The following is a 452,730-nucleotide window of genomic DNA, read 5'->3' on the forward strand; positions in this document are numbered from 1 at the left end:
GGCCTGAAACGTCTTGTTGGTAGCGAGAGGCGCCTCACCCCAATGATCGGGCACCACCAGCATCGCGAAATTGAGCGCGCCCAGATGGCTGCCCAGAATATCGCACAGCTGATCGACCGCAGCTTCACTGCGCGGGCCGACATCATGGATCGAGGCGAGAAGCAGCTTGCTCATTCAGCGCGCTTCGTCTGGCCCGCAGGCACGGGGCCCAGCAGCGCAGGCTCGAAAATCAGGGCGCAGACCAGCGTCCAGATCAGCGAGATCATCAGGATCAGTCCCATGCTGGCCGTGCCCGGGTGATGCGAAAACCATAGCGCTCCAAAAGCGCTGCCCGTCGCCAGCGCGCTGCAAACCACGGCACGGGCAAGGCTGGTCTGCAAGAGATCACCCACGCCACGGCGCCACGCCATCACGAAATAGATGTGAAACGCGACACCCACACCGAACAGCAGCGGAAATGCGATGATATTTGCAAAATTCAAGGGCTGGCCGATCAGAACGCAGGACCCCAGCGTGAGAAAGCCCGACAGAACCACCGGCGCCAGCGTAAAGGCGACCTCTCGCACAGAGCGCAGCACCAGCCACAACAGCAGGCTGACCAGCGCCAGAGCGATCACGCCCGCCTTCACGAAAGCGCCCGCCACAGTGCGCGCGGCCTCCTGCGTGGCCACCGGAAGCCCGGTGGCATGCGGCGCCTCGGCGCGGACGACCTGCGTGAAGCGGGCCAGCACGTCATTGTCGGTGCTGTTGCCGGCGGGGGTGACCTGAATCAGCGCCTGTCCATCCTTGGCCACCCAATCCTGGGCGATCTCGGGCGGCAGGCTGGCGCGGGTCACTTCGCTGGCCGTCAGCGAGGCGCGGATCGTGTCGAGCGTCACCGTCAGCGGTGGGATCAGCATGGCCTCCACCGCCGCGCGCTGAGCGGGGCTGGCGGCGGCCAGATGGTCGAAGCTGGTGGCCAGACCCGTGGCGGCCTGCCCCAGATCGCCGCCCTTTGCGGCCAGAAGGCGCAGCGAGGCGGCGGCCTTGGTTAGCGCAGCGCGGGTTTCCTCATCGCTATGCGCGGCGGGCATATCGAAAGGATTGACCGCGGCATCCAGCAGCAGCGAGGCGTTCTGGATATAGGGCAGCTTGGCGGCCTGATCCTCGGGCACGAAGCTGTCGACGGTGATGGCATGGGCCACCTCGGGGTGCTTCTCCAGCTTCGCCGCCAGAGCGTGGGCGGCGTCGGCATTGGGGGCGAGGATGGTGATGGTGTTGGGGGTGCGGTCCACATCCTTCATCAGCCCGGCCAGCTCATGCATGGCGGGCGCGTTGGGATCGCGCAGATGCAGCGGGTTGAAATCGAACACCACCCATTTGAGCAGCGCGATCGAGCCGATCATGGCGATCACAAAGGCCCAGAGGATCGCCTTGCGGCTGCGGTGCAACCATGCATCGAACGGCGCGGCGCCGGCCCAGCCCACGCGCGCGGCAGGCACAGCGGGGCGCATCAGGATCAGCAGCGCGGGCAGCAGCGTGATGTTGAGCGCAAAGGCCACGATCATGCCAAGGCCCGCGATCACGCCCAGCTCGGCAATGCCGGTGTAATCGGTGGGCAGGAAGGCGCCCAGCGCGAGGAAGATCGCGGCGGCGGCCAGCATCAGCGGCTCGCCAATGGCGGAGCCCACGCCTTTCAGCGCGCCCATCGGATCGGCGCCGCCATGGCGCTCGGCATTGAAGCGCACCGCCACCTGAATGCCGAAATCGACGCCCAGACCCACAAACAGCGGGATAAAGGCCACCGAAATCACATTGAGGCGATGCACCGCCAGCAGACCCAGCGCCAGCGTGATGATCAGGCCAGCCACGATGGTGACCATGATCGCCGCGACCATCCGTCCGCTGCGGGTGGCCAGCCACAGGCAGACCAGCATGGCCAGCGCCATGGCCGCGCCGATGACGCCGATGTTGTCCTGAATGGTGGCGAATTCCTCATCGGCCAGCGGCACTTCGCCGGTGATGCCCATACGCAGGCCATGCGCGGCATCCAGCCCCAAAACCTTCGACTGCGCCTTGATCGCATCGACCGCCACACCGCCCGGCTCCAGATCGCCGAAATGCAGCACGGGGTGAACCATCAGCAGGCGCCGCGTGGGCGGGGCCAGCGGCCCCTTGGCGTCGGAGAACAGGCGCTGCCATGAGAACCACGTCGCCTTGCCCGCCAGCTTGCCATCCACGGCGGAGGACAGCGCGCGCAGAGGCGTGGCCAGACGGGCGGCATCCTGCGTGCCATTGGCCGCGCCGCTGGCCATGGTGTCCATGGTGGTGGCGAGGCCATGCAGGCTGGGATCGCTCGCCAGACCGCCGAGCAGCGGCTGGGCATCGACCAGCTTGGCGGTGGCGTCCTTCACCTCATCCGGGCTGGCGAACAGCAGCCCGTTGGTGTCGAAGAAGGGCCCGCCATCGGGGCGTTCCACCGTGCCGATATGCGTCTTGTCGGCCTGCAGCGCCTGCATCAGGCGCTTGGCGCCATCCTCGGCCAGCTCGGGCGTCTGGCCGTCGATCACGACGATGATCGAGTCCTTCTGCTGCGGGAAGGCCGCCTCGACCGCCAGACCGTCCTGCCGCCACGGGGTTTTCGCGCTGATCAGCTCGCCCGTGTCGGTGGTCATGGTGAAGGTGAGCATGATGCTGGCGACAGCCGCCACCACCAGCACCGCCGCCAGCGCCACCATGCGCCAGGGCGCCCGCGCGGCGGCGAGCAGAATCGCCGTCAGGCGCGCGGGAAAGGCAGAGGTCGGCTCGTTCATCTTGAGGTCCTCTGGCGGAAAAGCGCGCGCGCGGCAATGCCCTCTTGGGCCGCATTCGGGGAGCCGTGTGCCAGGATGGACACACCGTAGATTCACTTGTTTGACCATGCGCCAGCGCTGCGAATTTTCGGAGATCGCGTGAGAACGGACAAAAACCGGTTCCCACTTTTTGCCATCACGCTCTAGAGGGGCGGCATGGATCAATCCCCTGTTCTGACCGCCAAGCCCGCAGCCTCCGCCAAACGCTGGGCCGCGCTGGCGGTGCCTTTGCTGATTCTGGCCGGTCTGGCGGCGGGGGTTCTGGCCAATCCTGCCTTACGCGAGCTGTTCGTCGATGCCATCCATCGCATCGACCCACGGGCGGTGGCGGTGACGCTGCCGGTGCAGTTCATCGCCATTCTGGTCTGCACCTGCGCTCAGCAGGCGCTGAAGGTGGGCATTCCCTTCCGCTCCAGCCTGATCGCGCGCTTGACCCGTGATGCCGGGCACAATCTGCTGATCTTCCCTCCGGGCCTTGGGGAGGCGATCGGCGCGCGCGTTGTGGTGCTGTTGGGCGGGCGCGGGCGCTCGGCCGTGGCGCTGCGGGTGCTGGATGTCGCCGCCGAGGTGATCGCGGAGATCCCCTATATGGCGCTGGCAGGCTGGGTGCTGTGGGGCTGGTGGCATCGCGGCGGCTCGAAACAGGGGCTGGCGATGGGGCAGGCACAGCATGGCGGCTCGGCAGGGCTGTGGGTGCTGGGCGCGATGGTGGCGCTGGTGCTGGCGTGGCGGCTGTGGCGGCGCAGCGCGCATCATGCAAGCTGGCGCAAGACGCGCATGGGCCGCCGTGCCGCTGCCGAGGTGCATCTGATGCGCCGTGAGTTGCAGCGTCAGCGCATGGGCTTGCCGCTGGCGATTGCGCTGCATGTGGTGGGCTGGGGCCTGTCGGGCGTGCAGGTGTGGCTGGCGGCCATGGTGATGGGCGTGCCGCTGCCGCTGTTCAACGCTCTGGCGATCGAGAGTGCGGCGACCTCCGCCCGCGTGATCCTGTTCTTCGTGCCCGGCGGCCTTGGCATGCAGGAAGCGGGCGCGGTGCTGGCAGGCCTTGCCGTGGGCATCGACCCGGCGACTGCGCTGGCGTTCAGCCTTGTGCTGCGCCTGCGCGACGTGTGCTTTGGCGCGGGTCTGCTGTTCTGGCCATGGCTGGAATACAAGCGCGGCAAAGCGGCCTGACCCGCTGCGAAGCAGCCATAAAAACACCGTCGCTGCCGCCGCGAGAAGGGCACCCTAAAAAAGGGATTGCAAAGGGCGATGGCCCTTTGCCCGCCGGAGGCCCTCTTTTCTTACTTGGCTGGAGCCGGCGCCGGTTGCGCGGGCGAAGGTTGAGCCGGTGCCTGCTGCGCCGCCGGATCGGCCAGAGGGTCATCAAAAGCAGCCACGGGCGCGGCCTGACCGTCCTTGGCTTTCAGCGCGGCGATCTCGGCCTCGCGGCTTTGCAGATAGGCTTCGCGCAGCGCCACATAGGGATCGACGGCGGAGGCTTTCAGCGCTTTCAGCTCGGCATCGGCCTCGGCGCGGCGGTCGAGGGCGCTCAGCGTCGCCAGCACCACGCCGAAGGTGGTCAGCGACAGGGTGGAGCTGAAGCTGCTGACCTTGCGCGGGCGCATGGCGGGGCCGACGGTGCGATCCTGCCTGCTGTAAACGCGGTTGACCAGCAGCGGCTGGGCGAAGGTGTCGCCGCCCGCGCCCATGATGTCGCGGAAGCTGCTGGGGCCGATAAAGGGCAGATAGAGATAGGGCCCCGAGGTCATGCCCAGCATGGCCAGCGAATTGGCGAAGCTGTTGGTGTGGCCCTGCATGTGGAAGGGCTTGCGCTTGGCGACATCGAACAAGCCGCCGATGCCCAGCGTGGAGTTGATGATGAAGCGGCCCAAGGTCGTCAGCGCGTGTTTCGGGCGCAGTTGGACCACATCGTTGAGGAAGGTGACCGGCGAATAGATGTTGGAGAGCGCATTGCGCACGCCTTCGCGCGCCGGGCGGGGCACCACCGCCTTGTAGACCATGGCGGGGGGGCGGAAGATAAAGCGGTCGATGGGCTGGTTGATGGCGTAGAACACGCGGTTCATGCCGATCAGCGGATCGCGCGCGGCATAGACCGGGCCGCAGACATGGCAGGTGTTCAAGGGGGCCGGATTGGCGGCCTCGGCCTTGACGGCGGCCACATCAGGTTGCGGCGCGGTGGCGGGTTCGGGGGTGGCTGTTTCGCCCGGCGTTGCAGGCGGCGTATCGGCTGCAGGGGCCGTGATCACCGGAGGCTCGATCACCTGAGTCAGGGCCGGGGCGTCCAAAGACGGTGCCAGCAAGCTCGTTGCGGGTGCAAGCATGCCTGTTGCGGGTGCAAGCACCATGCCCAGCCCTGCGATCGGCGCGGTGAAGATCATCGGGCGGCTTTCTGCGAAGAGCGGTGGTCGATCTGCGCTCCTTCGCCGAGCGATCCGGCTTGGGCAAGAGCCCTCATGGTACCGGTTGGTAAAAAATTGTCCTGAAACTGTGCGAAGGGGCCGATCCTAGCCCTGCTGGCGCTGACGGCGGCGATCGTGGCGGGGGCCACCAGCGCCGCCAGCTCGTCGCGATAGCGATAGCCTGCCGCGCTGCCGGGCCAGACATCCTGCGTGGCGGGATGGGTGTAAAGCTCGGTCAGGCCTTCGGGCAGGGCGGCCAGCGCGGCTTCCATGGCTTGGGGCGTGAAGGCGCCGGTCTGGGCCAGACCCATGACCTGATCGTTCACCATAATACCGCGTGCCTTCAGACGGCGCCCCAGCAATCCGGCCCACCAGCGCATGGCAGCAGGGCCGAAACCGGAGGAACCATGCTCCACCGGCACGCGCATGGCTGGGATGCCCCCCGGAATGCCGCTTGCCTTGCCCGCATCGAGAATCGCCGAGGTGATCATCGGATGCATATGGAAATGCTTGTGCGCATTCACATGGTCGAGCTTCAGCCCGGTGGCGGCGAAGGCGGCGAATTGCGCCTTCACCTCGGCGCGCATCTGGGCGCGGGCGGCGGGGTTGAAGGCGATGGCGAAGGCGGTCTTCACCATATCGGGCTGGAACCAGCCATCGGGGCCGACCAGCGCGGGAATCTGCTCTGGCGGCAGGATGGGCTGGCCATCGACCAGCACCACATGCAGCCCCACACCGAGGTTGGGCAGACGGCGGGCGCGCTCCACCGCGTCGGCGGCGCCCTCACCGGCCACCATCAGGCTGGCGGCGGTGAGGATGCCATCGACATGGGCGCGTTCCACCGCTTCGTTCACCGCAATGGCGGCGCCGAAATCGTCAGCGGTGACAACAAGGCGCTTGCGCGACAGGCCCCCCCCGTCGTTACCCGCCGCCCTTTGCTCGCGTGGTGCCCCCTGGCTGGTGCTCAGGCTGCTTCCTTTCTGCGGCGGAGGAAGTCGAAGAACTCCACGCCTTCGCGCAGGCGGCGCTTCATCATATCCCAGTCGCGCACCATCTCGCCCACGATCTGAGCGATCTTGCGGGGACGGAAGTAGTAGCGCTTGTAGAACTCTTCCACCTTGTCGAAGATGACGGCGGAGGAGAGATGCGGGTAGGACAGCTGGGCGATCTGGTTGCCGCCATCGGTCAGCAGATGGTCGCTGCCGTCGAACCAGTTGTTCTCGACCGCCTGCTTGTAGAGGAACGTGCCCGGATAGGGCGCGGCCAGCGAGACCTGAATGGTGTAGGGGTTCAGCTCGATGGCGTATTTGATCGTTTCCTCGATCGTCTCCAGCGTCTCGCCGGGCAGACCCAGGATGAAGGTGCCGTGGATGGTCAGCCCCAGGCTGTGCGCATCCTTGGTGAACTGACGCGCCACATCGACGCGCAGGCCCTTCTTGATGTTGTGCAGGATCTTCTGGTTGCCGCTTTCGTAGCCGACCAGCAGCACGCGGCAGCCGCCCGCCTTCATTTCCTTGAGCACATCGTAAGGCACGTTGGCCTTGGCGTTGCAGCCCCAGGTGATGTCGAAGCCCTTGGTGCCGAAGCCCAGCTTGCGCAGCTCGCGCGACAGCGCCACGACATGCTCATGCGCGTCGGCCAGCGTGTCGTCGTCGAAGAAGATTTCCTTCACCTCGGGCATGTTCTCGAGGATGTACTTCACCTCCTCGATCACCTTGGGCACGCTGCGATAGCGGTAATTGTGCCCGCCGATGGTCTGCGGCCACAGGCAGAAGGTGCAGCGGCTCTTGCAGCCGCGGCCCGTGTAGAAGCTGACGTAAGGGTGGCGCTGATAGCCGCCGAAATACTTCACCGGGTTCAGGTCGCGCTTGTAGATCGGCGAGACCATGGGCAGATCGTCCATGTTCTCGACCATCTTGCGGTCCTTGTTGCGGATGATGCTGCCATCCTCGGCACGCCAGGTGATGCCGTCGATCTCCGCCAGCGGCAGGCCCTTGGCCAGATCGACGCAGGTGTAATCATACTCCTCGCGGCAGACCAGATCGACAGCGGCGCAAGCCTGCAGGCTCTTTTCGTCCTCGACCATCACCTTGGCGCCGACCATGGCGATCTGGATGTTCGGGTTGCGCTGCTTGATCAGCTCGGCGGTGCGGATGTCCTGGCCGAAGCTGGGCGTGGAGGTGTGCAGGATGACCAGATCGCGATCGTCGAACTCATGCGCGATATCGTCCCAGCTCTGGTCGTGAGCGGGGGCGTCGATCAGCTTGGAACCCTCGACCATGGCGGCGGGCTGGGCCAGCCAGGTGGGGTACCAGAAGCTCTTGACTTCGCGCTTCATCTGATAACGCGCGCCGGCACCGCCGTCATAGCCGTCAAAGGAGGGGGCCTGGAGGAAAAGGGTCCGCTTCATTTGTCTCTCATTGCTGTGGGGCGGGTCCGGCCTTTGCGCGGGGGTTGCGCTCAGGAGCATGCCGGATGCGTCCATTCTCGGTCATTGTAAGGCTTGCGCCGCGCCAATCAATCTTTCGAGCGATCAGGCTGACGCAAAAGATGGCGAAGCCTAGCACATCGCCCGCCGCGATGCACCATAGGGGTGCCGCCTTTCTGCGCGCTGTACGACGAATGGCGAAGGCAACGGCCAATCGTGTGGCGATGGCGCAACAGATGGCGATGGTGGCGGCAGCTGGCGCGAAGGGCAGGGCGAGCAGGGCCAGCGGCAGAGGCTGGGTGATGATAGAGCCGGCATGGCCGCCGGGGTTGAGGTCACGGATGGTCACGGCCCAGCGCAGGAAATGACGCCAGAGTTCGGCCAGACTGCCCTCATCCCCGGCGTGGTCCAGCAGGATCGGGGGCACGGCGATGGTCAGGCCCTGTGCTGTGACGGCGGCGCCCATGGCGTGATCGTCGGCCAGCACATCGGCGAAACTTTCGAAACCGCCGATGGCGTTGAGAGTCTCGCGTCGCAGGGCGATGGTCGACCCCATGCAGGGCTGGGCGAGGCCATGCGCCAGGGCGAAGATCATGTTGGGCGTCTGCTGGAAGGAGATCATCGCCGCGCCGATCTGGCTCCACGGCCCAGCGTCGCCGCGCCCGATATAGAGGCAGGTGGCCAGCCCCACGCCCGGCTGATCCAGCGCGGCGGTGACGGTGGAGAGGTAATCGCGCTCCACCACCATATCGCTGTCGGAGAGGATCAATATGTCGTGTTTGGCCAGCGGCATCATGGCGGCAAGATTGCCGATCTTGCCATTGGCGCCGGGCAGGCGAGGGCCGGGGTTCAGCGCGATATCGGCGTGGGGATGGGCGGTGATCAGCGCTTCGATGCCGGGGCGGGCCTTGTCCTCGGGCGTGTTGATGCCGCAGACCATCTGCACCGGTCCGGTATAATCCTGCGCCAGAAAGGTGGCCAGATTGGCGGTGAGATTCGGCTCGGCGCCATAGAGCGGCTTGAGCAGAGTCACCGGTTCGGCGCGCGTGGCTTGGGGCGCAGGCTTGGCGAAAAAGCGCCTCATCGCATGGACAAGCGCCAGCTGATACGCCGACCCCACCCCCGAAAGGGCGGCGAGCGCAACACCGATGGCCTGAATCCCGTGCATGGCGCGCCCATAAAGCATCGTGCGAAAAAGTGGGAACCGGTTTTTCGCGAAAACGATACGGCAACGACAAAATCTAGCTGCTTTGCATGCCGCATAAAAGCCTTTAGGAGGCCGCGCTGTGACTGCTCCAGACACCTCTATCACCCCCGGCATCACTGTGGTGACCGGCGTCGCCGGCTTTCTTGGCAGCGCTGTGGCGCGCGCTCTGGCGGCGCAGGGCCGCACTGTGCGTGGCGTGGTGCGCGGCTCGTCGCCGCGTGCCAATCTGGCGGATTTCCCCGGCGAGTTGGTCGAGGCCGATCTGCGCGACGAAGACGCCGTGGCCAAGGCGATGCAGGGCGCGGGCGCGCTGTTCCATGTGGCGGCGGACTATCGTCTCTGGGCGCGCGACCCCGAAGAGATCGTGCGCAACAACCTCACCATGACTCAGGCCGTGATGGGCGCGGCGCTGAAGGCGGGCGTGGGCCGGGTGGTCTACACCTCCAGCGTGGCGACGCTGCTGCCGCTCGATGGCGCGGTCTCGGATGAGAACCATCCTGCCACGCCAGAACAGGCCACCGGCGCCTACAAGCGCAGCAAGGTGGTGGCCGAAAGGCTGGTCGAGGAGATGGTGGCCAAACAGGGTCTGCCCGCCGTGATCGTCAACCCCTCCACGCCGATCGGCCCGCGCGATGTGCGCCCCACGCCGACCGGGCGCGTGGTGGTGGAGGCCGCCAACGGCAAGATGCCTGCCTATGTCGATACGGGGATGAACCTCGTCCATGTCGATGATGTGGCGCGCGGCCATCTGCTGGCCGAGGCCAAGGGGAAGATCGGCCGCCGCTATGTGCTGGGCGGCCAGGATGTGACTCTGGGGCAAATGCTGGCGGATATTGCGGCTCTGGCGGGGCGCAAGCCGCCCAAGGTGAAGCTGCCCATCGCGCCGCTCTTCCCGATTGCCGCCGTGGCCGAGCTGGGCGGGATGCTGACCGGCAAGGAGCCTTTCGTTACCCTCGATTCGCTGCGTATGGCGCGGCACCGCATGTTCTATTCCAGCGCGCGGGCGCAGGTGGAGCTGGGCTATCACGCCCGCCCCTATCTCGAAGCCTTGCGTGATGCCGTGGACTGGTTTCGCGATGCGGGCATGATTCGATGACCCTGCTTGGCATTCTGGTTGCACTGATCTGGATCGGCCTGACGTTAACAGGCTTCTGGACCTGCCGCGAGCGTGACACCAACGCCCCGCTGGCCCGGCCCGATGTCTGGCCCGAGGTGGTCGCCGTGGTGCCCGCGCGCGATGAGGCCGATGTAATCGCCCGCTCGATCGGCAGCCTTGCCGCTCAGGATTATCCCGGCCGCTTTCGTATCGTGCTGGTGGATGATAATTCCAGCGACGGCACTGGCGATATCGCCCGCGCTCTGGGCTCGGATCGGCTGACCGTCATCAGCGGCCAGCCTCTGGCTGCTGGCTGGACGGGGAAGCTGTGGGCGGTGCATCAGGGCATTGCCCAAGCGGGCACGCCGCAGTTCCTCTGGCTGACCGATGCCGATATCGAACACGCCCCCGATACGCTGCGCACGCTGGTGGGCATCGCGCTGGGCGGGCGGCGTCGGCTGGTGTCCTTTATGGCCAAGCTGCATTGTAACACTTGGGCCGAAAAGCTGCTGATCCCGGCGTTTATCTGGTTCTTTATGATGCTCTACCCCTTCAACTGGGTGAACCGACGCGGGCCTGTTGCGGGCGCGGCAGGCGGCTGCGTGCTGGTGGAGCGCTCGGCGCTGGAAGAGGCAGGCGGCATCGCCGCCATGCGCGGCGCTCTGATCGATGACTGCACGCTGGGCGGCCTGATCAAAAAGACCGGCCCGATCTGGTTGGGTCTGACCGACCGCAGCCGCTCGATCCGGCCTTATACCGGCTGGCGCGAGATCGGCATGATGATCGCCCGCAGCGCCTATGCGCAATTGCGCTACAATCCCGCGCTGCTGGTGGTGACGGTGCTGGGGTTGGCGCTGGTGTTTCTGGCGCCATGGGCCTTGGCTTTCACGCAGATCGGGGTCGCGGGTTGGGGCGGGGGCCTCGCCTGCGGGTTGATGCTGGCGCTTTACCTGCCGGTGCTGGCTTTCTATCGCCGCTCGTCGCTGTGGGTGGTGGCGCTGCCGCTGGTGGCGGTGTTCTATCTGGGCTGCACGCTCTATTCGGCGCAGGCCTATTACCGGGGCCGGGGGGGCATGTGGAAAGGGCGGGCGCAAGCCGCGAGATGACTGAAACAACCCTCAATGCCTCGGACCTTGCCAGCGGCAAGAACCACAAGACCGAGAACTTCCCCGTCGCCAGCTGGCTGGTGCGCCCCGATGCGCGCGCGCCGATCATGGCCTATTACCGCTTCGCCCGCGCCTCGGACGATGTGGCCGATGACGAAAGCACCAGTTCAGCCGAAAAGCTGCGCCTGCTCGCCCATATGCGCGCCGGGCTGGAGGGCAAAGGTTCTCCTGAGGCGATGGCACTGGGCGATGTCTGCCGGGAGCGCGGCATCGATCTCGCCCATGCCCACGATCTGCTCGATGCCTTTGTGCAGGATTGCCGCGTCAACCGTTACGAGGATTGGGAAGGGCTGATCGGCTATTGCCGCCTCTCGGCCATGCCGGTGGGCCGCTATGTGCTGGACGTACATGGCGAGGATCGCGCGACATGGGCGATGAACGATGCGCTCTGCGCCGCGCTGCAGGTGATCAATCACCTTCAGGATTGCGGCAAGGATTACAAGGGGATCGACCGGGTCTATATCCCCGTGCCGATGCTCAACGCGGTCGGGCTGGATGAAAGCGCGCTGGGGCGTGATCGTGCCGATCCCCGCCTGCTGGGCGTGATCCGCCTGTTGGCCGAAAAGACGCAAGGCCTGCTACGGCAGAGCGCCGGTTTCTCCCGCGTGATCCGCGACGCGCGCCTCTCCGCCGAAGTGGCGATCATTCAAACCCTGGCCGAGGATCTGACGCGGATGCTGCTCACCCGCGATCCGCTGGCCGACAAGGTGCATCACGGCAAGGGCAGGGCGGCGTGGCTGGCCCTCACCGCCGTGGCGCGCAACAGCATTTCAAGGATTACCGCATGACCACCGCCCCCCTCACCATGCAGGACCTGCAGGCCAAGGTTTCGGGCAGCAGCTTCTACGCGGGCATGCGCATCCTGCCGAAAACCGAGCGCGAGGCGATGTTCGCCATCTACGGCTTCTGCCGCATGGTCGACGATATCGCCGACGACCAGCAGACACCGCGCGACCAGCGCGGCGCGGCGCTGGATGAGTGGGTGCAGGGCATCCATGCGCTCTACCATGGCGGCGAACCGGGCGTGGCGGCGTTCCTTGCGCAGGCCGTGCGCGATTTCGATCTTCAGGAGGAGGATTTCCTCGCGGTGATCGATGGCATGCGCACCGATGTCGATCAGGATGTCCGCTGGCCCAGCTTTGCCGATTTCGATCTGTACTGTGATCGTGTGGCCAGCGCCGTCGGGCGCCTGTCGGTCAATGTCTTCGGCATGGAGCGCAAGGTGGGTGTCGAACTCTCCCACCATCTGGGCCGCGCGCTGCAATTCACCAACATCCTGCGCGATATTGACGAGGATGCCGGCATCGGCCGCGTCTATCTGCCCATCGAGGCGCTGACGGCAGCAGGCATCGTGCCGCTCACCCCCGAAACGCTGGTGACCGAGCCCAATCTGGACGCCGCCGCCCGCTGGCTGGCCCCCAAGGCGCAGGAGCATTTCACGCAGGCCGCGCGCATTCTGAAAAGTCGTCCCAAGGGCCATCTGATCGCCCCGCGCCTGATGGAAAGCGCCTATGCGCGCCTGCTCAAGCGCATGGTGGCGACGGGCTGGAATGCGCCGCGCCATCGCGTGAAAACCTCGAAACTGCGGCTGGTTCTGGCGCTGATCCGCTTCAGCGTGTGGGGCTGATGGTGGGCTTTGCGCGTGCGCATGTGGTCGGCGCAGGCCTTGCCGGGCTGAACGCCGCCGCCATGCTGGCCGAGGCCGGGCTGGCTGTGTCGCTCAGCGATTCGGCGGCGCGGGCAGGCGGGCGCTGCCGCAGCTATTTCGACCCCTCGCTGGGGCTGACCATCGACAATGGCAACCATCTGGTGCTGGCCAGCAACCCGGCGGTCAAAGCCTTCCGCGACCGTATCGGCGCGACGGAACCGCTGGCTGGCCCCAAGCATGCCGATTTCGCCTTCGCCGATCTGGGCACCGAGGAGCGCTGGCAGCTGCGCATCAACGATGGCGCGATCCCTTGGTGGGTCGCCGTGCCGAGCCGCCGCATCCCCGGCACCGGCATCGCTGACTATCTCCCGCTCGGCAAACTGCTGCTGGGCAAGGGCGAACAGACCATCGGCGATCTGATCGCCACCAAAGGCCCGGTGTGGGACCGCATGCTGGCCCCGGTGCTGCTGGCGGTGCTGAACACCGATGTCGCCAGCTCCAGCGCGGTGCTGGCCGCCAATGTGCTGAAGGAAACCCTCGCAAAGGGCGGCCTCGCCAGCGCGCCGCGCATTGCCATGCCGACTTTGGGCGCGGCCTTTATCGATCCTGCTGTCGAATGGCTGGGCGGCAAGGGCTGTGATCTGGCCACCGGGCGCCGCCTCAAAGCCATCAAGACCGAAGCGAATCGTGTCTCCGCTCTGATCTGGAACGATGGTGAGGAAGCCGTCGCTCCCGATGCTGCCGTGGTGCTGGCCGTGCCCGCATGGGTGGCGGGCGATCTGGTGCCGGGCCTCACCGTGCCCGACGACCATCGCGCCATCGTCAACGCCCATTTCGCCATAGCCCCGCCCATGGGTGCGCCCGAGATGCTGGGGCTGATCAACGCCACCAGCGAATGGCTCTTCACCCATCCCGACCGCGTGTCGGTGACCATCTCCGCCGCCGACCGGCTGGTCGATACGCCGCGCGAAGAGCTGGCCCGCACCATCTGGGCCGAGGTGGCGCAGGCGCTGGGCCTGCCTGCAGACGCGCCCCTGCCGCCATGGCAGATCGTCAAGGAAAAGCGCGCCACTTTTGCTGCCACCCCGGCTCAGGAGCGGCTGCGGCCCGGCCAGCGCACTGCCTTCACCAACCTTTTTCTGGCCGGAGACTGGGTCGATACCGGCCTGCCCGCCACCATCGAGGGCGCCCTGCGCAGCGGCGATACGGCGGCACGTCTGGTCTTGGGGCAGCGACTGGTCTATGGGCGCGGGTGATGATGACCCCCCAACACGATACCAATGCCGACACGCTGACCCGCAACGCGCTGGATGAGGGCATCGCCCGCGGCGCCGACCGGCTGGGCCAAGAGCAGCAGGGCGACGGCCACTGGGTCTATGAGCTGGAAGCCGATTGCACGATCCCCAGCGAGTATATCCTGCTGCGTCACTACCTCGGCGAGCCCGACGATCTGGTGCTGGAAGCCAAGATCGGCACCTATCTGCGCCGCATCCAGAGCAGCGTGCATGACGGCTGGGCGCTGTACCATGATGGCGGCTTCGATATCTCCGCGACCATCAAGGCCTATTATGCGCTCAAGATGATCGGCGATGATGTGGACGCGCCGCATATGGTCCGCGCTCGCGCCGCCGTGTTGAAGGCGGGCGGGGCCGAGCGGGCCAATGTCTTCACCAAGATCCAGCTCGCGCTGTTCGGCGCGGGAAGCTGGCAGGTGGTGCCGACCATCCCGCCCGAGCTGATTCTGGCCCCCAAGTGGTTCCCGGTTCATCTGCTGAAAATGAGCTATTGGGCGCGCACCGTGGTGGTGCCGCTGCTGGTGCTCTGCGCCTTGCGCCCGCTGGCGAAGAACAAGCGCGGGATCAAGGTGGATGAGCTCTATTCGGGCAACCCTGCCGCGCTGACCTCTCAGGCCGCGCATGTGCATCGCGTCTGGAAGACCGGTTTCGAGGTGCTGGACTGGGGCCTCAAGCGTTTCGAGAATCTCTGGCCGAAAAAGATGCGCCGCCGCGCCATCGATCTGTGCGCCGCATGGGTGACGGAGCGCCTGAACGGCGAGGACGGGCTGGGCGCGATCTATCCGGCCATGGCCAACAGCGTGATGATGTATGATGTGCTGGGCTACGGCCCCGAGCATCCGCATCGCGCCATCGCCCGTCATTCGGTCGAAAAGCTGCTCGTCATCAAGGACGATGAGGCTTACTGCCAGCCCTGCGTCAGCCCGGTGTGGGATACGGCCTTGGCCGCCCATGCCATGCTGGAGGTGGGCACGCCCAAGGCGGTCGAGCAGGCCCATGCCGCGCTGGACTGGCTGGGCGAACGCCAGATCCTCGACACGGTCGGCGATTGGGCCGAGCAGCGCCCCGATGTCCGCCCCGGCGGCTGGGCCTTCCAATACGGCAACGACTATTACCCCGATCTCGACGACACCGCCGTGGTGGTGATGGCGATGGATCGCGCCGCCGGTGTGCGCGGCGGCAAGGATGCCGAGGCCATCGCGCGCGGCGCCGAATGGACGCTGGGCCTGCAAAGCCATGACGGCGGTTTCGGCGCGTTCGACGCCGATAATGACAAGTTCTACCTCAACAATCTGCCCTTTGCCGATCATGGCGCGCTGCTCGATCCGCCCACGGCGGATGTGTCGGCGCGTGTGGTTTCGATGCTGGCGCAGATGGGTGAGCTGGACAGCCCGCGCATGAAGGCTGCCCTGGCGTGGCTGGAGAAGGAGCAGGAGCCTGAGGGCTCTTGGTTCGGGCGCTGGGGTGTGAACTACATCTACGGCACATGGTCGGTGCTGTGCGCGCTGGGCCGGGCCGAGCTGGATGCCGCTCACCCGATGGTGGCCCGCGCGGTGAGCTGGCTGAAGCAGGTGCAGAATGAGGACGGCGGCTGGGGCGAAAGCTGCGATTCCTATGCGCTGGATCGCAAGGGGCATGAATTCGCCGCCTCGACCGCCTCGCAGACGGCATGGGCGCTGCTGGGGCTGATGGCGGTGGGTGAAACCCGCTCGCCGGCGGTGGCCAAGGGTGTCGAATGGCTGCTCGCCAATCAGGCCGAGGATGGTCTGTGGGGGCAGGAAGTCTACACCGGCGGCGGCTTCCCGCGCGTCTTTTATCTGCGTTATCATGGTTATCCGCGCTATTTCCCGCTCTGGGCGCTGGCGCGTTACCGCAATCTGTCGGACTCGAATTCGGAGCGCACCGCGTGGGGCATGTAAGTGAAAAGCCGGTGATCGCGGTGACCGGCACGCTGCGCGAAGGCGATCTGGTCAAGGGTCTGGGCGTGACGGTGCTGGCCGGGGGCTCTGACCCCGAACGCCTGCGCCGCGAACTGGCCGAGATGGCGCCCCATGCCGCGGGCATCATCAGTTTCGGCATGGCGGGCGCCATCGACCGGCATCTGAAGCTGGGTGACATGATCATCGGCACGCGGCTGATCGGCGGCTTTACCGGCGATTGCGACGCGGCATGGATTGCGGCGCTGAAAGTCATGGTGCCCAAGGCCAAGCTGGGCGCGATGCATGCCGATGGCCGCTTCTTCGCCGACCATCGCAGCAAGAGCGAGCGCGCTGGGCGCAGTGCGGCTCTGGCGGTGGATATGGAGAGCCATATTGCCGCTCAGGCCGCTGCCGATGCGGGCATTCCCTTTGCCATTCTGCGCAGCATTTCCGATCTGAGCGAGGTCAACCTGCCGCCTGCCATTGCCGTGGCGATGAAGCCCGATGGCGGGGTGAATTACGGTGCGGTGATCGGATCGATCCTGAAGCAGCCGGGGCAGTTGCCGCATCTGATGGGCACTGTCAGCGGATTTGCCAAAGCCTATGGACAGTTTGGCAAGGCTTTGAAAAAATCGGACGGGCGGTTGGGTTTCGATCGGCGGTAAGCACCGGGAGATGATGATGCCGAAGCTTGGAGTTGTTGCCCCCCTCTTCGGCATTCTGGCGAGCACGGCGATCAGCCCTTTGCAGGCGGCGCAGGACGTGTTTCCCAGCGATGCCGAGATGCAGAAGGCGCTGGGCGGGGCCTACAACCATCTGGGCCTCATCGAATATTGCGCCGATCATGGCCATGCCTCGGAAGCGGATGTGGTTCAGGCGCGCAAGGTGACCTCGATCATCGTCGGCAATCTGACGGTTGAGCCTGCCGCGCTGGCGCAGGAAGATGCCGGGCGTGATGGCACCATCGTCGGCCTGCAGATCGTGGGGCGGATGGATCTGACCAATGCCGCCCATCCCGAGGTGGTGCCCGATGGCCGGACCATGCTCTTCGCCGACAATGCCCGCGCCCAGAAGCTGACCGAGCGTGAGCTGTGCCAGCAGATGGTCGCGCAGATGCAGTCGCCGGAATAGGTGCCCTATCGCTCCTTGGGGGAGAGGTAGGTGGGATCATGGGCGAAGGGCATCGGATGCCCCTCGCGCAGGGCGGTGAGCACATCGGCAAAGCTGGTGGCGCAGGTAAAGCCCAGCACTCTTTCGGCATGGCCTGAATCATAGACCCGTCCGATGCTGTGCGGCAGGGTCCAGCCCCGCGCGGCATAGAGCGCCGCTGCCTCGGGATAGAGGCGGTTGATGACCGAGGGCGCATCCTGCTTCAGCGCAGCCGCATCCTCGCGTGAGAAGGGCGTGGGGGCCGAGAGGATAAAGGTGCCAAAGCCGATCTGCGGCGCGCGCTCCAGCGCGGCGATATGGGCATCGGCGGCATCCTCGACGGTGAGGCGGCGATGGAGCAGCTCATTGGCCTTCAGATTCTCGCCCGAGGGGCTGGCATGGGTGTCGTCATCCTCGGGGAAGAAGCGGGCCGTGCGCAGCACCACGCCGTTCAGGCCATGGTTTTCGGCATAGAGGCGGCACAGGCTCTCGGCGGCCAGCTTGGTCACGCCATAGATGTTGCGGGGCAGCAGGGGGCCGCTCTGCTCATCGAGCCAGACGGCGTGATCGGCGCTTTCCTCGCGAATCGCCCGGCTGATCATCAGCGAGGTGGTGGAGGTGAAGACAAAGCGGTCATGCCCGGCCCGTCTGGCGGCCTCCAGCAGGTTGAGCGTGCCGGTGATGTTCACATCGACAAAGGCCTGCTCCGGATAGCGCGCGATATCGGGCTTGTGGAGCGAGGCGGCATGGATCACCGCATCCACGCCCCGATCGAAAGCGTTCTGGATCACGCCGGGGTTGGCGACCGAGCCGATGATCTGCGTATCCGCTCCTGCCGCAACATCGAGGCCCAGCACATGATGCCCCGCAGCGCGCAGCCGGGGCGCCAGAAAGCGGCCAAGCCAGCCGGATGAACCTGTCAGAAGCACACGCATGGCAGAGCCTTAGCACGGCGCCTGCGGGCGCCCAAAGGAAAGGGGGCGCCCCGCCATCCGGCGAGGTGGCCCCTTGTCAGCGGACCTTATTCGCCCTTCAGAGCGGCGAGGCGGGCGGCGACTTCATCCTGCTTCCGCATCGCCTCGATCTCGGCGACGTGATCCGTGGGGGCGGCTTTGGCCTTGTCGCCGGCCAGAATGCGCTCGAAAGCCTCTTCGGCATGGCGCAGCTGCTGGGCGGTGTCGCGCTCGGCCTTGGTGGTGCCGTGCCCGCTCAGCGCCGTATCGAGACGGTCGGCCAGATAGGCTTCCATCTCCTGCTCCATGGCCTCCTTGCGGGCCTTGAGGGCGGCCAGTTCCTCGGAGATGCGGGCTTCCTCCCCGGCAAGGTCGGCCTCGGCCTGTTCGAGCTGATCGGCCTGCGCTTCCAGATCGATCTGCTGGGCGATCGCCGCTTCGGCCAGATCGGGGCGATCCTTGGTCAGGGCGAAGCTGGCCTTTTCGGTCAGCTCTGCGGCGGTCTGGCGCAGTTGCGCCTGCTGTTTGGCGCCTTGCTCGCGGCGGGCCACGGTCGTGTCATGCTCGGCCTGAAGCCGGGCGACGGAGCGATCCACCTCGCGCATGGTTTCGCGCAGGACGCTGCCGCTGCTGGCGGCTTCCATGCGGTCCACAGTGTCTTCCAATCTGGCCGAGATGATGCGCCCCACGCGCTGGAAAATCGGTTCCGCCATGACATGCCTCTTGAATGAATCGATGCTGTTTCGACGCGATATTCTATCCGTGCTTAAGCTATGTCTAAGAAAAACGTGGCCGGTAAAAAGAAAAGGGCCGCCTCACCATGCGGCGAGGCGGCCCTTTCTCTGTCAGCGCAAACCCGCTTATGCGGCGCGCGTCGCCCGGCGATAGCCTTCGGGGTCGGAGATACGAATCTTCTCCAGCTCCTGCTCCACCTGCGTGGCATGCACGTCCACCGCGCGGCGCTGCTTGGACAGGTCAATGTCCTTGGCCATCGGGCCGTCGGTCTTCACGCCCTTCATGGCGACCTTCATGAACTCCAGCGGGCGCACGATGCCTTCGCGCGCGGCGGTGCCCTCAAAGCCGCAATGGACCATGCAGTTGGCGCATTTTTCGTACTTGCCGACGCCGTACTGCTCCCAGTCGGTGCCTTCCATCAGCTCGGCGAAGGTTTCGACATAGCCCTCGCCCACCAGATAGCAGGGCTTCTGCCAGCCGAAGACGGTGCGCAGCGGCATCGACCAGGGCGTGCATTCATACGAGCGGTTGCCCGCGAGGAAATCGAGGAACAGCGGCGAGTTGGTGAACTTCCAGTTCTTGGCGCCATTGCCGCGGGCGAAAAAGTCGCGGAACAGATTCTTGGTCTTCTCGCGGTTCAGGAAGTGCTCCTGATCGGCGGCGCGCTCATAGGCGTAGCCGGGCGAGATGGTGACCTCGACGTCGAGGCTGGTCATGTGGTCCATGAACGTGGCCAGGCTTTCAGGCGAGGCGTCGTTGAACACGGTGCAGTTGACCTGAACGCGGAACCCCTTTTCCTTGGCCAGCTTGATGGCTTCCAGAGCGACATCATAGGTGCCGTCCTGATCGACAGCCTTGTCGTGCATCTGCTTGTCGCCATCGAGATGGATCGACCAGGTGAAATAGGGGCTGGGCTCGTACTCGCCGATCTTCTTTTTCAGAAGCAGCGCGTTGGTGCACAGGATCACGAACTTCTTGCGCTCGATATAGCCCTTGACGATCTTGGCCATCTCGCGGTGAAGCAGCGGCTCGCCACCGGCGATCGAGACGGCGGGGGCGCCGCAATCCTCGATGGCATCCATGCACTCCTGAAAGCTCAGGCGGCGGTTGAGGATGGCATCGGGATAGTCGATCTTGCCGCAGCCCGGGCACGCCAGATTGCAGCGCAGCAGCGGCTCCAGCATCAGGACGAGCGGAAATTTGTCACCCTTGATGGTCTTGGTGATCGCGTGCTTGGCGATGCGGAGCATGGGGGCCATAGGAAGCGACATTCGCGTGGTACTCCAGAACAGTCAGGGGCGCATATAGACGGGGGGCGCCAAAGGGTAAAGGGCGCGTAAAGGGCGCGGCTTATGGTCCGGTGTCAGCCTGCTCGTGCCGTCCTGGGACCAAATCGCTGCGAGGGGCGTCGCAGGGCCGGAGGCAGGCTGAAGGAGACGTTTTCGCGGATTCCGTCGAGCTCCGATACAGAAAGATCACGGCTTTGTCCAAGCCGGGCGATCAATTCCTGCACCAGCACATCGGGCGCGCTGGCCCCGGCGGTGATGCCAAGGCGCATGATGCCGTTCAGCCACGCGGGGTCGAAAGCCTCGGCATCGCTCACCAGCCAGGCCGGAACACCGCAGGAGCGGGCGATTTCCGCCAGCCGAGTCGAGTTCGAGCTGTTGGCCGCGCCGACCACGATGATGGCATCGACACGCTCCGCCAGAGCGCGCACGGCGGTCTGGCGGTTCTGCGTGGCGTAGCAGATGTCGGCTACATCCGGCCCCACGCAATCGGCAAAGCGCGCATGCAGCGCCGCGATCACCGCGCGGGTTTCGTCCACCGAAAGCGTGGTCTGGGTGAGATAGGCCACCGGCGCATCATCGGCCAAGGGCAGGGCGCCGACATTCTCGGGCGTGGCCACCAGATGGACCGGCGCGGGAATCTGGCCCAGCGTGCCTTCCACCTCGGCATGGCCGGCATGGCCGATCAGCACGATGTTGCGGCCTTCCCGCGCGAAACGCAGGCCGTGGTTGTGAACCTTGGAGACCAGCGGGCAGGTGGCGTCATAGACGGGCAGGGCGCGCCGCTCGGCCTCGGCCTCCACGCTGGCGGGCACGCCATGGGCGGAAAAGATGGTGACGGCGCCATCGGGAATTTGGTGCAATTCCTCGACGAAGATCGCGCCCTGCGCCTCAAGGTCCTTCACCACGCGGGCATTGTGAACGATCTCATGGCGTACATAGACCGGCGCGTCATGCGCCTCGATGGCCTGTTCGACGATGGCGATGGCGCGCTCCACCCCGGCGCAGAAGCCGCGCGGCGAGGCCATGATCACGCGCAGGGGGACACGGATGGCGGCAGGCGGGAGAGTCCTTTCCTGGCCATTCCATGCCGTATCGGCCTTGGAATCTGTGTTTGACGGCAAAAGCCTGTCCTTGTTTGCGGTCCGTCCAAACGGGGGGCCATGGAGCAGGCAGCCGCGTTCGGACAGTCAGACTAACGTGCAAAGTCTGGCCGTGCGATGAACAAAATGCAGCTGGAACAGTTGCATCGGGACCTGTGGGGAGATTGCAACACAGGGGTGGCTGTGGGATGGATGGCGCGTGTATGGGCCATTCACGGCTCTGACAGGCCGCTTGTTCTAGGCGGAAACGGCAAAGACAACAGGTGTGACGATGATGAATGCGCGTAAGCAGTGGGTGAAAAGCGTGGCTGCCGTGGCTCTGGCGGTGGTTCCCGTGGCAGGCATGGTGGCGGTTGCGACCCCCGCCATGGCGCAGAGCAGCGATCCGGCGGCAGGCTCGGTCGATGCGCTCAACAACGGGCTGATCGGCATCATGAAGGCGGGCAAGGGGGCTGGCCAGTCGGGCCGTGCCCAGCGCATCGCTCCGGTGATCGACCGTGTGTTCGACATTCCGCTGATGACGCGTCTGGCCGTCGGCCCCAGCTGGAACACCATCGCGCCCAAGGATCAGTTGGCGCTGGTCGCCGGTTTCCGCAATCTGACCATCGCGCAATTCGCGCATAATTTCGACGATTACAGCGGCGAGAAGTTCACCATCGCCCCGCAGGTGGACACGCGCGGCAATGACAAGCTGGTGCGCACCACGCTGACGATCCCGGGCCATGCGAATGAGCAGATCAACTATCGCCTGCGCCAGAGCGGCGGCCAGTGGAAGGTGATCGACGTCTATTTCCGCAATTCGATGAGCCAGCTTGCCACGCGTCAGGCTGATTTTGCCGGTTCGCTGGCCAAGGGTGGCGCCCCGGCGCTGATCGAGCATCTCAACAAGTTGGCCGCTTCGCCTGAGTAAGGCCTGAGCCAGCCACATGCACGAAGGGCGGCGAGTTGCCTCGCCGCCCTTTTGCGTTTCAGGATGGGCAAATTTACTGGCCGCCCTTTTCCTTGCGCCATTCCTCGGGCGATTTCGGCCCGGTGAAATAGCGCAGGCTGAAGCTGATCGTCTGCCGTTCAGCACCATGGCTGAAGACGGCATCGCGCCATTTGGGCGGGCTCATCACGATCTTGGCATCGCGCGAAAAGCCAACGCCTTCCTTGGGGATGCCGAAGATGCCGCGATCGATCTCGGTGTTGCCATTCTCGTCAAGAAAGGCCTGAGCGCCCCATTCGCCGGGCGGCACATGCTCGATCGTCACCGTGGTGATGCCCGGATGCGCGGGCACGCTGCCGCTGATCGCGCAATTGTCCGCCAGCCATTTGTCCTGCGGGCAGATTGCAACGATCACGCGGCCATGCGCATTGCGCACATTGCCGACCTGAACCACGAGCGGCGCGCCTGTCGTCGCGGCGGCTCCGGCCAGCAATAGGGCGGCGGGAATCAAGCGCGCGCCTCCGCGCCCGTGACTCCCGAGGTGATGCCGGCCTCGTTCCAACGCAGCGCCTTGAGCACCGTATCGACGATATGCGGCGCGTTGAGCCCCGCCTCGTCATACTGCTTGTCGGGGCTGTTGTGGTCCTGGAAGGTGTCGGGCAGGCGCATGGTGCGGATCTTCAGACCATTGTCGGTCAGACCCTCGTCGCTCGCCATGGTCAGGATATGGGCGCCAAGGCCACCCACGCTGCCTTCCTCGACCGTCACGACCACCTCATGGGTGGTGGCGAGGCGACGGATCATCTCCTCATCGAGCGGCTTGGCGAAGCGCAGATCGGCCACGGTGGTGGGCAGGCCCTTGGCCTCCAGCACGTCGGCGGCCTTCAGAGCCTCGGCAAGGCGCGTGCCGAGCGAGAGAATGGCGATCTTGCCAGCGCTCTTGTCGCTGCCACGCACGATGCGGCCCTTACCGATTTCCAGCACCTGCGGAACCTCGGGCAGGGGCACGCCCACGCCATTGCCGCGCGGATAGCGGAAGGCGATGGGGCCGCTGTCATGGGCGACGGCGGTGGCGGTCATATGCGCCAGTTCGGCCTCATCTGCCGCAGCCATCACCACGAAGTTGGGCAGGCTGGCCAGATAGGTGATGTCGAACGTGCCCGCGTGAGTCGCGCCATCGGCACCGACCAGACCGGCGCGGTCGATGGCGAAACGCACCGGCAGGTTCTGGATCGCCACGTCATGCACGACCTGATCATAGGCGCGCTGCAGGAAGGTGGAGTAGATCGCGCAGAACGGACGCATCCCCTGCGCGGCCAGACCGGCGGCGAAGGTGACGGCATGCTGCTCGGCAATGCCCACGTCGAAGGTGCGCTCCGGGTGCGCCTTGGCGAATTTGTCGACGCCGGTGCCGCCGGGCATGGCGGCGGTGATCGCCACGATGCTCTCGTCGGTTTCGGCCATCTTGGCCAGCGTTTCGCCAAAGACGTTCTGATAGGCAGGCGCTGCGGCCGGAGCCTTCACCTGCTCACCGGTGACGACGTTGAACTTCTGCACGCCGTGATACTTGTCGGCAGCCGCTTCGGCCGGGGCATAGCCCTTGCCCTTTTGCGTCACGACATGGATCAGGCAGGGGCCTTCGGCGGCATCGCGCACATTTTCCAGAACCGGGATCAGTTGGTCCAGATTGTGCCCGTCGATGGGGCCGACATAATAGAAGCCCAGCTCTTCGAAGAGCGTGCCGCCCATCACCATGCCGCGCGCGAATTCGTCGGTCTTCTTCGCGGCGCTGTGCAGGCTGGCGGGCAGGTGGCGCGACAGCTTCTTGGCCAGACCACGCAGTTCGAGGAAGGGGCGCGAGGAGACCAGACGCGCGAGATAGGCCGAAAGCCCGCCCACCGGCGGCGCGATCGACATATCATTGTCATTGAGAATCACGACGAGGCGATTGCCGGCGTCCTGAGCGTTGTTCATCGCCTCATAGGCCATGCCCGCGCTCATCGAGCCGTCACCGATCACGGCAATGGCCTTGCCCGGCTGCCCGGCGATCTTGTTGGCCATGGCAAAGCCCAGCGCCGCCGAGATCGAGGTGCTGGAATGCGCGGCGCCGAAGGGATCATATTCGGATTCGCTGCGCTTGGTGAAGCCCGACAGGCCTCCGCCCTGGCGCAGGGTACGAATACGATCGCGCCGACCGGTGACAATCTTGTGGGGATAAGCCTGATGGCCTACATCCCAGATCACCTTGTCGCGCGGCGTTTCGAACACATAGTGCAACGCCACGGTCAGTTCGACCACGCCAAGGCCCGACCCGAGATGCCCACCCGTCTGTCCCACGGTGTGGATCATTTCGGTGCGTACATCGTCAGCCAGTTGGCGCAGTTCGGCCATATCAAGCCCGCGCATATCAGCGGGCACCTTTACCCGATCGAGGATCGGTGTCGACAGCTCCAAGTCCATCTTCCTGCCTTACACGTCGCGACCGGCCCTGTCGATGCGCTCTGGGGGGAGGGCGCGGTCAATTTCCCCTGTTGGGGTGCTTTTGCAACGGTCAGGGGCAGCAGTTTCGTGCGTCCCTGTCCAGTTGGCTTGCGGCGCCATGCTCCCTATAGCGGCTCAAATCAATGGACTTGGAGCGATGATGGGGATCGGGATGCGGCGAATGGCGGGCTGGATGGCCTTTGGTCCCATGCTGGCATGGCCTTTTGCGGCGGCTGCGACCGGGGCCGCCGACGAGGCTGCCGACCCGCAGACCATCGTGGTGACAGGGCGCGGGCTGGAAGAAGGCGCGGCGCCTGCGGCCTATGACAGTCAGGTTCTGACCCGGGAGGCTTTGCTGTCCAGCGCCTCGGGCCGGATCGAGGATGTGCTGTCGGGCATTGCCGGTTTTCAACAGTTTCGCCGTTCGGACAGCCGTTCGGCCAATCCGTCTTCCCAGGGCGTGACCCTGCGCGCGCTGGGCGGCAATGCGGCGGCGCGCACTCTGGTGCTGCTCGATGGCGTGCCGATGGCAGACCCGATGTTCGGCTCGGTGGCGCTTTCGGCCATCGCGCCGGAAAGGCTGGGCGCGGCCAGGGTGATGCGCGGCGGCGGATCGGGGGCTTTCGGTTCGGGCGCGGTGGCCGGAACCATCGCGCTGGAAAGCGCCGGGCGGGATGAAACCGGCCCCGTCTCGGGCGAGGCGCTGGTGGACAACCGCGGCGAAACGACCCTCTCGGCGGGAATCGCCCCCAAGCTGGGCGCGGGCTTTGCCGAAATCTCGGGCCGCTGGGATCGCGGCGAGGGTTTCTGGACCACGCCGGTCAGCCAGCGCGTGCCTGCCAGCGCCCGCGCCGCCTATGACGGCTGGAGCATTTCGGCGCGCGGCGTGGCGCCTGTCGCGCCGGATATCGAGCTGCAGGGTCGCTTCCTCGCCTTCCGCGACCAGCGCACCCTGCGCTTTGCCGGGGCTGACAGCCGCAGCTTTGGTGAGGATGCCAGCATTCGCCTTGTCGGCCACGGGCCATGGGCTTTCGATGTGCTGGCCTATCTGCAGGATCGCGGTTTCGCCAACATCACAGTCTCTTCCACCACCTTCAAGCCGACACTGGACCAGCGCTCGACGCCTTCCACCGGGATGGGCGGCAAGGCGGAACTGCGCCCGCCGGTGGGCAAGGATCATGTGCTGCGGCTGGGCACCGATTGGCGCCGCACCGAGGGCGATCTGGCAGAGGTCAGCCTTTCGGCCACCGGTGCGGCCACGGCCTATCGCTGGGCGGGCGGCCGCAACGACGATGTCGGCTTCTACGCGCAGGATGACTGGACGCTGGGCCGTCTGGTGCTGACCGGCGGCCTGCGAGAGGACCGCTGGAGCATCAATGACGGCTATGTCCGTCTGGCGGGGGCGACGGGAACGGTCACCTCGAACACGCTCTATGATCCGCGTGCGGGTTGGGCGCTCTCGGGGCGGGGCGGGGCGCTGTTGACGGTGGCGCAGGGCGTGGTGCTGCGCGCCTCGGCCTACACCGGGCTGCGCATGCCCACGATCAATGAGCTGTATCGCAGCTTCGTGGTCTTCCCCATCACCACCAATGCCAATCCGCAATTGGGCAATGAGCGGTTGAAAGGCTACGAGGCGGGCGTCGATTTTGGCCCCTTTGCCGGGCTGACGCTTTCGGCCACCGGTTTTATCAACCGGCTGGACCATGCCATCGCCAATGTCACCATCGGCACCAATCTGCGTGAGCGCGAGAATGTCGATGCCATCCGCGCCAAGGGGCTGGAGTTCGGCGCCAAGGGCAGCTGGGGCACGATAAGCTTTGACGGCTCGCTGGCGCTGACCGATTCGCGGATGGAAACCAGCGGGGCGGCGATTGGTCTGAACGGGTTGCGTCCGGCGCAGACGCCTTTCTTCGCGGGCAGCGCCACGCTGGGCTGGCATCCAAGCCAAGGTCCTTTGGCCGGCTGGCAGATGGCGGCCACGGTGCGCCGCTGGGGCTGGCAGTATGAGGACGATCTCAACAGCGCCAATTCGATCATGCCCGCCGCGACCACTTTGGGCCTGTTCGCGCAGGCGCCTTTGACTCATGGGTTCAGCCTGATCGTCCGCGCGGAAAATATCACCGATGCCACGGTGCTGACCCGCAATCAGGCGGGCAGCATCGATCTGGGCACGCCGCGCACCATCTGGGTTGGCGTGCGTTTCGGGGGAGCGCGCGGGTAAATGCCCTTGCGCAGCGGGGCGGGGCAGGCCACCAGACCGCCATGCCCAGCCTGACCGTCAACGGCCATCCTCTGGCCTTCCACCTCGATCCGCAGACGCCCTTGCTCTGGGCGCTGCGCGAGGCGGCCAATCTCACCGGCACCAAATATGGTTGCGGCAGCGGCGATTGCCGCGCCTGTCTGGTGCTGGTCGACGGGCAGGCGCTGCCTTCCTGCCAGATGAGTCTGGCGCAGGCCGAGGGGCGCAATGTCACCACCATTGAGGGGTTGAGCCATGACCGCTCGCACCCTGTGCAGCAGGCGATGATGGCCGAAGGGGCGGTGCAATGCGGCTTCTGCACGCCCGGGCTGGTGATGGCCGGGGCGGCCTTGCTGGCGGCCAATGCCAATCCTTCCGATGCCGATATCAAGGCGGCGATCACCGGCCTGTGCCGCTGCGGTGTCTATCCGCGTCTGCTGCGCGCGATCCATCGTGCTGCAAGGGTGATGCGCGGCGAGGAGAAGCTGGCCGCCATGCCTGCGCCGGGTGTCGCCCAGAACGTGCCCGCCTTGCATGAGGGTGGATCACCTCGCTAAGGGGCGTCAAAATTTCAGACAGGGATCATTCGATGAAGGCGACCATCTGGCACAATCCGGGCTGCTCCACCTCGCGCAAGACGCTGGCGATGTTGCAGGAGATTCCGGGCATCGATCTTACCGTTGTCGAATATCTCAAGACCCCGCCCAGTGCCGAAAAGCTGGCCCAGCTCTATCGCGATGCGGGCATCACGCCCCAGCAGGGCCTGCGTACCCGCAACACCGATGCTATCGAGCGTGGGCTGCCTCAGGCGGATGACGCCACCGTGCTGGCCGCCATGGTCGAAACGCCGGTGCTGATCGAGCGCCCGCTGGTGGAAACCGACAAGGGCGTGCGCCTGTGCCGCCCGCAGGAGCGGGTCAGCGAGATCATCTGATCTCACAGATGCCACGACTTGCGGCATTCGGGGGTGATTATCCACCGTATTGCGCAGGATACGCCCCATGGCGAGACAGCGCTAACACCCGTCTGCTTGCATTCAGCGGGGCAAATGGGCACATCACGGCCCAACATCGAAGAGATAGCTCAGGGAAACGACGAAAAGATGACAGGTGAACTTGTCCGCGAGGCGCCCCTCGACCGGTTCAAAACCGGGATCAAGCGCCGCCTCGGGCCTTGGGGCGTGTTTCTCGAAGGCTTTCTGCGCAATCCTGTGATGGTCGGCTCGATCGTCCCCTCCTCGCGCTTCACCATCAACAAGATGCTGAGCCGGGTGAACTGGGACGAGTGCAAGCTCTTCGTCGAATATGGCCCGGGCGTCGGCACGTTTTGCCGCCCCGTGCTCAGCCGTCTGCGCCGCGATGGCATGCTGATCGTCATCGACACCAACCCGCTCTTCATCGACTATCTCAACGCCACCATCGCTGACAGCCGCTTTGTCGCCGTCCATGGTTCGGCGGCGGATGTCGAGGCGATCGTGCGCGCCCATGGCCACGATCACGCCGATTACGTGCTGTCCGGCCTGCCCTTTTCCACGCTGCCGGATGGCGTGGGTCCGGCCATCGCTTCGGCCACGCATCGTGTGCTGCGTCAGGGCGGGGCGTTTCTGGTCTATCAGTTCACCTCGCGCGCCCGCGATTTCATGGCGCGGCATTTCTCGCGCATCGACAACGCGATGGAATTCATCAACGTGCCGCCTTGCTTCCTCTATTGGGGCTGGAAGGACGAAGCCTAAAAGATGGATGCGAGGGGGTTACCCTCTCGCGCTCCCATCAATGTCTGCGTTGCGCTTCGGGTTCGGCCTCAGAGCAACGTCGCCGGCTTTGAAACGAGAAAAGGCGCCGGGGCTTTCTGCCTGCGGCGCCTTTCTGTTGGCGGGTGGAGGGCATGTCTTGCCCTCCTTGCCCTCGGCTCTCAGGCCTGAATATAGACCCAGGCCTGCCTGCCCGATGACAGCGTCACCTCGACCCGCTGATAATCCGACACTTCATAGCGGTCAGCCGCAGCGAGTTCCTCGGCGGTGATGCTGAAGACCATGCCCCGCACCTCGTCCGAAGCTTCGGGTGAGGGCCGCACGACCGGATGAAAGCGCTCGCCACTGGTGCGCAGCACATCCGGATCGGTGATTTCCAGCATGTCCTGACGATAGCCCGGCATCGCATCGGCGGCGCCATGCAGAAGCCGCCCGAAGGTGGCGATCTGCACGGCGTCTTTCTGAAGCGTGCCATAGGAAAACAGCAGGATGCTCACCGGAAGGTCTCCGACAGCGACTCACGCCCGCCAGTGCCGGACAATTGCCCATGCACCGCAGCGATGATCGCACTGGCCAGAATGCTCACCACGCCGCCGATCAGGCCCGAGACCAGCCCGTTCGCCGTGAAATAGGCCTTGCTGTATTGCGGCGTGCCCAGCTTCACCAGCGTGCTCAGCAGCATGAAGACCACCATGCCGATCACCGCATAGGCCACCATCAGCACCAGATAGAAGCCCAGCAGCGTGGCGGTGTTGCCGCGCGTCAGCGCCCATGAGCGGCGCAGGGCGCGCCAGGGGTTGGCGATCTGGTCGATCACGATGGCGGGCAGGGTGAGCGACAGGCGGGTGACGGCATAGATCAGAAAGCCGATAAAGCCCGCCGTGCCGATGGCCACGATGATGATCACCGGGGCGCTCATGGCGCCGGCGCCAGCCGCGGCTCCGGTCGCCACGCCGACGATGGCGCCCAGCACGCCCAGCACCAGCACGAAGACCATGCCGGAAAGAAAATAGCCCAGCATCAGCAGCAGGCCCACGCCAAACACCGTGGGCAAGCGCTTCAGGCCCAGCAGGATGGCCTGGCCCACGGTGGGCCGCGCCGAATCGGTCAGCAGCGCCATCATCGACATGGTGCCCACCGTCTGCACCAGCAGCAGTCCCACGATATAGGGCCCCATCTGGGCATAGATGCCGCCCAGCGCCTGAAGCATGGCCTTGGGGTCCTGCTGGTTGGCGGTGGCCATGTTGCGCATCAACTCTTCCTGCAGACCCGACAGGAAGAAGGCCGAGGTGACGCCCGGCAGAAAGAAGAAGACGCCGGCCAGAACCAGCAGCAGTTCCTTGTTGGCGCTGCACAGGCGAACGGCCTGCTGCCAGGCCAGATTGCCATCGAAACGCATGGATGTTTGCCCCCTTTGCGGCACGTTGAACGCCCTGCACGGGGCAGGGCTTCGCCCGGCGATCAGACCGGGCTTTCACTATGCCCTCTTGATAACCACGGCAAATCGTTTCAGGCAATCACCCATGTCGTCGAGTCTTCCCACCGCCGCCCTGTCTCACCCCCTTGAGTTCCGCCACGAAGCCGAGCCCGTGCCTTACCGTGAGGCGCTGGAGGCGATGACCGCCCGCAACACCGCCATCGCCGATGGCAGCGCGGGCGAACTGATCTGGCTGCTCGACCACTTGCCGGTCTACACCGCCGGGACCAGCGCGGCGGCCTCCGACCTGCTGGACCCGCGTTTCGAGATCGTCGAGGCCGGGCGCGGCGGGCGCTACACCTATCACGGCCCCGGCCAGCGCATCGGCTACGTTCTGCTGGACCTCAGCAAGCGCAAGCGCGATGTGCGCGGTTTCGTCTCCGCGCTGGAAAGCTGGGTGATCGCCACCCTGCGCGATTTCGGCGTGGAAAGCTGGCGCTCCGACGCGGGCGTGGGCATCTGGACCCGCGACATCGACGGCTCGGAAGCCAAGATCGGCGCCATCGGCGTGCGCATCCGCCGCTGGGTGACGATGCATGGCTTTTCGGTCAATCTCTCGCCCGATCTCACCCATTTCTCGGGCATCGTGCCCTGCGGCATCGCCGAAAAAGGCGTCACCAGCCTTGAAAGGCTTGGCATCAAGGTGTCAGCGGTGCAATGGGATGAGGCCCTGCTGGCACGCGCGGACGAGTTTCTCGCCATGCTCGACCAGCCCTGCCCCCCCAGGGGTTAAACCCCTGCTCTTGCCTGAGGACTGTATGCCCGCTTTCAAGACTTCTTCGCTTCTGCTGGCGGCAGCGGCCGCCCTGTCGCTGTCGGCCTGCCACAGCAAGCCCGACAAGACCGACGATTCCCGCTCCGCCGAGGGCGAGGTGCTCTCCGCCACGGTCAGCGATTCCATGGTGCCGGTCGAAACGCCCACCTCCACGCCGCCGCCCGCGCCGCGCAAGGATGTGGGCTCGCAGGCGGCCGAGGATGCCACCAGCGATGCCGCCGATCTGAAGCAGGCGATGGATGCGCTGAAGGCGGACCAGAGCGGCGCTGCCGACAAGCCTGCGGATAAGGCTTCGGATTCGCAGTAAGATTTGAAGGGGTTATGCGAGGGTGTTACACCCTCGCGCTCCCGGGTTTTGTCAGCCTTGGCGCTTCGGGTTCGGCCTTAGGGCAAACGTCGCAGCGCCGCAGGCTTTAACATTCCAAAGCAGCATAAGGCGCCGGGGCTTATTGCCTGCGGCGCCTTTTCTGTGCCTGTGGGAAGTTTGCGCTCCGCTGCGGAACGGCTGCTTTATCGCCGGAAGACGTCATGGGAGCGCGAGGGGGTAACCCCCTCGCACCTTCCTTTTCTTACAGATCCTCTTCTTCAGGCAGAGGCACCTTGAACCCGTTCAGCGTGGTCGAGACCATGCAGTACAGCCCGACCAGATAGATAAACTCCGCTGTGCCTGCGCGGCCGAAGGCTTGCTCGGCCTCCTGATACAGGATTTCGGGCACGATGCCGCCGTTTACCAGCGCGAAGGCGAAATCATAGGCCAGGCCTTCCTCATAGGTGAGGTCTGGCGGGCGGTTGCCGCTGCTGATGGTGCGGACCTTGGCGTCGGAAAGGCCGCGCAGCTTGGCCACCAGAATATGGGCGTAAAGCTCATAGGCCGAATGGAAATGCGCGCCGGTGACGAGGATGCCGATCTCGCGGATGGGCTTGGGGAGGACCGGATTGTCGCCCAGCGCCAGCACCAGCTTCCAGACCGGGCCGCCGAATTGCGGGAAGGTCAGCCAGGGGTTCCAGGGGCCGATCAGATCGTCTTTGCTGTCGATGGCGGTGAAGCCAGCGAAATTCTTGTGAATGCCGGCTTTCATGTCCTCATAGAGGGCCAGCTGATCGCCTTCGAGGGTGGTGTGGTCGAGTTGGGGGAGGCGCATGGGGGCTCCTTCAGATGCAGGCGCGAGGGGGGATGCGCTGCATGTGCGAAGGAAACATGGGAGCGGTTGTTCGCCAAGGGAAAATTTGTATGGCGCGCGAAAGAGGCGGTCAGATGTGCCCTGTTCTCGGCGGACAGGTGGGGGTGGTGGTCAGCATGGCGGCGGCGAGGGCCTGCCTGTCGCTCTGGCTGAAGCCGAGGCGCAGGCCAAGCAGGGCGATCAGGCCACTGGTGTGCCAATCGAGCGCGGCGGTGGCGGGGCGCCCCTCGCTCCAGAGCTGAATCTGGATGGTGAGCGCGCGGTCGATCAGCGCCGGATCATCGCGATGATCGCGGGCCATGATGCAGCCCCATGGCGGAATGGCGAGCGCGCCCTGGTTCAGGGCATGGCGGGCAAACAGAACGCAGCCGCCAGCGGCCAGCGCGGTGACGCAGGCCAGCCCGGCGAGGCTCCAGGCCAGCCGCCGGACCAGCTTGCGCATCACTTGGTGCCCAGATCGCCCTTGCCGACCGAGCCGCTGGCCATCTCCAGCATGCGGTCGAGGCTGCGCTTGGCGTCCAGACGCAGCGTCTCTTCGATCTCGATGCGGGGGGACAGGTCACGCAGGCTGATATACAGCTTTTCCAGCGTGTTGAGCGCCATATAGGGGCAGATGTTGCAGTTGCAGTTGCCGTCGCCGCCCGGGGCACCGATGAAGGTCTTGTCGGGCATGGCGAGCTGCATCTGGTGGATGATATGCGGCTCGGTGGCGACGATCAGCGTGTCGCCGGTCATGGCCTTGGCGTAGTTGAGGATGCCGCTGGTGCTGCCGACATAATCGGAATGGTCGACGATGGTGGGCGGGCATTCCGGATGCGCGGCGATGGGCGCGCCGGGGTGCTGGGCTTTCAGCTTGAGCAGTTCGGTCTCGCTGAAGGCTTCATGCACGATGCAGACGCCGGGCCACAGCAGCATCTCGCGGTTGAACTTGCGACTGAGGTAACCGCCCAGATGGCGATCGGGGCCGAAGATGATCTTCTGGTCCTTGGGGATCTGCTGCAGGATCGTTTCCGCGCTGGACGAGGTCACGATGATGTCGGAGAGCGCCTTCACCTCGGTCGAGCAGTTGATGTAGGTCAGCGCGATGTGATCGGGATGCGCCTCGCGGAAGGCCTTGAACCGCGCGGGGGGGCAGGCGTCTTCCAAGCTGCAGCCCGCGTTCATATCGGGCAGGATCACCGTCTTTTCCGGCGACAGGATCTTGGCGACCTCGGCCATGAACTTCACGCCGCAGAAGGCGATCACTTCGGCATCGGTTTCTGCCGCCTTGCGCGACAATTCCAGAGAATCACCGACGAAATCGGCCAGATCCTGCAGTTCCGGCTTCTGATAGTAATGCGCCAGGATGACGGCATTCTTCTCGCGGCGCAGGCGCTCGATTTCGGCGCGGATGTCGATGCCAACAAGCGACGGGTGCTGGGCGGTCATGAACGGCATTCCCTCGATGAATTTGCGCCCATCTAGGAAGCCTTGGCGCTTCTCCCAAGGGAAAACACCAATTGCGAGTGATTATCAGTCGTTTTGATGTCCGGCTTTGCCGAGAAGGGGCTTGCGCCGTTCAGGTCAGCACGAAGGCCTCGCCCTCCTGCCTCACCAGCCCGCGCCGGATCAGATCGAGCAGATGCGCCAGCACCGAACGCCCCGCAGCCCCCACCAGACGCGGGTCCAGCCCGGCATACATGCGGGCCACCAGAGCGGGAATCTCCTGCACATCCTCGCCCAGCAGCTTCAGGATCTGGCGCTCGCGCTGGCGGCGGTGGCCGATCATGCTGCGCACGAATTGCCGGGGGTTGCCGATGGGCTCGCCATGGGCGGGGTAATAGATGCGGTCCTCGCGCTCATAGAGCCGCTCAAGGCTGGCCATATAGGCGCCCATATCGCCATCGGGCGGCGAGACGACGCTGGTCGACCAGCCCATCACATGGTCGCCGGTGAAGAGCGCGCCGCTCTCCTCCAGCGCAAAGCACAGATGGTTGGAGGTGTGCCCCGGCGTGGCCAGAGCGGTCAGCGTGAAGCCGGGGCCCGCGATCTGCTCGCCATCGGCCAGAATGCGGTCGGGGCGGTAATCGGCATCGAAGGCGGCATCGGCGCGGGGGCCTTCATCCTCCAGCGTCAGCGGGGCGCAGCCGATGACCGGCGCGCCGGTGCGCTCGGCCAGAGGTGCGGCGGCAGGCGAATGGTCGCGGTGAGTGTGGGTGCAGGCGATCGCCACCACCTGCGCTCCGCCGATGGCGGCGGTGAGCGCATCCAGATGGGCTTCCTCTGCCGGGCCGGGATCGATCACCACCACGGCCTTTTCCGTGCCGACCAGATAGGTCTGGGTGCCGGTGTAGGTGTAGGGTGAGGCATTGGGCGCCAGAATGCGCCTCACCAGCGTTTCAGGGCGGGTGACAAGGCCGGTGGGCCAGGGTTGAGGGGGCAAAGCCATGCGCTCCATATGGGGAGGAGGGCATGGCTTGTCGAGGTTACGCTGCCCCCACCGCGCTCTGGGTCAGCGAATCCAGCCTTGCGCGCAGCCGGTCAAGCCCGGAAGGACCGCTGCCGCGATAGTCCTCGCGCCATCGATCATCGATGCGCAGCAAGCGGGCGTAGAAATGTTCGGTGGCGATGATCAGCTCGCGCACCGAAATCTCCAGCATGGTCATGCGCATCGGATCGGAGGTGGGGAAGTCAGGCGCCAGCCGGCCATAGCGGCGCAATTGGAAGGCGCTCAACTCGCCCATAAAATAGGCGCGATGGTTGAGCAGCCAGGCCATGGCATGCATCATCCGCGTGGTGGTGCGCAAAGCCTCGCAGGAGAGGGCGATGCGCAGGGCGTCTTCATTGGAGCCGGTTGCCTCGATCCGTCCCGAGAGATCGAAGACAGCGCGCACCTCGTCCGAAAGCACGAGTGCCTCGGCATAGAGCCCTTCCACGATGCGGGCATTGAGAGTGCTGGTAATGGTCATCGCATGCCCCTGTTAACCGGGGCGGAGCAGCGGTGACAGATGGGGCTTTTACGCTGCGGGGTCCCGAAACGGGATTTTGGCAAAGGGCCCCGAAATGGCACGACTCCGGGTTTATCCGGAGTAGGGCTTGCCAGCGCTGGCGGCACCCCTTTCGGATGAGGCGGCTCAGGCGATGATGTCGGGGATCAGATAGTCCTCGATCTGGCTGATCTGGTCCTTCAGGCGCAGCTTGCGCTTTTTCAGACGGGCGATCTGCAGCTGGTCCTGCGTGCCCGCGCCGCTCAGCGCGTCGATGGCGGCATCCATATCGCGGTGTTCGATTCGCAGCATTTCCAGGCGCTTGCGCAGTTCTTCCTCGGTCATGATCAGCAGTCTCGGGCGCAAGAGGGAAAGGCAGCAGGCAGCATATAAGGACAACTCATCGCAATCACCTGCGGCTCACCGCCACAGGCCTTGGCAGGATAGGCGCGATGTGGCTCTATGACAATCACGGAAGGCACAGTGCCTTGCCGAGTCGGAACTGGCACCGCAGGAAAGGCGACAGGGTCGTCGCCTCAGGAACGCCTTGGGAACAGCGCGAAAAACGCAAAAGACGTGCCGACGACCGGACAAAAGGACCCCAAGAGGGGCTGTGCCGGATGTATCCGCTGACTGCCTCTGCGCAGGCCAATTTGCGCATGCAACCTCTCCCGAGGAGCAGCGGACATGAGGGTGAACCGGGCCACGAGCAGGCTGCCGATCAGGGCAGGCTTGCCACGCGCCCTTTCCAACCGATCAAGGCCGAAAAGATCAAGTCTCGCGGCCTTCGAGAAGGAGAGTAGCTCATGGAAACATCGCACTACACTGCCCTGCAAACCAAGCATGCCGGCCTGGAGCGCCGTATCCATCAGGAAATGTCCCGACCTCTCCCCGATCCCGTGACGATCCAATCGCTCAAACGCGCCAAGCTGCGCATCAAGGATGAACTGCTGGCGCAATAGCGCGGTACTGATCCGACCTTTGGCGCGTTGGTAGCAGGCGGCAGATTTCATGCCGCACTGATCGGTTGCCTGTGCATGGTTGTGACTTGATCGGCCACCCCATGCCGTTCAGCCATCAGCCCCCTTGATCGGGTGGCATGGCTTTGTCTGCGCGTTTGCGCCTTCGCTCGCCCATGCGCGGCGCTCCGGTCTGTGGTCCGGGGCGTCGTTGCCTCTTCTGCGTTGCGCCGTCAGCGGCCATCGCTTTTGCAAGCCATCGCTTTTGCAAAGAGCCTGACGCAATTTTTTGAGGCTCACACAATTTTTACAGGGGCCTCTTAGGCTGCTTTCAGTGACAAGGTCATGACAGCCATGCGGGAAATGCATGGAGCGGGCATTTGTTCTGCGGCTTTTTGCGGCTGCATGTGAATTCATGCCGATTCATGGCCGCTGTCATCTTGTGCGCATTGCATTCGCCGCGCTTTCGGCTAGGCCATGTGCATGACCAGTGCTCCTGTCGGCCCCGTAAACTCTTCCTCCGCCGCCAGCGCGGCGCGCACCATTCTGACGCGCCTGCATGAAGTGATGGCCAGCCGCCAGAATGCCCAGGCCAAGCTCAACACCGTGGTCGAGGTGATCGGCGAAAGCCTGCATTCCGAAGTCTGCTCGATCTATCTGCTGCGCGAAGGCATGCTGGAGCTGTTCGCCACCCGCGGTCTGGCGCAGGAGGCGGTCCATGTCACCCGCATGGCCATCGGAGAGGGTCTGGTCGGCAGCATCGCGGCGCGCAACGAGACGCTGAATCTGGCCGAGGCAGCGGCACACCCTGACTTCTCCTATCGCCCCGAAACGGGCGAGGACCGCTTCCACTCTTTCGCGGGCGTGCCCATCGTGCGGCGCGAGCGTTCGGTGGGCATCCTCTGCGTGCAGCACGTCGATCCGCGCCGCTATGAAGAGATCGAGATCGAGGCGCTGCAGACGGTGGCCATGGTGCTCTCCGAACTGATCGCCAATGCCGAGCTGGTCGATGAGGAGGAGGCATTCGGCCTTGCCGCCTCGCTGACCGGGCCCGAGCAACTGCGCGGCCTCACGCTGGTCAAGGGGCTGGCGGCGGGCGCCGCTGTCTATCACCAGCCGCGCATCACCATCGAACACATCGTCGCCGAAGACACCGAGGCCGAGCGCCAGCGCGTCTATATGGCCTTTGACAAGATGCGCGACCAGATCGACCGCATGGCCAGCCAGGCCGAATTCGGCGGCGGCGGCGAGCATGACGAGGTTCTCGAAACCTATCGCATGTTCGCCTATGACGAAGGCTGGAGCCGCCGCATCAACGAGGCGATCGATTCAGGCCTCACCGCCGAGGCCGCGATCGAGCGCGTGCAGCAGCGCACCCGCATGCGCATGCGCCAGATCGACGATCCGCTGTTGGCCGACCGCATGCATGATCTGGAGGATCTCTCCAACCGCCTGCTGCGCATCGTTTCGGGCCAGCTGGGCACGGCGGCCAGCATGGGCCTGCGCCATGACGCCATTCTGATCGCCCGCAACCTCGGCCCCGCCGAGCTGCTGGAGTATGACAAGCGCCGCCTCAAGGGCGTGATCCTTGAGGAAGGCTCGCTCACCGCGCATGTCATCATCGTGGCGCGCGCCATGGGCATTCCGGTGCTGGGCCGTGTGAAGAGCCTGCGCGGTCTGGTGCGCGAAGGCGATCCGCTGCTGCTCGATGCCGATCAGGGCATCGCCTTCGTGCGCCCCACGCGCGACATGGTCATCGCCTTCGATGAGCGCCACGCCAAGACTCGTGAACGTCAAGCCGCCTATGCCGCCTTGCGCGATATGCAGCCGGTCACGGCCTGCGGTGAGCGCATCACGGTGATGGTCAATGCCGGTCTGCGTGAGGATATGCCCAATGTCTCGCTGACGGGCGCTGACGGCGTGGGCCTGTTCCGCACCGAATTCCAGTTTCTCGTCTCGGCCACGCTGCCCAGCCGGGAGCGTCAGACGCGGCTCTATCGCGATGTGATGGATACGGCGGGCGACAAGCCGGTGGTCTTCCGCACCGTGGACATCGGCGGCGACAAGAGCCTGCCCTATCTGCGCCATGACGAAGACCACAATGAGGAAAACCCGGCGATGGGCTGGCGCGCTTTGCGTGTCGCTCTGGAACGCGATGGCCTTCTGAAGGTGCAGGCCCGCGCGCTGCTGGAAGCTTCTGCCGGGCGCACGCTGCATGTGATGTTCCCGATGATCTCCGAGCCATGGGAGTTCGATGCCGCCAAAGCCGTGTTCGACGGCCAGCTCACCTGGCTGCGCGGCCAGCGCAAGCAGTTGCCCGAGGCGGTGAAATTCGGCGCCATGCTCGAAGTGCCCGCTCTGGCGGAAATGCTCGATGTGCTGTGCCCCAAGCTGACCTTCCTGTCGGTGGGCACCAATGATCTGACGCAGTTCCTCTTTGCGGCAGACCGTTCGAACCCCAAGCTGGCCGAACGTTACGATTGGCTCAGCCCCGCGATCCTGCGCTTCCTGCGCCGGGTTTCGCGCACCTGCCAGCAGCATGGCACGCTGCTGACCGTCTGCGGCGAGATGGGCGGCCGTCAATTGGAAGCCTTGGCCCTGCTGGGTCTGGGCATCCGCCGCCTGTCGATCACGCCGGCTGCGGTGGGGCCGATCAAGAGCATGCTGCGGCAGGTCCATCTCCATGAAATCGAGGAGGAAATGAACCGCCTGCTCGATGAACCGGCGCAGGATCTGCGGGCACGGTTGCTGGACTGGGCACAGGCACGGGGCATCACCTTCGACTAAGCCCCCATCCATCCGCGCATCAGGCCAGACCGGGGGGCCTCGCGCGGTGCTTCACTTCAACGATTTCCACGCTGCCAACCCGGCTTGGCGGTTGACTTTTTTAGCGCTCTGGCCTTGATTCTGGCCCGGGCTTGCGGACACATCAAAACGGGATCGCACATGGGTGCCGAAGACAAAAATGAGCAGCAGTCAGCACTGACCGCCGGGGGGCGGCTGCGCGTTGCGCGTGAGGCGGCGGGCCTCTCGCTGGCGCAGCTGGCGGAAAAGACCCGTATTCGCGAAAAGCATCTGGAAGCGCTGGAGGCGGGCGATTTCGCCGCGCTGCCCGGTCGCACCTATGCGCTGGGTTTCGCGCGTACCTATGCCCGCGCCGTCGGGCTGGACGATGCCGAGATCACCAGCACCATGCGCGCCGAATATTCCGGCGCCATGCCCGAGGCCGAGGCGCCTCCGGCCCCCGCTTTCACGCCCGGAGATCCGGCGCGCGTGCCATCCTCGGGCTTTGCCTGGGTGGCGGGCGTGCTGGCGCTGATCGCGGCGGTGGGCGGCTATGTCTGGTGGAACAATTACTACAGCCCGGCGGCGGAACTGCCCTCGCTGCTGCCCGCCGACACGCCCACGCCTCAGGCCACGGCCAGCGGCGCTCCTGCGGCGCCCGCCCCGGCGGCCCCGGCTCAGCCGAGCGGCGATGTGGTCTTCACCGCGCAGGGCACGGGCGTCTGGGTGCGCTTCTACGATGGCGACAAGACGCTGGTGGAAAAGGTGCTTCAGGACGGCGAGAGCTACACGGTCCCCGCCGATGCCCATGATCCCAAGCTGCGCACCGGCCACCCCGAGCTGCTGACCATCACCATCGGCGGCCAGAGCGTGCCCAAGATCTCGGAAGAGATGAAGACGGTGAAGGATGTGCCGGTGACCGCCGCCGCGCTGAATGCGCGCGGCAATGCGGCGCCTGCGGCCCAGCCCTCGGCTGCGCCCGGTGCTCAGCCGTCCGGCCAGCCTGCGCCGCAGCCTTCCTCGACACCCGGCGCGTCTCCCAGCCCGAGCGCCAGTGCCACCTCCGGCGCCCCCGCGCCTCACCATGTGGCGCCGCGCCCGCGCCGCCACAAGACGCATGGCGAGACGGTGACCGCGGGCGGCGTGCTGCCCGCCGGCGTGCCGCTGATCACGCCTCCGGCTGCAAATGGGGGAAATCCCTGATCTTTTCGTGAAGGCCCCCCTGCGCTATCCACAGTTGCAGCGGGGCGTTCCGGCGCAAAGCGGTGCATCACACGGGGGCGCGGCTCGACAAGAGCGGCGTCCCTGATGCATCAACGATCAGTTTTGAAAAAGCCTGGGGTCGACGGGGTCGCCGGTCGCAGGCTGCTATGGGCCAGAAGGCCTGTTTGGAGCGACGGACGATGACTGAGATGCGGCGGGGCAAGCTGCGCGTGTTGGCGCTGGCGGTGCTGGCTTGCGGCACATCACTGGTGGCGGTGCCGGTGGTGCATGCCCAGGAAGGCACGGTGGAAGAAATCCGCCTGCGCAAGCTGGAGGCCGAAGTGCGCGCCCTTCAGCGCCAGGTCTTCCCCGGCGGCGATCCGAAATTCTTTCCCTCCGATGGCTCGACGCCCGCGGCGCCCACCCCTCAGCCCGGTTCGCCCGCCACCACGCCGGTCACCGATCTGCTGACGCGCATGGATGCCCTTGAATCGCAGAATGCGCGCCTGACGGCTCAGGTCGAGGATCTCTCGCACCGCCTGCGCAAGCTGGAAGGCACGGAATCCTCGGTCCCCGGCGCTGCTGCCACGGTCACGCCGCCGCCCTACACCGGCCCGCAGCCGGATGTGGGTGCCACGCCGCTGCCCGCCAGCCAGCCCGCTTATGCGCCGCCGCCTCCGGTGGCCAAGCCCAAGCCCGCTCCGGTGGTCGCCGCGCCGACGCCGCCCGCCAAGCCGACAGCCTCGCGCCTTGCGGCGGTCAAGGCCATCGTCAAGCCGCAGAGCGACGATCCGGGCGAGGATGAATACAGCTACGGCTTCAAGCTGTGGGAGGCCAAGTTCTATCCCGAGGCCGCGCAGCAGCTGAAGCTCTATCTCGACAAATATCCGCGCCACAAGCGCGTGAGCTACGCCAAGAACCTGCTGGGCCGCGCCTATCTGGACGACAACCAGCCGCGCGAAGCCGCCAACTGGTTCCTGCAGAACTACCAGAGCAACAAGCGCGGCGACCGCGCGGCCGACAGCCTGCTCTACCTTGCGCAGGCCATGGTGGATCTGAAGGACAGCAGCCGCGCCTGCATCGCGCTGGGCGAGTTCTCCGACACCTACAAGACCGAAGCCGCCGGGCGCCTGCGCAGCCAGTATGACGAAACCCGCAGAAAAGCGGCGTGCAACTGAGCTTCGCTGCCGAGGCCGAACGCTTCGTTTCGGACCTGACGCGCATCTGGCCTGAAAGCACGAAAGGCGAGCCCCTGCTGGGGCTCGCCGTTTCGGGCGGGCCGGACAGTCTGGCGCTGCTGCTGATCGCTCACGCCGCGCTGCCGGGCCGCGTGGCCGCCGCCACGGTGGACCACGGCTTGCGCCCTGAAAGCGCTGCCGAAGCCGCCGAGGTCGCCCGCATCTGCGCCCTGCTGGGCGTGCCCCATGCCACGCTGGAGGTCCGCGTGGAGGAGGGCAACATACAGGCCCAGGCCCGCGACGCCCGCTATGCCGCCATGGCCGCTTGGATGGAGCGTGAGAGCCTCTCTGCCCTTGCCACCGCCCATCATGCCGATGATCAGGCCGAGACGCTGGTCATGCGCCTGAACCGGGCGAGCGGGGTCTCCGGGCTGGCCGGTGTGCGTGAGCGTGGGCTGGTCCCCGCCACCCGCCTGCCGCTGTTGCGCCCGCTGCTGGGCTGGCGGCGCGCGGCGTTGGCCTCTGTGGTCGCCGCTTCCGGCTTCACAGCCGCCGACGATCCTTCCAACCGCAACCCGGCCTATGATCGTGTCCGTGTGAGGCAGGCTTTGGCCGATGCCGCGTGGGTCGATGTGCCCGCATGGTCTCAGGCGGCATCCAATCTTGCCGATGCAGATGCTGCCCTCGATTGGGCCGCTGCTCGCGAATGGGCCGAGCAGGTGGTGAAGGAACCGATGGGGCTGGTCTATCGCCCCCAAGCGCCGCGTGCCGTGGCTCTGCGTGTGGTGGCGCGGATTGTGGAGCAGCTGGATGGGCAGGCTGCGCGTGGGCAGGCCGTGGCGCGGCTGTTCGATGCTCTGGTGGCGCGGCAGCCCGCCTCGATCGGGGATCTGGTGGTGCGGCCTATGCCCTCCGGGTGGAGTTTTATGAAGGGGCCGAAAAGAAGGTCCTAAGAAGGAAATGCGAGGGGGTTACCCCCTCGCGCTCCCATAACGTCTCCCGACACAAGGGTTTGTGTCATCCCATCGGTGCGTAACCTTCCCACAGGCACAGCAAAAAGGCGCCGCAGGCATGAATGCCGCGCCGCAGGCTTTCCTATCCTTGTAAAGCCTGCGGCGCGGCAAACTATGCGCAAGGCCGAACCCGATGCGCAACGCAGACATTAAAGGGAGCGCGAGGGCGATGGCCCTCGCATCCAACCTTCTTAAGCCCCTTGCTGCCCCCGGGTGATAATCACCTTATCCCCCAGCTTCGTCACCCCGAACACCTTCTGCGCAAAGGGCAGGGGAACGCCGACGCAACCATGGCTGGCATAGCCGTTCTGCACATTGGTCGCGTGGATCGAGACGCCGTCGTTGGTCAGGCGCATCATATAAGGCATCGGCGCGTCATAGAGGTTGGACATATGATGCGCGTCCTTCTGGGTGATCGGGAAGACCCCCAGAGGCGTGGGCTTTTCCTGCGTGCCCAGCAGCACGGCGGTGGTGCCGATCTCATACCCGCCTCGAAACACCGAAAGCACGCGCGCGTTGAGGTCCACGGTGATGACGATGGGGGCGCCGGCGGGGGCGCCATCCTCGTTCCAGAACCACTGGCCGTATTTGATGGGCTCGGTGACGGTCAGCGTGTGTTTGATGACCAGCGTGTCCGTGGCGGGCGTGGCCTGCGCCGGAGCGGGTTTGTTGCCGCCTTCAGCCTCAAAGGCGGGCGCATAGCTGGGATCGGCCTCGGGCGCGGCATCGGGCCGCTCCTTCATGCTGACGGGCCTGGACGCGGGAAGCGCGACGGTGGGCGCCTGGCGCGAGAGATGTGCAGTGCCCAGATGCTCATCAAGCTTGATCAGGCCAACTGCTGCCAACAGCGCGGCGCTGGCGGCCACGGCGATCATGGCGGGCAGGCGCTTTGCCTGCGGGATGGCGGCGATGGTGACCATGATGCGTTTGCGGGCCTTTGGAGCGTTTGACCAGCAGACGCTGCCTCAAACCCCGCCAAAACACCAGAGCGCTTGAAGGCGCTGTTCCAGCCGGGGACAGGCGAGGGGTAAAGGTTTACGGTTTTGGGGAGGAGGGGAGAAAAGGAAGATGCGAGGGGGTTACCCCCTCGCGCTCCCATTCCGTCTCCCGACGAGAGGGTTGTGGCACCCGATCGTAGTGCCTAATCTCTCCATCTGCGCAAGGAAAAGGCGCCGCAGGCAACAAAACCCCGGCGCCTTTTTCTCGTTTAAAAGCCTGCGGCGGAGCGACGTGAGCCCCAAGGCCGAACCCGAAGCGCACCGTAGACATTAAAGGGAGCGCGAGGGTGTAACACCCTCGCATTCACCTTCTTAAACCCCCTTACCCATGCGCCCCGAACTCATTCGCGATCGCCGTGCCGATCCGCAGCGCCAGCTGGTGCGAGCGTTCGATGGGCTCGATATAATCGCGATGGATCGCGGTGTAGCCATGCGCCGCATCGTCGGGATAGTCGGCGGGTTCGTCGACCTTGAAGTCCGACAGGCTGGGGAAGCTGGTGGGGAAGGCGCGCTTCAGCTGGGCCAGAGCTTCGTCCACGCGCAGGGTGAAGACCATCTCGATCACGTCATGGGGCGTGATGTCATTGGCGCGGCTGAAGGCGGGGACCATCACCACCTTGAGGAACATATGCTGGAACAACGCGAGGCGCAGCGCCTGAAGCACGCCGATGGAGCGGCGGGTATGCTCGCGATCCTGAGGCGAGAGGCCGCCCGGCTCCTCGGGGATCAGGGCCAGCAGCTGGTGCAGCTTCAACGCATCGACGCGCAGGCGCGTGGCCAGGCGACGGAACACGCCGGTGCGGTCGTCCGAGGTGAGATATTCGGCCAGGGCAAGGCAGCCCTGAGCGATATGGTTCTCGTCGCCACGATAGGGTCGGCTGGCCCAATAGGCGGAGTTGAACAGCTCGCCAAAGGCGGTGGCGGTCTTGATGCTGGCCACGGCATTGGCGGCGCGGACCAGACGCACCAGCTGGCGGCCACGGTCGCTGGAGGCGAGGAGGTCGGCCATGGCCTCGTAATTGCCTTCCGCCGCCGTGCCGAAACCGGCGATGATGTTCACCGGATAGCCCAGCTGCTGCAGGATGGCGTTGTGGGGGATGGCGCGGATCTGGCGCAGGCTCATGGTGCGGTCGGCGGCAAGGTCGCTCTGGCGGCGGGCCTTGCGGCTGCCGGTGTCGTTGAGCAGGCCAAGGCCGAAGGCCGTCACCGCGCGGGCATAGGTGGTGGAGTTGAGGTGCTGCTGCTGCACGCGGCGGATCGCACGGTAGAAATCGAGCGACAGATCGGTGCGGCGATAGAAGGGATCGGTCGGCGCGTAGGGATCGGCCTCGGCGGGGGCGAGTTCGATGAAGCGCGTGAGGGTGGCCAGCGCCAGATCGTCGGTGCCGAAGAAGAGGTAGCCGTCGCCGCCCTGAAAGCTGACTTCGGGTTCCAGCCTGATCCCTGCGCGCACGAAGCGGCGGCGCGCCCATGGGGAGAGGGGCCATGCCAGACGGTCGGCCATGCTGGCGGGGTGAGCGCCGCGCCCCATGCTTTCGCCATGGGTGTTGAAGATCAGCGCGGAAACGTCACCCAGCTCATTGGCGGTCATGGCCTGGGCGAGGCGGCCCTGCAGGCGCTCGATGGCGAGGCTGGCGGGGATCTGGCCCACGAAGCGACCCGCGTCGGAGAAGCCGGTCTGGATGGCGAGGCGTCCGCGCAGGCGGGCATAGGCGCGATAAGCGGGCTCGGCCAGCAGGTCGTCGATGAAGCGGCCGCCGTGTTCCAGCGCGGTCTCGGTCTCGAACAGGGGCGAGACGTCCACCTTGTCCTCAATGCCGAAGAGCTTGGCGAAATAGAGCGCGGCCAGCACCGTGGTGGGCTGCTCGCATTCGGCCACCAGCATGCGGATCGGGGTTTCCGCATCGATGTGCTGGAGGATCTGCGCCATGGTCAGGAACAGGCGGACGGCGGTGGAATTCTCGATGGCCAGCGCCGCGAAGTTGCTGCGCAGCGGCTTCACGTTCTGGAGCAGCTCGCGCATCTTGCGCAGTGCGGCCTGGCTGGCCAGATCCAGCGTGCCATCGGGATCGATGCGGCGGCGGATGGCGTTCTGCAGCTGCGAGCTGTTCACGCGGAAGTGAATCCACGACATGCCCAGCCCATCGGCGCGCATCGCGGCGGCGGCGACCAGCAGGGTCTGGGCGGTATCGTCATCGCTGGCGGCGGCCAGCTTTTCCAGCTCGGCAATGATGGGGGACAGCGTGACCAGCTTGTCGGCGTGGTTGGCGGTCAGCTGGTTGGCGGCGTGGTTCACCGCCGAAGGGTTGGTCATGTCGCCGGCGAAGAGCTTGGCCATGGCTTCGGTGTGAGCGCCAGCGGCGGCCAGCTTTTCCGCGATGTCGGGCGCGGCCTCTTCCAGCAGGGCGGCGTAGGAGGCGAGGCGTTCGGCCTTTTCCTCCAGCCGGTAGCGGATGCAGGTCTGCCAGCCGATGTCGGTGCGGCCATCCATGTCATAGCCGACCCAGCTGGCGAAGCGCACCGGCGCGGGGGCCAGCTTGCGCCATTGCGCGGGCCAGCGGGTGCGGGCGGTGGAGAGCAGCGTGGCGTTGATCGCGTCGCGGGCCTTCTGGGCGCGGGCGATGGCGGCCATGGCGTCGGCATGTTCGGAATCGAGGGTGATCGTGTCACGCGCGGCAGGTGCGGCGCAGACCGTCTCACTGTCGAGATCGCCCTGGCTGGCGGCCAGCGCCACGGCCTGACCCTGAGCGCGGGCCAGCAGGAAGGTGGGGTGAGCGGTGAAGACGATATGGGCGACCGGGCGGCTCCAGCGCGCGGCAAAGGCGGTGAAATCGCCGCCTTCGGCCATGGCGCCGATATGGGCCAGATTGGTCTGCGGATCGACCGGGGAGACGAGGCGGTTCAGGCGCCGGGCGCGAACACGCAGGCCTTCGCATTCCAGCTCGGCCACCATGGATTCAATGCGTTCGAGGCTCAGCTCGCCGCTTTCCATCTTGCGTGACAGTTCCAGACCCAGCTGGAAGACGGGGTTGAACAGCGGGGTTTCGGCGGTACGCTCGTGCAGTTCCTGCAAGCGGCGATCAAGGGCGGCAAACTCGCTCATCGTAAAGACTCTCCCGAACTGGCGTTCTTGCGATGCGCCTCTTTCGGCCGGTCCTGTCCCTGAATCATGGCCCTCTGACAAGGGGCCTTTCGTCGGTCAGCCTAGCGCAAGCCCGCCCGGCTGGGGAAGGCCAAAGATGCGCGCCCGCAAGAGCGCCTGAAAGGTGTTGTCGCGCGACCCGGGGCGAGATCGCCCGCAACCCCTGAATGAAGGGCCCGCCGTGGCGGCAGGCCCTTCGCTATGGTGGTGACGGAACGGATGGGCTTGCGGCCCTTAAGACTTAGGCCTTCAGCGCCGCAGCAGCCTGAGCGCCGCTCAGGATCGCGGCGGTGTCCACCTTGCTGCCGTCGAAAGCGCTCTTGGGCAGCATCCAGCTGCCGCCGACGCAGAGCACGGCTTCCAGCGCCAGATAATTGGGCGCGGTGGCCAGCGTGATGCCGCCGGTGGGGCAGAAGCGCGCATCGCCGAAAGGCGCGGCAATGGCCTTCAGCGCTGAAGTGCCGCCAGCGGCCTCAGCCGGGAAGAACTTGAAGCGCGACAGGCCCAGATCCATGCCCAGCATGATGTCTGCGGCATTGGCCGTGCCGGGCAGGAAGGGGATGTTCGCCTTCACAGCGGCTTCGCCCAGCGCGGGGGTCAGGCCGGGCGAGACGATGAATTCCGAGCCCGCATCGATGGCGGACTGCAGCTGGGCGGGGTTCAGCACCGTGCCCGCGCCGACGATGGCGCCGGGGACCTGCTTCATCACCTTGATGGCTTCCAGCGCGCAAGGAGTGCGCAGCGTCACCTCAAGCACCTTGAGGCCGCCTTCGACCAGCGCCTCGGCCAGCGGCAGGGCATGGGCGATGTCCTCGATCACCAGCACCGGAATCACGGGCGCGGTGCGCATGATGGTTTCGATTGCGACGGTCATTGGACATGTTCCTTCTGGAAGGCTGCCGCCGCGCCCAACAGGCCCGGCTGCGGATGGGTGATGAGCTTGACCGGCAGGCCCGCCATCAGATTTTCAAAGCGCCCCTTGGCGCGGAAACGGTCGCCGAAGCCACTGGCCACCAGCGTGTCGCAAATGCGCAGGCCAAGCCCGCCCGCGATCACCACGGCCACGGCGCCATGCACCAGCGCGTAATCGCCCGCCGCGCTGCCCAGCGAGAGGCAGAAACGGTCGACGGCGGTGGCGCAGAGCACGTTCTCGCGGCGCTTTTCGGGGTCTGTACCCAGCGTCCAGATCGTGCGGTCGTCCAAAGGCGTGTTCGGCTTGCCTTCCAGCACCGCCAGCGTCTCGTAAATATCGACGATGGCCGGGCCGGAGACGACACGCTCCACGCTGACGCGGCGATGGCGCTGGCGCAGGCGGGCCAGCAGCGCATCCTCGATGGCGTCGAGCGGGGCGAAATCGATATGGCCGCCCTCGGTGGGCTGCACATGATAGTTGCCGGTGCCGTCGCGCCACAATTGCGCCACGCCAAGGCCGGTGCCGGGGCCGGGGATGCTGATCGTGCCCTTGGTGGGCAGCGGCACATCGGGGCCGGAGAGATGGATGAAATATTCCGGGCCGGCATGGGCCACCGCATGGGCCACCGCGCCGAAATCATTGACCAGCGTCACCTTGTCCACCCCCAGCCGGTCATGCAGCTGGCCGGGATAGATCACCCAGGGGTTGTTGGTGAATTTGATCGCATCGCTGTTGATCGGCCCGGCAATCGCCACCGCCGCCGCGCGGGGCAGGGGGCTGCCGTTGATCTCGGCAAAATGGGCCCAGGCCGATTCGAAGCTGGCATGGTCCTTGGTGTGGAGCGTTTCCACCTTGCCCAGCGACACTTTGCCGTCATCGCTCAGCTCGGCGATGGTGAAACGGGCGTGGGTGCCGCCGATATCGACTGAAACAATGTCCATGGTGGCCTCGTCTAAAGCATCATCTCGAAGTGGGAACCGGTTTTTTGCACCTGCGATGCGACAGGGCGTTTCCTGTCGCATCGCAGCACTACCCGGTTTCCCGTGAAAGCCGTGTGAAACCGGGCTGTGAAGCCCGGCCACAGCCGGAGCGGCGGGCTTTACAGCCCCGCCAGCGCCAGCATGGCCGAACCGCCCTGCTCGGCGCCATCGGCGCCCAGGCGGAACATGGCAAACAGTTCGCGGCCCACGCCCATCACGGGCGGCGGGGCGGCGGCAGGCTCACGCCCGCTGATGTCGGTCAGCACCTCCAGCTGGCCGGTTGCGGCGCAGAGGCGCACCACGTCGCCATCGCGCAGATAGGCCAGCGGGCCGTTGACGCCGGTGCTGTCGGCCAGCGCCTCGGGCGTGACGTGGATGGCGGCGGGCACCTTGCCCGATGCGCCCGACATGCGTCCATCGGTGACCAGCGCCACTTTGAAGCCCTTGTCCTGAAGCACGCCGAGCGGCGGGGTCAGCTTGTGCAGCTCGGGCATGCCATTGGCGCGCGGGCCCTGGAAGCGGACCACCACGATGACATCCTTGTGCAATTCTCCGGCCTTGAAGGCGGTCTGCACATCCTCCTGCGTGTCGAAGACGCGGATGGGCGCCTCGATGGTCCAGCGGTCCTTGTCGACGGCGCTGCTCTTGAAGGTGCCGCGACCCAGATTGCCCTGCACCAGACGCATGCCGCCATCGGGCAGGAAGGCGTTGGAGACGGGGCGCAGCATGGCGTCGTCGCCGCTGGTGTCGGGGGCGGGGCGGAAGTTCAGCGCCTCGCCATCCATGAAGGGCTCGGTGGCGAAATCGGCCATGCCACCTTCGGCGATGGTCAGGATGTCGGCATGGGCCAGACCGCCCGCCAGCAGCTCCTTGATGACATAGCCCATGCCGCCTGCGGCGTGGAAATGGTTCACGTCGCCCGTGCCGTTGGGATAGACCCGCGCGATCAGCGGCACGGCATGCGACAGCTCGTCCATATCCTGCCAGTCGAGGATGATGCCGGCGGCACGCGCCATGGCGGGGATGTGGATGGCATGGTTGGTGGAGCCACCGGTGGCCAGCAGGCCGACCACGGCATTCACGATGGCCTTTTCATTCACCATCTCGCCCATCGGGCGGTAGCTGTTGCCGCTCTTGCCGATGGCGGCGAGGCGGTGGACGGCGGCGCGGGTCAGCGCGCTGCGCAGCGGCGTGTTGGGCGGCACGAAGCTGGAGCCGGGCAGCTGCAGCCCCATCATCTCCATCATCATCTGGTTCGAATTGGCCGTGCCATAGAAGGTGCAGGTGCCCACCGAATGGTAGGAGCCCATCTCGCTTTTCAGCAGTTCCTCGCGGCCGACCTTGCCCTCGGCATAGAGCTGACGGGTCTTCTGCTTTTCCTTGTTGGCGATGCCGGTGGGCATCGGCCCCGAAGGAATGAAGACGGCGGGCAGATGGCCGAAGCGCAGCGCGCCGATCACCAGACCGGGCACGATCTTGTCGCAGATGCCCAGCAGGGCCATGCCGTCGAACATGGCGTGGCTCATGGCGACGCCGGTGGCCAGAGCAATGGCGTCGCGGCTGAAGAGCGACAGCTCCATGCCCTCGTAACCTTGCGTGACGCCGTCGCACATGGCGGGCACGCCGCCCGCCACCTGCATGGTGGCGCCGATTTCGCGGGCATAGATCTTCATGGCATCGGGGTAGCGGCCATAGGGCTGATGCGCCGAAAGCATATCGTTGTAAGCCGTCACGATCGCCAGATTGGGCGCCTTGGTGAAGGCCATGGTCTTCTGGTCGCCCTCGGCCCCGGCATAGGTGTGCGCGAGGTTCGAGCAGCCGAAGAAGCTGTTGCGCTCGCCATGGCGGTCGGCCTCGGCGCGGATCATGTCGAGGTAGCGCGTGCGGCCCGGCTTGGACCGTTCGATGATGCGCGCGGTGACGCTTTCGATGGTGGAATGAAGCTGGGCCATGGTGGGTCTACTCTGCACAAGAAAGCGGGGCTCTGGCGAACCCGCGCTTGTGGTGATGGATCGGGCCATGGCCCGGATTGTTCCTGGCGGGGGTGGGCAAGCCTTATGGCTTGCCCAAGCCCTTGTTCATGCGCCTATTCGTGCCAGGTGACGCTGTCCTTCGCGGCCAGCGCGATGGCGGCGGTGGGGCCCCAGCTGCCCGCCGGATAGGGCTGCGGGATGATCTCGTTCTCGGTCCAGCAGGCGCGGATGTTGTCCACCCAGGTCCACTGGGCTTCCACCTCGTCGCGGCGCACGAACAGCGTCTGGTCGCCCTCGATCAGGTCGAGCAGCAGGCGTTCGTAAGCGATGCGCTTGGTGGGGCCAGCGAAAGCATCGGGCATGCGGATGTCCAGCGGCACCTCGCGCAGGCGGATGCCGCCGCGATCGAGGCCGGGCACCTTGGTCATCAGATCCAGCGTGATGTTCTCTTCCGGCTGGATGCCGATGACCAGACGGTTGGGCTTGGCCACCGCGCCGCGCTGGGCGAACATCGAATGCGGCACCGGGCGGAACTGCACGACGATCTCGGTCGTGCGCTTGGGCAGGCGCTTGCCGGTGCGCAGGTAGAAGGGCACGCCCTTCCAGCGCCAGTTGTCGATGAAGGCCTTGATGGCGACGAAGGTTTCCGTCTCCGAAGGCTTCTGCAATTCGTCGATATAGCCCGGCACGCTGCCGCCCGCGATGGCGCCCGCCACATACTGGCCGGTGACGATATCGCCCGGAGTCACCTTGCGCAGCGAGTTCAGGACCTTGGTCTTCTCGCCGCGCACATCGACGGGGTCGAAGCGGGCAGGCGGCTCCATGGCGACCAGCGCGAGAAGCTGCAGCATATGGTTCTGCACCATATCGCGCAGCGCGCCCGCGCCGTCATAGAAGCCGACGCGGCCTTCAAGGCCCACGGTCTCGGCCACGGTGATCTGCACATGCTCGATATGCGTGGCGTTCCACAAAGGCTCGAACATGATGTTGGCGAAACGCAGCGCCAGCAGGTTCTGGACGGTTTCCTTGCCCAGATAGTGGTCGATGCGGAAGATGCGATCCTCGGTGAAGGCGCCGGCGACGGCATCGTTCACCACTTTCGAGGAGGGCAGATCGATCCCCAGCGGCTTTTCCAGACCGATGCGGCTGCGCTCATTGGCGAGGCCACTGGCGACGAGGCCCGCGATGGTCGGCTCGAACAGGCTGGGCGCGGTCGAGAGGAAGATCGCCAGACCATTTTCCACCGTGCCGACCTTCTCGGCCAGCGCATGGAAGTGGCTGGTGTCGTTCGCGTCGAGCGGCTGGTAGAACAAGCGCGTGAGGAAGCTGGGGATGGCGCCCTTGCGATGCTCGGGCAGGAATTTGTCCAGTGCCTGCGCGGCGAACTCACGGAAGGACGTGTCGTCCATCTCGGAGCGCGCGGTGCAGACGATCTGCAACTTGTCGGAGACCAGACGGTCAGCGTGCAGCGCGCAGAGCGAGGGCAGCAGCATCCGCTGCGACAGGTCGCCGGTGGCGCCGAACAGCAGCAGGCGGTCCGCGGTAAAGCTCATGCATCGTCCCTTTGCGAATCGTAGTCGTTCAGCGGGTTGGCCCCGCATGCCGACAGGATGGCGGGCCGCCTTCTATCAGCGCAGGCCCATGCATGCCAGCATGCGGGCACGTATGCACAATGACAAGCCTGCGCGTTGAATACGAATTTTGATGCGTAATGCGGGGCGTTTGCGCAATGCGGTAAGGCGCCGGGCTGTGAAGCGTTTCCTCAGCTTGCGGGATGACGGCGGATGGGCACGGGGATCGAGCAGATGTCGGCGCCGGTGGCGGCGACTTTCAGGAAATCATCATGCCGGTGTGCGCGCAGATCGGCGTAGCGGGCGAAGCTGACGCTTTCGGTGGAGAGAAATTCGAAATGCGGCTGCTGATCGGCGGAGAGTTCGCTGGCGAGGCGCACCGAGAGGATCGGCGTGCGGTCGGCGGCATCCTTGTAGACGCCATTGCCCGGGGCGCGGGGGAGGGATGAGAGGTGTTCGATGCCCTCGATCACCCGGCCCACCACGGCGATGTTGCGATCGAGCTGGCGGGGCGGCTGGCCGATGACGGCATAGAGTTCCGCGCCGGAGCCGGTGTCGGGCGAGAGGTCGCGGGCGACGCCGACCGTGGCGTAGCAATGGGTGGGCCATGTGCGGCCCTGATCCAGACCGACGGGCCAGCCGTGATCAAAGTCGGTGTGTGGGGCAAAGGCGTCGAACAGCCAGCGGGACCGACCGGCAATGGAAACTGTTTGGAGCAGGTTTTCCTGTGTGGGTCCCACAATGGTGTATTGGCTTTCATCCACCTTCGCCAAACCTGCGGGCAGAGGTCTGGCCTTCACCTTGTCCTCATTGTCGCCATCGCCCCATTGCGCGACCCAATTGTCCTGCACGCGATAGACCGAAAGCCCGTCCCACCAATGGGCGGCGGCCAGCTTGCGCAGATTGCCCACCCAGCCTTGCGAGAAAGGCGCAGGGATCAGCTGGATCATGACCTGCCTCGGGTGCCCCCTGGCATCGGGCGCCAGCTCCATCACCAGCAGATCCTGCGGGGCGATGGCGGTCCAGTCGCTGGCCGGAGCTGCCTTGACGACATCGCTGGCGCTCACGGCTTTGGTTGGCGGCGGCGGTGAGGCGGGCGCGGCCTGACCCGGCAGCGCCGGGACCAAGGCGCCCAGCAGGGCAAGAGCGGCAAGCGAAGGGCGGCGGGCTGCGGCGTTGAAAGGCATGGTCTGCACTGTGCCGTCAGGCTCTTTCACAGGCAAGATCGATGAATAAACAAGAAGCGCAGAGGAAGGCTTGCGCTGCCCAAAGACAATCGCTAGGGCGGCGGACCTTACAGGTATGCGGAGCGGTGGCCGAGTGGTCGAAGGCGCTCGCCTGGAAAGTGAGTATACGCCAAAAGCGTATCGAGGGTTCGAATCCCTCCCGCTCCGCCATCTGATTGTTTCAGTCTGATTCATTCAGTCTCAAACGCCCAAAATACAAGGGTTTTGCTAAAAGCCCTGTTGCAGAGGGCACCAACCCAACCCACATAATTGCCTGCTTAGTGTGGGGAAGGATGTGGGTATGGCCTTAACTCAATTGCAAGTTCGGAACGCCAAGGCCGGTAGCCATTCGGATGGGAATGGTCTGCTGTTGCGAGTCAGTGCCTCAGGAGCCAAATCTTGGATTCTTAGGGTGCAGGTTGATGGTAAGCGCAAGGATATCGGCCTTGGCTCACTGGATCACGTGTCACTTGCTGAGGCCCGAGAAAGGGCGCGCATTGAGCGTAAGGCGGCAAGAGATGGAATTGATCTGAAGGTTGAAGCAAAAAAGCTGAAAATTGCCTCTATGACATTCAAGGAGGCGGCTGAGTCCTATTTGGATCATGCTCTGTCTTCCCTGAGCAACGTCAAGCATCAGAAGCAATGGCGCTCGACCCTCAAAACTTACGCCTATCCCACACTTGGGGAATTGGTTGTGGGCAAGGTGGATGCTCCCGACATTGCCGAAGCTCTCAAGCCTATCTGGAAAACCAAATCTGAAACGGCGCGTCGGGTTCGTCAGCGCATCGCCACAATCTTGGACCACGCTCAAGCGAAGGGGTGGCGTGACCGTGAGGCACCGGAGCGTGCCCTTTCGACGTTGTTGAAACCGATCAAGCAAAAGGCAAAGGGCAACTTCCCTGCAATGCCATATAAGCAGGTTCCCGCGTTTGTCGCAGCCATGAGGGCAGCGAAAACGACTGTGGGGCGTGATGCCCTTCTGTTTGCTATTTTGACAGCAGCAAGATCGCAGGAAGTGCGGGGAGCCCGTAGGGGGGAGTTTGACCTTGAGGCTGGTGTCTGGATTGTTGCCGCTGAGAGAATGAAAAAGCGGCGATTGCATCGGGTGCCGTTGTCTTCGGCTGCAAAGGCTATCGTGGAAGCCGCATTCAAGCGGATTGGTTCAACGGATGACGCTTTGCTGTTTCCCGGCATGAAAGGAAAAGTCATGTCGGATATGACCTTAGGAAAGGTTCTGAAGGCAAATGGCGGGGAAGGTTTCACCGTCCATGGCTTTCGCTCCTCGTTTCGGGATTGGGCGGCAGAAGAGGGCTATTCCCGTGATTGGGCCGAGTCGGCCTTGGCTCATGTCGTCAAAGACCAAACTGAGGCTGCATACCGCCGCACAGACTTCCTTGAGCAGCGAAAAGCTATGATGGAAGCGTGGGCTACCGCGTGTGAAAAATAAAGTTTGCTTTAGAAGTGCTTTTTTCGCGTCATCGGGAAGGCGATTGCAAAAAGTACAACGCCTAACATGTTGAAAACAAATCGATAAAATTAATATAGTGATCTCTGTAACATTCAATTAAAAACAATAGAAAAATCAAAATCAATTCTATTTGTTCTGCGAGCCGGAGGGGTTGCTCGGTACGAAATCGTGGCTAATAGCAGTGCTCCCTTCAACGAAAGGAAGCAAAATGAACCTGATTTCTACAAGACAATTTGTGGCTCTCACGGGCCTCTCACGCGCTACCATCTGGCGTTATCGCAAGAAGTTTCCGAATTTTCCGCAACCTATAGTTCTGTCGCCTTCCAGCATACGTTGGGTTGAGCAGGATGTTGACCGTTGGATCGATGCTTTGCGGAAGGTGGCGTGACATGAGTGCTGCATTTTCTGACAAGCCTGCCGTTCCTCGGGGCGATTTGAATCGGATCGCCGCCTGTTTGGAGGAGCTGAGGGATTCCTATCGGCAATCACCGGCGTTGATCGATCGTTATGATGAGGAAGATCCTGAAAAATATAGATTTTACAACATTGGAGCCATTCAGGCTTTGAACGTTCGGCATTCGGATCATTTGGGCAGGGTCTTTGAAAAGGATATTGCGCCCGCTCTTGGGGTTGATGGGCATACCGCTAGCTTTGACACCATCATAGAGGTGATGACGGCTCTGGGCTGGGAGTCTCCCGAGAAAATCAGCGAGATGATTGATTTGTGTGAATTGCTTGCCAGCCCTCAGCGGCCTTCAGTGTTGAAAATAGCCAAATACGAAGGTCGCTATTTGCCATCCATGCCCGAGGACATGCTTCATGGTGTGCGAGTGAACACGATCACGCCATCGGCAACGGATGTCCTCGAATTCTTTGATGCGTGCTTGGAGTTTTGGCGTGCCTGTCCTGATGCTCTGATCCAGCCTGTTGCATTGCGTTGATCCATATAGAGGCAGGACAGGGCCCGTCCTGCCGATATGAATGGATTTGCTTTTTAAGGCCTTTTCAGGGCCTTGAATCCCTTTTGGCTATTGTGTAGCGGAGGCGTTGAAATGCCTCTCAGATCGCTTTAAAATCGAAATTAGGGTATGTTGAGATGGGTGGGTAAGGTGCTTTCCAATTGTAAGAAGGGCAATACTGCTAATTTTTAGTAGTTATTATAAAGATGCAAAGATTTTTATCTTGCTGCTTAATAAAAATATAGAAATACGTGCATTGCAACTTGCTGACACGGTAAATAATCGCTTGCGCACATCTGCTTCCGGGGTTAACGAACGTCTTCCGCGACATTGGCGACTTGGGGAGTGCATCCCTTTCTTTGGTCATGTCAGGAATTTTGTCTTCTAAGGCATTTGGAAGCGTATTTGGCTGCTCAGTAGGCAATGCGCCTTTTCCGTTCTGAGAAGCGCTTACAATCGAAATTAGGGGCACTCCTTCTGTCAGTCCGATCCGGTCTGGCTGTGGGGGAGGTCTGTGCAATGAAAGGGGGTCAAAATGAGTTAGTTTTCAGCAGCGTCTGGCCTCTTTGAGGGCCTGAGGCAAAGGGTGATCCCGAAATCGTTCTCAGTATATATGTTGTTGTTTCTTTCCTTTGTTTCCCCTGCCTCCACTCTCCTCTCTCTTTATTATAAAGAGAAATGAAAAAAGGATTATGTGAAGATAAAGAAAATATAAGATGGATTTTATGGAATTTTTTGATTTAAAAGCTTATTTGGATGGCCTCGTTAAAGATAGAGGCCTATTTGATTTCAATAAAGATGCCCACTATATTTCACTGATGTTTACTCCTGAATCAAAGGAGTTTAAATCTCTTTTAAGTGAAATTTGGTCTATAATTAAGTTAAGAAAACTAAACTTAAATAAACAAGACAAGAAAATGGAGCATGCCTTAGGCGTCCTTTGCGCGGATTTGCTGATTGCACAGGGGCATAACGATGAGGGTTGGGCATTCCGATCCCAGCGTAGGGATTCCTTTACCGGAGAACCCATTGGCGTCAGGCCATTCCAAGGCGCATTGAAAGCGTTGGAAACCCTTGGGTACGTCGAGCAGACCGATTACCGTAACAACCCTGTCATTGGCTTTTGGGATAAAAAGGCGCGCCGCATAAGGCTAACGTCAGCATTCCTAGCCCTTGCTGAGGCGCATGGCGTTAAGGGTGGGGATTTATCCCATTTCCGGCTAATTGATCATACCCCGGCACCCCCATTTCCCATTGAGCTGAAAGCAGCCTCAACACACAAGGAAATCGCGAATTCCCGTAGAAAGGGCGATAAAATTCCGGGCAAGGAGATAAGGGTTAAGCGCTCTCACCCCCGGGTCAAGCAGCATGTGGCAGAAATCAATGAAATCAATGAATTTCTGGCTGTGCATAAGCTGACATATGCGGGTGATCCCGTGCAGGCTTCGTGCTGTGAAGGGTTTCGCCGTATCTTCAGTTGCGGTGATACATCTGATCATGAGTATCAGAAGGGAGGGAGGCTTTACGCCAATGGTGTCCTCTATCAAGGCTATGCGGGCAGGCAACCTGATAAACCCGAGCAACGGGAGCGCAAGAACCTCTTGATTGATGGGGAGGCAGTGGCTGAAATCGACATTAGTGGGTGTCATGCTCGCATTTTGATGGCGGGAATGGGCCAGCCGATAGGCGAGGATGTTGACCCGTATGCTTTTGAAGGAATTCCGCGCGAAGTAGTCAAAATTTTGTTCAGCAAGACCATGGGATATGACAAATTTCACACGGGATGGACGAAAAAGGACAATGAATTCTATAATCTAAAGCTGAAAATGCCCGGAAAGTTGGGAAAATATCGCTTCAAGGCCGTGCAAGATGAGGTTTTGGCCCGCTTCCCTGTCCTCGCAGATTGGCCGACATGCCCCATTCGATGGCCTGATCTACAATATATCGAAGCGCAAATTATCGTGGAAACCCTTCTGCGGCTGGCAAGAGAGTACCTCATTCCAGCCTACCCTGTGCATGACAGTATCATTGTGCCCGCTTCCAAGGCGGAAGAAGCCAAACGGGTTCTAAGGGAGGCCTTCAATAATGCGGTTGGGGTTTATCCAGCCGTGAAGGTCAAGGGGGTGTGAGCGAACGATGCCGAAACAGGCGGCCTTAGGGCCGCTTGTCTCCCTTCCAACATCTATTGGATACAGTTGCTGATTTCGTCTTTCGTCCTTTTGAGCTGTATTCTGACCATCTTAATCACCCGGTGATCGCCTACATCATCTATTTCGATAGTGAACCGCGCCGGGTTTGCCGGAGGCTCCAACTTCTGAGAAAGTGGAGCCGATATGAGCAAAACGACGAACAAGTTTGCGCCTGAGGTCCGCGCCCGTGCGGTGCGCATGGTGCTGGATCACGAAAGTGACCATCCTTCTCGCTGGGCAGCCATCGTGTCGATCGCGGAGAAGATAGGCTGCGTTCCCCAGACCCTGTTCGAATGGGTCAAGAAGGCCGAGATCGACAGCGGCAAGCGGGCCGGTGTGCCAACCGAGATGGCAGATCGCCTGAAGGCGCTGGAGCGCGAGAACCGTGAATTGCGCCAGGCCAACGAGATCCTGCGCAAGGCGTCGGCGTATTTTGCCCAGGCGGAGCTCGACCGCCCGTTCAAACGATGACCGCTTTTATCGATGCGCATCGAGATGAGTATGGGGTCGAGCCGATCTGCAGGGTTCTGCCGATTGCCCCATCCTCCTATCGGGCCCGCGTGGCACAGCGAAGCAATCCAGAGTTGCTGTCGGACCGCGCTCGGGAGGATCAGCGCCTGAAGCCTGAGGTGATGCGCGTCTTCGCTGAGAACTTTGGGGTTTATGGCGTGCGAAAGGTCTGGCGGCAGATGAACCGCGAGGGTTTTGCTGTCGCCCGCTGTACCATCGCGCGTCTGATGCGAGACCTGGGCCTGCAAGGGGTCATCCGGGGCAAGCCCGTGCGCACGACGGTCAGCAACAAGGCCGCGCCATGCCCGCTCGATCACGTCAACCGACAGTTCCATGCCCCGGCGCCCAACATGCTCTGGGTGTCTGACTTCACATATGTCGCGACATGGGCGGGGTTTGTCTACGTGGCCTTCGTGATCGACGTCTATGCTCGTTATATTGTGGGATGGCGGGTCAGTCGCACCGCTCATGCCGGCTTCGTGCTGGATGCGCTGGAACAGGCCATCCATGAGCGCCGCCCGGTGCATCGTGGCGGCCTCATTCACCACAGCGACCGCGGATCGCAATATGTGTCTATTCGCTATTCCGAGCGCTTGGCGGAGGCGGGCATCGAGCCCTCTGTCGGCAGCGTGGGGGATAGCTATGACAATGCTTTGGCCGAGACCATCAACGGCCTCTACAAGGCTGAGGTAATCCACCGGCGCGGGCCATGGCGGTCCTTCGAAGCCGTCGAATATGCCACGCTCGAATGGGTGGACTGGTTCAACCACCGAAGACTGCTTGAACCGATCGGCAACATACCACCTGCCGAGGCCGAAGAACTCTATTACGCCATGCTGGACGACGTCTCCATGGCTGCCTAACTTAAACCAAACAGCCTCCGGCAAACCCGGCGCGGTTCAATAGAGTTGAATGACGATAATCCTGAAAAATTTGAGATGGATGTCTTTTTTTCGCCATGGAAAACATTCGGTGCGCCGTAGTCGCTTAGGGACTTGGCGATACACCATTCCAGTTCAAGCATGCTTCTTTTAGATTCCGCTTCTTCGAATGGCCTATTGTCCCAAATCGTTTTATATGTGTCTGCTGTTGCCGTAGCGGGCACTGCTAGAACGGAAAATGACGTAATGGCATAAAATATAGATGAATTTTTCATGATGGCCTCCAAAGGAAGTCATGGTGTGAGGTTTGAGATTTCAAATTTTGTTAAGTCATTCTGGAATTCTGTGAAATTTCCATTGAATGAATTTGGACTTCGACTTTGCTGTCGTTAGTCTATGATCGCGAGAAAGCGGCCATACCAAGAATCTAAATTAGATAAGGCGCCTTTTACAGGAAAGGCATTCAAATCTGCACCGGAATGATTTTTATAAAAGTGTATGATTTTGACCGGAGAAGACAGGCTGCTGGTATAAACTTTTAGAGAAATGGATTTTATTTTTTCTTCATTTCTACGTGATGCGGTAACGCCACCAACTAGGAGCCCTACTGGTCCAAGGAGTAGCCCACCCAAAGCTGCGCGGCCAACTTGGCTACCTCGGTTCACCTTCGTAACCGAAGAGCCATTCTTCTCTACCTCTACGGAAACTATCTCATTGTAATTAAATAATTTATGAGATTTTGAGTTTTCCATGAAGCATACTTTTTTTCCGGACGTATCTATGGCAACGGCAGCGCCACCGTGTGTTCCGGAAAAGACGTAAGACGGGTTGAACCCCTTTATCTCCCGCATCGCTTTTTCGACGGAATTAGCTTTAGCGATCTGTATGATGGCTATCGCGGAAAAGACAATAAATATCAAAATGATAATTGTCACTGACGCCCCCGATTCAATGTTGGAGGCGATTTCCCGGCGCGAAGCCGGGTGTTGGAAACCTTGCGTACGCACAAGGCGCCGCCATTTTAGGCGCAAACCTTGGACATACGACGGCCACCCGGCAAGAAACAGGGTTTCCGCCGGTGCGTACGTTTTTGGGGTTTCCACGCCCCACGGCTGGGACTCACCAGCCGCAAGCCCCTCATTGCAAAATGGGGGTTTAGAGTAAAGGGAGGAAATAGAAATGTAGATAATAAAGTGCGAAATGATTTGTCTTTTTGCGCAAAATAAATTTCAAAATTTTGAAAATTCAATTTGAGACTTGCAGTCAGAATCAATTATTTTTCTGGTTCCATCCTTAAATATAACCAAATATTTTCCAGAAATTGGTGTAAGAATTATGTAATCTTTGCAAATTCTTGCATTATCTGAAAAACTCTTCACATCCATAATTCTATGTTTTTCTCCATCATTATACCCATTGAAGAAAACTCCTATGGTGAATGCTATAGACAGCCATCCAAGATCCGCTGGCATACCTGAAAGGCGAATTGCATCACAAAGTTTCCAATAGGGAAATACGATGGATAGCTGTAAAACCGCTGCAACTAGAGCAAAATCCACATACTTGAGCTGCTCATATATTACATAAGTGGTAAGAGAAATGGACAAGCAGGCGATCAGCAATGCGATGAGAATAATTTTTTGAATTCTTCTTGATGTAGCTCGTGGATCTGGATCACCCTTCTGAGTTAGTTCCTCTTCAAAACTTATATATCCATTTCTGTGTCTGAAATATATTAGCAACAATGGTAGAAAAAAACTGCCGAAATAAATAGATATCAGATGCTGTAGAGTAATTGTAAAAAAATCTGATATCGAAAAAAATGCAGATAGGCTTGATCCAAAGCCACTGGAGTAGCCATATATATACAATGTACATGTGATCACATGAAATACAGGCCACAAAATCATATATCCGGAAATCTTTTTATCGATATCCATATATAAACCCCAAAATGCGTGATGGTTTTCCGAATTTTCAAAAATTATTTAGAATTATGGCTGTTTATTTTTTAGGAAGGCAGCTCTTCCGGCGAAATATCCCATGAGCTACTCGTCACGCCTTCATCCTGATTGACCTTGGGAAAGCACCATGGTCCCTCGTCCTTTGCGCGTGCGAGAGCGCCTGAGTTCGCACTACAAACCCGCCACCTTCGCGTGACTTGCATCAGATGCAAACTCCCCGAATCCCGGTATACGCTGGCCCTTCCAATCCCAAGCCGCTTGCTGATCTCAGTTGGACTGATGCCCTCTGCTCGCATCCTGTGAACCTCATTAAAGGGGATAGATGGCCTGCGTCCCTGCTGACCCCATACCGTAGAGCTAGATCGCCTAGGGGAAAGCCGTTCGAGCGCTCTGGCATGATCCTACAGTTACCTCCACGGATACTCCGGATTTCGGAATGTCTATCCCCCTTTTATGGGATAGGCAGCGCTGCCCGTGCGCTTCATGCTGTTGTCTCCCCTAAAGGAGATGATCCATGGATGATGAAGCATGCAAGGCTGTGGGCTCGGTGCTAGCGATCATTGGCGACCTACTTGAAAAGAACGGCATCTGCACGATGATGCAGCTCGCTAACCGGATCGGTAATATGGCCATGGTGACGGAGAGCGCGGGGCCCCAATTTGAGACCCGCGCCGGGTACTTGGCGATCATGGCCTTTTGCGTGAAGGCGGCGGCGGAAGGACCTAGTGGAGCCTCGGGCCAGGACAACTGAGAGGGGATGCAGCCGGACTAGCATGCTCATATCCTCCGATACTCTCCCTAACTTTCCTGCCATTGCCCACCTGATCACCCACGGTTATGCATTACGGGTGAAAGGACCATCTCATGAAGTGGTGGAATCGCCTTTGGAGGCGCACATCGAACAAGCCGATTGCGGGCGTCGAATTTCGTGTGATCTCCACCTTATATAGCTTTGATGGCAAGAGATCTGCTGAGATCCGCGAATTCTCTCACGGCAAGACCTACCTGCTAGAAGCCGATTGGGTGGAAGGCACTGTTTTCAAAGAACGGCATGATGGCAGGCTTGTCGGTCCTTTCGGATCGCCAAAACTGGCCGAACGGTTCATCATCTCAACGGATTGGTTCAGGGGGAGCAACAGCCGCTCAAACTGATGTCCGCTCACCCTAATTTTCCTGCCATGGGCAAGGTCATGCCCGCAGCCTGTTAGCTGTCGGTGGGTTAGATTTGTCGCGGAGGGCGGCTATCGGCCCCTTGGGCAGAAAAGTTGCCGTTCCGGTCCCGACAACTTAGCGGACATCGCCACGGGCAGGTGTCGAAGCCTGCACCCGACAAGCGGGACCGTTGTGACGGTGCGTCTACCCTTCCGCCACCGTGGCCTACTCAGCATAACGCCTGTTCGGCTGGAAACCATATCCTCGCGAAAAATTCTGCCTTTCCGGAGCCGACAACCTTGCGGACGATCATTCATCTGGCAGTTTTGAAGATCGATCTAGTGACACGGTGGGTGGGTGGGTTGGTGATCTGGGTCACCATAGACGACTTGGCCGTTCGCTAACCTATGGGGCACGCACAAAGCAGGATTGGGATTTTCACGCCATTCTATCAGGAAGTTCCATGCGGCTTCGTCATGCACGTGATCTAACCACCCCAGTTCTCGACGATTGTTCCGATATGTGTCTATCAGCAAATCCAGAGATTCCGGTATAAGATCAAGGCGATCTTTTATGAGTTGTACCCATGTACCAGCGGGAACTGACTGACCGTGGTCGATGTCGAGGCTACCAAGCACCTCATCGTTTGCAGTGTAATAGCCGGTAAAACCTTCCTGAAAGATACCCCTCTTCGTACCGGGCTTGTGTTGGTCCAACCACAGCCGGAAAGTTGGAATTTCTATCCCAACAATCCCCAAAAGACGAAAGCCCCAAGGTCGGCGTTGTGCGTCTAGGGAAAAATAGGACGTAACCTCGGCAGGCCCTTCTCGCGTCCATACTTTCCAGCCCCCTTTAGATAGGCGCTTATCAACAAAGCCATCAGCTCGGAATGCGTCAGCTATTTGAGATCGAAACTCTTTAACGTCCACGATGAAAACCCTTCGCCCCGCCAACGAGAGCTGTGTCTTCCATTTTTTATCCTGAATTAAAACCCTCTATGCAACCGAAGGAAGCTTCCTCGAATACAGAGCGTGTCCGCTCTCCCTAACTTTCCTGCCATTGGAAGGCCGGAAAGCTGACCCTGATAGCTGACATAGCCTGCTGGGGCTATAAGGCCCGCTTCTCAACTCGCTGAATAGCAGCCCTGCTAACCCCATACCGTTGGGCCAGAACGCCAAGGGAAGTGCCTTTAGCGCGTTCGTCCATGATTTCCTGCTGTTGGGCTTTGGATAGTGCTGTGGGCCTTCCCAGCGCCTTTCCTTGTGCCTTTGCGCGTGCCAGCCCTGATTGAGTGCGCTCAATAAGAAGATCACGCTCAAACTCTGCCACAGCCGATATCACGCTCATGGTCATCTTTCCGGCTGCGGAGGTAAGATCTACGCCTCCCAGAGCCAAGCAATGAACCTTGATGCCATCTGCTGCCAGCCGCTCAACCGAGGTGCGTACATCAATGGCGTTGCGCCCCAGCCGGTCCAGCTTTGTCACCACCAGCACATCACCAGCCTCCAAGCGATCCACCAGCTTGGCAAAGCCCTTGCGCTCCATGGCGGCAACAGAGCCTGAGACGGTTTCCTCAATGATACGCTTGGGTTCAACGGCAAAGCCAGCCGTTTGAATCTCCCTCGCTTGGTTCTCTGTTGTCTGATCGAGGGTGCTGACACGGCAATAGGCAAACACGCGGCTCATCATCACATCCTTGTATCGATTCTCTGTATCGAATTTAGATGTGTAACGATAATGCCGTCAAGGTATATTCCGATACAGTTTCCGGACCTGTATCGGAAACGGAGGTTTTCGATGAGAATGATGAAACCTATCGCAGTATGAAAAGCCAGCCTGTTGAATTTCTAAATCTGAAAAAAAATATCAAGCGGGGTTCGCTATTAATTATGCGAACCCCGGCGATAAATTCATTTGTCTAAATATTCAATTAAGACAGAATTTATAGATCGCCACGTCTCCGTCTTTCTTGTGGACATGACGGAAATAATTGTTTTCTTAAATTCTGATTTGCTCATCTTTATTTCATATTCTTTATATAGGTCATCAATTAAGATCTTCCCACTCGCTACCTTTTTCCAGTCCGTTTTCCACGTCGCTTCGAATTCGCTATGAGCTCTTTCGCATTCAGCGACAAAGGCATCGACCCATGTAGTCTCTTCCAGTGCAGTGACGTCGTCCTTGAGTTTTTCAATCCGTTGCCAGAGGATTTTTGCTGCATCCGGGATCGTCTTCAATTGAATTTCTTTCGGCCTTAGGCCTGCATTTTCGGGCTCGAATTTGTTATATACGCTTGCTATCACATGACTATCGAGCTGCCTGATAGCAATTTCTTCCAATTGCTGTGAAAAGGAGCCGCGAGATTCGGGGGGGTGTCCTGATTTTTCAGATATTACGTCAAATAAAATTTCCTCGTCTAAGAGATAATTTTCGATGCAATATCTTTCGAGCTGATAGACCTTCACCAAGTTTGAGCTTTTCAAGTCAGAGATGTTCCTGTCTCTATCGAAAATGAACAACTGCTTTTTTGTTAGATTCCCATTTTTTTCTTGTTCTTGCAGTTTTGGGATATCTTTTTCTATCTCGGACCGACCTCCAAGAGGTTGAACTTTGAAGCCCTGAAGAGAGTCTGCATAGCCAGCCTGTAGAATAATGGCATCATGATCGCCTTCGACAAAAACAGATCCTCTTGAGAATAGAAGATCGGAAGTGCTAGCGCCCAAGCGGTTTAATACTTCAAAAACCTCTTTGCTATCTTGTTGATAGATGGGGGTAATGTCGGTCGATGTTCTTAAGTGAAATAATTTTGATTTTTCGTCTTCAAAGGCATCGCGAACTATTTCAGGAGAGTGGCTGCAAACAAATAACTGCAGCCCTTTTTCCTCGACGCAACGATCTTTCATAAACCGTGTGATGCGGGAGCAAACGGCAGCGTTCAAATGAAGCTCAGGTTCGTCCAGCATGACAATTGTATTTTTGTTACTGCTTAGCCTGAGAGTGAGAAACGTGAGGATCAATCCTTTTTCCCCACTACTCATGCTGTCTATATCAAAAATTTTCCCAGAGCTCTTTTCTTCGACCAAAACTCGCAAAACGCCCTGTTCGCTGAAGGAAACGCCGGAAAGCTTTTTGCCGGGAAGTAATTCGTCAAATATTAAGTTAAACTCTTGCGAAAGTTTCTCTCTACCGCTTTCGCTTAAAAGAAGGTTTTGAATGATTAACTGCTTTAATCGACCCCATTTTACTGCGGGCTGGGCAAGGTGGGACATTATTTGCTGTTGAATGTCGCCGGACCCAAGTTGAATAGCAACTTCTCCGCTTGGAAGTGCGCGATCAGCAGTGAAATAATTGAAATTGGTTAGATTTGGGGTCAACGATCTTTCGAGGAAATTGATAAAAATCTGAGAATTTATATCAGCACCCTTGGCTATTCCACTTTCAGTTTCAAGAGAAAGATCCATATTGTATTCGTTTGATATGCTAATTTTCTTAACAATTTCATTAACGGCGCTCTTCGCTGATTGTAATTGAGCCTGACCTTGCGGGGTTGAAAGAAAAGAGGTTAGGTCAGTTGCGCTATCATTAATTGAGCGGGCTAACTGTGTTTGCAAAACCATCATTGAAAGCGGTTCAACGGAGGTTTTTAAACGATCAATTTCATCCTGTTCTAATTTTATTATCATTTGAATATTTATAGGTTTTGTGGGGTCGTTGGCAAGCAATGCAAATGGCGCATTAGTCGCTACACCTCCGTTTTGAACTGCTCCTAAGCTGACTAAAACCTGTTGCGCTTCGCCACTGTATCTTTGGGCCAATAGCGACTTGCAGAGCCTGATCGCTTCAAGGATCGTCGTTTTACCAACGGCATTCGGGCCAGCTATAACATTCAGGCCTCGGCCAGCATCAAATGATATTTTTTCAAGACCACGAAAATTCTTTATTGTAAGGCGCTCGATGTGCACGCGAAGCTCCTATGTTACCGTTGCCTAAGCAACTTAGATAGCGCGCGGTTAAATGTGAAGAGCCTATGGGTGGCGGTCTTACATCACCCCATTTCTGTCGCTATTTATGTGACCTTTGGGGTGGAGTGGTGCAGATGCTTCCACTTTTTCCTGGAAAGAAAGTGAAATGGAAAAGTAGATTTCCCTGCTCGTATTTTACCGATGCGGCACATATCGCGTTGATGTGGCGGGCATCGGTGGAGCGGTGTGTTTCCAGTCAGGCCAGCAGTCGCAGTGGCAAGTTCGAGATTTTAATCTCCCCATGTGTGGGTAAAAGTGTGGGATCTCTAAAAGGGATGTGGTCATAAGTTTATGAAATAAAAATATTATTTATGTTTTTTGGAATCCCTCCCGCTCCGCCATTACCCTTGTCAGCGATATTATTCGGCCTTGGGCCGACCGGCTCTCTCAAGAGCCTGCGGTCTCCGGCTGGAACATCGCGTTGAGATAGGCCGCGATCCTCACGCCTGCCTGTTCCAGTCGCTCATCCACCTCCGCCTGATGCTGCTGCGCGTAATCCTCGGACAGTTTGTGGGTCTGGGGGTAGATGGTTTTGCGCAGGGCGATGCTCTCATGCACCCATTGCTCGGGTGAAGAAGCGCTCCAGGCCGAGACCTGCGTCGGGGTGATGCTGGCCGACAAAGCTGAAGCATAGGTCGCCGAAGACAGCCCGCGATGCTCGATCAGCCCGTAATCCCACACGCCATGCAGCGGCATCGGGCGGCCCAGAAACACCACGGGTACATCATTGCCGCCATGATCATTATGGTCCCCACCCGCGCCCGCATGCAGCGGCTGGTGCAGATCGCCGATGATATGCACGACGAAGCGCAGGGCGACACGCTTCTCCTCCTTGTCGCGCTTCGGATCGCGCAGCACGGCGCTGTAGGCGGCCAGAGCGCTGATCGCATCGCCCTCGCGCGGGCGGTCGGAGGGCTGATAGTCGTCGCCCGCCACTGTCACATAATGCCAGTGCCCGGCCCGGTGCCGCCAGAAATCAGTGGGGGCCGAGCGCATCTCATCGGGCCATGTCGAGGCCTGCGCCAGATCCTCCTTGCCCATAAATTGATGGATTTGCGCGGCAGCAGCCTCGCTCAGATGTTTCTCGGCGATCAGGCCGGTGATCTGATGGCCTTCGGCGCCCCAGGCCAGAGCCGGGGTGGCGGATACCGTCATGGAGAGCAGAGGGGCCAGAAAGGCGGCGGAAATCAGAGAGGTCAGTCGCATGGCGGGCCGGATAAGTCAGTGATGTTGCAGATCAGAGGCGGAACGCGCAGCACTTTCGCGTCAAGTCTGGGGTTGGCTGCCTGAATAGGGGCTTTCTGTTTCATGTGATGGGCCAGACTGTGGCATTTTTGCGTCTAAATGAAATTTATATAGCAGAAGCATATAAATTTGTCATGAATTTGCCGCCGCCAGCCCCTAGCCAGCAGCATCCGTCCGCTTGTGCGGATGCGAAAGACTTTGAATTCACAGGGGCACATCAATATGTTACGTTTTGCTCACGCAGCTTCGCTGAGTGTCATGGCGGCTGCACTGCTCACCGCCGCACCCGCCTTCGCCCAGTCCACCGGCACCCAGACCTTCGAAGGGTCGATCGTGGTGAACGGCAAGAAGGACATCAAGCCGATCGAGGGCATCACCCTGCCTGACACGCCCAAGGAAAAGCGGGTTTTCGATCAGGATATGATCGACCACCAGACTGCCGGCCAGACCGTGGATGATATCATCAACTACATGCCTGGCGTCAGTTTCCAGAACAACGGCCCCTATGGCGACGCGGGCGGCACGCTCTCGATCCATGGTTTCGACGGCAGCCGCATTTCGCAGACGCTCGACGGCATTCCGATGAACGATTCGGGCAATTACTCGCTCTATCCGTCGGAGCAGATCGATTCCGAACTGATCGAGCGTATCGACGTCACGCTGGGCTCGACCGACATCGACAGCCCGACCGCCTCGGCCACCGGCTCGACGGTCAACTACATCATGCGCAATCCCACCGAGGATTTCCATGTCCGCATGAAGGGCACCGTGGGCCAGTGGGACGGCATGCGCATCTTCGGCGTGGTCGATACCGGCATCTTCACGCCGTTCGGCACGCGCGCGCTGCTCTCGGCCAGCCGCCAGACCAGCTCCTTCCCCTATGATCCCAACGCCAAGCTGTCACGCGCGCAGGCCAACGCCAAGATCTATCAGCCGATCGGTTCGGCCGATGATTTCCTCTCGCTGGCCGGTTGGTGGAGCCAGTCGCGCGGCAACCGCTATGGCGACGTGCTGCTCAACGGTTCCTACCCCACGGCCGCCAATGTGCGCGCCGCCCTTGCCGCCGGCACCTGCCAGGAAGCCGTGGCAACCCCGGGCAAGAAGGACACGGCCAATGGCTGCGGCACGTCCTATGATCTGGGCTATAACCCCACCAATCGTTACAACATCCGCATGAACAGCCGCTTCACGCTGGGCCATGGGCTGATCCTGACCTTCGATCCCAGCTACAACTACACCAAGTCGAACGGCAGCGCCGCCGTGACCGCCACCGAAGGCACCTACAGCCTGAAGAACGGCACCAAGACCACGTCGATCGCCGGCTTCATCGGCGGCAAGCCCTATCTGGGCGGGGTGGATCTGAACGGCGATGGCGACACGCTCGATACGGTGGAGATGGATGCGCCCACCAACACCGTCACCAAGCGTATCGTGGCGGTCACCAACCTGATCTGGAAGGCCAATGCCAGCAACACGCTGCGCCTGAACTACACCTTCGACCATGCCTATCTGCGCCAGACCGGCGAGCTGGGCCAGATGCAGCAGAATGGCGAACCGGCCAGCTATTTCACCGATGGCAACCCCATCCTCGACGCTTCGGGCCTGCCGATCGAAAAGCGCAACCGCTCCTCGATCTCGATGCTCAACCAGGTGGCGGGCGAATATCGCGGCGAGTTCATCGACCATCGGCTGGTGCTGACCGGCGGGGTGCGCGCGCCCTTCTTCCATCGCGACCTGACCAACTATTGCGTCTCGGAATCGGGCGGCAGCGGCTATGTCGACTGCTTCAACAACCCGACCTATCAGGCCGCCTTCCTGGCCGCCAACCCCACCTATCAGCCACCGCAGTCGCGCCACTACAATTTCAACAGCGTGCTGCCCAGCGCCGGTTTCACCTTCAAGGTGATCCCCAGCACCAGCCTGTTCTTCGACTATTCGCAGGGCATCTATGTGCCCAGCACCGACAATCTGTATGACTCTTTCGCCTTCGCGACCTCGGATTCGCGCTCTGCGCCCGTGCCCGAGCGGACCTTCAACTTCGAGGGCGGCGTGCGCTACAAGACCAGCAAGGTTCAGGCCGAAGTGTCGGGCTGGTACACGGTCTATCATAACCGCATCGCGGAATCGAACATCGTCAGCCCGCAGGACGATACGACCACCATCACCGTCTTCACCAATCTGGGCACGGTTCACAAATATGGTGTCGATGCCAGCGTCAGCTACAAGCCGGTGTCCGCGCTCAGCTTCTACGTCTTCGGCTCCTATCTGAAGTCGAAGATCCTGGGCGACGTGTTGAATGGTGCCTGCACCGCCAACAATGTGAAATATGGTGATTCGGCCGGCATTGGCACCTGCACCGCCGTGGGCCAGTCGACCTATGCGCTGACCGCCGGGATGCGTGAATCGGGTTCGCCCACCTTCATGATCGGCACGCGCGTGCAGGCCCATGTCGGTCCGCTGGACATCGGCATTCAGGCCAAGCACACCGGCCCGCGCTATGTGAACGACCAGAACACGCCGTTCTACACCAGCGCGACCAACCACACGGTGATCTTCCCGTCGACGGCGGCAGCCTATACGCTGGTCGATCTGGATGTGCGCATGAAGGCTGGCTTCCTGGGTCTGAACGACAAGACCTATCTCCAGCTCAACGTCCACAACCTGTTCAACGAGTTCTATGTTGGCGGGTTCAGCGGCGGCACCGTGTCGAACACCTATGCACCCTATGCCTATGTCGGCACGCCGCGCACGATCAGCGGCTCGATCAACGTCGCGTTCTAAGTCAGGGCGAGGCAAGACAAGAGGGGGCGGGCGTCTGTGGCGCCCGCCCTTTTTTGGTTTTGAAGATCAAGAGAAGATGCGAGGGGTTACCCCCTCGCGCTCCCATAACGTCTTCCGACGAAGCGGCAGTGGTGCCCCATCGTGGCGCTTTTGCCTCTCCACCTGCACAAGGCTAAAGCGCCGCAGGCAGCTTTTCATGATCGATAAGCTTTAAAGCCTGCAGCGCGGCGATCTTACCCTATGGCCGAACCCTTAGCGCCTACGCTGACAATTAAAGGGAGCGCGAGGGTTATGACCCTCGCATTGTCTCTTTCCTTAAAGCCCCTTCAACCGCTGCCTCATCCGCCCCAGCGCCATCGCGGCGAAGAGGATCAAGGCCGCCTCCGCCGGATTGCGCAAACGGCCCTGCGCCTGATCCACCATCTGCGCGCTCAGCAGCACATTGATCAGCCATGCCGCCGTCACCAGAGTCAGGAAAATCGGATCGCTGGGTGCTGCGGGAGCCGCGCGCATCGCTTCCCGCAGCAGCACCAGCACGCGCCACAGCACAAAGGCGAAGAACAGGCCCGTCAGCAGCGATCCGGCCTCTTCCAGCAGGAAGACCGGGCTCAGCACCTGCGCCAGCCACGCCTGCCTGGCATCATGGGCATAGACCAGCTGCTGGCGCCATCCGGCGGGATCGCGGCCGATGCCGAGGTAATCCACGGTGATCTTGGTGGTGTTGCCGCGCACAAAGACCGTCACCGTATCCAGCACCGCCGCCTTGATGAAGGGCACGGGGTGCAGCCGCACCTCGGTGAGGAAGCGGGCGGGCGAGGTGCCGGCCTCCTGCGTCACCACATCCTCGGGCGGGGTGATGCCATTGGCTTTTTCGGTGATCAGGATCTTGCTGCGCAGGTTCCAGGCCAGATTGGCGCTGCCGGTGTTGTAGCCGATATGGCCGGTGACGGACGTAAAGATCGCCACCCAGATCGCGAAAGGCACCAGCGCCATCGCCGCCATCGCATAAAGCCCGGGCCGCTTCAGTCGCGCCCGTGCCGGCGGGCTCAGCAGCGCCAGCACGAAGGTGACGGGCAGCATCAGCAGCACGACAGGGCGGGTCAGCATGGCCAGCCCCAGCGCCAGCCCGCCGATCAGGAAAGGTGCGATCCTGCCGCCGCGCAGCCCCGACAGCGTGGCATAAAGCCACACCATGCAGAGCGGGGTGACGATCGCCTCGGTCACCAGCTGATGCGGAAAGGCCAGATTCTGCGGGATGCAGGCATAGATCAGCCCGCAGGCCAGCGGGGCCCGGGGCCATGGAGTTACCCGCCCTGCGAGACGCGCCACCAGCCATGCCGCCAGCACGGCCAGAGCGATCTGCATCACAATCACGCCCACCGGCCCGGCCAAAGTCCAGGGGATCAGCGCGAAGATATATTCGCCCGGCACGATGGGCGATTGAGTCATGGCCGGCAGCAGCGGATCATGCAGATCGGCGAAGATTTTCAGGATGCGCGTGCGCTCCAGCCCGCGGTCGCCCCAGGAAAAGGCGCGGAAATCGGTGGCCCGATCGTAGGCCAGAATCAGCAGATGCAGCCCCAGCGTGATTGCCGCCACCCACAGCGCCTGTTTGCGGACCTCGGGAGGCAGGGCGGCGCTATCGCCGGTGAGGCTTGGCTTGAAAGCAGGCAAGGATGATCCCCAACAGGCTGAAACGTCGGCACTGAAACAATGATGGGGCTTAGAACGCATCCGCGTAAAATTTCGCTGAATTGCGGTGATCGCCATCTTGCCCCTGATCGATAGCGATAGCAGGATGTTCTATCCGAACAGAAAGGATTAAGGCAATTGGGCTAGGGAAAGCGCTCTGCCGGAGTCCCTTATGCGTCTGCAATCCCTTCTTCTGATCCTGCTGAGCGTGTCGCTCTCCGCTGTTGCTCAGCTGCTGCTCAAGATGGGCGTGGCCAGGGTGAAGCAGGGCAGCGCGCTGTCGGCGGGGATGGCCTATGCCACATCGCCGCAGATCATCGGCGGCTTTGCGCTGTATGGGCTGGGGGCTTTTGTCTGGCTCTATGTGCTCTCGCGCCTGCCGCTCAGCGCGGCCTATCCTTTCGTGGGCATCGGCTTTGTGCTGACCATGGCATTCGGCGTGCTGGTGCTGGGCGAAAGCCTGAGCGCCATGCGCCTGCTCGGCACGGCGCTGATCGCGGTGGGCTGCGTCTGCGTCGCGCGGAGCGTGGCGTGAGCGCTTCGGCCCAGCCGCTGCCTCAGCCGGAGGAGCAGGTCCCGCTGGTGGTCGATCTCGACCAGACACTGGTGCGCGGCGATATGGCGCTGGAGGGGCTGGTCAAGGTGATCGGTCTGGGGGTGAGGGCGTGGTTCACCCTGCTGGCGCTGCTGCTGCGCGGCCCGGCGCCCACCAAGGCATGGCTGGCGCGACGGCTGGCGCACAGGCCTTCGACGCTGGCGCTGCGCGAGCCGGTGATGGCGCAGATCGCCCTGGCGCGACAGGAAGGCCGCCCGGTCATTCTGGCGACAGCGGCGCATTGGCGCGTGGCAAAGCGCGTGGCGGCACTGGCCGGGCCCTTCGATGCCGTGCTGGCCAGCAGCTATCGCCGCAATCTCAAGGGCCGCACCAAGCTGGCCGCCATTCAGGCCCATGTCGGCGGGCCTTTCGACTATATCGGCGATTCCCCCGCCGACCGCCCGATCTGGCAGGCCTCACGCATCGCCTATACGGTGGGCGTGGACACCGGCGTGCCTCAACAGCAGCGCCTTGCCCCCGCGCCCAACCCGGTGCGCGCGCTGGCCCGCGCTCTGCGCCCGCATCAATGGGCCAAGAATGTGCTGGTCTTCCTGCCGCTGGCCACCTCGGGAGAGCTGGCTCATCCCGCGCAGATCGGCCATGCGCTGCTCAGCTTTGTCTGCCTCTCGCTGATCGCGTCGAGCGTCTATCTGGTCAATGACATGCTGGATATCGACGCGGACCGCATTCACCCCAAGAAGCGCCGCCGTCCGCTGGCCGCTGGCGATCTCTCGATCCCCTTGGCGGTGGTGGTCGCGCTGGTCGGCACGCTGACGGGGCTGGGCGCGGGGCTGTTCTGGCTGGGCTGGCCTGCCTTTGCGGCGCTGGCCACCTATTGCGCGCTGACAGTGACCTACAGCCTGCGCCTCAAGGCCGCGATGATCGCCGATGTGCTGGCGCTGGCCTGCCTTTACACGCTGCGCATCGCGGTGGGCGCGGCGGCGATCCATGTGCCGGTGTCATTCTGGCTGCTGCTGTTCTCGGTGTTTCTGTTCCTCAGCCTGGGCTATCTCAAGCGCTATATCGAGCTGCGCGGCAGCCTGCGTGAGGAGCATGAGCTGCTCAGCGGACGCGGCTACACCCCCTCGGACGAGATGATCGTGGCGATGAATGGCGTGGCGGCGGGGATGGTCTCGCTGCTGGTGCTGGCGCTGTTCGCCGAGGATATGGGGCATGCCGGGGGCCGCGCGGGCACCTATGCCAGCCCGCAGCTGCTGTGGCTGCTGCCCTTGCCGCTGCTCTATTGGCTCAACCGCGTGTGGATGATGGCGCGGCGCGGCGAGGTGGATGGCGACCCTGTCGCTTTCGCCATCACCGACAAAAAGAGCCTGACCGTCGGCTTGCTGCTGGGGCTGATCCTGCTGCTGGCCAAGTTTGTGGCCCTGCCGATGGGGTAAGGGGGGCGTTCAGGCCCCCCTCTTTCTCAGCGCTTCAGCACTGTGCGGAAGGGCGTGTCGTTGCCATCGGCATCGCTGGCGGGCGGCAGCTTCAGCAGATCGCGCAGCAGCGGCGCCACATCCACATTGTCGAAGGAGGGCAGCTTGCCCGCCGCGCGAAATGCCGGACCGTTGGCGACAAACAGCGCGGCCATTTCGGGCGCTTCATTGTCATAGCCATGATTGCCGCCTTCAACCTTGTGTGGCGGCTTGTCGAAGACCACCCAGCCCACATCGGCCAGACAGATCCACGGCGCCACGCGCGGGTTCGATCCATAGCGGAAGCGTGCCGGGATCTTCGCCTTGGCCCAGCACTGCAGATGGTCATGCTGGCGATCGAGAGCCTTCTCCAGCGCTGCCTCATGGCCGGGCTGGGGGTAGATGGCGGCATAGGTGCCGGTTTCCACCGTGGTGAAATCGGCAGGATCGGCGATGTCCTTGAGCCACACGACACGATCCGGCGCTGTGCCCGCCATGCCGTGATCGGCCACGATCACCAGATTGACCGGCTGACCCAGCGCCTTGAGCCCCGCCACCAGATCGCCGATGTTGCGGTCCACCTCCTTGATGGCGGTGTTGGTTTCGGGCGCATCGGGCCCATACTCGTGGCCCGCCGAATCGACGGTGTCGAAATAGAGCGTCACAAAACGCGGGCGGATCGCGGCGGGGCGGCGCATCCAGTCCAGCACGGTGTTCACCCGCTGCGTGGCGGTGACGGCCTGGTTGAACTGCAGCCAGTCCTCGGGCCGCGTACCGCCGGAGACCTTATGGTCCCCCTTGGTGCCGCCCCAGGCCACATTCGATCCCGGCCAGAAGACGGTGGCGCTGCGCACACCGGCCTTTTCGGCTTGCTCCCAGACGGGCGCGGCCTCGTTCCACCAGAAGGGATCGTCGTTGGCCATGGTGAAGGTTTCGTCCGGGCGCGCCGGGTCCTTCATGGAATTGCCGACAATGCCATTGTGATCGGGCACGCGGCCTGTCACCAGCGCCCAGTGGTTGGGGAAGGTCTTGGAGGGGAAGGAGGGCCGCATCGCCGCATGCACGCCGCCTGCCGCCAGACGCGAAAGCACAGGGGTTTCACCGCGATCAAGGTAATCGGCGCGGAAGCCGTCGATGGAGATCAGGATGGTGACGGGCGCTCGTTCCTGCCGCGCCGCCTGGGGCGCGGGGCGGGAAAGGGCCGTGCTGGCGGTGAGGGGAAGGGCGAGGCAGGCCGCCAGTGCGGCAAGAGGGGGGAGCAAGCGCATGGAGGGAGCCCTAACGCGATAAAAAGACAATTCAATGCGGAAGATTGCCCGCATGAAAGAGGATGCCTTGCTGGCGCGGGCACGGCATAAGGCAAGCGGACCGGCAGCAGGAAAGGCATCGGCATATGGGCAAGGACAAGCAGGGCACGATCCGCATCGGCATCGGCGGCTGGACCTATGAGCCTTGGCGGGGTGTGTTTTATCCCGCTGGCCTCGCCCAGAAGCGCGAGCTGGAACATGCGGGCAGCAAGCTGACCTCCATTGAGGTCAACGGCACCTATTACGGTTCGCAAAAGCCCGAGAGCTTCGCCAAATGGCATGATGAGACGCCCGAGCACTTCGTCTTTTCCTTGAAGGCGCCGCGTTTCGCCACCAACCGCAAGGTGCTGGCCGAGGCAGGCCAGAGCATCGAGCGCTTCTTCACCAGCGGCGTGATGGAGTTGAAAGACAAGCTGGGCCCGATCAACTGGCAGTTCATGGCCACCAAAAAGTTCGACGCGCAAGATTTCGAGGCTTTCCTCAAACTGCTCCCCGCCTCGCATGAAGGCCGCCAACTGCGTCATGCGGTGGAGGTGCGGCATGAGAGTTTCCGCCATCCCGATTTTATCGCCATGCTGAGCGCCTATGGCGTGGCGCCGGTGGTGGCAGGCGATGCCGAATACCCCCAGATCGCTGACCCCACCGCGCCTTTCGTCTATGCCCGCATCATGGGCACCACGGAGGGCGAAGCGCTGGGCTACAGTGAGGCCGCGCTCGATGGCTGGGCGGATCGTGCCCGCGGCTGGGCACAGGGCGATGTGCCGGAGGATCTGCCGCTGATCGGGCCCAAGCCCGAGGCTACGCCGCGCGATGTCTATCTCTATGTCATCAGCGGCCATAAGGTGAGCAATCCGCAGGCCGCCATGGCGCTGATCGAACGCGTGAAACCGTGAAGCTGACGATCCACACCATGCCCTCTCCGCTGGGCGATCTGCTGCTGGTCGCCGATGAGGAGGGCGCGCTCCGCGCTCTGGAATATGCCGATGGTGAGGAGCGGCTGCATCGCCTGCTGCGCCGCCGTCTGGGGCATGAGACGGAGCTGGTGCCGGGTGCCTTGCCTCAGGAGCAGGCGCTCACCCGCTATTTCGCCGGGGAGATCGCCGCCATCGATACGCTGCCCGTGGCGATGGGCGGCACGACCTTCCAGAATCAGGCCTGGGCAGCCCTGCGCGAGATTCCGGCGGGCAGTCCGGCCACCTATGGCGGTCAGGCGCGGCGGATCGGTCATCCCACCGCCGCACGCGCGGTGGGCAGCGCCAATCACAACAATCCGATCAACATCGTCGTGCCCTGCCATCGCATCATCGGCGGCAATGGCGCGCTCACCGGCTATGCCGGAGGGCTGGAGCGCAAGCGCTGGCTGCTCGATCATGAGGCGCGCCATGCCGATCCTGTCGCGGCACAAAGGCTGCTGTAAAATCCCTTAAGGAATATCCTTGTCTCGGCCCGATTGTCCGGTCAGAACAGGGATATCCTCTCCAGATGGCGGGTCACCATGGGCATCGATTTCCACGGATTGAATTTCCTGCGCTACGCCGCCGAAAAGGCGCCTTTCGGCGAGACCGTCACCATCGGCAGGCAGGAGTTGCACGTCAATCCGATCGCTCTGGAGCAGCTGATGCCCGGCGAGGCGGCCCAGCAGCCCAGCGCCTATTGCGACAGCCTGCTGATGCGGCGTTTCGGTGCCAGCAAGGTCGATTCGATCGACAATTGCGATTACGAGGCCGCCACCCATGTGCTGGATATGGGCCAGCCGCTCGATCCGGCGCTGCATGAGCGTTTCGACACGCTGATCGATGCCGGTACGCTGGAGCATATCTTCAACATCAATCAGGCGTTGGACAATTGCTCGCGGCTGGTGAGGCCGGGCGGGCGGATTATCCATATCCTGCCCGCCAACAATTACTGCGGCCACGGTTTCTGGCAGTTTTCGCCCGAGCTGTTCTACTCGCTTTACGCCGAGAAGAACGGCTATCGCGACACCAAGGTCTTCCTCTCGGATTATGTGGACCGCTGGAGCTGGTATGAGGTGCTGCCGCCTCAGGACGGCAAGCGGGTGAATGTCAGCTCCGCCACCGAGCTTTACGCCATGGTGGTGACCCAGCGTGCGGGCGGCGATTTCCGGCAGGACGATGTGCAGCAGAGCGACTATCTCCATGAATGGGATGTGCGTCGCGAGGAGCCGACGCCTGCGCCCGCGCCGGCGGGGGTGAAGGGGGCGGTGATGCGCTCGCCGCTGTATGACCGGCTGTTCCCGCTGGTGCATCGCGGGATGCGGCTGTTTTCCTCGGAGAAGATGTCGCCGCGCAATCCGGGCCTGCGCCGTTTCGATGTGCGGAGTTTGCGGGCCTAGGCCAGTGGCCCCTGCCGCCGGTAGGACAGCGCCTCGGCGATATGGCCGCGGGTAATGGCAGGCGCCTGAGCCAGATCGGCAATGGTGCGCGCCACCCGCAGTACGCGCGTATAGCCGCGCGCTGACAGCTTCAGCCGTTCCGCTGCTTGCATCAGCAGGGTCTGGCCTTCCGCATCGGGGCTGGCATGGGCCTCCAGCAGATCGCCCGCCAGATCGGCATTGGTGCGCAGGCCAGGCTGGGCCGAGAGGCGCTTGCGCTGCACCTCCCGCGCTGCCGCCACCCTTTTCGCGACCACGATGCTGCTTTCCTGCACCGGCGCCCGGGCCAGATCGACGGCGGGCACGGCATCGACCTGAACATGCAGATCGATGCGATCCAGCAGAGGTCCGGAGACCCGGCTCTGGTAATCGGACCCGCAGCGCGGCGCCCGGCTGCAGCCCAGAGCGGCATCGCCCAGATTGCCGCAGCGGCAAGGGTTCATCGCCGCGATCATCTGCACCCGCGCCGGATAGGTGACATGCGCATTGGCCCGCGCCACGCTGACCTCTCCGCTCTCCAGCGGCTGGCGCAGCGAATCGAGGACATTGCGCTGGAATTCGGGCAGTTCGTCGAGGAAGAGTACGCCCAGATGCGCCAATGATACTTCGCCGGGCCGGGCGCGCAGGCCTCCGCCGGTCATCGCCGCCATGCTGGCCGAGTGATGCGGGGTGCGGAAAGGGCGGGTACGAACGATTCGCCCACCTTCCAGGGTGCCCGCCATCGAGGCGACCATAGAGACTTCCAGCGCCTCGGTAGCGTCGAGAGGCGGCAGAATACCGGGCAGGCAACTGGCCAGCAGGCTTTTGCCTGCGCCGGGCGGCCCGACCATCAAAAGATTATGGCCACCGGCTGCGGCGATTTCCAAAGCGCGGCGGGCGGTTTCCTGACCTTTGACCTGTTTCAGATCCGGGCCGGACGGTGGCGATACTGCATCGGCCAAGGGCGCCACGGGCAGGACCGAGGAGCCTTTCAGATGCCCCATCAAGCCGACCAGATCAGGCGCGGCCACAACCTGAATACCGCTCGCCCAACGCGCCTCCGAGCCCTGCGAGGCCGGGCATATCAGGCTCTTCTCTTCACTGCTGGCATGCAGCGCTGCAAGCAGCACGCCCGGCGAGCCCACAATCCGCCCGTCCAGCGCCAGTTCGCCCACGACGATGTAATCCTGCAATTGCTCTGCATCGGTCACGCCCATCGCCGTCAGCAGGGCCAGCGCGATGGGCAGATCGTAGTGTGATCCTTCCTTCGGCAGGTCGGCGGGGGACATATTCACCGTGATCCGCTTGGGTGGCATTGCCAGCCCCATTGCGGCCAGAGCGGCCTGAACCCTCTGGCGGCTTTCATTCACCGCCTTGTCGGCCAAGCCCACCAGATGAAAGCCCGGCAGGCCTGCGGTGATCTGGCACTGAACCTCCACCGTCCGCGCTTCCAACCCAAGATAGGCGACCGTGGAAACCAATGCGACCAAGTGGATACGCCTTTGGATTGGAAAGAAGATATCCCGATCTTGGGAGAGCAGAAAGAAACTGTCGAGAGGGTTTTAGAAGGGAAAAAGAAAATGCGAGGGGATTATCCCCTCGCGCTTCCATGACGTCTCCCGACGTGAGGGCGGTGGTGCCGAAATGATGTGCCCCGGCTCTCCACCAGCGCTACGGTAAGCGCCGCAGGCAGGCTCTTTGGATGATAGGCTGTGTTGGCAATTGAAAGCCTGCGGCGCTATGATCCCGCTCCAGACCGATAGGTTGTGCGCGACGAAGACAGTTATGGGAGCGCGAGGGGGTAACCCCCTCGCATCTTATCTTTCCTAACGCCCTTCCGAATCCCTTGACTCAAATCGGCCAAATCCATAATGGGCGCGCTTCACGCGTGGCCTTGCGCTGCGCCAGACGAGATTTTGCAAGGGTTACTACGATGAAGCGCACTTTTCAGCCCAGCCGGCTTGTCCGCGCCCGCCGCCATGGTTTCCGCGCCCGTACTGCCACTGTTGGCGGTCGCAAGGTGCTCGCTGCCCGCCGTGCGCGCGGCCGCAAGAAGCTGTCGGCCTGATCTGACGCCTTTCGAAGGCTCGGATAGCATGACCGCGCCTGGGGGTGAGATGCCTCGGGGCGCGGTTTCTTGCGTCCCGGTTTCCGATTTGCCGCCGCGGTTGCGGGTGCTGACGAAGCGCTCGGATTTTCTGGCGGCGAACAGCGGCCTGCGCGTGGCGCGGGGCGGTGTGGTGCTGCAGGTCCGGCCCAATGGTGGCGCGGATCTGGGTTTCGGCATCACTGTTACCAAGAAGATCGGCAATGCCGTGGTGCGCAACCGGATGAAGCGCCGCCTGCGCGCTCTGGTGCGCGAGGTGCTGCCTGCGCACGGTCTGGCGGGCCACGATCACGTGCTGATCGGTCGCGAGAGCGGGGTGGAGCGCGATTTTGCCACGATGCGTGCCGAGCTGCTGGTCGCTCTGGAACGGGCGAGGGCTGGCAAGGGCGATCCGCCGCGTGGGCCTCGCAAGGGTGGCCCTAAAGGCAAGCCCCCAGTCAGGACGCGGGGCAAGGGCCCGGCGCCTGCGGGCGCGTAATCCATGCTGGCGCGGCTCTTCATTCTGATCGCGCGGGGCTGGCAGCTTGGCCCCTCGCGCGTTTTGCCGCCATCGTGCCGGTATGCGCCCAGCTGCAGCGAATATGCCATCATCGCCCTGCGGCGTTATGGCGCGATTAAGGGTGGATGGCTGGCGGTTAAGCGTCTATTGCGCTGCCACCCTTGGGGTGGGCATGGCTATGATCCTGTGCCCTAGGCCCCGTTTCTCAACACGGATCGGATAGAGGCTCGAAGGCGCCATCGTGAGTAAACAGCCCCCGCAAAATCAGCGCAATTTGTTGCTGGCGATGTTGCTGGTGGGTATCCTGCTGTTCGGCTGGGATACCGCCCTTCGCTACTTCTACCCCAATGCGAACAAGTCCAAGCCCGAAGCCTCGGCCAGCCCGACGCCTGCCGCAGCCAAGCCAACCCGCGAAGGCGGCCTTGGCGATGCGATCGAGCAGCAGGCCGAAGCCGTCGATCTGAAGGCCCAGCTGGCACGTCCGCGCGTGCAGATCGCCGCGCCGGGTCTGGTCGGCTCGATCAATCTGGCGGGCGGCGTGGTCGATGACCTCTCGCTGCCGCGCCACAAGGCCACCATCGAGAAGAACAGCGAGCCGGTGCGTCTGTACTCGCCCGCCGGTACGCCCGCCCAGCATTTTGCGCAGGTCGGCTGGGTGAACGCGCCCGCCGGTATCGCCATTCCCGATGGCAACACCGTGTGGACCGCCCCCGCGGGCGCCAAGCTGACGCCGACCACGCCGGTCACGCTCAGCTGGTCGAACACCACCGGCCAGACCTTCAACCTGACCTATGCGATCGACACCGATTACATGATCACGGTGACTCAGAAGGTCAGCAACGCCAGCGGCGCCCCGCTCAAGATCCAGCCTTTCGCGCTGATCAACCGCACCAGCCGCACGGCCAGCCAGCGCACCTGGAACCTGCATTCGGGCCCCTTCGATTCGCTCGACAGCAGCGTGAAGTTCCAGCCCAAGTATGAGGACGTGACCAAGGCCGGCCAGATGAATCTGGAAGGCACCGCCGACTGGCTGGGCTTCACCGACATCTACTGGATGAGCGTGCTGGCCCCCACCAACGGCCAGGGCGCCACCAGCGACTTCCGCGCGCTGGGCAACGATCTGTTCCGCGCCGACCTCGTCTATCCCGCGCAGACCGTCGCGCCGGGCACGGCTTCCAGCACCACCACGCGTCTGATCGCCGGTGCCAAGGAAAACGCCGTCCTCGACAAGTATGAAGCCGAGGGCGTCACCAAGTTCAGCTATTCGATCGACTGGGGCTGGTTCTGGTTCTTCGAAAAGCCGATCTTCCTGCTGCTGCGCACGCTGTTCCACCTGACCGGCAACTTCGGCGTGGCGATCATGCTGCTCACGCTGATCGTGCGCCTCATCATGTTCCCGGTGGCTCAGCGCGGCTTTGCCTCCATGGCCTCGATGCGCGCCATCCAGCCCAAGGTGAAGGCCCTTCAGGAGCGCTATAAGGACGACCGCCAGAAGCTTCAGGAAGAAACCATGAAGCTCTACAAGGAGGAAAAGGTGAACCCGCTCGCGGGCTGCCTGCCGATGTTCCTCCAGATCCCGGTGTTCTTCGCGCTCTACAAGGTGCTGATGGTGTCGATCGACATGCGTCACCAGCCCTTCGTGCTGTGGATCAAGGATCTTTCGGTTCCCGATCCGCTGCATATCTTCAACCTCTTCGGCCTGATCCCCTGGGATCCGCCTTCGTTCCTGGGTCTGGGCCTGCTGGGTCTGATCTATGGCATCTCGATGTGGTTCCAGTTCAAGCTGCAGCCCGCCGCGCCCGATCCCGCGCAGCAGCAGATGATGTCGATCATGCCCTGGATGATGATGTTCGTGATGGCGCCCTTCGCCTCGGGGCTGCTGATCTACTGGATCACCTCGAACATCCTGACCGTGGCGCAGCAGAAGTATCTCTACTCGCGCCATCCCGGGATGCGCGCCATGGTGGAGAAGGAGCGCGCCACCGTCGCCCGCGCCATCAAGGACAGCAAGTGACCGAGCAACCGCAAGAACAGGCGCCCGGCGTCGATGAAGAACTGGTCGAACGCGCGCGGCGGCTGTTTTCGGGGCGGGTGGATTTCCTCCTGTCCGCCCCGGCGCTGAAGTTCCTGCCCGATCCGGTGGTGCCCGAGGTGGCCTTTGCCGGGCGGTCGAACGTCGGCAAGTCCAGCCTGCTGAACGCCATCACCGGGCGCAAGTCTCTGGCGCGCACCTCGGTGACGCCGGGCCGCACGCAGGAGCTGAACTTCTTCGAGGTGGGCGGTGTTGTCGGCGAATTGCCCGATTTCCGTCTGGTCGATATGCCCGGCTACGGCTTCGCCAAGGCCCCGCCCAAGGTGGTGGAGCAGTGGCGCAAGCTGGTGCGTGAATTCCTGCGCGGTCGCGTGGTGTTGAAGCGCTGTTTGGTGCTGATCGACAGCCGTCACGGTGTGAAGGATGTCGATCGCGAGATGATGGAGATGCTCGACGGTTCGGCCGTGGGCTATCGTCTGGTGCTGACCAAGGCGGACAAGGTGAAGGCCAGCGAGCTGACCGATGTCTACGCCAAGACCGTGGCCGAGGCGCGCAAGCATTCGGCAGCGTTTCCGCAGGTGACAGTGACGTCTTCGGAGACCGGTTTGGGCATCGCGGAGCTGCGGGCTGCGGTTCTGGGAGATGCCGAGCTGTAAGATTGAAAAGAGAATGCGAGGGCCATCGCCCTCGCGCTCCCTTTACTGTCTACCCTGCGCTTCGGGTTCGGCCATAGAGCTGACGTCGCAGCGCCGCAGGCTTTAAACGACAGAGAGGCGCCGAGGCATAACTGCCTGCGGCGCCTTTTTGTTGCGCAGGCGGAGAGGCGGTGCGCGCCGGTTGGGGGCCACTACCCGTGCGTCGGGAGACGTCATGGGAGCGCGAGGGGGTAACCCCCTCGCATTTCTCTTCTTTATCAATCCCTCTTTTTCCCGTCACAACACAGCGCTAGAACCCCGGCCTTCCAAATCACGCAAACGAGGGCCGCCCCATATGATCTCCACCACCTTGCGCCGTAGACTGGCCATCGTCGGCACCGCGATGGCGGGCATGCTGGCGCTCACCGCGCAACCGGCTTTCGCTTGGGGCGAGCTGGGTCATCGCACCGTGGGCAACATCGCCTATGCCAATGTGAAGCCCGAAGTGCGCGCTCAGATCGACACTCTGCTCAAGCAGGAAGCGATGCTCGGCACGCCCGAGTGCAAGGTGAAGACTATCGGCGATGCGGCGGTCTATCCGGACTGCCTGAACGCCAACCGCTGGCGCTGGGCCTACACCTTCCCGTGGCACTATCAGGACATCGACATCGACAAGCCCTTCGACGTGAAGGAGGCCTGCAATGCGGGCAATTGCGTCACGGCGCAGATCGAGCGGTTCCGGCGCATTCTGGCGGATCGCAGCCTGCCGCCGCATCAGCGGCTGGAGGCGCTGATCTTCATTACCCATTTCGTCGGCGATCTGCATCAGCCGCTGCATGCCGCCGAGCATGAGCATGATGCGGGCGGCAATGCGGTGACGGTCACCAACATTCCTGCGCCTTCCTATATGGTGGCCGGCAACCCGCCGCATCTGGTGGACAACAGCAAGAAGCCCGCGAACCTGCACAGCGTGTGGGACACGGTGGTGGTGGAGCGTGCCCAGAAGGAAGGCCGCCTGCCCGCCGTGCGCGCCTACACCGTGGCCGAGCGTGAGAAGGTTGCCACCGGCGAGGTGGCTGACTGGGCGCTGGAAAGCTGGAATCTGGCGCATGATCTGGTCTATCCGCAGGCCTTCGGCCATGTGGTGGCGCCGGGCGAAACCACGCCCAAGGAAGTCACCATCGACGATGCCAGCCTCGACAAGGATGCCACCGTTGCCGGGGATCGCATCCTTCAGGCGGGGCTCCGTCTGGCCAAGGTGCTGGATCAGGCCCTTACACCTGCGGGTTGAAAAGCCTCGCAAATGGTGATGCATGGCGCCGCGCCCCTTCCGGGGACGCGGCGCTTTTGCTAGGGTACTGGGATGACCGATACCCTCCAGACATCCGCCGATGTTGTCGCCCTTGCCGAGGCGCTGATCGCCTGCCCCAGCGTCACCCCCGCCGCAGGCATGGTCTTCGACTGTCTGGAAGAGGCTCTGCGCCCGCTCGGCTTCGATGTGCAGCGCTTTGTGGCAGGCAGCGCGCCCGACGGCCCGGTGGAGAACCTCTTCGCCATCCGCAAGGGCCCCGAGGGCAGCCGCCATTTCTCCTATGCGGGCCATGTCGATGTCGTCCCCCCGGGTGAGGGCTGGACCAGCGGCCCCTTCGCCCCCCAGCGCCGTGGCGAGCTGCTCTACGGGCGCGGCGCGGTGGATATGAAGGGTTCGATCGCGGCCTTCGTGGCGGCGATGCACCATGTCCCGGCCGAGGCGGGCACCGTCAGCCTGATCATCACCGGCGATGAGGAGGGCCCCGCCACCTATGGCACGCTGGCCCTGATCGACCATATGAACGCTGCCGGAGAGCGCCCCGACCTGTGCCTCGTGGGTGAGCCCACTTCGGTCAACCGTCTGGGCGATATGATCAAGGTTGGCCGTCGCGGCAGCGTCAACATCTGGATCGAGGTCCATGGCGTGCAGGGCCATGTCGCCTATCCGCACCTTGCCGACAATCCGCTGACCAAGCTGGTCGCCCTGCTGGCCGAGCTGAAGGGCCATGTGCTGGATGAGGGCACCGACTGGTTTCAGGCCTCCAACCTTGAAATCACCGATGTGGCTTGCGGCAACCCGGCCACCAATGTGATCCCGCCGCAGGCTTCGGCCCGCGTTTCGATCCGTTTCAACGATCTGCACACCGGCCAGTCGCTGGCCGATTGGGTGGCAGAAGTTGCGGCTCGCCATGGCGCCACCACCCGCGCGGTGATCTCTGGCGAGGCGTTTCTGACGCCGCCGGGGGATTTCTCGGCGCTGGTGGTGGAGGCGATCAAGGCCGAAACCGGCGTGGAACCGGAAATCTCCACCAGCGGGGGCACATCGGATGCGCGCTTCCTGAAGTCGCTGTGCCCGGTGATCGAGTTCGGCCTCTGCAACGCCACGATGCACAAGCGCGATGAAGCTGTGGCGGTGGCTGACCTTGAGGCGTTGGAGCGGATTTTCGCCAAGGTGACTTTGGCGGCTTTGAAGAAGGATTGAAGGATAAGATGCGAGGGCCATCGCCCTCGCGCTCCCTTTAACGTCTACGTTGCGCCAAGGGTTCGGCCAAGGCGCTAAGGTCGCAGCGCCGCAGGCTTTCAATGATAGAGAGGCGCCGGGGCATAACTGCCTGCGGCGCCTTTTCGTTACGCTGGTGGAGAGGCGGGGCGCACCAATCGGGCGCCACTGCCTAATCGTCGGGAGACGTCATGGGAGCGCGAGGGGGTAACCCCCTCGCATTGTCTTTTTATACCTTCTCTTCTCGCAAAAGCCGCGAGCCCCTGCCACAGCATCCACACACGGGGCATACGTCCTTTGCCGCCATTGCCGCTTTCCACGCGCCTTGGTAGCAGGACACATTGATACATCCATAGACGCCCGAAAACGAAGGGCGCATGCGGGGAACCATGGCAAAACGGCTGACCTATTTCATTCTGATTGCCCTGGTGGCCGGTATTGTGGTGGGCTACGGCCTGCATCAGGCGTTTGACGCCAAGGACCCGGCGCTGGCGACGATTGCCGATCTGCTCAAGCTGCTGCCGGATGTGTTCCTGCGGCTGATCAAGATGATCATCGCGCCGCTGATCATGGCGACGATCATCACCGGCATCGCGGGCATGGGCGATTCGACCGCGCTGGGCCGCATCGGCGGCAAGGCGCTGGTGTGGTTCATCAGCTCTAGCGTGGTGTCGCTGCTGCTGGGCATGCTGCTGGTCAACATCTTCCAGCCGGGCGCCGGGCTGGCACTGAGCCCGGCCACGGGCCTCGGCGATCTGGCGACCAGCCAGCTCACCTTCCGCCACTTCATCATCGAGATCTTCCCGACCAGCGCTCTGGACGCCATGGCGCAGAACAATGTGCTGCAGCTGCTGGTGTTCTCTGTCTTCGCGGGCGTGGGGCTCTCGGCGATTGGCGAGAAGGGCCGCATCATCGTCGAGTTCGCCGATGCGGTGGTGACGCTGATGCTGCAGATCACCGGCTATGTGATGTCGGTCTCGCCGCTGGCGGTGTTTGGCGCGATGGCGGCGATCGTCGGTGTGAAGGGGCTGGGCATTCTGGCCACCTACGGCGTGCTCGTCACCGAGTTCTACGGCGGCCTGATCCTGCTCTGCCTGCTGACGCTGGGCGCGGGCGCGCTGTTCCTGGGCAAGCGCGCCTTCACCCTGTTCCGCTACATCCGCGAGCCGGTGCTGATCTCCTTCTCGACCGCGTCCTCGGAAGCCAGCCTGCCCAAGATGTTCGAGCAGCTCGACCGCTTCGGTGTGCCGCGCCGCGTGTCGGGTTTCGTGCTGCCGCTGGGCTATGCCTTCAACCTCACCGGTTCGATGATGTATGCCAGCTTCGCCTCGATCTTTATCGCGCAGGCCTATGGCATCCATCTGCCGATCAGCACGCAGCTGCTGATGCTGCTGACGCTGATGGTCTCCTCCAAGGGCATCGCCGGCGTGCCGCGCGCCTCGCTGGTGGTGATCGCCGCGACGCTGAACCAGTTCCATCTGCCGGTCGAGGGCATTGCCCTGCTGCTGGCGGTGGACACCTTCCTCGATATGGGCCGCAGCGCGACTTCGGTGCTGGGCAATGCGGTGGCGACCGCTATCGTGACCAAGACCGAAGGCATGCTGCAGCCGCTGATGGATCCGGAAGCGGAGCATGCCCCCACGCCGCATGGTGGCGCGGAGCATGGGCTGCATGGGTTGAATGTCGATCCCAATCAGTAAGGAAGGGTGAAAGCAGGGGGTGTTACACCCCCTGCACCCCCGTTACGTCTCCCGACTAGAGGGCAGGGTAGAGGGCGATGGGGGGTTCAAACTCTCCACCATCGCAATGAAAAGGCGCCGCAGGCAGGGAATGCCTCGGCGCCTTTTTCTCGTTTAAAGCCTGCGGCGCGGCAAGCTGAGCGCCTTGGCCGAACCCTATGCGCAACGCCGACAGTAAAGGGAGCGCGAGGGTTATGACCCTCGCATCCTCACTTCTTCTTCTGCAAAACCTTATCCTTGAAGGCGCACAGATCCACCTCACCGCACCGCCAGCACTCTGGCGTGCGCGCCTTGCAGATATAGCGTCCGTGCAGGATCAGCCAGTGATGCGCCCCCACGCGAAACGGCCCGGGCACATGCTTTTCCAACTGCTTCTCGACGGCCTCAGGCGTCTTGCCCTTGGCCAGCCCCGTGCGGTTCCCCACGCGGAAGATATGCGTATCGACCGCGAAGGTCTCCATCCCGAAAGCGCAGTTGAGCACCACATTGGCTGTCTTGCGCCCGACGCCGGGTAATTCCACCAACAAATCCCGGTCGGCGGGGACATCGCCGCCATGCTTGTCCACCAGGATTTGCGCCATGGCCATCACATTGGCGGCCTTGGTGTTGAACAGGCCGATGGTCTTGATGTGGTCTTTCAGCCCGTCGAGCCCCAGATCGAGCATGTCCTGCGGGGTCTTCACGATCTCGAACAGGGCGCGGGTGGCCTTGTTGACGCCCACATCCGTCGCCTGAGCCGACAGGGTGACGGCGACCAGAAGCTGATAGGTGTTGCCGAATTCCAGCTCGGTTTGCGGGTCGGGGTTGACCTCGGCAAGGCGGCGGAAGAATTCGAAGATGTCGGCTTTTTTCATGTCTGGCGTGGGTTTCCAGAAGGGCAAAGAAAGATGCGAGGGCCATCGCCCTCGCGCTCCCTTTAATGTCTACGTGGTATGCTGACTATGCCGAAGTGTGCGTGTTCATAGCGCCGCAGGCATAAACATCGATAGCGCGGTTCGGGGCTCATCAGCCTGCGGCGCTCTGCGCAGCGCAGGTGGAGAGCAGGGGCGCTACGATAGGGAACCGCTGCCCGCGTGTCGGAAGACGTTATGGGAGCGCGAGGGGGTAACCCCCTCGCATCTCTTCTCCTTAAAACCTTAAAGCCCCAGAACTTCCTTCATCCCATACCGCCCGGGCTTTTGCCCGATCAGCCACAAAGCGCCCTTCAAAGCCCCGCGAGCAAAAATCCCGCGATTCTCGGCCAGATGCGAGAAGGACAGCCGCTCATTGTCGGCCAGAAAATGCACCGTGTGGTCGCCCGCCACGCTGCCCCCGCGCAACGCAGCAAAACCGATGGTCCCCGCCTCGCGCTTCCCGGTGATCCCATCGCGCCCGCGCACGGCGTGGTCTTCCAGACGGATCTGACGACCGCGCGCGGCGGCGTCGCCCAGCAGCAGCGCCGTGCCGGAGGGGGCGTCGACCTTCATGCGGTGATGGGTCTCGACGATCTCGATATCCCAATCCTCACCGAGGCGGCGGGCGGCTTCCTCCACCAGATAGGCCAGCATGTTGACGCCCAGCGAGGTGTTGCCGGTCTGCAGCACGGCGATCTTTTCGGAGGCCTGATCGATCAGCCAATGGTGGCGCTCTTCAAGGCCGGTGGTGCCGATCAGGATGGGCTTGCCCGCAGCGACGGCGGCATCGAGGCTGGCCTCCAGCGCGGCGGGGGAGGAGAAGTCGATCAGCACATCGGCGGCGGCTGCCAGAGCCTCCACATCGCCGTCGCGGTCCACGGCGCCAACCACCGTGTGGCCATCGGCGTGGTGGCCCAGCTGCACCGCCTCGGCGATCGCTTTGCCCATGCGCCCTTCGCTGCCGATGATGCCGATGTTTGCCATGGGATGCTCCTCTTCGAAAATGCGGAATGCGTCATGGCCCGCGTGGGCGTGGTTGGCAAGGCGGCGCGGGTGGGGCACACCGGCGGCATGAGCAGCATCCGCAATATCGTCATCCTCACCGGCGCGGGCATCAGCGCCGAGAGCGGCATCCGAACCTTCCGCGCCAGCGACGGCTTGTGGGAGGATCACCGCATCGAGGATGTCGCCACGCCCGAGGGTTTCGCCGCCAACCCCGATCTGGTGCATCGTTTTTACGATGCGCGGCGGGCGGGGGCTTTGGCTGCGCAGCCCAATGCAGCGCATCTGGCTTTGGCGCGGCTGGAGCGGGAGTGGCAGAGCGGCTTTCTGCTGGTCACCCAGAACGTCGATGACCTGCATGAGCGGGCGGGCAGCGAGGCGCTGATCCATATGCATGGCGCCTTGAACAGCGCATGGTGCGGCGCCTGCGACGCGCGGCATGCATGGCTGGAAACCTTGATTGAGCGGCCTGCCTGCCCCTCCTGCGGCAAGGCAGCCCTGCGCCCCGACATCGTATGGTTCGGCGAAATGCCCTACCGTATGGAGGACATCTACGAAGCGCTGAACGATTGCGATCTGTTCGTCTCGATCGGCACTTCGGGGGCGGTTTATCCGGCGGCGGGCTTTGTGCGCGCGGCGCGGGAGGTGGGTGCGCAGTGTCTGGAACTCAATCTGGAGCGTTCGGCAGGCTCGGCATGGTTTCATGAGACGCGGTTGGGCAGCGCGGGGGAAGTGGTTCCGGCTTGGGTGGAAGAGGTTTTAAAAGGATAGATGCGAGGGCCATTGCCCTCGCGCTCCCTTGAATGTCCGCCTTGGCGCTATGGGTTCGGTGTTGCGCTTAACTCGCTGCGCCGCAGGCTTTAAAACCAACTGCCTGCGGCGCTTTGGGTCGCGCAGGTGGAGAGCCGGGGCGTTTGGCTTCGGAACCGCTGTCCTATCGTCGGAAGACGTTCTGGGAGCGCGAGGGGGTAACCCCCTCGCATCTTCTCTTCCTACTCTGAACACCCCTTACAGGCAGGATCTTTCACCAGACTGATCGGCCGCAGCGATGGCGCCAGACCGTCCAGCAGCAGCAGCTTGCCCCATTGCGGATCGCCAAGACCGGGGCCGTCGAAGCCTGCGCCCACGCCTGCCTGTGCCAGCACGATCCGGATGGCATGCATCGCGGCAAAGGTGCCCACCATGCCTACGAAGGCGCCCAAAACCCCATCCGCTGCACAGGTGTCGCAGTCCTGAGCATCGAAGGCATCGCCGACATAACAGCGATAGCAGGGCTGGCCCGGCAAATGCCCAGCGAAATTGGCGATCTGGCCCTGGAAGCGCCCCACCGCCGCGCTGGTCAGTGGTATGCCCAGCGCCACGCAGGCGTCCGAGACGGCAAGCCGGGTGGCGAAATTGTCGCAGCCGTCCAGCACCAGCGTGGGCTGGCCGATCAGGGCGGCGGCGTTGTCGGCGGTGACGCGCTGCTGATGCACCGTCACGGACAGCGCCGGATCGAAGCGCTTCACCCACGCCGCCGCCGCCTGCGCTTTGGAGGCGCCGATATCCGCCACGCCGAACACCGTCTGCCGCTGCAGGTTGCTGTCCTCCACCACATCGTCGTCGATCAGCGTAAAGCGCCCCACGCCCGCCGCCGCCAGATATTGCAGCGCGGGCGATCCGATCCCGCCGCAGCCAATCAGCACCACATGCGCCTGAGCCAGCGCCAGTTGTCCGGCGCCGCCCACCTCGGGCAGGATGATATGGCGGGCAAAGCGGGAGAGGCGTTCGGGGGGCAGAATCATGACAGGCGATGTAGGCAAACCCTCGCCCTATTGCGAGGGGCTATGCGCAGCGGTAAAGGCAGGCCCCATGACCCAGACCCTCACGATCCGCCGCCCCGACGACTGGCACCTTCACCTGCGCGATGGCGATATGCTGAAGACCGTGGCGCATTACACCGCCCGCCAGTTTGCCCGCGCAATCGTGATGCCCAACCTGACCCCGCCGGTCAGCACGGTCGAGGCGGCCAATGCCTATCGCCAGCGCATTCTCGATGCGCTGCCTGCGGGCACGGATTTCACCCCGCTGATGGTCTGCTACCTCACCGACAGCATCGATCCCGCCGAGATCGAGCGCGGTTACACCAGCGGCGCTTTCGCGGCCTGCAAGCTCTATCCGGCGCATGCCACCACCAATTCCGCCCATGGCGTGACCGACATCCGCAAGATGACCGGCGTGCTGGAAACCATGCAGCGCATCGGCATGCCCCTGCTGATCCATGGCGAGGTCACCGACCGCCATGTCGATATCTTCGACCGCGAGGCCGTCTTCATCGAGACCATTCTCACCCCGCTGGTGGCCGACTATCCCGATCTGAAAATCGTGCTGGAGCATATCACCACCAGCGAGGCGGTCGATTTCGTCAACGCCGCCGGGCCGAACGTCGCGGCGACGATCACGCCTCAGCATATCATCATCAACCGCAACGCCATCTTCGACGGTGGCATCCGCCCGCACGCCTATTGCCTGCCCGTTGCCAAGCGCGAGCAGCATCGCCTCGCCGTGCGCGCAGCAGCTGTCTCGGGCTCGCCCAAGTTCTTTCTTGGGACGGACAGCGCTCCCCACGCCATCGGGCGTAAGGAAAATTCCTGCGGTTGCGCGGGCATTTTCAACGCGCCCTATGCGCTGGAAAGCTATGCTCAGGTCTTCGAGGACGAAGGCGTGCTGGACCGTCTGGAAGGTTTTGCCTCGCTGCACGGCCCCCGCTTCTACGGCCTGCCGCTCAATGAAGGCACGGTGACTCTGGAGCGCGTCGACACGCCGGTGCCCGACAGTCTGGGCGAGGGCGCTCTGGCGCTGGTGCCCTTCCATGCCGGAGAGGTGCTGCGTTGGCGGCTCGCCGAAAAGGCCTGATTTTTCGTCGCATTTTACAAAATATGACCCGGAACATTCCCCAACCCCAAGCGTAACACCTTGCGCTGGCCTCCGATTGCGGCGATCGGGCAGGCTTAAGGGGTAACGGGGGGCAATCGTTTTGTTTCAGGGCTTTCGAAGGGGTGGCCGAAGAACGCCCGTCGAACAAACCGCATTGGTGACGGCCAGCCTGATCGTGCTGGCCACCTGCCTTGCCACCCCTGTTCTGGCCCAGACTCCGCCTTCGCAAAACGCGCCCGCCCAGCAGGCGCAAGCTCAGGCCGGGGCCGCGCAGTCCAACCCCATTCCCACCACGCCGATCCTGCCCGACAAGGATTTCGACGCCGCCCTGCCGCCGATCAGCGACAATCCCGATGCCCCCATGGGCACGGTGCAGGATTGGGCCAAGCAGCAGGCGCCTGCCGCTACGTCAGCGCAGCCTGCTCAGCCCGGCGCCACCACGGCTCAGGACGGCACGCTGGCGCCGCTGCCCGCGCCCGATCCCGATCTGGCCAAGCCGCTCACCCCGCTCGACAGCTTCAACACCGAGCCGCTCGTCACCGCCGCCGATGTGAAGGACAAGCCCGAGACCGAGCTGCGCTATGACTGGAAGGTCACCGGGGTCGACAAGCTCTCCGATCGCAACCCGGTCTCGCCCATCGATGGCAATGCCATCCGCGACCAGTTCTCCGCCGTTTCCGCGCTGAAAGAGGGCAAGGGCAAGGCCGCCAATGGCGCGATGATCTCTGCCCGCATGCAGCAGGACCAGAAGACGCTGGCCGATGTGATGTCCTCGCAGGGCTATTTTGATGCCAGCGTGCATGGCAGCGTTGAAACACCCCAGATGGCCAAGGATGCCAAGCCCAAGCAGGCCGATCAGGAATCGGGTAAGATCACCGTCACGCTCGATGTGGCGCCGGGGCCGCGCTATGTGCTGGGGGCGATCAAGTTCGACACGCCGCCTGTCACCCCTTCGGACCTCATCACCAGATCCTTCGTGCCCAAAAGCGGCGAGCCCATCGTGGCCGACCGCATCCTTTCGGCCGAAGCGAGCCTTGGCGTGGTGCTGCCGGAAAATGGCTATCCCTTCGTGAAGGTCGGCCAGCGCGACATTCTGCTCGATGCCGCTGCCCATACCGGCGATTACACGCTGCCCATCACGCCCGGCCCGCGCAGCCGGTTCGGTGATATCGTGGTGGAGGGCAAGAAGCGCGTCTTCAAGCCCAAGCATGTCGCCACCATCGCCCGCTTCAAGAAGGGCGAGCTTTACGACAGCCGCAAGGTCGACGATCTGCGCAAGGCGCTGGTCGCCACCAACCTCTATTCGGTGGTCACGGTCGAGCCGCAGCAGACCGGCCAGAAGGCCAATGATGGTGGCGCGGATGACGGCACCGAATATGCCAATCTGCTGGTGAACGAGCAGGCCGGGCCGCCGCGCTCGCTTTCCGCACAGGTCGGCTATGCCACGGGCGAGGGCATGAAGGCGACCGGCAGCTGGACCCATGCCAACCTCTTCCCGCCAGAGGGGGCGCTGATCGAAAGCGCCACGCTGGGCACCAATGAGCAGGGCATTTCCAGCACCTTCCGCCGCTCCAACGCGGGCAAGCGGGATCGTACGTTCGAGATGGGGATCGGCGCCGATCACTCCAACCTCAACGCTTATGAGGCCTATACCGGCAAGCTCTATGGCCGCATGTCCTATGCCAGCACCCCGCTGTGGCAGAAGCGCTGGACCTACAGCTACGGCTTCGAGGTGGTGGGCACGAACGAGCAGGATTACGATTTCCAGCTTGAGGGCTACCGCCGCCGCACCTTCTACATTCTCGCCCTGCCGGGGCAGATCACCTATGACCGGTCGAACTCGCTGCTCGACCCCACCAAGGGTTACAAGCTGTCGGTGACGATCTCTCCGGAAACCTCGCTGGGCACGGGCGGGCAGGTCTATGCCCGCGACTCCTTCGAGGCGACCGGCTACTGGCCGATCAGCAAGAGCCTGGTGCTGGCCGGGCGCGCCAAGATCGCCAGTATTCAGGGCGTCTCGCGGGAATCGCTGGCGCCCTCGCGCAGGCTCTATTCGGGCGGCGGCGGATCGGTGCGCGGCTTCGGCTATCAGGAGCTGGGGCCCAAGGACCCCAACGGCAACCCCATCGGCGGCCTCAGCCAGATCGAGACGGGCACGGAAGTGCGTTACCGTTTCGGCAATTACGGTCTGGTGGCCTTTGTCGATGGCGGTCAGGTCTACACCAGCACCTTGCCCTCCTTCACCAACTTCCGGCTGGGCGCGGGCATCGGCGCGCGGCTTTACACCAACTTCGGGCCGCTGCGCTTCGACATCGCGACGCCGATCCATCGTGAGGTCGGGGAATCGCGCATCGCGGTCTATGTCTCGATCGGGCAGGCGTTCTGATGGCCGAGGATATCCAGATCGACGCTCCCGAGCCTGTCCGCCCCCGCGCCCCATGGGGCAAGCGGATCGTCCTTGGCCTGCTGGGGCTGGTGGCGGTGCTGGCCCTGCTGGTGGGCGGTGTGCTGCTGTGGCTGGGCACCGACAACGGGCGCGCTTTTGTGGCCAGGCAGGTCTCGGCGCTGAAGTTCGAGAATGGCATGGTGATCCATGTCGGGCGGATCGATGGTTCGATTTTCAACCGCATGCAACTGGTCGATCTGACCATCGGCGATCCCAAGGGCGTGTTCCTCAGCGCGCCCAATGTTTCGGTCGATTATCAGCCGTTTGAATATCTCCACAAGCATCTCGCCATCCATGATCTGACGATCCCGCAGGCGCGCTTCAGCCGCACCCCGGCCTTCAAGCCCACGCCGCCCAGCAATGCGCCGCTGCTGCCCGACCTCAACATCGATATGGACCGCGTGCATTTGGGCCGTCTGGAGATCGACAAGGCCGTCAGCGGCCAGCGCCATATCCTTGGCTTCGATGGCGCGGTGCATATCGCCGACCGCCGCCTGCAGCTCACCGCCGATGCCAGCGCCATCGCCGCGCCGGGCGTGGCCGGTGGCGACAGCCTCCACGCCGTGATCGACGCCAGCCCCGAGAAAAACCGGCTGGCGATGGACATCAAGGTGCAGGCCCCGGTGCATGGCGTGGTGGACTCGCTCAGCGGCCTTGGCAAGCCGGTCAGCCTGACGCTGGCGGGCAAGGGCGACTGGAACGCGTGGGACGGCCACCTCAGCCAGACCATCGGCGCCGATACGCTGGCCGACGTTTCGATCAAGGCGCGCAAGGGCGCCTTCGATGTGCATGGCCCGCTGCATCCCGCCATCCTGCTGACGGGCCCCGCCGCCGCGCTGTTCCAGCCGCAGACGCAGATGGATGTCACCGCCGCCTTCGACCAGCGGAAGATGGATCTGCACGCGAAGATCGGTAACGAGAATTTCGGCGCTCAGGCCGATGGCGCGATGGATATGGGCAACAACACCCTCTCCGACATGAAGCTGGGCTTCCAGCTGATGCAGCCCAAGGTGATCGCCAAGAATCTGGCCGGTGACAGGATCGCGGCTCATGCCGTGGTCAATGGCGCCTTTGTGGCCCCCAGCCTGAGCTATGGGCTGGATGCCGGCTGGGTCGGCTTCGGCGCGACGCGGATCGACGGCCTCTCGGTCTCGGGCAGCGCTAAGCTGGACAAGGACCAGTGGCGTATTCCGGTCAATGGCCATGCCGCCGCGATCACGGGGGTGAGCGCCAGCGTAGCCCCGCTGCTCACCAATGTGCGCTTCAGCGGTGACTTCGCCTATGCCAATGGCCGGTTGCTCTCGGACAACATCCATCTGCAATCGAGCAAGATCGACGCCAAGGCCGTCATCATCGCCGATCTGCCCAAGGCGCTCTACACCGGCACGCTCAATGGCCGGGTGAATGATTACAAGGTCGAGAGCGTCGGCATCTTCAACCTGCAGTCGGACATCGGGCTAAAGACCGGCGCCAATGGCTATTTCAAGCTGGGCGGCCATGTCGCGGCCCGTTCGACCCGGTTGCTGAGCGATGGTTTGCAAAGCTTCCTTGGCGGCAATGCGCTGATCCAGGCCGATGTCGGCTATGACAGCAATGGCGTGGCCACCATCGACAAGCTGAACGTCGCAGCACCCGAATTCCGTCTGGTCGGCGGCCATGGCCGCTATGACGAGAAGGGTCGCATCGCTTTTGCCGCCAATGCCTCTTCGGACAAATATGGCCCCCTCGGTGTCACCGCCAGCGGCACCGTGGCCAGCCCCGTGCTTCATCTTGTGGCTGCAAAGCCGGGGGTGGGCATGGGGCTGGCCGATCTGGTCGCCGATGTGCGCGGGCAGAACGGCACCTATCTGGTGACCGCCAAGGCCAACAGCGATTACGGCCCCATCGCCGCCAATGTCGCGGTGGCGACGGGCAAGCAGCTGGCGGTGGACCTGCGCCCCGGCACGGTGTTTTCCGGCATCGGCTTTACCGGCCATATCGTGCAGCAGCCTGCCGGGCCTTTCGCGGGCACGGTGCAGGCCAATGGCTCGGGCGTGGCGGGGCATATCGATCTGTCAGCCCAAAGCGGCAAGCAGCGCGCCGTGGTGGCGCTGGCGGCGGCCAACACCAGCTTGCCGGGCAAGGCCGGGCTGACGGTGGAGCGCGCCCTCGTCAACGCCGATGTGTTGATGACCGACCAGCCGCAGATCAATGGCGATGTGCAGCTGTCCGGCACGCGGATGGGCGACCTCTATATCGGCGTGGCGCGGGCCAATGTGAACTATCACGCCGGGGCGGGGCAGGCGAAGCTGCTGGTGGAGGGGCGCAGCAAGTACCCCTTCCATCTGGCCGCCAATGCCGCTCTGGCGCCGCAGCTGTGGCGTGTGGCTTTGAACGGTAAGGTCAATGGCGTGGACATCGCCAGCCGCTCGCCGCTGCAGATCGTGCCGGACAAGGGCACCTACACGCTGCGCCCGGCCACCTTGCAGGTCAGCAATGGCACGCTTCAGCTTGAGGGCCACTACGGCAATGGCATGGCGCTGCACAGCCGGTTGAACGGCGTCGATCTGGCGCTGGTCAATGCCTTCTCGCCCGGGCTGGGCGTGGGGGGCAAGGCCTCGGGCAGTCTGGATTACACGCAGGCCTCCTCCACCGCTTTCCCGCAGGCCGATGTGCGCATGCAGATCACCGGCTTCACCCGTACCACGCTGGCGACTGTCTCCGAAGCGGTGGACATCACCATGGGCGGCCAGCTGGCCGACAGCGGCGGCCATATGCAGGCGCTGCTGCGCCGGGGCGGTACTTCGGTAGGCCAGTTCCAGCTGAACCTTGCGCCGCTGCCTGCCGAATCCGGTAGCTGGTCGACGCGCCTGATGGCCGCGCCTCTCTCGGGTGGCATCCGCTACAATGGGCCTGCCGATGTGCTGGCTTCGCTGGCCGCGCTCTCCGATCAGAGCCTGAAGGGGCCGATCGGCATTGCCGCGGACTTCGGGGGCACGGTGAAGGCGCCGCAGTTGAACGGCCTCGTGCGCGCCAATGATCTGACCTATGAGAACAGCTCCTACGGCACCAAGCTGACCAACATCGCGCTCAGCGGCCGCTTCGCCAATGACCGGCTGCAGGTCGAAAGCCTGACCGCCAAGGCCCGCAACGGCACGATCAGCGCCAGCGGCTTCGTCTCCCTGAGCGCCCAAGAGGGCTATCCCATCCAGCTGGGCATCGACATGAAGGATGCGCAGCTGGCCAGCGGTCAGGATCTGGCGGCGCGGGCCAGCGGCAGCATCAAGATCGTCAACGGCCCCAACCAGCCTGCCACCATCAGCGGCACGGTGATCCTGCCCGAGACGCATTACCGCATCGTGCGTGAAGGCTCGGCCAATGTGCCCACGCTGACCGGCGTGCGCCGCAAGCCCGTCAACGGCCCGCAGCGCATCACCGGCGCGCCCGAGCCGATCAGCAGCGTGCCTTCCAACTGGAAGCTGGACCTGCAGGTACGGGCCGACAATCAGATCTATGTCACCGGCATGGGCCTCGATTCCGAATGGGAGGCCGATATGCATGTCGGCGGCACCAGCGGCGCGCCGCTCATCAACGGCACGATCAAGGTGGTGCGCGGCACGCTGTCCTTCGCGGGCCATTCCTTCGATCTCGACAGCGATAGCCTGATCACCTTCAGCGGCGGCGACATGACCGACCCGACGCTGAAGATCACCGCCACCAGCACGATCTCTGACGTGGACATCACCATCAATGTGACGGGCACCGCCACCAACCCGACCATCGCCCTGACCTCCAGCCCCAGCCTGCCTCAGGACGAGCTGATGGCGCGCGTGCTGTTCGGTGGGCCGGTGGGCAGTCTGTCGGCGCTGCAGGCGGTGCAGCTGGCCTCCTCGCTCAACACGTTGCGCGGGGGCAAGGGCGGGCTCAATCCGCTGGGCACGCTGCAATCGGCCACGGGCATCAGCCGCCTGCGCGTGCTGGGCGCCGATTCCACCACGGGTCGCGAGACCGCCGTGGCGGCAGGCAAATACATCACCAACAACATCTACATCGAGGTGATCACCGATACGCGCGGCTACACCGCCACCTCGCTGGAAGTGGCGCTGACCAAGGCATTGTCGGTGATCAGTCAGGCCGGGGCCTTTGGCGGCACGGGCGTGACGGGCCGTTACAGGAAGCGTTACTGATGCGTGTAAAGATTGTTCTTGGCGCTCTGGCATTGCTGTTGCCGCTGGGCGCCTGCCACAAGGAAAAGAGCTTCGACGAGCGCTATCAGCAGCAGTCGGAGGATGCGCAGAACGCCGCCAGCAAGATGGAGAAGGACCTGCATGACAGGCTGCGCGCCGCTCAGGTGGCGGGGAATGGCACCACCGAGCAGCAGGTGCAAAAGGAAGCGACGAGCAACCAGTAGGCTCAGGCGAAGGGATTTTTCACTGAGGGCAGGGGCTTGTCCGGAGCTGGTCCGGACGTATCCCCGCGTGCGATGGCGGCTGCCAGATCGGCCTTGGCCTGTGTCAGCAGCGCAATCAGATGATCCAGCCGTTCCTGTGATGGCTGATCGGCCAGCAGGGTCAGCTTGCCGTACAGCGCCAGCTGGCTTTCATCGCTTTCCAGCGTCAAATCGCCCAGCGTGATCGCCTGCGCCTCGGCAAAGGCTTTGAAGGTTTCCATCAGTCGATCTCCAACTGGCTCTGGCTGGGGGCGTCCAGCCGGGGGAAGGGGGTGATGCCGGTGCGGCGGGTGAACTCGGCCAGCGACACCTGATCGATCCGCCCCCCATCATTGTTGGGCGCCACAAAGACCAGAGCCCCGCGTCCCGGCACCAGCACCGCTTTCCAGAAGCTGCTGGGCACCATCACGCGGCCATCGGGGGTGGTGTTGATCGTCTCGCCCAGAAACAGCACGCCGGTCACCACCCAGAGTTCGCCCTTGCTCTGCACATAATCGCGCAAGCGGCTTTCCAGATCCGACCACGGTCCCCGATTGAGTTGCGAATTCTGCGGCGCGATGTTGGCCAGCGAAAAGCTCTGCCGCTGCTCCTCATGCCCCGGCATATCGCCCGAGGGCGAAAGATGCCCGCGGTCCAGCCCGGAGCGGCGATAATCAGCCAGTTCTCCGCGCATCTCGGCATCGAGCGAGGGCTCGGCATAGAAGGCGCTGGCGCGTTCGGTGGCGCGGGCTTGCGCGATGCGGGTGGCGGTCAGATGCTCGGCGGACCACATGGGCGTGCGGCTGATCGGCGAACTGGCCGAGGCATAGCCCTGATAGCATACGCTCACCAAGCCCTGCGCCAGCTTGCCGGGCAGATCGGGCCGGGCGCCCTGATAGAGATTGTCGCCACAAGCCGTATCGGAGGCTGCCACAGGGCCATGGTCAGGCGCAGGCGCCTCCACAGCCGGATTGGGTGCAGGGCTGCTCTGAGGCTGCGGGGCAGGTTGTGTCGCGAACCAGACCACCAGAGCGATCAGGATCAGCAAAAGCAGCAGGGGCAACCAGCCGGGTCGGCGGAGCATGGAACGTCCTGTGTTGCGCGCCGTTGTCCTCAACGGAGCCGTGGAAACACGCCGCCATAACCGCTTGAAAAGCGACTGGCCATGCGGCGGGTGTGTCTTGTGCCCGGCCTTGAACAGGCCCACAACGGGGCGGTCCTGGGAAGGCTGTTTGGGGAAAGGTTTGCCGATGTCGAAACGGATGCGTTGCGCGGTGCTGGCCGCGCCTCTTGTGCTGGGTGCTTGTTTCGCGCTGACGGGCGCCTCGGCCCAATCCTCACACAGCTGCCCCGGCGACAATGGCGGGCTGAGCCTGCCTCCCGGTTTCTGCGCCACCGTCTTTGCTGACAATCTGGGCCATACCCGCCATCTGACCGTGGCGGGTGACGGCACGGTCTATGTCAACACATGGTCGGGCGCCTATTTCCGGAACGCGCCCAAAGCGCCCGAGGGCGGCTTTCTGCTTGGCCTGAAAGACACGAAGGGCAAGGGCGTGGCCGATACGGTGGTGCGCTTCGGCACGCCGGACAAGCAGGGCGCCCATGGCGGCACCGGCATTTCCCTGTGGCATGGCTATCTCTTCGCCGAGGAGCATGACACGATCATCCGCTATCCGCTGAAGCCGGGCGCCATTGCGCCCTCCGGCCCGGCGGTGACGGTGTTGAAGGGCCTGCCCTTGACCGGCGACCACCCGATGCATCCCTTCGTGGTGGACGGCAACGGGCAGATTCTGGTCAACTCCGGCTCGGCCAGCAACACTTGCGAAAGCCCCAACCGCCAGCCCGGCGCCAAGGGCGCCAACCCCTGTGTCGAGGCCGAGACGCGCGGCGGCATCTGGGCCTACCGCGGTGACAGGGAGGGGCAGGTCTTCTCCCCCGCGCAGCGCTGGGCCAAGGGCATCCGCAACACCGGCGGTCTGGCCTTCGACGCCACCGGCCGCCTGTTCGCGGTGCAGCATGGGCGTGACCAGCTCTCGCAGAACTGGCCGAAACTCTACACCACCGAGCAGGGGGTGGAGCGCCCCGCCGAAATCCTTTTCTCGCCCTTCAAGGGCGCCGATTACGGCTGGCCGACCTGTTATTTCGACGGCTTCCAGAACCGCCATGTGCTGGCCCCGGAATATGGTGGCGATGGCGGGAAGACCCAGGGGCTCTGCGCTGGCAAAACCCCGCCGCTGGTCGCCTTCCCCGCGCATTGGGCGCCCAATGATGTGACAATCTACACCGGTCATGCCTTTCCCCTGGCCTATCAGGGAGGGGCTTTTGTGGCCTTCCATGGCTCATGGAACCGGGCGCCTGCGCCGCAGGGAGGCTATCAGGTGGTCTTCCAGCCGTTGAAGGACGGCAAGCCCAGCGGCACATGGATCCGCTTCGCCGATGGTTTTGCCGGGCCCTACAAGGAGCCGGGCCGTGCGCTGCATCGCCCGGCGGGGCTGGCGGTGGGGCCGGATGGCGCGCTCTATGTGGCCGACGATGTGCGCGGGCGGATCTGGCGGATCACCTATCATGGTGGCGCGAATGCCGCCCTGACCGCCGCGGCCGAGGCCAAGGTGGGCCAGCCTTCCGAGGCCGCTGCCGCACCCACCGCTTTGCCGCCGGGGATCAGCGCGCAGCAGGTGGCGCTGGGCCGCGCGATCTATCTGGGGCAGGCCAAGGGTGGCACGTGTCTGGGCTGCCATGGTTCGGACGGGAAGGGCAGTTCGGCAGGCGCCTCGCTGGTGGGGCCGCAGTATCTGTGGAGTGATGGCTCGGTCGATAGTCTGACCAAGACCATCACCGAGGGCGTCTCCAAGCCCAAGAAGACCAGCGATGCCATGCCTGCTCTGGGCGGCGCGGCGCTGAGCCCTGCCGATGTGAAGGCGGTGGCGGCTTACGTCTGGACTCTGGGTCACGGCAAGCCCTGAGCGATTACTCTTCGTCGCGCGCGGTCCAGTCCTGGATATCGGGGTCCTGCCCGATCAGGGCGAGGCCGTGGGCGATGGAGGTCAATTCCTCGCCGCTTTCGATGCGACCCTCGCCGAAGCGCGCGGTGAACAGTGCGCGCACGGCGGGGATCAGCGATGAGCCGCCCGTCAGGAACACATGGTCGATCTGGTCGGCGGCAAGGCCTGCTCGCTCCAGCGCGGTGTCCACCGTTTCGCCGATGCGCTGCAGGTCGGGGGCGATCCAACTGGCGAAATCCTCGCGGCGGACCGGGGCCTCGATGGCAAGGTCGGGGCTTTCGAAGCGGAACACCGCTTCTTCCTGCGCTGAAAGCGTGCGCTTCAGCCCGCCGACAGCCTCATACAGCGGATAGCCCAGCTCCTTGTCGACCACCGCGATCATGCGGGCGATGGCGGCGGGATCGGTGGCGCTGTGCTGCAGACGGGCCAGTTCCTCCAGCTTGCGGCGGGTGCGCATCAGCGCCAGGCGCGACCAGTCGCCGAAATCGGCGAAATGGCCCTCGGGAATGTCGAGCACCTTGTCGAAGGAGCGATAGGTGCCGCCCTTGCCCAGCAGCGGCAGGACCAGCTTGTCCATGATGCGATAGTCGAAACGGTCGCCTGCGATGCCGATGCCCGCGCTGCCCAGCGGGGTGCAGCGCTTGGCCGCGCCGGGGGCTTCCACGCGGACGATGGAAAAGTCGCTGGTGCCGCCGCCGAAATCGGCCACCAGCAGCGTGGCGGCCTTGTTGAGGCGCGAGGCAAAGCCATAGGCGGCCCCCAGCGGCTCGTAGACGTAATGCACTTCACGCCCCAGCATGCCGAACATGGCATCGTAACGCTTGCGGGCCAGCGCCTCATCGGGCCGGTTGCCGACATAGCGCACCGGGCGGCCCACGATCACCTTCTCGGGCAGGCTTTTCAGTGCCGATCCGCCGCGCGCCAGCAGATGGCGCAGGAAAATCTGGCCCAGCTCCTCGAAGGGCAGGCGCTTTTCAAAGAGGTTGGCATGCTCGAAACTGGGGCTGGCCACCACCGATTTGAAGCTCTGCAGAAAGCGGCTGCCCTGCGGAAAATCGAGGAATTCGGCAATCGCCCAGGGGCCTGCCTCATGCGCCAGCGAACGCTCATCCTGCCAGAAGCACAGCGCCGAGCGGAACACCGATTGCGTGCCCTCGGGCGCGGCCAGCGGCACCAGTTGGGCCTGCGTGGCATCCTGCGCCAGAGCGACCACCGAATTGGTGGTGCCGAAATCGATCCCCATCGCAAGGGGAGATGCAGCCATGGGAAAAGCGTCCTGTACGCGGAAAGGGAGGGGCGCCCGATCCTATGGCAGGCGGTTTGTTGCGGTGCAACCATGCGTGGAGCCACCGACTGCCTGTTAAGGTCTATACCCTGATAATGTCACGACTTTAACGGGATGATGGAGCGCACCATACCGGACTTCCCCCCACAGGAGTTTTCAACATGCGTGTTTTTGTCACAGGCGCCAGCGGCTGGGTCGGCGCGAGCGTGGTGCGCGATCTGCGTGCCCATGGCCATGAGGTGCTGGGCCTTGCCCGCTCCGATCAGGGCGAAACGATTGCCCGTGAGGCTGGAGCGCAGGTTCTGCGCGGCACTCTGGATGATCTGGAACTGCTGCAACAGGCCGCGCGCGACAGCGACGGTGTGATCCACACCGCCTTCAACCACGATTTCACCCGCTTTGCCGAGAATGCCGCTCAGGACAGGCGCGCCATCGAGGCCATCGGCGCGGCGCTGGAAGGATCGGAGCGCATGCTGCTGGTCACCAGCGGTCTGGCAGGGATGGTCGCGCCGGGGCAACTGGCGGATGAGGATGATCGGCCCAGCGGCGATTTCCCCCGCTATTCGGAAAGCGCGGCGCAGGCGCTGGCGGCGCGCGGGGTGCGGGCCGGCACGGTGCGGCTGGCGCCTTCGGTGCATGGGCTGGGCGATCATGGCTTTGTGCCCATTCTCATCGGCATCGCGCGCTCCACCGGCATCTCGGCCTATGTGGGCGAGGGGGCCAATCGCTGGGCGGGCGTGCATCGGCTGGATGCGGCGCCGGTCTATCGGCTGGCGCTGGAAAAGGGTCTGCCGCTGCCGGTCTATCATGCCACCGCCGATGAGGGCGTGCCCTTCAAGGCGATTGCCGAGGTGATCGGGCGCCAGCTGGGCCTGCCGGTGGAATCGCGTGAGCCGGAGCATTTCGGCTGGTTCGCCCGTTTCGCCGGGGCGGAGATCGGCGCCACGTCAGTGCGCACCCGCGAGGCGCTGGGTTGGGCTCCAACCCAGCCGGGTCTGTTGAGCGATCTCGACCAGCCGGGTTATTACGCGGCGTGAAGAGATGGGGGCAGGCGATGGCCTGCCCCCACTTTATTTGGCTGAAACCGCCATATTGTCGATCAGCCGCGCCTTGCCGATCCGCGCCGCCACCAGCAGGCGGGCCGGGCGCTGGCCCAGTTCGGCCAGCGGCGTCAGGTTCTCGGCATCGCGCAGTTCGGCGTAATCGACCGAGGTGAAACCGCCTTCCAGCACCTCGGCCTCAAGCGCGGCCAGCGTTTCGGCCACATCGGCCTTCTTCTCGATGGCGGCGATGGCCTTGCGCATCGCCGTGGGCAGGCTGACGGCCTGAGCGCGCTCCTCCGCCGAAAGATAGGCGTTGCGTGAGGACAGGGCGAGGCCATCCTTCTCGCGCACGGTCGGCACGCCGATGATGTTGTCGACCGAAGGGTGGGTAAGGTCCAGATCGCGGGCCATGCGCCGGATCACGGCCAGCTGCTGCCAGTCCTTCTCGCCGAAGAGGGCGACATCGGGCTGCACCTGATTGAACAGCTTGTTCACCACCGTGGACACGCCATCGAAATGACCGGGGCGCGATCCCCCGCACAGCCCTTCGGACACGCCCGCAACCGAAATGTTGGTGGCATAGCCTTCCGGATAGACTTCCTCGGGCGTGGGCGCCCACAGGATCGCCACGCCTTCATCGGCCAGCAGGGCGGCGTCGGCCTCCAGCTGGCGGGGATAGGCGTCCAGATCCTCTCCCGCGCCGAACTGGCGAGGGTTAACGAAGATCGAGACCACCACCTGAGCGCCCAGCGCCCTGGCCTCGCGCACCAGCGTCAGATGGCCCTGATGCAGCGCGCCCATCGTGGGAACCAGCGCGATCCGGCCGTGGGCGCGCATGCCGGCCACCGCCGTGCGCAGCGCCGCTTTATGGTGAATGATCCGCACTCTATCCTGTCCTTGCCTTATGCGTGCCCGACCTTGCCCACAGTTTTATGGGGGAATCTTGGCCTTTTCCCTAGCGCCTTGGCGCCGCAACGGGCAATATGGCGTGGATCATCCGCCACAACAACAGGTCAGCTATGGCTTCCCCTCATCGCATCGTCTTTGCCAATGAAAAGGGTGGCACCGGCAAGTCCACCACGGCAGTCCATGTGTCGGTGGCGCTGGCCTATCTGGGGGTGCGCGTCGGCTGCATCGATCTCGATCCGCGCCAGCGCACGCTGCATCGCTATCTGGAAAACCGTGCCGAGACGATGCGCCGCAAGGGCTTCAATCTGCCCACCGCCAAGTTCGAGGTGTTCAAGGGCACCACGGTGGAAGAGCTGGACGCGCTGGCCGAGCAGGTGTCGCAGGATGTCGATTATCTGATCTTCGACACGCCGGGACGTGACGATGAATTCGCCCGTCATATCGCCACCACGGCGGACACGCTGATCACCCCGCTGAACGACAGCTTCGTCGATTTCGACCTGATCGGCCAGGTGGACCCGGAGACCTTCAAGGTCCGCCGCCTGTCCTTCTATGCCGAGCTGATCTGGGAAACCCGCAAGAAGCGCGCTCAGGCCACCATCGCTCAGAACAAGCGCGAGATGGACTGGGTGGTGGTGCGCAACCGTACCGGCCATATTGAGGCGCGCAACATGCGCCGCATCAATGAGGCTCTGCAGGAGCTTTCGAAGCGCGTCGGCTTCCGCATCGCCTCGGGCCTGTCGGAGCGCGTGATCTATCGTGAGCTGTTCCCGGCTGGCCTCACCCTGCTCGACAAGGACTATCTGGGCGATCTGGGCACCAGCCATCTGGTCGCCCGGCAGGAGCTGCGCGGGCTGATCGCCGGTCTGGCTCTGCCCGCGCCGCCGCGTCGTCAGGCGCCGGAGCAGGCGGCTGCCGCCCCTGTGGCCCAGCCTCAGCAGGCCGCCCAGCCTGTTCCCCAGCCCGCTTATGCACCCGCGCCGGTGCAGCATGCACCTCAAGCGCAGCCATCTCAGGGTCATGACCCCTATAATTCTGCCCCCCAACAGCCGTCCTCTGATGCGCAGGGACCGGTAACGGGTGGAGCGGCGCGCTGGTCCTATACGGCCTGAGTCAGAGCATAAAGCGTGCTTTAGGAATCACGCATTATGCTCTGGGTTGTTGTTGTCGCATCGTTTTTGCAAAAAGCCGGTTCCCACTTTTTTGCACGATGCTCTGAAGGCAAGCAGGCGGAGCCAGACGGATGATGAAGCTGATATCACTGGCCTTTGTGCTGGTGCTGCTGTGTAAATTCGTGCTGGGCCGCTATCCTTGGGAAATCTGGCGGATCGTGCCGATCGACAAGGTCGGGCGGGACAGCCGGGAAAAGCGTGAGCAGCGCGCGCTGCGTCAGGCCCGCAACCTGCTGGGCATCCATGCCTATGCCACCCGCAGCGAGATCATCGAGGCCCATAAGCGCCTGCTCACCAAGGTCCACCCCGACCGCGGCGGGAATGAGGCGCTGGTGCATGAGGCCAATGCCGCCCGCGACACCTTGCTGGAAGCGCTGGTGCTGCGTGACAGGCGTTTTGGGTGAGCGAGGGTTTGAGAGCGGGTGCGGGTAAGGGCCTCGATCCATCGATCCTGCGTGAGTATGACATTCGCGGCGTGGTGGGCGCCACGCTGAATGAAGGCGATGCCCGGGCCATCGGCTTGGGTTTTGCGGCCTTGCTGCGGGACAAGGCCGGGCCGGAAAGCCCCTGTATCGTGGTGGGCCGCGATGGCCGCCTGTCCTCCCCAATGCTGGAGGCTGCGCTGGTCGAGGGGCTGGTGGCGGGCGGTGTCGATGTGGTCCGCATCGGCCTGTCCTCCACGCCGATGCTTTATTACGCCGAGGCGGCGTTGCGGCTGGGCGAACTCACTTCAACCCGGCCAGTGCAGGGCGGCATTCAGGTAACTGGCAGCCACAATCCCAAAGATCACAATGGCTTCAAGATAGTCCTTGGGGGCCTTCCGTTCTTCGGCGAAGATCTGCAGCGGTTGAATGGCGTCATCGCTGGCCTGCCCGAAGCGCCAGAGGGCGTGGTGATGAGCCCCGGCCTCATCGAAGAGATCGACATCCTCCCCGCCTATATCGACCGGCTGCTGAGCGACATCACCGGACTGGATCAGGCTGAACTGGCCCGCCTGCGCATCGGCTGGGACGCGGGCAACGGCGCCGCCGGCCCCGCCATCGAAGCGTTGACCGCCTGCCTGCCGGGCGAGCATCACCTGCTCTTCACACACGTTGACGGCCATTTCCCCCACCATCACCCCGATCCCACCGTGGAAACCAATCTGGCCGATTTGCGCCACCTTGTCCTGTCGAAGCGGCTCGATTTCGGAGTGGCCTTCGATGGCGATGCCGACCGCGTCGGGCTGATCGACGGGCAGGGCAGGGTGGTCTGGGGCGACCGCATTCTGGCCATTCTGGCGCAGGATCTGCTCAAGCGCTTGCCGGGAGCGGATATTCTGGCCGACGTCAAATCCTCGCAGGCGCTGTTCGATCATGTCGCGGCCTGCGGCGGGCGTCCTTCGCTGTGGAAGACCGGCCACAGCCATATCAAATCCAGAATGAAGGCAACCGCCGCCCCGCTGGCGGGCGAAATGACCGGCCATATCTTCTTCGCCGAGGACTGGTACGGCTTCGATGATGGGTTGCTGGCCGCGCTGCGCCTGATGGCGGCCAGTCTGCGTCTGGGGCAGTCGATCGCCGATCTGGCCTCGGCCCTGCCGCACACCGCCGCGACGCCTGAATTGCGGATCGCCGTCGCGGGGGATGCGCGCCCGCTCGATCTGGTGGCGGCGGTGCGGCAGGCGGTGGAAGTCGAGGGGCTGGATATGAACCCCATCGACGGCATCCGCGTTACCTCTGCAGACGGCTGGTGGCTGCTGCGCGCCTCGAACACCGAGGCCAAGCTGTCGGCCCGGGCAGAAGGACGCGACGAGATGGCATTGAAACGGGTACTGGCCGATCTGGAGGCGAGGCTGGCATCTGTCGGCGTGTCGCTGGGGTGAGCCTGCCGACGGATCTGCCCGAAGCGCTGGTGGCATGGTTTGCCGGGCGTGGGTGGCAGGTGCGGCGCCATCAGCTTGAGATGTTGGCGGCGGCGCGCAGCGGGTCTCATGCATTGCTGATGGCCGACACGGGATCGGGCAAGACTTTGGCCGGTTTCCTGCCCACGCTGGCCGATGCCGTTGAAGGCCGGATCGGGGAGGGGCTACACACCATCTATGTGTCCCCGCTGAAGGCTTTGGCGCAGGATGTGCGGCGCGGGCTGATGATGCCGGTCGCGGATCTGGGGCTGGACCTGCGGATCGAAACCCGCAGCGGGGATACATCTTCAGAGCGCAAGGCGAAGCAGCGCAGCAATCCGCCCCATGTGCTGCTGACCACCCCGGAATCGCTGGCGCTGCTGATCTCCTATCCCGAAAGCGCTGCGCTGTTCTCCACCGTGAAGCGGGTCGTGGTCGATGAGATCCACGCCTTCGCCCAGGGCAAGCGCGGCGATCTCTTGGCGCTGACTCTGGCGCGGATACAGTCTCTGGCGCCGGAGATGCGGCGTGTGGGGCTTTCCGCAACGCTGGCTGATCCTGAGGCCTATCGCGGCTGGCTGGCCCCCGGCGGCCTTCGCGAGGATGTGACGCTGGTGCTGGGCGATCCCGGCGCCCCGGCGCAGGTCGAGGTGATGCTCCCCGATGGTGCCCGCATCCCCTGGAGCGGCCATGCCGCCGCCTGGGCTGTGCCGCAGATCATGGCGGCGATCCGCGCTCATCGCACCACGCTGATCTTCACCAACACGCGCTTTCTGGCCGAATACATCTTCCAGCTGCTCTGGGATGTGAATGAGGAAAACCTGCCCATCGGCATCCACCACGGCTCGCTGGGGCGAGAGGCCCGCGCCAAGGTGGAGGAGGCCATGGCGCAGGGGCGTCTGCGCGGGCTGGTCTGTACCGCCAGCCTCGATCTGGGGGTGGATTGGGGCGATGTCGATCTGGTGATCCAGATGGGTGCGCCCAAGGGTTCTTCGCGGCTGTTGCAAAGGGTGGGCCGCGCCAACCACCGGCTGGATGAGCCGAGCCGCGCCCTGCTCGTGCCGGGCAATCGTTTCGAATTTCTCGAAGCCATGGCCGCGCGCGATGCGGTGGCGGCAGGTGAGCGGGATGGTGAACCGTTCCGCGCCGGGGCTCTGGATGTGCTGGCGCAGCATGTGATGAACATCGCCTGCGCCGGACCTTTCGAGGCCGCCGCCCTGCTGACCGAAATCCATCAGGCCGAACCCTATGGCTGGGTGGGCGAGGCCGAGTGGGAGCGGGTACTCCATTTCATCGGCCATGGCGGCTATGCGCTGACCGCCTATGACCGCTTCCGCCGCATCGTGCCCGAGGGGCGGCCCGGCTGGTTTCGCCTGTCTCACCCCGATATGGCCGGGCGGCACCGGCTGAACGCCGGGATCATCGTCGACGCCGAGATGATCGAGGTGCGTTTCCGCAACGGCAAGGCGCTGGGCCGGGTGGAGGAGGAGTTTGCCGCCCAGCTTGGCCCCGGCAGCACCTTCCGGTTCGCCGGCCTTGATCTTGAGGTGGAGGGGCTGGCCGATGGCGCTCTGGTGGTGCGTGCTTCGCGCAAGGCCGGGGCGATCCCCAGCTATATGGGCGCGCGCATCCCGATCAGCAGCCATCTGGCCGAGCGGGTGCAAGCGCTGCTGCATGAGCCCGCCCGTTGGCGCGAGTTTCCCGATGATGTCCGCCAATGGCTGGAGGTGCAGCAGCGCAAATCACGCCTGCCCGAGCCCGCCAGCCTGCTGGTGGAAAGCTTCCCCCATCGCGGGCGCTTCTACAGCGTGTTCTACACGTTTGACGGCTGGCCCGCGAACCAGTCGATCGGCATGCTGCTGACCCGCCGCATGACCACACAGGGGCTCTCCCCGCTGGGCTTTGTCGCGAATGATTATGCGCTGGCGGTGTGGGGGCTGAAACCCATCACCGATCCGGCAGCGCTGCTCTCGCCGGAAATCCTCACCGATGAGTTTGTGGCATGGGTGCAGGATTCCTATCTGCTGCGCCGCGCCTTTCGCGAGGTGGCGGTGATCGCCGGGCTGATCGAGCGCCAGATCCCCGGGACCCGCAAGAGCGGACGGCAGGTCAGCTTCTCGACCGATCTCATCTATGATGTGCTGCGCCGCTATGAGCCCGACCATCTGCTGCTCGATGCCGCCTGGGCCGATGCCCGCGCGCGGATGACCGATGTGGCCCGCGTCGCCGATACGCTGGTGCGGGCGCAGCAGGGGCTGGTGCATAAGGTGCTGGAACAGGTCTCGCCGCTGGCGGTGCCGGTGCTCTGTATGATCGGGCGGGAGAGCTTGCCCGCCGGGGCCGCCGACGATGCCCTGCTGCTGGAGGCCGAGGAACTGGCCGCTGTGGCCATGACCTGAAAGCAGGGGGTAAAGGCCTCCCCTTTTCACCCAAAGAAAAAGGGGCGGATTTCTCCGCCCCTCAATCCGTTCATCAAGTGCCTTAAGGCTTACTGAGCCTTGGGGGCACCCGGTGCCTTGCCGAACGCAGCATAATGCTCGTTACCGACAAAGCCGAACTTGGTGACACCCGAAGCCTTGATGATGTTCAGCGTGTGTGCTGCCAGGTCGTAACCGGCCTGGGCATCGGGCTGGTACTGCAGCTCGGGCTCAGGGTTCATCTGGGTCGAGGTCTGCAGGTTGGCCGCCAGAACGCTTTCATCGATCTGGGTGCCGTTCCACACGATGTGATCATCGGCGGTCAGCACGACCTTGTTCTTCACAGGGTCGACCGGGGGCTTCACCGCGTTGGGCGGCGGAGGTCCGGGCAGATCGATGTTCACCGCATGGGTGGCCACCGGGATGGTAATGATGAACATGATAAGCAGCACGAGCATGACGTCGATCAACGGCGTCGTGTTCATTTCGCTCATCGGTTCGCCTTCGGCGCTTCCGGCTGACATAGCCATAAGCTTTAACTCCTGATGAGGACGCCGAAGCGTCAGCCGTTGGGGTCGACCGGGGTCGAGATGAAGCCGACGGTCGGGTAACCCGAGATCTGCACGTTGTAGATCGCACCGGCAACGCAGCGCCAGGGCGCATTGACGTCGGCACGGATGTGAACCTGCGGGATCTTGTCGGGCTCGTTCTTCAGGGCTTCGGGACCGCCTTCGCGCTTGATGATGGCATCGAGACGCTTGAAGGCCTGGTCACGCAGCTCGGCGTCGTCCACCGGCATGATGTTGTTGAAATAGATGCGGCACTCGCCACCGCGAGAAGAACCTTCATAGCCCGGATCGCCCGCGCTACGACCAGCGCTGTCGGTGGTGGCCACCGAGAGCAGCAGGTTCTCGACCTTGTCCTTCGATTCCGAAGAAACCATGATCGGGATGTGAAGATTCTTGATCGTCTGGATCGCGACCGGAACCGCGATCAGGAAGATGATCAGCAGCACCAGCATGACGTCCACCAACGGTGTGGTGTTGATTTCGGACATCGGCTTGTCTTCGCCGCCGCCGCCTACTGACATTGCCATAAGATTTTATCCTATCTTTGCATGCCCCCGAAGGGGAGGGGGGAGGAGCGGGAGGCCGCATGCTGCCAGCCGCCCCCGCCCGCCCGGACCGGAACCGGGATCAGATTATCCAGGCTCCGGCAGGCATACAGCCTTAGGCCTTGGGAGCGACGGGCTTGGCAGCGGCAGGAGCCGGAGCAGCCTTGGGGGCAGCAGCAGCGGCAGCAGCCGGCTTGATGGTGCCCTTCGAGTTGATGTAGGCCAGAATGTCGTTCGAGAAGCCCGACAGCAGCTCGGCGATGCGCTTGTTGCGGCTCATCAGGAAGTTGTAGGCCAGCACGGCGGGAACGGCCACGAGCAGACCGATGGCGGTCATGATCAGAGCTTCACCGACGGGACCGGCAACCTTGTCGATCGAGGCCGAACCGGCGATGCCGATGGCGATCAGGGCGCGGTAGATGCCGACCACGGTACCGAACAGACCCACGAAAGGCGAGGTCGAACCCACGGTGGCGAGGAAGGGCAGGCCGCGAGCCAGATAGGCGTTGATGCCGGCTTCGGTGCGGGCCAGCGAACCGTGCAGCCAGTCATGGGCTTCCAGGGCGTCAACCAGCTTCGAGTGCTGCTCTTCAGCGGTCAGACCGGCTTCGACCAGATCGCGCACGGCGCTGTTCTTTTCCAGCTTGGCAACGCCGTCCTTCAGGGTGGGGGCCTTCCAGAAAGCGCCCAGACCGTTGATCTGACGGAAAATCTTGGCCTGATCGTTCCACTTGGTGAACAGGATGAAGAACGAACCGAACGAGAAAATGGCCAGAATGGTCACGATGGTCCACGACAGGGCGCCGCCCTGCTGCATGGCTTCCATGAAGCCGAACTTGTTCTGGGGGGCGGTGTCGCCAGCGGCCAGGATCTGAGTAAGCATGCGAGTAGTCCTCTCAAGCGAGAAATTGATTAGTGCAGACGGACAGGGCCAGGGAAAGGCTCCTGCCTTGTTGGGAAGAAGAAATCAGTCCTTGGGGACGACCCACTTCACGCGGCTGGCATAGCTGCCGTTCATGGGATGGCCGTCGGGATCTGCTGCCGGCTTGAAACGCGCACGGCGCGTCACATACTGGCAGGTCGCCTTGTCGAGCTGGTCATTGCCGCTCGAGCTGGTGACCTCGCAACCCGAGACCTTGCCGCTCGTGTCGATGGTGACACGGAAGCCGGTCACACCCTGAGCGCCCTCGCGCAGCGGACCCGAGGGATAATCCTCAGGCGTCACCCACGAACCGGGATCACCCTTGGGCTGAGCCTGCGTCGCCGGACCCTTGGGGGCAGGCGGTGCGGGCGGAGCCGGCGGTGCAGCGGTGATCACCGGCGGCGCAGGCGGAGCCGGCGGCGGCGGGGTCACCACGGTCTGGATCGGAGGCGGCGTCACGTTCACGTTCACAGGCGGCGGCGGCGCCACGATGGGCGGCGGCGGCGTATCCTGCTTCGGAGGCGGCGGCGGCGGCTCCGGTTTCTTCTCTTCCTTGACGTCCACAGTGGTCACTTTCTTCACCACGGCCTTGATACCTTCGTAGGCAAGACCGGAGATCAGAGCATAGCCGATTGCGACGTGAATCAAGGCAACGATGACAAGCGCGGTAATACGATTACCGCTCATCTGTTGATCAGCGTAGGCCATTCAGACGCATCACTCCATCACAACCCCGGGAATATCCCGGCGCAGCCATGAACACACGCAGGGCTGAATGTCCCTGTGTGAACCCATGGCAAAAAACTGTTTTTCCACCCTGCCGGAAGTTTCCGGAAATGCTATGCCGGCCTTGCGACAAGGCAGACACGACATATATCGGGCCTTATTATCGGTTGGCCCCTGATTACCGGTGCTTTAACCGGCCCTGTCGGCTCGTGCAACGCCTTAATCGGCTGGGGCATGGGCTTAAGAGAAAATTCATATAGGATCGGCTCTTGCTGGCCGCTTGCCCACTGGGCTAGGCTGGGGGCAAGGCGCTAATTTCCTGATATAGCAGGAGTTGTTTTGCATGAGCATATCGCGGTGGACCGGGCTGACCGCCTTAACGGTTGTTTTGGCGCTGATTCAACCGCATGGGGCAAATGCCGTAGCCGTGCCGCCTCCTGCACCGCCCGCCCTGCACTACGCCGATCTGGTGGATCTGGCCGATTCGGCCCCTCTGGTGCTGCGTGCCGAGATTCGCGATGCGGTTCTTTTGAAGCCGGAGCGGGCCCCCGATGTGCGCCAAGGATGGGGCCGCATCTATGTGGAGGCCACCGCCACCCAGGCCCTGCGCGGCATGGTTCCCCCCGGCATGGTCATACGTTATTTGGCGGATGTGCCGCTGGGCCCCAAGGGCAAGCTGCCGCCCTACAAGAAGCTCTCGGTGCTGCTCTTCGCTCGGGGCAAGGCCGGCTCGGATGAGCTGCAGCTGGTCGCGCCCGATGCCCAGCTGGTCTGGGGTCAGGACCTTGACACACGCGTGCGCTCGCTGCTGGGCGAGCTGGGCGCCAGCGACGCCCCGCCGCGCATCACCGGCGTGACCCAGGCGCTTTATGAGCCCGGCAATCTGGTGGGTGAGGGGGAAACGCAGCTCTTCCTCTCCACCGCCAACAGCCAGCCCGCCACGATCACCGTGCTGCACAAGCCCGGCCAGCCCACCAACTGGAGCGTCTCTTTCTCCGAGGTGGTCGATGCCCGCGGTCGCCCGCCCGCGCCCGATACGCTGCCCTGGTTCCGTCTGGCCTGCGGTCTGCCGCGCGCTCTGCCGGGCGGGGTGAATGTGTCGGACAACAATGATGATCGCGTGCAGGCGGCTCTGGATTACGAGAGCGTGCTGCATGATCTGGGGCCCTGTGAGCGGGCTCGGGCGCATTAAGAGGATTAACAATCAGGGTAAATGCGAGGGTGTTACACCCTCGCGCTCCCTTTAGTGTCTGCGTGGCGCTTCGGGTTCGGCAATGGGGCAACATTGCTGCGTCGCAGGCTTGAAAACCCGGCGCAGCTCTAATCCTATAGGAACCTGCCTGCGGCGCTCATGGGTTGTGCTTGTGGAGAGGCTGGGCACATTGGTCGGGTGTTGCTGCCTGTCCGTCGGGAGGCGGAATGGGAGCGCGAGGGGCGGGAGCATTTCTCCTGAGAAATGTGACCAGCAAAGACGCTCCTCTCGCAACTTAACTTCTTTTCTACCCCCTTCTCAAGAAACAACAGCATTGCGAACCCGGCCTCACACGATTAGGGCCAGCCCCTTAAACCAAAGGGGATTCCATGTCCGACCTGCCTGATGTTGCCGTTGCTTCCACTCGTCGTCTGCCGCTGCGCATTGCGCTGGCCGGTCTTGGCACGGTGGGCGCGGGCGTCATTCGTCTGGTGGAGACCAATGCCGATCTGATTGCGCGGCGGGCGGGCAGGCCGGTGATTATCACCGCCATCAGCGCGCGGGATCGCGGCAAGGATCGCGGTGTCGATCTTTCGGGCTTTGCCTGGGAAGACGATATGACCGCCATGGCCGCCCGCGAGGATGTCGATGTGGTGGTCGAGCTGGTGGGCGGTTCGGATGGCCCGGCGCTGACCCTGGCGCGCAATGCGATCCAGCATGGCAAGGCGCTGGTCACCGCCAACAAGGCGATGATCGCGCATCACGGCATGGAGCTGGCCCGCACCGCCGAGGCCAAGGGCGTGGCCCTGCGTTTCGAGGCGGCGGTGGCGGGCGGCATCCCGGTCATCAAGGGCCTGCGTGAGGGCGCGGCGGCCAACAAGGTCGAGCGGATCTATGGCATCCTCAACGGCACCTGCAATTACATCCTCTCGACCATGGAGGACACGGGCCGCAGCTTCGCCGATGTGCTGAGCGAGGCTCAGGCCAAGGGCTATGCCGAGGCCGATCCGACCTTCGACATCGAGGGCACGGATGCGGCGCACAAGCTCTCGATCCTCTCGGCGATCGCTTTCGGGTCGCAGATCGATTTCGCCTCGGTGGACACCAGCGGGATCAGCCGTATCTCGGCGGCGGATATCGCCGAGGCCGAGGCGCTGGGTTACATCATCCGCCTGATCGGCATGGCCGAGAGCGACACCGGACCCGATGGCAAGGCGCGGCTGTTCCAGCGCGTGCAGCCCCATCTGGTGCCGCGTGACAATCTGCTGGCCCATGTCGATGGCGCCACCAACGCCGTGGTGGTCGAGGGCAATTTCTCGGGCCGCCTGCTGTTCCAGGGGGCTGGCGCGGGGGATGGCCCGACCGCCAGCGCGGTGGTGGCTGACATCATCGATATCGCGCGCGGCATGGACACCGGCTTTGAGGCCGACATGAGCTTCTCGATCTCGGTGGCCGAGCTTGAGGCGATGGCCCCTGCGCCTTCAGGCCACCGCGTGGGCCGCAGCTATATCCGCTTCATCGTCGCCGACCGCCCCGGCGTGCTGGCCGAGATCGCCGCCGCCATGCGCGATGCGGGCGTCTCCATCGAGAGCCTGATCCAGAAGGGTCATGCTGGCGAAGATGGCGTGCTGGTCGCCATGGTCACCCATGAGGGGCCGGAAGCGGCGGTGAGCAAGGCGCTGGCCCTGCTCGATGGTTCGACCAGCCTGACCCAGCCGCCCCTGGTGCTGCATATTCTGAACGACTGATCGGCGCCGATCGGCCCGTCAAAGGGGCGGCTGAGGGATGTCCTCAGTCGCCCTTTTTCGTCTCCGGTTTCGCCATGCGGCATTGGCTCGACAAGTGGGGCTTTGGTGGCTAAGCGGAGCGCCGCATAGGTATTCAAAGCAGTTTTGGGCGCGGTTTCTGCCCATTCTGTCAAGAAAATGGCCCTACAAGGGCATCAATCGCAAAGGATTCTGCAAGACATGACCTCGACTCCGGCCAGCAAGGTTCTCGACCGCGTTCTTGTGCTCGAAATGGTGCGGGTGACCGAGGCGGCGGCGATCTCCGCCGCCAAGCTGATCGGCCGGGGTGATGAAAAGGCCGCCGATGCCGCCGCCGTGGAGGCGATGCGCGCCGCGCTCAACGAACTCTATATGGACGGCACCGTGGTGATCGGTGAGGGCGAGCGCGACGAGGCGCCGATGCTCTTCATCGGCGAGAAGGTCGGCGCGGCTCAGGGTGAGGGCCCCAAGATCGACATCGCGCTCGATCCGCTGGAGGGCACCACCATCACCGCCAAGGCCGGCCCCAACGCTCTGGCCGTGCTGGCCTGCGCCGAGGAGGGCAATCTGCTCAACGCGCCGGACGTCTATATGGACAAGCTGGCGGTCGGCCCCAACTACCCCAAGGGCATCATCAGCCTCGACAAGACCCCCACCGAGAATGTGCAGGCGGTGGCCGCGGCCAAGGGCGTGAAGCCTGAAGAGATCATCGTCTGCGTGCTGGACCGTCCGCGCCATGCCGCGCTGATCGAGGAGCTGCGCGCCCTGGGCTGCGGCATCCAGCTGATCCCCGATGGCGATGTGGCCGGCGTGATCGCCACCACCGATGAGGACACCGGCATCGACATCTATATGGGCAGCGGCGGCGCGCCTGAAGGCGTGCTGGCGGCGGCGGCTTTGCGCTGCGTCGGCGGGCAGTTCAACGGCCGCCTGCTGTTCCGCAACGATGACGAGCGCGCCCGTGCCCGCAAATGGGGCATCGAGGACCTCAACAAGATCTATCAGCTGGAAGAGCTGGCCAAGGGCGACTGCATCTTCGCCGCCACCGGCGTCACCGATGGCTCGCTGCTGTCGGGCGTGAAGCACCGTCGCGGCGGGATCATGACCACCGAGAGCGTGGTGATGCGCGCCAGCAGCGGCACCGTGCGCTGGGTGAAGGGCGAGCATCGCAAGCACGACTGAGCATGCGGGCAGGGCGCGCCCGGCGTGTCCTGTCTGCCACCCCTGTGGTGGAAGTGGCCCGGATCGGCGCTTTTGCTCAAGCCGGATGTTGCATTCGTATGACCTTCGGCTAAGGGGGCGCCGAAAGCATCCCCCACGCGGGTTCCTGGGGTAGGGACCCGCGCGAGTTCTGGACACAAAGGGTTCCGCGCGATGAAGATCATGACCGGCAACAGCAACCTGCCTCTGGCCCGCGCCATTGCCGCCTATCTCGAAATCCCGTTGACCAACGCCAGCGTGCGCCGTTTCGCCGACGAAGAGGTCTTCGTCGAGATCAACGAGAATGTGCGCGGCGAGGATGTCTTCGTCGTCCAGTCGACCAGCTATCCCACCAATGACAATCTGATGGAGCTGCTGATCTGCATCGATGCGCTGCGCCGCGCCTCGGCCAAGCGGATCACCGCCGTGATGCCCTACTTCGGCTATGCCCGTCAGGACCGTAAGCCCGGGCCGCGCACGCCGATCTCGGCCAAGCTGGTGGCGAACCTGATCACCACAGCGGGCGCTGACCGCGTGCTGGCCGTCGATCTGCACGCCGGGCAGATCCAGGGCTTCTTCGATATCCCCACCGACAATCTCTATGCCGCCCCCACCATGGCCGCCGACATTCAGGCCCGCTATGGCGATGGCGAGCTGATGGTCGTCTCGCCCGACGTGGGCGGCGTGGTGCGCGCCCGCGCTCTCGCCAAGCGCCTCAACAACGCGCCGCTGGCCATCGTCGACAAGCGCCGTGACAAGCCCGGCCAGTCGGAAGTGATGAACATCATCGGCGATGTGAAGGGCCGCACCTGCATCATGATCGATGACATCATCGATTCGGGCGGCACGCTGTGCAACGCGGCTCAGGCGCTGATGGACGCGGGCGCCGCCAGCGTGACGGCCTACATCAGCCATGGCGTGCTGACCGGCGCCGCCGTCAGCCGCGTCAACAATTCCGCGCTGAAGGAGCTGGTGATCACCGACTCCATTCTCGCCACCGAAGCCACGCGCGAGACCGACCGCATCCGCGTGCTGACCATTGCCCCATTGATCGGCGAGGCGATGCGCCGTATCGCTGACGAAAGTTCGGTCTCCAGCCTGTTTGACTAAGGAAAACAATCATGAATGGTTCAACGCAGCGTCTGGTTGAGTTGAACCATGTGATTGAGGAAGGCATGGTCACCTACAAGGGCGTGCCCGGCCCGGTGATCTGCGATTTTCTGGCGCGTGAGGCCTCGCTGGGTCTGTATGAGGGTGACACCACCTTCCAGATCGGGCGGATCGATATGACGGCCAACACCGGCACCTATCTCGATACGCCGTTCCACCGCTGGGCCGATGGCGCCGATCTGTGCGGCGTGGGGTTGGAGCAGGTGACCAATCTGCCCGGGCTGGTGGTGCGCCACGAAGGCCCCGCCATCGGGCCCGAGGCTTTCGCCGGTCTGGATGTGAAGGGCAAGGCCGTGCTGGTCCACACCGGGTGGGACAAGCACTGGCGCAGTGAGGCCTATCTCACCGGCCATCCCTACCTCACCGGCGAGGCGGCCACGTTCCTGCGCGATTCCGGCGTGGCGCTGGTGGGCGTGGATTCCCATAACATCGATGACACCGCAGGGAAGGCACGGCCCGTCCATAGCATCTTGCTGCGTGCGGGGATTCCCATCGTCGAGCATCTGACCGGGCTTGACGCTCTGCCCGATGAAGGCTTTGTCTTCAACGCGCCGCCGCCCCGGGTGAAGGGCATGGGGACCTTCCCCGTGCGTGCCCATGCGGTGATCGGCTGATTTTCACGAGCAGGATGCTTTCTGATGCCCCCCATTCTTCGACTCGATGACGATATTGCCCTTGCCCAGCGTCTGGCCGAGGCGGCAGGCGAGGCGATCCGCCCTCATTTCCGCAGCGGCGTTGCCACCGAGCGCAAGGCCGATGCCAGCCCGGTAACCCTGGCCGACCGCGCCGCCGAGGAGGCCATGCGCCGCATCCTCAAGGCCGAGCGCCCGCAGGACACGGTGATCGGCGAGGAGTTCGGCACGGATGAGGGCACTTCGGGCCGCAGCTGGGTGCTGGACCCCATCGATGGCACCAGCGGCTTTCTGGCGGGCCGTGCGATCTTCGGCACGCTGATCGCGCTGGTGGTCGAAGGCTGGCCGGTGATGGGCGTGATCGATCAGCCGATCGCCGGTGAACGCTGGGTCGGCGCCTCGGGCAAGCCGACCTTGTTCAATGGCCAGCCGGTGAAGACGCGTTCGTGCCGCAGTCTGGCCGATGCGACCATTGCCACCACGGGCCCGCATTATTTCAGCCAGCATGATGGCGACCATTTCATGCAGCTGGCCAGCAAGACCGATTATCGCCGCATGGTGATGGGCGGCGACTGCTACAATTACGCCATGCTGGCGAGCGGCCATCTCGATATCGTCTGCGAGGCGAACCTCAACCTGCATGACTGGGCCGCTCTGGTCCCGGTGGTGGAAGGCGCGGGCGGCCTGATGTGCGACTGGAACGGCGATCCGCTCCATGTCGGATCGAGCGGCCATGTGCTGGCGCTGGGCGATCCGGCGCGGCAGGACGATGTGGTGGAAGCGCTGATGGGCGGCCATCACCACTGATCGGGCCGGTCAGATCGCCGGCGGCGGGCCATAGCGGTTCGCCCCGGACTGCGAGGGGCGGGTGAGCAGAAAAATCAGTCCGCCCAGCGCTGCCAGATAGGCCAGATTGCTGCCGAACATCGTCAGGAATTGAGTGCCGTCGGGGAAGGCTGCACCGAAGTGCTGGAACGTCGGCGCCATCAGGCGGAAAGCGTTGATCAGCAGCAGCACGGGCACCAGCCCGAGCAGGCCGGAGCGGCCGCTGTCATGCAGGCGCCGCGCCACGGCGGCGGCCAGCAGCAGGATCGTCACGATGGCTTGCGCCGCGATCAGGCCCATAAAACCGCTCAAGTCGATGGCCATGTCGGGCGGCAGCGGGCCGTGGAAGGTGATTTGCGTGCCGCCCGTGCCGGTGACGACATCGGCCTGATCGGGATGGGCCAGCGCGTAGGTCTGGAGTTTGGCCATCACCGGCATCATCATCGCCATGGCGGTCACCATGCCAATGGCTGTGGTGCCGAGAAAGACCGTGAGCGCGAAGGGCCAGAACTGTTCGACCGTGTCGCGCCCCGAGGGGCTCAGCAGTCGACGGAAGCCACGCAGAATAAAAGACAATGCCATGCTGTTTCCCCTGACCGCATGTGGTTGGGATGGGGGCTGACTCTTGTCAAGCAGGGGCGGGCGGGGGAGGATGGCCTATGGAGTCCCGGCTGTTTTTCTATGGCACGCTGATGGCGGAGCTTGGCCATCCTCTGGCGCGGGAATGGCATGCCGCTTTGTCGGCGGGTGAGAAGGGATGGGTTGAGGGGCGCCTCTGGGCCCTTCCCGATCCGCAGGGTTGGTATCCCGCGCTTGTGCCGGGAGAGGGCAGGGTGATGGGCACGGTGCATTGCCCCTTGGCTGCTTTCGATGCCGCGATGCTGGCGGCGATGGACCGCTATGAGGGAGAGGCCTATCGGCGCTTGCCGGTGACGGTCCGGGTGGCATCAGGCGAGATAGCGGCGCAGGCCTATGTCTGGCAGGAGGCGCTGCCCGAAGGCGCGGTGGCGCTGGAGGATGGGGATTTTGCCGCTTTCCTCGCGCGGAGCGGTGAGCAAGCCTATCGCGGCGCGTAGTGCAGGTGGAGGCTGGGATCGGAGTAAAGAAGGTGAATGCGAGGGCCATCGCCCTCGCGCTCCCTTTAATGTCTGCGTGGGCGCTTCGGGTTCGGCCTTACGCTCAGTTTGCCGCGCCGCAGGCTTTCAAGGATGGATAAGGCGCTGGGGCTTCCTGCCTGCGGCGCCTTTATGTTGTGCTGGTGGAGAGTTTGGGCACGGTGATGCGGTGCCACGATCTTCTCGTCGGGAGACGTTATGGGAGCGCGAGGGGGTAACCCCCTCGCATCTTCCCTTTCAAGCCTTGCCGGTGTCAAAGGTCTGGCACCCCGACACCGGCATGCAGGCTTCAGCTTTCCTGAGCAGGTTCGCTGTTGAGCTGGATGTAGTTCTGGATGCCCATGTTGGCGATCATGTCCAGCTGGGTTTCCAGCGTGTCGACATGCTCTTCCTCGCTTTCGAGGATCTTCTGGAACAGGTCGCGGCTGATGAAGTCGCGCACGCTTTCCGAATACTCGATCGCTTCCTTGAGCAGGGGAATCGCGTCCATCTCAAGCGCCAGATCGGCCTTGATGATTTCCTCGGTGTTCTCGCCCACGCGCAGGCGGCCCAGATGCTGGAAGTTGGGGAGACCGTCGAGGAAGAGGATACGGTCGGCCAGCTGGTCGGCGTGCTTCATCTCGTCGATCGATTCGTGGCGCTCGAACTGGGCCAGCTTGTGGATGCCCCAGTGATCGAACAGGCGATAATGCAGCCAATACTGATTGATCGCGGTCAGCTCGTTGTAGAGCGCCTTGTTCAGATATTCGATGACCTTTTCGTCACCCTTCATGGTGTGTCTCCAACAGGAATGCGGTGCGGTGGGTTGACCGGGGCTATGAACCCATTGACCGTGAAGGGCAAGCAGCAGGCACGACAAAACAGGGCGGAGTGATCCACCCTGCTTGATATTATATGCGATATTGAGGCGGAGAGACCCGTCCCTCAGACCGCGATGGACGCCCTTTCATTGGCCACGATCACATCGGCATCGTGAAGGCACTGGCAGCAGCGGGGGGTGTGGCCCATCGCCTCATAGAGCGTTTCGGCGTCACCACCCTGGCAACGCGCGGCGCAGCGCAGATCTTTTTCACGAATGGCATTGCAGATGCAGATATACATGGCATGGCCCGCAAAACAGGTGTTGGCTCTTCTCTAATGCGAGGCGTTCGCATTGGCAATGGTTTTTGCATGTGATTCGCAGAAACTGCGGTGAGTTGAGGATCTATTTGAAAATCCGGCGAAAGAGCCGGATTTTGGCGGTTCCAGCCCTCTCCCCCGGCCCGGCCACCCATAGGATACCACCGTTAGGATGGCCGGGCCGGGGGAGAGGGCTGGAACCGCAGTGGCGTGCGGGATGCTGAAAATGCAGCAAACCGACTCCTTTGCTTGCCAATCCCCCTGTTTGCCCGTAAGGGCCCGCGCTTCAACCGGCTCGGATGAGTCTCTTTACGGAGATTCGTCGGCCCGCCTGGCCATCAAGGGCTGCCACGGCGAGCTGACCGAGCTGCGAACCCAAGGAGTCCAAAATGCCCAAGCTCAAGACCAAGAGCGGCGTTAAGAAGCGCTTCAAGCTCACCGCCACCGGCAAGGTGAAGCATGGCGTCGCTGGCAAGCGTCACCGCCTCATGAGCCACAACGCCAAGTACATCCGCCAGAACCGCGGCACCGAAGTGATCTCCGACGCCGATGCGAAGGTGATCAAGAAGTGGGCGCCCTACGGGCTGAACTGAGGAGTACTGAAGTATGGCACGTGTCAAGAGGGGTGTTACCACCCGCGCCAAGCATAAGAATATTCTGGAGCAGGCCAAGGGTTACCGCGGCCGCCGCAAGAATACGATCCGCGTCGCTCGTCAGGCCGTCGAAAAGGCTGGCCAGTACGCTTACCGTGACCGCAAGGTCAAGAAGCGCACCTTCCGCGCCCTGTGGATCACGCGTATCAACGCGGCTGTCCGCGCTGAAGGCCTGACCTATTCGCAGTTCATCCATGGCGTGAAGCTGGCCGGCATCGAGCTGGACCGCAAGGCCATGGCCGATCTGGCGATGAACGAAGGTGGCGTGTTCACCGCCGTTATCGCTCAGGCGAAGGCTGCTCTCCCCGCCGCGTAAGTGGTTGGGAACGGCGGGATTGCTTCGGCAATCTTTGCCCGGCACAAGATCAAGGCGTCGATCCATCCGGATCGGCGCCTTTTCTTGTTATTGAATTTGTTGCAAATTGTTGAAAATCCTGACACGGCATACGTCATAAGAAAAACCAGGAGTTTTTCGGATGTCGCGCCGTTGCCACGTACAAGTTCGGTTTTTCCGCCCCCCGGCTGAACTGAGTCGCTATTTCACCACCTTCTATCTGGCCGAAATTGACGTGCCCGAGGGTGAGCGGGCGATCGACTATTTACATCCAGAATGGGCCAATCTGCGCTTCCATTCGGGTGAACGCCTTTCGGCTGAAAACTATCAGGGCCAGACGATCGATAAGGTCGATTTCGCCGCCACCGGTCCCAGCGGGCGTGCCCTGCGCTTCGAGGTGGGCACATGCCGCATCTGGGGCATCGGGCTGATGCCATCGGGCTGGGCCAAATTCGTCGCCGCCCCGGCCGATACGCTGGCCGATGCCGTGGTGGACGGGCAGGTGCATGAGGCTTTCGCCGGTTTCCGCCCGCTGGCCGATACGCTCTTCGGGCCCGAGCCTGACATCGAGGGTGAGCTGGCCCGCATCTCCGCGCATTTTCTGGCGCGGGCCGGGGCGCCGCTGGCCGATGAGGAACGGATCACGGCGATCCACACCGCGCTGGTCGATCCCGATATCTCCACCGTCTCGCAGCTGGCCGAAACGGTCGGTGCCAGCGATCGCACGGTGGAGCGGGTCTGCGCGAAGGCCTTCGGCTTCTCGCCCAAGCTGCTGCTGCGGCGGCAGCGGTTTATCCGCAGCCTTTCGCAGTACATGCTCGATCCCTCGCTCAAGTGGATCGGCGCGCTCGATGGGCATTACCATGATCAGGCGCAATTCGTGCGCGAGTTCCGCCAGTTCATGGGCATGACCCCGCGCCAATACGGTAAGCTGGAGCATCCGATCCTCGACGCTATCGTCAATGAGCGGGCACGGCTGGCGGGCGCGGCGATGCAGGCGCTCGATACGCCCGATGGTCAACGCGGGGGCAGTCGCTAACCGGGAAGGCCTAATGGATTGCACTGCTTCGCCGGGCACCGTAAGGAGCCCGGCTGAAACAGGGGCCTTTTCGCCCCGCAGACATACCGGACAGGCTGATGATCGATTTGGATGCTCTTGGAAACGAAGCGCTGGGCAAGATTGCCGCGGCGGAGACCCTCGACGCTGTTGAGGCGCTGCGGGTCGAGTTTCTGGGCAAGCAGGGCTCGATCTCGGGCCTGATGAAGACGCTGGGCGCGATGAGCCCCGAAGAGCGCCAGACGCAGGGCGTGGCCATTCAGGCGCTGCGCACCAGCGTCACCGATGCGCTGGCCGAGGGCAAGGCCAAGCTGGAAGCTGCCGCGCTGGAGCGCAAGCTGGCCGCCGAGACCATCGACCTCAGCCTGCCCGCGCCCGAAGCGCCGCTGGGCAGCGTCCACCCCGTCAGCCAGGTGATGGACGAGCTGGCCGAGATCTTCGCCGATCTGGGCTTTGCCGTCGCCAGCGGGCCGGAGATCGAGGACGACTGGCACAATTTCACCGCGCTCAACATGCCGGAGAGCCATCCGGCGCGCGCGATGCATGACACCTTCTATCTGCCTGACCGCACGGCAGAAGGTCGCGAGATGGTGCTGCGCACCCACACCAGCCCGGTGCAGATCCGCGCCATGCTGGCGGCGGGCGGCAACCAGCCCTTGCGCATCATCGCGCCGGGCCGCGTCTATCGCAGCGATTCCGACGCCACCCACACGCCGATGTTCCATCAGATCGAAGGTCTGGTGATCGGCAAGGACATCCATCTGGGCCATCTGAAGTGGACGCTGGAAACGCTGCTGAAGGCCTTCTTCGAGCGCGAGGACATCGTGCTGCGCCTGCGCCCCAGCTACTTCCCCTTCACCGAGCCTTCGGTCGAGGTCGACACCGGCTACAGCTGGCAGGATGGCCGCCGCGTGGTCGGCGGCAGCGGCGATGCGCCGGGCCATTCGTGGATGGAGCTGCTGGGCAGCGGCATGGTCAACGCCCATGTGCTGCGCGCGGGCGGCTATGATCCGGCGGAATGGCAGGGCTTTGCCTTTGGCGTGGGCGTCGATCGCCTCGCCATGCTGAAGTACGGGATGAACGATTTGCGGGCCTTCTTCGATGGCGATGCGCGCTGGTTGAGCCACTACGGCTTCTCCGCGCTGGACGTGCCCACCCTGTCGGGTGGCGTCGGTGTGAACGCATAAGAAGGGCTGCGACCAATGAAATTCTCTCTCTCGTGGCTCAAGGCCCATCTCGACACCGATGCCAGCGTCCAGCAGATCTCCGATGGCCTGAACGCCGTCGGTCTTGAGGTCGAAGGCATTGAGGATCCGGCGCAGAAGCTGAAAGGCTTCCGCGTGGCCAAGATCCTCACCGCCGCCCAGCACCCCAATGCCGACAAGCTGCAGGTGCTGACCGTGGACACCGGTGAGGGCGATCCTCTGCAGGTCGTTTGCGGCGCCCCCAATGCGCGCGCCGGTCTGGTCGGCGTGCTGGGTCTGCCCGGCGCGGTCGTGCCTGCCAATGGCATGGTGCTGAAGGTGGCCGCCGTGCGCGGCACCGAATCGAACGGCATGATGTGCTCGCTACGCGAGCTGGAGCTGGGCGAGGGCCATGACGGCATCATCGAACTGCCCGAGGACGCGCCCGTTGGCACCGCTTTCGCCGACTATCACGGCGCCGATCCGGTGTTCGACATCGCCATCACCCCCAACCGCCCGGATTGCATGGGCGTCTATGGCATTGCGCGCGATCTGGCGGCGGTTGGCCTCGGCACGTTGAAGCCCATCGCTGCACCCGGCATCGCGGGCAGCTTCCCCTGCCCGGTGGAGATCCTCATCGAGGAAGCCGTGGCTTGCCCGGCCTATCATGGCCGCGTGATCCGGGGCGTGAAGAACGGCCCAAGCCCGGACTGGCTGCAGGAGCGCCTCAAGAGCGCGGGCCAGCGCCCGATTTCGGCGCTGGTCGATCTCACCAACTATCTGATGTTCACCTATGGCCGTCCGGCGCATGTCTATGATCTGGGCAAGCTGACCGGCCCGATGCGCGCGCGCGCCGCCAAGGATGGCGAGACCTGTCTGGCCCTCAACGGCAAGGACTACACGCTCGACGCCGGGATGACGGTGATCGCTGATGACGCTGGTGTGCATGACATCGCCGGCATTATGGGCGGCGAGCATTCGGGCTGCGCGGATGACACCACCGATGTCCTGCTGGAAATCGCCTATTTCAACCCCGAGCGCATCGCAGCCACGGGCCGCAAGCTGAACCTTACTTCCGACGCGCGCAGCCGTTTCGAACGTGGCGTCGATCCGGCCTTCCTCGACACCGGCCTCGATCTCCTGACGGGTCTGGTGCTGGAGATTTGCGGTGGTGAGGCTTCGGAAGTGGTTCGCGCTGGTGAAGCGCCTGCCACGCCCAAGGTTGTCGCCTATGATCCCAAGCTGGCCGAGACGCTGGGTGGCGTGGCCATCCCCGGCGATGAGCAGAAGCGCATTCTGGCCGCTCTGGGCTTTGTGGCTGCCGATGACTGGTCGGTCACCGTGCCCGGCTGGCGCCCCGATGTGGATGGCGCGCCCGATATCGTCGAGGAAGTGGTCCGCATCCACGGCATCGACAAGGTGGAGAGCGTGCCTCTGCCCCGCGCCGATGGCGTTGCCCGCCCCACGGCGACCCCGGCCCAGAAGCTGGAGCGCCGCGTGCGCCGCGCTGCCGCCGCGCGCGGTCTGAACGAGGCCGTCACCTGGTCCTTCCTGCCCGTGCCCGAGGCCGAGCATTTCGCTGCTGGCGATCTGTGGGTGCTCTCCAACCCGATCAGCGAAGACCTCAAGGCCATGCGCCCCTCGCTGCTGCCGGGGCTGCTCTCTGCCGCGCGCCGCAATCTGGCGCGTGGGGCCACCGGCCTGCGCCTGTTCGAGATCGGCCGGCGTTATCTGCGCGGGCAAGATGGCCGCAGCGATGAAAAGCTGACTCTGGCCGTGGTGCTGGTGGGTGAAAAGACCCCGCGCGGCTGGGCCAGCGGCAAGCCGCAGAGCTTCGACGCCTTCGACGCCAAGGCCGAAGCCGTGGCGCTGCTGGCTCAGGCCGGGGCTCCGGTCGAGAGCCTGCAGCTGATGGGCGAGGCCGGGCCGCAGTTCCATCCCGGCCAGTCGGCCACCTTGCGCCTTGGGCCCAAGAATGTGCTGGCGCGCTTCGGCGTGCTGCATCCCGCCACGCTGAAGGCCTTCGACATCGACGCGCCGGTCGCGGTGGCCGAGATTTATCTCGATGCCATCCCCGCCAAGAAGGGCGCCGCCGGTTTCGCGCGCGTCAACTATGCGCCGCCCGCGCTTCAGGCGGTGAAGCGCGATTTCGCCTTCCTCGTGCCGGTGGGCCGTGCGGCGGGCGATGTGCTGCGCGCGGTGCGCGGGGCCGACAAGGCGACCATCGTGGCCGCCCGCGTCTTCGATGACTTCCGTGGGCAGGGCGTGCCCGAGGGCCATAAGAGTCTGGCCATCGAAATCACCCTCCAGCCCGGCGAGAAGAGCTTCACCGATGCCGATCTGAAGGCCATCGCCGACAAGGTGGTGGTCGCTGCCGCCAAGCAGGACGCCGTGCTGCGCGCCTGAAACTTTTGTTATCATGACCTTGCCCTTTGCGGTGCCAACCTCCAGTTTGGCGCTGCAAAGGGGACGGTTTATGAATGACCTGATTTCGATCACCTCGGGCGCGCTGACAGCCCGGATCAACCCGCTCGGCGCGGAACTGTGGTCGCTCGATGGTGCCGATGGCGCCCGTTACATGACCGATGCCGATCCCGCCTTCTGGACCGGCCACGCCCCGCTGCTGTTCCCCATCGTCGGCAGTCTGGTGGATGACAGCTACCGGCTGGGCGATCAAACCTATCATCTCCCCCGCCACGGCTTTGCCCGCCGCCAGACCTTCGAGGTTCTGGCGGTCGAGGATGATTTCGTCGTCTTCGGCCTGAGCGACAGCGAGGACAGCCGCAAGATCTATCCCTTCGCCTTCAAGCTGGCGATGGCCTTCCGCCTCAGCGGCCAGACGCTGCATATGGCCGCCACCATCACCAATGCGGGCGATCACGATATGCCCTTCAGCTTCGGCTATCACCCGGCCTTCGCCTGGCCGCTGCCGGGCGGTGCAGCCAAGGAGGCGCATAGGATTGTCTTTGCCAAGGACGAACCCGAGGACCTGCGCCGCGTGGACAAGGCCACCGGCCAGCTGCTGCCTGAAAAAGAGGCAACCCCTGTGAAAGGCCGCGATCTGGCGCTTTCTCCTGATCTTTTCGAGCAGGATGCGGCGATCTGGGATCACATCCACAGCCATGCGCTCTCCTATGGCGCGGATGGCGGCACATGGCTGGATGTCAGCTTTCCCGATACGCCTGCGCTTGGCCTGTGGCAGGTGCCGGGCGCGCATTACCTCTGCATCGAGCCATGGCAGGGCCATGCCGATCCTCAGGGCTTCGCGGGCGATTTCACGGATAAGCCCGGCGTGGTCACCATCGAGCCCGGCCAGTCGCGCAGCTATCGCATGGAGGTGACGGTCCGCCCGGCATGAGCGAAGGCGCCTGTCTCTCGGCGGGATAGGCGCCGCGTTCCATTCATCATGGACGCGGGCCCCCGCAAAGGGTAGAGGCGCGCGCCATGAGTTCCAGCCGCCGCACCTTCGCCATCATCTCCCACCCCGACGCGGGCAAAACCACGCTGACCGAAAAGCTGCTGCTCAACGGCGGCGCGATCCATCTGGCGGGTCAGGTGAAGGCGCGCGGCGCGGCCCGCCGTGCCCGTTCGGACTGGATGAAGATCGAGCAGCAGCGCGGCATTTCGGTCACCTCCTCGGTGATGACCTTCGCGCGGGATTTCGACGGGCTGGGGCATATCACCTTCAACCTGCTCGACACGCCGGGCCACGAGGACTTTTCCGAAGACACCTATCGCACGCTGACGGCGGTGGATTCGGCGATCATGGTGATCGACGCCGCCAAGGGCATCGAGCCGCAGACGCGCAAGCTGTTCGAAGTGTGCCGCATGCGCAATGTGCCGATCATCACCTTCGTCAACAAGGTGGACCGCGAGGGGCGCAGTGTCTTCGAGATCCTCGATGAGGTGGCTGATGCGCTGGCGCTGGACGTTTCGCCGCAATCGTGGCCGGTCGGCATGGGCGGCACCTTCGAGGGCATTCTCGATCTGGCCAGCGGGCGCATCAGCCGCCCCGAAGGCGATTCGCGCGAATTTCTCGGCACGGTCGATCATCAGCCGGTGCCCGAAGAATTCGCCGAGGAGATCGAGCTGGGGCAGGCGGGCTATCCCGAATTCGATCTGGAAGCCTATCGCCATGGCGATCTGACGCCGGTGTTCTTCGGCTCGGCGCTCAAGAATTTCGGCGTGGCCGAGCTGATCGAGGCGATTGCCCGTATCGCGCCGCCGCCGCGCCCGCAGCCCAGCGAGGCGGGCACCATCGACCCCACCAATGGCGAAGTGACCGGCTTCATCTTCAAGGTGCAGGCCAATATGGACCCGATGCACCGCGACCGTATCGCCTTCATGCGTCTGGTCTCGGGCACCTTCAAGCGCGGCATGAAGCTGACGCCGAGCGCGCTGGGCAAGCCCATCGCGATCCACTCGCCCATCCTCTTCTTCGCGCAGGACCGCGAGATCGCCGATTCGGCCGAGCCGGGCGATATCATCGGCATTCCCAACCACGGCACGCTGCGGGTGGGCGATACTTTGTCCGAGGCGAACAAGGTGCGCTTCACCGGCCTGCCCAATTTCGCGCCGGAAATCCTGCGCCGCGTGGCGCTGAAGGACCCCACCAAGACCAAGCAGCTGCGCAAGGCGCTCGATGACCTCTCCGAAGAGGGCGTGATCCAGGTGTTCTATCCGGAAATCGGCGCGCAGTGGATCGTGGGCGTGGTGGGCCAGCTGCAGCTCGACGTGCTGATCTCGCGCCTTGAGGCCGAGTATAAGGTGGAGGCCGTGCTGGAAGGCGCGCCTTTCGATACGGCGCGCTGGGTGAAGGGCACGGACACGGCGCTGAAAGACTTTGCCGAGTTCAACAAGGCCAATCTGGCCAAGGATCGCGATGGCGGCATGGTCTTCCTTGCCCGCTCGGCCTGGGATGTCTCCTACCAGCAGGAGCGAAACCCCGAACTGACCTTCAGCGCTACCAAGGAGCGTTAAGCTCAAAATCCGGGCAGGGGGCTTGCGTTAACCAGCCCTGCCCGGTCCCGGCTAAGTCATTTGCCGGATGCCTGAGCATAATTTTGGCCCGGCTTTGCCTAAAATTTAAGCAGATGCGCAAGATTCGAGCGCGAAACCATCCCTGCACGACAGGAATGGAATCGATGACAGTCCCGTGAATCCTGACGAATCGTAAACTGGCACACCTCGTGCTTATCCCTGTTCATCCGGCATCACGCCGGTTGGCTATTAGGGGATAGGCATGAAGTTCATCATCGCCATCATCAAGCCGTTCAAGCTCGACGAGGTGCGTGAAGCCCTCGGTGCCCTCGGTGTCGCCGGTATGACCGTGTCCGAGGTGAAGGGGTTTGGTCGGCAAAAGGGGCAGACCGAAATCTATCGCGGGGCGGAATATTCCACGAATATGCTGCCCAAGGTGAAGATCGAGATCGCCGCCAGCGACGAGCTCGCGCCGCGCGTCGTCGAAACCATCCAGCAGAGCGCCAGCACCGAAGCCATCGGTGACGGCAAGATCTTCGTGCTGGATCTGGCCTCGGCCACCCGCATCCGCACCGGCGAGACCGGGGACACCGCGCTGTGAGCGGCGCTTCACTTTGGAAGGGTAACACCATGATCCGCAAGATGATGTGCGGCGTCGCGGCGGTGGGCGGCTCGCTTGGCTATTCCGGTGCCGCCTTCGCTCAGGCCGCCCTGATTAAAGCCCCCACCGTGGCCCAGCAGGCCAATATGGTGAACAAGGGCGACACCACCTGGATGCTGATGTCCACCGTGCTGGTGCTGATGATGAGCATCCCGGGCCTGGCCCTGTTCTATGGCGGCCTGGTCCGAGCCAAGAACATGCTCAGCGTGCTGATGCAGGTCTTCATGATCGTTTCGGTCACTGGCCTGCTGTGGGCCACCTATGGCTATTCGCTGGTGTTCACCGGCGGCTCGCCGTTCATCGGCGGCTTCTCCAAGGCGCTGATGGCGGGCGTGAACAGCGGCACCTATGCCGCCACCTTCTCGAACAACGTCTACATCCCCGAACTGGCCTATTTCGTCTTCCAGATGACCTTCGCCATGATCACCCCGGCGCTGTTCATCGGTTCTTTCGCGGAACGCATCAAGTTCACGCCGCTGATCATCTTCACCGTGCTGTGGTCGACCTTCGCCTATTACCCCATCGCGCATATGGTGTGGTACTGGGCCGGCCCGGACTTCCTCTACGCCAGCCCCAATGACGCCGGCTTCCTGTATCTGAAGGGCGCGCTGGACTTCGCCGGCGGCACCGTGGTGCATATCAACGCCGGTATCGCTGGTCTCGTGGGCTGCCTCGTGCTGGGCAAGCGCGTGGGCTTCGGCAAGGAAAACACCCCGCCGCACTCGCTGACCATGACCATGATCGGCGCCTCGCTGCTGTGGGTGGGCTGGTTCGGCTTCAACGCCGGTTCGAACCTTGAATCGAATGGTGTCGCCGCTGTGGCCTTCGTGAACACCATGCTCGCCACCTGCGCCGCTGCGGTCAGCTGGGCGGTCATCGAGCAGATCGTGCATGGCAAGCCCTCGATGCTGGGCGCTGCTTCGGGTGCTGTGGCCGGTCTGGTCGCCATCACCCCCGCTTCGGGCTTCGGCGCGCCGATGACCTCGATCGTGCTGGGCCTGATCGTCTCGCCGGTCTGCTTCTTCTTCGTCACCACCGTGAAGAACAAGTTCAAGTATGACGATACGCTGGACGTCTTCGGCGTCCACTGCATCGGCGGCATCATCGGCGCCATCGGCACCGGCATCGTGGCCAACCCCGCGCTGGGCGGCCAGGGCTGGGTCGATTACTCGGGCTTCGTCGCCAAGGCTGGCGCCTGGGACACGATGGGCCAGGTCATCACCCAGGCTGAGGCTGTCGGCATCACGCTGGTGTGGTCCGGCGTGGTCACCGCTGTGCTGCTCTTCGTGATCGACAAGACCATCGGCCTGCGTCCCACCGAGGAAGCCGAGCGTGAAGGTCTGGACATCACCGAGCACGGTGAGCGCGCCTACAACAGCTAAGTTTTCAAGTTCGGCGGGATCGGGGCTTCTTCCTCCTCCTTCCTGGTCCCGCCACCAGATGTTCCTCCTGCGGACAAAAACTTAAAGGGCCGGAGCCAGCCGCTCCGGCCCTCTTTTCGTGCGCGGTACCAGCCCGCTCCCCCGCCCGGTCGCCCAACGGCAAGTATCCTGTGGGAGGCCGGGCGGGGGAGCGGGCCGGTGCCGCCAAAATCCGGCTCTTTTGCCGGATTTTCAGACAGACTCAGCGCAGCAAAAAGCCCGGCCGTTGCGGACCGGGCTTTGCGTGTATGTGATGGAGAAGGGGGGGGGCTTAGCCCGCCTTGCCGCTCAGCATATCGACGAGCGGGCGCACCGGGGTGATGTCGTAACCGGCAGCATGGGCGATGGGGGCCAGCTCATCCGCGGTGGCGCCCTCGCTGGCGCGGGCCAGCGCCCAGAGCAGCGTCGAGCGCGTGCCCGAGCGGCAATAGGCCAGAATCGGGCCCTGAGCCCCGGCCAGCGTCTCCGCCATGGCCTGAACCTGCCCTTCGCTGAAACCGCCATGGCCGACGGGAATCGCGATATAGGTCAGGCCCGCATCCTTGGCGGCCTGTTCGATCACCGCGCCCGGCGTCTGATCGTCGCTTTCGCCTTCGGGGCGGTTGTTGATGATATGCTTCACGCCCAGCTTCACGGCTTCGGCAAGATCGTCGGTATCGATCTGGGGGCTTACCAGAATCGTGTCGGTCAGCTGGCGAAACATCGGCTTTGTCCTTATCACAAGCCGGGCCTGATAGCCCGTAAACCCCATCGGCATGCCAGCGGAAGACCCCGCTGGCAAGGTGCCGGTACGCCCGGGCATGGGGTACGACTCGCAAGTGACCGCAGGCTGTAAACCGATTGTCACGAATCTGAATGAGAGATGCGGAATCTGTTCGCACTGCCGCAATTTTTGGGGTATGTCGAAAAATGCAGAGGAAAGGACTGTGCTGTCGCATGGCGCCTGGCCCTGTTGCACGGTGCGTTTCGTCCAGGCGCCGGGCACGATCGATCGGGGCGAAGCGAAGGTTCTTTCGGGTATATGAGTTTTGATAGAGGGCGTCGCGGCCGGGGCCGGGACAAGCGCGACGGATTTGGCGAGGAGGGCTTCGACCCCTTCGGCGGCGGCGGTGGCGGCGGTATGCCTGCCCAGGTCGTTGGCCAGGGCAAGGGCGTCGTCAAGTTCTTCAACGGCCAGAAGGGCTTCGGCTTCATTCAGCGCGAAGACGGCGGCGAAGATGTGTTCGTGCACATCAGCGCGGTTGAGCGCGCCGGCCTGGAAGGTCTGGCTGAAGGTCAGGGCCTGGAATTCACGCTCGTCGATCGCGGCGGCAAGATTTCGGCCAGCGATCTGGTCGTGGTCGGCGATGTCATCGCCGTGGCCAAGCGCGAGCCTGCTGCTCCCCAGCGTCAGCTGACGGGTGACAAGGCCACCGGCACGGTCAAGTTCTTCAACGCGATGAAGGGCTTCGGCTTCATCACGCGTGACGACGGCCAGCCGGACGCTTTCGTGCACATCAGCGCCGTTGAGCGCTCGGGCATGCGCGAGCTGAACGAGGGCGATCGCCTGGAGTTCGACATCGAGGTGGACCGCCGAGGCAAGTACTCGGCTGTCAACCTGGTGCCGCGTCAGGGCTGACACCGTTCGTTTGCTATCTCGGTAAAGTCAGGCCCGGAGTCACACTCCGGGTTTGACGGAGATACAGCGACACCATAAATACGCGCAAATGGCGGCTTCCCCAGGATTCGCATCCGGGGAAGCCGCCATTTGTCGTTTCCGTCATGATGCTGTCACGCAGCATCTCTTTTCCGTGAGAATCAGCACCCATCCTCACGTTGCCGCAAGCTAATGCCGCGTTGGCAATGAAGGTCTGAGTAAAGGAACGTAGCATGTCGATTTCGCCTCTGATGCCTGTTTACCCCCGGACCGCCTTTCGGCCCGTGCGCGGTGAACACTGCCATCTGATCGGCGAGGACGGCCGCCGATATCTCGACTTTGCCAGCGGCATCGCGGTGAACCTGCTGGGCCACAGCCATGAAGGGCTGATCGGCGCCATCCAGCAGCAGGCCGCCACGCTGATGCACGTCTCCAATCTCTATGGCAGCCCGCATCAGGAAAGCCTGGCCAAGCGTCTGGTCGATCTGACCTTCGCCGACACGGTGTTCTTCACCAATTCGGGTGCCGAGGCGGTGGAATGCGCGATCAAGACCGCGCGCGCCTATCACCAGCATGTCGGCAATGATCACAAGTATGAGCTGATCACCTTCGTCGATGCCTTCCATGGCCGCACGCTTGGCACGATCAGCGCCTCCAATCAGGAAAAGATGCATAAGGGCTTCCTGCCCCTGCTGCCCGGCTTCAAATATGTCGAGTTCGGCAATCTGGAGGCCGCGAAGGCTGCCATCGGCCCGAACACCGCCGGTTTCCTGGTCGAGCCGATTCAGGGCGAGGGCGGCATCAAGGTGCCTTCGGAGGACTTCCTGCCCGGCCTGCGCGCCCTGTGCGACGAGCAGGATCTGATGCTGGTGTTTGACGAGGTGCAGACCGGCGTGGCCCGCACCGGCACCTTCTATGCCTATGAGCAGCTTGGCGCCGTGCCGGACATCATGTCGACCGCCAAGGGCATCGGCGGCGGCTTCCCGCTGGGCGCTTGCCTTGCCAGCGAAAAGGCCGCGCGCGGCATGGTCGCGGGCACGCACGGTTCGACCTATGGCGGCAACCCGCTGGCCATGGCCGCTGCCGAAGCGGTGCTGGACGCCGTGGCCAATGACGAATTTCTGGCGCATGTCCGCGACATGGGCGCCAAGATGACCGCCCGTCTGGAGCAGTTCATCGGCAACTATCCCGAGATCTTCGAGGCCGTGCGCGGTCGCGGGTTGCTGATGGGCCTGAAGCTGAAGATCGAGCCGCGGCCTTTCGTGGCCCATCTGCGTGACAATCACCAGCTGCTCACCGTGTCGGCGGGCGATCAGACCATGCGCGTTTTCCCGCCGCTGGTAATCGACGAGAGCCATATCGATGAGTTTATGGAGAAGCTCTCGGCGGGCGCGGCCTCCTATCAGCCGGAGGCGGTGTGATGGGCGATCTGAGGCATTTCCTGAATCTGGCCGATGCCGGGCCGGAGGCGCTGCGCGCCATTCTGGCCGATGCCGGATCGCGCAAGCAGGCCCGCGCCAGCTGGCCCAAGGGGCGCGTCGATGCCGATGCGCCGCTGGCCGACCGCGTGCTGGCGATGATCTTCGAAAAGAACTCGACCCGCACCCGCGTCTCCTTCGATATGGCGATCCGCCAGCTGGGCGGCAGCTCGATCGTGATGGAGGCGGGCGGCATGCAGTTGGGGCGCGGCGAGACCATCGCCGACACCGCGCGTGTGCTCAGCCGCATGGTCGATGCCATCATGATCCGCACCAACGATCACGCCAAGATCGAGGAGTTGGCGCATTACGCCAGCGTTCCCGTGATCAACGGCCTGACGGACCAGTCGCACCCCTGCCAGATCATGGCCGATCTGCTCACCTTGCAGGAGCAGGGCGTGAATCTGAAGGGCATGGAGCTGGCCTGGCTGGGCGATGGCAACAATGTGCTGCATTCGCTGATCGAGGCCGCCGGCCTGCTGGGCTTCAACATCCGCGCAGGGATTCCGGCGGGCTTTGAGCCCGATGCCGGTTTCGTGGCCCGCGCGCGTGAGGCGGGTGTCAGCATCACCCTCACGCAAGACCCGCTGGAAGCCGCCAAGGGCGCTCAGGTGGTGGTCACCGACACATGGGTGTCGATGGGCCAGCCGGGCGGCGAGGCGGTGATCGCCGCGATGGAGCCCTATCAGGTCAATGATGCCGTGATGGCCGCAGCCGCTTCGGACGCATGGTTCCTGCACTGCCTGCCCGCGCATCGCGGCGAAGAGGTCACCGATGCGGTGATCGATGGTCCGCGCTCGCTGGTCTGGGATGAGGCGGAGAACCGCATTCACGCCCAGAAGTCAGTGCTGCTCTGGGCGCTGGGTGCGCTGTGATCTTTGACGAAGAGACCGTGAAGGGCATGGATGAAGTCCTGCCCTTCACCATTCCCTCGCGCGATGCGCGCGGGCGGGTGATCCGTCTGGGGCCCTCGCTGCATGCCATTCTGGCGGCGCATGACTATCCCCCGGTGCTGCGCCGTCTGCTGGGCGAGGCGCTGGTACTCTCGGCCATGATGGGCACGCTGCTCAAGGATGAGGGCTGCCAGCTCACGCTTCAGGTTCAGGCCGAGAATGGCGTGATCGATCTGCTGGTTTGCGATTACCGGCTGGGTGAATTGCGCGGCTATGTCCGCCATGATGCCGAGCGGCTGGCCGCGCTGGAGGGTCGCGAGACGCTTCAGGATCTCTTCGGAGAGAAGGGCTATCTGGCGATCACCTTCGATCTGGCGGCGACGGGCAAGCGCTATCAGGGCGTGGTGCCGCTGGAGGGCAGCTCCTTGGCGCGGGTCTGCGAAGCCTATTTCGCCCAGTCCGAGCAGGTGCCGACGCTGATCCGCATCGGTCTGGATGTGGAGGGCGAGGCCTGCGTGGCGGGCGGTCTGCTGATCCAGCATCTGCCTGATGGCGAGGAAGGGCGCGAGCGTCTGCATGTGCGGATGAACCATCCGCATTGGGAGCATGTCGCCGCGCTGGCAGGCTCCATGACGGGCAAGGAGCTGGTTGACCCCAAGCTTGGCCTCGACGATCTGATCTGGCGCCTGTTCCATGAAGAGGACGAGGTGCGCCTGCTGGAGACCACGGCTCTCTCGCGCGGCTGCCGTTGCAGCGCCGACTATTACAAGACGGTGCTGGGCCGCTTCCCGGAGGAAGAACTGGACGCCATGCGCGATGAGGCGGGTGCCATTCTGGTCGATTGCGCCTTCTGCTCGAAGGTGTTCCCGATCGAGCTGTGATCCTTTCGGCAGCCCTGTTGCCGAAAATGCTCTGGCCCGGGCCGGGCGATTGTTCCATGACCATCCGGCGTCCTGCTGATGCAGGGCGCCGTGATGTGACAAGGAATGATGATGACCAATCCCCCCAAACCTGGCGACAAGAAAGCCGTGGTGCTGCTGTCGGGCGGGCTGGACTCGATGGTGTCGGCTGGGCTGGCGCGCGAGGCCGGTTACAGCCTCTATGCGCTGACCATCGACTACAATCAGCGGCATCGCCGCGAGCTGGACTCCGCCACGCAGCTGGCCGCGCATCTGGGCGCGGTGAAGCATGTGGTGCTGCCGCTCGATCTGCGGCAGTTCGGCGGCTCGGCGCTGACCGACGCCATCGATGTGCCCAAGGAGGGCGTGGGCGATGATATTCCCGTCACCTATGTGCCCGCGCGCAATCTGGTGTTCCTCTCGCTGACGCTGGCCTGGGCCGAGGCGGTGGGCGCGAAGGACATCTTCATCGGCGTGAATGCGCTGGATTATTCGGGCTATCCCGATTGCCGCCCGGAGTTCATTGAAGGCTTTGAAAAGCTGGCCGATCTGGCGACCAAGGCCGGGGCGCAAGGCGCCGGTTTCCGCATTCAGGCGCCTTTGCAGCATATGACCAAGGCGCAGATCGCTCAGGAAGCGGACCGTTTGGGGCTGGACGCCGGCATGAGCTGGTCCTGCTACGATCCGCAGCCGGATGGCAAGGCTTGTGGCTTGTGCGATTCCTGCCGCCTGCGTCTGGCTGGCTTCGAGCAGGCCGGTCTGGTCGATCCCCTGCCTTACGCGCACCGCCCGGCCTGAAGCCATGACCGCTCGCCGGTAACGGCAGCGCTGGACACCAAAAAAGGGGCCGGATTTCTCCGGCCCCTTTCCTGTTGGTAGCCTGTACCGAGCTTAGTTGCCCGAACCCGGACCGTAGGTGATTTCCACGCGACGGTTCTGCAGTTCGCGCACGCCGTCGGCGGTCGGAACGCGGGGGTTGGCTTCGCCGTAAGCGGTGCTCGAGATGGTGCCGTCAGCCACGCCATGCGAGGTGAGGTAAGCACGCACCGAGGCGTTACGACGGGCCGAGAGACCCAGGTTGTACTTGGGCGTGCCCGAGCGGTCGGTGTAGCCGGCCAGCGAGATCGCCGCCGAACCGCAGTTGCCATAGGCCTGGATCGCGCTGTCCAGAATGGTGGCAGCCTGAGGCGTGATGTCCGACTTATCCCAATCGAAGAACACGATGTAGGGGCCCTTGTTGCACACCGGAGCCGGGGGCGGCGGAGGCGGAGGGGGCGGCGGAGGCGGCGGCGGGGGAGGCGGCGGCGGGGGCGGCGGGGGCGGCGGCGGAGGCGTCGGCGACCCGAAGTTGTAGGTCAGCGTGGCCAGCAGCGAGTGCGAGTGGAAACGCTCGACGAAGGGGTTGCCCTGCAGGCTGACGAAGTGGTTCGCGCCCGAAGCGGCGAAGTAGCGATACTTCAGACCCAGATCGACATGCTTGCTGAGCGGAGCGCGGATACCCGCGATCGCCTGATAGGCGAAGCCCGACGAGGAGTCGTTCACGCCACCGTTGTTGAACGGAGCAGCGGTGTAGATCGCGTTCTTGACGCGCGCCACGCCGACACCGCCGCCGACGAAGCCCTGCAGGCCGTCATCGGGACCGAAGTCCAGCAGGCCGTTGGCCATGAAGCTGAGCACGCCGGTGCCGCCCGAAGCCTGGTTGTTGGCCGAGTCATACACCGTACCAGCGTTGGTGGTGAACTTCTTGGCCGAAGCGCGACGGTAGCTGGCTTCGGTTTCCAGACGGAAGGGACCGAAGTCATAACCGATGATGCCACCGAAATCGTAGCCGGTCTTGGTGTTGAAGTAACCGACGGTGCTGCCGCCAGCGGGCTGGCTGGCGTTGATGTTCACGACGCGATTGCTCTCAACGATCGTCGCACCGGCATCACCTTCGACGTACCAGGACTTGTCACGCGCCAGAGCGGGCGTGGCAAGGGCGGTCGAGGCTAGCGCCAAACCTAGGGCTAGTCTGCGCATTATAAATTCCCCTTTCAATGTGGAGGCCACCGATTGGGGAAATGTCTATCCACTTCATTGGTTACACGCAAGCCGCGAAAAATCCTGCACTGTTGCAAAAATGCCGCGTTCCCGGCAGCTTGCAGCTATGTTGCGGCCTGTAAAATCCGGTTCCGCCCCTGGAACAGACATACCGGATCAGGATCGTGGTAGAATGCCAGCAGTCTGCAATGCGGCAACCAGATTGGCAAGGGTGCTTCGCGCCTCATTGTCGATCATTGTGCCGTTCTGGGGCAGAGATACGACGGGTGCCATCTTCCATCCCCCGTCGTAATGCGAAAACTGCTGCGAGGCCCTGTTAAAAATACGTAAACCATCGAAGGGCAGCAGAAACAACCAGTTGCCGGCCTGTCGCGCGGCGATGCAGCCATCCTGGCCCGCCCAGTCACCGCTGGCCGGGGTGGCCACCAGCCAGCTGCTGCCCTCGACCGGAGTGGCAGGCGGCGTGGCGGCGATCCCCTCGATGGCACAATGCACGGCGGCATCCAGTCGGGCACAGGACTCATTGACGAAGGCCTCTTTCTGGGCCTGTCCGGCATAGAGCAGGGGCAGGCCCAGACGCGGGCTGGCGGCGGAAAAGGTGATCGCATCCGTCATGGAACATCCTTCGCGGTAAGAAAAAAATCGTGTTTCAGCTCAGCGTGGTGAGCGTCAGGCTTTCGGAAAGCGCATAGGTTCCCTGCTGGCGAACCTGGAAGCTGGTGCCGGGATGGGCGGCTTTCAGGGCTGCGGTATCGGCAGCCGCGAGACTCAGCGTGGGCGCGCTCACCTGCCATTGCAGGATTGGATTGTCCCAGCTGCCAAAAATCACCAGATAGGCTTCACTCTGTTCCTGAAGCGGGGTGTCCACACCATCGCTCCACGCCCAGCCGCCACGGGCGCGGCGTGTCCAGGCCAGAGTGAGGCTGCCATCCGGCGCGTAAATGGCCTTGGGATGCACCGGCGACCATGGACGCCGACTGTAGCCACGGCACAGGATCGGCGCCTCGACTTGCGCCGGATCGGCCAATCCCATTGCGGCGATTCCGGTGGCGCCCTGCAGTTTTGCGCCGTCGAGCTGCACCGGTTGGGAATCCAGCAAAACGAAAGCCTCGCCCGCCGCATGGGTGGCGATGGCACTTTCGGTGCCGCCGCGTCCACGCAGCAAGGTGCTGAGCAGCCACACGCCTTGGCCCTGAGCCGTGGCATGAGCGAACTGGATGATCTCGCCCCCCAGCAGGGCCCGGTTGGCGCCCGCCGCCAGCTGGTCCAGCGTGGCGCCGGTCAGGGCCAGATCGCTGCCGGTCATTTGCACGGTGATCGTCGATTGCCGGTCGATCAGCAGGGGCGAGGCGGCGGCCAACACATCGAGCGCCACCCCCGTGATGCTGCGCTGGCGCCCGGTGGCGGCCAGCCATGTCAGCGTGCCATTGCCAAAGTCTCCATACAGCGCCGCGCCGGGCCAGCCTGCGCTGCTGGAGGAGGCTGCGGCCTGCACGATGATCGCATCGCTGCTGCCTTGCCCGTCCCACGGCAGTTCATAGGCGGCAAGGCTGGTGGGCGTGACGGGGGCATCATGGGCCAGATTGGCGCGACCCGGATCGGCGCTGGCGCCGGAACTGGCGGTGGGAGCGACGCGCTCCAGATCGAGCTGGATGCCGGTGTCGCGCCATTCCCATGCCGTCACGCGCCACAGCCCCGGCTGACCGAAAGGCGTGACCAGCATGCCGGGGGCGACGGCCGGGTCCAGCTCGGCGCAGCGCCAGGCGAGGGTTTCTCGGCGCCAGTCGGCATCGCGCGCGGCCTGCTGGATCAGCCTTGCCGCATCGCTGGCCGCCATGGTGGCGGGCACTTCGACGGTTTTGGGCTGGCCGGGCAGGGCCTGACCGATGGCGCGCTGCATGCCCGGCTGATAATCCAGCGCCGGATCGTAATAACGCAGCACGCGGGGCGGATTGTCGGGCGCGGGATCGCGTTTGTATTGGTAGCCGCTCTGGGCGCCGAATTCGCCGCTGGCGCTGGTGAGGGCCGGTTCGGGCAGGGCGATGGGCGTGGTGGACTGGCGATCGGCGGTGATGATCAGGGCGTCGCCGCCTGCGTCGCAGCTCATCGGCATCACCGGCTGGAACTGGGAGAGCGTGTCGGCCAGCGATCCCTCGCAGGCATAGCCCGCAATGCCGTCGAGCGGGACGGAGAGCGACACATCCTCCATCACCCCGTCGAACAGGGAGGCCAGCGAGAGGGCGCCGTCATCGCCGAAGACTTCGAAGGTCAGCGTGGGGATGCGGTTGCCGTAATCGGCCAGCTGCAGATCCTCGAAGACGGCATAGGCCAGGCCGCGAAAGGCGGGGCAGTTCTGCGCGCCTTCCGCCGAGGCGATCAGCGGGTCGATGCTCTGGTCGCCATAGCCATTGTGGATGCGCAAGGTGCCGCCGACTTTCAGCGCGCCATCGGCGCCGCGCAGCAGATCGCCATCGGCCCAGATCCGTCCTACTGACTGAACCGGGCGGCTGGAGATTGCTACGGCGAAGCTGGAACTGTAGCTATAGGTGGTGACGCTGGGCTGGCCCTTGCCGCCGCTGGTCTGGCCGTGTTCGGCAAGATCGGTGGCCCAGATGATCGTGCCGCCCACACGCATTGCTCCGAACTGGCGCGGGATGGCGGTGCCATAGCTGGAGGTGGTGACCGCCAGATCTTTGAGCCGGGGCCCGCTCACGCTGCCGCCGCCAAACAGTGCCGCATCGACCTGCTGCCCGGCCAGAGCGCCCAGCACGCCGCCGACCGGCCCGGCCAGCACCGTGCCCAGAGCGGTAAAAAGCAAGGTTGCCATGATGGTGGTGTCCTTTCAGGCGGTTTCAGGCAGGCGCCAGCGCTTGATGATGCCTTGCGGGGCAGGTGAGTGGACCACCCGGCGCAGCCCGGCATGCGCATGGATCAGACCGAGATCCTGCGCGGTGATGCCAAGATGGAACTGGCAGGGGCCGACATGCAGCAGCAGGATATCGCCCGCTGTTGGCGCGCTCTTGGCAGGCTGCAGCCCGGCCTTCTCCGCCAGCGGCAGCAAAGGATCGATGCCCCGCATCCGCAGCGTGTAGTGATAGGGCAGCGAGATCGGTCGCCCCGCCATGCCCAGTGCTGCGCCCACCAGCCCGAGGCAATCGAGCCCGGTTTGTGGATCGCGGCCGTGCAGGCGGAAGGGTGTGCCGATCAGGCTGGCGGCGGCATCTGCCAGCGTTTCAGCTGGGCAGGCCATAACGGATCACCATATCATTGCCGGGCAGGAAGGGCTCGCCCCGGAAGTTGAGCGCATTGCCGAAACGCGCCGCGCAGGTGGCCAGCGTATGATCGCAGCCCTCGCGCAGTTGCGCGCGCAGGCCTGCGGCCAGAGGCAGATCGAGCGGGCGATCCAGCACCAGACCATCACCCGCCAGCCCGGCGATGGTCATGGCCAGCCCCGCATAGGGGCCGTCCAGCCAGCGGATCTGTCCTCCCGGCAGCAGCGAGGCCGCTACATCGCCCGCCATGGTCACTGCATTTTGCCCGGGATCGAAGCTGGCCAGCACCGCCTCATGGGTGAAGCGCGCCGCCGAAAGCCCGCAGCCCTGCCCGCAGAAATCGGCGCGACAGCATGGACTGGTGCGCGGCACCGGATCGCGCGCCAGATCGCCCTTGCGTGACACCAGCTGCGCCGAAAACCGGTTGCTGTCCTGCGTGACGCCGCCGATGCTGCCCGCATAGATCGCGGTGAACTCCAGCGTCTGCCAGTCCACCAGACCTACCGCCACCCGAGCCCCATCATAGCGCCCGGCGACCAGATCCGCTTCGGCGATGCTGTCATGCGCGATGGCGCCATCGACCTCGGCGGAATCCGCATCGAAGCCCGTCGAGCGGCGGATCGCGGCGGGCTTCATCCCCGGCGCGCTGCGGTGGAGCAGGGCGTCGAACCACAGATCCGCGTCATGGGTGGTGAAGCCCAGCGAGACGCCATCGCGCCGGTCGATCCGCCACCATGTCGCCACGGTTTCGAGCGGCTGGGAAAACCAGATCCGGCTCATACCGCCTCCCGGATTTCGATCACGGGCACGCTGGGGGCCTCCCCGATGGAGAAACCCGCGCCGGAAATGTCGAGCGTGTCCTGCTCGAAGCGCACCGGCACGTCGAAGAGGAAGCCGGCGCGCACCGTGGCCCCGGCAGCGGGCGCGGTGGTGAAGCTGACGATGCCGCTCTCTTCCAGCGCCCAGCCATTGGTCACGCCCACGCCATTCACGCTGACCAGCACGCTCCCGGCGCGGGGGCGGGTGATGCGGCGCTGCTGCGGGTCTTGCGCTTCATCGCCATAGTGCTTGACCAGCGGGAAGCTGGAAGCGGTGCCGTCGCCCACGCCGATCACCTGATCCACGGCGCTGGGCGCGTCGACCATGCCGTTGGAGCTGAAATCGCTGGGATCGGCGAGGCGGAACCCGCGCGCAGCGCCCCGCCGGGCGCGGAAGAAGGCGATCAGCACGCCCAGCTCCGCGTCCGAGCGTATGCCCGGGCCCAGATCGAAATGCAGGCGGGCGTTGCTCCATAGGCTGTTGCGTCGCTCGAAGCCCGAGGCGGTGGTGGCGATGCTGGTGGAAAATTCCTGCGTGATTTTCGCATCCAGCCCAAGCGCCAGCGGATAGGGCACATCGTCGAAAGCGTTCATATCGGAAGCGTCCTTGGCGTTGGGTATGCGCAGGTAACCGTCGCGGCAAATCTGGGGCAGCGCCCAGACGAAGACCTCATGGGCGTTGCGGGCCAAAGCCTCGTCGATGCCGGTATCGATCAGCCGCCAGAGGTCCGGCTGGCCCGGGCTGAGCACAAAGCCCGCAAGATAATCCTGAGCACCGGGCGGATAGGCTAGCCGCTGGTTGATCGTGGCATAGCCAGACTGCCTCAGCGCCGAGGCGCCTGCGGTGAGCCAGTCATAATCCTCGACCTGAAGGCGGTCGAAGGCGGGCCAGGCCCAGCCGGTGGGCAGATTGGCGCGGCGGGCCTCGGGCATGGTTGGGTCCAGCACGGTGGGCAGGAAGGTGAGCAGCAAGACCTCGCAAGCCGTGCTGCCCGCCTGTGCCTTGGCCGCGGCGGTGATGGTGGCGGTGGAACTGGCCAACAGCGCGCCCGCCTGATCGAGCAGAGCGGTCTGGTCGGCATTCAGCGGCGCGCTCAGATCGGGGATCGTCACCGGATTGCCACCGAAGGCTGCCTTGGCGGCATCGTCATAGAGGCAGATCTGGCCATCGCCGGTCACCCACCACCATGGCTCGCCGATCTGGAGGCGCAGGGGCACATCGGCAGCCTGCATCAGGCCGACATAAGCGCGGGCGATAGCTTGCAGCCAGCCCATCGCCTCGCCTTGCGCGGGGGAGAGCAGGTTGGAGGGCGGGTCCCAACCCGTCTGCCCGGCACTGCCATCGGCGGCACGCTGAGCCCAGCTGGACGGGCAATGCTGCGCCAGAACCTCATAGGAGATCGAGGCGATGGGCGAGAGGCCAGCCTCTGCACAGGCCGCAAAGAAGGCTGCATGCCATGCCCGCGCCGGGGTACACAGCACATCGCCCGTCGTATCCACTAGACAGTCCGCCCCGACATAATGCAGGCGGAAATGGTGGCTCATGCCAACATAATGCAGCACGCTGCCGCGATAGCCCAACTGCCGCAGACTGCGGATCAGCCGCGCGGGAGTCTGGTTGCACTGATCGTCATAGGCGGTGGCGACGGCCAGCCCATGCGGCGGCACAAAGACATCGCCAATGGAGAGCATCGCGCGATCGCCATCGCAGCGGATGTGCGTCAGCTCGGCCCAGCCGTCCAAAGCGGCGGGGAAGGGCGTGGTGGAGCCCTGCACATAGCCCGGCGCCACCAGCGAGATAAACATGCGGTCGATGTCGGAGGGATAAAGCGGATCGGCAGCATCGGATGACCAGCCGCCAAAAATCTGGCTGAAGGGCAGGGTGACCTGCGCATCCTCACCGGTGCCGCTGGCAAAGTTCCACAGACGGACGAACCAGCTATGCGGCTGGCCACTGGCATCGCGGCCTTCAATGGTCAGCGTGGGGCCGTTGACGGCATTGAGCGGCAGGATGCCGCCCGAACGCCAGCGGAAACTCAGCGTGGTGCGGCTGTAATCGCGGTCCGTGGCATAGGCGAGCAACGGGTGGTCCAGCACATCCTCGCTGGCCCAGATCAGCCCGGCCAGATCGCCCTCGCGCAGGAAAGTGGCGTCGATGCGCAGCGCATCGGGGGCGGGGGTGATGGCGCTGGCCATCATCGGGCGGGGGAAGTCGTTGGTCCAGAAGCGCGGGTCGAAGCGCTGGAGCCAGTCGCTGTCCTGCCCTTGACGCTTTGAGGCGAGCCAGAAGGCCATGGGGGTTCCTTTCAGCTCTGCACCATCACGCGGCGCAGGGCGCTGGCGATCTGGCGCGAGGATCGGGCGAGGGCGGCGGGCGCATCGGCCCCGGCACTGCTGCCCACATTGATGGCGACATTCATGGTGCGGTTGCCGCCATTGCCGCCATTGCCGGTGTTGGCGATGGCGCCAGCAGCGGTGGGCACGAAGACTTCAGGCCCGCGCTCGCCCACCAGATAGGCCTGCCCGGGGGAGACCGGGCCTCCGGTGGCCCGCCCCGGCAGTCCGCTGACGGCGGAGAGCAGGCTGGTGATGCCAGTGGCGCTACCGCTGGTGCTCAGCATGCCCGTCGCCTGTGCGGCAATCGCGGCCAGAGCGCTGATCCCGGCCTCACGCAGATCGGAGAAGCCGCTGGTGCCCTTTTTCAGCGCATTGGACAGGCTGGTGTCCAGCGTGCTGCCCGCCTGCGTAAAGCCGCCGATCAGCGATGTGTCCACACTGGAGCGCATCGCCGCCAGATCCTGCGCGAAGCCCTGCGTGACGGCGCGCACCTCCACCATCAGGCTTTGCGTGGTGGAGGTGGTGCTGGTGTAACGCGATGTGGCCATAGGTCTTTCTCCATCAGGCGTTCGAAGTCCGTGCGAGACAAAGGTGCGATGGCGGCGCGGGCAGGATCGGCATCAGGCGCCAGCACGGCGGCGAGTTCGGCTGGGGTGGCGGCCCAGAAGGTGTCCGGGCGCCACCCCAGCACCCGCGCCGTCAGCCCGGCGAGGCGGTTGGCGGCGGGGCCGAAAGCCTGCTCCGTCACCCCGCCCCCTGCACGATCTGACGCAGCAGGACGCGCAAGGGCTGGGTGGCATTGGCAAGCCCGGCTTCGAGCACCGCATCGCCCACCATCTCGCGCGTCAACTCTTCACGCCGGGCGAGGCAGTGCCAGAACAGCGCGGTGATCTCGGCAAGGCGCAACTGCCCTTCCGCCGCGCGCTCCACCAGGGCCAGCAAAGGCCCCAGTTCCTCCTCGGCGGCGACCAGCGCGGTAAAGCTGGGGCGCAGCAGGCGCGCGGTGTTGGCGATCAGCAGGCTGGCCTCGCCACGCCACGGATTGGCGGCAGGATCGCTCATCCGGCCACCACCGCGCCGGAGCTTTCCAGTTGCAGCGTATAGGCCCGCTCGCCATTGTAATCGCCCGAGTAATCCAGCTTCTGCACGAGGAACTGGCCGGTCAGGCTCTGCCCATCCTCAAAGCTGAGGCGGTAGGAGGCCAGCACGCCCGAGAGCGCATTGGCACGGATCTGCCCCTCCGCCGCCGAGCCCATAAAGACCCCCGCCGCGCTCACCGAAATCGACCGTGCCCCGCCGCCCGAGAGCAGTTCGCGCCACCCTCCGCTGTCCTTGCTGGTGACAGCCACGGCCTGCCCCGCCACCGACATCTGCGTGGTGCGCAGGCCCGCGACGGTCTGGTAAGTCGGTGTGTCCGCGCCATCGGAAATCTTGAGCAGAAAGGCGGCGCCGGATTGAACAGTCATAGGGCTTCTCCGTTGAGGGTGCGGAAGCTGAATTCGATCAGCACGGTGCGGGTGGCGGCATCGGTCTGCTGGGTGCGGGCGCGCAGAAAGCGGATCGTCGCCACGCGAAAGCCGCTTTGCTGCGCGGGCAGGGCGCGGATGCGGGCATCAATGGCGCTGACCAGAGCGGCGGCGGCATCGGGTGTGTCGCCCCGGCAATGGAGGTCCAGCGCGATGCGGATCTCGTAGCCGGTCTCGGTCTTGGTGCTCCAGTCGGCGCTGGCGCTGGTGGCAATGGCCAGCCACGGCAGGGCGGTGCGAGAGGGCGCTTCCTCGGTGATGGCGTTGAGTTGGGCCGAGAGGTCGGGATCGGCGGCCAGCCATGCGATCAGCGCGGCGCGCAGGGGCAGGTCCATGGGCTCTATCCTTTCGCGGCGGTGAAGCCGGGCCAGAGGGCGGCGGGATCGCGCCAGTTGGCCGGATCATCGGCGGCATCGACCGTTTGGCTGTCCTGCGCGATCTGCCCGGCCAGAGCGGCCAGTTGCGCGGACAGCTCATCCCACGAGGGGCTGGGCGTGGCAGCAATCATGTCACCCGCATCCGGCGGTAGGGCCGCCACAGCGCCGTGACCGAGGCGGGCGGCAGGGCATCGGCTCCGGCGGTTTCGCGCATGCGGTATTGATGCGCGGCGAGGCGGATGATGCCGTGATGCAGCGGCTGGGGCAGATGGTCCCAATCCGCCGCCAACCCGGCCTCGAGCGTGACCAGCGCGCTGGTGCAGCCATGGGGCGGATCGATCCGCAACTGGCAGGCGCCCGAGGCATCGATGCGGATCTCGACATCCTCGACCGCGATGGGCGTGCCATCACCCTGCAGCCCGGCCACCGCAGCGACCGATTTGACCGGCGTGCTGGTCAGCCGGTGCCAGCGCGGATGGGCAAAGGGCCATGCCTGGCTCCATGGCTCCTGGGGGCGCTGCCCATGAAGCCCCAGACTTTCCTCCACCGTGCAGAGCAGCGGCAGCATGCCGGTGAAATCGGCGCAGACCTCCAGCGCCATGGCCAGCAGGGAGGAAAGGCTGTCATCATCCTGCGTGGTGGAGATGCCCAGCCACTGCTTTAACTCGGCCAGCGCCGCAGGCGGCAGCACCGCAGGCGTGACAATCGTCCGCATCATGGGCGGCCTCCGTAAGGAACATGGGAAAAGGGCGCCCGTGCCAACCGCGCGGGGGCGGCACGGGCGCAGGGTTAGGCCGGGCGGGAGAGGAACCCGGCCTAGCGGGGACTTAGGAAGCCGCGATCTTCACCAGCTTGATCGCCTCGCTGTCCAGCACCTGGCCACCGATGCGGCGCGTGGCGTAGAAGTTGACGAAGGGCTTGTTGCTGTAGGGATCGCGCAGCAGGCGGGTGCCGAAGCGCTCGGTGATGATGTAGCCGTTCTGGAAATTGCCGAAGGCGATGGGGGTGCTGCCCGCCGCCACATCGGGCATATCGGCAGCCTCGACCACGGGGTAGCCCAGCAGACGGTCGGGCTGGCCGTCGATCAGGCTGCCCTGCCACAGGAAGGCGCCATCGGCGTCCTTGAGCTTGCGCACAGTGGACAGCGTCTTGGCATTCATCACCCAGACGGCGCCCTGGCGATGCCCGGCTTTCAGCGCCATCACCACATCGATCAGCAGGCCATCGGCGGCGGCTCCCAGCGTGGCGGCGTCACCGCTGGCCAGATACTGCAGCGTGCCGAAGCTGCGGGTGGCATCTGCCGTGCTGGCGATGGGGGTAGAGAGGAAACCGCTCGGCTGGTTGGTGCCGGTGCCGTTGATGAAGGCGGCACCCTCGGCGCGGCCGAACTCCGTGGCGATTTCCTGCGCCAGCCAGCTTTCCAGATCGAAGGCGGCATCGTCGAGCATCTGCTGGCTGGCCGAGGGATTGGCATAGAGGTCGCCCGAGGGCGGCACGATCTCGGCAAAGCTGGGTGTGGCACTGGCACTGCGCGCGGCGCTCTCGCTGACCCAGCCCGAGACGGTGCCGCCCAGCGAGATCAGCTTGCGGTAATCCGAAGTGCTGGTCTGCACCACCTGAGCGATGGCGCGGATCGGGCTGATGGCGGTCAGCCTTTCGGCAATGCGCGCGTCCAGCTGCGTGGGCACAGCATAGCCGCCATCGGCGGGCGAGCCGATGGTGAGCGATTTCAGCTCCGCCTCCTGCCCCCGGCGCAGATAGTTTTCGGTGAAGCTGCTGCTCTGCGGGGCGGTGGCGCCACCCAGAGGCAGGCGGCTGTCGGCGCGGTGCTGGCGGTCCAGCCGCGATTTCACCTCGGCGATGTCGGAGCGCAGGGCGGTCAACGCCTGATCGGCGGCCTCCTGCCGGGCGAGCAGATCGAAGGACGCATCGAGGGGTGTGGTTTCGGGATTTTCCATGCAATCAAGGCCTTTCACACGGGGGAGAAGAAGGATCAGGCGATCATGTGGACCCGCGCCCCATGCTGCATGGGGTGAGTCACCAGGCTGATCTCGAAGAGGTCGATGTCGTGCAGGTCGCGTCCCGCTGCATCGCGGGTGAAGCTGCGGGCGCGGTAGCCGAAGGAGAGGCCGTTCACCCGGCCCGCCTTCAGCGCGGCGGCGGCCCCGCCTGCCGGATTATCTATGCTGGCGAGGATGCGCAGGCCGCGCTCATCCTCGCCCGCCTGCTCGATCCAGCCGATGCGCTGGGCGGGGTTGTGCTGCCAGTAGAGGGGCAGGGGCGTGTCGCGGCTGGCCAGCGTGCGGGCGAAGGCGCCGTGGTGGATGGTGTCCCGCCCGGCATCGCGCTGGCCGAAGAGCGCGGCATAGCCGGCAAAGCGCAGGGGCGAAGGGACGATGGTTGGGCTCACCGCCATGGCGCCAGCGCCCCCGACCGCACGGCGATGCCGATCAGCAGCAGCGCCATCAGCGCGCGCACCGTCCAGTCGATGACGGCGCGCCAGGCGCTGGCCTTGGCATCGCGCCATGCCTGCAAAAGGTCGCGCAGTTCGGAAAGATCCTCGCTGGCGCCGTCATCGCTCAGGCCCATGCGGTAGAGCATCCTTTCGGCGCCCAATTCGCTCGCTTCCTCGACGATGGCGCGCAAGGTCACCAGATCGCCGCCCGAGGCGCGATCCTGCGCCATGAGCCGGGCGAGCATATCTTCACGTTGCAGGGGGCGGCTCATGGCTGCACCTCTTCTGGCGCGGCGCAGGGCGGGGGCGCGGCCAGATCCTCGGGCAGGCCCAGCAGCACGCGCTTCTCGGCATCCGACAGGAACCCGGCGCCGTTCACCTGAGTCCACAGCGCCTGCCGGTCCTCGGCCAGCGCTGGCACCCGGTCTGCATCGACGGCCAGACGCGCCTCGGGGAACCAGCCCTGCAAGCCTTCGCCCAAAGCCGCGAACAGCCGCGCTGCCAGCGGCAGCAAAGTCAGCCGCCACAGCGCCTTGTTGGCCTCCTTATAGTTGTTGTAGGTCGAATCGCCGGGCAGGCCGAGCAGCATCGGCGGCACCCCGAAGGCCAGCGCAATATCCCGCGCCGCCGCTGCCTTCAGCGAGGCGAAATCCATATCCGCCGGGCTCATGGACAGCGACTGCCACTTCAGCCCGCCCTCCAGCAGCAGCGGACGCCCGGCATTGCCGCCCCCGGCAAAGGCGCGGTTGAGTTCCTCGCGCAGCCGGTCGAACTGGTCGGTCGAAAGCCCGCCGCCATTGGAGGCATCGTACACCAGCGCCCCCGAAGGCCGCGCGGCATTCTCCAGCAGCGAGCGGTTCCACGCGGCGGCGGCATTATGCGTCGCCACGGCCTGATCGGCGGCGGAGAGGCAGCCCGTGCCATAATGATCGTCGGCGGGGTGATAGTCGCGGATATGGATGATGTTGGGCGAGGCGTCGGTATCCTCCATCGGGATGTTGAGCAGCTGCTCGCCCAGACGATAGGTGATGCCGGTGGGCCAACCATTGGCACCGGGGATCAGCGTGACGCGTTCCGGACGCAGGGCGAAGAGTTCCACCGGCCAGCCATTGGCGTCTTTCAGCACCTGCACATAGGCATTGCCATGCAGCAGCATCTGGCTGGCCAAGGTTTCGAGCAAAGGCTGCCCCGCGCTGGTGGCGGTAACCAGTCTGGTGAGCGCCGGGTCGGTCTGGCAGAGCGGCGCCCCACCGATGCCATCAGCCACCAGCCGCACCGCGCGATGGGCGACGGGGTTGTCGAGATAGGCGCAGACCACCGCGCGGCGGTAGTCATAGGGCAGGCGGTTGGCGCCGATGTCACCCCAGCTCCATGGCGAGCCATAGGGGCGGGCGAGCGGCACGCGGGGCCCTCCGCCCTTGAAGGCGGCGGCGAGGGATTGCAGCAGTTTCATGGCTTTTCGCCTTTCGGAAAAGGGCGTTAGAGATCCCGCACGCGCGGGCCGGGCGTGGTGCCCAGCATCAGTTCGGTCAGCGCCCAGACGGCGGCATCGGCCCGGTCGGGCGAGCGGCCCGGCCCCTGGTAAGAGCCCCCGGTGATGAGCCCGCAAAGCTCATCCTCCAGCGCCGCGAATTGGCCGCAATGGCGCACCCGGCCTGCCTCATAGAGCGCGGCGACCGGTTCGGCCCGTGCCGCCTTGCCGCGCGTGGCATGGACCAGCCGCAGAGGCAGGGCGATGCTGGCGGCGCGCAGCACGCTTTCCACCATGGCGCCGCCCTGATTGGCCTCGGCCACCACGCGATCGGCGTTCCATAGGGCAGCGGTGTCCGCCACGGCGCGGGCCCAGCGCTCGGGGCTGGGGCGGGGCACGCTGGCATCGGCCAGCACGCGGGCGATGCCGTCCTGACCCAGCGCCACCACCACGATGCCGCAAGCGTCGCCCTCCGCCGAGGCGGGGGGATCGACACCCACCACCATCCGCGCGGGCGGAGAGGCGGGGACGGCTTCGCGGCAGCTTTCGATCAGGGCGCGGGTCCAGAGGGCTCCGGCGTGGTCGAGCAGCATTTCGCCATCGAGTTCCTGCCGGGCCAGCAGGGCCGAGCCGAGGCTGGCGCGGGTTTCGCGGATAAAGCGTTCGGGCAGGTTGGCGCGGTTGTCTTTCGTGCGGCCCCGCGTGATGATGGCATCTTCATCCTTCAGCAGGCGGGTGAGCAAAGGGACCGCGCGCGGCGTGGTGGTGGCCATGGCCTGAGGGCGCTCGCCAAGGCGCAGGCCCATCAGCATATTGTCCCATGCCAGCTCGGCGCGGGAGGCCGAATTATCCCATTTGGCGATCTCGTCGCACCAGGCGTGGCTGTGCTGGGGGCCGCGCAGGCTGTCGGGCTCGGCGGCGGAATAGAGCGTGGCGACCGCGCCGTTCGGCCAGACCAGCCGGCGCAGCGAGGGTTCGAAACGCGGGCGGCGGCGCGGGGGCGAGCAGGCAAGGATGCCGCTCTCGCCCTCGACCATCACGCTGCGCGCCTCGCCCAGAGAGGCGGCGACCAGCGCGATGCGGGCCATGGAATCGGCCTGCGCCACCATGCGCACCCATTCCGAGCCCATCCGCGTCTTGCCGAAGCCGCGCCCGGCCATCACCAGCCACAGCCGCCAGTCGCCCTTGGGAGGCAGCTGGTTCTTGCGCGCCCAGAGCGGCCAGTCATAGGCCATGGCGCCCAGTTCCTCAGGGGACAGGCGGGAGAGCTGTTGCAGCCTTTCCCTGGCGGGGAGGTTGAGGAGCCAATCAAGGCGGCGATCAGTCTCCATCGGGGCCTCCCTTTTTGGCGGCCAGCACGCGCTCACGCATGCGCTCCAGCTTGGTGTTCAGGCCTTCCAGCACGGCGGCGGCATCGTCATTGTCGCGGATGGCGCGTTGGCGGGCGGCGGCCTCGCGATGAGCGGCCAGCAGGCGCAGGGCATTGGCGTTGTCGAAGCTGCGCACGGCGGTCTTGCGGGCGGGGGTGGGTTTGAGTTCTCCGTTGCGCAGGCGGTGGAGCAGCTCCATCTCCAGATTGTCATAGCCTTCGCAGAGCGCGGCCTGCCATTTGCGGGCGAAGGCGGCGTTGTTGCGCCTTGCGTCATAGGCAACCGTGGTGGTGATGCCCGCCTTGCGCGCGGCATCGGCCACATTGCAGCTTTCGGCCAGTGCCGAGAGAAAGGCCCGGCTCCAGAGGCCGAGCGAACGGGGCCGCGCGGCATTGCTGCCCGCGGGCGAAGAGCTTCGCGCCATCTTGGTTTCCATCAACAGGGGTGAAGCGATCCGGGAGGCCTTGGGGACTCACCTGATTGCGATGTTCTCTATATGTACCAACTGGAGGTGGCGATGTCAATTAAAAAGAACCATATGGGTTCATTGATCGTGCTTGCCCATTCCCGGGCCGGGCAGGTTTTTGTTGTCGCATCACTTTTGCGAAAAACCGGTTCCCACTTTTTCGCGTGATGCTCTAAGCAGCGGGCCGGCTGGCGATCCCGCCGCGCCACTATGCCAAGGATTCCCGATGCTGCGCCGACTTTACGCCTGGACCATGGCCAAGGCCGCCGACCGCCGCGCCGAATGGTGGCTGGCGCTCTTCGCCTTTGTGGAGGCCAGCTTCTTCCCTGTGCCGCCCCATGCCGTGCTGGGGGTGATGTGCCTCTCGCAGCCCAAGAAGGCGGTGCGTTTCGCGATCATCACCACGCTGGCCTCGGTGGCGGGCGGCTTGCTGGGCTACACCATCGGCCATTTCCTGTTTGCCAGCATCGGTGAGCAGCTGCTTTCTGCGCTGCATCTGACGAACAGTTTCCCCTATGCCGCCTGCAAGCTGCGCGGCGACACCGGCTTCCTCGCGATCATCCTGAAGGGCGCCACGCCGATCCCCTTCAAGCTGATCACCATCACCGCCGGTTTTGTGGGCATGCCGATCGGCAAGTTTGTGCTGGCCAGCCTGATCTCGCGCTCGATCAGCTTTCTGATCGTGGGCATCCTGTTCCGCCTGTTCGGCGCGCCGATCAAGGCATGGATCGACAAGTATCTCGGCCTTGCCGTGGCCGGTTTCCTGCTGCTGGTGGTGGGCGGTTTCGTCGCTGCCGCGATGCTGAGCAGCCATAAGAGCACGGCGGCGGACCCTTGCTCCAACGCCACGATGAGCAGCATTACCCAAACGGCCTGAACCGGCACACCGCAACGAAAAAGGCCCGGCATTCCAGATGGAGCGCCGGGCCTTTTGCTGTTCAAGGCTGAAACCTTAGAGAATACCGGCCTTCTGGCCTGCACGCTGGAACATGCCGATGATGGTCTGCACCTGCTCGGCGCTGTGCAGCGCGCAAAGCGAGCAGCGCAGCAGCGTCATCCCCGCAGGCGTTGCCGGGGGACGGGCCAGATTCACATAAAGGCCTTCATGCAGCAGGGCTTCCCACATCGCGGCGCCACGCTCCAGATCGGGCATGATGACGCTGATGATGGCGCTCTGCGGTTCGTCGGTGCCCAGCTGGAAACCGGCATCGCGCAGGCCCTTGTGCAGGGTGCGGCTGTTCTCCCAGAGATGCGCGCGCTTGTCGGCGGCATGCATCAGCTTGCGCACCGAGGTCGCCGCCGTGGCGACAACGCTGGGCGGCAGCGAGGCGGTGAACACATAAGGACGGCACACCAGACGCATGATCTCGAACTTGGGATGGTTCGAGACGCAGAAGCCGCCCACCGTGCCGACCGACTTGCTGAACGTGCCGATGATGAAATCGACATCGTCGAGGCAGCCCTGCTCCTCGGCCACGCCGCGCCCGTTGGGGCCGATAAAGCCCATCGAGTGGGCCTCATCCACCAGCACCATCGCGCCATACTTCTTGGCGACGGCGATCATTTCCTTCAGCGGAGCGATATCGCCCAGCATCGAATAGACGCCTTCGAGGACGACCAGCTTGCCCGCGCCCTCGGGGATGCGGCGCAGGCGCTTTTCCATCGCCTCGATGTCATTGTGCTTGAAGGGCACCACCTCGGCATCGCCCATCTTGCAGCCGTCCCAGATCGAGGCGTGGCTGTCGATGTCCAGCACGATGTAGTCGCCCTTGCCGGCGATGGTGCTGATGATGCCCAGATTGGCCTGATAGCCGGTGGAGAACACCATGGCATGGTCCATGCCATAGAACTCTTTCAGCGCATCCTCGACATCGCGGTGCGGGGAGTAGGTGCCGTTCAGCACGCGGCTGCCGGTGGTGCCGCTGCCGTAGAGGTCGAAGGCCTGCTTGCCCGCCGCGATGACATCCGCGTCGAAGGTCATGCCCATGTAATTGTAGGTGCCGAGCAGGATCGTCTCGCGCCCGTTGCACACCGCCACGGTGGGGGAGATCACCTTCTCCATCACCAGACCGAAAGGATCGGTCACGCCGGTGGAGAGCAGGTCGGTCCGCATCTGGATCAGCGGGTCGAATTTGGAGAACAGGTCGGTCATGGCGCTCAACCCTGCAACTTGACCACGGCGTCCACCAGCTGGCCGTAGGTTTCGATTTCGGCCTGCTGGTTCATGGAGATGATGATGTCGAACTCATCCTCGATGGCGGCGACGAAATCCATCACCGTCAGGCTGTCGAATTCGAGGTCGCCCGCGAAGGTGGTGGCGTCGGTAACTTCGACCTCCTTCTTGTTGAAGGGGGCGATCAGCGCGGCGATCTTCTCGGCGGTGGCGGCGCGGTCCATGGGTAGGGCTCCGGTATGGGAAGGGAATTTCAGCATTGCCCTAGGGGGCAAGAATGCGGCACAATTGGGGCGTTGAAGGCGAAAGCTATTCCACCAGCGCCCTGACGGCGGCCATGAAAGGGCCGATGGAAACGGGTTTGGCCAGATAGCCCTCGGCGCCGGCGTCGCGGATGCGGTCTTCATCGCCCTTGCCGGCGTAAGCGGTGACGGCCAGCACGGGAATCGCCCGCAGCATGGGATCGCGCTTGGCCGCCTCGATCAGGTCCAGGCCCGAGACATTGGGCATCTGGATGTCCATGATGATCAAATTGGGCACGAAATCACGCGCGCGGTCCAGCGCCTCCAGCCCGTCGGCCACCGGCTCCACGCCATAGCCCTGCGAGCGCAGCACGTCGCAGAACAGCTTGCGGTTGAGATCGTTGTCCTCGACAACCAGAATGCGCTTTGCCATGGGTTCTCTCAGCTGGGGCGGACCCCCTCCTAGGCATTCGGAAAGGCCCTGACAATTCTTCGTGATCGCTCTCCACAGCCCGCCGATCCTGAGGCGCTGGCCCTTTCCGCTCTGGGCTGGGTGCTGGGTGACGAGGATCGCGCCGAAAGGCTGATCGCGCTGACCGGCATCACCCCCGACGAGTTGCGCGAACGGCTGGGGGCCGGGGAGGCCTCGCGCCACGAAGTGCTGACCGCAATGATGGATTTTCTGATGGCTTACGAACCCGATCTGCTGGCCTGCGCCGAGGCTCTGGATGTGTCGCCCGAGGTGCTGGCCGATGCCCATGCGAAGCTGAATCACGCGGCCAATGCCGCCGATTGGGGAGCCTGAGCCATGGCCAGCCGCCCCCTGATCATCACAGATTGCGATGAAGTGATCCTGCACATGGTCTCGCCCTTCCGCACATGGTTGGCAGAGCAGCATGGCGTGGCCTTCACCATGAACGGCAATGATTTCTCCAAATCGATGAGCCGCAATGGCGAGCAGCTTGGCCAGGCCGAAATGTGGCAGCTGCTGGGCGCCTTCTTCGACACCGAGATGGCGCGCCAGAACCCCATCGCGGGTGCCATCGAATCGCTGACCGCGCTGGGCGAGCATGCCGATGTGGTCTGCCTCACCAACCTTGAGCATCACCGCAACGAAGCCCGCACGCTGCAGCTGGCCGAACATGGCCTGCCGCTGAAGGTCTTCACCAATCAGGGCCCCAAAGGCCCGGCGATCCGCGCCATCCTCGATGAATACGCCCCCAGCCGCGCGGTGTTCATCGACGATATTGCCCAGCATCACGGCTCGGCCTTCGAACTCACGCCGGAAATCAGCCGCCTGCATCTTTGCGGCGAGCCCGAGATGGCCCCCCATATCACCTGCGCCTTTCAGGCAGGCCATGCCCATGCCCGGATCGACGACTGGGCGGGCGCTCTGCCCTGGCTGAAAGCGCAACTCCACGGAGAAGACCATGACTGACATCATCGAAGCGAAACTGGCCGAACTGGGCCTGACCCTGCCTGCCGCTGCAGCCCCCGTCGCCGCCTATGTGCCGGTGGTGGTCGCCGGTGGCCTCGCCCATGTCTCGGGCCAGCTGCCCTTTATCGATGGCGCGCTGGTCAAGGGCCGTCTGGGCGAAGACGTCAGCGTGGAAGAGGGCACCGCCGCCGCCAAGGCTTGCGGCCTGATGATTCTGGCGCAGCTGAAGGCTGCTCTGGGCTCGCTCGACAAGGTGGAGCGCATCGTCAAGCTGGGCGCCTTCATCAACTCGACCGGCGATTTCACCGCCCAGCCGCAGATCGCCAATGGCGTGAGCGAGCTGATGGTCGCGGTGTTTGGCGACAATGGCAAGCACGCCCGCAGCGCTGTGGGCGTGCCGGTGCTGCCGCTGGGCGCAGCGGTGGAAGTGGACGCCATCGTGGCCGTCCGCGCCTGACCTTGTAATGGGCGCGCTGCCCCGATGGGTGGCGCGCCTGTTTCGCTTGTGCGATAAGGGGTTCGTGACAAAGACGCCCCCCGATCAACTGTCCGCCCGCATCGCCACCGGAATCGCGGATCTGCCCGCCGACCAGTGGGACGCTTTGAGCGATGGCGGCAACCCCTTCACCTCCCACGCCTTTCTCGCCGCCATGGAAGACTCCGGCAGCGTTGATCATCTGGGCGAGGGCGGCTCGACCGGCTGGCAAGCCGCGCCGATCCTGATCGAGGACGATGAGGGGCGCCTGACGGGCGCTCTGCCCGCCTACATCAAATCCCACAGCCAGGGCGAATATGTCTTCGATCATAGCTGGGCCGATGCCTGGCAACGCGCCGGGGGCGATTACTATCCCAAGCTGCAGATCGCGGTGCCCTTCACGCCCGCCACCGGCCCGCGCATCCTGACGCGCGATCCGGGGCTGGCTTTGCCTCTGCTGCGCGCGGCGGAAACCTTGTGCAAACAGGCCGATCTCTCCAGCGCTCACGCCACCTTTATCGAGCCCGAACAGGTGCCGATCTTCGAGGAGGCAGGCTGGCTGATCCGCCACGATCTGCAATTCCATTGGGAGAATCGTGGCTACAGCGACTTCACCGATTTCCTCGGCGCGTTGTCCTCAATGAAGCGCAAGAATTTGCGCAAGGAGCGCATCGCGGCGCAAGAAGGCGTGGAAATCCGCCAGCTGACCGGCGCGCAGATCCTTCCCGAACACTGGGATGCCTTCTGGCACTTCTATCAGGACACCGGCAGCCGCAAATGGGGCCACCCCTATCTGACACGCGAAGCCTTCACCCTGCTGGGCGAGACCATGGCGGACAAGATCCTGCTGGTGTTGGCCTTTATCGACGATCAGCCGGTGGCGGGCGCGCTCAATTTCATCGGCAAGGATTGCCTCTACGGCCGCTATTGGGGCGCCGTGATCGACAAGCCCTTCCTGCATTTCGAGCTGTGCTATTATCAGGCCATCGATGCGGCCATCGCGTTGGGCCTCTCCCGCGTCGAGGCGGGGGCTCAGGGCGGGCACAAGCTGGCGCGCGGCTATGAGCCGGTGCGGACCAGTTCGGCGCATTACATTCCTCACCCCGGCTTTCGCGCGGCGGTGGAAGGCTTTTTGCGGGCCGAACGCGAAGGTGTCGCGGCGGACCAGCTGGTTCTGGATGAAAGAACGCCCTATCGGCGTGAAGAGGGCAAGAACGACAATCCTTAACGTGGCGGGGCCTTCACTGGCGACCCTGTTCCTCCGCCATGCTCGGAAATGTCTGCGTTCTTACGCGGCGCGGCGGGCGTTGTCGGCCAGCCAGGCGCGGGCGCGGCGCTGGGCTTCAGCGATATCGCGCGCGCTCATTTCATCGGCGATATCGGCGCGGCACTGCTGGGCCGCTTCATGTCCGCGCGAGGCGGAAAGGTTGAACCACTTGTGTGCTTCGATCAGATCGCAGCCCACCCCATGGCTGCCGGTCGAATAGGCCACGCCCAGATCGAACAGCGCATTCACATCCCCCTGTGAAGCCGCCGCGATGCAGGTGGCGATCACGATATCGCCGTCCGCCGTATGCGTGGTTGCCGTCTGATCAGACCCCTTAATCCAATATGCACTCATGATCGTTAACCCCCGTTTTGAACCTATGACTGTGCGATCTCATGAGTGAGAGAGTCGCTGATCATGGATAACAAAAGGTTAATTCTTGGCCCGGGGCCCGCATTTCTGGGGATCATGGGGGGTAAATGCCGTAAAACCACAGCATTGCCGCTTGTGCGTAACTGCGCGGAACTTTATAGGCCCGCCATCGGGATGGGCCTCGGTGTTGGTGCGGAGGATTTGAATGGCAACTGCTTTGGGCGACGATATCGACGTTCTCGTGAAAGCAAGGCGTTCCCTTGCCGGGGATTATGTCCCCAGCGAAGACGAAACCTACATGAGCGAACCCCAGCTGGATTACTTCCGGCGCCTGCTGGCCCAGTGGAAGAAGCTGATTCTCAACGCTTCTGCCGATACGCTCTCCCAGCTTCAGGAAGGGCCGCTGCGCGAACCCGACCTGAATGACCGCGCCTCTTCCGAAACCGACTGGGGCATCGAACTGCGCACGCGGGACCGCCAGCGCAAGCTGATCGCCAAGATCGACTCGGCCCTGCGCCGCATTGAGGAAGGCGAGTATGGTTTCTGCGAAGTGACCGGTGAGCCGATTGGTCTGGGCCGTCTGATTGCCCGCCCCATCGCCACCATGACGGTCGAGGCGCAGCAGGCCCACGAACGCCGCGAAAAGATTTCGCGCGACGACTGATCGCAAGATCAGGCGTTCATGGGGCAGGCGATTCGCTTGTCTTTGCCAAAACCGGCTTCCGCCTTCGCGGGGGCCGGTTTTTGCTTGGAGGGCCGGGTGTTTACCGCCTGCCCAAAAGCTGTCCCAAGCTGGCACGGCCCGCAATTGGCGCTGCGGGGAAGGTTTTATTAACACTTTCTTGGGCCCGCCGCTTTACATTGCATCGCAGCGACAGGAAGCTTCGGACTCCGGAGCCAACACCACAATCAAGCAAGCGTGACGAGTGATGAGCGAGACCGAAAAACCCACCGACCAGCGCCATATTTCCCGCGACAGCCTGTTCGTTCTGGCTGGTCTGCGTGTGGCGGGCCATGATCGCGAGCATAAGGTGAAGGTGCGCAACCTTTCGCCCGGTGGTCTGATGGCCGAAGGCACGCTGCGCGTGGCGCGTGGGATGAATGTCTCGGTCGAGGTGCGGAACATCGGCTGGGTCGCGGGCACGGTGGCCTGGGTTCAGGAGAATCGCTTCGGCATCGCCTTCGAGCAGGAGATCGATCCGCTCGGCGCGCGTGGCGCCACCACCAGCGATGGTCTGCCGGCCGATTTCAAGGCCCGCAAGCCGACTCCGGTGTTGAGCCAGCTGCTGCAAAACGATCCGGGCCGCCTGCGCAAGATTTGAGCATGGTGCCGCAGCGCATTGCGCGGCTGCCGTCCAGCGCTTAACGAAAGGCATGGCCTCTTTCCGCCGCCCTGCCTTCCCGCGTGTTTCTGCTGCCCTTGCCTTGGCCGCCCTTGCTGCGGGCGGGCTGGGCGGCTGCCATCACAAGAGCGAATCGGCCACCCGCATCGCGGTGATCGGCGAGCCGGGCGCCCCCTGGGCTCCTGCCGAGCGTAACAGCCTCGCCGGCCATCTGCTGGCCGCCAGTCTGGGTGAGGGGCTGGTCTCCTTCGATGCCGAGGGCAAGGTGGTGCCGGGTCTGGCCGAGCGCTGGATCGTCACCGATGACGGCCAGAGCTATATCTTCCGCCTGCGCGGCGCCGCCTGGGCCGATGGCCAGATGAGCGCCGAATCGGTGCGCCAGGGCCTGCGCAATGCCATCGCCGCGCTCAAGGGCACGCCAGAGGCGCCTGACTTCGCCGCTGTCGAGGACATCCGCGCCATGACCGGGCGCGTGATCGAGATTCGCCTCAGCCGCCCCATGCCGCAGTTCCTGCCGCTGCTGGCGTTGCCGGAGATGGCCCTGCCGCCGCGCCAGCGCCTCGCCGGGCCGATGACCTTGAGGCAGGACGGCACCAGCGCCGTGCTGAGCCCCGTGCCACCCGAAAAGCGCGGCCTGCCGCCGCTGGAGGATTGGGGCCGCGTTGCCCATCCGCTGCGCATGTCGGTGATGCCGGCGGCTCAGGCGATTGCCGCCTTCAATGCGGGCAAGCTGGATATGGTGCTGGGCGGCAGCTTTGCCGATCTGCCTGCGGGCGGGCGCAATCTGCTGGGCAAGACGACTCTGCGGCTGGACCCGGTGGTCGGCCTGTTCGGCCTTGCGGTGGAGAATGAGGAGGGCCTGCTCTCCAGCGCCCCCTTGCGTGAGGCGCTCTCCATGGCCATCGACCGCCCGGCCTTCACGGCGCAGATCGGCGTGCCGAACTGGCAGAACACCACGCGGCTGATCGCTCCGGGCAGCCCGGCGGACACGGGGCTCGTGATCGAGCGCTGGGCCGAGATGGATCTACCTGCCCGCCGCGCTATGGCCGCGCAGCGGGTTGCGCAATGGGCCAAGGCCAGCGGCCAGCCTGCTCGGTTGCGGCTGGCTCTGCCTGCAGGGCCGGGGGCGGATGCGCTGGCCGCGCGCTTGCAGGGCGATTTCGCGGCCATTGGTGTGGAGGTCCAGCGCGTGGACCAACACGCCCCTGCCGACCTGCGTCTGATTGACGACGTGACCGGCGAGCCCACGCCCGGCTGGTTCCTGCAACGCTTCGGTTGCGCCCTGCGCCCCCAAGCCTGCAGCCCCGCCGCCGATGCGCTGACCGCTCAGGCCCTTGATGCGCCTGATGCCAATGCCGCCCGGGGGCTGTTCGCGCAGGCTGAAGGCGCATTGTTGGGGGAAAACCTCTTCCTGCCTTTGGGCGCTCCTGTAAGATGGTCGCTTGTGGCAGGCGATTCGCTGGGCTTCGCGCTCAACCGCTGGGGGCTCCATTCCTTGCCGCCGATGGCGATTCGCAGCCGGTAAAGCACCTTTCCACGGTTTTTGACCTAAGAAATTTACCCTAATTTACCCCCGAAAGCCGCTCAATTCGGCGCATTTTACCGAAAATTAACCTTTCGCGTTCATTGCTCCTATGGTTAATTCAGGCGATCCTGCGTTGTGTTGCAGGCGGTGCCTGACCTGTCGGGCCAAGGGGGGTAACCCATGCGTGTTTTGTTGATCGAAGACGAGCCTACCACGGCCCGCGCGATTGAATTGATGCTGACGACTGAGGGCTTCAACGTCTACTCGACCGATCTGGGCGAGGAAGGCCTGGATCTCGGCAAGCTCTATGATTACGACATCATCCTGCTGGACCTCAACCTGCCCGACATGCACGGCTATGACGTGCTGAAGAAGCTGCGGGTCGCCAAGGTGCAGACCCCGGTGCTGATCCTCTCGGGCATTTCCGAAATGGACTCGAAGGTTCGTTCCTTCGGCTTCGGCGCTGACGATTACGTGACCAAGCCGTTCCACCGCGAAGAGCTGATCGCCCGCATCCACGCCGTGGTGCGCCGTTCGAAGGGCCATTCGCAGTCGGTCATCCGCACCGGCAAGCTCTGCGTCAACCTCGACGCCAAGACGGTGGAAGTGGACAGCGCCCGCGTTCACCTGACGGGCAAGGAATATGCCATGCTGGAGCTGCTGTCGCTCCGCAAGGGCACCACGCTCACCAAGGAAATGTTCCTCAACCACCTCTATGGCGGTATGGATGAGCCCGAACTGAAGATCATCGACGTCTTCATCTGCAAGCTGCGCAAGAAGCTGGCGCATGCCTGCGGCGGCGACAATTACATCGAGACCGTCTGGGGCCGTGGCTATGTGCTGCGCGATCCGGATGAGGCTGCCGAAGCGGCCTGATCGCCTCAAGCGACACCGACAGGACAGGAACGGCCCGCCCACCCGGCGGGCCGTTTGCTTTTGGGGTGGTGATAAGCGCGAATCTTGACCCTCGCGCCTTCTCCTGCCATCCGCGCGGCCATGACTGCGAACAAACCCGGCGATCCCACCACGCTCAACCGCCTTTATGGCCGCGCCAAGGGCAAGCCCCTGCGCCAGGGCCAGCAAGGGCTGGTTGATACGCTGCTGCCGCAGATCGCCGTGCCCGAAGAGGGCCCGGTGACGGCAGAGCGCCTGTTCGGCGAGGACCGCCCGCTCCATTTCGAGATCGGCTTCGGCGGCGGCGAGCATATGGCGGGCCGCGCCGACATGCTGCCCAACCATGGCTTTATCGGCTGCGAGCCCTTCCTGAACGGCGTGGCTCAGGCGCTCACCCATCTGTCGGGTGACAATGGCGCCCATCCGCCGATCCCCAATGCCCGCGTCCATCACGGCGATGCGCTGGAGGTGCTGCGCCGCGTGCCCGATGAGGCGCTGTCCTTCCTCTACCTGCTGCATCCCGATCCATGGCCCAAGGCGCGCCACGCCAAGCGCCGCATGATGAACGACGGCCCGGTCGAGATGTTCGCCGCCAAGCTCAAGCCGGGCGGTGAGTTCCGCTTCGGCACCGATCACCCGATCTATCTGCGCCATGCGCTGATGGTGATGCGCCGCCATACCGACAAGTTCGAATGGCTGGCCACCGAGCCTGCCCATTTCCAGAACCGCCCCGCCGGCTGGCCCGAAACGCGCTATGAAGCCAAGGCCCGCGCGCAGGGGCATGAGGTATGGTACTTCCGCTTCCGGCGTAAATAAGCGAGGTTTGATCGGGGCCTGTTCTCAAGCCGGTTCCGGGTTGATCTTGCGAATACAAACATCTTGTATCCGCCTGAAAGAAAAGGCAGCATTGCGCCATGCTTGCGCTGTTGCCTTTTCTGCTCGCCGCTGCTGCGGCTCCCGATCTGACAGGAAGCTGGGATCTGGATGCCGGTGGCGCCACGATCTTCCGGCTGGAGATCGCCGCCGCGCCCGATGGGCCGAGCGTGACATGGATCAGGCCCACCACATTCGACTCCGACGGTGACAGCTTTTCCGGTGTCAGCGGGCCCGTGGTCAGCCTCAAGGCGCATGATATCCGCAGTGTGAATGGCGATCTAGACATCACCGTCGATGATCCGCACCCCGGGGCGGGGGCCAACGTGCTGCGCCTGCACCGGGTGGATGCCACTCATATCGATGTGTCTTACAGGGGGCTCGGCATCGGCTTGGAGCCTTTTCACTTCGCACGCAGCCAGCCGCATCCGGCAGCGCTTGGTCCGTGGGACAGCAAGCACACCTATGCGCTGACCTTCGTCCGCAAGACCAATCCCGAAATGACGGCGATCTTCAAGGCCGATCAGGATGACCGTACGCTCTATCTGGCGGGCAAGATGGAAGGGGACGCGGTATGGCTGGCGGATCAGAAGCGTTACAAGCGGACGCAGGAACTGCTCGATGCTGGCCAGTTGAGCAGCGCCGAGGATTATAATGGTGCCGCCTTCGTCTTCCAGCATGGCAGCAAGCCGGAGGATTTCCTCAAGGCGCATCTGCTGGCGATGGTGGCGGTGGCCAGAGGCATGCCTTCGGCGATCTGGATCGCGGGGGCCACGCTGGATCGTTATCTTCAGAGCATCAATCAGCCGCAGGTTCTGGGCACGCAATTCCTGAAAGTGGATGGGCCTGAGGCCACGCAGGACCCTTACAACCGCAGCGTGATCTCCGATGCGGTGCGCCAGGCGCTGAAAGTTCCGCCTGTCGCCGAGCAGCAGGAACAACTGCAGCATTACCGGGACGAGGCCGCCAAGGCCGCTTCCAAATCTAACCCACAATCCTCTGCAAAACACTGATCGTTCCGGCATCGGCGTCCATCTCGACATGGGCGCCCACCGGCAGGCTCAGCTGGTTGGCGATATGGCCGATGTTGGCGCCGGAAAAGGCGGGCACGCCCAGCGGCTTGAGATATTGCCCCAGCACATCCGGCACGGTGAAGCCCGCGTAATTCGGCACATTGGCGCTGCAGCGCATGCATTGCCCGAAGATCACGCCCGAAAGCTTGCCCAGCAGGCCGGAGAGCGCCAGCTGGCTCATCATCCGGTCGATGCGGTATTCGGCCTCGCCCACATCCTCGATGAACAGGATCGCGCCGGTGAAATCGGGCAGCCATGGCGTGCCCACGAGCGAGGTCAGCACGGAAAGATTGCCGCCCAGCAGCCGCCCGCGCGCCTTGCCGGGATGGATGGTGGTGATGCGCCAGCGGTCCTGAGCGCTGTCCTCGGGCGAAACCGCGCCCAGCAGCGGCGTCTCGCCGGTGAAGGCCAGCTGCCACAGGCTGTTCCAACTGATGGCCTCCCAGCGGTTGCTGACATTGGGGCCGTGGATCGAGGCGAAGCCGGTCTTGGCCGCAATCGCCAGATGCAGCGCCGTCACATCGCTGGAGCCGACCAGCAGCTTGGGATGGGCCCGAATCAGATCCCAGTCGAGCAGCGGCAGCAACCGTGCGCTGCCCCAGCCGCCGCGAATGGCGAAGATGGCGCGCACGCTGTCGTCCGCGAACATGGTGTGGATGTCGTCCGCCCGGTCCTTGTCGGTGCCCGAGAAATAGCCCCAGATGTCCGACGCATGGCGGCCAACCTTCGGCACCAGTCCCATGCCGCGCACCGTGTCCTGAGCGGCCTCCAGATGCGCGGGCTGGTCATCCGAACTGGCTGGCGCGATCAGCCCCACCGTATCGCCCTGTTTCAGGCGCGGGGGCAGGGCAGCCGTCTGGGGCCATGCGGTTTGCGGGAAGGTCAGGGCGGCCATCGCGCCACCCATTGAGCCAAGGATCGAACGCCTGTCCATCATGCGCTGACCATAAACGCAAAAACCCCGCCGCCCCAAGGGGGTACGGCGGGGTTTTCTGCAAAGGCCATGCGGCGGCGTGAACCCCCGCACGAAACCTGTCGTTAGCCAACCACGTCCGAAGCGGCCAGCAGGGCCAGCGTCAGCACATCGGGCGCGATGGCGGTCATCGGCACGATTTGCACCGGCTTTTCCATACCCAGCAGCACCGGGCCGATGGTGGCATTGCCGCCCAGTTCCTTGAGCAGCTTGGCCGCGATGTTGGCCGACTGCAGACCCGGGAAGATCAGCACATTGGCCGGCGCGGTCAGGCGGCTGAAGGGATAGCGCTTCATCACCGAGGGGTTCAGCGCGGCATCCGGCGCCATCTCACCCTCATATTCGAAGCTCTGCTTCTCCTGATCGAGGATGCTGATCGCGCCGCGAATCGGCTCCAGCCACTTGCCGGTCGGATTGCCGAAAGTGGAGTAGGAGACGAAAGCCACACGCGGCTCATGACCCAGACGGCGGGCGAAACCGGCGGTTTCCTTGGCGATCACGGCCAGCTCTTCGGACGAAGGCCGTTCATGGCAGGTGGTGTCGGCCAGGAAGACGGTCTTGTCCTTGGTCACCAGCACATGGATGCCGAAGGGCAGGCGGCCCGGCGCTGCGTCCAGCACATGGCGCACATCGCGCATGGTCTGGGCATAGGGGCGGGTTATGCCGGTCACCATGGCATCGCCCACGCCCAGCTTGAGCAGCGCGGCGGCGAAAGCGTTACGGTCATGGTTGACCATGCGCTTCACGTCGCGCTCCAGATAGCCGCGGCGTTGCAGGCGATCGTAAAGCAGCGTGCCCATCGCATCGACATGCGGCGAATCGGCGGCATTGTGGATTTCGTAGGCGTCGGGATGGCCCACGCCCAGCTCGGCCAGCTTTTCCTTCACGATGTCGGTGCGGCCCACCAGCACGGGGGTGCCATAGCCGAAATCGCGGAACTGGATCGCGGCGCGCAGGATCACCTCATCCTCCGCTTCGGCGAAGATCACCCGCTTGGGATGCTCCTTCACCTGAGCATAGACCTGCGTGAGCACCGAGGTCGTGGGGTTGAGGCGCGACTTCAGCTGCAGGCGATAGGCGTCGAAATCCTCGATCGGCTTCTGGGCCACGCCGCTGTCCATCGCGGCCTTGGCGACGGCGGCGGGCACCACCTCCATCAGACGCGGATCGAAGGGCGCCGGGATGATGTATTCGCGGCCAAAGCTGTGGTTCTTGCCATAGGCGGCGGCCACTTCCTCGGGCACCTGCATGCGCGCCAGCTCGGCGATGGCATGGGCGGCGGCGACCTTCATCTCCTCATTGATCGCGGTGGCCCGCACGTCGAGCGCGCCGCGGAAAATGAAGGGGAAGCCCAGCACATTGTTGACCTGATTCGGATAGTCCGAACGGCCCGTGGCGACGATGGCGTCGGGGCGGGCTTCCTTGGCCTCGGGCGGGGTGATCTCGGGATCGGGGTTGGCCATGGCGAAGATGATCGGCTCGGCGGCCATGGTCATCAGATAGGCCTTGGGCAGCGCGCCCTTGGCCGAGAGGCCCAGGAAGACGTCCGCGCCCACCAGCGCCTCTTCCAGCGTGCGATGCGGGGTGTCGACCGCATGCGCGCTCTTCCACTGGTCGAGGCGATCACGGCCACGGTAGATCACGCCGCTGCGATCGCAGACGATCACATTGTCATGCGGCACGCCCAGCGACTTGATCAGCGCCGTGCAGGCCAGCGCCGAGGCGCCCGCGCCATTCACCACCACCTTGATGTCCGACAGCTTGCGGTTGGTGAGCAGGCAGGCGTTGATGATGCCGGCGGCGGCGATGATCGCGGTGCCGTGCTGGTCGTCATGCATCACCGGGATGTTCATGCGTTCGCGCAGCGTCTGCTCGATCACGAAGCATTCGGGGGCCTTGATGTCCTCAAGGTTGATGCCGCCGAAGCTGGGCTCCATCATGGCGATGGCCTCGATCAGCGCGTCGGGATCTTCGCTGTTCAGCTCGATATCGATCGAATCGACATCGGCGAAGCGTTTGAAAAGAACCGACTTGCCTTCCATCACCGGCTTGGAGGCCAGTGCGCCCAGATTGCCCAGACCAAGGATGGCGGTGCCGTTTGAGATCACCGCCACAAGGTTGCCCTTGGCCGTGTAATCGTATGCGCAAGCGGCATCAGAAGCGATGGCCTCTACAGGCACAGCCACGCCCGGGGAATAGGCCAGGCTCAGGTCGCGCTGCGTGGCCATGGGCTTGGAGGCGATGATCTCGATTTTGCCCGCGCGGCCGGTGCTGTGGTAGAACAGCGCCTCGCGCTCGGTGAAACGGACATTGCTTTCGTCGGACACCAATTCTTCTCCTCTGTCGCACATGCCCTAACCAAGATGGTCGCCATCCGATAGGGGAAAGCGTGGATAGCTGCCATTCCACGATTGTGATTAACGCGCTAACCGTTGCGCCGATGACCGACGCACCCACTCCCATGATGGCCCAATATCTCACCTTGAAGGCACAGGCGGGCGATTCCCTGCTCTTTTACCGGATGGGCGATTTTTTCGAGCTGTTCTTCGACGATGCCAAACTGGCATCGCAGATTCTCGACATCGCGCTGACCACGCGCGGCGCGCATGAGGGGGCGCCGATCCCGATGTGCGGCGTGCCGGTGCATGCGGCAGAGGGCTATCTGGCCCGCCTGATCAAGGGCGGTTGCCGCGTCGCCATCGCCGAGCAGGTGGAAACACCCGAACAGGCCAAGAAGCGCGGCGGATCGAAGGCGCTGGTGATGCGCGATATCGTGCGCTTCGTGACGGCGGGCACGCTGACCGAGGAAGCCCTGCTGGAGCCGCGCCGCGCCAATGTGCTGGCCGCTGTCTGCGAGGTGCGGGGCGCGATCGGCATCGCCGCCTGCGATATTTCCACCGGCCGCATGGAGCTGGAGGAATGCACCCCCGAGCGCATGGGCGCAGCTTTGGCCCGGCTTGGTGCCAGCGAGCTGGTGGCGCCCTCCGGCTGGGAACTGGCGCCGTTTGAAACCATCCTGCGCGAACCGCATGAGTTCTCCAGCGATGGCGGCGAGCAGCGCCTGTGCGGCGTGCATGGCGTGGCGACTCTGGACGGCTTCGGCCAGTTTTCCCGCGCGATGCTGTCAGCGGCCTGTGGGCTGATCGCCTATCTCGACCATGTCGGGCGCGGCAAGCTGCCGCTGCTGCTGCCTCCGGTGGCCCGTGTGGGCGAGGCGCATCTGGCGATGGATGAGGCGACGCGCGCCAGTCTGGAAATTCTCTCTTCCGCGCAGGGTGGCCGCAAGGGCAGTCTGGTTGAGGCGGTGGACCGCTGCGTGACGGGGGCAGGCGCTCGCTTGCTGGCCGAGGATCTGTCGGCGCCCCTGACCGAGGCGGGCGAGATCGAGGCCCGCCTCGATCTGGTCGGCTGGCTGGTGGAGGATGCGCTGCTGCGCGAGGATCTGCGCCGCATCCTGCGCGCCCTGCCCGACGTGGGCCGAGCGCTGGGCCGCGTGGTGGCCGGGCGCGGCTCCCCGCGCGATCTGGGGCAGTTGCGCGATGGCCTCTCCGGTGCGGCGCAACTGGCCGAGCATCTGGGCGGTCAGACCTTCCGGCCCATGTTGGCCGATGCGCTGTTGCCGCAGCTGGTGGGCCATGGCGCGCTGGTCGATCTGCTCGCCCGCGCGCTGATCGCCACCCCGCCCACCGAGCGCGGGCAGGGCGGCTATATCGCGCAGGGCTATGACGCCGATCTCGACCAGCTGCGCAGCATCTCGCGCGATGGCCGCGCCGCTATCGCAGCGCTGGAGGCCAAATATCGCGACGAAACCGGCATCGCCGCGCTGAAGATCAAGCACAATGGCGTGCTGGGCTATTTCATCGAAGTCCCCGCCGGTCGCGCCGATGCGCTGATGGGCCCGGATTCGCCCTTCACCCATCGCCAGACCATGGCTGGCGCGATGCGCTTCAACGCGCTGGCCCTGCATGAAGAAGCCAGCCGCATCGCCGAAGCAGGCGGCCATGCCCTGGTGGCCGAAGAAGCCCATTTCGAGGAGCTGATCGCCGCCGCCGTCGCCGCGCGCAATGCCATCGCCAACACCGCCATGGCGTTGGCCCGTCTGGACGTCGCTGGCTCTCAAGCCACCCGCGCCGCCGAGGACGGCTGGTGCCGCCCCACCATCACCAGCGACACCATGCTGGAGATCGAGGGCGGTCGCCACCCGGTGGTGGAAGCCGCGCTGAAGACCAAGGGCGAACGCTTCGTTGCCAACGACTGCGCGCTCTCCCCCCGCGACCGGCTCTGGCTGGTTGGTGGCCCGAACATGGGCGGTAAATCGACCTTCCTGCGCCAGAACGCGCTGATCGTGCTGCTGGCGCAATCGGGCGGCTATGTGCCCGCCCAACGCGCGCGCATCGGTCTGGTCGACCGCTTGTTTAGCCGCGTCGGCGCTTCGGACAATCTGGCGCGCGGGCGCTCGACCTTCATGGTGGAAATGGTCGAAACCGCCGCCATCCTGCAACAGGCCACCCCCGCCAGCTTCGTCATTCTGGACGAGGTTGGCCGCGGCACCTCCACCTATGACGGCCTTGCGCTGGCATGGGCCGTGGCCGAAGCCGTGCATGGCGCCAACCGCTGCCGCTGCCTCTTCGCCACCCATTATCACGAGCTGGCCCGTCTCGCCGAAAGCTGCGAGGCCCTGACCCTCCACCACGTCCGCGCGCGGGAGTGGAAGGGCGATCTGGTGTTGCTGCATGAAGTGACCGGCGGCCCGGCGGAAAGCTCCTACGGTCTGGCCGTGGCGCGTCTGGCCGGTGTGCCCGCGCCGGTGGTCTCGCGCGCCAAGGCGGTGCTGGCAAAGCTGGAAAAGGCTCGCCAGCAGACGGGCGGGATTGCGGCAGGGTTGGGCGATCTGCCCCTGTTCGCCATGGCCGCCGAGCCTGAGCCGGAAGAGGTGGATGTGTTGCGCGACAGGCTGGATGGGCTGGATGTCGATGCCCTGTCACCTCGGGAGGCGCTGGATATTTTGTATGAGTTGAAGAGGTTGGGGAAAGAAGAAAAGTAAGATGCGAGGGGATTATCCCCTCGCGCTCCCATGACTTGTCGGCCTTGGCGCCATGGGTTCAGTCACAGAGCAACGTCGCTGCGCCGCAGGCAGGAAGCAATGGGGTAGCGCTGCAGGTTTTTTGCCTGCGGCGCTTTAGCTTGTGCAGGTGGAGAGTTGGGGCGCTCGGCTTCGGAACCGCTGCCATGTCGTCGGGAGACGTAACGGGGTGCAGGGGTGTAACACCCCTGCTGTTCCTTTTCTTAATCCTTCCCGCCTAAACGACGAAACCGATGTTCATCCCCGGCCCCAAACTGACCAAAGTCTTCGCCAGCCGCTGGAAGGCGCTGCTCTGGGCAGCGAGCATTCTGGCCACGGCCTATTTCTTCATCCCTAAGCAGGGCGAGAACAACGCTCAGCAGGATGATCAGGCCGCCTCCATCGCGCGGCAGGTCCTGCATCAGGATGCGCCGGAAGCCGCCAGCACGCAGGTCTCGCCATGGGCGCTGCCGGACAGTGCCAGCAGCGCCGGGCACTAAGCCTTTCAGCGCGTGGGCACGGGCGTTTCGCCGCTGTAATCGTAGAAGCCGCGACCGGTCTTGCGGCCCAGCCAGCCGGCCTCGACATATTTCACCAGCAGGGGGGCAGGGCGGTATTTGGTGTCGCCGGTGCCTTTGAGGAACACGTCCATGATCGCCAGCACGGTGTCGAGGCCGATGAAATCCGCCAGTTCCAGCGGGCCCATCGGGTGGTTGGCGCCCAGCTTCAGGCCCTTGTCGATGTCGGGGATGCTGGCGGTTCCGGCGCCGAGCAGGAAGATCGCCTCATTCAGCATCGGTACCAGAATGCGGTTCACCACAAAGCCGGGCTCATCCTGAGAGAGGACGACCTGCTTGCCCATCGCCTCGCCAAGGGCCTTGGCGCGGGCGGTGGTTTCGGGGCTGGTGGCCAGGCCCGGGATCACCTCGACCAGCTGCATCACCGGCACGGGGTTGAAGAAATGCAGCCCGATAAAGTGCGCCGCATCGGGCGAGGCCTTGGCCATGCGCGTGATCGAAATAGACGAGGTGTTGGTGGCGAGAATGGCGTCAGGCGCCAGATGCTGCCCGGCATTCTCGAAGATTTTCAGCTTGATCTCTTCACGCTCGGTGGCGGCTTCGATCACGAAAGAGGCTTCGGAAAGGCGCGCCAGATCGCCGATGGGGATGATGCGGTCCACGATGGCGGCGGCATCGCCAACGCTGATTTTCTCTTTCGCCACCAGCCGGTCCAGCGATTTGGCGACGGTGCCCTTGCCCTTTTCCGCCAGATCCAGCGCGGTGTCTGACAGCAGCACCTGATACCCCGCCTGCGCCGCACTTTGCGCGATGCCGCGCCCCATTTGCCCGGCACCGATCACTGCTATGGTCTGCATCGCTCAATCCTGACTGACGCCGGCATCGCCCCGGCTGGCACCGGGCACCCATAGCACATCGCCTTCGCCATGCGCATTGATCGCGCGCGCCAGAACGAAGAGAAAATCGGACAAACGATTGATATAGGCCAGAGCTTGCGGATTGATCGGCGTTTCCGCGCTCAGCGCCACCATCGCCCTTTCGGCGCGGCGGGCGGCGGCGCGGGCGACATGAACCCTTGCGGCACCTTCATCCCCGCCGGGCAGGATAAAGCTGGTGAGGGGGGGCAGCTTCTCGTTCAACCCATCCATGGCGCGTTCCAGCCAGTCTGTCTGGGCGGCCACCATGCGCAGCACCATGGGGGAGGGGGTGAAATCCTCGCCGGGCGTGGCCAGATCGGCGCCCAGATCGAAGAGGTCGTTCTGGATGCGGTGCAGGGCGGCGTGATGATCCATCACCACCGCGCAGACGGCCAGACCGAGGGCGCTGTTGGCCTCATCCACCGCGCCGATGGCCTCCATGCGGGCGTCATGCTTGGCCACGCGTGAGCCGTCGACCAGCCCGGTGGTGCCATCATCCCCGGTGCGGGTGTAGATCTTGTTCAGCTTGACCAAAATGGGCTCCTTTAACGGCTGGCTGCGAGCAGGATCACCACCACCAGCACGGCCAGCCCCTGATACTTCACGCGGGCGAACATCATCTCATTCTGGCGCAGCTGGGACGGGGTCGGGCCCTCGCCAAAGTCCCCGCGATCCACAGAATCGCGCGAAGCCTGCAAAAAGGCCACCACGCCGCGCACCAGCGAAAACACGACATAGCCCATCAGCCCCACGATGATCGGCACCAAGATCCATTTCGGCATGACCTTCTCCTCTCCCCTTATGGCCGGGGTTCATAGGATGCTACGCCGGCGGAGAGCGAAAGGCCAGCGGGCAGGCGGCCCTCGCGCAGGGCCTGGGCCAAGGCCGGACCATCCTCGCCCGCAAGGCGCCTGTCGGCCAGCGAGGGGGCATCGCGCCGCTTGGCCAGTTTGCGGCCATCGGGCTCGACCAGCAGGGCGTGGTGGTGCCAGCGTGGCACGGGCAAATCCAGCAGGGCCTGCAGCAACCGATGCACATGGCTGGCCATAAAGAGGTCCGCCCCGCGCGTGACCAGCGTGATGCCATCCGCCGCATCATCCAGCGTGGCGGCGAGGTGATAGGAGGCCGGCGCCTCCTTGCGCAGCAGCACGACATCACCGAACAGATCGGGGCGGGCCTGTTGCGGCCCGGCGATCTCATCCTCCCACACCAGCGGCCCGGCCAGAGCCACCGCCCGCGCCATATCCAGCCGCCATGCCGCGCCCTCGGGATCGACATCGTGGCCGCGGCAGGTGCCCGGATAGATCAGCCCATCGGGGCCTTGCTGCGTGGCCGCCGCCGCGATCTGCGCCCGCGTGCATTGGCAGGGGTAGAGCAGGCCCATCGCCTTCAGCCTTTCACCCGCCGCCTGATAGGTGGCGAGACGATCCGATTGGCTGACCACCGGCCCGTCCCATGTCAGCCCCAGCCAGCGCAGATCTTCTAACGCCTGATCGGCCAGATCGGCGCGGCTGCGGGTGCCGTCAATGTCCTCGATGCGCAGCAGGAACTGGCCGCCAGCGGCCCGCGCCAGATCATGCGCCACCACCGCCGCATAGGCATGGCCCAGATGCAGCGGGCCATTCGGGCTGGGAGCAAAGCGCGTGCGGATCATCTCACCTCCTTCCTGTGGATTATGCCGCTTGGCAACCGCTGCCTGTCGATTGTCGGGCCCGGGAAGGGCTTGACCTGAGCGCTGCGGAGGTGTTCATTCCTCCTCATGACCTGTCGTCAAACCGTCACGACCAACTGTCACAAGAGGCCATGCTCAAGGCGGAGCTGATAGAGCGCGCGGCCCGGTTCCGCAGCGCGGGGGATGATCCCTCCCGGCATTTGCACGATTGCCCTGCACTTGTCCTGAACGCTGATTTCACACCGCTTTCCTACTATCCTCTCAGTCTCTGGCCTTGGCAGACCGCGATAAAAGCGGTCTTTCTCGAAAGAGTGGACATCATCGCGCATTACCAGCGCGAAATTCACTCCCCCAGTTTCCAGATGCAGCTGCCCTCCGTCATCGCGCTGCGGCAATATGTAAAACCCTCTGAATTTCCTGCCTTTACCCGGTTCAACGTCTTCCTTCGCGACCGGTTCTCCTGCCAATATTGCGGCAGCCCCAACAACCTCACCTTCGATCATGTGAACCCACGGCGCCTTGGCGGGCGGACCAGCTGGGAAAATATCGTGGCCGCCTGCTCGCCCTGCAATCTGCGCAAGGGCGGCAGGACGCCCAAGCAGGCGCATATGCCGCTGCTGGTCCCGCCGATCCGCCCCACAAGCTGGCAGTTGCAGGAGCGGGGGCGCGCCTTCCCGCCGAATTATCTGCATGAGACATGGCGGGACTGGCTCTATTGGGATGTCGAGCTGGAAGCTTGAGTTTTGGAAGAAAAAAAACATGCGAGGGTGTTACACCCTCGCGCTCCCATGACTGTCTGCGTTGCGCATCGGGTTCGGCGACAGAGCAACGTCGCAGCGTCGCAGGCATTTATTCTGCAGCGTAGCCCATCATTCCAAAGATAACCTGCCTGCGGCGCCCCGCCTTGCGCAGATGGAGAGGCAGGGCGTTACGATCGTGAACCACTGCCGCTTCGTCGGAAGACGTCATGGGAGCGCGAGGGGGTAACCCCCTCGCACTGACCCTTCAAACCCCCTTTAACGCGGCATCACCCAACGCACCGCGCTGGCAAACCCGCCAGCGGTCGGCTTGCCGCTTTCATCCAGCGCCGGGCTGAACTTCGCGCGGCGGGTGATGAGCTTGCAGGTGGCATTGTCCAGCCCCGGCCAGCCGCTGGAGCTGGTGACGGTGCAGCTGCTGACGCGACCGTCCGCGCCGATGGTCAGGCTGAAGCGCGTGGTGCCCTCATGCCCGCTGTTGAGATCGAGCGAGGGGTAATCCTCCGGGCTGGCCCAGCTGCCCGGCTGGCCCAGCGGCCTGGCGGAGACCGGATCGAAGCGATGCACCGGCGGCGCGGGCGGCACGGGCACAAGGTGCGTGTCGCCGGTGCCATCGCCGATGGTGGTCGGCAAGGTGCTGGGCACGGGGATGGGCAGGGGATCGAAGGTGGGGCGAGGAATGGGGACGAGCGACATTTTCGTATCGGGCATTGTCAGCGGCGCTTCGGGCGCCGGTTTGGGGGTGGGTATGGTTTGGGGCAGCGGCATCTGCACCTCGATGTTGCGTGCCTGTGGATTGGCATGCGTGATCATGGTGACGATGACCCCGCCCAATCCATTGACCAGCGCATAGATGCCGATCGCATGGATAAGCCCGACGCTGGCCAGAACGGCCATACGCTGGCGGGGGTTGGCGTGTGACGACACATAAGTCATTGCACCGCTCCTATCTGGCCCATCTGTCGGGGCCTTTATGATAAGTCATAACGTATCACGATTCGCGGCGCGTGAAAGTGAGTTTTTCATATAAACCGCCAGCCATTTCGGCTTAGGTACCTAACCGGATGGCAGGCGTTTAACGCTTTCCGGCCAAAGCCTTCTGCCTGCGCCGCTGCACGGAGGAGCCCAGCCCGATGGCCTCGCGATATTTGGCCACGGTGCGGCGGGCCAGATCGAAGCCGCGCTCTTTCAGCAGATCGACCAGCGTATCGTCGGAGAGAATCTTCTTGGGGTCTTCCGCATCGATCAACTGCTTGATGGCGGCCTTCACCGCCTCTGCGGAGACCGCGCCCTCGCCATCCGACGACGCCACGCCCGAGGTGAAGAAATACTTCAGCTCAAACGTACCGCGCGCGAAGTTGAGATATTTGTTCGAGGTGACCCGGCTGACGGTCGATTCATGCAGCGAGACCGCCTCGGCCACCGCCCGCAGGGTCAAGGGCTTCAGATGGCTGACGCCATGGCGGAAAAAGCCATCCTGCTGCTTCACGATCTCGCTGGCGACTTTCAGGATGGTCCTCTGCCGTTGGTCCAGCGCCTTGATCAGCCAGTTGGCATCGGCCAGCTTTTCGGAAAGCCAGCCCTTGCCCGCCTTGTCGTCGCAGCCGCGCCGCATCTCGACGTAATAGCTGCGGTTGACCATCAGCCGGGGCAGGGTGGCCTGATTGATCGCCACCATCCAGCCGCCATCGGTGCTTGGGGTGATCAGGATATCGGGCACCACCGGCTCGCCGCCGGTGCTGCCATAGCGCAGGCCGGGCTTGGGATCGTAATCGCGCAACTCGCGCAGCATATCGGCGAGGTCTTCGTCATCGACGCCGCACATGCGCTTCAGGCGCGGAAATTCGCCGCGCGCCACCATGTCCAGATTGTCGATCAGACGGGCCATGGCAGGATCATAGCGGTCGGCTTCGCGGGCCTGCAGGGCGATGCATTCCGAAAGGCTGCGGGCGCCTACACCGGTCGGCTCCAGCGCCTGCACCAAGGCCAGCGCCGCCTTCACCTCGGCCAGAGGGACGCGCAGATCCTCGGCCAGTTCGGGCAGGGAGATGGGCAGGTAACCGGCATCGTCCAGCTGGTCGATCAGGAAGCGGGCGATAAAGCCGATGCGCGTGGCTTCTTCGCCCGCCAGCGCCAGCTCCGCGCCGATCTGGGCGTGGAGGTGCTGGGCCAAACTTTCGCCACTGCCGCCGTGTTCCTCGATGGCCGGGCCTTCGCCGCCCGAGGCGATGATCGCCTCACCATCATAGGGGCCTTCGGCGGCCGGGGCTGGCGCCTCGAACGTGGCATCGCCGGTGTCGCGGTCCACATCCAGCGCGCCCGCGTCGATATCCAGTGGGCGATCCTCGCTGGCGCGGCCCTCACCGATCAGCTGATCGATGGGCGAGCTTTCCAGCGTGGTGCGGCGTTCCTCGGGCGCTTCGCCCGGCGTATCGGCAGCGGGCGCGCCGATTTCCAGCAGCGGATTGGCGTCCAGCGCGTCGCCGATAAAGGTCTCGATTTCCAGATTGGAGAGCGCCAGCAGCTTGATCGCCTGCTGCAGCTGCGGCGTCATCACCAGCGACTGGGATTGCCGCAGATCCAGCCGCGGCCCCATCGCCATGCCCTAGCCCCCCCGAGCCGACATCAGAGAACGGCCCCCGCTGCCATCACAGGAATGCCCCCGGCAGGGATCATAGTGAAAAGTTCTCGCCCAGATACAGGCGGCGCACGTTTTCATCGGCCACCAGCGCCTCGGGGCTGCCCGCGAACAGCACCTGACCGCCATAGATGATGGTGGCGCGGTCGCAGATATCCAGCGTTTCGCGCACATTGTGGTCGGTGATCAGCACGCCGATGCCGCGACCTTTGAGATCCTTCACCAGATGGCGGATGTCGCCGATCGAGAGCGGATCGATGCCTGCGAAAGGCTCGTCCAGCAGCATGATCGAGGGGCTGGCGGCCAGCGCGCGGGCAATCTCGCAGCGGCGGCGCTCACCGCCAGACAGGGCCATGGCCGGGCTGGCGCGCAGGCGGGTCAGGCCGAATTCGTCGAGCAGGCGCTCCAGCTCGCGGGCGCGGATTTCGGGATCGGGCTCGACCAGTTCGAGGACCGAGCCGATGTTCTGCTCCACCGTCAGGCCGCGGAAGATCGAGGTTTCCTGAGGCAGATAGCCCAGCCCCAGCACCGCGCGGCGGTACATCGGCAGCTTGGTGATATCCACGCCATCGAGCAGGATGCGCCCCGAATCCGGCTTCACCAGACCCATGATCGAATAGAAGCAGGTGGTCTTGCCCGCGCCGTTGGGGCCCAGCAGGCCCAGCACTTCGCCTTTCGCCACGGAGAGCGAAATGTCGGTCAGCACCGCGCGCTTGTCATAGCTTTTGGCGATGGAGACGACCTCAAGCCCGCTGAAGCTGGGGTTGAGGGAGCCGGCATTGGCCGAGGGGGCGGGGGCCGAAGGGGCGATGGTTTCAGTCATCAGAACGGTGATTTAGGCGCGGGATACGCTCGGGGCAAGGTGGTGAATGCATTCTGGCAGGTTTCGTGCATGGATCGCCGCATGAGTGATGCCTTTCCGACACCCGGGGTGGAGATTGCCCCGCGCCCTGTCGACCGCTAGAGGCTGGGCAATAGGCCGGATACTTTGACGGCTCTTTCCCGCCCGATCCTTGAGGACATCACCATCATGCTGAGCACCACTGACGCGCAGGAACGCGCCTCCGCCCTGATCGCGCGCGCGCGCCGCGCCGGGGCTGACGCTGCCGATGCGGTCTATGTCAGCGATGCTTCCGAAAGCGTGACGGTGCGGCTGGGCCAGCTTGAGGATGTCGAGCGTTCGGAAAACGAGCATATCGGCCTGCGGGTGTTTATCGGCCAGCGTTCGGCCACCATCGGCTCCTCCGATCTTTCCGATGCCGCGCTAGATGAGCTGGCGGATCGCGCTGTCGCCATGGCGCGTCTGGCGCCGGAGGACCCTTATGCGGGGCTGGCCCCGGAAGAGCTGCTGGTGAAAGGCGCCTTGCCCGATCTCGATCTGGTCGACCCCAAACAGCTGAGCCCGCAGGATCTGCGCGCTCTGGCCATGGAGATGGAGGAGGTCGCGCGCACTTACCCTGGCGTCACCAACAGCGAGGGCGCCAGCGCCAGCGCGGGCGGCGCGGTGGTGGCGCTGGCCACCAGCCACGGCTTTGCGGGCGCTTACGCTGGCACCAACCGCTCGCTGAGCGCGGGCGCCGTGGCGGGCGAGGGCAGCGCCATGCAGCGCGACCATGGCTGGCGCAGCGCAAGGCACAGCGCCGATCTGCTGCCCCCTGCGGAGATCGGGCGTCAGGCGGGCGAACGGGCGGTGGCGCGGCTCAATCCGGCGCGGGTCAAGAGTGGTCCGATGCCGATCATCTTCGATCCGCGTGTGGCAGGATCGCTGCTGGGGCCTTTGCTGGGGGCCATTTCGGGCTCTTCGGTGGCTCGGCGCTCCAGCTTTCTGCTCGACCGGCTGGGGCAGACGCTGTTCGACAGCGCGATCACCATCCATGACGATCCGCATTGGAAGCGGGGCATGCGCGCCCGCCCCTTCGATGGCGAGGGTCTGCCTACATCCCGCCGCGCGCTGATCGAACATGGCGTGCTGACCGGCTGGCTGGTGGACAGCGCCACCGGCCGCCAGCTGGGCCTTGCCCCCACCGGCCATGCCGCGCGCGGGGTGAGCGGCGCGCCCGGCGTGGGCGGCAGCAACCTGTTCATGAGTGCGGGCACGATCAGCCCGCAGGCGCTGATGGCCGATATCAAGGACGGCATCTACATCACCGATCTGATCGGCAATGGCATCAACCCGGTGACGGGCGATTACAGCCGTGGCGCCTCGGGCCGTCGCATCGTCAACGGCGAAGTGGGGGAGCCGGTGGCGGGCTTCACCATCGCGGGCAATCTGATCGATATGTTCGCCGCCCTGACCCCGGCGGACGATCTGGAAGACTGGCGTGTGATCAATGTGCCCACCCTGCGCGTGGACGGCATGGTTGTGGCGGGGGATTGAGGGCGGGGCACCTTGAAAATGACTCTGGTTCTTCGCCTGATAAGCGGAACCAGAGTCATTTGAAACTGCTACAATTTATCTTGCTGCGTCTGTGTCCGCAGCATCGAGAAGCCGAAAATCGACTTCATAGGTCATGAAAGATAGGTTGCTGACTGCGGAAACGGCATAATGAAGCTTATTGTCACCCTCTGGCGCGATAATGATGCCTTCAACGGTGTCTCCGATCTCTGCAATATTCTTCTGAATCCATCCCATATATCTGAGTACTTGCCCGACGGTGGAATCGGAAGATTTCCCGCGTTTTAATTCGACGATTAGCCAACGTCTTTCGTGCTTGTGGCGAGCCAGAATGTCTATTCTGCCGACTTCACAAGGATATTCGTAACCAGCGTTTGGATCTTCAGGTGTGGAATAGGTTTCCCAATTTTGCCCCAAGCTGATGTTCGGCCAGTTGTCGTAAAGAAAATCGTGAAGATGGCGTTCGAGGCCAAATTGGGTCCTGCCGTCAAAATTTGCTTCGACAATGTCGCTCGGGAATTCGTCTGCAGCCGGCATTCCTTCGTGGTCTGGCTGCAGCGCCCACCACAACGCGTCGAGCGTCCAGAGGTCAAGATTCAGATCATGCCCAAGCCTTTTGAGAATTTCGTTGATTTGAGCGTATTTGGCGCCAAAACTTGTTCCGCGTGGGAAGGTCGGCATCAGGCCAGTTGTGATCAGGCCACCTTCTGAAATGTTGTTCCACACCCCATAATTGTCTGGGTAAGCGACTTGCAGCAGGGCTGTGACAATACCTTTACCCAGCCCTTTGATTCGGAAAACAGCTTCATCCACTCTGGTTGCGATTGGTTGAGTTTCATCAACCAGCACCATGAGAGCCTCGCGAAATGCGGTCATATCGCCGCAGATTCTGTTGACCTGCCGGAAAAGGCCCGACCAGTGCTTATTATTCTCAAAATAAAAGAAGGGCTTGATCTCTTCTTTCGAGAGATGTGGTATTGCCTCTGGCCGTAGCAGAGGCTGAAAGCGTGCCAGAACCTCGTTACGGGCAAGGACGATTTTCTCGACCTCTTGAACGCTGCCCATTTTTGCTTTGGCCTGCCGTAGTTGACCAAGCGCGACAGCATATTGCTCTTCGTTCATGATTGTCGTTCCCCTGGCTGGCCCGTGTTGTGATCGGCCTGCAAGATAAAGGTAAACATTTAAGGAATATTCGAATAGATGTTGATGAATTTTTTTATATAAAACTGAAGGGTATATTGCAGAATTTTTCGATTATTTTGCTCCACAGCAAAAAGGCGGCCCCTTGCGGAGCCGCCTCTTCATATCAGCCTTCAGCGTTTAAAGCTTACTTGGCCTGATAGCGCGCGATGGCTTCCATCACGATGCGGCGAGCATCGGCGGCAGTGCCCCAGGTGCCCACGCGGACCCACTTTTCCTTCTCCAGATCCTTGTAATGGGTGAAGAAGTGCTCGACCTGCTGCGAGATGATGTCGGGCAGATCTTCCTTTTCCTTGACGTTGGCATAGTAAGGAAAGGTCTTGTCGTCGGGCACGCAGAGCAGTTTTTCGTCGCCGCCGGCTTCATCTTCCAGATTCAGCACGGCGATGGGGCGCGCGCGCACCACCGAACCGGGCACGAAGGGCGAGCGGGCCACGACCAGCGCATCGAGCGGATCGCCATCGGGCGAGAGCGTGTGCGGCACGAAGCCATAGTTGGCGGGATAGCGCATCGGCGTGTGCAGGATGCGGTCCACGAAGAGCGCGCCCGAATCCTTGTCGAACTCATACTTCACCGGTTCGCCGCCGGTGGGCACTTCGATGATGACATTGAGGTTGTCAGGCGGATTCTTGCCCACCGAAATCTTGGAAATGTCCATGGCACCCATCGTTTTGAAACGCGCATAGGGCATCAGCCCGTCGCGCAGGAAACTTACCTAAGGCCAGCCCTAGACGGCGCTCTGCTGCATTGCAACGGGGCCCTTGGGTCGAAAGCATGTCGAAAGCGCTATTTTGGAACATTTGCGCGATGCATTGTTCCGAGATCGCTCGTTTACCCGCCAGCGGTGACGTTGATGGTGAAAGCCAGCACGATCAGATTGTAAAAGAAGGCCGCCGCGCCATGCAGCGTGGCAAAGCGGCGGATCGCCGGATCGGTGATGGCCACATCCGATGTGGCAAAGGCCATGCCCATCGTCAGGGAAAAATAGGCGAAATCCCAGAAGTTGGGGCAATAGCCATCCTTATCCGCCGGGAATTTCAGCCCGCCCTCGGTGCCGTCGCCATAGAAGAGATGAGCGTAATGCAGCGCGCAGATCAGATTGGAAAAGACCCAGGCCACCACCAGAGAGGCCAGCACCAGCAGCATCGAGAGCATATGGCCCGCGCCTGATTCGCGCCGTGCATCGGGCAGTTCGATCGCCACGCCGGTCACCATCACCGCCATCAGCAGGCTGGTGATGATCAGCACGCCCAGCCGCCTTGCGTCATTGTCGCGCGCATGGCGGCGCATTTCGCCGGGGGTATGATCGCGGGTCAGCGGCCAGAGCGACAGGCTGAAGACCAGCACGCCGACATCGAAACCGCCCAAAAGTGCCTGACTCCAGCGCTGGGCCAAAGGCATCAGGGCTGCCCCGGCCAGCGCGAAACTGGCCAGGAACAGCATGAAGCGTGGGGGCAGAAACCAGCTCCATCCCCACGCTTTCGGGGGCTGTTTCGCCCCCATGCGCTTACTTCGCGCCCGGGCGACGCGGCGCCAGCAGCAGGTCGAGGCCAGCCTCGCCCTTCACGGTCTTTTCCAGCCAGGGGTAACGCAGGCCGCCATGGTAATCGATGGCGATGGTCTGCACCCGGTCACCGCGCTGGACCACCAGCGAGATCGGCTGGTTGCTGGTCTTGGCGGCGGTGACGGCGGCCTTCATATCGTCCGCGTCATAGCTGCGGCCATTGATGCCCACGATCTTGGCACCGGTGACCAGACCCGCGTTGAAGGCCGGGCTGCCCCAGACGGTGCTGGTGACCTTGCCTTCCTTGTCGATGCCCACGCCCAGCGAGTAGGACAGGCTGACGCCGCCCTTCGACATGCCGATGCGGCCCTTTTCATAGGGGTTGGGCTCTTCCTTCCAGACCAGCTTGTAGCCGCCCTTCTCGATGCCGGTCAGCGGCACGGGTTGGCCCGGCGTCTGGAAGCGGGTCTTGAGGAAGCTGGCCCAGTCATGCGGGTAGACGGTGTTGAGCGCCGTGACGACATCCTCGAACTCATAGGGCACTTCGCCCCAGTCGCCGTTCTTGATGCCGAAGAAGACCTTGGCGAAATCGTCCAGGCCCTTCTTGCCGCCGGTGCCTTCGCGGATGATCTGGTCGGCTTCCACCCAGACCAGCGCGCCTTCGGTGTAATAGTCCTCGTTGCGGTCCATCGTGGCGAAGGGCTTGGGGCGGCGGTTGGCGATGATGGGATCATGCGTGGTGTCTTCCACGCTGCGCCATTCGCGGCCGGCCTCATAGGTGAAGTTGCCCGCGTAAGCGGCGAATTCGCCCAGCACGCTTTCCTTGCTCTGCACGCCCGAGCGCGCCGCCAGCACCAGACCCCAGAACTGGTTCTGGCCTTCATAGACCCACAGCAGATTGTCCTGCATCGGCTGGCGATAGTCGGGCGTCCACAGCTTGGCCGAGCGGCGGAACTTGCCGTCCCAGCTGTGGCTGATTTCGTGCGGGATCACGTTGCGGGCCCAGTCGAACTCCTTCCAGTCGGTCAGGGCCTTGGGCTGCATCGAGTTCTCGGAGGAGCGGTGATGCTCCAGACCGATGCCGCCCAGCTTGTCGGAGAGGGCGAGCAGAATGTCGTAATGGTCGAAGTGATGTGCGCCGTAATTGATGAAGGCCTCATCCACCAGCGCCTTATAGGCGGCGACATTCTCGGGCTTCACATTCAGATTCTCGGGGCGGTCGGCCACGACATCGAGCGAGACATCCTTGCCCAGATCGAATCGCTTGAAGTTCACACCGGCGAAGACGGGCGAATCGACCAGCGTGTCGTACTCCACCTCATTCCAGGTCACGGTGTCTCCGGTCTGGGTCTTGCCGTCCAGCGCGCTGGCCACGCCCCAGCCGGTGGGGAACTTCACGGTCGGCTTGAACTTGATCTGGCGGACGTAATGGCCGGCCGGATACAGGCTCATGCGGTCCCACTGCAGGTTGAGCATATCGGGCGTGACGGTCACGCGGCCTTCGCTCGACTGCAGCGGCGAGGTGTTGATGAACTTGGCGACGACGGCCTGCGTACCCTCGGGCACATCGACGTGGAAAGCGAAGACTTCCACCGGATCACGGTGCCATGTCAGCAACTTACCGTTGGCGAAGAACTGCACGCCGACCAGCTGGTCCATCGTGCCGCCCGGCGAGTGATGGCCCGGAATCCACTGCGGCAACTGCAGAATCAGATCCTTGGTGCCGGCGGCAACCGGGATGGTTTCCGTCACGCGGTAGGCCGCGCGCACCGTGTCGCTGGCATCGATGTCCAGCGTGATGGTGCCGACATAGGGCGTGTCCACCGCATCGGGCACGCTGTGGGGCAGCGGCACGGCCTGCGGGGCGGAGCGCGGGAGGCTCTGCGCGCTCTGCGCCATGGCGGGGAGGGCAACGGCCAGCGTGCTGGCTGTCAGGGTGAGGGTCAGCGCGAGACGCGCGGCGTTGCGGAGCTTGTTCATGGGGCGTTTATCTGGCGCGAACCGGAGCGGCTCGCAACAATCTTCTGCGGGGCAAATGGCGAATTGCGCAGTTTTGATATCTTCACTGACACTGATGTAGGTGGAACTGTGTGCAAACGGCGCAAACAGGTGCTTCACTCTACGCGCGCGGGCGGCTATCGGGCATGCCCATGAGCAAGAGTGAAAAGCCCGCCCGTATCGAGACTCCGCAGGCCATCCGCGGCACGCAGGACATTTTCGGCGCCGATGCCGAGGCCTTCGCCCATGTGGTGGAGACCTTCGAGCGTATCCGCCGCCTGTACCGCTTCCGCCGGGTGGAGATGCCGGTATTCGAAAAGACCACGGTGTTTTCGCGTTCGCTGGGCGAGACGACCGATGTGGTGTCGAAGGAAATGTACTCCTTCGAGGATCGCGGCGGGGAATCGCTGACCCTGCGCCCGGAGTTCACCGCGGGGCTTTCGCGGGCCTATATCACCAATGGCTGGCAGCAGTATGCGCCGGTCAAGCTGGCGACCCATGGCCCGCTGTTCCGCTACGAGCGCCCGCAAAAGGGCCGCTATCGTCAGTTCCACCAGCTCGATGCCGAGGTGATCGGCGCGGCGGAACCCACCGCTGACGTGGAACTGCTGGTGATGGCCGATCAGCTGCTGAAGGAGCTGGGCATTGCCGATGGCGTGACCCTGCAGCTCAACACGCTGGGCGATGGGGAAAGCCGCGAGGCCTGGCGCGCCGCGTTGATCGAGTATTTCCGCGAGCATAAGGCCAGCCTGAGCGAGGATTCGCAGGACCGCCTTGAGCGCAACCCGCTGCGCATCCTCGATTCCAAGGACCCGCGCGACAAGCCTTTCACCGTGGATGCCCCCAAGATCGACGATTACCTGTCGAGCGAGGCGCAGGATTTCTTCGCCAAGGTGACGGCGGGTCTGGATGCGGCGGGCGTGGCCTGGACACGCGCGCAATCGCTGGTGCGCGGGCTGGATTACTATCGCCACACGGCGTTCGAATTCGTCACCGACCGGCTGGGCGCTCAGGGCACCGTGCTGGGCGGCGGGCGTTACGACGGATTGATGGGATCGCTGGGCGGCGCGCCGACTCCAGCTGTCGGCTGGGCGGCGGGCATTGAGCGCCTTGCCATGCTGGTGGCCGATGCCGGTCAGGTGGCTGAGGATCGCACCGAGGTCACCGTGGTGGTCGAGGATGATCGTGCGCTGACCGTGGGCATGGGCCATGTCGCGGCGCTGCGTCGCGGCGGCCTTTCTGCCGAACTGATCGCCAGCGGCAGCCCCCGCAAGCGTTTCGACAAGGCCGTGAAATCGAACACCCGCGCCATTCTGGCGCTGGGCTGGGGTGACGAGGGCCTGACTACCCGCCTGCGCAATGTCGATGGCGATGTGGCGCGTATCGAGGCTCTGATTGCCTAAATGAGCATTTCCGACGCCCGCCTTGCGCAGATCGGGGCGCGTTTTGCCCAGCTTGAGGCGCGGCTTGCCTCGGGCACGCTGGAGGGCGGCGAGTTCGTCGCCGCCAGCCGCGACTATGCCGAGCTGGAGCCGGTGGCCCGCGCCGCCGCCGCCGTCTCGGCCATGCGCGTCGAGCAGGCCGATCTCTCGGCGATGCAGGACGATCCCGAAATGCGCGCGCTGGCGGAGGAAGAACTCGCCCGCCTGCGCGAGGATCTGCCCGAGGCCGAGCGCGCGCTCTCCATCGCCATGCTGCCGCGCGATGTCGCCGACAGCCGCCCGGCCATGCTGGAAATCCGCGCGGGCACAGGCGGCGATGAGGCCGCTCTGTTCGCCGCCGATCTCTACCGCATGTATGAACGCTTCGCTGCCGAGCAGGGCTGGCGTGTGGAAACCGTCTCGGTCAACGCCAATGAGCTGGGCGGCTTCAAGGAAGTGGTTGCCAACATTGCGGGGCAGGGGGTCTTCGCCAAGCTGAAGTTCGAGAGCGGCGTGCATCGCGTGCAGCGTGTGCCGGTGACGGAATCGGGCGGGCGCATCCACACCAGCGCCGCCACCGTCGCCGTGCTGCCCGAGCCCGATGAGGTCGATGTCCAGCTCGATGACAAGGACATCAAGATCGATATCTATCGCGCGTCGGGCGCGGGCGGTCAGCACGTCAACACAACCGATTCGGCGGTGCGCCTGACGCATTTACCCACCGGCATCGTGGTGATCTGTCAGGACGAGCGTAGCCAGCACAAGAACAAGGCCAAGGCCATGCAGGTGCTGCGCACGCGCATCTACGACCAGCGCCGCGCTGAAGCGCAGGGCGCCGAGGCCGAAGCGCGCAAGGCGATGGTCGGCAGCGGCGACCGCTCCGAGCGCATCCGCACCTACAATTTCCCGCAGGGCCGCGTGACGGACCATCGCATCAACCTGACCCTGCACCGCCTGCCCGAAGTGCTGGAAGGGCCGGGGCTGACTGAACTGGTCGATGCGCTGATCGCCGAGGATCAGGCCAAGCGTCTGGCCGCCATCGGTGAGTGACACGGTAACGCAGGCGCTGCGCGAGGCTGCAACGCGTCTGGCGGAAACCAGCGACACGGCGCGCCTCGATGCCGAAGTGCTGATGGCCCATGCGCTGGGGGTGACGCGCTCCGCGATGTTGCTCAGCCATGGGCGCAATGCCGTGCCTGAAACTTTCGCAGCGTTGATCGACCGGCGTCTGCGCCATGAACCCGTCGCCTATATCACCGGATCGCAGGAATTTTTCGGGCTGGACTTCAAAGTCTCTTCTGATGTGCTGATCCCGCGTGGTGATAGCGAGGTGCTGGTGGAGGCTGCTTTGGCCGCCAGACCTGACGCCAAACGCGTCCTCGATCTGGGGCTGGGGTCCGGCGCTCTGCTGCTGGCGGTGTTACACAACCTGCCCGGGGCGCAAGGCATCGGCATCGAACGCTCGCCGGGCGCGCTGGCCGTGGCTCGCGCCAATGCGCAGGCCCTCAACCTCACCCCACGCGCCGATCTGCGCCCCGGAGACTGGACGCAATCCGATTGGACCACAGATCTGGGCCAGTTCGACCTGATCCTCGCCAACCCGCCCTATGTCGAGGAGAAAGCCCTGCTCGATCCTTCCGTGCGCGATCACGAACCGGCCAGCGCCCTTTTCGCCGGGGCCGAGGGTCTGGACGATTACCGCATCATCCTGCCCGCGCTGCCCGCCCTGCTGGCGCCGCGCGGCGTGGCCCTGATCGAGATCGGCTATACCCAAGCCGAAGCTGTGTCTGCTCTGGCGGAAGCCCAAGGCCTCACCGCAAAGCTTCATCGCGATCTTGGCGATCGGCCCCGCGTGCTGGAAATTTCTTCCTCTGCACCTTCGTCGCATTAAGATTCCGCTTGGCTTTTGGCCCCATGACCCCTAAATGAAGCCAAGGCACGCCGAGGGATGAAATCTTCCCCTCTGGCAGGCCGAACTCCAGCATCCATGTCGGGGCCGGGCATTCCGCTCAAAGGTCTTGGCACATGCAGGCGGGCCAGATGCGGTTCGGGCTTGAACGAACCGATCGGGCGCAGGGCCTTACAGGCTCACGTCAAACAATAGGCCCCGGGGGAAGGGCCGAAGGATAGGACGGATGGCTGATCCGGCGGCGCATTATGGCCGCGTGGCAGTCCGGTTTAAGGAAGACCGATCCCTTGAACAACAATCGTGGTAACAACAACAACAACCGTCGGCGCAGCCGCGGTAATGGCAACGGCAATGGTCGCCCGCAGGGCAATGGCGGTGGGGCGCAGCTCAACCGCATTGACAGCCGGGCGCGGGGCAATGCGCCCCAGCTGCTGGAAAAGTACCGCAAGCTGGCCCATGACGCCCATCTCAATGGCGACCGGGTGACGGCGGAGTACTATCTCCAGTTCGCCGACCATTATTTCCGCGTGATCGCTGACACCCGTCTGCGCCAGGAAGAGGCCCGCGCCCGCCGTGAGGACCGCTGGCAGGACAATGGTGAACCGTTCCGCGATGAAGGCGAAGACGCCGCTGAATTCTCGGTGGAGAGCGATTTCCCCACCTTCGATCAGCCGGTCTACACCCGCCGCGAGCGTGAAGAGCCCCGCAACGAGCAGCGCTCGGATCAACAGCGTTCCGAGCAGCCGCGTGCCGATCAATCGCGGGGCGACCATCGCCGCCGCGACGAGCAGGGGCAGCGTGAGCAGCGCGACTACCGTGAGCGCGATAATCGCGACCGCGATAACCGCGATAACCGCCAGCGCGACAATCGCGAGCATGAACCCCGCGAACAGGTTGCCGCTCCCGTCGAATCGGCTGAGGCGCAACCCGAGGCGGAAGGTCAGTCGGTGGTCTATGAGCCCGCCGAAAACCCCTTCCTGCGCGAAACCCGCGCGAACCGCGGCGTGCGTCCACGCCGCGAGGGCCGTGAAGAGCGCCCCCGCCGCAAGGCCGAGCCGCGCGCTGAAGCCGAGGCTCCTGCCGCAGCGGTAACGCCGCCGAGCTTCGATGCCTCTTCTCTGCCGCCGTCGATCTCGGCTGGCCGCAAGAGCGAAGCGGCTGCCGAGGCTCCGGTTGCGGCTCCGGCCCCTGCTGCCGAGCCCGTCGCCGAGGTTGCGGTGCCCGCCGAGAAGCCCAAGCGCCCGCGCGCGCCGCGCAAGACGGCGGCTGAAAAGGCTGCCGAAGCCGCCGCCAAGGCCGCTGAGGCCGAGCAGATCGGCTGATCTTGCGCTGCCCTCCGGCTGACGGAGGGCGGGCAAACCAGACAAGACCGGGGCGGTTGATCCGATGCTATCGGGCCAACCGCCCCGGGTTTTTGTGCGTTCCGCGTTTTCTTGAAGGCTGGGTGATTCCACCTGTCTGCAAAACACTCCAGCTTTTTGCTGTCGCATCATCTTGCGCGAAAAACCGGTTCCCACTTTTTCGCACGATGCTCTAAGCCACCCGCCATGGCTGAAACTTCCCCCTCTCCTTCAAAGCTGCAGCGCCTGCTTCGCGGCAGCGGATATGCCGCGCTGATCATCGCTCTGGGCGCGGTCGCCGCGCTGGGCTTCCAGCCGCTGGCTCTTTGGCCCGCCATGTTGCTGGGCGTGGGAGGGCTGGTCTGGCTGGTGGCGCGGGCGCCTTCATGGCAGCGCGCCGCGCTGATCGGTTGGGTCTGGGGCGTGGGGCATTTTTCCGCCGGCAACAGCTGGATCGCCGCCGCCTTCACCTATCAGGCCAAGATGCCCGGCTGGCTGGGCGGCATCGCGGTGGTGCTGCTCTCGCTCTATCTGGCGGTGTTTCCGGCGCTGGCGGCTGGCGGGGCGTGGGTTTTTCGTCGCCAGCCTCTGGCGCTGGTGCCGGGGTTCGCTGCCTCATGGCTTCTCAGCGAGTGGCTGCGCTCTTGGCTGTTCACCGGCTTTGCGTGGAACCCGCTGGGCGTGGCGCTGATGGGCGATGGCAGCCATATCGGGCTGGCGGTGCTGCTGCCATGGTTGGGCACCTATGCGCTCTCCGGGCTGGCCGCCGGGCTGGCGGCGGCGATGGCGGTGGGCGTGATGCTCTGGCCTGCCCGTCGCCCGCAAGCCGCCGCGCTGATCGCCGTGCCTGCCGTGCTGACCGGCGGCGCGCTGCTCTGGCCTGCGCCTTCCCATCCGGCGGAGGGCCATATTCCCTATACGCTGGTGCAGCCCAACATCGAGCAGGAGGTTCTCAACGATCCTGCCAATTTCGAGCTGCAGTTCCAGCAGACCGCTCGCCTGTCCTTTCCGCTGCATGCCGCTGACCGCCGTATCCTGCTCTGGCCGGAATCGGGCGTGCCGGACTTTATGCGCGATGGCTATCCTTCGTGGTTCTATGACAGCACCGCTTATGGCGATCCCACGCTGGCCCGGCTGCGGCTGGGCCGGGTGGCGGGCATCAACAGTGTGCTGCTGACCGGCTCGGTCGATCTCGACATCAAGGGCAAGGTTGCCGAGAGCGGCCAGAATGTGATCACCGCGCTGGATGGTCATGGGCGCATCATCGGCAGCTATGCCAAGGCCCATCTGGTGCCTTACGGCGAATATCTGCCCATGCGCGAGATTCTGGAACCGCTGGGCCTCGCCCGGCTGGTGCCCGGAGAGATAGACTTTCGTCCCGGTCCCGGCCCGCGCACGATGGATCTGGCCGACCTCGGCAAGGCCGGGATGCAGATCTGTTACGAGATCATTTTTTCCGGGCAGGTTGTCGATCGCGATCATCGCCCGGACTATATCGTGAACCCCTCCAACGATGGCTGGTTCGGCGATTGGGGGCCGCCGCAACACCTCGCGCAGGCCCGTATGCGGGCGATTGAGGAAGGTCTGCCGGTGCTGCGCTCCACCACCAATGGGGTGAGCGCGGTGGTCGATGCCGATGGGGTGATCCGCCATGCCGCACCGCGCGGGGTGGGGGCCCGTTTCGATGGATTCGTGCCGCCTGCGCATGCTCCCACACTGTTTGCGCGGATGGGCAATACACTTCCGCTTGTCTGGGCCCTGCTTCTTCTTGGCGGCAGCGCTCTTGTGTTGCGGCGCAAGGAAGCGTAGGAAGGGGACATAAAGCTTCCTTTATATCGCAGGACGGTTATGCGCAGCGACTATCTCTTCACCTCTGAAAGCGTCTCCGAAGGGCATCCTGACAAGGTTGCCGACCAGATCAGCGATGCCATCGTCGACCTGTTCCTCTCGAAAGATCCCGAAGCGCGTATCGCCTGCGAAACGCTGACCACCACCCAGCTGGTGGTGCTGGCGGGCGAAATCCGCTGCAAGGGCATCTTCGAGAACGATGAATGGGCGCCGGGCGCTCAGGAAGAGATCGAGAAGACCGTGCGCGAGACGGTCAAGCGCATCGGCTATCAGCAGGATGGTTTCCACTGGGAGACCTTCGAGTTCATCAACCGCCTGCATGCCCAGTCGGCGCATATCGCTCAGGGCGTGGACGCGGGCGCGAACAAGGATGAGGGCGCGGGCGACCAGGGCATCATGTTCGGTTTCGCTTGTGACGAAACCCCCGATCTGATGCCCGCCACGCTGTATTACAGCCACAAGATCCTGCAGGCGCTGGCCGATGACCGCCACTCGGGCGCGGCTCCTTTCCTTGAGCCCGACGCCAAGAGCCAGGTGACCCTGCGCTTCGTGAACGGCGAGCCCGTGGCCGCCACCGCCATCGTCGTCTCGACCCAGCATGCCAAGGGCTATGACGAGGGCGAGAAGGCCGCCGAGCTGCAGGCCTATGTGAAGAAGACCGTCACCGGCATCCTGCCCGAGGGCTTCGTGTCGGACGCCACCGTCTGGCACATCAACCCCACCGGCAGCTTCGAGATCGGCGGCCCCGATGGTGACGCTGGCGTCACCGGTCGCAAGATCATCGTGGACACCTACGGCGGCGCGGCTCCGCATGGCGGCGGCGCTTTCTCGGGCAAGGACCCGACGAAGGTTGACCGTTCGGCGGCTTACGTGGCGCGTTATCTCGCCAAGAACGTGGTTGCCGCCGGCCTTGCCAAGCGCGTGACGATCCAGCTGGCCTATGCCATCGGCGTGTCGCGCCCGCTCTCGCTCTATGTCGACAGCCATGGCACCGGCACGGTGGACGATGCGGTGCTGGAAAAGGCCATCGCCAAGGTGGCAGAGGCTTCGCTGGGCGGTCTGACGCCGCGTGGCATCCGCACCGGTCTGGGCCTGAACAAGGCGATCTATCAGCCGAGCGCTGCTTACGGCCACTTCGGTCGTCAGGCCGAGGGCGATTTCTTCCCCTGGGAGCGCACCGATCTGGCCGATGCCCTGAAGGATGCCGTGGCCGAGGTGCCCGCGCTGGCCTGAGCCACCTTCCGGATCCGGAACAAGAGGGCGCGTCCGCAAGGGCGCGCCTTTTTTGTTGGCGCGCCGCGGGTTTGACCTGAATCATGGCACCGCTCCCGCTTTGGAGCATTTTACTGGCATGCGGCGGTTCTTCTTCGCCGCCGCGCCGGGAGACCCTCCATGCGCTCGATCCTTGTCCTTGCCGACCGCCGCCCTGACAGCGAGAACCGGCTGCAAGCGGCTCTGTCGCTGGCCCGCGCCAACAGCGGCCATCTCACCGTGCTGATCGACACGCCCGTGGCGCGCTATCTGGCGACCGATGCCATGGGCAGCGGCTATCTGGCCGCCGATATCGTGCGTGAGGCGGTCGACAGCGACGATGTCTTTGCCGAGGCGTTGCACAAGCGGCTGCTGAATGAGGATGTGCCCTATGACATCCTGCGCGCCGAGGACGAACCCGCAGATGCCATCGCCGAGGCGGCGCGGCTGAACGATGTGGTGGTGCTGTCGCGCGGGCAGCCTTTCGTGGGCGAGGTGGTGCTGCGCGGGGCCACGCCGGTGCTGGTGATGCCGCGCGACGGGGTGACGCTCTTGCCGCCGTCAGTGGTCTGTGTGGCCTGGGATGGGGGAGATGAGGCGGCTTCGGCGCTGCGTCTGGCGGTGCCGCTGCTGGCTCAGGCCGAGCGGGTGCATGTGCTGACCGTGGCGGAAAAGAGCGGCGGTTTTCCGGTCTGTGATGCGGTGAAATATCTGGCGCGCCATGGCGTGAAGGCCGAGGTCGTGGAAGTGGAGCGCTCCGCCTCGGTTGCCGTGACGCTGGATGCGGCGCTGGCGGAGCTGCAGGCCGATCTGCTGGTGATGGGGGCTTACGGTCATAGCCGCTTGCGCGAGTTCCTGCTGGGCGGCGTGACGCGCTATTTTCTGGAAGACAGCGCCGGGCCGACCTTGTTTCTGGCAAATTGAACCAAATTGGCTTTCAGATACGCTAGCTTTTAAACTTCCGGGATAAATTATCCCGGTTGTGGTCTGATTTCACGAATTGGAAAGCGGTTTCAATCTGAAAAAATCCTAAATGGTTTTCATATTTGAGGGAAAATCCCAAATCTCGGATTTTCACGATTTTTCCGAAAGCGATTTATCGATTAATATCAATGAAAAACAATAAGATGGAATTCATCGCTAAAAAATCACTCAATATCAATGGTTCGTGATAATTTTGCAATTGCGTGAATCGGCTGAGAAGACCATACGGAACAGGCCTTTCAGGCATCCTCTCCCAAAACTTCCATGGCCCGGCTGTTTCAGCTGGGCCTTTTTTTGTCCATCGCCCGCGTGGCGATGGCTTGGGCCTGTTCGCAGGCAAGGCGAGTCACCTTGTGGTGGCTTTTCGCAAGGCAGGCGATCCTCCCGACCCGGCAGCAAGAATCAAAGAAGCCAGCCGGCCTCGCTAAGCTCTTTTGAAATCAGAAATCTTGCGTGTTCTTTTGCACTGCAGCGCGATGCCGGATCCAAAAACCAAGGTGATGACGAATTCCGCGTAATCCGACCTAAAGTATAAGAAAGGGCGGCGTGTTTCGGGGGTGTTTCAGAAATTGTCATCGGCCACGTAGTTTTTCGCACTTGCACAAAATCCGGCCGAGGCGCATATAGGAACTGCCTTTCAGGCATCCTCTCCCAAAACTTTCACGGCCTGGCTGTTTCAGCTGGGCCTTTTTCTTTGCCAATCAACGTGCCAGTTTGGCGCGGCGTCGCGAGTCATGCGACGAACCGAGTTTGCAAGCCGATTTGGCTCGCGGATCAGGTGGTCATGCAGAGCGAATCGGGCTGATGCTCGCGCAGCCATTCCAGCATGGTCTCACGCATCGCCAGCCGCAGACCGCCCAGTGCATTGGGGTCGGTGGCGCTCATCACCAGCTTGATCTCGACAAAGCCGACCTTGGCCTCGGAGACCTGCAATTGCCCGGTGCGCTTGTCCCAATCCGGATGATCCCCCAGCGCCGTCAGATAGGCTGCGCGCATCGGCTCGATGGGGAAACCGGGGCGGATCGGCAAAACCACCGATCCGGTGATGCCGCCAACCCGTGTCCAGTTCTGGAAACTGGTGTCGAGAAACTTTGCGGTGGGGATGATCAGCCGCCGCTCGTCACCGGTCCGCATCACCACATAGCTCAGGCGGATGTCTTCCACCCTTCCGCTCTCGTTGTCCACCACCACATAGTCGCCGATGCGGATGGGTTGGGTGAGGGCAATCTGAATGCCCGCCACCAGCGATTTCAACGCAGGCTGGGCCGCAGCACCCATCGCCAGACCGATCAGACCCGCCGAGGCGATCAGCGTGGCGCCCACATGCCGCACCGCCGGAAAGCCCAGCAGAATCATCGCCACGGTGACAAAGATGATCACAAAGCCCAGCGAGCGCGACAGCAGTGTGATTCGCGTCGAGCGGCTGCGCGCAGTCATCTCGTCATCATGCGTCAGGATGCGCGCGCTGAGCAGCTCAGCGCCGGTCTTTACGCCAGCGTAAATCACCCATCCGGTGAGCGCGGGCACGATAAAACCCGCCACCGCCATCCAGATATGGCTGACCATGCGATCCGCATCGGCCGCAATCGACAGGCCCACCGCCACAAAGGACCAGCGGACCGATTGGTTAAATCCACTGGCCACCTCGGCCTCGGTGTGGCTTTGCGAGCGTCGCCCCAACCGCCGTAGCAGGGCAAACAGCACCGCATGAAGCGCCAGCGCCACCAGCACCGCGCTGCCCGCCGCCACGGTGGCGTGAGTGAGGCGGCCCGACCAGTGCATCACCTCGGAGGTGGAGGGCAACTGGTCAGGATCGAGCGCGCTGGTGGCCAGCGCAATGGGATGCAGGTCCAGAGGTTTGAGCGCGATGCGGGGGATCATGCCCGCGCCTCTGCCGCCCTCCGCCTGAAGCGCGGATGAAGCATCATCAGTGCGCCGCGCCCCAGCTTGGCCCCTTGCCGATTTCCACGCCCAGCGGCACGCCGATGGTGACGGAGGGCAGGGCGGCCTGTTCCATCACCTGACGGATCACCGCGCTGGCGGCCTCGACATCGCCCTCGGGCACTTCGAAGACCAGTTCGTCGTGGACTTGCAGAAGCATCTTCACGCCGGGCAGGCCCGCTTCGGCCAGCGCAGGCTCCATCTGGGCCATGGCGCGCTTGATGATGTCGGCGCAGGTGCCCTGAATCGGGGCGTTGATCGCGGCGCGCTCGCTGCCCTGACGTTCGGCCTGGTTCTTGGAACCAATACGCGGGAACCAGCATTTGCGGCCGAACAGCGTCTCCGAATAGCCCTTCTCACGCACGCTGGAGAGCGTGTCATGGATATAGCGCTGGATGCCGGGGAAGCGCTGGAAATAGGTGTCGATCATGCCCTGCGCTTCCTCGGGCGTGACGCCCAGGCGCGGAGCGAGGCCCCAGCGGCTGATGCCATAGAGGATGGCGAAGTTGATGGTTTTGGCACGCCCGCGCGTCTCGCGGTCGACATGGCCGAACAGCTCCTGAGCGGTGGCGGCGTGAATGTCCGCCCCTGCCGCGAAGGCCGCCTTCAGCTCGGGCACATCGGCCATATGCGCGGCCAGACGCAGTTCGATCTGGCTGTAGTCCGCCGAGAGAATCACATGGCCCGGATCGGCGACGAAACAGTCGCGAATCTGCCGCCCGATCTCGGTGCGGATCGGGATGTTCTGCAGATTGGGCTCGGTGGAGGAGAGGCGCCCGGTCTGCGCGCCCACCAGCGAATAGGAGGTGTGGACGCGGCCTGTGACGGGGCTGATCGCGGCCTGCAACGCCTCGGTGTAGGTCGAGCGCAGCTTGGAAAGCTGGCGCCATTCCAGCACCTTGCGTGCGATAGGCACGCCTTCGGCCTCCAGCTTTTCCAGCACCGACTGATCGGTGGAATATTGCCCGGTCTTGCCCTTCTTGCCGCCCTTCAGACCCATCTTGTCGAAGAGGATCTCGCCCAGCTGCTTGGGGCTGCCGATGGTGAAGGGCTGGCCGGCCAGCTCATGCACCTCACCCTCCAGCGCGCCGATGGCCTCGGCAAATTGCGAGGACAGGCCTGCCAGCTTGTCGCGATCCACCCGGATGCCGCGCCGCTCCATGCCCGCGACCACGGGGATCAGCGGGCGGTCGACACGCTCATAGATGCGCGTGGCCGATTCATGCGAGAGGCGGGGTTTCAGCAGGCGATGCAGGCGCCAGGTCACCTCGGCGTCCTCGGCGGCATATTGCGTGGCGCGGGCCAGCGGCACTTCGGCAAAGCTGATCGCCTTCTTGCCGGTGCCGCAGACCTCCTTGAAGGAGATGCAGGTGTGATCGAGATGGCGGCGTGCCAGCTCATCCATGCCATGGCCGCCGCCGATGCCGTCCTCGCTGCGTCCGGCGTCCATATCGAAGCTGATGACCATCGTGTCGTCGAGCGGCGCCACGGTGATGCCGAAACGCGCCAGCACGTTGAGATCGTACTTCGCGTTCTGGCCGACTTTCAGCACCGCATCGCTTTCCAGCAGCGGCTTAAGGCGGGCGAGGGCGGTATTGCGGTCGATCTGCTCGGGCTTTTCGGCGAACATATCGGTGCCGCCATGGCCCAGCGGAATGTAGCAAGCCTGACCCGCACCAATCGACAGGCTGACACCAACCAGATCGGCACCAATGGCATCCAGAGCGCTGGTCTCTGTGTCGAAGGCCACCACGCGGGCGGCGAAGCAACGCTCGATCCAGCTGTCCAAAGCCTCCAATGTGGTGACGCAATCGTAGCCCTCCACATTGATGGCGGGCAAAGCAGCGGGTGCCTGAGGGCCAGCCAGAGCAGCAGGGGCTGCCGAAGCATTCGCGGGTTTGGCGGGATGAAGCTGCGTCGCACGCTCCGGGCTGCCGCGTCCGCCATCCAGGCGCTTCAGCAGGCTGGAAAAGCCGTGTTCGCTCAAAAATGCGGCCAAAGGCTCGGGCGGGATCTGGCCCAGCTTGAAATCATCCAGCGGCATCGGCAGCGCCGCATCCTCCTTCAGCGCCACCAGCACGCGCGAGAGGCGTGCCATATCGGCCTGCTCGATCAGACTGTCGCGCAGCTTGCTGGCCTTCATCGTCGGTGCAGCGGCCAGAGCTGATTCGAGATCGCCATGTTCGACGATCAGTTTCGTGGCCGTTTTGGGGCCGATGCCGCGAATACCGGGCACGTTATCCACCGAATCGCCCATCAGCGCCAACACGTCACCGACCCTGTCGGGCGTTACACCGAATTTTTCCGCGACCTCCGGAAGGAAGATCCGCAGATTTTTCATCGTGTCGAGCATGTCGATCCGCGCGCCGCTTTGATGGTCGCCCACCAGCTGCATCAGATCCTTGTCGGAGGAGACGATCGTCACGTCCCAGCCCTGCGCCACGGCGGCGCGCGCGTAGGAGGCGATCAGATCGTCGGCTTCCAGCCCGGCTTCCTCGATGCAGGGCAGGCTGAAAGCGCGCGTCGCCTCCCGAATCAGCGGGAACTGGGGGACCAGATCTTCGGGCGGCGGCGGGCGGTTCGCCTTGTAATCGGGGTAGATGTCATTGCGGAAACTTTTGCTGCCCTTGTCCAGAATAACCGCCAAATGCGTGGGTCCATCGGCCTTGTGGAGGTCTTCGGCAAGTTTCCACAGCATGGTGGTGTAGCCATAGACCGCCCCCACCGGCACGCCCGCCGGATTGGTGAGCGGGGGCAGCCGGTGATAGGCGCGGAAGATGTAGGCCGACCCGTCCACCAGATAGAGATGGCAGCGGCTGCGCCCGTCAGTTGCGCAGTTTTCCGGCGCATTTTCAGCGAGGGGGAGGGTGGCGGGTGCTGTTTCTGGAAGGTTCATATCCTCCCCGTCATACCCCCTGTTGAGGCACACGAAAAGCCGCCTTCCGGGGGGGCTGTTCACCTTGTCTGTGGTTAAATTATCATGCTGCACCGCGACGAGTTGTCGTATCTCGACGCGACTAGCGCTTGCATCGCAAGCCCAAGGTGATTATCTGGCTGACGAAGTCTACTCCTGCGGTAGGCTTTCCGCACGGCGCTCCACCCCCAGTGGAGGGTGTCGCGCGTGGTCCACTCGCTGTTCAAGGAATACATCATGCGCAAGATCATTCTCGCCGCTGCCGTCGCTGGCGCCGCTCTGACCCTGTCGGCTTGCGGCAAGACCGAAGCTCCCGCCACCTCGGCTGAATCGGTTGACACCGTTGTTGACACCGCCGTGTCGGCTGACTCGGCTGCCTCGGTGGACGCCACCTCGGCTGCCTCGAGCAACTAATCTTTTCCGCGCCTTCGCGCGAAAGATTAGAAAAGATTGGGCGCGTGGAGAAATCCGCGCGCCTTTTCTTTTGCCCGGCGCCGGAGGGCGCGCATCAAATACCTGCTTTCCGGGCGCGTCAGGCGCCGCGCAGGGCCTGCCATTCCTCCCGCGTGATTTCCCAGATTTCGGTGAGGTGGCGCCCTGAGACGAAATCGCGCTCGCCCCGCCAGATGACCCGCATCCCTGTTTTCTCCGAAATGCGGCGTGAGGCGATGTTGCCCACCGCCTTGGGCACGCGCAGCACGGGCTTGCCCAGCACCTTGAACCAGAAGGCGGTGACGGTGTCGCAGGCCTCGCTCATCAGTCCCTGGCCCCAGAGATCAGGGTTAAGCCAGAAGCCGCGATTGTCCTTCTCGCCATCCTGAAGCGAAATGACGCCCACCAGCCTGTCAGGCGCGCTTTTCAGGCGGATCGACCAGTGCCAGGCCGCGCCGCTGGCCATGCGGGGCAGGACCACATTGCGGATAAAGGTTTCCGCGCCGTCCGCCGGATAGGGCCAGGGGATCAGCGGATTGAGAAATTCCACGATGCGCCAGTCAGGGAACTGCTCCTGCACCGCCGGAGCATCTTCGGCCACGACAGGCCGCAGCAGCAGGCGGGTGGTTTCCAGATATTGTGTCATCAGGCTGGTCTTCCAAAGGGGGCTGCACAACGAAAAAGGGCGCCGATGGTAACCACCGGCGCCCTTGCGACATAAAAAGATCGTTAAGGTTACCGCGCGATGCTGCTCGTGTGCATGCCGCCGTCACGCATGGCGGTCAGCTGTGGCTGATAGCCCTCGTAAACGGTGCGCGCGATGGAGGCGATGCGCGAATCGCGGCCCGGCTTGCTGCCCTGACCCGTCACATAGATCGCAATCGCGATGTTGCGCCCGTCCGCGGTGCGGATGATGCCCACATCGCTGGCGGTGTTGTTCAGCGTGCCGGTCTTGTGGCCGACAATGGCGTCATTGGGGATCAGCCCGCGAATGCGATGCGAGCCCGTGGCACAGCGGCTCATCGCCGAAAGCAGTACGGCGCGGCTGCCCGAGCTGAGCCACTGGCCCTGATAGAGCCCGGCCAGCAGCGTCGCCATGGCCTGAGGCGTGGTGCTGTCGCGCAGATCGATGGTGGTGGCCGGATTGACCAGCCCGTCATCGCGCACCAGCGTGGCGATGTCGCGGTCGATCCGCATGCCGCCGATGCCCGCCTTATGCAGCCAGCGATCCACAGCCCGCGGGCCGCCAATCGCCGCCAGCAGCGCGTCGGTGGCATGATTGTTGGAATGGATGATCGTCATGTCGATCAACTGCGTCGCCGAATAGATCGGTCCCTCACGCTGAGGCGCCGGACCCGAGCCGGGGCGCGAAGGCAGCGGCATCATGATCGGAAAACGGTCGGTCAGGTGGAATTTGCCCTGATCCACGCCATCAAGGAAGGTCGCGACAATGGCGACCTTGACCGTGCTGGCCATGGGAAAGGGCTGATCGCCCATCACCGAAATGCCCTTGCCGTTCGACAGATCGACCGCCGCTACGCCAATGCGCCCATGCGAAGCATTGGCCACGCTGGCCAACCGTGCCTCAAAGCCATTGCCATAAGGCACGACCGCACCGGGCGCTGCCGGAGCAGGGGCAGGCAGAACACCGCCGGGCAGCACCGTGCCGGGCGGCAGGCCGCCGGGCGGGGCGGGCTTGATTTGGAAAACGCGGTCAAAAGCGCGCTCAAGATCGTCGGCAGCGGCGGGCGGCGCGAAAAGCGCTCCGGCCAGCAGTGCCACACTCATCAGACGGAAACGAAGACTGCGCATGATTCTGCTTATGCCACAATGACCCTGCAATCGGGTTAACCTAACTGCCGGGGTTGATATAGAGTCACGCGATAAGGCGCGCGAAGGGTGCGATGAAGGGGGGAACCAAATAGAAGTTAAGGGAAAATGCGAGGGTGTTACACCCTCGCGCTCCCGAAACGTCTTCCGACGCCGGGGCAATGGCACCCGATCCGAATGCCCAGCCTATCCACCTGCGCGGGGAAATGCGCCGCAGGCAGGAATGTTCCTAGCACAGTGTTTTATGAAATCTCGCTGCCTGCGGCGCTGCGACGTGGCGCAAGGCCGAACCGAGGCACCCACGCTGACAAGTCATGGGAGCGCGAGGGGGTAACCCCCTCGCATTTCCTCTTTTTTCAGCCCCTCAGGCAAAACAAAACCCGAAGGGATTTCTCCCCCCGGGTCTCGTTCTTCAGACGTGAGAAGCGTGGACTTAGAAGTCCATGCCACCCATGCCGCCGCCCGGCATTGCGGGCATGGCGGGCTTGTCTTCGGGCTTCTCGACGATACCGGCTTCGGTCGTGATCAGCAGGCCGGCCACCGAGGCAGCGTTCTGCAGAGCCGTGCGCACAACCTTGGTCGGGTCGATCACGCCAGCGGCCAGCAGGTTCTCATAGACGTCGGTCGCGGCGTTGAAGCCGAGGGTCTCGTCGCCCTGATCCAGCAGCTTGCCGGCAACCAGCACGCCGTCCACGCCAGCGTTCTCGGCGATCTGCTTGATCGGGGCCGAGATCGCCTTGCGGACGATGTCCACGCCGCGGGTCTGGTCTTCGTTGGCGCCCTTCAGGCCTTCGAGAGCCTTGGTGGCGTACAGCAGAGCCGTACCGCCGCCGGGGACGATGCCCTCTTCAACGGCAGCGCGGGTGGCGTGCAGGGCATCGTCAACGCGATCCTTGCGCTCCTTGACCTCGACCTCGGTCGAACCGCCGACCTTGATGACGGCCACGCCGCCAGCCAGCTTGGCCAGACGCTCTTGCAGCTTCTCGCGGTCGTAGTCGCTGGTGGTGACTTCGATCTGAGCCTTGATCTGCTCGACGCGGCCCTTGATGTCCTCGGCAGCACCGTTGCCATCGACGATGGTGGTGTTGTCCTTGTCGATCGTGACCTTCTTGGCCTGGCCAAGCATGGTCAGGGTCACGGTTTCCAGCTTGATGCCCAGATCTTCCGAGATCATCTCGCCGGCGGTCAGCGTGGCGATGTCGCCCAGCATGGCCTTGCGGCGGTCGCCGAAACCGGGAGCCTTGACGGCGGCGATCTTCAGGCCGCCACGCAGCTTGTTGACGACCAGCGTGGCCAGAGCCTCACCCTCGATGTCCTCGGCGATGATCAGCAGGGGACGGCCCGACTGCACCACGGCTTCCAGAATGGGAAGCAGCGACTGAAGCGACGAGAGCTTCTTCTCGTGGATCAGGATGTAGGGGTTTTCCAGCTCGACAGTCATCTTGTCGGGATTGGTCACGAAGTAGGGCGACAGGTAGCCGCGGTCGAACTGCATGCCCTCGACGACGTCCAGCTCGAATTCGAGACCCTTGGCCTCTTCAACGGTGATGACGCCTTCCTTGCCGACCTTCTCCATGGCTTCGGCAATCTTCTCGCCGACTTCCACGTCGCCATTGGCCGAGATGATGCCGACCTGAGCGACCTGAGCCGAACCCGACACGGGCTTCGAACGCTCGGCCAGATCCTTGACGACAGCAGCAGCAGCCAGATCGATGCCGCGCTTCAGGTCCATGGGGTTGATGCCGGCGGCGACCGACTTCAGGCCTTCGCGCACGATGGCCTGAGCCAGCACGGTGGCGGTGGTGGTGCCGTCACCGGCCTTGTCGTTCGACTTGCTGGCGACTTCGCGCAGCATCTGCGCGCCCAGGTTCTCGAACTTGTCCTTCAGTTCGATTTCCTTGGCGACCGAAACGCCGTCCTTGGTGATGCGGGGGGCGCCGAAGCTCTTTTCGATCACCACGTTGCGGCCCTTGGGGCCCAGGGTCACCTTCACAGCGTCGGCAAGGGTGTCAACGCCCTTGAGGATACGTTCGCGCGCGTCGCGGCCGAACTTGACGTCCTTGGCAGCCATTTCTTTATCCTTTGAATATCGTGAGATTGGGAAATTCTAGGGGAGGCTGGTTCAGCCGATCACGCCCAGAATATCGCTTTCCTTCATGATCAGCAGGTCTTCGCCCGCGACCTTGATCTCGGTGCCCGACCACTTGCCGAACAGCACGCGGTCGCCAGCCTTGACGTCCAGCGGCGTCACGGTGCCGTTCTCGGCGCGGGCGCCCGAACCGACCGAAACCACGATACCCTCGGCGGGCTTTTCCTTGGCGCTGTCGGGGATGATGATGCCGCCGGCGGTCTTTTCCTCGGCTTCAACGCGACGGACCAGCACGCGGTCGTGCAGGGGACGGAAGGACATTGAGATACCTCTCTCAAGTGAGTGAACTTGTGTTTAGCACTCCCGGGTAGAGAGTGCCAATGAGCGGGATATGGGTCGCTGGTTCGGGGCCGTCAAGGGAGGGCATCGCAATTTTTAGGCGGCCCGAAACAAAGGCAGGGCCAAATGCTTTAGCGTGCCACTGTGAGCCGCAAGGTTTCCCTGCGACTCCAGCGGATCAGCAGCAGCGTGGCCACCACCGCCAGCCCGGTGGCCAGCCCGATCCATACACCCATGCCGCGCAAAGGTGTAAAAAACCCCAACACCACCGCCGTGCCGAAGCCCGGCAGCCAATAACCCAGCAGCGCGATCGTCATCGGCCAGCGCGTGTCCTGCAAACCACGCAAGGCCCCCTGAGCCACCGCCTGCGCCGCATCGACCAGCTGAAACGCCGCCGCGACAGACAGATACCGCACCGCCAGCGCCACCATCGCGGCATTGGCCACCGCCGTGGTATCGACATAGGCTGACAGAATGGTGACAGGCATGCCCAGCATCGCGCTCGAACTGATGCAGGCGATGCCCAGCCCGACGGCAATGGCGGCCCAGCCCGCGCGGCCCATCGCCGCCACATCACGCGCGCCGTAATGATAGCCCACGCGGATCGTCGCGGCCTGACCCAGACCCATCGGCAGCTGGAAGGTGAACGCCGCCACCTGAAGCGCCACGGCATGGGCGGCCAGTTCCAGCTCGCCGATGCGGCCCATCAGAAAGGCCGCGCCGCCGAACAGTCCGGCCTCAGCCAGCACGGTGGAGAAGATCGGCAGGCCCAGCTTGAGGATCTCCAGCAGGCGCGTGCTCTCAATCCGCCACCAGTGGCCCATGATGCGATAGCGGCGCAGGCGGCGGTCGCTCAGGATCACCAGCGCATAGGCCAGCAGCGTGATGCAGGCGGTAATCACGCTGGCGATGCCTGACCCGCTCAGCCCCAGCGCGGGCGCGCCCCAATGGCCGAACACCAGCGCGTAATTGCCCGCGGCATTGACCCCGATCGAGAGTGCCGTGATCGCCGTGGCGAACACCGGTCGGCCCAGCGTGGAGACGAAGGTTCGCAGCACATTGGCCGCCACCAGCGGCACCATCGCCCATTGGAGAATGCGCATGAACGCCCCGGCCTGCTCCGCCAGATGCGGCGGCTCGCCCGTGAGCTGGAAAAAGCGCGTACCCGCCATGCACAGCGCCATGCCCACCAGTCCGCAGGCCACAGACAGCCACAAGGCCATGCGCACCGAGCGCCTGACCTCGCGCACCGCATGGCGCCTGCGGCCCAACTCGGCAGCGATGATCGGGGCAACCGCACCCGTCAGCCCGCAAAAGCTCCAGGCCAGTAGGCCGAACAGGCTGACAGCCAAGGACGAGGTGGCCAGCTGGCTCTGCCCCAGTCGTGCGACGAAGATCACGTCGATGGCATAGACGGCCATTTGCAGCATGTTGGCCGCCGCCAAGGGCAGGGCCAGTTTCAGCGTTTCGCGCAGTTCTGTCCGGAAAGGGGAGGCGGTGGTCATTGTCGGGGCGATAGGCGGGAGGGGGAATGGGGTAAAGGACGTGAAGACAATAAATGCGAGGGTCATAACCCTCGCGCTCCCTTTAATGTCTTCGTCGCGCTTCGGGTTCGGCGATGGAGCTAAGGTCGCAGCGCCGCAGGCTTCGAATCTGGTGGCGCAGCCTGTGATCCAGGGATAGCCTGCCTGCGGCGCCTTATCTTGTGCAGGTGGAGAGGCTGGGCGCTCGGCTTCGGCGCCAACACCCTATCGCCGGGAGACGTTCTGGGAGCGCGAGGGGGTAACCCCCTCGCATTGTCCTTCTTCCTTCCCTAAACGGCGAAAATGCTCCTCCGCACCCCTGCCATTCTCTGTTCCGCACGCCCTCATGGCGAGATTGGCGTGATTGCGCGGCTGATGACGCCCGGACATGGCCTGACCACGGCCTATGTCTCAGGCGGCAGGGGCAGGGCGCTGCGCCCGGTGCTGATCCCGGGCAATGGGCTCGATTGCGAGTTGCGCGCGCGGATCGAGGGGCAGATGCCCGGCGCCAGGATCGAACTCACCCACAGCCGCGCGCCGTTTCTGGCCGAGCCGCTGCCTGCCGCCGCCATTGGCTGGGTCTGCGTGCTGACGGCCAGTGCTCTGCCAGAACGCCAGCCTTACCCGGCGCTGTATGAGGCGCTGGAGGCCCTGCTCGATGCCATCTGCTCGGCGCCGTCCGCCAGAGGTTGGGCGCCGGGGCTGATCGCCTATGAGGCGCTGATGCTGCGCGAGATGGGCTATGGCGCGCGTTTCGGCGCCGGTATGGACGGGCAACGCCTGCTGCTGGGCGGCGCGGAATGGGGCGCTGTGATGCAGGGTTTTGACCGGATTGGCGAGGCTCTGGCGCGCTATGTGCTTGCCGATCATCGCCACGATGTTATGGGAGCGCGCGAAAGGCTGCGCGAGCGGCTGGGCAAGATTGACAGCTAGGAAGGGACGATCCCTCTATGAAAATTGCGGTTTTCGCCGGTGACGGCATCGGTCCTGAAGTGACTCAGCAGGCGCTGCGCGTGCTTGAGGCGCTCGAACTGCCGGGGATCGAGCTGGAATTCGGCGATGTGGGCGGTGTCGCCTATCGCAATCAGGGGCATCCGCTGCCTGAAACCACGCTGGAGATCGCGCGCCGCGCGGACGGTATTCTGTTCGGCGCGGTGGGCGATTTCTCCTGCGATCATCTGGAGCGCGCGCTGCGTCCCGAGCAGGCCATTCTCGGCCTGCGCAAGGAGCTGACGCTGTTCGCCAACCTGCGCCCGGCCACGCTGTTTGCGGGCATGGAGGGCTTTTCGGCGCTGCGCCCCGAAGTCGCGCGTGAGATCGACCTGCTGATCGTGCGCGAGCTGAACGGCGACGTCTATTTCGGCGACAAGGGCACGCGCAAGCTTGAGGATGGCCGCCGTCAGGGCTGGGACATGATGTCCTATGCCGAGGATGAGGTGCGCCGCATCGCGCACACCGCTTTCCGCGCCGCGCAGGGCCGCAAGAAGAAGCTGTGCAGCGTGGACAAGGCCAATGTGCTGGAAACCAGCCAGCTGTGGCGCGACGTGGTGATCGAGGTTTCGGCCGAATACCCCGATGTCGAGCTGACCCATATGTATGTCGACAATGCCGCCATGCAGCTGGTGCGCAGCCCCGGCCAGTTCGATGTGGTGGTCACCGGCAATCTGTTTGGCGACATTCTGTCGGATCAGGCCAGCATGTGCGTGGGTTCGATCGGCCTGCTGGCTTCGGCCTCGCTGGGCGAGCGCCAGACGCAGTATGGCACGCTGGGCATGTATGAGCCGATCCACGGCAGCGCGCCCGACATCGCCGGCCAGAACAAGGCCAATCCGATGGCGACGATCCTCTCGCTCGCCATGCTGCTGCGCCACTCGCTGGGGCTGGCGCAGGCTGCCGACCGCGTCGAGGCCGCCGTGGCCAGGACGCTGGCCGATGGCATCCGCGGCGGCGATCTGGGCGGCACGGCGTCGACTTCGGACATCGGCGACGCCGTTCTGGCGCGCCTTTAACCTTTAACAGCATACACTGCACGAGAGCGGGACGTTTCCAAGGCGGCAGTTGACGTCCCGCCCCTCGATCAGGCACAGGCCAATCTCAATATATGACCCAAACCGATCTTTCCCCGTCCGCTTCCGCGCAGCGCTTGCAGCTGGCCATCGTTCTGCCCACGCTGAACGAGCGCAAGAACCTGCGCAAGCTGGTGGCACGCCTTGATGCCGCGCTGGTGGGCATCGGCTGGGAAGCCATCTTCGTCGATGACAACAGCCCCGACGGCACCGCCGATGAGGCACGCGCCATCAATCAGGAAGATCCGCGCATCCGCGTGATCCAGCGCATCGGCCGCCGTGGCCTTGCCAGCGCCGCGATCGAGGGCATGTGCTCCACCGCCGCGCCTGTGGTGGCGGTGATGGATGCCGATCATCAGCACGATCCCAATCTGCTGCCCGGCATGCTGGCCGCCATTGAAAGCGGCGACTATGACGTGGCCTATGCCAGCCGCTTCGCCGAGGGCGCCAGCACCGAGGCATGGGGCCGTCCGGACCGCGTGAAGGCCTCGGGCTTTGCCAATGCCATCGCCCGCAAGGTGACCGGCGTGGACCTCTCCGACCCGATGAGCGGCTATTTCATGCTGCGCGCCGAAACCCTGCGCGCGGATGCCGACAATCTTTCGGGCGTGGGCTTCAAGATCCTGCTCGATATCCTTGCCACTGTTGACGCACCTTTGCGCGTCAAGGAATTCCCCCTCAACTTCGCAGCTCGCGCAGAGGGCGAAAGCAAACTGGATCGCACCGTCGTGTTCGAATTCCTCGTCGGCCTTTATGACAAGTGGCTGGGCCACATCATCCCCACCCGCTTTGCGCTGTTCGGCACGGTGGGCGCGCTGGGCGTGCCGGTGCAGTTCGCCATGCTGTGGTTCGTGCTGCGCGTGGTGATGGATGAAAGGTTCGTCTATGGCCATTGGTCGGGCGGTGAAATCCGCTTCACCATCGCCAACACCATTGCCGCGCTGACGGCGATGACGTTCAACTTCGTGCTGAACAACGAGCTGACCTATGCCGACAAGCGCCTGCGCGGCCTGTTCCCGCTGCTGCGTGGCTGGGCCAAGTTCGCCCTGGCCTGTTCCTTCGGCATTCTGACCAACATCGGCAGCGCCGAGGCCCTGAAGCGCATGCATATCAACGATGTGATCGCCGTTCTGGTGGGCATCGTGCTGGCTTCGGTGTGGAATTTCGCGCTGAGTTCGAAGTTCGTCTGGGGTAAGTACGGCAACTGATCCTGCCGTTTTCTACCGGTCAGCAATTCTGAACGAGGCCTAACACCCGGCCTCACCCTGCGTTCAAGCAGATTCCGGCATAAGACCTCTGACAGGCGAATGGCTCGTCTGTCAGAGGAGTCTCCTGAGCAAGGAGGTATGCCGATGCGTCGCACCCGAAGCATCATGGCGCTTGCCGTCCTTGTCAGTTTGGTCGGCGGTGCCGCCACCGCCGGGATGAAAGGCAAGGACAGGCTGCCCGCAGAGGCGATCGCCAGCGATTCCGCCATCGCCGCGAGCCGCCCCTGGGTGCTTTACCCGGATCGTGAGGACCGCGCCCGTTTCCGTGCCTATGAAGTTCGCATCATGCGCGGCGAGAAGTTCTCACGCGTGGATATGAGACAGGATCAGACCCGCGGCGTCATCCGCTGAGGCGCAGGTGACAGGCGGGTCTGTCTGGGGGCCTGTGCCGGTTCCGTGATCGGGGCTTCAAGCTCGATGCGGAGCCGGTGCAGCGCCCGAGTTTTTGTTGCCGCAGGATGCCCGCCCTTATCTCCAGCTGTCCAGCCACATCCAGTGCTGGAAGCTCATGGCATCCTTCAGCGGCGCTGCGGTGAGGAGCGGCCAGAAATAGAGGCAGGTGCCCACCGCAAGCACCAGAGCGCCCAAAGCCGCCCAGCGCCCGTCACGCCCCGAACGCCACAAAGCATCCAGCATCAGCGCCAGCGCCGCCACCAGAAAGGTGCCCGGCAGCAGATAGTGGTAATAGAATTGCACCGGCTTGTTCGCCACCAGCCATAGCGACAGCGTGCCGATATAGGCCGCCACCGCCATCAGCGGCGCCGTTCGCCCCGCCGCATCGCGCCGCGCCATACCGGCATAGAGGCACCATCCCAGAGCCGGCAACCCGGCCAGCATGGTGAAGGGATTGCCGATCAGCATCACCCCGCGCTGGGCGCCATCGACCGGCTCATAGAGATACCAGATCGCCCGCTGATCGATCACCCATTGCCACCACACCGATTGATAGGGGTGATGCTTCACCACGCTCGATTGCAGGCGGGCCATCTCCAGATGCCAGTCGATCAGGCCGAAGACCGGCACCGGGTCCTTGTGCCACAGCATCCCCGGCACCCAGGTCAGGATATAGGCCACAAGAGGCATGACCAGCAGCCAGCCCAGCAGCTCCTTCGTCGGCACGCCGGGGGTGGGCGCCACCATCGTGCCACCGGTCCAGTTGCGCACGCTGGCCAGCAGCCGCGTGGCGATCAGCACGCCGATGATCAGCGCCACCAGCGGCAAGGCGCTCCATTTCGCGCCCAGCGAGAGGCCCAGCGCCACCCCCGCCACGCCCAGCCGCCAGCGCCGGGCAATGGGCGGCACGGCGCGGGGCAAAGCGGTGGCGGCGGCCAGCATCCACAGCGCCAGCATCGCCATCCCCGCCATCACCATATCTAGCATGGCAATGCGGCTCTGGATCAACCATGCGAAATCGCTGCCCAGCAGCACCATGCCCGCGATGGCGGCAAAGCGCTGGCCGCTGGCCCACCACATCATCCGCCCGAAGGCAAACAGCCCCAGCACGCCCATCAGGGCACTCGGCAGGCGCCAGACGAAAGGCGTGTCACCCCACCAGCCGATCGACCAGGCAATCAGGCTCTTGGCGAAGAGCGGATGCTCCGGATTGGCCTGCACCCCCTCCAGCATGGCTCTGGCGGCGGGCACATAATGCACCTCGTCGAAATAGAGCTTGGAAGGAATGCCCAGACGCCAGAACACCAGAACGGCAAACAGCCCCGTCAGCCCCACTTGCCACCACAAGGGATCGCGCGTGATGACCGGGGCAGGGATCGGCAGTCGGTTCATACACCCTTAGGCATATGGTTGCCGCCCCCCGCTGTCCACCCGGCCCATCGCCCCGACACACCGGCTGAACGTAACCTTATGATCTTTTACGCGACCTTCCGCCGGTCTTGCGGAGCCACGCGCGCAGGCTTAAAGCGCGGACCATGAAGCACAAGACTGGACAGGACCGCTCGCAGACCTCCACCTGGCGTCAGGCCACCCGCGCCGTACGCGGCGGCACCTGGCGCAGCGAGATGGGCGAGACCAGCGAGGCGATTTTCGTCAACTCGGGCTATTGCTACGAGGATGCCGAAACCCCCGCCGCGCGCTTTGCCGGGCAGGAACCGGGCATGACCTATGCCCGCACCCAGAACCCCACGGTGATGATGCTGGAAGAGCGCATCGCCCTGATGGAAGGCAGCGAAACCTGCCGCGTGCAGGCCAGCGGCATGTCCGCCATGAGCAGCGTGCTGCTCTCGCGCCTGTCGATGGGCGACCACCTCGTGATGGCCCGCGCGGCGTTTGGCCCCACCCTGTGGATCACGCAGAACCTGCTGCCCCGCTTCGGCATCGAGACCACGCTGGTCGATGGTCGCGATCTCGATGCGTGGAAGGACGCCATCCGCCCCAACACGAAGCTGTTCTTCTTCGAAACGCCCGCCAACCCGACGATGGATATCATCGATATCCGCGCCGTCAGCGACCTTGCGCATGAGCATGGCATCGAGGTGGCGGTGGACAATGCCTTCGCCTCCAGCGCCCTGCAGCGCCCGATGGACTTTGGCGCCGATGTGGTCGCCTACTCGGCCACCAAGCTGATGGACGGGCAGGGCCGCGTGCTGGCCGGCGCCGTCTGCGCCAGCCACGAGTGGATCAACAAATATCTGCTGCCCTATCAGCGCAACACCGGGCCCATTCTGGCGCCCTTCAACGCATGGGTGGTGCTGAAGGGGCTGGAAACGCTGGACCTGCGCGCCAATGCCCAGGCCCAGTCGGCGTTGACCGTGGCCAAGGCGCTGGAATCGCGCGTGCCTCGCATCCTCCACCCCGGCCTGCCCAGCCATCCCCAGCATGAGCTGGTGAAGAAGCAGATGAAGCTGGCCGGTTCGGTGTTCTCCTTCGAAATCGACGGCGGGCGTGAGCGGGCGATGGCGGTGCTGAACGCGCTGCAGCTGATCGATATCTCGAACAACATCGGGGACGCAAAGAGCCTGATGACTCACCCGGCTTCGACGACGCATTCCAGCATTTCGCCGGAAATCCGCGCAGCCATGGGCGTGAGCGAAGGGCTGCTGCGCATCAGCGTCGGGCTGGAAGATGTGCAGGATCTGATCGAGGATCTGGGTCAGGCTTTGGAGTCGGTCGGGATTTAAGAAGGAAGGATAGATGCGAGGGTGTTACACCCTCGCGCTCCCATTCATTGTCAGCCAAAGCGCTTCGGGTTTGGCCATAGGGCTAAGGTCGCTGCGCCGCAGGCTTTAAATGATGACAAGGCGCCCGGGCATTCCTGCCTGCGGCGCCTTTTCTGTGCCCGTGGAAAGGTTGCGCACCGCTGCGATGCCACCAACCTACATGTCGGGAGACGTTATGGGAGCGCGAGGGGGTAACCCCCTCGCATCTTCCTTCAAACCTTCTTCAATCCAGAACCACTGGCCTTCCACACTCCGCCAGCGAAATCGATAGAGCCTGAGCCGTCGTCACCAACCCGCAAGGCACATCCTGCCCGGTCAGATGCGTGAGATGGCTCGCCGCCACATCCGGGCGCGAGGCCGCATGTGCGATGGCCGCCATCATCGACCCTTCCTGCAACGTCATGCGCGGCAGACAGCAGGGGGCGATGCGGATATCGCCCGTCGCCGCCGAGGATGTTTCCATCAGAAACGCGCGCAGCAGCACCAGAGGCTTGCGGAAGTGGATGCCGAAGGCCTGCACCATCAGCATGGCGGCGGAGGCATCGTAGAGGCCGTGGACAGCCATGCGCCGGGCCGCGATCAGCAGCATGCGGGTGGTCTGGTCGCTGGGGGCGGGATGGGGCAGGATATGCGTCATGCCGTTGGGTTCGTTGATGTCCATGGCTGCTTGGCTCCACTGGCGAATGGCCGTCAGGGGACTCAAGCTAAAGCTATTAAGAATGAATCGCAATAACTCTTTCGCATCGGGCCATGCCTTTGGGCACTCGGCTCGTCGCAAGCCATGGTGAACCGGTGGACAAGATCCTTGCCAAGGCAGTTGTTTGCCGGGGCAAGTCAGGCTAACAAACCAGTATGAAAGAACTATTCCAGCATGCTGCGACGACCGATGGGGTCACCGTGCGAGTCGCGGTGAATTTCCTGCCGGAACAGTCGCGTATTGAGGCTGGGAAGTGGTTCTGGGTCTATCACATCCGGATCGAGAACGACTCGGATTCCACGCTGCAGCTGCTGACGCGCCACTGGCGGATCACCGATGGGCGCGGCGCGGTCAGCTTTGTCGATGGTGAGGGCGTTGTGGGCGAAACCCCGGTGCTGTCGCCGGGGCAAAGCCATGACTATGTTTCGGGCTGCCCGCTGGCCACGCCCAATGGCAGCATGGAAGGGCATTACACCTTCCGCCGTCAGGAAGACGAGGAAGAGCTGCGCGTGGCCATCCCGCACTTCCCCCTCGCGGCTCCGGCTACTGCGGGGTAAAGCCACAGTTGCTTGACGCGCGTGGCCTGTCGGTTCAACCACAGGCCATGAAGCGGACCCACTTGCCCCTTAATGCCCTGCGCGTGTTCGATGCGGCTGCGCGCCATCTTTCCTTCACCCGCGCGGCGGACGAGCTGGCGGTGACCCCGGCGGCGGTCGGCCAGCAGATTCGCGCGCTGGAGGATCTGCTGGGCGTGGTGCTGTTCCGCCGCACCGCCAAGGGTCTGGAGCTGACCGATGAGGCGCAGGCGGGCCTTGAGCCGCTGCGCGCCGGTTTCCTGCAGTTCGAGGATGCGGTGCAGGCGATGCAGGCGGGGCAATCGGCCCATGTCTACACGATTGCCGCGCCGCGCGATTTCTTCGCCGCATGGCTGGCGCCGCGTCTGGCCGCCTTCCGCGCCGCCAATCCCGAGGTGCGGGTGATGCTGGTCGACGGCGATTCGACCGATTTCACCGAGGCCAATCTCGATCTGGCGGTTCGCCTTGCTGAAGGCCCGGGCGACCTGGAAGGCGCTCTGCTGGGCGAGGCCAAGGTGGTCTCGGTCGGGCAGGGCGAGTGGATCGCATGGCCCGGCGACCCCAATCCTGCCGGTGAGCCGGGGGTGGAGCCCCTGCTGCATGTCGGCGATGCCGGTCAGGCTCTGGCAGCGGCGGCGGCGGGTATGGGCCGGGCGCGCGTGCCGCAGATTCTGGCGCAGGGCTGGCAGGATCTGGGCCGCATCGCCGCAGTCGGCGAGGTGGAGCCATCACGCCGCGCCTATTGGCTGGTGGCGCCCCTGCCGCAGTGGCGCCAGAAGAAGGTCAAGGCGCTGGTGGCGCATCTGACCGGCAACTGAGGTTCAGCCGGGCACCTTATCCATCATCCGCGCATTCGGCGTTCGGGCCTGCATCATGTCGCCGAGCTGGGTGCGCAGGCGGCGGTTTTCCGCGCGCAATTGAGTCAGCTCGGCCTGCTCGCGCATGGTGGCGGGGGAGGGCGCGCGAGGCCGCGTCTTCTTGACCATAAAGCCCGAGGCCAGCATCTGCCCCGCGCTGCGCAGCCATTGCCCCATCGCGCCCCACAGGCCTTCCGAGGGCTTGGCCGGGGCACGGTGACGCGGCAGCGGGCGGCTGATGTCCGGGCTTTGCATGATCGGCTGGGGCTGGGCCAGAGGTTCGGCATCCCCGGGCAGCGGCAGGGCGGGGGAGGCCGTGTCGCCGGGGTTGGCGTGGAGACAGGTTTCGGCGGGTGCCGGCGCCTGCTCTTCCCGCTCCTGCGCCATGGGTGCCGGTTCCGGGGCTTGTGTGGGCGGCGGTGAGTCCGGCAGCACCTCCACCATGTCCGACGAGGCGAAAGCATCGCTGCTTTGCGGGCAGGTAGCGGTGATCACCGTTACCTCATCGCTGGCCCGCTCAAGCAAGGGCGGGCCGTTCCTGCTTATCCTGAAGGTGATCGAGAGATGGGCCATGCATGGGGCCGAGTCTGGCGCCGACATCGGGCGCACGATGGCGCTGGTGATCTTCGGCGTTTCCAAAGGCTTGGTGGCAGCTTCGGCGGCCTGATCATCGGCAGGGCGCGCCGCCGCGGCGGGCTCGGCCTTGGTCCGTGACAGTTGCACTTGCCGCATCTCCGGCGCCAGAAAGCGGCCCCGCAGCGACAGGGAAGGCACGTCCGGCGCGGTGGACCTGACCACCAGCGGCGCGCGGGCGCCGAATTGCGCGGGTGTGGGGGCGGCATGGCCATTGCGGGCCAGCGCCGGGGCCATGGCGTCTTTGGCGCCGCGTTTGCGCCCGGAGCGGTGTTTGCGTGCGGCGTGGCGGTTCTTGGTACCCTGATTGCGGCTGGACATCGGGTTCATCTCCCCAGAAAGGAACCTGTCTGCTGAAACGCGCGTGATAAGGCTTCAAACAATCGCGCCGCCGGAGGTCGGGCAGTTAAAATTGTCCGGCGATAAATATCGTTTGCAAAAAGAGCGCTGTGAAATCCGGAAGATCGGCCCTCATGCCGATCGGCGGATCAAGGATGCGATGCGTCTGTCAGGGAAAATGGCACAGCCTACCCCGCCTTGCGAAGCGGCATCCATTCGGGATCGGAGAGAGTTGCAGAGGATTGCGCCCCGCCGGGCCTTTCGGGAAAGCGGAATTTGCACCGTTGTGGTGAAAATATCCGCTTTCCTCGTTCAATCCTGCCTTGCTTACCAGTGGCCGCCCACCGCCTGAATCAGGGCGATGGCCGTGGTCTGGCGGTTCACCGTGTTCTGGATCTGGTTGACGCGCGCGCTGTAGGCCGTGGCCTGAGCGCTCGTCACCGTGGTGTAATCCACCGTCCCGGCCAGATATTCGTTGCGGGTGATCACCTCGGCCTTGCCGGCGGCATCGGCGGCGGCGTCATACTGCCCCTGCTGCTCGGCATAGGAGGTCTTGGCCGCCAGATCGTTCTCCACGCCCTGGAAGGCGGTCAGTACGGCCTGACGATAGGTGGCGACGGTTTCGTCATAGGCGGCACGGGCGCCCTTCACCTTGGCCGCGCGCGCCCCGAAATCGAGCAGGGTCAGCGCCGCCGAAGCGCCGGTGGACCACAGCGAAGAGGCCGCCGTGAACAGGTTCGACAATTCCGTGCCGCTGGTCTGCGCCTGACCCGTCAGGGTGATGGTGGGGAAGAAGGCGGCCTTCTGGATGCCGATGTTGGCGTTGGCGGCAGCCACCGCGCGCTCGGCCGAGGCGATGGTGGGCAGGCGCTGCAGAATGTCGCCGGGCAGGGCCGAGGGCACTTCGGGCACGGTCGGCGCCCAAGCCACGGGGGCGATCTTGAAGCTGGAGGGATTCTCGCCGATCAGCACGGCGATGGCGTTCTCATAGGTGGCGCGCTGGCGGTCCAGATCGCGGCGGCTGGCCTGCGCATTGTTCAGCGTGGTCTGCGCCGTATAGACATCGGCATTGCTGACCGTGCCTGAGGCATATTTGTTCTTGGTGATCGTCAGCGCGCGCTGATAGGCCTTGATCGTGTCATCGAGCATCGCGATCTGCGCATCCAGACCGCGCAGGCTCATGTAATCGGTGGCCAGATCGCCCTGAGCGGACAGGGTGGCATTGGCCAGATTGGCCTCGCTGGCCTGCGCCTGCGCCTTGGCCTGCTTGAGCGTGTTGCCCAGCTGGCCCCACAGATCGGGCGTCCATGTGCCCGAGACGGCGGCGCTGTAGCTGGAGGACACGCGCGCGCTGGTGGTGGCGCCGCTGGTCACATTGCCGCCGGTGCCGCCCGCGAAAGAGCCGCTGCGCGTGGTGCTGGCGCTGCTGCTGATGGTGGGGAACAGCGAGGCGCGATCCTGCTGCACCAGCGCCCGCGCCTGTTCCCAGGCCGCGCGGTAATAGACCACATTCTGGTTGGTGATCGCCACCTTCTCCACCAGCGCATCGAGCTGGGGATCGTGGAACAGCTTCCACCACTGGCCCTTGGCGACATCGTCGGCGGGCACGGCCACCTGCCAGCCCGGCTCGGCCTTGAAGGTCTGGGCCGCAGGGGTGGTGGGTACATGATAGGTCGGCGCCATCGAGCAGCCGGTCACGCTCAAAAGGCTGATGGAGGCGAGGATGAGAGACGCATGCTTCATGGCATCAGGGCTTTCAGGCAGGATCGGCAATCGGAGTGGTATCATGCGGCGCGCTGTTTTCGCCATGGCGTGACAGCAGCGCCTCATAGGGGCTGCGGCGGCGCCAGCGATCGAGCGCAAGATAGACGACCGGCGTGGTGAACAGGGTGAGCAGCTGGCTGGCGATCAGTCCGCCCACGATGGCGATGCCCAGCGGGCGGCGCAGCTCGGCGCCGTCGCCAAAGCCGATGGCCAGCGGTACGGCGCCCAGCGCTGCGGCCAGCGTCGTCATCATGATCGGGCGGAAGCGCAGCAGGCAGGCTTCGCGGATGGCGTCGAAGGGGGTGAGCCCGCGCGAACGTTCGGCATCCAGTGCGAAGTCGATGATCAGGATCGCGTTCTTCTTCACGATGCCGATCAGCAGGATCACGCCGATCAGCGCGATGAGATCGAACTGCTGCCCCGCCACGATCAGCGAGATCACCGCGCCCACACCCGCCGAGGGCAGGGTGGAGAGCACCGTCAGCGGATGGATCGCGCTTTCATACAGAATGCCCAGCACGACATAGATCGTGAAGATCGCCGCCACGATCAGCAGCGGGGTGGAGGCCGTGGACTGCTGGAAGATCTTGGCCGTGCCGCCGAAATCGCCATGCACGGTGGCGGGCAGATGCAGCCCGGCCTGCACATCGGCGATGGTCTGCGCGGCCTGGCCCAGGCTGATGCCGGGCGGCAGGTTGAAGCTGACCGTGGCCGAAGGCTCGCCATCGGTATGGCTGACCGAGGCATTGGTGCTGGTCGAACTGATGCGCGCCACCGAGGACAGCGGCAGCATGGTGGTGGGCGTGGTGCTGATCGCCGAACCCACCGCCGCATTGGCCCCCAGCGAGGTGTTGGTGCTGATGATGTTGGTGGAGAGGCTCGCGCCGCCCGGCAGGTAGATGTATTTCAGCGCCTCGGGGTTGCCGTTGAAGTTGGGGCTGGCCTCCATCACCACGTGATACTGGTTCAGACCCTGATAGATCGAGGCGACCTGGCGCTGGCCGAAAGCGTCATAGAGCACATTGTCGATGGTGTTCATCGGCACGCCCAGACGCGCGGCGGCATAGCGGTCCACCGTGACATAGGCGCTGGCGCCGCCATCCTGCTGGTCGATGTCGACATCGGTCAGCGTGGCGGTCTGTTTTTTCAGCGCATTGACCAGCTTGTCACCCGCTTCGGCCAGCAGCTGCGGATTGTCGGCATGCAGCACATATTGGTAGGTGCCGGTGGTCTGCCGCCCGCCCGCGCCCAGATCCTGCACCGGATTGAGGAACAGGCTGACACCGCGCACACGCGCCAGCTTGGGGCGGATGCGCTGAATCACCTCATCGGCAGGGGGGCGCTCGCCACGCGGTTTCAGCGTGGCGAAAAGAAAGCCGCCGCCCGCGCGGCTGCCGCCGCTGAAGGCCACCACCGTATCGATGGCCGGATCGCTGCGCACGATCTTCACGATCTGGGTCAGCTTGTCCTTCATGGCGGTGAAGCTGATCGACTGGTCGGCACGGATGCCGCCGTTGAGCGCGCCGGTGTCCTGATTGGGGAAGAAGCCCTTGGGCGCCACGCCGATCAGGAAGCCGTTGAGGATCACCGCGCCCAGCAGGCTGAGCAGCACCGGGCCCCTGTGATGCAGCGCCCAGTCCAGCCCCTTGCCATAGCGGGCCTGAAGCCAGTCGAAGAAGCGGCGGGTGGCGCGGAAGGCGGCATTGTCCTCCGGATTGCCCTCCTCGGGATGGTGCTGCACCAGCAGGCGCGAGGCGAGCATCGGCGTCACCGTCAGCGAGGCGATGAGGCTGATGCCCACCGCCGCCGTCATGGTGAGAGCAAATTCGCGGAACAGGCGGCCCACCAGCCCCTGCATGAAGATCAGTGGCACAAAGACCGCGACAAGGCTGACCGAGATCGACAGCACGGTAAAGCCCACCTCGCGCGCGCCTTTCAGCGCTGCCTCGAAGGGCTTCATGCCGTCTTCCACATGGCGGGCGATGTTTTCGACGACCACGATGGCATCGTCGACCACGAAGCCGGTGGCCACGGTCAGCGCCATGAGGCTGAGATTGTCGAGCAGGAAGCCCGAGAGATACATCACCCCCAGCGTGCCCAGCAGCGAGACGATCACCGCGCTGGCCGGGATCACCGTGGCGCGCCAGCTCTGCAGGAACAGGCTGACGACGATGATCACCAGCAAAGTGGAGATCAGCAGGGTGATTTCCACCTCATGCAAGGATGCGCGGATGGTGGTGGTGCGGTCCATCGCCATGGACAGCTTGATGTCGCTGGGCAGCTGCTCCTGAAGCGGCCCGATCTGGGCTTTCAGCGCATCGACGGTTTCCACGATGTTGGCGCCCGGCTGGCGGGTGACGATGATCGAGACCGACTTCTGCCCGTTGAACAGCCCCATGGTGCGGGTGTCTTCGGGGCCATCCTGCACGCTGGCGATGTCCGACAGGCGGATGGGGGCGCCATTGTGCCAGCCCACGATCATCGGCGCGAAATCGACGGCCTTGACCGCGGCATGGCCGGCATAGATCTGCCAGCTCTTGCCGCCATCCTTGATGTCCAGCCCCTCGATCACGCCGCGCGGGCGGTTGGCGCTGGAGGATTGCAGCGCGGTGCGCACATCCTCAAGGCTGATGCCCGCCTGCGTCAGCAGCGTGGGATCGACCTCGATGCGCACGGCGGGCAGGGCGCCGCCGCCCAACTCGACATTGCCCACGCCCTGCACCTGAAGCAGCTTCTGCTGCACGATGTTGGAGACCGCATCATAGATCTCATGCGGGGCGCGGGTCTTGCTGGTCAGCGCCAGAATCATGATCGGCGCGTCGGCCGGGTTCATCTTGCGATAGGTGGGGTTGGTCTTGAGCGTGGTGGGCAGATCGGCGCGCGAGGCATTGATCGCCGCCTGCACGTCACGCGCGGCGCCGTCGATGTCGCGGTTGAGGTCGAACTGCAGCACCACCGAGGCCGAGCCCAGCGACGAGCGCGAGGTCATTTCGGTGACCCCGGCGATCGTGCCCAGATGGCGCTCCAGCGGGCTGGCCACGGTGCTGGCCATGGTGGCGGGGCTGGCGCCGGGCAGGCTGGCCTGCACCTGGATGGTGGGGATGTCCACCTGCGGCAGCGGGGCCACCGGCAGATGGAAGAAGGCCGCGATGCCCGCCAGCGCCACGCCGATGGTGAGCAGCAGCGTGCCGACCGGACGGCGGATAAAGGGGCTGGAGATCGTCATCAGAGGCCTGTCGATCCGGGCATGGGCTCATGCGCCGGCCCGGTGTCGGGCTTGCGCGCAGCGCGGCGCTCACGCCAGTGCTCGAAGCCCAGGAAGATCACCGGCGTGGTGAAGAGCGTCAGCACCTGGCTCAGGATCAGGCCGCCCGCGATGGCCATGCCCAGCGGCTGGCGCAGCTCATAGCCCATGCCCGTGCCGAAGATCAGCGGCACGGCGGCAAAGAGCGCGGCGAAGGTCGTCATCATGATCGGGCGGAAGCGCAGATGCGCGGCCTGACGGATCGCCTTGTCAGCGGAGAGGCCTTCCTCCTCCATGGCGGCAACCGCGAAGTCGATCATCATGATCGCGTTCTTCTTCACGATGCCGATCAGCAGCACGATGCCGATGATGCCGATCACGCCCAGCCCATAGCCCGAGAGCAACAGCGCGATCAGCGCGCCAATGCCCGCCGAGGGCAGGGTGGAAAGGATGGTGACGGGATGGATGAAGCTTTCATACAGCACGCCCAGCACGATGTAGACCACCACGATGGCGGCGGCGACCAGCACGCCCTCATTCGACAGCGCCGACTGGAAGGCCGAGGCCGAGCCCGAGAAATCGGTGGTGACCGAGGCGGGCAGGCCGATGTTCTTCTCCACCCGCTGGATCGCGGCGACGGCATGGCCCAGCGAGACGCCCGGCGCGATGTCAAAGCCGATGGTGGCCTGCGGGAACTGGCTTTCGCGCGCCAGCACCAGCGGGGCCTCGCTCTCATGCACGCTGGCCACGGTGCCCAGCGGCACCTGCGTCCCGCCCGAGAGCGGGATGTAGAGCTGCTCAAGGCCTGCCGGATCGGCGATCATCTGCGGCGTGCCCTGCAGGATCACGCGGTTCTGGCTCGACTGGGTGTAGATGGTCGAGATGATGCGCTGGCCGAAGGCATCGTACAGCGCATTGTCCACCGTCAGCGCGGTGACGCCAAGGCGGGCGGCGGCATCGCGGTTGATGTCCACCACCACCGAGCGGCCACGCGCCAGCACCTGCGCATTCACATCGCGCAGGGCGGGCTCGTTCTGAAGCGCGCCGGCCAGCTTGTTGCCCCATTCATTGACGGCATTCTGGTCCGCGCCCTTCAGCGCGAAGCGATAGGGCGTCAGGCCGGTCTCGGTGTCGATGGTCAGATCCTGCACCGGCTGCAGATAGATCTTCACGCCGGGGATCTGCCCCGCGCGGTCCTGCAGATTGGCGATCACCTTGGCGAGGCCGGGGCGCTGCGAGAGATCCTTCAGGTTGATCAGCATGCGGCCCTGGCTCAGCATCGGATTGATGCCGTCCACACCCACCGAGGAGCTGAGGCTTTCCACCGAGGGGTCTTTCAGCAGCGCATCGGCCACCTCATTCTGCAGGCGGCTCATGCGGGCAAAGCCGGTGTCATTCGCCGCGATGATCGTGGCGGAAAGCTGCCCGGTGTCCTGCGTGGGGAAGAGGTTCTTGGGGATCACCACGAAGAGCAGGGCGGTGACGGCCAGCGATCCGGCGAAGACCAGCAGCGTCTGCTTCGGGCGCTCCATCACCCAGTCCAGCGCGCTGGCATAGCGATGGGCCAGACGGTCGAAGGCGTGCATGCTCTTGTCGACGAAGGCGAAGCGGCGCTCCTCATGCTCGGGCCGCAGCCAGCGCGCGGCCAGCATCGGCACCAGCGTGAGCGCGACCATGGCCGAAAGGGCGATGGTAACGGCCAGGCTGACGGCGAATTCGCGGAACAGACGCCCCACCACATCGCCCATGAACAGCAGCGGGATCAGCACGGCGATCAGCGAGACGGTCAGGCTGATGATGGTGAAGCCGATCTCGCTGGCGCCCTTCAGCGCGGCGTTGAAGGGCTTCATGCCATGCTCGATATGACGGGCGATGTTCTCGATCACCACGATGGCGTCATCGACCACGAAGCCCGAGGCAATGGTCAGCGCCATCAGCGTGAGGTTGTTGATCGAATAGCCCAGCGCCCACATGGCGGCAAAGGCGCCCACCAGCGACAGCGGCACTGAAAGCCCCGCGATCAGTGTGGCGCGCGCCGAGCCCAGGAACATGAAGATCACCAGCACCACCAGCAGCACGGCCAGCACCAGTTCGAACTGCACATCCTCCACGCTGGCGCGGATGCCGCTGGTGCGGTCGGTCAGCAGGGTGACCTTCACATCGGCGGGGAGCTGCTTTTCCAGACCGGGCAGGTCGGCCTTGATGCTGTCCACCGTCTGGATGACATTGGCGCCGGGCTGGCGCTGCACGTCGATGATGACGGCGGGGGTGCGGTTCATCCAGCTGGCGGTGCGCACGTTCTCGGTGCTGCTTTCCACCTTGGCCACATCGGACAGCACCACCGGCGCGCCAGACGTGGTCCAGGCAACCACCAGCTTGGCGTAGTCGTCGGCGCTGGCCAGCTGGTCATTGGCGTCGATGGTCCAGCTCTTGGTGGGGCCATCGAAGGTGCCCTTGGCCTGATTGGCATTGGCGTTGCTGATCGCGGTGCGCAAAGTCTCAAGGCTGATGCCATGCGCGCCCAGCGCCGTGACATTGGCGGTGATGCGCACGGCGGGCCGCTGGCCGCCGGAAATGCTCACCAGACCCACGCCGCTTTCCTGCGCGATCTTGTTCGAGAACTGCCGCTCGACAATGCCCTCGACCTCGCCCAGCGGACGGGTCTTGGAGGTGACGCCGAGCGAGATCACCGGCGCGTCGGCGGGGTTGACCTTGGCATAGACCGGCGGGGCGGGCAGATCGCTGGGCAGCAGCGAGTTGGCCGCATTGATCGCCGCCTGAACTTCCTGCTCGGCCACATCCAGATTGAGATCGAGGCCGAACTGCAGCGTCACCACGCTGGCCCCCGCCGAGGAGTTCGACGTCATGCGCGTCAGGCCCGGCATCTGGCCGAACTGGCGCTCCAGCGGGCTGGTGACGGTCAGCGCCATCACATCCGGGCTGGCGCCGGGATAGAGCGTGCGCACCTGAATCGTGGGATAATCGACCTGAGGCAGCGCCGAAAGCGGCAGCTGCTTCCAGGCGATCAGCCCGGCCAGCATCAGTGCCACCATCAGCAGCGTGGTGGCCACCGGGCGCAGGATGAAGGGGCGCGAAGGACCGCCGCCCTCCACGACTTCCGCGACAGGCGGAAGGTTGGGGCCATCGGGCGAGGTGGGTTCAGATGCGGTCGACATGATGGCTCCGGTCAGGACGGGTCCAGAGGGCGCGGTAAAGCGTGAGGCAGAGAGGCAGGGCGGTCAGGCCCGGCAAGGGTGAGGCGATGCGCCTCACGCCCCGCCCTGATTGCCGCCGTTCTGGCCGTTGCGGTGATGGCCCTTGTGGCCACCGCTCTGGCCACCGCTCTGGTCGCCGCCCGAGGCATCGCCGCCCTGAGCACCGCCCTGGCCGCCACCTTGACCGCCGTGACCGCCATGGCCACCGCCGCCGATGCGGACCTTGGAACCATCGTCCAGACCGTCAGCGCCTTCGCTCACCACCTGCTGGCCCTTGTTCAGGCCCTGCAGGATCGCGACGCGCGTGCCGTCCGAAGGCCCGGTCTTCACGACGACCAGCTTGACCTTGCTCTGGGGCCCGCGCTGTTCACCGGCCTTGCCGTCAGCGGCTTTGGTTTCTTCCGCCTTGCTGGCGTCGGGCTTGCTGTCGTCCGGCACCACCACGAAGACGAAATCGCCCGGCGCGCCATGGCGCAGCGCGCTGATCGGCACGGTGGGCACCTGCTTCAAGGTGGTGACCAGCATCGCCACATTAACGAACTGATTGGGGAACAGCTTGCCGCCGTTGGGGCCGGGGTTGGCGAAGCGCGCCTTGGCCTTCACCGTGCCGCTGGTGGTGTCGATCTGATTGTCGAAGGTGGAGAAGCTGCCCTTGGCCAGCTCGGTCACGCCATCCTGATCCAGCGCCGTCACCGGCAGGCCATGGCTGTTGCTGACGGCCTTGTTGATGTCCGCCAGCTGGGCCTGTGCCACGGTGAACTGCACGTCGATCGGATCGGTGCGGGTGATGGTGGCGATGCCATTGGTGTCCGCCGCGGTGACATAGGTGCCCACGCTGACCGCCTTCAGGCCGATGCGGCCCGTGAAAGGCGCCTTGACCGAGGTGTATTGCAAATTCAGCTCGGCAGTGCCGATGGCGGCCTTGTCGGCAGCGACCGTGGCCTGCGCCTGACCGACCGTGGCGCGCTGCGTGTCCAGCGTCTGGCGCGCGACCGAATCCTGCGAGGCCAGCGTTTCATAGCGCTTCAGATCGAGCAGAGCGGCGCCCAAGGTCGCCTGATCCTTGGCCAGCGTGGCCTTGGCCGAGGCCAGCGCCAGACGGTAGGGACGCGGGTCGACCTGAGCGATCACCTGCCCCTGCTGCACGATCTGCCCCTCGGTGAAGAGGATGGCGAAGATGTTGCCCGAAAGCTGGGCATGGATCACCGAGCTGTCCAGCGGGGTCACCGTGCCGATGGCCTTGACCAGCACCGGCATGTCGGAAGCTTCGACCGTGGCGGTGGCGACAGCGGCAGCGGGGCGGCCCGAACGCGCATTCTTCTTGGCGCCGGCCCCCGCGAAATAGCTGCCCGCCCATGCCACCGCTCCCACGCCAGCAGCCACCAGCAGATAGGCCAGCCAACGGGGGCGGCGGCGCGGTGCATACTCGTCGTGCTCGATGGTCAAAGGTCTTCTCCTGAAACTCGTTGACTGCCAATCCATAAAAGCCGGGCCGTGGGGAGCGAGCTGGAATGGCCGGATCGGGCAGCAGTGCGCTTTGGCGTGGCCTTGTAACAGGCTCAAGGCACAAATTGCCGCTTTTTGTATCATTGCGTAATCAGCGGGTGGGGCATTCACCCCACCCGCCGAAAAGCGCTTTGTCTTTTCAGTTGTTTATTCAGTGAACCAGCCATGACTGACCACCAGCGACTGGCCGGTCAGCGCGTTGGTCGGGAAGCCCGCGAAGAACAGAGCCGTCTCGGCGACGTCCTCAACGGTGGTGAATTCGCCATCCACCGTCTCGCCCAGCATCACCTTCTTGACGACCTCGTCCTCGCTGATGCCCAGCTCCTTGGCCTGCTCGGGGATCTGCTTGTCCACCAGCGGGGTGCGCACGAAGCCGGGGCAGATCACATTGGCGCGCACGCCCTTGGAGCCGCCTTCCTTGGCGATGGTGCGGGCCAGACCCAGCAGGCCATGCTTGGCGGTGACGTAAGCCGACTTGAGAGGGCTGGCGACCTTCGAATGGACCGAGCCCATGAAGATGATCGCGCCCGACTTCTGCTTGTACATATGCGGCAGCACGGCCTGCGTGGTCAGGAAGGCGCCGTCCAGATGGATGGCCAGCATCTTCTTCCAGTCGCTGAAGGCATAGTTCTCGATGGGGTTCACGATCTGGATGCCCGCGTTCGACACCAGCACGTCCACCGTGCCCCAGGTCTCGACCACCTTGGCGACGCCATCATTGACGGCCTGCTCATTGGTCACGTCCATGGCGATGCCGATCGCCTCGCCGGGGCCCTGGGCGGTCAGCTCGGCGGCGGCCTTGCTGGCAGCCTCGATGTTCAGGTCGGCGATGGCGACCTTCGCGCCATTGGTCACATACAACTTGGCAATGGCGAGGCCGATGCCGCTGGCCGCGCCGGTAACGATGCAGATCTTGCCATGGATACTCATCGAATGTTCTCCGCAGGTTGGGAGGTGGGGGGAGGCTGTGATCCTAGGCTGGCTTTTCGGGCTTGGGAAGAAGGGTGATTTGAGGGGAATTTTAGGTTTGGAAGAGGAAAGGATAATGCGAGGGTGTTACACCCTCGCGCTCCCATTACTGTCTACATTGCGCATCGGGTTCGGCCACAGGGCAAGGTCGCCGCGCCGCAGGCAGGTTTGCCGGCGCAGTGCTGTCGTTCCGGGGTTGAAGGCCTGCGGCGCCATGCGTCGAACAGGTGGAGAGTTGGGGCACACCGACCGGGTGCCACTGCCCATGCGTCGGAAGACGGAATGGGAGCGCGAGGGGGTAACCCCCTCGCATCTTCCTTTACCTTCTTAAAAACAAAACGGGCCGCCCTTCTGAAGAAGAGCGGCCCGCCCGACGAAACTCTGACGTTCAGATCAGAACTTCAGGCAGATCAGAACTTCACGCTGGCTTCAATGCCGTAGGTGCGCGGAGCGTTGAAGTTGCCGTAATCGCCCAGCACGTTGTTGATGTTGCCGGTGTTGCCCGCAGCGGCGGTCACGGCGGGCAGGCTGTTCGAGGGATCGCGGCGATAGACGTGCTGTTCGTTGAACAGGTTGCGCGCCCAGCCCGCGACGGTCAGCTTCTGGCCGGTGCCCAGCGGGATATCGGCCAGGGCGATGCGACCGTTGACGAGCAGCGAGGCATCGTTGCGGGTGGCGAACTGGTCGAAGGTCTGGGTCGATTGCGAGTAGTTGCCGTCGATGTGGAAGCGCAGCGTGGCGTTGCCGGCGGGCATTTCGTAATCCGCCGAGGCCGAGGCCGCGTTGCGGGGCGTGAAGACGATGTACACGTCCTGCACCACGCCGGTGAAGGGGTTCGTGACCGGCGGGATCTTGGTGTAGGTGTAGGCGTAGCTGGCGTTCAGCGTCAGGCCGTCGACAGGCTTGACGGTCAGGTCAGCCTCGATGCCGCGGATCTTGGTGATGCCCGGCGCGTTGACGGTTTCCAGCGTGTTGACGTTCGAGCCGCTGACGGGGTCCGAATAGATGCTGTTGAAGTCCACCTGCGAGCCCTTGCGGTCCATGATGTAACCGGCAAGGTTGAAGCGCACATGGTGGTTCAGCAGATCGGACTTCAGGCCGACTTCATAGCTGTTCACGCTTTCCGGGTTGAAGGCCAGATAGCGCTGCGAACGCGAGGAGGCACCGCCCGCGCGATAGCCCGAGGAGTATTTGGCATAGACATGGACGTTCTGGTCCACGTCATAGGCGATGGTGGCCATCGGGTTGAAGCGGTCCCAGCTCTTGTTGAGCGGGGTGTAGCCGGTGGCGGTGGCGGTCAGCGCGGGGTTGGCGTTGCGGAAGGTGTTGAGCACACCCCACTTCTTGTCATGGGTGTAGCGGCCGCCCACGGTGATGTGCAGCGCGTCGGTGGCGTTCCAGGTGGCCTGGCCGAAAGCGGCATAGCTCTTGGAGTTCACGGTCGAGGCGCGGTCGATCGAGGCGAAGGGGTTGGTGAACACCGCCGAATTGATGGTGTAGCCGGTGACGTTGCCGTTGGCGTCGGTGGTCCAGGTGTTCGAGTTGGGGGTGGCGGCATTGTCACCCACGTTCTCGACGAAATAGTACAGACCCGCGACGTAATCGACGTTCTTCACCGAGCCGACAGCCTGGAATTCCTGGCTGAACTGGTGCTGCCACAGATTGGCCAGCGAATAGCGGCTGAAGGCGCCATTGGCGGCATAGACCGGCACGCGGTGGGCGCCGCCCGAGTTGTCCCACTGGGTGGAGGTGACGCCGCGCCATGCGGTGATCGAGCGCAGCTCGATCTCGTCGGCCAGCTTGTACTTCAGCGTGTTGGTGAAGCCGTGGGTCTTGTCGACGCTGGGCTGCTGGGGGACGCCGATGTCGGCCACCGCCATACGGGTCTTGCCGTTGATCACCACCATGCTGGGCAGCGCCTTGACCGTGCCGGACAGGCCGCCGGTGAAGTTGGTGCCGGGCAGGGTGCAGGCCGCCACGGCGGTGCCGGCGCGGCAGCCGTTGGGGTTGTAGTTCAGCAGCTGGCTGTAGAAGGGCGAGTTGGCGTCATAGCCATTGTCATAGGCGAAATCGTCGGTCAGCCCTTCGAAGGGCTTCCAGCGCACGGCGATGCGGCCACCGCGGCGGTCGTAATAGTTCCAGCCGGTCTGGCCAGCCAGCGGGTTCTTGGTGGTGGCACCCTGATACTGCACCACGCCGTCCAGCTTGACCGAGAAGTTGTGATACTCGGGCAGGTCGAGGTGGACTTCGCCGGTGTAGGCGCCGTAATTGCCCACGCCGCCCGAAATGCGACCGCCGAACTTGCCGGTGGGGGCCTTCGACACCAGCGAGAGCGCGCCGCCTTCGGTGTTGCGGCCGAACAGCGTGCCCTGCGGGCCCTTGAGAACTTCGACGCGCTCGATGTCGAACAGGCCGGCGTTCAGGCCGTGCGAACGGCCCAGATAGACGCCGTCGATGTAGACGCCCACGCCCTGCTCGCGGGCGGGCTGGTTGGCGTCGAGCGGCACGATGCCGCGGATGCCGATGGTGAGTGCGGTCTGGCGGGCCTCGAAGGTGGCGACGCGCAGCGAGGGAATCGCGCCGTCGGCCAGATCGTAGAGGCTCTGGATGTGGCGATCCTTGATCGTTTCGGTGCCGATCACCGAGATCGAGATCGGAGTCTTCTGGAGGTTGGTCTCGCGCTTGGTGGCGGTGACCACGATGTCCTCGATGCCCTTGCCTTCGGCCAGCACCTCATCGGCGGCGGGCGCGTCAGCGGCGAAAGCCGGGGCAACGCTCTGCATGGTGGCCAGTGCGGCCAGCGAGCAGGTCAGCTTGAAAAATTTTTGCATGGTCGAAAATCCCCGTCGTCAGTCGTGGCGTCGGGTCGGCGGTCATGTTGATTCGACCGCCGTCCCCCCTGTGAGGCGGCGGGTAGGAAGCGCGGATGACGGTTCGGAGACGGATTTGTTGCTTGTTTTTGGCTGGATGATGACGGATCAATGACAATAAAAATCGTATAAAAACAATGAATTGTTATTTTAAGCCAAGGGCTTGCGACAATTTGTTCCCATTGTGATCCATGCTGCGCGGCGAGTGCTGAAGCGGTGCTGCCGAGGCGGCTCATGGCGGTGGCGGCAAGCGCCATCAGATTGATTTTGCGCGAAAACCTCGGGGCTTTGCGGAGAGATTTGCTCGCTGGAGTTAAGCCTCTGTTCAGTCTACATAAAAAGATCGTTAAAGATGAAGGAGATGGCGGCTGAAAGGGGGTTTGTGGCCTTCCTGCCACAGTCCTTGGCGGCAGCCTTCATGGCGTGACGCTTTGATGAATTTCATGACGTTTTCATGTCGATGACGGGTCTGAGCTAGCGGGTGATTGGCTTGAAAAAGTCCCAATGCATCGCTCTGTCGCGGGTTTGTGCCCGGTGCATGGCTTGCACAACGCCACGCCCTTTGTCACAGGGATGTCATATCCAAGGGGCTGCGCGTCCCGGACATGGTGATGGACTTCGGTAGCTTGCGGCATGTGGCGTCATAAACTTCTGGGCGCGGCCTGTGCCATGGCTCTGGCCGTTCCGGCGGCGCGGGCCGACAGTGTGATGGGGGCGGGTGCCAGTTTTCCCGCGCCGCTCTACACCGCATGGGCCCGGGCGTGGCATGCGCGCAGCGGCGATGAGGTCAATTTCCAGCCCATCGGCTCGGGCGGAGGGCTGCGCCAGATCCGCGCGGGCACGGTGGATTTCGGCGCCAGCGACCGGCCCCTGACGCGCGCCCAGCTCGATGCCGATGGGCTGGTGCAATTCCCGGTGGTGATCGGCGGCATCGTGCCGGTCTTCAACCTGCCGGGCGTGGGCAGCGGGCAGTTGCGCCTGACCGGTCCGGTGCTGGGCGAGATCTTCCTTGGCCATATCAGGCGCTGGAACGATCCGGCCCTGGCGCGGCTGAACCCGGGCCTCAGGTTGCCGCCTCTGCCGATCACCGTGGTTTACCGCGCCGATGGTTCGGGCACGACCTATCTCTTCACCAGCTGGCTGGCGCGCGTCAGCCCGAACTGGCAGCGCGGGCCGGGGGCGAGCGACGCTGTCAACTGGCCTGCCGGGATCGGCGCCAAGGGCAATGATGGGGTGGCGGTCTTCGTGCAGCGCACTTTGGGATCGATCGGCTATCTGGAATATACATTCGCGCATAAGGTCAGCATCGCTCAGGCGCTGGTGCAGAACCGCGCGGGTGCCTTTGTGGCGCCCACGCCCCGGGCCTTCGCGCTGGCCGCCGATGGCGTGCCATGGAGCAGCGGCGCGGGTGAGCAGTTGCTGATGCTGGACCGCTCCGGCACGGGCAGCTGGCCGATCAGCGGCGCCAGCTTTATCCTGATGCGCAACAGCGGCCCGCGCCGGGCAGGGCAGGGGGCGGTGATGCGCTTCCTCGACTGGGCGCTGGCGCAGGGCGATGCCACCGCGCAGCGGCTGGATTATGTGCCGCTCTCGGGCGCGATCAAGGCGCAGGTGAGGCAGGGCTGGAAAGCCTCCGGACTGGCACGATGAGAACCGCCACGCGCGACAGATTGTTCGAGGCGGCCTGCCTTGCCGCCGCCATGGTGCTGCTGGCGGCGATGGCGGGGCTGCTGGCCTCGTTGGCATGGGGCGGCTGGCCCGCGCTGCACAAGGCCGGGCTGAGCTTCCTGACCAGCGATGTGTGGGACCCGGCGCATGACATCTATGGCGCGGCAGGCCCGATCTTCGGCACGCTGGCCACGGCAGTGCTGGCCATGTTGCCGGCCCTGCCGCTGGCGCTGGGGGTGGCGGTGTTCCTCACCGAATTGTGCCCGCCGCCGGTCGGGCGCGCCATCGGCATTGCGGTGGAGTTGCTCGCGGCCATTCCCTCGATCGTTTACGGCATGTGGGGGCTGTTTGTGCTGGCGCCGTGGTTTGCCGCCCATGTGCAGATGCCGATCCTTGTGGCCGCTCAGCCCGGATCGCTGCTGGACCGGCTGTTCGCCAGCATTCCCAATGGCGCCAACATCTGCACCGCCAGCCTGATCCTCGCCGTGATGGTTCTGCCCTATATGGCCAGCATTTTCAGCGAATTGCTGCGCTCCGTGCCGACGCATATGCGTGAGGCCGCCTATGGCATGGGCGCCACATCGCTGGAGGTGCTGCGCTTTATCCTGCTGCCCTTCATCAAGCGCAGCGCGGTGGGGGCGGTGATGCTGGGGCTGGGCCGGGCGCTGGGCGAGACCATGGCCGTGACCTTCATCATCGGCAATGCCCATGGCTTTCCCAAAAGCCTGTTCGATTCCGGCTCCACCATCGCCTCGACCATCGCGAATGAGTTCGCCGAGGCCACCGGCGATCTGCATGCCTCGGCCTTGATGGCGCTGGGGCTGGTGCTGTTCGTGATCACCTTCACCGCGCTGAGTGGCGCGCGGCTGCTGATCGGGCGGGAGATTCACTGATGCTCCGGCGTGATCTTGCCCTCCTGCGCCGCCGTCGGCTGGCCAATGGCATCTTTGTGGCACTGGCCTTGCTGGCGACGGGCATCGCCCTGCTGGCGCTGGTGCTGATTCTGGGCGAGCTGGTGCTGAAGGGGCTGGGGGGCATATCTGCGCATGTCTTCCTGCTCGACCAGCCCGGCCCCGGCGAGCCCGGCGGGCTGCGCAACGCCATCGTGGGATCGGCACTGATGTGCGGGCTGGGCATGGTGCTGGCCGTGGTGACCGGTGTGCTGGCGGGCACCTGGCTGGCCGAATATGGCGACGGCAAAAGGCTGGCCAGCTTTGTGCGCTTTCTCAACGATGTGTTGCTCTCCGCGCCCTCCATCCTCATGGGGCTTTTCGTCTATGAAGCGGTGGTACGCCCCCTCCACGGCTTTTCCGCCGGGGCAGGGGCGCTGGCGCTGGGTTTTCTGGCGACGCCCGTCGTCACCCGCACCACCGAGGATATGCTCCGCCTGCAGCCCCACGCCCTGCGCGAGGCCGGGATGGCGCTGGGCGCGGGCAAGGCCCATGTGATCTGCAGCATCATCTGGCGCGCCTCACGCTCGGGCCTCTTGACCGGCGCCCTGCTCGGCCTCGCGCGGATCAGCGGGGAGACCGCGCCGCTGCTCTTCACCTCGCCGGGCAATCCCTTTCTGTCCCTGCGGATCGACCAATCCATGGCCTCGCTGCCCACGCTGATGTTTCAATATGCCCTCTCGGCCTATGACGACTGGCAGGCGCTGGCTTGGGCCGGAGCGCTGCTGATCGCCGTTGCCGTGCTGGCCGCCAACATCATCGGGCGCGTGCTGACGCGCGGGAGTTTCGATACGTGACCGCTGACCAACCCCGCGTGATGAACGCCCCGCCCGCCGCCGAGCGGGTGATCGACGTCACCGGCCTCGATTTCTTCTATGGCCAGCAGCAGGCGCTGCACGGCGTGGACCTGCCTGTGGCGCGCGGCCGGATCACCGCGCTGATCGGGCCTTCCGGTTGCGGCAAATCCACGCTGCTGCGTTCGCTCAACCGCATCTACATGCTCTACCACGCCCAGCGCGCACAGGGCCGCATCCTCTTCGAGGGCGAAAACATCCTCGACCCCACCACCGATCTGGCTGCCCTGCGCGCCCGCATCGGCATGGTTTTCCAGCGCCCCACGCCGTTCCCCATGTCGATCCACGACAACATTGCCTTCGGGGTGCAACTCCAGCGCCGCGTCTCCCGCCGCGAGATGGATGAGATCGTCGAACACGCCCTGATCCGCGCCGCCCTGTGGGATGAGGTGAAGGACAAGCTGCATTCTTCCGGCCTTGCCCTGTCAGGCGGCCAGCAGCAGCGCTTGTGCGTCGCCCGCGGCATCGCCGTGGAGCCCGAGGTGCTGCTGCTGGACGAACCCGCCTCGGCGCTGGACCCGCTGTCGACCGCCAAGCTGGAAACCGCTCTGGCGGAGCTGAAGCACAGTTTCACCATCGTGATCGTCACCCACAATCTGCAGCAGGCGGCGCGGATATCGGACTACACCGGCTTTATGCTGGGCGGGCGGATGGTGGAGTTCGGCCATTCCACCGACGTCTTCGTGAAGCCGGAAACGCAGGCTTTGCGGGATTATGTGACGGGAAGGTATGGGTAAGAAGCGGGAAGGGAAGATGCGAGGGGGTTACCCCCTCGCGCTCCCAGAACGTCTCCCGACATAAGGGTTGGTGGCATCCCATGGGTGCGTAACCTTCCCACGGGCACGAAAAAGGCGCCGCAGGCAGGAAGCCCCGGCGCCTTTCTCTCGTTTGAAAGCCTGCGGCGCAGCGACCTTGGCTCTTTGGCCGAACCCGTAGCGCAACGCAGACAGTAACGGGAGCGCGAGGGTGTAACACCCTCGCACTTCACTTTCTTCAAGCGTCCTCTTTCACCAACTCAGGCGCACTCACCCGCCCGGTCCGCTCCAGCTTGCCCCACCCGGTGCCCACACCGCGCAAAGCTGCCGACACCGCTCGGATCACCACCGAATACATCAGCTGGCGATAGACGAAACGCTGAGACAGCAGCAGGAAGGGGCGGAACTTCTTGTCGCGCACGTCCATGCGATAGGCTGCCAGACCGCAGGCCAGATCGATCAGCGTGAAGGACGCCCAGTAGATGCCCATGCGGATCACGTCCGTCTGGGTCTGGGCCCAGCCGTGCTGCAGCGCGCGCAGGATTGTGCCGATGATGGAGATCACCAGCGCAAGGTCGATGAAGGGTGAGATGCAGGCGAAGACGATCTGGAACAGCCAGGCCTGAGGCACGCCGATGAAGGCCAGACCGCCCGGCTTGCCCTTGCGCAGGATCTTGCGGTGCTTCCACAGGCACTGCAGCGTGCCGAAGGACCAGCGGAAGCGCTGCTTGGCGAGGGCCGCGAAGCTTTCGGGGGCTTCGGTCCATGCCACCGCCTGCTCGTCGTAGGCGATTTTCCACTTCTTGCGCTGGATGGCGATGGTCAGATCCTGATCCTCGGCCAGCGTGTCTTCCGGATAGCCGCCCACTTCCTCCAGCGCCTTGCGGCGCCATGCTCCCACTGCGCCGGGGACCACCATGATGGCGTCGAACTGGGTGAGGGCGCGGCGCTCGATGTTCTGGGCGGTGGTGTATTCCACGGCCTGCCAGCGGGTCACCAGATTCACGCGGTTGCCCACCTTGGCGTTGCCCGCCACGGCGCCGATGCGCGGATCGATGAACCAGCGCACCAGACGCAGCACGGTTTCCTTCTCGAACTGCGTGTCAGCGTCGAGGGCCACGATGATCTCGCCGGTGGCATCCTTCAGCGCGCGGTTGAGGGCAGCGGCCTTGCCGCCGTTTTCCAGCGTCATCAGCTTGACGCGGGGATTGTCGCCGAACTTTTCGGAGACGATGGCGCTGGTGCGGTCCTTCGAACCGTCATCGGCCACGATCACGTCGAGATAGGGATAGGTCGATTGCAGGATGCGCTGCACCGAGCTTTCGATCACCTTCTCCTCGTTGAAGCAGGGGATGATGACGGTGACCTTGGGGCGGAATGTGCCTTCGGGTTCGGGCGCGGGGCGGCGGCCCGGCAGCAGGGCCAGAATGACAAGGCTGACCGAGCGGATCACGCCCAGCGCGATGGCGAAGAAGAAGGTCCAGTTCAGCACCTGCAGGATGACATCCAGCGCGGTGAAAGCGAAAACGTCGGCGCGCACGGCGGCAAGGTCGTAACCGGCCAGCGGGGGCATGACCTGCTCATGCGTCAGCCCGGCCAGCGTGGAGACGGGCACGAAGGTGTAGCCGCGCTGGCGCAGGCCGGTGATGATCGCGGGCAGGGCCATGATGGTCTGCGATCGATCGCCGCCGCCATCGTGAAGCAGGATGACATTGGCGGTCTTGTCCGGCGTGGCGGCGGCGACCTGACGGAAGGTCTCGTCTAGGATCTTCTGCACGCCCGGCGTGGTCCAGTCCTCGGTGTCGATATGGAGGCCCACCACCGTATAGCCATGGTCCTGAGCGATCTTGGCGGGCACCAGTTCGTCCGCCGTGGTCGGCTCGGCGTCACCGAAATAGGGGGCGCGGAACAGGCGGATCGAACGGCCGGTGTAGGCTTCGATCAGGCGGCGGGTGGCGTTCAGCTCCAGATTGATGCTGGTGCTGGTGGAATTGGCCATGTTGGGGTGGGTGTAGCTGTGGTTGCCCAGTTCCATCCCGTCGGCCACGGCGCGCTGCAGGATCTCGCGGTTGGCCACGCCATTCTCGCCAATGACAAAAAAGGTGCCAGGCACCTTATATTGTTCGAGAATCGAGAGGATCTGCGGGGTCCACTTTTTGTCGGGCCCATCGTCGAAGGTCAGGGCCAGCAGCTTGGGATTGGCGCCGCCGGTGCGCTGCACCACATAGGGCGTGGGCAGCTTGCTGTAGCTGACATTGTTGGCAAGGCTGGTTCTGGGGTCATAGCTGACCTGCCGCTCGCCATTGGTGGGGGTGGCGGTGATGCGCAGGATCTCGCCCTGGCCTTCCACGTCGGCATTGCTGCTTTGCGTGATCTGGCTGAGGTTAGGCGTGCCGTTTCCCGCACGCCAGGTGCCCAGCGCCTGCCAGAAGCCGGGGTCCTCGGTGCCCAGACGCCACAGCGCCACGCTGCCGATGCCCAGATGCGAAAGGATGCGCATCTGGTTCCAGCTGGCGGCGGCGTCGAGCATCCACACGTCATGGCGCAGATCGCCCTCCTGATAGGAGAAGCCGGTGTTGCCGCTGGCGCGATCGAACATCGGCGTGGCGTTGGAATCATGGGCTGCCAGCCAGGCCTCTTCCACCGAGAGGCTGTCGGCGGGCTTGTCCTTGGGCCAGTCATAGCCATAGGAGCCCAGCGCCACGATCACCTTGTCGGCGGGCATGCCCTGCAGCGCCTTGGTCATCTTCTGGGTGAACCAGTCGTTCGACGCGATGGGGCCGGATTTGCCGGACTGCCAATGCTCGTCATAGGCCATCAGCACGATCTTGTCGGAGACGGCGGCGAATTGCGACGGGCTCCAGCCCTCGCCCTCCATGGGCAGGGTGACCGAGACGATCTTGCCCTTCTTGTCGAGTGCGGCATTGGTTTCGCCGATCAGCTCGCGATAGGCGGGCATGTCACGCGCATCGACCGATTCGAAATCGAACATGATGCCCGCGTCGCCCGTGCGGTCGAGGAAAGCGGTCAGGGCGGCGATCATCGCCTTGCGCTTGGCGGGCGAGTGGAACAGCGCTTGCGTGGCCGCGCCCGAGAAATCGTCACCCACCACATTCTGCAGCACATCCACCACCAGCGGGCGGCGCAGGCTGCCCAGCATGATGCGGCGGAAGGCCTGATCCTCATGCTCCACCACGTTGCCGGTCTTGTCGATGGCAAGGGTGGTCGGCGCCACCCAGTCGAGCTGGCTGATATGGCGGATCAGGCTGGGGGCCGAACTGTCGGACCAGGTGGTGTAGAAGCCGACCGAGACGGGCTTTTGCGTCACCTTGCCCGGGCGCGGCTTGGGCGCCCCGGCAAACAGGTTGGTGATGCCATGCGAGAGCTGGGCGACCTGCGCGCGGAAGCGCAAAGGCGTGCGCCGCTCAAAGCCCAGCGGCAGCGGCGAGGGCGCGGGAATCGACACCACCGTGGAGGCAAAACCCACCGCAGCCAGCACCAGCAGGAGCAGCGCGGCAAACACGCCGCGCCGCGTCCAGCGCCGCCGGCGCCCCGAGGGATCGAAAAATACCGGCCTTGCCACCTGTGCCCACCCATCCTGAAAAGCTTTGAGACATCCCCCGCGGGTGCCTCACGAAGGCCGCTCTAGCATCCGTGTCGCTGGTGTGAAACGAATTTGCTGTATGGCGCCGATCCGGGTGCCTGATGACGACAGGGCATGACCCGCATACAGAAAATCTATGCAGGGGTGCCGGGTAGTCTATCTTGCCAATGGAGGTGGTGATCCTTACCCCGCCCTGAACCGACCCGCGCTGAAAGTCGTTCTGGCCCGCTCTGGCGGTGCCGGTTTTGGCGTGGCAGGATAGGCAGTCTGTCGCCGAATCCATGGCGTGGTCCAGCGAGTTTTGCTCCGGGCGCACCTGAACAAGCGCAGGTCTTGAGTTAGGGAATGCGCGCGAATGAGCATCGGCACAGTGCTGGGTCAACTGGATGAGATGCATGCCGTGGCCGGGCTGATGGTGGGCCTGCTGGTCGGGCTGACGGGCGTGGGCGGCGGTTCGCTGATGACCCCGCTGCTGGTGCTGATGTTCGGCGTGAACCCCCAGACGGCGGTGGGCACCGATCTGCTTTTCGCGGCGGGCACCAAGACGGTGGGCTCCACCGTGCATGGTTTCCGCGCCACGGTCAGCTGGAAGATCGTCGCCCTGCTGGCGGCGGGGAGCATTCCGGCCTCGGTGCTCTCGCTGATGGTGCTAAGCCAGATGTCGCATCCGCCGGCCTCGGCGCAGAATGTGATGCTGCTGGTGGTGGCGGTGATGCTGGTCTTCACCTCGATCACCGTGCTGTTCCAGCAGAAGCTGATCGATTACGCGACCTCGCGCGGGAGCACCGGTGAGCCGGGCCGCAGCACGGCGCTCTTCACCATCCTGCTGGGCGCGGTGCTGGGCGCGGCGGTGACCTTTTCCTCGGTCGGCGCGGGCGCCATCGGCGTGACGATCCTGATCCTGCTCTATCCCGGGCAGCCGGTGGCGCGCATTGTCGGCACCGATATTGCCCATGCCGTGCCGCTGACGCTGGTGTCCGGCGTGGGGCACTGGATCATTGGCGATGTGAACGGGCTGCTGCTGGTCAATCTGCTGGTGGGCTCGATCCCGGGCGTGATCGTGGGCAGTCTGGTCTCCAGCCGGGCGCCGGACAAGGTATTGCGCCCGATCCTGGCGCTGGTGCTGGCCATTTCGGCCTGGCAGCTGGCGACCAAGGTGCTGACGCCGCACAAGAAGGGCAAACCTGCGGCAGAGGTCAGCGCTCCGGCTGAGCCGGTGGCGAAGTAAGCGCGCTTATAAGCAGCGCTCAATCTATGCTGGCCCCAAGAATCGCTTGTTTGCCTTTGGGTGGGTGAACTCCCAGATCAGCCCCATTCCAAGACCCTCTGAGTCTTCGCGTGTCCACACAGTCAGAAACGAGCCCATGACCAGAACCCTGACCCACCTTGAACGGCTGGAAGCCGAGAGCATCCACATCATCCGCGAGGTGGTGGCCGAGGCGACAAAGCCCGTGATGCTCTATTCGGTGGGCAAGGATTCGGCGGTGATGCTGCATCTGGCGCGGAAGGCGTTTTACCCCGCGCCGCCGCCGTTTCCGCTGCTGCATGTCGACACGACGTGGAAGTTCCGCGCCATGTATGAGCTGCGCCAGCAGATGGCCGAGATCAGCGGCATGGAGCTGCTGGTCTATCAGAATCCGGAGGCCAAGGAGCGCGGGATCAACCCCTTCGACCATGGCTCGCTGCACACCGATATGTGGAAGACGGAAGGGCTGAAGCAGGCGCTGGACCTCTATGGCTTCGATGCGGCCTTTGGTGGCGCGCGCCGTGATGAGGAAAAGAGCCGCGCCAAGGAGCGCATCTTCTCCTTCCGCACCGCCAGCCATGGCTGGGACCCAAAGAACCAGCGGCCGGAACTGTGGAACCTTTACAATGCCCGCAAGGCCAAGGGGGAGTCGATCCGCGTCTTCCCGATCAGCAACTGGACCGAGCTGGATGTGTGGCAGTATATCCACCTCAACGATATTCCCATCGTGCCGCTCTATTTCGCCGCGCCGCGCCCCACCGTGGAGCGTGACGGCATGCTGCTGATGGTGGATGATGACCGCTTCCCGCTGAAGCCGGGTGAAGAGCCGGTGATGCGCTCGATCCGCTTCCGCACGCTGGGCTGCTATCCGCTGACCGGTGCGGTGGAAAGCACCGCCAGCACGCTGCCGGAGGTGATTCAGGAAACGCTGCTCACCACCACCAGCGAGCGGCAGGGCCGCGCCATCGACAAGGATGCCGGCGGCGCGGGCATGGAAGTGAAGAAGCAGCAGGGATATTTCTGAGATGGCCACCCAGATCGACAACCCCGCTGTGGAACCCGTTTACGTCACCGACGCGCTGATCGCCGAGGACATCGACGCCTATCTCAGCGTCCATCAGCACAAGACGATGCTGCGCTTCATCACCTGCGGGTCGGTGGATGACGGCAAGTCCACGCTGATCGGGCGGTTGCTCTACGATTCGAAGATGATCTTCGAGGATCAGCTTGCCGCGCTTGAGGCCGATAGCAAGAAGGTCGGCACGCAGGGGCAGGGGATTGATTTTGCCCTGCTGGTCGATGGTCTGGCCGCAGAGCGCGAGCAGGGCATCACCATCGATGTCGCCTATCGCTTCTTCGCCACCGAAAAGCGCAAGTTCATCGTGGCCGACACCCCCGGCCATGAGCAATACACGCGCAATATGGTCACCGGCGCCTCTACCGCCGATCTGGCCGTGATCCTGATCGACGCGCGCAAGGGCGTGCTGACGCAGACCCGCCGCCACACCTTTCTGGCGCATCTGATCGGCATCAAGAATCTGGTGCTGGCGGTCAACAAGATGGATCTGGTCGGCTACGATCAGGCCCGCTTCGATGAGATCGTGGCGGACTACCGCGCCTTTGCCGAGAGCATCGGGGTGAAGCAGTTCACCGCTCTGCCGATCAGCGGCTATATGGGCGATAACATCACCAGCCTGTCGGATAACACGCCGTGGTACAAGGCCCCGGCCTATTTCGGGCGCACGCTGGTCGATCATCTCGAAACCGTCGAGGTGGATTCGACGCGTGAGGCCGCCAAGGCCTTCCGCATGCCGGTGCAGTGGGTCAACCGCCCCAATCTGGACTTCCGTGGCTTTGCAGGCCTGATCGCCAGCGGCAGCGTGAAGCCGGGCGATGAAATCCGCGTCGTGCCCAGTGGCAAGACCAGCAAGGTCGCCCGCATCGTCACGCTGGACGGCGATCTGGACGAGGCCGTCGCGGGCCAGTCCGTCACTCTGACCTTCGCGGACGAAATCGACTGCTCGCGCGGCGATGTGATCGCCGCCGCCGCCAACCCGCCCGAGGTGGCCGACCAGTTCGAAGCCTCGCTGGTGTGGATGGCCGATGATGCGCTGATCCCGGGCCGTGCCTATTGGCTGAAACTCGGCACGCAGATGGTCTCGGCCACGGTCCATGCGCCGGAATACACCATCAACGTCAACACGATGGAGCATTGCGCCGCCAAGACGCTGGGGCTGAACGCCATCGGCGTGGCGCAGGTCGCCACCGACCGTCCGATCACCTTTGAGCCCTACACCGATAGCCACACGCTGGGCGGCTTTATCCTGATCGACAAGATCACCAACGCCACCGTCGGCGCGGGCATGCTCACCCACGCCCTGCGCCGCGCTCAGAACGTGCATTGGCAGGCGCTGGACATCAGCCGCGAGGCGCACTCCGGCCTCAAGAACCAGAAGCCCGCCGTGCTGTGGTTCACTGGCCTGTCGGGCTCGGGCAAGAGCACCATCGCCAATCTGGTCGAGAAGAAGCTGCACGCCCTTGGCAAGCACACCTTCCTGCTCGACGGCGACAATGTGCGCCACGGCCTCAACAAGGATCTGGGCTTCACCGAGGCCGACCGCATCGAAAACATCCGCCGCGTGGCCGAAGTGGCGCGGCTGATGACCGATGCCGGGCTGATCGTCATCACCGCCTTCATCAGCCCCTTCCGCGCCGAGCGCGAGCTGGCGCGCGGCCTGATCCCCGATGGCGAGTTCCTCGAAGTCTTCGTGGATACCCCGCTGGAAGTGGCCGAGGCGCGCGATGTGAAGGGCCTCTACAAAAAGGCCCGCGCCGGTCAGCTGGACAACTTCACCGGGATCGACAGCCCCTATGAAGCTCCGGAAAAGCCCGAGTTGCATATCGACACAACGCGCCTATCTAGCGAAGAGGCTGCCGAACTCATTGTCGATCGCCTCTTGGGCGTCTGGATGCCGGTTATCTGATGGAAAACGCAAGCCTGATCCCCGATGATGCCGAACTGGCCGCGCAGCTTGCTGCCGCTGCAGGGCGCATCCTGATCGCCACGCGCGATTGCCGCCTCGTCCATGGCAAGGCGCTGGGCAAGGCGGGCGACGCCGCCGCCAACGCCTTCCTGATGGCGGCGCTGGCGCAGCAGCGCCCGGATGACGGCATCCTCTCGGAGGAAAGCAAGGACACGCCCGAGCGCCTCTCCAAAGAGCGCGTCTGGATCATCGATCCCGTCGACGGCACCAGCGAATATGGTCAGGAACGCGCCGACTGGGCCGTGCATATCGGCCTGTCGATCGGCGGCAAGCCTGCGCTGGGCGCGGTGGCGCTGCCGGGGCCGGGGCTGGTGTTCCGCTCGGACAAGCCCCAGCCCGTGCCCCCCGCGCCGGACAGGCTGCGCATGCTGGTGAGCCGCTCGCGCCCTGCGCGCGAGGCTGTCGCCGTGGCCGAGGCTTTGGGCGCGGAGCTGGTGCCCATGGGCTCGGCGGGCGCGAAGGCCATGGCCGTGGTGCACGGCGAGGCTGACATCTACCTCCATTCCGGTGGCCAGTACGAGTGGGACAATTGCGCCCCCGCCGCCGTGGCTCTGGCGCATGGGTTGCATGTGTCGCGCATTGATGGCGCGCCGCTGGTGTACAATATGCCCAACCCTTGGCTGCCCGACCTGCTGATCTGCCGCAAGGAGCATGCGGAGCGGGTTTTGAATGAGGTTCGGGGGCTGGTTCAGGTTTAAGTTGGAAGGGAAGATGCGAGGGGGTTACCCCCTCGCGCTCCCATAATGTCTCCCGACGAAAGGGCGGCGGTTCCGAAGCGTGGCACTCGGCCTCTCCACCTGCGCAAGGTAAAGCGCCGCAGGCAGGGCATTGTCTGGACGATAGGCTGTGCTGGCGATTCTAAAGCCTGCGGCGCGGCAAACTGAGCGCAAGGCTGAACCCGAAGCGCAAGGTAGACATTAAAGGGAGCGCGAGGGTTATGACCCTCGCATCTTCTCTTGTCTAATCCCCTTACTCGCCGATCTTCCGAGCCAAAGCGATCAACCGCCTGGCTTCTTCCAGATGCAGCAGCTCCACCATGCGCCCATCCACCCGGATCGCGCCCTTGCCTGCAGCCTCGGGCGCGGCGAAAGCGTCGAGGATGCGCTGAGCGGCGTCTAACTCTTCCATGCTGGGCGTGAAGACCGCATGGCACGGCGCGATCTGGTCCGGATGGATCAGGCTCTTGCCGTCGAAGCCCAGCATCAGCCCTTGCTCGCATTCCGCGCGAAAACGGTCGAGATCGCGGAAATCGTTGCAGACTGCATCGAGGATCGCGATCCCATGAGCCCGCGCAGCCGCCACCGCGAAGGTCAGCAGCGGCTGGAACACGGCGCGGTCCGGACCGGGGCGCGCGCGCATTTCGCGGGCGAGGTCGTTGGTGCCCACCATCCACAGGCTGAGGCGCGTGGAAGCCGCCAGCGCGCCCATGGCGTCGAGCCTCAACACCGAGGCGCAGCTTTCGATCATGGTCCACAGCTGCAGCTCGGCGGGGGCGGTGGAGAGGGCCTCATGCCATGTCAGCACGTCCTGGGGACCATTCACCTTGGGCACCAGAATCGCATCCACGCCGCTGTCGGCGACGGCGGCAAGGTCTTCGGCCCCCCATGGGGTGTCGAGCCCGTTGACGCGGATGGCGATCTCGCGATGGCCGAAGCCGCCGGCATAGACGGTGGCGAGGGCGGCCTTGCGGGCTTCATCCTTCAACTCGGGCGCGACGGCGTCTTCCAGATCGAGGATGATGACGTCGGCGGGCAGGCTGCGGGCCTTGGCCAGCGCGCGCGGGTTGGAGGCGGGCATGAAGAGCGCGCTGCGGCGGGGGCGGTCGGCGAAGCGGGCGGCCAGTGATGGGATGGCCGTGGGGGTCGGCGCATCGCTTTCGGAGAAGAGGATGGCGGCAGGATTGTTGGCAGGGTCGCTCTGGGGGATCTGCGTCATGGGGAAGCTGGTCTCCGGCGTAAGGTGCTGGCTGTTGAGGCCATTTCCTCACCGGGGTGCCTTGATCGGGTGCGAGCGGTCAAGCCCTGTCAGACAGATGCCCCGTTTGGCGGGATCTCATTCAGGCTGAATGGAGGCGGTGCATCACGCAATCCTCTGTCAGCGCGGCAATATCCAGCAATTGCACCATGCCCTCGCGATAGGGGGCCAGGCCTTCGATAAAGCGCAAAGGGGTGCCCGCCGGGTGGTTGTTGCCCAGTTCGGGGGGCGGCAGCAGGGTGGCCTCATCGATCAGCACCAGATCGCCCACCTGCTCGACCACCAGCGCGCAGACATGATCGTCGAATTGCACGATGATGATGGAGTGGCTTTCGCTGTCAGCAATGGGATTCCAGCCCAGCCGCAGCGACAGGTCGATCACCGGCAGGATCGCCCCATGATCGCTGGTGACGCCCACCACATCGACGGGCAGACCGGGGACGCGGGTGAGCGGCGACCAGTCGCGGATTTCGCGGATGGTGCCGATATCGAGGGCAAAGTGCTGCCCTTCCACCTCGAAGATGATGCATTCGCGACTCATGACCCGTTCTTTCTGGCTTGTCCGGCAGGTGCTGCCGGGGATGCATGCCGTCCGCACCCTGCGTTGAGCCCTGAAATTCGGCTCAATGGGGCGTGAGGGCAAGGCCAGATGGGTTCAAATCCGTTGCACCCGTGATGGAACAATCGGTCAATTTGTAGGGAGGCGTCGAGTCTGTATGAAAAATGTGCGGGGCAGAGGGCCGGTGCCGCACATCCGGCCCTGCCGGATGTCAGCTCAGCGTTGCGAAACCGCCATATTGCCCGCGATGGAACAGCATCGGGTCGCCTTCGCGCTGCACCTTCATGTCCAGCACCTGGCCCAGCACGAAATGGTGGTCGCCCGCCTCATGCACCCAGGCGATCTTGCATTCGATCGAGACCAGCGCATCGTCCAGAATCGGCAGGTTATTATCGCTGACATGCCATGTCACGCCCGCCATCTTCTCGCCCTTGCCGGCCAGCTGGCGGCACAGGTCGGTCTGGTCCGAGCCCAGAATGTTCACCGCGAAATGCCCGGCCGTGTGAATCTGCGGCCAAGTGGTCGAGCGCTTGTCGGGCAGAAAGCCCACCAGCGGCGGATCGAGGCTGACGGAGGTGAAGCTGCCCACCACCAGCGCCAGCACGCCGCCATCAGGGGCAAGCGCGGTGATCGCGGCCACGCCTGTGGGATAATGGCCCAGAGTCTGGCGGAACAGGGCAGGATCGATGGTGGCAACAGACACAGGCATGCTTTCTGAACAGACCGGGGATGGACAGGCTGGTGCCAGAGGCAAGCCCCAGAGGCAAGACTATGCCGCAAGCGCGAGATACGCGTGAGCGATGCGCTGATCTCTTTACGACCCCTGCTCAAGCGTGTTAACCGATCGGTTAAGGCGAGCCGAGAGACTCCGCCACCCCCTTCCGAGAGGCTTCCATGATGAGCGATCCCTTCCAACTCAACGACGATCAGCTGGCGATTCAGGATATGGCGCGCGGCTTCACCGCTCAGGCCATCACCCCTCACGCGGCGCGCTGGGATGCCGAGCACCATTACCCCATCGAGGTGTGGAAAGAGGCCGGCGCGCTGGGGCTGGGCTCGATCTATGTCTCGCCCGAGGGCGGCGGCGCGGGGCTGGGGCGCCTTGAGGCGGCACTGGTGATGGAGGCGCTGGCCTATGGCTGCCCCGCCACCAGCGCTTTTGTCTCGATCCACAATATGGCCGCCTGGATGGTCGACAGCTTCGGGTCGGAGGATCTGAAGGCCCGCTGGCTGTCGCGGCTGGTGACGATGGAGGCCATTGCCTCCTATTGCCTCACCGAGCCGGGTTCGGGCTCGGATGCGGCGGCGCTGGTCAGCACGGCACGGCGCGATGGGGATGATTACATCCTCAACGGCACCAAGCAGTTCATTTCGGGCGCGGGGTACAATGACCTCTATCTCGTGATGGCGCGCACCGGGGATGCGGGGCCGCGCGGCATCTCCTGCTTTGCGGTGGAGAAGGATATGAAGGGCCTCTCCTTCGGCAAGCAGGAGGAGAAGCTGGGGTGGCATGCCAGCCCTACGGCCCCGGTGATTCTGGAGAATGTCCGCGTGCCTGCCGCCAACCGGCTGGGCGATGAAGGGCAGGGCTTCCGCATCGCCATGGCGGGGCTGGATGGCGGGCGGCTCAACATCGGGGCCTGCTCGCTGGGCGGGGCGCAGCGCTGTCTGGATGAGGCCATCACCTATGTGAAGGAGCGCAAGCAGTTCGGCCAGCCCATCGCCGCTTTCCAGAACACCCAGTTCCGCATCGCCGATATGGCCACCGATCTGGAGGCGGCGCGCGCGCTGCTCTATCTGGCCGCCACCAAGGTGACCGCAGGCGCCCCCGACAAGACCCGCTTTGCCGCCATGGCCAAGCGACTGGCCAGCGATTCGGGTTCGACCATCGTCGATCAGGCGCTGCAATTGTTTGGCGGCTATGGTTATCTGCGCGACTATCCGATCGAACGGTTCTGGCGTGACTTGCGCGTTCACCGTATCCTCGAAGGCACCAATGAGGTGATGCGCATGATTATCGCACGCGATCTGCTGGCATGAGTGAGGCTGAACAGCCCCCCGTTCTCGTCGAGCGCCGGGGCGCCGCCGGTCTCCTGTCTCTCAACCGACCGCGCGCCCTGCATGCGCTGAACCCCGAGATGATCGCGCTGATGGCGCAGGCCCTGCTGGCGTGGCGCGACGATCCGCTGGTCAGCACGGTGATCATCGATCACGCAGAAGGACGCGGTTTCTGCGCGGGCGGCGATGTGACAGCCGCTCGCCGTTCGGCGCTGGAAGAAGGCGGGGCCGGAGCGCGCCGCTTCTTCTTTGACGAATATCGCCTCAACCATCTGCTCTACACCTATCCCAAGCCGGTGGTCTCCTTCATGGATGGCGTCACCATGGGCGGCGGCGTGGGCATCAGCCAGCCCGCGCGCTATCGCGTGGCCACCACCAACACCATGTTCGCCATGCCCGAGGCGGCGATCGGCCTGTTTCCCGATGTGGGCGGGGGCTGGTATCTCTCACGCCTGTCGGGGCGGCTGGGGCCTTATCTGGCGCTGACGGGCGCGCGGATGAACGGGGCGGACTGCCTCTGGGCGGGGCTTGCCACGCATCATCTGCCGGTGGCGGCTCTGGCGCAGGCCAAGGCGCGGCTGATCGATGGCGAGGCACCGGGCCGTGTGCTGGGCGCCTTTGCCGATCAGCCCGAGGAAGCGCCGATCACAGCGCAGCTCATCCCCATCCTGAAGCATTTCGCCAAGCCGACTCTGGAAGCGATTCTGGCCTCTCTGGCCGAGGATGACAGCGATTGGGCGAAGAAGGTTCTGGCCACGCTGGCCGGGCGCTGCCCGGTTACCTGCAAGGTGGCGCTGCGCCAGATGGCCGAAAGCCTGCGTCTGGATACGTTCGCCGCCAATATGGCGATGGAATACCGCCTTGCCGCGCGCATGGTGATGCTGCCCGACTTTGCCGAAGGGGTGCGCGCCGTGCTGGTCGACAAGGACAATGCCCCGGTCTGGACCCCCGCCACCCCCGAAGGCGTGAGCGAGGCGATGCTCGATGCGATCTTCGCCCCTCTGCCCGCAGCCGAAGAATGGAGCCCTTATGAGTGAGTCAAACCTGATCGTTGAAACGCAGGGCGCGGTGACGATCATCACGCTCAACCGGCCCAAGGCGCTCAATGCGCTCAACAGCCAGGTGCTGGAGGAGCTGATCGCCGCCTTCGACGCTTTCGAGGCCGATGAAACCCAGCGCTGCGCCGTGCTGACCGGCAGCGGCGAAAAGGCCTTCGCCGCCGGGGCCGACATCAAGGAGATGCTCGACAAGCCCGCCGCCGAGTTCTTCCTGCAGGATTTCTTCAGCCGCTGGACCAGCCATCTGGTCAAGGGCACCCGCAAGCCGTGGATCGCGGCGGTGAACGGCTTTGCCCTTGGCGGCGGCTGCGAGCTGGCGATGATGGCGGACTTCATCATCGCTGCCGACACCGCCAAATTCGGCCAGCCCGAGATCAAGCTGGGCGTCGCCCCCGGCATGGGCGGCAGCCAGCGCCTGACCCGCGCCATTGGCAAGGCCAAGGCCATGGACCTGTGCCTGACCGGCCGCATGATGGACGCCGCCGAGGCTGAAAGCAGCGGTCTGGTCGCGCGCGTGGTGCCGCTCGCCAGCCTGATGGAAGAGGCGGTGAAGGCCGCCCAGACCATCGCGGGCATGGCGCCGATGGCCGCGCTGATGAACAAGGAAATGGTCAATGCCGCTTTCGAGACCACGCTCGATCAGGGCCTGCTGCTCGAACGCCGCATGTTCCAGGTGCTGACCGCCAGCGAGGACCGCGTGGAAGGCATGACCGCCTTCGTGGAGAAGCGCGCGCCGGTCTGGAAGGGCAAATAAGAGCCGGATTTTGCGGCACCGGCCCACTCCCCCAGCCCGGCCACCCATACCATTGACGGGTGACCGAGCCGGGGGAGTGGGGCGCTAAACGCATTCGGCAACACTTCGTTACACAGCGGAAAGGCATCGCAACACAAATCCCGTCATGACAATGCCTGACCGGTTCCAGTTGGCCCGCACGAGGCTTTCGGAGTCGGCACGCAGGCGGAACGGTCTCGAATTTTCAGGGAGCGTTTCACATCATGACGGGCAAAATCCTTCTTCGCGGCCTGATCGCATTGGGCCTTTTTGCCGGCAGCGCGCAGTCTGCCTTTGCCGAGGACGAAGCCCCCGCACAAAGCGGTAAGGGCTTCCTCGATTTCACGGTGACCGGCACGGTCGGGCTGGTCAGCGACTACCGTTTTCGCGGCGTCTCGCAGACCGACAAGCATATGGCCATCCAGGGCGGCCTGACCGTGATGCACAAGAGCGGGCTCTACGCCAGCACCTGGGCCTCCAACCTTGCAGGCTGGGGCCAGTTCGGCGGCGCCAATATGGAGCTGGACCTTGTCGGCGGCTACACTAAGACCTTCAAGAAGGTGACGGCGGACGTTGGCCTGACGTGGTACATGTACCCCGGCGGCTCCAACACCACCGATTTCGCCGAGCCTTATGTGAAGCTCTCCGCGCCGCTGGGCCCGGTCAGCGCGCTGGTCGGCGTGGCCTATGCCCCCAAGCAGAAGGCGCTGGGCAACTTCTCGAACACGCCCACCAGCCGTGGCCAGAGCTGGGACAATCTCTATGTCTGGGGCGATGTGAACTACGCCATCCCCGGCACCAAGCTGAAGCCGCGCGCCCATGTCGGCCATTCCAACGGCAACCCCGGCCTTGGCCCGAACGGCACCAGCGTGACGCCGACGGGCGCCTATTGGGACTGGAACCTTGGGGCAGATTACGCAGTGGCAGGGCCGATCAGCGTTGGTATCAGCTATATTGATACCAACATTTCAAAGGCCAAAGCCGCTTACCTGCAGCCCAATTTCTCTTCTACCAAGGACGGTTCGTCGATCGCGGGGAGCACCGTGGTGTTCTCCCTGACGGCAGCCTTCTGAGGAGCCCAACTGACGGGGGTGTCCGATTGCGGTCTGGCATCCCCGGTTTTTTGAAGAGATTTGAAGGAAGAGAACATGCGAGGGGGTTACCCCCTCGCGCTCCCAGAACGTCTTCCGGCGCAAAGGCAGTGGTACCCGATCCGAGTGTCTGGCCTCTCCACCTGTGCGAGAAGGCGCCGCAGGCAGTCAATGTTTCGGATGGCAGCTGTGCCGAGAGTTTTAAAGCCTGCGGCGCGGCAAATTGAGCGCAAGGCCGAAGCTGATGCACTCACGTAGACATTAAAGGGAGCGCGAGGGTTATGACCCTCGCATCTTACCTTTAACCTTCCACCAGAACCTTCTTCGAACTCGCCCGCCGCAACAGACGCACAGGAACGCGCTGCTTCTCGACAGCCTTGCCGGCGATCACGCTCAACAGACGATCCACCAGCGCTGCCCCTGCCGCGTGGAAATCCGGCTCGATGGTGGTCAGCGCGGGCGAGGCCAGCGCCCCGGCGCGAATGCCGTCGAAGCCCACCACGCCCACCTGATCGGGCACAGAGATGCCATGATCGCGCAAGGCAGGCAGCACGCCCAGAGCCATTTCGTCGCAGCAGCAGAAGATCGCGTCGAAAGGCTCACCCGATGCGATCAGGGCTTCCGCGGCGCGGCGGCCTTGCTCATCACGGCTGTAGCCTTCCTCGAAGGTGATGAGGCGCGCGGGGTAGCCTTCTTCGGCCATGCGCTCGGCATAGCCCTGCCAGCGCTCCTTGAACTGGCGCTGGGCCGAGGTTTCAGAGGCGATGCAGACGATGTTGCGATAGCCCGCTTCGATCAGATGGCCGGTGGCGAGGCGCGCACCGCCGCGATTGTCCGAGCGAATCCAGTCGAGATCCTCGATCGGGCTGCCCCAGCAGACGATGTCGGCGCCGCCCTTGGCGATCTCGTGGAAATAGTCCCAGGCGGCGGAGTTCTCGCTGGTGCCGATGACGATCATGCCGTCGGCCTTGCGCTGCTCCTGATAGAGGCCGCGCAGCTCGTCGGGGGCGCCCTGGAAGCTGACCAGCGTGTCATGCCCGCGCGCGGAGGCGGCGGCGCAGACGCTGCCCAGCAGCGAGAAATGGAAGGGGTTGAAGTCCTTCATGTCCTGCACGGGGCGGACCACGACGACCACGGCCAGCGTGCCGGTCTTGCCGGTGCGCAGGCGGGCGGCGTTTTCGTCGACATGGTATTTCAGCTTGGCGGCGGCGGCGGCGACGCGCGCGCGCGTGGCTTCGCTGACCACGGGGTCGCCCGCCAGCGCGCGGCTGACGGTGGATTGGCTGACGCCGGCCTCTGCCGCCACGTCAAAGCTGGTGACGCGGTAGCGGCGTGGGGCGGCTTGCCCGTGATCCTGGGTGGTATCCTCAACCATGGCGCCTGCTTTGTCAGCAGGAGGGGGGGCTTGTCCAGCGATGTTTCATCGCGCGCTTAAACCGCCGTCGAGCCGCAGTTCGGCGCCGGTCATAAAGCTGCTGGTCGGGCTGGCGAGATAAAGGGCGCCTTGCGCCACTTCCTGCGCCGTGGCGATGCGGCCCATGGGGAGCTGCGCGCCCAGTTTCGCGCGCAGGATATCGCCGGGCATGGTGGGGGCAAAGCTGTCGACCATGGCGGTGTCGGCATAGGCGGGCAGCAGGGCGTTGCAGCGGATATCCCAGCCGTTCTGGGCGCAATGGAGTGCCACGCTGCGGGTCAGCGCGCAGACGGCGGCCTTGCTGGCGCCGTAGGCGGCGGTTTCGGCGCGGGCGTTATGCGCGGCGGCCGAGGCCATGTTGACGATGGTGGCGGGCTGGCTCTCGCGCAGCAGCGGCAGGGCGAGGCGGCAGCCGAGATAGGCGCCATCGGCATGAACGGCGAACGCGCGGCGCCAGTCGGCCAGCGTGGTGTCCTCGAAGGGGCCGCCCACGGGGATGCCGGCGTTGTTGACCAGAATCGACAGGCCGCCGAGTTTGTTTCGCGCGAAGGCGAGGGCGGTGTGCCAGCTGTCCTCGCGAGTCACATCGAGAGGGTGGGAGAGGGCGCCGATTTCCTCCGCCAGAGTGGCGGCGGCATCGCCCTTCAGATCGGTGATCAGCACGCGCGCACCCTCGGCGGCGAAGAGCCGGGCGATCTCCGCGCCCAGCCCTTGTGCCGCGCCGGTGATCAGCGCTGTCCGTCCGGCCAGTTTCATAGGGGCAGCCTCATGCGGGCAGGCCCAGCCCCGTGATCCACGGCGCCAGCAGGGTGAGCATCTTCACATCCACGGCCAGCCCTCGCGCGCGGGCCTGCGCCACGAAAGCGGGCAATTCCGCCAGCGCCACGCGATGGACAGTGATGTTTTCGCCTTCCACGCCGCCGCCCGCGCTGATCTTCTCCAGACCATGGGCGCGCAGCAGGGTGAAGCTTTCCGAGACCATGCCGGGCGAGGACCAGAATTCGCCCACCACCTCCATACGGGCGGCGCGATAGCCGGTTTCTTCCTCCAGCTCGCGGTTGGCCGCTTCGGTGGGGTCTTCATCGGGGTTGTCCAGCGTGTCGCCCACCAGACCCGCCGGCAGTTCCAGACAGGGGCGGCCCAGCGGCACGCGGAACTGCTCGACCAGAATGACCTCATCGCCGTCGATCGGCAGGATCACGGCGGCGCGAATGCCCCGGGCGCGGCTGACATACTCCCACTTGCCGCGCGTCTTGGCGGTGATGAAGCGGCCCTGCCACTGGATGTCCTCTGCCATGCTCATCTCTTCTGGCAGAATGGTGTCGGCGCTCATGCGAATCTCCTGGGGGTGGATGCCGGGGACATAGACCACTGCGGCCATGGCTGACAGTCTGCGCGATAGTCCTTTGGTTAACAAGGATTTGCGTCGGGACGCAGGGCATGTCCGGCGTGGCGGCTTGAGGTGGCCGGGCGAGTGTGGCAGGCAAGCATGCGGACTTCATGCTGTAAGGGGATAGGCTATGGCGATGTTTGGAGACTTCAAGACCTTTATCGCGCGCGGCAATGTGCTGGATCTGGCGGTTGGTGTGATCATCGGCGCGGCCTTCGGCAAGATCGTCTCCTCGCTGACCGAGGATGTGCTGATGCCGGTGATCGGCAAGATCACGGGCGGGATCGATTTCTCGTCCAAATTCATCCTGCTCAGCGATATTCCCGCCAGCTACAAGGGCGGCGAGACCGATTATGCCGCGCTGAAGAAGGCCGGCGTGGCGATGCTGGGCTATGGGTCCTTCATCACCGCCATCATCAACTTCCTGATCATGGCCTTCGTGATCTTCCTGCTGGTGCGCCAGGCCAACAAGCTGATGCCCAAGCCCGAGGCGCCCGCCGCCCCCACCGGCCCGAGCGAGGTGGAGGTCCTGCTGGAAATCCGCGATGCGCTGAAAAAGAACTGATCTTTCAGCTTTATCGACATCTGATGGGGGCAGGCCGCCGGTCTGCCCCTTTTCTTTTGCGCAATCGCGCCTATATCGGGCGCTGCCGGGCTTGCCCGGATATGGCGATAAACTGCGGCGTGTACTAGGCGCAGCGGACCCGGGGGCGGTACCCGGCGGCTCCACCATCACCACCGGCTAAAGGGCCGGGCTCCGTTGTCGCGGAGGTGTTGACGGGGCCGAACTAGGATCGACGTGTGTTGAAAAGCGCTGTTTTCGCCCGGGCTGAGTAACCCGTTCAAGGCTCAAAACTCATAAGTGCCAACGACAACGAAGCACTTGCTCTGGTTGCGTAATTCTAGGACCTAACGGTCTGAAGTTACAACACTATAGCACGGTTGAACCCACCGGGTAACAGAAGGGAGTTCGGGGGCTGGGGGCGAGCCTATCAACAGAATCGCCCTACCTTCCTTTCAGATGCAATCGCGCGCGCAGCAGGCTATGCAAGCCGCTGATCGATCACGATTGCCTGAAGGATTCCCATGCCGGTGTCTTCCCTGCCCGCTTTGCTTGGCGCTTTGAGCCTGCCTTTCTCGCTTCAGGCCGCGTCCACTGCCACGCCGCCTTTCGATCTGGCGGGACGCACCGTGGTCGCCACGTTTCAGGGCGAGGGCGCGCAGATCTATGCGTGCAAGGCCGGGCCCGATGGCGCTCTCACCTGGACCTTTCGCGAACCCGTTGCCGCGCTGATCGAGAGTGGCAAAACCGTGGGTCGCCATTTCGCCGGGCCGCGCTGGGAGCTGGAGGATGGCAGTCTGGTGCAGGGCAAGATGGCGCAAAGCCAGCCCGGCGCCTCGGTGCAGGATGTGCCGCTGCTCAAGCTGGATGTGGTGAGCCATGAAGGGCACGGCCGACTGGACGGGGTTACCGCGGTCTATCGGCTGAACACCAGAGGCGGCGTGCTTCAGGGGGCCTGCACCACGCCGGGCGCGATGCAATCTGTGCCTTATGCGGCGGATTACGTCTTCGCGTGGTGAAGCGGGGCGGGGGATGAGCTGTCTTCCGTTTGCCGTTCGGCCCGCCTGGCGGCCTCATACTTCAGGCAATCCAGAATCTTGCCGCCGGCCATAAAGACCGAGCCCATGCAGGCCAGAAACAGCAGCTTGCCGCCAAAGCCGGGATATTGCCCCAGATAGGCCTGCCCGCGCTGCACGGCCCCTGTGGCCAGCGCATAGATGATCATGAACGCCTCGGGGCGAGTCTTGATCACGAAGAGGCGGGCCAGCTTGGTCAGCATGGGGGGCAGCATCGAGTCCTTGAAGACGCCGTTTGTCTGGCGTCTTCAGGAAGATGGGCCGGTCGGGCGCGCCTCGCAAGTCTTGCTTAAAGCGATGTTAACCAAGCCTTGTCCGAAATCGGGACTGCGATCTTCGTGGTCGCATCCTTTTTGCGAAAAACCGGTTCCCACTTTTTCGCAGCATGCTTCAGCGGGCCTGCTTCTCCTTATGCGCCTTGAGCAGCCCGTCGAGTTCGGCAATGCGCAGCCGCTCGGGGCTCGTTTTGGGCAGGCCGTTCAGGCGGCATTTGGCCCAGAGCATCTTGCGCTCGGATTCCAGATTCTTGAGGTAAAGGTCGGCCATAAGATCTCCATTCCCGCCTTACATAGCGCAGGCGGGTGTGTTTCGCGACTATCAGGGATGTTTCGGGTCAGGACAGGATGCGGGCGATGCCCACGAAATCCTCGATCCCCAGCGTTTCGGCGCGGCGGGCCGGATCGATGCCCAGCGTTTCGAGCGCTTCCAGAGCGCCGGGAACACCCTTCAGGCTCTGGCGCAGCATCTTGCGGCGCTGGCCGAAGGCGGCTTCGGTCACACGCTCCAGCATGCGGGGGGATACGCCCTCGGGCGCCTCGCCGGGCACGATATGGACCATGGCGCTCATCACCTTGGGCGGCGGGGTGAAGGCGCTGCGATGCACCTTGACCGCGATCTTCGCTTTGGAGCGCCACTGCGCCAGCACCGCCAGCCGCCCATAGGCATCGCTGCCCGGCGCGGCGATGATGCGCTCGGCCACTTCAAGCTGGAACATCAGCGTCAGGCTGGTCCATTGCGGGGGCCATGTCGCGCCGCTCAGCCAGCCGGTGAAGAGGTTGGTGCCCACATTGTAGGGCAGATTGGCGACGATGGCATAAGGTTCGGCGCCGAAGATGCTGGCCGGATCGACCTTGGTGGCATCGCCATGGATCACCGTCAGCCTGCCGGGGAAGGCTTGCGACAGCTCCTCCAGCACCGGCAGGGCGCGCTTGTCCATTTCGATGGCGGTGACCTTGGCGCCGGCACGCAGCAGGGCGCGGGTCAGGCCACCGGGGCCGGGGCCGACCTCCAGCACATTGGCGTCCATCAGGCTGCCGGGGATGGCGGCCAGACGGTCGAGCAACTGCTCATCGAAGAGGAAGTTCTGCCCCAGCGCCTTGGTGGCGAAAAGGCCATGCGCGTTGATCACCTCCCGCAGGGGAGGCAGCGGATGAGTTGGCGGATATTTCATGCGAGAATGGTGGCTTCAGCCCGGCGCGCGGCGCAGTCGCCCGCCATGCGGATCGCGGCGATGGTGGCGCCCGCATCGGCGATGTTGCGCCCGGCGATGGCAAAGGCCGTGCCGTGATCGGGCGAGGTGCGGATGATCGGCAGACCCAGCGTGACATTCACGCCATGGTCGAAATCCAGCGCTTTCAAGGGGATCAGCGCCTGATCGTGATACATGCAGATCGCCACGTCGAAGGTGGCACGGGCGCGCTCGGCAAACAGCGCATCGGCGGGGTGAGGCCCGGTGGCGTCGATGCCGCGCGCGCGCAGGGCGGCGATACCGGGTTCGATCAGGCGGCCTTCCTCATCGCCCATGCGGCCTTCTTCACCCGCATGCGGGTTGAGCGCGGCAATGGCGAGGCGGGGGCTGGGCAGCCCGAAATCGCGGGTGAGGGCAGCAGCGGTGATCGCGCTGCGGCGTTCCACCAGCTCAGGCGTGATCAGGCTGGGGACGCTGGCCAGCGAGGTATGCACTGTCAGCGGTACGGTGCGCAAAGTCGGCCCGGCCAGCATCATCACCGCATCCTCGGCGGCAACACCGGCAGCGGCAGCGACAAATTCGGTCTGCCCGGGATGGACAAAGCCCACTTCGGCCAGCCGCGCCTTATGGATCGGGGCGGTGACGATGGCACCAGCCTCGCCCTCCACCGTCAGCCGTGCCGCCAGCGACAGCGAGGCCAGTGCCAGAGCAGCCCCCTCACGATTCGGCTCGCCCGGCGTATAGGGGCCGTCCAGATCGCCCAGCACCGGCAGGGCACGGGGGAAAACCTCGGCAGCCTGCGCGGGGGAGGCAATGCGCTCGATCGGCACATCCAGCCCGCGTGTGGCCGCTGCCGCCGCGATCAGCCGCGCGCCGCCCATGGCGAAGAAAGGCGCCAGCCCTTCCTCCTTGCGCCGGGCCCATGCGGCGGCGATCAGCTCGGGGCCGACCCCCGCCGGATCGCCCAGCGACAGAACCAGAGGCAGCGCGGCAACCATCAGTTGTATTCGATGATCGCGTCGCGGCGCAGGTCGCGCATGTAGATCTGGGCGCGGCGGTTGACGCGCTCATCTTCCATCTGGCCCAGCACGGCGTCGAAGTTGGGCGCGCCGGCATCCTTGGGCTCTTCACGACCGCAGAGCATCAGCATGCGCACACCCTCGGCCACCGAGCCGAAGGGCTGGGTCGAATCGCCCGGCTGCATCGCCAGCACGGTCTGCTGCAGGGCGGCGGGCAGATCGCGCGCCTTGACCTGATCGTTGGCCACCACATTGGCGCCGATCTTCTGCGCCGCGGCATCCACGCCGCCGCAGCCCTTGGCCGCCTTGATCGCGGTGGAGAATTCGGTGGCGCGCTTGTTGGCGTCAGCCTCGCTCATACCCTTGGGGAATTCGATCGAGATCTGCTTGAGCGCCAGAATCGCGTCACGCGGATCGGCGGTCAGCACCTTGCGCTTGTCGATCAGATACAGGATCGAGAAGCCGCCGCGCATTTCCACCGGGCCGGTCAGCTGGCCGGGCTGCATGTCGCGCGCGGCAGCGGCCAGTTCGGTGGGCAGCTGGCTCAGGCGCACCCAGCCCAGATCGCCGCCGACCACCTTGGTCGAGGCTTCCGAATATTGCCGCGCATAGGCCACGAAGCTGCCGCCCTGGCGCAGCTGGTCCATGATGCGGTTGGCATTGGCGGCGACCGAAGGCTTGGCTTCGGGCGTGGCCGAAAGATAGATTTCGCCGACGTGATACTCATCGGTGCCCTTCTGGGCCTGCATCTTGGCGATGAGTTCCTTCACTTCTTCCTGGCTGACGTTGATGAAGGGCTGAACATTCTTGCGCAGCACGCGCTGCCAGGCCAGCTCACCCTTGATCTGCCGCTTCAGAGAGGCCGAGGACGATCCCACGCGGGTGAGATAGGCATCGAGCGCCTTCACATCCTGATGGAAATTTTCCTGCGCCACGCGGGCGAAAGTATCGTCCACCTCGGAATCATCGATGGTGGCGTCAGCGCTCTTGGCTTCCTGAATCTGCAGCGTTTCGTCGATCAGGTTGCGCAGCACCTGCGCGCGCAGCTGGGTGCGCTCCTCATCGGAAATCTTGCCGCCATTGGCCGCGATCACCAGCGCCAGACGCTGATCGACATCGGTGCCGGTGATGATGTCGCCGTTCACGATGGCGGTAGCGCGGCGCAGATTGGGCGTGTTCTTGCCGAACAGGGTGACGGTATCGGGCAGGTTGAAGGGATCGCCACCGGGGCCACCGGCCTCCGCCGCTTCCGGGGCGCCGCCGGGCTGGCCCTGCGCCATCAGCGCGGTGCCGGGCAGCGCCAGTGCCATAGCGACGGAAAGGGCCACGCCTGCCCGGAGGAAGGAAACGCGGTTCTTGGACTTCATCATCACCGTCTGGTCGATCCTGCTTGACTGGCCCTGCGCCGGGAAGACGCGCGGGGCTTTCCCCCCACATACCGGCCTGCGGCTGAACCAGACCTGATGGAAAATCAGGGCCGAGCCGCCTTCCGGGCTGTGAACGCCTGGGGCGATAGCCTGTTTGCGCCCCCATGCCAATGGCATGAGGGATTGTTTGAAAATCCGGCTCTTCAGCCGGATTTTGCGGCACCGGCCCGCTCCCCCACCTGGTTACCCTAAGGTGGTATCCTCTGGGTGGCCGGGTGGGGGAGCGGGTCGGTGCCGCTTGCCAACAGGCAAAGCCTGTTGGCAACACATCAACGGAAACCGATGTTCTTCAGGCTGAAATGCAGTTCGAAGCTGCTGCCCTTGGCCACGTCGCCGATGGTGACATAGTCCTTGCGCCAGGTCAGGTCGATTTCCAGACAGTCGGAATTGTAGGAAAAGCCCAGACGGGTGCGCAGCGGCTGATATTTGTCGAGCGTCTGGCCATTGACCACGGTCTTGTCGTCAATGTCGAGAATCCCCGAGCCGAAGATCGAGAGATAGCGCGCGAAAGCGACACGCGCGGCGGCGCGCAGCTCGGTGCTGTCCTGCAGATCCTCGATGGTGGGATCGAAATGGCGGTTGAGCTTGACGTAGCCGACCTCGAAATAGGTCTTGTTGCTGCCCACCGCCGCGTCGATTTCATTACGGCGGAAGCCCATCGTGTCCTTGTCGAGGCGATAGCGATGGGTGATCTTGAACAGATCGCGATAGCGGATTTCGGTGCGGCCCACGATGTCGGACATGCGGCCCGAAAGGCCCGTGCCATCCGGCAGCAGCGTGGGCTTGCTGGTCATGCGATAGGACTGGCCGATGTTGGCGTTGATGCTCCAGCGCGGAACATCCAGCTTCCATTCCAGACCATAGGTGATGCGCGTGCCATCCTCGATCCGGTCGTAACCGGGGAAGCGGTTGAGCGCGAAGAGATTGTCATCCTCCAGCTCGATCGCCCGCGAATCCTCGTTGGGAATCGAGAGGTTGGGCGTGGAGGGCGCCGCCACCACCTGCACATGCGGGGTGATCACCTGCGTGCCGCCAAAGGCCGCACCCACCAGCGGCCAGGTCATGTCCACCGCGCCCAGCACCACGCCGCGGGTCTGCCAGCCGGGCAGGCCCTGATAGATCGAGGTGGCGGTCAGGCTGTTGTCGCTGGAGTGATAGGCGTCGGCGCGGGCCAGGCCCGTGAAGGTGAACTGCTGGCCCCAGGGGGTGGTGCGGCGCAGGCTGTATTGCGCGCTGGTGAAGGCGCGCTGCGTGTCCTGCCCGGCGGTGCGGGTGATGGCCAGCGTGTTGGCCTCGATCTCGAACTGGCCGCCCAGCCAGGGGTCGGCGATGCGGCGGCGATAGTCCAGCACGGGCAGGGCGATGGGCACGCTGCCCTGCAATTCGTCGGTGCGCAGCGTCTGGAAGGCCCAGCCGGAGAGCGAGAAATAGGAGTTCTTGTCGATATGCTCGACATTGATGGTCGAGCGCAGAAGGTCGTCGTTGTTGATGTAATAGCGCTGCAGGAAGGTGCGGTCGCTGGCCAGACGGCCCGAGAAGGTCACGCTCCATTCCGGCGAGAGCTGGAACTTGCCATTGGCGTCGATATAGCCGCGCAGCTGGTCCTGACCGTTGCCGATGGTCGTGCCCGTGGCCGACACCACCGGGCTGCGGGTGACATAGCCGGTGAGCTGGAAGGCGCCCAGATCGGTCAACTGGCGATAGTTGACCTGAAGCATCGGGTCGACCTTGGAGAAGACATAACCCTTGACGGTGACGTCCTTGTCGTCGGCCAGGCGAATGTATTCCGCTTCGGACAGTTCAAAGCCGTTGGACGCGGTCGAACGCAGATCGGGAATCAGCGGCCCGGTGATTGCGCGACCGTCCGTGGCGATGATGGCCGTGGGCAGCGGCACCAGCGGCACGCCGAAGACCACCAGACGCGCGGCCTTGAACTTCACCAGCTTGTGCTTCTGGTCGTAGATCACGCGGCGGGCGTTGATGCGCCAGCTCGGCGTGGTAGCGCAACCCTTGGAATTGACCACATCGCAGCCGGTGTAGCTGACGCGGGTGAGCAGCACCGTGCCATCCGCCTGCTTTTCGCCCTTGTCGGCGGCAAGGCGGCCGCCTTCGCGCAGCAGCAGCAGCATGTTGGTGGTGAAGCCCACCGTCATGTCCTGATCGACCTTCATCGATCCGGTGAACATCTCATTGCCATCGGCATCGACCGCGCGGATGTTGCCATTGGCCACGATATCGCCGGTGTCGCGGTTCCAGACCACGGAATCGGCGCGCATGGTCCGGTCGCCGCGCCTCAGGAAGACATTGCCCTTGGCGGTGACGAGGTTGTCATCGTCGGAATAATCGACCTCATCGGCCTCGAAATCGACATTGCGGTCGGCTGCGGGCTTGGCGGGGGCCGTGTCACCATGTTCGCCGGACTCGCTCTGGGCGCCCAGCTGCGGGGAGGGCGTGATGCCCGCGCCCGTGCTGATCGGCTGGCCCAGCGAGCCTGTCGGCAGTGCAAAAGCCACAGCGGGATTCGCCGCAAGGCCCAACACAACGGCCATCGCACCAAGCGAAAGGCCCGGAAAACCGCCGCTTTGCCGGGCGCGCAGAAGAGATGGGCGAGAACGCCTTAAGGGAAGCATGGCTTGCCTATCGCACCGGTGCGTCCTAACTGCAATGCGCGTTGATCGCGGTGCGTTCTGTTGAGCAGAGTGTGTCGCCCGCGACGCGGTGGCTCTGAACGCGTGAAAATTCACGCGGAAAGCCAGAGCCTTGCTGTCGCCCGATTGCCATGGAGTTGTCATGCAGATCCAGTTTTCCACATCCGACCAGTCCTCCGCCACCACGCGCGCGCGTTTGATCGAGGGGGGCAGCTGGCCCGCCGATCTCGATCCGTTGCTGGCCGCTGGAGCCAGGGCCAACCGTTTTAACGGCAAGGCGGGCGATTTGTTCGAAGGTTTTGTGTCGCGCGGCGATGTCACCCTGCGCGCCGTGCTGCTGGGCATCGGTGAAAAGGGCGCTGCCGACCGTGTGGCGGGCCTTGAAAAGGCCGGTGCGGCGCTGACCGCGCAGTATCTCACCAGCGGCGAAAGCACGGTGGCCGTGGATCTGGCCGGTGCCGATCTGACCGGCGCCGAAGTGGCCGCGCTGCTGCTGGGCCTGCGCCTGCGCGCCTGGCGCTGGGACAAGTATCGCACCACCCAGAAGGACGAGAAGAAGGTCAGCCTGACCACCGTCGACGTCGTCGGCGCGCCCGAGGGTGCCGAGGCGGCGTGGGAAGAGGCCTTCGCTCTGGCACAGGGCGTGGAGTTCACCCGCGAGCTGGTCACCGAACCGGCCAATGTGATCTATCCCGAAAGCTTCGTGGCACGCGCTCAGGCCCGTTATGAGGGCACCGGGCTGAAGGTGCGCGTGCTGGAGCAGGCCGAATTGGCCTCGCTGGGCATGGGCGCGCTGCTGGGCGTGGCTCAGGGCTCGGTCCGTCCGCCGCGCGTGCTGGTGATCGAGTGGAACGGCGGCAAGGACGGCGAGGCGCCGGTGGCCTTCGTCGGCAAGGGCGTCACCTTCGACACCGGCGGCATCAGCCTGAAGCAGCCCGCCGGCATGGAAGACATGAAGTGGGATATGGGCGGCGCGGGCGCCGTGGCGGGCACCATGCTGGCCCTTGCTCTGCGCAAGGCCAAGGCCAATGTGGTTGGCGTCTGCGGTCTGGTGGAAAACATGCCCGACGGCAACGCCCAGCGCCCCGGCGACGTGGTGACCTCCATGTCCGGTCAGACCATCGAGGTGATCAACACCGATGCCGAGGGCCGTCTGGTGCTGTGCGACGCGCTGACCTTCGTGCAGCGCGAATACAAGCCCAAGCTGGTGATCGATCTGGCCACGCTGACCGGCGCGATCATCGCCAGCCTCGCGCATGAATATGCCGGTATCTTCAGCAATGACGATACGCTGACCGCCCAGCTGACCGCCGCCGGCAACGCCACCGGCGACAAGCTGTGGCGCATGCCGATGGGCTCGGTCTATGACCGCATGATCGACAGCCCCATTGCCGACATGAAGAACATCGGCGGCAAGTTCGGCGGCTCGATCACGGCGGCGCAGTTCCTGCTGCGTTACATCGAGAAGGGCACCCCCTGGGCGCATCTCGACATCGCGGGCATGGTCTGGGCCGACAAGCCCGGCCACAGCTGGGACAAGGGCGCGACCGGTTACGGCGTGCGTCTGCTCGACCGTTTCGTGCGCGATACCGCCGAAGGGTAATGCCCCTGCGCGTCGATTTCTATCTGGTGGGGCAGGGGGACGCTTTGGTCGCCCTGCCGCCGCTCGCCGCCGCCGCGATGAAGGCCGGCCAGCGCATGCTGGTGGTTGCGGGCGACGGCGGGCAGCGCCAGCGCATTTCCCAGGCGCTGTGGGGCTGGCGCCCGACCTCCTTCCTCGCCCATGGCGAGGCAGGCACCGAACATGACGCCAGCCAGCCGATCCTGATCGCGCCAGACGTCACCGACCCCGCCAATGGCGCCCGCATCGCCCTGCTGGCCGATGGCCAGTGGCGCGAAATGGGTGAAGGTTTCGACCGCGCCCTGCTGCTCTTTGGCGAGGCGACACGCGGCGCGGCCCGCGCTGTCTGGACCATGCTGGGCCAGCGCGAGGGCGTTGAACGCCACTTCCACGAATATGTCGAAGGCCGCTGGGTGGCGCGCGGTTGAACCTGCATGGCTGTGCCGGTGTCGCACAGCGTCACCACACCGCTTGCGAAATGGATGCATCCCGGCTAGGGCGCCGCGCAACAGGGCCCTAAAGCCCGTTCCGCAGCCCAATACGCAAGGAATTTCCCATGGCGGTGACCCGCACCTTCTCGATCATCAAGCCCGACGCCACCCGCCGCAACCTGACCGGCGCCGTCACCAAGATGCTGGAAGAAGCCGGCCTGCGTGTCGTTGCTTCCAAGCGCATCCAGATGACCAAGGAGCAGGCCGAGGGCTTCTACGCCGTCCACGCCGAGCGTCCCTTCTTCGGCGACCTGGTGTCGTTCATGATCTCGGGCCCCGTCGTCGTGCAGGTGCTGGAAGGCGAAGACGCCGTGAAGCGCAACCGCGACATCATGGGCGCCACCAACCCCGCCAACGCCGATGCCGGCACCATCCGCAAGGAACTGGCCGAATCGATCGAGGCCAACTCGGTCCACGGTTCGGACAGCGAAGAGAACGCCGCGATCGAGATCGCCTACTTCTTCAAGCCCGAAGAAATCGTCGGCTGATCCATTTTCGGATTGCTGATGTGACGAGGCCGCCGGGGGGAAACCTCCGGCGGTTTTGTTTTGGGTTTTAGGGGTTTTGAGGGAAGAGAAGGTGCGAGGGGGTTACCCCCTCGCGCTCCCATGACGTCTCCCGGCGAGAGGGCTGGGTGGGAGGCGACCTTAATCCGTGATCGACAGATGGGTGACGAATGGTGCGCCTTTCAGAAGTTCGGTGACGGCTGCATCCATGTGTTCAATCATCTGCGGCGCGGAACCGATTTCCAGCGAAACCAGATCGAAGGCTTCTCCCGCGCTGCCGCCCCCATTGAGGATAAGCATGGCGTGACCCTGTTCCGCAGGAGCCGATACGGTGATCATCCAGCCGCCTTCATCGGCATCAAGCGCCTGGGGTGCAAAGCCGCGCGCGATGAGTTCGGCGCGCAGCCACAAAGCGCATTTTTTCGATCGGGCAAGTTGTTCTCCCGCGCCGGGTGCATCAGGCATCACCGTCCGGCTGGAGACAGGCGTGGCCCCACTGTCGAAAAGGCTGGAGGCGTTGAAAGAAAAATCGGTCATATCATCTCTCTTGAAGGGCAAGGTTAGAGCCTTGGTTAAAGAGTGATATTTTATGCTCCGTAAAAACCTGGAAATGTTCTGAAAGTTTTTTCTGCGCTTCTTGACTGCTCTCGCCATGGCAAAGTGTAAGCACTTTGCCCCAACTTCAGGTCGAGACGTCAAGAACAAGTCGCAACGTAGACATGGATGGGAGCGCGAGGGGGTAATCCCCTTCGCATCAAACTTTCCTCCTTCTTGCCCCCTTCACAATCCCTGCCTACACAAGGCGCCATCATGCCTGACACACTCAAGATCACGCTCGCCCAGTTGAATCAGTCCGTTGGCGATCTGGCCGGCAATGCCGCAGCCATGCTGGCCGCGCGTGAGCGCGCCGCCGCCAAGGGCGCCGACCTGATCGTCTTTCCCGAGCTGCAGCTCATCGGCTACCCTCCAGAAGACCTGATCCTGAAGCCCGCCCTGATCGAGCGCGCCGCCGCCGAGCTGGAAAAGCTGGCCGCCGCCACCGCCTCCAAGGGCCCGGCGATGCTGGTGGGCAGCGTCTTCGTGCAGGACGGAGCGCTTCACAATGGCGTCGCCCTGCTCGATCAGGGCAAGGTGCAGGCCATCCGCTTCAAGCATGAGCTGCCCAATTACGGCACCTTTGATGAGATGCGCCTGTTCCAGCCCGGCCCGCTGCCAGAGCCGATCATCTTCCGCGGCATCATGCTGGGCGTGCCGATCTGCGAGGACATCTGGCACCCCAATGTCTGCAAGCATCTGGCCGATTTCGGCGCGGAGATCTTCATCTGCGTCAACGGCAGCCCCTATGAGATCGACAAGGATTCGCTGCGCATCGATGGCGTCGCCAAGCGCCGCGCCGTGGCCGCTGGTGTGCCGCTGGCGTACCTGAACCGCGTCGGCGGTCAGGACGAGCTGGTGTTCGATGGCGCCAGCTTCGTGGTCAATGGCGACGGCAGCCTGCCCGTGCAGATGACCGACTGGGAGGAGCAGGAAGTGCTCACCAGCTGGACCAAAACCGCCAAGGGCTGGCGCTGCGACCATGGCGAGATCGCCCAGCATGTCGGGCAGGAGGAGAGCATCTACTCCGCCATGGTGCTGGCTTTGCGCGATTACGTGACGCGCAACCGCTTCCCCGGCGTGGTGCTTGGCCTGTCGGGCGGCATCGATTCGGCCCTGTGCGCCGCCATTGCGGTGGACGCGCTGGGCGCGGACAAGGTGTGGTGTGTGATGCTGCCCAGCCGCTACACCAGCACGGAAAGTCTGGTCGATGCCACGCAATGCGCCCATCTGCTGGGTGTGCGTTACGACACCATCCCCATCGTCCCGGCGGTGAAGGCGTTTGACGAAATGCTGGGCCCCGCCTTCGCCGGCAAAGCCCCCGATCTGGCCGAGGAAAACGTGCAGAGCCGCATCCGTGGCGTGACGCTGATGGCCCTGTCGAACAAGTTCGGCCCCATGGTCGTCACCACCGGCAACAAGAGCGAGATGAGCGTCGGTTACGCCACGCTCTATGGCGATATGAACGGCGGCTACAACCCGCTGAAGGATGCCTACAAGCTGACGGTCTTTGCCATCTCCAAATGGCGCAACGAGAACAAGCCGCGCATCGGCCTTGGCCCCAGCGGCCCGGTGATGCCTGAGAACATCATCTCCAAGCCCCCCAGCGCCGAGCTGCGCCCGGACCAGAAGGATTCGGACTCGCTGCCACCCTATGACGTGCTGGACCCCATCCTGATCGGGCTGGTCGAGCATGAAAAGAGCGTCGATCAACTGGTGAAGGAAGGCTTCGAGCGCGAGGTGGTCTCGCGGATCGAGCGTCTGCTGCATCTGGCGGAGTACAAGCGGCGCCAAGCCCCCCCGGGCGTGAAGCTGGGGACGCGGAATTTCGGGCGCGATCGGCGGTATCCGATTACGCAGGCGTTTCGGACGGCTTAAGGTTTGAAGGGGAAGATGCGAGGGGGTTACCCCCTCGCGCTCCCGGGAATGTCTACGTTGTGCGCGACCTCTCGGTTTCGCACGGGTTCTTGGCGCCGCAGGCAGAAACGATAGCTGGCGCTGTGGTGGCGGGTTTGCTTGCCTGCGGCGCGGCAAACTGAGCGCAAGGCCAAACCCATAGCGCCCACGCCGACAATTAAAGGGAGCGCGAGGGTTATGACCCTCGCATCTTCTCTTTCCTTATCCTGCCTTCTATAGCGCCCCCATGACCACCGTAACCCGCTTCGCCCCGTCGCCCACTGGCCTGCTGCATATCGGCAACATTCGGACCGCTTTGCACAACTGGATGCTGGCGCAAAAGTCGGGCGGGCGGTTCCTGCTGCGCATCGACGACACCGACGCCGCCCGCAGCGAAGAACGCTATGTCGATGCCATCCGCGACACGCTGAACTGGCTGGGCCTCAACTACGATAGCGAGGAACGCCAATCGGCCCGCTCGGCGCTGTATGAGCGCGAGTTCCAGAAGCTGGTCGAGGGTGGCCGCGTCTACCGCGCCTATGAGACCGCGCAGGAGCTGGAGCTGAAGCGCAAGGTGCTGCTGGGCCGTGGCCTGCCGCCGGTCTATGACCGCGCCGCACTGAACCTGACCGAGGAAGACCACGCCGCCAAAGCCGCAGCGGGCGAGACCCCGCACTGGCGCTTCCTGCTTGACCGCGATGCGCCCATCGAGTGGGTGGACGGCATCCGTGGCCCACAGCGCTTCGACCCGGCGCAGATGTCTGACCCGGTGGTGCGCCGCGCGGATGGCTCCTGGCTCTATATGCTGCCCTCGGTGATCGACGATGTGGATATGGGCGTCACGCAGATCCTGCGCGGCGAGGATCATGTCACCAACTCCGCCGTGCAGGTGCAGATGTTCGAGGCGATGGGCGCCCCCGTGCCCGCGCTGGCCCATGAAGCGCTGCTGACGGGCGCAGAGGGCAAGCTCTCCAAGCGCCTCGGCTCGCTGGGCATCGGCGAACTGCGCGAGCAGGGCATCGAGCCCGAAGCCGTGATCGCCCTGCTGGCGCGCCTCGGCACCAGCGATCCGGTCGATCCGGCGCTGTCGCTGGCCGAGCTGATCGCCGCTTTCGATCTCTCGCGATTTGGACGCGCCCCCGCGCGCTTCGATGAGGCCGAGCTGGCGCGTTTGAATGCCTCGATCCTCCACCGTCTGCCGTTCGAGCGTGTTGCTGCCAGCCTGCCGGAAGGCATCGATGCGGCGGGCTGGGAAGCGATCCGCCCGAACCTCTCGACCATCGCCGAGGCCGCCGACTGGTGGGCCATCGTCACCGGCCCCATCACCGCGCCCGCCTTCGATGACGAAACCCGCGCCTTCCTCACCTCCGCCGCCGAGGTGGCCGCCGGGCTGGATTGGGTCGAGGCGCCCTGGGCCGCTCTGACGGGCGCTCTGAAGGAGGCCACCGGGCGTAAGGGCAAGACCCTGTTCCTGCCGCTGCGTCAGGCCATTACGGGCATGGAGCATGGGCCGGATATGGGGGCTCTGCTGCCGCTGATCGGGAAGGATCAGGTGGTGGAACGGCTCAAGGTTTAAGAAGGATAGATGCGAGGGCCATCGCCCTCGCGCTCCCTTTAGTTGTCGGCGTTAGCGCCAAGGGTTCAGCCAAGGCGCTTAACTTGCAGCGCCGCAGGCAAGCAAACCCACCAACAGCGCCAGCCATCGTTCCTGCCTGCGGCGCGAAGAACCCGCACCGAACCGATAGGTCGTGCACAACGTAGACATTCATGGGAGCGCGAGGGGGTAACCCCCTCGCATCTATCCTTCTTATGCTACTTCCGGCACATCTTCACTGGCTGCTTCCAGCAACCTTTTCTCGATCGACTTCAAGCGGCTGGCGGTATCGATCTTCCCCGCGAACAAATCCGTCACATAGAACGTATCGATAGCTCGCTCACCATAGGTGGCGATGTGGGCGGAATGCACGATCAGCCGCGCCTCGAACAGAGCGCGCGCCAAACGGTTCAGCAATGCGGGCCGATCACGGGCGGAAATTTCCACCACAGTGAACCGGTTCGACGCATCATTGTCGAACTCCACGCGCGGGCGGACCTCAAAGGCTTCTGCGCGGGGCCGGGCGAGGGGGCGGGCGGCCAGCTGCGGCACCAGCGGCACGCGGTTCGCCAAAGCGTCGCCGATCATCGTTTTCAGGCGCGCGAATTGCGCTTCTTCCGAGAAGGGGCGGCCTAGCGGGTCCTGCACCAGGAAGTTGTCGACGGCGGTGCCGTTCTTGGCCGTGTGAATGCGGGCGTCGATGATGTTGCCGCCCGCCAGATGGATACCCCCGGCGATGCGGTAGAACAGGCCGGGGTGGTCGGCGGCGATCACCATCACCAGCGTGGCGCCGCGCGCGGCATCATAGGTGGTGGTGATGGAGAGCGGCTCGCCCGCCGCCTGATCCAGTTGCGCCAGATTGAGGGCGATGACGTCCTCGCTTTCGGCGATCCAGTAGGCGTCGGCCATCAGCTTGCCCATGCGCTCGACCAGCGCGCCATTGTCGTCCATGCGGGCCGCGACGGCCTGCTTCTTGGCCTCGATGCGCTCGGCGCGGTGGCTCTGGACGTGGCCGAGGCGCAGGCGCTCCTCGGCGGCATTGTAAAGCTCGGCCAGCAGCTGGCGCTTCCAGCTGTTCCACACGCCGGGGCCCACGGCGCGAATGTCCACGATGGTCAGCAGCGTGAGCTGGCGCAGGCGTTCAAGCGACTGCACCACCGAGACGAAATCGGTGATGGTCTTCCAGTCGGCCAGATCGCGCTTGAAGGCGGTGGCGCTCATGATGAGATGCTGGCGCACCAGCCAGCTGACCAACGCGGTTTCCTCTTCCGTCAGGCCGAAGCGCGGGCAGAGGCGCTTGGCGATCTCGGCGCCCAGGATGGAATGGTCGCCGCCGCGCCCCTTGGCGATGTCATGCATCAGCACGGCGCAGAACAGCGCGCGGCGTGAGTGGATCTTGCCCAGCAGCAGCGTGGCAAGGGGGTGGTCCTTTGCCAGCTCGCCCTTTTCGATGCGCACCAGCAGGCCGATGGCGCGGATGGTGTGCTCGTCCACCGTATAGTGGTGGTACATATCGAACTGCATCTGGGCGTTGACGCGGCCAAACTCGGGTACGAAGCGGCCGAAGACGCCCGCCTCATTCATCCAGCGCAGCACGGTTTCGGGGTCGCGCTTGCTGGTCAGCACGCCGAGGAACAGCTCGTTGGCCTTGGGGTCCTTGCGCACCGCCGCATCGATCATGCGGCAGTCGCGGGTGAGCAGGCGCATGGTCTCGGGGTGGATTTCCAGCCCCTGTTCGTCCGCGATGGCGAAGATTTCCAGCATGCGGACGGGATCAGCCGCGAACCAGCCATCGTCCGGCGCGGCAATCCGGCTGGAGGCGACCTTGAAGCCCTTCACGGTCTTGGGCCGCCCACGGAAACCCGCGAACAGGCCCTTGCGCTGCTTCTTGGCGCTTTGCTCTTCCAACTGGGCGAGGAAGACGCCGGTCAGGCTGCCGACCTGTTTGGCCTGCAGGAAGAAATACTGCATGAAACGTTCGACGGCGCTTTTTCCCGGGCGGTCGGCGAAGTTCATGCGCTCGGCCACGGCGCGCTGCAGGTCGAAGGTCAGGCGGTCTTCGGCGCGGTTGGTCAGCTGATGCAGGTGGCAGCGCACCGCCCAGAAGAAGTTTTCCGCCCGGCGGAAATCGCGATATTCCTTGGGCGTCAGCAGGCCGACATCGACCAGTTCCGCCACAGAGCGCACCTTGTGGATGTATTTGCCGATCCAGTAGAGCGTGTGCAGGTCGCGCAGGCCCCCCTTGCCCTCTTTCACATTGGGCTCAACCACATAGCGCGAATCGCCGAGCCTTTTGTGGCGCTCGTTGCGCTCGATCAGCTTTTCGGTGACGAACTGGCGTTCCGTGCCCGCCACCACCTCGGCGAAGAAGCGGCGGCGCGCTTCCTCGAACAGTTCCTGATCGCCCCAGACATAGCGGCCCTCCAGCAGGGCGGTGCAGATGGTGATGTCCGATTTGGCCATGCGGACCATATCATCCAGACTGCGGCTGGAATGGCCGACCTTCAGCCCCAGATCCCACAGGAAATAGAGCATGGCCTCGATCACCTGCTCGCACCAGTGGGTCTGCTTGGAGGGGGTGAGAAAGGCGATGTCGACGTCCGAATGCGGCGCCATTTCGCCGCGCCCATAGCCGCCCACGGCCATGATCGTCAGCCTTTCGCCGCTGGAACGATGGCCTGACGGGTAGACATTGTTGACGACGTGATCGTGGATCACCCGCAGCAGCTGATCGACCAGAAAGGCCTGTGCCGCCGCCGCATCATGGCCGGCGGCGGGGCGTTCCTCCAGCCTGCGGGCGATTTCCGCGCGGCCATGGGCCAGAGCGGCGCGCAGGGCTTCCACCACTTTCATCCGCTGGCCGGCAGGCGGCTTGGCGGCCACCTCCGCATCGATGGCGGCGGTCAGCGCCCGCCGGTCGATCACGGCACGCTGGTTGGGGATGCGCAGGTCGTTCATGAACGCGGCTCTTATCCTGTTGCGAGCGGCCAGCATAGCGCCATCGCATGAAGAAGCGGTGAGCGAGCAGGCCCTTAGCGCGGAACCACCTATCATCGCGCCTTCCTCTATGCCAAAAGGCGCGGCGAAGCGGGTTGATCCCGTTATACCCTATGGCCCCGGACAGAGGCGGATTTTCGATTTCCATGACGCTTGATCTTGTACTGGATGCCGTGACCACCGCAGGCAGCGCCGTTCATCAGCCCCTGCAATGGGTCGATCTGCATCTGAAGCGCGGCATCGAACTGGGGCCGCTGACCACCCATTTCGGCTTCACGCTGCGCTATTATTCGCTGGCCTATCTGGCGGGCATCCTCTTCGGCTATTGGCATCTCACGCGCGAGTTGCGCACGGGCGGCGCTCCGCTGGCGCAGCGCCATGCCGACGATCTGTTCTTCTGGTGCACCATCGGCATCATTCTGGGCGGTCGCCTGGGTTATGCGCTGTTCTATGACCATGCGATGCTGACCAGCCCGGTGCTGCTGGTGCGGTTGTGGGATGGCGGCATGAGCTTCCATGGAGGCCTCACCGGCGTGATCGTGGCCATTGCCTGGGTGTGCCGTGCCAATGGGCTCAGCTTCCTGCGGGTGAGCGATTATATCGCCCCCTGCGCGCCGATCGGCCTGTTTTTCGGGCGCTGCGCCAACTTCATCAATGGCGAGCTGTGGGGCCGTGTCACCACGCCGGATGTAGCCTGGGCGATGGTCTTCCCCGATGGCGGCCCGCTGCCGCGCCATCCCAGCCAGCTTTACGAGGCGGCACTGGAAGGCCTGGTGCTGGCGCTGATCCTGATCCCGCTGTTCTGGAAGAGCGGCGCGCGCTGGCGCCCCGGCCTGCTGAGCGGCATCTTCGTGGGCGGCTATGGCGTGGCGCGTTTCTGCGTCGAATATTTCCGCGAGCCCGACAAGCAGCTTGAGGATTTTGCCCATGCCACCGGCATGTCGATGGGCCAGTGGCTCTGCGTGCCGATGATCGTGCTGGGTGTGGTGCTGGTGGTGCGGGCTTTGCGCCGCCCGGCGCTGGGCTCGGCTGCGGGCGCGCCTGTGGTGGCCTGATGAAGGCCGTCTGATGTTTGGTGAGATGACACTGGAGCAGAGTCTCGCGCGGCTGATCGCCCTGCAGGGGCCGATCAGCCTGACGCTGTGGATGGGGCAGGCCAATGCCCATTATTACGGCAGCCGCGATCCCTTGGGCGCGGATGGCGATTTCACCACCGCGCCCGAAATCAGCCAGATGTTTGGCGAGATGGTCGGCGTGTGGTTGGCCGATGTGTGGTCGCGCGCCGGCAGCCCGGTGGATGCCGCTTATGTCGAGCTGGGGCCGGGGCGCGGCACGCTGGCCCGCGATGCGCTGCGGGTCTTGCGCCGTTTCGGCTGGGCGGGCAGCGTCCATTTTGTCGAGACCTCGGCCACCATGCGCGCGGCTCAGGCCCGCGCCGAGCCCGATGCGCAGTGGCATGACGATCTGGGCAGCCTGCCCGAAGACCGCCCGCTGCTGATCGTCGCCAATGAATTCCTCGATGCGCTGCCGGTGCGCCAGATCGTGAAAACGCCGCAGGGCTGGCGCGAGCGGATGGTGGGCCTGCAGGATGACCGCTTCGTGCCGATGGCGGGCACCATGCCGCTGGACCTCGCCGTGCCCGAGGCCTTCCGCGAGGCTGATGCCCAGACCATTGTCGAGATCGCCCCCGCCGCCAGCGTGGTGATGGGTGAAGTGGCCCGGCTGCTGGCGGCGCAGGGCGGAGCGGGGCTGGTGGTTGATTATGGCTACACCGCGCCTCAGACCGGTTCGACGCTTCAGGCCTTGAAGGGCCATGCCGCCGCCGATCCTTTCGCCACGCCGGGCGAGGCGGATCTGACCACTCTGGTGGATTTTTCCGCCGCCGTGGCTGCCGCGCAGGCGTCGGGCGCTCAGGTGGCAGGACCTGTGGGGCAGGGGGCTTTTCTGGGCGCTCTGGGGATTGCGCAGCGGGCCGGGGCGCTGGCCAAGGCCTCGCCCGCGCGGGCCGGGGAGATCGCCGGGGCGCTCGAACGGCTGGTGGCGCCCGAGCAGATGGGTACGCTGTTCAAGGTGCTGGGGCTGGCCGGGAAAGACTGGCCTTCGGGTGCCGGTTTCGCGGCCTAGCGCCGGGTGTTTCCACCCGGCGCGGCAATGACTTAGCCCTCTTCGGCCAGTCTCTGGGCCAGAGCGGCGATCTCGCCCGGTTCCAGAATCCAGGTTCGGGTCTTGCGGCCCTCGCGATGGACGGGGACGGTGAGCAGGATACGCGCCTGCTCCCGCGCATGCGGCTTGTAGAGCGAGAAATGCAGCGCGCATTCGCGGATCAAGCCGATGATCGGCGTGCGGCCTTCCAGATCGATCATCGTGGCGGGCTGATCCCAGGGGATGTTGGCCACGGTGGCCTTCACATGCGGTTCCGCCGCGCCGACATAGGCCTCCACCGAGGTGTAATCGGGGTGAGGTGCTTCGGGTTTCTTGTCTTCACTCATCTCTTCAATCCTTTGCGCATGCGATCCTGCGCATCTGCGCCCTGCCCGATCATATAGGTATTCGGGCAGGAATTGCATCCCGGATTAGCCGAAGGTGAAGACATAGGCGCGGATGCCGGGCTTCTCGAAGCTGATCGAGACGGTGTGATCGGCGATGGTGCCGCTCTGGCGGACCAATTGATAAAGCCGGTCTTCGCGCACTTCGCCCCAGCCATTGGCGTCGACATCGGTGCCGTGGTCGGCGCCGGGGGCCTTGCCATCGATGGTGACGCGGAAGCGCACGGGCTGGCCATCCGCCGCGCCGCCCAGCACCAGATGAGCGTCGCGCGCATGGAAGCGGTAGCGCAGCAAGGCGGCGGGGCTGGCGGGGGTGATATACTCCGAACCGATGGTCCAGCTGCCGGTCAGATCCCAGGTGCCGCGCTCCAGATCGGCGGCGGGTTCATAGAGCTTGGCCCGGTTGCGCGAGGGGCCGCCGGGCGAGCGGAAGCCTTCGGCCTTGTCATAGCCCAGATAGGCTTCGGGTGAGCCCAGTTGCGCCCAGTCGGCCTCCGCCTCGATGCCCTTGCCGGTGATGGGCGGGGTGGGCACGCTGGACAGATCCTGCCCGGCCTCGGTCAGCAGCTTGCGGATCAGCGCTTCGCTCTGGGCATAATTGCCTTCGCCGATGTGGTAGCCCTGCATATGGCCCTTGGCGTCGATGAAGTAGAGGCTGGGCCAGCCCTCATTGGCGAATTGCTGCCAGGTGGCGTAGCTGTTGTCCTGCAGGTTGGGATAGGTCACGCCGAGTTGGCGGAAGGCGAGGCGGGCCTTGGCGGCATCATGCTCGAACTGGAATTCGGGGGCGTGGACGCCCACCACCACCAGACCCTTGTCCTTGTAGCGCTGATTCCAAGCCTTCAGATAGGGCAGGGCGCGCAGCGAGTTGATGCAGCTGTAGGTCCAGAAATTGACCACCACCACCTTGCCGCGCAAGGCATGCACCCCGCCCGGCACATCGGTGAGCCATGGCCCGGCATCGCTCAGCACATCGATGGGGCGGGCGGTGGCGCCGATGGGCACGGGGCTGGCGTAAGCGGGCGTCAGCGCCTCCACGCAGCAGGCGGCGGTGATCAGGCCACCGGCGATGAGGGCGCTGGCGATAAAGCCGAGAGAGCGGGGGCGTGAGGAGCGGGGCTGGGCCATGATGTGTCTCCGAAACAGGCAAGCGATCGATCCGCTTGGCGTTGGTTGCATCTTAGGCTTCCCGCCGCGATCCGCCCGTTAGGTGGCGCCCGGCGGTGTTAGCTTGCGAGAGGGCTGCTTTGCGCAGCTAACACCAACTCACTCCACCTAACGGGCGTCTTTCAGGGGCTTGTCTATGCTGGCCGTCATCCAATCGAGGAGACGAACAGTGGGGAATGCATTGAACCTTTCGCGCCGCCAATTCGCGGTCGGCGCATCTCTGGCCGGGGCCTTGGGCGCTCTGCCGGGCCTTGCCAGCGGCGCCACCGGCAGCACGGCGATCCGCTCTTTCAAGGTGGCGATCCCTCAGGCCGACATCACCGCGATGAAGCGCCGCATCGCCGAAACCCGCTGGGCCGATCCCGAGCCTGCCACCGATGACAGCCAGGGCGTGCGCCGCGAGACCTTGCAGCCGCTGATGGCCTATTGGGCCGGCGCTTATGACTGGCGCAAGGTGGAGGCGCAGCTGAACGCCCTGCCGATGTTCATGACGCAGATCGACGGGCTGGACATCCATTTCATCCATGTCCGCTCACGCCATGAGAAGGCCATGCCGCTGATCCTGACTCATGGCTGGCCGGGCTCGGTGCTGGAGTTCATGAAGGTGATCGGCCCGCTGACGGACCCTGTTGCCCATGGTGGCAAGGCCGAGGATGCCTTTCATGTGGTGATCCCCTCGATCCCCGGCTTCGGCTTTTCGGAGAAGCCCAAGGTGGTGGGCTGGGGTTCGGACCATATCGGTCGGGCGTGGTCGGCGCTGATGCTGCGGCTGGGGTATGATCGGTTCGTCAGCCAGGGCGGCGATTGCGGCTCGGTGATTTCGCAGCGCATGGCCTTGCAGCATGTGCCGGGGTTGCTGGGCATTCACCTCAATATGCCCGCCGTGGTGCCTGCCGACATTGCCCGCACGCTGGCCGCTGGCGATGCGGCTCCGGCTGATCTGTCGCCCAAGGAGCGGGGGGCTTTCGATCAACTTGCTGCCTTCTACCGCGACAATTCCGCCTATGCCGCGATGATGAACACGCGGCCCCAGACCATCGGCTATTCGCTGGTGGACTCGCCCGTCGGCATGGCGGCGTGGATGTATGAGAAGATCGCGCAATGGACCTACAGCAACGGCCAGCCTGAGAAGGTGCTGGGCCGCGATGCGATCCTCGATGATATCTCGCTCTACTGGCTGACCAGGACCGGGGCTTCTGCCGCGCGGATCTATTGGGAAGACCATACCAACAATTTCAACGCGCGCGGCATCATCGACATGCCCGTCGCCGTCAGCGTCTTCCCCGGCGAGATCTTCCGCGCCCCCAAAAGCTGGGCCGAGCGCTGCTACAAGAACCTCTACTACTTCAACGAAGCCAGTGACGGCGGCCATTTCGCCGCCTGGGAACAACCCGCGCTCTTCGCTCAGGAAGTGCGCAACGCTTTCCGCCCTCTGCGCTGAACCCCATTCCAAGGAGAACAACCATGTCCGATACCAAGACGCTCTACACCGCCAATGTCCATGTCACCGGCGCCCGCGAGGGGCCATGCCAAGAGCAGCGATGGCCGTCTGGACATCAAGCTGTCCACCCCCGGCGGCCCCGGCGCGGGCACCAACCCCGAGCAACTGTTCGCTGCTGGCTGGTCGGCCTGTTTCGAGGGTGCGATGGGGCTGGCCGCCAAGGCCAAGGGCGTGACCCTGCCTGAAACCCTCGCCATCGATGCGCAGGTTGAGTTGCGCCATGGCGATGACGGTTTCTCGCTGGCCGCGCGCCTGACGGTCCATGTCCCCGGCCTTGCCGAAGATGTGGCACGCCAGATCATCGAGGCCGCCCACCGCACCTGCCCCTATTCCAAGGCGATCAAGGGCAACATCGACGCCATTGTCACGCTGGCCTGAAAGGTAAGATCATGAAGAAGATGATGATGCGCGGCGGGCTGATGCTCGCCGCCGGGATGATGGCCTCGGTTGCGCAGGCTCAGCCTGTGAAACCGACTGTGGTGCTGGTCCATGGTGCCTTTGCCGATAGCGCCAGCTGGAACGGCGTGATCACCGTGCTGGAGCATGACGGCTACCGTGTGATCGCGGCCCCCAACAATCTGCGCGGTGTGCGCGCCGATGCCGATGTTGTGGCCGATGTGGTGAAAAGCGTCGCTGGTCCCGTGGTGCTGGTTGGCCATTCCTATGGCGGCTCGGTGATCAGCGAGGCCGCGGAGGGGGCAGCCAACGTGAAGGCGCTGGTCTATGTCTCCGCCTTTGCCCCCGAAGCGGGCGAGACCGCCATCGGCCTCACCGGCAAGTTCCCCGGCAGCACGCTGGGCCCGACGCTGGCACCTCCGGTGAAGCTGAGCAGCGGTGGTAACGACCTCTATATTCAGCAAAACCTCTTCCCCGCCCAATTCGCGGCGGATGTGCCGCTTGCGTCGGCTCGCCTGATGGCCGCAGGTCAGCGCCCCATCGCCGAGGCCGCTCTGGGGGAGCCCGAGACCGCTCCGGCATGGAAGCATACGCCATCTTGGTTCATCTATGGCGACGCCGACCGCAACATCCCTCCCGCCGCCATGGCCTTCATGGCCGAGCGCGCCCAGTCCCGCCAGACGGTGGTGGTGAAGGGGGCCTCGCATGTGGTGATGGTTTCCCATGCCATGGAGGTCGCAGGTCTGATCGAGAAGGCTGCCAAGGCGGAATAACCCAGACAGAATGTGCGGTGCCGGTGTTCCCTCCCTCCCCTTGGGGGCACGTCCCGCCCCCTCCGGTGCTTCACGCTCAAGCCCGGCAACGCTCAGTCGTTGTCGGGCTTGAGTTCGTTTGGGGTTGGGAAGGGGGACGTAGAAGATGCGAGGGGGAGTCTTTGTTGGTCGCATTTCTTGCGAGAAATGCTCCGGGCCCCTGTGCTCCCATAACGTCTTCCGACGAGGCAGCAGGGGCGCCGAAATGGAGCATCTTGGCTCTCCACCTGTGTCAGCTGATGCGGTTGCCTTGCGTTATGGCTATTTTGGCTTGCATCGTCGTAACAGCCGCTTTTACGGCTTCTTCAAGAGAGAGTTTTGCCGGTTCGAGGGTGGAAAGCGGAGCGGCGCTGTCGGCGATGCTCCAGAAGTCGTCGTCAACCGGTTAGATGTATATAATATCTAGAAAGGCTTGGCTGTCTCCAAGTTGGATTGGTGAGGCTGCAATCCCGATGCTATCCCCAAGCGACCATATGTGCCCAAAGACGTAGAAGCCTTCAGATTGCAGTGCTGTGATGGCAGAGGCCCGATCCATGGAACAGTTGTAGGCAATCGCAGCACCTCGGACAACGGCCATTTTCGAATCCATTGCGCCATAAATAAGGCGCCGCAGGCAGTGAATCTGTTGAGCGCCAGACCGCGCTGCGAATGTGAAAACCTGCGGCGCAGCGACCTGCCTCAAGGCCGAACCCGATGCGCAAAGTAGACATTCATGGGAGCGCGAGGGTGTAACACCCTCGCATGTCTCTTCTCTTCCAAACCTGAAAAACCCGGCAACGCCAAAGCGCCACCGGGTTCCAACACCATCCAAAAACAGAGAAATCAGGGCGCCCAGGCTGTGAAAACCAGATCCTCGCTCTTCTCCAGCTTGTTGTGGCAGGTGAAGCAGGACTGCATCAGCTTCACATCCTGATTGGCCACGCCTTTCTCGAACTGACCATAGCCCCAGCCTCCGCTGGCAGCGAAGCGCTTGGAATCCTTCACGCTGACCTGAACATTGGTCGGCGCGCCTGCCACGAAGGACTGGGGTGAGGGGAAAAACGCATCGTTGCGCGGCGAGGACTGATAGTGCCACGCCACACGCACGATCACAGCGCCATCGGGGAAGGGGCGCTTGCCCGAGCGATAGGCCTTCACCGCGATATCATTGCCGAGGATGGCGCGGATATCGTTGTTCTTGCCGTTTTCCTGAGCCACGCTGATCAGCGTCCAGTGGCGGTAACCCTTGGGCAGGGTGACGCCGTAAACAGGGGAGGCCTCCAAGGTCGATGGCACCCGCTCATGCGTTGCGGCGGAAACGGCGGAGGCCCCGAGAGCCAGCGTGGCGAGCGCCAGAAACCCGCCGCGCATCATGCGGCCCTCCCGCTGACATCCAGCACGGCTTGCGCGAAGGCTTGCGGCGCTTCTTGCGGCAGGTTGTGGCCGATGCCGCCGGTGATGGTGCGATGTTCGTAGGCGCCGGTGAACTTGGCGCGATAGGCTTCGGGCGCGGGGTGAGGGGCGCCGTTGCGGTCGCCTTCCATGGTGATGGCGGGGATCGTCACCGGCGGAGCGGCGGCGAGTTTGGCCTCCATGGCGTCATACTGGCTCTCGCCTTGCGCCAGGCCGAGGCGCCAGCGGTAGTTGTGGATCACGATGGCCACATGATCGGGGTTGTTGAAGGATGCTGCCGAGCGGTCGTAGGTGGCATCGTCGAAGTGCCAGTCGGGCGAGGCCTGATGCCAGATCTGCTTGTTGAAGGCCTTGGTGTTGGCGGCGTAGCCCAGCTGGCCGCGCTCGGTGGCGAAGTAGAACTGATACCACCATTGCAGCTCGGCGGCGGGGGGCAGGGGCTTGGCGTTGCCCGCCGGGCTGCCGATCAGATAGCCGCTGACCGAGACCAGCGCCTTGCAGCGTTCCGGCCAGAGGACGGCCATGATGTCGGCGGTGCGCCCGCCCCAGTCGAAGCCTGCCACCACCGCCTTGGCGATGCCGATGGCATCCATCAGCGCGATGCCATCGGCAGCCACAGCGGCCTGCTGGGCGTTGCGCATGGTGGACTCCGAGCGGAACAGCGTGGTGCCATGGCCGCGCAGATGAGGCACGATCACGCGGTGACCCTTGGCGGCGAGCAGCGGGGCAACCTCGGCAAAGGCGTGGATGTCATAGGGCCAGCCATGGAACAGCAGCACCGGCGCGCCCGAGGCGGGGCCATACTCCAGATAGCCGATGTTCAGCACGCCGGCGTTGATCTGCTTGATGGCGGGCACGGCAGCGGCGGCGCGGGCAGGGATGGCGCCGGCGGCCAGCGTGGTGGTGGCTGCGGCGGCGATCCCGGCAAAGCGCAGGAAATCGCGGCGGGGCAGGTCGGCGATACCAAGAGGCTTGTTCGACATGGGTGATCTCCCTGGGGTGGGTGTTTGGTATGACCCCTTGATAGCGCTTTCCGTGTGAGGCGGGTGTTAGGCCCTGTGATGCGGTGTGAGACGGTGCGGGCGCAGCATAGCAAAACGCGCATCGGAGGCAGCCCCCGATGCGCGTTGCAATGTTCGTTTCGGCAGCGTGTTGGCTGCTGAAAATTGGTGATTAAACGTCCAGATTGGCCACGTTCAGGGCGTTTTCCTGAATGAAGTCGCGGCGCGGCTCCACAACGTCGCCCATCAGGCGGGTGAAGATTTCGTCCGTCACGTCGGCGTCTTCCACCTTCACCTGCAGCAGCACGCGGTGGTTGGGGTCCAGCGTGGTTTCCCAGAGCTGTTCGGCATTCATCTCGCCCAGACCTTTGTAGCGCGAGATCGACAGACCCTTGCGGCCGGCCTCCAGCACCGCATCCAGCAGCTGGCTGGGGCGGGTGATGGCATCGTCGCCGGAGACGGGGCGGACGCGGGCGGGTGCCTCTTCGTCCTCATTGGCCTCGGGCTCGGGTTCGGCGGAGGCGGCGGTGGTGCGCACCAGACGGGCCGGGCTGCCATAGGCATCGGCCTGTTCGGCGGCCAGCTTGGCCAGCTTGCGGGCTTCGGCGCTGATCAGGAAGTGGGCGTCGATCTTGTGGTAGTCGGTCACGCCGCGCCACAGGCGGCGGATTTCGACATGGCCGTCTTCCGTCAGCTCGGCGGTCCATTTCGCCTCGCGGTCGCCCATGTTGAGGATGCCTGCGACCTTTTGCAGGGCCTCGCTGCGTTCTGCCGGGGTGAGGTCATGCTCAAGCGCGCCGCCCAGAGCTAAGGCCTCGATCACGGCGGCGTTGTAGCGGCGCGGGGCGAAGGCCATCAGGTTGCGCATGCGGCTGGCGTGTTCGACCAGCTCGACCAGATCGGGGCCGCTGCGCGCGCCGCCGCTGGCTTCCAGCACGCGACCGTTGATGCCCGCCTCGATCAGATAGCGGTCATAGGCGGCGGCATCTTTGAGGTAGACCTCGCTGCGGCCCTTGGTCACCTTGTAGAGCGGCGGCTGGGCGATGAAGAGGTGCCCGGCGCGGATGATGTCGGGCATCTGGCGGTGGAAGAAGGTCAGCAGCAGGGTGCGGATATGCGCGCCGTCGACGTCGGCGTCGGTCATGATGACGATCTTGTGGTAGCGCAGCTTTTCGAGGTTGAACTCGTCGCGGATGCCGGTGCCCATCGCCTGAATCAGCGTGCCGACTTCCTTGGAGCTGATGATGCGGTCAAAACGTGCGCGCTCCACGTTCAGGATCTTGCCCTTGAGCGGCAGGATCGCCTGATAATGGCGATCGCGGCCCTGCTTGGCCGAGCCGCCTGCCGAGTCACCCTCGACCAGGAAGAGTTCGCATTTCGAAGGATCACGCTCCTGGCAATCGGCCAGCTTGCCGGGGAGGGAAGCGATGTCCATCACGCCCTTGCGGCGGGTCAGCTCGCGGGCGCGCTTGGCGGCTTCGCGGGCGGCGGCGGCGTCGATCACCTTCTGGATGACGGTCTTGGCGTGGGCGGGGTTTTCCTCCAGCCATTCGCTCATCTTGTCGGCCATCAGCGCTTCGAGCGGCTGGCGCACTTCCGACGAAACCAGCTTGTCCTTGGTCTGCGAGGAGAATTTGGGATCGGGCAGCTTGACCGAGACGATGGCGGTCAGGCCTTCACGCATATCCTCACCCGAAAGCGAGACCTTTTCCTTCTTCAAAAGGCCCGAACGCTCGGCGTAGCCGTTGAGGGTACGCGTCAGCGCGGCGCGGAAGGCGGCCAGATGGGTGCCGCCATCGCGCTGCGGGATGTTGTTGGTGAAGCACAACACGTTTTCGTAATAGGAATCGTTCCATTCCAGCGCCACGTCGATGCCGATGCCGTCCTTCTCGCTGGTGATGGCGATGGGATCGGGGATCAGCGCCTGCTTGTTGCGGTCGAGGAAGCGCACGAAAGCGCCGATGCCGCCCTCATAATAGAGGTCATGCTCTTTGGGCTCTTCGCCGCGCAGGTCGCGCAGCAGGATGCGCACGCCGCTGTTCAGGAAGGCCAGCTCGCGGTAGCGATGCTCCAGCTTGTCGAAATCATAGACCAGTACGTTCTTGAAGGTCTCGTCGCTGGCGAGGAAGGTGACGCGGGTGCCCTTCTTGGGCTGGCCCTTGCGACCGCCACGCTCGGCAATGGGGGCGTCGCCGGTGATTTCCAGCGGGGCCACGGCATCGCCATTGGCGAACTTCATCCAGTGCTGCTTGCCGTCGCGCCAGATGGTCAGCTCCAGCCATTCCGACAGCGCGTTCACCACCGAGACGCCCACGCCGTGCAGACCGCCCGAAACCTTATAGGCGTTGTCGTCGCTGGTGTTCTCGAACTTGCCGCCCGCGTGCAGCTGGGTCATGATGACCTCTGCCGCCGAAACGCCTTCCTCGGCATGGATGCCGGTCGGGATGCCGCGGCCATTGTCTTCCACCGAAACCGAGCCATCAGGGTTCAGCTCGATCAGGACCAGATCGCAGTGACCGGCCAGCGCTTCGTCGATGGCATTGTCGGAGACTTCGAACACCATGTGGTGCAGGCCCGAACCGTCATCGGTGTCACCGATGTACATGCCGGGGCGCTTTCTCACCGCGTCCAGACCCTTGAGGACCTTGATCGAATCCGCACCATAAGCGTTGGTGTTCGGGGTCTGGGCGGGGACGGGCTGGGTGTTCTCGGGATTGCTGCTCATCATCGCCTAATAGGCATTGTGGCGGGCGGGGGAAAGGCGTTTTGCCACTATCGCGCGCGCGGGCGATCGGCCATCCACAACAAATTGGCGCAAAAGTGCAGCAAGGGGACGGATATGAAGCGGTTGCGGCAGGTTTTGACCGGCGCGGTGGCGTGCGGGGTGATGGCCACGGGCGCGCATGCGGCGCCGGTGGGCGTAGCAGGCAATGGGGGGCTTTCGGCGCAGGCGGTGGAGATCGGCAAGGGCACGCGCCCCGATCAACTGGCGTTCCGCGCGCTCTACAAGGAGCTGGTGGAGACCGACAGCTCGATCACCACCGGCAGTTGCACGCTTCTGGCCGACAAGGTGGAGGCGCATCTGCGCGCCGCCGGTTTCACCGACGCCCAGATCACCCGCTTTGCCGTGCCGGATCACCCCAAGGAGGGCGGGATCGTTGCGGTGCTGCCGGGCAGTTCGAAGACCCTCAAGCCGATCCTTCTGTTGGGCCATCTCGATGTGGTGGTCGCCAAGCGTGAGGACTGGACCCGCGATCCCTACACGCTGATCGAGGAAAACGGCTATTTCTATGGTCGTGGCACCTCCGACATGAAGGCGATGGATGCCACCTGGATCGATCTGCTCTCACGCTGGAAGAAGGCGGGCTACACGCCCAAGCGCACCGTCAAAATGGCGCTGACCTGCGGCGAGGAAACCAGCTGGGCCTTCAATGGCGCCAATTGGCTGGCCAACAACAAGCGCGATCTGATCGATGCCGAATTCGCTCTGAATGAAGGCGGCGGCGGGCGCACCGACGGGCATGGCAACATCGTCCAGCAATCGCTGCATGTCGGCGAGAAATTCGCGATCAATTACCAGATTACCGCCACCAATCCGGGCGGCCATTCCTCAATCCCCATCCGCGACAATGCGATTTACGAGATCGCCGAGGCCTTGCTGAAGGTGCGCGATTACGAATTCCCGCTGATGCTCTCCGACACCACCAAGGCCTATTTCGGCAAGCTGGGCGCCAGCCGCAGCGACGCGATGGGCGCGGCGATGCGCACCATCGCCAGCGCGCCGATCGGCAGCCCCGAATCGAAGGCCGCCGAGGCGACGCTCAACACGGATCGTTCGTTCCATTCGATGCTGCGCACCACTTGCGTCGGCACGCTGGTAGAGGGCGGCCATGCCAACAATGCGCTGCCTCAGAAAGCCACGGCCAACATCAACTGCCGCGTGTTCCCGGGCATCAGCGTCGAATCGGTGCAGGAAAAGCTGAAAGAGATCATGGCCGACCCGCGCCTGACCATCACCATGGAAAAGATGCGCGGTCCCGTGGCGAAAGCTCCGCCGCTCACCCCGCAGATCCTTGGGCCCGTGGAGCGCCTGAGCGCGCAATATTTCCCCGGCGTGCCGCTGGTGCCCACCATGTCGACCGGCGCGACCGATGGCATCTTTCTGGAAGCCGTGGGGATTCCTTCTTACGGCCCGCCGGGCGGCTTTGGCGATCCTGATGGCAATGGCACGCATGGGCTCAATGAGCGGCGCAGCGTGGCCTCGGTCTATATCGGGCGCGATTTCCTGAGCGATCTGGTCAAGGATTACGCGAATCATTAATGCCTAAAAGCGAAGAGCCGCCCTGCCTTGCGGCGGGCGGCTCTTGGGTCAGGCGGCTGAGTGGCCGCCGCATCGCAGCTGGTTAGGCGAGCGTGGCGGCGAACATCAGACCGCTGGTGCCGAGCGCGAGGGCAAGGGCGACCAGGTTACGTGCGATCATGGCGTTATCTCCTTCGGGTTCAGGAGGATCGCTCTTGATTTGTGCAAGTGCGAAGTCTCCGTTGGACGTGCCTATACACCGTTTCGTCGGCCAATCACGTGCGAACGCAACAATATTTCGTGCGTTTTTTGCAACTCACTAGGTCAAATGACGTAGTTTGGGTGCAATGCAGCAAAAATCGCCCTGATTGCGCCAGCGCGGCCCCATGATCTGGACATATCGCCCCCTCGCGACTAACGGGTGGCCATGAGCGAGCACCCCATCTCCACCGCCTCCGCCTCGGACCACTCCGACTCGATTCTCATCGTCGATTTCGGCAGCCAGGTGACCCAGCTGATCGCCCGCCGCGTGCGCGAAGCCGGGGTCTATTCCGAGATCGCCCCCTTCACCACCGCGCAGGCCGCCTTCGAGCGTATGAGCCCCAAGGGCATCATCCTCTCGGGCAGCCCGGCTTCGGTGCTGGAAGGCGGCCCGGCGATCCCGGAGGCCATTCTGGAGAGCGGCCTGCCGATCCTTGGCATCTGCTATGGCCAGCAGTCGCTGATGCATCAGATGGGCGGCGAAGTGGTGCTGGGCGACTCCGGCGAGTTTGGCCGCGCCTTTATCGAGATCAATGACAGTTGCGCGCTGTTCAACGGCCTCTGGAATGTCGGCGAGAGCCATCAGGTCTGGATGAGCCATGGTGACAAGGTGACCAAGCTGGCTCCCGGCTTCCGCCCCGTCGCGGCCAGCCCGGGCGCGCCCTTCGCCGTCATCGCCAATGACGAGAAGCGCATCTACGCCATGCAGTTCCACCCCGAGGTGGTGCATACGCCGGACGGCGCCAAGCTGCTGAAGAACTTCGTGCGCCATGTCTGCGGCCTGTCGGGCGACTGGACCATGGCCGAATTCCGCAAGACCAAGATCGCGGAAATCCGCGAGCAGGTCGGGTCCTCGCGCGTGATCTGCGGGCTTTCGGGCGGCGTCGATTCGGCGGTGGCCGCGCTGCTGATCCATGAGGCGGTGGGCGATCAGCTGACCTGCGTCTTCGTCGATGGCGGCATTCTGCGTCAGGGTGAGGCCGAGCAGGTCGTCAGCCTGTTCCGCGGCCACTTCAACATTCCGCTGGTGCATGTCGATGCCGCCACGCTGTTCATGAACGGTCTGGCCGGGGTCACCGATCCCGAAGCCAAGCGCAAGTTCATCGGCAAGACCTTCATCGACGTGTTCGAGGGTGAGGCCAAGAAGATCGGCGGCGCCGATTTCCTCGCGCAGGGCACGCTGTATCCGGACGTGATCGAGAGCGTCAGCTTCACCGGCGGCCCCTCGGTGACGATCAAGAGCCACCACAATGTCGGCGGCCTGCCCGAGCGCATGAACATGAAGCTGGTCGAGCCGCTGCGCGAACTCTTCAAGGATGAAGTGCGCGTGCTGGGCCGCGAGCTGGGCCTGCCCGAGATCTTCGTGGGCCGCCATCCGTTCCCCGGGCCGGGTCTGGCGATCCGCATCCCCGGCGAGGTGACCCGCGAGCGTTGCGACATCCTGCGCAAGGCTGATGCCGTGTACCTTGAGGAAATCCGCAATGCGGGCCTCTATGACGCGATCTGGCAGGCTTTCGCCGTGCTGCTTCCGGTCAAGACGGTCGGCGTGATGGGCGATGGCCGTACTTACGACAACGTCTGCGCCCTGCGCGCCGTGACCAGCACCGATGGCATGACGGCGGACATCTATCCCTTCGACGCCGCCTTCCTGAGCCGCGTGGCCACCCGCATCATCAATGAGGTGAAGGGCATCAACCGCGTGGTCTATGACTACACCAGCAAGCCCCCCGGCACGATCGAGTGGGAATAATCCCGCGCATCGCCTGATGGTTTGAAAAGGCCCCTTATCCTTCGCTGGATAAGGGGCCTTTCTCTTGGCCTCGGCTACAGCGCGATTTGCCGCGTGACGCCGATGGCCTCCAGAAAGCGCGGATCGTGGCTGACCACGAGCAGGGCGCCGTCATAGGCGCGCAGGGCCTGTTCGATCACCTCGATGGAGTCGAGATCGAGGTGGTTGGTGGGCTCGTCCAGCAGCAGCAGTTGCGGGATGGGCTGGGCCGAGAGCACGCAGGCCAGACCGGCGCGCAGGCATTCGCCGCCGCTGAGGTCTCGGACCAGCCTTTCGCCCTCCTTGTTGCGGAAAGCGAAGCGGGCCAGCGCGGCGCGAGCGGCATTCTCGTCCAGCGCGGGGTTGAGGTGGCGGATGTTTTCCACCAGCGTCATCTGGCGGTCCAGCATGCCCACGCTTTGATCGAGCCATGCGAATCTGTCGCTGCGCTGGATGTGGCCCGAGGTGTGCGCCAGCAGGCCGGCGGCCAGTCGGAACACGCTGGTCTTGCCGGCGCCGTTGCGCCCGCTCAGCGCCACCCTTTCGGGGCCGCGCAGCTCGAAGGAGAGGTTGTCGATCACCTTGCGTTCGCCCGCCTGCCAGCAGACATCCTCAAAGGCGATCAGCAGCTTGTTTGCGGGCAAGCCGCAGGGCGGCATGGCCATGGTCAGCGGTGTGATCACCTCCACCTTCTCGCGCGCGGAGGCCAGCGATCCGGCCATCGCCGCCACCTTTTGCTCCGAGAGGACAGACCCGCGCGCGCCGCTGTTTTCGGCCCTTTCGCGCTGGCGGCCCAGCAGGATGGCGGGCGCGCTGCCGCTGGCGCCATAGGCTCGGCCTGCTGAATCGCGCCGAGCCTGCCTTTCGTGGGCCTGCTGCGCCTCGCGCTTGGCTGAGCGCAGCTGGCGGGTGGCACTTTCAAGCTCTGCTTCGGCCCGCGCGGTGGCGGCATCGCGCTTGGCCGCCCAGCTTGACCAGCCGCCGGTGTGGATCGCCACTTCGGTAGAGGATAGCGAGAGGATGCGGTCCATGCCCTCCAGCAGGGTACGATCATGGCTGACCACCAGCGCCCCGCCGCGCCAACCGGCCAGCAAGGCGGTAACGGCGGCGCGGCCATCCTGATCCAGATTGTTGGTCGGCTCATCGAGCAGCAGCAGGTCGGGCGGATCGAGCAGCAATCCGGCGATGGCGATGCGTGTGCGTTCTCCGCCGCTGAAACTGCCCAGTGGGCGTTCCAGATCGATGAATGGCAAACCGGCGGCAAGCAGCGCCGTTTCAAGCCTTTGGAGCAGGCACCAGTCGGCCTGCTCGAAATCCAGTTCGTCGGCGGTGCCGGTTTCGATGCGGTGTAAACAGGCCATGGCTTCGGCCAAGCCCAGCGCTTCGCAGGCGGTCTGGTGATCGGCCTGGGTGGTTTGCCGCAGCATACCGACCGTGCCATCCACGGCGATGCTGCCCGCCTGAAGCGGAATCTCGCCAAGAATGGTCCGCAGCAGCGATGATTTGCCCGTGCCATTGCGGCCGACAAGGCCAATGCGCTCTCGCCCGAGAGCTAGCGACAAGGATGAAAACAGCGGGCGGCCAGCAGGCGTCGCCAACGCCACAGCATCGAGGGTAAGGAAAGCAGACATGACAGGCACCGGAACAACTTGAGAGACGGGCGAAAATCAGCGCGTCTTCCGGTCCATGTCATCCTCCTGTGAGCCGCTGGCGAAATGGCCAAGCCCGCGCAGTGTAGCTTATGCCGTGTTGGACTGCAAATGCCTTATGAAACAGCGCCGGATCGCGCTAGGATGCGGGCATGATCCGCAAACCTATCCTTCCCGCTGTGGCGCTGGCCGCTGCTGCCCTGAATGGCACTTCGGCTCAGGCTGAAACCGCTGAGCATCGCTCCATTGTCATCACCTCGCCGGAGCCCTTGCCTGCGGCGCATCACCGTCTGCGCGTCTTTCTGGGCGGCAGCATCGATATGGGCCATGCGCCGGACTGGCAGAAGGATATGATCGCAGCGCTGGCGCAGGATGATGTCGAGATCCTCAACCCCCGCCGCCCTGACTGGAACCCCGCATGGCGCCCCGAAGCCAATGAGCCGGAATTCCGCAAACAGGTGGAATGGGAACTCTCGGCTCTGGAGAGCGCCGATGTGATCGTGCTGTATCTGGCGCCCGGCTCGCAAAGCCCGATCAGCCTGCTGGAGATGGGGCTGCATGCCCGCTCGGGCAAGCTGATCGTGCTGTGTCCGCAAGGGTTCTGGCGCAAGGGCAATGTCGATATCACCGCCGAGCGTTACGGGGTGCAGCAGGTCGCCGATCTGCCCGCGCTGACCCGGGCGGTGAAGGAAAAGCTGGCGGCCCTGCGCCGCCGCTGATGCAAAAAAGGGCCGGAGCGTCTCACGCCCCGGCCCCTCATTCAGCAGGCCTGACCAACCGCGACAGGCTCTGGCGCAGGCTCGCCGCGCATCGCCAGCACACAGACCAGTCCCGAAGCCGCAGCGACCGCTCCGGCCAGCGCCACCGCCGGATAACCCAGCCCCAGCGAGATCACCCCGCCGCCCAGCGCCGCGCCCACGGCATTGCCCAGATTGAAGGCGCCGATGTTCATGGCCGAGGCCAGATTGGGCGCATCCTTGGCTGCCTTCATCACCCGCACCTGCAGCGGCGGCACCAGCGCAAAGCTGGCGATGCCCCACAGGAAGACCAGCACGGCGGTCGGCGCGGCATGGTTCATCGTCAGGGCGAAAGCGGCCAGAATTGCCGCCAGCGAGGCCAGCGTGACCATCAGCGTGCGGTCCACCGAGCGGTCGGCGAATTTGCCGCCCAGCCAGTTGCCCACCGTCAGGCCAACGCCATAAGTCACCAGCATCGCCGTCACAAAGCCCAGCGAGGCGCCGGTGGCCTCACGCAGAATCGGGGTGATGTAGGTGAAGACGGTGAACATCGCGCTCGATCCGATCACGGTCAGCGCCAGAGCGCCCAGCACCGGCTTGCGGGTCAGCACGCGCAGCTCCGCGCCGGCATCGCCGCCCTTGGGCGCGGGCAGGGCGGGCAGGGTGAGGCGCAGGGCGACCATCGTTGCGCCGCCCAGCGCGGCAATGCCCCAGAAGGATGCGCGCCAGCCCATATGCTCGCCCGCCCAGGTGGCCAGCGGCACGCCCACCACATTGGCGATGGTCAGCCCCATGAACATGGTGGCGACGGCTCCGGCCTGGCGTTGCGGCGGCACCAGACTGGCCGCCACGATCGAGCCCACGCCGAAAAAGGCGCCATGGTTGAAGGAGGTGATCACCCGGGCCGCCAGCAGCATGGCATAGCCCTGAGACACTGCCGCCAGCAGATTGCCCAGCGTGAAGATTCCCGCCAGCAGGATCAGCAATTGCCGCCGGGGCACGCGCCCGGTGGTCAGCGTCATCAAGGGGGCGCCGATCACCACGCCCAGCGCATAGGCGCTGATCAGCAGACCGGCGGTGGGGATGGAAACGCCCAGATCCCCGGCGATCACCGGCAGCAGGCCCATGGGGGCAAATTCGGTGACGCCGATCCCAAAGGCGCCGACGGAGAGGGCCAGAAGCCCGGGATTGATTTTCATGACTTTTTCCTCAGACCAGAGGCGGGTTCAGGCGGGCAAAGCCCTCCTGCTGGTGATAGGGTGTGTGCGGATAGGGCGGCAGCACGAAGCTGGCCGCATCGAGCCTGGCGACCTGCTCGGAGCTCAGCGCCCAGCCGACCGCGTCGAGATTTTGCCGCAACTGCTCCTCATTGCGTGCGCCGATGATCACCGACGAGACGGTGGGGCGGCGCAGCAGCCAGTTGATGGCGATCTGGGGCACGGTCTTGCCGGTTTCCGCGGCGATCTCCTCCAGCGCGTCGATCACGCGATAGAGCAGTTCGGTCTCGACCGGCGGGGCGAATTGTTCGGTCTCATGCAGGCGGCTGCCTTCGGGCAGGGGGCGGTTGCGGCCGATCTTGCCGGTCAGGCGGCCCCAGCCCAGCGGGCTCCAGACCAGAGCGCCCACGCCCTGATCCTGTGCCAGAGGCATCAGATCGGCCTCATAAGCCCGCCCGATCAGCGAGTAATAGACCTGATGCGCCACCAGCACCGGCCAGCCATGCTGCCGTGCGATGCCCTGCGCCTTCATCAGCTGCCAGCCGGGATAGTTGGAGACGCCGGCATAGCGCAGCTTGCCCTGATCGATCAGCGCGGCCAGCGTGCCCATCAGCTCTTCCACCGGAGTGGAGGCATCGAAGGCGTGAAGCTGCAACAGATCGATGCGGTCGGTCTGCAGGCGGCGCAGCGAGTCCTCCACGGCGCGGATCAGCCGGGTGCGTGATGCGCCCCAATCCTGAGGGCCATCGCCCATCGGCAGGCCGGTCTTGGTGGAGATCAGCGCCTCGTCACGCCGACCGCGCAGGGCCTCGCCCAGAATCTTTTCCGAGGCGCCGCCGGAATAGACATCCGCCGTGTCGAAGAGGGTGACGCCTGCCTCAAGGCAGATGTCGAGCAGGCGGCGCGCCTCGGCGGCATCGCTGCTGCCCCATGCGCTGAAGAGCGGACCTTGCCCGCCAAAGGTGCCGGTGCCGAAGCTGAGGGCGGGCACGCGCAATCCCGAAGCGCCCAGTTGACGGTATTCCATGGCCAATTCCTGCCTTGCTGTGAGCCTTGCTATGACAGCGCATAGATGGACTTCAGCGGCATCAGGCGGTAGCCGGGGTGAACGCGAAGGATTTTTGCATCAGGAGCAAAGATGGCGCTGGATACCACATTGGCAGGCGGCACCGACCGGGCCCGCGCCCTGACCCTGTTCACCGCCGTGGTGGAGCAGGGCAGCTTCTCCGGCGCCGGGCGCCTGCTGGACCTCAGCCCCTCGGCGGTGAGCCGCGCCATCGACCGGATCGAGGCGCGCCTCGGCGTGCGGCTGCTGTTGCGCACCACCCGCGCCCTGACACTCACCGCCGAGGGGCAGGCCTATCTCCAGATGGCGCGCCGCATTCTGGCGGATCTGGATGATGCCGAGCAGCAGATCGCCGATCAGGGCGCGCCGCGCGGGCGGCTGCGGGTCAATGCGGCGCTGGCCTATGGGCGGCTTTCCGTGGTGCCGCTGCTGGGGGATTTCGCGGCGCTCTATCCCCATATCCTGCTGGATATCGCGCTGACCGACACGCTGGTCGATGTCGCGGGCGGGCAGGCCGATGTGGCGATCCGCTTCGGTCCTCTGGCCGACAGCACGCTGACCGCGCGCAAGCTGGGTGAGACGCGGCGGGTGATCGTGGCCGCGCCCTCTTATCTGGCACGCCATGGCACGCCCGAGGTGCCGGAGGATCTGCACCGCTTCAACTGCCTCAACTTCAACTTTCGCCGCGTTGAGCCGGTCTGGCCGTTTCGCCGCGATGGGCGCGATTATGCCCTCTCGGTCAAAGGCAACATCGAGGCCAACAATGGCGAGACGCTGGGCCAACTGGCCGCAGCGGGCGTGGGCGTGGCGCGGGTGGGCAGCTTCAGCGTGGCCGATGAGGTGGCCTCGGGCCAGCTTGTGCCGATCCTTGAAGCGTTTAACCCGGGCGATGTCGAGGCGATCCATGCGGTCTTTGTCGGCGGGGCGGGCACGCCCACGCGCATCCGTGCTTTCGTCGATTTTCTGGCCGAGCGGCTGCGCTGACCGCGCTTTTGCTGTCGCATCCTTCTGGCGAAAAGCCGGTGCCCGCTTGTTCGCGGGATGCTTCGGCTTGCATCGCCGCCTCTCCAACGCCAAGGAGCCACGATGCGTATTGCTCTTTTCGAACCGGAAATCGCCGGCAATGTCGGTGCTGTGCTGCGGCTTTGCGCCTGTTTCGGCGCGGCGGTCGATCTGATCGAGCCGATGGGTTTTCTTTGGGACGACCGCCGGGTGCGCCGCGCGGCCATGGATTACATCGATCACGTTTCCGTCACCCGCCATGCCAGTTTCGAGGCGTTCAAGGCCACGATCGGCCCGGCCCGGCTGGTGCTCTTCACCACCAAGACCGATCAGTCAGCCTATGGTTTCAGCTACAGGCCCGATGATGTGCTGATCTTCGGCAAGGAAAGCGCGGGTGTTCCCGCGCAAGTGTCCGATGCCTGTCAGGCCAGGGTGCGTATCCCGATGCGGGCAGAGGTGCGCTCGATGAATCTGGCCACATCGGCGGCGCTGGCGCTGGGGGAGGCGCTGCGTCAGACGGGCACTCTGCCGGGCTGAGTGCGACGAACAGAGGCGCTTTTCCATTCGGCGCCGATGCTGCGGAATTTGCGCCGGATCGCGTCCAAGGCGGATGCTTTATCGGGACCCAATTGGCGGGCCGATGGTTTCGGGCATGGATCGTCCTGACCGTCATATTTTTATCTCTACCAATGCGCTAGGTATTGGAAGAAATTCTATCGCGCATGCCGGCCCGGCAGAGCGTAAGAAGGCATGACAGCTTGTGATGACCCGAGTGTTGCGTCTTTCGATGCAGCATTTTCCGAGTCGTTGGCCGTTTACGGTCAACTTGAAACTGCTCTGGCCCGGCCAGCGGAGTCTTGCGCGATGGATTTTGTCACGATCGATTTCGAAGCCAGTTGCCTGCCCCGCCATGGCCGGTCTTTCCCGATCGAGCTGGGAATCTCCGGCCCGCAAGGCACGCTCTCCTGGCTGATCCGCCCGCATGACAGCTGGCAGGGGTGGGACTGGACTCAGGAAGCCTTCGATCTCCATGGCATCTCGCGCGAGCAACTCGAACGGGAAGGGCTTGCCCCTGATTTCGTGATGGCTCAGGCTCTGCGGGCGATCGGCACATCGCGCGTGATTGCCGACAGCCGCATCGACGCCGGCTGGTGGACCACGTTGAGCGAAGCCTCGGCAGGGCAGGGCGCGGCGATCCGCATCGAGCATGTGGACACGCTCTTCGATGAAATCGGCGCGACTCACGGCCAGATCATGGCCGCGCAGGGGCAGGCCGATCTCCTTTGCCCCGAGCGTCATCGCGCCGGGGCCGATGCGCGCTGGTTGCGGCTGTTGCTGGACCGGTTGCTGGAAGAGCAGGCTGTTCCTGCGTCTCTGGTGCCCGTCGATCTTCCGATTGTGCCGTCGGGGCAGGTTGGTTCGGGGATTTTTGTTTGATTTTCAAGGGGATTAAAAGGGGAAATGCGAGGGTGTTACACCCTCGCGCTCCCATGACGTCTTCCGACGATAGAGCAGGGGCGCCGAAATGAAGCGCGCTGCCTCTCCACCTGCGCTGTGCAAAGCGCCTCAGGCAGTTGTCCCATGATCCAAGTTTTAAAGCCTGCGGCGCCATGAATCCGTGCCGAACGGATAGGTTGCGCGCCACGTAGACATTCACGGGAGCGCGAGGGTGTAACACCCTCGCATTTCCCCTTCACCCCCTTAAGCCGAAAGCCTGATCGCCTTGGGCATGATCAACCGCCCCAGCCCATCGATTTTGGCGGTCCCCCGCTGCACCCGCTTGGCCTCATACAAAGCGGCATCGGCGCGGTGCAGCAGATCGCTGCGGTTTTCGTCGCCCGCTTCCAGCCAGCAGGCTCCGATCGTGGCGGAGACATGGACGCTCTCTATCGCGTTGCTCACCGTGTGGCGCAGGTCCTGAAGCAGGCGCTGCATCAGCCCGGGGAGGTCGGCCAGCAACAGGCGGTCGCTGACCATAAGCACGAATTCGTCGCCGCCCAGCCGGGCCGCGAAACTCCCTTCGAGATAGGAGGCTTGCAGGCGCGAGGCCATCAGGCGCAGCAGATCGTCGCCCGCCGGGTGGCCGCAGCGGTCGTTCACGGCCTTGAAATTGTCGAGGTCGATCAGCAGCAGCGCCATGGGGGCATCGCGATCCGTGATCTGCGCCAGCCTCTCATCGAGGTGGTGGTTGAAATGGCCGCGGCTGGCCAGACCCGTCAGCGCATCGGTGTTGGCGGTGCGGCGCAGGGCCTGCTCCATCTGATAGCGCTCGGTGATGTCCTGAAACACGCCGATCAGCGCACTGGGCTGGCCGTCTTTCAGCTCCAGTTCGGCCATGCTCCGCACGCGGCGCAGCTGGCCCTGGGCCGTGATGAAATCGCTTTCGAAATCGAAGGGTTCGCCGGTGCGGATCGTGCGGTTTATCGCCGCCTCGATGATCGTGCGTGAGGCCATGGGATAGAACTCCATCGCCTCGGTCAGCGGGGTGCCATCGCCCACGGGGACGCCGTGGATGGCATAGGTCTGTTCCGACCATTCGGTCTGATTGTCATGGAGGCGCAGCCGCCATGAGCCGACATTGGCCATACGTTCGGCCTGGCGCAGCTTGCGGTTGGTCTGGTCCAGCTTGCGCAGGGCTTCGCCGCGTTCCTCGGCCAGACGCAGGGCATCGGCGGTGGCGGCGCGGGCATCCATCAGGGCCTCGGCCAGCTCGCCCAGTTCGCCCAGCAGCTCCAGCTCTTCCGGGCCGAAGTCGCGCGGCTGGTCGTCGATGACGCAGAGCGTGCCCATCGGCAGCGCCTCGCCCTCGGCTTGCCCGGCGCGCAGGGGGACGCCGGCGTAGAAACGCACGTTCGGGGCGCCGGTCACCAGCGGGTTTTGCGCGAAACGCTCGTCCACGGTGGCATCGGGCACCACCAGCGCGTCATTGGCGGCCACGGCATGGGCGCAGAAGGCCACTTCGCGCGGGGTCTGGCTCACCTCAAGCCCGGTCTTGGCCTTGAACCACTGGCGGTCCCGGTCGACCAGCGAGACCAGTGCGATCTTGCAGCCCAGCAGGTGGCTGGCCATGCGCACGATGGTGTCGAATTCGCGTTCGGGCGGGGTGTCGAGCAGGCCCAGATGCTCCAGAATCGCCATGCGCTCCGCCTCGGTGGGCGGCAGGGGAGCAGGGCTGTAACCAAGGCTTGTGCGGTCGACCATGATCGTTTGCATAGCCGCGATCGCCTTAACAGTGTGCTGTCGGGCAGCTACGCTGATCCGCATTTCCGCGTGGTCTTGCCCTTTGGGGCAATCGGTGGGTGGCTGTCCTGTTTTCGCAAGCTTTTCTTGGGCCAGGGGCAGTGCGTCAGGGAACCCTACCCCCCTGCGAAGCGTCTTGCACAGGCGGGGCGATGGCAAACGGGGGCAAGGAGTGCGCAAGCCATGATCTGCATCGGCGCGAATCGAATCCCTGCCTGCGGCGTTGGGGCCCGGGCATGACCGGCCCTCTGCCACTGGTCTGCGTGCAGGATCTGGAGCTGCATCCCGATCCCACCCGCACGGTGATCCGCCCCTTCTGGCCCGGCGGTTCGGATGAGGCGGGCAAGGCTCGGATCAGGGCCACGGTCGAGCGGATCATGGCGTTCGACGATGAAGAGCTGGTGCGCCAGCTCGATCGCACCTGGCGCTCGCTGGAGGCGCGGCACAGCGGCACGCGTTCCGCGCTGCTGCGCCGGGCCGAGGAGCTGGACGATATGCTGGGCGGCGTTGCGGGCCTGCCGGAATCGCGGCGTTTGCTGCTCGGCGCCTATTTCAGCGCGGAATATGCCTTTGAGGCGGCGGCTCTCTTCAACCCCAGCATCGTGCGCCACCCTGACCATGCCGAGGATAAGGATGGCGAGACGCGCTTTATCCTCTCGCTGCGCGGGATCGGGGAGGGGCATTTGTCCTCGGTCACCTTCCGCACGGGCACATGGCACAAGGATGGCTCGGTGACGGTGGATGAGCCGGGGCCGACCGGCGTGCCCCCCGTGCTGGGCGAGGTGCAGGGCTGGAAGGATGCGCAGACCATCCAGATCGACTGCACGGGCGCCTGCGATCCTTCCGAAGCGGTGCTGTTCCCGGTGCTGGCCAGCCAAAGCCGGGGGATCGAGGATCTGCGCCTCACCCGTTTCGAGCGCAGCGACCGGCCGGGCACCACCTTCATCGGCACCTATACGGCGGTGAGCGCGGATGGCGCCTGTCAGGAATTGCTGCAGACCGACGATTTCCGCTCCTTCAAGATGCATCCGGTGGGGGGCGATCTGGCCCATTCCAAGGGCATGGCCCTGTTTCCGCGCAAGATGGGCGACCGCTATCTGGCGATCGGGCGGCAGGACAATGAGAACCTCTGGCTCGCCTCTTCCAGAGATATCTTCACCTGGGAGGGCGGCACGAAACTGGCCGTGCCCGCCTATCCCTGGGAAAGCATCCAGCTGGGCAATTGCGGCTCTCCGCTGGAGATCGAGGAGGGCTGGCTGTTGCTCACCCATGGTGTGGGGGTGATGCGCAACTATTGCATGGGCGCGATGCTGCTCGACCGCGACGATCCCTCGAAACTGATCGGGCGCCTTGCCGAACCGCTGATCGAGCCGGGCGACAGCGAGCGCGATGGCTATGTGCCCAATGTGGTCTACAGCTGCGGCGCGCTGGTGAGGGGCCGCAACCTGCTGCTGCCCTATGCGGTGGCCGATGACTACACGCGCTTTGCCACCATCTCGCTCGATCGGCTGGTGGCGCAGTTTCAGCGATAATCGGGTGCTTCCTCTGGCAGCGGCCCCCTTGGCAGAGGCTGGGGGCGTTCCCATAGAGGAAGCCCCCCCTTTGGCCTTTCAGGTATCCCCTTGACCCGCAACCGCTATTACGCCGGCCCCGTCTCCGACCATTTCGACGGCGAGTGCTTCACCAGCCCGATCCCCACGCCTGACAAAAGCTTCGGCGAGGTGCTGCGCTGGAGCTGGACCTCCAAGCGGGAGCGTTGGCCCGCCAGCGTGCCGATCACCCCGGCGGTGCCCAATCCGCGCGAGCAGGAGACACGCATCACCGTCGTCGGCCATGCCACGCTGCTGATCCAGAGCGGCGGGGTGAACATACTGACCGACCCGCTCTTCTCGAACCGGGCCAGCCCCTTCAGCTTTGCCGGGCCGCGCCGCGTCTGCCCGCCGGGTGTGCGTTTCGAGGATCTGCCGAAGATCGATATCGTGCTGCTCAGCCACAATCATTACGATCACCTCGATGTGGCGACGCTGAAAAAGCTGGTGGCGCGTGACGATCCGCGCATCATCACCCCGCTGGGCAATGACACCATCTTGCGCAAATCCATCCCCCGCGCCCGCACCGAGGCGGGCGACTGGTGGAGCCAGCACTGGCTGGGCAAGGAGATGGAAGCGGTGATCGTGCCGGCTCAGCACTGGTCGGCGCGGGGGCTGCGTGATCGGCGCCATGCCTTGTGGTGCGGCTTTATGCTGCGGTTGCGCGACGGGCTGCTCTATTTCGCGGGCGACACGGCCTATGGCGATGGCGGTATCTTCCGCGATCTGCGCGCGCGTTTTGGCGCTCCCGATCTGGCGTTGCTGCCGATCGGGGCCTATCGCCCGCGCTGGTTTATGGGCCCGCAGCATACCGATCCGGACGAAGCGGTGCAGATCATGCAGGATCTGGGCGCGCGCCGGGCTCTGGGCATCCACTGGGGCGTCTTCCCGCTGAGCGACGAGGGCCGCGATACGCCCCGCGAAGACCTTGCCCGCGCCCTGAATGCGCGCAGCATTCCGGCCGAGCGCTTCCCCGCCGCCGAGCCGGGCACGGTGTGGGATCTGGTGCCTGCGGATCAGCAGTTGCATCGTTTCGTGTGATTTCAAACACTTTTCGTCGCATGTTGCGGGAAACATTTTGGAGGTCAGCGTTTATTCACCGAGCGTTCAGGGGGCTGCGCGCGATATTTTTATGAATTTTTTATGTGGATGATGCCATGCCCCCCAACCGCACCGCATCTGCTGCCCTGTCGATGTCTGGCGGCAACAGGCTCTCCCCTTGGCCGGGGGTGTTCGCGTGATCTACATCAGCTTCGGCATGCTGAAATCGGCCAGTACGCTGACCTATCAGATCATCGAGGAAATTCTGCGCCAGGCGGGCAGGCCCCCCTTGATGCTTGGGGCGCCGCTGCGACCGGCCCTGTCCGTCACCAACTATTTCGACACGATTGACGGGGCGCTGATCCAGCAGATCCAGAGCATGGCGTCTGGCCGTGACGTGGTTCTCAAGACCCATCAATTGCCTGCGCCAGAGGTGCTGGCGATGATCGCGCAAGGTGACATCCTGGCCAGTGCCACCCTGCGCGACCCGCGTGAGATCGCCTTGTCGATGATCGACCATGGCGATCGTTCACGCCGCTGGCATATTCCCGAATTTTCCGAATGCGTTACGCTGGAGGACTGTCTGCCCTCGATCGACCATCAGGTGGCGACGCTTCAGGCCTTGTGCGAAGTCCCCGGTGTGCTGCCGCTCACCTATGCCGCGATCTGCTTCGAGATGCGCGAGACGATTGCTCTGCTGGCCCGCCAGATCGGTGTGAGCATCGACCCTGCCGCTGTGGAAGCGGTCTTTGCCGATACCAGGATGATCGGCCAGTTCAATCAGGGGCGCAAGGACCGTTTCCACGATATGGCGCCTGAGGATTCGGCGACGTTTCTCAAGCGCTATGCGCCGTTCCATGCCGCCTTCCTGCCTGCGCCCAAGCCCTCCGCAGGCCGTCCGGCCTCCGCTCCGAAAGCGGTGCGGGGGCAATGGTATCAGGTGGTGATCGATTTGCGGCGGCTATGGCATACGCGCCGCCCCATGGCGCGCCTGCCCGCCCGATAGAATTGCACGCTCGATAGGTTGATCAGTGCAGCGTCGCTCCGGCAGCGGCCTGCGCCATCAGCGGCGCCGTAGCGGGCTGGACCGGGCGCGAGAGCGTCATGGCCAAGGCGCAGACCACCGCGCGGGCCAGCGATGTGCCCGCCGCCGTGGTTTCCCCACCGCGATCGGCCAGCACCACCGAGACCAGATATTCTCCTGCCGCCCCGCGTGAGACGAAAAAGCCGCTGTCCGCGCTGATCAGGCGCAGTGCCAGCGTTTCGGCGGCGCCGGCGGCCAGCAGATGCTCGATCATCGTCGGCTCCAGAGCAACGACGCCCTCGGCCAGCTCGGGATGCGGGGCATGGCGGATCAACTCGGCCAGACGGCGAAGGGCATCGCCGTCGCTCATGGCTTCATTGTCCAGCAACCAGTCCACCAGCAATTCCAGCTCGCGGCTCCAGCGACCCCAGCTCGGCGAATTTTCCAGATTATGGTGCAACCTTCGTTCTCCGTTTTGCCGGATTATGACAGGCTGATCTTTGCGCGTTCTTCACCGCGTTCTGGGTAGTTGTCACCATAAGGTCACCCCCGGAATCGGGCATTGTTGTTAACCATTATGAATGGCCTTGGCTGAGGCTTACGCGGCAATGCTGCGTCCAAAAGGTTGAGATGGCGACAGGCCGTGCCGCACCAGCGTTGAATCCACCCCGAAATGTGCCGCAGCGCCGGAAAACCAGCCTCGAAGCAGGCAATAAAGCCTGGTGGGCTTCCCGTAGGGGCGCGGCCTGATGGCCCTTCGCAAGGGGGGCTGGGTGTAGTAGATTTTATGAACTTTTTATCCCATGCTGGGTGCTAAAGGGCAAATTCGCACCACGTCGGCCCCGGCAACTGCCGCGATGCAGCTGTGTCATGACGGGGCGAGAGGCGTGCAAAAAGCGTGGCAAAACAGTGAAAATTGACTGTAAGCCCCTGAAATTATTTGTGATAAAGAGTGGCTTTCCAGAAGCATGGCAGGTTTGAGTGATTCAGGGCCCCGCAAGGTCTGAACCCCGGGGCAACCACTGATGTAGAAATACCTTGCAATTGTTTCTGGGTCGCAGAAAACAACGCGCGCCAAGAGGGGGCCGGCAGCGGCAAAAACAAGATGAACCGGATCAAGAATATCAAGGAGCTGGCCGAACTGGCTGGTGTATCGACAGGCACCGTTTCACGCGCGCTGGCCGGATCAGCGCTGATCAGTCAGAAAACGCGCGATCGTATTCAGGCCCTGGCCGACGAACATGGCTTTCGCCCCAATGTTCTGGCCCGCAATCTGCGCATCCAGCGCACTGGCGCCATTGGCGTGCTGATTCCGCTGGGCCATGAAACCGGGCAGCACATTTCCGACCCCTTCTTCATCACCATGCTGGGCCTGCTCGCCGACGCCCTGACCGAGCGCGGCTATGACCTGCTGCTCAGCCGCGTCATCCCCACGGACGAGCGCTGGCTGGACCGCATCACCGGCTCGGGCCGGGTCGATGGCGTGATCGTCATCGGCCAGTCCGACCAGTCCACCGCGCTGGACATCGTGGCGGATCATTACCGCCCGCTGGTGGTCTGGGGCAGCCATGCGGAGGGCCAGAGCTATTGCTCGGTCGGCTCCGATAACCGCAGGGGCGGCGATCTGGCCGCCAGCCACCTGATCGAACGCGGCTGCCAGCGCATCGCCTTCTTCGGCGATCCCGGCGCTCCGGAAATCTCCCAGCGCCTCGAAGGCACGCGTGACGCCATGGCCCGCGCCGGTCTGGCCGATCAGCTGACGGTGCTGCCCGCGCATCTGGTGGCGGAAGCGGCTCATCCGGATATCGCGCGCTTCCTGTCTCAGGAGGGCCAGCGCCCTCAGGGTATCGTCGCGGCGTCCGACGTGATCGCCATGAGCGCCTTGCGCGTGCTGGCGGAGCAGGGCCTGTCCGTGCCCGGCGATGTGCGGGTGGTGGGCTATGACGGTCTGGCGCTGGGCGAGCAGACCTCGCCCCGTCTGACCACCGTGGCTCAGGATCTGACGCGCGGCGCTGAGCATCTGGTGGATATGCTGCTGCGGCGGATCGCTGGCGAGGATACCAGGAGCATCGTCATGCAGCCGGAACTGGTGGTCCGGCTTTCCAGTTAAGAAGAAAAGGTAGATGCGAGGGGGGTACCCCCTCGCGCTCCCGGAACGTCTTCCGACGATGGGGCTGTGGCGCCGAAATGCAGCGCCCAGCCTCTCCACCTGCGCTGGCTAAAGCGCCGCAGGCCGTTGCCCCAGATCCAGGCGTTTTTATGCCTGTGGCGCTGCAACCTTGGCGCCTTGGTCGAACCCGGTGCGCCACGTAGACGGTAATGGGAGCGCGAGGGCCCGGAGCATTTCTCTTGAGAAATGCGACCATCAAAGACACCACCCTCGCATGTCTCTTTTACCCTTCTTCATCCAGCACCAGAGCCAAAGCCCCGAGCAAGCCGGCATTGTCCCCCAACACGGGCTCCACGATGATTTCTGCCGGATCACCGTTGAAATAGCCGTTGGCCCAGCCGGTGGCGCTCTCCCGCACCAGTTCGATCAGCCCGGGCGTGTGCATCACGCCGCCGCCCAGCACGATGCGGGCAGGTTCCATCACGGCCTGGAAGGTGCAGACGGCCTGACCGATGTACCATGCGATGATCGCATGGGCGGGATGGTCCTCCGGCAGGTCCGACAGGGATGCGTCCCAGCGGCCCTTGATGGCCGGGCCTGCCACGAGGCCCTCGAAGCAGTCGCCGTGGAAGGGGCAGCAGCCGGGGTAGTTCTGGTCCTGCGGGTGGCGGGCGATGCGGATATGCCCCATCTCGGGGTGGGAGAGGCCGTGGAGCAATGTCCCGCCGCTCACGAAGCCGCCGCCGATGCCGGTGCCGATGGTGAGATAAAGCAGCGACTGGTACCCCACGCCGGCGCCCCAGCGGTATTCGGAAAGGGCCGCGCCATTGACGTCGGTGTCGATGGCGACGGGGCAGTCAAAGGCCTTGGCAAAGGGCGTGACCAGATCGGCGCCGGTCCAGTGCGGCTTGGGGGTGCGGGGGATATGGCCCCATGTGGGCGAGGCGCGGTCGAGGTCGAGCGGGCCGAAGCTGGCGATGCCGATGGCTTCGGGGATCAGGCCCTGATCCTTGAACCAGGCGACGGCGGTGCCCAGCGTTTCCTGTGGCGTGGTGGTGGGGATCTGGTGGCGGGCGTGAATGTTGCGCGCTTCATCGGCGATGCCCAGCACGAATTTGGTGCCGCCAGCCTCGATCAGGCCATAGTCTGCCATGGGACCTCTCTTTCCGCTGACGGTGTAGCGGGGCGCGGGGGAGGGCTCAATCCCGCGCGCGGCTTTCTGCCCGGCAGAGTGGGGTCATGCCGGGCGCAGCATAACAGACGCGGGCGCCGCGCAGTTTGCGCAGCGCCCGATGGGGGATGATCCTTTCTCCCCCCGCCTGCCTTTCGTGCCTGATCCTCAGCAACTCGCGAAAGGATCGCCAAAGCCGGTGGCGTAGTGCGCGATGGCCATGGTCGAGAATTGCGCATTCACCCGGATGCAGGAGGGGAAGACGCTGGCATCGGTGACCAGCACATTCTCCGTGCCATGCACGCGCAATTCGGTGTCCACCACGCCTTCGTCGGGATCGCTGTGGATCGGATTGCCGCCATGGGGGTGCGAGGAGGAGAGGGTGACATCGCCCGGCGCGCGGATCGCATTCTCGAAGAAGGCGCCGATATCGTCACCGGGATAGAGCGTCTGGCCTTTGAGCGTGGCGGGCCATACCTCCAGCGCGCCGCCTGCGAAATGCACCTTGGCCAGCGTGGCGGCGGCGCGGCGCAGCAGGGCACGATCCCATTCCTCCAGCTGGAAGTCCAGCTTGCCGCCCGAGATATGCCCGCGCCGGTCCCCCGGGAACAGCACACCTGCCGAGCAGATCCGGCTGTAATTGCGCATTCGCCGGTCCATCTCGCCGAACCAGCCCGGCATCAGCGAGGCCATGGAGAGCGGCGGCTGGAAATGGCTTTCCAGCAGGAAATCCCCGCAATCGACCATGGTGGCCATCTGATCCTCGTTCCAGGCCGGACTTGTGCCTTCGGGCATCAGGCAGGGGATGGGCGAGGCGATGTTGAGCGAAATACCCTTGCCGGTGCCATCCACATCCGAACGATCCAGCAGCAGCGAGGAGGCAATGGTGCCGCAGGCCACCACCACGCCCTTTTTCGCGGCGATGGTGTGCTTCATGCCATCCTCGTCGATGATCTCCACGCCCGTGGCGCGGCGGCGCCCATGGGGCAGTTTCTGCCACAGGATGCGTTCCACGCGGGTGCGATCGAGGATACGCATGCCGTGGTTGGTGCAGGCATCGGGCAGATAGCTTTGGCCCATGCCATTGCGGCGCCCATAGCCGCAGCCGGTGTTGCAATAGCCGCAATAGGCGCAGGCGTCGTCCGTGCCGGCGGGGCCGAAGTTCTTGGAGAACCAGCCTGCTTTTGCACGCTGCGCCCAGACCTCATCGGTTTCGGTGACGAATTTGCCCCAGCCACGCAGCAGATGCGGGCCATTGCTGCGCGAGGATTGCGGCTCGATGGGGCGGATCTGCAGATAATCCTGCACCGCATCGAAGCTGGCGCTCATCCGCTTGCGGTCGAGCGAGGCGCCCATCGTGTCCCACAGGTCGAGCGGGTTGGGGGCGTCCGGATGAGTCAGCGGATCATCGAACAGGTGAATGCAGATGCCGTTGTTGATCGTGGGCGACCCACCGACATTGCGGCCCTGAAAGACGATGAACTCGTCATTCTTGGAGGATTGCAGCGCCCCATGCTTGAAGAGATGCGAGGCCATCGCCCGCTCTTCATGGGTGATGTTGTAGGAGGGGTAGAAAGGCCCCGCCTCGATCATCAGCACCTTGTAACCGCGCCGCGCCAGATTGCGTGCCGAGACCGAACCGCCCGAGCCCGAGCCGATGACGATGATGTCGATATCCTCAGCCACCATCTCGCGGTTGATCACATGGCGCGGGTTGATGTCGCGCCCAGCGATGCGGGTAAGGGGGCGTTCCTCCGGCGTGCGCTCCCGAAACAGCGGCAGGGTGAAACCGATCTGGCGATGGACCGGATTGTCCTTGTTGGCCTTCTGCCCCTCGATCATGGCATCGCCATCCTCGGCGTCCTGCCAATAGCCGTAATAGCTGAAATAGAGCAGCGCGCGCAGCCGGGCCATATCCTTGAAAAGATAGAACTCGGTGTCGCGCATGCGGTGTTCGATGCGCTCCTTGCGGTGTTCGACCGACAGGGCGGTGAACAGCGGCCCCATGGCGATATCGGCCAGGGTGACGGCGGTGCTGATCTCCTCGGCCTTGGTGCCGCCGATCATGCTGAAGATGGTCTGCAGATTGTCGACCACCTGATCGGTGGTGATCGCCATCTCGGTGAAATCGTCGAAAAGAGCCTCGGCCAGGGCGCGCAGAAAACCCGTCTGGAGGTGGTTGAAATAGAGCTGTGGCATGGTTGTCCCTGAAGCGGGCCGAGTCGCCGGGGAGCGGCGTGGCAGTCGGCGCATAGAAAAAGCTAAGAGTCGGGTTTCATGTAGGCAAGCAGTTGCAATCGTTTACGGGAATAGACCTAAAATTCACGGGATTCTACGGATGTTGCAACTGCGAGAATTGCGCCAGACATTGTGCCGATTTCGCACGGGAGGCGGAATCGGTTTGCCGGGATTCGCTGGTTTCCCCTTTTTGGGACACTTTCTTGTCGGGTCGTCGTTACTGCAGTGTTGATTGCCTGCGCTGTGCGGGCGCAGGTTTGTGGTGACGACAAGGAACATGCTCATGACCGCTTCGCTGCTCACCAGAATGCCGATCACCATTCGCGAATGGCGGATGCGCTTGACCGATCTGTGCCGGATGAGCGCGCTGGCGCCCATGCAGGATGAGGATGCGATGCTGCGCACGGCCTATCGCCTGCTGGCCTGCCTGCCCGAGACCGACAGCCTGCTGGGTGATCACCTGCCGCCGCAGGCCCAGTTCGACACGCTGCTGGCCGCCGGCGCGCATGACACGGCGGCGCTGACGCTGATTCCCGAAAGCGGCAGCTTCCTGCTCAGCCGCAATGGCGATGGCACCTGTCTGGCCTCGGTGCTGCTGCCCGGGCTGGAGGAGGAGATGACCAGCGAGGGCACCACCCCCGCGCTGGCGCTGGTCTCCGCTCTTGCTGCCGCTCTGGCGAGCCTGACCCCCGAGGTGGAGCTGCGCAGCGATGTGCCCATGATGCTGCGCGAGATTCCCGCGCTGGGTGAGGAAACCCTGAAGGGCGATGCCGCTCTGACGGCCACGCCCGACCCCCTGCGGGACGATCTCTATCGCCGCCCCGCAGGCATTGCCCTGCACTGATTGCTGCGTTTTTGCTGCGGCACCGCTGGTTGCGAAAAGCCGCTCCCACCGTTTCGCGCGATGCTTCAGTTCGGCCCGCTGGGCGGCGAAAAGCGCGCCTTCAGCGCCTCCACCCCGATGGTGTTGACGGCTGACAAAGGGCAATCGGCCTGCAGCAGCGTGGCCAGCCAGCGCTGCTTCTGAGCAATCAGATCGATCGATTGCAGCGTGCGCAGATGGCTGGTCATCACGGCGGGATCGATGCACAGCACCGTGCCCAGATCCTCGATCTCGGCGGCCAGCTCATGCAGCACATCGGCCACGGTGGTGAGATGCGCCGCTATATGGCGTTCATCGGTCATGCCGCTTCACCTGCCTGATGGTCTTCGGCCAGCGCGGCCAGATTGAGCACCATCACCATCCGCTCATCGATCGCGGCCAGCCCTTCCAGAAAGCTGACGATGGGATCGCTGCTGGTGGTGGGCGGCTGCTGCAAGGTCTCGCCATCGATGGTGACGATGTCGCTGACGGCATCGACGATCAGCCCGCAGGATTTCCCGCCCAGCTGGGTGACGATGATGGCATGGCGCGGGGTGGGCACGGTGGGTTCCCAGCCCAGCCTTGCGGCCAGATCGACCACCGGCAGCACCGTGCCGCGCAGATTGACCACGCCGGCCACATAGGTCGGCACATGGGGCAGGCGGGTGGTCGGGGTCCATGCGCGGATCTCGCGGATCGCCATGATGTCGAGGCCGAAGACCTGCCCGGCCACTTCGAAGGTGATGAGTTCGCGCTGCATGGGGTGATATCCTGCCCTGCAAAAGTTTGCGATTCGGTGAGCGAGGCGACGAACGCCCCGATCAGTGAGCGACGCGACGAACTGCGGCGACCAGCTTTTCCGGATCGAAAGGCTTGATGATCCAGCCGGTGGCCCCGGCCTGACGGGCGCGGGCCTTCTTTTCCTCGCTGCTTTCGGTGGTCAGCACCAGAATGGGCCGGTCGCGGTGGCGGCTGCCCTGGCGCAGGCGCTCGATCAGGCCGAAGCCGTCGAGGCGGGGCATGTTGATATCGGTGATGACGACATCGACCTCATTCATCGCCAGCCATTCGAGGGCGACTTCGCCATCCTCGGCCTGCGCCACGTCGAAACCCTGCCCGGTCAGGGCATGGTTCAGCAGGGCGCGCATGCTGGCGCTGTCATCAACGGTCAGAATTCGGGTGGTCATGGATTGCTCGCTTTCCTTAAAACAGTTCGACATTGCCATCCGCACGCAGCGGACGCGGAGTTGGAGTGGTGGGAGAAACCAGCGTGTTTTCAACGATGCGGCAGCGCACCTGGCCGCGCGCCGGGCGGAAATCGACGCGGCGGGCGTGAATGCCGCCCAGATCCTCGCGCGCGATGGTGATGCCTTCGTGGTTGAGGAACTGCCGGGCGAATTCGCCATTGCGCAGCCCGATGCGCTCCAGCCCGGCGTTGAGATTGGCGCCGCCATAGAGATGCGCGCGCAGCCGTGCCTTGGCCGCACCATGGGCCAGCATGTCGTTGATCAGCACTTCCATCAGGTAGACGCCGTAATGCTCGTCGAAATCGGCGCGGCAGGCGGCGGCGGGCGGCTCGGCCAGCAGGAAATGGTTCATGCCGCCCACCTGCGCCACCGGATCGAAGAGGCAGGTCGCCACGCAGCTGCCCAGCAGGGTGGAGAACTCCGCCAGCGGCTGGTCCGAAACCTGCGACTGCCCCTGCAGAATGCTGGTCCGCGTGATGGAGGAGATCGGAGGGATGAAATGCATCGACATCGCTGCTTCCCCCTCACGTCAGCGCATGCTGGGCGATGCGCGCCAGCGGCGCCACCACCTGGGCCGCACCCAGCGCGATGGCCGCGCGCGGCATGCCGAAGACGGTGGAGGTGGCCTCATCCTGAGCGATGGTGAGCGCGCCCGCGCGGGCCATGGCCAGCAGGCCCTTGGCGCCATCGGCCCCCATGCCCGTCAGCAGAATGCCCACAGCGCGGGAGCCCACATGCTGCGCCACCGCATGGAACAGCGCATCGACCGAGGGGCGATGGCCGGAGACCGGATCGCCGGGCCGCATCTTCACATACATGGAAGCCTTGCCCGCCATCATCATATGGCGGTCATTGCCCGGGGCCAGATAGACGTGGCCGCGCCGCAGCGGCATGTCGGGTTCGGCCAGCAGCACTGCGGCAGGGCAGGCGGCATCCAGCGTGCGGGCGATGGCGGCGGCAAAGCGGCTGTCGACATGCTGCACGATCATGGTGGGCGGGCAATCCTCGGGGAAGCCGCGCAGCAGCACCTGAAGCGCCTCGACCCCGCCGGTGGAGGAGCCGATGGCGATCAGATCGGTTTCCGCCGCATGCGCCGCGTGGCGCACCGGCTGGGAGATGACCGGCGTGTCATGGCGCCGCACCCGCACCTTGGCGGCATTGCGCACCATATCGGCCAGCCTGCCGCCGTCTTCCAGCGCGGAGCCGGCATGGTCGCTCTTGCAGTAGCAATCCACCGCGCCCAGCGCCAGGGCGCGCGCCGTGGCATCCGATCCCTCCCGCGTCAGGCCCGAGACGATGATCACCGGCATGGGGCGAAGCGTCATGATCTTGTCGAGGAAATCGAGGCCGTTCATGCCGGGCATCTCGATGTCGAGCGTCACGACATCGGGCTCCAGCTCCTTGATCGCGGCGCGGCCTTCCGTGGCGTTGCAGGCCACGCCCACCACATGGATATCGCGCAGGCCTGACAGGCGCGCGCCCAGCACGGCGCGCATGGTGGGCGAATCATCGATGATCAGCACGCGGATGGTCACGGCTCCCTCCTGCGATAGATCGTGGGGCCGACATGCTCCAGCAGCGCCTCGCCCGGGCCGCTGACCCGCTCGCTGTGGCCGATGTAGAGGAAGCCGCCGGGCACCAGCTGCTCGGCAAGGCGCGTGACCAGTTTCTGCTTGGTGGGCTGGTCGAAATAGATCATCACATTACGGCAAAGGATCAGCTGGAAGCTGCGGCGCATCGGCCAGTCCTCATGCAAATTGAGCCGCTTGAACTGAACCACCTCGCGCAGTTCGGGGCCGATCTCCAGATGGGTGGCGTCCGCGCTGGCCCATGCCGCACGCAGAGGCAAAGGCAGATGGGTGACATCGCGCAGATCATACCGCCCCTGCCGCGCCTTGATCAGCGGCGGATCGGCGATATCGCTGCCCAGAATGCGCAGATCGAGCTTGGCCAGACGGCGCCCTTCGGAACGGTCCGGGCCCAGCATGGCCATGGCGAGGGAAAAGACCTCCTCACCGCTCGAACAGCCCGCCGACCACAGGCGCACCGCTTCCCCGGCATCGAGCATCTCGACCAGCTGCGGGCGCACGGCTTGCGTGAAATGCTCGAAGTGATGGGCCTCGCGGTAGAAGAAGGTGTGGTTGGTGGTGAGCGCGCAGACCGCCTTGCGGCGCTCCTCGGCATTCTTGCGGATCATCACGATATAGGCGGCAAAGGTGCCCAGATTGCTGGCCCGCACCAGAGGCGCGAGCCGCGAATAGACCAGAATGGCCTTGCCCGGCGGCAGCATGATCCCGGCTTCGGCGCGCATCATCTGCGCCATGGCGAGGAAGTCCTTCTCGCCATAGACATTCGGGCTCACGCCGGGCAGCGCCTCGAACAGGGGCGCAGGCGGCGGCGCGGCCTTGGAGGCAGAAGGGGCGGTTTCGCCCGTCATGCCGCCTCCAGACCGATCGGTTCAAGGTTGAGGGGGTTAAGGCCTTTGGGCCCTGCGGCGCGCGCCACCAGCGTATCGACATTGAGGATCAGCGCCACGCGCCCATCGCCCAGAATGGTGGCGCCTGCCACGCCTTCCACACTGCGGTAATGCGTGTCGAGGCTCTTGATCACGAATTGCCGCTGATCCCAGATGTTGTCGACCAGCAGCGCGGCTTGCCCGGCGCTTTCGGTCTCCACCACGATCAGCACGCCCTGCTCGGGTCGCTCCACGGCATCGAAGGCGCCCACGGCATGGGCCACCGAGATCACCGGGATAAAGCGCCCGCGCACATTGAGCATCATGCTTTCCACCCCCATGCCCTGCACATCGGCGGGGGCGGGGCGCAGGCTTTCCACCACATGGGCCAGCGGCACCACCAGCGTCTGGTCGCCGACCTTGACGATCATGCCGTCGGAAATGGCGAGGGTGAGCGGCAGGGTCAGGGTGAAGGTGGTGCCCTTGCCGGGCGTGGAATCGATGGTGATGCGCCCGCCCAGCTCCTTCACATTCTGGCGGACCACATCCATCCCCACGCCCCGGCCCGAGACATTGGTGATGCTGGCCGCCGTGGAGAAACCGGGCGCGAAGATCAGGCTTTCGATCTCTTCCTTGGAGAGCACAGCATCGGGCGCGACAATGCCCTTTTCCACCGCCTTGGCCAGCACGCGGACATGATCGATCCCCGCGCCATCGTCAGCGATGCGGATCAATATATGGCCCGAGCGATGTTCGGCGGAAAGCGTCAGCGTGCCATCGGCGCTCTTGCCCTTGGCGAGGCGCTCATCGGGCTTTTCGATGCCATGATCGACGGCATTGCGGATCAGATGGGTCAGCGGTTCACCAAGGCGCTCGATCACGGTCTTGTCGAGTTCGGTCGCCTCGCCAGAGGTTTGCAGCGTGACATGCTTGCCGGTGCTGGCCGCCAGCTCGCGCAAAATGCGCGGCACGCGGCTGAACACGCTGCCGATCGGCTGGGCGCGGATCGACATGGCGCTGTCCTGAATGTCGCGCGTCAGCCCTTCGAGCATGTTCAGCTCTTCATTGGCGGCCACGCCGTCATTGTGCAGGCGCTGGGCCAGCATGGCCTGAGCGATCACCAGCTCGCCCACCGTGTCGATCAGCTTGTCCAGCTTGAGCAGATCGATGCGGATCGACTGGCCGACCGGCGGTGGCGCGGGGTTTTTGGCAGGGGTGGTTTCGGGTTTCGCAGCCTCTGCCGGGGCCTCGGCGGCGGGCGGCGGCGGGGGCGGCGTCAGCGCTGCGGGGCGATGGGGCATATCGGCCCATTTGCTTTCGCCCTCGCCGATGGTGATGGGGCAATCGTCGCCCGCGAAATCGAAGATCTCGCGCACCGTGGCTTCGGACACCGATTTGGGGACCACAAAGGTCCAGCCCAGATAGGCCTGATCGGGGTCGAGATTGTCGAGGCCGGGCACGGCGCTGGTGTCGCATTGCAGGCAGACGGCGCCCAATTCGCTCAGCTCGCGCAGCAGCAGCAAGGGCTCGCCGCCATTGCGCATCGCCCCGGCCAGCGGACGCAGCCAGATCTGCCAGCCCTGCTCGCGCGGTTGATCGCCCGCCGCAGGCTGGGCTGGCGCAGGCGCGGAAAGCTCGGCCAGCAGCGCATCGAGCGCGCTGTCATCCCGCGCGCTGTCAGCCGGGGAGGGCGCGGTGGCCTTCGAGCTGGCCTTCTTCGCTCTGGACTTGCCCGCAGGCGCATCGAAACGCCCCGCCGCATCATAGCGTGCGGCGGCCTCCAGCTCCATCAGCAGCGCCGAATCCTGAGGCGAGGCCGCCCCCTCGCGCGCCGCCGTCACATGGTCGGCCAGCTTGTCGAGCGCGCGCAGCAGCAGATCCACCAGCGGCGGGTTGAGCGGCGCATTGCCCTCGCGCACTTCGGAGAGCAGCGTTTCGAAGCCATGGGCGAAGGCTTGCAGCGCGGTAAAGCCGAAAGCGCCTGCGCCGCCCTTGATCGAATGGATCGCGCGGAACACGGCATTGACGGTGTCAGCGTCCTGCGTGCCGGCGCGGCAGGCGGCCAGACCTGCTTCGGCGGCGCCCTGGGCTTCCTCGCATTCGACGAAGAAGATGGCCTGAATGTCCTCCGGGGTCATGCCTCGCTCCGGTCGAAAAGGGCGACATCCAGCCCGGCGAGTTGCGCGGTGTGCAGCAGCGCGGGCGAGGGGGTGATCTGCGCGCCCTCACCGGTGCGCCGCGCGCTGAGCAGCACCTGCAGCATGGCCTGCCCCACCTGCTCGGTGGCGCTGGCGTCGATCTGCAGGGGGCCGGAGCCCAGCTCTGCCTGAAGTTCCGGCAAAAGCGCCTGAGCGGCGGCCCTGTCGCAGCGGGCGGGGAGATGGATGATGCGCATGGCTCTCGCGTCCTATCGAGTCAGAATTCCGACCAGTCGTCAGGGCTGGCGGCGGGTTCTGCACGGAGTTCGGGCAGGGGCGACGTGGGTTTGAGCGCCAGATTGCCGCGCACCAGCGGGATGGCGCGGCTGCGCCGGGGTGCGGGAGGCGCCTGCCGGAGCGTGGCGCGCACCGGCTCCGGCGCGCCATGGGCGGTGTGGAAGCGTGCGACGATTCCGGCCAGCTCCTGCGCCTCATCGGCCAGACTGCGGGCGGCGGCGGTGGATTGCTCGACCATGGCGGCATTCTGCTGGGTGGCGCGGTCCATATCGGCCACGGCGGTGTTGACCTGATGCAGATTGCTGGCCTGAACCTCGACCGCGGCAGAAAGTGCGGCCATCAGATCATAGGCATTGTGGCCGCGCGTGCGCAGCCCTTCGAGCATGCCGCTGGTCTGCCGCACCAGCCCCACGCCGGTCGCGACCTGCTGGGTGGAGGCGGTGATCAGCGCCTTGATGTCCTTGGCCGCCTCGGCGCTGCGCTGGGCCAGCGCGCGCACCTCGGTGGCCACCACCGCGAAACCGCGCCCGGCATCCCCTGCGCGCGCGGCCTCCACCCCGGCGTTGAGCGCCAGCAGATTGGTCTGGAAGGCGATGCTGTCGATCGTGGCGATGATGTGATTGATCTCGCGCGTCGAGTCCTCGATCTGGTCCATCGCCACGATCGCCTCGGTGATCAGCACGCCGACATCGCCGGATCGGGCGCGGGCCTCGGCCATGGCTTCCTTGGTTTCGTGGATGGATTGCGCGGATTGCTGCACGCCCTTGGTGGTCTGGTTCATCGCCGTGGCGGTTTCGGCCAGCGTGTTGGCCTGACGTTCGTTGCGATGCGCGAAATCATCCGTGACGGAGCGGATTTCTGCCGCTCCGTTCAGCACCGAATGGGCGCTGGCGCGGACCGCCAGCACCAGCTGGGCCAGCGCATCGATCGCGGCGTTGAAATCCCGGCGCAGCTCCTCATAGCGGGGCGGCAGGTCGCGGGTGATCTGGCAATCGAGGCGGTTGTCGGCCAGTTGCGTCAGGCTGTCGCGCAGGGCGCTGGCGACCTGCTCTTCCTGAGCGATACGCGCTTCGGCCTGCTGGGCATGGCCGCGCAGGATGTCGCAGGCGCGGGCGAGGCGGCCGATGCAATCCTCCCGCTCGGTGTGTTCGACCAGAGCGGCGTGATCGCCCTGGGCCAGCAGTTCGAAACGCTCGATCATCTCCGGGAAGGGGGCTGCGATCATCCGCACGCCCAGCCCCATGATCAGCCCGGTGGCCAGCAGCGCCGCGCCGGACACCGCCACCGCCGCGATCATCGGCACCAGCTCCTGCCATGCCGCGATCACGCCTGCCAGGCTGAGCGCCGCGCATGCCGCCACCGCCCAGGCCAGGCTGTGCAGCTTGGCGGGGATGGAGGTGTCTTTCTCGAAACGGTCGAACATCGAAAACTCCGCCGTCAAACCCGGGCCACAGGGCGTTCATGACGGAATCCCGCCCATGACTCGTGGTTAATCCTAAGGCCTGAGCCGCAACGTCCTGTTTGTGGGCACATCCGTAGGTTTGCGGAACGAGGTGAGGGCCATTGGGATGCTTTCAGTCATCCTGCGTCAACCATGCGACGGCTTGTTTTTGCTTGGGAGCGCCCTACGCTTAACTCCGTAATCGCCCAGAGCTATTTACTGTGATCTTGCGGTTTAGGAGAGGTTCAGGCGCCTTGTTGTAGCCATTTCGGCGCCATAAGGCGGAAGCAGACTGGAGGATAGGCGTCCATGAAGGAAGCCAGGGTTCTGGTGGTTGACGATTCCCCCGCGATGCGGGCGCTGTTCTGCGATGTGCTGGAGCGTGCGCCGCAGGTGACGGTGGTGGGCACGGCGGCCAATGCCGATGAAGCCCGTGAGCAGATCGCCCTGCTGCAGCCCAATGTGGTGACTCTGGACGTGGTGATGCCGGGGATGAGCGGCATCGCTTTCCTGGCCGAGATCATGGCGACCAATCCGCTGCCGGTGGTGATGCTGTCCTCGCGCACGCAGGAGGGATCGCAGATCGCGCTGCGGGCGCTGGAGCTGGGCGCGGTGGAGTGTTTTCCCAAGCCGCTCAAGACGACGCTGGAGCAATTTGCCGAAACCATCAGCCATCTGGGCAAGGTGGTGCTGACGGCGGCCAATTCCAATGTGAACCGCCGCCGCCGCACGACCCCGCGGGCCGCGCCCACGCCGCGTGTGGAAACCTCGGTTTGGCATAGCCAGATCATTGCGCTGGGGGCCTCGATGGGCGGGATGGATGCGTTGCCTCACCTGCTGGAGAGTTTTCCGGAAGACGGCCCGCCCACGGTGATCGTGCTGCCGGGCGAGGCGGGGCTGATCCAGGCCTTTCTCGACAGTCTGGAAGAGGTCATGCCCGGCCGGGTGATGCTGGCCGTGGATGGCGCGCGGCTGGAGCCGGGCACGATCCATATCGTCTCCGATCCGGAGCAGCATGCGGTGTTCGAGCTGGCGCCTTTCCCGCATCTGCGCATGGTGCTGCGCGATCCGCTGGATGGCGCGCGGCCTTCGGCCACGCTGCTGTTCGGCACGATCGCCCGGGCGGGCGTGCCTGCGGTGGGCGCGGTGCTGACGGGCATGGGCAGCGATGGCGCGCGTGGGCTGAAGCTGATGCGCGATGCCGGATGCCACACCTTTGCCGAGGACCCGGCCAGCGCCACCGTCGGCGAGGCGCCCCGAGCAGCCATTGCGGCAGAAGCGGTGGAGACGGTGCTGCCGCTCGATGCTTTGGGTGATGCGATGATCGCGGTGTGCCATCAGCGGTAACGGGGGCTGCTTGCTGCACTTTGTGGGCGGGCGATGAGGGGTGTTCTGAACGCGCTGATTTCGTTTAGAGGATCGCGCTGACTTCAATACCGAACGGTTCTCGCTGTGAGATCAGGCATGGGATCTGTTGGCATCTATGGCCGACGTGCCTGTGATGTTATCCCGACAATCCTGCTGCCCATCCAAGCCTCACGGTGGAGGCCGTCGAGGCATTGCTTTGATGCATCGTTGCCGAAGCTGGTGCCGGGCTCCATTGTTGATTGTGGGCGAGCCCGCTGCCTGATCAGATCCGTTTTGGTGTTTGTTTTGGGCGTAGCTTGCTCCGCCGATCGCTTTAGAGCGTCTCCGGCATGGGGACCTGAACCCGGCCATGGTTCGCCAAAGACTGTGCCGGAAGCCCGGCGCCCACGCAGACTCTCACGCAGATCGCGCCCATCATCAGCGCTGAACACGAAACGCCCTCCCGGAGCGGATTGCTGCCGGAAGGGCGAAAGGGCTCAGGGTTTCCCCTGTCCCATGCGGAGCCTCCATGCGGAGACCTGTGCCGTTCTCTGGCCCGTCCCGTGTCGCAAACGGGAGGGGCGGCTTTGGTGGATCGGTTCAACAGGGTGGCGTCGAGCCGATCCTCACGCTCCGCTTTGGCGATTGTGAGTTGCAGGCGCCTCAGGGGGAGGGCGCCCGGCTTTGATGGAAAAGATGTTCTGTCCGATCGCTGTCGATCGGACAGGCTCAGTCGACCAGGGCTGCCTCGATGGCGATGCGGATCGCTTCCGAAGTGTGGTTGGCGCCCATCTTGGTGAGCATGTTGGCGCGGTGAATTTCCACCGTGCGCGGCGAAATCGACAGCTTCTCACCGATCATGCGGTTGGAGAGGCCACCGGCCACGCCGGCCAGCACTTCGCGCTCACGCTTGGTCAGGCGGTCGACGCGGCTGCGGGCCAGCGCCTCGCGCAGCTTGGCGCTGCCGAAGGTTTCGGCCTTGGCCTCCGCCTCGGACACGACATGGCCGATTTCTTCACGCGTGAAAGGCCAGGCGATATAGTCGATCGCGCCATCCAGCACCGCGCGGACCACCATACGGGTCTCGGGTGCCTGGGCGAAGCCGATCACCGGCAGCCACTGGCCGGAGCGGCCCATCTGGGCCAGCAGAGCCGCGATGGAGCGGCCATCGTCATGCACCAGCAGCAGGCCGTTCTTGGGCCAGCGTGCGATCAATTCCGAAGCGTCTTCAAACGGTTCAACATGGATGTCGCCCCCGGCAAGCAGGTGCGAGATCGCAGCGCGCCGCCGGACATCCCCATCAACAAGAAACAGACTGGTCCCGTTGGTCATGATGGCTCCCCCTGAGTTCATGGTTAACGCCTAGCAATTTCCGCTTAGGTTTTGGACGGTAAACTCCTCCATTTCGGAATACATTTAGGTCCGAAACTGAAGGGTTGAGGGGTTGCTAAGGGAAAATGCCCAGAATGGCCCGTTTTCGGATCGTTTTGATCCGAATCTGAGTAATATCACCGAGGTATTCCTACCATAATGGGGCGTTTTTTCTGCGGCCCGGGGAAGGGGCTGCGGTCTGGAGGAGGGCCTTAGACAGCATCAGCCATGAACAAACCCTGAATTTTTGCAGGCGCAGCATGTAAAATTCGCACCCGCCGCGACTCACTCGCGGGCAATCCTGTGGAATATCCGGAAGATGGTGCTTGACGGCCCGGGGAATGCCGGAATGCTGCGCCGCAGAAGGGTTGCTGTCAATCCGGGCGGTCAGAAGAGGGCTTGCGGATACAACCAATCTGGAGATGCCGCCGCGTGCTTTTGGACCTCCGTCGGGACAGGGTGCCGGGAGAAGCCGGGCATCACGGCCATGGCAAGCGGGCCGGAGCATGCTGCCCCGGCCCGACCTGATCTCTCAGTGATCCCCGCCCATCAGATGGGCGGCAATGTCGATGACGTCCTGGCGCACATTGCGCAGTGTGCGGCCGTCGAACTCCAGCACGCTGTCCAGCACAGCGTGGCGCGCGGCGGTGTAGAAATGCGCCAGAGCGCCCGCCATCGTATCGTCGCCGCTCACGCCCACCTGCAAGGCGGTCAGGGCGGAGAGCGCCTGAGTCAGAGCCTTGCTCTTGACCGCATTGTCGCCCTTGCCATGCGCGTGAATGGCGCTGCCCAGCGATGAGATCACCCGCTCATAGCACATCCGCACCAGCTCTCGCTGGTCGGCACCAGACACGCGCGCCTCGAAATCGACGCGGCGGTAGGCCTGAGCAGGATCACGCAGGGCGAGCATCACTCATCGCCCTCAGCTGCTGCTGCTGTTGGTGTTGTTCCAGGCAGCGATCTGCTGCTTGAGATACGACAGCGTGGAGTTGTAGGTCGCCACCGTGGCGTCCGTGGCCGCATATTGCGTGGTCAGACGCGTCTGCAGCTGGCTCTGCAAGGTGGCCAGACTGCTCTGCTGATTGGTGATCGAGCTCTGCAGCGTGGTGTAGCGGCTCACCGAACCCGCCAGCGATCCCGGATCGGTGGTGGTGGTCAGCGCGCTGACCATCTTGTTGACGGTGGCATAGACGCCGTTGACGCCCTTGGTGAACATGGCGGCGACACCGCTGGGGCTGTTCTGCAGCGCGGTGGCCAGCTTGGTGGTGTCCAGCGTATAGGTGCCGTCCTTCTGCACGCTCAGCCCCAGATCGGCCAGGGTCTGCGGCGCGCCGGAGGCGGCGTTGGGCATGATGATCGTGCCGGCCAGATTGGCGAACTGGCGTGCCATCGCCTTGGCGCCGGTGTCATTGGCCAGGCCCGCGCCGGCAGCCGTATCGGTGTTCATATCGCCAAGGATGCTGTTGAGCGCCGAGGTGATGTTCTGCATCGCCGTGGTGATGCCCGAGGAGGGATCGCCGAAGCTCACCGTGGTGGGATTGCCGGTGTTGGTGCCCGTCAGCTTGAGCGACAGGCCCGGGGCGGCATTGGCGATGGTGTTGCTGGTGCTGGTGCGCGCCACGCCGTCCAGCGTGTAGGCGGCATTGGTCGCCGGCGTCGTCACCGTGTAGTTGCTGGTGGTGGAGGTGGGATCATAGGCGAAGTTCGACAGGCTGGTGGTGCCGGTCGTGCCGGTGCCGCTGGCGCTGATCGTGAAGCCGTTGGCGGCGCCTTCGGTTCCCTTCATCACCAGCTGCTGCGTGCCGTCGGTGTTGGTGGTGACGTAAGCGGTGACGCCGATCGCGGCGCCGTTGATCGAGCTGGCCACGGAGGACAGCGAGGAACCGTCGGCAATGGTGATCGTGGCCGAAGCATGGGTGGAATCAGCCGAGAAGGTGCTGCCCGATACCGTGCCGAAGTTGAAGGTCAGCGTGCCGCCCTGGACGGTCGCGCCGCTGGCCAGGCTGGTGGCGGCCATGGTCTGGGGCTTGGCAAGCTGGGTGACTTCCAGCGAGTAGCTGCTCGACGCGCCCGCGCTGCCGACCGGCAGCGTGGCGGTGGCCACCGAACTGTTGGCCACGGTGGGCGAGGGCAGCAGGTTGCCGCCGTCGATCAGGGTGGACAGCGCGCTCTGGAAGGAGAGCAGGTCGCTTTTCAGCTGGCCGGCCTCGGTGATCTGCAACTGGACGGTGGAAAGCTGCGTGTTCAAGGCATCGTTCTGGCTGGCATATTGCGCCGCCGCGATGCTTGACGCCAGCGACGTCAAGTTGGCCCCAGTGTTGACACCGAGCGAAGACAGGATCTGGGACCCGATCGTTGCCTTGCTCGCCGAAGTGCTCGTCGTCGACGTCGTCGCGGTCGAGGCCGTAGACGATGTCGAGGAGCTCGTGGATGATGTCGTGGTCATGACGGTAAGAACGGCTCCTGTCGCTGGGGCTTAAGGATGAAAGACGATTAACTTTTGGCGGAGAGGAAGGGAGAAGAGAGGCGCGAGGGGGGAGTTTCGAGTCGATCGCATGCCTGAGGAGACATGCTCCGGGTCTGCGCGCTTCCATGGCGACTTCCGGCGCGACCGCAGTGGTGTCCGATGCGCTCCATCGGCTTACTCCTCCTCCGGTTCGTCGGGCTGCGGGCGGCCATCGGTGTCGAAGCGCAGCTCCACGGGGACATCCACGATGGGGGCATCGCGCTGCTCGCCGCGTTTCAGCGACATGACGAAGCCCAGCACGCCTGCCACCGCCACATAGAGTTCCTCGCGGATCATCTGATTGTCGCGCGTGGTGTAGTAGAGCGCGCGGGCCAGACCGGGGAATTCCAGACAGGGAATGGCGCGTTCGGCGGCCAGTTCACGGATCGCCAGCGCCTTTTCGCCCTTGCCTTTCACCACCACCACCGGGGCGGGGGCGATCTCCGGATCATAGACCAGCGCCACCGAGAAATGCGTCGGGTTGGTCACCACGAACTCCGCCTTGCGCATGGCCGCGCCGATCGCGCCCATGGCGATCTGGCGCTGGCGGCGGCGACGGTGAGCGCGCGCTTCGGGGCTGCCTTCCTGTTCCTTATGTTCGTCCTTCACCTCCTGCAGGCTCATGCGCAGGCGGTTGCGGCGGCGCAGCCATTGCACCGGCCAGTCGAACATGGCGATGATCACGAAGCCCACCGAAAGCTGCAGCATCAGCGAGGTGATTGCCTCCCAGGCGAAATTCAGCTGCCCGGCCAGCCCCACATCGGCCAGCTCCTGCAGGCCCTCGATCCGCGATTTGCCCCAGAACCAGGCGATGGTGCCCAGCAGCGCCAGTTTCAGCAGGCCCTTGCCCACCTCGATCCAGCCCTGCGGCCCGAAGACCTTGCTCATCCCCTTGATCGGATCGAGCCGCGACCCCTTGGGCATCAGATTGCTGGCGACAAAGCGGCCATATTTCCCGGCCATGCCCAATTGCACGAAGAGCGTGGCGGCGATCACCATCACCGCCAGCACGATCACCGGGACAACCACTGCGGCGCCCAGCTTCAGGATCAGCAGGCCGGGGCGGAAATCCTCCAGATCGGCGCGGTTCCACACCAGCCCCATCCGCATGGCATTGGTCATGCCCGACAGCAGCCAGGGCCCGAAGGCCTTCATAAAGGCGGCGGCGACCAGCGCGGTGGCGGCCACGGCCAACTCGCGTGAGCGCAGGACGTCACCACCCTCGGCGGAGTCCTTTAAGCGCTTGTCGGTTGGTTCCTGGGTTTTCTCACCGGCGGTCTCGGCCATCCTAGCCTCCCATCGCCTGTGTGACCTGTTCGATCGCCGCAGCGGAGAGGTCGGTCATGCGGTCGCTGATCATCGGCGCGGTGGCCAGCAGCGCGGCCAGCCCGGCAACGATCCCGGCGGGCAGGCCCAGCGAAAACAGATTGAGCGAGGGCGCCGAGCGGCTGAGCAGACCGGCAAGAATTTGCACCAGCAGCAGGGTCAGCGTGACAGGCAGGGCCATCATCACGGCGGTGGCGAACATCGTCGAGGCAAAGCTGAGCACCACGCCAAGGCGTGGCGCCGACATCACCGCCGAACCCAGCACATGGCCGGGCGGGAAAGCCTCATAGCTTTTGACCACCAGCGCCAGCCATTGCAAATGCGCGCCAAGGCCCAGAAAGATCAGCGTCAGCACCACGGCAAAATATTGCCCGAGGATCGGCGAACGCGCGCCGGAGTTGGGATCGACTGTGGCGGCAAGGCTCAAACCCATGCCGCCGCCGATCAGTTCGGCGGCAATGGCGGGCGTGGCAAAGCTGAGCTGCAGCACAAAGCCCAGCATGGTGCCAATCGCCACCTCGCCGATGATCGCCAGATAGCCCGACATCGACATGAGGTCGGCGGGCGCGGCCACCTTGGTGCTGTTGGCCACCAGCAAAGCGATGGCCCCGGCCATGATGACGCGCACCTGCGGCGGCACATTGCCGGTGCCGAAGAAGGGGGCAGCCACCAGAGCTGCGCCGATGCGGGTCATCAGGAAGGCCCAGCGCCAGAATTCGACCTCAAGGTCGCCAAAGCCGAAGTTGAGACCCAGCATGCGCTCTTAGCCCACATTGCCCGTGCCCGCGCCGAGGCGGGCGATGGCGGCGAAGATGTCTTTGGTGAAGTCGCCGATCAGCCCCATCATGCTGGCGCCCAGCAGCATCAGCAGCAGCACGGTGATGGCGATCTTGGGCAGAAAGGTCAGTGTCTGCTCGTTGATCGAGGTGGCGGCCTGAAAGATGCCGACGATGAGGCCCACGGCCAGACAGCCCAGCAGCACCGGGGCGGCGCACAGCGTCACCACCCAGAGCATGCGGTCCGCCAGGTTGAGCATCAGCGATGTGTCGTCCATGTCGCGCGCTCCCTTAGCCGAAGCTCGATGCCAGAGAGCCCATCAACAGCGCCCAGCCATCGACCAGCACGAAGAGCAGCAGCTTGAAGGGCAGAGAGATGATCGTCGGGCTCATCATCATCATGCCCAGCGACATCAGCACCGAGGAAACCACAAGGTCGATCACGAGGAACGGCAGATAGAGCATGAAACCGATCTGGAAGGCCGTCTTCAACTCGCTGGTGACGAAGGCGGGCAGCAGGATCGAGAAGGGAATGTCCTGCGCATTGGCGAACTTCGGCGCCTTGGCCATATCGGCAAACATCTGCAGGTCGGTCTTGCGGGTCTGGCGCACCATGAACTCATGGAACTGCGCGCCGCCCACGGTGATCGCCTGCTGGGCGTTGATCTGCCCTGCCGAATAGGGGGCGATGGCCTGCGTGTTCAGCTTGTCCAGCGTGGGGGCCATCACGAAGAGCGAGAGAAACAGCGCCAGACCGATCAGCACCTGATTGGGCGGGCTCTGCTGCAGGCCCAGCGCCTGACGCAGGATCGAGAGCACGACAAGGATGCGGGTGAAGCTGGTCATCATCAGGATCAGGCTGGGCAGGATCGTCAGCAGGCCCATGATGATAAGAAGTTGCAGCGAGAGGGTTAAACCTCCGCCCGGCCCGCCGTTCATAGACTGGAAGGCGCGGTCCATCGCCCCGGGGATGGCGCTGGGCATGGAAGGGCCACCGGACGCAGCGGCGGGCGCTGCGCTCTGGGCAAAGGCGGTGCCCGATATGAGTGAACCTGCCAGCAGCGTCAGCAGGGCGAAAAACTTGCGCATCATCTTACCTTTGCGTGCGGCGCAGGGTGCGGGCGAAGCTGGGGCCATCCTGGTCACCAGAGAAGTCGCCATCAAAATCGCTGTCGAAACCGTCATCCGGATCATGGTCGATGATCGTGGCGGAACGCGCGGGGGCCTCTGCCAGACGGGTGAGCCCATGGCGTGAGGTGGAGACCAGAATCTCCTTCCCGTGGAATTCCAGCACCGCCAGCTTCATCGTGGGCGAGAGCATCAGCGTCTCGACCACTTTCACCGAACGGCGGCGCCCATCGCCCCCCTGCATGCGGTTCTGCATCACCTGAGACAATTTCAGGCTGCCCCAGACCATGCCGCCGATGATCGGCAGCAGGATCAACAGCTTGAGGACGTACCAGACCATTATGCGGCGCTGTCCAGAGCAGCATCACCGCTGGCCATTTCCACGATGCGCAGGCCGAAACGGTTGCCCTGGGCCACGATCTCGCCCTTGGCGATGACCTTGCCATTAACCATAACATCCAACAGCTCGTCGGTCAGACGGTCGAGCATCACCACGCTCTCTTCGCCCAGCGACAGCACATCACGCAGTTTCATATCGGCCCGGCCCAGTTCGACCGAGAGGCGCACATCCACATCCTTGAGGAAGTCGAAGCCGCGGGGATTGAGGTTCATGGTCATTTGCTCCCGGAAAATCCAAAAAGGTCTAGATCAGAAATCAGATCGTGTCGTCAAAGGCTTTGGTGATCTGCACGGCAACGCGCTCATCCACCGCACCGATTGTCCCCTGTGCGAAGGTGGCGTTGCCCACACGCAGCGGTACTGCGCGCGCCACAGACACCGGCAAAACATCCCCCGGCGCCATATTGGCGATGGTGGAAAAAGGAATACGCATATCCACGACGATGGCGCGCACCTCGATCGGCAGATCGCTGAAAGGCGCGTCCGAAGGGCTGCCCAGCGGGTGCGAGCGGCCAAGCGACAGCACTTCCGAACCCTCGGCGAAACCGAAGAGGCGGGCCAGCGTGCCGATGGGCATGGCGTAGGTGATCAGCCAGGGCAGCGTGCCGCCATCATCCACTTCCAGCGTGAGGACGGCCAGCGTCTGCTCCTCGGGGAAGGGGGCCAGCATCGCCAGATTGCCGTCGCGGCGCAGCGGGGTGATGCTGGGCACCGGCATGCCTGCCGCCCGGCCCGCTGTGGCGGTCAGCGCGGAGGAGAGGTGATCGCCGATCAGCACTTCCATGCGGCCGATCATCAGTTCGGCGGCCATGGGGAAGCTTTCGGGCAGGGGGGCCGGGGCCTCACCCTTGCCGCCGAAGGCACGGTCGACGATGCGCAGCACCGGCTCGGCCTCGACCGAGACAAACAGGGGCGCATTGCCGCCCACCGCAAAGATGCTGTTGGCCGCCAGCGTGGCGATCGAGCCGTGCAGCGTCGAGAGGTCGCCCTCCTTGGCCTGCGTGGCTTTCACCAGCGGGGCCTCGCCGCCCAGCAGCGGGGCCAGAGCGGCAGCCATGCGGCGGGCCAGACGGTCCCCAAGGCGGTTGAGCAGGGGCAGCAGTTCGCTGGCGCCGGGGCCCTGACGCAGCAGTTCAGGAGCGTGTTGGGCCAGGGTGCGTTCGGCAATAAAGGCGCGTTCGGGTTTCATCGGGTCAGACCGTCGCTATCGTGAAGGGGAGGAAAGGGCGGCGGAAGGGAATTACTGGACCAGGAAGGTCTTGAAGTAGACATCGTCGACACCGCCGAAGCCTTCTTCCTTCACCAGAACCTGGTTGATGGCAGCGGTCAGGCGCTTGGTCAGCTTGTCCTTGCCCTCGATGGTTTCGATGTCATCGGCAGGGGTGTCGGCCAGCACGCTGAGCATGGACGAGCGCACGGCCAGCTCATGCTTCTTGAGCCACATAAGGACGCGGCCATCGCGATGGGTGGAGCAGGCGAGGCTGACCTGGATCAGCTGGGCCGAGCCCTTCAGGTTCGAGGTGAAATCCTCGCTGAAGTTGTAATAGCTGGTCTTGTAGGGGCTGCCGCCTTCGCCTTCCACTTCGGCGCCGGCATCGCCTTCCTTGCCGCCTTCGGCCTTGGGGGCATAGGGGTCAACCTCGCCCTTGCGGACCAGCTTGGGGCCCAGATCTTCCTTCGCCTTGGCGCCACCGCCACCGATGATGCCCATCTTGACCATGGCAAAGGCAGCGCCTCCGCCCACCGCCAGCATCAGAACGGCCACGATGGCGATGATCATCACCATGCTCTTGCCCTTCTTGGCGGGTTTTTCTTCGGTCGCTGCTTCAGCCTTGCTCATGGTCGGTCTCTGTCAAAAGGGGTGGCGGGCGCGAAACCCGGGAGGGTGCCGGATCGGCGCGATCAGGCCAGGATGCCGCCGGGCGTCTGCACGGTGGTATCGCTGCTGGCCTTGGAAGAACGGGTGCTCTGCGTGGCAGGGCGGTTGCTGCGGGCGGATTGATCCTGCCGGGCGCTCTGGCCCTGCTGCCCGCTAAAGCCGGTGTTGGCGTCAGCGCTGCGGCTGCTGTTCTGAGCCCAGCTGTGAGACTGGGCCTGCTGCTGCTGATTGTGCTGCTGCTGGCCGCTGCTCTGCTGACCTGTTGCATTGCCCTGAGCGCTGCTGCCCGCCGCCGAAACGGTGGAGGCCTGCGCCATGGCGGCACGCGCGGCAGGAGCGAAGGCGGGGTCGCTGCTCGCCATGGAGACGCTCATCCCGTCTTCACTCTGGTTGAAGCTGAGCGAGACCTTGCCGAAATCGGCATGGGTGATCGCGGCCTGAACGCTCTGCGTGCCAAGGCCCGAGCGGGCGGCGGCGCGCGCCTCGACCAGGCGATCGACCAGAGCGGCCATATCGGGCTGGGCCTGCGCGGCGGAAGGGGTGGCGGGACTGGCTGCCGCTCCAGGGGATGTCGCGGCCACAGTTCCCGCCGACGCCAGCACCTGGACATGATTGGGAGCGTTGTCCGGCACGCTGACGCCATCCGCCGATGAGGCCACCGGCAGATGCGAGGAGGTGGTCAGGCCCGAAGCGCCACTTTGCGAGGCGTCCTGCCCGGTGGTGTCATTGCTGTCGGCGTCGCTGCGGGCGGGCGCCGTGTTTTGAGCGTTGGTGTTGGCGGTCTTGCCCTGCGCCGAGACGGTGCGGGCGGCCAGCTTGGGGTTGGCGGCGACAGCATCCTGCGTGTCGGCATCGGCGGAGGCATCGGCCTGTGCCAGCGCGGGCTGAGCGACACCGGCCTGAACCGCAGCGGCCTGAGCCACGGCCGTCTGCCCCACGGGCGCAGCAGGCGTGGTGGCCTGAGCGGCGGCGGGCTGCACGGTGGTGGTCGCGGGCGTGACCGGCGTGTTGTTGAGGGCCAGCACGGCATGGATGGGCGTGGCCGGCACATTGGCGCTGGCGGCGGCCTGAGCGGCAGCGGTCGCGTCGGTGGTGACGGGCGGGGTGGTCGCCGCGGCAGGCAGGCTGCCTGCATCGACGGTGGCGTTGATCCCGCCGACGGTCAGCGTGATGGCTGGAGCCGCGGCGGTGGAGGCACCCTGCGCAAGGGGCATTGCCTGTGTGGTGCTTGCGGTCTGCACGGTGTTTGCGGCCTGTGCTGTGGCGGTGTCAGTGGAAAGGCGTGCGGCCAGTCGGGCCGACATATGCGCGCTGTCCGAAGAAGCCTGCTGGGGGAGCTGAGCCGTGACGGTGGCTGCCGGCTGGGTGCTGGCCGAGGTCGCGGCAACCTGCGGCAGGGCGGGCGTGGGCTGAGCGGCATTCTGCGACAGGGCGGCCAGAGCAGCGGCCTGCGCATTGGCGGCGTCGGTGGTGGTGGCCGTGGTGGTTGCCGTCTGATCGGCATCGCTGCTGGCAGCCTGATCGGCGGGGGCCACGACATTGGCCACGGCATTCACCGCCATCGAAATCGGCAGCGGCAAAGCGGCGGCAGCCAGACCGGCAAGCGGCAAACTCTTGCCGGTTGCCGTCTGGTCGTCATCCTGCCCGTCATTCTGATTGGCGGAGGTGGTGGTGTCACTGGTTTTGCTGTCAGCCTTGGCGATTTTGGTCGCCTTGGCGGCGCTCTGCCTGGTGTCAGCGTTCTGGCTGTCCATCACAGCCCCGAAATCCGTGCCTTTGCGGCTCTTGCCGGTGGAAGCGGCAGTGGTGGCAGCGCCCTTGGCGGCCACAGAAACATTGCCCGAGGTCAGGCCCGAACCGGCAAGAACTGAAGAGATGGCAGCGGTATCGGACATGAACAAAAACTCCGTGCGGCAATTGCCTCAAGAGTTATGCATGGTCCGTGCCAGAATCGTCCCCAGATGGGACACGCCCCGAAGATTGCCCGGAAAAGCTGGCATTGCTCAGCTTTGCGGCGATAAAACGGGCCTGTTGCGCAGCGCGTTCCTCCACCGCGGCGCGGCGGCGCTCGGCGATGACCAGTTCCGCCTGTCGCCGGTCGGCCAGCGCATGGGCGCGTTGCCGGTCGGCATCGGTGGTGGCGGCAATGCCTTGCAGCCCCATGACAAAACGGACCATCCTTGCCAGATCGGCGCCATCGGCCATATCGCGGCGGGCGGCATATTCCTGCGTGAGCGATTGCGTGCGCTCAACCAGCGTGGTGAGCTGGGACAGCGTGGTTTCGGCGCGGGCGGCCTCTGTCACGGCATTCTGCTTGGCGATGGCGCGCAGCTTTTCCAGCCTTTGCAGGCGCGCAAGTTTGGCGCGTTCGGCTTTCATGGCCTTACGTTCCCATCAATTGCCGCAATTGGGCGATGCTGTCGCCCAGCGGCACCAGATTGCGGCCTTCCTGCGTGAGGAAGGCGACGAGATGCGGATGCATGGCGATGGCGCGATCCAGCTGCGGATCGGCCCCGGCGCGATAGGCGCCCATCAGCACCAGATCGCGGTTGGCCTCGTAAGCGGCGACCAGCGCGCGGAAGGCGCGGGCGGCCGTTTCATGCTCGCGGCTGGTGATGTCGGTCATCACGCGGGAGAGCGAGGCGGCAATGTCGATGGCGGGATATTGCCCGCGCTGCGCCAGATCGCGGCTCAGCACGATATGGCCGTCCAGAATGGATCGGGCGGTATCCACCACCGGATCGTCCTGGCTGTCGCCATCGGCCAGCACCGTATAGATGCCGGTGATCGACCCACCACTTTGTGCAGAGTTACCCGCGCGCTCCACCAGCTTGGTGATGGTGGCCAGCGCCGAAGGGGGATAGCCGCGCGCCGCGCCGGGCTCGCCCAGCAACAGCCCGATCTCGCGCCCGGCATGGGCGACGCGGGTGAGCGAATCCATGATCAGCAGCACGCGCTTGCCCTGGGCGCGGAAATATTCGGCCATGGAGGTGGCCAGCATCGCCCCGCGCAGACGCAGATTGGGCGCGTGGTCGGCAGGCACGGCGATCACGGCGGTGCAGCTGCGCTTGGGGCCGACCATATGGCGTTCGACGAAATCAGACACTTCGCGCGCACGCTCACCGATCAGGCCGACGATGATGATCTCGGCAGACGCGCCATGGGCGATCATATCGAGCAGCACCGATTTGCCGACGCCCGAACCGGCCATGATGCCGATGCGCTGGCCCACGCCAAAGGTGGTGATGGCATTGAGCGCCCGCACGCCGGTATCGAAGGGCACACGCACCGGAGAACGATCGAGCGCACCGGCGCGCACGCCGCCAGCGGGATGGAAATGGCGGGCGTGGATGGGCCCCAGGCCGTCGATGGGCAGGCCTTCGCCATCCACGGCGCGGCCCAGAAAGGCCTCGCCCACCGGCAGCATGCCGGGGCGACCCTCGGGGCGGACGCGGGCGCCGGGGCGCAGCATCACCGTGTCGCCCAGCAGCATGGCCAAAGTGCGCCCGTTGCGAAAGCCGATCACCTCGGCCAGCAGGGATTTACCGTTGCCATGCGAGACGCGCAGCAGCGATCCCACCGGCACCGAGAGGCCCGAGACTTCCAGCAGACCGCCATCGCAGCTCGACACCGTGCCATAGCGGCGCGGCGTGAGATCGATCGGTGTGGCTGCGGCATCGGCCAGCAGCCCGTCGAAGAGTTTCAACATAAGAGCGTCTTTCGACTTAAATTTCTGTTCTCACATCGCTTTTGCGGAAAACCGGTTTCCGCTTTTCACGCGATGCTTCAATCACTCTCGGGCAGCGTCAGATCCAGCGCTTCGGCGATGGCGCGGCGCCACTGGGCGGGGCCGTCTTCCACGCCGCCGCCTTCCATGCCGCGGCTGCTGGTTTCCACACGCAGCGCTCCCGGTTCCAACGTCGGATCGACCACGAAGGTCCAGTCCTCGGGCAGATGATCGCGCACCAGCTCCAGATCCTCGGCGTTGAGGCGGATCACGCGGTCGTCATCGGCGCGTGAGAACATTGCCACCGCGCGCGTCACTCTTGCGGCCAGCGCTTCCTTGTCCAGCGCCAGAGGGGCGAGGGTGGCCTCGCACAGCGCCATCACCGTATCCATCAGGCGGCCCCGCAATTGCTCGGCGCATTGCCCGTCGATGCGGTCGAAGGAGAAGGCGAAGCGGGCGCGCAGGGCCTCGCGCTGCAGGAAATCATGTTCGGCCTCGGCATGGCCCTCGGCATAGCCCTGGGCATGGGCTTCCTCGCGGGCCTGAACCACCGGATCGACCAGAGGTGCCTCGGGCATCACCGGCATGGTCGGCAGGGCCGGGTCGATCACACGCGTCGGGCGCAGATCGGAATAGGCCAGGCCCGAGCCGGTGGGGGCCATCGTCTCGACCGCATTCGCGATATAGCGCTGGTCGAGCGAGAAGCCGCCGCCCGGGCGGGCGAACAGGCTGGCCAGATCGGCACGGCGCTCTGGCTGGGGCGTGGCAGGTTCGGGCGCGGCGGCAGCGGCTTTCTTCGCTGCCGCCGGTTTGGCAGCGGCAGCCTTGGGTGAAGCAGGTTTGGCGGCGGCTTTGGCGATCGGAGCCTTAGACATATTCGTCGTCACCCGCGCCGAAGGAGATGGTGCCTTCCGTGGCCAGACGGCGCGCGGCATTGACGATGATCTTCTGCGCCTCGATGCATTCGGCCATCTTCAGGCGGCCGCGACCGGCGATTTCGTCCTTCACGCCATCGGCGGCGCGGCTGGACATGGCGGCGAAGAACACGTCGCGCTGATCTTCCGGAATGCCCTTCAGGGCGTTGATCAGCGTATCGTTCTCCACCTCGCGCAGCAGCGTGCCCATATCCTTGGGGCCCAGCACGAAGAGATGCTCGAACTTGAACATCTCGTTTTCGATGGCCTTGGCCAGATTCTTGTCCATCTTGGTGATCTCGGGCATGATCCTCTTTTCGACGACCTTGCCGGAGTTGTTGATGATTTCGGCAGCATTGCGCGCGCCGCCCAACGTAAGGGCCGTGGCACCATGATGCTCGTCGATGCGGCGGGTCAGCAGCTCTTCCAGCATGATGATCGCCTCGGGCGCGACAGGGCCCATGGTGGCGACGCGATGCACCACCTGGGTCTGCACCTCAGGCGGCAGCGAATGCAGGACCTGCGCGGCAACGTCGGGCTCAAGCTGAACCAGAAGCACGGCGATGGGTTGCGGCATCTCGCCCTTGATCAGCGGAATGATCGCGGGCGGGTTGAGCCAGCGCGCGATCTCCAGGCTGGAGGCTGGCGGCGCATCGGGGATGATGCGCTGCATCAGATTGTCGGCCTTCACCCCGCCCACCGCGCGCGACATCATGTCGTGGACGCGCTTCTGGCGGCCATAGCCGTCGATGCCCAGCTTTTCGGTCTTGGCGACAAAGCCCTCGACCGCTTTCATGATCGCCTGCGGGCCGATATCGCCCAGCGCCATCATCTTTTCGCCGAGCAGTTTGAGTTCCGTGGGGGTCAGCTGGCCCAGCAGGCGGCTGGCCTGATCGTCACCCAGCAGCATCACCAGAATGGCTGCGGCCTCGGCGTCGGAGAGGCTTTCGAGCCCTTCCTCCAGCATGGCCTCATCGTCGATCGCGCTCATCAGGCGTCTTCCTTCTCGGCGGGCGGTTGCAGCATCTGGCGCAGTGCGATCACGGCGCTGTCAGGCTTTTCGGTCACGATCTGTTGCGCCAGACCGACATGGCGGTTGAGCGCCTCGGCATTGTTGTTGCCCATGCTGGGGCCGGGCAGGGCAGGCGCGCCATTCGCGGCAGCGGCGGCAGCGCCCGAAATGTTGACGATGGGCGGCGCGCCGGCGGCCAGCGGCAGGGCGGCCATCGGCGCATTGGCGAGCGCTTCCTCGACCGCCGAGGTCTTGCCCTTCTTGCCGCCGGCGGGCTTGCCGCCCTTCAGCGCATTGATCAGCGGGCGGACCGCCAGCAGCAGCACCATCAGCAGGCCGATCAGCGCGCCGCCATAATGCAGCGCCTGAGCGAACCACGGCGTTTCATAGAAAGGCGTCTTGGCGACGGGCGTTGTATCGAAGGCGCGCGCCACCACGGCGATCTGGTCGCCGCGCGAGGTGTCGGCGCCCACAGCGGCGGAGACCAGCTGCTTGATCTGGTCGATGTCGCTCTGCTTGAACTTGGCCATCGCCGAGGCGGACAGCGCCACCGCGACCGACAGGCGCTTGATCTTGCCCGGCCCCGTGTTGGAGACGGCGACCTCGCGGCCCAGCTCGTAATTCTTGGTGGCCGAGCTTTCGCTGGCGGTGGGCGAAGGCGTGGCGGCAGGCGTCGCGCCCGCAGCGCCGGGGGCAGCCCCCGCAGCACCTGCGGCAGGCGGCGGCGTGCCGGGAGCGGGCGGCGTCGGCGCGCCGGGGGCCCCTGCCACCGGCTGGGTGGAGGGCGGCGGCGTGTTCGACAGCGTGCCGGGCACGCCGATCGCCGCTGCGGAAGCGGGCTGCTGGCTTTGCTGGCTGGTCTCGCTGCGGACCGCGCCCTGCTTGTCGTAGCTTTCGCGGGCCGAGGTGACCTGATCCATATCGAGATCGACCTGGATCTCGCTGGTGAAATTGCCGTCGCCCAGCATCGGGGTCAGCAGCGTGGCGACCTGCCCACGCAGCTTTTCCTCCATGCGGCTCTGCATATCCATGCGGTCGGAGTCGACGCTGCCCTTCTGCGAGAGCAGATGGCCACGCTGATCGACAACCTTCACCGCGTCGGGCGTCAGGCCCGGCACCGAACCGGCGACCAGATTGACGATGGCCGAAACCTGATTTTCCGACAGCTGGCGGCCATCGGCCAGACGCAGCATCACGCTGGCGGACGGGGCGATCTGATCGCGCACGAAGACCGATTTCTCGCCCTCGGCCAGATGGACGCGCACCGCCTGAACCCCATCGATCTCCTTGATCGAGAGCATCAGTTCATGTTCGCGGGCCGCGCGCAGACGCTCGCCTTCCAGAGCGCGCGAGGCGCCCATCGGCAGCTTGTCGAGGCTGTCATTGGCGGTGTCGGGCAGGGCCAGCGCGCCATTCTGGGCGACCAGCATGCGGGCCTTATAGACATCGCCTTCATCCACCGTCAGCGCGCCGGTGCTGCTGTCGATGCGATAATGGATGTTGCCCTTGTCCAGCGCGCCGACCACGCTGGCGCGCTCGGCATCGTCAAGCTGGGCATAGAGCACGCGCTGAGGCGCGGGGGCCAGCGTGGTCCAGGCGACAGCGGCGCCGCCCAGCACGGCCATGCCGGCGAACCAGGGCAGAGCCTTTTTCACCGGTCCCTGTGACAGGAAGCCGCGCGCGCGTTCCAGCGGTGTGCCGCCCGCCGGATCGGTGAGTGTGCCGATCAGCGACTGCGGCTGCGCTGGAACCAGCGCCATACCGGGATTGGCAGGAATGGCCTCGGCCATGGTTTAGACCCCCAGCTTCATGATGTCCTGATAGGCGGACAGCAGCTTGTTGCGGACTTGCAGGGTGGCTTCGAAACCGACCTGCGCTTCCTGACGTGCCAGCATCACCTTGGCGACGTCCTGTGTCTTGCCCTGCTCGTAATCCGAGGACAGGGTTTCGGCGCGCATCTGGCTGGCGTTGACGCCGCCCAGCGCATCGTTGAGCGCATTGGCGAAACCGCTGGTGGCGCCATTGGCGTTGGTTGCGGTGGCCGCCTGCACATTCGATGCCGCCTGCGGTGCATGCACCTGCTGAAGCACCGTGGAGCGTGAGATGATCTGCTGGCGCAGGGCCATGATCTCGGCAATGCCGCCGCCATTATAGCTGACGCCGCCGACAGGAGAGATGCTGCTCACCGGCGGCCTCCAGCGAAGGCGGTGGCGGGAATGCCGGCGTCACGGAAGGATGCGAGGCGGTAGCGCAGCGTCCTTTCCGAAATCCCCAGCGCGCGGGCGGCGGCGACGCGGCTGCCGTTGCAGGCGGCCAGCGTTTCCATGATCGCCTTGGCTTCCGAAGCCTGCACGATGCCGGCGAGGCGGCGGCCCTGACGGACATCCTCGATCGGGGTGACCGAGGCGCTTTCGGGCGCGGCGGGCGCAGTGACAGGGGCGGCCACGGCGGCGGGCATCGCCACCAGACGGGCCGGGCTGTCGAAATGGATGTGTTCCGGGCGGATCTCGATGCGGCCACCCTTGCTGCCCGTATCGGCCAGCAGCAGGGCGCGGCGCACCACATTCTCCAGCTCGCGGACATTGCCGGGCCAGCCATGCATGCGCAGCATGGCCAGGGCGCCGTCGCTGATCCAGGGCATCGCCGTGGCGGTCTTGGGCGTGTGGCGCAGGGCCAGAGCGAAAGCCAGCGGAGCGATATCGTCCAGACGCTCACGCAGGGCGCGCAGGGCGAGGGGGAAGACGTTGAGGCGGTAGAAAAGGTCGGCGCGGAAGCGGCCTTCGGCCACTTCGGTGGGCAGATCGCGGTTGGCGGCGGCGATGATGCGCACGTCGATCTTGATCGGCTGGGTCGAACCGATGGGGACGACCTCGCCTTCCTGAAGGGTGCGCAGCAACTTGGCCTGCAGCGTCAGCGGCATTTCGGCGATTTCGTCGAGCAGCAGCGTGCCGCCATCGGCAGCGCGGAAGAAGCCTTCGCTGGCCTGGGTGGCGCCGGTGAAGGCGCCCTTGGTGTGGCCGAACAGCAGCGCCTCAAGCATGGCTTCGGGCATGGCCGCGCAGTTGACGGCCACGAAGGGGCCCTTGGCGCGGGGGCTGCGGTCGTGGATGAAGCGGCTGAGCACTTCCTTGCCCGTGCCGGTGGGGCCGCCGATCAGCACGGGGATGTCGCTGGCGGCGAGACGCTCGGCCAGAGCCAGGATCGAGATGCTTTCGGGATCGGCAGCGATGGGCGCACCGGGGCGGGTGGCGCAGGCGATCAGGGCGGCCAGGCTCGAGTCACTGACAGGGTCGGTGTAGCTCAGAGCGAAATGGCGCTCGCCGCGCGGTGCAGGCAGAGCCGCGATGGCGGGCTGCGCGCTGCGGTCCAGCAGGATGCGGTGATGGCCGGCAGGGGCCATGGTGGCGGCTTCACCGGCGTCGGCGAGCCAGATCGGCTGTGCCCGGCCCACCGCTGCGATGATCGCAGCTGCGCGCTGGACCAGTGGCGCATGCGCCTTTGCGGTAGCCGTGGTGAACTCGATCGCGTCCATGGTTCGGTGTGCCCCCTGATTAACCATCTCAGTGAGGGTCTTTTGGCCCGCAAACGCCCAAGGAGCCGGAAAATTAAGTACTCGTAAAACTACAGATTTTGCCCGGAGGGCCGAAGATTCATTCGAGAAAAATCTTAGATAATTGAAAAATAACGGAAACTTTTTTCACTTTAGCCCTTAAAAAACCCCTGAACCTGCCGTTTCATGTGTGTACGTGCCGCGAGGGCTGGGGGTCAGAGGGGGCAAAACGGGCCTGAACGGGTAATGATCGTTAACGCCGCGGAAAGGTCCGGGGCGAATCGGTCCCCTTTTGGGGCGGCAAGAATCATCCGGCAGACCTTGTCCGATTCGCGGCGCAATCGTTTGCTGGATTCCGGCATGGGCGGCGAGGACCTGCCGCTACGCATGCCGCTTCGGCGCTGACACCTTTCCCTGCATTCTGCGAGCATCGCCGCGGCCTCACGCCGCGATCACCGGCGCGCGCATCCGGCCCGGCCACATTCTGCCCGTGATGATCGGCAAGGGATGACCGGCAGCGGCTGGCCGTGTGTGGCCGGCACCCTCTGGCCGGCAGCCCATGGCAGGCAAGATCTGACCGGCATCTGCTGGCCGGTTGACCGATGCCGGTTGGCCGAGTGCGCGAACGCTCGAACAGCGATGTCGATCCCGGGGCAAAACAGGGCCCTTAAATTTTCCACCGGCCATCCGCTCTAGGGGCTGGCAGCCAGGTCGAAACGGGTCGGCGGGCTGAACAGAACACCAACGGGTTTCGAACGGAGTAGACCATGACTGTTATCAACACCAACGTGAATGCCCTTCAGGCCACTGCCGCTTCGAACTCGGCAGCTGCGATGACCAGCCAGGCGATGACGCGCCTGTCGACGGGTCTGCGCATCAACTCGGCTTCGGACGACGCTGCCGGCCTGGCCATCGCGACGTCGATGACCAGCCAGATCAACGGCATGAACCAGGGCATCAAGAACGCCAATGACGGCATCTCGCTAGCTCAGACCGCTGAAGGTTCGCTGACGGAAGTCACCAACATGCTGCAGCGCATTCGTGAGCTGGCCGTGCAGTCGTCCTCGGGCACCTATTCGTCGACCGACCGCGATCAGATGCAGCAGGAAGTGACCTCGCTGACCGGCCAGATCAGCAACATCATCACCTCGACCAAGTTCAACGGCGTGAACCTCTTCTCGTCCTCGGCGGGCGCTTCGGGTTCGGGCGTCAGCTTCAACATCCAGGCCGGTGCAAACAACCTGACCACCGACCAGATCAAGATCACCGCGAGCGATTTCGACAGCTCGCAGTTCGGCACCGCCACGGCCAGCTACACGGGCACCACTGCAACGGTCACGGGCTTCCAGGTCAATGACAATGTCACGGGCGGGGTCTATGATGGCCATGGCGCGGATTACGCGCTCAAGACCATCGACAACGTTGACTCGATGCTGGCCAATGTCGCCAAGGTGGACGCCAGCTTCGGCGCCGGCCAGAGCCAGCTGCAGTCGTCGGTCAACAACATGACCAACAGCGTGACCAACCTCTCGGCGGCACGCTCGCGCATCGAGGACACCGACTACTCGGCAGAATCGACCGCCATGGCCAAGGCCCAGATCCTCTCGCAGGCTTCCACCGCGATGATCGCTCAGGCCAACCAGAGCCAGCAGAACGTGCTGACCCTGCTGAAGTAAGAGTTTGGTCGGGCCGGGGGGGCGTTCCCGCTCTTCGACCCGGCCATGCCTTGTGCGGCCACCGTGCCCGGTGGCTGCGCCCAAAACCCAAACCCCGGCTCCCACAAGGGAGTCGGGGTTTGGCGGTTTTCAAGGCTTGGGCCCGGTCCCCCAAGGGGGAGCCGGGCGCTGGCGTTTGTGAGAAGGGCGCGAAAAGGCGCGCGCTTTTTAAGGTTCAGTCGTCCGTTAGCGGGCGGAAGGCCACCAGCAGGATCAAGGGCTCGCGCCGCGCGACCTGTGCGGGCGGGTTGACCATCAGGAAGCCTGCCTCATTGTGGCAGCGCAGCAGGCGCGGCGTCACGCGCTCGATCCCTTCCAGCAAAGGTTCGGGGGTGATGTGCCGCTCGACGAAGGGCAGATGTTCGCTCAGGAAATCCGCCTGAGGCATGATCCTGACGCTGTCCAGCTCCACCCATTCGAATTTGGCGCCAAGCCTGAGCGCAACGCCGTAGCGTGCCTCACCCATGGGGACCGCCGCGACATAGAAGCCGTCATGCGTGGCGCTGGCCGCGATGGTCTGTTCGAAGACCCCGTTGGTCTGGTTGTCGGCGAAGATCACCGGCAGTTCCACCGTCTTGTCGGTGAAATCCGCGAAGCTGAAGGGCAGGCCGAAGCGCCGCATCGCCAGCACCGTCAGCCGCGGGGCGAGCCCTTCGCCCTTCAGCTCGGCGGGCAGATACATGCGCTCGGAGCTGTTGAGGTAGAACAGGCCCTGCTGGCGCAGGCCGGTGCGCGCCAGAGCGGGATCGAACAGAGCGCGATGCTCCATGCTCCCCAGATTGACCTCATGCTCGAAGCCCTGGATCACCGCCAGCTCGTGGTCGAGCGGCATGAACATCAGCCGTGCCATCGCCGAGGTCGTCGCCTGGCGCCACAGATCGACCGGATCACGCCCGCAGTCGCCACGCAGCGTGGCATGCGGCTGGGCATGGGCAAAGGCGATGGCGCCTTCCTGCACGGCCTGGCGGATCGCGGCCTGTTCGGGCGAGATGTCATTGGTGCGGCGGATGGGATCACCGGCTTCGGTGTAGTCGATCACCGAGCCCATGCCGGTGGTGCACAGCTGTTCCAGCACCGAGGCGCTGGCGGTCAGCGCATTGAGCGCGAAATCGTCATAATGGCTGACATCGAGGAAGCCGCGCTTGTCGAGGCCGGGCATGTTGACCTCGCGCAGCAGCAGATAGCGGCCCGCGACATGGACATCGAGCGCTTCGGCCAGCACCCTGTCGATGCTGTTCTGCACCGAACCGTTGTAGCCAAGATCGACCAGCATCAGCGTGTCGCCCGGCGCGGGATCGACCACGGCTCGCACATGCGCGATCAGCCTTTTGGCAAAAGCGCGAGAGGCCGCGACGGTGGCACGCTTGCGCGCGGTCTTGCGCATCTCCTGACGCAGGTTGGCGCAGGCTTCCTCATGGGTTGCCGTGTCACAGATCCGCGCGAGATCCTCGGCCGGCAGCAGCAGCTGGCGCCCCAGGGAGCCGGCCAGAGTGGTGGCCTCCTGATCGCAATAGCGGGTTACCTCAGCTTCGTCGGTGAAGCTGGCGGCCGTGGCGGTGAAGCGGCTGATTTCGATGGGATGGGCGGTGAAGCTTGTGCTTGAGGCATCGCCGCGCGCGGCATGCATCCGCATCGGCAGCCAGCCGTCACGCATCAGGAACAGGTAGTGGACGCGCCCGCCGTGCTTTGCGGACAGTGCTTCGGCCTCCTGGCGCAGCCACATATCATAGCCGGTGAGGATCGGCCCCATGACCGCCATGCCGAGGCGTGCCGCCGCATTGTCCTGCTGCGGCAGGGCCAGCGCCAGCGCAGCGCGATGCGGCTGGGCGGCGGTGACGGCCTTGCTGATCGGATGAAGCATGGCGCCGATCCCGGCTTCCAGCCGCAATTGCTGGGTCAGCTCGGTGCTGAATTGTTTCAGATGGAGCGTCGAGACGCCATGGGCGCTCACGCCCACCACATCGGCGCCGTGATTGTCGCCGATGTGCAGGATTTCATGCGGCTTGGCCGAAAGCTTGCGCAGCACCTCGCGGTAGAGGCCCAGCGCCTTGGGCTGGCCATAGGCGCTGGAGACGAAGATGCGATCGATCAGCGCGGCCACCTCCGTTCCGGCGGCGCGCTCGATCAGGCCGCGCAGCTGGGGGGCGTCGAGATAGGTGTCGGAGACAATGATGATCTGCAGTCCGCGTGCTTTGGCGCGGCGCATCAGCTCGACGGCGGGCGCGAAGGCGAAGCAGGCCTGCGCCTCGGCTTCCAGCTCGGCGGCGATTGCGGTGTCGCGCGTCGCCTGCGGGGTGCGGGGCATCAGCTGGCTGTAGATCTCGCCGATCGAGACCTCGTTGCGGTTGTGACCGAAGCCCATCACCTTGCGGGCGATCGCCTCGGCCCAGCGGCGCTGCACGGGGTTGATGCCGGGCAGGGTGGTGAACACATCGCCGGGCGCATGAGTGTCGCGCCAGAGCAGCGTGTCGAAACAGTCGAGGCTGAGAACCCTGGCCTGCGGAAACCAGTCGATGGCCTGCGGCAGCTCATGCGGCAGCAGATCCACGCGCGCCGGATCGGCAGAGGGCGCGGCGGTTTTGGCGAAGGCGTTGGGTGTGATCGGCGCGTTCATGCTGGCTCTCGGCAGGCTGAAAGCACTCCGCCGGAATGGCAGAACTTTAGCTTGCCGAGAGGTAAGCAAACAAGGTGAAGCGGTGCTTCACCTGTTTCTAGGTAGAAACGCCTGTCAGTGGCCCGGCTTGGCCTCGTGAGGGGCCGGAGCGGCTTTGGCGGGGGCCTTGTCCGCGCCCTTTTCATCAGGCTTTTCAGGCCCATGGTCGGTCGGCGGGGTCACATCATTGGCCAGCAGCAGCGACATGCGGCGGTTGCGCGCATCGGAAGGATTGTCGGCAATCAGCGGTTCGCGGTCAGCCACGCCCTCGATGCGGCGGAATCGGTCCTCGCCCAGCCCGTCGCGCATCATCTGCTGGCGGGTGGACTCGGCGCGCCCTGCCGAGAGCGACCAGTTGTTGACCAGACCGTTGGTGCGCCATTGCAGCGCATCGGTATGGCCGCGAATGGTCAGATCGCCGGTCTCGGTCTTGAGCACGTGAGAGATCGCCGCCAGCAGCTCCACCGCATCGGGGGTCAGCACGGTGGTGCCCAGCTGGAACATCGAGAAATCAGCATCATCCATCAGATCGATGCGGATGCCATCGGGCGTCACCGTCACCTTCAGCACGCGCGACAGCTTCTTAAGCTTCTCGCTGGCGTTGAGCTGCTGCTGCAGGCGCTGCTGCACCTGGCTGGCCTTCTTGATCTGGTTGGCGCCTTCCTTCATGCCGCCGGTGGCGTCACGCGGGATGGTCATCGGGCGCTGGCCGGTCTGGCCCGCGCGATGCGGCATCTTGTCGGCATCGACCATCGAGGAGCCGCCCAGCAGCCCGTTCGAGCCTGCGCCGCCCTGGCGGATCTTCATCAGCGTGGGGGTGAAATAGTCGGCGATGCCCTTGCGCTGCTTTTCGGTGGTGGCGCCCAGCAGCCACATCAGCAGGAAGAAGGCCATCATCGCGGTCACGAAGTCGGCATAGGCCACCTTCCATGCGCCGCCGTGATGGCCGGCGGCCACGATGGTGACCTTCTTGACGATGATCGGGGCAGGGATGTCCTGCTTGTTGCCCTTTTTTGGGGGAGCCATGGATCAGCCCCCCTTAGCGGCCACGCAGCGCGTCGAGCAGTTCGGAAAGGCCGGGGCGGAAATCGTGGGACAGGCCCGAGCGCGCGCTTTCGACCACCAGCGGCTGGGGCCAGCCATGCAGCGAGGCGATGATCACCTGCTTGACGGCGTGGAAGATCTGCTCGTCGGCCTCGTTCACCTGTTTCAGGCGACCGGCCATCGGGGCGACGATGCCATAGGCCAGCATCACGCCCATGAAGGTGCCGACCAGAGCCGAGCCGATCATCGCGCCCAGCACGCTGGGCGGCTTGTCGATCGAGCCCATGGTTTTGACCACGCCCAGCACGGCGGCCACGATGCCGAGAGCCGGAAGCGCGTCGGCCAGGCCCTGAATGGCGTGCTGGGGGTGGTCGAGCGCGGTGAGGTGGGTCTTGATGGCATTGTCCATCACATCTTCCACCGCATGCACCTCCAGCGTGCCGGAGGACACCACGATCAGCGTCAGCGTGTCGCAGATCAGGTCAGTGAGTTCATGATTGGCCAGCAGGCGCGGATATTCCGCGAAGATCGGCGAATCCTTGGGCGCCGCCACATGGCTTTCCATGGCGACCGGGCCTTCGGTGCGCAGCAGCTTCATCAGCTTGGTGGTCAGCGCGATAACGTCGATATGGTCCTGCTTGTTATGCTTGGGCCCCTTGAAGACCTTGCCGAAGCCCCCACCCAGCGCTTTCAATCCATGCATGTCATTGCCGATGACCAGCGCCGCGATACCCGCGCCGCCAATGGTCGCCACTTCGTGCGGAATGGCTTCGAAGACCGGGCCCAGCGCGCCGCCGGTCATGGCGAACACGCCAAACACGGCACCAAACAGGACGACAAGGCCGATGATCGGAAACATTAAGCAACCCCCTGGAAGAAACGTCAGATGCGCCCTGTGTCCGCCCCCCGCATGGGCCGGGCACAGGGGTAGGTATCAATTGTTGATGTAGGTGAACAGGCTCATGCTCGACAATTTGGCGAAACTGGCCTGGCTGGCGCTGAGCGCCAGCATCTGCTGCGAGAGCTGAGCGGTTGCCGTGGTGTAATCCGTGCCGCCCACCGTGGCTTCCGTGCTGGTGCGCGCGGTTTGCGCGGTGGTCTGCACCGTGGTGGCCGTGGTGATCCAGGCCGAGCGCGCGCCGACCACCGTCTGCGTGGCGGACACCTGGTTGAGCGCGGCGGTGAGCTGATCGAAGGTGCCGCCGCTGGCGTTCATCGTATCCGAAGTGGCGGTGCCCGCCGTCAGCTGATCGGCCAGCGTCTTGACGGTGGTGAGCAGATTGCCGCTCACGCCGCCGCTGGTGGTGAAGTCCATCACCTCGGGGCCCGTCACCGAAGGGGTGACCGAGAGGCTGCCGCCCAGCGAGATGGCGCTGGCGCTGCTGCCACCGGTGTAGGTGGCATTGCCGCTGGAATCCTGCGTGTAGGCCGGCGTGCTGCCCGATGTGCCCGAGAACACATAGTTGCCGTAGCTGTCCTTGGTGTTCGAAAGGTCCACCAGCTGCTGGTAATAGGCGCTGATCTGGGTGCCGATGTTGGCCTTGTCGGTGGTGTTGGTGGTGTCCGATGCCGCCTGGGTCGCCAGCGTCTGGATCTGGGTGATGATGTTGGTGAACTGGCTCAGCGTGCTGTCGGTCAGCGACAGGCTGGCCTTGGCGGCGCTGGCATTGGCCGTATCGGCGGTCGACAGCGTATCGGCGGCCTGCATCGTGCGCATCTGCGCGGCGGCGACAGGGTCGTCGTAGGAATGGGTCAGCTTGTTGCCGGTGGACAGCTGCTGGCTCAGATTCTGGGTCGCCTGGGTGATCTTGTCCATGTTGGCGATGGACAGATTGTAGAAGGCGCTGGTGCTGATGGAGGTCATGGTAAGGTCCTCAGATCTGCAGGAGTTGGTTGAAGAGGGTCTGGGCGACCTGGATCACCTTGCCCGAAGCCTGATAGGCCTGCTGATAGCGCACCAGATTGGCCGCCTCATCGTCCAGGCTGACACCCGACTGGGCCGACAGCGTGCTCTGGGCATTGCTGTAGATCGCATCGAGCGCATCGCGCGTGGTGGTGTTGCTCGACACTGCGGTCGAGGTGGTCAGGATCAGATTGTTGGTCTGGCCCGCGATGTCCACCGACTTGAGTGAGGAGATCATCGAATTGAGGTTGCTGGCATCGCTGCTGTTCGCCGCCGAGCCCGAGGGCGCCGTGGCGATCTGGCTGCCCGAGGTGAGCGCCAGCGTGATCCCCGCTGCGCCCGAGCCCGAGAACATCGCCTGACCCTGCGTGCCGTCCAGCGCCACGCCATTGCTCTGCGCGGTGTTGACGGTGGAGATCAGATTGTTGGCGATGCCGTCCAGCGTGGAGCCGGCGCTGATCGCGGCGGTCATCGCCTGCTGCTGGCCGGCCAGCGAGCCGCCCGAAAGCGACAGCGCCGAACCGCCGACCGTATAGCTGATGGCGCCGGTCGAATCCTGGCTCATCGCCAGCGTGTTGGCGGTGCTGCCCGAGACCAGCACGGGGCCGCTCGTGCCGCCCATCTGCACCTGCACCGTGCCGTTGCTGGCGATGGTGGAGGTGATGTCGCCATACTGGCTGAGCTGTTGCAGGATGTTGTCGCGCTGATCGAGCAGATCGGCCTGAGCGCTGGGATCGGGGGTCTGGGCGATGGTGTTGTTCAGCTTTGCCAGCGAGGTGGCCAGCGTGTTGACCTGCGACACACCGGCGGTGGCGCCCTGCACCAGCCCGGACTTGGTGGCGGTCAGCGCGCTGCTGGCCTGGTTGAAGCTCTGGGCCAGCGTGCGGCCGGCTTCCAGCGCATTGGCGCGCAGCGAGCTGTCGGTGGGGCTGGCGGACAGCTTGGAGAGCGCGGTCTGATAGGCGGTGATCGAGTCATACAGGCCCGAATTGTCGATCGCGTCGTTCACATTGGTGAGGCCGGTGACCAGCGTGTCGGCGCGCGAGGCATCCGAGCCGGTGCGGCGCACTTCGCTCTGCTGGAAGGCATCGACATCGCGCACCGTGCCGGTGACGCGCACACCGCCCAGCGTGACCACGCCGTAGCTGGTGCCCATCGTGTTGGTGGAGGCCACATCGGCCTGCGTGACCGAGCGCCGCACATAGCCGTCGGTGTTGACGTTGGCGATGTTCTGCGAGGTGACGTTCAGCGCTGCCTGGGCGGCTCGGGTGCCGCTGGCGGCAATGCTCAGCATATCGGATGCCATGGCGTCAGTCCTTCTTTCCGAGTGCGTTGGTGCTTGCACCGTAAACGGCGCTGGAGGCGCTGCTTGTCGCGCCGGAGGTGGTGGTGGCGCCGCTGCCGATATGCAGTTGGCTGGCCAGCTTCTTCTCGATCAGCTTGGCAAAGCCCAGGCCGCCGCTCTTGCTGGTGGCCGTGGCGATGGTCTGTTCCTGCATCTCGCGGAAGGTATCCATGCCCTGGCCGCTGAACAGCTCGTCGCCCAGATTGGTCTTGCGCGATTCGGCCAGCATCTGCCGCACGAAGATCGCCTCGAACTGCTGGGAGACCTCATGCAGCTTCTTGGCATCGGTGATGCCGCCGACGCCGGGCGAGGTGCCGCCCAGAGCCGAAGAGGCCGCGCTGGCCGCCGTGGCGGAAATATCCGTCATATCACCACCATCTCGGCCTTGAGAGAACCGGCCTGCTTGAGCGCCTCAAGGATCGCCACCAGATCGGACGGGGTCACGCCCAGCAGGTTGAGCGCGTCGACAATGCGCGAGAGCGAGGCACCCTTGGGCAGCAGCGCGATATGGGCGGTTTCCTCGCTGGCGCTGATCTGGCTGCTGGGTGTCACCACCGTGCGGCCATTGGAGAAGGGCCCGGGCTGCGAGACATTGCGTTTCTCATCGATGCGCACCACCAGCTTGCCGTGGCTGACGGCAGCGGGCGAGAGGCGCACTGCGCTGTTGATCACCACCGTGCCGGTGCGGCTGTTGACGATCACCTTGGCGGGCGCTTCGGCGGGGACGACATCGAGCATCTCGATGGCGGCCATGATGCCCGAACGCGTGTCGGCGCCCGGCGGCAGGTGAAGCGAGACGCTGACGGCATCGTCGGCGGCGGCCATGCCCGGCCAGTGGCGGTTGATGGCATCGCGCACGCGCTGGGCGGTGAGGAAATCGGCGGTGAAGAGGTTCCAGCGCAGCACGTCGGAGGTTTCAAAACCGGTGTCGACCGCGCGTTCCACCGTCGCCCCCTCGGCCACGCGGCCCACGGTGGGCACGTTGACCGACAGCTGCGAACCGTCCTTCGCCGTCACGCCCAGACCGCCGACGGCCAGGTTGCCCTGTGCCATCGCATAGATCTTGCCATCGGCACCATAGAGCGGCGCCAGCACCAGCGAACCGCCGCGCAGGCTCGTGGCCTTGCCGATCGCCGCGACGGTGATGTCGATGCGCTGGCCCGGCTTGGTGAAGGCGGGCAGATCGGCGGTGATCATCACCGCCGCGGTGTTCTTGAGGTTGGGCGAGATGTTGAGCGGCAGGTTCAGACCCATACGGCCCGAGACGCCCTTCATCGCATAGGTGACATATTCCAGATTGTCGTCGCCCGAGCCGGAGAGGCCCACCACGACGCCATAGCCGGTCAGCTGGTTGCTTCGCACGCCCTGGAAGGTGCCCAGATCGCGGATACGCTCGGCATGAGCGAGCGTTGGAGCAAGGGCGGGAACGGCCAGCACGGCGAGCGCCAGCAGCATGGTGCGCAGCGCGTGAAACACGCGGGTAGCCATGGGGCGCTTATGATCGGATCTGGGCGGGAAAACGGCGGACATGGGACAAGTCTCCATCAGAACGGGCTGATGATGTTGAAGAAATGCGAAAGCCAGCCCTCGCGCGCGCTGCGCGTGATGGCGCCATTGCCCGCATATTCGATATGGGCATCGGCGATCCGGCTCGAGGGCACGGTGTTGTCCATGCTGATGTCGTTCAGGCGCAGAATTCCAGAAAACTGGATCCACTCCTGACCCTGGCTCAGCAACATGCGCTTTTCTCCACGCACCAAGGCGGTGCCGTTCGATCTCACCTCGGCGATCGTGACAGCGATCGTTCCGGTGAAGGTACTTGTCAGGGCGGTGTTGCCCTGACCATTGAACGACGAACCGCTCGAAGCATTAAGGGCATTGGGGTTCAGAGCGAAGGGTCCCTGCGTCGGCGGGGTGATGCTGGCGCTGCCCGAACGCTGGGTTTTGGTGTTGGCGGTCTTGGACGAGCTGGTGGTTTCGATCAGCAGGATCGTCACCGCATCGCCCACCACGCGTGCCTGCGCCCCCGTCACCAATGAGCTGTAGCCCATCGAGGCGTTGAAGATCGATCCGTCGGCCACGCGCGGCGCGGGTGGCGGCGGGGTGGTGGCGGAAAAGCCGGCGGGCGGCTTGCCGGCCATGGCGGCGGCGGGCAGCAGGGCCAGCACGCTGGCCATGGACAGGCCGATAAGGGAAAAGGCACGCATTGTCAGTCTCACCTTGAGTCTTTGTTGCCGCATCGTTGTGCGCGAAAAACCGGTTCCCGCTTTTTCGCACGATGCTCCGGGCTTACAGGGTCTGGTTGGCGTTCTTGAGCATGTCATCGACCGAGGAGATCATCTTGGAGTTGATCTCATAGGCGCGCTGACACTCGATCATGTCGACCAGCTCGGTCACGATGTTGACGTTGGAGGTTTCCAGAGCGCCCTGCTTGATCGTGCCCACGCCCTGCACGCCCGGCGTGCCGATCTGCGCGGTGCCGCTGGCGGTGGTTTCCTGAAGCATGTTGCCGCCGATGGACTGCAGGCCCTGCGCATTGGGGAAGGTGGCCATGGTGATCTGGCCGACCTGCACGGCATTGCCGCCGGCAGGCGGGATCGCCGAGACCGTGCCGTCCGAACCGATCGTCACCGAGGTGGAGCCCTGCGGGATGGTGATGGCGGGCTGGATCGGATAGCCGTCCGAGGTCTGGATTTCGCCCTGCGACGACAGCGAGAAATTGCCGGCGCGGGTGTAGGCGAACTGGCCGGTGGGCAGCAGCACCTGGAAATAGCCGTCGCCCTGGATGGCCAGGTCATAGGCATTGCCGGTGGTGTCCAGCGTGCCCTGTTCTTCCTGGCGCGAGGTGCCCTGGATCTGCACGCCGGTGCCCAGGTTCAGGCCGGTGGCGTAATTGTTCTGCGAGGTGTTCTGCTGGCCCGCAACGCGCATGTCCTGATAGGTCAGCGTCGCGAAATTGGCGCGGTCACGCTTGAAGGCGGTGGTGTTGACGTTGGCGAGGTTGTTCGAGATCACGCGCATGCGCGTGTCCTGAGCATCGAGCCCGGTGCGGGCGACCTGAAGTGCGGAAGCGGACATGACAGAACCTTTCTATAAACCTTGAGGACCGGCAGAGCTTAGGAGCCGGCAGGCATTACGACCCGGCAGATTGGCGCAGCAGGCTGGTGCCCGACTGGTCCATATCCTTGGCGGTGGAGAGCAGCTTGGTGCGGATGTCGAACAGGCGCTGGGCCTGAAGCATGTCCACCATCACCTGGCTGGCGCTGACGTTCGACCCTTCGAGCGCCGCGACGCTCACCTGGGCATTGTCGTCGGCGGGCAGGATGCCGCCGCCAACCACGCGGAACTGGCCGTCCAGACCCTTGGCGATCTGGCTGCCGGCGGTGCTGGCGATCTTGATCTTGTCCACCACGCTGGGCTGCAGATTGGGGTTGGTGGGGTCCACGGCCAAAATCGTGCCATCCGGACCGATCTTCAGCTTGGCATCCACCGGCACGGTGATCGGGCCGCCATTGCCCATCACCGGCAGGCCATCGCCATTGGTCAGCACACCGGTCGGCGAGACCGAGAGATCACCCCTGCGGGTGTAGACCTCGGTCCCGTCGTTGGCCTGCACCGCCATCATATCCGTGCCTTGCATGGCGATGTCGAGCGGGTTGCCGGTGGCACTGACCGTGCCGGGCGTCATGTCGGCGCTGCGCACCTCGCCGTCGGACATCGCGCGGGCTTCCAGCGCCGGGCCCTTGAGGGTCACCGGCGTGGAGGCGATCATATCGGCGCGAAAACCCACGGTCTGGGCGTTGGCCATGTTCGACGCGATGACCCGCTGGCGGTTCATCGAGTCGGTCATGCCCGACATGGCGGTGTAGATCAGCCGGTCCATGGTTTATCAGCTGCGCAGGTTGATGACGGCGTCGGAGATCTGGGTGTTCGTGTCGATCGCCTTGGCGTTGGCCTGGAAATAGCGCTGGGCGGTGATCAGCCCGACCATTTCGGTGGCGGTGTCGACGTTCGACTGTTCCAGCGTGCCCGACAGGATGCTGCCATTGCCGCCCGAGGAAGGCACGCCATAGGTGGCGGGGCCCGACAGGCCGGTCACTTCCCACTGCTGGCTGCCCATTTCCTTCAGGCCGGTGGGCGAAACGAAGCTGGCCAGCGCAACCTTGCCGACCGTGGTGGTGCTGCCATCGGCATAAGCGGCGACGATCGAACCATCGTCCTTCACCTGCACGCCGGTATAGGCCGAGCCTGCGGCATTGGTGATGGGCAGCTGGCCGTTGCTGGGCGTGGTGGCATAGGTGCCGGTCGTCGAGTCATAGGCCATGATCTGGACGTTGTTGCCGCTCGAGTCCGTGATGTTGCCCGAACCGTCGGTGGTGAAGTTACCGTTGCGGGTATAGAGCACCTGGCCCGTGGTGGGCGCCACCACGGTGAAGAAGCCGTTGCCGTTGACCATCAGGTCCAGCGCCGAACCGGTCTGCTTGGCGCTGCCGGTGGTGAAGTCCTGAGCGACCGACTGCACCAGCGAACCCAGACCAACCTGGGTCTTGGCGTTCGAATAGCTGCTGGCGCCGACGATGTCGGAGAAGTTGATGTCGCTCTTCTTGAAACCGGTGGTTTCGGCGTTGGCGAGGTTGTTCGAAATGACGTTCAGTTCCTGAGAGGCGTTCTTCAGGCCGGTCAGCGAAGTGTAATAGGACATGGGTTTCTGCCTTCTTGTGAAATGGAGCGGAAAATCAGGCGGTGGCGCCGCTGGACGACGTGTCGGTCGAGGTCGAACCGGTGGTGTCGGTGCTGGTGGTGGCCGTGGTGGTGCCGGTGGCGGCGGCCTGTTGGGCGGCCAGGATCTTGTCCAGCTTGTCCGAGATGCCGCTCAGCGTGTCGCTCATCGTGGTCGTTGCCGACAGCGTCGAGAACTGCGCCATCTGCGCGATCATCTGCGTGTTGTCCTGCGGCTGGGTCGGGTCCTGATTCTGCAGTTCCGTGGTCAGCAGGCTGATGAAATCGTTGAGGCCCAGCGTCGTGTTCGACGAAGCCGTGCTGCTGGTGCTCGACGTGGATGTCGAGCTGGTGGAATTTGTCGAGGAAACGGTTGTCATTATTTCATCCTCACAGTGTCGAGCATCAATTGCTTGGCGGTGGACAGGGCCTCGACCAGATTGGAATACTGGCGCGAGGAATCGAGCATCTCGACCATCTCGGCATTTTCATCGACCGGGGCGGTAAAGACATCGCCGTTGGCATCCGCCAAGGGATGGTTGGGATTGTGTTCTTTCAGGGGCGTGGCCGCCGTGCGCACCACGCCCGCCACATTGACGGTGGACAGGCCGTTGGCCGCATCGAGCTGCTGGGCGAAGACCGCGCGCAGCGGGCGGTAGGTGGAAGCCTCGCTGCTGGAGACCGCGCCGGCATTGGCCAGGTTGGAGGCCGCCGTGTTCATACGCACCATCTGCGCCGACATGCCGCGCCCGGCGACGTCGAAGATGTTCAGATTGCCAGAGGTGGGCATCGGCTTACTCCCCCTTGATCGCGCGGGTGATGGTGTTCACGCGGCCGCTGATGAAAGAGAGCGAGGTCGAATAGCCCATCGCATTCTGCGAGAAGGCCACCTGCTCGGTGTTGAGGTCCACGGTGTTGCCATCCAGGCTGGGCATCACCGGCACGCGGAACTGCGTGTTCTTCGCGGTGGCGGCATCGATGTTGGTGCCGCTCATCTCGGATTTGAGGGCGGCGGTGAAATCGATGTCCTTCGCCTTGTAATTGGGCGTCGCGGCATTGGCGATGTTGGAGGTCAGCATGCCCATACGCTGCGAACGCAGTTCGAGCGCCATGCCATGAATGCCAAAAAGGCTGGTGTTGTTGGCGGCGTCACTCATCGGCGGTCTCGTTCAAGCTCCTAAGGCCCAGGCAGGGCCGGTCCCTCATGGAAAAGCAAAGGCCGTGCCAATTGTGGGAAAAGCGGCGGCGCATCGTAAATTTTCCGCGCTTCGGGCATGGCTGCCGGGCGGAGTGCAGGGCATGCGGCAAGTGTTTGCCGGAAGGCGGCAATCTTCGGCCAGATGCTGAAAAGCCCCTGAAAAGCCCCGTTCTCCTGGTTGCCGGGGCGGATCAGGGCCTCTAGAATCCACCTTGAATTGCAATCAGGACTGCGCGCGGATCATGAACTTTTCCTCGATGATCGACCCCTCCACCCTGGCCATCGTGCTGGGCGGGACGGTGCTGGCCACCTTCCTGCGGGCGGGATGGGCCGATTGGCGGTCTATGATCTCCCAACTGGGCGGCGCGTTGGGGCAGACCTTTGGCCTCTCGCGCCCCTTCGATGCCGAGGCCATGCGCGGCCGCGTCGCCCGCGCGCTTCAGGACATGCAGCGCGACGGCCTGCTGCGCGCCGAGCCGCGCCGCGTCGGCGACCCCGAATTCGACAGCGCCATCGCCACCATGATCACCCAGCGCTCCACCGCCGGTCTGAAGGGCCTGCTCGAACAGGCGCGCCAGAAGCGCCTTGCCCCGGCCATCGCCGCGGTCAACACGCTGGGCCTCTCTGCCGAGCTGGCGCCGGTCTTCGGGCTGGGCGGCACGCTGATCTCGCTCTCGCGCCTGCCCGCCAATGGTGTGGACCGCAGCGCCTATATGGGCGCCATCGGCATGGCGGTGCATGCCACGCTCTATGGTCTGATCCTCGCGCACCTTGTGCTGGCCCCGCTGGCCCGCCTTGTCGAGCGCCGCATGATCCATGAGGACAAGGCCCGTCAGGCGCTGGCCCACTGGCTGGAGGCCGAGATCGCCGAGGCCACGCCCGGCGGCAATGGCGCCACCCCGCCAAGCCGCGAAAGCCATGGGCGCGGTGAGCGCGCCTCCCGCGCGGACGGTCCGGTGCCGTCGCCGCGTCTTGTTCAGCCGGGCGGTCAGGCGTGAGCATTCGCGGCGGCATAGGCTGGCAGACGCTGCTGGCCGACCTCTCGCTGATCCTCTTTATGGTGACCGCCGCCGCCATGGCCGAGCCCACGGAGCCCGCAGGCAAGGCGGCTCAGGCCCATCCGGCGCCCCCGCCGCCCCCTCCGCCGCCGCCGAAATCCGCGCCCGATCTGGTTGATCCCACGCGCGCGCAGCCGCTGGCGATCTGGCGTGAGGCGCCCGGTGGCCCCGGCATCGACGCATGGCTCGCCAGTCAGCAGCCGGACAGCCGCCAGCGCCTGACGATCACCCTGCGCTATCCGCCCGAGGCGCAGTCCCATGCGATCGTCAACATCGCCCGGCTGACTCAGGAGGCGGGAGCCATGGGCCAGAAGGCGCGGATCATCATGGAGCCTGAAGCGGCCGGGGCGCCGTCCGAGGTGCTCGCCTCGCTCGCCTATGATCTGGGTGGGCAGCCGCAGTAAGGTTTTTCAGGACAATAGCAGGGAAAGGCGAGGGGGCAGGTCGATCCTTGCGCCTGAGCTCTCCACCTCAAGCGCCGTAGGCATGAAATCCCGAGATGATTGCCTGCGACGCGGCGACCTTCCCCAAGGCTGAACCCGAAGCGCGATGCTGACAGAACCCGGGAGCGCGAGGGTGTAACACCCTCGCATTTTCTCTTCCTTCTTCCTCCCCAAAATATGGCACGAAGATTGCTTGATCCTGACCATAATCCTGTCCCTTATCATGTCAGGGCCACAAACGATGCGACTGTCTCTAAAATTGATGGCTGTGCTGCCCTTGCTGGCTGCCGGCTCCGCCATGGCGCAAGGCGCCTACACTGATCCTGCCGCGATCGACCGCGAGGTGGCTGCCTTCACCGGCGTGCCCATCGGCGGCACGGGCGGCGCTACCTTGCCGGTTGACCGGCGGCTGCGGCTTGCCGCTTGCCGTTCGCCGCTGAGCGTGTCGTGGCGTGCCTCACGCCATGACTCGCTGGTGGTGGAATGCCCTGATCCGGGCAGCTGGCACCTGTTCGTGCCGGTGCGCGCGGCGCCTGCCGCTGCGGTTTCCTCCACGCCGGCCATCATGCGCGGCGAGGCGGTGACCATTGCGGTGGCCGGGGACGGTTTTGCCGTCACCCAGCCGGGCGAGGCCATGGAAGCCGGCGCCGTGGGCGAGTGGATCCGGGTGCGCTCGGTGCATGCGGGCAACCGCCAGCCGGGCCAGACGAGCGATGCGATCCGCGCGCGGATCGTGCGCCCGGGCGAGGTCGAAGTGCCGCTGGAAGAGTGATGGACGGGCCCGAAAAGCGGGCGCGGCGGGTGACGGCAGCTTCTTGCCGCAAGAATTTGCCGTTCGCTGTCGGGACTTGTCAAAAACTGCCGTCCGAATTTGTTGTTTGCCTTAAAAGCCGCGGTGCGGCACCGTTCTTGACAGTGGAAACGCAAGGAGCGGAACCATGTCGAGCATCGCATCCGGCCCCGGCCTCGGTTCGGGCTACAATGTTGATTTAAGCGTGCAGCAGGTCGGTGCGACCGAATCCCGGCTGTCGCTGAACACCGACGCCAACGCGGCGGCCACGGCCAACTCCGCGAGCGTCAATCTGGCTGCCAACACGCAAGTGTCGGCCAGCACCGCCGCCGCGACCAGCGCCACCAGCGCTCAGGCCGTGGTGACCTCCACACAGGCGAGCGCCGGGGCGGCGCCCGTCGATACCGACCGCGTCGCCACCATCAAAAAGGCGATCGAGGACGGTAATTACCCCCTCGTCCCGACCAAGATCGGCGATGCCATGATCGCCGCGGGCATGTTGCTGAGGATCAACAAATGAAGCATCAGTTTGCCGGTTCCAGCGCTCTTCTGACCCGCGACCCGATCTCGCGCAGCGACACGCTGCGTCGTATGATCGAGTTGCTGCGGCATGAGCGGGAAGCGCTGACCGGCATGGACATGGATTCGATCATGGGCTGCGCTCATGACAAATATGTCCTGTGCGAAGAGCTTGAAGCTGCCGGCGATGACCATATCGACGAGGAAACGCGGGGGCTGATCGATGCCGCGCGCCGCCTCAACGAGGTGAACCGCCAGCTGCGCAACCTGATTGCCGCCAATGTCGCGGCGCGGCTCAGCGCGCTGTCGGGCGGTGCCGCTCTCTACAAGGCACAGACGGGGCAGGCCTTGCGGCCCCAGGGCGTGCCTGCCTACACCTACACCGGCGCGCGCGCCTGATCTGCCAGAGGCGGGGCGACGCTTGGGATTGTTTGGAACATGCGCGAATGCGCATGTTCAGAGCGGGTCGGTGCCGCAAAATCCGGTTCTTTCGCCGGATTTTCAAACAACCTTTGAGCGCCCCTGCAGTTTTTTCGCCCTTGAGCTGCGGTTCGGGCGGCAAAAATTAGAAATTGGCACGCGGCTTGCTTAAATTGTTTTCGGAACCCTTTGTTTCGGGAGCAGGGCTTGAGCCAGCCAGATCTGACAGGCGCCCAATGGGCCGCCTCCATCGCCACGGACCCGTCCTCGCAGCGTGATGCCTCGCGCGCGGCCATTGCCCGCGCGGCAGGGGCCAGCGGCGTGGACTTCAACTATCTTCTCGCTCAGGCGAAGCTGGAATCGAGCCTCGATCCGCGCGCCCAGGCGGCGACCTCCAGCGCGCGCGGACTGTATCAGTTCACCAATGCGACCTGGCTGAATACGCTGCAAAAACATGGCTCTATGCTTGGCCTGTCGGGTGCTTCGGTGGCCGATCCCATGGCGCGCGCGCAGATGATGGCGATGCGCGACGATCCCAACGCTTCGGCGATGATGGCGGCGGGCCTTGCTGGCGACAATCAGGTGGCGCTGACCAATGCGCTGGGCCGCACGCCGGATGCCAGCGAGTTGTATCTGGCGCATTTTCTGGGTGCCGAGGGCGCCACGAAATTCCTCTCCGCCATGGCTGCCGATCCCACGCAGAGCGCGGCGGCGATCAACCCCAAGGCGGCGGCCAGCAATCAGGCGATCTTTTTCGCGCCCGGCGGCATGCCCCGCAGCCTGGGTCAGGTGATGGACCTGCTGCGCGGCAAGATGACCCGCGCGATGAACAGCGAGGACGGCAATTTCGATCCGCTGACCACGGCAAACTACGGCGCCTATGGCGGCGGCGTGAGCTGGGCGGAAGCCACGGTTCCCGCACCTTTGCCCGATCCGGCAACGATGGGCGGCCCGCTGGCCCGGCAGTTTGCTGCCGCCCGCGACGGCGATTTTGCCGCTTCGTCCGGCAATGGCTCCGGCGCGGGGGATGGCGGCAACACGCGGCTGTCGATGGCCGATACGCTTCAGAATGTCTTCGGTGGCGGGGGTGACGGCAGTGCCGCGCCTGCCGCGGTGCGCGCCGCCTATGGCCGCCTGAAATCCATGGGCCTGTGAGGAAACACTGATGAACCGTCTCTTCACCGCCTTCAGCCCGCAGAGCTTCGCGCTGCCGGCCGGCATTCTCACCATCATCGTGCTGATGGTGGTGCCGATCCCGGCCTTCATGCTCGACGTGTTCTTCGTCTTCAACATCGCCCTTTCGGTGGCGGTGCTGATGGCCTCGATGAATGCGGCCAAGCCGCTGGACTTCTCCTCTTTCCCCTCGGTGCTGCTGTTTGCCACGCTGCTCCGCCTCGCGCTCAACGTCGCCTCCACCCGCGTGGTGCTGGTGCATGGGCATGAGGGCGGCGCGGCGGCCGGCCATGTGATCGAGGCCTTTGGCGAATTCCTGATCGGCGGCAATTTCGCGGTCGGCATCTTCGTCTTCCTGATCCTGATGATCATCAACCTTGTGGTGATCACCAAGGGCGCGGGCCGCGTGTCGGAAGTGTCGGCGCGTTTCACCCTGGACGCTTTGCCCGGCAAGCAGATGGCGATCGACGCCGATCTGGCCGCCGGCCTGATGAGTGCCGAGGACGCCAAGGCCCGCCGCCGCGAAATCTCCACCGAGGCCGATTTCTACGGTTCGATGGATGGTGCCTCCAAATTCGTGAAGGGCGACGCCGTTGCCGCCCTGCTGATCCTTGCCGTGAACGTGATTGCCGGTTTCTGCCTTGGCATGATCTCGCACGGGCTGAGCGCCAGCGAGGCCGCCAGCCGCTACATCTCGCTGTCGGTGGGTGACGCCCTTGTGGCGCAGGTGCCTGCGCTGCTGCTCTCCATCGCCGCTGCCGTGATCGTCACACGTGTGAACGATACGCGCAATCTGGCCGGCCAGATCGGCGGCCAGTTCGCCAGCCCCGACATCTGGCTGCCCGTGGCGCTGATTCTGGGTGCCATCGGCTTCATCCCGGCCATGCCGCAGCGCGTCTTCCTGCCCGCCGCCGCCATCGCCTTCTTCATCTGGCGCAAGCTCAACAAGCGCGACAAGCTGGCCAAGGCCATCGCCGCTATGCCCCCCGTCGTGCCGCCCGCCGATCCCGGCAAGATCACGCTGGGCGAGGTCTCCGACCATACGCTCGTCACGGTCGAGCTGGGTTATGGGCTGGTGCAGCTGGTCGATGAAAAGCGCGGCGCGCCGCTCGTCAGCCGCATCACCGGTGTGCGCAAGCAGCTCTCGCAGACCTTCGGTTTCATCGTCCCTCAGTTCCGCGTGCGTGACAGCCTCGATATGGGCCCCAGCGACTATCGCATCATTCTGGGCGGCGTGGTGCTGGGCGGATCGACGGTGATGGTCGACAAGGTGCTGGCCATCGATGCGGGCGAGGCCAATCCTCAGGCCCATATCCGCGGCATCGAGACGCGCGATCCCTCCTTCGGCTGCCCCGGCTACTGGATCGACCCGCCGCTGCGCGATATGGCGATTGCCGAGGGCTATCTGACCGTTGACGCCAGCACCGTGATCGCCACCCATCTCAACCAGATGATGGCCGAGCGTGCCCATGCCCTGCTGGGCGCCGATGAGGTCAAGACCCTGCTCGAAGCGCTCAAGCTGCGCGCCGGGGCTCTGGTGGAAACCGTCTATCCCACCCCGCTCAGCCTGGCGGCCATGACCCGCCTGCTGCGCAACCTGCTGGAAGACGGCATTTCCATCGCCCATCCGCTGCCGATCCTGCAGTCCATCGCCCAGGCGGTGCAGATCACGCAGGAGCACGACCGCATCATCGATATGGTCCGCGCCGATCTGGGCGGTCTGATCGTCAGCAGCATCTGCCCGCCCAACGAGCGCCTGCCGGTGGTGACCCTCGATTCCTCGCTGGAGGCGATGATTTCGCAGGGGCTGATCGATCCGGTCACCAACCAGCCGCTGATCGAGCCCGATCTGGCGCGGACCATTGGCGAACGTGTCGCCGGTGTGGTTGCTCAGCGCGGTCCTTCGGCCTCTTCGGTGGCGATGATCGTCCAGCCGCGCCTGCGCCGGGCTCTGGCCGCGCTGCTCAAGCTGCGTGCGCCCGGCTGCGTGGTGATGTCGATCACCGAACTGCCCGAAACCCAGCCGGTGGAGGTGATCTGTGTGGTGGGCGAACAGCCCCAGCAGCAGCCGCAGCTGACCCACCAGCCTTCCGCCGCTTATCCATCCAGCCCTGTCGAGAGTATGGCTGCATGATCCACGACCACAAACCTTTCCTCGCTGCCGCCAACCCCATCCAGCTGAAAGGACCCGGCGGGCGCCGCATCGCCGCGGCCTATGGCGACGATCCGGGCGACCGCGTGCGCCGCTTCATGCCGATGGTCCGCCGTCTTGCCTGGCATTTGCAGGGCGGGCGCGACGGGATCGAGGTGGAAGACCTGATGCAGGCGGGCCTTGTTGCCCTCACCGAATGCGCGCAAAAGCACAATGGCCCAGGCGAGGACGGCTTTGCCGCTTACGCCAAGATGCGGGTGAGGGGGGCGATGGTCGATCTGATCCGCCGCCATGTGCCCTTGTCGCGCGGGGCCGTCGAGCGGCGGCGTCTGGTGCGTGAGAAGCACACGCTGCTCACCAACCGGCTGGGGCGCGAACCCAAGGACACCGAGCTGGCCGAGGAAATGGGCATGACTCTGGCCGAGCTGGAAGGGCTGCGCATGTCGTCGGAACCGCTGCGTTTCGAGGCGCTGGATGAGACCTATTCCGACAGCTCCATGGCCTTTGCCGACGATCAGCCCGACAGCTTCACCCTGTTGCAGGATGAGGAATTGCGGCAGAGCGTTGCCGGTGCCATCGGCGAATTGCCGGAGCGCCTGCAAATGGTGATCCAGCTCTATTTCGTGGAAGAGCTGAACCTTGCCGAAATCGCCGAGGTGCTGAACGTTTCCATCCCGCGCGTGCATCAGTTGAAGGCGCAGGCCATCGACAAGCTGCGCAGCGCGCTGAGTGGCCTTGCCGATGTGATGTAGTTGTTCCGGCCTGCTGTGATGAGAGGCGCGACCCCCAAGGGCGACCTAAGTATCAAGGCGCGTCCCATTGTCGCGGCAGGGCGGAACTGCTATGTCACAATGCCATGTCTTCATGTGATACTTGCGTCGTGCGGAACAGAGCCATCTGTTCGGCTTTGGACGAATCCGAGATCAGCGCGCTCAACACCATCGGGCGGCGGCGCAATCTTGCCGCCGGTGAAAGCCTGATCTGGGAGGGCGAGGATTCGGTCCTCGTTGCCAATGTGATCGAGGGGGTGCTCAAGCTCTCCACCGGCACGGAAGACGGGCGCGAGCAGATCGTGGGCGTGGTCTATCCCAGCGATTTTATCGGGCGGCCCTTTGGCGGCACCACCAACCATGGCGTGACGGCTCTGACCGATGCGCGGGTCTGCGTGTTCAGCCGCGTGGATTTCGACGGTTTCGCCCGCAAGCATCCCGAGCTTGAGCACAAGCTGCTTCAGCGCACGCTGGGCGAGCTGGACCGCACGCGCCGCTGGATGCTGCTGCTGGGCCGCAAATCGGCGAGCGAAAAGGTCGCCAGCTTCCTGATCGAGCTGTCTGACCGTTTGGCGCCTTTGACCTGCGAGGGCGAGGGGGACGGCATTGCCGCACGCTTCCATCTGCCCTTCTCGCGCCAGCAGATCGCTGACGTTCTGGGCCTGACCATCGAGACCGTCAGCCGCCAGTTCACCCGGTTGAAGACCGAGGGGCTGATCGACCTGCCCAGTCGCCGCGAGGTGGTGATCGCTGACCGCCATGCGTTGATCGCTGAGGCGGGTTGAAGAAGGAAGAGAAGATGCGAGGGGATTATCCCCTCGCGCTCCCATGACGTCTTCCGACGAAGCGGCAGTGGCGCCCGTTCGTTGCGCTTAGGCTCTCCACCTGCACCACCTGAGGCGCCGCAGGCCTTCAAACCGATAGCACTGTGTAGGGATTATTGCCTGCGGCGCAGCGATGTTGCTCTGTGGCCGAACCCGATGCGCTACGTAGACATTCATGGGAGCGCGAGGGGGTAACCCCCTCGCATTATTCCCTTTTATCCCTTCAAAACCGATAGCTAATACCGCCGCTCACCACCCATGGGTCCAGCCGGTTGCGCGTGCTGAGAACCTCGGTGCCGCCCGCATAGAAATGCGCATTGGTGCTGACGAAATACTTCTTGGCGTCGAAGCTTAGCCCATAACCATGGCCCAGCGCGATATCGACACCGCTCTGCAACGCCACGCCGAACTCGCTCGACATTTTGGTCCGCGTCACGCCCAGACCCTGCACAAAACCGCTGGGCTGATCCGAAAGCATGATGAACAGCGCGGGGCCTACGCCGGCATAGGGCTTGATGCCATGGCCCAGCGGCAGGTGATATTTGGCGGTGAAGGTGGCGGGGATGATCTTCACGTCGTCGATCGCGCCCTGACCTGCCGCCGCGCCCGCGCCGATGGTGACATGATGGCCGGTGACGCAGCAGATCGTTTCCACCGAGATGTTCTTCGTGAAGAAATACTCAAGCGCGATGGTGGGCACGGCATTGTCATTGGCTTTGGTGCCCGTCACCGCGCCGTTTGCCACCAGCCCCGCCGCATCGCTGTTGACCTTGGTGACATGGCCGCTGGCCAGCACGGCGGTGCCCAGCACCTTGACCTGAAAGTGCCCCTGATCGCTGTCATCGGCCTGAGCGGTTCCGGCCATGGCTGCCAGCGCGAGGGCGGCCAGAAGGGCGGCGGGTTTGGTCAGTGTGCGCATGTCTCAAGTCCTCACCGCCGCGTTCCCCGCCCTGTGCGGAGATGGATGTGTGATGAGCACGCGGCGTTGAGGGCTGCTCTGCACCCCTGCCGCGGCGCCATCATTGACGGGGCGCAACCGCGTATTTGACCTGACGCAAATCCCGCATTTTTGCCGCGTGGCTCAGTTTGACGCCGATCAATGTCGTTCCATCGCGCCTGGCGCATAGGCCAGCCTTCCGTTCCGTCATGAGAGGGAAGGCTCATGGGCATCCTCGTTTCGCGCGCCGGTCTGTGGCTGGTGCTATTTCTATGTTGTTTCATCGCGATGGTGGCCGCGCAGGATTCTGCTTTCGCCATCCATATGGGCATCTGCGCCATCGCCGCGCTGATCGCTATGGGACACGGCGTGATGCGCCCCGACTATGCGCGCCTCGCCCGTGGCCAGAGCGCCCTGCCGCCCGCCGACACCAGCCGTTATGACGATGACGTCATCCGCTGGGCCACCATCGCCACGGTGTTCTGGGGCATGGCCGGGTTCCTTGTGGGACTTATCATCGCGCTGCAACTGTCGTTTCCCGATCTCAACCTAGAGCCGTGGTTCAACTTCGGGCGGATGCGCCCGCTGCACACCTCGGCGGTGATCTTCGCTTTTGGGGGCAATGCGCTGATCGGCACCAGCTTCTATGTCGTGCAGCGCACCTGCCGGGCGAGGCTGGCCTTCCCCGGCCTCGCCCGTTTCGTGTTCTGGGGCTATCAGCTCTTCATCGTGCTGGCGGCCACCGGCTATCTGCTGGGCGTCACGCAGGGCAAGGAATATGCCGAGCCCGAATGGTATGTCGATCTGTGGCTGACGGTCGTGTGGGTCGCCTATCTGCTGGTCTTCGCCTTCACCATCGTGCGCCGCACAGAGCCGCATATCTATGTGGCCAACTGGTTCTACCTCTCTTTCATCATCACCGTGGCGATGTTGCATCTGATCAACAATCTGGCCATTCCGGTCAGCTTTCTGGGCACGCGCTCGATCAGCTATTTCGCGGGTGTGCAGGGGGCGATGGTGCAGTGGTGGTATGGCCACAACGCCGTGGGCTTCTTCCTGACGGCGGGCTTTCTGGGCATGATGTATTACTTCGTGCCCAAGCAGGCGCAGCGGCCGGTCTATAGCTATCGCCTCTCGATCATCCACTTCTGGGCGCTGATTTTCCTCTACATCTGGGCGGGTCCGCACCACCTGCATTACACGGCGCTGCCCGACTGGGCGCAGACGCTCGGTATGGTGTTCAGCGTGATGCTGTGGATGCCCAGCTGGGGCGGCATGATCAACGGTCTGATGACGCTCAACGGCGCGTGGGACCGCCTGCGCACCGATCCCATCCTGCGCATGTTCGTGATGTCCCTCGCCTTCTACGGCATGAGCACCTTTGAAGGCCCGGTGATGTCGGTGAAGAGCGTCAACTCGCTCAGCCACTACACCAACTGGACGATCGGCCATGTGCATTCGGGCGCTCTGGGCTGGAACGGCATGGTGACCTTCGGTGCGCTCTATTACATGGTGCCGCGCCTGTGGAACCGGCCCGCGATGTATTCGCTGCGCATGGTCAACTGGCACTTCTGGACGGCCACTTTGGGCATCGTCTTCTATGCCGCCAGCATGTGGGTGGCGGGCGTGACTCAAGGCCTGATGTGGCGCGAATATGGCGCCGACGGCTATCTGGTGAACAGCTTTGCCGACAGCGTGGCCGCCATCCACCCGATGTATGTGCTGCGCGCCTTCGGGGGCCTGCTGTACCTGACGGGCGCCTGCTTCATGACCTACAACATCTGGCGCACCATCGCTGTGGGTGACCAGCGCGACGAAAAGCCGCTGCACAACATCGACCAGAACCGCGACAAGGACCGGCCCCTTGGCCAGCCCGTCGCCGTGCCTGCCGAATAAGGGGGGCTCATCCAATGTCTGCTGAAACGAAACAACCTTTTGCCTGGCACGGCACGCTGGAGCGCAATGTCACCATTCTGGCCGTCTGCGCCTTTATCGCGGTGATCATCGGCGGTCTGGTGGAGATTGTGCCGCTGTTCTACATCGACAACACCATCGAGAAGGTGAAGGGCGTGCGCCCCTACACCCCGCTGGAGCAGGCCGGGCGCGACATCTACATCCGCGAGGGCTGCTACCTCTGCCACAGCCAGATGATCCGCCCCTTTCGCGACGAAACCGAGCGTTACGGCCATTACAGCCTCGCCGCGGAATCGATGTACGATCACCCCTTCCAATGGGGCAGCGAACGCACCGGCCCTGATCTGGCCCGCGTGGGCGGCAAATATTCGGACGCATGGCATGTGCAGCATCTGACCGCGCCGCGCTCGGTCGTGCCGGAATCGATCATGCCCAATTACGCTTTCCTGTCGAACACTGAACTGAAGGCGGGCGAGGGCGGCTCGATGCAGGGCGAGCTGAAAGCCCTGCGCGAAACCGGAGTGCCCTACAGCGATGAAGACATCGCCAAGGCCGACGATGATCTGAAGGCGCAGGCCACCGGCAATGGCACCGATCTGGCCAAGCGCTACGCCAAGGCGCAGGCCCGTGACTTCGACGGCAAGCCCGACACAATCACCGAGATGGATGCGCTTGTCGCCTACCTTCAGGTGCTGGGCACGATGGTCGATGTCGAAAGCGCCGCCGCACAAGAACACCTCGCACAGGAGAAGGGCCGATGAGCGGCGCCGCGCTTTACGCGCTGCTGCGCAACTTCGCCGATGGCTGGGGGCTGGCGCTGATGATGGGCGTGTTCCTGCTGCTCTGTGCGCGGCCCTTCCTGCCGGGCGGGCGGAAGAACAGCGAAGCCGCCGCCACCATGATCTTCAAGGACGAAGACGATGACTGACAAGCGCATCGACGAAGCCACCAACACCGAAACCATGGGGCACGAGTGGGACGGCATCGAGGAACTCAACACGCCCCTGCCGCGCTGGTGGCTTTACACCTTCTATGCGTGCATCGCCTTCGCGGTGGGCTACGCTGTGGTCTATCCCTCGGTGCCGCTGATCCACGAAGGCACCCATGGCAGCTTCGGCTGGACCAGCCGAGGCGAATACGCCGCCGAGAAAAAGGCCGAAGCCGCCCAGCGCGCTCCCATGCTGGCCGCCTTGGCGAAAACGCCCATCGAAGACCTGCCCAAAAACCCCGACCTGACGCGTCAGGCGGTGGCGGGCGGTCGCGCGGCCTTCAAGGTGAACTGTGTGCAATGCCATGGCGCGGGGGCGGCGGGCTCGGTCGGCTATCCCAACCTCAACGATGACGACTGGCTGTGGGGCGGCTCGCTGACCGACATCCAGCAGACGCTCACCCACGGCATCCGCTATCCCGGAGATGACCAGACCCGCACCAGCCTGATGCCCAGCTTCGGCCATGACAAGATCCTGACGCCAGCGCAGGTGCAGGATGCGGCGAGCTTCGTGCGCAGCCTCTCGGGCCTCGAACCCAAGGGAGCCGCAGCCCAACGCGGCGCCGAAATTTTCGCCACCAACTGCGTCGCCTGCCACGGCCCCGATGCCAAAGGAGGCCGCCAGTTCGGCGCGCCCAACCTCACCGACCGCATCTGGCTCTATGGCGGCAGCCGGGAACAGGTGGTGGGCTCGATCACCAACGCCCATGCCGGGGTGATGCCCGCATGGGGGCAGAGGCTCGACCCGGTCACCATCAAGATGCTGGCGGCCTATGTCCACTCGCTGGGCGGCGGCGAGGCCTTCGCCGCGCCCACCCCGGTGGCAAAGTAAACGCCATGGTCAGCCTGAACCCCCAAGGCCAGCCCACGCGCAAGCAGCGCCCGCTGCCCTCCGCCCTGAAACCCAAACCGCAATCAGGCCTCTATGAAAAGAAGCAGCCCGTCTTCCCCCGCAAGATCGACGGGCGCTTCCGCCGCCTGAAGTGGGGGGTGATGGCCGTCTGTCTGGCGATCTATTACCTCACCCCATGGCTGCGCTGGAACCGTGGGCCTTATGCGCCCGATCAGGCGGTGCTGATCGATCTGGCGCACCGCCGCTTCTACATGTTCTCCATCGAGATCTGGCCCCAAGAGTTCTACTTTGTGGCCGGGCTGCTCATCATGGCAGGCATCGGCCTGTTCCTCGTGACCAGCGCCGTGGGCCGCGCATGGTGCGGCTATGCCTGCCCGCAGACGGTCTGGACCGACCTGTTCCAGCATATCGACCGCTGGTTCGATGGCGACCGCAACGCCCAGATCCGCCTCGCCAACGCGCCATGGACGGCGGGCAAACTCGCCCGCCGCCTGAGCAAATGGAGCCTCTACCTGCTGGTCAACGTGGCGACGGGCGGCGCATGGATCTTCTATTTCGCCGACGCGCCTACGCTGGCCCATCAGGTCTTCACAGGCACCGCACCGGCCATCGCATATTCCACCATCGCCGTGCTGGCGGGCACCACGCTGTGGCTGGGCGGCTTTATGCGTGAGCAGGTCTGCGTCTATATGTGCCCCTGGCCGCGCATCCAGTCGGCGATGCTCGACGAAAAATCGCTGATCGTCACCTACAAGGACTGGCGCGGCGAACCCCGGGGCAAAAGCAGTGGCGGCGATTGCGTTGACTGCAACCTGTGCGCCGCCGTCTGCCCCACCGGCATCGACATCCGCGACGGCGCGCAGATCGGCTGCATCACCTGCGCCCTGTGCATCGACGCCTGCGACGGCGTGATGGCCAAGACAGGCCGCCCGCGCGGCTTGATCGACTACGCCACACTGGAAGACAGCGAGAAAGAACGCGCCGGAGCCCCGCCCACCAGCCACGCGAAACTGATCTGGCACGCCCGCACGCTGATCTACCTCGGCCTGTGGAGCGCTATCGGCTGCGCTTTGCTGTTCGCGCTCGGCACACGCGAACATCTGGCGATCTCGGTCGCGAAAGACCGCAACCCGCCCTTTATGCTGATGAGCGACGGCGCCATCCGCAACGCCTATCTGGTGAAATGGCGCAATATGGAAGACCGCCCGCGCCCCATGCGCCTCACCCTCGATGGTATCCCCGGCGCGCGCATGTGGAGCGAGGAGATGGGCAAGGCCCAAGCCACCCGTCAACTCACCCGCACCATCCCTGCCGATCAGACAGAACCCTTGCGCATCTATGTGATAGCCCCGGCAGGCACGGCGCAACAGCCTCTGGGCTTCACCCTGACTGCCACCGACGCCCAGGGCGGCACCGTCCGCTACGACACACGCTTCGACGCCCCTGAAGGAGGCCAATGATGAGCAGCCTTGCGCAAAAACCCTTCCGCTTCACCGGTTGGCATATGAGTGCCATTCTGGTTGCCTTCTTCGCGGTGGTGATCGCGGTGAACATCGGCATGGCGCGTCTGGCGGGCAGCACCTTCAGCGGCGTGGTGGTCGAGAACTCCTATGACGCCAGCCAGCAATTCGACCGCTGGCTGGATGAGGCCGCGAAGGAACAGGCGCTGGGCTGGCATGCTCAGGTGGCGCGGCAGGCCGATGGCCATGTGGTGGTGACGCTGAAGGGCAAAGGCCTCGACCAGGCTGTGCTGACCGGCGAAGGCTGGCACCCGCTGGGCCAGTTGGCAGACCGCCCGCTGACCTTCCACCGTATCGCTGGCGGCGACTTCCTCTCGGATCAGGCCTTGCCCGATGGCCGCTGGCGTCTGCGCCTGAAGGTTGCCGCCCAAGGCCACATCTGGCGCGCGAATGAAATGCTGTGATGGCCACGCAACCGCACACAGCCCCGAGCCCGCAGACCACCGTTCTGGTGGTTCCCGGCATGCATTGCGCCAGCTGCATGGGCAAGGTGGAGCGGGGCCTGATCGCTCTGGCGGGGGTGGAAAGCGCCCGCGTCAACCTGTCGGCCCGGCAGGTCAGCGTGCGCCACGATCCGGCCCTGCATGAGCCCGATCTGGTCGCCGCGCTGGAGCGGATCGGTTTCCCCAGCCAGCCGCGCGGTGAGGATCTGACGCCCCCGATCAGCGCGGTGAAACCCCTGCTGGCGCCGCTGGCGGTGGCGGGCTTTGCCTGCATGAATGTGATGCTGCTGTCGGTCAGTGTCTGGTCGGGGGCTGGGGGCGCCACGCGCGATCTGTTCCACTGGCTCTCGGCGGGGATCGGCATTCCGGCGATCCTCTATGCGGGCCGTGTGTTCTTCGCCTCGGCGTGGAGCGCCCTGAAGCATGGCCGCACCAATATGGATGTGCCGATCTCCATCGGGGTGGTGCTGGCCACCGGCCTCAGCTTCTACGAAACAATCACCCATGGCGCCGAGGCATGGTTCGACGGCACGCTGATGCTGCTGCTCTTCCTGCTGGCGGGCCGCGTGCTGGACGCCATGATGCGCGACCATGCTCGCGCCGGGGTCGATGCCCTGCTGCGTCAGGCCGCCACCGGCGCCATGGTGGTGAACAAGGACGGCACGCTGCAATGGCTGAAAGCGCGCGACCTGCTGCCGGGCATGATGATCCGCGTGAGTGCAGGCGAACGTCTCGCCGTTGACGGCACGCTGCTGACGGTCGAGACGCGCCTCGACCGCAGCCTGCTGACCGGCGAAAGCGCCCCCGTTGCTGCCCGCACGGGCGACGGCCTGCATGCGGGCATGCTCAATCTCGATACGCCGGTCGATGTGCGGGTGACCGCCGCCGGGGCCGACACCACCTTGGCCGAGATCGCCCGCCTGATGGAGGCCGCAGGCCAGCACCGGAGCGCCTATGTCCGCATCGCCGACCGCGCGAGCCGCCTCTATGCCCCCGCCGTCCATACGCTGGCGGCGGCGAGTTTGATCGGCTGGATGCTGGCCGGGGCGGGGGTGTACCACGCCTTGGTGATCGCCATTTCGGTGCTGATCATCACCTGCCCTTGCGCTTTGGGGCTGGCAGTGCCGGTGGCTCAGGTGGTGGCCGCCTCGGCGTTGATGCGAGGCGGGGTGATGGTGAAGGATGGCGGCGCGTTGGAGCGCATCGCCCGTGTCGACACCGCGCTGCTCGACAAGACCGGCACACTGACATTGGGGCGCCCCATGCCCGATGGCCCGGTGCTGGATGGCCTGCCGGACGATGCCGCGCAGGTGGCTTTGGCGCTGGCCAGCCATTCGCGCCATCCGCTCAGCCGAGCGCTGGTGGAAGCCTTGACCACACGCGACGTGAAGGCAGCGGAACTGGCCGATGTGGTTGAAGTGCCCGGAGAGGGCATGCGCGCGCTCTGGCAAGGTCAGCGCGTTGCGCTGCGCCGCCCGGATGGCGGGGCAGCATCGCGCGGTATGGTCTGCGCGCTGGACATCGAAAACCGCCCGGCATGGCTGATCCCCTTCGCCGACCGGCTGCGCCCCGAATATGCAAGGGCCCTCCACTGGCTGCGCGATCTGGGCATCAGCGCACAAATCCTCTCGGGTGACCGGGGGCAATCGGTGGTGGAGACCGCTTGCGCCACAGGCCTCTTCGCCCGTGCCGGAATGAGCCCTGAAGGCAAGCAGCAGGCCATCGCCATGCTGCGCAACATGGGCCACCGCGTGCTGATGGTGGGGGATGGGCTCAACGATGGCCCGGCGCTGGCGGCGGCGGATGCCTCCATCGCGCCGGGCAGCGCCAGCGATGTCGGGCGGCAGGCGGCGGACTTCGTCTTCATGGGCGAGTCGCTGCTGGCCTTGCCGCGCGCCGTGGCCGGAGCGCGCGCCACCATGCGCGTGGTGCGCCAGAACTTCGCGCTGGCCATCGGCTACAATCTGCTGGCGGTGCCGCTGGCGATCTTCGGCTATGTCACGCCTTTGGTGGCGGCCATCGCCATGTCGACCTCCTCGCTGATCGTGATCGGCAATTCGCTGCGGCTGGCGCTGCCCGCCCGCTGGAAGCGGGATGAGGCCGCATGACTGGCCTCGCTTTCCTGATCCCCGTCGCGCTGCTGATGGGGCTGGCGGGGCTCTGGGCATTTTTCTGGGCCTTGCGCTCGGGCCAGTTCGAGGATCTCGATGGCGCCGCCGCCCGCATCCTGATCGAGGAAGAGGGCGAGCCATGAGGCGCGCAAGACTCATCGCCCTCTTCGGCCTGATCGCTTTGTTTCCGGCTGCGGTGGGCGCTGCTCCGCATGCGGCAGACGGGCGGACTGTTGCGGTGCCGCTCTGCTCTGGCGATGGTATTGTGCGCAGCATCACCATGCCTCTGGGCCACAATGATGTGCCCGGTGCGGAGCAGCCCGGATGCTGCGCGAAAGGTTGCCATAACGGTGGTGCGCGCAAGCGTGGCAAAGGCGGAAAAACTCCGCGCTGATCTTGATCGGGCGCAAGGATGGCGCGCCACGCCTCTGGCAGAAGGGATGCATGACGATGCTTGTCTGGCCCTATCACCCCGATCTGCTGGCGCGCCCCGTGCCGCGCTACACCAGCTTTCCCACGGCGGCGGAATTCGCGCCTCTTGGAGGCAGCTCTCTGGGCGAGGCGCTGGATCAAACCTCGGGCGATATCTCGCTCTATCTCCACATCCCCTATTGCGAGCAGATCTGCTGGTATTGCGGCTGCAACACGGGCGCCGCCAACCGGCAGGGGCGGCTGACCTCCTATCTCGACGCCCTGGCGCGGGAGATCGCGCTGGTGGGCAAAAGGCTGGATGGGCGGGTGAAGGTCAAGCGCGTGGCCTTTGGCGGTGGCAGCCCCAATGCCATCAGCCCCACGCAATTTGTGCGGCTGGTCGATGCCATCACGCTGCATTTCTCGCTGGGCGACCCGGTGTGGTCGATCGAACTCGATCCGCGTACCATGACGCGCGATTGGGCGCAGGCGATGGCTGCGGTCGGCATCAGCCGCGCCAGCCTTGGCGTGCAGACCTTCGCTCCGCGCCTGCAGGCCGCCATTGGCCGCGTGCAGAGCGACGCGGTGATCGAAAGCGTCACCGATATGCTGCGCGAGGCGGGTGTCACCTCGCTGAACTACGATCTGATGTATGGCCTGCCGGGCCAGACATGGGACGATCTGCAATCCTCTCTGGCCCGCACCGCAGAACTGGGCGCGGACCGCGTCGCGCTCTTCGGCTATGCCCATGTGCCGCATCTTCTGCCGCGCCAGCGCCGCATCGATGCGTCAGCCTTGCCGGGGCAGGAGGAGCGCTTCTTTATGGCCGCGCGCGGCTATGCCTGCCTTGTTGAAGCAGGCTATCGCCCCGTGGGCTTTGACCATTTCGCGCGCCCCGGTGACCCTATGGCTCAGGCTACTTTGGGCGGCAGGCTGCATCGCAACTTTCAGGGCTTTACCGATGATGCCGCCCCGGTGCTGATCGGGCTGGGCGCCTCGGCCATCTCCAGCTTTCCTCACGCCCTCATCCAGAACGAGAAGAACGCCGGGCGCTACCGCATGCTGCTCTCGCAAGACCGGCTGACCGGCGGTCATGGCATTCTGCGCTCCGACGCGGACCGCGCTCTGGGCGTCCTCATCGAGCAGATCCTCTGCCATGGCCGCGCCCGCATCGGCGGCGATCTGGCCATGCAGCATGCCGCCGCCCTCGCGCCCTTTATGGAGCGCGGGCTGGTCGATGTGGAGGCGGGGCTGCTCACCATGCTGCCCGGGGGCCTGCCCTATGCGCGCAGCATCGCGGCCATTTTCGACCCCTACCGGCAGGACAACACCAGGCGCTTCAGCTCTGCGGTGTGACATTCCTTTCCCAAAGCCCTAGACCGGGCCGATGGAGACGATCACCTTCCGCGAGCATCGCGCCAAGATTGTGCCCTCTGTGCTGGGCTGGCTGATTTTCTGCCTGCCTTCGCTGGGCATCTGCGATGTGGTGTTCCACATGATGATCGCCAATCGTGGCCTCGGCCCCCGCCACCCGTGGCAGGAACTGGCTTGTTATGTGCTCCTTTTCGCCTTCACCGCGGCCTTCTGCATCGGGCTGGTCCGCAGCCTCTGGCGCCTGATCCAACCGGGCGAGATTGTGCTGACAGCCCGCAGCATCCGCACCACCACTTTCGGCAAAACCATCATGAGCGACTGGTCCGAACTGGGCGTGGCCACGCAGGAAAGCATTGGCGGCAGAGGCTCGCGGCGTGACGTGATCCACCTGCCGCGCATGGATGGCGGCCGCCCGCTGCAACTCGATGTGCGCTGGTATGCGGCCAGATTGCCAGCGATCCACGATGCGATCCGCGCGATCAGGCGCGGAGCCCCTCTGCCACCTGTGCCCGAGCATGTGTCATGGTTCTACATCTGGCTGTGGACGCCGTTTCTGGCGCTGGTGCTGTGGTGCGAAATCTCGGTGCTTCTCGTTTTCTGATCGCAGGGCGGCTCAAAACCCCCTAAGGGGCGCCCATGGCCAAAGCTGATCGTCTCGACCGCCTCGACAAGCAACGCATCGACTGGGAGGCCGATTACCGCGCCGCCCTGATCGAGGCCCTGAAAGTGACCGCAGCGGGCCAATGGGGCCTCTTCGACCACCGCGCTGATAAGGTGGCCCGCAAGGCCGTCGCTCCGACGATCGAGGCGCTGGAGGATCTGGCCCACAGCATCGATGAAGCGCGCGAGACGCTGTTCCTTGAACCCTTCGAGCTGCATCGCGAATTTCTGGCCGCGCGCGGTCCGGTGGCGTCCAACGCGGTAGGGGAGCCGAAGCAGGCGCGGGCTTGGCTGGATCGATTGGCGGCCGAGAAATAAGTAAGAAGGATAGATGCGAGGGGGTTACCCCCTCGCGCTCCCGGAACGTCTTCCGACGATAGGGCAGCGTTCTCGAATCCTCACGCCTAGCCTCTCCAGCTGCGCAAGCTGAAGCGCCGCAGGCAATCATTCCCCGATAGGACGGTGCTGGCCAAGTCCAGCCTGCGGCGCGGCGAGCTATGCGCCTTGGCCGAACCCTGTGCGCCACGTAGACATTCATGGGAGCGCGAGGGTGTAACACCCTCGCATTTTCTCTTTCCCCTTCTCCAAACCTTAAAACCAAAAAAGGGCGGCTACCCGCAAGCAGCCGCCCTGTAAGTTGGGGAGAAATCCTTCACGCGGAAGGAACGATGGGGTCTCTTGAAGCCGAGGCTTCATCTGTCCGGAACCCCCGATCCGAGGACCCCATCGTAGCAGACGGACTTGCCGGGTGACGCCTCCGCCATGCGTGAGACTGTCCTAGGCCAGTGCCAGGGCGCCGACCTTGATCGCGGTCAAAACGTCGATTTTTTCAGCGCGAAGCGAGGTCCGTCAGCGTCTTGGGCGTCAGCACCTGAGGCAGGCTCTGCGGCGTGGAAGCCGAGCCGCGACCGTACCACACATAGAGCGGCACGCCTGCCGCGCCTCGGGTTGTCAGGTAGCGGGTGATGGCCGGGTCGCGGCGGGTCCAGTCGCCTTTCAGCACGACGACGCCGGCTTTGGCGAAGGCGTCACGGGTGGCTTCGCGCTCAATGGCGACGCGTTCGTTGACCTTGCAGGAAAGGCACCAGTCGGCGGTAAAATAGGCGAAGACGGGGTGGCCTTGCGCCAGCGCTTGATCGAGCGCCTGCTGGCTGAAGGGCTGGGTGGGCAGCAGGCCCTCGGCCTCGGCGCTGGGGGCATGGACGGTGCGCGGCAGGATCACGGCGGCGCACAGGCCCAGCACGGCGACCAGACCCAGCGCCCGCCGTCCGCCGCCCAGCGTGATGCGCTGGGTGCGGCCCAGATGCGTCAGGATGCCGACCAGCACGATGGCGAAGACCAGACAGGCACCGGCGAAGCTATAGCCACCAAGGCGGCTGGCCAGCCAGAACAGGCCCAGCGCGGTCAGGCCCATGGGCACGGCCATGGCCTTCTTGAACCAGCCCATCCACGGGCCGGGCTTGGGCAGGGCGCGGCGCAGCGCGGGGATATAGGCGATGGCGAGGAAGGGCAGGGCAATGCCGAAGCCCAGCGCCACGAAGAGCAGCATCGCCGGGGCAAAGGGCAGCAGCACCGCCGCGCCCATGGCGCCTGCCATAAAGGGCCCAGTGCAGGGGGTGGCCACAAAGGCGGCCAGCAGACCGGTGATGAAGGCGCCGCGCGCGGTGTTGCGTTTGCCGGGCAGGGCGCCGCCCTGCGTGGCGAAGCTGGGGGTCAGGAATTCGAACAGGCCCAGCAGATTGGCGGTGATCGCCACGGCGAGCAGCAGCAGCGCGGCCACCACGCCGGGCTCCTGAAGCTGGAAGGCCCAGCCCACTTGCTGCCCGCCCGCGCGCAGCGCCAGCAGCAGCGCGCCAAGCGCGGCGCAGGTGACGATCACGCCCGCCGAATAGGCCAGACCTTCCACGCGCGCTTCGGCCTCGCTCTCGCCAGCGCGGGCGAGGCTCAGCGCTTTCAGGCTAAGGATCGGGAAGACGCAGGGCATGATGTTGAGCAGCAATCCGCCCGCAATCGCCGCCAGCACCAGCAAGGGCAGCGGTGAAGGCTTGGGCGGAGCATCGGTGGCGGCGGTGTCGATCGGCGTGCCGTCCGTGGGCACGGCGCCCGGCACGGCGGCGATGGTCAGGCCGTCGCCATTGCGGTTGAGGCGCAGCACGGCATTGAAGCTGGCCGGATTGGCGGCGGCGCCCTGAGCGCGCTTCAGCGTGACGATCAGCGTGTCGCCGGAGCGGGCAAAACCCTGAGGCGCGGCATAGTCGATGGCGCGTTCGTCAGCCGAGAAGACATGCGGGCGCTCCAGCGCGGCACCGGCGGGGAAGGGGATGCCGAGGCGAAGCGTATCGCCCTGCACCGCGATATGGGCCTGAGAACCCAGCGGCGCGGGCAGCTTGGCGCGCCATGCATCGAAGCGGGCATCATGCTGCGCGGGGAAGGCCGAGATCTTCAGCGTGGTGGACAGATCGGCGCTTTCGGGCACGCAGATCTGCTCGGTGCAGGCCAGCCACTCGGCCTTCACCGAGATCGGCAGGGTGCTGCCCGGTTTTGCGTCGGCGGGCACGGTGAAGGGCACCAGCAGCGCATAATCCGACTGATAGACATGGTTCATCAGCCCGCTGACCACCAGCGTTTCGGGCACAGGATATTGCGGCGTCCCCGCGCTGGCTCCTGCGGGCAGATGCCATGTCAGCTGCAGGCCAAGGCCCGCATCGCCCGGATTGAGCCAATAGCCGTGCCAGCCCGCAGAAGGATGCATATCCAGCGCCAGCGTGGTCGCCTGCCCCGGCTGCACGGTGTTTTCGGCCACCAGCTGCGCCGCGATATGGGTGGGCTCTGCTGCCCGCGCCGGGGCCATGCCCATACCCATGCCGACGCCCAAGGCCGCCAGCAGCGCCATGCTCCACGCCATCAGCTGATGTGTCAGCTTTTCCAACGGGATCGGCAGCAGGGGGTGGCGTGAAGGCAGACGGACTGGCATGGGGAACTCCGGACAGGCAGGGTGCTTTCGCAACCGCGAAACATTGCCCTGTCATGCATATGTGACACGCATCTGCCGCGCTCGCCAGAATTTTGCAAGGAAAGCTCTGTGTATCCTATCACTTCACTAGGTTTTTCTTTTGCGCGGGGTTTCAATGTCCGCCGTCCGGGCGTTGCGCTGCTGGCTTTGCTGGCCACGCTGGGCGGCTGCACGCAGGACCATCCCCGTTCCACACCTGTCGCCCAAAGCGCCCCCGCGCCCGAACCCACAGCGCCTCCGAAGCTGGTGGTGGCGATCTCCATCGACCAGTTCTCTGCCGACCTTTTCGCCCAATATCGCCAGCATTTCACCGGCGGCTTTGCGCGGCTGATGCAGGGCGCGGTCTTCCCCAGCGCCTTCCAGAGCCATGCCGCCACGGAAACCTGCCCGGGCCACTCCACCCTGCTGACGGGCGCTCACCCCAGCCGCACCGGCATCATCGCCAACAACTGGTTCGATCTGGACGCCAAGCGCGCCGACAAGCGCGTCTATTGCGCCGAGGATGAGAAAGACCCGCAATCCTCGGTGGAAGACCCGGTGGTTTCGGCGGTGCATCTGCGCGTGCCCACGCTGGGCGAGCGGATGAAGGCGGCCAATCTGGCCACGCGCAATGTGGCGGTGTCCGCCAAGGACCGTGCCGTGGTGATGATGGGGGGCCACACCATCGATGAAGGCTATTGGTGGAAGGGCGGGGCTTTCACCACCTTCCGGGGCCGCGAGCTGGCCCCCGCCGCCGTGGCTGAAAACAGCACCACCGCCGCGCTGATCGCCAGCGGCGCGCCCGAACTGCCGATCCCGGCATGGTGCGCCCCGCGTGACCGCGCCATTGAGGCGGGCGAGGCCGTGGTGGGCACCACCCGCTTCACCGTCGAGAAGAAGATGCCCGATACCTTCCGCGTCTCGCCGCGCATGGATGGGGCGACGCTTGATCTGGCGGCGCGGCTCACCAGCGATATGGCGCTGGGCAAGCGCGATGCCACCGATCTGCTGTCGGTCAGCCTTTCGGCCACCGATTACATCGGCCACGCCTATGGCAGCGAGGGCGTGGAGATGTGCGTGCAGATGGCGCAGCTCGATTCGCAGCTGGGGGCGTTTTTCAACCGGCTCGATGCGATGGGGCTGGATTATGCGGTGATGCTTTCGGCGGACCATGGCGGTCTCGACACGCCCGAGCGCCTCGCCGAGCAGGGCCTGCCGCGCGCGGGCCATGTCGATGTGGCGCTGGCGCCCAACCGGCTGTCGCAGGTGATTGCGGCCAGGCTGAACATCAAATCCGAAGCCCCGATCATCCGCGCAGACGGGCCTTTCGGTGACTATTACATCAGCCATGACCTGACGCCCAACCAGCGCGAGAAGGTGCAGGATCTGCTGGTCGCCCTGCTGAAGGCCCACCCGCAGGTAGCCTATGTCTTTACCAAGGAAGAGATCGCCCGCACGCCTCTGCCCGCCGCCAACCCGCAGGACTGGACGATGCGCGAACGCGCCCGCGCCTCCTTCGATCCCGAGCGGACGGGCGATGTCTATGTGATGCTCAACCGCGCGGTGGTGCCGATCATTGCCTCGCGTCCCGGCTACACCGCCACCCATGGCAGCCCCTATGATTACGACCGCCGCGTGCCGCTGCTGTTCTGGCGCAAGGGTCTGCCCGGCATGGAGCAGCCCCAGCCGGTGGAGACGGTCGATATCGCCCCCACGCTGGCGGCGCTGATCGGGCTGAAGGTGCCGCAGGGCGCGTTCGATGGCCGCTGTCTGGATGTGGATGGTGGACCGGGCAACTCCTGCGTGCCAAAGTGACCTACCCCCAAACACAGGTTGGCTGGATGGCCATCATCTCCTAAGGGGGTGCCCATGAGCACTGCGAACACTGAGAGCCCGAACGTCACAGACCATCGCGATCTGGTCATTCTGGGCGGCGGACTGGTGGGCATGACGCTGGCGCTGGCCGCCGCGCGCAATGGCATCACCAGCCATGTGATCGAACGCGCAGACCCTGCCGACCTCACCGCCGAGGGCGCCGATGGCCGCGCCTCGGCGATCTCCTCGGCCAGCTGGAACCTGTTCCGCCATATCGGTCTGGAAGAGGCGCTGAAGGATCTGGGCTGCCCCATCGAGTCCATTGCCGTGACCGACGCCATGCGCCCGGGCCGCATCGATTTCCGCCCCAAGCCCGATGAAGGCACGCTGGGCCGCATGTTCGCCAACCGCGACATCCGCCTCGCCCTGTTCGAGGCCGCGCGCCACGAAACCAACATCGCCTGGCACACCAAGGTGGAAGCCGTAAAGCGCGAGCGCGGCGACCACGGCGTGGCCGTCACGCTGAACGATGGCCGCGTGGTGAAAGGCAGCCTGCTGATCGGCGCCGAAGGCCGCCGCTCGCCCAGCCGTGACGAAGACGGCATCGGTCTGGTCCAGTGGGATTACAGCCACCGCGCCATCGTCACCGGCCTGACCCATGAAAAGCCGCATGAAGGCGTGGCGTGGGAAATCTTCTACTCCGCCGGGCCCTTCGCCCTGCTGCCGCTGCGCGACCTGCCCGATGGCCGCCATCGTAGCGCCTTGGTCTGGACCGTCCCCGAAAAGGACGCCAAGGGCGTGATCGGCATGAGCGACGCCGCCTTTGTCGCCGAAGTCTCCAAGCGCATGGACGGCCTTTACGGCAAGGTGGAGCTGAGCGCCCCGCGCATGTCCTATCCGCTGTCCTACCAGAACGCCACGCGCATCACCGGCCACCGCCTCGCGCTGGTGGGCGATGCTGCCCATGGTATGCATCCCATCGCCGGGCAGGGGCTGAACCTTGGCCTGCGTGACGTGGGCGCTCTGGTGGAAGTGCTGTCCGATGGCATGCGCCTTGGTCTTGAGCCGGGCGATGCACAGCTTTTGAAGCGCTACGAGAACTGGCGTGCGCTGGACAATTTCACCACCATGAGCGTGATGGATGGCATCGTGCGCCTCTTCGGCGTGCCGGGCCGCACGGCCAGCGCGGTGCGCCGTCTGGGCATGGGCGCGGTGCAGCGCATGCCGACCCTGAAGCGCTTTTTCATGAATGAGGCGCGCGGGATGAGCGGGAAGCTGCCTTCGATCTTGCAGGCTTGAAGAAGGAATAAGCAGGGGGCGTTACGCCCCCTGCACCCCCGTTACGTCTCCCGACACAAAAGGTGCGCAACGGGAGATCATGCGCATACGTCCCGCCGCCGGAGGCAATTATTCCCTGCGGGGCGGCGAGGTCAGGCGCAAGGATTGGGCGCGACTGCCTTATCGTCGGGAGACGGAATGGGAGCGCGAGGGGGTAACCCCCTCGCATCTATCTTCCTGCTTCAAATATCGCCCTTAATCGCCTCACTCGGCTCAGGCGCGGGCGTAGGGCTGGGCGTTCCCGAAGCCGAAGCACCGGGTGTCTCCAGAGGGCTGGGCTGAGCGATCTCACGCCCGGCACCATCGTGCAGCGTCTTGGGCTCAAGCAGAGCGGTCGTCTCGATCGCGTCCAAAGCGCGCTGGGCGGTGTCGTAGCGCTGCGTCTGCGCGATCCAGTCAGATGCCAAAGCTGCGCCCGGCATCAGGCGCACATCCGCGATGGCGTCTTCCACCTTGCCCTCTTGCAGCGCCACGCGGGCGTGGTCCAGCCTCAGGCGGGGATCGGGCGCGGCGGAGGGGCTTTCGTGGCGCAGCACGAAGAGGTCGGAGATTTCGCGCTTCACCCGGGCCCAGCCGCTTTCGGTGGGGGGTGATTTTGCCAGCATCGGGCCCAAAGCCTCAAGGCGGGCGGTCAGGCGGTCGAGGGTGACGGGATCGTGGGCGAAGGTGATGATGGTGGCCACGGCATCGGGCTGGGCGGCGCCGAAGCGCAGTTTCAGCTGATCTTCGAGGTAGCCGAGCGGCGCACCTTTCTGCACCAGGCGGCGGGTGGCAAAGGCGACCAGCAGCGCTTCCGCGCGGGCGGCATTGCCTGATGCCGCGGCGGCTTCGAGGTCGAGCTTGTCGAGCTTCTGCTCAAGGCCCGCAACGCGCTCTTCCATCGCGCCCTGCGTCTGGGCGAGGGCGGCGCTGGAGGGCTGGGGCGGGGTGGGCACGGCCACGGGCGGCGGTGTAAACGCCCATGGGGCGATGCCGAAGGGGCTCAGCCAGCCTTCATGGGCAACCTCGCCCATGGCAACGGCTCCGGCGCCAAAGCCCACCAGCATCGTCAGCACCAGCAGCGGCCAGCGGCGCGGGCGTGGGTAGCCCGCAGCACCTTTGGGCGCTGTTTCTGTTGGCTGATTCGGAAAATCCTCGATCAAACTTCTCTATCCCCCTCACGCGGCGCGAGAGTGTGGCACAGTTGCGCGGCCAGCGCCAGCAGGCTGCGATCCTCCGGCTTGGGCGCCGTGTGGATGGAGCCCCAGCCTTGCCCTGCCGCCTGCGTGACACGCGGGCCGATGGTGGCGAGATGGAGGCGCTGGCGGGGCAACGCAAGCCGGTCGATCTCGGCGGCGAAATGGCTGGCGGCTTGCGCGGAATGGAGCGCAACCACCACGGCGGGCAGGGCGTAGGTCAGGATCAGCCGGGCGATGGCGGAGGGCAGCGGCAGCGGCACGGCGCCATAGACCACCCGCTCGATCAGGCGGACATGGGGCGGCGGGGAGAGTGCCACGCGCTCCTGCCCGGCGAGGCGCAGCAGGCGCGGGTGAGCGATGGGCACCTGATCAAAGACCGATTGCAGGCCCCCCGTGCCGATGGCAGCCACCTGCAGCCCGGCCTTCAGGGTGGCCTCGGCTGTGGCCTCGCCCACGACATAGGCAGGCTTGGCGGCATAGTGAGCGAGGGCGGGGCCGGCATGGCGCAGGGCATTGGCGCTGCCGATCAGCAGGGCATCGACCTCGGCGGGATCGGGGGCCTGCCAGGCGAAGATCTCGATGGCGAAAAGCGGTGACGCTACTGCCTGCACCCCCAGCGCTGCGGCGGCAGCGCAACTGGCGGCATTGCCCGGTTCGGGCCGCAGGATCAGCAGCGGCGGTATCACCTGCCGGGGCCTGAGAAATGATCGGTGATGGCGGCGGGCGAGCGCTCCAGCAGATCACGGGCCAGCGCCGCCACAGGGGCGTGATCGCCGGGGGTGAAGCGGGTTTCGCCCGCCACGCGCGCGGCGCCATCGGGGCTGAACAGGGCGGCGGTGAGGTGGATCTGCTCACCCTCGGGTTTGGTCAGCACGGCCAGCGCGCTGTGGCAGTTGCCGCCCAGCGCGGCCAGCAGAGCGCGCTCGGCCAGCACGGCGTGGCGGCTGGGCGCATGGTCGATGGCGGAGAGCAGAGCGATGGTGGCGGCATCGTCGCTGCGGCATTCCACCGCGATGGCGCCCTGGCCCGAGGCGGGCAGGAAGGTCGCCTCATCCAGCGGCGTGCCCACATTCTCATGCCCCAGCCGGTTGAGCCCGGCCATGGCCAGCAGCGTGGCATCGGCCTCTCCGGCTTCCAGCTTGCCAAGCCGGGTGGCGACATTGCCGCGAAAGGGCACGATCCGCAGATCGGGGCGCAGATGGAGCATCTGCGCCGCCCGGCGCGGCGCGCAGGTGCCAAGGCGCGCGCCCTGCGGCAGCGCCTCGATGGATGCGGCACCGACCAGACAATCGCGCACATCCTCACGAGGAAGAATTGCCGCCATGGTCAGCACATCGGGGCGGATCGTTTCGACATCCTTCAGGCTGTGGACGGCAAAGTCGATCTCATGCTCATGCAGCCAGCCGTCCAGCTCCTTGGTCCACAGCGCCTTGCCGCCGACATCGGCCAGCGGGCCCTTGATCTTGTCCGCGCTGGCGGTGACGGGGACGATGGAGATCGCCGCCTCATCCCAGCCATGGGCGGCGCAGAGGCGCGCGCGCACCTCATGGGCCTGCGCCATGGCCAGAGGCGAGGCGCGGGTGCCAAGGCGCAAAGAGCGATCGGGCGCGCGATCAGAGTGTGGCATAAAGGCTGCGGTTTTCGGGGCTGGATGCGTATCGACCATGGGTGCTTGTGCTAATGGGCAATCTCGCTAAGGGGAAGCGGCTGAGCACCTTCTTCTCGCAAAAACCGGCCCATTCTCGGAAAATTGCGGGCCAGCTTCGGAAAAACGACGTCTTGACGATCATTCTCGGCATAGAATCCTCCTGCGATGAAACTGCCGCCGCGCTGGTCAGCGACGGGCGGGTGATCCTTGCCCAGCATATTGCCAGTCAGGATGAACAGCACCGCCCCTATGGCGGCGTGGTGCCCGAGATCGCCGCCCGCGCCCATGCCGAGCGCATTGCGCCGATGATCGAGGCCACGCTGGCCGATGCGGGCATGTCTCTGGCCGATGTCGATGCCATTGCCGCCACGGCGGGGCCGGGGCTGATCGGCGGCGTGATGGTCGGGCTGGTGACGGCCAAGGCGCTGGCGATGGCCAGCGGCAAGCCCTTGCTGGCGGTCAACCATCTGGAGGGGCATGCGCTTTCCCCGCGTCTGGCCGATGGCGACTTATCCTTTCCTTACCTGCTGTTGCTGGTGAGTGGCGGCCATTGCCAGATCCTCTGGGTTGAGGGTGTGGGCCAGTACAAGCGCCTTGCCACCACCATCGACGATGCGCTGGGCGAGGCCTTTGACAAAACCGCCAAGATTCTGGGTCTGGGCTATCCCGGCGGCCCTGCGGTGGAGCGTCTGGCCGCCACGGGTCATGCCAAGGCGGTGCCTCTGCCGCGCCCGCTGCTGGGCAGCGCAGAACCGCATTTCTCCTTCGCGGGCCTGAAAAGCGCCGTGCTGCGCGCCAAGCAGGCGGGCATTCATCAGGATGCCGATATCGCCGCCGCCTTCCAGCAGGCCGCCATCGATTGCGTGCTGGACCGCCTGAAGCGCGCCATGGACGGGCTGGGCGAGCAGCTTGCCCGCGCCGATGCTCTGGTTGTGGCGGGCGGCGTTGCGGCCAATAAGGCGATTCGCGGCAGCCTTGAAACTCTGGCTGGCGACCGGGGCTTGCGCTTCGTCGCGCCGCCGCTTGCGCTGTGCACCGATAATGCCGCCATGATCGCCTGGGCGGGACTGGAACGATTCGGAACCGGGGTGAGCGATGGACTGGATGTGGCCGCAAGGCCGCGCTGGCCGCTCGACCCGGATGCCAGCCCGGTGCGCGGGGCGGGGGTGAAGGCATGACCGGGATTTTGGCGGTGGACGCCCGGATCGGCGTGATCGGCGCGGGTGCCTGGGGCACCGCGCTGGCCACCATGCTGGCCGCCGATGGCACGCCTGTCGCACTGTGGGCGCGCAGCCCGGCGCTTGCCGAAGAGATCAACACCACGCGGGTGAACAGCGCCTATCTGAATGGCGTCACGCTGGCGCCGACCATCGCCGCCACCAGCGATCTGGCGCAACTGGCCGACAAGCAGGTGCTGCTGGTGGTTTGCCCGGCGCAGCATCTGGGCAAGGTGCTGGGCGGACTGCCTGCCAGTTCCGCGCCGCGCGATCTGGTGCTCTGCGCCAAGGGGATCGAGGCGGGCTCGGGCCGGTTGATGAACGATGTGGCGCGTGCCGCCGCGCCGAACGATCGCCTTGCGGTGCTGTCCGGCCCCACCTTCGCGCGCGAAGTGGCGATGGGCCTGCCCACTGCCATCACTTTGGCCTGCGCGGATGGCGAGCCGCAGTGGAAGCGCCTCTCCGCCGCCATCGCGCGCCCGGCCTTCCGCCCCTATTATTCCGATGACATCACCGGCGCCGAGATCGGCGGCGCGATCAAGAACGTGCTGGCCATCGCCTGCGGCGTGGTCGAGGGGCTGGGGCTGGGCGAGAATGCCCGCGCCGCCCTGATCGCGCGCGGCTATGCCGAAATGGCGCGTTTCGGTGCCATGAAGGGCGCGCGCGCCGATACGCTTTCAGGCCTCTCGGGCATGGGCGATCTGGTGCTGACCTGCGCCAGCCGCGCCAGCCGCAACTATGCGCTGGGCTTCGCGCTGGGGCAGGGCATGACCATGGCTGAGGCGCTGGCCGGCAAGGCGACCGTCGCCGAGGGTTCGCACACCGCCCCGGTGCTGCGCGATCTGGCGCAGGCCTCGGGCGTGTCCATGCCGATTGTCGAGGCTGTCTGCCGCCTGCTGGCCGGAGAAGCACCCGCCCATGCCGTGGTGACCGATCTGCTGGCCCGCCCGCTCAAGGCCGAACAGGCCGGACGGGAGCAGGGTGACTGACCCCATGCCTCACAGTGCTTCCCCCCACACTGTTCCCGCCGCTGCTGCCGATGATCTCCCGCTGAACGGCGGCGGTGCAGAGGCAATGCGCGACGCCGATGGCCAGAAGGACATGACCGCGCTGGCCAAGGGCGGGCGTACCAATTTCCTTGGCTTTCTCACGCGTTTGGCGGGCAATCTGCCCTTCTTCTTCATTTCGGGCCGCCTCTATGGCGCGGCGGCTCTGGGCCGCTATGCCTATGCGGTGTTTATCGTTCAGCTGGCGGCGCAGCTCTGCACGCTGGGCCAGAAGCGCGGCATCGCCCAGCAGCTGGCCGAGGAAAAGCAGCATCCTGCCAACATCGTGGCCGATGGGTTGCTGCTTTCGCTGATGCTGTCGGCGGCGGCGGCACTGTTCCTGTGGTTCGTGCCCGCGCCGATGTTCCCCAGCGGCAATTATACCGATCTTGACCGCCTGCTGGTGCTGACGATCTTCCCCACCGCCTTTGGCGATATCACGCTGGCCGCGCTGGCCTATCGTTACGATATCGCCACCACGGTAAGGGCGCGCTCCATCGTGGAGCCGTGGTCGCTCTCGATCTCCGCCGGGCTGCTCTATCTGGCCGGGACCTGGAGCTGGTTCGACATTCTGAAGGATAGCGGCCTGTCGATGGCCTATATCATCTCGATCTTCGCCTCTGCGGTGGCGATGATCGGGCCGTTGATCCGTTCCTATGGCTGGCCCCGGCAGTGGCGCCCCCATCCGCTGAAGCTGGGGCGGCTGGCGTTGGAGAACACGCCGCTGGCCGTGGCCGATGCCGTGGAATGGGGCACGCGCAAGCTCGATATCGCCATTCTGGGTATTTTCGCCACGCCGACCTCGGTGGGCGTCTATTATGTGGCACAGCAATTCGCCAGCCTGCCGCAGAAGCTGAAGACCAGCTTCGAGCCGCTGCTGGGCCCGGCCATCACCCGCAATCTGCGCGAAAACAATTACGCCGGCATCGCCCGGCAGGTGAGCCAGGTGGGCTTCTGGATTACGGCGGCGCAGGTCGGCATCGCTCTGGCGTTGGGTATCCCCGGGCGCGGCGTGCTGGGGCTGACCGGGCCGCAATTCGTCGGCGGCCTTGGCGCGCTGTGCTTCCTGCTGGGCGCCGAGGTCAGCGCGGCGCCGGCGGTGGTCTCCGAGGCGGCGCTGATCTACATTGCCCCCATGCGCAATCTCTTCGTTTCGGTGGCGACCATCGGCCTGCAGGCCGTGCTGACCATAACGGGCATGTATATCGACCGCGCCTTCGGCCTCGACGAGATGGATCAGGCGAGCAGCGCGGCGGGGGCCCTGATGGTCACGCTGCTGATTGCCTCCATCGTCAAGTCGCGACTGTTGTCGCGGCGCCTGAAGATGCCGATCAGCACCTGGCGCTGGCCGCTGGCGGGGGCGGGGCTGGTGGCCTCGCTGCTGGGCTGGGCCATCGTGACCTGGCTGCCCGAGGCGTGGCAGATCGGCTTTGGCGTGCCCGCCATTCTGGCAAGCTATTGCGCGGTGATCTGGCACTTCGGCTTCGGCCCCGACGACCGCATGCTGTTCCGCCGCCAGCCCGCTGCGCAAGAGCAGACAGGCTGATGGGCTGGCCCCGCGTTCTGGGTCGCTGGGCGCTGGGGCTGGGCGGATTGGCGCTATCCTTGGGACTCGGGCTGGGCGACGAGGTTACGCAGGGCGGGGCCATGGTCGGCTGGCTGAATGGCGAGGCGGCGCGGGCGATTGCCGCAGCAGGTGGCGCGGACGTCCATGCCCTGTTTCAGGACCGCCACGGCTGGTTCACCCGCCATGCCGTGCTGAGCGGCGGTGATGCCCTGCCTGACAATCAGCGCGCGAGGATCGCTCAGGCTGTGGCCGCTGTGCCGGGCATGGGCGGCGTCCATTGGGCCAGTGGCAGCCATAACCACGCCGCCGCCTCGACCGGCGCTGAAAGCCATGATTGCGCGGGCGATGTGACCGCCATCCTCAAAAGCCGCAGCATCCGCTTTGCCGACTCGAGCGCTGCCATCGATCCTGCCAGCCGCCGCGCGCTGGATGAGGTGGCCGCCGCGCTGCGCCCCTGCGCGGGCAGCGTGATCGCCATCACCGGCCACACCAATGCCAGCGGTGACGAGGGCTTCAACCTCAACCTCTCGCATGAGCGTGCCCTTGCCGTGCGCTACGCCCTTGGCCAGCGCGGCATCGATATCGCCGATCTGCGTGCCCGGGGCATGGGCTCGGCCAAGCCCGTGCCCGGCCTGACGCCCGAGGATGTGGCCAACCGCCGCATCGAGTTTTCGGTGATCGCCCCGGTCAGTCTTGAGCCGACTTTGGTCGATCAGCCGGGCGCCGAACCTGCACGCGGCGGGGACGCACTTTCTCCCATGCCGCTGTGGCTGGAAATTGCCGCTTTGTCGGCCTTGACCTATACTCTGGGGCTGGGCATCGGATGGGCGCTGTGGGGGCGGCGCATCCGCGCTGCCTGACGCAAGATTTTCCTGAAGGACGCCCGCGATGCAGACGATAATTCAAACCAACGCCCTGGCCTTCGGCATCGTGCTGGTGGTCGGGCTGATCGTGGCATGGCTGCTCTGGGGCCGCAAGAAACCGGTCCGCGAGCGCCACCGCAGCGCCGACGTGCTGGACGAGGGCGCCGGCCCCGCCAAGCGCAACCAGGCCTTTATCGATGCCCCCAGCGCCGCATCGCGCGTGGACCTGCGCGAGGCGGCGGGCGTTTCGGCGGCCCTTGGCGGCAGCGGTGCGAATCTGGGCGGGCTGGGCGATGTGGCGGCCTTTGCCGCCGCCGCCGAGGTTGCCTCCGCTCACGAGGAAGTGGCCGAGGTGGTGACCGCGCCGGTGGTGCATGAGGTTGAGGCCGCGCCTGTGCCTGCTGCTGCTTCCGCTGCCGGGGGCGATGATCTGACGCGCTTGAAGGGCGTGGGGCCTAAGCTCTCGGCGCGGCTGAAGGAGTTGGGCGTGGTCAGCTTTGCGCAGATTGCGGGCTGGTCGGAGGCTGATCTGGCGGCAGTGGATGCCCAGCTGGGCACCTTCGCCGGGCGGCCCAAGCGCGATAGCTGGATCGAGCAGGCCGGGTTCTTGGCCTCCGGCGATGTGGCCGGGTATGAGGCCAAGTTCGGGAAGTTGTAAGAAGGGGTGAAGGGTAGAATGCGAGGGTCATAACCCTCGCGCTCCCTTTAGTGTCTACGTTGGCGCTTCGGGTTCGGCCATAGGGCTAACGTCGCGGTGCCGCAGGCTCTAACGATAGAAAGGCGCCGGGGCTTCCTGCCTGCGGCGCCTTTTTGTTGCTCTGGTGGAGAGGTTGGGCGCCACGATAGGGCGCCACTGCCTTCTCGTCGGAAGACGTTATGGGAGCGCGAGGGGGTAACCCCCTCGCATCTTCTTACTTCCCCCACTTCTTCTGAATCTTCCCGTATCGGGTCTTCCGAGTCCCCGGCTTCCCTTCATTCGACCGCCCAACAATCGGCGCTTTATGCTCCGAATCCGGCAAGCCCAGCTCGGTCGCCTCCAGCTTGCGGATTTCGTCGCGCAAACGCCCGGCCTCTTCGAACTCAAGGTCAGCCGCAGCGGCGCGCATGCGCTTTTCCAGATCCTCGATATAGCCGCGCAGATTGTGGCCGACGAGGTTGTTGACCCCATCGTCCTCGATATCCACCAGCACGCCGTCGCGCGACGCCGTATCCGCGACGATATCGTGGATATTGCGCTTGATGGTGGCGGGGGTGATGCCGTGCTCTTCGTTATAGGCTTGCTGCTTGGCGCGGCGGCGGTCGGTTTCGGCCATGGCGCGCTCCATGGAACCGGTGATGCGGTCGGCATAGAGGATCACGCGGCCATCGACGTTGCGCGCGGCGCGGCCGATGGTCTGGACCAGGGACGTCTCGCTGCGCAGGAAGCCTTCCTTGTCGGCGTCGAGGATGCAGACAAGGCCACATTCGGGGATGTCGAGGCCCTCGCGCAGCAGGTTGATGCCGATCAGCACGTCATAGACGCCCAGGCGCAGGTCGCGGATCAGCTCGATGCGTTCGAGGGTTTCGACGTCCGAGTGCATGTAGCGGACCTTCACGCCCGCCTCGTGCATGAATTCGGTGAGGTCTTCGGCCATGCGCTTGGTCAGGGTGGTGACGAGGGTGCGATAGCCTGCCGCAGCCGTCTTGCGGCATTCAGCGATGCAGTCCTGCACCTGATCTTCCACCGGGCGGATTTCCACCGGAGGGTCGATCAGGCCGGTGGGGCGGATCACCTGCTCGGCGAAGACGCCGCCCGCCTGCTCCATCTCCCATGAGCCCGGCGTGGCGGAGACGGCGACCGTCTGGGGCCGCATCACCTCCCACTCGTTGAAGCGCAGGGGGCGGTTGTCGATGCAGCTGGGCAGGCGGAAGCCATATTCGGCCAGCGTGATCTTGCGGCGGTGGTCGCCGCGCGCCATGGCGCTGATCTGGGGGATGGTCTGGTGGCTTTCGTCCACGAAAAGCAGCGCGTTTTCGGGGAGATATTCAAAGAGCGTCGGCGGCGGCTCGCCGGGCAGGCGGCCCGAGAGGAAGCGGCTGTAGTTCTCGATCCCTGCGCAGGAACCGGTGGCGGCGATCATTTCCAGATCGAAGTTGGTGCGCTGTTCAAGGCGCTGGGCTTCCAGCAATTTGCCTTCCGCGTTCAGCTCTTTCAGGCGCTCTTCCAGCTCGAAGCGGATGGCGTGCATCGCCTGCTGCATGGTGGGGCCGGGGGTGACGTGGTGCGAATTGGCGTAGACGCGGATCTTGTCCAGCTTCGCCCCCGCCTTGCCGGTCAGCGGATCGAATTCGACGATCGACTCCACCTCATCGCCGAAGAAGCTGATGCGCCAGGCGATGTCTTCATAGTGGCTGGGGAAAATCTCCAGATTGTCGCCGCGCACGCGGAAATTGCCACGCGCAAAGGCCACATCGTTGCGCTTGTACTGCATGGCGACCAGCTTGCGGATGATCTCGCCCTGGTCCTGATCCTTGCCCGCCTCCAGATCAAAGATCATCGCGGAGTAGGTCTCGACCGAGCCGATGCCGTAGAGGCAGGAGACCGAGGCCACGATGATCACATCGTCCCGCTCCAGCAGGGCGCGGGTGGCGGAGTGGCGCATCCGGTCGATGGCCTCGTTAACGCTGGATTCCTTCTCGATATAGGTGTCCGAGCGGGCGACATAGGCCTCGGGCTGGTAATAATCGTAGTAGGATACGAAATATTCCACCGCGTTTTCGGGGAAGAAGCTTTTCATCTCGCCATAGAGCTGCGCGGCGAGGATCTTGTTGGGGGCCAGAATCAGGGCGGGGCGCTGCGTCGCCTCGATCACCTGCGCCATGGTGAAGGTCTTGCCCGATCCGGTCACGCCCAGCAGCACCTGCGTGTCATCGCCTGCGCTGATGCCCTGCACAAGGTCGGCGATGGCGGTGGGCTGGTCGCCCGCCGGGGAATATTCGCTGACGATGCGCAGCGCCTTGCCCGGCTCCACCTTTTCGGGGCGTGCGGGGCGGTGGGGGACAAAATTGCCCGAGGTGTCGGGCTCTTCCAGCCCGCGGCGGATGATCAGTTCGGCCATGGGGAGGTTATGGGCGTTCGCCTATCGTTCCGCAAGGGTGGCGCGGATTTCCGAAGGCGAAATGCACCAGCCTTAAGAAAGTTGCGCGGGAGCCTGCCCCGAAAAAATAAGTTTCGCAAGTGCAGCAATGACCGCTTGGCAAGGCTTTCCCTTTGATGCAGCTTCCCCTGGCAAGGCGGCGTGCGGAGCCGCTTGCTGATTGGGGTGCCGATGACAACAACCACCTTCTCGCATTATGACGAGATGATTGATGGCCAGGGGCAGGTCCGCCCCGCCTATGCCGGCTATCGCGAGTGGTATGATGCGCAAGACCCGCGCTGGATGGTGAAGCAGGGCAAGCAGGCGGAGAGCTTTTTCCGCCGCACCGGCATCACCTTCAACGTCTATGGCGAGGATGCCGGGCAGGAGCGCCTGATCCCCTTCGACATGGTGCCGCGCATCGTCACCGCCAATGAGTGGAAGAAGCTCTCCATCGGCATCGAGCAGCGGGTGCGGGCGATCAACGCCTTCCTGCACGACCTCTATCACAAGCGCGAGATCGTGAAGGCGGGCAAATTCCCCGAGCGGCTGCTGAAAGGGAATGAGGCTTTCCTGCCCCAGATGGTGGGTTTTACGCCGCCCGGAGAGGTTTACACCCATATCGTCGGCATCGATCTGGTCCGCACCGGGCCCGATGAGTTCATGGTGCTGGAGGACAATGCGCGCACGCCTAGCGGCGTCTCCTATATGCTGGAGAACCGCGAGACGATGATGGCGATGTTCCCCGAGCTGTTCACCAAGGTGCAGGTGCAGCCGGTTTCGGATTATCCGCGCGCTTTGGCCCGCAGCCTTGCCGCCTGCGCCCCGCCTGCCGCCAATGGCCATCGCCCCACGGTGGCGGTGCTGACGCCGGGCATCTACAACTCGGCCTATTTCGAGCATGCCTTTCTGGCCGACCAGATGGGTGCGGAGCTGGTCGAGGGCGGGGATTTGCGGGTGGTCGATGGCCGGGTCTGCATGCGCACCACGCGGGGCTGGCAGGCGATCGATGTGCTGTACCGCCGCGTGGACGACAATTTCCTCGATCCGCTGACGTTCAATCCCTCCAGCGTGCTGGGCATTCCCGGCATCATGGATGTCTATCGCGCGGGCGGGATCACCATCGCCAATGCGCCGGGCACGGGCATTGCGGATGACAAGGCGATCTACTCCTTCATGCCCGAGATCGTGGAGTTCTACACCGGCGAGAAGCCGATCCTGAAAAACGTGCCGACATGGCGCTGCGCCGAAGCCGACAGTCTGGCTTACGTGCTGGATCACCTGCCCGAACTGGTGGTGAAGGAGGTGCATGGCAGCGGCGGCTATGGCATGCTGATCGGGCCGACCAGCAGCAAGGCCGAGATTGCCGCCTTCGAAAAGAAACTGCGCGCAAGGCCGGAAAATTACATCGCCCAGCCTACGCTGTCGCTGTCCACCGTACCGATCTTTACCAAGGCGGGGCTGGCGCCGCGCCATGTCGATCTGCGGCCCTTTGTGCTGGTGTCGCCCAATGGGATCAACATCACGCCCGGTGGCCTCACGCGTGTGGCGCTGAAGAAAGGCTCGCTGGTGGTCAATTCCAGTCAGGGCGGGGGCACCAAGGATAGCTGGGTGTTGGCGGAATGATGGGGGGTAACGTCTGATGCTGAGTCGTTCCGCCTGGGGCCTGTTCTGGATGTTCCGCTATCTGGAGCGCGCCGAAAACACCGCGCGCATGCTCGACGCGGGCTTCCGCATGGCGCTGACGCGTGGCCTCTCCGCCGCCAGCGAGGAATGGCGCAGCGTGCTGATCACGCTGGGGCTGGAGGAGTCCTTCGCCGCCACCGGCCTTGAGCACACCGGCCATATCATCACCAATTTCGTGCTGCGCTCGCCCGAGAATGCCGACAGCGTGCTGGCCATGATGGAGAATGCGCGCACCAACGCCCGCATGGTCCGCACCGCCATCACGCGTGAGGTCTGGGAAGCGACCAATGAAAGCTGGATGATCCTGAAAGAGGTGCTGGCCCGCCCGGTGCGCGAGGCCGATCTGGGCGAGGCGCTGGACACCATCCGCCGCCAGACCATGCTGGTGCGCGGCGCGATGGAAGGCACCATGCTGCGCAATGACATCTACAATTTCGCCTATATGGGCACGCATATCGAGCGCGCCGACAACACCGCGCGCATCCTCGATGTGAAATACCATGTGCTGCTGCCGTCGCTGGCATGGGTCGGTTCGCGGCTGGACAATGCCCAGTGGGAGATGGTGCTGCGCTCGGTCTCGGGCGAGCGGGCCTTTCGCTGGATGAATGCGGGCGCGCTGGACCCCAAGGGCATCGCGGAATTCCTGATCCTTGACGGGCGGTTCCCGCGTTCGCTGGCCTTCTGTTATGACAAGCTGGCCAGCAATATGGCCAGCCTGGCCTATGGCTATGGCGAGGCGGCGCCCTCGCATGAATTGCTCCGTCAGGCGAATGCCCGATTGCAACAGACCGGCATCGCGCAGATCTTCGAATTCGGTCTGCACGAATTCATCACCCAGTTCATCAACACCAACCGCCAGATCGCCGACGCCATCGCCGCCGATTATCGCTTCACCGAATAGGCAGGAGCCGCCCCATGCGCATCGCCATCAGCCATACCACGCGCTATCGCTTCGATGCTCCGGCGCGTTACGGGGTGCAGCGGCTGCGGCTGCGCCCGCGCCAATGCGCGGTGCAGGATGTGCTGGAATGGCAGATGGCCGTGGATGGCGCGGTGATCGAGGCGGCCTATGACGATCACAACGGCAATGCCACCACGCTGATTTCCTTCGGCAATGATGTGGAAGAGGTGGCGATCACCACCAGCGCTCTGGTCGAGGTGCGCGATACGGCGGGGATGGTCGGCCCGCATGCCGGTTTCATGCCGCTGTGGCTCTTCACCAATCAGACGCCTCTGACCAAGCCCGGCCCCAAACTGAAGGCGCTGGCCCGCGACTTCCCGCTGGAAGATGCCAATGCGCTCGATACGCTGCACGCCCTGTCGCGCGCGGTGGGCGAGGCGGTGACCTATGAAAAGGGCGTCACCGATGCCACCACCACCGCCGAACAGGCGCTGGAGCTGGGCAAGGGCGTCTGTCAGGATCATGCCCATGTCTTCATCGGCGCGGCGCGGCTGCTGGGCGTGCCCGCGCGCTATGTCTCGGGCTATCTGCTGATGGACACCGGCACCGCGCAGGACGCCGGCCACGCCTGGGCCGAGGCGCATATTCCCGGCCTCGGCTGGGTGGGCTTTGATCCCTCCAACGAGATCTGCCCGGACAGCCGCTATGTCCGCGTCGCCCTTGGCGCCGATTATGCCGAGGCCGCGCCGGTCACCAGCCTTGTCCCGGGGGGAGGCAATGCGGGGCTTTCAGTGGCGCTGGATGTGGCGCAACAATTGATGGCCCAATAATCCACGGCTCTAAGCTGCTGACACCTCTGTAAATTGCCCGATCCGGGCACGGCAGGCGATGTTAAATGCGCGACCCTATGCTTGACGCGGCAGGATCGAATGCCCAGCACCCCCGCGAAACGAATCGACGCCGGGTCGTGACTGGCGGCAACAGGAACGCGACATGACCTATTGTGTTGGCATGATGCTGGAGGCCGGGCTCGTGCTGATGAGCGACACCCGGACCAATTCGGGCGTCGACAACATCTCCACCTTCCGCAAGATGCACAGCTGGTCCGTGCCCGGCGAGCGCATGGTCGCGCTGATGACCAGCGGCAATCTGGCCACCACGCAAGCCGTCGTCGCCCGCCTCGAAGAGCGCAACAAGGCCCGCGCCGACCGCAAGAACGACCTGCTCCAGCTGCCCACCATGTTCGCCATGGCCGAGCATGTCGGCAAGCTGCTGCGCGAGACCATTGCCGACCGCGACGCCGACAATGGCCCCGAAGCCTCGGGCCAGTTCGGCGCCACACTGATCCTTGCCGGGCAGATCAAGGGCATGGGGATGCACCTCTACCTGATCTATCCCGAGGGCAATTTCATCGAGGCCAGCTTCGACACGCCCTTCTTCCAGATCGGCGAGACCAAATACGGCCGCCCTATCATCCTGCGCGGCTATGACCGCACGATGAGCTTCGAGGATGCGGTGAAGCTGATGATGGTGAGCTTCGATTCGACGCTGAAGGCGAATCTGTCGGTCGGCATGCCGCTGGACCTGCTGGTGGTGGCGAAAGACAAGTTCGAGCCGCTGCATGAGGTGCGGATTACGGACTCCGATCCATGGTATCGCAGCTTGAGCGCCGGATGGGGCGAGGCGCTGCGGGCGGCTCTGGACGGGCTGCCGGATTATCCATTTCACGCGAGGTAAGTAGGGAAGGGAAGGAATGCGAGGAGGTTACCCCCTCGCGCTCCCATGACGTCTTCCGACGATAGGGCAGTGGCGCCGAAATGGTGCGCCAAGGCTCTCCACCTGTGCGACATAGTGCGCCGCAGGCAAGCGAATCTCGGATCGATAGTGCTGTTCGGGGCCTGTCTGCCTGCGGCGCCGCGACGTTGCTCCGTCGCCGAACCCGAAGCGCAACGCAGACATTCATGGGAGCGCGAGGGTGTAACACCCTCGCATTCAACCTTTTTCTTCAACCCTTACCGGCAAAACTTCGAATCCACCGCCTCCAGATGGAAGTGATTGCGGTGAGCGGTGTTGTAATCCGGCCCCAACACCATCCCGAATCGCCGACACGCACTGGTGTGGATCACGCGCAGGAACTCGCGCTCCTCGGGCGTCCCCGCGTTCCACTGGCCCAACACAGACACCTTCCGCCCATCGGCCAGCACGAAGGCGGACACGTCGATGGCGCTAGCTGTCGCGTGGCCGGAGCGATGATCGCTGCCTGCCACGTTACGGCAATTGTAGCTGCCCATGGTCTCAATTCGCACCAACTGGCTGCCGAGGATCTGGCGCGCGGCGCGGTCCACGCCATAGCGGGCCCAGCCGGCGAAGGCGTCGGCCAGATGGCAGGTGACGGGGCCGAGGTTGGTGATGCCCAGCGCGGAGTAGTCGCCGCGCACGGAGAGCAGCTTGACCGTCTGGATGGTGGAGCAGCCTGCGCCGAAATACTGGTCGGGCAGGGGCGTGAAGGTAGCCTGCTTGGCGCCCAGGTCGGCCAGGCAGCTGTTATAGGCGGGCGCGGGCGACCAGTTGTTGACGGTGCGTCGGGGCGTCTGCGGCGCCTGTGGGGCGGAAGAACAGGCGGCCAGAGCCAGCGCGGACAAGGCACTGACAGCGCATCGAAGGGAAGGAAGTTTGCCGCTTGGGCGGCGCCGGGGGGAGGCTGGCCACGGGTGCATATGGTTAACATGCGGCAGGAATGGTTAACATTTTATTGCAGGTATCGCGTAATAATCTTGCTTTGACGGGGTGAATAATTTTCGTTTCGCTTCGTCTTTGTCTGCTTGACTTCGCGTGGCGCATATCTACAAGCGGCGCCGGGCCACGCGGTCCCAACGCCGCGCGTGCTCTCTGTGAGGAGAGTCTACATGACTGTTACTATTCCGGCTACCAAACCCGCTCGTCCTTTTTTCTCGTCGGGTCCCTGCGCCAAACCCCCCGTTTATGATCTGACCAAGCTGGCGACCGAGTCGCTGGGCCGTTCGCATCGCGCGAAGATCGGCAAGAACCGCCTCGCTTACTGCATCGACCTGATGCGCGAGCTGCTGGGTCTGCCTGACACCCATCGTATCGGCATCGTCCCCGGCTCGGACACCGGCGCCTTCGAAATGGCCATGTGGACCATGCTGGGCGCCCGCGAAGTCACTGCTCTGGCCTGGGAAAGCTTCGGCGAAGGCTGGGTGACGGATGCCGTCAAGCAGCTCAAGCTCGACGCCACGGTGATGCGCGCCGATTACGGCCAGCTTCCCGATCTGGACAAGGTCGACTGGTCGAACGATGTGCTCTTCACCTGGAACGGCACCACCAGCGGCGTGCGCGTGCCCGACGCCGAGTGGATCCCCGCCGACCGTGAAGGCCTGAGCTTCGCCGACGCCACCAGCGCTGTTTTCGCCTACGACATCGACTGGACCAAGATCGACGTCGCCACCTTCTCCTGGCAGAAGGTGCTGGGCGGTGAGGGCGGCCATGGCGTGCTGATCCTGGGCCCCCGCGCTGTCGAGCGTCTGGAAAACTTCACCCCCGACCGTCCGCTGCCCAAGGTGTTCCGCCTTGTGTCGAAGGGCAAGCTGGCCGAGGGCATCTTCAAGGGCGAGACCATCAACACGCCCTCGATGCTGGCCGTGGAAGACGCGATCTTCGCGCTGGAATGGGCCAAGTCGATCGGTGGTCTGGAAGGCCTGCAGGCGCGCAGCAATGCCAACGCCGAGGCGCTCAACAAGATCGTCGCCGAGCGCGACTGGCTGGGCCATCTGGCGGTCGACAAGGGCACCCGCTCGAAGACCTCGGTGTGCCTGACCGTCGAGGGCGCCGATGCCGACTTCATCAAGAAGTTCGCCGCCATCCTCGAAAAGGAAGACGCCGCTTACGACATCGCGGGCTATCGCGATGCTCCGGCGGGCCTGCGCATCTGGTGCGGCGCCACCGTCAACGTCGAGGACATCGAGGCGCTGGGCCCCTGGCTCGACTATGCCTATGCCTCGGTCAAGGCGACCGTCGCAGCCTGACGCTATCATGGCGGCGCGAGAACCCGCGCCGCCATCTCCCCTGAACACAGCGATATTCCGCATGAGGAAGGACTTCCCATGACCAAGCCCCGCGTTCTTATTTCCGACAAGATGGACCCCAACGCCGCCCGCATTTTCGAAGAGCTGGGCTGCGACGTCGATGTCATCACCGGGGAAACCCCCGAGCAGCTGATCGCCCGCATCGGCGACTATGATGGCCTGGCCATCCGCAGCTCGACCAAGGTGACGAAGGAAATCCTCGACGCCGCCACCAATCTGAAGGTGATCGGCCGCGCTGGCATCGGCGTTGATAACGTGGACATCCCCTACGCCAGCGCCAAGGGCGTTGTCGTGATGAACACGCCTTTCGGTAACTCGATCACCACCGCCGAGCACGCCATCGCGATGATCTTCGCTCTGGCCCGCCAGATCCCCGAAGCCAATGAGCAGACCCAGCAGGGCCTGTGGCCGAAGAACGGCTTCATGGGCGTGGAAGTCACCGGCAAGACGCTGGGCCTGATCGGCGCCGGCAACATTGGCAGCATCGTCGCCAGCCGCGCGCTGGGCCTGAAGATGAAGGTCGTGGCCTTCGATCCCTTCCTGACGCCCGAGCGCGCCGTGGAAATCGGCGTCGAAAAGGCCGACCTCGACACACTGCTGGCCCGTGCCGACTTCATCACGCTGCACACGCCGCTGACCGCCGACACCAAGAACATCCTCTCGGCCGAAAATCTGGCCAAGACCAAGAAGGGTGTCCGCATCGTCAACTGCGCTCGTGGCGGCCTGATCGACGAAGCCGCGCTGAAGGCTGGCCTCGATTCGGGCCACATCGCCGGCGCCGCCCTCGACGTGTTCCAGACCGAGCCCGCCAAGGACTCGCCGCTGTTCGGCACGAAGAACTTCATCTGCACCCCGCACCTGGGCGCTTCGACCACCGAAGCCCAGGTCAACGTGGCCCTGCAGGTTGCCGAGCAGCTGGGTGAATACCTCACCACCGGCGGCGTCACCAACGCGCTCAACATGCCCTCGCTGTCGGCTGAGGAAGCCCCGCGCCTCAAGCCCTATATGGCTCTGGCCGAGCGCCTCGGTTCGCTGGTCGGCCAGCTGACCACCAGCGCTGTTGCCCGCATCTCGATCCACACCGAGGGCGCCGCCGCAGACCTGAACGCCAAGCCCATCGTGGCCGCCGTTCTGGCCGGTTTCCTGCGCGTGCAGTCGGCCACGGTGAACATGGTCAACGCCCCCTTCCTGGCCAAGGAGCGCGGCCTTGAAGTGCGCGAAGTGAAGACCGAAAAGACCGGCGACTACCACACGCTGATCCGCGTCTCGGTGAAGACCGAAGCCGGTGAGCGCTCGGTGGCCGGTACGCTGTTCAGCAACGCCGAGCCGCGTCTGGTCGAACTCTTCGGCATCAAGGTCGAGGCCGAACTGACCGGCGACATGATGTACATCGTCAACGAGGACGCCCCCGGCTTCATCGGTCGCATCGGCACCCTGCTGGGCGAAAACGGCATCAACATCGGCACCTTCAACCTTGGCCGCCGCGAGGCCGGTGGCGAGGCCGTGCTGCTGCTGTCCGTGGATAGCCCGGTGGCTGAAGGCGTGCTGGACGCGGCGGGCAAGCTGCCCGGCGTGAAGCGCGCGAAGGGGCTGGCGTTCTGATCTGAACGCTGGTTCGTGAGTTAAGGGAGGCGGGGTCTGGAAAGGCTCCGCCTTCTTTTTGTTTTAAGAACAAGGGGAAATGCGAGGGCCATCGCCCTCGCGCTCCCTTTAATGTCTACGTTGCACCACGGGTTCGGCCAAAGAGCTACGTTGCAGCGCCGCAGGCAGGATCTATTGCCTGCGGCGCCTCAGGTGGCGGTGGTGGAGAGGCTGGGCACACCGCTTCGGCGCCACTGATTTATCGTCGGGAGACGTTATGGGAGCGCGAGGGTGTAACACCCTCGCACCTTCTTTTCTTTCTTCCCTTCCCCCAACCTTAAACCAACGCTAAAGCCCGGCCCATCATGAACGACACGACCCGAGATCTGCTGCCCGAGGGGCTTGAGGACCGCCTGCCGCAAGCCACGGCGGCTGCCACGCGCATCACCCGCGCCATCATGGATGTGATGGACGCGCATGGGTATGACCGCGTCCAGCCCCCCAGCATCGAGTTCGAGCAGTCGCTGGCCAGCCGCATGGCGGGCATTCAGTCGCGCCGCATGTTCCGCTTTGTCGATCCGGCCAGCCTGCGGATGATGGCGCTGCGCAGCGACGTGACCCCTCAGGTGGGCCGCATCGCCGCCACGCGCATGGCCGCTCAGGCCCGCCCGCTGCGCCTATGCTACAACGGTCAGGTCCTGACCATCAAAGGCGATGGCCTCGATCCCGTGCGCGAACGCCTGCAGCTCGGCGCCGAGCTGATCGGCAGCGACAGCGTCGCCGCCGCCGCCGAAGTGGTGGCCGTGGCGGTCGAGGCGCTTGCGGCGGCTGGCGCTCAGGGCATTTCGGTCGATTTCACCATGCCCGACCTGATCGATGATCTGGCCACCGGCCCGCTGCCCCTCTCGCCGGAAGCCCGCGATGCCGTGCGCACCGCGCTGGACTCCAAGGATGCTGGCGCTCTGGCGGCGGCTGGCGGTCAGGCCTATCTGCCGCTGCTCTACGCAACCGGGCCTTTGGACAGCGCCATCGAGCGCCTTTCCGCACTGGATGTCGGCGGCGTGCTGGACGAGCGCATCGCCGCGCTGCGCCTCATCGCCGCCCGCGTGGGCGACGCCGCCCGCCTGACCCTCGACCCCACCGAACGCCATGGCTTCGAATACCAGAGCTGGTTCGGCTTCACGATCTTCGCCGATGGGCTGCGCGGCTATGTTGGTCGCGGCGGCACCTATCGCATTCTCGGCCCCGCTGGCGCCGCGCCGGAGCCCGCGACGGGCTTCTCGCTCTATCCCGACCCGCTGATCGCCGCTCTGGCCGCGCAGGAAGCGCCGCGCCCGTTGCTGTTCCTGCCCTTGGGGCATGACGCTGCCGTGGCGGCTGCCCTGCGTGCCGAGTGGCGCACCGTGGCGGCGTTGAGCGACAGTGATGATGCGGCTGCTTTGGGTTGCACCCACCGTTTGGTGGATGGGGCGGTTCAGGAAGTCTGAGAAAAAGGAAGGTGCGAGGGTGTTACACCCTCGCGCTCCCATAACGTCTCCCGACGATAGGGCAGGGGAGCCGAAGCCGTGTGCCCAACCTCTCCACTTGCGCCACCAAAGGCGCCGCAGGCATAAATTCCTGCCTGCGGCGCGGCGAACCAAGTGCAAGGCCGAACCCGAAGCGCAACGCAGACATTAAAGGGAGCGCGAGGGTTATGACCCTCGCATTTACCTCTTCCTACTTCCCGAAAACCTGCTTCAACCATTCATCCACGACAGGCGTGACCTCATAAGTCGGATCGCCCAACCGCTGATTGATCGCCAGATGGCCCATCAGTCCGGTGCCGGGGAAGCCCTGGATTTCCACCGCCGTGCCCGCCGAACGCAAGGCTTCTGCCAACTCCTTCGCCTGAGCCACCCCATCGGGCCGCTGCACATGCAACAGCAGGAAACGCGGCGCGTTGGGCGCCTCGGCATGCAAGGTGGCCGATAGGGCCCTCTGCCGTGCCGGGTCGGTGCCGAAAGCCTCATCGTAGCGCGCGCCCATATAGGCGCCGGAGGTCTCCATCTGCTTGGGGATGTCATAGGCGGCGCCGTCAATGGGGATGACCCCGGCCAGATCGGCGAAGGACAGGCCCTCGGCCTTGAGATAGCTCTCGTCGGTGCCCACCAGCGCCACCAGTTGAGCCCCCGCGCTGTGGCCCATCAGCACGATACGCTGGCGGTCCACACCGAGGCGGTCGGCATCGCGCAGGATGGCTTTCAGGGCGTGGGCGACATCGCTGGCCTGATCTTCCACGCGCGCCTTGGGAACGAGCCGGTAATCCATCGAGGCAAAGGCATAGCCCTCTGCGGTGTAATGCGGGGCTTTCCATGGCCCGGTGGCCGTGTCCTTGCTGCCGCGACTCCATGCGCCACCATGAACGAAAAGCACCAGCGGCGCAGGACCGGCTGGATGCAGTGGCGGGTAGAAATCGTAGGATTGGCCATTGCCATAGGCCAGCGTCTGATGTGGCGGGGCTGGCGGCGCCATGTTGCCCATCGCCTGACGGTTGCGCATCAGCCCGCGCGCCAGCATGCCGGGGCCGAGCATCTGCGCACCCGCAGCCCATGGCAGGATCAGCGCCGCAGCCAGAGCGGCGGCCATCGGCACGGCGGCTTTGCGCATCCTTGATGGCATGATTTTGGCATCTCCCGGCGAACCCATTTTCGCGGCCAATCTATGCGCAAGGCCAGTCTTGCACCAGTACCGGTCTGCTTGGGGTTGACGGCTTTCTCCCGGCCCTCTAACGGCCACCGCGCATATCCGGGCCGCCGCTTTGGCCGCCCGTCTGACCCACCCGCTGCGCCGAGTCCTGTCGAAGGGCGCTTCCGGGTCCACCTGGCAGGGTGAGGGATTCTATCCATGGCAAATGTGACCGTGATCGGCGCCCAGTGGGGCGATGAGGGCAAGGGCAAGATCGTCGACTGGCTGGCCGCGCGTGCGGATGCCGTCGTGCGTTTTCAGGGCGGCCACAACGCCGGCCACACGCTGGTGGTGGGCGAGAAGGTCTACAAGCTCTCGCTCCTGCCTTCGGGCATCGTGACGGGCACGCTCTCGATCATCGGCAATGGCGTGGTGCTCGATCCGTGGCACCTGAAGGCCGAGATCGAGAAGCTGGAAGGCCAGGGCGTTGTCATCAACACCGAGAACTTCGCGATTGCCGAGAACTGCCCGCTGATCCTCTCGGTCCACCGTGAGCTGGACGTGATGCGTGAGGCCGCTGCCGGTTCGGGCAAGATCGGCACCACCGGTCGCGGCATTGGCCCGGCCTATGAGGACAAGGTTGGCCGCCGCGCGATCCGCGTGTGCGATCTGGCCCATCTCGATGCGCTGGAAGCCCAGCTGGACCGTCTGTGCGCGCATCATGACGCGCTGCGCGCCGGTTTCGGCCAGCCTGCGGTCGATCGCGAGGCGCTGCTGAATGAGCTGCGCGAGATTGCGCCTTCAGTGCTGCAATATGCCCAGCCGGTGTGGAAGCGCCTGAATTCGGTGAAGAAAGCCGGCGCCCGCATTCTGTTCGAGGGCGCGCAGGGTGTGCTGCTCGATGTCGATCACGGCACCTATCCGTTTGTGACGTCCTCGAACACAGTTTCGGGCACGGCGGCATCGGGTTCGGGCCTTGGCCCCAGCGCGACCGGCTTTGTGCTGGGCATCGTGAAGGCCTACACCACCCGCGTGGGTTCGGGTCCGTTCCCCACCGAACTGGAGGACGAAACCGGCCAGCGTCTGGGCGAGCGTGGCCATGAATTCGGCACCGTCACGGGCCGCAAGCGCCGCTGCGGCTGGTTCGATGCCGTGCTGGTGCGCCAGTCTTGCGCCATTTCGGGCGTGACCGGCATTGCGCTGACCAAGGTGGACGTGCTCGACGGGCTGGAGAAGGTGAAGATCTGCACCGGCTATCGCCTGAACGGCAAGGTGCTGGATTACTTCCCCGCCCATGCCGCCGATCAGGCCAATGTCGAGCCGATCTATGAAGAGATGGACGGCTGGCAGGGCACCACCGCCGGTGCGCGTTCTTGGGCCGATCTGCCTGCGCAGGCGATCAAGTACATCCAGCGCGTGCAGGAGCTGATCGAGACGCCGGTGGCGCTGGTCTCCACCAGCCCCGAGCGTGAGGACACGATTCTGGTCCGCGATCCCTTCGCCGACTGATTCGCATTTTCTCGAATGCGATGACGCCGCCGTCAGCCCCGTGCTGGCGGCGGCGTTGCTGTATGGGTTTGAGGAAAGTTCCTCATTTTCAACGCATTGAAGAACAATCGCGATGGCTTAATATTTGATCCTAATTTGTTCTTATTCAATCTTGACCAAATCCTATTTTGTTCTAGTTTTATTCTCATCAAGGCGCTGCGGCCTGCTTTACGGCTCAGCCATCGAGGGAGTAAAACGCCCATGTCGAGCCTAAACCCCAGCCATGCCTCACACGCCCGCTTCGCAGGCTTTACCGATGATTTCCCGGACTTTTCCTATGGCCACCCCGCCAATGATGCGGCGGGCTTGCGGCTGAGCGTCTCGGTCTTTGCCGATCGCGGCCATCTGCGCGATGAAATGGGCGAGGATGCCACCAGCGCGGGCTTTCGTCTGGCCGATACGGGGCGTTTGCATGCCGTGCTGGATGGCGCGGCCAGGCCGCTCGGCGATGTGGTGCTGATCGATTGCCCGCAGGTGGATGGCGCGACGATGGCGGCCTTGGCAAGGCTGGATATGCGGGCGGTCCATGTGGGGGCGCAACTGATCGTCTCGACCAGCGTGGAAGCTCTGGACGATGTGTTCGCCGCGCTGGACCAGAGCGATCCGCAGATTCTGGTCGGCCCTAGCCGGGCCGAACGGATCATCGCGCTGGGGCATGTGCTGGCCCGCCTGCCGCAACGGCGTGTGCGCGAACTTTCCGAGGAAGATCGGCTGGTGCTGCTGCGCCTGACCCAGCAGGTGACGCAGATCGCGGAACGGATCGACCGGCTGGGCGGAGGCGCGCCTGCCGCCGCTCCGGCGACGCCTGCGGTGGTTTCTGCCTTCCGCTTTGATACGGCGCCGGGTGATGAGGCTGAGGAGCGCGTGGGGCGCGCCGCGCGTCCGGCGCTGCCCGACCCGCGACTTGTGCGCAGGATCATCAGGCAACGGCAATTGCGGGCGCGGCATTTCGAGGGCGAACTGTTTGCCGATCCGGCGTGGGACATGCTGCTGGATCTGACGGCGGCGCGGGCGGAACATGCGCGTGTGTCTGTCACCAGCCTGTGCATCGCCTCTGGCGTGCCGCCGACGACGGCGCTGCGCTGGATCGGCCAGATGACCGATGCGGGTCTGTTCAAGCGCGTGGAGGATGAAACCGATCGCCGCCGCGCTTTCATCACCCTGACCGACAAGGCGGTGGATGCGATGGCACGCTATTTCGCGGAGATCGACCTCGTTGCGGCGCGGATGAGCTAATACGAAGATTATTACTCGAATAGCGAGATGTTGCGCAATGATCGGGCGCCACCACCATTTCGCCGGAAGACATAATGGAAGCGCGAGGGTGTAACCCCCTCGCATCTGCTCTTCTTCTATATGGCTTTTCTATATTCTATTCGTCTTTCTTTCAGCACGTGTTCACGGATTCGACGCGATGAAGCGCCAAGGAAAGCTCTTCCGAGGTAACCTCTCATGTGGGAGGTAGGCGGGGCTTAAGACCGCTCGCTCCGTTATCGCGGGCGGGCGCATGATCTGGAGAGTGACGATGCGGTGGATGGCGGTTGTCGGTGCAGGTGTTTCGCTCTTTGCGCTGCATGGCGCGGAGGCGATGGCCAAGGATGCGCCGACGCAGGGCTCGGTGGTGCAGCCGGGCAATGCGCAGGGTGATCTGTCGCTCACCATCTACAACAATGATCTTGCGCTGATTCAGGATGTGCGCTCGCTCAACCTGCCACATGGGCATGTGGCGCTGGATTTGCCCGATGTCTCGGCGCGGATCAGGCCTGAAACGGTGACGATTGCGGCGGCGAACACCAGCGTGATCGAGCAGAATTTCGATTATGATCTGCTCTCGCCGCAGCGTTTGCTGGACAAGTCGGTGGGGCAGGATGTCAGCCTGGTACGGACCAATCCGGCTACCGGCGTGGAAACCACCGAGCAGGCCAGGGTGCTGGCCAACAATGGCGGCACGCTGGTGCAGATCGGCAACCGGATCGAGGTGCTGGGGCAGACGGGCGGGCGGCTGGTTTTCCCCGGCCTGCCTGAGGGGCTGAAGGCTCATCCGACCCTGTCGGTCACGCTGGATTCGGGGGCTTCGGGCACGAGGCCGGTGACGCTGAGCTATCTGTCACAAGGTTTTGGCTGGAAGGCGGATTATGTCGCGCTGTTCGATGAAGCGTCGGGCAAGCTGGATGTGCAGGGCTGGGTGACGCTCAACAACAGCACCGGCACGGCGTTCCCGCATGGCAAGGTGCTGCTGGTGGCTGGCAGTGTTGGCGCAGGCGATGAGCCCTCACCGCCGCGCATCTTCCGTGGACGCACGGGGGGGCTGGTCAAGGCGGGCACGCAGAGCGCCAACCGTGAGCAATTGGGCGATTACTACGTCTATCCGATCGATGGGCGGACGTCCGTTGCTGGTATCCAGCAGAAGCAGATCGGTTTTCTGGATGTGAAGGGCGCTCAGGCAGAGCGGGCCTATGTCTTCACCAATGGCTGGCTGGGCAGTCAGGATGAGGCGCAAAGCACGACCACGCAAATGCGCTTCACCAGTTCGCGCGATGGCGGGTTGGGCGATGCACTGCCTGCCGGCACGGTGCGCGTCTATATGCGCGATGCGCGCGGTCAGCCGCAATTTATCGGTGAGGACAACATCGGCCATACGCCGATGGGCAGCAGTGTCGCTTTGGGCATTGGCTCGGCCTTCGATGTGAAGGTGCAGCCGGTGGTCGAGGGGCGTGATCACATCACGGGGGCCGAGTGGGAGCGGGTGGCCAGCTATCGTATCACCGAAGGCGGGGCGCCGCGGATCGTCACGGTCGATCGCACGGTAACCTATTGGCGCACGCGCATGAGCTATCGCCTCACCAACGCCAAATCTGTGCCGGTGACGGTGGAACTGGCTCAGGACGGGTTGGACAATGGCTGGCATGACACCCGCGTTTCGGCGGAAAGTGTGAAGGGAGAGCAGGTCAATGCCGACCGGCGCCTGTGGCGGGTGACGGTGCCTGCCCATGGCGAGGTGAAGCTGACGGCGCAATTCGATACGCGTTACTGACCGAAAGGCTGCAATCCATGCGATGCATGTCTTTGAACAGGTCCGCCGTGGCGGCGCGGGCATTGGTGCGGCGAAACGCGGCGACGGGGTTGCGGCTCGTGTCGCTCGGTCTGGCGCTGGCATGCGGTGTGACGCAGGCCGGGGCGCAGGTCGGGCTTCAGAGCGGAGCGCCGGTGGAGGCTGCAGCGGGGCCCACGGTGGTTTCCGCCGCGCCAGCCAGCGTTGGTGTGACGATCTATCGTAATCCTCATGGCGGGGGCGATGCGGCGCTTCGGCCGGGCGCATGGCTGGGCGGTTATGCGCTGGTCAGCGAGGAGCGGGATGTCGATCTGCCCGCAGGGTCTGCGGTGCTGCGCTTTGAGGGCGTGGCGGCGGGGATGCTGGCGGAAAGCGCCATCATCACCGGTCTGCCCGATGGTGTGCGCGAGAAGAATCTCGATGCTGACCTGCTGTCCCCGCGCAATCTCTACGCGCGGGCTTTCGGCAGGCCGGTCATGCTGCGGCGGCAGCGCCCGGGCGGGCAGGTGACGGAGGAAGAGGCGATCATCCGCTCCGGCCCCGATGGTGCGGCGATCCTGCAGACGCGGCAGGGCTTCGAAGTGGCCAATTGCGGCGGTCTCAAGGATGGCATTGTTTACAATGGCCTGCCTGCGGGGATGAATGCGCGGCCTACGTTTTCGGTGGCAACGCAGTCCGATCATGCACAGCATGTGCGGATTCGCCTGTCCTATCTGGCCTGGGGTTTTGACTGGCGGGCGCATTATGTGCTGGCGCTGCGTCCCGGTGCGCGTGAGGCGGAGATGACCGCCTGGCTGACTCTGGCCAGCAGTGATGACACCAGCTTCCCTCAGGCGCAGGCCGGGGTGGTGGCGGGGCGCCCGAATATGGCGGATGCCCCAACATACAACAACTCCGCCGAACAGTTGGTGATGGCCTGCAATCTCTCTGCTCTGGAGGCGCCGCCACCTCCTCCGCCACCGCCCGCGCCCATGGCCATGATGGCGCCGGCTGAGATCGTCGTCACCTCGGCGCGGCGGATGATGAAGGATGCCTATGTCGCTCAGGCCGAGGCGCTGGGGGATCTGAAATTCTACCGCATTCCGGTGCCGACTTCGGTGTCCGCGCATGGGCAGAAGCAGGTCGCACTGATCGCCGAGCGCCCGGTCAAGTTGGCGCTGATCCATACGGCGACGATCGAGCCGGGGCAGCAAGGCCCGGCGCGGCGCATGGTGCGCTTGCGCAATCGTCGCGAGGATGGGTTGGGGCTGGCTCTGCCCGGCGGGCAGGTCAGCGTGCTGGAAGGGCTGCGCGGTGCACATATCCCGGCGGGTGAGGGGCATATGGCTGACAAGGCCGAGGGCGAAACCGTGGATATCCAGCTCGAAGAATCGCCTCAGGTGCAGCTGAATGCGGTTGTCACGCGGGACAGCGTGCAACAGGGGCGCAGGCGGCAGGTGGTGCGGCTCAGCGTGACCAATGCCAACCGCTGGCCTGTCCGTTTCGAGGGCAAGCTGGCGCTGGACGAGGATCAGGCTGTGGCGTCGAGTTCGGCACGGCTGGGGCGCAAGGATGGTTTGCCGCTGTGGGAGACATCGATCCCGGCTCAGGGGCGGGTGGTGCTGACCTATGTTCTGGCGGATAAAACGCCAGTCGCTGGACGCTAAGGCGGCAATCCATAGGGCGGGGCCAGCAGTCAGTTTGCTGTATGGTGTTGGTGCCAAAGCGGGGTGTGCCCCCCGTCGAGCCAGCCACTCATCTCTGGCGGCGGCATAGGGGGCGGTGGCATGCGAAAAGGGGGACGGGTGTAAACCCGTCCCCCTCTGTCTGATCACGCCAGCGTGGCGCTGTCGATCACGAAGCGATAGCGCACATCGCCCTTCAGCATGCGATCATAGGCCTCGTCGATCTCGCTGGCCGCGATCATCTCGATGTCCGAGGTGATGTCATGCTCGGCGCAGAAATCGAGCATTTCCTGCGTTTCGGCAATGCCGCCGATCAGCGAACCGGCGATCGAGCGGCGGCCGAAGATCAGGTTGAACACCGTCGGGCTGGGGTGAGGATGTTCCGGCGCGCCCACCAGAGTCAGCGTGCCGTCGCGCTTGAGCAGGCCCACGAAGGGGTCCAGATTGTGCGAGGCGGCCACCGTGTTCAGGATGAAATCGAAGCTGCCGGCATGGGCCGCCATCTCGTCCTCATTCTTCGAAACGATCACCTCATGCGCGCCCAAGGCCAGCGCGGCCTCACGCTTGCTCTCGCTGGTGGTGAAGGCCACGGTGTGAGCGCCCAGCGCGCGGGCCAGCTTCACGCCCATATGGCCCAGGCCACCGATGCCCACGATGCCGACCTTCTTGCCAGGGCCCGTGTTCCAGTGGCGCAGCGGCGACCAGGTGGTGATCCCGGCGCAGAGCAGCGGCGCGGCGGCGGCCAGCTGTTCGGGTTTGTGGCTGACGCGCAGCACGAAGTTTTCGCTCACCACGATGGCTTCGGAATAGCCGCCCAGCGTGTGACCCGGCGCATCCTTGGTGGCGCCATTGTAGGTGCCGATAAAGCTGCCCTCGCCGGTGCAATATTGCTCCAGCCCTTCGTCGCAACTGGGGCAGTGCTGGCAGCTGTCGACCATGCAGCCCACGCCCACGGTGTCGCCCACCTTGAATTTGGTGACATGCTCGCCCACGGCGGTGACATGGCCGACGATCTCATGGCCGGGCACGCAGGGGTACAGCGTGCCGCCCCATTCGCTGCGCGCGGTGTGCAGATCGGAGTGGCAGACGCCGCAATAGGCGATCTTGATGGCGACATCATGCGCGCCGGGCTCGCGGCGGGTGATGGCAAGGGCTTCGAAGGGTTTGTCTGCGGCATAGGTGCCGAGCGCCTTGACGGTCATGGGGGGATCTTCCTGTCGAAGGTGGGGGGAGGAGCGCCCTGTGTAGGCCATCGCCATTATCGCGATAATATGCCAATTGCGGCATGAACCTATGAGCCGGGCGCATGAATGCGCTGTCCCTGAAAGAGTTTGCATCCATGCAGCAGGCCGACCACCACGAATTGCGCGCCTTTCTGGCCGTCGCGCGTGAGCGCAGCTTTACCCGCGCCGCCGCGCAGATGGGCCTGTCGCAATCGGCGCTGAGCCGCTCGATCGCCAATCTGGAGGCGCGGCTGGGGGTGCGTCTGCTCAACCGCACCACCCGCAGCGTGGCGCCGACGGCGGCGGGCGAGCGGCTGGCCACCGGCCTCGTGCCCCATTTCGAGGGGATCGAGGCGCAATTGGCGGCGCTGGGCGATGTGCGCGAAAGGCCCGCGGGGCTGGTGCGGATCACCGCTGATGAAAGCGCGGCGCAATGCCTGTTGTGGCCTGCTCTGGCGCGTTTCCTGCCCGATTATCCCGATGTGGAGGTTGAGGTGGTGGTGGACAATGCGCTGACCGATATCGTGGCGGCGGGGCTGGATGCGGGGGTGCGCTCGGGCGATATCATCGACCGCGACATGATCGCCGTGCCGATCGGCGAGGACCAGCGCATGGCCGCCGTCGCCTCTCCCGCCTATCTGGCCGGGCGCAGCCTGCCGCGCCATCCGCGCGACCTGACCGAGCACAGTTGCATCAACATCCGCCTGGCTACGCTGGGCGGCCTCTATGCCTGGGAGTTCGACCGGGACGGGCGCGAGATGCGGGTGAGGGTGGGCGGGCAGCTGACCTTCAACACCTCCGATCTGGTGGTGAAAGCCGCGCTGGATGGCTTCGGCATTGCCTTCCTGCCCGAATGCCAGCTGATGGAGCCTATCGCGGCGGGGCGCCTGATCCGCCTGCTGGAGGATTGGTGCGAGCCCTATCCGGGCTATCATCTTTATTACCCGAGCAGCAGGCAGGTCTCGCCCGCGCTGCGGGTGGTGATCGATGGATTGCGGCTTGTGCGCAGATCTGTGAGTGCGCGCGATACGGTTGGGGATTGACGCGGCGCGCGAAAGGCAGCAAGAGCGCCGCTTCCCGGACCTGGAAGCCAAGGCTTTCAGACTTTGGGGGCGATTAGCTCAGTTGGTAGAGCGCTTCCTTTACACGGAAGATGTCGGCGGTTCGAGCCCGTCATCGCCCACCATCGGATTTTCAATAAAATCAGATGTTTGCATGATGGCGGCCCGGGCGGGCCTGCCTCTTATGTCTCGTGCAGATAGCGATCCAGCGCTGTGGTCTTCACCAGTGCGACAGGCTCTTGCCAGCCTTCTTGCAGAGTCACGGTGGTTTCGGCCAGCTTGCGGTTGGTTCTCGTGGTAAAGCGCACCTGCGCCGGGCTGGTGGTCTCGGCCACAGAGGCGGGTTGGCCCGCCAGCCGATAGGAGATCGTCGCCATGCAGGACAGGCGGTGATGCGATAGGCCCTGTTCGCCCTGCCGCTCGACAGAGGTTTCGATCAGCAGCAGCGGCTTGTTGCGCAGATCGTCCAGCTGCTGGAACAGGCTGGCTTGTCCATCCCCCAGCCGCTGGCGCTGGGCAAAGCCCGGCGTGTGGCGCGCCTCGGTCAGGGCGCGGCCATAGATCTGGTCGAGCAGGGCAATCTTGACCTCGGGGGCGTCGCAGGAGGGAGCCTCTCCCGCGATGGCGCTCAGCAGGCCGGAGGCCCTGATGCTGGCGGGCAGCAGCGCACTTGCCAGCAGGCCCATGCCGCAGATCATCATCACTTTCATGGGGGCTGTCTCCTTCCTGCCGCCTGAAAGGGAAGGATACGCCATAGGGGTCAAGCATCGCTTGCGGGCGCATCAGGGCCCATTCCCTAGGGCGCCGGTAAGGCCGGGGATACGGCCAGAGCGCGGCAGGGCGCCGCTGGGCCAAGCCAAAGCGGACGCAACATCGCGGTTTCTCACGCGTTTCGACATGAAACGTGTGGGGGAGAACGCATGCAGATTGCCCATGGACTGGCTGGAATCTTTCTTGCTCTGACGCCGGTGGCCGCTTTGGCCCAGAGCGATGCTGCTCCCCAGACTCCCCCCCAGAGCGCCTCGCCACCCGAGAAAAATGTGCTCGAAGGCAATTACCTGACCATCGGCGGCGGCGCGGTGATCGGGCCCAGCTATGAGGGCTCGAACAATTACGTCGTCTTTCCCATTCCTGCGATCCAGGGGAAGGTGGCGGGCGTGGCGATCAACCCGCGCGCCGGCGGTGTGGCGCTGGATTTCGTGCCCGATCCCAAGGGGGCGAAGGTGGGCTTCATGCTCGGCCCCACGGCCACCTATTCCGCCAACCGCGATCGCCATATCGCCGACCCGGTGGTGCGCGCCGCCGGGCGGCTGGACGCCGATCTGGCGGTGGGGGCCAGCACCGGGGTGACGCTTTACCGGGTGCTCGACAAATATGACAGCCTGTCGGCGGCGGTGGATGTGAAATGGGATGTGCATGGGCCGCATGGCGGCATGCAGATTTCGCCTTCGGTGAGTTATCTCACGCCGCTCAGCAAGGCGCTGGTGGTGGCGCTGTCGGTCTCGGCCAAGCATGTGAATGATGATTACGCCGATTATTACTATTCGGTCTCGCCCGCGCAGAGCTTTGCCAGCGGGCTGCCGCTCTATCGCGCGAAGGGCGGCTGGGCCAGCGTGGGGGCGACGATGGTGGTGGGCTATTCGCTCTCGGGCGATTTGCGCAAGGGTGGTTTCTCGCTGGTGGGGATCGCGGGTTATTCGCGGCTGCTGAATGACGCCAGCGACAATCCCTATACCTCGATCCGCGGCTCGCCCACACAGCTGGTGGGCGGCGCGGGAATCGCCTTTACCTTCTGATCACTGCACCAGTCGGGCCGACTGCACGGCCATGGCGAAGAGCGTGTTGAGCGCGGCAGAGACGTCGCCATCGGTGGAGACGGTCTGCATCAGATAGGTGCCGTCGGTGTTCTGGGTGGCGCATTGCTGAAGCATCGACTGGACCTGCGGGACATTCGTGGAGGCAATCGAGTTGAAACTGGTGTTTCCAGTGTAGTTGATCGTTTCAGGAATGTACTGCGTGTAAAGGATCGCGATGCGCGAATATTTCTTGATCGCGGTGCATGCATTGATGTTGCTTGTGGTCAGCTGGGTGACACCGTCAGTGGCGTTGCTCGACATGCCATCGGTGATGATGATCAGCACGCTCTGTGGTGATGCCGTGGTGCCCAGCCCCTTGCTTTGAGGCAGGATGGTGCTTTGCAAGGCGGCAAGTGTCGTGTTGAAATCGGTGTCCTTGTTGTTGGTTGTGCTGACCGTGCCGGTCGCGCTGTCCGCCCATTGGATGTTCGCGGGCAGCAAGGGCACATGGTTGGTGTCGCCCAGCGAGGGAAAGGTCAGATTCTGCAATGTGGAGACGGACGTCATCGTGCCGAATTGCTGATCGGCCTTGATCTTGGCATAGGTTTGGCCCAGCGCCACCGGACTGCCCAGATTGAAGGTGAAGAACTGCATCTGATAGGTCGGCGGGCTGCTGGTTTTCGCATATTGCTGCTGCACGCCATAGGCATAGGTGATCAGGTTGGCCGCCGCGCTCTGTTCGGCATCGGTGCGCAGCGAAATCGTGCCGCCACCCGGATAGACGGTGCTGTAATTCTTCACCAGCCAGAAGGTGTCGGGAAAGTTGACCGAGGGCGTGTAGGTCTTGGTGCTGGTCGATGTCGAGGTGACGGGCTGACCTTTTTTATTGGTCGTCGTGGTCGTCGTTGTGGTCACCACATCATAGGACAGCGTTGCGGGATTGGCAGCGCTGTAGAGGCTGGAATTGTATCCGGTACAATAGGTCATCACCTTGGTGCTGCTGACCGAATATTTGACGTAGTTGGACCAGACTGCGGTGGCGGTGACATTCGCATTGGTGCCCAGCGGATTGCCATTGCTGTCATAGACGCTGTTGTCAGTGCAGGATACGCGGAAGAAGGGTGTGTTGTTGTTGTCCGTGCTGGGGCTGTTGTTGATGTAGATGGCGTATTTCTTGGCGTCGATCACATAGACGCCACCGTTCCATGCCTGCATATCGTTGGAATGGCAGGCAAAGTCGCAGCCATCCGTGCGCGTGCTGCCTCTGCTCAGAACGGAAGGTTCACCGCTCCACCAGGCTGCCGCCGTCAGATTGGCGATGCCGCTGCTGGTGGTGGGCAGCAGCATGGAGGGCGAGGTGTCCATCGCGATGTAGAAATTGATGCTGGGCGGCGCCGAGGCGCTGGCCACCGATGTGCCGCCGATGGTCAGATTGGCCATCTTCAGAATGGCGCCGAAGATGTTGGTCGAGGTGGCGGTGTAGGTGAAGGTGGTCTTGCGCAAGGTGGCCAGACTGCCTCCCGCCGTATCGTTCACATTGGCATGGCGCGACACCACGGTCAGGCCGGACAGCCCTTTGATCTGCTCGTCGAACATCGTTTCAGCGGCGGCCTCCACCTGCGTGTCATCGGTGATGCTCAGCAGCGTGGGGTCCACCGTGGCCAGAGCGGCGGCATCGGCTGCGGCATCCAGCTTGGTCTGCAGCCTTTGCGCGCGGGCGTAATCGATGCCGAAACCCACCGCCACCATCAGCAAGGGAATCGCCGCCCCTGTCATCAGCAGCACATTGCCGCGCCGGTCGGCACGCAAGCGGCGGAAGAAGGCAACCAGGCGATCCGGCAGGTGAAGGGGCAAGGGGGGCATCGGGGGGAGGCGCCTTTTTTCGGGGAAGCGTCAGTTGAGCCGGGGGCTCATGTAAATCTGGTCGGCCATGGTGCTGCCCATGTTCTGCAGATAGGTGATCACCGGTGTGTAGGTGTAGGCCGCCTGCCCATAGAACAGATAGGCCCCGGCGGTGCCTGCCACGCCGGTGGCGCAGGCATTGCTGGTTGTCGGCACCATGGGCGAGCTGATCACGCCGGCCGGCACCGAGACCACCGAGCCGGCAGTCAGCGTGGGCGTGGCGGTGGTGCTGCCGGTCTGGGCCTGGCTCCACACCACATAGGCGTGGGACGTGTCACAGACCCGCAATTGCGCGATCTGGACGGCAGCCTTGCTGGTGTCGAAGGGGCTCATCACCAGCTGGGCGCTGCTCATATAGGTGGTGACGGTGGTGGTGGCCGGCGCGCTGGTGGGCGAGATGCTGCGGCTGGCCAGATCGGTCAGCGCGCGCGTGGTAGCAGTGACCTTGCGATAGCAGGAGATCATGTCCGACAGCACATAGCTGCCCACGAACAGCGTGATCAGCACGGGCAGCACAATGGCGAATTCCACCATCGCCACGCCGCTTTCATTCTGCGCGAGCCGCCTCAGCATGTCTTGGCCACTCCGGTGGAATCGAGAGGGCACAGATATTGCTCGACGGTGAAGGTGTAGGTCGCCAGGATCAGGCGGTTGTTGCCATAGGGCTGGTTGACGAAATTGAGCCCCAGCGGTCCGGCCACGGTGGGCCACAGATAGGCCAGCTGCATGATCACCAGACGGCCCTGCGTGCTGCCGATGCCGTCGCTGCCGGTGGTCTTGCCGTCGCAGCTGACCGTACCGAAGCCGGCGCTGGTGCCGGTGACCTGCTGGGAGGTCTTGTCATAGGTGTAGGTTGGCACGGTGATGGTGGGCGCGCTGCAACTGGTGGGCACCACCTGCACATTCACTGTCAGCCGGTTGCAGCTCAGAAAGGGCGGCAGGGAGCCGGCGTAGGAGACGGCGGTGTTGTTGGCATCCGTGCCGGAAATGCCGTTGCAGACCGCGCTCTTGAAATCGCTGGCTGCGACGCCGGGATTGCTCTGGCCGGAGAGGGTGAGGCTCTGCACCGCGCCGGTCATCACCAGGCGTGAGGCATTCTCCACCGCGCTTTCCAGCCCCTGCTGGGCCAGATAGATCAGCGCTATGTGGAGAATACCCAGCACCAGCGCAATAAAGGCCGGGGCCACAAGCGCGAATTCCATCGCCACGCCGCCCTCCTGAGCCTGAGGCAGGCGCACCAGCCGCCGCCGGACCCGCCGCCCGAATTCCTTTGCGAATTCAGGCAGGCGTCGGGCGATTCGCAAACCGGGTTGGGGGGCAGGCCGGGGAAGCGTCATGCCACCCCGATAGGAGGATATCTGCAAATATACGGTTAAGGCGGTGGAAGGTTTTCAAGGCCTTTGACGCCTGCCGCGCCGGCTCACCCCGCCAGATGCAGCAGGGCGATCACCAGCGCGAAAAGCGGATAGAGCAGCCCCATGCCCGCCAGCAGCCAGCGGCTGATCGCGCCGCGCGTAAAGGCCACTGCCATGATCAGGATGGCGGTCATGGTGGCGGCGGCAGCCACCAGCAGAGGGGCACTCAGGTGCCAGGGGGTGAAGAACAGGCCCAGCGCGGTGGGGATCGTCGCCTGGATCATCATTGCGCCCGAAATGTTGGCCAGCGCCAGGCGGTACTTGCCCTGCCTCACCCAGATCACGGCGTTCATCGTCTCGGGCAGCTCGGTGGCGATGGGGCTGAGCAGCAGCGCCAGCAATTGCGGACGCAGGCCCAGCGCGGGGCCCAGATGCTCAAGCTGGGCCACAAAGGTGCGCGAGGCAAAGAAGATCACCACCAGCGCGGCCAGAGTCTGGATCAGCGCCATGGCGGTGGCAGGCTCGGCGCGGCCCGGCTGGAACTTCAGGGGCTCCAGCTCTTCCTCTTCATCCTCGCTCTCGCCGGAGATTTCCTGACGGACATAGAAGGCATAGGCGGCAAGGAAGGCGAGACCCAGCCAGGGCTTCCACGCAAAGACCAGCACGCCCAGCAGGATCTTGGCGGCGAAGATCGCCATAAACCAGACCTGATCCTTGCTCAGGCGCCTGAACTCCTCACGCACGGCGGCGGTGACGGGCAGATGGCGCCCGCACAGGATCAGCGAAAAGCCCACGGTGGCATAGGCAATGGTGGACAGCGCCAGAGGCCCGCCCAGCGCCGCGCCCACGCCCAGTTCCTTGGAGGCGGCGCCCGCGCCAAAGGCCACGGCCACCAGCGTCACCACGCTTTCAGGCAGCGCCGTGCCGAAAGCGGCCAGAATGGTGCCGGTGGCCTTTTGCCCAACTGCCATCTTCTGGCCGACCCATTCCACGCCGTTCACGAAGAACTCGCAGGCCAGATAGATCACCACGGCTGACCCCAGCAGCAGGGCGATGTTCGGCCAGATGGCCAACAAGGTCGCGGACATGAACGCATAACTCCGGGGCCGGGTGACAGAACGCATGAATGCAGCCCATGCCCGGCCCGGACACGCGCTCATTCATGGTCTCGTCAAGCCGGTCAGGCCGTGCGCGCCATGGCTGGAAGCCAAGTGTGTTGACGCGAACCCCGCATATGAAAAAGCGCGGGCGACTACTCCCCAGGAAGCGGGGCGCATCTGCCTTGGGGGGGATGGTTTGTCAAGGTGGCGCGCATGGGGATGCCGTAATCGGTTGACGCCGGGGTCTGATGCCGGTTGAAGCCGCTGATCAACCGGAGAGGACCACAACGCAATGGGCAGGCAGGCAGGCATGGCGGATGCGATCCTCGATGCGCTGGAGGCGCGCGGCGGGCGCTGCCTTGTCGGCATTCCCGATCCGGCCTTCCTGACACTGTTCCAGCGCGCCGAGCAGCGCGGCTTCACGCTGATCTCGCCTCATCACGAGGCGGCGGGCGGCTTTATGGCCGAGGCCGCCGCGCGCCTGACGGGCAAGTCTGTGGCGGTGGCGCTCTCGCCCGGGCCGGGGGTGGCCAATGCGCTGCCCGCCATGGCCTGTGCTTTGGCGGAGAAGGCCCCGGTGCTGTTTCTGGGCGGCGCGCGCGGCGCTTTGCGCGAACCGCATCTGCGCGGTCGTTTCCAATATGGCGACCAGATGGCGATGGTGGCGGGCGTGGTGAAGCATGCCGCGCGGATCGAAAACGCGCATGATGCGCGCCAGACCATCACGCAGGCGCTGGATGTGGCGCTGTCGGGCACACCCGGCCCGGCCTATCTCGATTGCGCATTCCCGGCGATGCTGGGGCAGGCCGAGGATGCGATCCTGCCCTTGCCCGCGCCCGTTGCCCCCGCGTTACAGGCCCTGCAACAGGCGGTGCACTTGCTGGAACAGGCGAAGGCACCGATGCTGCTGGTTGGCCATGGGCTGAGCACGGCGGCGCGCGTGGCCGCTGGCGCTCTGGTGCAACGGCTGGGGTGCCCGGTGGTGCTGACGCCCGGGGCTTCGGCACTGCCCGGGGTGGGGGCGCTTTGTTTCCCTTATGCTTTCTCCCCGGTGGCCGCAGAGATCATCGCCCAGTCCGATCTGGTGCTGGCCGTGGGCACGGCGCTGGGTGAGGCGGTGCATTTCGGTCGCCGCCGCCATTGGAAAGCTGGCGACGAGGCGCGCCGCTGGATCGCCATCACAACGGATCAGGAGGGTCTGGAAGCCAATCGCCCTATCGATCTGGTCCTGACCGGTGAGGCGGAACTGACCCTCCGCATGGTGGAGCAGCAGCTTCCCAAGCTGAATACGAGGGTCGATCTGTCCGCCTGGCAGCAGGCCGAGGCGGCGCGCATCGCCGCATGGGATGAGGTGGCGCGCAGTCATCCCGCCGCCCCCATCCATCCCGCCCGGCTGGTCAGCGAGGCGATGGCCGTCCTGCCGCCCGAAGCGCTGCTGGTGCGTGACGGCGGGGCAGGGGTGCTGTTCCAGCTGTCGCGCGGCGGGGCGCATGAGGGCGGTGTGCTGTGGAGCCGTGCCTTTGCTCATCTGGGCACCGGCCTGCCCTATGCCATTGGCGCTCTGGCGGTGGAACAGGCGATGGGTTTGGCGCCGCGTCCGGCATGGTTGCTGACGGGCGATTCAGCGCTGCTGTTTCATATCTCTGAATTGGAAACGGCGGTGCGGCTGGGGCTGAAGATCGTCTGCGTGGTCGCCGCGGATCACCAATGGGGGCTGGAAGCGGCGGCCTATCGCCAGCAATCGGGCGAAGAGGCTCCACGCCCCGGCACGCTATGGAGCAAGGCGACGCGCTTTGACCGCATCGCTCAGGGCTTCGGCGCCGAGGGGCTCTATGTGGAGCATGCTTCGGATTTGCCCGCTGCCTTTGCCGCAGCCAAGGCAGCGCAAGGTCCGGTGGTGATCCATGTGGCGGTGGATGCGCAGGCCAATGGCCGCGATCTGCCCGGCTGGGCCGAGCTGGCCAGCTGGTACTCCGATGGGATGATGCCCCCGCGCTGATGGCTCGGCACGGGGGGCAGTGGGGGAGGTCAGCCCTGCTTTGGCGTCTTTTCCTTGGGCGGCAGGCGATAGGGCACGAAGTCGTTCAGCCCCACCGTGCCGCGCCAGAAGCCGCCGCTGCGGTCATGCAGCTGCACGATATCGAGGCGGCACAGCTGGCTGCCCCAGGTCTTGGTGACCAGAATATCGTCGTCATTCAACTGGTCGGGCCATTGCGGGCGGTTGACGTAATAGACGCCGGCACCCGCCGAATAGACGATGGCCGTCTTGTCGATGATGGTGGTGTTGGTGGCGTCCATCAGATTGATGCAGCTGACCGGTTTGCCCGCCACGCGGTTGCCCAGCATTTTGGTGAGCTGCTGCTCGCCCGTCAGCTGTTCGCGGGCCGAGGCGGGCTGGGCCAGCAGCAAGGCGCCTGCCGAGCAGGCCATCAATGCGCGGGCGAAAGTTGAGCGGTTCATGGTTTTGTGACCTTTCAAAACGGCGGGGGGAGACCGCATTCAAGGCCGGGGCGGGTCGCCGTCTCGGTCGTGTTTCTTTTCCGCCTTTGTGCCTACACCGTCAATGCTGAATGAGGGCTGAAAAGGCGCGGATTTACGCGTTTCCGCCGCCCGCCTCAGGCGGTGCCGCCCGCCTCAGGCGGTGCCGCCCACCGTCAGCGCCTCGACCAGCACGGTGGGCTGGCCCACGCCCGCCGCCACCGACTGGCCGCCCTTGCCGCACAGGCCAATGCCCTCGTCCAGCTCCATATCATTGCCCAGACCCAGCACGCGGGTCAGCACCGAGGGGCCGTCGCCGATCAGCGTGGCGCCCTTGATCGGCGCGCCCAGCTTGCCGTTCTCGACGCGATAGGCCTCGGTGCAGGAGAAGACGAATTTGCCGCTGGTGATGTCGACCTGACCGCCGCCGAAGCTCTTGGCGAAGATGCCGTTCTTCACGCGGCTCAGCAGTTCGGCGGGATCGTCATTGCCCGCGCGCATATAGGTGTTGGTCATGCGGGGCATGGGGGCATGGGCGAAGCTTTCGCGGCGACCGTTGCCGGTGGGTTCCATGCCCATCAGCCGGGCGCTGAGGCGGTCATGGATATAGCCCTTGAGGATGCCGTCCTCGATCAGCACATTTTCCTGAGTCGGCGTGCCCTCGTCATCGATGGAGAGCGAGCCACGACGGGCATGGATCGAGCCATCGTCCACCACGGTGACGCCCGGTGCGGCGACACGCTCGCCGATGCGGCCCGAGAAGGCGCTGGTGCCCTTGCGGTTGAAATCGCCCTCCAGCCCGTGGCCCACGGCCTCATGCAGCAAGATGCCGGGCCAGCCGGGGGCCAGCAGCACCTGCATCTCGCCAGCGGGGGCGGCGACGGCCTCCAGATTGACCAGCGCCTGACGCAGTGCATCGTCGATGCCGCGATTCCACACGGCGGGATCGAACAGATCGTCGTAGAGATAGCGACCGCCCATGCCGAAGCTGCCGCTCTCACGCCGTCCGTTCTGTTCGGCGACGATGGAAATGTTCAGGCGCACCAGCGGGCGAATATCGGTGATGGGCTCCGCGTCGGGGCGGACGATTTCCACCACGCTCCAGCTGGCCGTCAGATGCGCTGTCACCTGCGCCACGCGCGGGTCGCGGGCGCGGGCGGCGGCATCGATGGTTTCGAGCAGCGCCACCTTGCGGGCAAAGTCGATCCCGTCGAGCGGCGAGGCATCGGTGTAGAGATGGCGGTTGGTGCGCGCGGGTGGCGCTGCCAGCGGGCCCTTGGCCGGATCGAGCAGGCTGAGCGTTTCCCCGGCGCGCGCGATGGCGGCGGCGGAAATCTCATTGGCATGGGCAAAGCCGGTCATCTCGCCCGAAACGCCGCGCAGGCCAAACCCCGCGTTGCGGCTGTAATCGGCGGTTTTCAGCCGTCCATCGTCGAAGGTGAAGCTTTCCGAGGCGACGAATTGCAGGAACAATTCGCCATCGTCGCAGGCGCTCAGGGTCTGGCGGGCCAGTTTGCGCGCCTCTTCAGGGGAAAGCTGGCCGGAACGGTACAGGAGCGAGCGAGGGTCGGCGGAAGAGGTCATCACGCCGATATAGGCTTGGCAGGCCTGCCGCGCCAGTGGGCAGGCCCGTCGTTTCAGTGGATCAGTGAGCGACGCTTAGTGAGCGTTTTCGGCCAGCACGAAGCGCTTGTCGCAATAGGGGCATTCAACGAAGCCCTTCTCGTCGATCTCCAGATAGACCTTGGGGTGGCCCAGCGCGGAGGGCGTGTAGCCCCCGGTGCTGCGGATGGCGGTCGCCCCGTCGCAGCTGACGCGGTGGGAGTGAGTGGTGACGGTTTCGGGCTGCGTGCTCATGACCCATGCCGATAGCAGCAGGCGCGGGCCATTTCCACCGTCATTTGGTCGTAAAAAGAAGCAGCGAAGTGATCAGAAAATCCGCCCGCCCGGCACAATTCTGGTGAGTTGCGCCATGTATGCGGCTTGCATGCCCTTTCAATCCGTTAAGGTTCACGCTCTGTTAAGCTGGTGGCGGGTCTGTACCGCGCGGGGCGGGGGACATGAAGTTGTAATGATTGCCCGCTGCAAGGGATCCCATGGCCGTTTCTCAAAAGCCGATGCTGATCTGTGACCTGACCCAGAGCTATGCCCCCACGGGCGGCGGCGGGGTTGGCACCTATATGCGCGAAAAGCAGCGCCACATCCTCGAACGCACCAACCATCGCCTGCTGCAGATCGTGCCGGGCGAGCACGACCGCGTGGTAGAAAAGGGGCGCCATATCTGGGTCGAGGTCGGCGCCAAACAGGTGCGCGGCAGCCCCAATTACCGCTTTATCATGCGCACCGGCGCCGTGCGCGAAGTGCTGGAGCATTACCGCCCCGATGTGATCGAATCGCTCTGCCCCTGGGTGCTGCCCTGGACGGCGATCCATTACGCCCGCGCTCACCCGGCAACCGCGCTGGTGGCGGGATATCACACCGATTTTCCCAATGTGCATGTCCACCGCGTTGCCTCCGACATGTTCGGGGCGAAGCTGGGCTATGCGCTCAAGCAGGTCAGCGTGGCCTATGCCAATGTGACCTATCGTCTGTTCGACCGGCTCTATGCCCTCAACGAGCCGGTCAAGGCGCAGCTGAGCGAATGGGGTATCCATCACGTCAATGTGCTGTCCTTGGGTGTGGATACGCATCGCTTCGATCCCGTGCGCCGCGATCCCTCCCTGCGCGCAGCGCTGGGGCTGGGGGCGCCGCATTTCCCCGACCATGGCCCGCTGCTGGCTTACGCCGGCCGCATCGACAATGAAAAGCGCGCCGACCGCCTGATCGAGATGTTCCGCCAGCTGCCTCCCGAGATGGGCGCCGCCATGGTGATGTTCGGCGATGGCAAGCTGCGCGATAAGCTGATTTCCGAAACCCAGGGCCTGCCCATCGCTCTGCCCGGTTTCGTGGATGACCGCGATATGCTGGCGCGTGGCCTGGCCTCCGCCGATATCTATGTCTCGGCCATGGCCGATGAGACCTTCGGCATCTCGGTGATCGAGGCTCAGGCCAGCGGTCTTCCGGTGGTCGGTGTTGCCTCGGGCGCCATGCCCGCCCGCGTGCCCGCCGGGCTGGGCCTGCTGGCGCCGGTGGACGATATGGCCGCCATGGCCCGCCATGTGCAGACCGTCTGGGCGCGCGGCGCCCGCGAGATGGGCGTGGCCGCGCGTGAGCATGTCGCCAGCCGCTTCAGTTGGGAGCGGACGTTCAACCAGCTGATCGGCGATGTTTATCCGGCAGCCTTGGCGCGTGCGGAGCGTCGGGTCGGGGCGCGGCGGGGTTGGCTGGTTCCGGCTCCGGCTTTTGCTCGGGTTATGGGGTAGTCAAGGGAAGGAAGATGCGAGGGGGTTACCCCCTCGCGCTCCCATGACGTCTTCCGACGAGAGGGTGGTGGCGCCGAAGTGGCGCGCCCAGCCTCTCCACCTGCGCGATCTAAAGCGCCGCAGGCAGGCAACGCCCGGTGCAACGGGTTGGCTTGGCGATTTCAGAGCCTGCGGCGCGGCAATCTGGGCGCTTTGGCCGAACCCGATGCGCAACGCAGACACTAAAGGGAGCGCGAGGGTTATGACCCTCGCATTTCCCACTTCAAACCTTCTTCCCCTTCCCGACAGCCCGCCTTAAAGAGCGCCCATGACCAACGCCCCCGCCATTGCCATCCGTGATCTCGTCAAGCGCTATGCCCCGGCAGGAGAGGGCGAGGGCAAGCTGGCGCTCAAGGGCGTCAGTTTCGATGTCCCTCAGGGGCAGATCTTCGGGCTTTTGGGCCCCAATGGCGCGGGCAAGTCCACGCTGATCAACACGCTGGCGGGGCTGGTGATGAAGACCAGCGGCACCGTCAACATCTGGGGTTTCGACATTGACGAGCAGCGCCGCAACGCCTCTCGCGCGATCGGCATCGTCCCTCAGGAAATCGTCTTCGACCCCTTCTTCACCCCGCGTGAGGTGCTGGAGAATCAGGCTGGTCTCTATGGCATCGAAAAGGGTGACCGCATCAGCGACGCCCTGCTGGAGGCCGTGCATCTGGCCGACAAGGCCCATGCCTATGCCCGCACCCTCTCGGGCGGTATGAAGCGCCGCCTGCTGGTGGCCAAGGCGATGGTCCACACGCCCCCGGTGCTGGTGCTGGACGAGCCCACGGCGGGCGTGGACGTGGAGCTGCGCCGCCAGCTGTGGGAGCTGGTCAAGCAGCTCAACGATGAGGGCGTGACGGTGGTGCTGACCACCCATTACCTTGAAGAGGCCGAGGCGCTGTGCGACCGCATCGCCATCATCAACCATGGCGAGCTGATCACCAACAAGCCCACGCGCGAGCTGGTCGATATGGCCCGCGAGAAGGTGGTGGTGGTGACGGTGGACCGCGATCTTGGGCCGGACGGTCTGGCGGCCTCCGATGCGCGCCTCACGAAAAGCGCCGTGGTGGGCGAGCGCATGATCGAGATCACTTACGACAAGGACCGCACCAATGCGGGCGAGGTTCTGGCGCTGGTGCAGGGCCAGGGGCTGGGCATTGTCGATGTTTCCACCCGCGAGGCCGATCTGGAAGACGTCTTCGTCAGCCTGACCAGCAAGGCCTGACAGGGCGTTCAGCGCCGCGCGGTTTGCAGGCCCTGAAGCACGCTTTCGTCTGTCGTCTTGCGCCAGCCGCCCTTGCGCTTTCTGTGGATGGCGCATTCGCAGGAGCGGCAGGTGGCGATGAATTGCGTTCCGTCCCATTTCACCCGGCTGCGGCGGGGAATGTGACGACCGAACAGGCAAAGAGACAGGCGCAGAACCATGGGCGGCAACTCCACATAAGGGGCAGGCGGAGCCGTGGGGCTGCTCCTGGCCTGACCGTGAGCGAAGAACTCTGGTGCAAAGGGAATCAGGTAATTCCCGTAATGTTAACGCATGCTGGACATACGGGGAAGGGGAGGGGCTGGAAAATAGGGATTAGGCCCCGGAATTCTGCGGTTTTTTATTCGGTTTTTAAGGGTTAACGGCGGTGTTTCAAAAGCATGCTCACCGGCCCGGCTGATCCTTAAAAAGCACAGAAGGATTGATGCCGCGCGCCGATGCCTGCATGGCAGCGCAGCGAAATGCAGGGAGAGGCAGTCGATGATGGCCGATGTGATCGTGGTGGGCTCTGGAGCAGCCGGTTTGACGGCGGCGCTGGCGCTGGCGCAGCGGCTCAAGGTGCTGGTTCTGGCCAAGGGCTCGCTCACCGGCGGATCGACCGCCTGGGCACAGGGCGGCATCGCCGCCGTGCTCGATGCCGGCGACACGTTCGAGAACCATATCAGCGACACGATGGTGGCGGGCGCCGGGCTCAACCGGCAGGAGACCGTCGAATTCGTGATCGAGCGCGCGCCCCATGCCATCGACCGGCTGATCGAGCTGGGCGTGCCTTTCAACATGGAGGACGACCACCTCCATCTGACGCGCGAGGGCGGCCATTCGCATCGCCGGATCGTCCATGTCGATGATGCCACGGGCTGGGCGGTGCAGTCGGCGCTGCTGAAAGCCGCGCAGGATCATCCCAACATCACCCTGCTGCCGGGGCGGTCCTGCATCGATCTCATCACCGGGCGGCACGAGATGCGCTATTCGGGCTCAGGCCGGGTCTGGGGCGTCTATGCGCTGGATGAGGCCACAGGCCATGTGGAAACGCACACTGCCCGCGCCACCATTCTGGCGACGGGCGGGGCCGGGCGCGTCTACCAGTTCTCCACCGCGCCGCGCGGCGCCACCGGGGACGGCATTGCCATGGCCTGGCGCGCGGGCGCGCGCGTCGGCAATATGGAGATGATGCAGTTCCACCCCACCTGCCTCTACAACCTTGAGGTCAAGAACTTCCTCATCACCGAAGCGGTGCGCGGTGAGGGCGGGCGGCTGATCAACCCGCGCACCGGCAAGCGCTTCATGCCCGATTATGACGAGCGCCTTGAACTGGCTCCGCGCGATATCGTGGCCCGCGCCATCGATGCCGAAATCAAGCGCGATGGTCTCGATTACGTCCATCTCGACATCAGCCATATGCCCGAGGATTTCGTCCGCCACCATTTCCCCAACATCTATGACAAGCTGCTGGGCCTGGGCATCGATATGACCAAGCAGCCGATCCCGGTCGTGCCCGCGCAGCATTACACCTGCGGCGGGATCATGATCGATCTGGATGGCCGCACCGATCTGCCGGGTCTCTATGCCGCAGGGGAATGCACCGAGAGCGGGCTGCATGGGGCGAATCGTCTGGCGTCGAACTCGCTGCTGGAGTGTTTCGTCTTCGGCGAGGCCGCCGCCGCCGATATCCTCGACCACTGGGATGCCTTCGATGTGCCCCCGCCGGTGCGCGCATGGGACGAGAGCCGCGTTTCCGATTCCGATGAAGAGGTCATCATCAAGCAGAACTGGACCGAGATCCGGCGCTTTATGTGGAACTATGTCGGCATCCAGCGCAGCACAAAGCGGCTGGAGCGCGCGGCTCACCGCATCAAGATGCTGTTTGACGAGGTGGAGGACTATTACGGCCACTTCCGCGTCAGCACCGATCTGATCGAGCTGCGCAACCTGCTGCAGAGCGCCGATCTGATCGTGCGCTCGGCCCTGAGGCGGCATGAGAGCCGGGGGCTGCATTGCACGCGCGATTATCCGCAGACTCTGGACGAGGCTTTGGATACGGTTCTGGTGCCTTAAGGGGATTGAGAAGGGAAGATGCGAGGGGGTTACCCCCTCGCGCTCCCATAACGTCTTCCGGCGATAGGGCAGTGGTGCCGCATCGGTGTGCCCAGCCTCTCCACCTGTACAATAAGGCGCCGCAGGCAGGGGCAGTTTCGCCCCCATCATGGCATAAAAGCCTGCGGCGCTGCGACCTTTGCTCTGCTGCCGAACCCGTGGCGTGACGTGGACATTCATGGGAGCGCGAGGGTGTAACACCCTCGCATTGTCTCTTCCTTCTTAACCCAACAACCTGCCCAACAGAATCAGCGCCATCGCCCCCAACACCGAGGCGAGACAGCCCACCTGCCGGCTGGAGCCCTGACGACGCGCCACCAGCTCGGCCAGCAATGAACCGCCGATGCCCAGCAGGATCGTGGCGATCAGGCCCAGATGCACCGCGCCGGGGTAGAGCCAGCGGGCCAACAGGCCGATAAAAAAGCCGGAAAACAGGGCGCCGATGATGCGGAGCATGGGGTGCGTGTCCTTATGGCGTCAGGTGTTTGATTCCATGAGGGATGATTCTAGGCGCAAGACCGGGATGACACCAGAGATTGTGGTGGCGCGAAGCACCAGCCACCAAACCTGCCCGGCTGAGTCGGGTAAAGCAGGCGGATGGGGTTCGTATCGACTCGATCTGCGCTGTGGAGAGAAAAATTTTTAGTACGCAATTTTGACTCTTGCGCGACAGCGCGGTGGCAGATTTCCGGCGCGTCGCGGCACTGCAAAAAGCTGTGCGGAAAGGGAGGGAAGGGCTTGGTATGTTTTTGCCCTCTTGCGCCCTGAATCGGACCGCGCCACAAGCTCTAGTGTCTGAATGTGCTTCGGCGCCTCAACACCTAGTAATCGACCGTAAGGCGCCGATGCCTCGATTCTGGCTGCAATCCACCGGGTTTCCCGGCTTTTGTGGCTATCTTGAGGCGCGCATGGCGGACGGAACGGGGTGAAGGCGGGGGCTTTCAGTCATAGCCCGGCTCATAGAGGAGCCGGCTCAGGATTTTTTGAAGCGGGACACCGCTGGCTGCGTGGATTCGAAGGGGCGATTGTAGAGTGACGTTCGGCGGACAGGATCAAGAGGCAGCTGCGGCTGCCGACGAACGGCTGGCCGACGCGCCCGCCCCCACCGGTACCAAGGCCGGCAACAAGAAAAAGGAGGCGGGCGCACGCCCGGCACTGCCCATGAACGACAAGGTTGATTTCGCTACGGCTGAACTGGTGGACAATTCGCTGGATTCCACGCTGCTGGCGGGCATGCTGGCCGGTGCGGCGACTGCCGCTGCTGCCGCGCCCAAGGCCGCTCCGGCGTTTGACAAGAACGATTCCAAGATGGTGCATCCGCGCCGCTTCACGATCCGCACCGATGCGCAGCGCGATGCGCTGCTGACCGATTTCGGCAAGGAAACGCTGGACGACCGCTATCTGCTGCCCGGCGAGACCTATCAGGATCTCTTCGCCCGCGTCGCCGATGCCTATGCCGACGATCAGGACCACGCCCAGCGTCTGTATGACTACATCAGCCGCCTGTGGTTCATGCCCGCCACGCCCGTTCTGTCGAACGGCGGCACGGGGCGCGGCCTGCCGATCAGCTGCTACCTCAACACCGTCGAGGACAGCCTTGAGGGCATCGTCAACACCTGGAACGAGAACGTCTGGCTCGCCTCGCGCGGCGGCGGCATCGGCACCTATTGGGGCAAGGTGCGCGGCATCGGCGAGACCGTGGGCCTGAACGGCAAGACCAGCGGCATCATCCCCTTCGTGCGTGTGATGGATTCGCTGACTCTGGCGATTTCGCAGGGTTCGCTGCGTCGCGGTTCGGCGGCCTGCTATCTTGACGTGTCGCACCCGGAGATCGAGGAGTTCCTCGAAATCCGCAAGACCTCGGGCGATTTCAACCGCAAGGCGCTCAACCTGCACCACGGCGTGCTGCTGACCGACGACTTCATGCAGGCCGTGCGCGATGGCGCCGATTTCGACCTGAAGTCGCCCAAGGACGGCAGCGTGCGTGGCAAGGTCAATGCCCGCAGCCTGTTCCAGAAGCTGGTCGAGGTCCGTCTGGCCACTGGCGAGCCCTATCTGGTCTTCTCCGACACCGTGAACCGCATGATGCCCAAGCATCACCGCGATCTGGGTCTGAAGGTCTACACCTCGAACCTGTGCAGCGAGATTACCCTGCCCACCGGTCGCGACCATCTGGGGAACGATCGCACCGCCGTGTGCTGCCTCTCCTCGCTGAACCTGGAAACCTGGGACGAGTGGAACGGCGACAAGGTCTTCATCGAGGACGTGATGCGCTTCCTCGATAATGTCCTGCAGGACTACATCGATCGTGCGCCCGATGAGATGGCCCGCGCCAAATATTCCGCCGCGCGTGAGCGTTCGGTCGGCATGGGCGTGATGGGGTATCACTCCTTCCTGCAGAAGAAGGGCATCGCCTTTGAGAGCGCCATGGCCAAGGCCTGGAACCTCAAGATGTTCAAGCATGTCTCGGCCAAGGCCGACGAGGCGAGCATCCTGCTGGCGCAAGAACGCGGCGCATGCCCTGACGCCGCCGATATGGGCGTGATGCAGCGCTTCAGCTGCAAGATGGCCATCGCGCCCACCGCCTCGATCAGCATCATCTGCGGCGGCACCAGCGCCTGCATCGAGCCGATCCCGGCCAACATCTACACCCACAAGACGCTTTCGGGCAGCTTTGTGGTGAAGAACCCCTATCTGCAGAAGCTGCTGGCTTCCAAGAGCAAGGATTCCACCAATGTGTGGAACTCGATCCTGGAGCATGGCGGTTCGGTGCAGCAGCTGGACTTCCTGACGGCGGACGAAAAGGCCGTCTACAAGACCAGCTTCGAGATCGATCAGCGCTGGCTGCTGGAATTCGCCGCTGACCGCACGCCCTTCATCGATCAGGCCCAGTCGCTGAACCTCTACATCCCTTCGGATGTCGACAAGTGGGATCTGATGATGCTGCACTATCAGGCGTGGGAGAAGGGCATCAAGTCGCTCTATTATCTGCGTTCCAAGTCGATCCAGCGCGCCGGTTTCGCGGGCGGTGTGGAGGCGGACAACACTTCCGCCGCGCCGCGCATCGAGCTGGAAGCCCAGGGTGAGACGGATTACGAGGAATGTCTCGCCTGTCAGTAAGGCAAGGAAGAGAATGCGAGGGGGTTACCCCCTCGCGCTCCCGGAACGTCTCCCGACACTGAAGGCGGGCATGAGGCTGCCCTTAGCGCCAACGTCCCGCCGGAAGACAATATGGGGTGCAGGGGGGTAACCCCCCTGCGAAAAACCCTTCTAACTTTTTCATTTTCAGGACTCACGCCATGTCCCTTCTCGAAGCCCGCAAGACCTACAAGCCCTTCGAATATCCCTGGGCCTTCGACATGTGGAAGCGCCAGCAGCAGGTCCACTGGCTGCCCGAAGAGGTGCCGCTGGGCGAGGACTGCCGCGACTGGGCGCAGAAGATCTCCGAGCATGAGCGCAACCTGCTGACGCAGATCTTCCGCTTCTTCACGCAGGCCGACGTGGAAGTGCAGGACTGCTATCACGAGAAGTATGCCCGCGTCTTCAAGCCCACCGAGGTGAAGATGATGCTGACCTCGTTCAGCAACATGGAAACCATCCATATCGCGGCCTATTCGCACCTGCTCGACACGATCGGCATGCCGGAATCCGAATATGGCGCCTTCCTCGAATATGCCGAGCTGAAGGACAAGCATGACTACATGCACAGCTTCGGCGTGGACAGTGACGAGGATATCGCCCGCACGCTGGCGATGTTCGGCGGCTTCACCGAGGGTGTGCAGCTGTTTGCCAGCTTCGCCATGCTGATGAACTTCCCGCGCTTCAACAAGATGAAGGGCATGGGGCAGATCGTGAGCTGGTCGGTGCGCGATGAATCGCTGCACTGTGAGGGCATCATCAAGCTGTTCCACACTTTCGTGAAGGAGCGCGGCTGCCTGACCAAGGCGGTGAAGGAAGACATCATCGATTGCTGCCAGAAGACGGTGCGTCTGGAAGACAACTTCATCGATCTGGCCTTCGAGCTGGGCCCGGTGCCCGGTATGACCGCCAAGGACATCAAGCGCTACATCCGCTTCATCGCCGACTGGCGCCTGAGCCAGCTGGGTCTGCCCGCGATCTATATGATCGAGGATCACCCGCTGCCCTGGCTGCAGCCGCTGCTGAACGGCGTGGAGCACGCCAACTTCTTCGAACAGCGCGCGACGGAATACTCCAAGGGCGCCACCAAGGGCGACTGGAACACCGTGTGGAGCAGCTTCGACGCCCGCCGCAAGGCACGCGGCAGCGAGAATGCCGCCAACGGTGAGGAGTTCCTTGAGGACACCACCGAGGATATGTTCGCCAAGGCGGGCATCGCGGCGGAATAAGGCTGCCTTTGCAGGTTAGGGAAGGGGCGGGGCCGAGAGGCTGCCGCCCCTTTTCTATGGGTTGAAGGGTGCTGTCGGGAACGGTGGCTGTGAGGATTGCCCGATCTGTGGGGGGCGATGGAAAGATCAGGAAAAAATCCTTGGCTTTCCTCTTGCGCTTGAGAGAAGCCCCGGTTAAAGGCGCCTTCCAGCCAGAGTGCCGCTTTAGCTCAGTTGGTAGAGCACATCATTCGTAATGATGGGGCCAGGTGTTCGAGTCACCTAAGCGGCACCACTTTCCTAGCATCTCTTTTCCTGGAAACCTCGGCGGATCGCTTGGGGGCATTTCCCCACATCTGTGTGGTCTGACATGTCCGGCTTTTCCTATGTCATGTATCCGGCATAGCTGGGCTTGACCCTCATGCATCATCGCCGTGTTAAGCTCCGATGCTTGCCTTGATCACTTGTTCACAGCATCAAGAGAGGCGCGCACCACCATGCTGGCGCGTTCGGATGCTTTCCTGAGGCAGGCGCTTCACCTGCCGTAAGACGTGCCAAAAGCCTGCCCTGCCGCCAATCCGGCGATGGGGCGGGTTTTCCCTTCCAGCCTCTGCGGAAGCCATCACTGCCCCGATGCAGGCGAAAACCCTTTCCTAACCCGATAGGATCATTCTGGCCCCCGGGATCATCGCCCGTCGGGATAGGTCATGTTGTCAAAGCTTGCTTTCGGTCGCGAGGACAAAGCATCGGCGCCGTCGCGCGGGCGCTGGATCGGGGCCGGGCTGTTTCTGCTATGCCATGGGCTGGTGCCGCATGCATGGCCCAGGCATGCCTATGGTCTCTCGCTGACATTCCTCACGCTCGCGGTGCTGATCGCCGCCTGGACCTGCCGGCAGCGCGCCCGCGCCAGCGGTGTTCAGGGCTGGTCCCTGCTGGCGGTGGCGCTGCTGCTGTGGGCGGGGGGGATGTCGGCCAATGGGCTGGTCTATCTCGCGCTTGGCAATGAGTCGGGCGAAACGACGCTCTCCATGCTGCTGTTCATCCTCTATGGCGTGCCGGTGATCTTCGCCACCGCCAGCCCCATGGGTGAGCGCTGGCCGGTGCGGCTTGTCGATGGCCTGCTGGCATTGCTGCTGGGCCTGCTGTTCTTCGCGCATACCTCGGTCTTCTCGACCATGGCCGGGGCGAGCGCCGATGACTCGGGCAATCTGGTGCGCATGTTCGACATCGAGAACAGCTTTATCGCGTTTTTCGCGCTGGCCCGCTTCAGCGCCTGCCGTGATCCGCGTGAGCGCGACTTCTTCGCCACGCTGACCACTTTCGCTTTTTTCTACCTGCTGATGGCGGCCTATATCAACCATATGCAGGAAAACAGCGATTTCAGCGATCCGGTCGATCTGCTGATCGATCTGCCCTTTCTGGCGCTGGTGCTGATGGCCTCGCACCCGCGCGGGCCTCAGGATCGCCCTGCCGACGTGCCGCTGCGGCGTGAGAGGCTGGTGCAGGCCGCCAGTCCGCTGATGCTGCCCGCCACGGTGCTGGCGGTTTCGGCGGGGCTGATGCACACGCATCCGGTGTGGACGATGATCGGCTTTGCCATGGCCACGCTGGTCTATGGTTTGCGCAACATTCTGGTCCATCTGGCCAATCTGGAGGAGCGCGACCGGCTTGAACGCCTCTCGCAGATCGATGGGCTGACCGGTCTGCCCAACCGTCGCAGCTTCGATGACCGGCTGCGTGACGAATGGGCGCGCGCCTGTCGCCATGGCGGCACGCTGGCGGTGCTGATGATCGATATCGACCATTTCAAGCAGCTGAACGATGGTCTGGGCCATCAGGAGGGCGATGCCCGGCTGCGCGATGTGGCGCAGGCTCTGGCGGGCTGTGCAAGGCGTGCCAGCGATCTGGTGGCCCGCTATGGCGGCGAGGAGTTCGTGGCGATCCTGCCTGCCACCGACGCCCAGCAGGCGATGCAACTGGCCGAGATCATGCGGGGCAGGGTGTTTGATCTGGCCTTGCCGTCGCCCGCGCCGTTGGGGCGCGTGAGCATCAGCATTGGCGTCAGCTGGACCGACAGGCCGAATGAGGAGGGCGGCGAGACCTTGCTCGCCCGCGCCGATGCCGCGCTTTACGAGGCCAAGCGGGACGGGCGCAATGCGGTCCGCATCATGGCCACGCCGGAGATCCTGCCCGCCGTGGCGGCCTAGGGCTTCAGGACTGGGCCTGCCACCCGCTGGCCTGCACCAGCAGCACCAGAGCGACGATGATCGCGGCCCAGATCAGCGCCAGCCGGATGGCCTTTCCGCCCGACAGGTTGCGAAACCGCGAATTGTTGGTCACCAGAATCAGCGAGCCGATCATGGCAATAACGGCGACGAACTTGTCCACTTGGCCTGCTGGCTCCATTTCCGTTGCATTGGCCCTGGCGTGCTGATGCCCGGGCCGCAAGGCGGTGACTAATAGGCCCTGCCGTCCGGGTCTACACCCTAATGCTCGGGATGGCCCGCATATGCCTTCCGCGGCAGGATTTGCGGCCACAGGCTGCAGGCAGCGCAAGATCCATCCGGCAAACAGGACCGGCGGCCTTAACCTGAGGAAACATAGGTAAACCCAGGCTGTGCCCTTGCTTCAGCTCTCCGGCAGGATCGTCCCGCTAGCCGGATCGTCCTCGCTCAGGGCCACCGATCCGGGCGGGGGCGTGTCGGCCAGCAAAAGCCCTCCCGGCGCTGGTCGACACGCTTTGTCGTGTCGGCTTCGGGCCGAAACCGTGACTTTGCCGGGGGCCGCGCCCTTGTGCAAAGGATGCTGGCGGGAATGAGCCCGGCAGCCGACCCTTCTGTTCAAAGTGATGGCCCGGCAATCAGGACGGCAAGCTGATGAGGAAGCGCGTGCCCTTATCAACCCTATCCAGCTTCAGCGTCCCTCTGTGCCCCTCGATCAGGGCGCGGGCGATGGGCAGGCCGAGTCCGGTTCCGCCCTGTGCCCGCTTGCTGGTGAAGAAGGGCTCGAAAATGCGCGCACGATCGCCCTCGGGGATGCCGTTGCCATTGTCGGTCACGACGATCACAGAGCCTGCGGCATCCTGCCCGGCCTCGATCACGACCTGCCTTGCGCCGGCGGCCCGGGCATTGTCGATCAGCGTGGTCAAAACGGTTTCCAGCGCGGGCGCATCGATCGGAGCCTCGCTGGAACCATCGGCAATGGCATAGGTCACGGCAAAGCCTTCGCCGGACAGGCCATCGGCCAGCCTCGCCAGAACTTCTGCCAGATCGCAGCGCGCGCGGTCCGCCGGGCGGCGCATATCGGCCTTGGCCAGATCCATCAGGCGCGAGATCAGCCGGTTCAGCCGCTGGGCATCGCTTGCCATATTGGCCAGAAAGCGCGCCTGCTCATCGGCGGACATGCTGGCGCCATGGTCCTGCAGCAGCTCGATCCCGCCCGACAGGCCGGTCAGCGGCGTCTTGAATTCATGGGCCAGCGCGGCGGCGAAATCGCGCAAATAGTGCGAGCGGGTCTCGATGGCCTCGGCCATGCTGGCGAAGTCGCGGATCAGACCGTCGATTTCGGTGATGCGCAAAGTGGGGCGCGGGGGATCTGCGGGCCGCCCTTCGGTCAGGGCGCGGGTGGCGCGGCTCAGCGCCTCGATCGGGCGGACGATGGTGCGGCCCAGCAGCGCGGTCATGGCCAGCAGAAACAGGAAGATCGCCGCCGATCCCGCCGCGATCTTGCCGCGATCCTCATACATGCCGCGAAACAGCGCGCGCGGCGAGCGCGAGACCAGCAGCACGCCCACCACCTGTCCGCCCGCCATGATCGGGCGGGCGTGATGCAGGCGGATGTCGGTGGCCCGGCTGACCCATTCGAGCGGCCAGGGATGGGTATAGGCGCCATTGTGGCGAAGCACGGTGGTGGCATGCCCGGCCAGAGCGGCGCGCACTTCGGGCAGGGTGCTCAGACTGCGTCCGGTATCCCTGCCGTTGAGCACGATGCCCTGCCGGTCCAGCAGCAGGATCGAGGCCAGCGTGACATGGCGCGTTTCAGCGATGGCCGGGGCCATCTGCGCGGCCATGCGCGATGCCTCGGGATCGGCGGCAGTGCTGGACGGCAGCGCTGCGGGGCGTTCCGGCAGGATCGCGCTGGCGCGCAGATCGATACTGGTCGAGATCGTATAATCATCGGCATCGCGCGGCTCGGCGGCTTCGGCGGTTGGGGCTGTCTTCTCCGGCCAGTTCAGGGCCGCGCTGGCGGCCAGCGCCGATCCTTGCGCGATCAGCTCGGCCTCGGTGCGGCGCACCAGCGCGTTCTCGTAAACCCGCAGCATGATCGCCGCCACGCCGGGCAGCGCCGCCACCAGCAGCAGCAGGCCGAACATGATGGTGCGCAGCCGCATCACCGGCCAGATCCGCCCCAGCCAAAGGCGCAGCCAGCTCATCCGCGCCCGCAGGCGCCCAGTCGATAGCCGATGCCCGCGCGCGTCTCGATCACATCGCTGGCGCCGCATTCGGCGAATTTGCGGCGCAGATTGCGGATATGGCTGTCGATGGTGCGGTCGGTGACGGCAAAGCCGGGGCCGTGCAGCCGGTCGATCAGCGCCTCGCGCGAGAAGATGCGCTGAGGCGCGGCAAACAGCGCGGCCAGCAGGGAGAATTCGGTGACGGTCAGCGCCACCTCCTGCCCCTGCCAGAAAGCCTGCCAGCTGGCGGTGTCCAGCCTGAGCCCGCCATGGCTGGGCATGGGCTCGGGGGGCGTTATGGGCTGGGGAGCGCTGCGCCTCAGGATCGCCCCGGCGCGGGCCACCACCTCGCGCGGGGAGAAGGGTTTGACCACATAGTCGTCCGCGCCCAGCTCGATGCCCAGCACCCGGTCGATTTCGTCGTCGCGGCTGGAGAGGAAGAGGATCGGCACCGCGCTATCCATTCCGCGCAGACGGCGGCAGACCTCCAGACCGTCCATGCGGGGCATGTTGATGTCCAGCACCAGCAGGTCTGGGGTTTCCTCCGTGATCCGGGCCAGCGCTTCCTCGCCGTCGCCTGCCTCGATGGTGGCCATGCCCGCCTTGCCGAAGGCAAAAGCCAGCAGCTGGCGGATATGCGGATCGTCATCGACGAGAAGCACCTTGCGGGCGGGCGTGGTCATGGGGCGATCTGTCATGGCCGGGCCTGCGTCGTCAAGGTGGGGGCGGGCTGGGGCTGGGTCTGAGGTTGCGGGGCCTGTTCCAGCTTCAATGCGATGCGCAGGGCGTAGACGCTGCGGGTCTGGCAGATGGGCGCGTCTGTCCAGCGCGGGGAGAGTGCTGCCATCCTCAGCCGGGTGCGCACATCGGCCAGTCGCAGCGCGCCCAGCAGGGTCCAGTGGCCGCCGCTCTGATCGTTGCTCAGGGTGAATTGCGCATTCTGGCGCAGCAGCCGGGCCCACAGATGGATCGCTTCGGGCGCGGGGCGGGCTTCCAGCTCCGCCAGCGGCACCAGCGCCGATGGCCCCAATTGCTGGAGATAGCAGATATCGAGCGGCGCGCCGTCACCGCCCAGCTCGCGGGCGTGGGCGATGTTGTAGCGCGCCGAGACTGTCCCCAGATCGACAAAGCAGCAGGCCGACATCAGCGCCAGCGCCGCCGCAGCATTGGCGTTGATCAGCCAGGCCGAAGTTTTGTTGCGCAGCATCCGCCAGCACACCAGCACCAGCCCGAAGCTGACCAGCCCCATCCACAGCAGCGCCGCGATCCGCCACGAGGTGAGCGAAAAGGCGGCGATATAGTCGAGCGTGCGCAGCGCGGCATTGCCCACCAGCAGCACATTCTGGGCGATCCACAGCACCACCATGCGGCGGATCAGCGGCATGCTCGCCGTTTGCGAGCCGGGGCGCAGGGCCACCAGCACAAAGCCCGCGGCCAGCAAAGCGGTGACGATCAGCGGATAGGCGCCGCGATGGGCGTAAGAGGCCAGCGTCATGCCAGAGGGCAGCGGCAGCAGGCCCCACAGCCAGGCCAGATCCATCAGATTCTGCAAGGCGAACAGTGCATTGAAGGCGATCAGCGAGAGGCGGACCGAAGCCACCGAAACGCCGGGCAGGGCCAGATCGCCCCGGCCATCGAAGGTGCCCAACAGATGCCGCCAGCCGCGCGGGCGCAGCAAGCTCCAGGCCATGGTGAAGAAGAGCGGCCAGACCATCATCCGCTCGACGGGAAAATCGAAGAGGGAGATCGAGAACAGCCTGTTGAACGCCTGCTCCAGCACGGGGTTGGCGGCGGTGAACAGGCCGAGGATGATCACGCTGCCGAACAAAGGCAGAGCCAGCTGCGGCAAGACGGCGCGCAGCCCGATCACCTTTTTCCGGCGGCGCAGACGTGTGACTCTGAACCCGTCCAGCCATGGTGCCGCACAGGAGCGCAGACCATGCAGCATCAGGCGCTGGCTCCATTGCCAGGCATCGCCAAAACGCGCGACGCTGGGCATCAGCGTGCCCATGCCCGCGAAAATCCAGAACAGAGTCCAGCTCAGCAGGCCGGGGTCGAACAGGGTCGCCAGCGCCATCAGCGCCGCCAGGGCAAAGCAGATCAGGGCTCGCCGGTCATGGCGCAGGGCCGGGCGCAGGGCCAGGGCCGGTGGCAGCAGCATCAGCAGCAGCGCGCCCCAACCGGCGCGATCCTGATCCAGACGCCAGATCATGCTGTCGCCCGCCACAATCAGGGCGACACCGGCGCAGAGCTTCATCTGAAAATCGCCGCGGGACCGTATCTTTCGCATCATCATCGCCACCTCCATCGGACAGAGGCGATAGGTGCCTTTCAGCCATGCGCAGCCGATGGCCGGGCATGTATGGATGTGCAGCAGGAGCTGTGCAGAAAATATGCAGGCCGCCTGAAGCGACTCATCCTGCAAATATCAATGTCTGGAAAAGCAGGGGCGGGGCGAAGGGCTTCGAACCATTCGGCGGAGCCGCTAGCGGCGCAGCGCATCTCAAGACTCAGAGGGTTCGCGGGCCGCTTGAAGCGACCCATCCTGCAAACATCGATGTCTAGGAAAGACTGGAGCGGGCGAAGGGATTCGAACCATCCAGCGGAGCCGCTTGCGGCGCAGCGCATCCAAAGACTCAGAGGGTTCGCGGGCCGCTTGAAGCGACCCATCCTGCAACCACACATGTCTGAGAAAACTGGAGCGGGCGAAGGGATTCGAACCACCCAGCGGAGCCGCTTGCGGCGCAGCGCACCCAAAGACTCAGAGGGTTCGCGGGCCGCTTGAAGCGACCCATCCTGCAACCACACATGTCTGAGAAAACTGGAGCGGGCGAAGGGATTCGAACCACCCAGCGGAGCCGCTTGCGGCGCAGCGCACCCAAAGACTCAGAGGGTTCGCGGGCCGCTTAAAGCGACCTATCCTGCAACCACAAATGTCTGAGAAAACTGGAGCGGGCGAAGGGATTCGAACCACCCAGCGGAGCCGCTTGCGGCGCAGCGCACCCAAAGACTCAGAGGGTTCGCGGGCCGCTTAAAGCGACCTATCCTGCAACCACAAATGTCTGAGAAAACTGGAGCGGGCGAAGGGATTCGAACCCTCGACCCCAACCTTGGCAAGGTTGTGCTCTACCCCTGAGCTACGCCCGCTCGGGCTTTGATGATGCAGATGCACCATCGGGTGAAACTGGAGCGGGCGAAGGGATTCGAACCCTCGACCCCAACCTTGGCAAGGTTGTGCTCTACCCCTGAGCTACGCCCGCTCGAACGTTTCAGCGACTGTGTTTTTTAAGACACCGTCGCGGGGTGAGGCGGCCCTCTAACCGGCATGGTCTGACTCGGCAAGAGAAAAATTACAGGAAAATGTTCGCGCCTGTGGAAAGCCTGTGCACATCTCGCCTGCGCACCTCATGCCCTCTTGCACGTCTTTATTCACTTCCCATCTTTGCCCAAAGCCCGGCATAAGGGCGCAACACAAAGGGCGCGGGGGCAAAAATGCCCCGCCCGGCAGGAATATGGAGCAGCATGTGGCAAGTCTGGGCCTGAATATTGAGGAAACCAAGGCGGTCGAGCGCTTCCGCAACGCCATTGTCGAACCGTCGATGACCAATCTGGTCATTCTGGATTTCTGGGCCGAATGGTGCGGCCCCTGCAAGCAGCTGACGCCCGTTCTGGAAAAGGTTGCCGCCGAATATGCCGACAAGGGCGTGATTCTGGCCAAGGTCAATGTGGACGAGGAACGCTTCATCGCCGACCAGTTCCGCATCCAGTCGATCCCAACTGTCTATGCCATGTTCCAGGGCCAGCCCGTGGCCGACCTCACGCAGGCCCGCACCGAATCGCAGGTGAAGGCGCTGCTCGACAAGCTGCTGGCGCAATTGCCGATCCAGCCCGGCGGTGAGGCCGCCCCCGACATCGCTCCGCTGCTGGCGCTGGGCGAAGAGGCGCTGGACGAGGGCGATGCCGAGCGCGCCGGTTCGATTTTCATCCAGATTCTGGAAGTGGCCCCCGAAAGCGCTCCGGCGCATGCGGGCCTGATCCGCTCGCTGATCGCCATGGGCCAGATCGAGGAAGCCGAGGGCGTTCTCGAACAATTGCCCGAAGGCGCCGATAAGGACCCCGCCATCGAACGCGCCCGCGCCGCCCTGACGCTGGCCAAGGACAAGCCCGAGGATGGTGAACTGGCCGCCCTGCGCGCCGCCCATGAAGCCGCGCCTCAGGATATGGACGCCGGGCTCGCCTATGCCAATGGCGCCTTCGCCGCCGGACAGCGCGATGCCGCCGCCGACACGTTGCTGGACATGATCACCGCCGACCGCGGCTGGAACGATGGCGCCGCCCGCGCCAAGCTGCTCCAGATCTTCGAGGCGATCGGTCTGGAAGACCCCTGGGTTTCGGCCACGCGCCGCCGCCTGTCGACCGTGCTGTTCGGCTGATCCGGCAGGGGCGATGGCGAGGCTTTCCATCTTTCCTCTGGCCGGGGCGATCCTTTACCCCGGCCTCACCCTGCCGCTCCACATCTTCGAGCCGCGCTATTGCGCGCTGGTCAGCGATTGCCTCGCCCGCGATCGCCGCATCGGCATGATCCAGCCGCGCGAGGATGCTCCCCCATCGCGGACCCATCCGCCTCTGTTCGAGATGGGCTGCGTGGGCCATATCGGCGATGTGGAGACGCTTGAGGGCGGTCGCTTCAACATCGTTCTCGAAGGCGTCTCGCGCTTCCGCCTGCTGCACGAACTGGAGGTGAAAACCCCCTTCCGCCAGATCGAGGCTGAGCTGATCGAGGAGGAGGAATGTCGCGCGCTTGCTCCGGTGGAACGCGCGTTGTTTGAACGGGAAGCCCGCGATTTCGCTCGTACCCACGGCTATCGTGTGGATTGGGAGCAGGTCTCGCGGCTGGACGATACATCGCTGATCAATGGCGTCGCGCAGATCGCGCCTTTCGATGCGGCGTCGAAGCAGGCGCTGCTGGAGGCTTCAGATGTGCCGGAGCGGTGTGCCTTGTTGGTGCAGCTGATGCAGTTCTACGGGCGCCGCGATGGGGACGACCAACGGGCGACTTTGCAGTAGGGAATAAAGGAAAGATGCGAGGGGGGAGTCTTTGTTGGTCGCCTTTCTCAAGAGAAAGGCTCCGGGCCCTCGCGCTCCCATAACGTCTTCCGACGCCAGGGCAGGGGCGCCGAATTGTTGCGCCCAACCTCTCCACCTGCGCAAGCCAAGGCGCCGCAGGCAACCAATTTCAGAATGAGAGCGCCTTGCAAGCCATACTGCCTGCGGCGCGGCAAGCTGGGCGCAAGGCTGAACCTTTGGCGCCCACGTAGACATTAAAGGGAGCGCGAGGGTGTAACACCCTCGCATCTATCTTCCCTTCTTAACCCCCTAAAATCGCCCCACGCACCCCATCAATCACATACTGCACCGCCAAAGCACCCAGCAGCACGCCCAGCACCCGCGTCACCACGGCTTCCACCCGGCTCCCCAGCAGGTTCATCAAGGGATGCGCCGCCAGCAGGGCCAGCAAGGACAGCACCAGCACGCTGCCCAGCGCCGCCAGCACCACCAGCGAGCTGGCGCGGTCCGTGGCGTGGCCCATCATCAGCATCACCGTGGCGATGGAGCCCGGCCCCGCCAGCATCGGCATGGCCATGGGGAAGACGGAGACGTCCTCATGCGGTTCGGGCGTGTGCTTGACCTTCTCGACGCGTTCTTCGCGGCGCTGGGTGCGCTTTTCGAAGACCATTTCCAGCGCGATGAGGAACAGCATCATGCCGCCCGCGATACGGAAGGCGTTGAGTTCGATGTGGAGCGCCGCCAGCAGCGCCTTGCCGAACAGGGCGAAGACCAGCAGGATCACCGTGGCGATCACGCTGGCGCGCAGGGCCGTGGCGCGGGCGTGGGCCGGTGAGTAGCCGGCGGTAAGGCCCGCGAAGATGGGCGCGCAGCCCACGGGGTCGATCACCACGAAAAGCGTGGCGAAGGTGGAGATAAACAGATCGAGCATGCGGGCGTTACTGCCCGTTTGCGGCTCCGGGCGCAACGGTGCGGTTGAGCACTTCGGTGCGCTTGCCGTCGAGCAGCAGGTGGATCGTCAGGTGCCGCGTGCCGTCGGGATCGAATTTGGTCGCCCAGCTGAGCGTGCGGTCCTTGGCAAGGCCGATCAGATAGTCGGCCATATGGTTGGTCTCGCCCTTCACCTCGATGCGGGCGGGGCGGGTGCCGGGCTCGATGGGTTTGACCTCGACTGGGCCCGTGCTGCTGCCATCCGGCGTGAGGTTCGGCCCGACGGTCACTTCCGGCGCGGGGGCCTGACCGCGTGCGCGGGGCACGCAATCGGCGACCTTGCCTTCGATAAAGTCGAAATCGGGTGTGGCGGCGTCCGGGGCGCTCTGGTCCAGCACCCATTTGTAATCGCCCTTCTTGGGCTGGCGCTGCCACAGGGTGAGATACCAGCCATGGGTGGCGCCACTCTCGAACAGGCCTTCCTCGGCGGCGATGGAGCCGTCGCAGCTCATCCAGACGTGATGCGTGCGGCGATGCGCGGCAGGGGCGAAGCTGACAGGCGGCTGAGCGCCCTTGCTCTTGATAAAGCCCTGAGCGCGCTGGGCGGTGGTGCCGATCAGGATCTGGCCATCGGGCGCGCCATAGGTATGGGTGCCCTCGGCCCAGCCCTTGTCCGCCGCGCGGCGGTTCCAGGCGATGGCGGAGGCGACGATCTCGCTCACCTGCGCATAGCCGCCCAGCGCGGAAACCTGCTGCGGGCCCTTTGGCTTGGGTCTGGCGATCAGTGGCGTGGCCAGAAGCGCCGTGATCGTGCAAGCGGCAACGATGCGCCGCAGCGATGCGCCCCTCACTGGATGGCGCGCGAGGTGTGGCTCAGCACGATGCCCGCGATGTTGATCAGCACGATCAGCGCCATGGGCGAAAGGTCCAGCGGGCGCGTATCGGGCAGAACGCGGCGGATGGGGGCCAGCACAGGCTCGAACAGGGCCGACAGCCCGCGCCACACGGCAGCGACAAACTGGTTGTGCAGATTCACCACGTTGAAGCTGATCAGCAGGCCCAGCACCAGATAGACGATCAGCAAGGTGCTCATCAGATCCAGAACGTAAGCGATGATATCGAGCAGGGTAAGCAACATGGAGAGTCCTGTGCCGTGGTAAGGCCCGGATGATTAGCCCAAGGCCCGGGAAAGGGGAAGTGGTTTAGGTAAGTGGGACAGGCGGAAGGATAAGGGAAGAAAGTGAAGGAAATGCGAGGGTGTTACACCCTCGTGCTCCCATGACGTCTCCCGGCGAAAGGGCAGGGGCGGGTGCCGCGGTGCGCTCAGCCTCTCCACCTGCGCCAGCTAAGGCGCCGCAGGCCGTGAATGTCATGGGTGACAGGTTGCGCAGGGCATATCAGCCTGCGGCGCAGCGATGTTACCCTAAGGCCGAACCCGAAGCGCCAAGGCCGACAAAAAACGGGAGCGCGAGGGTGTAACACCCTCGCATTTCACCTTTTCCCTAAACCCCTTAAGCCTTGCGAATCAAAGTCCCCGCCCCGCGCGAGGTGAAGAACTCCAGCAGCATCGCATGCGGCACGCGGCCATCCAGCACGACAGCCGCCTCGCAGCCCGCTTCCACGGCCAGCGTGCAGGTCTGCAGCTTGGGGATCATGCCGCCGCTGATGGTGCCGTCCTGCTCCAGCGCGAGGATGTCGCTGGGGGTCAGGTCGGTGAGGAGGTTCTTGTCCTTGTCCAGCACGCCGGGCACATCGGTCAGCAGGAACAGGCGCGCGGCGCCGATGGCGGCGGCGATGCTGCCGGCCATGGTGTCGGCGTTGATGTTGTAGGTCTCGCCATCGGCGCCCACGGCGATGGGGGCGATCACCGGGATCAGCCCGGCGCCCGAGAGGGTTTCCAGCACCGAGGTGTCGATGGTTTCAGGCTCACCCACGAAGCCGAGGTCGACCACCAGAGCTTCGCCGCCCTCGGGGTCCTCGATGGCTTTGCCCTTCTTCTGGGCGACGACCTTGCGTGCGGTGACCATGGCGCCGTCCTTGCCGGAAATGCCGACAGCCTTGCCGCCTGCCTTGCCGATCCAGCTGACCAGCTCCTTATTGATCGCGCCGGAAAGCACCATTTCGGCCACTTCGGCGGTGGCCTTGTCGGTCACGCGCAAGCCGTTGACGAACTGCGATTCGATGCCCAGCGCCTTCAGCATGCGCCCGATCTGCGGGCCGCCGCCATGGACGACCACCGGGTTGATGCCCACGGCTTTCAGCAGCACGATGTCCTCGGCGAAATCCTGCGCCAGCGCCGGGTCGCCCATGGCGTGGCCGCCGTATTTCACCACGAAGGTGCGGCCTTCGTAGCGCTTGAGGTAAGGCAGCGCCTCGATCAGCGTTTCGGCCTTGGCCAGCAGGGTATCGAGCGACAGCGGGGTGGCGGGTGCATCAGACATGGGCGGGGCCTTAATGTGAATTCGTGACGAAAGGAAGACCGCGAGGGCTCAGCGTCGGTCCAGCCAGCGGCCCAGTGCGACGAAGACATAGATCAGCGGCGGCACCATGATCGTGGAGAGCGTCAGCTTCGAGATGATCTGCCCCGTCATCAGCGCGCCCAGCGGCAGCGGATGGCCCGTGGCGCTGTCCAGCACGCCGTAGAAGCTGATGGTGATGAAGATCACCGTATCGACCACCTGGCTGAGCATCGAGGCGATCCACGCCCGCAGCCACAGCAGCTGCGAGGTGCGCCCGCCCGCCGCCAGCCGCGAGAACACGGCGACGTTCAGCGTCTGCGAGGTGCCATAGGAGACCAGCCCGGCCAGCTGCATGCGCGCGCCCTGGCCCAGCAGGCGGGCAAAGGCGTCCTGATCGTGCCAGAAGGGCGCGGGCGGCACGACGTTGATCACCGTCACCAGCAGGATCATCGAGACGATCAGCGGCACGAAGCCGAAGCGCACCAGGCGGTTGGCGGTCTGGGGGCCGTGCAGCTCCGCCGTGGCCGAGCCCAGCACGACCAGCAGCAGGAAGGCAAAAATCCCCGATTCCACAGCCAGATCGCCCAGCACCGGCCAGTGGCCAAGGCTGGCGATCTTGGTGCCAAGCACCCCCGCAAGCACGCAAAGGCCGCCGTAGAGCAAGGCTCCGGCGAAAAGGGACAGGGGGATGTTGGAAGAGGTTGTCGGCTGGGTCTGCATTGGCAGGCTTTAGCGACAGATGCAGCGCGCGGGAAGGGGGGAGAAAAGGGATTGAAGAAGAGGATTATGCGAGGGTGTTACACCCTCGCGCTCCCATGAATGTCTACGTCAGCGCCAAGGGTTCAGCCATAGAGCAACGTCGCAGCGCCGCAGGCATGATCCTGATGGCGCAGCTTGGCATGTTGGCTGCCTGCGGCGCTTTGCGTTGCGCAGGTGGAGAGGTTGGGCGCTACGATGCGGCGCCACTGCTCAAGCGTCGGAAGACGTTATGGGAGCGCGAGGGGGTAACCCCCTCGCATCTTCCTTACTCTTCGTCTTCTTCCTTCAACAACTCGCGCACAAACGGAATCAGCCCGGTCTGGCGCACACGCTTCAGGCGCTCGGCGCACAGGATCTGGCGGACTTCCTGCAAACAGGCGTCGAAATCCTCGTTCACCACCACGTAGTCGTAGGAATCCCAGTGCGAAATCTCTGCCCGAGCCCGCGCCATGCGGCTGGCGATGACCTTCTCGCTGTCCGTCCCGCGTCCCACCAGACGGCGCTGCAGCTCGTCAAGACTGGGCGGCAGGATGAAAACGCGCACCACGTCGGTGCCCGCCTTTTGCGACAGCTGCTGGGTGCCCTGCCAGTCGATGTCGAACAGGAAATCGCGGCCCTGCTTCAGCGCCTCGCGGATGGCGGCCTTGGGCGTACCGTAGCTTTTGCCGAAGACGTGGGCCCATTCGTAGAACTCGTTCTCTTCCGCCATGCGGTCGAATTCGGGCTGCGAGACGAAGTAGTAATCCTTGCCGTCCACCTCGCCGGGGCGGGGCGCGCGGGTGGTGGCGGAGATCGAGGGGCTGATCTCGTCGTCGCTCTCAAGGATGGCGCGCGCGATGCTGGTCTTGCCCGCGCCCGAGGGGCTGGAGAGGATGAACATCAGACCGCGCCGGTGCAGGCGGTCGCCGGTGTGGGGGTGTGTTTCGGCCATGCACGCTGATGGCAAAGCCGCGCGCGCGGATCAAGAGGGCAAAAGCCCGGGCGATCAATCCGCTTTTTTCACCGGCAGGGGCGAGAGGAGGGCATTGTCGAACTCTGCCTCGCGCATTTTGGCCGCCGCTTCGGCCTCATGCTCTTTCTTCTTGTCGTAGAGGTGCTTGGCCAGCAGGGCGCCGCCCACCACGATGGCCCCGGGTACAGAGCGGGTGGCGATGCGCGTCAGCGCGGCGCCCACCAGCTTGCGCGGCAGGGAGAGGCCGCCCTTCTTGCCGATCTGCGTTTCCAGCAGCACGGCCTCGATCGCCTCGCCCGCGATGCGGCGATGGCCTTTGCGCAGTTGGTCGGCGGCGCGGGTGGCGATGGGGTTTCCGGTCAGCGCTGCCGCTGCCGTGGGGAGCACGGAAAGCGGCAGTTTCGAGAAAGAGGGCAGCTTGGGCATCGGTGCAAGATCCTTACTTCTTGCGACCGAAATCCACGGTGACGACGTTTGATCCATCCTCGCTGGTGGCGACGGGGGCGCCATCGGGCGAATCATTCTCCGCCTCATCATGCGGCTCGGGGTCGAGATCGGGCACGCTGGCCTGGAATTGCAGGCCGAAATCCACCGCCGGATCGACGAAAGCCGTGATCGCCGCGAAGGGGATCGTCAGCTTGGAGGGGATCTGGTTGAAGCTGAGGCCCACCGAGAAATGATCATGCGCCACCGTCAGGTCCCAGAACTTGTTCTGGAGCACGATGGTCATCTCATCGGGGAAGCGGGCATGCAGATGCTGGGGAATGTCCACCCCGGGTGCGCCCGTCTTGAAGGTGATGTAGAAATGATGGCTGCCCGGCAGATAGCCGCCGCTGTCGGCCACCTGGCCCAGCACGCGGCCAACAACGGCACGCAGCGCCTCCTGCACGATCTCGTCATAGGGGATCAGGCTGTCGGGGGTATGGTCGGTCATGCGCTTTCGTTGGCCTGTGGGGCGGATCGGGTCAAGGGGGGTCTTGACGTCCAGCGGACAGATTACGCCTCTTGCGATGACGCGGCAATTGGAAACGCGCAGAAGTCTTGTGTGTTCCGATCCAAATCTCCGTTTTTGCCCCTGCGGACTTTCTGGACATTGCGGCGCTCGCGCGTATAGGGGGCGCCATGCGCACAGCCACCATCGCCCGCAAGACCCATGAAACCGACATTTTCGTCGAGATTAACCTCGACGGTACGGGGCAGTTCGATGTCTCGACCGGGATTGGTTTCCTCGATCATATGGTCGAGCAGCTCTCGCGCCATTCGCTGATCGACATGACGGTGAAGATCAAGGGCGACCTGCATGTGGACCAGCACCACACCACCGAGGATTGCGCCATCGCCATCGGTCAGGCTGTGAGCAAGGCGCTGGCCGACAAGGCAGGCATCGCGCGTTATGGTCAGGTCTATTCGCCCATGGACGAGGCGCTGGCCCGCGTGGCGCTGGATATTTCCGGCCGCCCCTGGCTGGTGTGGAAGGCCGCCTTCACCCAGACGCGCCTTGGCGAGATGGACACCGAGCTGTTCGAGCACTGGTTCCACTCTTTCGCTCAGGCCGCGGGCATCACGCTGCATTGCGAGCTGCTCTATGGCCAGAACAACCACCATATCATCGAGGGCCTGTTCAAGGGCCTCGCCCGCGCGCTGCGTCAGGCGGTCGAGCTGGACCCCCGCAAGGGCGGCGCGGTGCCCAGCACCAAGGGCCTTCTCGGCGACGGATCACTGGAGGCGTAAGTCATGTTCATCTGCAATCTGACCTATATCAAGCCCATCGAGGTGATCGACAGTCTGCTCGACGCGCATGTCGCATGGATCAAGGCCAACCACGCCGCCGGTCACATCGTCGCCTGGGGCCGCAAGGTGCCGCGTGAGGGCGGGATGATCTGGATGGTCGGCCCGGACAAGGCTTTCGCCGAGGCGCTGGCCGCGCAGGACCCGTTCATCGTCGAGGGTGCGGCCAAGGTCGAGGTGATCGAATTCGCCCCCGGCCATATCGACCCCGAGTTCGTCAAGCTGGCTATGGGCGCGATGTAAGATGCTGGCACTCATCGATTATGGTGCCGGTAATCTCCACTCGGTGGCCAATGCGCTGAAGGCGGCGGGCGCGAGCGACGTTGCCATCACCGCCGACCCGGATGTGGTGGCCAAAGCCGACCGCGTGGTGCTGCCGGGTGTGGGGTCCTTCAAGGCCTGCGCGGAAGGGCTGAACGCCATCGACGGTCTGGTCGAGGCGATGGAAACCCGCGTGCTGACCGACAAGGTGCCGTTCCTCGGCATTTGCGTCGGCATGCAGCTGCTGGCCACGCGCGGCGTCGAGCATGGCATCACGCAGGGTCTGGGCTGGATTCCCGGCGAGGTGCGGTTGCTTGAACCCGCCGATACGTCGATCAAGATCCCCCATATGGGCTGGAACGATGTGATCGCCATGCCGGGCGCGCCTCTGGTTGTGGGCGGCGAGGGCTATTTCCTGCACTCCTACCATTTCGTGCCCGAGGATGAGGCCCATGTGCTGGCCCGCACCGTGCATGGCGTGCCCGTGGTGGCCGCTGTCGGTCGCGACAACATTGTGGGCGCTCAGTTCCATCCGGAAAAGAGCCAGAAATTCGGACTGGATGTACTGTCGCGATTTTTGGAGTGGCAGGGGTAAGAAGGGATGGATGCGAGGGGGTTACCCCCTCGCGCTCCCGTTAATGTCTGCGTTGCGCTAATGGTTCGGCCTTATGTTAAGGTCGCGGCGCCGCAGGCTCTAAGGCCGCTGCGCGGCAGGGAGTTTCTGGCGAGAGGTGGCGGTTTACCCGGCCTCGCGTCGGGAGACGTAATGGGGTGAAGGGGCGTAACGCCCCTTCGATAATTCTTTTCTGCATAGGGCCATAAACCAATGATCGTTTTCCCCGCCATCGACCTGAAAGCCGGCCAGGTCGTCCGCCTGGCAGAAGGCGATATGGCCCGCGCCACCGTCTATGGTGACAACCCCGCCGCTCAGGCGCAGATTTTCGCCAACGCCGGAAGCCAGTTCCTCCATGTGGTGGACCTCGACGGCTCCTTCGCGGGCCGCGCCGAGAACCGCGAGGCTGTGGAAGGCATCCTGCAGAGCTTCGAGGGCCATGTGCAACTCGGCGGCGGCATCCGCACGCGCGAAGCTGTCGCGGGCTGGTTCGATCTGGGCGTCAGCCGCGTGGTGATGGGCACCGCCGCGCTGAAGGACCCGCAGTTCGTCAAGGATATGGCCAAGGAGTTCCCCGGCGGCATCGTGGTGGCGGTGGACGCCCGCGATGGCTTCGTGGCCACCGAGGGCTGGGCGGAAGTCTCCGACGTTTCGGTGGTGGACCTCGCCCGCCGCTTCGAGGACGCGGGCGTCGCCAGCCTGCTGTTCACCGACATCGGCCGCGACGGCCTGCTGAAGGGCGCCAACATCGAGGCGACCGTCGATCTGGCGCGTCGCGTGGACATTCCCGTGATCGCCAGCGGCGGTGTGAAGGGGCTGGACGATATCCGCATGCTCTCGCTGCACGCGCATGAGGGGATCGAGGGCGTGATCACCGGGCGTGCGCTGTTCGAGGGTCGGCTGGATCTGGCGGCGGCTATCGCGATGGCGGCCAAGGAAGGTTAAAGGGATAGATGCGAGGGGGTTACCCCCTCGCGCTCCCATTAATGTCTGCGTTGCGCTACTGGTTCGGCCTTGCGCAAGGTCGCGGCGCCGCAGGCTTTAAGGCCGCTGCGCGGCGAGGAGTTTAAGCGAGAGGATCGGGTGCCACCGCCCTCTCGCCGGAAGACGTCATGGGGGTGCAGGGGGGGTAACACCCCCTGCTTGATCCCTTCTAACTTTGGAAAACCGCATGTCCGTTCGCATCCGTGTCATTCCCTGCCTTGATGTCCGCGATGGCCGCGTGGTGAAGGGCGTGAACTTCGTCGACCTTATCGATGCGGGCGATCCGGTGGAGCAAGCCCGTGCCTATGACGCGGCGGGTGCGGACGAACTGTGCTTCCTCGACATCAGCGCCAGCCATGAGGGGCGCGGGACGCTGCTCGACGTGGTGCGCCGCACGGCGGAGGTGTGCTTTATGCCGCTGACGGTCGGCGGCGGCGTGCGCAGCGCCGAGGATGCGCGCGCTCTGCTGCTGGCGGGGGCGGACAAGGTGGCGGTGAACTCGGCGGCTGTGTCGCGGCCCGAGGTGGTCAGCGATATCGCGGAAAAGTTCGGCAGCCAGTGCATCGTGGCCAGCGTGGATGCGCGTCAGGTGGAGCCCGCTCGCTGGGAAATCTTCACCCATGGCGGGCGCAAGGCTACCGGCATCGATGCTCTGGAGCATGCGGTGAAGCTGGCCAATCTGGGAGCGGGCGAGTTGCTCGTCACCAGCATGGATGGCGACGGCACGCAGAACGGCTATGATCTGGCGCTGACCCGCGCGATTGCCGATGCGGTCAATGTGCCGGTGGTGGCCAGCGGCGGCGTGGGCAATCTGGATCATCTGGTGGCCGGCGTTACTCAGGGCCATGCCAGCGCGGTGCTGGCGGCCAGCATCTTCCACTTCGGCAAGCACACCATTGCCGAGGCCCATGAGGCCCTTCGCGCCGCTGGTCTGCCCGCGCGGGCTTGACCTGAGCGCGCCATCAAAGCATCGCTGAACCCATGGAACAGAAGCCTTCACCGATCGCCACGCTGGAACGCCTTGAGGCGACCATCGCCGCGCGCCGCAGCGCCGATCCTGACACCAGCTATGTCGCGAAGCTCAACGCCAAGGGCTTGAAGAAGATCGCGCAGAAGCTGGGCGAGGAGGGCGTGGAAACCGTCATCGCCGCGCTCGCGGAAGACGATGAGGCGCTGACCGGAGAGGCCGCCGATCTGATCTTCCACCTGATCGTGCTGCTTCAGGCGCGTGGGTTAAGTCTGGCCGATGTCTGCGCCGTGCTCGACCAGCGCGAGGGCATCGGCGGTCTGGCCGAAAAAGCTGCCCGCACCCAATAAGGAGCCCAAGCATGCCCATCGACGCAAGGCTGCCCTATGACGAGGCCAACATCTTCGCGAAAATCCTGCGCGGGGAAATCCCCTGCAAGAAAGTCTATGAGGACGACTTCGCGCTGGCCTTCCACGATATCGCCCCCAAGGCGCCGGTCCATGTGCTGGTGGTCCCCAAGGGCCCTTACGTCAGCTGGGACGATTTCTCTGCCAACGCTCCCGACGCCCTGATCGCCGGTTTCATCCGCGCGGTGGGCACGGTGGCCCGCCAGTTCGATCTGGTGGAGCCGGGCTATCGCCTGCTGGCCAACATCGGCCCGGATGGCGGTCAGGAAGTGCCGCATCTGCATGTGCATCTCTTCGGCGGAGCGCCTCTGGGGCCGATGCTGGCCTGAAACGGCCCTCAAACGCTAAAAATCTCGGCAAAATTAAGGTAAATGAACCGAGAAGGCGGCTCGGCCTTGCCCTGCCGCCCCGCACCGGGCTAGAGCCTGAACAATGACGCTTCAGGCAGCCCCCCCTGTCTTCCCGCATCCCCTGCCTCAGCCCTCCAGCGGGCTGATGACGGGCGCCGTGCATTATTTCGCCGTGCGCGCCTATTACGAGGATACGGACCTGTCGGGCGTGGTCTATCACGCCAACTATCTGCGCTGGTTCGAACGCGCCCGTTCCGACCTGCTGCGCCTGCTCGGCATCGACCAGCGCGCGGCGGTGGAGGCGGGCGAGGGCGCCTATGCCGTGACCGAGATCGCCATCCGCTACGCCAGCCCCGCGCGGCTCGACGACGATGTGCTGATCGAGACCCGCGTCGAGGACCTTGGCGCCGCTTCCTGTCGAATGTGTCAGTCAGCGTTCAGAAATGGTGATCTACTGGCCAAGGCGCAATTGCGGGTGGGCTTTGTCAGCCCCAGCGGGCGACCACGGCGTCAACCGGCGGCATGGCGTGCCGCTTTCGAGGATTTTCTGGCGGGGCGCGTTCCGCCGTCGGGCATCAAGGATGAGGCTTGAACAATGAGTGTGATGACGTTGCTCGTGATGGGCGCCGCCGGTCTTGATGGCGCCCCCGACCATCTGGACCCCGTGCGCCTGTTCATGGACGCCGACCCGGTGGTGAAGGGCGTGCTGGGCGCGCTGGCGCTGGCCAGCCTGTGGGTCTGGACGATCATCATCACCTTCTCGATGCGCATCGTGGCCATCCGCCGCAAGACCGAGGCCTACGAGGCCGAGTTCTGGAAAGCCCGCGATCTGGAAGCCTTCCAGAAGGGCGCCCAGGGCCAGAAGGCCGATCTGCCCGCCGCCAAGGTGGTGGCCGCGGCCTTGTCCGAATGGCGCCGCTCGGTCACCGGCAAGGTGGACCGCGAGGCCGCGCGCGGCCGCCTCGCCAGCGCGATGGACAGTGTCGTCGCCGCCGAGACCGAGGAACTGGCCGACCGCCTGAACTTCCTCGCCACCGTAGGTTCGGTGGCCCCCTTCGTCGGTCTGTTCGGCACGGTGTGGGGCATCATGAACAGCTTCTTCCAGATCGGCCAGCAGCAGAACTCCTCGTTGGCGGTGGTGGCTCCGGGCATTTCGGAGGCGCTGTTCGCCACGGCTGTCGGCCTGTTCGCGGCCATTCCGGCGGTGATCGCTTACAACCGGTTTTCGCATCGCGTGAACGGGTTTGAGTCGCGGTTGCAGCGTTTTGCGGATCGGTTCCACGGGAGCCTGAGCCGGGAGCTGGATCAGCTGTGATTCAGGCAATTCAGAACGAGGGAAGGCTTGAGGGGGTTACCCCCTCAAACTCCCATAACGTCTCCCGACGCATGGGCAGTGGCGCCGCATCGTTGCGCCAACGTCCCACCGCCGGAGGCAATTATTCCCTGCGGGGCGGAGAGGTTGCACGCAACTTTTCGGCCCCCCGTGCCCGCGCGTCGGAAGACGTAACGGGGGTGCAGGGGGCGATGGCCCCCTGCGTTCATCCTTCTTCCTTGGGAGCCTGAACCATGGCGATGGGCATCCACAAATTCTCACGCGGAGGCCGCCGCAGTCGCGGTTCGCGCTCGCCGATGGCGGAGATCAACGTCACGCCGCTGGTTGACGTGATGCTGGTGCTGCTGATCATCTTCATGGTCACCGCGCCTCTGCTCAAGGCGGGCATTCCGATCCAGCTGCCCGACAGCCACGCCAAGCCGCTCGATCAGACGCCCAAGCAGGTGACGATCAGCATGGACCGTGAGGGCACCGTGTTCATCGACGATGCCGAAGTGTCGCCGGGGGAACTGTCGGACCGTCTGGCCAATCTGCCCAAGGACGCTGACGGCAAGGAGCCGCTGGTGGTGCTGCGCGCGGACAAGGGGCTCGATTATGGCCGGGTGATTGGCCTGATGGGCGATCTGAACCATGCCGGGGTCACCTCGATCTCGCTGGTGACGGTGTCGGCGGGCGATCCCGGCGCGCCGGCCAAACGCGGGAACTGACGAAGGATGGCGACGACAATGCGCAAGAGCGAGATGGGGGGGCTGGCGATTGCGCTGGTCGGCCATGTTGCGCTTGTGTGGGTGCTGGCGATGTCGTGGCATGGCAAGGTGCCGCCGCCGCCCCCGCGCATGACGGTGACGCTGAGCGACAATGTCGGCCTTCAGTCCGAGGCGCCCAGCCATGAGCAGGCCGCCGCCGATGTGGCGCCCACGCTGGGGCAGGCCCAGCCCGAGGAGCAGGCCGCGCCCGAGCCGGTGAAGCCGGTCCCCGTGCCGATGCCCAAGCCGGAACCGAAACCCGAGCCCAAGCCGCAGCCCAAGCCCGAGCCGGTGAAGCCCCAGCCCAAACCGGTGCCGAAGCCTGAGCCGAAACCGGTGCCCAAGCCCGAGCCGCGCAAGCCGGAACCCAAGCCCGCGCCCCACAAGCCTGAGCCGGTCAAGCAGGCGCCCAGCAAGGCCAAGCCTCAGGATGATCCGGTGGGCCGCGCCATTGCCGCGCGTGAGGGCAAGGCCAACACCAAGGGTAGCAAGGACGCCAAGCCCAGCACCAAGCCTGCTGGCGGCAGCCGCCTTGGCGCGGACTTCCTGAAGGGCCTCGCGCCGCAGGGTAATGGCAAGGCGCAGACGCCGCCGGCGGCCAACATCGGGCCGGGCGTGCGGGCCGGGCTGGCCAGTGCGATTTCGCGCGCGCTCAAGCCCAATTGGCGCGTCCCTCAGGGCGTCGATACCGACGAATTGGTGACGATCCTCTCCTTCGATCTCAACCGGGACGGCTCGCTGGCCGGGCCGGTGCGGGTGGTGAGCCAGACCGGCATCACCGACAGCAACAAGACTCAAGCTCATATCCATGCAGAAAATGCCGTTCGCGCGGTGAAGCTGGCTGCACCCTTCTCTTTGCCGCCGGAGTATTATGATGCATGGAAGCATGTGGCTTCCTTCCGCTTCGACAGGAATCTGGCACAATGAAGACTTCGATGAAGGCCCTGTTGATGGCCGCAGGCATGGGCGGCGCGCTGATCGGCGCCGCTGCTGATGCTCAGCAAATCGCTCCGGCCTCGATCCTGCCGCCCCCGCAGATCCAGCAGAAGCCCGCCGATACGGGCGGTCTGACCGGTTCGGTGTCCGACGATTCGGCCTGGGTCGATCTGGGCATCGACATTCCCAGCTTCGCCACCCCCGCCGATGTGCCCACGCAGGCCAGCGCGGGCGGCACCGCTGCTCTGGGCCGCGCGATTGCGGATGTGATCACGGCGGATCTGAAGAACAACGGCCTGTTCAAGCCCATCGGCCCGGCCAAGCTGCCTGGCATCGGCATGGGCGACGTGACCCAGCCCGACTTTCCCGGCTGGAGCTCGCGCGGCGCCGAAATGCTGGTGCATGGCAGCGTGCGTGCGGGTGGCGACGGCTCGCTGATGGTCTCGTGCTATCTCTATGACGTGCGGCTGCAGCAGCAGCTGACCAAGGCGGCCTGGACCTTCTCGGCGGGCGACTGGCGCCGTGCGGCGCATAAGTGCTCGGACGTGATCTATTCGCGTCTCTCGGGCGAGAGCCCCTTCTTCGACAGCCGCATCGCCTACATCGCCGAGACCGGTCCCAAGGACCACCGCATGAAGCGGCTGGCGATCATGGATTCGGATGGTGCCAACCACCGCTTCATCACCACCGGTCAGGCCATGGCGCTGACGCCGCGTTTCTCGCCCGATTACAAGAAGATCCTCTACCTGTCCTATCTCAACGGACGGCCCCGCATCTACATCTATGACATCGCCTCCTCCAGCCAGCGGCTGGTGGCGGAGACGGGCAATCCCACCTTCGCCCCGCGCTGGTCGCCCGATGGCAAGTGGATTCTCTATTCCATGGCGGTGGCGGGCAACACCAACATCTATCGCATCTCGGCAGCGGGTGGCTCCAGCCAGAAGCTGACCGACACGCCCGGCATCAATGTCGGCGGCAGCTACTCGCCCGACGGCAATCGCATCGTCTTTGAAAGCGATCGCGGCGGCAGCCAGCAGATCTATGTGATGAATGCCGATGGCAGCAATCAGCACCGCATCAGCTTCTTCGGCGGCAAGGCTGCGACGCCCGAGTGGAGCCCGCGTGGCGACCAGATCGCCTTCACCCGCATCGGCGGTGGCGGCTTCGGCATTGCCGTGACCGATCCCAACGGTTCGGGCGCGCGCACGCTGACCCATGGCTGGCAGGACGAATCGCCCACCTGGGCGCCCAACGGCCGCATCATCCAGTTCTTCCGTACCGAGCGCGGTGCCGCCGGGCGTTCGTCGCTGTGGCAGGTCGATCTGACCGGCAGCCATGAGCGCCGCCTGCCCACGCCCGTCGACGGGTCGGACCCCAGCTGGGGCCCCATTCGCCAGTAAGTTTCCCCCCAACTTCCCGGGAAGGAATCGGCCTTCCCGTCTTCCAAGCAGAGGAGTCTCTCATGTTCTCCAAGCTCCCTACCGCTGCCAAGGGTGTCGTCCCCGGCGCGATGGTCTTGACCCTGGGTCTGGCGCTGGCCGCCTGCGGCCACAAGCCGCCCAAGACCCTGCCGCCCGAGCCGGCCCCCGCCGTCTCGCAGGCTGCGCCGCCCCCGGCGCCCACCAACCAGGGCCCCGTGCCCGGCAGCGCCGCTGACTTCGTGGCACAGATGATGGGCAAGGACACCATCCACTTCGCGCTGGACAAGTACAGCGTCGATCCCGGCGAGACGCCCGCCCTGCAGGCTCAGGCCCAGTGGCTGATGCGCTATCCGTCGAAGAAGGCCACCATCGAGGGCCACTGCGACGAGCGCGGCACCCGCGAATACAACCTCGCCCTGGGCGAGCGCCGCGCCACCGCCGCGAAGAACTACCTCGTCTCGCTGGGCGTCGATGCCTCGCGCCTGACGACGATCTCCTACGGCAAGGAACGCCCGGTCGACACCGCCTCGACCGAGGAAGCCTATGCCCGCAACCGCCGCGCTGTGACTGTCGCCATCGACTGATCACGCCGCTCTGGTTGGAAGAACGCCCCGCTGGCTGGTTGGCTGGCGGGGTTTTCTTTTTTCGGGGTTGGAAGGCTAGAAAGATGCGAGGGGGTTACCCCCTCGCGCTCCCATTCCGTCTTCCGGCTCATGGGCAGTGGCGCCCGATCTCTGCGCCAGCATCGCCGCGCCGCAGGCTATGGCATCCCTGCCTGCGGCGCGGCAAGCTGGGCGCGAGGCTGAACCCGTGGCGCTGAGGCGGACACTAAAGGGAGCGCGAGGGTGATGACCCTCGCATCTTTCTTTCCTTCTGCCTTGCCCCTTAACCTTCTTCCACCCGAATCCTTGCGCGCAGCCCCGAATCCCCCCACAATGGAAGACTATGAACCGCGCACGTCGATCAAATGACTGGGGCTTTCCGCGCTGGCGGGGCTATGAGGCTGGGCGCGAGGCGGCGCAGATCCGCCTGTGCGACCGTGCGGGCTGCAATGAGCCCGGCAATTGCCCGGCGCCCAAGTCACCCAACAATCCGGACCGCTGGTATTTCTGCCAGCAGCATGCCGCCGAATACAATTCGGGCTGGGACTATTTCGCCGGTCTGGACGCCGAAGAGGCCGCCAGCCGGGAGCAGGCCGAGCAGCAGACTCACAGCGGCTATCGTGAGAGCGCCTATTATGGCTGGGCCGGATCGGGCGACGGCACGCGCAGCCGCGATGAGCTGAAGGCGCTGGAGGTGCTGGGGCTCGATCCTGACGCCGATTTCGATGCGGTGCGCAAGGCATGGCGGACCAAGGCCAAGGCTGTGCATCCCGATGTGCGCCCCAATGATGCCGAGGCGGCCAAGGCCTTCATGGGCCTTCAGGCCGCCTATGAGGTGCTGCGCGTGGCCGAGGAGCAGCGCAGCTGGAAGGGCGCCGGGGTGTGAAATCTTTCATCGCCATCATGACGATGGCGATGGGCATGGGGTTCGCTTCCGTTGCTTGTGCTCGGGAGGCAGCCGGGGCATCGGCGCCTGAAGCTGCGATCATCTATGAAAATGAGGCGCCTGGGCTGTGCTATGATTGCACCCGGGTCAGGATCGCCGTGACGTCTGAAGGTCAGGTGTCGATCACGCGATGGCGGGTGGGGCCCGGCGCTTATGGACATACCGGCCCGGTGATGACGCAGGACAAGGTGTCCCGGGCGCGTGTCCGGGCTTTCGCCAGAGCATTGGCGCCCTATCGCCCGAGTGAGGGCAGGGTGAAGCTGCCGACCGCTTGTTCCGTGTTCGTCACCGAGGCTGGCGGGCTGACCATAGGCTGGAGCGATTCCCTTGGGCATCAACAGCTGAACGTCGATTATGGCTGCGATCCGGCGCGATATAGGGCCATGTTCGGTGCCTTGAGAGATGCGCCCCACCGGCTGGGGCTGGGCGATCTGCTCGGCTCGCTCGGCAGTCTGCGTCATGCCAGGGGCTCGTCGCGGCAGGTGCTACAACCGGCTCACGGGGCAAACAAAAAGGCGCCGCTTCCCCAAGGAAGCGGCGCCTCTTCGTAGATCGAACTGCCTGCCTGATTGGCCGGAAATGGCCGCAAGGCGGAACGAGGTCCGATCCTTATACGCTTACTTCGGCGAAACCACCATCAGCATCTGGCGGCCTTCCATGCGCGGATAGGCCTCCACCTTGGCGATCTCGGCGATGTCTTCCTGCACGCGGCGCAGCAGGTTCATGCCCAGCTGCTGGTGCGAAAGCTCACGACCGCGGAAGCGCAGCGTCACCTTGACCTTGTCGCCTTCCTCGATGAAGCGGTGCATCGCCTTCATCTTGGTGTCGTAGTCATGGTCGTCGATGTTCGGACGCATCTTGATCTCCTTGATCTCCTGCGTCTTCTGCGACTTGCGGGCGAGATTCGCCTTCTTCTGCGCCTCGTAGCGGAACTTGCCGACATCGAGGAACTTGCAGACCGGCGGATCGGCGTTGGGCGACACTTCGACCAGGTCAAGCCCGACCTCGAAGGCCTGCGCAATCGCGTCGCGGGTGTTCAGCACGCCGAGGTTTTCACCTTCGCCGTCGATCACGCGCACCTTGGGCGACTGGATAAATTCGTTGTAGCGTGGCCCGCTCTTAACGGGGGGCGCCATACTGCGCCGGGGTGGGGGAGCTATAGTCTTCTCTCCTGTGGTAGCCGATACAAGAACGGGCGACACCAGAGCGCACCCCCGTCCGGGCCGGACACGAAGTGTCGAAGCCGTATCGGGAGTGCGCTCTGGTGCCGCGCGAACCTGAATGCGTCTTTAAAGCGATTCCTGCAGGCGGCAAAGCGATATTTTCCGCTTATCCGGCGGAAAATCGGGCCTATGCGGGCAGGGGAAAGCGCAGCACCTTGCCGCTGGCCGTCACCAGCGCTTCCAGCTTGCGTTCGGGCGCCAGAGCCTCGCGAATGGGCGGGGCGGAGGCGTCCAGCCCGCCGGTCAGCGTGCCATGGGCGGGCAGGATCATGCGGTTGCCTGCCAGCACGGCGCAGGGGCGGGAGATCAAGCGGCCTTGCAGGCGCAGCCGCAGCTTGGGATGGAAATGGCCGGAGAGTTCAGCGCCTTGCGTGCCGGGCTCGGCGATATGGCGCAGGGCGATGCCGCGGATGGTCAGCTCTTCGGCCACGGTGCCGGGCAGGGTGCTATCCGCCAGACCCTCATCGTGATTGCCGGTGATCCACACCACCTCGGCCCGGCGTGCCAGAGCCTCCAGCAAATCCGCCGCCCCCGATTCGAGCCGCATCGGCCCCTGCGAGTCGTGAAAGCTGTCGCCCAGCGCATAGATGCGGCACGCGCCGGTGGCGGCCTGCGCGGCGGTCAGGCGTTCCAGCGTTTCGCGGCTGTCGTAAGGGGGCAGGAACTGGCCGTGTTTGGCGTACCAGCTGGCCTTTTCCAGATGCAGATCGGCCACCACCAGCGCCTGCTCTTCCGCCCACCACAGAGCCCGGCAGGGCGACAGGCGCCACTCGCCCCCGGCAAAGCCGAAAGCCGCGCCGAAGTCGCTCGCATCGCAGGCCGCATCCGAGGGAACAGAAGGGGAAAGCATGGCTCACCCTTGCCGCGCGGCGCGGGGGATGGCAAGCGACTGTCGCCGAGTTGAAACACCATGCTCCCGGGATGACACGATGACCGAATGGACCGCCCACACGCAACAAGCCCGCGCCTGGTTCGAAAGCCTGCGCGACGCGATCTGCGGCGCCTTCGAGGGGCTTGAGCGGGAGGCCGGATCGGACGCGTCGTTCGAGTACACCCCATGGCAGCGCGCCGCTCACAACGATGAAGACGGCGACACCGGCGGCGGCGTGCGCGGCCTGATGAAGGGCAAGATTTTCGAGAAGGTGGGGGTGAACGTCTCCACCGTCCACGGCACTTTCGCGCCCAATTTCGCCTCCAGCATCAACGGTGCCAGTGTCGAGAACCCCGGCTTTACCGCCACCGGCATCAGCCTTGTCGCGCATATGGCCAATCCGCATGTGCCCGCAGTGCATATGAACACGCGCTTCCTGACGACCACCAAGGCATGGTTCGGCGGCGGCGCGGATCTCAACCCGCCGATCCCCTATGAGGAAGATACGCAGGACTTCCACGCAGCCTTCAAAGCCGCCTGCGATGCTCACGAACCCGGCGACTACGACCGCTTCAAGGCATGGGCGGACGACTATTTCTACATCCCCCATCGTGGCGTGCATCGCGGTGTCGGCGGGATTTTCTACGATCACCTCGATTGTGCCGATCAGGCGGGCTGGGATGCGAACTTCGCCTTCACCAAGGCCGTGGGCGAGACCTTCCTCGACATCTTCCCGCAGATCGTGCGCCGACGCATGGCTGCGGCATACACGCCCGCCGAGAAGCAGACCCAACTGGAATGGCGCGGTCGCTACGCGGAGTTCAATCTGGTTTACGACCGGGGCACGACCTTCGGCCTGAAGACCGGCGGGAATGTCGAGGCCATTTTGATGAGTCTGCCGCCGGAAGCAGCCTGGAGCTGAAGAAGAAAGAGAAAATGCGAGGGCCATCGCCCTCGCGCTCCCTTTAATGTCTATGTTGCGCTTCGGGTTCGGCCTTGCGCTTACTTCGCTGCGCCGCAGGCCGGGACCGATAGCCTGCGGCGCGGCAAGGTGGGGCAGGTGGAGAGATAACGCGCAACGACCGGGCGCCACCAGCCTCTCGTCGGAAGACGTTATGGGAGCGCGAGGGGATAATCCCCTCGCATTTCCTTCTTAAACCTCTTGCCAAAACCCCCTGTCACCAAACTGCCGCAAAAAGCCCTCTGGCGCTTTGGCATTTGCTTGATTACATGGGCCGCCACGAATCGACACGGGCTTGCAGCCCCATGCAGGCCCCACGCAAAGCGGGACAACGCATAGTGGCTAGCATCGACATCGCCCTCGGCCTTACTTTCGACGACGTGCTGCTGCGTCCGGCGGAATCGGACATCGTGCCTTCGATGGCCGACACGCGCACGCAGCTCACCAAGGGCATTGCGCTCAACATTCCGGTGCTCTCCGCCGCCATGGACACCGTGACCGAGGCCGACATGGCCATCGTTATGGCGCAGCTGGGCGGCATTGGCGTGCTGCACCGCAACCTCACCATCGAGGAGCAGGCCGCCGCCGTCCGCGCCGTGAAGCGCTTCGAGAGCGGGATGGTCGTCAACCCCATCACCATCGGGCCCGACGCCACGCTGGGCGAGGCTCAGGCGCTGATGAACGCGCACAAGATCAACGGCATCCCCGTGGTTGAGGGCAGCGGCAAGCTGGTTGGCATCCTGACTCACCGCGACGTGCGATTTGCCGACAACATCGCCCAGCCCGTGCGCGAGCTGATGACGCATGAGAACCTCGCCACCGTGCGCGCCGGCGTCTCGCAGGAAGAGGCCCGTCGCCTGCTCCACGCGCGCCGCATCGAGAAGCTGCTGGTGGTGGACGATGCCTATAAGTGCGTGGGCCTCATCACCGTGAAGGACATCGAGAAGGCGGTGAACTACCCCGCCGCCACCAAGGATGCCGCTGGCCGCCTGCGCGTCGCCGCCGCCACCACCGTGGGCGATAAGGGCTTCGCCCGCACCGAGGCGCTGCTCGATGCCGAGTGCGACGTGGTCATCATCGACACCGCCCACGGCCACAACCGTGACGTGGCCCGCGCCGTCGAGCGCGTGAAGCTGCTCAACCCCAACGCGCAGGTCATCGCCGGCAACGTGGCGACTGCCGAGGCCACCAAGGCGCTGATCGGCGCGGGTGCCGATGGTGTGAAGGTGGGCATCGGGCCAGGCTCGATCTGCACCACGCGCATCGTGGCGGGCGTGGGCGTGCCCCAGCTGACCGCCATCATGGAAAGCGCCGAGGAAGCATCGAAGCACGGTGTGCCCGTGATCGGCGACGGCGGCCTGCGCACCAGCGGTGACGCTGCCAAGGCTCTGGCTGCTGGCGCCAGCTCGATCATGGTCGGCTCGCTGCTGGCCGGCACCGAGGAAGCGCCGGGCGAGACCTTCATCTATCAGGGCCGCGCCTATAAGGCCTATCGCGGCATGGGCTCGGTGGGCGCCATGGCGCGCGGATCGGCCGACCGCTACTTCCAGCAGGACATCAAGGACCAGATGAAGCTGGTCCCCGAAGGCATCGAGGGCCAGGTCCCCTACAAGGGCCCCGCCAAGGATGTGGTCCACCAGCTGGTCGGCGGCGTGAAGGCGGCGATGGGCTATACGGGTTCGGCGACGATCGAGGATCTGCGCACGAAGTCGAAGTTCATCCAGATCACGAACGCCGGTCTGAAGGAAAGCCACGTTCACGACGTGACGATCACGCGCGAGGCGCCGAATTATCCGACGCGTTGATTGAAGGGATTGAAGGGGTAGGCGCGAGGGGGTTACCCCCTCGCGCTCCCTTTAATGTGTACGTTGCGCTTCGGGTTCGGCCATAGAGCTAACGTTGCAGCGCCGCAGGCTTTCAAGACCCTGCGCAGCCCACGCATCATGGTTGATCTGCCTGCGGCGCTTTGCCTTGCGCAGGCGGAGAGACAAGGCACTCGGATCGGGTGCCACCACCATTTCGTCGGAAGACGTCATGGGAGCGCGAGGGGCCCGGAGCATCTCTCTTGAGAGATGCGACCAACAAGGACTCCACCCTCGCATTTTCTTTTTCCCCTTATCTGGTAACCTCTTCCTCATGACCCCTGCTGCCCGCGTCCAAGCCGCCATTGAGATTCTCGACGCGGTGATTGCTGCGGCGAAGGCGGGCGGCGCTCCGGCGGATCGGGTGTTCAGCGAGTGGTTCCGCACCCGCCGCTTTGCCGGATCGAAGGACCGGCGCGCGGTGCGTGATCTGGTCTACAACGCCATCCGCGCTTGCGGCCCCATCCCGGAGAGCGGGCGCGCGGCCATGCTGCGGCTGGTGCAGGGCGATGAGGCGCTGGCGAGCCTGTTCGATGGCGGGCGGCATGCGCCCGAGCCCATCGACCCGGCGGAACCTGTGGCGCAGGGTGGCGTGGCTCCGGCTTGGCTGGAGCGTGCTCTGGAAAGCAGCGGGGTGTCCGGTGAGGAGGCTCTGGCGCTGCTGGATCGGGCGCCGCTCGATGTGCGGGTCAATGCGCTGAAGGCGGAGCGGGATGGGCTGGTGCTGCCGGTTGAGGGTGAGCCTCTGCTTGCGCGTTATGGGCTGCGCTTTCCCGCCAACACGCCGGTTGAGAGCTGGGAGGCTTACGAACAGGGCTTGGTCGAGGTGCAGGATGGCGGCTCGCAGCTGACCTGCGAGGCGGTGGCGGCGCTGCCGGGAGAAACCGTGATCGATCTCTGCGCCGGGGCGGGAGGCAAGACTCTGGCGCTGGCGGCCAGCATGGCGGGCAAGGGGCGGCTGGTGGCCTGCGATGTGGATCGCGCGCGGCTGCAGCGTCTGGCGCCTCGCGCTGAACGCGCCGGGGCTCCGCTGATCGAAACCCTGCTGATGAACCCCAACCGCGAGGCCGAGGCTCTGGCCGATCTGGCGGGCAAGGCCGATGCGGTGCTGATCGATGCGCCCTGCAGCGGCACGGGCACATGGCGGCGCAATCCCGAGGCGCGCTGGCGGCTCTCCGAAAAGGAACTGGCCCGCGTGACCGGCATTCAGAGCCGCTTGCTGGATTTGGCCGCCGCTCTGGTGAAACCGGGCGGACGGATCATTTTCGTCACCTGCTCGCTGCTGGATGCCGAAGGGGCGGATCAACTGCAGGCCTTCCTCAGGCGCGATTCGCGCTGGCAGGCTGACGTGCTGGAACTTGGCGCGGGCCAGCCGCGCGGGGCAGGCGTCAGGATGACGCCCGCGCGCGATGGCACGGACGGATTTTTCGTCGCGCGCCTTAAACGCGTGTGATAGCATCAGGTTCCATGTCGGAGACGATGTCCATACACAGGCGCGAAAGCCCAAGTACGTTCAAGGAAAAAGTCATGCGTTATGCCCCGGTTGCGCTGGTCCTCTCGGCCCTTGCCGCTCTGACGGCCAGTGCAGGACAAAGCGCCACGCCCGAGGTGCTTGATCCCCGCGCCGCCGCGCTGGAGGCTCAGGGCAAGGTTGCTCTGGCCAATGGCGATCTGGACCGGGCGACGGACGGTTTCGAGGCCGCTCTGGCGATTTCGCCGGGCAGCGCGGTGCTGGTGATGGATCTGGCCGATGTGGCGCGCCATCAGGCGATGCCGGGCAAGGCGCTGCATTACTACCGCGCGGTGCTGGCGCGCGATCCAGCCAATCTGGATGCTCTGGCCGGGGAAGGTCAGGCGCTGGCGCAGAAGGGCGCTTTCGACAAGGCCAAGCGCAATCTGGCCCGGCTTGAGGCGATCTGCGGCGATGGCTGCCCGCCCGCGCGCAATCTGGCCTCCGCTCTGACAGCGGCGCAGGCTCAGGCGCAGGTGACGCCCGCTGCGGCCCATGTGGTCAGCGCGGATACGCCCAATTCGGGTGTGGTGAACAACTGAGCCTGCCACGCAAAAGGCAGGCATGAAAAAAGCCGGGGTCGCCATCAAAGCGCCCCGGCTTTTTCGTGCTCCGATCCGATCC

The 452,730-nt window shown here is 64.6% G+C and carries 418 protein-coding genes, 5 tRNA genes, 1 other RNA gene, 2 pseudogenes, 1 riboswitch and 1 other annotated feature (1 of these 428 cut by a window edge); of the genes and pseudogenes, 216 read left to right on the plus strand and 210 right to left on the minus strand.

Annotated elements, in window-relative coordinates; translation table 11 throughout:
- On the minus strand, positions 1 to 174 hold the 5' end (the start) of the coding sequence (locus HGK27_RS00540; protein WP_206237884.1) for a DUF2334 domain-containing protein. It extends 588 nt beyond the left edge of the window; the window shows 174 of its 762 coding nt (coding positions 1-174); the start codon lies at positions 172 to 174; its stop codon lies beyond the left edge, outside the window.
- Positions 171 to 2,792 (minus strand): MMPL family transporter, encoded by a 2,622-nt coding sequence (locus tag HGK27_RS00545; protein ID WP_206237886.1) that lies wholly within the window; start codon positions 2,790 to 2,792, stop codon positions 171 to 173. The genes HGK27_RS00540 and HGK27_RS00545 overlap by 4 nt, the downstream gene beginning before the upstream one ends.
- Before the next feature lie 195 nt (positions 2,793 to 2,987).
- On the opposite strand from HGK27_RS00545, the gene HGK27_RS00550 reads away from it, so the two are divergent.
- Positions 2,988 to 4,004: a lysylphosphatidylglycerol synthase domain-containing protein gene (locus tag HGK27_RS00550; protein ID WP_206237888.1), complete on the plus strand. Its 1,017-nt coding sequence runs from the start codon at positions 2,988 to 2,990 to the stop codon at positions 4,002 to 4,004.
- A 110-nt stretch (positions 4,005 to 4,114) separates the two neighbouring features.
- Here HGK27_RS00550 and HGK27_RS00555 read toward each other — a convergent pair whose 3' ends face one another.
- From HGK27_RS00555 to hpnI, 4 genes are read right to left on the minus strand one after another with little or no spacing between them, the layout of a single operon-like run.
- Positions 4,115 to 5,212 carry an MlaA family lipoprotein gene (locus HGK27_RS00555; protein ID WP_206237890.1) on the minus strand — a complete coding sequence of 366 codons (1,098 nt, stop codon included), beginning with the start codon at positions 5,210 to 5,212 and terminating at the stop codon, positions 4,115 to 4,117.
- Positions 5,209 to 6,201, minus strand: a complete 993-nt coding sequence (gene hpnK / locus HGK27_RS00560) for a hopanoid biosynthesis-associated protein HpnK (protein WP_206242632.1) — start codon at positions 6,199 to 6,201, stop codon at positions 5,209 to 5,211. The genes HGK27_RS00555 and hpnK overlap by 4 nt, the downstream gene beginning before the upstream one ends.
- On the minus strand, positions 6,198 to 7,643 hold the full coding sequence (gene hpnJ, locus HGK27_RS00565; protein ID WP_206237892.1) for a hopanoid biosynthesis associated radical SAM protein HpnJ: 1,446 nt from the start codon (positions 7,641 to 7,643) through the stop codon (positions 6,198 to 6,200). The genes hpnK and hpnJ overlap by 4 nt, the downstream gene beginning before the upstream one ends.
- Before the next feature lie 7 nt (positions 7,644 to 7,650).
- Positions 7,651 to 8,829 carry a bacteriohopanetetrol glucosamine biosynthesis glycosyltransferase HpnI gene (gene hpnI, locus HGK27_RS00570; RefSeq protein WP_206237894.1) on the minus strand — a complete coding sequence of 393 codons (1,179 nt, stop codon included), beginning with the start codon at positions 8,827 to 8,829 and terminating at the stop codon, positions 7,651 to 7,653.
- Positions 8,830 to 8,947: 118 nt separating this feature from the next.
- On the opposite strand from hpnI, the gene hpnA reads away from it, so the two are divergent.
- The 8 genes from hpnA to HGK27_RS00610 are packed head-to-tail and all read left to right on the plus strand — an operon-like array spanning position 8,948 to position 17,123.
- Positions 8,948 to 9,964 (plus strand): hopanoid-associated sugar epimerase, encoded by a 1,017-nt coding sequence (gene hpnA / locus HGK27_RS00575; protein ID WP_241126740.1) that lies wholly within the window; start codon positions 8,948 to 8,950, stop codon positions 9,962 to 9,964.
- The gene (locus HGK27_RS00580; protein ID WP_206237896.1) at positions 9,961 to 11,070 is read left to right on the plus strand and encodes a glycosyltransferase; all 1,110 of its coding nucleotides are present in this window, start codon (positions 9,961 to 9,963) and stop codon (positions 11,068 to 11,070) included. The genes hpnA and HGK27_RS00580 overlap by 4 nt, the downstream gene beginning before the upstream one ends.
- The gene (hpnC, locus tag HGK27_RS00585) at positions 11,067 to 11,918 is read left to right on the plus strand and encodes a squalene synthase HpnC (protein WP_206237898.1); all 852 of its coding nucleotides are present in this window, start codon (positions 11,067 to 11,069) and stop codon (positions 11,916 to 11,918) included. Before HGK27_RS00580 ends, hpnC begins: the two co-directional genes overlap by 4 nt.
- Positions 11,915 to 12,757, plus strand: coding sequence for a presqualene diphosphate synthase HpnD (gene hpnD, locus HGK27_RS00590; RefSeq protein WP_241126742.1), 843 nt, complete (start codon positions 11,915 to 11,917; stop codon positions 12,755 to 12,757). Before hpnC ends, hpnD begins: the two co-directional genes overlap by 4 nt.
- Complete coding sequence (gene hpnE, locus HGK27_RS00595) at positions 12,757 to 14,034, plus strand: hydroxysqualene dehydroxylase HpnE (RefSeq protein WP_206237899.1); 1,278 nt, start codon at positions 12,757 to 12,759, stop codon at positions 14,032 to 14,034. The genes hpnD and hpnE overlap by 1 nt, the downstream gene beginning before the upstream one ends.
- Before the next feature lie 2 nt (positions 14,035 to 14,036).
- Positions 14,037 to 15,992 carry a squalene--hopene cyclase gene (gene shc, locus HGK27_RS00600; RefSeq protein ID WP_206242637.1) on the plus strand — a complete coding sequence of 652 codons (1,956 nt, stop codon included), beginning with the start codon at positions 14,037 to 14,039 and terminating at the stop codon, positions 15,990 to 15,992.
- The gene (locus tag HGK27_RS00605) at positions 15,980 to 16,657 is read left to right on the plus strand and encodes a phosphorylase family protein (RefSeq protein WP_206237901.1); all 678 of its coding nucleotides are present in this window, start codon (positions 15,980 to 15,982) and stop codon (positions 16,655 to 16,657) included. Before shc ends, HGK27_RS00605 begins: the two co-directional genes overlap by 13 nt.
- Before the next feature lie 10 nt (positions 16,658 to 16,667).
- Positions 16,668 to 17,123, plus strand: a complete 456-nt coding sequence (locus tag HGK27_RS00610) for a hypothetical protein (RefSeq protein WP_206237903.1) — start codon at positions 16,668 to 16,670, stop codon at positions 17,121 to 17,123.
- Positions 17,124 to 17,128: 5 nt separating this feature from the next.
- Here HGK27_RS00610 and HGK27_RS00615 read toward each other — a convergent pair whose 3' ends face one another.
- From HGK27_RS00615 to ispH, 4 genes are all read right to left on the minus strand, one after another.
- Positions 17,129 to 18,076, minus strand: a complete 948-nt coding sequence (locus HGK27_RS00615; protein ID WP_206237905.1) for an NAD-dependent epimerase/dehydratase family protein — start codon at positions 18,074 to 18,076, stop codon at positions 17,129 to 17,131.
- A gap of 86 nt (positions 18,077 to 18,162) precedes the next feature.
- The gene (locus HGK27_RS00620; RefSeq protein WP_206237907.1) at positions 18,163 to 18,807 is read right to left on the minus strand and encodes a PspA/IM30 family protein; all 645 of its coding nucleotides are present in this window, start codon (positions 18,805 to 18,807) and stop codon (positions 18,163 to 18,165) included.
- A 147-nt stretch (positions 18,808 to 18,954) separates the two neighbouring features.
- Complete coding sequence (hpnH, locus tag HGK27_RS00625; protein WP_068087325.1) at positions 18,955 to 20,100, minus strand: adenosyl-hopene transferase HpnH; 1,146 nt, start codon at positions 20,098 to 20,100, stop codon at positions 18,955 to 18,957.
- Between the two features lie 92 nt (positions 20,101 to 20,192).
- Entirely contained in the window at positions 20,193 to 21,155 is a 963-nt protein-coding gene (gene ispH, locus HGK27_RS00630) for a 4-hydroxy-3-methylbut-2-enyl diphosphate reductase (protein ID WP_206242639.1), read from the minus strand.
- Positions 21,156 to 21,489: 334 nt separating this feature from the next.
- Between ispH and HGK27_RS00635 the strand changes: the two genes are divergently transcribed.
- On the plus strand, positions 21,490 to 22,128 hold the full coding sequence (locus HGK27_RS00635) for an ABC transporter substrate-binding protein (RefSeq protein WP_241126745.1): 639 nt from the start codon (positions 21,490 to 21,492) through the stop codon (positions 22,126 to 22,128).
- Positions 22,129 to 22,201: 73 nt separating this feature from the next.
- Here HGK27_RS00635 and HGK27_RS00640 read toward each other — a convergent pair whose 3' ends face one another.
- Both HGK27_RS00640 and dxs read right to left on the minus strand, forming a co-directional pair.
- Positions 22,202 to 22,657 carry a DUF2141 domain-containing protein gene (locus HGK27_RS00640; protein ID WP_241126748.1) on the minus strand — a complete coding sequence of 152 codons (456 nt, stop codon included), beginning with the start codon at positions 22,655 to 22,657 and terminating at the stop codon, positions 22,202 to 22,204.
- Positions 22,654 to 24,606, minus strand: coding sequence for a 1-deoxy-D-xylulose-5-phosphate synthase (gene dxs / locus HGK27_RS00645; RefSeq protein WP_206237911.1), 1,953 nt, complete (start codon positions 24,604 to 24,606; stop codon positions 22,654 to 22,656). Before dxs ends, HGK27_RS00640 begins: the two co-directional genes overlap by 4 nt.
- Before the next feature lie 178 nt (positions 24,607 to 24,784).
- Between dxs and HGK27_RS00650 the strand changes: the two genes are divergently transcribed.
- From HGK27_RS00650 to HGK27_RS00665, 4 genes are all read left to right on the plus strand, one after another.
- Positions 24,785 to 26,848 (plus strand): TonB-dependent receptor plug domain-containing protein, encoded by a 2,064-nt coding sequence (locus tag HGK27_RS00650; RefSeq protein WP_241126750.1) that lies wholly within the window; start codon positions 24,785 to 24,787, stop codon positions 26,846 to 26,848.
- A gap of 41 nt (positions 26,849 to 26,889) precedes the next feature.
- Entirely contained in the window at positions 26,890 to 27,423 is a 534-nt protein-coding gene (locus HGK27_RS00655) for a (2Fe-2S)-binding protein (protein WP_206237913.1), read from the plus strand.
- Positions 27,424 to 27,455: 32 nt separating this feature from the next.
- Positions 27,456 to 27,800 (plus strand): arsenate reductase (glutaredoxin), encoded by a 345-nt coding sequence (gene arsC, locus HGK27_RS00660; protein ID WP_206237914.1) that lies wholly within the window; start codon positions 27,456 to 27,458, stop codon positions 27,798 to 27,800.
- Between the two features lie 168 nt (positions 27,801 to 27,968).
- Positions 27,969 to 28,598 carry a class I SAM-dependent methyltransferase gene (locus HGK27_RS00665; protein ID WP_068087311.1) on the plus strand — a complete coding sequence of 210 codons (630 nt, stop codon included), beginning with the start codon at positions 27,969 to 27,971 and terminating at the stop codon, positions 28,596 to 28,598.
- A gap of 179 nt (positions 28,599 to 28,777) precedes the next feature.
- On the opposite strand, the gene HGK27_RS00670 is transcribed toward HGK27_RS00665, so the two are convergent.
- Together HGK27_RS00670 and HGK27_RS00675 are read right to left on the minus strand one after the other, a co-directional pair.
- A complete protein-coding gene (locus HGK27_RS00670) occupies positions 28,778 to 29,113 on the minus strand; it encodes a gamma-glutamylcyclotransferase family protein (RefSeq protein ID WP_206237916.1) in 336 nt (111 codons plus the stop codon).
- Positions 29,110 to 30,015, minus strand: coding sequence for a glycerophosphoryl diester phosphodiesterase membrane domain-containing protein (locus HGK27_RS00675; RefSeq protein WP_206237917.1), 906 nt, complete (start codon positions 30,013 to 30,015; stop codon positions 29,110 to 29,112). Before HGK27_RS00675 ends, HGK27_RS00670 begins: the two co-directional genes overlap by 4 nt.
- Positions 30,016 to 30,139: 124 nt before the next feature.
- Between HGK27_RS00675 and lipB the strand changes: the two genes are divergently transcribed.
- Together lipB and HGK27_RS00685 are read left to right on the plus strand one after the other, a co-directional pair.
- On the plus strand, positions 30,140 to 30,826 hold the full coding sequence (gene lipB / locus HGK27_RS00680; RefSeq protein WP_206237919.1) for a lipoyl(octanoyl) transferase LipB: 687 nt from the start codon (positions 30,140 to 30,142) through the stop codon (positions 30,824 to 30,826).
- A gap of 25 nt (positions 30,827 to 30,851) precedes the next feature.
- Positions 30,852 to 31,175, plus strand: coding sequence for a hypothetical protein (locus HGK27_RS00685; RefSeq protein ID WP_206237921.1), 324 nt, complete (start codon positions 30,852 to 30,854; stop codon positions 31,173 to 31,175).
- A gap of 262 nt (positions 31,176 to 31,437) precedes the next feature.
- Here HGK27_RS00685 and HGK27_RS00690 read toward each other — a convergent pair whose 3' ends face one another.
- From HGK27_RS00690 to HGK27_RS00715, 6 genes are all read right to left on the minus strand, one after another.
- The gene (locus tag HGK27_RS00690) at positions 31,438 to 32,010 is read right to left on the minus strand and encodes a carboxymuconolactone decarboxylase family protein (protein WP_206237923.1); all 573 of its coding nucleotides are present in this window, start codon (positions 32,008 to 32,010) and stop codon (positions 31,438 to 31,440) included.
- 109 nt (positions 32,011 to 32,119) lie between these two features.
- Entirely contained in the window at positions 32,120 to 32,491 is a 372-nt protein-coding gene (locus tag HGK27_RS00695) for a hypothetical protein (RefSeq protein ID WP_206237925.1), read from the minus strand.
- Positions 32,491 to 33,477, minus strand: coding sequence for a quinolinate synthase NadA (gene nadA, locus HGK27_RS00700; RefSeq protein ID WP_206237927.1), 987 nt, complete (start codon positions 33,475 to 33,477; stop codon positions 32,491 to 32,493). The genes HGK27_RS00695 and nadA overlap by 1 nt, the downstream gene beginning before the upstream one ends.
- Before the next feature lie 130 nt (positions 33,478 to 33,607).
- Entirely contained in the window at positions 33,608 to 34,486 is an 879-nt protein-coding gene (locus tag HGK27_RS00705) for an MBL fold metallo-hydrolase (protein WP_407674577.1), read from the minus strand.
- Positions 34,487 to 34,514: 28 nt separating this feature from the next.
- On the minus strand, positions 34,515 to 34,997 hold the full coding sequence (locus tag HGK27_RS00710) for a DUF1465 family protein (protein ID WP_206237931.1): 483 nt from the start codon (positions 34,995 to 34,997) through the stop codon (positions 34,515 to 34,517).
- A 165-nt stretch (positions 34,998 to 35,162) separates the two neighbouring features.
- Complete coding sequence (locus tag HGK27_RS00715) at positions 35,163 to 35,360, minus strand: YdcH family protein (RefSeq protein WP_206237934.1); 198 nt, start codon at positions 35,358 to 35,360, stop codon at positions 35,163 to 35,165.
- A 461-nt stretch (positions 35,361 to 35,821) separates the two neighbouring features.
- On the opposite strand from HGK27_RS00715, the gene HGK27_RS00720 reads away from it, so the two are divergent.
- The 5 genes from HGK27_RS00720 to tilS all read left to right on the plus strand — a co-directional run bounded on the left by HGK27_RS00720 (position 35,822) and on the right by tilS (position 42,092).
- Positions 35,822 to 35,977: a YdcH family protein gene (locus tag HGK27_RS00720; protein ID WP_084455577.1), complete on the plus strand. Its 156-nt coding sequence runs from the start codon at positions 35,822 to 35,824 to the stop codon at positions 35,975 to 35,977.
- Positions 35,978 to 36,457: 480 nt separating this feature from the next.
- Entirely contained in the window at positions 36,458 to 38,761 is a 2,304-nt protein-coding gene (gene ptsP / locus HGK27_RS00725; RefSeq protein ID WP_206237936.1) for a phosphoenolpyruvate--protein phosphotransferase, read from the plus strand.
- A gap of 159 nt (positions 38,762 to 38,920) precedes the next feature.
- On the plus strand, positions 38,921 to 39,961 hold the full coding sequence (locus tag HGK27_RS00730) for a helix-turn-helix domain-containing protein (protein WP_206237938.1): 1,041 nt from the start codon (positions 38,921 to 38,923) through the stop codon (positions 39,959 to 39,961).
- Between the two features lie 200 nt (positions 39,962 to 40,161).
- Positions 40,162 to 41,139 (plus strand): tetratricopeptide repeat protein, encoded by a 978-nt coding sequence (locus HGK27_RS00735; RefSeq protein ID WP_241126752.1) that lies wholly within the window; start codon positions 40,162 to 40,164, stop codon positions 41,137 to 41,139.
- Positions 41,130 to 42,092, plus strand: coding sequence for a tRNA lysidine(34) synthetase TilS (tilS, locus tag HGK27_RS00740; protein ID WP_241126754.1), 963 nt, complete (start codon positions 41,130 to 41,132; stop codon positions 42,090 to 42,092). Before HGK27_RS00735 ends, tilS begins: the two co-directional genes overlap by 10 nt.
- 251 nt (positions 42,093 to 42,343) lie before the next feature.
- Here the strand turns inward: tilS and HGK27_RS00745 are convergent, their stop codons facing one another.
- The 7 genes from HGK27_RS00745 to HGK27_RS00775 all read right to left on the minus strand — a co-directional run bounded on the left by HGK27_RS00745 (position 42,344) and on the right by HGK27_RS00775 (position 52,946).
- Positions 42,344 to 43,072: a L,D-transpeptidase family protein gene (locus tag HGK27_RS00745; protein WP_241126757.1), complete on the minus strand. Its 729-nt coding sequence runs from the start codon at positions 43,070 to 43,072 to the stop codon at positions 42,344 to 42,346.
- 400 nt (positions 43,073 to 43,472) lie between these two features.
- Complete coding sequence (locus tag HGK27_RS00750) at positions 43,473 to 46,253, minus strand: phosphoenolpyruvate carboxylase (RefSeq protein WP_206237940.1); 2,781 nt, start codon at positions 46,251 to 46,253, stop codon at positions 43,473 to 43,475.
- Between the two features lie 280 nt (positions 46,254 to 46,533).
- Entirely contained in the window at positions 46,534 to 47,166 is a 633-nt protein-coding gene (locus tag HGK27_RS00755; RefSeq protein ID WP_206237942.1) for a bifunctional 4-hydroxy-2-oxoglutarate aldolase/2-dehydro-3-deoxy-phosphogluconate aldolase, read from the minus strand.
- Positions 47,163 to 48,146, minus strand: a complete 984-nt coding sequence (locus HGK27_RS00760; RefSeq protein ID WP_206237944.1) for a glucokinase — start codon at positions 48,144 to 48,146, stop codon at positions 47,163 to 47,165. Before HGK27_RS00760 ends, HGK27_RS00755 begins: the two co-directional genes overlap by 4 nt.
- A 158-nt stretch (positions 48,147 to 48,304) precedes the next feature.
- Positions 48,305 to 50,137, minus strand: a complete 1,833-nt coding sequence (gene edd, locus HGK27_RS00765) for a phosphogluconate dehydratase (protein ID WP_206237945.1) — start codon at positions 50,135 to 50,137, stop codon at positions 48,305 to 48,307.
- A gap of 134 nt (positions 50,138 to 50,271) precedes the next feature.
- A complete protein-coding gene (gene zwf / locus HGK27_RS00770) occupies positions 50,272 to 51,711 on the minus strand; it encodes a glucose-6-phosphate dehydrogenase (protein WP_206237946.1) in 1,440 nt (479 codons plus the stop codon).
- Between the two features lie 209 nt (positions 51,712 to 51,920).
- Positions 51,921 to 52,946, minus strand: a complete 1,026-nt coding sequence (locus HGK27_RS00775; RefSeq protein ID WP_241126759.1) for a peptidylprolyl isomerase — start codon at positions 52,944 to 52,946, stop codon at positions 51,921 to 51,923.
- An 89-nt stretch (positions 52,947 to 53,035) separates the two neighbouring features.
- On the opposite strand from HGK27_RS00775, the gene HGK27_RS00780 reads away from it, so the two are divergent.
- From HGK27_RS00780 to HGK27_RS00805, 6 genes are all read left to right on the plus strand, one after another.
- Positions 53,036 to 53,126 (plus strand) — tRNA-Ser (locus HGK27_RS00780).
- Positions 53,127 to 53,256: 130 nt separating this feature from the next.
- The gene (locus HGK27_RS00785) at positions 53,257 to 54,402 is read left to right on the plus strand and encodes a tyrosine-type recombinase/integrase (protein WP_206237947.1); all 1,146 of its coding nucleotides are present in this window, start codon (positions 53,257 to 53,259) and stop codon (positions 54,400 to 54,402) included.
- Between the two features lie 229 nt (positions 54,403 to 54,631).
- Entirely contained in the window at positions 54,632 to 54,811 is a 180-nt protein-coding gene (locus HGK27_RS31390) for a helix-turn-helix transcriptional regulator (protein WP_206237949.1), read from the plus strand.
- Between the two features lies 1 nt (position 54,812).
- Complete coding sequence (locus tag HGK27_RS00795; RefSeq protein WP_206237950.1) at positions 54,813 to 55,364, plus strand: hypothetical protein; 552 nt, start codon at positions 54,813 to 54,815, stop codon at positions 55,362 to 55,364.
- Positions 55,365 to 56,098: 734 nt separating this feature from the next.
- On the plus strand, positions 56,099 to 57,511 hold the full coding sequence (locus HGK27_RS00800; RefSeq protein ID WP_206237952.1) for a hypothetical protein: 1,413 nt from the start codon (positions 56,099 to 56,101) through the stop codon (positions 57,509 to 57,511).
- A gap of 204 nt (positions 57,512 to 57,715) precedes the next feature.
- Positions 57,716 to 58,944, plus strand: a protein-coding gene (locus tag HGK27_RS00805) for an IS3 family transposase (protein ID WP_206237953.1) whose coding sequence is annotated in 2 segments (ribosomal slippage) — positions 57,716 to 58,004 and positions 58,004 to 58,944 — 1,230 coding nt in all. Because the reading frame shifts where the segments join, the coding sequence is not laid out codon by codon here.
- Positions 57,997 to 58,113, plus strand: a sequence feature (AL1L pseudoknot). It overlaps the preceding gene by 117 nt.
- Here HGK27_RS00805 and HGK27_RS00810 read toward each other — a convergent pair.
- The 4 genes and pseudogenes from HGK27_RS00810 to HGK27_RS00825 all read right to left on the minus strand — a co-directional run.
- Positions 58,941 to 59,237 (minus strand): hypothetical protein, encoded by a 297-nt coding sequence (locus tag HGK27_RS00810; protein WP_206237955.1) that lies wholly within the window; start codon positions 59,235 to 59,237, stop codon positions 58,941 to 58,943. The two genes, HGK27_RS00805 and HGK27_RS00810, sit on opposite strands and share 4 nt — an antisense overlap.
- Positions 59,238 to 59,351: 114 nt before the next feature.
- On the minus strand, positions 59,352 to 60,065 hold the full coding sequence (locus HGK27_RS00815; RefSeq protein ID WP_206237956.1) for a hypothetical protein: 714 nt from the start codon (positions 60,063 to 60,065) through the stop codon (positions 59,352 to 59,354).
- A gap of 126 nt (positions 60,066 to 60,191) precedes the next feature.
- Complete coding sequence (locus tag HGK27_RS00820) at positions 60,192 to 60,902, minus strand: hypothetical protein (protein WP_206237958.1); 711 nt, start codon at positions 60,900 to 60,902, stop codon at positions 60,192 to 60,194.
- A 71-nt stretch (positions 60,903 to 60,973) separates the two neighbouring features.
- A pseudogene (locus HGK27_RS00825) lies at positions 60,974 to 61,249 on the minus strand (helix-turn-helix domain-containing protein); the annotation flags it as partial.
- A gap of 191 nt (positions 61,250 to 61,440) precedes the next feature.
- On the opposite strand from HGK27_RS00825, the gene HGK27_RS00830 reads away from it, so the two are divergent.
- Together HGK27_RS00830 and HGK27_RS00835 are read left to right on the plus strand one after the other, a co-directional pair.
- On the plus strand, positions 61,441 to 61,677 hold the full coding sequence (locus tag HGK27_RS00830) for a hypothetical protein (RefSeq protein WP_206237959.1): 237 nt from the start codon (positions 61,441 to 61,443) through the stop codon (positions 61,675 to 61,677).
- A 113-nt stretch (positions 61,678 to 61,790) separates the two neighbouring features.
- The gene (locus tag HGK27_RS00835; RefSeq protein ID WP_206237961.1) at positions 61,791 to 62,078 is read left to right on the plus strand and encodes a hypothetical protein; all 288 of its coding nucleotides are present in this window, start codon (positions 61,791 to 61,793) and stop codon (positions 62,076 to 62,078) included.
- A gap of 338 nt (positions 62,079 to 62,416) precedes the next feature.
- Here the strand turns inward: HGK27_RS00835 and HGK27_RS00840 are convergent, their stop codons facing one another.
- The 4 genes from HGK27_RS00840 to HGK27_RS00855 all read right to left on the minus strand — a co-directional run bounded on the left by HGK27_RS00840 (position 62,417) and on the right by HGK27_RS00855 (position 67,306).
- Entirely contained in the window at positions 62,417 to 63,007 is a 591-nt protein-coding gene (locus HGK27_RS00840) for a hypothetical protein (RefSeq protein ID WP_206237963.1), read from the minus strand.
- A 178-nt stretch (positions 63,008 to 63,185) separates the two neighbouring features.
- Entirely contained in the window at positions 63,186 to 63,767 is a 582-nt protein-coding gene (locus HGK27_RS00845) for a recombinase family protein (protein WP_241126761.1), read from the minus strand.
- 221 nt (positions 63,768 to 63,988) lie between these two features.
- The gene (locus HGK27_RS00850; protein ID WP_206237964.1) at positions 63,989 to 66,040 is read right to left on the minus strand and encodes an ATP-dependent nuclease; all 2,052 of its coding nucleotides are present in this window, start codon (positions 66,038 to 66,040) and stop codon (positions 63,989 to 63,991) included.
- A gap of 447 nt (positions 66,041 to 66,487) precedes the next feature.
- Positions 66,488 to 67,306 (minus strand): S1/P1 nuclease, encoded by an 819-nt coding sequence (locus HGK27_RS00855; RefSeq protein ID WP_206237966.1) that lies wholly within the window; start codon positions 67,304 to 67,306, stop codon positions 66,488 to 66,490.
- A gap of 297 nt (positions 67,307 to 67,603) precedes the next feature.
- Between HGK27_RS00855 and HGK27_RS00860 the strand changes: the two genes are divergently transcribed.
- Complete coding sequence (locus HGK27_RS00860) at positions 67,604 to 70,126, plus strand: TonB-dependent receptor (RefSeq protein WP_241126762.1); 2,523 nt, start codon at positions 67,604 to 67,606, stop codon at positions 70,124 to 70,126.
- Positions 70,127 to 70,441: 315 nt separating this feature from the next.
- Here HGK27_RS00860 and HGK27_RS00865 read toward each other — a convergent pair whose 3' ends face one another.
- Positions 70,442 to 71,800 (minus strand): ArnT family glycosyltransferase, encoded by a 1,359-nt coding sequence (locus tag HGK27_RS00865; protein WP_206237968.1) that lies wholly within the window; start codon positions 71,798 to 71,800, stop codon positions 70,442 to 70,444.
- A gap of 190 nt (positions 71,801 to 71,990) precedes the next feature.
- Here HGK27_RS00865 and HGK27_RS00870 point away from each other — a divergent pair, with 190 nt between their 5' ends.
- Entirely contained in the window at positions 71,991 to 72,353 is a 363-nt protein-coding gene (locus HGK27_RS00870; protein ID WP_206237970.1) for a DMT family transporter, read from the plus strand.
- A complete protein-coding gene (locus HGK27_RS00875) occupies positions 72,350 to 73,810 on the plus strand; it encodes a UbiA family prenyltransferase (RefSeq protein WP_206237972.1) in 1,461 nt (486 codons plus the stop codon). The genes HGK27_RS00870 and HGK27_RS00875 overlap by 4 nt, the downstream gene beginning before the upstream one ends.
- A 26-nt stretch (positions 73,811 to 73,836) precedes the next feature.
- Here HGK27_RS00875 and HGK27_RS00880 read toward each other — a convergent pair whose 3' ends face one another.
- On the minus strand, positions 73,837 to 75,096 hold the full coding sequence (locus HGK27_RS00880) for an alkaline phosphatase family protein (protein WP_206237974.1): 1,260 nt from the start codon (positions 75,094 to 75,096) through the stop codon (positions 73,837 to 73,839).
- A 125-nt stretch (positions 75,097 to 75,221) separates the two neighbouring features.
- On the opposite strand from HGK27_RS00880, the gene HGK27_RS00885 reads away from it, so the two are divergent.
- The 3 genes from HGK27_RS00885 to HGK27_RS00895 all read left to right on the plus strand — a co-directional run bounded on the left by HGK27_RS00885 (position 75,222) and on the right by HGK27_RS00895 (position 77,488).
- Complete coding sequence (locus tag HGK27_RS00885) at positions 75,222 to 76,028, plus strand: DUF72 domain-containing protein (RefSeq protein ID WP_206237976.1); 807 nt, start codon at positions 75,222 to 75,224, stop codon at positions 76,026 to 76,028.
- Positions 76,025 to 76,552, plus strand: a complete 528-nt coding sequence (locus tag HGK27_RS00890; RefSeq protein ID WP_241126763.1) for a methylated-DNA--[protein]-cysteine S-methyltransferase — start codon at positions 76,025 to 76,027, stop codon at positions 76,550 to 76,552. The genes HGK27_RS00885 and HGK27_RS00890 overlap by 4 nt, the downstream gene beginning before the upstream one ends.
- 78 nt (positions 76,553 to 76,630) lie before the next feature.
- A complete protein-coding gene (locus HGK27_RS00895; protein WP_206237978.1) occupies positions 76,631 to 77,488 on the plus strand; it encodes a methyltransferase domain-containing protein in 858 nt (285 codons plus the stop codon).
- On the opposite strand, the gene HGK27_RS00900 is transcribed toward HGK27_RS00895, so the two are convergent.
- Positions 77,485 to 78,996 carry a YifB family Mg chelatase-like AAA ATPase gene (locus tag HGK27_RS00900; protein ID WP_206237980.1) on the minus strand — a complete coding sequence of 504 codons (1,512 nt, stop codon included), beginning with the start codon at positions 78,994 to 78,996 and terminating at the stop codon, positions 77,485 to 77,487. The two genes, HGK27_RS00895 and HGK27_RS00900, sit on opposite strands and share 4 nt — an antisense overlap.
- Positions 78,997 to 79,439: 443 nt before the next feature.
- On the opposite strand from HGK27_RS00900, the gene rpmH reads away from it, so the two are divergent.
- From rpmH to HGK27_RS00940, 8 genes are all read left to right on the plus strand, one after another.
- Complete coding sequence (rpmH, locus tag HGK27_RS00905) at positions 79,440 to 79,574, plus strand: 50S ribosomal protein L34 (protein WP_011444236.1); 135 nt, start codon at positions 79,440 to 79,442, stop codon at positions 79,572 to 79,574.
- Positions 79,575 to 79,623: 49 nt separating this feature from the next.
- The gene (rnpA, locus tag HGK27_RS00910; protein ID WP_206242659.1) at positions 79,624 to 80,091 is read left to right on the plus strand and encodes a ribonuclease P protein component; all 468 of its coding nucleotides are present in this window, start codon (positions 79,624 to 79,626) and stop codon (positions 80,089 to 80,091) included.
- A gap of 3 nt (positions 80,092 to 80,094) precedes the next feature.
- The gene (gene yidD / locus HGK27_RS00915) at positions 80,095 to 80,307 is read left to right on the plus strand and encodes a membrane protein insertion efficiency factor YidD (RefSeq protein WP_084456030.1); all 213 of its coding nucleotides are present in this window, start codon (positions 80,095 to 80,097) and stop codon (positions 80,305 to 80,307) included.
- A gap of 46 nt (positions 80,308 to 80,353) precedes the next feature.
- Complete coding sequence (gene yidC, locus HGK27_RS00920) at positions 80,354 to 82,126, plus strand: membrane protein insertase YidC (protein ID WP_274617144.1); 1,773 nt, start codon at positions 80,354 to 80,356, stop codon at positions 82,124 to 82,126.
- Positions 82,123 to 82,800 (plus strand): ribosome biogenesis GTP-binding protein YihA/YsxC, encoded by a 678-nt coding sequence (yihA, locus tag HGK27_RS00925; RefSeq protein ID WP_206237982.1) that lies wholly within the window; start codon positions 82,123 to 82,125, stop codon positions 82,798 to 82,800. Before yidC ends, yihA begins: the two co-directional genes overlap by 4 nt.
- Before the next feature lie 334 nt (positions 82,801 to 83,134).
- Positions 83,135 to 84,070 carry a S1/P1 nuclease gene (locus tag HGK27_RS00930; protein WP_206237983.1) on the plus strand — a complete coding sequence of 312 codons (936 nt, stop codon included), beginning with the start codon at positions 83,135 to 83,137 and terminating at the stop codon, positions 84,068 to 84,070.
- A 72-nt stretch (positions 84,071 to 84,142) separates the two neighbouring features.
- Positions 84,143 to 85,291, plus strand: a complete 1,149-nt coding sequence (gene dapE, locus HGK27_RS00935; protein WP_206237985.1) for a succinyl-diaminopimelate desuccinylase — start codon at positions 84,143 to 84,145, stop codon at positions 85,289 to 85,291.
- Positions 85,292 to 85,698: 407 nt separating this feature from the next.
- Positions 85,699 to 87,009, plus strand: coding sequence for a dicarboxylate/amino acid:cation symporter (locus tag HGK27_RS00940; protein ID WP_206242662.1), 1,311 nt, complete (start codon positions 85,699 to 85,701; stop codon positions 87,007 to 87,009).
- Between the two features lie 248 nt (positions 87,010 to 87,257).
- On the opposite strand, the gene nth is transcribed toward HGK27_RS00940, so the two are convergent.
- Together nth and dapB are read right to left on the minus strand one after the other, a co-directional pair.
- Positions 87,258 to 87,902 (minus strand): endonuclease III, encoded by a 645-nt coding sequence (nth, locus tag HGK27_RS00945; RefSeq protein WP_206237987.1) that lies wholly within the window; start codon positions 87,900 to 87,902, stop codon positions 87,258 to 87,260.
- A gap of 282 nt (positions 87,903 to 88,184) precedes the next feature.
- On the minus strand, positions 88,185 to 88,925 hold the full coding sequence (gene dapB, locus HGK27_RS00950) for a 4-hydroxy-tetrahydrodipicolinate reductase (RefSeq protein WP_206237989.1): 741 nt from the start codon (positions 88,923 to 88,925) through the stop codon (positions 88,185 to 88,187).
- An 87-nt stretch (positions 88,926 to 89,012) separates the two neighbouring features.
- Between dapB and HGK27_RS00955 the strand changes: the two genes are divergently transcribed.
- Positions 89,013 to 89,714 carry an NAD-dependent deacylase gene (locus HGK27_RS00955; protein WP_206242664.1) on the plus strand — a complete coding sequence of 234 codons (702 nt, stop codon included), beginning with the start codon at positions 89,013 to 89,015 and terminating at the stop codon, positions 89,712 to 89,714.
- Positions 89,715 to 89,935: 221 nt separating this feature from the next.
- Here the strand turns inward: HGK27_RS00955 and HGK27_RS00960 are convergent, their stop codons facing one another.
- Positions 89,936 to 90,727, minus strand: a complete 792-nt coding sequence (locus tag HGK27_RS00960; protein ID WP_206237991.1) for a HesA/MoeB/ThiF family protein — start codon at positions 90,725 to 90,727, stop codon at positions 89,936 to 89,938.
- 67 nt (positions 90,728 to 90,794) lie between these two features.
- Between HGK27_RS00960 and pyrC the strand changes: the two genes are divergently transcribed.
- The 4 genes from pyrC (at position 90,795) to HGK27_RS00980 (ending at position 98,695) form a co-directional block, all read left to right on the plus strand.
- Positions 90,795 to 91,838, plus strand: a complete 1,044-nt coding sequence (gene pyrC, locus HGK27_RS00965) for a dihydroorotase (RefSeq protein ID WP_206237992.1) — start codon at positions 90,795 to 90,797, stop codon at positions 91,836 to 91,838.
- Between the two features lie 178 nt (positions 91,839 to 92,016).
- Positions 92,017 to 94,245 carry an autotransporter assembly complex protein TamA gene (locus HGK27_RS00970; RefSeq protein ID WP_241126764.1) on the plus strand — a complete coding sequence of 743 codons (2,229 nt, stop codon included), beginning with the start codon at positions 92,017 to 92,019 and terminating at the stop codon, positions 94,243 to 94,245.
- A complete protein-coding gene (locus HGK27_RS00975; protein WP_206237995.1) occupies positions 94,245 to 98,471 on the plus strand; it encodes a translocation/assembly module TamB domain-containing protein in 4,227 nt (1,408 codons plus the stop codon). Before HGK27_RS00970 ends, HGK27_RS00975 begins: the two co-directional genes overlap by 1 nt.
- Complete coding sequence (locus HGK27_RS00980) at positions 98,471 to 98,695, plus strand: hypothetical protein (protein ID WP_206237997.1); 225 nt, start codon at positions 98,471 to 98,473, stop codon at positions 98,693 to 98,695. Before HGK27_RS00975 ends, HGK27_RS00980 begins: the two co-directional genes overlap by 1 nt.
- Positions 98,696 to 98,697: 2 nt before the next feature.
- On the opposite strand, the gene HGK27_RS00985 is transcribed toward HGK27_RS00980, so the two are convergent.
- Positions 98,698 to 98,955 (minus strand): hypothetical protein, encoded by a 258-nt coding sequence (locus tag HGK27_RS00985; RefSeq protein ID WP_206237999.1) that lies wholly within the window; start codon positions 98,953 to 98,955, stop codon positions 98,698 to 98,700.
- Positions 98,955 to 99,797: a DNA/RNA non-specific endonuclease gene (locus HGK27_RS00990; protein ID WP_206238000.1), complete on the minus strand. Its 843-nt coding sequence runs from the start codon at positions 99,795 to 99,797 to the stop codon at positions 98,955 to 98,957. Before HGK27_RS00990 ends, HGK27_RS00985 begins: the two co-directional genes overlap by 1 nt.
- 166 nt (positions 99,798 to 99,963) lie before the next feature.
- Here HGK27_RS00990 and HGK27_RS00995 point away from each other — a divergent pair, with 166 nt between their 5' ends.
- Positions 99,964 to 101,676: a c-type cytochrome gene (locus HGK27_RS00995; protein ID WP_206238002.1), complete on the plus strand. Its 1,713-nt coding sequence runs from the start codon at positions 99,964 to 99,966 to the stop codon at positions 101,674 to 101,676.
- 4 nt (positions 101,677 to 101,680) lie between these two features.
- On the opposite strand, the gene HGK27_RS01000 is transcribed toward HGK27_RS00995, so the two are convergent.
- Entirely contained in the window at positions 101,681 to 102,979 is a 1,299-nt protein-coding gene (locus HGK27_RS01000) for an Hsp70 family protein (RefSeq protein ID WP_206238004.1), read from the minus strand.
- Between the two features lie 182 nt (positions 102,980 to 103,161).
- Between HGK27_RS01000 and HGK27_RS01005 the strand changes: the two genes are divergently transcribed.
- The gene (locus HGK27_RS01005) at positions 103,162 to 104,037 is read left to right on the plus strand and encodes an SDR family oxidoreductase (RefSeq protein WP_206238006.1); all 876 of its coding nucleotides are present in this window, start codon (positions 103,162 to 103,164) and stop codon (positions 104,035 to 104,037) included.
- A 33-nt stretch (positions 104,038 to 104,070) separates the two neighbouring features.
- On the opposite strand, the gene panC is transcribed toward HGK27_RS01005, so the two are convergent.
- Positions 104,071 to 104,928, minus strand: coding sequence for a pantoate--beta-alanine ligase (gene panC, locus HGK27_RS01010; RefSeq protein ID WP_206238008.1), 858 nt, complete (start codon positions 104,926 to 104,928; stop codon positions 104,071 to 104,073).
- Positions 104,929 to 105,062: 134 nt separating this feature from the next.
- Between panC and HGK27_RS01015 the strand changes: the two are divergent.
- The 4 genes and pseudogenes from HGK27_RS01015 to HGK27_RS01030 form a co-directional block, all read left to right on the plus strand.
- Positions 105,063 to 105,869, plus strand: a pseudogene (locus HGK27_RS01015) (division plane positioning ATPase MipZ); the annotation flags it as partial.
- 326 nt (positions 105,870 to 106,195) lie between these two features.
- On the plus strand, positions 106,196 to 106,528 hold the full coding sequence (locus HGK27_RS01020; RefSeq protein ID WP_206238012.1) for a J domain-containing protein: 333 nt from the start codon (positions 106,196 to 106,198) through the stop codon (positions 106,526 to 106,528).
- Positions 106,525 to 107,988, plus strand: coding sequence for a phosphoglucomutase/phosphomannomutase PgmG (gene pgmG / locus HGK27_RS01025; RefSeq protein ID WP_241126765.1), 1,464 nt, complete (start codon positions 106,525 to 106,527; stop codon positions 107,986 to 107,988). Before HGK27_RS01020 ends, pgmG begins: the two co-directional genes overlap by 4 nt.
- A gap of 2 nt (positions 107,989 to 107,990) precedes the next feature.
- Positions 107,991 to 110,405: a ligase-associated DNA damage response DEXH box helicase gene (locus HGK27_RS01030; protein ID WP_206242666.1), complete on the plus strand. Its 2,415-nt coding sequence runs from the start codon at positions 107,991 to 107,993 to the stop codon at positions 110,403 to 110,405.
- Between the two features lie 89 nt (positions 110,406 to 110,494).
- On the opposite strand, the gene HGK27_RS01035 is transcribed toward HGK27_RS01030, so the two are convergent.
- The 4 genes from HGK27_RS01035 to HGK27_RS01050 form a co-directional block, all read right to left on the minus strand.
- The gene (locus HGK27_RS01035) at positions 110,495 to 110,953 is read right to left on the minus strand and encodes an ExbD/TolR family protein (RefSeq protein WP_206238013.1); all 459 of its coding nucleotides are present in this window, start codon (positions 110,951 to 110,953) and stop codon (positions 110,495 to 110,497) included.
- Positions 110,954 to 110,985: 32 nt separating this feature from the next.
- A complete protein-coding gene (locus HGK27_RS01040) occupies positions 110,986 to 111,480 on the minus strand; it encodes an ExbD/TolR family protein (protein WP_241126767.1) in 495 nt (164 codons plus the stop codon).
- Between the two features lie 172 nt (positions 111,481 to 111,652).
- Complete coding sequence (locus tag HGK27_RS01045; protein ID WP_206238016.1) at positions 111,653 to 112,420, minus strand: MotA/TolQ/ExbB proton channel family protein; 768 nt, start codon at positions 112,418 to 112,420, stop codon at positions 111,653 to 111,655.
- Positions 112,421 to 112,504: 84 nt separating this feature from the next.
- On the minus strand, positions 112,505 to 113,146 hold the full coding sequence (locus tag HGK27_RS01050; protein WP_322099004.1) for an energy transducer TonB: 642 nt from the start codon (positions 113,144 to 113,146) through the stop codon (positions 112,505 to 112,507).
- Between the two features lie 382 nt (positions 113,147 to 113,528).
- On the opposite strand from HGK27_RS01050, the gene HGK27_RS01055 reads away from it, so the two are divergent.
- The 6 genes from HGK27_RS01055 (at position 113,529) to HGK27_RS01080 (ending at position 119,952) form a co-directional block, all read left to right on the plus strand.
- Positions 113,529 to 114,377, plus strand: a complete 849-nt coding sequence (locus HGK27_RS01055; RefSeq protein ID WP_206238020.1) for a hypothetical protein — start codon at positions 113,529 to 113,531, stop codon at positions 114,375 to 114,377.
- A gap of 389 nt (positions 114,378 to 114,766) precedes the next feature.
- Positions 114,767 to 116,125, plus strand: a complete 1,359-nt coding sequence (locus HGK27_RS01060; protein ID WP_206238022.1) for a homoserine dehydrogenase — start codon at positions 114,767 to 114,769, stop codon at positions 116,123 to 116,125.
- 219 nt (positions 116,126 to 116,344) lie between these two features.
- The gene (glpX, locus tag HGK27_RS01065) at positions 116,345 to 117,325 is read left to right on the plus strand and encodes a class II fructose-bisphosphatase (RefSeq protein WP_206238024.1); all 981 of its coding nucleotides are present in this window, start codon (positions 116,345 to 116,347) and stop codon (positions 117,323 to 117,325) included.
- A gap of 192 nt (positions 117,326 to 117,517) precedes the next feature.
- Positions 117,518 to 118,453 carry a ribose-phosphate pyrophosphokinase gene (locus HGK27_RS01070; protein ID WP_206238026.1) on the plus strand — a complete coding sequence of 312 codons (936 nt, stop codon included), beginning with the start codon at positions 117,518 to 117,520 and terminating at the stop codon, positions 118,451 to 118,453.
- An 11-nt stretch (positions 118,454 to 118,464) separates the two neighbouring features.
- Positions 118,465 to 119,127, plus strand: a complete 663-nt coding sequence (locus tag HGK27_RS01075) for a cyclase family protein (protein ID WP_206238028.1) — start codon at positions 118,465 to 118,467, stop codon at positions 119,125 to 119,127.
- A 24-nt stretch (positions 119,128 to 119,151) separates the two neighbouring features.
- Positions 119,152 to 119,952, plus strand: a complete 801-nt coding sequence (locus HGK27_RS01080; protein ID WP_206238029.1) for an inositol monophosphatase family protein — start codon at positions 119,152 to 119,154, stop codon at positions 119,950 to 119,952.
- 9 nt (positions 119,953 to 119,961) lie between these two features.
- Here the strand turns inward: HGK27_RS01080 and HGK27_RS01085 are convergent, their stop codons facing one another.
- Complete coding sequence (locus HGK27_RS01085; RefSeq protein ID WP_206238031.1) at positions 119,962 to 120,552, minus strand: DUF805 domain-containing protein; 591 nt, start codon at positions 120,550 to 120,552, stop codon at positions 119,962 to 119,964.
- Between the two features lie 77 nt (positions 120,553 to 120,629).
- Between HGK27_RS01085 and HGK27_RS01090 the strand changes: the two genes are divergently transcribed.
- Complete coding sequence (locus HGK27_RS01090) at positions 120,630 to 121,046, plus strand: gamma-glutamylcyclotransferase family protein (RefSeq protein ID WP_206238033.1); 417 nt, start codon at positions 120,630 to 120,632, stop codon at positions 121,044 to 121,046.
- 328 nt (positions 121,047 to 121,374) lie between these two features.
- On the opposite strand, the gene bfr is transcribed toward HGK27_RS01090, so the two are convergent.
- Both bfr and HGK27_RS01100 read right to left on the minus strand, forming a co-directional pair.
- On the minus strand, positions 121,375 to 121,857 hold the full coding sequence (gene bfr / locus HGK27_RS01095; RefSeq protein ID WP_068094391.1) for a bacterioferritin: 483 nt from the start codon (positions 121,855 to 121,857) through the stop codon (positions 121,375 to 121,377).
- 152 nt (positions 121,858 to 122,009) lie between these two features.
- Positions 122,010 to 122,186, minus strand: coding sequence for a (2Fe-2S)-binding protein (locus HGK27_RS01100; protein WP_206238035.1), 177 nt, complete (start codon positions 122,184 to 122,186; stop codon positions 122,010 to 122,012).
- A 407-nt stretch (positions 122,187 to 122,593) separates the two neighbouring features.
- Between HGK27_RS01100 and rpmI the strand changes: the two genes are divergently transcribed.
- The 9 genes from rpmI (at position 122,594) to HGK27_RS01145 (ending at position 132,455) form a co-directional block, all read left to right on the plus strand.
- The gene (gene rpmI, locus HGK27_RS01105) at positions 122,594 to 122,797 is read left to right on the plus strand and encodes a 50S ribosomal protein L35 (RefSeq protein WP_068094383.1); all 204 of its coding nucleotides are present in this window, start codon (positions 122,594 to 122,596) and stop codon (positions 122,795 to 122,797) included.
- A gap of 13 nt (positions 122,798 to 122,810) precedes the next feature.
- Positions 122,811 to 123,173 (plus strand): 50S ribosomal protein L20, encoded by a 363-nt coding sequence (rplT, locus tag HGK27_RS01110; RefSeq protein ID WP_068094379.1) that lies wholly within the window; start codon positions 122,811 to 122,813, stop codon positions 123,171 to 123,173.
- A gap of 160 nt (positions 123,174 to 123,333) precedes the next feature.
- A complete protein-coding gene (locus HGK27_RS01115) occupies positions 123,334 to 124,230 on the plus strand; it encodes a helix-turn-helix domain-containing protein (protein ID WP_206238037.1) in 897 nt (298 codons plus the stop codon).
- Positions 124,231 to 124,328: 98 nt separating this feature from the next.
- Positions 124,329 to 125,435 (plus strand): phenylalanine--tRNA ligase subunit alpha, encoded by a 1,107-nt coding sequence (pheS, locus tag HGK27_RS01120; protein WP_206238039.1) that lies wholly within the window; start codon positions 124,329 to 124,331, stop codon positions 125,433 to 125,435.
- Between the two features lie 15 nt (positions 125,436 to 125,450).
- Positions 125,451 to 127,838, plus strand: a complete 2,388-nt coding sequence (gene pheT / locus HGK27_RS01125; protein WP_206238040.1) for a phenylalanine--tRNA ligase subunit beta — start codon at positions 125,451 to 125,453, stop codon at positions 127,836 to 127,838.
- A gap of 70 nt (positions 127,839 to 127,908) precedes the next feature.
- The gene (locus HGK27_RS01130; RefSeq protein WP_206238042.1) at positions 127,909 to 128,790 is read left to right on the plus strand and encodes an aldose 1-epimerase family protein; all 882 of its coding nucleotides are present in this window, start codon (positions 127,909 to 127,911) and stop codon (positions 128,788 to 128,790) included.
- Between the two features lie 86 nt (positions 128,791 to 128,876).
- Positions 128,877 to 130,412, plus strand: a complete 1,536-nt coding sequence (locus tag HGK27_RS01135) for a peptide chain release factor 3 (RefSeq protein WP_206238045.1) — start codon at positions 128,877 to 128,879, stop codon at positions 130,410 to 130,412.
- A 262-nt stretch (positions 130,413 to 130,674) separates the two neighbouring features.
- The gene (locus HGK27_RS01140) at positions 130,675 to 131,013 is read left to right on the plus strand and encodes a P-II family nitrogen regulator (RefSeq protein ID WP_110870478.1); all 339 of its coding nucleotides are present in this window, start codon (positions 130,675 to 130,677) and stop codon (positions 131,011 to 131,013) included.
- Positions 131,014 to 131,042: 29 nt separating this feature from the next.
- A complete protein-coding gene (locus HGK27_RS01145) occupies positions 131,043 to 132,455 on the plus strand; it encodes an ammonium transporter (protein ID WP_206238047.1) in 1,413 nt (470 codons plus the stop codon).
- A gap of 310 nt (positions 132,456 to 132,765) precedes the next feature.
- Here HGK27_RS01145 and HGK27_RS01150 read toward each other — a convergent pair whose 3' ends face one another.
- Entirely contained in the window at positions 132,766 to 133,197 is a 432-nt protein-coding gene (locus HGK27_RS01150) for a TIGR01244 family sulfur transferase (RefSeq protein ID WP_206238050.1), read from the minus strand.
- Between the two features lie 318 nt (positions 133,198 to 133,515).
- Between HGK27_RS01150 and HGK27_RS31265 the strand changes: the two genes are divergently transcribed.
- The 5 genes from HGK27_RS31265 (at position 133,516) to queC (ending at position 138,198) form a co-directional block, all read left to right on the plus strand.
- Positions 133,516 to 134,112 (plus strand): cold-shock protein, encoded by a 597-nt coding sequence (locus HGK27_RS31265; RefSeq protein ID WP_274617147.1) that lies wholly within the window; start codon positions 133,516 to 133,518, stop codon positions 134,110 to 134,112.
- Positions 134,113 to 134,363: 251 nt separating this feature from the next.
- Complete coding sequence (locus HGK27_RS01160; RefSeq protein WP_206238052.1) at positions 134,364 to 135,551, plus strand: aspartate aminotransferase family protein; 1,188 nt, start codon at positions 134,364 to 134,366, stop codon at positions 135,549 to 135,551.
- Positions 135,551 to 136,483 (plus strand): ornithine carbamoyltransferase, encoded by a 933-nt coding sequence (argF, locus tag HGK27_RS01165; protein ID WP_206238054.1) that lies wholly within the window; start codon positions 135,551 to 135,553, stop codon positions 136,481 to 136,483. Before HGK27_RS01160 ends, argF begins: the two co-directional genes overlap by 1 nt.
- A gap of 26 nt (positions 136,484 to 136,509) precedes the next feature.
- Complete coding sequence (gene hslO / locus HGK27_RS01170; RefSeq protein ID WP_206242670.1) at positions 136,510 to 137,382, plus strand: Hsp33 family molecular chaperone HslO; 873 nt, start codon at positions 136,510 to 136,512, stop codon at positions 137,380 to 137,382.
- Between the two features lie 111 nt (positions 137,383 to 137,493).
- Positions 137,494 to 138,198, plus strand: a complete 705-nt coding sequence (queC, locus tag HGK27_RS01175) for a 7-cyano-7-deazaguanine synthase QueC (protein ID WP_206238056.1) — start codon at positions 137,494 to 137,496, stop codon at positions 138,196 to 138,198.
- A 93-nt stretch (positions 138,199 to 138,291) separates the two neighbouring features.
- Here queC and HGK27_RS01180 read toward each other — a convergent pair whose 3' ends face one another.
- From HGK27_RS01180 to HGK27_RS01270, 19 genes are all read right to left on the minus strand, one after another.
- Positions 138,292 to 139,419, minus strand: coding sequence for an OmpA family protein (locus HGK27_RS01180; protein ID WP_206238058.1), 1,128 nt, complete (start codon positions 139,417 to 139,419; stop codon positions 138,292 to 138,294).
- Positions 139,420 to 139,596: 177 nt separating this feature from the next.
- The gene (locus HGK27_RS01185; protein ID WP_206238060.1) at positions 139,597 to 140,055 is read right to left on the minus strand and encodes a DUF2793 domain-containing protein; all 459 of its coding nucleotides are present in this window, start codon (positions 140,053 to 140,055) and stop codon (positions 139,597 to 139,599) included.
- A 34-nt stretch (positions 140,056 to 140,089) separates the two neighbouring features.
- Positions 140,090 to 142,267 carry a phage tail protein gene (locus tag HGK27_RS01190; RefSeq protein ID WP_206238062.1) on the minus strand — a complete coding sequence of 726 codons (2,178 nt, stop codon included), beginning with the start codon at positions 142,265 to 142,267 and terminating at the stop codon, positions 140,090 to 140,092.
- 15 nt (positions 142,268 to 142,282) lie between these two features.
- Positions 142,283 to 142,690 carry an NlpC/P60 family protein gene (locus HGK27_RS01195; protein WP_206238064.1) on the minus strand — a complete coding sequence of 136 codons (408 nt, stop codon included), beginning with the start codon at positions 142,688 to 142,690 and terminating at the stop codon, positions 142,283 to 142,285.
- A complete protein-coding gene (locus HGK27_RS01200; RefSeq protein ID WP_206238066.1) occupies positions 142,674 to 143,492 on the minus strand; it encodes a DUF2163 domain-containing protein in 819 nt (272 codons plus the stop codon). Before HGK27_RS01200 ends, HGK27_RS01195 begins: the two co-directional genes overlap by 17 nt.
- Entirely contained in the window at positions 143,489 to 145,825 is a 2,337-nt protein-coding gene (locus HGK27_RS01205) for a DUF2460 domain-containing protein (protein ID WP_206238067.1), read from the minus strand. Before HGK27_RS01205 ends, HGK27_RS01200 begins: the two co-directional genes overlap by 4 nt.
- 11 nt (positions 145,826 to 145,836) lie before the next feature.
- On the minus strand, positions 145,837 to 146,415 hold the full coding sequence (locus tag HGK27_RS01210; protein WP_206238069.1) for a lysozyme family protein: 579 nt from the start codon (positions 146,413 to 146,415) through the stop codon (positions 145,837 to 145,839).
- The gene (locus HGK27_RS01215) at positions 146,367 to 146,615 is read right to left on the minus strand and encodes a phage tail assembly chaperone (protein ID WP_206238071.1); all 249 of its coding nucleotides are present in this window, start codon (positions 146,613 to 146,615) and stop codon (positions 146,367 to 146,369) included. Before HGK27_RS01215 ends, HGK27_RS01210 begins: the two co-directional genes overlap by 49 nt.
- Positions 146,612 to 146,929: a gene transfer agent family protein gene (locus HGK27_RS01220; protein ID WP_206238073.1), complete on the minus strand. Its 318-nt coding sequence runs from the start codon at positions 146,927 to 146,929 to the stop codon at positions 146,612 to 146,614. The genes HGK27_RS01215 and HGK27_RS01220 overlap by 4 nt, the downstream gene beginning before the upstream one ends.
- Entirely contained in the window at positions 146,926 to 147,333 is a 408-nt protein-coding gene (locus HGK27_RS01225; RefSeq protein WP_206238075.1) for a phage major tail protein, TP901-1 family, read from the minus strand. Before HGK27_RS01225 ends, HGK27_RS01220 begins: the two co-directional genes overlap by 4 nt.
- On the minus strand, positions 147,330 to 147,728 hold the full coding sequence (locus HGK27_RS01230) for a DUF3168 domain-containing protein (RefSeq protein ID WP_206238077.1): 399 nt from the start codon (positions 147,726 to 147,728) through the stop codon (positions 147,330 to 147,332). The genes HGK27_RS01225 and HGK27_RS01230 overlap by 4 nt, the downstream gene beginning before the upstream one ends.
- A 5-nt stretch (positions 147,729 to 147,733) precedes the next feature.
- Complete coding sequence (locus tag HGK27_RS01235; protein WP_206238079.1) at positions 147,734 to 147,901, minus strand: hypothetical protein; 168 nt, start codon at positions 147,899 to 147,901, stop codon at positions 147,734 to 147,736.
- Positions 147,898 to 148,488, minus strand: coding sequence for a head-tail connector protein (locus HGK27_RS01240; RefSeq protein ID WP_206238081.1), 591 nt, complete (start codon positions 148,486 to 148,488; stop codon positions 147,898 to 147,900). The genes HGK27_RS01235 and HGK27_RS01240 overlap by 4 nt, the downstream gene beginning before the upstream one ends.
- Before the next feature lie 109 nt (positions 148,489 to 148,597).
- The gene (locus tag HGK27_RS01245; protein ID WP_206238083.1) at positions 148,598 to 149,728 is read right to left on the minus strand and encodes a phage major capsid protein; all 1,131 of its coding nucleotides are present in this window, start codon (positions 149,726 to 149,728) and stop codon (positions 148,598 to 148,600) included.
- 35 nt (positions 149,729 to 149,763) lie between these two features.
- Positions 149,764 to 150,186, minus strand: coding sequence for an HK97 family phage prohead protease (locus HGK27_RS01250; protein WP_206238084.1), 423 nt, complete (start codon positions 150,184 to 150,186; stop codon positions 149,764 to 149,766).
- Positions 150,177 to 150,485, minus strand: a complete 309-nt coding sequence (locus HGK27_RS01255) for a DUF6127 family protein (RefSeq protein WP_206242672.1) — start codon at positions 150,483 to 150,485, stop codon at positions 150,177 to 150,179. Before HGK27_RS01255 ends, HGK27_RS01250 begins: the two co-directional genes overlap by 10 nt.
- Before the next feature lie 8 nt (positions 150,486 to 150,493).
- A complete protein-coding gene (locus tag HGK27_RS01260; RefSeq protein WP_206238086.1) occupies positions 150,494 to 151,678 on the minus strand; it encodes a phage portal protein in 1,185 nt (394 codons plus the stop codon).
- 26 nt (positions 151,679 to 151,704) lie between these two features.
- A complete protein-coding gene (locus HGK27_RS01265) occupies positions 151,705 to 153,027 on the minus strand; it encodes a DNA-packaging protein (protein WP_206238088.1) in 1,323 nt (440 codons plus the stop codon).
- Complete coding sequence (locus HGK27_RS01270; protein ID WP_206238091.1) at positions 153,017 to 153,490, minus strand: hypothetical protein; 474 nt, start codon at positions 153,488 to 153,490, stop codon at positions 153,017 to 153,019. The genes HGK27_RS01265 and HGK27_RS01270 overlap by 11 nt, the downstream gene beginning before the upstream one ends.
- A gap of 268 nt (positions 153,491 to 153,758) precedes the next feature.
- Here HGK27_RS01270 and HGK27_RS01275 point away from each other — a divergent pair, with 268 nt between their 5' ends.
- On the plus strand, positions 153,759 to 154,409 hold the full coding sequence (locus HGK27_RS01275; protein WP_206238093.1) for a YqaA family protein: 651 nt from the start codon (positions 153,759 to 153,761) through the stop codon (positions 154,407 to 154,409).
- Positions 154,410 to 154,484: 75 nt separating this feature from the next.
- Here HGK27_RS01275 and spt read toward each other — a convergent pair whose 3' ends face one another.
- The 3 genes from spt to HGK27_RS01290 form a co-directional block, all read right to left on the minus strand.
- Positions 154,485 to 155,684, minus strand: coding sequence for a serine palmitoyltransferase (gene spt / locus HGK27_RS01280; protein WP_206238094.1), 1,200 nt, complete (start codon positions 155,682 to 155,684; stop codon positions 154,485 to 154,487).
- Positions 155,685 to 155,689: 5 nt separating this feature from the next.
- The gene (locus HGK27_RS01285) at positions 155,690 to 155,929 is read right to left on the minus strand and encodes an acyl carrier protein (protein ID WP_206238096.1); all 240 of its coding nucleotides are present in this window, start codon (positions 155,927 to 155,929) and stop codon (positions 155,690 to 155,692) included.
- Between the two features lie 85 nt (positions 155,930 to 156,014).
- Positions 156,015 to 156,380 (minus strand): response regulator, encoded by a 366-nt coding sequence (locus HGK27_RS01290; RefSeq protein WP_206238098.1) that lies wholly within the window; start codon positions 156,378 to 156,380, stop codon positions 156,015 to 156,017.
- 54 nt (positions 156,381 to 156,434) lie between these two features.
- Here HGK27_RS01290 and HGK27_RS01295 point away from each other — a divergent pair, with 54 nt between their 5' ends.
- From HGK27_RS01295 to HGK27_RS01310, 4 genes are all read left to right on the plus strand, one after another.
- Positions 156,435 to 156,752, plus strand: a complete 318-nt coding sequence (locus HGK27_RS01295; protein WP_206242674.1) for a DUF3572 domain-containing protein — start codon at positions 156,435 to 156,437, stop codon at positions 156,750 to 156,752.
- Positions 156,753 to 156,755: 3 nt separating this feature from the next.
- Positions 156,756 to 157,385, plus strand: a complete 630-nt coding sequence (locus HGK27_RS01300; RefSeq protein WP_206238100.1) for an HAD family hydrolase — start codon at positions 156,756 to 156,758, stop codon at positions 157,383 to 157,385.
- Positions 157,378 to 157,842 carry a RidA family protein gene (locus tag HGK27_RS01305; RefSeq protein ID WP_206238102.1) on the plus strand — a complete coding sequence of 155 codons (465 nt, stop codon included), beginning with the start codon at positions 157,378 to 157,380 and terminating at the stop codon, positions 157,840 to 157,842. The genes HGK27_RS01300 and HGK27_RS01305 overlap by 8 nt, the downstream gene beginning before the upstream one ends.
- Positions 157,843 to 157,906: 64 nt before the next feature.
- Positions 157,907 to 159,088 (plus strand): GNAT family N-acetyltransferase, encoded by a 1,182-nt coding sequence (locus HGK27_RS01310; RefSeq protein ID WP_241126769.1) that lies wholly within the window; start codon positions 157,907 to 157,909, stop codon positions 159,086 to 159,088.
- A gap of 60 nt (positions 159,089 to 159,148) precedes the next feature.
- Here the strand turns inward: HGK27_RS01310 and HGK27_RS01315 are convergent, their stop codons facing one another.
- On the minus strand, positions 159,149 to 159,481 hold the full coding sequence (locus HGK27_RS01315) for a sel1 repeat family protein (RefSeq protein ID WP_206238105.1): 333 nt from the start codon (positions 159,479 to 159,481) through the stop codon (positions 159,149 to 159,151).
- Positions 159,482 to 159,704: 223 nt separating this feature from the next.
- Here HGK27_RS01315 and dksA point away from each other — a divergent pair, with 223 nt between their 5' ends.
- From dksA to HGK27_RS01345, 6 genes are all read left to right on the plus strand, one after another.
- Positions 159,705 to 160,163, plus strand: coding sequence for an RNA polymerase-binding protein DksA (gene dksA / locus HGK27_RS01320; protein WP_206238106.1), 459 nt, complete (start codon positions 159,705 to 159,707; stop codon positions 160,161 to 160,163).
- Positions 160,164 to 160,428: 265 nt separating this feature from the next.
- The gene (locus tag HGK27_RS01325) at positions 160,429 to 160,821 is read left to right on the plus strand and encodes a PilZ domain-containing protein (protein WP_206238108.1); all 393 of its coding nucleotides are present in this window, start codon (positions 160,429 to 160,431) and stop codon (positions 160,819 to 160,821) included.
- Between the two features lie 52 nt (positions 160,822 to 160,873).
- Positions 160,874 to 162,367: an ABC transporter substrate-binding protein gene (locus HGK27_RS01330; protein ID WP_206238110.1), complete on the plus strand. Its 1,494-nt coding sequence runs from the start codon at positions 160,874 to 160,876 to the stop codon at positions 162,365 to 162,367.
- 180 nt (positions 162,368 to 162,547) lie between these two features.
- Entirely contained in the window at positions 162,548 to 163,243 is a 696-nt protein-coding gene (gene ctrA, locus HGK27_RS01335; protein WP_068092971.1) for a response regulator transcription factor CtrA, read from the plus strand.
- A 120-nt stretch (positions 163,244 to 163,363) separates the two neighbouring features.
- Positions 163,364 to 164,077, plus strand: a complete 714-nt coding sequence (trmB, locus tag HGK27_RS01340; RefSeq protein ID WP_068092974.1) for a tRNA (guanine(46)-N(7))-methyltransferase TrmB — start codon at positions 163,364 to 163,366, stop codon at positions 164,075 to 164,077.
- Positions 164,078 to 164,175: 98 nt separating this feature from the next.
- Positions 164,176 to 165,147, plus strand: a complete 972-nt coding sequence (locus HGK27_RS01345) for a hypothetical protein (protein WP_206238112.1) — start codon at positions 164,176 to 164,178, stop codon at positions 165,145 to 165,147.
- On the opposite strand, the gene HGK27_RS01350 is transcribed toward HGK27_RS01345, so the two are convergent.
- Positions 165,119 to 166,144, minus strand: coding sequence for a S66 peptidase family protein (locus HGK27_RS01350; RefSeq protein WP_206238114.1), 1,026 nt, complete (start codon positions 166,142 to 166,144; stop codon positions 165,119 to 165,121). The genes HGK27_RS01345 and HGK27_RS01350 overlap by 29 nt on opposite strands.
- Positions 166,145 to 166,245: 101 nt before the next feature.
- A complete protein-coding gene (locus tag HGK27_RS01355) occupies positions 166,246 to 168,507 on the minus strand; it encodes an NADP-dependent malic enzyme (protein ID WP_206238116.1) in 2,262 nt (753 codons plus the stop codon).
- Between the two features lie 113 nt (positions 168,508 to 168,620).
- Between HGK27_RS01355 and mutS the strand changes: the two genes are divergently transcribed.
- The gene (gene mutS, locus HGK27_RS01360; protein ID WP_241126771.1) at positions 168,621 to 171,224 is read left to right on the plus strand and encodes a DNA mismatch repair protein MutS; all 2,604 of its coding nucleotides are present in this window, start codon (positions 168,621 to 168,623) and stop codon (positions 171,222 to 171,224) included.
- Between the two features lie 272 nt (positions 171,225 to 171,496).
- Positions 171,497 to 171,742 carry a hypothetical protein gene (locus HGK27_RS01365; protein WP_206238118.1) on the plus strand — a complete coding sequence of 82 codons (246 nt, stop codon included), beginning with the start codon at positions 171,497 to 171,499 and terminating at the stop codon, positions 171,740 to 171,742.
- 5 nt (positions 171,743 to 171,747) lie between these two features.
- Here HGK27_RS01365 and HGK27_RS01370 read toward each other — a convergent pair whose 3' ends face one another.
- From HGK27_RS01370 to gluQRS, 4 genes are read right to left on the minus strand one after another with little or no spacing between them, the layout of a single operon-like run.
- Positions 171,748 to 172,617: a 3-hydroxyacyl-CoA dehydrogenase NAD-binding domain-containing protein gene (locus HGK27_RS01370; protein WP_206238120.1), complete on the minus strand. Its 870-nt coding sequence runs from the start codon at positions 172,615 to 172,617 to the stop codon at positions 171,748 to 171,750.
- A gap of 3 nt (positions 172,618 to 172,620) precedes the next feature.
- The gene (locus tag HGK27_RS01375) at positions 172,621 to 173,211 is read right to left on the minus strand and encodes a cob(I)yrinic acid a,c-diamide adenosyltransferase (protein WP_206238122.1); all 591 of its coding nucleotides are present in this window, start codon (positions 173,209 to 173,211) and stop codon (positions 172,621 to 172,623) included.
- 11 nt (positions 173,212 to 173,222) lie between these two features.
- On the minus strand, positions 173,223 to 173,459 hold the full coding sequence (locus HGK27_RS01380) for an HIG1 domain-containing protein (RefSeq protein ID WP_206238124.1): 237 nt from the start codon (positions 173,457 to 173,459) through the stop codon (positions 173,223 to 173,225).
- A 17-nt stretch (positions 173,460 to 173,476) separates the two neighbouring features.
- Positions 173,477 to 174,331, minus strand: a complete 855-nt coding sequence (gene gluQRS, locus HGK27_RS01385; protein WP_206238126.1) for a tRNA glutamyl-Q(34) synthetase GluQRS — start codon at positions 174,329 to 174,331, stop codon at positions 173,477 to 173,479.
- A gap of 149 nt (positions 174,332 to 174,480) precedes the next feature.
- On the opposite strand from gluQRS, the gene HGK27_RS01390 reads away from it, so the two are divergent.
- The gene (locus tag HGK27_RS01390; RefSeq protein WP_206238127.1) at positions 174,481 to 175,089 is read left to right on the plus strand and encodes an HNH endonuclease; all 609 of its coding nucleotides are present in this window, start codon (positions 174,481 to 174,483) and stop codon (positions 175,087 to 175,089) included.
- Between the two features lie 276 nt (positions 175,090 to 175,365).
- Here the strand turns inward: HGK27_RS01390 and HGK27_RS01395 are convergent, their stop codons facing one another.
- The 3 genes from HGK27_RS01395 to lptB all read right to left on the minus strand — a co-directional run bounded on the left by HGK27_RS01395 (position 175,366) and on the right by lptB (position 178,568).
- Positions 175,366 to 176,043 (minus strand): TonB family protein, encoded by a 678-nt coding sequence (locus HGK27_RS01395; RefSeq protein ID WP_206238129.1) that lies wholly within the window; start codon positions 176,041 to 176,043, stop codon positions 175,366 to 175,368.
- Positions 176,044 to 176,182: 139 nt separating this feature from the next.
- Positions 176,183 to 177,709 carry an RNA polymerase factor sigma-54 gene (gene rpoN / locus HGK27_RS01400; protein WP_206238131.1) on the minus strand — a complete coding sequence of 509 codons (1,527 nt, stop codon included), beginning with the start codon at positions 177,707 to 177,709 and terminating at the stop codon, positions 176,183 to 176,185.
- Positions 177,710 to 177,779: 70 nt separating this feature from the next.
- Complete coding sequence (lptB, locus tag HGK27_RS01405; protein ID WP_206238132.1) at positions 177,780 to 178,568, minus strand: LPS export ABC transporter ATP-binding protein; 789 nt, start codon at positions 178,566 to 178,568, stop codon at positions 177,780 to 177,782.
- 207 nt (positions 178,569 to 178,775) lie between these two features.
- On the opposite strand from lptB, the gene HGK27_RS01410 reads away from it, so the two are divergent.
- The gene (locus tag HGK27_RS01410; RefSeq protein WP_206242677.1) at positions 178,776 to 180,122 is read left to right on the plus strand and encodes a TldD/PmbA family protein; all 1,347 of its coding nucleotides are present in this window, start codon (positions 178,776 to 178,778) and stop codon (positions 180,120 to 180,122) included.
- A 75-nt stretch (positions 180,123 to 180,197) separates the two neighbouring features.
- Here HGK27_RS01410 and HGK27_RS01415 read toward each other — a convergent pair whose 3' ends face one another.
- From HGK27_RS01415 to HGK27_RS01430, 4 genes are all read right to left on the minus strand, one after another.
- Complete coding sequence (locus HGK27_RS01415) at positions 180,198 to 181,262, minus strand: endonuclease NucS domain-containing protein (protein ID WP_206238134.1); 1,065 nt, start codon at positions 181,260 to 181,262, stop codon at positions 180,198 to 180,200.
- A gap of 205 nt (positions 181,263 to 181,467) precedes the next feature.
- Positions 181,468 to 181,998, minus strand: coding sequence for an inorganic diphosphatase (gene ppa / locus HGK27_RS01420; protein ID WP_068094741.1), 531 nt, complete (start codon positions 181,996 to 181,998; stop codon positions 181,468 to 181,470).
- A 173-nt stretch (positions 181,999 to 182,171) separates the two neighbouring features.
- Positions 182,172 to 182,843, minus strand: a complete 672-nt coding sequence (locus tag HGK27_RS01425) for a DUF1345 domain-containing protein (RefSeq protein ID WP_206238136.1) — start codon at positions 182,841 to 182,843, stop codon at positions 182,172 to 182,174.
- Between the two features lie 4 nt (positions 182,844 to 182,847).
- Entirely contained in the window at positions 182,848 to 184,824 is a 1,977-nt protein-coding gene (locus tag HGK27_RS01430) for a M61 family metallopeptidase (RefSeq protein ID WP_206238137.1), read from the minus strand.
- 170 nt (positions 184,825 to 184,994) lie between these two features.
- Here HGK27_RS01430 and hisS point away from each other — a divergent pair, with 170 nt between their 5' ends.
- The 7 genes from hisS (at position 184,995) to HGK27_RS01465 (ending at position 193,535) form a co-directional block, all read left to right on the plus strand.
- The gene (hisS, locus tag HGK27_RS01435) at positions 184,995 to 186,245 is read left to right on the plus strand and encodes a histidine--tRNA ligase (protein WP_206238139.1); all 1,251 of its coding nucleotides are present in this window, start codon (positions 184,995 to 184,997) and stop codon (positions 186,243 to 186,245) included.
- Positions 186,246 to 187,313 (plus strand): peptide chain release factor 1, encoded by a 1,068-nt coding sequence (gene prfA / locus HGK27_RS01440; RefSeq protein WP_206238141.1) that lies wholly within the window; start codon positions 186,246 to 186,248, stop codon positions 187,311 to 187,313.
- Positions 187,306 to 188,154: a peptide chain release factor N(5)-glutamine methyltransferase gene (gene prmC, locus HGK27_RS01445; RefSeq protein WP_206238143.1), complete on the plus strand. Its 849-nt coding sequence runs from the start codon at positions 187,306 to 187,308 to the stop codon at positions 188,152 to 188,154. The genes prfA and prmC overlap by 8 nt, the downstream gene beginning before the upstream one ends.
- Positions 188,155 to 188,459: 305 nt before the next feature.
- Positions 188,460 to 189,494 carry a DUF4167 domain-containing protein gene (locus HGK27_RS01450; protein WP_241126772.1) on the plus strand — a complete coding sequence of 345 codons (1,035 nt, stop codon included), beginning with the start codon at positions 188,460 to 188,462 and terminating at the stop codon, positions 189,492 to 189,494.
- Between the two features lie 225 nt (positions 189,495 to 189,719).
- The gene (lnt, locus tag HGK27_RS01455) at positions 189,720 to 191,321 is read left to right on the plus strand and encodes an apolipoprotein N-acyltransferase (protein ID WP_206238146.1); all 1,602 of its coding nucleotides are present in this window, start codon (positions 189,720 to 189,722) and stop codon (positions 191,319 to 191,321) included.
- A 39-nt stretch (positions 191,322 to 191,360) separates the two neighbouring features.
- Positions 191,361 to 192,593, plus strand: coding sequence for a methionine adenosyltransferase (metK, locus tag HGK27_RS01460; RefSeq protein WP_206238148.1), 1,233 nt, complete (start codon positions 191,361 to 191,363; stop codon positions 192,591 to 192,593).
- A gap of 159 nt (positions 192,594 to 192,752) precedes the next feature.
- Entirely contained in the window at positions 192,753 to 193,535 is a 783-nt protein-coding gene (locus HGK27_RS01465; RefSeq protein ID WP_206238150.1) for a universal stress protein, read from the plus strand.
- A gap of 834 nt (positions 193,536 to 194,369) precedes the next feature.
- On the opposite strand, the gene HGK27_RS01470 is transcribed toward HGK27_RS01465, so the two are convergent.
- Positions 194,370 to 195,476, minus strand: a complete 1,107-nt coding sequence (locus tag HGK27_RS01470) for a mechanosensitive ion channel family protein (protein WP_206238152.1) — start codon at positions 195,474 to 195,476, stop codon at positions 194,370 to 194,372.
- A 46-nt stretch (positions 195,477 to 195,522) separates the two neighbouring features.
- Complete coding sequence (gene polA / locus HGK27_RS01475; protein ID WP_206238154.1) at positions 195,523 to 198,432, minus strand: DNA polymerase I; 2,910 nt, start codon at positions 198,430 to 198,432, stop codon at positions 195,523 to 195,525.
- A gap of 255 nt (positions 198,433 to 198,687) precedes the next feature.
- Between polA and HGK27_RS01480 the strand changes: the two genes are divergently transcribed.
- Entirely contained in the window at positions 198,688 to 198,864 is a 177-nt protein-coding gene (locus HGK27_RS01480) for a hypothetical protein (protein ID WP_157099171.1), read from the plus strand.
- A 118-nt stretch (positions 198,865 to 198,982) separates the two neighbouring features.
- On the opposite strand, the gene HGK27_RS01485 is transcribed toward HGK27_RS01480, so the two are convergent.
- From HGK27_RS01485 to HGK27_RS01505, 5 genes are all read right to left on the minus strand, one after another.
- Positions 198,983 to 199,528 carry a GNAT family N-acetyltransferase gene (locus HGK27_RS01485; RefSeq protein ID WP_206238155.1) on the minus strand — a complete coding sequence of 182 codons (546 nt, stop codon included), beginning with the start codon at positions 199,526 to 199,528 and terminating at the stop codon, positions 198,983 to 198,985.
- Positions 199,529 to 199,617: 89 nt separating this feature from the next.
- Positions 199,618 to 200,694, minus strand: a complete 1,077-nt coding sequence (locus HGK27_RS01490; protein WP_206238157.1) for a serine hydrolase — start codon at positions 200,692 to 200,694, stop codon at positions 199,618 to 199,620.
- A gap of 451 nt (positions 200,695 to 201,145) precedes the next feature.
- The gene (gene groL, locus HGK27_RS01495; RefSeq protein WP_206238159.1) at positions 201,146 to 202,783 is read right to left on the minus strand and encodes a chaperonin GroEL; all 1,638 of its coding nucleotides are present in this window, start codon (positions 202,781 to 202,783) and stop codon (positions 201,146 to 201,148) included.
- Positions 202,784 to 202,834: 51 nt separating this feature from the next.
- On the minus strand, positions 202,835 to 203,122 hold the full coding sequence (groES, locus tag HGK27_RS01500; protein ID WP_068093994.1) for a co-chaperone GroES: 288 nt from the start codon (positions 203,120 to 203,122) through the stop codon (positions 202,835 to 202,837).
- A gap of 149 nt (positions 203,123 to 203,271) precedes the next feature.
- The gene (locus HGK27_RS01505; RefSeq protein WP_206238161.1) at positions 203,272 to 204,645 is read right to left on the minus strand and encodes an MATE family efflux transporter; all 1,374 of its coding nucleotides are present in this window, start codon (positions 204,643 to 204,645) and stop codon (positions 203,272 to 203,274) included.
- Positions 204,646 to 204,966: 321 nt separating this feature from the next.
- Between HGK27_RS01505 and recO the strand changes: the two genes are divergently transcribed.
- From recO to HGK27_RS01525, 4 genes are all read left to right on the plus strand, one after another.
- On the plus strand, positions 204,967 to 205,596 hold the full coding sequence (gene recO / locus HGK27_RS01510; RefSeq protein ID WP_206238162.1) for a DNA repair protein RecO: 630 nt from the start codon (positions 204,967 to 204,969) through the stop codon (positions 205,594 to 205,596).
- Between the two features lie 17 nt (positions 205,597 to 205,613).
- Complete coding sequence (gene leuB, locus HGK27_RS01515) at positions 205,614 to 206,672, plus strand: 3-isopropylmalate dehydrogenase (RefSeq protein WP_206238164.1); 1,059 nt, start codon at positions 205,614 to 205,616, stop codon at positions 206,670 to 206,672.
- A 92-nt stretch (positions 206,673 to 206,764) separates the two neighbouring features.
- On the plus strand, positions 206,765 to 207,937 hold the full coding sequence (locus HGK27_RS01520; RefSeq protein WP_206238166.1) for a glycosyltransferase: 1,173 nt from the start codon (positions 206,765 to 206,767) through the stop codon (positions 207,935 to 207,937).
- Positions 207,938 to 208,081: 144 nt separating this feature from the next.
- Positions 208,082 to 208,348 carry a hypothetical protein gene (locus HGK27_RS01525; protein ID WP_206238167.1) on the plus strand — a complete coding sequence of 89 codons (267 nt, stop codon included), beginning with the start codon at positions 208,082 to 208,084 and terminating at the stop codon, positions 208,346 to 208,348.
- A gap of 117 nt (positions 208,349 to 208,465) precedes the next feature.
- On the opposite strand, the gene HGK27_RS01530 is transcribed toward HGK27_RS01525, so the two are convergent.
- On the minus strand, positions 208,466 to 209,782 hold the full coding sequence (locus tag HGK27_RS01530) for a phospholipid carrier-dependent glycosyltransferase (RefSeq protein ID WP_206238173.1): 1,317 nt from the start codon (positions 209,780 to 209,782) through the stop codon (positions 208,466 to 208,468).
- A gap of 143 nt (positions 209,783 to 209,925) precedes the next feature.
- Between HGK27_RS01530 and HGK27_RS01535 the strand changes: the two genes are divergently transcribed.
- On the plus strand, positions 209,926 to 211,134 hold the full coding sequence (locus tag HGK27_RS01535) for a trans-sulfuration enzyme family protein (RefSeq protein WP_206238175.1): 1,209 nt from the start codon (positions 209,926 to 209,928) through the stop codon (positions 211,132 to 211,134).
- 262 nt (positions 211,135 to 211,396) lie between these two features.
- On the opposite strand, the gene HGK27_RS01540 is transcribed toward HGK27_RS01535, so the two are convergent.
- Positions 211,397 to 211,834 (minus strand): DUF6628 family protein, encoded by a 438-nt coding sequence (locus tag HGK27_RS01540; RefSeq protein WP_206238177.1) that lies wholly within the window; start codon positions 211,832 to 211,834, stop codon positions 211,397 to 211,399.
- A 191-nt stretch (positions 211,835 to 212,025) separates the two neighbouring features.
- Between HGK27_RS01540 and apaG the strand changes: the two genes are divergently transcribed.
- Together apaG and HGK27_RS01550 are read left to right on the plus strand one after the other, a co-directional pair.
- The gene (gene apaG / locus HGK27_RS01545) at positions 212,026 to 212,427 is read left to right on the plus strand and encodes a Co2+/Mg2+ efflux protein ApaG (protein WP_068092023.1); all 402 of its coding nucleotides are present in this window, start codon (positions 212,026 to 212,028) and stop codon (positions 212,425 to 212,427) included.
- 47 nt (positions 212,428 to 212,474) lie between these two features.
- Positions 212,475 to 213,263: a LysR family transcriptional regulator gene (locus HGK27_RS01550; protein WP_206238179.1), complete on the plus strand. Its 789-nt coding sequence runs from the start codon at positions 212,475 to 212,477 to the stop codon at positions 213,261 to 213,263.
- Positions 213,264 to 213,266: 3 nt separating this feature from the next.
- Here the strand turns inward: HGK27_RS01550 and HGK27_RS01555 are convergent, their stop codons facing one another.
- The 8 genes from HGK27_RS01555 to HGK27_RS01590 form a co-directional block, all read right to left on the minus strand.
- The gene (locus HGK27_RS01555) at positions 213,267 to 214,256 is read right to left on the minus strand and encodes a hypothetical protein (RefSeq protein WP_206238181.1); all 990 of its coding nucleotides are present in this window, start codon (positions 214,254 to 214,256) and stop codon (positions 213,267 to 213,269) included.
- Positions 214,257 to 214,601: 345 nt separating this feature from the next.
- Positions 214,602 to 216,017 carry an efflux transporter outer membrane subunit gene (locus HGK27_RS01560; RefSeq protein WP_206238183.1) on the minus strand — a complete coding sequence of 472 codons (1,416 nt, stop codon included), beginning with the start codon at positions 216,015 to 216,017 and terminating at the stop codon, positions 214,602 to 214,604.
- 13 nt (positions 216,018 to 216,030) lie between these two features.
- Positions 216,031 to 219,264 (minus strand): efflux RND transporter permease subunit, encoded by a 3,234-nt coding sequence (locus HGK27_RS01565; protein ID WP_206238185.1) that lies wholly within the window; start codon positions 219,262 to 219,264, stop codon positions 216,031 to 216,033.
- Positions 219,264 to 222,458 carry an efflux RND transporter permease subunit gene (locus HGK27_RS01570; protein WP_206238187.1) on the minus strand — a complete coding sequence of 1,065 codons (3,195 nt, stop codon included), beginning with the start codon at positions 222,456 to 222,458 and terminating at the stop codon, positions 219,264 to 219,266. The genes HGK27_RS01565 and HGK27_RS01570 overlap by 1 nt, the downstream gene beginning before the upstream one ends.
- Positions 222,459 to 222,551: 93 nt before the next feature.
- Positions 222,552 to 223,943 carry an efflux RND transporter periplasmic adaptor subunit gene (locus HGK27_RS01575; protein ID WP_241126773.1) on the minus strand — a complete coding sequence of 464 codons (1,392 nt, stop codon included), beginning with the start codon at positions 223,941 to 223,943 and terminating at the stop codon, positions 222,552 to 222,554.
- A 207-nt stretch (positions 223,944 to 224,150) separates the two neighbouring features.
- Positions 224,151 to 224,933 carry a 3-hydroxybutyrate dehydrogenase gene (locus HGK27_RS01580; RefSeq protein ID WP_206238191.1) on the minus strand — a complete coding sequence of 261 codons (783 nt, stop codon included), beginning with the start codon at positions 224,931 to 224,933 and terminating at the stop codon, positions 224,151 to 224,153.
- Between the two features lie 449 nt (positions 224,934 to 225,382).
- On the minus strand, positions 225,383 to 227,803 hold the full coding sequence (locus tag HGK27_RS01585) for a TonB-dependent receptor (protein WP_206238193.1): 2,421 nt from the start codon (positions 227,801 to 227,803) through the stop codon (positions 225,383 to 225,385).
- Positions 227,782 to 228,099, minus strand: a complete 318-nt coding sequence (locus HGK27_RS01590) for a hypothetical protein (protein ID WP_206238195.1) — start codon at positions 228,097 to 228,099, stop codon at positions 227,782 to 227,784. The genes HGK27_RS01585 and HGK27_RS01590 overlap by 22 nt, the downstream gene beginning before the upstream one ends.
- A gap of 376 nt (positions 228,100 to 228,475) precedes the next feature.
- On the opposite strand from HGK27_RS01590, the gene pstS reads away from it, so the two are divergent.
- From pstS to pstB, 4 genes are read left to right on the plus strand one after another with little or no spacing between them, the layout of a single operon-like run.
- Entirely contained in the window at positions 228,476 to 229,492 is a 1,017-nt protein-coding gene (gene pstS / locus HGK27_RS01595) for a phosphate ABC transporter substrate-binding protein PstS (RefSeq protein WP_241126774.1), read from the plus strand.
- Positions 229,489 to 230,403 carry a phosphate ABC transporter permease subunit PstC gene (pstC, locus tag HGK27_RS01600; RefSeq protein WP_206238197.1) on the plus strand — a complete coding sequence of 305 codons (915 nt, stop codon included), beginning with the start codon at positions 229,489 to 229,491 and terminating at the stop codon, positions 230,401 to 230,403. The genes pstS and pstC overlap by 4 nt, the downstream gene beginning before the upstream one ends.
- The gene (gene pstA, locus HGK27_RS01605) at positions 230,403 to 231,257 is read left to right on the plus strand and encodes a phosphate ABC transporter permease PstA (RefSeq protein WP_206238199.1); all 855 of its coding nucleotides are present in this window, start codon (positions 230,403 to 230,405) and stop codon (positions 231,255 to 231,257) included. Before pstC ends, pstA begins: the two co-directional genes overlap by 1 nt.
- A gap of 20 nt (positions 231,258 to 231,277) precedes the next feature.
- Positions 231,278 to 232,051, plus strand: coding sequence for a phosphate ABC transporter ATP-binding protein PstB (gene pstB, locus HGK27_RS01610; RefSeq protein ID WP_206242680.1), 774 nt, complete (start codon positions 231,278 to 231,280; stop codon positions 232,049 to 232,051).
- A 256-nt stretch (positions 232,052 to 232,307) separates the two neighbouring features.
- Here the strand turns inward: pstB and HGK27_RS01615 are convergent, their stop codons facing one another.
- The gene (locus tag HGK27_RS01615; protein WP_206238201.1) at positions 232,308 to 235,652 is read right to left on the minus strand and encodes a glycosyltransferase; all 3,345 of its coding nucleotides are present in this window, start codon (positions 235,650 to 235,652) and stop codon (positions 232,308 to 232,310) included.
- Positions 235,653 to 236,028: 376 nt separating this feature from the next.
- Between HGK27_RS01615 and HGK27_RS01620 the strand changes: the two genes are divergently transcribed.
- The 4 genes from HGK27_RS01620 to HGK27_RS01635 all read left to right on the plus strand — a co-directional run bounded on the left by HGK27_RS01620 (position 236,029) and on the right by HGK27_RS01635 (position 240,661).
- Positions 236,029 to 236,901: a sulfite exporter TauE/SafE family protein gene (locus HGK27_RS01620; RefSeq protein WP_206238203.1), complete on the plus strand. Its 873-nt coding sequence runs from the start codon at positions 236,029 to 236,031 to the stop codon at positions 236,899 to 236,901.
- Positions 236,902 to 237,037: 136 nt separating this feature from the next.
- Entirely contained in the window at positions 237,038 to 237,943 is a 906-nt protein-coding gene (gene cysD / locus HGK27_RS01625) for a sulfate adenylyltransferase subunit CysD (protein WP_206238205.1), read from the plus strand.
- A gap of 1 nt (position 237,944) precedes the next feature.
- Positions 237,945 to 239,903: a sulfate adenylyltransferase subunit CysN gene (gene cysN, locus HGK27_RS01630; protein ID WP_206238207.1), complete on the plus strand. Its 1,959-nt coding sequence runs from the start codon at positions 237,945 to 237,947 to the stop codon at positions 239,901 to 239,903.
- Positions 239,903 to 240,661 (plus strand): 3'(2'),5'-bisphosphate nucleotidase CysQ, encoded by a 759-nt coding sequence (locus tag HGK27_RS01635; protein ID WP_206238209.1) that lies wholly within the window; start codon positions 239,903 to 239,905, stop codon positions 240,659 to 240,661. Before cysN ends, HGK27_RS01635 begins: the two co-directional genes overlap by 1 nt.
- 271 nt (positions 240,662 to 240,932) lie before the next feature.
- Here HGK27_RS01635 and HGK27_RS01640 read toward each other — a convergent pair whose 3' ends face one another.
- The 3 genes from HGK27_RS01640 to HGK27_RS01650 form a co-directional block, all read right to left on the minus strand.
- Positions 240,933 to 241,898, minus strand: coding sequence for an HpcH/HpaI aldolase/citrate lyase family protein (locus tag HGK27_RS01640; protein WP_274617148.1), 966 nt, complete (start codon positions 241,896 to 241,898; stop codon positions 240,933 to 240,935).
- Positions 241,899 to 242,019: 121 nt separating this feature from the next.
- Positions 242,020 to 242,478: a chemotaxis protein CheW gene (locus HGK27_RS01645; RefSeq protein WP_206238211.1), complete on the minus strand. Its 459-nt coding sequence runs from the start codon at positions 242,476 to 242,478 to the stop codon at positions 242,020 to 242,022.
- Between the two features lie 229 nt (positions 242,479 to 242,707).
- Positions 242,708 to 243,205, minus strand: a complete 498-nt coding sequence (locus HGK27_RS01650) for a flavin reductase family protein (RefSeq protein ID WP_206238213.1) — start codon at positions 243,203 to 243,205, stop codon at positions 242,708 to 242,710.
- 188 nt (positions 243,206 to 243,393) lie between these two features.
- Here HGK27_RS01650 and HGK27_RS01655 point away from each other — a divergent pair, with 188 nt between their 5' ends.
- From HGK27_RS01655 to HGK27_RS01670, 4 genes are all read left to right on the plus strand, one after another.
- Positions 243,394 to 244,536, plus strand: a complete 1,143-nt coding sequence (locus HGK27_RS01655) for an acyl-CoA dehydrogenase family protein (protein ID WP_206242683.1) — start codon at positions 243,394 to 243,396, stop codon at positions 244,534 to 244,536.
- Positions 244,533 to 245,591 carry an enoyl-CoA hydratase/isomerase family protein gene (locus HGK27_RS01660; RefSeq protein WP_206238215.1) on the plus strand — a complete coding sequence of 353 codons (1,059 nt, stop codon included), beginning with the start codon at positions 244,533 to 244,535 and terminating at the stop codon, positions 245,589 to 245,591. Before HGK27_RS01655 ends, HGK27_RS01660 begins: the two co-directional genes overlap by 4 nt.
- Positions 245,584 to 246,366, plus strand: a complete 783-nt coding sequence (locus HGK27_RS01665) for an enoyl-CoA hydratase-related protein (protein WP_206238217.1) — start codon at positions 245,584 to 245,586, stop codon at positions 246,364 to 246,366. The genes HGK27_RS01660 and HGK27_RS01665 overlap by 8 nt, the downstream gene beginning before the upstream one ends.
- A gap of 242 nt (positions 246,367 to 246,608) precedes the next feature.
- Positions 246,609 to 247,457: a TorF family putative porin gene (locus HGK27_RS01670; RefSeq protein ID WP_206238219.1), complete on the plus strand. Its 849-nt coding sequence runs from the start codon at positions 246,609 to 246,611 to the stop codon at positions 247,455 to 247,457.
- 319 nt (positions 247,458 to 247,776) lie between these two features.
- Here HGK27_RS01670 and HGK27_RS01675 read toward each other — a convergent pair whose 3' ends face one another.
- Genes HGK27_RS01675 through HGK27_RS01685 form a run of 3 tightly spaced genes read right to left on the minus strand, consistent with a single transcriptional unit; the run spans position 247,777 to position 250,222 of the window.
- Entirely contained in the window at positions 247,777 to 248,850 is a 1,074-nt protein-coding gene (locus HGK27_RS01675; protein ID WP_206238221.1) for a substrate-binding domain-containing protein, read from the minus strand.
- Between the two features lie 45 nt (positions 248,851 to 248,895).
- On the minus strand, positions 248,896 to 249,645 hold the full coding sequence (locus tag HGK27_RS01680; protein ID WP_206238223.1) for an SDR family oxidoreductase: 750 nt from the start codon (positions 249,643 to 249,645) through the stop codon (positions 248,896 to 248,898).
- A gap of 10 nt (positions 249,646 to 249,655) precedes the next feature.
- Positions 249,656 to 250,222: an NUDIX hydrolase gene (locus tag HGK27_RS01685; protein ID WP_206238225.1), complete on the minus strand. Its 567-nt coding sequence runs from the start codon at positions 250,220 to 250,222 to the stop codon at positions 249,656 to 249,658.
- Between the two features lie 193 nt (positions 250,223 to 250,415).
- On the opposite strand from HGK27_RS01685, the gene mscL reads away from it, so the two are divergent.
- The 3 genes from mscL (at position 250,416) to HGK27_RS01700 (ending at position 251,860) form a co-directional block, all read left to right on the plus strand.
- A complete protein-coding gene (gene mscL / locus HGK27_RS01690; RefSeq protein WP_206242685.1) occupies positions 250,416 to 250,844 on the plus strand; it encodes a large conductance mechanosensitive channel protein MscL in 429 nt (142 codons plus the stop codon).
- A 45-nt stretch (positions 250,845 to 250,889) separates the two neighbouring features.
- Positions 250,890 to 251,252, plus strand: a transfer-messenger RNA (tmRNA) gene (gene ssrA, locus HGK27_RS01695).
- A gap of 113 nt (positions 251,253 to 251,365) precedes the next feature.
- Positions 251,366 to 251,860, plus strand: a complete 495-nt coding sequence (locus HGK27_RS01700; RefSeq protein WP_206238227.1) for a DUF3455 domain-containing protein — start codon at positions 251,366 to 251,368, stop codon at positions 251,858 to 251,860.
- Here HGK27_RS01700 and HGK27_RS01705 read toward each other — a convergent pair.
- From HGK27_RS01705 to HGK27_RS01730, 6 genes are all read right to left on the minus strand, one after another.
- The gene (locus HGK27_RS01705; protein ID WP_407674578.1) at positions 251,842 to 252,132 is read right to left on the minus strand and encodes a hypothetical protein; all 291 of its coding nucleotides are present in this window, start codon (positions 252,130 to 252,132) and stop codon (positions 251,842 to 251,844) included. The two genes, HGK27_RS01700 and HGK27_RS01705, sit on opposite strands and share 19 nt — an antisense overlap.
- Before the next feature lie 175 nt (positions 252,133 to 252,307).
- On the minus strand, positions 252,308 to 252,463 hold the full coding sequence (locus tag HGK27_RS01710) for a hypothetical protein (RefSeq protein WP_206238229.1): 156 nt from the start codon (positions 252,461 to 252,463) through the stop codon (positions 252,308 to 252,310).
- 67 nt (positions 252,464 to 252,530) lie between these two features.
- Positions 252,531 to 253,367, minus strand: a complete 837-nt coding sequence (gene rsmA, locus HGK27_RS01715) for a 16S rRNA (adenine(1518)-N(6)/adenine(1519)-N(6))-dimethyltransferase RsmA (protein ID WP_206238231.1) — start codon at positions 253,365 to 253,367, stop codon at positions 252,531 to 252,533.
- Positions 253,364 to 254,383 carry a 4-hydroxythreonine-4-phosphate dehydrogenase PdxA gene (gene pdxA, locus HGK27_RS01720; protein ID WP_206238233.1) on the minus strand — a complete coding sequence of 340 codons (1,020 nt, stop codon included), beginning with the start codon at positions 254,381 to 254,383 and terminating at the stop codon, positions 253,364 to 253,366. Before pdxA ends, rsmA begins: the two co-directional genes overlap by 4 nt.
- Positions 254,383 to 255,771 carry a peptidylprolyl isomerase gene (locus HGK27_RS01725; RefSeq protein WP_206242689.1) on the minus strand — a complete coding sequence of 463 codons (1,389 nt, stop codon included), beginning with the start codon at positions 255,769 to 255,771 and terminating at the stop codon, positions 254,383 to 254,385. Before HGK27_RS01725 ends, pdxA begins: the two co-directional genes overlap by 1 nt.
- A gap of 329 nt (positions 255,772 to 256,100) precedes the next feature.
- Complete coding sequence (locus tag HGK27_RS01730; protein WP_241126775.1) at positions 256,101 to 258,344, minus strand: LPS-assembly protein LptD; 2,244 nt, start codon at positions 258,342 to 258,344, stop codon at positions 256,101 to 256,103.
- 277 nt (positions 258,345 to 258,621) lie between these two features.
- Between HGK27_RS01730 and HGK27_RS01735 the strand changes: the two genes are divergently transcribed.
- The 3 genes from HGK27_RS01735 to ndk all read left to right on the plus strand — a co-directional run bounded on the left by HGK27_RS01735 (position 258,622) and on the right by ndk (position 261,079).
- Positions 258,622 to 260,082 (plus strand): leucyl aminopeptidase, encoded by a 1,461-nt coding sequence (locus tag HGK27_RS01735; RefSeq protein WP_206238237.1) that lies wholly within the window; start codon positions 258,622 to 258,624, stop codon positions 260,080 to 260,082.
- Positions 260,082 to 260,528, plus strand: a complete 447-nt coding sequence (locus HGK27_RS01740) for a DNA polymerase III subunit chi (protein WP_241126776.1) — start codon at positions 260,082 to 260,084, stop codon at positions 260,526 to 260,528. Before HGK27_RS01735 ends, HGK27_RS01740 begins: the two co-directional genes overlap by 1 nt.
- 128 nt (positions 260,529 to 260,656) lie before the next feature.
- Entirely contained in the window at positions 260,657 to 261,079 is a 423-nt protein-coding gene (ndk, locus tag HGK27_RS01745; protein WP_206238238.1) for a nucleoside-diphosphate kinase, read from the plus strand.
- 159 nt (positions 261,080 to 261,238) lie between these two features.
- Here the strand turns inward: ndk and HGK27_RS01750 are convergent, their stop codons facing one another.
- Positions 261,239 to 261,634, minus strand: a complete 396-nt coding sequence (locus tag HGK27_RS01750) for a hypothetical protein (RefSeq protein ID WP_206238240.1) — start codon at positions 261,632 to 261,634, stop codon at positions 261,239 to 261,241.
- A gap of 273 nt (positions 261,635 to 261,907) precedes the next feature.
- On the opposite strand from HGK27_RS01750, the gene HGK27_RS01755 reads away from it, so the two are divergent.
- Entirely contained in the window at positions 261,908 to 263,569 is a 1,662-nt protein-coding gene (locus HGK27_RS01755; RefSeq protein ID WP_206238242.1) for an NAD+ synthase, read from the plus strand.
- A gap of 265 nt (positions 263,570 to 263,834) precedes the next feature.
- Entirely contained in the window at positions 263,835 to 265,163 is a 1,329-nt protein-coding gene (gene gltX, locus HGK27_RS01760) for a glutamate--tRNA ligase (protein WP_206238244.1), read from the plus strand.
- A 231-nt stretch (positions 265,164 to 265,394) separates the two neighbouring features.
- Here the strand turns inward: gltX and HGK27_RS01765 are convergent, their stop codons facing one another.
- Positions 265,395 to 268,139 carry a [protein-PII] uridylyltransferase gene (locus HGK27_RS01765; RefSeq protein WP_206238246.1) on the minus strand — a complete coding sequence of 915 codons (2,745 nt, stop codon included), beginning with the start codon at positions 268,137 to 268,139 and terminating at the stop codon, positions 265,395 to 265,397.
- A 185-nt stretch (positions 268,140 to 268,324) separates the two neighbouring features.
- On the opposite strand from HGK27_RS01765, the gene lgt reads away from it, so the two are divergent.
- On the plus strand, positions 268,325 to 269,233 hold the full coding sequence (gene lgt, locus HGK27_RS01770) for a prolipoprotein diacylglyceryl transferase (protein WP_241126777.1): 909 nt from the start codon (positions 268,325 to 268,327) through the stop codon (positions 269,231 to 269,233).
- A 13-nt stretch (positions 269,234 to 269,246) separates the two neighbouring features.
- Entirely contained in the window at positions 269,247 to 270,302 is a 1,056-nt protein-coding gene (locus HGK27_RS01775; protein ID WP_241126779.1) for a class I SAM-dependent methyltransferase, read from the plus strand.
- 32 nt (positions 270,303 to 270,334) lie between these two features.
- Here the strand turns inward: HGK27_RS01775 and HGK27_RS01780 are convergent, their stop codons facing one another.
- Both HGK27_RS01780 and HGK27_RS01785 read right to left on the minus strand, forming a co-directional pair.
- On the minus strand, positions 270,335 to 270,541 hold the full coding sequence (locus HGK27_RS01780) for a hypothetical protein (protein ID WP_206242695.1): 207 nt from the start codon (positions 270,539 to 270,541) through the stop codon (positions 270,335 to 270,337).
- Positions 270,542 to 270,751: 210 nt separating this feature from the next.
- Positions 270,752 to 271,852, minus strand: coding sequence for a redoxin domain-containing protein (locus tag HGK27_RS01785; protein ID WP_206238249.1), 1,101 nt, complete (start codon positions 271,850 to 271,852; stop codon positions 270,752 to 270,754).
- Between the two features lie 175 nt (positions 271,853 to 272,027).
- On the opposite strand from HGK27_RS01785, the gene HGK27_RS01790 reads away from it, so the two are divergent.
- The 4 genes from HGK27_RS01790 to HGK27_RS01805 all read left to right on the plus strand — a co-directional run bounded on the left by HGK27_RS01790 (position 272,028) and on the right by HGK27_RS01805 (position 275,006).
- Positions 272,028 to 273,332, plus strand: coding sequence for an epoxide hydrolase family protein (locus tag HGK27_RS01790; protein WP_206238252.1), 1,305 nt, complete (start codon positions 272,028 to 272,030; stop codon positions 273,330 to 273,332).
- A 60-nt stretch (positions 273,333 to 273,392) separates the two neighbouring features.
- Positions 273,393 to 273,770, plus strand: a complete 378-nt coding sequence (locus HGK27_RS01795) for an Ohr family peroxiredoxin (protein WP_407674579.1) — start codon at positions 273,393 to 273,395, stop codon at positions 273,768 to 273,770.
- Positions 273,771 to 273,781: 11 nt separating this feature from the next.
- On the plus strand, positions 273,782 to 274,561 hold the full coding sequence (locus HGK27_RS01800) for an alpha/beta fold hydrolase (RefSeq protein WP_206238253.1): 780 nt from the start codon (positions 273,782 to 273,784) through the stop codon (positions 274,559 to 274,561).
- A gap of 244 nt (positions 274,562 to 274,805) precedes the next feature.
- Positions 274,806 to 275,006: a hypothetical protein gene (locus HGK27_RS01805; protein WP_206238255.1), complete on the plus strand. Its 201-nt coding sequence runs from the start codon at positions 274,806 to 274,808 to the stop codon at positions 275,004 to 275,006.
- A 416-nt stretch (positions 275,007 to 275,422) separates the two neighbouring features.
- On the opposite strand, the gene HGK27_RS01810 is transcribed toward HGK27_RS01805, so the two are convergent.
- The 3 genes from HGK27_RS01810 to gyrB all read right to left on the minus strand — a co-directional run bounded on the left by HGK27_RS01810 (position 275,423) and on the right by gyrB (position 279,718).
- A complete protein-coding gene (locus HGK27_RS01810) occupies positions 275,423 to 275,953 on the minus strand; it encodes a cytochrome P460 family protein (protein WP_206238257.1) in 531 nt (176 codons plus the stop codon).
- Complete coding sequence (locus HGK27_RS01815) at positions 275,950 to 276,975, minus strand: alpha/beta fold hydrolase (protein WP_206238258.1); 1,026 nt, start codon at positions 276,973 to 276,975, stop codon at positions 275,950 to 275,952. The genes HGK27_RS01810 and HGK27_RS01815 overlap by 4 nt, the downstream gene beginning before the upstream one ends.
- A gap of 190 nt (positions 276,976 to 277,165) precedes the next feature.
- Complete coding sequence (gyrB, locus tag HGK27_RS01820; RefSeq protein WP_206242697.1) at positions 277,166 to 279,718, minus strand: DNA topoisomerase (ATP-hydrolyzing) subunit B; 2,553 nt, start codon at positions 279,716 to 279,718, stop codon at positions 277,166 to 277,168.
- Between the two features lie 114 nt (positions 279,719 to 279,832).
- Here gyrB and HGK27_RS01825 point away from each other — a divergent pair, with 114 nt between their 5' ends.
- A complete protein-coding gene (locus tag HGK27_RS01825; RefSeq protein WP_206238260.1) occupies positions 279,833 to 281,314 on the plus strand; it encodes a M20/M25/M40 family metallo-hydrolase in 1,482 nt (493 codons plus the stop codon).
- Positions 281,315 to 281,720: 406 nt separating this feature from the next.
- Positions 281,721 to 283,304 carry a glutamine-hydrolyzing GMP synthase gene (gene guaA / locus HGK27_RS01830; protein WP_206238262.1) on the plus strand — a complete coding sequence of 528 codons (1,584 nt, stop codon included), beginning with the start codon at positions 281,721 to 281,723 and terminating at the stop codon, positions 283,302 to 283,304.
- Positions 283,305 to 283,378: 74 nt separating this feature from the next.
- Here the strand turns inward: guaA and HGK27_RS01835 are convergent, their stop codons facing one another.
- Positions 283,379 to 284,953: an ATP-binding cassette domain-containing protein gene (locus tag HGK27_RS01835; RefSeq protein WP_206238264.1), complete on the minus strand. Its 1,575-nt coding sequence runs from the start codon at positions 284,951 to 284,953 to the stop codon at positions 283,379 to 283,381.
- A 170-nt stretch (positions 284,954 to 285,123) separates the two neighbouring features.
- Between HGK27_RS01835 and HGK27_RS01840 the strand changes: the two genes are divergently transcribed.
- Positions 285,124 to 285,690 (plus strand): nucleoside 2-deoxyribosyltransferase domain-containing protein, encoded by a 567-nt coding sequence (locus HGK27_RS01840; RefSeq protein WP_206238266.1) that lies wholly within the window; start codon positions 285,124 to 285,126, stop codon positions 285,688 to 285,690.
- A gap of 41 nt (positions 285,691 to 285,731) precedes the next feature.
- Here the strand turns inward: HGK27_RS01840 and HGK27_RS01845 are convergent, their stop codons facing one another.
- Entirely contained in the window at positions 285,732 to 286,907 is a 1,176-nt protein-coding gene (locus HGK27_RS01845) for an MFS transporter (protein WP_206238267.1), read from the minus strand.
- A 10-nt stretch (positions 286,908 to 286,917) separates the two neighbouring features.
- Positions 286,918 to 287,952: an aldo/keto reductase gene (locus HGK27_RS01850; protein ID WP_206238269.1), complete on the minus strand. Its 1,035-nt coding sequence runs from the start codon at positions 287,950 to 287,952 to the stop codon at positions 286,918 to 286,920.
- A gap of 111 nt (positions 287,953 to 288,063) precedes the next feature.
- Between HGK27_RS01850 and HGK27_RS01855 the strand changes: the two genes are divergently transcribed.
- The 3 genes from HGK27_RS01855 to HGK27_RS01865 all read left to right on the plus strand — a co-directional run bounded on the left by HGK27_RS01855 (position 288,064) and on the right by HGK27_RS01865 (position 290,430).
- Positions 288,064 to 288,975 (plus strand): LysR family transcriptional regulator, encoded by a 912-nt coding sequence (locus tag HGK27_RS01855; RefSeq protein ID WP_407674580.1) that lies wholly within the window; start codon positions 288,064 to 288,066, stop codon positions 288,973 to 288,975.
- 102 nt (positions 288,976 to 289,077) lie between these two features.
- A complete protein-coding gene (locus HGK27_RS01860; RefSeq protein ID WP_206238270.1) occupies positions 289,078 to 289,530 on the plus strand; it encodes a tRNA (cytidine(34)-2'-O)-methyltransferase in 453 nt (150 codons plus the stop codon).
- A 327-nt stretch (positions 289,531 to 289,857) separates the two neighbouring features.
- Positions 289,858 to 290,430: a 3'-5' exonuclease family protein gene (locus HGK27_RS01865; protein ID WP_206238272.1), complete on the plus strand. Its 573-nt coding sequence runs from the start codon at positions 289,858 to 289,860 to the stop codon at positions 290,428 to 290,430.
- Between the two features lie 264 nt (positions 290,431 to 290,694).
- On the opposite strand, the gene HGK27_RS01870 is transcribed toward HGK27_RS01865, so the two are convergent.
- Entirely contained in the window at positions 290,695 to 292,194 is a 1,500-nt protein-coding gene (locus HGK27_RS01870; protein WP_206238277.1) for a sensor domain-containing diguanylate cyclase, read from the minus strand.
- Positions 292,195 to 292,469: 275 nt separating this feature from the next.
- Between HGK27_RS01870 and HGK27_RS01875 the strand changes: the two genes are divergently transcribed.
- The 3 genes from HGK27_RS01875 (at position 292,470) to HGK27_RS01885 (ending at position 295,869) form a co-directional block, all read left to right on the plus strand.
- On the plus strand, positions 292,470 to 293,765 hold the full coding sequence (locus tag HGK27_RS01875) for a glycoside hydrolase family 130 protein (protein WP_206238278.1): 1,296 nt from the start codon (positions 292,470 to 292,472) through the stop codon (positions 293,763 to 293,765).
- A 90-nt stretch (positions 293,766 to 293,855) separates the two neighbouring features.
- Complete coding sequence (locus HGK27_RS01880; protein ID WP_206238280.1) at positions 293,856 to 294,863, plus strand: MBL fold metallo-hydrolase; 1,008 nt, start codon at positions 293,856 to 293,858, stop codon at positions 294,861 to 294,863.
- Between the two features lie 178 nt (positions 294,864 to 295,041).
- The gene (locus HGK27_RS01885) at positions 295,042 to 295,869 is read left to right on the plus strand and encodes a hypothetical protein (RefSeq protein ID WP_206238281.1); all 828 of its coding nucleotides are present in this window, start codon (positions 295,042 to 295,044) and stop codon (positions 295,867 to 295,869) included.
- A 22-nt stretch (positions 295,870 to 295,891) separates the two neighbouring features.
- Here HGK27_RS01885 and HGK27_RS01890 read toward each other — a convergent pair whose 3' ends face one another.
- Positions 295,892 to 296,347: a hypothetical protein gene (locus HGK27_RS01890; RefSeq protein WP_206238283.1), complete on the minus strand. Its 456-nt coding sequence runs from the start codon at positions 296,345 to 296,347 to the stop codon at positions 295,892 to 295,894.
- A 645-nt stretch (positions 296,348 to 296,992) separates the two neighbouring features.
- Between HGK27_RS01890 and HGK27_RS01895 the strand changes: the two genes are divergently transcribed.
- On the plus strand, positions 296,993 to 297,997 hold the full coding sequence (locus tag HGK27_RS01895) for a LacI family DNA-binding transcriptional regulator (RefSeq protein ID WP_206238284.1): 1,005 nt from the start codon (positions 296,993 to 296,995) through the stop codon (positions 297,995 to 297,997).
- Positions 297,998 to 298,280: 283 nt separating this feature from the next.
- Here the strand turns inward: HGK27_RS01895 and HGK27_RS01900 are convergent, their stop codons facing one another.
- On the minus strand, positions 298,281 to 299,150 hold the full coding sequence (locus HGK27_RS01900; protein WP_206238286.1) for an ROK family protein: 870 nt from the start codon (positions 299,148 to 299,150) through the stop codon (positions 298,281 to 298,283).
- Between the two features lie 186 nt (positions 299,151 to 299,336).
- Entirely contained in the window at positions 299,337 to 301,367 is a 2,031-nt protein-coding gene (locus tag HGK27_RS01905; protein WP_206238288.1) for a GMC family oxidoreductase N-terminal domain-containing protein, read from the minus strand.
- 322 nt (positions 301,368 to 301,689) lie between these two features.
- On the opposite strand from HGK27_RS01905, the gene HGK27_RS01910 reads away from it, so the two are divergent.
- On the plus strand, positions 301,690 to 302,250 hold the full coding sequence (locus HGK27_RS01910) for a hypothetical protein (protein ID WP_206238290.1): 561 nt from the start codon (positions 301,690 to 301,692) through the stop codon (positions 302,248 to 302,250).
- A gap of 65 nt (positions 302,251 to 302,315) precedes the next feature.
- On the opposite strand, the gene HGK27_RS01915 is transcribed toward HGK27_RS01910, so the two are convergent.
- The 9 genes from HGK27_RS01915 to HGK27_RS01955 all read right to left on the minus strand — a co-directional run bounded on the left by HGK27_RS01915 (position 302,316) and on the right by HGK27_RS01955 (position 309,828).
- A complete protein-coding gene (locus tag HGK27_RS01915; protein WP_206238292.1) occupies positions 302,316 to 302,591 on the minus strand; it encodes a hypothetical protein in 276 nt (91 codons plus the stop codon).
- Positions 302,588 to 303,028: a chemotaxis protein CheW gene (locus tag HGK27_RS01920; protein WP_206238294.1), complete on the minus strand. Its 441-nt coding sequence runs from the start codon at positions 303,026 to 303,028 to the stop codon at positions 302,588 to 302,590. The genes HGK27_RS01915 and HGK27_RS01920 overlap by 4 nt, the downstream gene beginning before the upstream one ends.
- A 61-nt stretch (positions 303,029 to 303,089) precedes the next feature.
- Entirely contained in the window at positions 303,090 to 303,455 is a 366-nt protein-coding gene (locus HGK27_RS01925; protein WP_206238296.1) for a response regulator, read from the minus strand.
- A gap of 16 nt (positions 303,456 to 303,471) precedes the next feature.
- A complete protein-coding gene (locus tag HGK27_RS01930; protein WP_206238297.1) occupies positions 303,472 to 304,020 on the minus strand; it encodes a chemotaxis protein CheD in 549 nt (182 codons plus the stop codon).
- 19 nt (positions 304,021 to 304,039) lie between these two features.
- Positions 304,040 to 305,050, minus strand: a complete 1,011-nt coding sequence (locus HGK27_RS01935) for a protein-glutamate methylesterase/protein-glutamine glutaminase (protein WP_206238299.1) — start codon at positions 305,048 to 305,050, stop codon at positions 304,040 to 304,042.
- Positions 305,047 to 305,952 (minus strand): CheR family methyltransferase, encoded by a 906-nt coding sequence (locus tag HGK27_RS01940; protein ID WP_206238301.1) that lies wholly within the window; start codon positions 305,950 to 305,952, stop codon positions 305,047 to 305,049. Before HGK27_RS01940 ends, HGK27_RS01935 begins: the two co-directional genes overlap by 4 nt.
- On the minus strand, positions 305,949 to 308,108 hold the full coding sequence (locus HGK27_RS01945) for a chemotaxis protein CheA (protein WP_206238302.1): 2,160 nt from the start codon (positions 308,106 to 308,108) through the stop codon (positions 305,949 to 305,951). The genes HGK27_RS01940 and HGK27_RS01945 overlap by 4 nt, the downstream gene beginning before the upstream one ends.
- Positions 308,105 to 308,365: an STAS domain-containing protein gene (locus HGK27_RS01950; RefSeq protein ID WP_206238304.1), complete on the minus strand. Its 261-nt coding sequence runs from the start codon at positions 308,363 to 308,365 to the stop codon at positions 308,105 to 308,107. The genes HGK27_RS01945 and HGK27_RS01950 overlap by 4 nt, the downstream gene beginning before the upstream one ends.
- 20 nt (positions 308,366 to 308,385) lie before the next feature.
- The gene (locus HGK27_RS01955; protein WP_206238306.1) at positions 308,386 to 309,828 is read right to left on the minus strand and encodes a methyl-accepting chemotaxis protein; all 1,443 of its coding nucleotides are present in this window, start codon (positions 309,826 to 309,828) and stop codon (positions 308,386 to 308,388) included.
- Between the two features lie 327 nt (positions 309,829 to 310,155).
- On the opposite strand from HGK27_RS01955, the gene HGK27_RS01960 reads away from it, so the two are divergent.
- On the plus strand, positions 310,156 to 311,193 hold the full coding sequence (locus HGK27_RS01960; RefSeq protein WP_206238308.1) for a chemotaxis protein CheB: 1,038 nt from the start codon (positions 310,156 to 310,158) through the stop codon (positions 311,191 to 311,193).
- A 729-nt stretch (positions 311,194 to 311,922) separates the two neighbouring features.
- Here HGK27_RS01960 and HGK27_RS01965 read toward each other — a convergent pair.
- The 3 genes from HGK27_RS01965 to fliD form a co-directional block, all read right to left on the minus strand.
- A complete protein-coding gene (locus tag HGK27_RS01965; protein WP_206238310.1) occupies positions 311,923 to 312,525 on the minus strand; it encodes a response regulator transcription factor in 603 nt (200 codons plus the stop codon).
- A gap of 571 nt (positions 312,526 to 313,096) precedes the next feature.
- The gene (locus HGK27_RS01970; protein WP_206238312.1) at positions 313,097 to 313,474 is read right to left on the minus strand and encodes a flagellar export chaperone FliS; all 378 of its coding nucleotides are present in this window, start codon (positions 313,472 to 313,474) and stop codon (positions 313,097 to 313,099) included.
- Between the two features lie 12 nt (positions 313,475 to 313,486).
- A complete protein-coding gene (fliD, locus tag HGK27_RS01975) occupies positions 313,487 to 314,869 on the minus strand; it encodes a flagellar filament capping protein FliD (protein ID WP_206238314.1) in 1,383 nt (460 codons plus the stop codon).
- Between fliD and HGK27_RS01980 the strand changes: the two genes are divergently transcribed.
- Positions 314,847 to 315,044, plus strand: coding sequence for a hypothetical protein (locus HGK27_RS01980; RefSeq protein ID WP_206238316.1), 198 nt, complete (start codon positions 314,847 to 314,849; stop codon positions 315,042 to 315,044). The genes fliD and HGK27_RS01980 overlap by 23 nt on opposite strands.
- A gap of 161 nt (positions 315,045 to 315,205) precedes the next feature.
- On the opposite strand, the gene HGK27_RS01985 is transcribed toward HGK27_RS01980, so the two are convergent.
- From HGK27_RS01985 to HGK27_RS02060, 16 genes are all read right to left on the minus strand, one after another.
- Complete coding sequence (locus tag HGK27_RS01985) at positions 315,206 to 316,357, minus strand: EscU/YscU/HrcU family type III secretion system export apparatus switch protein (RefSeq protein ID WP_206238318.1); 1,152 nt, start codon at positions 316,355 to 316,357, stop codon at positions 315,206 to 315,208.
- Between the two features lies 1 nt (position 316,358).
- Complete coding sequence (gene fliR, locus HGK27_RS01990) at positions 316,359 to 317,153, minus strand: flagellar biosynthetic protein FliR (protein WP_206238320.1); 795 nt, start codon at positions 317,151 to 317,153, stop codon at positions 316,359 to 316,361.
- A gap of 6 nt (positions 317,154 to 317,159) precedes the next feature.
- Positions 317,160 to 317,450, minus strand: coding sequence for a flagellar biosynthesis protein FliQ (gene fliQ, locus HGK27_RS01995; RefSeq protein WP_206238322.1), 291 nt, complete (start codon positions 317,448 to 317,450; stop codon positions 317,160 to 317,162).
- Between the two features lie 13 nt (positions 317,451 to 317,463).
- Positions 317,464 to 318,264 carry a flagellar type III secretion system pore protein FliP gene (gene fliP, locus HGK27_RS02000; RefSeq protein ID WP_407674581.1) on the minus strand — a complete coding sequence of 267 codons (801 nt, stop codon included), beginning with the start codon at positions 318,262 to 318,264 and terminating at the stop codon, positions 317,464 to 317,466.
- A gap of 1 nt (position 318,265) precedes the next feature.
- The gene (locus HGK27_RS02005; RefSeq protein ID WP_206238324.1) at positions 318,266 to 318,640 is read right to left on the minus strand and encodes a flagellar biosynthetic protein FliO; all 375 of its coding nucleotides are present in this window, start codon (positions 318,638 to 318,640) and stop codon (positions 318,266 to 318,268) included.
- Positions 318,640 to 318,912: a flagellar motor switch protein FliN gene (gene fliN / locus HGK27_RS02010; protein WP_206238326.1), complete on the minus strand. Its 273-nt coding sequence runs from the start codon at positions 318,910 to 318,912 to the stop codon at positions 318,640 to 318,642. The genes HGK27_RS02005 and fliN overlap by 1 nt, the downstream gene beginning before the upstream one ends.
- Positions 318,913 to 318,955: 43 nt before the next feature.
- A complete protein-coding gene (locus tag HGK27_RS02015) occupies positions 318,956 to 319,888 on the minus strand; it encodes a flagellar motor switch protein FliM (RefSeq protein ID WP_206238328.1) in 933 nt (310 codons plus the stop codon).
- 51 nt (positions 319,889 to 319,939) lie between these two features.
- Positions 319,940 to 320,539: a flagellar basal body-associated FliL family protein gene (locus tag HGK27_RS02020; protein ID WP_206238330.1), complete on the minus strand. Its 600-nt coding sequence runs from the start codon at positions 320,537 to 320,539 to the stop codon at positions 319,940 to 319,942.
- Between the two features lie 62 nt (positions 320,540 to 320,601).
- Entirely contained in the window at positions 320,602 to 322,473 is a 1,872-nt protein-coding gene (locus HGK27_RS02025; protein WP_206238332.1) for a hypothetical protein, read from the minus strand.
- Between the two features lie 34 nt (positions 322,474 to 322,507).
- Entirely contained in the window at positions 322,508 to 322,957 is a 450-nt protein-coding gene (locus HGK27_RS02030) for a hypothetical protein (protein WP_206238334.1), read from the minus strand.
- Between the two features lie 4 nt (positions 322,958 to 322,961).
- Complete coding sequence (locus HGK27_RS02035) at positions 322,962 to 324,287, minus strand: FliI/YscN family ATPase (RefSeq protein WP_206238336.1); 1,326 nt, start codon at positions 324,285 to 324,287, stop codon at positions 322,962 to 322,964.
- 77 nt (positions 324,288 to 324,364) lie between these two features.
- A complete protein-coding gene (locus HGK27_RS02040; protein WP_206238338.1) occupies positions 324,365 to 325,180 on the minus strand; it encodes a FliH/SctL family protein in 816 nt (271 codons plus the stop codon).
- Complete coding sequence (locus HGK27_RS02045) at positions 325,173 to 326,210, minus strand: flagellar motor switch protein FliG (RefSeq protein WP_241126782.1); 1,038 nt, start codon at positions 326,208 to 326,210, stop codon at positions 325,173 to 325,175. Before HGK27_RS02045 ends, HGK27_RS02040 begins: the two co-directional genes overlap by 8 nt.
- Entirely contained in the window at positions 326,210 to 328,021 is a 1,812-nt protein-coding gene (fliF, locus tag HGK27_RS02050; protein ID WP_206238340.1) for a flagellar basal-body MS-ring/collar protein FliF, read from the minus strand. The genes HGK27_RS02045 and fliF overlap by 1 nt, the downstream gene beginning before the upstream one ends.
- A 3-nt stretch (positions 328,022 to 328,024) precedes the next feature.
- The gene (gene fliE, locus HGK27_RS02055) at positions 328,025 to 328,417 is read right to left on the minus strand and encodes a flagellar hook-basal body complex protein FliE (RefSeq protein WP_322099007.1); all 393 of its coding nucleotides are present in this window, start codon (positions 328,415 to 328,417) and stop codon (positions 328,025 to 328,027) included.
- Entirely contained in the window at positions 328,414 to 329,763 is a 1,350-nt protein-coding gene (locus HGK27_RS02060; protein WP_206238342.1) for a sigma-54 interaction domain-containing protein, read from the minus strand. The genes fliE and HGK27_RS02060 overlap by 4 nt, the downstream gene beginning before the upstream one ends.
- A 785-nt stretch (positions 329,764 to 330,548) precedes the next feature.
- Here HGK27_RS02060 and HGK27_RS02065 point away from each other — a divergent pair.
- Positions 330,549 to 331,457: a flagellin N-terminal helical domain-containing protein gene (locus tag HGK27_RS02065; protein WP_206238344.1), complete on the plus strand. Its 909-nt coding sequence runs from the start codon at positions 330,549 to 330,551 to the stop codon at positions 331,455 to 331,457.
- Between the two features lie 214 nt (positions 331,458 to 331,671).
- Here the strand turns inward: HGK27_RS02065 and HGK27_RS02070 are convergent, their stop codons facing one another.
- The 14 genes from HGK27_RS02070 to flgB form a co-directional block, all read right to left on the minus strand.
- A complete protein-coding gene (locus HGK27_RS02070; RefSeq protein ID WP_206238346.1) occupies positions 331,672 to 334,110 on the minus strand; it encodes an HAD family hydrolase in 2,439 nt (812 codons plus the stop codon).
- A gap of 114 nt (positions 334,111 to 334,224) precedes the next feature.
- Complete coding sequence (locus HGK27_RS02075) at positions 334,225 to 335,175, minus strand: flagellar motor protein MotB (RefSeq protein ID WP_206238348.1); 951 nt, start codon at positions 335,173 to 335,175, stop codon at positions 334,225 to 334,227.
- A 13-nt stretch (positions 335,176 to 335,188) separates the two neighbouring features.
- Positions 335,189 to 336,052, minus strand: coding sequence for a flagellar motor stator protein MotA (motA, locus tag HGK27_RS02080; protein WP_068090782.1), 864 nt, complete (start codon positions 336,050 to 336,052; stop codon positions 335,189 to 335,191).
- A 75-nt stretch (positions 336,053 to 336,127) separates the two neighbouring features.
- Entirely contained in the window at positions 336,128 to 337,057 is a 930-nt protein-coding gene (gene flgL / locus HGK27_RS02085) for a flagellar hook-associated protein FlgL (RefSeq protein WP_206238350.1), read from the minus strand.
- 10 nt (positions 337,058 to 337,067) lie between these two features.
- A complete protein-coding gene (gene flgK / locus HGK27_RS02090; protein ID WP_206238352.1) occupies positions 337,068 to 338,402 on the minus strand; it encodes a flagellar hook-associated protein FlgK in 1,335 nt (444 codons plus the stop codon).
- Between the two features lie 4 nt (positions 338,403 to 338,406).
- On the minus strand, positions 338,407 to 338,808 hold the full coding sequence (locus HGK27_RS02095) for a rod-binding protein (protein WP_206238354.1): 402 nt from the start codon (positions 338,806 to 338,808) through the stop codon (positions 338,407 to 338,409).
- Positions 338,805 to 339,896 carry a flagellar basal body P-ring protein FlgI gene (locus tag HGK27_RS02100; RefSeq protein WP_241127316.1) on the minus strand — a complete coding sequence of 364 codons (1,092 nt, stop codon included), beginning with the start codon at positions 339,894 to 339,896 and terminating at the stop codon, positions 338,805 to 338,807. The genes HGK27_RS02095 and HGK27_RS02100 overlap by 4 nt, the downstream gene beginning before the upstream one ends.
- Positions 339,897 to 339,985: 89 nt before the next feature.
- Positions 339,986 to 340,648: a flagellar basal body L-ring protein FlgH gene (locus tag HGK27_RS02105; RefSeq protein WP_206238356.1), complete on the minus strand. Its 663-nt coding sequence runs from the start codon at positions 340,646 to 340,648 to the stop codon at positions 339,986 to 339,988.
- A gap of 82 nt (positions 340,649 to 340,730) precedes the next feature.
- Positions 340,731 to 341,519: a flagellar basal-body rod protein FlgG gene (gene flgG / locus HGK27_RS02110; RefSeq protein WP_206238358.1), complete on the minus strand. Its 789-nt coding sequence runs from the start codon at positions 341,517 to 341,519 to the stop codon at positions 340,731 to 340,733.
- A gap of 55 nt (positions 341,520 to 341,574) precedes the next feature.
- Positions 341,575 to 342,324, minus strand: coding sequence for a flagellar basal body rod protein FlgF (locus HGK27_RS02115; RefSeq protein ID WP_206238361.1), 750 nt, complete (start codon positions 342,322 to 342,324; stop codon positions 341,575 to 341,577).
- A gap of 6 nt (positions 342,325 to 342,330) precedes the next feature.
- On the minus strand, positions 342,331 to 343,143 hold the full coding sequence (locus HGK27_RS02120; protein ID WP_206238363.1) for a flagellar hook-basal body protein: 813 nt from the start codon (positions 343,141 to 343,143) through the stop codon (positions 342,331 to 342,333).
- 34 nt (positions 343,144 to 343,177) lie between these two features.
- The gene (locus HGK27_RS02125) at positions 343,178 to 343,540 is read right to left on the minus strand and encodes a flagellar hook assembly protein FlgD (protein WP_206238364.1); all 363 of its coding nucleotides are present in this window, start codon (positions 343,538 to 343,540) and stop codon (positions 343,178 to 343,180) included.
- Positions 343,540 to 343,950 carry a flagellar basal body rod protein FlgC gene (flgC, locus tag HGK27_RS02130; RefSeq protein WP_206238367.1) on the minus strand — a complete coding sequence of 137 codons (411 nt, stop codon included), beginning with the start codon at positions 343,948 to 343,950 and terminating at the stop codon, positions 343,540 to 343,542. Before flgC ends, HGK27_RS02125 begins: the two co-directional genes overlap by 1 nt.
- 4 nt (positions 343,951 to 343,954) lie before the next feature.
- Complete coding sequence (gene flgB, locus HGK27_RS02135) at positions 343,955 to 344,317, minus strand: flagellar basal body rod protein FlgB (protein ID WP_206238369.1); 363 nt, start codon at positions 344,315 to 344,317, stop codon at positions 343,955 to 343,957.
- Between the two features lie 283 nt (positions 344,318 to 344,600).
- Between flgB and HGK27_RS02140 the strand changes: the two genes are divergently transcribed.
- The 9 genes from HGK27_RS02140 (at position 344,601) to HGK27_RS02180 (ending at position 352,468) form a co-directional block, all read left to right on the plus strand.
- Positions 344,601 to 345,356, plus strand: coding sequence for a MotA/TolQ/ExbB proton channel family protein (locus tag HGK27_RS02140; RefSeq protein WP_206238371.1), 756 nt, complete (start codon positions 344,601 to 344,603; stop codon positions 345,354 to 345,356).
- Entirely contained in the window at positions 345,353 to 345,820 is a 468-nt protein-coding gene (locus HGK27_RS02145; RefSeq protein ID WP_206238374.1) for a hypothetical protein, read from the plus strand. The genes HGK27_RS02140 and HGK27_RS02145 overlap by 4 nt, the downstream gene beginning before the upstream one ends.
- A gap of 280 nt (positions 345,821 to 346,100) precedes the next feature.
- Entirely contained in the window at positions 346,101 to 346,631 is a 531-nt protein-coding gene (locus HGK27_RS02150) for a flagella basal body P-ring formation protein FlgA (RefSeq protein WP_206238376.1), read from the plus strand.
- Between the two features lie 166 nt (positions 346,632 to 346,797).
- Positions 346,798 to 347,169 carry a flagellar biosynthesis anti-sigma factor FlgM gene (gene flgM, locus HGK27_RS02155; RefSeq protein ID WP_206238378.1) on the plus strand — a complete coding sequence of 124 codons (372 nt, stop codon included), beginning with the start codon at positions 346,798 to 346,800 and terminating at the stop codon, positions 347,167 to 347,169.
- A complete protein-coding gene (locus HGK27_RS02160) occupies positions 347,166 to 347,567 on the plus strand; it encodes a flagellar protein FlgN (protein WP_206238381.1) in 402 nt (133 codons plus the stop codon). Before flgM ends, HGK27_RS02160 begins: the two co-directional genes overlap by 4 nt.
- Before the next feature lie 228 nt (positions 347,568 to 347,795).
- Positions 347,796 to 348,743, plus strand: coding sequence for a transglycosylase SLT domain-containing protein (locus tag HGK27_RS02165; protein ID WP_241126783.1), 948 nt, complete (start codon positions 347,796 to 347,798; stop codon positions 348,741 to 348,743).
- A 10-nt stretch (positions 348,744 to 348,753) separates the two neighbouring features.
- Positions 348,754 to 350,895, plus strand: a complete 2,142-nt coding sequence (locus HGK27_RS02170) for a flagellar biosynthesis protein FlhA (RefSeq protein ID WP_206238383.1) — start codon at positions 348,754 to 348,756, stop codon at positions 350,893 to 350,895.
- Positions 350,892 to 351,665: a sigma-70 family RNA polymerase sigma factor gene (locus tag HGK27_RS02175; RefSeq protein WP_206238385.1), complete on the plus strand. Its 774-nt coding sequence runs from the start codon at positions 350,892 to 350,894 to the stop codon at positions 351,663 to 351,665. The genes HGK27_RS02170 and HGK27_RS02175 overlap by 4 nt, the downstream gene beginning before the upstream one ends.
- 104 nt (positions 351,666 to 351,769) lie before the next feature.
- A complete protein-coding gene (locus tag HGK27_RS02180; protein ID WP_206238387.1) occupies positions 351,770 to 352,468 on the plus strand; it encodes a Crp/Fnr family transcriptional regulator in 699 nt (232 codons plus the stop codon).
- A gap of 262 nt (positions 352,469 to 352,730) precedes the next feature.
- Here the strand turns inward: HGK27_RS02180 and HGK27_RS02185 are convergent, their stop codons facing one another.
- Complete coding sequence (locus HGK27_RS02185; protein ID WP_206238389.1) at positions 352,731 to 353,426, minus strand: OmpW/AlkL family protein; 696 nt, start codon at positions 353,424 to 353,426, stop codon at positions 352,731 to 352,733.
- 243 nt (positions 353,427 to 353,669) lie between these two features.
- On the opposite strand from HGK27_RS02185, the gene ccoN reads away from it, so the two are divergent.
- From ccoN to HGK27_RS02245, 12 genes are read left to right on the plus strand one after another with little or no spacing between them, the layout of a single operon-like run.
- Positions 353,670 to 355,340 (plus strand): cytochrome-c oxidase, cbb3-type subunit I, encoded by a 1,671-nt coding sequence (gene ccoN, locus HGK27_RS02190; RefSeq protein ID WP_206238391.1) that lies wholly within the window; start codon positions 353,670 to 353,672, stop codon positions 355,338 to 355,340.
- A gap of 14 nt (positions 355,341 to 355,354) precedes the next feature.
- A complete protein-coding gene (gene ccoO / locus HGK27_RS02195) occupies positions 355,355 to 356,119 on the plus strand; it encodes a cytochrome-c oxidase, cbb3-type subunit II (RefSeq protein WP_206238393.1) in 765 nt (254 codons plus the stop codon).
- Positions 356,116 to 356,286, plus strand: a complete 171-nt coding sequence (locus HGK27_RS02200) for a cbb3-type cytochrome oxidase subunit 3 (RefSeq protein WP_206238395.1) — start codon at positions 356,116 to 356,118, stop codon at positions 356,284 to 356,286. Before ccoO ends, HGK27_RS02200 begins: the two co-directional genes overlap by 4 nt.
- A complete protein-coding gene (gene ccoP / locus HGK27_RS02205) occupies positions 356,279 to 357,178 on the plus strand; it encodes a cytochrome-c oxidase, cbb3-type subunit III (RefSeq protein WP_206238397.1) in 900 nt (299 codons plus the stop codon). Before HGK27_RS02200 ends, ccoP begins: the two co-directional genes overlap by 8 nt.
- Before the next feature lie 5 nt (positions 357,179 to 357,183).
- Complete coding sequence (gene ccoG, locus HGK27_RS02210) at positions 357,184 to 358,659, plus strand: cytochrome c oxidase accessory protein CcoG (RefSeq protein ID WP_241126784.1); 1,476 nt, start codon at positions 357,184 to 357,186, stop codon at positions 358,657 to 358,659.
- Positions 358,656 to 359,123, plus strand: coding sequence for a FixH family protein (locus HGK27_RS02215; RefSeq protein WP_322099008.1), 468 nt, complete (start codon positions 358,656 to 358,658; stop codon positions 359,121 to 359,123). Before ccoG ends, HGK27_RS02215 begins: the two co-directional genes overlap by 4 nt.
- Positions 359,123 to 361,270: a heavy metal translocating P-type ATPase gene (locus tag HGK27_RS02220; RefSeq protein ID WP_206238399.1), complete on the plus strand. Its 2,148-nt coding sequence runs from the start codon at positions 359,123 to 359,125 to the stop codon at positions 361,268 to 361,270. The genes HGK27_RS02215 and HGK27_RS02220 overlap by 1 nt, the downstream gene beginning before the upstream one ends.
- Positions 361,267 to 361,416 (plus strand): cbb3-type cytochrome oxidase assembly protein CcoS, encoded by a 150-nt coding sequence (gene ccoS / locus HGK27_RS02225; RefSeq protein ID WP_206238401.1) that lies wholly within the window; start codon positions 361,267 to 361,269, stop codon positions 361,414 to 361,416. Before HGK27_RS02220 ends, ccoS begins: the two co-directional genes overlap by 4 nt.
- Positions 361,413 to 361,667 (plus strand): hypothetical protein, encoded by a 255-nt coding sequence (locus HGK27_RS02230; protein WP_206238403.1) that lies wholly within the window; start codon positions 361,413 to 361,415, stop codon positions 361,665 to 361,667. Before ccoS ends, HGK27_RS02230 begins: the two co-directional genes overlap by 4 nt.
- Before the next feature lie 50 nt (positions 361,668 to 361,717).
- Positions 361,718 to 363,040, plus strand: coding sequence for a radical SAM protein (locus tag HGK27_RS02235; RefSeq protein ID WP_206238405.1), 1,323 nt, complete (start codon positions 361,718 to 361,720; stop codon positions 363,038 to 363,040).
- Positions 363,041 to 363,071: 31 nt separating this feature from the next.
- On the plus strand, positions 363,072 to 363,659 hold the full coding sequence (locus HGK27_RS02240) for a hypothetical protein (protein ID WP_206238407.1): 588 nt from the start codon (positions 363,072 to 363,074) through the stop codon (positions 363,657 to 363,659).
- Positions 363,660 to 363,694: 35 nt separating this feature from the next.
- On the plus strand, positions 363,695 to 364,036 hold the full coding sequence (locus HGK27_RS02245) for a hypothetical protein (protein WP_206238409.1): 342 nt from the start codon (positions 363,695 to 363,697) through the stop codon (positions 364,034 to 364,036).
- 511 nt (positions 364,037 to 364,547) lie between these two features.
- Here HGK27_RS02245 and HGK27_RS02250 read toward each other — a convergent pair.
- Positions 364,548 to 366,692, minus strand: a complete 2,145-nt coding sequence (locus HGK27_RS02250) for a protein-disulfide reductase DsbD family protein (RefSeq protein ID WP_241126785.1) — start codon at positions 366,690 to 366,692, stop codon at positions 364,548 to 364,550.
- A 117-nt stretch (positions 366,693 to 366,809) separates the two neighbouring features.
- On the opposite strand from HGK27_RS02250, the gene HGK27_RS02255 reads away from it, so the two are divergent.
- Together HGK27_RS02255 and HGK27_RS02260 are read left to right on the plus strand one after the other, a co-directional pair.
- A complete protein-coding gene (locus tag HGK27_RS02255; RefSeq protein WP_407674630.1) occupies positions 366,810 to 368,525 on the plus strand; it encodes an alkaline phosphatase family protein in 1,716 nt (571 codons plus the stop codon).
- Positions 368,526 to 368,579: 54 nt separating this feature from the next.
- Positions 368,580 to 369,824: a UbiH/UbiF/VisC/COQ6 family ubiquinone biosynthesis hydroxylase gene (locus HGK27_RS02260; RefSeq protein ID WP_206238411.1), complete on the plus strand. Its 1,245-nt coding sequence runs from the start codon at positions 368,580 to 368,582 to the stop codon at positions 369,822 to 369,824.
- Positions 369,825 to 370,045: 221 nt separating this feature from the next.
- Here HGK27_RS02260 and HGK27_RS02265 read toward each other — a convergent pair whose 3' ends face one another.
- Genes HGK27_RS02265 through hemC form a run of 3 tightly spaced genes read right to left on the minus strand, consistent with a single transcriptional unit; the run spans position 370,046 to position 372,668 of the window.
- Entirely contained in the window at positions 370,046 to 371,005 is a 960-nt protein-coding gene (locus HGK27_RS02265; RefSeq protein WP_206238413.1) for an MICOS complex subunit MIC60, read from the minus strand.
- Complete coding sequence (locus HGK27_RS02270) at positions 371,002 to 371,727, minus strand: uroporphyrinogen-III synthase (protein WP_241126790.1); 726 nt, start codon at positions 371,725 to 371,727, stop codon at positions 371,002 to 371,004. Before HGK27_RS02270 ends, HGK27_RS02265 begins: the two co-directional genes overlap by 4 nt.
- A complete protein-coding gene (gene hemC, locus HGK27_RS02275) occupies positions 371,724 to 372,668 on the minus strand; it encodes a hydroxymethylbilane synthase (RefSeq protein WP_206238415.1) in 945 nt (314 codons plus the stop codon). Before hemC ends, HGK27_RS02270 begins: the two co-directional genes overlap by 4 nt.
- Before the next feature lie 152 nt (positions 372,669 to 372,820).
- Between hemC and tsaD the strand changes: the two genes are divergently transcribed.
- Genes tsaD through HGK27_RS02300 form a run of 5 tightly spaced genes read left to right on the plus strand, consistent with a single transcriptional unit; the run spans position 372,821 to position 378,040 of the window.
- Complete coding sequence (gene tsaD / locus HGK27_RS02280) at positions 372,821 to 373,867, plus strand: tRNA (adenosine(37)-N6)-threonylcarbamoyltransferase complex transferase subunit TsaD (RefSeq protein ID WP_206238416.1); 1,047 nt, start codon at positions 372,821 to 372,823, stop codon at positions 373,865 to 373,867.
- Positions 373,864 to 374,895, plus strand: a complete 1,032-nt coding sequence (locus tag HGK27_RS02285) for an NAD(P)H-dependent glycerol-3-phosphate dehydrogenase (RefSeq protein WP_241126792.1) — start codon at positions 373,864 to 373,866, stop codon at positions 374,893 to 374,895. Before tsaD ends, HGK27_RS02285 begins: the two co-directional genes overlap by 4 nt.
- Positions 374,888 to 376,498, plus strand: coding sequence for a lipopolysaccharide biosynthesis protein (locus tag HGK27_RS02290; RefSeq protein ID WP_322099009.1), 1,611 nt, complete (start codon positions 374,888 to 374,890; stop codon positions 376,496 to 376,498). The genes HGK27_RS02285 and HGK27_RS02290 overlap by 8 nt, the downstream gene beginning before the upstream one ends.
- Complete coding sequence (locus tag HGK27_RS02295) at positions 376,498 to 377,379, plus strand: OmpA family protein (protein WP_206238418.1); 882 nt, start codon at positions 376,498 to 376,500, stop codon at positions 377,377 to 377,379. Before HGK27_RS02290 ends, HGK27_RS02295 begins: the two co-directional genes overlap by 1 nt.
- Positions 377,380 to 377,407: 28 nt before the next feature.
- Complete coding sequence (locus tag HGK27_RS02300) at positions 377,408 to 378,040, plus strand: hypothetical protein (protein ID WP_206238420.1); 633 nt, start codon at positions 377,408 to 377,410, stop codon at positions 378,038 to 378,040.
- Between the two features lie 253 nt (positions 378,041 to 378,293).
- Here the strand turns inward: HGK27_RS02300 and uvrB are convergent, their stop codons facing one another.
- On the minus strand, positions 378,294 to 380,480 hold the full coding sequence (gene uvrB, locus HGK27_RS02305) for an excinuclease ABC subunit UvrB (RefSeq protein ID WP_206238422.1): 2,187 nt from the start codon (positions 380,478 to 380,480) through the stop codon (positions 378,294 to 378,296).
- Positions 380,481 to 380,690: 210 nt separating this feature from the next.
- Between uvrB and HGK27_RS02310 the strand changes: the two genes are divergently transcribed.
- From HGK27_RS02310 to HGK27_RS02325, 4 genes are all read left to right on the plus strand, one after another.
- Entirely contained in the window at positions 380,691 to 382,124 is a 1,434-nt protein-coding gene (locus HGK27_RS02310) for a circularly permuted type 2 ATP-grasp protein (protein ID WP_206238424.1), read from the plus strand.
- A gap of 16 nt (positions 382,125 to 382,140) precedes the next feature.
- The gene (locus tag HGK27_RS02315; protein WP_206238425.1) at positions 382,141 to 383,085 is read left to right on the plus strand and encodes an alpha-E domain-containing protein; all 945 of its coding nucleotides are present in this window, start codon (positions 382,141 to 382,143) and stop codon (positions 383,083 to 383,085) included.
- A 14-nt stretch (positions 383,086 to 383,099) separates the two neighbouring features.
- Complete coding sequence (locus HGK27_RS02320; RefSeq protein WP_206238426.1) at positions 383,100 to 383,915, plus strand: transglutaminase family protein; 816 nt, start codon at positions 383,100 to 383,102, stop codon at positions 383,913 to 383,915.
- Positions 383,916 to 384,078: 163 nt separating this feature from the next.
- The gene (locus tag HGK27_RS02325) at positions 384,079 to 384,822 is read left to right on the plus strand and encodes a peptidase (RefSeq protein ID WP_206238428.1); all 744 of its coding nucleotides are present in this window, start codon (positions 384,079 to 384,081) and stop codon (positions 384,820 to 384,822) included.
- Between the two features lie 275 nt (positions 384,823 to 385,097).
- Here the strand turns inward: HGK27_RS02325 and HGK27_RS02330 are convergent, their stop codons facing one another.
- A complete protein-coding gene (locus HGK27_RS02330; protein ID WP_241126795.1) occupies positions 385,098 to 385,727 on the minus strand; it encodes an extensin family protein in 630 nt (209 codons plus the stop codon).
- A 264-nt stretch (positions 385,728 to 385,991) separates the two neighbouring features.
- Here HGK27_RS02330 and HGK27_RS02335 point away from each other — a divergent pair, with 264 nt between their 5' ends.
- The 3 genes from HGK27_RS02335 (at position 385,992) to HGK27_RS02345 (ending at position 390,256) form a co-directional block, all read left to right on the plus strand.
- Positions 385,992 to 387,128: a phosphoserine transaminase gene (locus tag HGK27_RS02335; RefSeq protein WP_206238431.1), complete on the plus strand. Its 1,137-nt coding sequence runs from the start codon at positions 385,992 to 385,994 to the stop codon at positions 387,126 to 387,128.
- Between the two features lie 78 nt (positions 387,129 to 387,206).
- Positions 387,207 to 388,790 (plus strand): phosphoglycerate dehydrogenase, encoded by a 1,584-nt coding sequence (gene serA, locus HGK27_RS02340; protein WP_206238432.1) that lies wholly within the window; start codon positions 387,207 to 387,209, stop codon positions 388,788 to 388,790.
- 344 nt (positions 388,791 to 389,134) lie between these two features.
- The gene (locus HGK27_RS02345; RefSeq protein ID WP_206238434.1) at positions 389,135 to 390,256 is read left to right on the plus strand and encodes an ATP phosphoribosyltransferase regulatory subunit; all 1,122 of its coding nucleotides are present in this window, start codon (positions 389,135 to 389,137) and stop codon (positions 390,254 to 390,256) included.
- 229 nt (positions 390,257 to 390,485) lie between these two features.
- Here the strand turns inward: HGK27_RS02345 and HGK27_RS02350 are convergent, their stop codons facing one another.
- On the minus strand, positions 390,486 to 391,415 hold the full coding sequence (locus HGK27_RS02350; protein ID WP_241126797.1) for an alpha/beta hydrolase: 930 nt from the start codon (positions 391,413 to 391,415) through the stop codon (positions 390,486 to 390,488).
- A 237-nt stretch (positions 391,416 to 391,652) separates the two neighbouring features.
- Here HGK27_RS02350 and HGK27_RS02355 point away from each other — a divergent pair, with 237 nt between their 5' ends.
- The 4 genes from HGK27_RS02355 (at position 391,653) to HGK27_RS02370 (ending at position 397,679) form a co-directional block, all read left to right on the plus strand.
- A complete protein-coding gene (locus tag HGK27_RS02355) occupies positions 391,653 to 392,942 on the plus strand; it encodes an adenylosuccinate synthase (RefSeq protein WP_206238436.1) in 1,290 nt (429 codons plus the stop codon).
- A gap of 240 nt (positions 392,943 to 393,182) precedes the next feature.
- Positions 393,183 to 394,217 (plus strand): winged helix DNA-binding protein, encoded by a 1,035-nt coding sequence (locus HGK27_RS02360; RefSeq protein WP_206238437.1) that lies wholly within the window; start codon positions 393,183 to 393,185, stop codon positions 394,215 to 394,217.
- Positions 394,218 to 394,506: 289 nt separating this feature from the next.
- Complete coding sequence (locus HGK27_RS02365) at positions 394,507 to 396,015, plus strand: DUF4139 domain-containing protein (protein ID WP_206238439.1); 1,509 nt, start codon at positions 394,507 to 394,509, stop codon at positions 396,013 to 396,015.
- A 26-nt stretch (positions 396,016 to 396,041) separates the two neighbouring features.
- Positions 396,042 to 397,679, plus strand: a complete 1,638-nt coding sequence (locus tag HGK27_RS02370) for a DUF4139 domain-containing protein (RefSeq protein ID WP_206238441.1) — start codon at positions 396,042 to 396,044, stop codon at positions 397,677 to 397,679.
- 164 nt (positions 397,680 to 397,843) lie between these two features.
- Here the strand turns inward: HGK27_RS02370 and HGK27_RS02375 are convergent, their stop codons facing one another.
- Positions 397,844 to 398,899, minus strand: a complete 1,056-nt coding sequence (locus HGK27_RS02375) for an NAD(P)-dependent alcohol dehydrogenase (RefSeq protein ID WP_206238443.1) — start codon at positions 398,897 to 398,899, stop codon at positions 397,844 to 397,846.
- A 137-nt stretch (positions 398,900 to 399,036) separates the two neighbouring features.
- Between HGK27_RS02375 and HGK27_RS02380 the strand changes: the two genes are divergently transcribed.
- A complete protein-coding gene (locus HGK27_RS02380; protein WP_206242727.1) occupies positions 399,037 to 399,963 on the plus strand; it encodes a LysR family transcriptional regulator in 927 nt (308 codons plus the stop codon).
- A 67-nt stretch (positions 399,964 to 400,030) separates the two neighbouring features.
- Positions 400,031 to 400,106 (plus strand) — tRNA-Val (locus HGK27_RS02385).
- Between the two features lie 57 nt (positions 400,107 to 400,163).
- On the opposite strand, the gene HGK27_RS02390 is transcribed toward HGK27_RS02385, so the two are convergent.
- The gene (locus tag HGK27_RS02390) at positions 400,164 to 400,691 is read right to left on the minus strand and encodes a hypothetical protein (RefSeq protein WP_206238444.1); all 528 of its coding nucleotides are present in this window, start codon (positions 400,689 to 400,691) and stop codon (positions 400,164 to 400,166) included.
- A 210-nt stretch (positions 400,692 to 400,901) separates the two neighbouring features.
- Between HGK27_RS02390 and HGK27_RS02395 the strand changes: the two genes are divergently transcribed.
- Positions 400,902 to 401,777, plus strand: coding sequence for a MipA/OmpV family protein (locus HGK27_RS02395; protein ID WP_206238446.1), 876 nt, complete (start codon positions 400,902 to 400,904; stop codon positions 401,775 to 401,777).
- Here the strand turns inward: HGK27_RS02395 and HGK27_RS02400 are convergent, their stop codons facing one another.
- The 4 genes from HGK27_RS02400 to HGK27_RS02415 all read right to left on the minus strand — a co-directional run bounded on the left by HGK27_RS02400 (position 401,778) and on the right by HGK27_RS02415 (position 406,122).
- Positions 401,778 to 403,640, minus strand: coding sequence for a TadE/TadG family type IV pilus assembly protein (locus tag HGK27_RS02400; RefSeq protein ID WP_206238447.1), 1,863 nt, complete (start codon positions 403,638 to 403,640; stop codon positions 401,778 to 401,780).
- Between the two features lie 30 nt (positions 403,641 to 403,670).
- Positions 403,671 to 404,252, minus strand: coding sequence for a TadE/TadG family type IV pilus assembly protein (locus HGK27_RS02405; protein WP_206238449.1), 582 nt, complete (start codon positions 404,250 to 404,252; stop codon positions 403,671 to 403,673).
- Positions 404,246 to 405,016 carry a TadE/TadG family type IV pilus assembly protein gene (locus tag HGK27_RS02410; RefSeq protein ID WP_206238451.1) on the minus strand — a complete coding sequence of 257 codons (771 nt, stop codon included), beginning with the start codon at positions 405,014 to 405,016 and terminating at the stop codon, positions 404,246 to 404,248. The genes HGK27_RS02405 and HGK27_RS02410 overlap by 7 nt, the downstream gene beginning before the upstream one ends.
- An 83-nt stretch (positions 405,017 to 405,099) precedes the next feature.
- Complete coding sequence (locus HGK27_RS02415; RefSeq protein WP_206238453.1) at positions 405,100 to 406,122, minus strand: sodium:calcium antiporter; 1,023 nt, start codon at positions 406,120 to 406,122, stop codon at positions 405,100 to 405,102.
- Positions 406,123 to 406,137: 15 nt separating this feature from the next.
- A riboswitch (yybP-ykoY riboswitch) is annotated at positions 406,138 to 406,307 on the minus strand.
- Between the two features lie 137 nt (positions 406,308 to 406,444).
- Between HGK27_RS02415 and HGK27_RS02420 the strand changes: the two genes are divergently transcribed.
- Positions 406,445 to 408,133 (plus strand): thiamine pyrophosphate-binding protein, encoded by a 1,689-nt coding sequence (locus tag HGK27_RS02420; RefSeq protein ID WP_206238454.1) that lies wholly within the window; start codon positions 406,445 to 406,447, stop codon positions 408,131 to 408,133.
- 29 nt (positions 408,134 to 408,162) lie between these two features.
- On the opposite strand, the gene HGK27_RS02425 is transcribed toward HGK27_RS02420, so the two are convergent.
- From HGK27_RS02425 to HGK27_RS02435, 3 genes are all read right to left on the minus strand, one after another.
- On the minus strand, positions 408,163 to 408,594 hold the full coding sequence (locus HGK27_RS02425) for a hypothetical protein (RefSeq protein ID WP_241126799.1): 432 nt from the start codon (positions 408,592 to 408,594) through the stop codon (positions 408,163 to 408,165).
- A gap of 174 nt (positions 408,595 to 408,768) precedes the next feature.
- The gene (tldD, locus tag HGK27_RS02430) at positions 408,769 to 410,196 is read right to left on the minus strand and encodes a metalloprotease TldD (RefSeq protein WP_206242730.1); all 1,428 of its coding nucleotides are present in this window, start codon (positions 410,194 to 410,196) and stop codon (positions 408,769 to 408,771) included.
- Between the two features lie 75 nt (positions 410,197 to 410,271).
- Positions 410,272 to 410,469, minus strand: coding sequence for a zinc-finger domain-containing protein (locus HGK27_RS02435; protein WP_206238456.1), 198 nt, complete (start codon positions 410,467 to 410,469; stop codon positions 410,272 to 410,274).
- A gap of 239 nt (positions 410,470 to 410,708) precedes the next feature.
- Between HGK27_RS02435 and HGK27_RS02440 the strand changes: the two genes are divergently transcribed.
- Together HGK27_RS02440 and HGK27_RS02445 are read left to right on the plus strand one after the other, a co-directional pair.
- Positions 410,709 to 411,974: a glycosyltransferase gene (locus HGK27_RS02440; RefSeq protein WP_206238458.1), complete on the plus strand. Its 1,266-nt coding sequence runs from the start codon at positions 410,709 to 410,711 to the stop codon at positions 411,972 to 411,974.
- Positions 411,975 to 412,281: 307 nt separating this feature from the next.
- Entirely contained in the window at positions 412,282 to 413,226 is a 945-nt protein-coding gene (locus HGK27_RS02445; RefSeq protein WP_206238460.1) for an ABC transporter ATP-binding protein, read from the plus strand.
- Between the two features lie 8 nt (positions 413,227 to 413,234).
- Here the strand turns inward: HGK27_RS02445 and HGK27_RS02450 are convergent, their stop codons facing one another.
- Positions 413,235 to 413,426 (minus strand): hypothetical protein, encoded by a 192-nt coding sequence (locus HGK27_RS02450; RefSeq protein ID WP_206238462.1) that lies wholly within the window; start codon positions 413,424 to 413,426, stop codon positions 413,235 to 413,237.
- A 319-nt stretch (positions 413,427 to 413,745) separates the two neighbouring features.
- On the opposite strand from HGK27_RS02450, the gene nadB reads away from it, so the two are divergent.
- Entirely contained in the window at positions 413,746 to 415,320 is a 1,575-nt protein-coding gene (gene nadB / locus HGK27_RS02455; RefSeq protein WP_206238464.1) for an L-aspartate oxidase, read from the plus strand.
- A gap of 261 nt (positions 415,321 to 415,581) precedes the next feature.
- Here nadB and HGK27_RS02460 read toward each other — a convergent pair whose 3' ends face one another.
- Positions 415,582 to 415,815, minus strand: a complete 234-nt coding sequence (locus tag HGK27_RS02460) for a GlsB/YeaQ/YmgE family stress response membrane protein (RefSeq protein WP_206238465.1) — start codon at positions 415,813 to 415,815, stop codon at positions 415,582 to 415,584.
- 705 nt (positions 415,816 to 416,520) lie between these two features.
- Between HGK27_RS02460 and HGK27_RS02465 the strand changes: the two genes are divergently transcribed.
- From HGK27_RS02465 to HGK27_RS02480, 4 genes are all read left to right on the plus strand, one after another.
- On the plus strand, positions 416,521 to 418,479 hold the full coding sequence (locus tag HGK27_RS02465) for a ribonucleoside-diphosphate reductase subunit alpha (protein WP_206242732.1): 1,959 nt from the start codon (positions 416,521 to 416,523) through the stop codon (positions 418,477 to 418,479).
- Positions 418,480 to 418,658: 179 nt separating this feature from the next.
- Positions 418,659 to 419,726 carry a ribonucleotide-diphosphate reductase subunit beta gene (locus HGK27_RS02470; protein WP_206238468.1) on the plus strand — a complete coding sequence of 356 codons (1,068 nt, stop codon included), beginning with the start codon at positions 418,659 to 418,661 and terminating at the stop codon, positions 419,724 to 419,726.
- A gap of 198 nt (positions 419,727 to 419,924) precedes the next feature.
- Positions 419,925 to 420,000, plus strand: a tRNA-Thr gene (locus tag HGK27_RS02475).
- Positions 420,001 to 420,412: 412 nt separating this feature from the next.
- Entirely contained in the window at positions 420,413 to 421,912 is a 1,500-nt protein-coding gene (locus HGK27_RS02480; protein ID WP_206238470.1) for a GGDEF domain-containing protein, read from the plus strand.
- A gap of 4 nt (positions 421,913 to 421,916) precedes the next feature.
- Here HGK27_RS02480 and HGK27_RS02485 read toward each other — a convergent pair whose 3' ends face one another.
- The 6 genes from HGK27_RS02485 to HGK27_RS02510 form a co-directional block, all read right to left on the minus strand.
- Entirely contained in the window at positions 421,917 to 422,093 is a 177-nt protein-coding gene (locus tag HGK27_RS02485; RefSeq protein WP_241126801.1) for a hypothetical protein, read from the minus strand.
- 472 nt (positions 422,094 to 422,565) lie between these two features.
- Positions 422,566 to 424,137 carry a sensor histidine kinase gene (locus HGK27_RS02490; protein ID WP_206238474.1) on the minus strand — a complete coding sequence of 524 codons (1,572 nt, stop codon included), beginning with the start codon at positions 424,135 to 424,137 and terminating at the stop codon, positions 422,566 to 422,568.
- Positions 424,134 to 424,856 (minus strand): response regulator transcription factor, encoded by a 723-nt coding sequence (locus tag HGK27_RS02495; RefSeq protein WP_241126803.1) that lies wholly within the window; start codon positions 424,854 to 424,856, stop codon positions 424,134 to 424,136. Before HGK27_RS02495 ends, HGK27_RS02490 begins: the two co-directional genes overlap by 4 nt.
- Positions 424,853 to 426,454 (minus strand): DUF4153 domain-containing protein, encoded by a 1,602-nt coding sequence (locus HGK27_RS02500; protein ID WP_206238476.1) that lies wholly within the window; start codon positions 426,452 to 426,454, stop codon positions 424,853 to 424,855. Before HGK27_RS02500 ends, HGK27_RS02495 begins: the two co-directional genes overlap by 4 nt.
- A gap of 776 nt (positions 426,455 to 427,230) precedes the next feature.
- Positions 427,231 to 427,305: transfer RNA gene (locus HGK27_RS02505), tRNA-Gly, on the minus strand.
- A gap of 38 nt (positions 427,306 to 427,343) precedes the next feature.
- Positions 427,344 to 427,418 (minus strand) — tRNA-Gly (locus HGK27_RS02510).
- A 273-nt stretch (positions 427,419 to 427,691) separates the two neighbouring features.
- Here HGK27_RS02510 and HGK27_RS02515 point away from each other — a divergent pair.
- Both HGK27_RS02515 and HGK27_RS02520 read left to right on the plus strand, forming a co-directional pair.
- Positions 427,692 to 428,591, plus strand: a complete 900-nt coding sequence (locus tag HGK27_RS02515; protein ID WP_241127319.1) for a tetratricopeptide repeat protein — start codon at positions 427,692 to 427,694, stop codon at positions 428,589 to 428,591.
- Between the two features lie 13 nt (positions 428,592 to 428,604).
- Positions 428,605 to 429,225 carry an LON peptidase substrate-binding domain-containing protein gene (locus HGK27_RS02520; protein WP_206238479.1) on the plus strand — a complete coding sequence of 207 codons (621 nt, stop codon included), beginning with the start codon at positions 428,605 to 428,607 and terminating at the stop codon, positions 429,223 to 429,225.
- 301 nt (positions 429,226 to 429,526) lie between these two features.
- Here the strand turns inward: HGK27_RS02520 and HGK27_RS02525 are convergent, their stop codons facing one another.
- The 8 genes from HGK27_RS02525 to HGK27_RS02560 all read right to left on the minus strand — a co-directional run bounded on the left by HGK27_RS02525 (position 429,527) and on the right by HGK27_RS02560 (position 435,259).
- Positions 429,527 to 430,156, minus strand: coding sequence for a MarC family protein (locus HGK27_RS02525; protein ID WP_206238481.1), 630 nt, complete (start codon positions 430,154 to 430,156; stop codon positions 429,527 to 429,529).
- A gap of 7 nt (positions 430,157 to 430,163) precedes the next feature.
- The gene (locus HGK27_RS02530; RefSeq protein ID WP_206238483.1) at positions 430,164 to 431,006 is read right to left on the minus strand and encodes a hypothetical protein; all 843 of its coding nucleotides are present in this window, start codon (positions 431,004 to 431,006) and stop codon (positions 430,164 to 430,166) included.
- Positions 431,003 to 431,293, minus strand: a complete 291-nt coding sequence (locus HGK27_RS02535; RefSeq protein ID WP_206238485.1) for a YggT family protein — start codon at positions 431,291 to 431,293, stop codon at positions 431,003 to 431,005. Before HGK27_RS02535 ends, HGK27_RS02530 begins: the two co-directional genes overlap by 4 nt.
- 373 nt (positions 431,294 to 431,666) lie before the next feature.
- Complete coding sequence (gene argB, locus HGK27_RS02540; RefSeq protein ID WP_206238487.1) at positions 431,667 to 432,596, minus strand: acetylglutamate kinase; 930 nt, start codon at positions 432,594 to 432,596, stop codon at positions 431,667 to 431,669.
- Positions 432,597 to 432,644: 48 nt separating this feature from the next.
- Positions 432,645 to 433,334, minus strand: coding sequence for a queuosine precursor transporter (locus HGK27_RS02545; protein ID WP_206238489.1), 690 nt, complete (start codon positions 433,332 to 433,334; stop codon positions 432,645 to 432,647).
- Between the two features lie 304 nt (positions 433,335 to 433,638).
- Entirely contained in the window at positions 433,639 to 434,304 is a 666-nt protein-coding gene (gene gmk / locus HGK27_RS02550) for a guanylate kinase (protein ID WP_068087908.1), read from the minus strand.
- A gap of 54 nt (positions 434,305 to 434,358) precedes the next feature.
- The gene (locus tag HGK27_RS02555) at positions 434,359 to 434,751 is read right to left on the minus strand and encodes a hypothetical protein (protein ID WP_206238491.1); all 393 of its coding nucleotides are present in this window, start codon (positions 434,749 to 434,751) and stop codon (positions 434,359 to 434,361) included.
- A gap of 13 nt (positions 434,752 to 434,764) precedes the next feature.
- Positions 434,765 to 435,259: an SspB family protein gene (locus HGK27_RS02560; protein ID WP_068087912.1), complete on the minus strand. Its 495-nt coding sequence runs from the start codon at positions 435,257 to 435,259 to the stop codon at positions 434,765 to 434,767.
- Positions 435,260 to 435,447: 188 nt separating this feature from the next.
- Between HGK27_RS02560 and hisB the strand changes: the two genes are divergently transcribed.
- The 15 genes from hisB (at position 435,448) to HGK27_RS02635 (ending at position 446,230) form a co-directional block, all read left to right on the plus strand.
- Complete coding sequence (hisB, locus tag HGK27_RS02565) at positions 435,448 to 436,056, plus strand: imidazoleglycerol-phosphate dehydratase HisB (protein WP_068087915.1); 609 nt, start codon at positions 435,448 to 435,450, stop codon at positions 436,054 to 436,056.
- Positions 436,057 to 436,059: 3 nt separating this feature from the next.
- Positions 436,060 to 436,356 carry a YciI family protein gene (locus HGK27_RS02570; RefSeq protein ID WP_206238493.1) on the plus strand — a complete coding sequence of 99 codons (297 nt, stop codon included), beginning with the start codon at positions 436,060 to 436,062 and terminating at the stop codon, positions 436,354 to 436,356.
- A 1-nt stretch (position 436,357) separates the two neighbouring features.
- Positions 436,358 to 436,969, plus strand: a complete 612-nt coding sequence (gene hisH / locus HGK27_RS02575) for an imidazole glycerol phosphate synthase subunit HisH (RefSeq protein ID WP_206238495.1) — start codon at positions 436,358 to 436,360, stop codon at positions 436,967 to 436,969.
- Between the two features lie 231 nt (positions 436,970 to 437,200).
- Complete coding sequence (gene hisA, locus HGK27_RS02580) at positions 437,201 to 437,932, plus strand: 1-(5-phosphoribosyl)-5-[(5-phosphoribosylamino)methylideneamino]imidazole-4-carboxamide isomerase (RefSeq protein WP_206238497.1); 732 nt, start codon at positions 437,201 to 437,203, stop codon at positions 437,930 to 437,932.
- Positions 437,933 to 438,158: 226 nt separating this feature from the next.
- On the plus strand, positions 438,159 to 438,920 hold the full coding sequence (gene hisF, locus HGK27_RS02585) for an imidazole glycerol phosphate synthase subunit HisF (protein WP_206238499.1): 762 nt from the start codon (positions 438,159 to 438,161) through the stop codon (positions 438,918 to 438,920).
- Positions 438,921 to 438,952: 32 nt separating this feature from the next.
- Complete coding sequence (locus HGK27_RS02590) at positions 438,953 to 439,288, plus strand: phosphoribosyl-ATP diphosphatase (RefSeq protein WP_206238501.1); 336 nt, start codon at positions 438,953 to 438,955, stop codon at positions 439,286 to 439,288.
- 11 nt (positions 439,289 to 439,299) lie between these two features.
- On the plus strand, positions 439,300 to 439,674 hold the full coding sequence (locus HGK27_RS02595) for a histidine triad nucleotide-binding protein (protein ID WP_206238503.1): 375 nt from the start codon (positions 439,300 to 439,302) through the stop codon (positions 439,672 to 439,674).
- A 103-nt stretch (positions 439,675 to 439,777) separates the two neighbouring features.
- Complete coding sequence (locus tag HGK27_RS02600) at positions 439,778 to 440,287, plus strand: YbgC/FadM family acyl-CoA thioesterase (protein ID WP_206238506.1); 510 nt, start codon at positions 439,778 to 439,780, stop codon at positions 440,285 to 440,287.
- Between the two features lie 12 nt (positions 440,288 to 440,299).
- Positions 440,300 to 441,010 (plus strand): protein TolQ, encoded by a 711-nt coding sequence (gene tolQ / locus HGK27_RS02605; RefSeq protein WP_206238508.1) that lies wholly within the window; start codon positions 440,300 to 440,302, stop codon positions 441,008 to 441,010.
- A gap of 251 nt (positions 441,011 to 441,261) precedes the next feature.
- Entirely contained in the window at positions 441,262 to 441,735 is a 474-nt protein-coding gene (locus HGK27_RS02610) for an ExbD/TolR family protein (protein WP_407674582.1), read from the plus strand.
- 18 nt (positions 441,736 to 441,753) lie between these two features.
- Positions 441,754 to 442,701: a TonB C-terminal domain-containing protein gene (locus HGK27_RS02615; protein WP_241126805.1), complete on the plus strand. Its 948-nt coding sequence runs from the start codon at positions 441,754 to 441,756 to the stop codon at positions 442,699 to 442,701.
- Between the two features lie 8 nt (positions 442,702 to 442,709).
- On the plus strand, positions 442,710 to 444,110 hold the full coding sequence (gene tolB, locus HGK27_RS02620; protein ID WP_407674631.1) for a Tol-Pal system beta propeller repeat protein TolB: 1,401 nt from the start codon (positions 442,710 to 442,712) through the stop codon (positions 444,108 to 444,110).
- Between the two features lie 62 nt (positions 444,111 to 444,172).
- Entirely contained in the window at positions 444,173 to 444,715 is a 543-nt protein-coding gene (pal, locus tag HGK27_RS02625; RefSeq protein ID WP_407674583.1) for a peptidoglycan-associated lipoprotein Pal, read from the plus strand.
- Positions 444,716 to 445,076: 361 nt separating this feature from the next.
- A complete protein-coding gene (locus HGK27_RS02630; RefSeq protein WP_206238514.1) occupies positions 445,077 to 445,619 on the plus strand; it encodes a J domain-containing protein in 543 nt (180 codons plus the stop codon).
- Positions 445,620 to 445,636: 17 nt separating this feature from the next.
- Positions 445,637 to 446,230, plus strand: coding sequence for a hypothetical protein (locus tag HGK27_RS02635; RefSeq protein WP_206238516.1), 594 nt, complete (start codon positions 445,637 to 445,639; stop codon positions 446,228 to 446,230).
- 66 nt (positions 446,231 to 446,296) lie between these two features.
- Here HGK27_RS02635 and infC read toward each other — a convergent pair whose 3' ends face one another.
- Positions 446,297 to 446,815: a translation initiation factor IF-3 gene (gene infC / locus HGK27_RS02640; RefSeq protein ID WP_206238518.1), complete on the minus strand. Its 519-nt coding sequence runs from the start codon at positions 446,813 to 446,815 to the stop codon at positions 446,297 to 446,299.
- Positions 446,816 to 447,029: 214 nt separating this feature from the next.
- Positions 447,030 to 447,752, minus strand: a complete 723-nt coding sequence (gene pdeM, locus HGK27_RS02645) for a ligase-associated DNA damage response endonuclease PdeM (RefSeq protein WP_206238520.1) — start codon at positions 447,750 to 447,752, stop codon at positions 447,030 to 447,032.
- Between the two features lie 79 nt (positions 447,753 to 447,831).
- Here pdeM and hemF point away from each other — a divergent pair, with 79 nt between their 5' ends.
- The 4 genes from hemF to HGK27_RS02665 all read left to right on the plus strand — a co-directional run bounded on the left by hemF (position 447,832) and on the right by HGK27_RS02665 (position 452,648).
- On the plus strand, positions 447,832 to 448,695 hold the full coding sequence (gene hemF / locus HGK27_RS02650) for an oxygen-dependent coproporphyrinogen oxidase (protein WP_206238522.1): 864 nt from the start codon (positions 447,832 to 447,834) through the stop codon (positions 448,693 to 448,695).
- Positions 448,696 to 449,081: 386 nt separating this feature from the next.
- Entirely contained in the window at positions 449,082 to 450,539 is a 1,458-nt protein-coding gene (gene guaB / locus HGK27_RS02655; RefSeq protein ID WP_206242740.1) for an IMP dehydrogenase, read from the plus strand.
- Positions 450,540 to 450,870: 331 nt separating this feature from the next.
- Positions 450,871 to 452,049 (plus strand): RsmB/NOP family class I SAM-dependent RNA methyltransferase, encoded by a 1,179-nt coding sequence (locus HGK27_RS02660; RefSeq protein ID WP_206238524.1) that lies wholly within the window; start codon positions 450,871 to 450,873, stop codon positions 452,047 to 452,049.
- A gap of 74 nt (positions 452,050 to 452,123) precedes the next feature.
- On the plus strand, positions 452,124 to 452,648 hold the full coding sequence (locus tag HGK27_RS02665; RefSeq protein ID WP_206238526.1) for a tetratricopeptide repeat protein: 525 nt from the start codon (positions 452,124 to 452,126) through the stop codon (positions 452,646 to 452,648).
- The last annotated feature ends 82 nt before the right edge of the window (positions 452,649 to 452,730 follow it).

This window comes from Novosphingobium terrae (genome assembly GCF_017163935.1).
In the GTDB taxonomy this organism is placed as follows: domain Bacteria; phylum Pseudomonadota; class Alphaproteobacteria; order Sphingomonadales; family Sphingomonadaceae; genus Novosphingobium; species Novosphingobium terrae.

Bases quoted from the DNA above. Each gene is read 5' to 3' on its own strand.
- HGK27_RS00545 (WP_206237886.1), bottom strand. From the start codon at position 2,792: ATGAACGAGCCGACCTCTGCCTTTCCCGCGCGCCTGACGGCGATTCTG.
- HGK27_RS00550 (WP_206237888.1), top strand. From the start codon at position 2,988: ATGGATCAATCCCCTGTTCTGACCGCCAAGCCCGCAGCCTCCGCCAAA.
- HGK27_RS00555 (WP_206237890.1), bottom strand. From the start codon at position 5,212: ATGATCTTCACCGCGCCGATCGCAGGGCTGGGCATGGTGCTTGCACCC.
- hpnJ (WP_206237892.1), bottom strand. From the start codon at position 7,643: ATGAAGCGGACCCTTTTCCTCCAGGCCCCCTCCTTTGACGGCTATGAC.
- hpnI (WP_206237894.1), bottom strand. From the start codon at position 8,829: ATGCACGGGATTCAGGCCATCGGTGTTGCGCTCGCCGCCCTTTCGGGG.
- HGK27_RS00580 (WP_206237896.1), top strand. From the start codon at position 9,961: ATGACCCTGCTTGGCATTCTGGTTGCACTGATCTGGATCGGCCTGACG.
- hpnC (WP_206237898.1), top strand. From the start codon at position 11,067: ATGACTGAAACAACCCTCAATGCCTCGGACCTTGCCAGCGGCAAGAAC.
- hpnD (WP_241126742.1), top strand. From the start codon at position 11,915: ATGACCACCGCCCCCCTCACCATGCAGGACCTGCAGGCCAAGGTTTCG.
- hpnE (WP_206237899.1), top strand. From the start codon at position 12,757: ATGGTGGGCTTTGCGCGTGCGCATGTGGTCGGCGCAGGCCTTGCCGGG.
- shc (WP_206242637.1), top strand. From the start codon at position 14,037: ATGACCCCCCAACACGATACCAATGCCGACACGCTGACCCGCAACGCG.
- HGK27_RS00610 (WP_206237903.1), top strand. From the start codon at position 16,668: ATGATGATGCCGAAGCTTGGAGTTGTTGCCCCCCTCTTCGGCATTCTG.
- HGK27_RS00615 (WP_206237905.1), bottom strand. From the start codon at position 18,076: ATGCGTGTGCTTCTGACAGGTTCATCCGGCTGGCTTGGCCGCTTTCTG.
- HGK27_RS00620 (WP_206237907.1), bottom strand. From the start codon at position 18,807: ATGGCGGAACCGATTTTCCAGCGCGTGGGGCGCATCATCTCGGCCAGA.
- hpnH (WP_068087325.1), bottom strand. From the start codon at position 20,100: ATGTCGCTTCCTATGGCCCCCATGCTCCGCATCGCCAAGCACGCGATC.
- HGK27_RS00635 (WP_241126745.1), top strand. From the start codon at position 21,490: ATGATGAATGCGCGTAAGCAGTGGGTGAAAAGCGTGGCTGCCGTGGCT.
- dxs (WP_206237911.1), bottom strand. From the start codon at position 24,606: ATGGACTTGGAGCTGTCGACACCGATCCTCGATCGGGTAAAGGTGCCC.
- HGK27_RS00650 (WP_241126750.1), top strand. From the start codon at position 24,785: ATGATGGGGATCGGGATGCGGCGAATGGCGGGCTGGATGGCCTTTGGT.
- HGK27_RS00655 (WP_206237913.1), top strand. From the start codon at position 26,890: ATGCCCAGCCTGACCGTCAACGGCCATCCTCTGGCCTTCCACCTCGAT.
- arsC (WP_206237914.1), top strand. From the start codon at position 27,456: ATGAAGGCGACCATCTGGCACAATCCGGGCTGCTCCACCTCGCGCAAG.
- HGK27_RS00665 (WP_068087311.1), top strand. From the start codon at position 27,969: ATGACAGGTGAACTTGTCCGCGAGGCGCCCCTCGACCGGTTCAAAACC.
- HGK27_RS00675 (WP_206237917.1), bottom strand. From the start codon at position 30,015: ATGCGTTTCGATGGCAATCTGGCCTGGCAGCAGGCCGTTCGCCTGTGC.
- lipB (WP_206237919.1), top strand. From the start codon at position 30,140: ATGTCGTCGAGTCTTCCCACCGCCGCCCTGTCTCACCCCCTTGAGTTC.
- HGK27_RS00685 (WP_206237921.1), top strand. From the start codon at position 30,852: ATGCCCGCTTTCAAGACTTCTTCGCTTCTGCTGGCGGCAGCGGCCGCC.
- HGK27_RS00690 (WP_206237923.1), bottom strand. From the start codon at position 32,010: ATGCGCCTCCCCCAACTCGACCACACCACCCTCGAAGGCGATCAGCTG.
- HGK27_RS00695 (WP_206237925.1), bottom strand. From the start codon at position 32,491: ATGCGCAAGCTGGTCCGGCGGCTGGCCTGGAGCCTCGCCGGGCTGGCC.
- nadA (WP_206237927.1), bottom strand. From the start codon at position 33,477: ATGACCGCCCAGCACCCGTCGCTTGTTGGCATCGACATCCGCGCCGAA.
- HGK27_RS00705 (WP_407674577.1), bottom strand. From the start codon at position 34,486: ATGGAGCGCATGGCTTTGCCCCCTCAACCCTGGCCCACCGGCCTTGTC.
- HGK27_RS00710 (WP_206237931.1), bottom strand. From the start codon at position 34,997: ATGACCATTACCAGCACTCTCAATGCCCGCATCGTGGAAGGGCTCTAT.
- HGK27_RS00715 (WP_206237934.1), bottom strand. From the start codon at position 35,360: ATGACCGAGGAAGAACTGCGCAAGCGCCTGGAAATGCTGCGAATCGAA.
- HGK27_RS00720 (WP_084455577.1), top strand. From the start codon at position 35,822: ATGGAAACATCGCACTACACTGCCCTGCAAACCAAGCATGCCGGCCTG.
- ptsP (WP_206237936.1), top strand. From the start codon at position 36,458: ATGACCAGTGCTCCTGTCGGCCCCGTAAACTCTTCCTCCGCCGCCAGC.
- HGK27_RS00730 (WP_206237938.1), top strand. From the start codon at position 38,921: ATGGGTGCCGAAGACAAAAATGAGCAGCAGTCAGCACTGACCGCCGGG.
- HGK27_RS00735 (WP_241126752.1), top strand. From the start codon at position 40,162: ATGACTGAGATGCGGCGGGGCAAGCTGCGCGTGTTGGCGCTGGCGGTG.
- HGK27_RS00745 (WP_241126757.1), bottom strand. From the start codon at position 43,072: ATGGTCACCATCGCCGCCATCCCGCAGGCAAAGCGCCTGCCCGCCATG.
- HGK27_RS00750 (WP_206237940.1), bottom strand. From the start codon at position 46,253: ATGAGCGAGTTTGCCGCCCTTGATCGCCGCTTGCAGGAACTGCACGAG.
- HGK27_RS00755 (WP_206237942.1), bottom strand. From the start codon at position 47,166: ATGACCGTCGCAATCGAAACCATCATGCGCACCGCGCCCGTGATTCCG.
- HGK27_RS00760 (WP_206237944.1), bottom strand. From the start codon at position 48,146: ATGGACATTGTTTCAGTCGATATCGGCGGCACCCACGCCCGTTTCACC.
- edd (WP_206237945.1), bottom strand. From the start codon at position 50,137: ATGGCCCAGCTTCATTCCACCATCGAAAGCGTCACCGCGCGCATCATC.
- zwf (WP_206237946.1), bottom strand. From the start codon at position 51,711: ATGAGCTTTACCGCGGACCGCCTGCTGCTGTTCGGCGCCACCGGCGAC.
- HGK27_RS00785 (WP_206237947.1), top strand. From the start codon at position 53,257: ATGGCCTTAACTCAATTGCAAGTTCGGAACGCCAAGGCCGGTAGCCAT.
- HGK27_RS31390 (WP_206237949.1), top strand. From the start codon at position 54,632: ATGAACCTGATTTCTACAAGACAATTTGTGGCTCTCACGGGCCTCTCA.
- HGK27_RS00795 (WP_206237950.1), top strand. From the start codon at position 54,813: ATGAGTGCTGCATTTTCTGACAAGCCTGCCGTTCCTCGGGGCGATTTG.
- HGK27_RS00800 (WP_206237952.1), top strand. From the start codon at position 56,099: ATGGATTTTATGGAATTTTTTGATTTAAAAGCTTATTTGGATGGCCTC.
- HGK27_RS00810 (WP_206237955.1), bottom strand. From the start codon at position 59,237: ATGAAAAATTCATCTATATTTTATGCCATTACGTCATTTTCCGTTCTA.
- HGK27_RS00820 (WP_206237958.1), bottom strand. From the start codon at position 60,902: ATGGATATCGATAAAAAGATTTCCGGATATATGATTTTGTGGCCTGTA.
- HGK27_RS00830 (WP_206237959.1), top strand. From the start codon at position 61,441: ATGGATGATGAAGCATGCAAGGCTGTGGGCTCGGTGCTAGCGATCATT.
- HGK27_RS00835 (WP_206237961.1), top strand. From the start codon at position 61,791: ATGAAGTGGTGGAATCGCCTTTGGAGGCGCACATCGAACAAGCCGATT.
- HGK27_RS00845 (WP_241126761.1), bottom strand. From the start codon at position 63,767: ATGATGAGCCGCGTGTTTGCCTATTGCCGTGTCAGCACCCTCGATCAG.
- HGK27_RS00855 (WP_206237966.1), bottom strand. From the start codon at position 67,306: ATGCGACTGACCTCTCTGATTTCCGCCGCCTTTCTGGCCCCTCTGCTC.
- HGK27_RS00860 (WP_241126762.1), top strand. From the start codon at position 67,604: ATGGCGGCTGCACTGCTCACCGCCGCACCCGCCTTCGCCCAGTCCACC.
- HGK27_RS00870 (WP_206237970.1), top strand. From the start codon at position 71,991: ATGCGTCTGCAATCCCTTCTTCTGATCCTGCTGAGCGTGTCGCTCTCC.
- HGK27_RS00880 (WP_206237974.1), bottom strand. From the start codon at position 75,096: ATGCGCTTGCTCCCCCCTCTTGCCGCACTGGCGGCCTGCCTCGCCCTT.
- HGK27_RS00885 (WP_206237976.1), top strand. From the start codon at position 75,222: ATGGGCAAGGACAAGCAGGGCACGATCCGCATCGGCATCGGCGGCTGG.
- HGK27_RS00895 (WP_206237978.1), top strand. From the start codon at position 76,631: ATGGGCATCGATTTCCACGGATTGAATTTCCTGCGCTACGCCGCCGAA.
- rpmH (WP_011444236.1), top strand. From the start codon at position 79,440: ATGAAGCGCACTTTTCAGCCCAGCCGGCTTGTCCGCGCCCGCCGCCAT.
- rnpA (WP_206242659.1), top strand. From the start codon at position 79,624: ATGCCTCGGGGCGCGGTTTCTTGCGTCCCGGTTTCCGATTTGCCGCCG.
- yidD (WP_084456030.1), top strand. From the start codon at position 80,095: ATGCTGGCGCGGCTCTTCATTCTGATCGCGCGGGGCTGGCAGCTTGGC.
- HGK27_RS00930 (WP_206237983.1), top strand. From the start codon at position 83,135: ATGATCTCCACCACCTTGCGCCGTAGACTGGCCATCGTCGGCACCGCG.
- dapE (WP_206237985.1), top strand. From the start codon at position 84,143: ATGACCGATACCCTCCAGACATCCGCCGATGTTGTCGCCCTTGCCGAG.
- HGK27_RS00940 (WP_206242662.1), top strand. From the start codon at position 85,699: ATGGCAAAACGGCTGACCTATTTCATTCTGATTGCCCTGGTGGCCGGT.
- nth (WP_206237987.1), bottom strand. From the start codon at position 87,902: ATGAAAAAAGCCGACATCTTCGAATTCTTCCGCCGCCTTGCCGAGGTC.
- dapB (WP_206237989.1), bottom strand. From the start codon at position 88,925: ATGGCAAACATCGGCATCATCGGCAGCGAAGGGCGCATGGGCAAAGCG.
- HGK27_RS00955 (WP_206242664.1), top strand. From the start codon at position 89,013: ATGAGCAGCATCCGCAATATCGTCATCCTCACCGGCGCGGGCATCAGC.
- HGK27_RS00960 (WP_206237991.1), bottom strand. From the start codon at position 90,727: ATGATTCTGCCCCCCGAACGCCTCTCCCGCTTTGCCCGCCATATCATC.
- pyrC (WP_206237992.1), top strand. From the start codon at position 90,795: ATGACCCAGACCCTCACGATCCGCCGCCCCGACGACTGGCACCTTCAC.
- HGK27_RS00975 (WP_206237995.1), top strand. From the start codon at position 94,245: ATGGCCGAGGATATCCAGATCGACGCTCCCGAGCCTGTCCGCCCCCGC.
- HGK27_RS00980 (WP_206237997.1), top strand. From the start codon at position 98,471: ATGCGTGTAAAGATTGTTCTTGGCGCTCTGGCATTGCTGTTGCCGCTG.
- HGK27_RS00985 (WP_206237999.1), bottom strand. From the start codon at position 98,955: ATGGAAACCTTCAAAGCCTTTGCCGAGGCGCAGGCGATCACGCTGGGC.
- HGK27_RS00990 (WP_206238000.1), bottom strand. From the start codon at position 99,797: ATGCTCCGCCGACCCGGCTGGTTGCCCCTGCTGCTTTTGCTGATCCTG.
- HGK27_RS00995 (WP_206238002.1), top strand. From the start codon at position 99,964: ATGTCGAAACGGATGCGTTGCGCGGTGCTGGCCGCGCCTCTTGTGCTG.
- HGK27_RS01000 (WP_206238004.1), bottom strand. From the start codon at position 102,979: ATGGCTGCATCTCCCCTTGCGATGGGGATCGATTTCGGCACCACCAAT.
- HGK27_RS01005 (WP_206238006.1), top strand. From the start codon at position 103,162: ATGCGTGTTTTTGTCACAGGCGCCAGCGGCTGGGTCGGCGCGAGCGTG.
- HGK27_RS01020 (WP_206238012.1), top strand. From the start codon at position 106,196: ATGATGAAGCTGATATCACTGGCCTTTGTGCTGGTGCTGCTGTGTAAA.
- HGK27_RS01035 (WP_206238013.1), bottom strand. From the start codon at position 110,953: ATGGCTATGTCAGCCGGAAGCGCCGAAGGCGAACCGATGAGCGAAATG.
- HGK27_RS01040 (WP_241126767.1), bottom strand. From the start codon at position 111,480: ATGTCCGAAATCAACACCACACCGTTGGTGGACGTCATGCTGGTGCTG.
- HGK27_RS01045 (WP_206238016.1), bottom strand. From the start codon at position 112,420: ATGCTTACTCAGATCCTGGCCGCTGGCGACACCGCCCCCCAGAACAAG.
- HGK27_RS01050 (WP_322099004.1), bottom strand. From the start codon at position 113,146: ATGAGCGGTAATCGTATTACCGCGCTTGTCATCGTTGCCTTGATTCAC.
- HGK27_RS01055 (WP_206238020.1), top strand. From the start codon at position 113,529: ATGAGCATATCGCGGTGGACCGGGCTGACCGCCTTAACGGTTGTTTTG.
- HGK27_RS01060 (WP_206238022.1), top strand. From the start codon at position 114,767: ATGTCCGACCTGCCTGATGTTGCCGTTGCTTCCACTCGTCGTCTGCCG.
- glpX (WP_206238024.1), top strand. From the start codon at position 116,345: ATGACCTCGACTCCGGCCAGCAAGGTTCTCGACCGCGTTCTTGTGCTC.
- HGK27_RS01070 (WP_206238026.1), top strand. From the start codon at position 117,518: ATGAAGATCATGACCGGCAACAGCAACCTGCCTCTGGCCCGCGCCATT.
- HGK27_RS01075 (WP_206238028.1), top strand. From the start codon at position 118,465: ATGAATGGTTCAACGCAGCGTCTGGTTGAGTTGAACCATGTGATTGAG.
- HGK27_RS01080 (WP_206238029.1), top strand. From the start codon at position 119,152: ATGCCCCCCATTCTTCGACTCGATGACGATATTGCCCTTGCCCAGCGT.
- HGK27_RS01085 (WP_206238031.1), bottom strand. From the start codon at position 120,552: ATGGCATTGTCTTTTATTCTGCGTGGCTTCCGTCGACTGCTGAGCCCC.
- HGK27_RS01090 (WP_206238033.1), top strand. From the start codon at position 120,630: ATGGAGTCCCGGCTGTTTTTCTATGGCACGCTGATGGCGGAGCTTGGC.
- bfr (WP_068094391.1), bottom strand. From the start codon at position 121,857: ATGAAGGGTGACGAAAAGGTCATCGAATATCTGAACAAGGCGCTCTAC.
- HGK27_RS01100 (WP_206238035.1), bottom strand. From the start codon at position 122,186: ATGTATATCTGCATCTGCAATGCCATTCGTGAAAAAGATCTGCGCTGC.
- rpmI (WP_068094383.1), top strand. From the start codon at position 122,594: ATGCCCAAGCTCAAGACCAAGAGCGGCGTTAAGAAGCGCTTCAAGCTC.
- rplT (WP_068094379.1), top strand. From the start codon at position 122,811: ATGGCACGTGTCAAGAGGGGTGTTACCACCCGCGCCAAGCATAAGAAT.
- HGK27_RS01115 (WP_206238037.1), top strand. From the start codon at position 123,334: ATGTCGCGCCGTTGCCACGTACAAGTTCGGTTTTTCCGCCCCCCGGCT.
- pheS (WP_206238039.1), top strand. From the start codon at position 124,329: ATGATCGATTTGGATGCTCTTGGAAACGAAGCGCTGGGCAAGATTGCC.
- pheT (WP_206238040.1), top strand. From the start codon at position 125,451: ATGAAATTCTCTCTCTCGTGGCTCAAGGCCCATCTCGACACCGATGCC.
- HGK27_RS01130 (WP_206238042.1), top strand. From the start codon at position 127,909: ATGAATGACCTGATTTCGATCACCTCGGGCGCGCTGACAGCCCGGATC.
- HGK27_RS01135 (WP_206238045.1), top strand. From the start codon at position 128,877: ATGAGTTCCAGCCGCCGCACCTTCGCCATCATCTCCCACCCCGACGCG.
- HGK27_RS01140 (WP_110870478.1), top strand. From the start codon at position 130,675: ATGAAGTTCATCATCGCCATCATCAAGCCGTTCAAGCTCGACGAGGTG.
- HGK27_RS01145 (WP_206238047.1), top strand. From the start codon at position 131,043: ATGATCCGCAAGATGATGTGCGGCGTCGCGGCGGTGGGCGGCTCGCTT.
- HGK27_RS01150 (WP_206238050.1), bottom strand. From the start codon at position 133,197: ATGTTTCGCCAGCTGACCGACACGATTCTGGTAAGCCCCCAGATCGAT.
- HGK27_RS31265 (WP_274617147.1), top strand. From the start codon at position 133,516: ATGAGTTTTGATAGAGGGCGTCGCGGCCGGGGCCGGGACAAGCGCGAC.
- HGK27_RS01160 (WP_206238052.1), top strand. From the start codon at position 134,364: ATGTCGATTTCGCCTCTGATGCCTGTTTACCCCCGGACCGCCTTTCGG.
- argF (WP_206238054.1), top strand. From the start codon at position 135,551: ATGGGCGATCTGAGGCATTTCCTGAATCTGGCCGATGCCGGGCCGGAG.
- hslO (WP_206242670.1), top strand. From the start codon at position 136,510: ATGGATGAAGTCCTGCCCTTCACCATTCCCTCGCGCGATGCGCGCGGG.
- queC (WP_206238056.1), top strand. From the start codon at position 137,494: ATGACCAATCCCCCCAAACCTGGCGACAAGAAAGCCGTGGTGCTGCTG.
- HGK27_RS01180 (WP_206238058.1), bottom strand. From the start codon at position 139,419: ATGCGCAGACTAGCCCTAGGTTTGGCGCTAGCCTCGACCGCCCTTGCC.
- HGK27_RS01185 (WP_206238060.1), bottom strand. From the start codon at position 140,055: ATGACGGATGCGATCACCTTTTCCGCCGCCAGCCCGCGTCTGGGCCTG.
- HGK27_RS01190 (WP_206238062.1), bottom strand. From the start codon at position 142,267: ATGGCAACCTTGCTTTTTACCGCTCTGGGCACGGTGCTGGCCGGGCCG.
- HGK27_RS01195 (WP_206238064.1), bottom strand. From the start codon at position 142,690: ATGGCCTGCCCAGCTGAAACGCTGGCAGATGCCGCCGCCAGCCTGATC.
- HGK27_RS01200 (WP_206238066.1), bottom strand. From the start codon at position 143,492: ATGAGCCGGATCTGGTTTTCCCAGCCGCTCGAAACCGTGGCGACATGG.
- HGK27_RS01205 (WP_206238067.1), bottom strand. From the start codon at position 145,825: ATGGCCTTCTGGCTCGCCTCAAAGCGTCAAGGGCAGGACAGCGACTGG.
- HGK27_RS01210 (WP_206238069.1), bottom strand. From the start codon at position 146,415: ATGGCCACATCGCGTTACACCAGCACCACCTCCACCACGCAAAGCCTG.
- HGK27_RS01220 (WP_206238073.1), bottom strand. From the start codon at position 146,929: ATGAGCGATCCTGCCGCCAATCCGTGGCGTGGCGAGGCCAGCCTGCTG.
- HGK27_RS01225 (WP_206238075.1), bottom strand. From the start codon at position 147,333: ATGACTGTTCAATCCGGCGCCGCCTTTCTGCTCAAGATTTCCGATGGC.
- HGK27_RS01230 (WP_206238077.1), bottom strand. From the start codon at position 147,728: ATGGACCTGCCCCTGCGCGCCGCGCTGATCGCATGGCTGGCCGCCGAT.
- HGK27_RS01235 (WP_206238079.1), bottom strand. From the start codon at position 147,901: ATGATTGCTGCCACGCCCAGCCCCTCGTGGGATGAGCTGTCCGCGCAA.
- HGK27_RS01240 (WP_206238081.1), bottom strand. From the start codon at position 148,488: ATGATGCGGACGATTGTCACGCCTGCGGTGCTGCCGCCTGCGGCGCTG.
- HGK27_RS01245 (WP_206238083.1), bottom strand. From the start codon at position 149,728: ATGGAAAATCCCGAAACCACACCCCTCGATGCGTCCTTCGATCTGCTC.
- HGK27_RS01250 (WP_206238084.1), bottom strand. From the start codon at position 150,186: ATGGCGGTGAGCCCAACCATCGTCCCTTCGCCCCTGCGCTTTGCCGGC.
- HGK27_RS01260 (WP_206238086.1), bottom strand. From the start codon at position 151,678: ATGAAACTGCTGCAATCCCTCGCCGCCGCCTTCAAGGGCGGAGGGCCC.
- HGK27_RS01265 (WP_206238088.1), bottom strand. From the start codon at position 153,027: ATGGAGACTGATCGCCGCCTTGATTGGCTCCTCAACCTCCCCGCCAGG.
- HGK27_RS01270 (WP_206238091.1), bottom strand. From the start codon at position 153,490: ATGGCGCGAAGCTCTTCGCCCGCGGGCAGCAATGCCGCGCGGCCCCGT.
- HGK27_RS01275 (WP_206238093.1), top strand. From the start codon at position 153,759: ATGCTGCGCCGACTTTACGCCTGGACCATGGCCAAGGCCGCCGACCGC.
- spt (WP_206238094.1), bottom strand. From the start codon at position 155,684: ATGACCGACCTGTTCTCCAAATTCGACCCGCTGATCCAGATGCGGACC.
- HGK27_RS01285 (WP_206238096.1), bottom strand. From the start codon at position 155,929: ATGGACCGCGCCGCCACCGCCGAGAAGATCGCCGCGCTGATCGCCCCC.
- HGK27_RS01290 (WP_206238098.1), bottom strand. From the start codon at position 156,380: ATGGCAAAGCGCATTCTGGTTGTCGAGGACAACGATCTCAACCGCAAG.
- HGK27_RS01300 (WP_206238100.1), top strand. From the start codon at position 156,756: ATGGCCAGCCGCCCCCTGATCATCACAGATTGCGATGAAGTGATCCTG.
- HGK27_RS01305 (WP_206238102.1), top strand. From the start codon at position 157,378: ATGACTGACATCATCGAAGCGAAACTGGCCGAACTGGGCCTGACCCTG.
- HGK27_RS01315 (WP_206238105.1), bottom strand. From the start codon at position 159,481: ATGAGTGCATATTGGATTAAGGGGTCTGATCAGACGGCAACCACGCAT.
- dksA (WP_206238106.1), top strand. From the start codon at position 159,705: ATGGCAACTGCTTTGGGCGACGATATCGACGTTCTCGTGAAAGCAAGG.
- HGK27_RS01325 (WP_206238108.1), top strand. From the start codon at position 160,429: ATGAGCGAGACCGAAAAACCCACCGACCAGCGCCATATTTCCCGCGAC.
- HGK27_RS01330 (WP_206238110.1), top strand. From the start codon at position 160,874: ATGGCCTCTTTCCGCCGCCCTGCCTTCCCGCGTGTTTCTGCTGCCCTT.
- ctrA (WP_068092971.1), top strand. From the start codon at position 162,548: ATGCGTGTTTTGTTGATCGAAGACGAGCCTACCACGGCCCGCGCGATT.
- trmB (WP_068092974.1), top strand. From the start codon at position 163,364: ATGACTGCGAACAAACCCGGCGATCCCACCACGCTCAACCGCCTTTAT.
- HGK27_RS01345 (WP_206238112.1), top strand. From the start codon at position 164,176: ATGCTTGCGCTGTTGCCTTTTCTGCTCGCCGCTGCTGCGGCTCCCGAT.
- HGK27_RS01350 (WP_206238114.1), bottom strand. From the start codon at position 166,144: ATGATGGACAGGCGTTCGATCCTTGGCTCAATGGGTGGCGCGATGGCC.
- mutS (WP_241126771.1), top strand. From the start codon at position 168,621: ATGACCGACGCACCCACTCCCATGATGGCCCAATATCTCACCTTGAAG.
- HGK27_RS01365 (WP_206238118.1), top strand. From the start codon at position 171,497: ATGTTCATCCCCGGCCCCAAACTGACCAAAGTCTTCGCCAGCCGCTGG.
- HGK27_RS01370 (WP_206238120.1), bottom strand. From the start codon at position 172,617: ATGCAGACCATAGCAGTGATCGGTGCCGGGCAAATGGGGCGCGGCATC.
- HGK27_RS01380 (WP_206238124.1), bottom strand. From the start codon at position 173,459: ATGCCGAAATGGATCTTGGTGCCGATCATCGTGGGGCTGATGGGCTAT.
- gluQRS (WP_206238126.1), bottom strand. From the start codon at position 174,331: ATGATCCGCACGCGCTTTGCTCCCAGCCCGAATGGCCCGCTGCATCTG.
- HGK27_RS01390 (WP_206238127.1), top strand. From the start codon at position 174,481: ATGCTCAAGGCGGAGCTGATAGAGCGCGCGGCCCGGTTCCGCAGCGCG.
- HGK27_RS01395 (WP_206238129.1), bottom strand. From the start codon at position 176,043: ATGACTTATGTGTCGTCACACGCCAACCCCCGCCAGCGTATGGCCGTT.
- rpoN (WP_206238131.1), bottom strand. From the start codon at position 177,709: ATGGCGATGGGGCCGCGGCTGGATCTGCGGCAATCCCAGTCGCTGGTG.
- lptB (WP_206238132.1), bottom strand. From the start codon at position 178,568: ATGACTGAAACCATCGCCCCTTCGGCCCCCGCCCCCTCGGCCAATGCC.
- HGK27_RS01410 (WP_206242677.1), top strand. From the start codon at position 178,776: ATGCTGAGCACCACTGACGCGCAGGAACGCGCCTCCGCCCTGATCGCG.
- HGK27_RS01415 (WP_206238134.1), bottom strand. From the start codon at position 181,262: ATGAACGAAGAGCAATATGCTGTCGCGCTTGGTCAACTACGGCAGGCC.
- ppa (WP_068094741.1), bottom strand. From the start codon at position 181,998: ATGGACATTTCCAAGATTTCGGTGGGCAAGAATCCGCCTGACAACCTC.
- HGK27_RS01425 (WP_206238136.1), bottom strand. From the start codon at position 182,843: ATGGGGGCGAAACAGCCCCCGAAAGCGTGGGGATGGAGCTGGTTTCTG.
- HGK27_RS01430 (WP_206238137.1), bottom strand. From the start codon at position 184,824: ATGAACAAGCTCCGCAACGCCGCGCGTCTCGCGCTGACCCTCACCCTG.
- hisS (WP_206238139.1), top strand. From the start codon at position 184,995: ATGAGCAAGAGTGAAAAGCCCGCCCGTATCGAGACTCCGCAGGCCATC.
- prfA (WP_206238141.1), top strand. From the start codon at position 186,246: ATGAGCATTTCCGACGCCCGCCTTGCGCAGATCGGGGCGCGTTTTGCC.
- lnt (WP_206238146.1), top strand. From the start codon at position 189,720: ATGGCTGAAACTTCCCCCTCTCCTTCAAAGCTGCAGCGCCTGCTTCGC.
- metK (WP_206238148.1), top strand. From the start codon at position 191,361: ATGCGCAGCGACTATCTCTTCACCTCTGAAAGCGTCTCCGAAGGGCAT.
- HGK27_RS01465 (WP_206238150.1), top strand. From the start codon at position 192,753: ATGCGCTCGATCCTTGTCCTTGCCGACCGCCGCCCTGACAGCGAGAAC.
- HGK27_RS01470 (WP_206238152.1), bottom strand. From the start codon at position 195,476: ATGATCCCCCGCATCGCGCTCAAACCTCTGGACCTGCATCCCATTGCG.
- polA (WP_206238154.1), bottom strand. From the start codon at position 198,432: ATGAACCTTCCAGAAACAGCACCCGCCACCCTCCCCCTCGCTGAAAAT.
- HGK27_RS01480 (WP_157099171.1), top strand. From the start codon at position 198,688: ATGCGCAAGATCATTCTCGCCGCTGCCGTCGCTGGCGCCGCTCTGACC.
- HGK27_RS01485 (WP_206238155.1), bottom strand. From the start codon at position 199,528: ATGACACAATATCTGGAAACCACCCGCCTGCTGCTGCGGCCTGTCGTG.
- HGK27_RS01490 (WP_206238157.1), bottom strand. From the start codon at position 200,694: ATGCGCAGTCTTCGTTTCCGTCTGATGAGTGTGGCACTGCTGGCCGGA.
- groL (WP_206238159.1), bottom strand. From the start codon at position 202,783: ATGGCTGCCAAGGACGTCAAGTTCGGCCGCGACGCGCGCGAACGTATC.
- groES (WP_068093994.1), bottom strand. From the start codon at position 203,122: ATGTCCTTCCGTCCCCTGCACGACCGCGTGCTGGTCCGTCGCGTTGAA.
- HGK27_RS01505 (WP_206238161.1), bottom strand. From the start codon at position 204,645: ATGACCACCGCCTCCCCTTTCCGGACAGAACTGCGCGAAACGCTGAAA.
- recO (WP_206238162.1), top strand. From the start codon at position 204,967: ATGCTCCTCCGCACCCCTGCCATTCTCTGTTCCGCACGCCCTCATGGC.
- leuB (WP_206238164.1), top strand. From the start codon at position 205,614: ATGAAAATTGCGGTTTTCGCCGGTGACGGCATCGGTCCTGAAGTGACT.
- HGK27_RS01520 (WP_206238166.1), top strand. From the start codon at position 206,765: ATGACCCAAACCGATCTTTCCCCGTCCGCTTCCGCGCAGCGCTTGCAG.
- HGK27_RS01525 (WP_206238167.1), top strand. From the start codon at position 208,082: ATGCGTCGCACCCGAAGCATCATGGCGCTTGCCGTCCTTGTCAGTTTG.
- HGK27_RS01530 (WP_206238173.1), bottom strand. From the start codon at position 209,782: ATGAACCGACTGCCGATCCCTGCCCCGGTCATCACGCGCGATCCCTTG.
- HGK27_RS01535 (WP_206238175.1), top strand. From the start codon at position 209,926: ATGAAGCACAAGACTGGACAGGACCGCTCGCAGACCTCCACCTGGCGT.
- HGK27_RS01540 (WP_206238177.1), bottom strand. From the start codon at position 211,834: ATGGACATCAACGAACCCAACGGCATGACGCATATCCTGCCCCATCCC.
- apaG (WP_068092023.1), top strand. From the start codon at position 212,026: ATGAAAGAACTATTCCAGCATGCTGCGACGACCGATGGGGTCACCGTG.
- HGK27_RS01550 (WP_206238179.1), top strand. From the start codon at position 212,475: ATGAAGCGGACCCACTTGCCCCTTAATGCCCTGCGCGTGTTCGATGCG.
- HGK27_RS01555 (WP_206238181.1), bottom strand. From the start codon at position 214,256: ATGTCCAGCCGCAATCAGGGTACCAAGAACCGCCACGCCGCACGCAAA.
- HGK27_RS01560 (WP_206238183.1), bottom strand. From the start codon at position 216,017: ATGAAGCATGCGTCTCTCATCCTCGCCTCCATCAGCCTTTTGAGCGTG.
- HGK27_RS01565 (WP_206238185.1), bottom strand. From the start codon at position 219,264: ATGACGATCTCCAGCCCCTTTATCCGCCGTCCGGTCGGCACGCTGCTG.
- HGK27_RS01570 (WP_206238187.1), bottom strand. From the start codon at position 222,458: ATGTCGACCGCATCTGAACCCACCTCGCCCGATGGCCCCAACCTTCCG.
- HGK27_RS01580 (WP_206238191.1), bottom strand. From the start codon at position 224,933: ATGAGTATCCATGGCAAGATCTGCATCGTTACCGGCGCGGCCAGCGGC.
- HGK27_RS01585 (WP_206238193.1), bottom strand. From the start codon at position 227,803: ATGCAAAAATTTTTCAAGCTGACCTGCTCGCTGGCCGCACTGGCCACC.
- HGK27_RS01590 (WP_206238195.1), bottom strand. From the start codon at position 228,099: ATGGCGCTTGCCGCCACCGCCATGAGCCGCCTCGGCAGCACCGCTTCA.
- pstS (WP_241126774.1), top strand. From the start codon at position 228,476: ATGTGGCGTCATAAACTTCTGGGCGCGGCCTGTGCCATGGCTCTGGCC.
- pstC (WP_206238197.1), top strand. From the start codon at position 229,489: ATGAGAACCGCCACGCGCGACAGATTGTTCGAGGCGGCCTGCCTTGCC.
- pstA (WP_206238199.1), top strand. From the start codon at position 230,403: ATGCTCCGGCGTGATCTTGCCCTCCTGCGCCGCCGTCGGCTGGCCAAT.
- pstB (WP_206242680.1), top strand. From the start codon at position 231,278: ATGAACGCCCCGCCCGCCGCCGAGCGGGTGATCGACGTCACCGGCCTC.
- HGK27_RS01620 (WP_206238203.1), top strand. From the start codon at position 236,029: ATGAGCATCGGCACAGTGCTGGGTCAACTGGATGAGATGCATGCCGTG.
- cysD (WP_206238205.1), top strand. From the start codon at position 237,038: ATGACCAGAACCCTGACCCACCTTGAACGGCTGGAAGCCGAGAGCATC.
- cysN (WP_206238207.1), top strand. From the start codon at position 237,945: ATGGCCACCCAGATCGACAACCCCGCTGTGGAACCCGTTTACGTCACC.
- HGK27_RS01635 (WP_206238209.1), top strand. From the start codon at position 239,903: ATGGAAAACGCAAGCCTGATCCCCGATGATGCCGAACTGGCCGCGCAG.
- HGK27_RS01640 (WP_274617148.1), bottom strand. From the start codon at position 241,898: ATGACGCAGATCCCCCAGAGCGACCCTGCCAACAATCCTGCCGCCATC.
- HGK27_RS01645 (WP_206238211.1), bottom strand. From the start codon at position 242,478: ATGAGTCGCGAATGCATCATCTTCGAGGTGGAAGGGCAGCACTTTGCC.
- HGK27_RS01650 (WP_206238213.1), bottom strand. From the start codon at position 243,205: ATGCCTGTGTCTGTTGCCACCATCGATCCTGCCCTGTTCCGCCAGACT.
- HGK27_RS01655 (WP_206242683.1), top strand. From the start codon at position 243,394: ATGAGCGATCCCTTCCAACTCAACGACGATCAGCTGGCGATTCAGGAT.
- HGK27_RS01660 (WP_206238215.1), top strand. From the start codon at position 244,533: ATGAGTGAGGCTGAACAGCCCCCCGTTCTCGTCGAGCGCCGGGGCGCC.
- HGK27_RS01665 (WP_206238217.1), top strand. From the start codon at position 245,584: ATGAGTGAGTCAAACCTGATCGTTGAAACGCAGGGCGCGGTGACGATC.
- HGK27_RS01670 (WP_206238219.1), top strand. From the start codon at position 246,609: ATGACGGGCAAAATCCTTCTTCGCGGCCTGATCGCATTGGGCCTTTTT.
- HGK27_RS01675 (WP_206238221.1), bottom strand. From the start codon at position 248,850: ATGGTTGAGGATACCACCCAGGATCACGGGCAAGCCGCCCCACGCCGC.
- HGK27_RS01680 (WP_206238223.1), bottom strand. From the start codon at position 249,645: ATGAAACTGGCCGGACGGACAGCGCTGATCACCGGCGCGGCACAAGGG.
- HGK27_RS01685 (WP_206238225.1), bottom strand. From the start codon at position 250,222: ATGAGCGCCGACACCATTCTGCCAGAAGAGATGAGCATGGCAGAGGAC.
- mscL (WP_206242685.1), top strand. From the start codon at position 250,416: ATGTTTGGAGACTTCAAGACCTTTATCGCGCGCGGCAATGTGCTGGAT.
- HGK27_RS01700 (WP_206238227.1), top strand. From the start codon at position 251,366: ATGCCGGTGTCTTCCCTGCCCGCTTTGCTTGGCGCTTTGAGCCTGCCT.
- HGK27_RS01705 (WP_407674578.1), bottom strand. From the start codon at position 252,132: ATGCTGCCCCCCATGCTGACCAAGCTGGCCCGCCTCTTCGTGATCAAG.
- HGK27_RS01710 (WP_206238229.1), bottom strand. From the start codon at position 252,463: ATGGCCGACCTTTACCTCAAGAATCTGGAATCCGAGCGCAAGATGCTC.
- rsmA (WP_206238231.1), bottom strand. From the start codon at position 253,367: ATGAAATATCCGCCAACTCATCCGCTGCCTCCCCTGCGGGAGGTGATC.
- pdxA (WP_206238233.1), bottom strand. From the start codon at position 254,383: ATGGTTGCCGCGCTGCCTCTGGTTCTGTCGCTGGGCGATCCGGCGGGG.
- HGK27_RS01725 (WP_206242689.1), bottom strand. From the start codon at position 255,771: ATGAAGTCCAAGAACCGCGTTTCCTTCCTCCGGGCAGGCGTGGCCCTT.
- HGK27_RS01735 (WP_206238237.1), top strand. From the start codon at position 258,622: ATGCAGATCCAGTTTTCCACATCCGACCAGTCCTCCGCCACCACGCGC.
- HGK27_RS01740 (WP_241126776.1), top strand. From the start codon at position 260,082: ATGCCCCTGCGCGTCGATTTCTATCTGGTGGGGCAGGGGGACGCTTTG.
- ndk (WP_206238238.1), top strand. From the start codon at position 260,657: ATGGCGGTGACCCGCACCTTCTCGATCATCAAGCCCGACGCCACCCGC.
- HGK27_RS01750 (WP_206238240.1), bottom strand. From the start codon at position 261,634: ATGACCGATTTTTCTTTCAACGCCTCCAGCCTTTTCGACAGTGGGGCC.
- HGK27_RS01755 (WP_206238242.1), top strand. From the start codon at position 261,908: ATGCCTGACACACTCAAGATCACGCTCGCCCAGTTGAATCAGTCCGTT.
- gltX (WP_206238244.1), top strand. From the start codon at position 263,835: ATGACCACCGTAACCCGCTTCGCCCCGTCGCCCACTGGCCTGCTGCAT.
- HGK27_RS01765 (WP_206238246.1), bottom strand. From the start codon at position 268,139: ATGAACGACCTGCGCATCCCCAACCAGCGTGCCGTGATCGACCGGCGG.
- lgt (WP_241126777.1), top strand. From the start codon at position 268,325: ATGACGCTTGATCTTGTACTGGATGCCGTGACCACCGCAGGCAGCGCC.
- HGK27_RS01775 (WP_241126779.1), top strand. From the start codon at position 269,247: ATGTTTGGTGAGATGACACTGGAGCAGAGTCTCGCGCGGCTGATCGCC.
- HGK27_RS01780 (WP_206242695.1), bottom strand. From the start codon at position 270,541: ATGATCGATCTGGAAGGCCGCACGCCGATCATCGGCTTGATCCGCGAA.
- HGK27_RS01785 (WP_206238249.1), bottom strand. From the start codon at position 271,852: ATGGCCCAGCCCCGCTCCTCACGCCCCCGCTCTCTCGGCTTTATCGCC.
- HGK27_RS01790 (WP_206238252.1), top strand. From the start codon at position 272,028: ATGCTGGCCGTCATCCAATCGAGGAGACGAACAGTGGGGAATGCATTG.
- HGK27_RS01795 (WP_407674579.1), top strand. From the start codon at position 273,393: ATGTCACCGGCGCCCGCGAGGGGCCATGCCAAGAGCAGCGATGGCCGT.
- HGK27_RS01800 (WP_206238253.1), top strand. From the start codon at position 273,782: ATGAAGAAGATGATGATGCGCGGCGGGCTGATGCTCGCCGCCGGGATG.
- HGK27_RS01805 (WP_206238255.1), top strand. From the start codon at position 274,806: ATGGAGCATCTTGGCTCTCCACCTGTGTCAGCTGATGCGGTTGCCTTG.
- HGK27_RS01810 (WP_206238257.1), bottom strand. From the start codon at position 275,953: ATGATGCGCGGCGGGTTTCTGGCGCTCGCCACGCTGGCTCTCGGGGCC.
- HGK27_RS01815 (WP_206238258.1), bottom strand. From the start codon at position 276,975: ATGTCGAACAAGCCTCTTGGTATCGCCGACCTGCCCCGCCGCGATTTC.
- gyrB (WP_206242697.1), bottom strand. From the start codon at position 279,718: ATGAGCAGCAATCCCGAGAACACCCAGCCCGTCCCCGCCCAGACCCCG.
- HGK27_RS01825 (WP_206238260.1), top strand. From the start codon at position 279,833: ATGAAGCGGTTGCGGCAGGTTTTGACCGGCGCGGTGGCGTGCGGGGTG.
- guaA (WP_206238262.1), top strand. From the start codon at position 281,721: ATGAGCGAGCACCCCATCTCCACCGCCTCCGCCTCGGACCACTCCGAC.
- HGK27_RS01835 (WP_206238264.1), bottom strand. From the start codon at position 284,953: ATGTCTGCTTTCCTTACCCTCGATGCTGTGGCGTTGGCGACGCCTGCT.
- HGK27_RS01840 (WP_206238266.1), top strand. From the start codon at position 285,124: ATGATCCGCAAACCTATCCTTCCCGCTGTGGCGCTGGCCGCTGCTGCC.
- HGK27_RS01845 (WP_206238267.1), bottom strand. From the start codon at position 286,907: ATGAAAATCAATCCCGGGCTTCTGGCCCTCTCCGTCGGCGCCTTTGGG.
- HGK27_RS01850 (WP_206238269.1), bottom strand. From the start codon at position 287,952: ATGGAATACCGTCAACTGGGCGCTTCGGGATTGCGCGTGCCCGCCCTC.
- HGK27_RS01855 (WP_407674580.1), top strand. From the start codon at position 288,064: ATGGCGCTGGATACCACATTGGCAGGCGGCACCGACCGGGCCCGCGCC.
- HGK27_RS01860 (WP_206238270.1), top strand. From the start codon at position 289,078: ATGCGTATTGCTCTTTTCGAACCGGAAATCGCCGGCAATGTCGGTGCT.
- HGK27_RS01865 (WP_206238272.1), top strand. From the start codon at position 289,858: ATGGATTTTGTCACGATCGATTTCGAAGCCAGTTGCCTGCCCCGCCAT.
- HGK27_RS01870 (WP_206238277.1), bottom strand. From the start codon at position 292,194: ATGGTCGACCGCACAAGCCTTGGTTACAGCCCTGCTCCCCTGCCGCCC.
- HGK27_RS01875 (WP_206238278.1), top strand. From the start codon at position 292,470: ATGACCGGCCCTCTGCCACTGGTCTGCGTGCAGGATCTGGAGCTGCAT.
- HGK27_RS01895 (WP_206238284.1), top strand. From the start codon at position 296,993: ATGAACCGGATCAAGAATATCAAGGAGCTGGCCGAACTGGCTGGTGTA.
- HGK27_RS01900 (WP_206238286.1), bottom strand. From the start codon at position 299,150: ATGGCAGACTATGGCCTGATCGAGGCTGGCGGCACCAAATTCGTGCTG.
- HGK27_RS01905 (WP_206238288.1), bottom strand. From the start codon at position 301,367: ATGCCACAGCTCTATTTCAACCACCTCCAGACGGGTTTTCTGCGCGCC.
- HGK27_RS01910 (WP_206238290.1), top strand. From the start codon at position 301,690: ATGACCGCTTCGCTGCTCACCAGAATGCCGATCACCATTCGCGAATGG.
- HGK27_RS01915 (WP_206238292.1), bottom strand. From the start codon at position 302,591: ATGACCGATGAACGCCATATAGCGGCGCATCTCACCACCGTGGCCGAT.
- HGK27_RS01920 (WP_206238294.1), bottom strand. From the start codon at position 303,028: ATGCAGCGCGAACTCATCACCTTCGAAGTGGCCGGGCAGGTCTTCGGC.
- HGK27_RS01925 (WP_206238296.1), bottom strand. From the start codon at position 303,455: ATGACCACCCGAATTCTGACCGTTGATGACAGCGCCAGCATGCGCGCC.
- HGK27_RS01930 (WP_206238297.1), bottom strand. From the start codon at position 304,020: ATGCATTTCATCCCTCCGATCTCCTCCATCACGCGGACCAGCATTCTG.
- HGK27_RS01940 (WP_206238301.1), bottom strand. From the start codon at position 305,952: ATGACGGGCGAAACCGCCCCTTCTGCCTCCAAGGCCGCGCCGCCGCCT.
- HGK27_RS01945 (WP_206238302.1), bottom strand. From the start codon at position 308,108: ATGACCCCGGAGGACATTCAGGCCATCTTCTTCGTCGAATGCGAGGAA.
- HGK27_RS01950 (WP_206238304.1), bottom strand. From the start codon at position 308,365: ATGCGCATCATCCATCTCCCCGCCCGCTGCGACAGGGCCGCCGCTCAG.
- HGK27_RS01955 (WP_206238306.1), bottom strand. From the start codon at position 309,828: ATGTTCGACCGTTTCGAGAAAGACACCTCCATCCCCGCCAAGCTGCAC.
- HGK27_RS01960 (WP_206238308.1), top strand. From the start codon at position 310,156: ATGAAGGAAGCCAGGGTTCTGGTGGTTGACGATTCCCCCGCGATGCGG.
- HGK27_RS01965 (WP_206238310.1), bottom strand. From the start codon at position 312,525: ATGACCAACGGGACCAGTCTGTTTCTTGTTGATGGGGATGTCCGGCGG.
- HGK27_RS01970 (WP_206238312.1), bottom strand. From the start codon at position 313,474: ATGCTCGCCCTGCGTGATCCTGCTCAGGCCTACCGCCGCGTCGATTTC.
- HGK27_RS01980 (WP_206238316.1), top strand. From the start codon at position 314,847: ATGCTTGACGCCAGCGACGTCAAGTTGGCCCCAGTGTTGACACCGAGC.
- HGK27_RS01985 (WP_206238318.1), bottom strand. From the start codon at position 316,357: ATGGCCGAGACCGCCGGTGAGAAAACCCAGGAACCAACCGACAAGCGC.
- fliR (WP_206238320.1), bottom strand. From the start codon at position 317,153: ATGCTGGGTCTCAACTTCGGCTTTGGCGACCTTGAGGTCGAATTCTGG.
- fliQ (WP_206238322.1), bottom strand. From the start codon at position 317,450: ATGGACGACACATCGCTGATGCTCAACCTGGCGGACCGCATGCTCTGG.
- fliP (WP_407674581.1), bottom strand. From the start codon at position 318,264: ATGATGCGCAAGTTTTTCGCCCTGCTGACGCTGCTGGCAGGTTCACTC.
- HGK27_RS02005 (WP_206238324.1), bottom strand. From the start codon at position 318,640: ATGGTCTGGTACGTCCTCAAGCTGTTGATCCTGCTGCCGATCATCGGC.
- fliN (WP_206238326.1), bottom strand. From the start codon at position 318,912: ATGAACCTCAATCCCCGCGGCTTCGACTTCCTCAAGGATGTGGATGTG.
- HGK27_RS02015 (WP_206238328.1), bottom strand. From the start codon at position 319,888: ATGAAACCCGAACGCGCCTTTATTGCCGAACGCACCCTGGCCCAACAC.
- HGK27_RS02020 (WP_206238330.1), bottom strand. From the start codon at position 320,539: ATGAGCAAGGCTGAAGCAGCGACCGAAGAAAAACCCGCCAAGAAGGGC.
- HGK27_RS02025 (WP_206238332.1), bottom strand. From the start codon at position 322,473: ATGTCCGATACCGCTGCCATCTCTTCAGTTCTTGCCGGTTCGGGCCTG.
- HGK27_RS02030 (WP_206238334.1), bottom strand. From the start codon at position 322,957: ATGAAAGCCGAACGCGCCAAACTTGCGCGCCTGCAAAGGCTGGAAAAG.
- HGK27_RS02035 (WP_206238336.1), bottom strand. From the start codon at position 324,287: ATGTTGAAACTCTTCGACGGGCTGCTGGCCGATGCCGCAGCCACACCG.
- HGK27_RS02040 (WP_206238338.1), bottom strand. From the start codon at position 325,180: ATGTCTAAGGCTCCGATCGCCAAAGCCGCCGCCAAACCTGCTTCACCC.
- HGK27_RS02045 (WP_241126782.1), bottom strand. From the start codon at position 326,210: ATGAGCGCGATCGACGATGAGGCCATGCTGGAGGAAGGGCTCGAAAGC.
- fliF (WP_206238340.1), bottom strand. From the start codon at position 328,021: ATGGCCGAGGCCATTCCTGCCAATCCCGGTATGGCGCTGGTTCCAGCG.
- HGK27_RS02060 (WP_206238342.1), bottom strand. From the start codon at position 329,763: ATGGACGCGATCGAGTTCACCACGGCTACCGCAAAGGCGCATGCGCCA.
- HGK27_RS02065 (WP_206238344.1), top strand. From the start codon at position 330,549: ATGACTGTTATCAACACCAACGTGAATGCCCTTCAGGCCACTGCCGCT.
- HGK27_RS02070 (WP_206238346.1), bottom strand. From the start codon at position 334,110: ATGAACGCGCCGATCACACCCAACGCCTTCGCCAAAACCGCCGCGCCC.
- HGK27_RS02075 (WP_206238348.1), bottom strand. From the start codon at position 335,175: ATGGCTCCCCCAAAAAAGGGCAACAAGCAGGACATCCCTGCCCCGATC.
- motA (WP_068090782.1), bottom strand. From the start codon at position 336,052: ATGTTTCCGATCATCGGCCTTGTCGTCCTGTTTGGTGCCGTGTTTGGC.
- flgL (WP_206238350.1), bottom strand. From the start codon at position 337,057: ATGACCTCCATCAGCACCAGCGCCTTCTACAATCTGTCCATCGCCAAC.
- flgK (WP_206238352.1), bottom strand. From the start codon at position 338,402: ATGGCATCCGATATGCTGAGCATTGCCGCCAGCGGCACCCGAGCCGCC.
- HGK27_RS02095 (WP_206238354.1), bottom strand. From the start codon at position 338,808: ATGACGGATATTTCCGCCACGGCGGCCAGCGCGGCCTCTTCGGCTCTG.
- HGK27_RS02100 (WP_241127316.1), bottom strand. From the start codon at position 339,896: ATGCTGCTGGCGCTCGCCGTGCTGGCCGTTCCCGCCCTTGCTCCAACG.
- HGK27_RS02105 (WP_206238356.1), bottom strand. From the start codon at position 340,648: ATGCGTGCCTTTTCCCTTATCGGCCTGTCCATGGCCAGCGTGCTGGCC.
- flgG (WP_206238358.1), bottom strand. From the start codon at position 341,519: ATGTCCGCTTCCGCACTTCAGGTCGCCCGCACCGGGCTCGATGCTCAG.
- HGK27_RS02115 (WP_206238361.1), bottom strand. From the start codon at position 342,324: ATGGACCGGCTGATCTACACCGCCATGTCGGGCATGACCGACTCGATG.
- HGK27_RS02120 (WP_206238363.1), bottom strand. From the start codon at position 343,143: ATGTCCTATTACACTTCGCTGACCGGCCTGAAGAACGCCTCTCAGGAA.
- HGK27_RS02125 (WP_206238364.1), bottom strand. From the start codon at position 343,540: ATGACAACCGTTTCCTCGACAAATTCCACCAGCTCGACATCCACGTCG.
- flgC (WP_206238367.1), bottom strand. From the start codon at position 343,950: ATGCCCACCTCTGGCAATCTGAACATCTTCGACGTCGCCGGGCGCGGC.
- flgB (WP_206238369.1), bottom strand. From the start codon at position 344,317: ATGAGTGACGCCGCCAACAACACCAGCCTTTTTGGCATTCATGGCATG.
- HGK27_RS02140 (WP_206238371.1), top strand. From the start codon at position 344,601: ATGAACTTTTCCTCGATGATCGACCCCTCCACCCTGGCCATCGTGCTG.
- HGK27_RS02150 (WP_206238376.1), top strand. From the start codon at position 346,101: ATGCGACTGTCTCTAAAATTGATGGCTGTGCTGCCCTTGCTGGCTGCC.
- flgM (WP_206238378.1), top strand. From the start codon at position 346,798: ATGTCGAGCATCGCATCCGGCCCCGGCCTCGGTTCGGGCTACAATGTT.
- HGK27_RS02160 (WP_206238381.1), top strand. From the start codon at position 347,166: ATGAAGCATCAGTTTGCCGGTTCCAGCGCTCTTCTGACCCGCGACCCG.
- HGK27_RS02170 (WP_206238383.1), top strand. From the start codon at position 348,754: ATGAACCGTCTCTTCACCGCCTTCAGCCCGCAGAGCTTCGCGCTGCCG.
- HGK27_RS02175 (WP_206238385.1), top strand. From the start codon at position 350,892: ATGATCCACGACCACAAACCTTTCCTCGCTGCCGCCAACCCCATCCAG.
- HGK27_RS02180 (WP_206238387.1), top strand. From the start codon at position 351,770: ATGTCTTCATGTGATACTTGCGTCGTGCGGAACAGAGCCATCTGTTCG.
- HGK27_RS02185 (WP_206238389.1), bottom strand. From the start codon at position 353,426: ATGCGCACACTGACCAAACCCGCCGCCCTTCTGGCCGCCCTCGCGCTG.
- ccoN (WP_206238391.1), top strand. From the start codon at position 353,670: ATGGGCATCCTCGTTTCGCGCGCCGGTCTGTGGCTGGTGCTATTTCTA.
- ccoO (WP_206238393.1), top strand. From the start codon at position 355,355: ATGTCTGCTGAAACGAAACAACCTTTTGCCTGGCACGGCACGCTGGAG.
- HGK27_RS02200 (WP_206238395.1), top strand. From the start codon at position 356,116: ATGAGCGGCGCCGCGCTTTACGCGCTGCTGCGCAACTTCGCCGATGGC.
- ccoP (WP_206238397.1), top strand. From the start codon at position 356,279: ATGACTGACAAGCGCATCGACGAAGCCACCAACACCGAAACCATGGGG.
- ccoG (WP_241126784.1), top strand. From the start codon at position 357,184: ATGGTCAGCCTGAACCCCCAAGGCCAGCCCACGCGCAAGCAGCGCCCG.
- HGK27_RS02215 (WP_322099008.1), top strand. From the start codon at position 358,656: ATGATGAGCAGCCTTGCGCAAAAACCCTTCCGCTTCACCGGTTGGCAT.
- HGK27_RS02220 (WP_206238399.1), top strand. From the start codon at position 359,123: ATGGCCACGCAACCGCACACAGCCCCGAGCCCGCAGACCACCGTTCTG.
- ccoS (WP_206238401.1), top strand. From the start codon at position 361,267: ATGACTGGCCTCGCTTTCCTGATCCCCGTCGCGCTGCTGATGGGGCTG.
- HGK27_RS02230 (WP_206238403.1), top strand. From the start codon at position 361,413: ATGAGGCGCGCAAGACTCATCGCCCTCTTCGGCCTGATCGCTTTGTTT.
- HGK27_RS02235 (WP_206238405.1), top strand. From the start codon at position 361,718: ATGACGATGCTTGTCTGGCCCTATCACCCCGATCTGCTGGCGCGCCCC.
- HGK27_RS02240 (WP_206238407.1), top strand. From the start codon at position 363,072: ATGGAGACGATCACCTTCCGCGAGCATCGCGCCAAGATTGTGCCCTCT.
- HGK27_RS02245 (WP_206238409.1), top strand. From the start codon at position 363,695: ATGGCCAAAGCTGATCGTCTCGACCGCCTCGACAAGCAACGCATCGAC.
- HGK27_RS02250 (WP_241126785.1), bottom strand. From the start codon at position 366,692: ATGCCAGTCCGTCTGCCTTCACGCCACCCCCTGCTGCCGATCCCGTTG.
- HGK27_RS02260 (WP_206238411.1), top strand. From the start codon at position 368,580: ATGAGCACTGCGAACACTGAGAGCCCGAACGTCACAGACCATCGCGAT.
- hemC (WP_206238415.1), bottom strand. From the start codon at position 372,668: ATGCCACACTCTGATCGCGCGCCCGATCGCTCTTTGCGCCTTGGCACC.
- HGK27_RS02285 (WP_241126792.1), top strand. From the start codon at position 373,864: ATGACCGGGATTTTGGCGGTGGACGCCCGGATCGGCGTGATCGGCGCG.
- HGK27_RS02295 (WP_206238418.1), top strand. From the start codon at position 376,498: ATGGGCTGGCCCCGCGTTCTGGGTCGCTGGGCGCTGGGGCTGGGCGGA.
- HGK27_RS02300 (WP_206238420.1), top strand. From the start codon at position 377,408: ATGCAGACGATAATTCAAACCAACGCCCTGGCCTTCGGCATCGTGCTG.
- uvrB (WP_206238422.1), bottom strand. From the start codon at position 380,480: ATGGCCGAACTGATCATCCGCCGCGGGCTGGAAGAGCCCGACACCTCG.
- HGK27_RS02310 (WP_206238424.1), top strand. From the start codon at position 380,691: ATGACAACAACCACCTTCTCGCATTATGACGAGATGATTGATGGCCAG.
- HGK27_RS02315 (WP_206238425.1), top strand. From the start codon at position 382,141: ATGCTGAGTCGTTCCGCCTGGGGCCTGTTCTGGATGTTCCGCTATCTG.
- HGK27_RS02320 (WP_206238426.1), top strand. From the start codon at position 383,100: ATGCGCATCGCCATCAGCCATACCACGCGCTATCGCTTCGATGCTCCG.
- HGK27_RS02325 (WP_206238428.1), top strand. From the start codon at position 384,079: ATGACCTATTGTGTTGGCATGATGCTGGAGGCCGGGCTCGTGCTGATG.
- HGK27_RS02335 (WP_206238431.1), top strand. From the start codon at position 385,992: ATGACTGTTACTATTCCGGCTACCAAACCCGCTCGTCCTTTTTTCTCG.
- serA (WP_206238432.1), top strand. From the start codon at position 387,207: ATGACCAAGCCCCGCGTTCTTATTTCCGACAAGATGGACCCCAACGCC.
- HGK27_RS02345 (WP_206238434.1), top strand. From the start codon at position 389,135: ATGAACGACACGACCCGAGATCTGCTGCCCGAGGGGCTTGAGGACCGC.
- HGK27_RS02350 (WP_241126797.1), bottom strand. From the start codon at position 391,415: ATGCGCAAAGCCGCCGTGCCGATGGCCGCCGCTCTGGCTGCGGCGCTG.
- HGK27_RS02355 (WP_206238436.1), top strand. From the start codon at position 391,653: ATGGCAAATGTGACCGTGATCGGCGCCCAGTGGGGCGATGAGGGCAAG.
- HGK27_RS02360 (WP_206238437.1), top strand. From the start codon at position 393,183: ATGTCGAGCCTAAACCCCAGCCATGCCTCACACGCCCGCTTCGCAGGC.
- HGK27_RS02365 (WP_206238439.1), top strand. From the start codon at position 394,507: ATGCGGTGGATGGCGGTTGTCGGTGCAGGTGTTTCGCTCTTTGCGCTG.
- HGK27_RS02370 (WP_206238441.1), top strand. From the start codon at position 396,042: ATGTCTTTGAACAGGTCCGCCGTGGCGGCGCGGGCATTGGTGCGGCGA.
- HGK27_RS02375 (WP_206238443.1), bottom strand. From the start codon at position 398,899: ATGACCGTCAAGGCGCTCGGCACCTATGCCGCAGACAAACCCTTCGAA.
- HGK27_RS02380 (WP_206242727.1), top strand. From the start codon at position 399,037: ATGCAGCAGGCCGACCACCACGAATTGCGCGCCTTTCTGGCCGTCGCG.
- HGK27_RS02390 (WP_206238444.1), bottom strand. From the start codon at position 400,691: ATGAAAGTGATGATGATCTGCGGCATGGGCCTGCTGGCAAGTGCGCTG.
- HGK27_RS02395 (WP_206238446.1), top strand. From the start codon at position 400,902: ATGCAGATTGCCCATGGACTGGCTGGAATCTTTCTTGCTCTGACGCCG.
- HGK27_RS02400 (WP_206238447.1), bottom strand. From the start codon at position 403,640: ATGCCCCCCTTGCCCCTTCACCTGCCGGATCGCCTGGTTGCCTTCTTC.
- HGK27_RS02405 (WP_206238449.1), bottom strand. From the start codon at position 404,252: ATGCTGAGGCGGCTCGCGCAGAATGAAAGCGGCGTGGCGATGGTGGAA.
- HGK27_RS02410 (WP_206238451.1), bottom strand. From the start codon at position 405,016: ATGACGCTTCCCCGGCCTGCCCCCCAACCCGGTTTGCGAATCGCCCGA.
- HGK27_RS02415 (WP_206238453.1), bottom strand. From the start codon at position 406,122: ATGTCCGCGACCTTGTTGGCCATCTGGCCGAACATCGCCCTGCTGCTG.
- HGK27_RS02420 (WP_206238454.1), top strand. From the start codon at position 406,445: ATGGCGGATGCGATCCTCGATGCGCTGGAGGCGCGCGGCGGGCGCTGC.
- HGK27_RS02425 (WP_241126799.1), bottom strand. From the start codon at position 408,594: ATGAACCGCTCAACTTTCGCCCGCGCATTGATGGCCTGCTCGGCAGGC.
- tldD (WP_206242730.1), bottom strand. From the start codon at position 410,196: ATGACCTCTTCCGCCGACCCTCGCTCGCTCCTGTACCGTTCCGGCCAG.
- HGK27_RS02435 (WP_206238456.1), bottom strand. From the start codon at position 410,469: ATGAGCACGCAGCCCGAAACCGTCACCACTCACTCCCACCGCGTCAGC.
- HGK27_RS02440 (WP_206238458.1), top strand. From the start codon at position 410,709: ATGGCCGTTTCTCAAAAGCCGATGCTGATCTGTGACCTGACCCAGAGC.
- HGK27_RS02445 (WP_206238460.1), top strand. From the start codon at position 412,282: ATGACCAACGCCCCCGCCATTGCCATCCGTGATCTCGTCAAGCGCTAT.
- HGK27_RS02450 (WP_206238462.1), bottom strand. From the start codon at position 413,426: ATGGTTCTGCGCCTGTCTCTTTGCCTGTTCGGTCGTCACATTCCCCGC.
- nadB (WP_206238464.1), top strand. From the start codon at position 413,746: ATGATGGCCGATGTGATCGTGGTGGGCTCTGGAGCAGCCGGTTTGACG.
- HGK27_RS02460 (WP_206238465.1), bottom strand. From the start codon at position 415,815: ATGCTCCGCATCATCGGCGCCCTGTTTTCCGGCTTTTTTATCGGCCTG.
- HGK27_RS02465 (WP_206242732.1), top strand. From the start codon at position 416,521: ATGAACGACAAGGTTGATTTCGCTACGGCTGAACTGGTGGACAATTCG.
- HGK27_RS02470 (WP_206238468.1), top strand. From the start codon at position 418,659: ATGTCCCTTCTCGAAGCCCGCAAGACCTACAAGCCCTTCGAATATCCC.
- HGK27_RS02480 (WP_206238470.1), top strand. From the start codon at position 420,413: ATGTTGTCAAAGCTTGCTTTCGGTCGCGAGGACAAAGCATCGGCGCCG.
- HGK27_RS02490 (WP_206238474.1), bottom strand. From the start codon at position 424,137: ATGAGCTGGCTGCGCCTTTGGCTGGGGCGGATCTGGCCGGTGATGCGG.
- HGK27_RS02495 (WP_241126803.1), bottom strand. From the start codon at position 424,856: ATGACAGATCGCCCCATGACCACGCCCGCCCGCAAGGTGCTTCTCGTC.
- HGK27_RS02500 (WP_206238476.1), bottom strand. From the start codon at position 426,454: ATGATGATGCGAAAGATACGGTCCCGCGGCGATTTTCAGATGAAGCTC.
- HGK27_RS02520 (WP_206238479.1), top strand. From the start codon at position 428,605: ATGGCGAGGCTTTCCATCTTTCCTCTGGCCGGGGCGATCCTTTACCCC.
- HGK27_RS02525 (WP_206238481.1), bottom strand. From the start codon at position 430,156: ATGCTCGATCTGTTTATCTCCACCTTCGCCACGCTTTTCGTGGTGATC.
- HGK27_RS02535 (WP_206238485.1), bottom strand. From the start codon at position 431,293: ATGTTGCTTACCCTGCTCGATATCATCGCTTACGTTCTGGATCTGATG.
- argB (WP_206238487.1), bottom strand. From the start codon at position 432,596: ATGTCTGATGCACCCGCCACCCCGCTGTCGCTCGATACCCTGCTGGCC.
- HGK27_RS02545 (WP_206238489.1), bottom strand. From the start codon at position 433,334: ATGCAGACCCAGCCGACAACCTCTTCCAACATCCCCCTGTCCCTTTTC.
- gmk (WP_068087908.1), bottom strand. From the start codon at position 434,304: ATGGCCGAAACACACCCCCACACCGGCGACCGCCTGCACCGGCGCGGT.
- HGK27_RS02555 (WP_206238491.1), bottom strand. From the start codon at position 434,751: ATGCCCAAGCTGCCCTCTTTCTCGAAACTGCCGCTTTCCGTGCTCCCC.
- HGK27_RS02560 (WP_068087912.1), bottom strand. From the start codon at position 435,259: ATGACCGACCATACCCCCGACAGCCTGATCCCCTATGACGAGATCGTG.
- hisB (WP_068087915.1), top strand. From the start codon at position 435,448: ATGCGCACAGCCACCATCGCCCGCAAGACCCATGAAACCGACATTTTC.
- HGK27_RS02570 (WP_206238493.1), top strand. From the start codon at position 436,060: ATGTTCATCTGCAATCTGACCTATATCAAGCCCATCGAGGTGATCGAC.
- hisH (WP_206238495.1), top strand. From the start codon at position 436,358: ATGCTGGCACTCATCGATTATGGTGCCGGTAATCTCCACTCGGTGGCC.
- hisA (WP_206238497.1), top strand. From the start codon at position 437,201: ATGATCGTTTTCCCCGCCATCGACCTGAAAGCCGGCCAGGTCGTCCGC.
- hisF (WP_206238499.1), top strand. From the start codon at position 438,159: ATGTCCGTTCGCATCCGTGTCATTCCCTGCCTTGATGTCCGCGATGGC.
- HGK27_RS02590 (WP_206238501.1), top strand. From the start codon at position 438,953: ATGGAACAGAAGCCTTCACCGATCGCCACGCTGGAACGCCTTGAGGCG.
- HGK27_RS02595 (WP_206238503.1), top strand. From the start codon at position 439,300: ATGCCCATCGACGCAAGGCTGCCCTATGACGAGGCCAACATCTTCGCG.
- HGK27_RS02600 (WP_206238506.1), top strand. From the start codon at position 439,778: ATGACGCTTCAGGCAGCCCCCCCTGTCTTCCCGCATCCCCTGCCTCAG.
- tolQ (WP_206238508.1), top strand. From the start codon at position 440,300: ATGACGTTGCTCGTGATGGGCGCCGCCGGTCTTGATGGCGCCCCCGAC.
- HGK27_RS02610 (WP_407674582.1), top strand. From the start codon at position 441,262: ATGGCGATGGGCATCCACAAATTCTCACGCGGAGGCCGCCGCAGTCGC.
- HGK27_RS02615 (WP_241126805.1), top strand. From the start codon at position 441,754: ATGCGCAAGAGCGAGATGGGGGGGCTGGCGATTGCGCTGGTCGGCCAT.
- tolB (WP_407674631.1), top strand. From the start codon at position 442,710: ATGAAGGCCCTGTTGATGGCCGCAGGCATGGGCGGCGCGCTGATCGGC.
- pal (WP_407674583.1), top strand. From the start codon at position 444,173: ATGTTCTCCAAGCTCCCTACCGCTGCCAAGGGTGTCGTCCCCGGCGCG.
- HGK27_RS02630 (WP_206238514.1), top strand. From the start codon at position 445,077: ATGAACCGCGCACGTCGATCAAATGACTGGGGCTTTCCGCGCTGGCGG.
- HGK27_RS02635 (WP_206238516.1), top strand. From the start codon at position 445,637: ATGACGATGGCGATGGGCATGGGGTTCGCTTCCGTTGCTTGTGCTCGG.
- infC (WP_206238518.1), bottom strand. From the start codon at position 446,815: ATGGCGCCCCCCGTTAAGAGCGGGCCACGCTACAACGAATTTATCCAG.
- pdeM (WP_206238520.1), bottom strand. From the start codon at position 447,752: ATGCTTTCCCCTTCTGTTCCCTCGGATGCGGCCTGCGATGCGAGCGAC.
- hemF (WP_206238522.1), top strand. From the start codon at position 447,832: ATGACCGAATGGACCGCCCACACGCAACAAGCCCGCGCCTGGTTCGAA.
- HGK27_RS02660 (WP_206238524.1), top strand. From the start codon at position 450,871: ATGACCCCTGCTGCCCGCGTCCAAGCCGCCATTGAGATTCTCGACGCG.
- HGK27_RS02665 (WP_206238526.1), top strand. From the start codon at position 452,124: ATGCGTTATGCCCCGGTTGCGCTGGTCCTCTCGGCCCTTGCCGCTCTG.